This is a genomic window from Paenibacillus sp. Soil724D2, from assembly GCF_001427935.1.
Taxonomy (GTDB): Bacteria; Bacillota; Bacilli; order Paenibacillales; family NBRC-103111; genus Paenibacillus_E.
Window position 1 is genome coordinate 173,015 of the sequence record NZ_LMRY01000001.1, and the last position, 461,373, is coordinate 634,387.

The 461,373-nt window shown below is 45.0% G+C and carries 436 protein-coding genes, 3 tRNA genes, 1 other RNA gene, 1 pseudogene, 1 riboswitch and 3 other annotated features (2 of these 445 only partly in view); of the genes and pseudogenes, 71 read left to right on the forward strand and 370 right to left on the reverse strand.

The window, feature by feature from the left end; all coding sequences use genetic code 11:
- From ASG85_RS00815 to ASG85_RS01020, 42 genes are all read right to left on the reverse strand, one after another.
- Positions 1–613, reverse strand: partial view of a FliA/WhiG family RNA polymerase sigma factor gene (locus tag ASG85_RS00815; RefSeq protein WP_057301536.1) — the 5' portion only. It extends 176 nt beyond the left edge of the window; 613 of the gene's 789 nt are visible here — the first part of the coding sequence; it begins with the start codon at positions 611–613; its stop codon lies beyond the left edge, outside the window.
- A 19-nt stretch (positions 614–632) separates the two neighbouring features.
- The gene (locus ASG85_RS00820) at positions 633–1,070 is read right to left on the reverse strand and encodes a hypothetical protein (protein ID WP_156396363.1); all 438 of its coding nucleotides are present in this window, start codon (positions 1,068–1,070) and stop codon (positions 633–635) included.
- Complete coding sequence (locus ASG85_RS00825; RefSeq protein WP_057301538.1) at positions 1,067–1,561, reverse strand: chemotaxis protein CheD; 495 nt, start codon at positions 1,559–1,561, stop codon at positions 1,067–1,069. The genes ASG85_RS00820 and ASG85_RS00825 overlap by 4 nt, the downstream gene beginning before the upstream one ends.
- The gene (locus tag ASG85_RS00830; protein ID WP_414858669.1) at positions 1,558–2,145 is read right to left on the reverse strand and encodes a chemotaxis protein CheC; all 588 of its coding nucleotides are present in this window, start codon (positions 2,143–2,145) and stop codon (positions 1,558–1,560) included. The genes ASG85_RS00825 and ASG85_RS00830 overlap by 4 nt, the downstream gene beginning before the upstream one ends.
- 36 nt (positions 2,146–2,181) lie before the next feature.
- Complete coding sequence (locus ASG85_RS00835) at positions 2,182–2,643, reverse strand: chemotaxis protein CheW (RefSeq protein WP_057301540.1); 462 nt, start codon at positions 2,641–2,643, stop codon at positions 2,182–2,184.
- A gap of 27 nt (positions 2,644–2,670) precedes the next feature.
- Complete coding sequence (locus tag ASG85_RS00840; protein ID WP_060645128.1) at positions 2,671–4,737, reverse strand: chemotaxis protein CheA; 2,067 nt, start codon at positions 4,735–4,737, stop codon at positions 2,671–2,673.
- Positions 4,738–4,788: 51 nt separating this feature from the next.
- Complete coding sequence (locus tag ASG85_RS00845) at positions 4,789–5,892, reverse strand: protein-glutamate methylesterase/protein-glutamine glutaminase (RefSeq protein WP_060645129.1); 1,104 nt, start codon at positions 5,890–5,892, stop codon at positions 4,789–4,791.
- A 49-nt stretch (positions 5,893–5,941) separates the two neighbouring features.
- Positions 5,942–6,811 (reverse strand): MinD/ParA family protein, encoded by an 870-nt coding sequence (locus ASG85_RS00850; RefSeq protein WP_060645130.1) that lies wholly within the window; start codon positions 6,809–6,811, stop codon positions 5,942–5,944.
- Complete coding sequence (gene flhF / locus ASG85_RS00855) at positions 6,808–8,106, reverse strand: flagellar biosynthesis protein FlhF (protein ID WP_060645131.1); 1,299 nt, start codon at positions 8,104–8,106, stop codon at positions 6,808–6,810. Before flhF ends, ASG85_RS00850 begins: the two co-directional genes overlap by 4 nt.
- On the reverse strand, positions 8,103–10,136 hold the full coding sequence (flhA, locus tag ASG85_RS00860) for a flagellar biosynthesis protein FlhA (RefSeq protein ID WP_057301545.1): 2,034 nt from the start codon (positions 10,134–10,136) through the stop codon (positions 8,103–8,105). Before flhA ends, flhF begins: the two co-directional genes overlap by 4 nt.
- Before the next feature lie 21 nt (positions 10,137–10,157).
- Positions 10,158–11,252, reverse strand: coding sequence for a flagellar biosynthesis protein FlhB (gene flhB, locus ASG85_RS00865; RefSeq protein WP_057301546.1), 1,095 nt, complete (start codon positions 11,250–11,252; stop codon positions 10,158–10,160).
- A 10-nt stretch (positions 11,253–11,262) separates the two neighbouring features.
- Positions 11,263–12,063 (reverse strand): flagellar biosynthetic protein FliR, encoded by an 801-nt coding sequence (gene fliR, locus ASG85_RS00870; protein ID WP_057301547.1) that lies wholly within the window; start codon positions 12,061–12,063, stop codon positions 11,263–11,265.
- A 12-nt stretch (positions 12,064–12,075) separates the two neighbouring features.
- Positions 12,076–12,345, reverse strand: coding sequence for a flagellar biosynthesis protein FliQ (fliQ, locus tag ASG85_RS00875; protein WP_029195371.1), 270 nt, complete (start codon positions 12,343–12,345; stop codon positions 12,076–12,078).
- Between the two features lie 25 nt (positions 12,346–12,370).
- Positions 12,371–13,144, reverse strand: coding sequence for a flagellar type III secretion system pore protein FliP (gene fliP / locus ASG85_RS00880; protein ID WP_057301548.1), 774 nt, complete (start codon positions 13,142–13,144; stop codon positions 12,371–12,373).
- Entirely contained in the window at positions 13,141–13,716 is a 576-nt protein-coding gene (locus tag ASG85_RS00885) for a flagellar biosynthetic protein FliO (protein WP_162251186.1), read from the reverse strand. Before ASG85_RS00885 ends, fliP begins: the two co-directional genes overlap by 4 nt.
- Before the next feature lie 102 nt (positions 13,717–13,818).
- Positions 13,819–14,181 (reverse strand): response regulator, encoded by a 363-nt coding sequence (locus ASG85_RS00890; RefSeq protein ID WP_029195368.1) that lies wholly within the window; start codon positions 14,179–14,181, stop codon positions 13,819–13,821.
- Between the two features lie 24 nt (positions 14,182–14,205).
- On the reverse strand, positions 14,206–15,495 hold the full coding sequence (gene fliY, locus ASG85_RS00895; protein ID WP_060645132.1) for a flagellar motor switch phosphatase FliY: 1,290 nt from the start codon (positions 15,493–15,495) through the stop codon (positions 14,206–14,208).
- On the reverse strand, positions 15,485–16,483 hold the full coding sequence (fliM, locus tag ASG85_RS00900) for a flagellar motor switch protein FliM (protein ID WP_057301550.1): 999 nt from the start codon (positions 16,481–16,483) through the stop codon (positions 15,485–15,487). Before fliM ends, fliY begins: the two co-directional genes overlap by 11 nt.
- A gap of 35 nt (positions 16,484–16,518) precedes the next feature.
- Positions 16,519–17,004, reverse strand: a complete 486-nt coding sequence (locus ASG85_RS00905; protein ID WP_057301551.1) for a flagellar basal body-associated FliL family protein — start codon at positions 17,002–17,004, stop codon at positions 16,519–16,521.
- Positions 17,005–17,226 (reverse strand): flagellar FlbD family protein, encoded by a 222-nt coding sequence (locus ASG85_RS00910; RefSeq protein ID WP_057301552.1) that lies wholly within the window; start codon positions 17,224–17,226, stop codon positions 17,005–17,007.
- A gap of 61 nt (positions 17,227–17,287) precedes the next feature.
- Positions 17,288–18,109, reverse strand: coding sequence for a flagellar basal body rod protein FlgG (flgG, locus tag ASG85_RS00915; RefSeq protein WP_057301553.1), 822 nt, complete (start codon positions 18,107–18,109; stop codon positions 17,288–17,290).
- A gap of 90 nt (positions 18,110–18,199) precedes the next feature.
- Complete coding sequence (locus tag ASG85_RS00920; protein ID WP_057301554.1) at positions 18,200–18,586, reverse strand: TIGR02530 family flagellar biosynthesis protein; 387 nt, start codon at positions 18,584–18,586, stop codon at positions 18,200–18,202.
- On the reverse strand, positions 18,583–19,026 hold the full coding sequence (locus tag ASG85_RS00925; RefSeq protein ID WP_057301555.1) for a flagellar hook capping FlgD N-terminal domain-containing protein: 444 nt from the start codon (positions 19,024–19,026) through the stop codon (positions 18,583–18,585). Before ASG85_RS00925 ends, ASG85_RS00920 begins: the two co-directional genes overlap by 4 nt.
- 36 nt (positions 19,027–19,062) lie before the next feature.
- Positions 19,063–20,505 (reverse strand): flagellar hook-length control protein FliK, encoded by a 1,443-nt coding sequence (locus ASG85_RS00930; RefSeq protein WP_060645133.1) that lies wholly within the window; start codon positions 20,503–20,505, stop codon positions 19,063–19,065.
- 32 nt (positions 20,506–20,537) lie between these two features.
- Entirely contained in the window at positions 20,538–21,446 is a 909-nt protein-coding gene (locus ASG85_RS00935) for a hypothetical protein (protein WP_063860111.1), read from the reverse strand.
- Between the two features lie 24 nt (positions 21,447–21,470).
- Entirely contained in the window at positions 21,471–21,914 is a 444-nt protein-coding gene (gene fliJ, locus ASG85_RS00940; protein WP_057301557.1) for a flagellar export protein FliJ, read from the reverse strand.
- Positions 21,915–21,923: 9 nt separating this feature from the next.
- Complete coding sequence (fliI, locus tag ASG85_RS00945; protein WP_057301558.1) at positions 21,924–23,249, reverse strand: flagellar protein export ATPase FliI; 1,326 nt, start codon at positions 23,247–23,249, stop codon at positions 21,924–21,926.
- On the reverse strand, positions 23,246–24,079 hold the full coding sequence (locus ASG85_RS00950; protein WP_057301559.1) for a FliH/SctL family protein: 834 nt from the start codon (positions 24,077–24,079) through the stop codon (positions 23,246–23,248). Before ASG85_RS00950 ends, fliI begins: the two co-directional genes overlap by 4 nt.
- Positions 24,072–25,088 (reverse strand): flagellar motor switch protein FliG, encoded by a 1,017-nt coding sequence (gene fliG, locus ASG85_RS00955; RefSeq protein ID WP_057301560.1) that lies wholly within the window; start codon positions 25,086–25,088, stop codon positions 24,072–24,074. Before fliG ends, ASG85_RS00950 begins: the two co-directional genes overlap by 8 nt.
- Before the next feature lie 12 nt (positions 25,089–25,100).
- Positions 25,101–26,684 carry a flagellar basal-body MS-ring/collar protein FliF gene (fliF, locus tag ASG85_RS00960; RefSeq protein ID WP_057301561.1) on the reverse strand — a complete coding sequence of 528 codons (1,584 nt, stop codon included), beginning with the start codon at positions 26,682–26,684 and terminating at the stop codon, positions 25,101–25,103.
- Between the two features lie 43 nt (positions 26,685–26,727).
- Complete coding sequence (fliE, locus tag ASG85_RS00965) at positions 26,728–27,036, reverse strand: flagellar hook-basal body complex protein FliE (RefSeq protein WP_057301562.1); 309 nt, start codon at positions 27,034–27,036, stop codon at positions 26,728–26,730.
- A gap of 20 nt (positions 27,037–27,056) precedes the next feature.
- Positions 27,057–27,506 carry a flagellar basal body rod protein FlgC gene (gene flgC, locus ASG85_RS00970; RefSeq protein WP_057301563.1) on the reverse strand — a complete coding sequence of 150 codons (450 nt, stop codon included), beginning with the start codon at positions 27,504–27,506 and terminating at the stop codon, positions 27,057–27,059.
- A 6-nt stretch (positions 27,507–27,512) separates the two neighbouring features.
- Entirely contained in the window at positions 27,513–27,920 is a 408-nt protein-coding gene (flgB, locus tag ASG85_RS00975; protein ID WP_057301564.1) for a flagellar basal body rod protein FlgB, read from the reverse strand.
- Positions 27,921–28,143: 223 nt separating this feature from the next.
- Positions 28,144–28,929 (reverse strand): GTP-sensing pleiotropic transcriptional regulator CodY, encoded by a 786-nt coding sequence (gene codY, locus ASG85_RS00980; RefSeq protein WP_057301565.1) that lies wholly within the window; start codon positions 28,927–28,929, stop codon positions 28,144–28,146.
- Between the two features lie 41 nt (positions 28,930–28,970).
- On the reverse strand, positions 28,971–30,368 hold the full coding sequence (hslU, locus tag ASG85_RS00985; protein WP_057301566.1) for an ATP-dependent protease ATPase subunit HslU: 1,398 nt from the start codon (positions 30,366–30,368) through the stop codon (positions 28,971–28,973).
- Between the two features lie 68 nt (positions 30,369–30,436).
- Positions 30,437–30,991: an ATP-dependent protease subunit HslV gene (gene hslV / locus ASG85_RS00990; RefSeq protein WP_047672807.1), complete on the reverse strand. Its 555-nt coding sequence runs from the start codon at positions 30,989–30,991 to the stop codon at positions 30,437–30,439.
- A 195-nt stretch (positions 30,992–31,186) separates the two neighbouring features.
- Entirely contained in the window at positions 31,187–32,503 is a 1,317-nt protein-coding gene (trmFO, locus tag ASG85_RS00995; RefSeq protein ID WP_057301567.1) for an FADH(2)-oxidizing methylenetetrahydrofolate--tRNA-(uracil(54)-C(5))-methyltransferase TrmFO, read from the reverse strand.
- A 12-nt stretch (positions 32,504–32,515) separates the two neighbouring features.
- Entirely contained in the window at positions 32,516–34,618 is a 2,103-nt protein-coding gene (topA, locus tag ASG85_RS01000; protein WP_057301568.1) for a type I DNA topoisomerase, read from the reverse strand.
- 69 nt (positions 34,619–34,687) lie between these two features.
- Positions 34,688–35,779 (reverse strand): DNA-processing protein DprA, encoded by a 1,092-nt coding sequence (gene dprA / locus ASG85_RS01005; RefSeq protein WP_057301569.1) that lies wholly within the window; start codon positions 35,777–35,779, stop codon positions 34,688–34,690.
- Between the two features lie 116 nt (positions 35,780–35,895).
- On the reverse strand, positions 35,896–36,828 hold the full coding sequence (sucD, locus tag ASG85_RS01010) for a succinate--CoA ligase subunit alpha (protein WP_029195344.1): 933 nt from the start codon (positions 36,826–36,828) through the stop codon (positions 35,896–35,898).
- Between the two features lie 48 nt (positions 36,829–36,876).
- On the reverse strand, positions 36,877–38,037 hold the full coding sequence (gene sucC / locus ASG85_RS01015) for an ADP-forming succinate--CoA ligase subunit beta (protein WP_060645134.1): 1,161 nt from the start codon (positions 38,035–38,037) through the stop codon (positions 36,877–36,879).
- A gap of 284 nt (positions 38,038–38,321) precedes the next feature.
- A complete protein-coding gene (locus tag ASG85_RS01020) occupies positions 38,322–38,579 on the reverse strand; it encodes a hypothetical protein (protein ID WP_056832931.1) in 258 nt (85 codons plus the stop codon).
- A 200-nt stretch (positions 38,580–38,779) separates the two neighbouring features.
- Between ASG85_RS01020 and ASG85_RS01025 the strand changes: the two genes are divergently transcribed.
- Positions 38,780–40,351, forward strand: a complete 1,572-nt coding sequence (locus tag ASG85_RS01025; RefSeq protein WP_060645135.1) for a YifB family Mg chelatase-like AAA ATPase — start codon at positions 38,780–38,782, stop codon at positions 40,349–40,351.
- Positions 40,352–40,438: 87 nt separating this feature from the next.
- Here ASG85_RS01025 and ASG85_RS01030 read toward each other — a convergent pair whose 3' ends face one another.
- The 27 genes from ASG85_RS01030 to ASG85_RS01160 form a co-directional block, all read right to left on the reverse strand.
- Positions 40,439–40,816, reverse strand: coding sequence for a YraN family protein (locus ASG85_RS01030; protein WP_060645136.1), 378 nt, complete (start codon positions 40,814–40,816; stop codon positions 40,439–40,441).
- Positions 40,813–41,130 carry an EscU/YscU/HrcU family type III secretion system export apparatus switch protein gene (locus ASG85_RS01035; RefSeq protein ID WP_060645137.1) on the reverse strand — a complete coding sequence of 106 codons (318 nt, stop codon included), beginning with the start codon at positions 41,128–41,130 and terminating at the stop codon, positions 40,813–40,815. Before ASG85_RS01035 ends, ASG85_RS01030 begins: the two co-directional genes overlap by 4 nt.
- Positions 41,127–42,977, reverse strand: a complete 1,851-nt coding sequence (locus ASG85_RS01040; protein ID WP_060645138.1) for a hypothetical protein — start codon at positions 42,975–42,977, stop codon at positions 41,127–41,129. The genes ASG85_RS01035 and ASG85_RS01040 overlap by 4 nt, the downstream gene beginning before the upstream one ends.
- Before the next feature lie 66 nt (positions 42,978–43,043).
- Positions 43,044–43,691, reverse strand: coding sequence for a ribonuclease HII (locus tag ASG85_RS01045; RefSeq protein WP_063860112.1), 648 nt, complete (start codon positions 43,689–43,691; stop codon positions 43,044–43,046).
- Between the two features lie 163 nt (positions 43,692–43,854).
- Positions 43,855–44,727: a ribosome biogenesis GTPase YlqF gene (ylqF, locus tag ASG85_RS01050; protein WP_060645139.1), complete on the reverse strand. Its 873-nt coding sequence runs from the start codon at positions 44,725–44,727 to the stop codon at positions 43,855–43,857.
- Between the two features lie 11 nt (positions 44,728–44,738).
- The gene (gene lepB / locus ASG85_RS01055) at positions 44,739–45,350 is read right to left on the reverse strand and encodes a signal peptidase I (RefSeq protein ID WP_060645140.1); all 612 of its coding nucleotides are present in this window, start codon (positions 45,348–45,350) and stop codon (positions 44,739–44,741) included.
- 90 nt (positions 45,351–45,440) lie between these two features.
- Positions 45,441–45,782 carry a 50S ribosomal protein L19 gene (rplS, locus tag ASG85_RS01060; RefSeq protein ID WP_028558249.1) on the reverse strand — a complete coding sequence of 114 codons (342 nt, stop codon included), beginning with the start codon at positions 45,780–45,782 and terminating at the stop codon, positions 45,441–45,443.
- Positions 45,783–45,946: 164 nt separating this feature from the next.
- Positions 45,947–46,705, reverse strand: coding sequence for a tRNA (guanosine(37)-N1)-methyltransferase TrmD (gene trmD / locus ASG85_RS01065; RefSeq protein ID WP_060645141.1), 759 nt, complete (start codon positions 46,703–46,705; stop codon positions 45,947–45,949).
- Positions 46,702–47,217: a ribosome maturation factor RimM gene (gene rimM, locus ASG85_RS01070; protein WP_060645142.1), complete on the reverse strand. Its 516-nt coding sequence runs from the start codon at positions 47,215–47,217 to the stop codon at positions 46,702–46,704. The genes trmD and rimM overlap by 4 nt, the downstream gene beginning before the upstream one ends.
- An 82-nt stretch (positions 47,218–47,299) precedes the next feature.
- Positions 47,300–47,530, reverse strand: coding sequence for a KH domain-containing protein (locus ASG85_RS01075; protein WP_047672782.1), 231 nt, complete (start codon positions 47,528–47,530; stop codon positions 47,300–47,302).
- 30 nt (positions 47,531–47,560) lie between these two features.
- Entirely contained in the window at positions 47,561–47,833 is a 273-nt protein-coding gene (gene rpsP / locus ASG85_RS01080) for a 30S ribosomal protein S16 (protein WP_029195333.1), read from the reverse strand.
- Positions 47,834–47,868: 35 nt separating this feature from the next.
- On the reverse strand, positions 47,869–49,227 hold the full coding sequence (gene ffh / locus ASG85_RS01085) for a signal recognition particle protein (protein ID WP_057301635.1): 1,359 nt from the start codon (positions 49,225–49,227) through the stop codon (positions 47,869–47,871).
- A gap of 34 nt (positions 49,228–49,261) precedes the next feature.
- Positions 49,262–49,612 carry a putative DNA-binding protein gene (locus tag ASG85_RS01090; protein WP_057301636.1) on the reverse strand — a complete coding sequence of 117 codons (351 nt, stop codon included), beginning with the start codon at positions 49,610–49,612 and terminating at the stop codon, positions 49,262–49,264.
- A 168-nt stretch (positions 49,613–49,780) separates the two neighbouring features.
- Positions 49,781–50,773, reverse strand: a complete 993-nt coding sequence (gene ftsY, locus ASG85_RS01095) for a signal recognition particle-docking protein FtsY (protein WP_060645143.1) — start codon at positions 50,771–50,773, stop codon at positions 49,781–49,783.
- 32 nt (positions 50,774–50,805) lie between these two features.
- Positions 50,806–54,381, reverse strand: a complete 3,576-nt coding sequence (gene smc, locus ASG85_RS01100) for a chromosome segregation protein SMC (protein WP_060645144.1) — start codon at positions 54,379–54,381, stop codon at positions 50,806–50,808.
- A gap of 94 nt (positions 54,382–54,475) precedes the next feature.
- Complete coding sequence (gene rnc, locus ASG85_RS01105) at positions 54,476–55,177, reverse strand: ribonuclease III (RefSeq protein WP_057301639.1); 702 nt, start codon at positions 55,175–55,177, stop codon at positions 54,476–54,478.
- A 61-nt stretch (positions 55,178–55,238) separates the two neighbouring features.
- Positions 55,239–56,474: a beta-ketoacyl-ACP synthase II gene (fabF, locus tag ASG85_RS01110; protein ID WP_057301640.1), complete on the reverse strand. Its 1,236-nt coding sequence runs from the start codon at positions 56,472–56,474 to the stop codon at positions 55,239–55,241.
- Positions 56,475–56,568: 94 nt separating this feature from the next.
- Positions 56,569–56,802: an acyl carrier protein gene (gene acpP / locus ASG85_RS01115; RefSeq protein WP_028558238.1), complete on the reverse strand. Its 234-nt coding sequence runs from the start codon at positions 56,800–56,802 to the stop codon at positions 56,569–56,571.
- An 84-nt stretch (positions 56,803–56,886) separates the two neighbouring features.
- Positions 56,887–57,627, reverse strand: a complete 741-nt coding sequence (fabG, locus tag ASG85_RS01120) for a 3-oxoacyl-[acyl-carrier-protein] reductase (protein ID WP_057301641.1) — start codon at positions 57,625–57,627, stop codon at positions 56,887–56,889.
- Entirely contained in the window at positions 57,614–58,564 is a 951-nt protein-coding gene (gene fabD, locus ASG85_RS01125; RefSeq protein ID WP_060645145.1) for an ACP S-malonyltransferase, read from the reverse strand. The genes fabG and fabD overlap by 14 nt, the downstream gene beginning before the upstream one ends.
- Positions 58,565–58,909: 345 nt before the next feature.
- Positions 58,910–59,182, reverse strand: coding sequence for a hypothetical protein (locus ASG85_RS38575; RefSeq protein WP_057301643.1), 273 nt, complete (start codon positions 59,180–59,182; stop codon positions 58,910–58,912).
- 377 nt (positions 59,183–59,559) lie between these two features.
- Positions 59,560–60,546, reverse strand: coding sequence for a beta-ketoacyl-ACP synthase III (locus ASG85_RS01135; protein WP_057301644.1), 987 nt, complete (start codon positions 60,544–60,546; stop codon positions 59,560–59,562).
- Positions 60,543–61,547: a phosphate acyltransferase PlsX gene (gene plsX / locus ASG85_RS01140; protein WP_057301645.1), complete on the reverse strand. Its 1,005-nt coding sequence runs from the start codon at positions 61,545–61,547 to the stop codon at positions 60,543–60,545. Before plsX ends, ASG85_RS01135 begins: the two co-directional genes overlap by 4 nt.
- The gene (gene fapR / locus ASG85_RS01145) at positions 61,531–62,145 is read right to left on the reverse strand and encodes a transcription factor FapR (protein WP_047672754.1); all 615 of its coding nucleotides are present in this window, start codon (positions 62,143–62,145) and stop codon (positions 61,531–61,533) included. Before fapR ends, plsX begins: the two co-directional genes overlap by 17 nt.
- Positions 62,146–62,264: 119 nt before the next feature.
- Complete coding sequence (gene rpmF, locus ASG85_RS01150) at positions 62,265–62,438, reverse strand: 50S ribosomal protein L32 (RefSeq protein ID WP_029195321.1); 174 nt, start codon at positions 62,436–62,438, stop codon at positions 62,265–62,267.
- A gap of 37 nt (positions 62,439–62,475) precedes the next feature.
- Positions 62,476–62,982 (reverse strand): YceD family protein, encoded by a 507-nt coding sequence (locus ASG85_RS01155; RefSeq protein WP_057301646.1) that lies wholly within the window; start codon positions 62,980–62,982, stop codon positions 62,476–62,478.
- 90 nt (positions 62,983–63,072) lie between these two features.
- On the reverse strand, positions 63,073–64,197 hold the full coding sequence (locus ASG85_RS01160; RefSeq protein WP_060645147.1) for a SepM family pheromone-processing serine protease: 1,125 nt from the start codon (positions 64,195–64,197) through the stop codon (positions 63,073–63,075).
- Positions 64,198–64,320: 123 nt separating this feature from the next.
- Between ASG85_RS01160 and ASG85_RS01165 the strand changes: the two genes are divergently transcribed.
- The gene (locus tag ASG85_RS01165; RefSeq protein ID WP_156396365.1) at positions 64,321–65,622 is read left to right on the forward strand and encodes a nucleoside recognition domain-containing protein; all 1,302 of its coding nucleotides are present in this window, start codon (positions 64,321–64,323) and stop codon (positions 65,620–65,622) included.
- A gap of 5 nt (positions 65,623–65,627) precedes the next feature.
- Here ASG85_RS01165 and coaD read toward each other — a convergent pair whose 3' ends face one another.
- From coaD to ASG85_RS01185, 4 genes are all read right to left on the reverse strand, one after another.
- Entirely contained in the window at positions 65,628–66,131 is a 504-nt protein-coding gene (gene coaD, locus ASG85_RS01170) for a pantetheine-phosphate adenylyltransferase (RefSeq protein ID WP_029195317.1), read from the reverse strand.
- Positions 66,132–66,163: 32 nt separating this feature from the next.
- Positions 66,164–66,721: a 16S rRNA (guanine(966)-N(2))-methyltransferase RsmD gene (rsmD, locus tag ASG85_RS01175; RefSeq protein ID WP_060645149.1), complete on the reverse strand. Its 558-nt coding sequence runs from the start codon at positions 66,719–66,721 to the stop codon at positions 66,164–66,166.
- A gap of 348 nt (positions 66,722–67,069) precedes the next feature.
- Positions 67,070–68,806 (reverse strand): AAA family ATPase, encoded by a 1,737-nt coding sequence (locus tag ASG85_RS01180; protein ID WP_082562020.1) that lies wholly within the window; start codon positions 68,804–68,806, stop codon positions 67,070–67,072.
- Positions 68,807–68,883: 77 nt separating this feature from the next.
- Entirely contained in the window at positions 68,884–69,174 is a 291-nt protein-coding gene (locus ASG85_RS01185; RefSeq protein WP_057301664.1) for a hypothetical protein, read from the reverse strand.
- A 650-nt stretch (positions 69,175–69,824) separates the two neighbouring features.
- Here ASG85_RS01185 and ASG85_RS37530 point away from each other — a divergent pair.
- Positions 69,825–69,995, forward strand: coding sequence for a hypothetical protein (locus ASG85_RS37530; protein WP_156396368.1), 171 nt, complete (start codon positions 69,825–69,827; stop codon positions 69,993–69,995).
- 88 nt (positions 69,996–70,083) lie between these two features.
- Here ASG85_RS37530 and ASG85_RS01190 read toward each other — a convergent pair whose 3' ends face one another.
- The gene (locus tag ASG85_RS01190; RefSeq protein ID WP_047672726.1) at positions 70,084–70,368 is read right to left on the reverse strand and encodes a hypothetical protein; all 285 of its coding nucleotides are present in this window, start codon (positions 70,366–70,368) and stop codon (positions 70,084–70,086) included.
- A gap of 184 nt (positions 70,369–70,552) precedes the next feature.
- Between ASG85_RS01190 and ASG85_RS01195 the strand changes: the two genes are divergently transcribed.
- Positions 70,553–71,047, forward strand: coding sequence for a GNAT family N-acetyltransferase (locus ASG85_RS01195; RefSeq protein ID WP_057303574.1), 495 nt, complete (start codon positions 70,553–70,555; stop codon positions 71,045–71,047).
- 5 nt (positions 71,048–71,052) lie between these two features.
- On the opposite strand, the gene ASG85_RS01200 is transcribed toward ASG85_RS01195, so the two are convergent.
- On the reverse strand, positions 71,053–72,087 hold the full coding sequence (locus ASG85_RS01200; protein WP_060645150.1) for a WD40/YVTN/BNR-like repeat-containing protein: 1,035 nt from the start codon (positions 72,085–72,087) through the stop codon (positions 71,053–71,055).
- 191 nt (positions 72,088–72,278) lie between these two features.
- Between ASG85_RS01200 and ASG85_RS36585 the strand changes: the two genes are divergently transcribed.
- Positions 72,279–73,313, forward strand: coding sequence for a polysaccharide deacetylase family protein (locus ASG85_RS36585; RefSeq protein ID WP_063860113.1), 1,035 nt, complete (start codon positions 72,279–72,281; stop codon positions 73,311–73,313).
- Between the two features lie 51 nt (positions 73,314–73,364).
- Here the strand turns inward: ASG85_RS36585 and abc-f are convergent, their stop codons facing one another.
- Positions 73,365–75,212, reverse strand: coding sequence for a ribosomal protection-like ABC-F family protein (abc-f, locus tag ASG85_RS01210; RefSeq protein ID WP_060645151.1), 1,848 nt, complete (start codon positions 75,210–75,212; stop codon positions 73,365–73,367).
- A 388-nt stretch (positions 75,213–75,600) separates the two neighbouring features.
- Between abc-f and ASG85_RS01215 the strand changes: the two genes are divergently transcribed.
- The gene (locus tag ASG85_RS01215; protein WP_060645152.1) at positions 75,601–76,617 is read left to right on the forward strand and encodes a CobW family GTP-binding protein; all 1,017 of its coding nucleotides are present in this window, start codon (positions 75,601–75,603) and stop codon (positions 76,615–76,617) included.
- A gap of 73 nt (positions 76,618–76,690) precedes the next feature.
- Here ASG85_RS01215 and ASG85_RS01220 read toward each other — a convergent pair whose 3' ends face one another.
- Positions 76,691–77,149, reverse strand: coding sequence for a Fur family transcriptional regulator (locus ASG85_RS01220; RefSeq protein WP_036634240.1), 459 nt, complete (start codon positions 77,147–77,149; stop codon positions 76,691–76,693).
- Positions 77,150–77,305: 156 nt separating this feature from the next.
- Between ASG85_RS01220 and ASG85_RS01225 the strand changes: the two genes are divergently transcribed.
- The 3 genes from ASG85_RS01225 to ASG85_RS01235 all read left to right on the forward strand — a co-directional run bounded on the left by ASG85_RS01225 (position 77,306) and on the right by ASG85_RS01235 (position 80,909).
- On the forward strand, positions 77,306–78,325 hold the full coding sequence (locus ASG85_RS01225) for a permease (protein WP_057303570.1): 1,020 nt from the start codon (positions 77,306–77,308) through the stop codon (positions 78,323–78,325).
- A 25-nt stretch (positions 78,326–78,350) separates the two neighbouring features.
- A complete protein-coding gene (locus tag ASG85_RS01230; RefSeq protein ID WP_057303569.1) occupies positions 78,351–79,379 on the forward strand; it encodes a TIGR03943 family putative permease subunit in 1,029 nt (342 codons plus the stop codon).
- A 612-nt stretch (positions 79,380–79,991) separates the two neighbouring features.
- Positions 79,992–80,909, forward strand: coding sequence for a transposase (locus ASG85_RS01235; protein WP_063860115.1), 918 nt, complete (start codon positions 79,992–79,994; stop codon positions 80,907–80,909).
- A 636-nt stretch (positions 80,910–81,545) separates the two neighbouring features.
- Here the strand turns inward: ASG85_RS01235 and ASG85_RS38825 are convergent.
- From ASG85_RS38825 to ASG85_RS01310, 15 genes are all read right to left on the reverse strand, one after another.
- Entirely contained in the window at positions 81,546–81,713 is a 168-nt protein-coding gene (locus tag ASG85_RS38825; RefSeq protein WP_235550055.1) for a hypothetical protein, read from the reverse strand.
- Positions 81,714–81,905: 192 nt separating this feature from the next.
- Positions 81,906–83,051 carry a CobW family GTP-binding protein gene (locus tag ASG85_RS01245; protein WP_060645155.1) on the reverse strand — a complete coding sequence of 382 codons (1,146 nt, stop codon included), beginning with the start codon at positions 83,049–83,051 and terminating at the stop codon, positions 81,906–81,908.
- 170 nt (positions 83,052–83,221) lie between these two features.
- Positions 83,222–83,758 carry a hypothetical protein gene (locus tag ASG85_RS01250; RefSeq protein ID WP_060645156.1) on the reverse strand — a complete coding sequence of 179 codons (537 nt, stop codon included), beginning with the start codon at positions 83,756–83,758 and terminating at the stop codon, positions 83,222–83,224.
- Positions 83,759–83,763: 5 nt separating this feature from the next.
- Positions 83,764–84,927 (reverse strand): metallophosphoesterase, encoded by a 1,164-nt coding sequence (locus ASG85_RS01255; RefSeq protein WP_057303565.1) that lies wholly within the window; start codon positions 84,925–84,927, stop codon positions 83,764–83,766.
- Positions 84,928–84,965: 38 nt separating this feature from the next.
- Positions 84,966–85,646 carry an SOS response-associated peptidase gene (locus ASG85_RS01260; RefSeq protein WP_057303576.1) on the reverse strand — a complete coding sequence of 227 codons (681 nt, stop codon included), beginning with the start codon at positions 85,644–85,646 and terminating at the stop codon, positions 84,966–84,968.
- Between the two features lie 153 nt (positions 85,647–85,799).
- Positions 85,800–86,270, reverse strand: coding sequence for a hypothetical protein (locus tag ASG85_RS01265; protein WP_060645157.1), 471 nt, complete (start codon positions 86,268–86,270; stop codon positions 85,800–85,802).
- Positions 86,267–87,523 (reverse strand): DNA polymerase IV, encoded by a 1,257-nt coding sequence (locus tag ASG85_RS01270; RefSeq protein WP_060645158.1) that lies wholly within the window; start codon positions 87,521–87,523, stop codon positions 86,267–86,269. Before ASG85_RS01270 ends, ASG85_RS01265 begins: the two co-directional genes overlap by 4 nt.
- A 30-nt stretch (positions 87,524–87,553) precedes the next feature.
- Positions 87,554–87,931: a hypothetical protein gene (locus ASG85_RS01275; RefSeq protein WP_060645159.1), complete on the reverse strand. Its 378-nt coding sequence runs from the start codon at positions 87,929–87,931 to the stop codon at positions 87,554–87,556.
- A gap of 209 nt (positions 87,932–88,140) precedes the next feature.
- Positions 88,141–88,428, reverse strand: coding sequence for a stage VI sporulation protein F (locus tag ASG85_RS01280; protein WP_057303561.1), 288 nt, complete (start codon positions 88,426–88,428; stop codon positions 88,141–88,143).
- A gap of 128 nt (positions 88,429–88,556) precedes the next feature.
- Entirely contained in the window at positions 88,557–88,847 is a 291-nt protein-coding gene (locus ASG85_RS01285) for a DUF1294 domain-containing protein (protein ID WP_321166548.1), read from the reverse strand.
- A 71-nt stretch (positions 88,848–88,918) separates the two neighbouring features.
- The gene (locus tag ASG85_RS01290) at positions 88,919–90,238 is read right to left on the reverse strand and encodes an alpha-L-fucosidase (RefSeq protein WP_156389983.1); all 1,320 of its coding nucleotides are present in this window, start codon (positions 90,236–90,238) and stop codon (positions 88,919–88,921) included.
- Positions 90,239–90,622: 384 nt separating this feature from the next.
- Positions 90,623–92,668 carry an ATP-dependent DNA helicase RecG gene (gene recG / locus ASG85_RS01295; protein ID WP_057303559.1) on the reverse strand — a complete coding sequence of 682 codons (2,046 nt, stop codon included), beginning with the start codon at positions 92,666–92,668 and terminating at the stop codon, positions 90,623–90,625.
- A 3-nt stretch (positions 92,669–92,671) separates the two neighbouring features.
- The gene (locus tag ASG85_RS01300; protein WP_060645160.1) at positions 92,672–93,529 is read right to left on the reverse strand and encodes a DegV family protein; all 858 of its coding nucleotides are present in this window, start codon (positions 93,527–93,529) and stop codon (positions 92,672–92,674) included.
- A gap of 35 nt (positions 93,530–93,564) precedes the next feature.
- A complete protein-coding gene (locus ASG85_RS01305; protein ID WP_060645161.1) occupies positions 93,565–95,298 on the reverse strand; it encodes a DAK2 domain-containing protein in 1,734 nt (577 codons plus the stop codon).
- Between the two features lie 29 nt (positions 95,299–95,327).
- On the reverse strand, positions 95,328–95,687 hold the full coding sequence (locus ASG85_RS01310) for an Asp23/Gls24 family envelope stress response protein (RefSeq protein WP_057303556.1): 360 nt from the start codon (positions 95,685–95,687) through the stop codon (positions 95,328–95,330).
- Positions 95,688–96,031: 344 nt separating this feature from the next.
- On the opposite strand from ASG85_RS01310, the gene rpmB reads away from it, so the two are divergent.
- Positions 96,032–96,220, forward strand: coding sequence for a 50S ribosomal protein L28 (gene rpmB, locus ASG85_RS01315; RefSeq protein WP_029197753.1), 189 nt, complete (start codon positions 96,032–96,034; stop codon positions 96,218–96,220).
- Positions 96,221–96,314: 94 nt separating this feature from the next.
- On the opposite strand, the gene spoVM is transcribed toward rpmB, so the two are convergent.
- The 22 genes from spoVM to ASG85_RS01430 all read right to left on the reverse strand — a co-directional run bounded on the left by spoVM (position 96,315) and on the right by ASG85_RS01430 (position 121,794).
- Positions 96,315–96,395 (reverse strand): stage V sporulation protein SpoVM, encoded by an 81-nt coding sequence (gene spoVM, locus ASG85_RS01320; RefSeq protein ID WP_036634233.1) that lies wholly within the window; start codon positions 96,393–96,395, stop codon positions 96,315–96,317.
- A 346-nt stretch (positions 96,396–96,741) separates the two neighbouring features.
- Complete coding sequence (locus ASG85_RS01325) at positions 96,742–96,987, reverse strand: hypothetical protein (protein ID WP_057303555.1); 246 nt, start codon at positions 96,985–96,987, stop codon at positions 96,742–96,744.
- Between the two features lie 17 nt (positions 96,988–97,004).
- Complete coding sequence (rpe, locus tag ASG85_RS01330) at positions 97,005–97,655, reverse strand: ribulose-phosphate 3-epimerase (protein ID WP_057303554.1); 651 nt, start codon at positions 97,653–97,655, stop codon at positions 97,005–97,007.
- A 5-nt stretch (positions 97,656–97,660) separates the two neighbouring features.
- Positions 97,661–98,590: a ribosome small subunit-dependent GTPase A gene (gene rsgA, locus ASG85_RS01335; protein ID WP_057303553.1), complete on the reverse strand. Its 930-nt coding sequence runs from the start codon at positions 98,588–98,590 to the stop codon at positions 97,661–97,663.
- Positions 98,590–100,698, reverse strand: a complete 2,109-nt coding sequence (pknB, locus tag ASG85_RS01340; protein WP_057303552.1) for a Stk1 family PASTA domain-containing Ser/Thr kinase — start codon at positions 100,696–100,698, stop codon at positions 98,590–98,592. The genes rsgA (ASG85_RS01335) and pknB overlap by 1 nt, the downstream gene beginning before the upstream one ends.
- Entirely contained in the window at positions 100,695–101,459 is a 765-nt protein-coding gene (locus tag ASG85_RS01345; protein WP_057303551.1) for a Stp1/IreP family PP2C-type Ser/Thr phosphatase, read from the reverse strand. The genes pknB and ASG85_RS01345 overlap by 4 nt, the downstream gene beginning before the upstream one ends.
- 15 nt (positions 101,460–101,474) lie before the next feature.
- Entirely contained in the window at positions 101,475–102,542 is a 1,068-nt protein-coding gene (gene rlmN / locus ASG85_RS01350) for a 23S rRNA (adenine(2503)-C(2))-methyltransferase RlmN (protein WP_029197747.1), read from the reverse strand.
- Positions 102,543–102,839: 297 nt separating this feature from the next.
- Positions 102,840–104,297: a 16S rRNA (cytosine(967)-C(5))-methyltransferase RsmB gene (gene rsmB / locus ASG85_RS01355; protein ID WP_082587936.1), complete on the reverse strand. Its 1,458-nt coding sequence runs from the start codon at positions 104,295–104,297 to the stop codon at positions 102,840–102,842.
- Between the two features lie 119 nt (positions 104,298–104,416).
- Positions 104,417–105,394: a methionyl-tRNA formyltransferase gene (fmt, locus tag ASG85_RS01360; RefSeq protein WP_060645162.1), complete on the reverse strand. Its 978-nt coding sequence runs from the start codon at positions 105,392–105,394 to the stop codon at positions 104,417–104,419.
- Entirely contained in the window at positions 105,391–105,873 is a 483-nt protein-coding gene (def, locus tag ASG85_RS01365; protein WP_057303549.1) for a peptide deformylase, read from the reverse strand. Before def ends, fmt begins: the two co-directional genes overlap by 4 nt.
- Positions 105,874–105,914: 41 nt before the next feature.
- Positions 105,915–108,428: a primosomal protein N' gene (priA, locus tag ASG85_RS01370; protein WP_060645163.1), complete on the reverse strand. Its 2,514-nt coding sequence runs from the start codon at positions 108,426–108,428 to the stop codon at positions 105,915–105,917.
- The gene (coaBC, locus tag ASG85_RS01375; protein ID WP_060645164.1) at positions 108,428–109,648 is read right to left on the reverse strand and encodes a bifunctional phosphopantothenoylcysteine decarboxylase/phosphopantothenate--cysteine ligase CoaBC; all 1,221 of its coding nucleotides are present in this window, start codon (positions 109,646–109,648) and stop codon (positions 108,428–108,430) included. Before coaBC ends, priA begins: the two co-directional genes overlap by 1 nt.
- 68 nt (positions 109,649–109,716) lie before the next feature.
- Positions 109,717–109,944 carry a DNA-directed RNA polymerase subunit omega gene (rpoZ, locus tag ASG85_RS01380; RefSeq protein ID WP_056833077.1) on the reverse strand — a complete coding sequence of 76 codons (228 nt, stop codon included), beginning with the start codon at positions 109,942–109,944 and terminating at the stop codon, positions 109,717–109,719.
- The gene (gene gmk / locus ASG85_RS01385) at positions 109,945–110,583 is read right to left on the reverse strand and encodes a guanylate kinase (protein ID WP_057303546.1); all 639 of its coding nucleotides are present in this window, start codon (positions 110,581–110,583) and stop codon (positions 109,945–109,947) included.
- On the reverse strand, positions 110,573–110,833 hold the full coding sequence (gene remA / locus ASG85_RS01390; protein ID WP_009672664.1) for an extracellular matrix/biofilm regulator RemA: 261 nt from the start codon (positions 110,831–110,833) through the stop codon (positions 110,573–110,575). The genes gmk and remA overlap by 11 nt, the downstream gene beginning before the upstream one ends.
- A 33-nt stretch (positions 110,834–110,866) precedes the next feature.
- On the reverse strand, positions 110,867–111,766 hold the full coding sequence (locus ASG85_RS01395) for a YicC/YloC family endoribonuclease (protein ID WP_321166549.1): 900 nt from the start codon (positions 111,764–111,766) through the stop codon (positions 110,867–110,869).
- Between the two features lie 14 nt (positions 111,767–111,780).
- Positions 111,781–113,655 carry a bifunctional homocysteine S-methyltransferase/methylenetetrahydrofolate reductase gene (locus ASG85_RS01400; RefSeq protein ID WP_060645165.1) on the reverse strand — a complete coding sequence of 625 codons (1,875 nt, stop codon included), beginning with the start codon at positions 113,653–113,655 and terminating at the stop codon, positions 111,781–111,783.
- A 34-nt stretch (positions 113,656–113,689) separates the two neighbouring features.
- Positions 113,690–114,520, reverse strand: coding sequence for a diaminopimelate epimerase (dapF, locus tag ASG85_RS01405; protein WP_060645166.1), 831 nt, complete (start codon positions 114,518–114,520; stop codon positions 113,690–113,692).
- 107 nt (positions 114,521–114,627) lie between these two features.
- A complete protein-coding gene (locus ASG85_RS01410; RefSeq protein ID WP_057303542.1) occupies positions 114,628–115,725 on the reverse strand; it encodes a GerAB/ArcD/ProY family transporter in 1,098 nt (365 codons plus the stop codon).
- A gap of 254 nt (positions 115,726–115,979) precedes the next feature.
- On the reverse strand, positions 115,980–117,209 hold the full coding sequence (locus tag ASG85_RS01420; protein WP_063860116.1) for a Ger(x)C family spore germination protein: 1,230 nt from the start codon (positions 117,207–117,209) through the stop codon (positions 115,980–115,982).
- Positions 117,187–118,791 (reverse strand): spore germination protein, encoded by a 1,605-nt coding sequence (locus tag ASG85_RS01425; protein WP_060645168.1) that lies wholly within the window; start codon positions 118,789–118,791, stop codon positions 117,187–117,189. The genes ASG85_RS01420 and ASG85_RS01425 overlap by 23 nt, the downstream gene beginning before the upstream one ends.
- A gap of 210 nt (positions 118,792–119,001) precedes the next feature.
- Positions 119,002–121,794, reverse strand: coding sequence for a calcium-translocating P-type ATPase, SERCA-type (locus ASG85_RS01430; RefSeq protein WP_060645169.1), 2,793 nt, complete (start codon positions 121,792–121,794; stop codon positions 119,002–119,004).
- A 224-nt stretch (positions 121,795–122,018) separates the two neighbouring features.
- On the opposite strand from ASG85_RS01430, the gene ASG85_RS01435 reads away from it, so the two are divergent.
- Positions 122,019–123,779: an NFACT family protein gene (locus ASG85_RS01435; protein WP_060645170.1), complete on the forward strand. Its 1,761-nt coding sequence runs from the start codon at positions 122,019–122,021 to the stop codon at positions 123,777–123,779.
- A 112-nt stretch (positions 123,780–123,891) separates the two neighbouring features.
- Here the strand turns inward: ASG85_RS01435 and galU are convergent, their stop codons facing one another.
- The 5 genes from galU to ASG85_RS01460 all read right to left on the reverse strand — a co-directional run bounded on the left by galU (position 123,892) and on the right by ASG85_RS01460 (position 127,638).
- Positions 123,892–124,773, reverse strand: a complete 882-nt coding sequence (galU, locus tag ASG85_RS01440) for a UTP--glucose-1-phosphate uridylyltransferase GalU (protein ID WP_060645171.1) — start codon at positions 124,771–124,773, stop codon at positions 123,892–123,894.
- Positions 124,770–125,627 carry a PHP domain-containing protein gene (locus ASG85_RS01445; RefSeq protein WP_057303535.1) on the reverse strand — a complete coding sequence of 286 codons (858 nt, stop codon included), beginning with the start codon at positions 125,625–125,627 and terminating at the stop codon, positions 124,770–124,772. Before ASG85_RS01445 ends, galU begins: the two co-directional genes overlap by 4 nt.
- Before the next feature lie 74 nt (positions 125,628–125,701).
- On the reverse strand, positions 125,702–126,613 hold the full coding sequence (locus ASG85_RS01450; protein WP_057303534.1) for a selenium metabolism-associated LysR family transcriptional regulator: 912 nt from the start codon (positions 126,611–126,613) through the stop codon (positions 125,702–125,704).
- Between the two features lie 112 nt (positions 126,614–126,725).
- Positions 126,726–127,163 (reverse strand): hypothetical protein, encoded by a 438-nt coding sequence (locus ASG85_RS01455; RefSeq protein ID WP_029195611.1) that lies wholly within the window; start codon positions 127,161–127,163, stop codon positions 126,726–126,728.
- Positions 127,164–127,374: 211 nt separating this feature from the next.
- A complete protein-coding gene (locus tag ASG85_RS01460; protein WP_057303533.1) occupies positions 127,375–127,638 on the reverse strand; it encodes a YlbG family protein in 264 nt (87 codons plus the stop codon).
- A gap of 47 nt (positions 127,639–127,685) precedes the next feature.
- On the opposite strand from ASG85_RS01460, the gene ASG85_RS01465 reads away from it, so the two are divergent.
- Positions 127,686–128,690 (forward strand): asparaginase, encoded by a 1,005-nt coding sequence (locus ASG85_RS01465; protein WP_060645172.1) that lies wholly within the window; start codon positions 127,686–127,688, stop codon positions 128,688–128,690.
- A 3-nt stretch (positions 128,691–128,693) separates the two neighbouring features.
- On the opposite strand, the gene ASG85_RS01470 is transcribed toward ASG85_RS01465, so the two are convergent.
- From ASG85_RS01470 to ASG85_RS01480, 3 genes are all read right to left on the reverse strand, one after another.
- Positions 128,694–129,143 carry a YlbF family regulator gene (locus ASG85_RS01470; RefSeq protein WP_060645173.1) on the reverse strand — a complete coding sequence of 150 codons (450 nt, stop codon included), beginning with the start codon at positions 129,141–129,143 and terminating at the stop codon, positions 128,694–128,696.
- 128 nt (positions 129,144–129,271) lie between these two features.
- Positions 129,272–131,308, reverse strand: coding sequence for a helicase-associated domain-containing protein (locus ASG85_RS01475; RefSeq protein WP_060645174.1), 2,037 nt, complete (start codon positions 131,306–131,308; stop codon positions 129,272–129,274).
- A 16-nt stretch (positions 131,309–131,324) separates the two neighbouring features.
- Positions 131,325–133,007 carry a DNA repair helicase XPB gene (locus ASG85_RS01480; protein WP_060645175.1) on the reverse strand — a complete coding sequence of 561 codons (1,683 nt, stop codon included), beginning with the start codon at positions 133,005–133,007 and terminating at the stop codon, positions 131,325–131,327.
- Positions 133,008–133,131: 124 nt separating this feature from the next.
- On the opposite strand from ASG85_RS01480, the gene ASG85_RS01485 reads away from it, so the two are divergent.
- Both ASG85_RS01485 and ASG85_RS01495 read left to right on the forward strand, forming a co-directional pair.
- A complete protein-coding gene (locus tag ASG85_RS01485) occupies positions 133,132–133,644 on the forward strand; it encodes a thermonuclease family protein (protein ID WP_060645176.1) in 513 nt (170 codons plus the stop codon).
- Between the two features lie 277 nt (positions 133,645–133,921).
- On the forward strand, positions 133,922–134,848 hold the full coding sequence (locus tag ASG85_RS01495) for a LysR family transcriptional regulator (RefSeq protein ID WP_060645178.1): 927 nt from the start codon (positions 133,922–133,924) through the stop codon (positions 134,846–134,848).
- On the opposite strand, the gene ASG85_RS01500 is transcribed toward ASG85_RS01495, so the two are convergent.
- The 5 genes from ASG85_RS01500 to ASG85_RS01520 all read right to left on the reverse strand — a co-directional run bounded on the left by ASG85_RS01500 (position 134,793) and on the right by ASG85_RS01520 (position 141,173).
- Positions 134,793–135,866: a Gfo/Idh/MocA family protein gene (locus ASG85_RS01500; protein ID WP_060645179.1), complete on the reverse strand. Its 1,074-nt coding sequence runs from the start codon at positions 135,864–135,866 to the stop codon at positions 134,793–134,795. The two genes, ASG85_RS01495 and ASG85_RS01500, sit on opposite strands and share 56 nt — an antisense overlap.
- Before the next feature lie 59 nt (positions 135,867–135,925).
- Positions 135,926–137,074 carry a Gfo/Idh/MocA family protein gene (locus ASG85_RS01505; protein WP_060645180.1) on the reverse strand — a complete coding sequence of 383 codons (1,149 nt, stop codon included), beginning with the start codon at positions 137,072–137,074 and terminating at the stop codon, positions 135,926–135,928.
- Positions 137,075–137,246: 172 nt separating this feature from the next.
- Entirely contained in the window at positions 137,247–139,352 is a 2,106-nt protein-coding gene (locus tag ASG85_RS01510) for a PAS domain-containing sensor histidine kinase (protein WP_060645181.1), read from the reverse strand.
- Between the two features lie 147 nt (positions 139,353–139,499).
- Positions 139,500–139,940: a CBS domain-containing protein gene (locus ASG85_RS01515; RefSeq protein ID WP_060645182.1), complete on the reverse strand. Its 441-nt coding sequence runs from the start codon at positions 139,938–139,940 to the stop codon at positions 139,500–139,502.
- Positions 139,941–140,003: 63 nt separating this feature from the next.
- Positions 140,004–141,173, reverse strand: a complete 1,170-nt coding sequence (locus tag ASG85_RS01520; RefSeq protein WP_060645183.1) for a M20 family metallopeptidase — start codon at positions 141,171–141,173, stop codon at positions 140,004–140,006.
- A gap of 204 nt (positions 141,174–141,377) precedes the next feature.
- Here ASG85_RS01520 and ASG85_RS01525 point away from each other — a divergent pair, with 204 nt between their 5' ends.
- Positions 141,378–141,725 carry a YugN family protein gene (locus ASG85_RS01525; RefSeq protein ID WP_057303521.1) on the forward strand — a complete coding sequence of 116 codons (348 nt, stop codon included), beginning with the start codon at positions 141,378–141,380 and terminating at the stop codon, positions 141,723–141,725.
- Positions 141,726–141,738: 13 nt separating this feature from the next.
- Positions 141,739–142,908 carry a putative lipid II flippase FtsW gene (gene ftsW, locus ASG85_RS01530; RefSeq protein ID WP_060645184.1) on the forward strand — a complete coding sequence of 390 codons (1,170 nt, stop codon included), beginning with the start codon at positions 141,739–141,741 and terminating at the stop codon, positions 142,906–142,908.
- Positions 142,909–142,927: 19 nt separating this feature from the next.
- Here ftsW and ASG85_RS01535 read toward each other — a convergent pair whose 3' ends face one another.
- Positions 142,928–143,308 carry an Asp23/Gls24 family envelope stress response protein gene (locus tag ASG85_RS01535; RefSeq protein WP_060645185.1) on the reverse strand — a complete coding sequence of 127 codons (381 nt, stop codon included), beginning with the start codon at positions 143,306–143,308 and terminating at the stop codon, positions 142,928–142,930.
- Positions 143,309–143,539: 231 nt separating this feature from the next.
- Here ASG85_RS01535 and cax point away from each other — a divergent pair, with 231 nt between their 5' ends.
- Entirely contained in the window at positions 143,540–144,586 is a 1,047-nt protein-coding gene (cax, locus tag ASG85_RS01540) for a calcium/proton exchanger (RefSeq protein WP_060645186.1), read from the forward strand.
- Positions 144,587–144,626: 40 nt separating this feature from the next.
- Here cax and ASG85_RS01545 read toward each other — a convergent pair whose 3' ends face one another.
- The 4 genes from ASG85_RS01545 to ASG85_RS01560 form a co-directional block, all read right to left on the reverse strand.
- Positions 144,627–144,914 (reverse strand): YlaN family protein, encoded by a 288-nt coding sequence (locus ASG85_RS01545; RefSeq protein ID WP_056833125.1) that lies wholly within the window; start codon positions 144,912–144,914, stop codon positions 144,627–144,629.
- A 124-nt stretch (positions 144,915–145,038) separates the two neighbouring features.
- Positions 145,039–145,287 (reverse strand): HPr family phosphocarrier protein, encoded by a 249-nt coding sequence (locus ASG85_RS01550; RefSeq protein WP_029195595.1) that lies wholly within the window; start codon positions 145,285–145,287, stop codon positions 145,039–145,041.
- Positions 145,288–145,401: 114 nt separating this feature from the next.
- A complete protein-coding gene (locus ASG85_RS01555; protein WP_162251216.1) occupies positions 145,402–145,911 on the reverse strand; it encodes a TVP38/TMEM64 family protein in 510 nt (169 codons plus the stop codon).
- Positions 145,912–146,352: 441 nt separating this feature from the next.
- Positions 146,353–148,341, reverse strand: a complete 1,989-nt coding sequence (locus ASG85_RS01560) for a sensor domain-containing diguanylate cyclase (RefSeq protein ID WP_060645187.1) — start codon at positions 148,339–148,341, stop codon at positions 146,353–146,355.
- 352 nt (positions 148,342–148,693) lie between these two features.
- On the opposite strand from ASG85_RS01560, the gene rpsD reads away from it, so the two are divergent.
- Positions 148,694–149,293, forward strand: coding sequence for a 30S ribosomal protein S4 (rpsD, locus tag ASG85_RS01565; protein ID WP_057302933.1), 600 nt, complete (start codon positions 148,694–148,696; stop codon positions 149,291–149,293).
- Positions 149,294–149,338: 45 nt separating this feature from the next.
- On the opposite strand, the gene tyrS is transcribed toward rpsD, so the two are convergent.
- Positions 149,339–150,598 (reverse strand): tyrosine--tRNA ligase, encoded by a 1,260-nt coding sequence (gene tyrS, locus ASG85_RS01570; protein ID WP_060645188.1) that lies wholly within the window; start codon positions 150,596–150,598, stop codon positions 149,339–149,341.
- 51 nt (positions 150,599–150,649) lie between these two features.
- Positions 150,650–150,927: a binding site (T-box leader), on the reverse strand.
- Positions 150,928–151,055: 128 nt separating this feature from the next.
- Here tyrS and ASG85_RS01575 point away from each other — a divergent pair.
- On the forward strand, positions 151,056–154,202 hold the full coding sequence (locus ASG85_RS01575; RefSeq protein ID WP_057302935.1) for a transglycosylase domain-containing protein: 3,147 nt from the start codon (positions 151,056–151,058) through the stop codon (positions 154,200–154,202).
- 118 nt (positions 154,203–154,320) lie between these two features.
- On the opposite strand, the gene acsA is transcribed toward ASG85_RS01575, so the two are convergent.
- Complete coding sequence (gene acsA, locus ASG85_RS01580; protein ID WP_060645189.1) at positions 154,321–156,045, reverse strand: acetate--CoA ligase; 1,725 nt, start codon at positions 156,043–156,045, stop codon at positions 154,321–154,323.
- 223 nt (positions 156,046–156,268) lie between these two features.
- On the opposite strand from acsA, the gene ASG85_RS01585 reads away from it, so the two are divergent.
- The gene (locus tag ASG85_RS01585) at positions 156,269–156,907 is read left to right on the forward strand and encodes a GNAT family N-acetyltransferase (protein ID WP_060645190.1); all 639 of its coding nucleotides are present in this window, start codon (positions 156,269–156,271) and stop codon (positions 156,905–156,907) included.
- A gap of 68 nt (positions 156,908–156,975) precedes the next feature.
- On the forward strand, positions 156,976–158,160 hold the full coding sequence (locus tag ASG85_RS01590; protein ID WP_060645191.1) for an acetoin utilization protein AcuC: 1,185 nt from the start codon (positions 156,976–156,978) through the stop codon (positions 158,158–158,160).
- Positions 158,161–158,216: 56 nt separating this feature from the next.
- On the opposite strand, the gene ASG85_RS01595 is transcribed toward ASG85_RS01590, so the two are convergent.
- The 7 genes from ASG85_RS01595 to ASG85_RS01625 form a co-directional block, all read right to left on the reverse strand.
- Positions 158,217–158,918: a 5'-methylthioadenosine/adenosylhomocysteine nucleosidase gene (locus ASG85_RS01595; RefSeq protein WP_057302939.1), complete on the reverse strand. Its 702-nt coding sequence runs from the start codon at positions 158,916–158,918 to the stop codon at positions 158,217–158,219.
- An 88-nt stretch (positions 158,919–159,006) separates the two neighbouring features.
- Positions 159,007–160,011 carry a catabolite control protein A gene (gene ccpA, locus ASG85_RS01600; protein WP_060645192.1) on the reverse strand — a complete coding sequence of 335 codons (1,005 nt, stop codon included), beginning with the start codon at positions 160,009–160,011 and terminating at the stop codon, positions 159,007–159,009.
- Between the two features lie 180 nt (positions 160,012–160,191).
- Positions 160,192–160,599 carry a hypothetical protein gene (locus ASG85_RS01605; protein ID WP_029195585.1) on the reverse strand — a complete coding sequence of 136 codons (408 nt, stop codon included), beginning with the start codon at positions 160,597–160,599 and terminating at the stop codon, positions 160,192–160,194.
- A gap of 124 nt (positions 160,600–160,723) precedes the next feature.
- Positions 160,724–161,266: a type 1 glutamine amidotransferase domain-containing protein gene (locus ASG85_RS01610; RefSeq protein ID WP_060645193.1), complete on the reverse strand. Its 543-nt coding sequence runs from the start codon at positions 161,264–161,266 to the stop codon at positions 160,724–160,726.
- A 1-nt stretch (position 161,267) separates the two neighbouring features.
- The gene (gene ptsP, locus ASG85_RS01615; RefSeq protein WP_060645194.1) at positions 161,268–163,007 is read right to left on the reverse strand and encodes a phosphoenolpyruvate--protein phosphotransferase; all 1,740 of its coding nucleotides are present in this window, start codon (positions 163,005–163,007) and stop codon (positions 161,268–161,270) included.
- Entirely contained in the window at positions 163,004–164,893 is a 1,890-nt protein-coding gene (locus ASG85_RS01620) for a glucose PTS transporter subunit IIA (protein WP_060645195.1), read from the reverse strand. The genes ptsP and ASG85_RS01620 overlap by 4 nt, the downstream gene beginning before the upstream one ends.
- A 197-nt stretch (positions 164,894–165,090) precedes the next feature.
- Entirely contained in the window at positions 165,091–165,822 is a 732-nt protein-coding gene (locus ASG85_RS01625) for a hypothetical protein (protein WP_060645196.1), read from the reverse strand.
- A gap of 238 nt (positions 165,823–166,060) precedes the next feature.
- On the opposite strand from ASG85_RS01625, the pseudogene ASG85_RS36740 reads away from it, so the two are divergent.
- Positions 166,061–166,424 (forward strand): annotated as a pseudogene (locus ASG85_RS36740) (pyridine nucleotide-disulfide oxidoreductase); the annotation flags it as partial.
- Between the two features lie 86 nt (positions 166,425–166,510).
- On the opposite strand, the gene ASG85_RS01635 reads toward ASG85_RS36740, so the two are convergent.
- The 5 genes from ASG85_RS01635 to crcB (ASG85_RS01655) are packed head-to-tail and all read right to left on the reverse strand — an operon-like array spanning position 166,511 to position 169,861.
- Positions 166,511–166,939, reverse strand: coding sequence for a CoA-binding protein (locus tag ASG85_RS01635; RefSeq protein WP_060645198.1), 429 nt, complete (start codon positions 166,937–166,939; stop codon positions 166,511–166,513).
- Between the two features lie 11 nt (positions 166,940–166,950).
- Positions 166,951–167,769 carry a C39 family peptidase gene (locus tag ASG85_RS01640; protein ID WP_060645199.1) on the reverse strand — a complete coding sequence of 273 codons (819 nt, stop codon included), beginning with the start codon at positions 167,767–167,769 and terminating at the stop codon, positions 166,951–166,953.
- A gap of 30 nt (positions 167,770–167,799) precedes the next feature.
- Positions 167,800–169,098 (reverse strand): 3-phosphoshikimate 1-carboxyvinyltransferase, encoded by a 1,299-nt coding sequence (aroA, locus tag ASG85_RS01645; RefSeq protein WP_060645200.1) that lies wholly within the window; start codon positions 169,096–169,098, stop codon positions 167,800–167,802.
- Positions 169,099–169,124: 26 nt separating this feature from the next.
- Entirely contained in the window at positions 169,125–169,484 is a 360-nt protein-coding gene (crcB, locus tag ASG85_RS01650; RefSeq protein ID WP_060645201.1) for a fluoride efflux transporter CrcB, read from the reverse strand.
- A gap of 2 nt (positions 169,485–169,486) precedes the next feature.
- Positions 169,487–169,861 carry a fluoride efflux transporter CrcB gene (gene crcB / locus ASG85_RS01655; RefSeq protein ID WP_060645202.1) on the reverse strand — a complete coding sequence of 125 codons (375 nt, stop codon included), beginning with the start codon at positions 169,859–169,861 and terminating at the stop codon, positions 169,487–169,489.
- 109 nt (positions 169,862–169,970) lie between these two features.
- On the opposite strand from crcB (ASG85_RS01655), the gene ASG85_RS01660 reads away from it, so the two are divergent.
- Positions 169,971–170,261, forward strand: coding sequence for a rhodanese-like domain-containing protein (locus tag ASG85_RS01660; protein WP_057302950.1), 291 nt, complete (start codon positions 169,971–169,973; stop codon positions 170,259–170,261).
- A gap of 49 nt (positions 170,262–170,310) precedes the next feature.
- On the opposite strand, the gene ASG85_RS01665 is transcribed toward ASG85_RS01660, so the two are convergent.
- Positions 170,311–170,826 carry a shikimate kinase gene (locus ASG85_RS01665; RefSeq protein WP_156396372.1) on the reverse strand — a complete coding sequence of 172 codons (516 nt, stop codon included), beginning with the start codon at positions 170,824–170,826 and terminating at the stop codon, positions 170,311–170,313.
- Positions 170,827–170,974: 148 nt separating this feature from the next.
- Between ASG85_RS01665 and ASG85_RS01670 the strand changes: the two genes are divergently transcribed.
- Entirely contained in the window at positions 170,975–171,298 is a 324-nt protein-coding gene (locus tag ASG85_RS01670) for a hypothetical protein (protein WP_057302951.1), read from the forward strand.
- Positions 171,299–171,312: 14 nt separating this feature from the next.
- Here the strand turns inward: ASG85_RS01670 and gndA are convergent, their stop codons facing one another.
- The 15 genes from gndA to ASG85_RS01740 form a co-directional block, all read right to left on the reverse strand.
- Positions 171,313–172,725: an NADP-dependent phosphogluconate dehydrogenase gene (gndA, locus tag ASG85_RS01675; protein WP_057302952.1), complete on the reverse strand. Its 1,413-nt coding sequence runs from the start codon at positions 172,723–172,725 to the stop codon at positions 171,313–171,315.
- A gap of 32 nt (positions 172,726–172,757) precedes the next feature.
- Positions 172,758–173,525 (reverse strand): SDR family oxidoreductase, encoded by a 768-nt coding sequence (locus ASG85_RS01680; protein WP_057302953.1) that lies wholly within the window; start codon positions 173,523–173,525, stop codon positions 172,758–172,760.
- 61 nt (positions 173,526–173,586) lie between these two features.
- Positions 173,587–175,155: a gluconokinase gene (gene gntK, locus ASG85_RS01685; RefSeq protein ID WP_060645203.1), complete on the reverse strand. Its 1,569-nt coding sequence runs from the start codon at positions 175,153–175,155 to the stop codon at positions 173,587–173,589.
- Entirely contained in the window at positions 175,152–176,423 is a 1,272-nt protein-coding gene (locus ASG85_RS01690; protein WP_057302955.1) for a lactate racemase domain-containing protein, read from the reverse strand. The genes gntK and ASG85_RS01690 overlap by 4 nt, the downstream gene beginning before the upstream one ends.
- 18 nt (positions 176,424–176,441) lie before the next feature.
- Complete coding sequence (locus ASG85_RS01695; protein ID WP_057302956.1) at positions 176,442–177,446, reverse strand: LacI family DNA-binding transcriptional regulator; 1,005 nt, start codon at positions 177,444–177,446, stop codon at positions 176,442–176,444.
- Positions 177,447–177,985: 539 nt separating this feature from the next.
- Complete coding sequence (locus tag ASG85_RS01700; protein WP_060645204.1) at positions 177,986–179,287, reverse strand: 6-phospho-beta-glucosidase; 1,302 nt, start codon at positions 179,285–179,287, stop codon at positions 177,986–177,988.
- Between the two features lie 12 nt (positions 179,288–179,299).
- Positions 179,300–180,292, reverse strand: coding sequence for an N-acetylglucosamine kinase (locus ASG85_RS01705; protein WP_060645205.1), 993 nt, complete (start codon positions 180,290–180,292; stop codon positions 179,300–179,302).
- 37 nt (positions 180,293–180,329) lie between these two features.
- Entirely contained in the window at positions 180,330–181,322 is a 993-nt protein-coding gene (locus ASG85_RS01710) for a LacI family DNA-binding transcriptional regulator (protein ID WP_060645206.1), read from the reverse strand.
- A gap of 119 nt (positions 181,323–181,441) precedes the next feature.
- The gene (locus tag ASG85_RS01715; RefSeq protein ID WP_060645207.1) at positions 181,442–181,753 is read right to left on the reverse strand and encodes an extracellular solute-binding protein; all 312 of its coding nucleotides are present in this window, start codon (positions 181,751–181,753) and stop codon (positions 181,442–181,444) included.
- Positions 181,690–181,974 carry a hypothetical protein gene (locus ASG85_RS38580; protein WP_162257232.1) on the reverse strand — a complete coding sequence of 95 codons (285 nt, stop codon included), beginning with the start codon at positions 181,972–181,974 and terminating at the stop codon, positions 181,690–181,692. Before ASG85_RS38580 ends, ASG85_RS01715 begins: the two co-directional genes overlap by 64 nt.
- A gap of 252 nt (positions 181,975–182,226) precedes the next feature.
- Entirely contained in the window at positions 182,227–182,823 is a 597-nt protein-coding gene (locus tag ASG85_RS01720) for a hypothetical protein (protein ID WP_057302961.1), read from the reverse strand.
- A 217-nt stretch (positions 182,824–183,040) separates the two neighbouring features.
- On the reverse strand, positions 183,041–183,277 hold the full coding sequence (locus ASG85_RS01725) for a DUF6953 family protein (protein WP_056833181.1): 237 nt from the start codon (positions 183,275–183,277) through the stop codon (positions 183,041–183,043).
- Positions 183,278–183,436: 159 nt separating this feature from the next.
- Positions 183,437–184,591: an ABC transporter permease gene (locus ASG85_RS01730; RefSeq protein ID WP_060645208.1), complete on the reverse strand. Its 1,155-nt coding sequence runs from the start codon at positions 184,589–184,591 to the stop codon at positions 183,437–183,439.
- On the reverse strand, positions 184,584–185,771 hold the full coding sequence (locus ASG85_RS01735; protein ID WP_060645209.1) for an ABC transporter permease: 1,188 nt from the start codon (positions 185,769–185,771) through the stop codon (positions 184,584–184,586). The genes ASG85_RS01730 and ASG85_RS01735 overlap by 8 nt, the downstream gene beginning before the upstream one ends.
- A gap of 12 nt (positions 185,772–185,783) precedes the next feature.
- Entirely contained in the window at positions 185,784–186,719 is a 936-nt protein-coding gene (locus ASG85_RS01740; RefSeq protein ID WP_060645210.1) for an ABC transporter ATP-binding protein, read from the reverse strand.
- Positions 186,720–186,927: 208 nt separating this feature from the next.
- Between ASG85_RS01740 and ASG85_RS01745 the strand changes: the two genes are divergently transcribed.
- Positions 186,928–188,064, forward strand: coding sequence for a sensor histidine kinase (locus ASG85_RS01745; protein WP_060645211.1), 1,137 nt, complete (start codon positions 186,928–186,930; stop codon positions 188,062–188,064).
- Positions 188,065–188,082: 18 nt separating this feature from the next.
- A complete protein-coding gene (locus ASG85_RS01750; protein WP_057302966.1) occupies positions 188,083–188,745 on the forward strand; it encodes a response regulator transcription factor in 663 nt (220 codons plus the stop codon).
- Here ASG85_RS01750 and ASG85_RS01755 read toward each other — a convergent pair whose 3' ends face one another.
- Positions 188,746–189,591, reverse strand: coding sequence for a stalk domain-containing protein (locus tag ASG85_RS01755; protein ID WP_060645415.1), 846 nt, complete (start codon positions 189,589–189,591; stop codon positions 188,746–188,748).
- A gap of 193 nt (positions 189,592–189,784) precedes the next feature.
- On the opposite strand from ASG85_RS01755, the gene ASG85_RS01760 reads away from it, so the two are divergent.
- The 5 genes from ASG85_RS01760 to ASG85_RS01780 all read left to right on the forward strand — a co-directional run bounded on the left by ASG85_RS01760 (position 189,785) and on the right by ASG85_RS01780 (position 194,175).
- Positions 189,785–190,417 carry a YktB family protein gene (locus ASG85_RS01760; protein ID WP_057302967.1) on the forward strand — a complete coding sequence of 211 codons (633 nt, stop codon included), beginning with the start codon at positions 189,785–189,787 and terminating at the stop codon, positions 190,415–190,417.
- 120 nt (positions 190,418–190,537) lie between these two features.
- Complete coding sequence (locus tag ASG85_RS01765) at positions 190,538–191,230, forward strand: hypothetical protein (protein ID WP_060645212.1); 693 nt, start codon at positions 190,538–190,540, stop codon at positions 191,228–191,230.
- Positions 191,231–191,685: 455 nt separating this feature from the next.
- Positions 191,686–192,414, forward strand: a complete 729-nt coding sequence (locus ASG85_RS01770; RefSeq protein WP_057302969.1) for an ABC transporter ATP-binding protein — start codon at positions 191,686–191,688, stop codon at positions 192,412–192,414.
- On the forward strand, positions 192,411–193,457 hold the full coding sequence (locus ASG85_RS01775; RefSeq protein ID WP_057302970.1) for an ABC transporter permease: 1,047 nt from the start codon (positions 192,411–192,413) through the stop codon (positions 193,455–193,457). Before ASG85_RS01770 ends, ASG85_RS01775 begins: the two co-directional genes overlap by 4 nt.
- A gap of 115 nt (positions 193,458–193,572) precedes the next feature.
- On the forward strand, positions 193,573–194,175 hold the full coding sequence (locus ASG85_RS01780; RefSeq protein ID WP_063860137.1) for a TetR/AcrR family transcriptional regulator: 603 nt from the start codon (positions 193,573–193,575) through the stop codon (positions 194,173–194,175).
- 76 nt (positions 194,176–194,251) lie between these two features.
- On the opposite strand, the gene ASG85_RS01785 is transcribed toward ASG85_RS01780, so the two are convergent.
- Both ASG85_RS01785 and ASG85_RS01790 read right to left on the reverse strand, forming a co-directional pair.
- Complete coding sequence (locus tag ASG85_RS01785; protein ID WP_057302972.1) at positions 194,252–195,424, reverse strand: MFS transporter; 1,173 nt, start codon at positions 195,422–195,424, stop codon at positions 194,252–194,254.
- Between the two features lie 34 nt (positions 195,425–195,458).
- A complete protein-coding gene (locus ASG85_RS01790) occupies positions 195,459–196,721 on the reverse strand; it encodes an MFS transporter (RefSeq protein WP_060645214.1) in 1,263 nt (420 codons plus the stop codon).
- A gap of 171 nt (positions 196,722–196,892) precedes the next feature.
- Here ASG85_RS01790 and ASG85_RS01795 point away from each other — a divergent pair, with 171 nt between their 5' ends.
- Positions 196,893–198,362 carry an aminotransferase class I/II-fold pyridoxal phosphate-dependent enzyme gene (locus ASG85_RS01795; RefSeq protein WP_060645215.1) on the forward strand — a complete coding sequence of 490 codons (1,470 nt, stop codon included), beginning with the start codon at positions 196,893–196,895 and terminating at the stop codon, positions 198,360–198,362.
- A gap of 87 nt (positions 198,363–198,449) precedes the next feature.
- A complete protein-coding gene (locus ASG85_RS01800) occupies positions 198,450–198,869 on the forward strand; it encodes a DUF1885 family protein (RefSeq protein ID WP_060645216.1) in 420 nt (139 codons plus the stop codon).
- Positions 198,870–198,930: 61 nt separating this feature from the next.
- Here the strand turns inward: ASG85_RS01800 and ASG85_RS01805 are convergent, their stop codons facing one another.
- The 3 genes from ASG85_RS01805 to ASG85_RS01815 form a co-directional block, all read right to left on the reverse strand.
- Positions 198,931–199,242, reverse strand: a complete 312-nt coding sequence (locus ASG85_RS01805; protein ID WP_047672482.1) for a DUF1292 domain-containing protein — start codon at positions 199,240–199,242, stop codon at positions 198,931–198,933.
- 91 nt (positions 199,243–199,333) lie between these two features.
- Positions 199,334–199,951 carry a stalk domain-containing protein gene (locus tag ASG85_RS01810; protein ID WP_057302976.1) on the reverse strand — a complete coding sequence of 206 codons (618 nt, stop codon included), beginning with the start codon at positions 199,949–199,951 and terminating at the stop codon, positions 199,334–199,336.
- A 58-nt stretch (positions 199,952–200,009) separates the two neighbouring features.
- Positions 200,010–200,924, reverse strand: a complete 915-nt coding sequence (locus tag ASG85_RS01815) for an alpha/beta hydrolase (RefSeq protein WP_060645217.1) — start codon at positions 200,922–200,924, stop codon at positions 200,010–200,012.
- A gap of 97 nt (positions 200,925–201,021) precedes the next feature.
- Between ASG85_RS01815 and ASG85_RS01820 the strand changes: the two genes are divergently transcribed.
- Both ASG85_RS01820 and ASG85_RS01825 read left to right on the forward strand, forming a co-directional pair.
- Positions 201,022–201,774 (forward strand): MBL fold metallo-hydrolase, encoded by a 753-nt coding sequence (locus tag ASG85_RS01820; protein ID WP_060645218.1) that lies wholly within the window; start codon positions 201,022–201,024, stop codon positions 201,772–201,774.
- 194 nt (positions 201,775–201,968) lie between these two features.
- Positions 201,969–203,588 carry an ATP-binding protein gene (locus ASG85_RS01825; RefSeq protein ID WP_060645219.1) on the forward strand — a complete coding sequence of 540 codons (1,620 nt, stop codon included), beginning with the start codon at positions 201,969–201,971 and terminating at the stop codon, positions 203,586–203,588.
- Here the strand turns inward: ASG85_RS01825 and ASG85_RS01830 are convergent.
- Positions 203,585–204,022: a GNAT family N-acetyltransferase gene (locus ASG85_RS01830; RefSeq protein WP_057302980.1), complete on the reverse strand. Its 438-nt coding sequence runs from the start codon at positions 204,020–204,022 to the stop codon at positions 203,585–203,587. The two genes, ASG85_RS01825 and ASG85_RS01830, sit on opposite strands and share 4 nt — an antisense overlap.
- A 77-nt stretch (positions 204,023–204,099) precedes the next feature.
- A complete protein-coding gene (locus ASG85_RS01835) occupies positions 204,100–204,561 on the reverse strand; it encodes a divergent PAP2 family protein (protein WP_057302981.1) in 462 nt (153 codons plus the stop codon).
- A gap of 153 nt (positions 204,562–204,714) precedes the next feature.
- Here ASG85_RS01835 and ASG85_RS01840 point away from each other — a divergent pair, with 153 nt between their 5' ends.
- The gene (locus ASG85_RS01840; RefSeq protein WP_057302982.1) at positions 204,715–205,146 is read left to right on the forward strand and encodes a CBS domain-containing protein; all 432 of its coding nucleotides are present in this window, start codon (positions 204,715–204,717) and stop codon (positions 205,144–205,146) included.
- Here ASG85_RS01840 and ASG85_RS01845 read toward each other — a convergent pair.
- The 4 genes from ASG85_RS01845 to ASG85_RS01860 are packed head-to-tail and all read right to left on the reverse strand — an operon-like array spanning position 205,115 to position 207,758.
- On the reverse strand, positions 205,115–206,326 hold the full coding sequence (locus ASG85_RS01845) for an ArnT family glycosyltransferase (protein ID WP_060645220.1): 1,212 nt from the start codon (positions 206,324–206,326) through the stop codon (positions 205,115–205,117). The two genes, ASG85_RS01840 and ASG85_RS01845, sit on opposite strands and share 32 nt — an antisense overlap.
- Positions 206,327–206,355: 29 nt before the next feature.
- Positions 206,356–206,712, reverse strand: coding sequence for an EamA family transporter (locus tag ASG85_RS01850; protein ID WP_057302984.1), 357 nt, complete (start codon positions 206,710–206,712; stop codon positions 206,356–206,358).
- Complete coding sequence (locus ASG85_RS01855; protein WP_060645221.1) at positions 206,709–207,053, reverse strand: DUF2304 domain-containing protein; 345 nt, start codon at positions 207,051–207,053, stop codon at positions 206,709–206,711. Before ASG85_RS01855 ends, ASG85_RS01850 begins: the two co-directional genes overlap by 4 nt.
- Positions 207,054–207,059: 6 nt before the next feature.
- Positions 207,060–207,758, reverse strand: a complete 699-nt coding sequence (locus ASG85_RS01860) for a glycosyltransferase family 2 protein (RefSeq protein ID WP_060645222.1) — start codon at positions 207,756–207,758, stop codon at positions 207,060–207,062.
- Between the two features lie 342 nt (positions 207,759–208,100).
- Between ASG85_RS01860 and ASG85_RS01865 the strand changes: the two genes are divergently transcribed.
- Positions 208,101–208,355 carry a Ger(x)C family spore germination C-terminal domain-containing protein gene (locus tag ASG85_RS01865; protein ID WP_060645223.1) on the forward strand — a complete coding sequence of 85 codons (255 nt, stop codon included), beginning with the start codon at positions 208,101–208,103 and terminating at the stop codon, positions 208,353–208,355.
- Position 208,356: 1 nt separating this feature from the next.
- Here the strand turns inward: ASG85_RS01865 and ASG85_RS01870 are convergent, their stop codons facing one another.
- The 4 genes from ASG85_RS01870 to ASG85_RS01885 all read right to left on the reverse strand — a co-directional run bounded on the left by ASG85_RS01870 (position 208,357) and on the right by ASG85_RS01885 (position 210,260).
- Positions 208,357–208,584 carry a hypothetical protein gene (locus tag ASG85_RS01870; RefSeq protein ID WP_057302988.1) on the reverse strand — a complete coding sequence of 76 codons (228 nt, stop codon included), beginning with the start codon at positions 208,582–208,584 and terminating at the stop codon, positions 208,357–208,359.
- Positions 208,585–208,713: 129 nt separating this feature from the next.
- Positions 208,714–209,193 carry a hypothetical protein gene (locus tag ASG85_RS01875; RefSeq protein ID WP_057302989.1) on the reverse strand — a complete coding sequence of 160 codons (480 nt, stop codon included), beginning with the start codon at positions 209,191–209,193 and terminating at the stop codon, positions 208,714–208,716.
- Positions 209,194–209,214: 21 nt separating this feature from the next.
- A complete protein-coding gene (locus ASG85_RS01880; protein ID WP_057302990.1) occupies positions 209,215–209,766 on the reverse strand; it encodes a superoxide dismutase family protein in 552 nt (183 codons plus the stop codon).
- 167 nt (positions 209,767–209,933) lie between these two features.
- The gene (locus ASG85_RS01885; RefSeq protein ID WP_047672455.1) at positions 209,934–210,260 is read right to left on the reverse strand and encodes a hypothetical protein; all 327 of its coding nucleotides are present in this window, start codon (positions 210,258–210,260) and stop codon (positions 209,934–209,936) included.
- Positions 210,261–210,571: 311 nt separating this feature from the next.
- Here ASG85_RS01885 and ASG85_RS37540 point away from each other — a divergent pair, with 311 nt between their 5' ends.
- The 3 genes from ASG85_RS37540 (at position 210,572) to ASG85_RS01895 (ending at position 211,578) form a co-directional block, all read left to right on the forward strand.
- Positions 210,572–210,724 carry a hypothetical protein gene (locus ASG85_RS37540; protein WP_156389946.1) on the forward strand — a complete coding sequence of 51 codons (153 nt, stop codon included), beginning with the start codon at positions 210,572–210,574 and terminating at the stop codon, positions 210,722–210,724.
- Positions 210,725–210,881: 157 nt separating this feature from the next.
- Positions 210,882–211,091 carry an alpha/beta-type small acid-soluble spore protein gene (locus tag ASG85_RS01890; RefSeq protein ID WP_057302991.1) on the forward strand — a complete coding sequence of 70 codons (210 nt, stop codon included), beginning with the start codon at positions 210,882–210,884 and terminating at the stop codon, positions 211,089–211,091.
- Positions 211,092–211,278: 187 nt separating this feature from the next.
- Entirely contained in the window at positions 211,279–211,578 is a 300-nt protein-coding gene (locus tag ASG85_RS01895; RefSeq protein ID WP_235549209.1) for a hypothetical protein, read from the forward strand.
- Between the two features lie 107 nt (positions 211,579–211,685).
- On the opposite strand, the gene ASG85_RS01900 is transcribed toward ASG85_RS01895, so the two are convergent.
- Positions 211,686–211,880, reverse strand: a complete 195-nt coding sequence (locus ASG85_RS01900; protein ID WP_057302992.1) for a hypothetical protein — start codon at positions 211,878–211,880, stop codon at positions 211,686–211,688.
- A 358-nt stretch (positions 211,881–212,238) separates the two neighbouring features.
- Here ASG85_RS01900 and ASG85_RS01905 point away from each other — a divergent pair.
- Positions 212,239–212,311, forward strand: a tRNA-Val gene (locus ASG85_RS01905).
- Between the two features lie 136 nt (positions 212,312–212,447).
- Positions 212,448–212,906 carry a DUF2243 domain-containing protein gene (locus ASG85_RS01910; protein ID WP_060645224.1) on the forward strand — a complete coding sequence of 153 codons (459 nt, stop codon included), beginning with the start codon at positions 212,448–212,450 and terminating at the stop codon, positions 212,904–212,906.
- A gap of 10 nt (positions 212,907–212,916) precedes the next feature.
- Here ASG85_RS01910 and ASG85_RS01915 read toward each other — a convergent pair whose 3' ends face one another.
- Genes ASG85_RS01915 through ASG85_RS01925 form a run of 3 tightly spaced genes read right to left on the reverse strand, consistent with a single transcriptional unit; the run spans position 212,917 to position 215,620 of the window.
- Positions 212,917–213,429, reverse strand: a complete 513-nt coding sequence (locus ASG85_RS01915; protein WP_060645225.1) for a metallophosphoesterase — start codon at positions 213,427–213,429, stop codon at positions 212,917–212,919.
- On the reverse strand, positions 213,422–214,783 hold the full coding sequence (locus tag ASG85_RS01920) for a Na+/H+ antiporter NhaC family protein (RefSeq protein ID WP_060645226.1): 1,362 nt from the start codon (positions 214,781–214,783) through the stop codon (positions 213,422–213,424). The genes ASG85_RS01915 and ASG85_RS01920 overlap by 8 nt, the downstream gene beginning before the upstream one ends.
- 3 nt (positions 214,784–214,786) lie before the next feature.
- The gene (locus ASG85_RS01925) at positions 214,787–215,620 is read right to left on the reverse strand and encodes an alpha/beta hydrolase family protein (RefSeq protein ID WP_060645227.1); all 834 of its coding nucleotides are present in this window, start codon (positions 215,618–215,620) and stop codon (positions 214,787–214,789) included.
- 167 nt (positions 215,621–215,787) lie between these two features.
- Here ASG85_RS01925 and ASG85_RS01930 point away from each other — a divergent pair, with 167 nt between their 5' ends.
- Positions 215,788–216,924, forward strand: coding sequence for a hypothetical protein (locus tag ASG85_RS01930; protein ID WP_060645228.1), 1,137 nt, complete (start codon positions 215,788–215,790; stop codon positions 216,922–216,924).
- Positions 216,925–216,974: 50 nt separating this feature from the next.
- Here ASG85_RS01930 and ASG85_RS01935 read toward each other — a convergent pair whose 3' ends face one another.
- From ASG85_RS01935 to ASG85_RS02015, 18 genes are all read right to left on the reverse strand, one after another.
- Positions 216,975–217,748: a stalk domain-containing protein gene (locus ASG85_RS01935; RefSeq protein WP_060645229.1), complete on the reverse strand. Its 774-nt coding sequence runs from the start codon at positions 217,746–217,748 to the stop codon at positions 216,975–216,977.
- An 81-nt stretch (positions 217,749–217,829) separates the two neighbouring features.
- Positions 217,830–218,576: a DUF1906 domain-containing protein gene (locus ASG85_RS01940; protein ID WP_060645230.1), complete on the reverse strand. Its 747-nt coding sequence runs from the start codon at positions 218,574–218,576 to the stop codon at positions 217,830–217,832.
- A 152-nt stretch (positions 218,577–218,728) separates the two neighbouring features.
- On the reverse strand, positions 218,729–219,007 hold the full coding sequence (locus ASG85_RS01945) for a DUF2277 domain-containing protein (RefSeq protein WP_057303000.1): 279 nt from the start codon (positions 219,005–219,007) through the stop codon (positions 218,729–218,731).
- Between the two features lie 185 nt (positions 219,008–219,192).
- Positions 219,193–219,549 (reverse strand): hypothetical protein, encoded by a 357-nt coding sequence (locus ASG85_RS01950; protein ID WP_060645231.1) that lies wholly within the window; start codon positions 219,547–219,549, stop codon positions 219,193–219,195.
- Positions 219,550–219,574: 25 nt separating this feature from the next.
- Positions 219,575–220,093: a DUF3231 family protein gene (locus ASG85_RS01955; protein WP_060645232.1), complete on the reverse strand. Its 519-nt coding sequence runs from the start codon at positions 220,091–220,093 to the stop codon at positions 219,575–219,577.
- A 118-nt stretch (positions 220,094–220,211) separates the two neighbouring features.
- Positions 220,212–221,732 carry a xylulokinase gene (xylB, locus tag ASG85_RS01960; protein WP_060645233.1) on the reverse strand — a complete coding sequence of 507 codons (1,521 nt, stop codon included), beginning with the start codon at positions 221,730–221,732 and terminating at the stop codon, positions 220,212–220,214.
- Between the two features lie 264 nt (positions 221,733–221,996).
- A tRNA-Ile gene (locus ASG85_RS01965) sits at positions 221,997–222,070 on the reverse strand.
- A 12-nt stretch (positions 222,071–222,082) separates the two neighbouring features.
- Positions 222,083–222,159: transfer RNA gene (locus tag ASG85_RS01970), tRNA-Met, on the reverse strand.
- Positions 222,160–222,250: 91 nt separating this feature from the next.
- Positions 222,251–222,415, reverse strand: a complete 165-nt coding sequence (locus tag ASG85_RS38700) for a hypothetical protein (protein WP_164484139.1) — start codon at positions 222,413–222,415, stop codon at positions 222,251–222,253.
- 165 nt (positions 222,416–222,580) lie between these two features.
- Positions 222,581–224,332, reverse strand: a complete 1,752-nt coding sequence (locus ASG85_RS01975) for a hypothetical protein (protein WP_060645234.1) — start codon at positions 224,330–224,332, stop codon at positions 222,581–222,583.
- A 66-nt stretch (positions 224,333–224,398) separates the two neighbouring features.
- Positions 224,399–225,655 (reverse strand): efflux RND transporter periplasmic adaptor subunit, encoded by a 1,257-nt coding sequence (locus ASG85_RS01980; protein ID WP_060645235.1) that lies wholly within the window; start codon positions 225,653–225,655, stop codon positions 224,399–224,401.
- 29 nt (positions 225,656–225,684) lie between these two features.
- On the reverse strand, positions 225,685–228,795 hold the full coding sequence (locus tag ASG85_RS01985; protein WP_057303006.1) for an efflux RND transporter permease subunit: 3,111 nt from the start codon (positions 228,793–228,795) through the stop codon (positions 225,685–225,687).
- Between the two features lie 273 nt (positions 228,796–229,068).
- On the reverse strand, positions 229,069–231,222 hold the full coding sequence (locus ASG85_RS01990) for a hypothetical protein (RefSeq protein WP_057303007.1): 2,154 nt from the start codon (positions 231,220–231,222) through the stop codon (positions 229,069–229,071).
- Positions 231,223–231,275: 53 nt separating this feature from the next.
- Entirely contained in the window at positions 231,276–232,754 is a 1,479-nt protein-coding gene (locus ASG85_RS01995) for an ABC transporter substrate-binding protein (protein ID WP_057303008.1), read from the reverse strand.
- On the reverse strand, positions 232,751–233,683 hold the full coding sequence (locus ASG85_RS02000) for an ABC transporter ATP-binding protein (protein ID WP_082562139.1): 933 nt from the start codon (positions 233,681–233,683) through the stop codon (positions 232,751–232,753). Before ASG85_RS02000 ends, ASG85_RS01995 begins: the two co-directional genes overlap by 4 nt.
- A 1-nt stretch (position 233,684) precedes the next feature.
- Complete coding sequence (locus ASG85_RS02005; RefSeq protein ID WP_414858659.1) at positions 233,685–236,612, reverse strand: FtsX-like permease family protein; 2,928 nt, start codon at positions 236,610–236,612, stop codon at positions 233,685–233,687.
- The gene (locus ASG85_RS02010; protein ID WP_063860117.1) at positions 236,612–237,715 is read right to left on the reverse strand and encodes an efflux RND transporter periplasmic adaptor subunit; all 1,104 of its coding nucleotides are present in this window, start codon (positions 237,713–237,715) and stop codon (positions 236,612–236,614) included. Before ASG85_RS02010 ends, ASG85_RS02005 begins: the two co-directional genes overlap by 1 nt.
- The gene (locus ASG85_RS02015) at positions 237,678–238,448 is read right to left on the reverse strand and encodes an ABC transporter ATP-binding protein (RefSeq protein ID WP_082562140.1); all 771 of its coding nucleotides are present in this window, start codon (positions 238,446–238,448) and stop codon (positions 237,678–237,680) included. The genes ASG85_RS02010 and ASG85_RS02015 overlap by 38 nt, the downstream gene beginning before the upstream one ends.
- Before the next feature lie 490 nt (positions 238,449–238,938).
- On the opposite strand from ASG85_RS02015, the gene ASG85_RS02020 reads away from it, so the two are divergent.
- Together ASG85_RS02020 and ASG85_RS02025 are read left to right on the forward strand one after the other, a co-directional pair.
- Positions 238,939–240,495 (forward strand): spore germination protein, encoded by a 1,557-nt coding sequence (locus ASG85_RS02020; RefSeq protein WP_057303009.1) that lies wholly within the window; start codon positions 238,939–238,941, stop codon positions 240,493–240,495.
- 1 nt (position 240,496) lies between these two features.
- Positions 240,497–241,717 (forward strand): Ger(x)C family spore germination protein, encoded by a 1,221-nt coding sequence (locus ASG85_RS02025; protein WP_057303010.1) that lies wholly within the window; start codon positions 240,497–240,499, stop codon positions 241,715–241,717.
- Between the two features lie 6 nt (positions 241,718–241,723).
- Here ASG85_RS02025 and ASG85_RS02030 read toward each other — a convergent pair whose 3' ends face one another.
- From ASG85_RS02030 to ASG85_RS02050, 4 genes are all read right to left on the reverse strand, one after another.
- Positions 241,724–242,818 (reverse strand): GerAB/ArcD/ProY family transporter, encoded by a 1,095-nt coding sequence (locus ASG85_RS02030; RefSeq protein WP_057303011.1) that lies wholly within the window; start codon positions 242,816–242,818, stop codon positions 241,724–241,726.
- A gap of 82 nt (positions 242,819–242,900) precedes the next feature.
- Positions 242,901–243,815, reverse strand: a complete 915-nt coding sequence (locus ASG85_RS02035) for an EamA family transporter (RefSeq protein ID WP_060645236.1) — start codon at positions 243,813–243,815, stop codon at positions 242,901–242,903.
- 49 nt (positions 243,816–243,864) lie between these two features.
- Complete coding sequence (locus ASG85_RS02040) at positions 243,865–245,154, reverse strand: DUF4309 domain-containing protein (protein ID WP_057303013.1); 1,290 nt, start codon at positions 245,152–245,154, stop codon at positions 243,865–243,867.
- A 324-nt stretch (positions 245,155–245,478) separates the two neighbouring features.
- Positions 245,479–246,462 (reverse strand): SLAC1 anion channel family protein, encoded by a 984-nt coding sequence (locus ASG85_RS02050; RefSeq protein ID WP_060645237.1) that lies wholly within the window; start codon positions 246,460–246,462, stop codon positions 245,479–245,481.
- Between the two features lie 203 nt (positions 246,463–246,665).
- On the opposite strand from ASG85_RS02050, the gene ASG85_RS02055 reads away from it, so the two are divergent.
- Positions 246,666–247,343, forward strand: coding sequence for a GntR family transcriptional regulator (locus ASG85_RS02055; RefSeq protein WP_057303016.1), 678 nt, complete (start codon positions 246,666–246,668; stop codon positions 247,341–247,343).
- 62 nt (positions 247,344–247,405) lie between these two features.
- Here the strand turns inward: ASG85_RS02055 and ASG85_RS02060 are convergent, their stop codons facing one another.
- Complete coding sequence (locus tag ASG85_RS02060) at positions 247,406–248,026, reverse strand: nitroreductase family protein (RefSeq protein ID WP_060645238.1); 621 nt, start codon at positions 248,024–248,026, stop codon at positions 247,406–247,408.
- A 242-nt stretch (positions 248,027–248,268) separates the two neighbouring features.
- On the opposite strand from ASG85_RS02060, the gene ASG85_RS02065 reads away from it, so the two are divergent.
- Positions 248,269–249,645 carry a dipeptidase gene (locus ASG85_RS02065; RefSeq protein ID WP_057303018.1) on the forward strand — a complete coding sequence of 459 codons (1,377 nt, stop codon included), beginning with the start codon at positions 248,269–248,271 and terminating at the stop codon, positions 249,643–249,645.
- Between the two features lie 24 nt (positions 249,646–249,669).
- Positions 249,670–250,176 carry a GNAT family N-acetyltransferase gene (locus ASG85_RS02070; protein ID WP_057303019.1) on the forward strand — a complete coding sequence of 169 codons (507 nt, stop codon included), beginning with the start codon at positions 249,670–249,672 and terminating at the stop codon, positions 250,174–250,176.
- A 183-nt stretch (positions 250,177–250,359) separates the two neighbouring features.
- Here the strand turns inward: ASG85_RS02070 and ASG85_RS02075 are convergent, their stop codons facing one another.
- Both ASG85_RS02075 and dapA read right to left on the reverse strand, forming a co-directional pair.
- Positions 250,360–250,761, reverse strand: a complete 402-nt coding sequence (locus ASG85_RS02075) for a RidA family protein (RefSeq protein ID WP_057303020.1) — start codon at positions 250,759–250,761, stop codon at positions 250,360–250,362.
- A gap of 13 nt (positions 250,762–250,774) precedes the next feature.
- Positions 250,775–251,656 carry a 4-hydroxy-tetrahydrodipicolinate synthase gene (gene dapA, locus ASG85_RS02080; RefSeq protein WP_057303229.1) on the reverse strand — a complete coding sequence of 294 codons (882 nt, stop codon included), beginning with the start codon at positions 251,654–251,656 and terminating at the stop codon, positions 250,775–250,777.
- A gap of 123 nt (positions 251,657–251,779) precedes the next feature.
- Between dapA and ASG85_RS02085 the strand changes: the two genes are divergently transcribed.
- Positions 251,780–252,652, forward strand: a complete 873-nt coding sequence (locus ASG85_RS02085) for a LysR family transcriptional regulator (protein WP_057303021.1) — start codon at positions 251,780–251,782, stop codon at positions 252,650–252,652.
- Between the two features lie 527 nt (positions 252,653–253,179).
- Here ASG85_RS02085 and ASG85_RS36745 read toward each other — a convergent pair.
- From ASG85_RS36745 to ASG85_RS37545, 9 genes are all read right to left on the reverse strand, one after another.
- Positions 253,180–253,380 (reverse strand): putative motility protein, encoded by a 201-nt coding sequence (locus tag ASG85_RS36745; protein WP_057303022.1) that lies wholly within the window; start codon positions 253,378–253,380, stop codon positions 253,180–253,182.
- A gap of 20 nt (positions 253,381–253,400) precedes the next feature.
- A riboswitch (cyclic di-GMP riboswitch) is annotated at positions 253,401–253,486 on the reverse strand.
- An 81-nt stretch (positions 253,487–253,567) separates the two neighbouring features.
- The gene (gene pyrE / locus ASG85_RS02090) at positions 253,568–254,209 is read right to left on the reverse strand and encodes an orotate phosphoribosyltransferase (protein WP_060645239.1); all 642 of its coding nucleotides are present in this window, start codon (positions 254,207–254,209) and stop codon (positions 253,568–253,570) included.
- A 39-nt stretch (positions 254,210–254,248) separates the two neighbouring features.
- A complete protein-coding gene (pyrF, locus tag ASG85_RS02095; RefSeq protein WP_060645417.1) occupies positions 254,249–254,938 on the reverse strand; it encodes an orotidine-5'-phosphate decarboxylase in 690 nt (229 codons plus the stop codon).
- A 95-nt stretch (positions 254,939–255,033) separates the two neighbouring features.
- Entirely contained in the window at positions 255,034–258,243 is a 3,210-nt protein-coding gene (gene carB, locus ASG85_RS02100; RefSeq protein ID WP_060645240.1) for a carbamoyl-phosphate synthase large subunit, read from the reverse strand.
- A complete protein-coding gene (gene carA, locus ASG85_RS02105) occupies positions 258,230–259,402 on the reverse strand; it encodes a glutamine-hydrolyzing carbamoyl-phosphate synthase small subunit (RefSeq protein WP_057303025.1) in 1,173 nt (390 codons plus the stop codon). Before carA ends, carB begins: the two co-directional genes overlap by 14 nt.
- A gap of 189 nt (positions 259,403–259,591) precedes the next feature.
- Positions 259,592–260,875 carry a dihydroorotase gene (locus tag ASG85_RS02110; RefSeq protein WP_057303026.1) on the reverse strand — a complete coding sequence of 428 codons (1,284 nt, stop codon included), beginning with the start codon at positions 260,873–260,875 and terminating at the stop codon, positions 259,592–259,594.
- Positions 260,876–260,895: 20 nt separating this feature from the next.
- Positions 260,896–261,801 (reverse strand): aspartate carbamoyltransferase catalytic subunit, encoded by a 906-nt coding sequence (locus ASG85_RS02115; protein ID WP_060645241.1) that lies wholly within the window; start codon positions 261,799–261,801, stop codon positions 260,896–260,898.
- Positions 261,798–262,352, reverse strand: coding sequence for a bifunctional pyr operon transcriptional regulator/uracil phosphoribosyltransferase PyrR (gene pyrR, locus ASG85_RS02120; RefSeq protein WP_060645242.1), 555 nt, complete (start codon positions 262,350–262,352; stop codon positions 261,798–261,800). The genes ASG85_RS02115 and pyrR overlap by 4 nt, the downstream gene beginning before the upstream one ends.
- Positions 262,345–262,500: a hypothetical protein gene (locus tag ASG85_RS37545; protein ID WP_156396376.1), complete on the reverse strand. Its 156-nt coding sequence runs from the start codon at positions 262,498–262,500 to the stop codon at positions 262,345–262,347. Before ASG85_RS37545 ends, pyrR begins: the two co-directional genes overlap by 8 nt.
- Positions 262,501–263,021: 521 nt before the next feature.
- Between ASG85_RS37545 and ASG85_RS02125 the strand changes: the two genes are divergently transcribed.
- From ASG85_RS02125 to ASG85_RS02140, 4 genes are all read left to right on the forward strand, one after another.
- On the forward strand, positions 263,022–264,746 hold the full coding sequence (locus ASG85_RS02125; protein ID WP_060645243.1) for an ABC transporter ATP-binding protein: 1,725 nt from the start codon (positions 263,022–263,024) through the stop codon (positions 264,744–264,746).
- Positions 264,743–266,623, forward strand: coding sequence for an ABC transporter ATP-binding protein (locus ASG85_RS02130; protein WP_057303030.1), 1,881 nt, complete (start codon positions 264,743–264,745; stop codon positions 266,621–266,623). The genes ASG85_RS02125 and ASG85_RS02130 overlap by 4 nt, the downstream gene beginning before the upstream one ends.
- Positions 266,624–266,695: 72 nt before the next feature.
- Positions 266,696–267,406 (forward strand): 2,3,4,5-tetrahydropyridine-2,6-dicarboxylate N-acetyltransferase, encoded by a 711-nt coding sequence (dapD, locus tag ASG85_RS02135; protein WP_057303031.1) that lies wholly within the window; start codon positions 266,696–266,698, stop codon positions 267,404–267,406.
- Between the two features lie 21 nt (positions 267,407–267,427).
- Positions 267,428–268,549, forward strand: coding sequence for an N-acetyldiaminopimelate deacetylase (locus tag ASG85_RS02140; RefSeq protein ID WP_057303032.1), 1,122 nt, complete (start codon positions 267,428–267,430; stop codon positions 268,547–268,549).
- A gap of 100 nt (positions 268,550–268,649) precedes the next feature.
- Here the strand turns inward: ASG85_RS02140 and ASG85_RS02145 are convergent, their stop codons facing one another.
- Genes ASG85_RS02145 through lspA form a run of 3 tightly spaced genes read right to left on the reverse strand, consistent with a single transcriptional unit; the run spans position 268,650 to position 271,282 of the window.
- Positions 268,650–269,807: an aminotransferase A gene (locus tag ASG85_RS02145; protein ID WP_057303033.1), complete on the reverse strand. Its 1,158-nt coding sequence runs from the start codon at positions 269,805–269,807 to the stop codon at positions 268,650–268,652.
- A gap of 31 nt (positions 269,808–269,838) precedes the next feature.
- Positions 269,839–270,789: an RluA family pseudouridine synthase gene (locus ASG85_RS02150; protein WP_057303034.1), complete on the reverse strand. Its 951-nt coding sequence runs from the start codon at positions 270,787–270,789 to the stop codon at positions 269,839–269,841.
- Positions 270,764–271,282 carry a signal peptidase II gene (lspA, locus tag ASG85_RS02155; protein ID WP_057303035.1) on the reverse strand — a complete coding sequence of 173 codons (519 nt, stop codon included), beginning with the start codon at positions 271,280–271,282 and terminating at the stop codon, positions 270,764–270,766. The genes ASG85_RS02150 and lspA overlap by 26 nt, the downstream gene beginning before the upstream one ends.
- 151 nt (positions 271,283–271,433) lie before the next feature.
- Between lspA and ASG85_RS02160 the strand changes: the two genes are divergently transcribed.
- Positions 271,434–272,177, forward strand: coding sequence for a molecular chaperone DnaK (locus ASG85_RS02160; RefSeq protein ID WP_056833312.1), 744 nt, complete (start codon positions 271,434–271,436; stop codon positions 272,175–272,177).
- A gap of 51 nt (positions 272,178–272,228) precedes the next feature.
- On the opposite strand, the gene ileS is transcribed toward ASG85_RS02160, so the two are convergent.
- The 38 genes from ileS to ASG85_RS02350 all read right to left on the reverse strand — a co-directional run bounded on the left by ileS (position 272,229) and on the right by ASG85_RS02350 (position 315,433).
- Positions 272,229–274,997, reverse strand: a complete 2,769-nt coding sequence (gene ileS / locus ASG85_RS02165; protein WP_060645244.1) for an isoleucine--tRNA ligase — start codon at positions 274,995–274,997, stop codon at positions 272,229–272,231.
- A 66-nt stretch (positions 274,998–275,063) separates the two neighbouring features.
- Positions 275,064–275,311: a binding site (T-box leader), on the reverse strand.
- A 71-nt stretch (positions 275,312–275,382) separates the two neighbouring features.
- Positions 275,383–275,859, reverse strand: coding sequence for a DivIVA domain-containing protein (locus ASG85_RS02170; RefSeq protein WP_057303038.1), 477 nt, complete (start codon positions 275,857–275,859; stop codon positions 275,383–275,385).
- Positions 275,860–276,015: 156 nt separating this feature from the next.
- Positions 276,016–276,798 carry an RNA-binding protein gene (locus ASG85_RS02175; protein WP_057303039.1) on the reverse strand — a complete coding sequence of 261 codons (783 nt, stop codon included), beginning with the start codon at positions 276,796–276,798 and terminating at the stop codon, positions 276,016–276,018.
- A 2-nt stretch (positions 276,799–276,800) separates the two neighbouring features.
- Positions 276,801–277,040: a YggT family protein gene (locus ASG85_RS02180; RefSeq protein WP_057303231.1), complete on the reverse strand. Its 240-nt coding sequence runs from the start codon at positions 277,038–277,040 to the stop codon at positions 276,801–276,803.
- Positions 277,041–277,105: 65 nt separating this feature from the next.
- The gene (locus ASG85_RS02185; protein WP_057303040.1) at positions 277,106–277,528 is read right to left on the reverse strand and encodes a cell division protein SepF; all 423 of its coding nucleotides are present in this window, start codon (positions 277,526–277,528) and stop codon (positions 277,106–277,108) included.
- A gap of 38 nt (positions 277,529–277,566) precedes the next feature.
- A complete protein-coding gene (locus ASG85_RS02190) occupies positions 277,567–278,253 on the reverse strand; it encodes a YggS family pyridoxal phosphate-dependent enzyme (RefSeq protein ID WP_057303041.1) in 687 nt (228 codons plus the stop codon).
- Positions 278,254–278,297: 44 nt separating this feature from the next.
- Entirely contained in the window at positions 278,298–279,143 is an 846-nt protein-coding gene (gene pgeF, locus ASG85_RS02195; RefSeq protein WP_057303042.1) for a peptidoglycan editing factor PgeF, read from the reverse strand.
- 120 nt (positions 279,144–279,263) lie between these two features.
- Positions 279,264–279,563 carry a YlmC/YmxH family sporulation protein gene (locus ASG85_RS02200; protein ID WP_047672367.1) on the reverse strand — a complete coding sequence of 100 codons (300 nt, stop codon included), beginning with the start codon at positions 279,561–279,563 and terminating at the stop codon, positions 279,264–279,266.
- Positions 279,564–279,698: 135 nt separating this feature from the next.
- Complete coding sequence (sigG, locus tag ASG85_RS02205) at positions 279,699–280,481, reverse strand: RNA polymerase sporulation sigma factor SigG (RefSeq protein WP_057303043.1); 783 nt, start codon at positions 280,479–280,481, stop codon at positions 279,699–279,701.
- 161 nt (positions 280,482–280,642) lie between these two features.
- Positions 280,643–281,365, reverse strand: a complete 723-nt coding sequence (gene sigE, locus ASG85_RS02210; protein ID WP_047672364.1) for an RNA polymerase sporulation sigma factor SigE — start codon at positions 281,363–281,365, stop codon at positions 280,643–280,645.
- Between the two features lie 141 nt (positions 281,366–281,506).
- Entirely contained in the window at positions 281,507–282,430 is a 924-nt protein-coding gene (gene spoIIGA / locus ASG85_RS02215; RefSeq protein ID WP_057303044.1) for a sigma-E processing peptidase SpoIIGA, read from the reverse strand.
- A gap of 234 nt (positions 282,431–282,664) precedes the next feature.
- A complete protein-coding gene (gene ftsZ, locus ASG85_RS02220; RefSeq protein WP_029196512.1) occupies positions 282,665–283,786 on the reverse strand; it encodes a cell division protein FtsZ in 1,122 nt (373 codons plus the stop codon).
- 30 nt (positions 283,787–283,816) lie between these two features.
- Positions 283,817–285,064 carry a cell division protein FtsA gene (ftsA, locus tag ASG85_RS02225; protein ID WP_060645245.1) on the reverse strand — a complete coding sequence of 416 codons (1,248 nt, stop codon included), beginning with the start codon at positions 285,062–285,064 and terminating at the stop codon, positions 283,817–283,819.
- A 277-nt stretch (positions 285,065–285,341) separates the two neighbouring features.
- Complete coding sequence (locus ASG85_RS02230; protein WP_082562156.1) at positions 285,342–286,259, reverse strand: FtsQ-type POTRA domain-containing protein; 918 nt, start codon at positions 286,257–286,259, stop codon at positions 285,342–285,344.
- 88 nt (positions 286,260–286,347) lie between these two features.
- Positions 286,348–287,616: a UDP-N-acetylglucosamine 1-carboxyvinyltransferase gene (gene murA / locus ASG85_RS02235; RefSeq protein ID WP_057303047.1), complete on the reverse strand. Its 1,269-nt coding sequence runs from the start codon at positions 287,614–287,616 to the stop codon at positions 286,348–286,350.
- Between the two features lie 15 nt (positions 287,617–287,631).
- Positions 287,632–288,537, reverse strand: a complete 906-nt coding sequence (gene murB / locus ASG85_RS02240; protein ID WP_057303048.1) for a UDP-N-acetylmuramate dehydrogenase — start codon at positions 288,535–288,537, stop codon at positions 287,632–287,634.
- A 204-nt stretch (positions 288,538–288,741) separates the two neighbouring features.
- Positions 288,742–289,812 carry an undecaprenyldiphospho-muramoylpentapeptide beta-N-acetylglucosaminyltransferase gene (locus tag ASG85_RS02245; RefSeq protein WP_060645246.1) on the reverse strand — a complete coding sequence of 357 codons (1,071 nt, stop codon included), beginning with the start codon at positions 289,810–289,812 and terminating at the stop codon, positions 288,742–288,744.
- A 7-nt stretch (positions 289,813–289,819) separates the two neighbouring features.
- Entirely contained in the window at positions 289,820–290,917 is a 1,098-nt protein-coding gene (gene spoVE, locus ASG85_RS02250; RefSeq protein WP_057303050.1) for a stage V sporulation protein E, read from the reverse strand.
- A 99-nt stretch (positions 290,918–291,016) separates the two neighbouring features.
- Entirely contained in the window at positions 291,017–292,411 is a 1,395-nt protein-coding gene (gene murD, locus ASG85_RS02255) for a UDP-N-acetylmuramoyl-L-alanine--D-glutamate ligase (RefSeq protein ID WP_060645247.1), read from the reverse strand.
- Positions 292,412–292,414: 3 nt separating this feature from the next.
- Positions 292,415–293,350, reverse strand: a complete 936-nt coding sequence (mraY, locus tag ASG85_RS02260) for a phospho-N-acetylmuramoyl-pentapeptide-transferase (RefSeq protein ID WP_056833508.1) — start codon at positions 293,348–293,350, stop codon at positions 292,415–292,417.
- A 99-nt stretch (positions 293,351–293,449) separates the two neighbouring features.
- Positions 293,450–294,847 (reverse strand): UDP-N-acetylmuramoyl-tripeptide--D-alanyl-D-alanine ligase, encoded by a 1,398-nt coding sequence (locus ASG85_RS02265; protein ID WP_060645248.1) that lies wholly within the window; start codon positions 294,845–294,847, stop codon positions 293,450–293,452.
- Complete coding sequence (locus ASG85_RS02270) at positions 294,844–296,331, reverse strand: UDP-N-acetylmuramoyl-L-alanyl-D-glutamate--2,6-diaminopimelate ligase (protein WP_060645249.1); 1,488 nt, start codon at positions 296,329–296,331, stop codon at positions 294,844–294,846. The genes ASG85_RS02265 and ASG85_RS02270 overlap by 4 nt, the downstream gene beginning before the upstream one ends.
- 110 nt (positions 296,332–296,441) lie before the next feature.
- Entirely contained in the window at positions 296,442–298,370 is a 1,929-nt protein-coding gene (locus tag ASG85_RS02275) for a stage V sporulation protein D (protein ID WP_060645250.1), read from the reverse strand.
- 85 nt (positions 298,371–298,455) lie between these two features.
- A complete protein-coding gene (locus ASG85_RS02280; protein WP_063860118.1) occupies positions 298,456–300,738 on the reverse strand; it encodes a penicillin-binding transpeptidase domain-containing protein in 2,283 nt (760 codons plus the stop codon).
- A gap of 16 nt (positions 300,739–300,754) precedes the next feature.
- A complete protein-coding gene (locus tag ASG85_RS02285) occupies positions 300,755–301,189 on the reverse strand; it encodes a septum formation initiator family protein (RefSeq protein ID WP_063860119.1) in 435 nt (144 codons plus the stop codon).
- Between the two features lie 20 nt (positions 301,190–301,209).
- Positions 301,210–302,160 carry a 16S rRNA (cytosine(1402)-N(4))-methyltransferase RsmH gene (gene rsmH / locus ASG85_RS02290; protein ID WP_060645251.1) on the reverse strand — a complete coding sequence of 317 codons (951 nt, stop codon included), beginning with the start codon at positions 302,158–302,160 and terminating at the stop codon, positions 301,210–301,212.
- 50 nt (positions 302,161–302,210) lie between these two features.
- Positions 302,211–302,648 (reverse strand): division/cell wall cluster transcriptional repressor MraZ, encoded by a 438-nt coding sequence (gene mraZ / locus ASG85_RS02295; protein WP_029196525.1) that lies wholly within the window; start codon positions 302,646–302,648, stop codon positions 302,211–302,213.
- Between the two features lie 124 nt (positions 302,649–302,772).
- Positions 302,773–303,948 (reverse strand): DUF4349 domain-containing protein, encoded by a 1,176-nt coding sequence (locus ASG85_RS02300; RefSeq protein WP_060645252.1) that lies wholly within the window; start codon positions 303,946–303,948, stop codon positions 302,773–302,775.
- Positions 303,949–304,175: 227 nt separating this feature from the next.
- Positions 304,176–305,438, reverse strand: a complete 1,263-nt coding sequence (locus tag ASG85_RS02305) for an adenosylhomocysteinase (protein WP_060645253.1) — start codon at positions 305,436–305,438, stop codon at positions 304,176–304,178.
- A 12-nt stretch (positions 305,439–305,450) separates the two neighbouring features.
- Entirely contained in the window at positions 305,451–307,085 is a 1,635-nt protein-coding gene (gene bshC / locus ASG85_RS02310) for a bacillithiol biosynthesis cysteine-adding enzyme BshC (RefSeq protein WP_060645254.1), read from the reverse strand.
- A 144-nt stretch (positions 307,086–307,229) separates the two neighbouring features.
- Positions 307,230–308,192 carry an ABC transporter ATP-binding protein gene (locus tag ASG85_RS02315; protein WP_057303059.1) on the reverse strand — a complete coding sequence of 321 codons (963 nt, stop codon included), beginning with the start codon at positions 308,190–308,192 and terminating at the stop codon, positions 307,230–307,232.
- Complete coding sequence (locus ASG85_RS02320) at positions 308,185–309,222, reverse strand: ABC transporter ATP-binding protein (RefSeq protein ID WP_057303060.1); 1,038 nt, start codon at positions 309,220–309,222, stop codon at positions 308,185–308,187. The genes ASG85_RS02315 and ASG85_RS02320 overlap by 8 nt, the downstream gene beginning before the upstream one ends.
- Before the next feature lie 13 nt (positions 309,223–309,235).
- Positions 309,236–310,168 carry an ABC transporter permease gene (locus ASG85_RS02325; protein WP_057303061.1) on the reverse strand — a complete coding sequence of 311 codons (933 nt, stop codon included), beginning with the start codon at positions 310,166–310,168 and terminating at the stop codon, positions 309,236–309,238.
- A gap of 3 nt (positions 310,169–310,171) precedes the next feature.
- The gene (locus ASG85_RS02330; RefSeq protein WP_057303062.1) at positions 310,172–311,104 is read right to left on the reverse strand and encodes an ABC transporter permease; all 933 of its coding nucleotides are present in this window, start codon (positions 311,102–311,104) and stop codon (positions 310,172–310,174) included.
- 108 nt (positions 311,105–311,212) lie between these two features.
- Positions 311,213–312,895 carry a peptide ABC transporter substrate-binding protein gene (locus tag ASG85_RS02335; protein ID WP_057303063.1) on the reverse strand — a complete coding sequence of 561 codons (1,683 nt, stop codon included), beginning with the start codon at positions 312,893–312,895 and terminating at the stop codon, positions 311,213–311,215.
- Positions 312,896–313,310: 415 nt separating this feature from the next.
- On the reverse strand, positions 313,311–313,712 hold the full coding sequence (locus ASG85_RS02340) for a DUF3397 domain-containing protein (protein ID WP_057303064.1): 402 nt from the start codon (positions 313,710–313,712) through the stop codon (positions 313,311–313,313).
- A 15-nt stretch (positions 313,713–313,727) separates the two neighbouring features.
- Positions 313,728–314,675, reverse strand: coding sequence for a ketopantoate reductase family protein (locus ASG85_RS02345; RefSeq protein WP_060645255.1), 948 nt, complete (start codon positions 314,673–314,675; stop codon positions 313,728–313,730).
- A 104-nt stretch (positions 314,676–314,779) separates the two neighbouring features.
- On the reverse strand, positions 314,780–315,433 hold the full coding sequence (locus ASG85_RS02350) for an RsfA family transcriptional regulator (RefSeq protein WP_047672335.1): 654 nt from the start codon (positions 315,431–315,433) through the stop codon (positions 314,780–314,782).
- A 535-nt stretch (positions 315,434–315,968) separates the two neighbouring features.
- Here ASG85_RS02350 and ASG85_RS02355 point away from each other — a divergent pair.
- On the forward strand, positions 315,969–316,199 hold the full coding sequence (locus ASG85_RS02355; protein WP_029196536.1) for a DUF2626 domain-containing protein: 231 nt from the start codon (positions 315,969–315,971) through the stop codon (positions 316,197–316,199).
- A 44-nt stretch (positions 316,200–316,243) separates the two neighbouring features.
- Here the strand turns inward: ASG85_RS02355 and ASG85_RS02360 are convergent, their stop codons facing one another.
- A complete protein-coding gene (locus tag ASG85_RS02360) occupies positions 316,244–317,395 on the reverse strand; it encodes a class I SAM-dependent methyltransferase (protein ID WP_060645256.1) in 1,152 nt (383 codons plus the stop codon).
- Positions 317,396–317,484: 89 nt separating this feature from the next.
- Here ASG85_RS02360 and ASG85_RS02365 point away from each other — a divergent pair, with 89 nt between their 5' ends.
- The 3 genes from ASG85_RS02365 to ASG85_RS02375 all read left to right on the forward strand — a co-directional run bounded on the left by ASG85_RS02365 (position 317,485) and on the right by ASG85_RS02375 (position 320,172).
- Positions 317,485–318,450 carry a hypothetical protein gene (locus ASG85_RS02365; protein WP_156396378.1) on the forward strand — a complete coding sequence of 322 codons (966 nt, stop codon included), beginning with the start codon at positions 317,485–317,487 and terminating at the stop codon, positions 318,448–318,450.
- 101 nt (positions 318,451–318,551) lie between these two features.
- The gene (locus tag ASG85_RS02370; RefSeq protein WP_060645258.1) at positions 318,552–319,646 is read left to right on the forward strand and encodes a coiled-coil domain-containing protein; all 1,095 of its coding nucleotides are present in this window, start codon (positions 318,552–318,554) and stop codon (positions 319,644–319,646) included.
- Between the two features lie 37 nt (positions 319,647–319,683).
- A complete protein-coding gene (locus tag ASG85_RS02375; RefSeq protein WP_060645259.1) occupies positions 319,684–320,172 on the forward strand; it encodes a hypothetical protein in 489 nt (162 codons plus the stop codon).
- 56 nt (positions 320,173–320,228) lie between these two features.
- Here the strand turns inward: ASG85_RS02375 and ASG85_RS02380 are convergent, their stop codons facing one another.
- Entirely contained in the window at positions 320,229–321,560 is a 1,332-nt protein-coding gene (locus tag ASG85_RS02380; protein ID WP_057303070.1) for a PhoH family protein, read from the reverse strand.
- A 113-nt stretch (positions 321,561–321,673) separates the two neighbouring features.
- On the opposite strand from ASG85_RS02380, the gene ASG85_RS02385 reads away from it, so the two are divergent.
- Positions 321,674–322,219, forward strand: a complete 546-nt coding sequence (locus ASG85_RS02385; protein WP_060645260.1) for a YhcN/YlaJ family sporulation lipoprotein — start codon at positions 321,674–321,676, stop codon at positions 322,217–322,219.
- A gap of 40 nt (positions 322,220–322,259) precedes the next feature.
- Here ASG85_RS02385 and ASG85_RS37550 read toward each other — a convergent pair whose 3' ends face one another.
- The 7 genes from ASG85_RS37550 to ASG85_RS02415 form a co-directional block, all read right to left on the reverse strand.
- On the reverse strand, positions 322,260–322,403 hold the full coding sequence (locus ASG85_RS37550) for a hypothetical protein (protein ID WP_156396380.1): 144 nt from the start codon (positions 322,401–322,403) through the stop codon (positions 322,260–322,262).
- A gap of 180 nt (positions 322,404–322,583) precedes the next feature.
- On the reverse strand, positions 322,584–322,865 hold the full coding sequence (locus tag ASG85_RS02390; protein ID WP_057303072.1) for a hypothetical protein: 282 nt from the start codon (positions 322,863–322,865) through the stop codon (positions 322,584–322,586).
- A gap of 1 nt (position 322,866) precedes the next feature.
- Positions 322,867–323,298 carry a hypothetical protein gene (locus ASG85_RS02395; protein WP_060645261.1) on the reverse strand — a complete coding sequence of 144 codons (432 nt, stop codon included), beginning with the start codon at positions 323,296–323,298 and terminating at the stop codon, positions 322,867–322,869.
- Between the two features lie 49 nt (positions 323,299–323,347).
- Complete coding sequence (locus ASG85_RS02400; protein ID WP_082587956.1) at positions 323,348–323,623, reverse strand: YlaH-like family protein; 276 nt, start codon at positions 323,621–323,623, stop codon at positions 323,348–323,350.
- Between the two features lie 246 nt (positions 323,624–323,869).
- On the reverse strand, positions 323,870–325,711 hold the full coding sequence (gene typA / locus ASG85_RS02405) for a translational GTPase TypA (protein ID WP_047672328.1): 1,842 nt from the start codon (positions 325,709–325,711) through the stop codon (positions 323,870–323,872).
- A gap of 164 nt (positions 325,712–325,875) precedes the next feature.
- Complete coding sequence (locus ASG85_RS02410; protein ID WP_060645262.1) at positions 325,876–326,358, reverse strand: hypothetical protein; 483 nt, start codon at positions 326,356–326,358, stop codon at positions 325,876–325,878.
- 119 nt (positions 326,359–326,477) lie between these two features.
- Complete coding sequence (locus tag ASG85_RS02415; protein WP_060645263.1) at positions 326,478–326,984, reverse strand: hypothetical protein; 507 nt, start codon at positions 326,982–326,984, stop codon at positions 326,478–326,480.
- A 135-nt stretch (positions 326,985–327,119) separates the two neighbouring features.
- Here ASG85_RS02415 and ASG85_RS02420 point away from each other — a divergent pair, with 135 nt between their 5' ends.
- Positions 327,120–328,325, forward strand: a complete 1,206-nt coding sequence (locus ASG85_RS02420; RefSeq protein WP_060645264.1) for an MFS transporter — start codon at positions 327,120–327,122, stop codon at positions 328,323–328,325.
- Between the two features lie 106 nt (positions 328,326–328,431).
- Here ASG85_RS02420 and ASG85_RS02425 read toward each other — a convergent pair whose 3' ends face one another.
- The 9 genes from ASG85_RS02425 to ASG85_RS02465 form a co-directional block, all read right to left on the reverse strand.
- On the reverse strand, positions 328,432–329,112 hold the full coding sequence (locus ASG85_RS02425; protein ID WP_060645265.1) for a TerC family protein: 681 nt from the start codon (positions 329,110–329,112) through the stop codon (positions 328,432–328,434).
- Between the two features lie 104 nt (positions 329,113–329,216).
- Positions 329,217–330,419: a tRNA uracil 4-sulfurtransferase ThiI gene (gene thiI, locus ASG85_RS02430; protein ID WP_060645266.1), complete on the reverse strand. Its 1,203-nt coding sequence runs from the start codon at positions 330,417–330,419 to the stop codon at positions 329,217–329,219.
- Positions 330,416–331,594: a cysteine desulfurase family protein gene (locus tag ASG85_RS02435; RefSeq protein WP_060645267.1), complete on the reverse strand. Its 1,179-nt coding sequence runs from the start codon at positions 331,592–331,594 to the stop codon at positions 330,416–330,418. The genes thiI and ASG85_RS02435 overlap by 4 nt, the downstream gene beginning before the upstream one ends.
- Positions 331,595–331,756: 162 nt before the next feature.
- A complete protein-coding gene (locus tag ASG85_RS02440) occupies positions 331,757–332,464 on the reverse strand; it encodes a lytic transglycosylase domain-containing protein (RefSeq protein WP_057303080.1) in 708 nt (235 codons plus the stop codon).
- 126 nt (positions 332,465–332,590) lie between these two features.
- Complete coding sequence (locus ASG85_RS02445) at positions 332,591–333,883, reverse strand: hemolysin family protein (protein ID WP_057303234.1); 1,293 nt, start codon at positions 333,881–333,883, stop codon at positions 332,591–332,593.
- A gap of 337 nt (positions 333,884–334,220) precedes the next feature.
- Positions 334,221–334,652: a hypothetical protein gene (locus ASG85_RS02450; protein ID WP_057303081.1), complete on the reverse strand. Its 432-nt coding sequence runs from the start codon at positions 334,650–334,652 to the stop codon at positions 334,221–334,223.
- 21 nt (positions 334,653–334,673) lie between these two features.
- A complete protein-coding gene (locus ASG85_RS02455) occupies positions 334,674–334,889 on the reverse strand; it encodes a DUF1540 domain-containing protein (protein ID WP_029195901.1) in 216 nt (71 codons plus the stop codon).
- Positions 334,890–334,936: 47 nt separating this feature from the next.
- Positions 334,937–336,031 carry a glycoside hydrolase family 15 protein gene (locus ASG85_RS02460; protein ID WP_060645268.1) on the reverse strand — a complete coding sequence of 365 codons (1,095 nt, stop codon included), beginning with the start codon at positions 336,029–336,031 and terminating at the stop codon, positions 334,937–334,939.
- A 76-nt stretch (positions 336,032–336,107) separates the two neighbouring features.
- Complete coding sequence (locus ASG85_RS02465) at positions 336,108–336,608, reverse strand: YpuI family protein (RefSeq protein ID WP_029195899.1); 501 nt, start codon at positions 336,606–336,608, stop codon at positions 336,108–336,110.
- Between the two features lie 173 nt (positions 336,609–336,781).
- Here ASG85_RS02465 and ASG85_RS02470 point away from each other — a divergent pair, with 173 nt between their 5' ends.
- Positions 336,782–338,698 carry a S8 family peptidase gene (locus ASG85_RS02470; protein WP_060645269.1) on the forward strand — a complete coding sequence of 639 codons (1,917 nt, stop codon included), beginning with the start codon at positions 336,782–336,784 and terminating at the stop codon, positions 338,696–338,698.
- Positions 338,699–339,274: 576 nt separating this feature from the next.
- Here ASG85_RS02470 and rnpB read toward each other — a convergent pair.
- The 26 genes from rnpB to rsgA (ASG85_RS02595) all read right to left on the reverse strand — a co-directional run bounded on the left by rnpB (position 339,275) and on the right by rsgA (ASG85_RS02595) (position 361,019).
- Positions 339,275–339,692, reverse strand: an RNA gene (gene rnpB, locus ASG85_RS02475) — RNase P RNA component class A.
- Between the two features lie 134 nt (positions 339,693–339,826).
- Complete coding sequence (locus tag ASG85_RS02480; protein ID WP_057303084.1) at positions 339,827–340,936, reverse strand: Nif3-like dinuclear metal center hexameric protein; 1,110 nt, start codon at positions 340,934–340,936, stop codon at positions 339,827–339,829.
- On the reverse strand, positions 340,912–341,676 hold the full coding sequence (locus ASG85_RS02485; RefSeq protein ID WP_057303085.1) for a tRNA (adenine(22)-N(1))-methyltransferase: 765 nt from the start codon (positions 341,674–341,676) through the stop codon (positions 340,912–340,914). The genes ASG85_RS02480 and ASG85_RS02485 overlap by 25 nt, the downstream gene beginning before the upstream one ends.
- A 3-nt stretch (positions 341,677–341,679) precedes the next feature.
- Positions 341,680–342,510, reverse strand: a complete 831-nt coding sequence (locus ASG85_RS02490; RefSeq protein WP_060645270.1) for a hypothetical protein — start codon at positions 342,508–342,510, stop codon at positions 341,680–341,682.
- A 114-nt stretch (positions 342,511–342,624) separates the two neighbouring features.
- Positions 342,625–343,740 (reverse strand): RNA polymerase sigma factor RpoD, encoded by a 1,116-nt coding sequence (gene rpoD, locus ASG85_RS02495; RefSeq protein WP_028558036.1) that lies wholly within the window; start codon positions 343,738–343,740, stop codon positions 342,625–342,627.
- Positions 343,741–343,777: 37 nt separating this feature from the next.
- On the reverse strand, positions 343,778–345,625 hold the full coding sequence (gene dnaG, locus ASG85_RS02500) for a DNA primase (RefSeq protein ID WP_060645271.1): 1,848 nt from the start codon (positions 345,623–345,625) through the stop codon (positions 343,778–343,780).
- A 49-nt stretch (positions 345,626–345,674) separates the two neighbouring features.
- Complete coding sequence (locus tag ASG85_RS02505; RefSeq protein WP_057303088.1) at positions 345,675–346,139, reverse strand: YaiI/YqxD family protein; 465 nt, start codon at positions 346,137–346,139, stop codon at positions 345,675–345,677.
- A gap of 91 nt (positions 346,140–346,230) precedes the next feature.
- Positions 346,231–347,046: a pyruvate, water dikinase regulatory protein gene (locus ASG85_RS02510; protein WP_057303089.1), complete on the reverse strand. Its 816-nt coding sequence runs from the start codon at positions 347,044–347,046 to the stop codon at positions 346,231–346,233.
- A gap of 177 nt (positions 347,047–347,223) precedes the next feature.
- Positions 347,224–347,973 carry a DNA repair protein RecO gene (recO, locus tag ASG85_RS02515; RefSeq protein WP_057303090.1) on the reverse strand — a complete coding sequence of 250 codons (750 nt, stop codon included), beginning with the start codon at positions 347,971–347,973 and terminating at the stop codon, positions 347,224–347,226.
- Positions 347,974–348,027: 54 nt separating this feature from the next.
- Positions 348,028–348,180: a YqzL family protein gene (locus ASG85_RS36750; protein WP_082562144.1), complete on the reverse strand. Its 153-nt coding sequence runs from the start codon at positions 348,178–348,180 to the stop codon at positions 348,028–348,030.
- Positions 348,181–348,276: 96 nt separating this feature from the next.
- A complete protein-coding gene (gene era, locus ASG85_RS02520; protein ID WP_057303091.1) occupies positions 348,277–349,176 on the reverse strand; it encodes a GTPase Era in 900 nt (299 codons plus the stop codon).
- 6 nt (positions 349,177–349,182) lie between these two features.
- Entirely contained in the window at positions 349,183–349,596 is a 414-nt protein-coding gene (gene cdd / locus ASG85_RS02525) for a cytidine deaminase (RefSeq protein ID WP_057303235.1), read from the reverse strand.
- 32 nt (positions 349,597–349,628) lie between these two features.
- The gene (locus ASG85_RS02530) at positions 349,629–350,333 is read right to left on the reverse strand and encodes a diacylglycerol kinase (protein WP_057303092.1); all 705 of its coding nucleotides are present in this window, start codon (positions 350,331–350,333) and stop codon (positions 349,629–349,631) included.
- Positions 350,333–350,860, reverse strand: coding sequence for an rRNA maturation RNase YbeY (gene ybeY, locus ASG85_RS02535; RefSeq protein WP_057303236.1), 528 nt, complete (start codon positions 350,858–350,860; stop codon positions 350,333–350,335). The genes ASG85_RS02530 and ybeY overlap by 1 nt, the downstream gene beginning before the upstream one ends.
- A gap of 43 nt (positions 350,861–350,903) precedes the next feature.
- Positions 350,904–353,135: an HD family phosphohydrolase gene (locus ASG85_RS02540; protein ID WP_414858660.1), complete on the reverse strand. Its 2,232-nt coding sequence runs from the start codon at positions 353,133–353,135 to the stop codon at positions 350,904–350,906.
- 37 nt (positions 353,136–353,172) lie between these two features.
- Complete coding sequence (locus ASG85_RS02545) at positions 353,173–354,138, reverse strand: PhoH family protein (protein WP_057303093.1); 966 nt, start codon at positions 354,136–354,138, stop codon at positions 353,173–353,175.
- A gap of 6 nt (positions 354,139–354,144) precedes the next feature.
- The gene (gene yqfD / locus ASG85_RS02550; RefSeq protein WP_060645272.1) at positions 354,145–355,338 is read right to left on the reverse strand and encodes a sporulation protein YqfD; all 1,194 of its coding nucleotides are present in this window, start codon (positions 355,336–355,338) and stop codon (positions 354,145–354,147) included.
- 34 nt (positions 355,339–355,372) lie between these two features.
- The gene (gene yqfC, locus ASG85_RS02555; RefSeq protein WP_047672305.1) at positions 355,373–355,651 is read right to left on the reverse strand and encodes a sporulation protein YqfC; all 279 of its coding nucleotides are present in this window, start codon (positions 355,649–355,651) and stop codon (positions 355,373–355,375) included.
- 154 nt (positions 355,652–355,805) lie between these two features.
- Positions 355,806–356,267 (reverse strand): hypothetical protein, encoded by a 462-nt coding sequence (locus tag ASG85_RS02560; protein ID WP_060645273.1) that lies wholly within the window; start codon positions 356,265–356,267, stop codon positions 355,806–355,808.
- Positions 356,268–356,288: 21 nt separating this feature from the next.
- Complete coding sequence (floA, locus tag ASG85_RS02565) at positions 356,289–357,278, reverse strand: flotillin-like protein FloA (RefSeq protein ID WP_321166551.1); 990 nt, start codon at positions 357,276–357,278, stop codon at positions 356,289–356,291.
- A gap of 71 nt (positions 357,279–357,349) precedes the next feature.
- Positions 357,350–358,009 (reverse strand): NfeD family protein, encoded by a 660-nt coding sequence (locus tag ASG85_RS02570; protein WP_082562145.1) that lies wholly within the window; start codon positions 358,007–358,009, stop codon positions 357,350–357,352.
- Between the two features lie 286 nt (positions 358,010–358,295).
- A complete protein-coding gene (locus tag ASG85_RS02575) occupies positions 358,296–358,739 on the reverse strand; it encodes a GatB/YqeY domain-containing protein (protein WP_060645274.1) in 444 nt (147 codons plus the stop codon).
- 8 nt (positions 358,740–358,747) lie between these two features.
- Complete coding sequence (gene rpsU / locus ASG85_RS02580) at positions 358,748–358,921, reverse strand: 30S ribosomal protein S21 (protein WP_029195880.1); 174 nt, start codon at positions 358,919–358,921, stop codon at positions 358,748–358,750.
- Between the two features lie 114 nt (positions 358,922–359,035).
- A complete protein-coding gene (locus tag ASG85_RS02585; RefSeq protein WP_057303098.1) occupies positions 359,036–359,386 on the reverse strand; it encodes a histidine triad nucleotide-binding protein in 351 nt (116 codons plus the stop codon).
- Positions 359,387–359,547: 161 nt separating this feature from the next.
- The gene (locus tag ASG85_RS02590; RefSeq protein WP_060645275.1) at positions 359,548–359,865 is read right to left on the reverse strand and encodes a hypothetical protein; all 318 of its coding nucleotides are present in this window, start codon (positions 359,863–359,865) and stop codon (positions 359,548–359,550) included.
- Positions 359,866–359,957: 92 nt separating this feature from the next.
- A complete protein-coding gene (gene rsgA, locus ASG85_RS02595; protein WP_060645276.1) occupies positions 359,958–361,019 on the reverse strand; it encodes a ribosome small subunit-dependent GTPase A in 1,062 nt (353 codons plus the stop codon).
- Positions 361,020–361,211: 192 nt separating this feature from the next.
- Between rsgA (ASG85_RS02595) and ASG85_RS02600 the strand changes: the two genes are divergently transcribed.
- Positions 361,212–363,134: an FAD-dependent oxidoreductase gene (locus ASG85_RS02600; RefSeq protein ID WP_060645421.1), complete on the forward strand. Its 1,923-nt coding sequence runs from the start codon at positions 361,212–361,214 to the stop codon at positions 363,132–363,134.
- Positions 363,135–363,212: 78 nt separating this feature from the next.
- Here the strand turns inward: ASG85_RS02600 and ASG85_RS02605 are convergent, their stop codons facing one another.
- From ASG85_RS02605 to ASG85_RS02640, 8 genes are all read right to left on the reverse strand, one after another.
- On the reverse strand, positions 363,213–367,067 hold the full coding sequence (locus tag ASG85_RS02605) for a TIM-barrel domain-containing protein (RefSeq protein WP_060645277.1): 3,855 nt from the start codon (positions 367,065–367,067) through the stop codon (positions 363,213–363,215).
- Positions 367,068–367,121: 54 nt separating this feature from the next.
- Complete coding sequence (locus tag ASG85_RS02610) at positions 367,122–370,403, reverse strand: TIM-barrel domain-containing protein (protein ID WP_060645278.1); 3,282 nt, start codon at positions 370,401–370,403, stop codon at positions 367,122–367,124.
- A 155-nt stretch (positions 370,404–370,558) separates the two neighbouring features.
- On the reverse strand, positions 370,559–371,185 hold the full coding sequence (locus ASG85_RS02615) for a thioesterase II family protein (RefSeq protein ID WP_060645279.1): 627 nt from the start codon (positions 371,183–371,185) through the stop codon (positions 370,559–370,561).
- Positions 371,182–374,895, reverse strand: coding sequence for a TIM-barrel domain-containing protein (locus ASG85_RS02620; protein ID WP_060645280.1), 3,714 nt, complete (start codon positions 374,893–374,895; stop codon positions 371,182–371,184). Before ASG85_RS02620 ends, ASG85_RS02615 begins: the two co-directional genes overlap by 4 nt.
- Positions 374,896–374,987: 92 nt before the next feature.
- Positions 374,988–376,331: an ABC transporter substrate-binding protein gene (locus tag ASG85_RS02625; protein ID WP_060645281.1), complete on the reverse strand. Its 1,344-nt coding sequence runs from the start codon at positions 376,329–376,331 to the stop codon at positions 374,988–374,990.
- A 98-nt stretch (positions 376,332–376,429) separates the two neighbouring features.
- Positions 376,430–377,260: a carbohydrate ABC transporter permease gene (locus tag ASG85_RS02630; protein WP_060645282.1), complete on the reverse strand. Its 831-nt coding sequence runs from the start codon at positions 377,258–377,260 to the stop codon at positions 376,430–376,432.
- The gene (locus ASG85_RS02635) at positions 377,250–378,134 is read right to left on the reverse strand and encodes a carbohydrate ABC transporter permease (RefSeq protein WP_057303108.1); all 885 of its coding nucleotides are present in this window, start codon (positions 378,132–378,134) and stop codon (positions 377,250–377,252) included. Before ASG85_RS02635 ends, ASG85_RS02630 begins: the two co-directional genes overlap by 11 nt.
- A gap of 41 nt (positions 378,135–378,175) precedes the next feature.
- Positions 378,176–379,201 carry a LacI family DNA-binding transcriptional regulator gene (locus ASG85_RS02640; protein ID WP_057303109.1) on the reverse strand — a complete coding sequence of 342 codons (1,026 nt, stop codon included), beginning with the start codon at positions 379,199–379,201 and terminating at the stop codon, positions 378,176–378,178.
- A gap of 228 nt (positions 379,202–379,429) precedes the next feature.
- Between ASG85_RS02640 and ASG85_RS02645 the strand changes: the two genes are divergently transcribed.
- Positions 379,430–380,563: a hypothetical protein gene (locus ASG85_RS02645; RefSeq protein ID WP_060645283.1), complete on the forward strand. Its 1,134-nt coding sequence runs from the start codon at positions 379,430–379,432 to the stop codon at positions 380,561–380,563.
- Positions 380,564–380,756: 193 nt separating this feature from the next.
- On the opposite strand, the gene ASG85_RS02650 is transcribed toward ASG85_RS02645, so the two are convergent.
- The 14 genes from ASG85_RS02650 to ASG85_RS02715 all read right to left on the reverse strand — a co-directional run bounded on the left by ASG85_RS02650 (position 380,757) and on the right by ASG85_RS02715 (position 404,317).
- Positions 380,757–382,703, reverse strand: coding sequence for a stalk domain-containing protein (locus ASG85_RS02650; RefSeq protein ID WP_060645284.1), 1,947 nt, complete (start codon positions 382,701–382,703; stop codon positions 380,757–380,759).
- A 153-nt stretch (positions 382,704–382,856) separates the two neighbouring features.
- Entirely contained in the window at positions 382,857–383,954 is a 1,098-nt protein-coding gene (locus ASG85_RS02655; protein WP_063860121.1) for a hypothetical protein, read from the reverse strand.
- Between the two features lie 173 nt (positions 383,955–384,127).
- Positions 384,128–384,607 carry an NUDIX hydrolase gene (locus tag ASG85_RS02660; protein WP_060645285.1) on the reverse strand — a complete coding sequence of 160 codons (480 nt, stop codon included), beginning with the start codon at positions 384,605–384,607 and terminating at the stop codon, positions 384,128–384,130.
- A 45-nt stretch (positions 384,608–384,652) separates the two neighbouring features.
- On the reverse strand, positions 384,653–388,141 hold the full coding sequence (locus ASG85_RS02665; protein ID WP_060645286.1) for an SbcC/MukB-like Walker B domain-containing protein: 3,489 nt from the start codon (positions 388,139–388,141) through the stop codon (positions 384,653–384,655).
- An 82-nt stretch (positions 388,142–388,223) separates the two neighbouring features.
- Positions 388,224–389,402 carry an exonuclease SbcCD subunit D gene (locus ASG85_RS02670; protein ID WP_060645287.1) on the reverse strand — a complete coding sequence of 393 codons (1,179 nt, stop codon included), beginning with the start codon at positions 389,400–389,402 and terminating at the stop codon, positions 388,224–388,226.
- A 64-nt stretch (positions 389,403–389,466) separates the two neighbouring features.
- Positions 389,467–393,420, reverse strand: coding sequence for a helicase-exonuclease AddAB subunit AddA (gene addA / locus ASG85_RS02675; protein ID WP_060645288.1), 3,954 nt, complete (start codon positions 393,418–393,420; stop codon positions 389,467–389,469).
- A 22-nt stretch (positions 393,421–393,442) separates the two neighbouring features.
- A complete protein-coding gene (gene addB, locus ASG85_RS02680; protein WP_060645289.1) occupies positions 393,443–396,973 on the reverse strand; it encodes a helicase-exonuclease AddAB subunit AddB in 3,531 nt (1,176 codons plus the stop codon).
- A gap of 194 nt (positions 396,974–397,167) precedes the next feature.
- Positions 397,168–397,650: an SRPBCC family protein gene (locus ASG85_RS02685; RefSeq protein ID WP_060645290.1), complete on the reverse strand. Its 483-nt coding sequence runs from the start codon at positions 397,648–397,650 to the stop codon at positions 397,168–397,170.
- Between the two features lie 5 nt (positions 397,651–397,655).
- The gene (locus ASG85_RS02690; protein WP_235550056.1) at positions 397,656–397,874 is read right to left on the reverse strand and encodes an ArsR/SmtB family transcription factor; all 219 of its coding nucleotides are present in this window, start codon (positions 397,872–397,874) and stop codon (positions 397,656–397,658) included.
- Between the two features lie 123 nt (positions 397,875–397,997).
- Positions 397,998–399,113, reverse strand: coding sequence for a citrate synthase/methylcitrate synthase (locus tag ASG85_RS02695; protein WP_060645291.1), 1,116 nt, complete (start codon positions 399,111–399,113; stop codon positions 397,998–398,000).
- A 166-nt stretch (positions 399,114–399,279) separates the two neighbouring features.
- Positions 399,280–400,047: a glucose 1-dehydrogenase gene (locus tag ASG85_RS02700; protein WP_060645292.1), complete on the reverse strand. Its 768-nt coding sequence runs from the start codon at positions 400,045–400,047 to the stop codon at positions 399,280–399,282.
- A gap of 89 nt (positions 400,048–400,136) precedes the next feature.
- Entirely contained in the window at positions 400,137–401,120 is a 984-nt protein-coding gene (locus tag ASG85_RS02705) for an aldo/keto reductase (RefSeq protein ID WP_060645293.1), read from the reverse strand.
- Between the two features lie 57 nt (positions 401,121–401,177).
- Positions 401,178–402,065 (reverse strand): TolB family protein, encoded by an 888-nt coding sequence (locus ASG85_RS02710; RefSeq protein WP_060645294.1) that lies wholly within the window; start codon positions 402,063–402,065, stop codon positions 401,178–401,180.
- An 881-nt stretch (positions 402,066–402,946) separates the two neighbouring features.
- The gene (locus ASG85_RS02715; RefSeq protein ID WP_057303122.1) at positions 402,947–404,317 is read right to left on the reverse strand and encodes a class I SAM-dependent rRNA methyltransferase; all 1,371 of its coding nucleotides are present in this window, start codon (positions 404,315–404,317) and stop codon (positions 402,947–402,949) included.
- 126 nt (positions 404,318–404,443) lie between these two features.
- Here ASG85_RS02715 and ASG85_RS02720 point away from each other — a divergent pair, with 126 nt between their 5' ends.
- Positions 404,444–405,478, forward strand: a complete 1,035-nt coding sequence (locus ASG85_RS02720; protein WP_060645295.1) for a Na/Pi cotransporter family protein — start codon at positions 404,444–404,446, stop codon at positions 405,476–405,478.
- On the opposite strand, the gene deoC is transcribed toward ASG85_RS02720, so the two are convergent.
- From deoC to prmA, 5 genes are all read right to left on the reverse strand, one after another.
- On the reverse strand, positions 405,441–406,124 hold the full coding sequence (gene deoC / locus ASG85_RS02725) for a deoxyribose-phosphate aldolase (RefSeq protein WP_057303124.1): 684 nt from the start codon (positions 406,122–406,124) through the stop codon (positions 405,441–405,443). The two genes, ASG85_RS02720 and deoC, sit on opposite strands and share 38 nt — an antisense overlap.
- A 134-nt stretch (positions 406,125–406,258) precedes the next feature.
- A complete protein-coding gene (gene mtaB / locus ASG85_RS02730; RefSeq protein ID WP_057303125.1) occupies positions 406,259–407,599 on the reverse strand; it encodes a tRNA (N(6)-L-threonylcarbamoyladenosine(37)-C(2))-methylthiotransferase MtaB in 1,341 nt (446 codons plus the stop codon).
- A gap of 5 nt (positions 407,600–407,604) precedes the next feature.
- Positions 407,605–408,372 (reverse strand): 16S rRNA (uracil(1498)-N(3))-methyltransferase, encoded by a 768-nt coding sequence (locus ASG85_RS02735; protein WP_060645296.1) that lies wholly within the window; start codon positions 408,370–408,372, stop codon positions 407,605–407,607.
- A 108-nt stretch (positions 408,373–408,480) separates the two neighbouring features.
- A complete protein-coding gene (locus ASG85_RS02740; RefSeq protein WP_057303127.1) occupies positions 408,481–409,152 on the reverse strand; it encodes a site-2 protease family protein in 672 nt (223 codons plus the stop codon).
- A gap of 10 nt (positions 409,153–409,162) precedes the next feature.
- Positions 409,163–410,137, reverse strand: coding sequence for a 50S ribosomal protein L11 methyltransferase (gene prmA / locus ASG85_RS02745; RefSeq protein WP_060645297.1), 975 nt, complete (start codon positions 410,135–410,137; stop codon positions 409,163–409,165).
- Positions 410,138–410,374: 237 nt separating this feature from the next.
- Between prmA and ASG85_RS02750 the strand changes: the two genes are divergently transcribed.
- On the forward strand, positions 410,375–411,181 hold the full coding sequence (locus tag ASG85_RS02750; protein ID WP_060645298.1) for a glycerophosphodiester phosphodiesterase: 807 nt from the start codon (positions 410,375–410,377) through the stop codon (positions 411,179–411,181).
- Between the two features lie 69 nt (positions 411,182–411,250).
- On the opposite strand, the gene ASG85_RS02755 is transcribed toward ASG85_RS02750, so the two are convergent.
- The 18 genes from ASG85_RS02755 to gpr form a co-directional block, all read right to left on the reverse strand.
- Positions 411,251–411,622, reverse strand: coding sequence for a hypothetical protein (locus ASG85_RS02755; protein WP_057303130.1), 372 nt, complete (start codon positions 411,620–411,622; stop codon positions 411,251–411,253).
- Complete coding sequence (locus ASG85_RS36755) at positions 411,622–411,777, reverse strand: YfhD family protein (protein ID WP_082562148.1); 156 nt, start codon at positions 411,775–411,777, stop codon at positions 411,622–411,624. Before ASG85_RS36755 ends, ASG85_RS02755 begins: the two co-directional genes overlap by 1 nt.
- Before the next feature lie 84 nt (positions 411,778–411,861).
- Complete coding sequence (locus ASG85_RS02760) at positions 411,862–413,277, reverse strand: multicopper oxidase domain-containing protein (RefSeq protein WP_060645299.1); 1,416 nt, start codon at positions 413,275–413,277, stop codon at positions 411,862–411,864.
- Positions 413,278–413,358: 81 nt separating this feature from the next.
- Complete coding sequence (locus ASG85_RS02765; RefSeq protein WP_235550057.1) at positions 413,359–415,509, reverse strand: alkaline phosphatase PhoX; 2,151 nt, start codon at positions 415,507–415,509, stop codon at positions 413,359–413,361.
- A 227-nt stretch (positions 415,510–415,736) separates the two neighbouring features.
- A complete protein-coding gene (gene dnaJ, locus ASG85_RS02770) occupies positions 415,737–416,852 on the reverse strand; it encodes a molecular chaperone DnaJ (protein ID WP_060645300.1) in 1,116 nt (371 codons plus the stop codon).
- A gap of 282 nt (positions 416,853–417,134) precedes the next feature.
- Positions 417,135–418,976 (reverse strand): molecular chaperone DnaK, encoded by a 1,842-nt coding sequence (gene dnaK / locus ASG85_RS02775; RefSeq protein ID WP_060645301.1) that lies wholly within the window; start codon positions 418,974–418,976, stop codon positions 417,135–417,137.
- Positions 418,977–419,044: 68 nt separating this feature from the next.
- A complete protein-coding gene (grpE, locus tag ASG85_RS02780) occupies positions 419,045–419,629 on the reverse strand; it encodes a nucleotide exchange factor GrpE (RefSeq protein ID WP_029193540.1) in 585 nt (194 codons plus the stop codon).
- A gap of 60 nt (positions 419,630–419,689) precedes the next feature.
- Complete coding sequence (locus ASG85_RS02785; protein WP_057303134.1) at positions 419,690–421,231, reverse strand: TCP-1/cpn60 chaperonin family protein; 1,542 nt, start codon at positions 421,229–421,231, stop codon at positions 419,690–419,692.
- The gene (gene hrcA / locus ASG85_RS02790) at positions 421,228–422,256 is read right to left on the reverse strand and encodes a heat-inducible transcriptional repressor HrcA (RefSeq protein WP_057303135.1); all 1,029 of its coding nucleotides are present in this window, start codon (positions 422,254–422,256) and stop codon (positions 421,228–421,230) included. Before hrcA ends, ASG85_RS02785 begins: the two co-directional genes overlap by 4 nt.
- Positions 422,257–422,367: 111 nt before the next feature.
- On the reverse strand, positions 422,368–422,841 hold the full coding sequence (locus tag ASG85_RS02795; protein ID WP_235550058.1) for an N-acetyltransferase: 474 nt from the start codon (positions 422,839–422,841) through the stop codon (positions 422,368–422,370).
- A 158-nt stretch (positions 422,842–422,999) separates the two neighbouring features.
- The gene (gene hemW, locus ASG85_RS02800; protein WP_057303136.1) at positions 423,000–424,151 is read right to left on the reverse strand and encodes a radical SAM family heme chaperone HemW; all 1,152 of its coding nucleotides are present in this window, start codon (positions 424,149–424,151) and stop codon (positions 423,000–423,002) included.
- 137 nt (positions 424,152–424,288) lie between these two features.
- On the reverse strand, positions 424,289–426,103 hold the full coding sequence (gene lepA / locus ASG85_RS02805) for a translation elongation factor 4 (RefSeq protein WP_047672263.1): 1,815 nt from the start codon (positions 426,101–426,103) through the stop codon (positions 424,289–424,291).
- A gap of 74 nt (positions 426,104–426,177) precedes the next feature.
- A complete protein-coding gene (locus tag ASG85_RS02810) occupies positions 426,178–426,573 on the reverse strand; it encodes a DUF3679 domain-containing protein (protein WP_057303138.1) in 396 nt (131 codons plus the stop codon).
- Positions 426,574–426,652: 79 nt separating this feature from the next.
- The gene (gene spoIIP, locus ASG85_RS02815; RefSeq protein ID WP_057303139.1) at positions 426,653–427,882 is read right to left on the reverse strand and encodes a stage II sporulation protein P; all 1,230 of its coding nucleotides are present in this window, start codon (positions 427,880–427,882) and stop codon (positions 426,653–426,655) included.
- A gap of 542 nt (positions 427,883–428,424) precedes the next feature.
- The gene (locus ASG85_RS37555) at positions 428,425–428,592 is read right to left on the reverse strand and encodes a hypothetical protein (protein ID WP_156389954.1); all 168 of its coding nucleotides are present in this window, start codon (positions 428,590–428,592) and stop codon (positions 428,425–428,427) included.
- Positions 428,564–429,541 (reverse strand): TIR domain-containing protein, encoded by a 978-nt coding sequence (locus tag ASG85_RS02820; RefSeq protein WP_057303140.1) that lies wholly within the window; start codon positions 429,539–429,541, stop codon positions 428,564–428,566. Before ASG85_RS02820 ends, ASG85_RS37555 begins: the two co-directional genes overlap by 29 nt.
- On the reverse strand, positions 429,538–430,011 hold the full coding sequence (locus ASG85_RS02825; protein WP_057303141.1) for a TIR domain-containing protein: 474 nt from the start codon (positions 430,009–430,011) through the stop codon (positions 429,538–429,540). Before ASG85_RS02825 ends, ASG85_RS02820 begins: the two co-directional genes overlap by 4 nt.
- A gap of 135 nt (positions 430,012–430,146) precedes the next feature.
- Entirely contained in the window at positions 430,147–431,145 is a 999-nt protein-coding gene (gpr, locus tag ASG85_RS02830) for a GPR endopeptidase (protein ID WP_057303142.1), read from the reverse strand.
- A 289-nt stretch (positions 431,146–431,434) separates the two neighbouring features.
- On the opposite strand from gpr, the gene rpsT reads away from it, so the two are divergent.
- A complete protein-coding gene (rpsT, locus tag ASG85_RS02835; RefSeq protein WP_028557986.1) occupies positions 431,435–431,686 on the forward strand; it encodes a 30S ribosomal protein S20 in 252 nt (83 codons plus the stop codon).
- Positions 431,687–431,760: 74 nt separating this feature from the next.
- On the opposite strand, the gene holA is transcribed toward rpsT, so the two are convergent.
- The 3 genes from holA to ASG85_RS02850 form a co-directional block, all read right to left on the reverse strand.
- The gene (gene holA, locus ASG85_RS02840) at positions 431,761–432,780 is read right to left on the reverse strand and encodes a DNA polymerase III subunit delta (RefSeq protein ID WP_057303143.1); all 1,020 of its coding nucleotides are present in this window, start codon (positions 432,778–432,780) and stop codon (positions 431,761–431,763) included.
- Positions 432,781–432,991: 211 nt separating this feature from the next.
- Positions 432,992–434,200 carry a zf-HC2 domain-containing protein gene (locus ASG85_RS02845; protein ID WP_057303144.1) on the reverse strand — a complete coding sequence of 403 codons (1,209 nt, stop codon included), beginning with the start codon at positions 434,198–434,200 and terminating at the stop codon, positions 432,992–432,994.
- Complete coding sequence (locus ASG85_RS02850; protein WP_056838612.1) at positions 434,197–434,745, reverse strand: RNA polymerase sigma factor; 549 nt, start codon at positions 434,743–434,745, stop codon at positions 434,197–434,199. Before ASG85_RS02850 ends, ASG85_RS02845 begins: the two co-directional genes overlap by 4 nt.
- A gap of 348 nt (positions 434,746–435,093) precedes the next feature.
- On the opposite strand from ASG85_RS02850, the gene ASG85_RS02855 reads away from it, so the two are divergent.
- Genes ASG85_RS02855 through ASG85_RS02870 form a run of 4 tightly spaced genes read left to right on the forward strand, consistent with a single transcriptional unit; the run spans position 435,094 to position 439,132 of the window.
- The gene (locus ASG85_RS02855; protein WP_057303145.1) at positions 435,094–436,662 is read left to right on the forward strand and encodes a spore germination protein; all 1,569 of its coding nucleotides are present in this window, start codon (positions 435,094–435,096) and stop codon (positions 436,660–436,662) included.
- A complete protein-coding gene (locus ASG85_RS02860) occupies positions 436,659–437,768 on the forward strand; it encodes a GerAB/ArcD/ProY family transporter (protein ID WP_057303146.1) in 1,110 nt (369 codons plus the stop codon). Before ASG85_RS02855 ends, ASG85_RS02860 begins: the two co-directional genes overlap by 4 nt.
- On the forward strand, positions 437,758–438,936 hold the full coding sequence (locus ASG85_RS02865; RefSeq protein ID WP_057303147.1) for a Ger(x)C family spore germination protein: 1,179 nt from the start codon (positions 437,758–437,760) through the stop codon (positions 438,934–438,936). The genes ASG85_RS02860 and ASG85_RS02865 overlap by 11 nt, the downstream gene beginning before the upstream one ends.
- A 7-nt stretch (positions 438,937–438,943) precedes the next feature.
- Complete coding sequence (locus ASG85_RS02870) at positions 438,944–439,132, forward strand: hypothetical protein (RefSeq protein ID WP_057303148.1); 189 nt, start codon at positions 438,944–438,946, stop codon at positions 439,130–439,132.
- A gap of 18 nt (positions 439,133–439,150) precedes the next feature.
- Here ASG85_RS02870 and ASG85_RS02875 read toward each other — a convergent pair whose 3' ends face one another.
- The 3 genes from ASG85_RS02875 to ASG85_RS36760 form a co-directional block, all read right to left on the reverse strand.
- Entirely contained in the window at positions 439,151–441,709 is a 2,559-nt protein-coding gene (locus tag ASG85_RS02875; RefSeq protein WP_060645302.1) for a DNA internalization-related competence protein ComEC/Rec2, read from the reverse strand.
- Between the two features lie 565 nt (positions 441,710–442,274).
- Positions 442,275–442,787 carry a deoxycytidylate deaminase gene (locus ASG85_RS02880; protein WP_057303150.1) on the reverse strand — a complete coding sequence of 171 codons (513 nt, stop codon included), beginning with the start codon at positions 442,785–442,787 and terminating at the stop codon, positions 442,275–442,277.
- A gap of 107 nt (positions 442,788–442,894) precedes the next feature.
- Positions 442,895–443,518: a helix-hairpin-helix domain-containing protein gene (locus ASG85_RS36760; protein ID WP_060645303.1), complete on the reverse strand. Its 624-nt coding sequence runs from the start codon at positions 443,516–443,518 to the stop codon at positions 442,895–442,897.
- 256 nt (positions 443,519–443,774) lie between these two features.
- Between ASG85_RS36760 and comER the strand changes: the two genes are divergently transcribed.
- Positions 443,775–444,593, forward strand: a complete 819-nt coding sequence (gene comER, locus ASG85_RS02890; RefSeq protein WP_057303152.1) for a late competence protein ComER — start codon at positions 443,775–443,777, stop codon at positions 444,591–444,593.
- 36 nt (positions 444,594–444,629) lie between these two features.
- Here comER and leuS read toward each other — a convergent pair whose 3' ends face one another.
- The 18 genes from leuS to ASG85_RS02980 all read right to left on the reverse strand — a co-directional run.
- Positions 444,630–447,098, reverse strand: coding sequence for a leucine--tRNA ligase (leuS, locus tag ASG85_RS02895; RefSeq protein WP_060645304.1), 2,469 nt, complete (start codon positions 447,096–447,098; stop codon positions 444,630–444,632).
- 87 nt (positions 447,099–447,185) lie between these two features.
- Positions 447,186–447,532, reverse strand: a binding site (T-box leader).
- 67 nt (positions 447,533–447,599) lie between these two features.
- Positions 447,600–448,358 (reverse strand): class I SAM-dependent DNA methyltransferase, encoded by a 759-nt coding sequence (locus ASG85_RS02900; protein WP_057303154.1) that lies wholly within the window; start codon positions 448,356–448,358, stop codon positions 447,600–447,602.
- A 1-nt stretch (position 448,359) separates the two neighbouring features.
- Positions 448,360–449,253, reverse strand: coding sequence for a S1 RNA-binding domain-containing protein (locus tag ASG85_RS02905; RefSeq protein WP_060645305.1), 894 nt, complete (start codon positions 449,251–449,253; stop codon positions 448,360–448,362).
- A complete protein-coding gene (rsfS, locus tag ASG85_RS02910; RefSeq protein WP_060645306.1) occupies positions 449,250–449,597 on the reverse strand; it encodes a ribosome silencing factor in 348 nt (115 codons plus the stop codon). Before rsfS ends, ASG85_RS02905 begins: the two co-directional genes overlap by 4 nt.
- Before the next feature lie 18 nt (positions 449,598–449,615).
- Complete coding sequence (gene yqeK, locus ASG85_RS02915; RefSeq protein WP_060645307.1) at positions 449,616–450,182, reverse strand: bis(5'-nucleosyl)-tetraphosphatase (symmetrical) YqeK; 567 nt, start codon at positions 450,180–450,182, stop codon at positions 449,616–449,618.
- Positions 450,172–450,759, reverse strand: a complete 588-nt coding sequence (locus ASG85_RS02920) for a nicotinate-nucleotide adenylyltransferase (protein WP_057303158.1) — start codon at positions 450,757–450,759, stop codon at positions 450,172–450,174. Before ASG85_RS02920 ends, yqeK begins: the two co-directional genes overlap by 11 nt.
- Positions 450,760–450,770: 11 nt before the next feature.
- Positions 450,771–451,064 (reverse strand): ribosome assembly RNA-binding protein YhbY, encoded by a 294-nt coding sequence (yhbY, locus tag ASG85_RS02925; RefSeq protein WP_029193567.1) that lies wholly within the window; start codon positions 451,062–451,064, stop codon positions 450,771–450,773.
- A 20-nt stretch (positions 451,065–451,084) separates the two neighbouring features.
- Positions 451,085–451,948 (reverse strand): shikimate dehydrogenase, encoded by an 864-nt coding sequence (gene aroE / locus ASG85_RS02930; protein WP_060645308.1) that lies wholly within the window; start codon positions 451,946–451,948, stop codon positions 451,085–451,087.
- A 17-nt stretch (positions 451,949–451,965) separates the two neighbouring features.
- Positions 451,966–453,081 carry a ribosome biogenesis GTPase YqeH gene (yqeH, locus tag ASG85_RS02935; protein WP_060645309.1) on the reverse strand — a complete coding sequence of 372 codons (1,116 nt, stop codon included), beginning with the start codon at positions 453,079–453,081 and terminating at the stop codon, positions 451,966–451,968.
- An 8-nt stretch (positions 453,082–453,089) separates the two neighbouring features.
- The gene (locus ASG85_RS02940) at positions 453,090–453,584 is read right to left on the reverse strand and encodes a YqeG family HAD IIIA-type phosphatase (RefSeq protein ID WP_200957390.1); all 495 of its coding nucleotides are present in this window, start codon (positions 453,582–453,584) and stop codon (positions 453,090–453,092) included.
- 168 nt (positions 453,585–453,752) lie between these two features.
- Positions 453,753–454,529, reverse strand: coding sequence for an alpha/beta hydrolase (locus ASG85_RS02945; RefSeq protein WP_060645310.1), 777 nt, complete (start codon positions 454,527–454,529; stop codon positions 453,753–453,755).
- A 60-nt stretch (positions 454,530–454,589) separates the two neighbouring features.
- Positions 454,590–456,824, reverse strand: a complete 2,235-nt coding sequence (locus ASG85_RS02950; protein WP_060645311.1) for a DUF3488 and DUF4129 domain-containing transglutaminase family protein — start codon at positions 456,822–456,824, stop codon at positions 454,590–454,592.
- Complete coding sequence (locus ASG85_RS02955; protein WP_060645312.1) at positions 456,817–458,103, reverse strand: DUF58 domain-containing protein; 1,287 nt, start codon at positions 458,101–458,103, stop codon at positions 456,817–456,819. The genes ASG85_RS02950 and ASG85_RS02955 overlap by 8 nt, the downstream gene beginning before the upstream one ends.
- 4 nt (positions 458,104–458,107) lie before the next feature.
- Positions 458,108–459,067, reverse strand: coding sequence for an AAA family ATPase (locus tag ASG85_RS02960; protein WP_060645313.1), 960 nt, complete (start codon positions 459,065–459,067; stop codon positions 458,108–458,110).
- A 419-nt stretch (positions 459,068–459,486) separates the two neighbouring features.
- Complete coding sequence (spoVAE, locus tag ASG85_RS02965; protein ID WP_029193575.1) at positions 459,487–459,837, reverse strand: stage V sporulation protein AE; 351 nt, start codon at positions 459,835–459,837, stop codon at positions 459,487–459,489.
- A complete protein-coding gene (gene spoVAD / locus ASG85_RS02970; RefSeq protein WP_060645314.1) occupies positions 459,834–460,853 on the reverse strand; it encodes a stage V sporulation protein AD in 1,020 nt (339 codons plus the stop codon). Before spoVAD ends, spoVAE begins: the two co-directional genes overlap by 4 nt.
- A gap of 4 nt (positions 460,854–460,857) precedes the next feature.
- A complete protein-coding gene (gene spoVAC / locus ASG85_RS02975; RefSeq protein ID WP_057303166.1) occupies positions 460,858–461,331 on the reverse strand; it encodes a stage V sporulation protein AC in 474 nt (157 codons plus the stop codon).
- A gap of 27 nt (positions 461,332–461,358) precedes the next feature.
- A protein-coding gene (locus tag ASG85_RS02980) for a DUF421 domain-containing protein (protein ID WP_060645315.1) crosses the window boundary here: on the reverse strand, positions 461,359–461,373 show its end. The gene runs 846 nt beyond the window's last position; the window shows 15 of its 861 coding nt (coding positions 847–861); its start codon lies beyond the right edge, outside the window — the gene reads right to left on this strand; the stop codon is at positions 461,359–461,361.

Below are 461,373 nucleotides of genomic sequence, written 5' to 3' on the forward strand. Positions count from 1 at the left end.
TTAGTCGTTCAATAGCCTTGGCCAATGACTCCTTCAAATAAAACTCATTAACTTGAAACTCCGGGTTCTTGGCTTTTTCGTCAACTAGTAATGAAAGACGCGTTTCCGAATCTTCCTCACGGATGGGATCATCAATCGAACAAACGGTTGTAATCGAAATATCCTGAAGCATCTGTTGAAAATCTTGCTCACTAATTTGTAAATAGTCGCTGATCTCAGCATCCGTAACGGAACGTAGATACTGCTGCTCTAGCTTCTGGTAAGCATCTTCGACCTTCTTGGCCTTTTCTCTCACAGATCGAGGAACCCAATCCCCTTGCCGAAGTCCATCAATAATAGAACCACGAATTCTCCAAGAAGCATAGGTCTCGAATTGTAGTCCCCGTGAATAGTCAAACTTTTCCACAGCATCGATAAGGCCCATCACACCAAAGCTCGATAGATCCTCTCTCGAAACACTTTTGGGAAGTCCTATTGCCATACGTCCGGAAACATAGTCGACTAAGGGCAAGTAACTCTCGATAAGCGACTGCTTAGCGGGAACCCAACCCTGCTCCTTCCATTGCTTCCATAACTCGATATTAACTAGTTGTGATTGCTTTTGCTCGATCATGATCTATGTTTCACCATCCTTAGTCTTCAGACATTCGCCTTAAGGCACCCGCCAGTTGTTCAGGGTCCAAATTATTCTTGGTGACTAGCTTAGGTGGATTCAGTGGTGAAAATTGCATTTCGTTAGATAGTAAAGAGTTATTACTGCCCAGGTTAGCCTTCATCATCTTACGTGTTTCCTCATCCTCATCCGGTGTAGTCAAATCCAATGATTGACCAACGGATGATTCTGTTGCGGAATTCGCATAAGATGCTCCGCCTGCAGCATGTTCAGCTCCTATCATTACACCCAACACCCATCTAAAACCAAATGTCAGAACGAATAAAATAAGAAAGCTGTATGCACTTTTTAGACAAGTAGAAAGAAATAAATTATTGCCGATCGATAAGGCAAATGTAAATAAGCCCGCCAATGATGCTACGATGACATTAATTCGAATGGTTCCAATCATCATCAAATTTCCTTTACTCCTAATTGGACACTTCGAATAACCAGGATGCCGGTTTCACTATGAAATTCTATCGTTCGACCGTAATTAGCCCCGGTATCCTCAGCACGAATCTGAATTTTGTATTTATTCAACATTTCTTTACAAGATTCTACATTTCTTGGACCAATTCTCATCGTATCATTATTTCCTGCAAATGCAAACATTTGAGCACCGCCAGCAAGCTTAGCTTCCAGCCTATTCACAGTAGCTCCTAGCTTTTCCATTCTGGAGATTAACTCAGGAATAGCCGTATCCGCGTATTTAGCAATATTCAGCGAACCTTCACGAGCTATCTCGGAGGAAGGCAGCATCACATGAGCCATACCTGCCACTTTTACGCGGCTATCATATAAGGTGACACCCACACACGAACCCAGCCCCGTTGTCTTCAATACACCTGTCTGGTGAGCAACATTCAGGTCAGCCATTCCTACTTTAATTAAATTATCTAACGTCATGGAGACTCTACCCCTAATGCCGAAAATATTTTGCCAAACGATTCCGGATCAGGAATTAAGAAGAAATGCCCTTGTACTTCATTTTCCCCTTCCATAAATTTGGTATCAATGAGAAGGGCTTGATCTCCCATTTGGCCAAATTGCAATAATCCATAGCTTAAGATGGCACCAGCCATGTCAATGGCTAATGCAGGGACAGTAGGTTGCATATTCAAATTCGTAAAATCAGCAAGAGAAGATAAATAAGAACCGGCTAGAATATTCCCTATTTCATTCAGAGCAGATAATTCCAGTTCTGAATACTCTTCCTGATTTTCGATACTTAGCCCAATTAAATCCCTTAGCATATTTTTGGCAGCATCTAAATCAAGGATAAAAAACATATTTCCAGGTGCGTCACCATCCACTCGCAAGAAGATAGCAAGAACCACCGTCTCTGCACCGCCAACACTTTCGCAGATTTCTTCGAAAGGAAGCATTCTAACCTTTGGAACAAGCATATCAATCGGCTTATCCAGCAAAGTAGATAGGGCAGTAGCTGCATGCCCTGCACCTATGTTACCTACTTCCTTGAGAACGTCCATTTGAAAATCCTCTAAACGACTAAACACATCCACAAGCTATTCCTCTACTCTTTCTAACTGTTGAAGTTCATCACGATCCAAGACTTGCTCTAAATTCAGCAAAACAAGTAATCTTTGTTCGCCGACACGCGCGATACCATCCAGATACTTGGCTTTGATACCACCCACAATTTCTGGTGGATTATCAATATTGTCTGTGTCCAGATCAATAACATCATTCGCAGAATCTACGATAAGACCAACTTCAAAGTCACCTGCAGATACGATGATAATACGAGTAGCATCTGAATTAGCTTGTTCTTCAAGTCCAAACCTTGAGCGAAGATCGATAATAGGAATAACAACACCGCGAAGATTAATAACGCCTTTAATAAATGCAGGTGCTTTAGGTACGCGAGTCATTGGCTGCATTCTTTCGATCGTTCTAACTTTCTCAACTTCCACGCCGTACTCTTCCGTTCCAAGTGCGAAGACGATTACCTTTTTCTCTTCTCCCATTGTGAAAACCTCCCTAAAAGTATGTAATTATTTAATCAATGCATTCGGATCAATGATCAATGCAACTTGTCCATCTCCTAGAATCGTTGCACCGGATATTGCAAATAGACCGGATAAATATTTACCTAACGTTTTGAGAACAATTTCTTGCTGACCAATAAATTCGTCTACCATCAAGGCAACTTGTTTGTCCCCTTTGCGTACAACAACAATCTCAGTCTCTTCCTCAAGATCCTCATCGAAATCAGGTACATTAAACAATGTACTGAGCGATACAAGAGGAATAACCGTATTACGATAATCCACCATTTTGTTCCCGTGAATGTTACGAATCTGTTGCTTCTGAATAGCTGAAGTTTCAACAATGGATGACAACGGTATCGCATATTTTTCGCTGCCAAGACGCACAAGCATGGCGGAAATAATAGACAGTGTCAGTGGTAATTGGACAGAGAACTTACTTCCAAAACCTGGTTTGGAATCAACTTGAACATGTCCACCCAACATTTGAATCTTCGTTTTCACAACGTCTAGACCTACGCCTCGTCCTGAAATATCAGAAATTTTCTCAGCCGTACTAAAACCAGATGCGAACAACAAGTTGTATACTTCCAAATCACTTAACTTCGCTGCTTGTTCAGCTGTTACAAGGCCATTCTTGAGTGCAGTCTTCAATACTTTTTCTCTATAAATCCCTCTACCATCTTCTTCAATTTCTATAAAGACATGATTGCCGCTATGGAAAGCACGCAACTGAATGGTACCTTGCTCACTTTTGCCAGCAGCCAGTCGATCGCTGATTGACTCAATACCATGATCCACAGCATTACGAAGTAAATGTACAAGCGGATCACCAATTTCATCAATGACGGTCCGATCTAATTCCGTTTCTGCACCAGTAATGACCAGATCTACTTTCTTATCTAGCGATTTAGCCAAATCCCTTATCATCCGTGGGAAACGATTAAATACCGAATCTACTGGTACCATGCGGAGCTTCAATACAATATTTTGCAAATCACTGCTAACCCTTGACATATGCTCAACTGTTTCAGTTAGATCATTACGTTTAACCTCGCTAGCAAGTTGTTCTAAACGTACTCGATCAATTAAAAGTTCGCTGAACAGATTCATGAGCGCATCTAAGCGTTCAATATCAACACGAATGGTACGACTTGCAACAGGAGCCCCACCTGCTGCTGGTTTAGCTGCAGCTGTAGCTGGCTCAACATTATGTATGGCTTCAACAGATACAGCTGGTGCAATCGCTTCTGCAACCGCTGCAGCTATTTCTTGTCTTGCCGCCTCAACTTCAGTTCTTGGACGGGATAATTCGGCTAGTGATTCTGAATCAACTGTGATAATGACGGCTGATTGGATTTCGGAAACGTTCAAAATTTCTTTCTCTAACGTTACTTGATCAACCTTAGAAATAAAATAAAGCGAGAAGGAACGATCAAATTTCTCTTGTTCGATTTCTTGTACGGATGGCGTCGCTTTTACGATTTCGCCCATTTGCTCCAGTGCATCGAACACCATGTATGCCCTTGCTGCCTTAAGTACACAATTCTCATTAACACTTACTTCGATATAGAATACAAGGAATCCCGAGTCAATCGATTGTTGAAGAATAGAAAATTGAAACTCATCAACTTCGATACCTTTTGCTGGTTCCTTCGCAGCTGTCACAGCTGGAGCTTGTGCGGTTTTATAGTCACCTGTCACGATGGAACGAAGAGCAACGACGATTGGTGAAACATCCGCTTTTCCTGTACCACCTTGAATAATATCTTCGACCATAGATTCCAATGAATCAAGACTTTTGAAAATGCAGTCAAAAATGAATGGGTTCATTTCAATTTTACTGTTACGTACCAAGTCCAACACATTTTCCATCTCGTGCGTTAGGGCAGCGATATCTTCAAAGCCCATTGTTGCGGACATCCCTTTCAACGTATGAGCAGAGCGGAAAATGTTATGAACAATACTAATATCCTGAGGATTGCTTTCTAAACTAAGTAAGTTCTCATTCAAAGATTGCAAATGCTCTTTCGATTCATCGATAAACATGGATAAATATTGACTAAGTTCCAAAACCACACACCTCCAATAGAATCATTATGTAACCTGTTTACTAAATTTCATTTAATTAAGTACGCATTGAGCTAACCGACTTGCAATATCCTGCTGTGGCAAAACATGCATCGCAGCTTGGATCTCTACAGCAGCTCTTGGCATCCCGTATACGACACAAGTTTCTTCGCACTCGGCAATGGTTGTTGATACACCGGATTGCTTTAATGAGAGCATACCTTTAGCTCCATCGCTCCCCATGCCGGTCATCAGGACGATGTGCCGCTTCAACTCATTCATTCCAAGCAAGGACTCAAACATGACATCCACCGAAGGGCGGTGGCCAGAACGAGGTTCTTCTTTGGTCAAGCGAATTTTGTACGTTTTGTCCGTATCTTTGTAGATGACCATATGCCATCCTCCCGGTGCTACATAAGCTGTTGCCGTTTGGAGCACATCCCCTTCCGCAGCCTCGACTACTTGTATCTGAGAAATGTCATTCAGACGTTGGGCTAATGATTTGGTGAAATTAGGCGGCATATGTTGAACAATTAAGATCGGCGCAGGAAAACCTGCAGGAATATGAGAGATCACCTGATGTAAAGCGCGAGGTCCTCCAGTTGAAGTACCTATGGCTACTAGATGATCGAAATGCGTTGAACCAGGCTTTGCAGCAAGTTTAGTATCGGGTGCTTTTATCGAACTGGCAATACTCTTGGCTATTAACGGTTGAATAACCCGCGGAGGCACAGGCTGTTGCTGTACCGGCCGTAACTTTGTTCGAACTGCCATTTGCAGCTTCTCGTGTAGAAGTTGTTTTACTTTATACAGGTCAAGGGATATGGAGCCTGACGGCTTTCGAATAAAGTCGACGGCTCCCCACTCGAGTGCTTTAATCGTTTCAGATGCACCCTCTTGGGTTAAGGAACTTAACATAATGACGGGTGTTGGTTGTTCGGTCATGATTCGCTGTAAAGCATCCAAACCGTTCATTATTGGCATTTCCACATCCATCGTAACGGCATCGGGGCGCAATAGCTTCACTTGTTCAATAGCTTCTTGACCATTTTTTGCTGTTCCTATGACTTTGTACTGAGGATTATCAGAGATCAAATCGCTTATAATTTTTCGCATAAAGACGGAGTCGTCTACGACAAGAATGTTATATGGTGCCAAGCTGCTTCCCTCCCTCTTATGTGCATATTCGACACGATTTGCGAAAATCCTATTTTAAAAGTTTCATCATTTTATTTAAAAAGCCCTTGACACCGGAAGTAGGTGTGTCGATTACTCGATAACCATTAAGATAATTATCGACTAATAATTGAAGACTTCGTGATGCGGCCGAATTCGGAAAAGCAACAGTAAAAGGTATTTGCTTTTTAACCGCCTTAGATACAGCTGCGTCATCGTCAACGAATCCTAATGTAGGGATCTGGATATCCAGAAATTGTTTAGCGACTAAAGAAATTTTATCAGCCGTGTGCTTGCCTTCCTTTGCATCGGTTACTCGGTTAATTACTAGTTTAAAAGAAACGTCATGTCCCATTGAATTAACCATTTTTATAATGGCATAAGCATCCGTTATGGAAGTAGGCTCAGGCGTTGTGACCACAAAAGCTTCTTCGGCAGCGAGAATAAACTTCAACGTTTCTTTGGACAATCCGGCCCCTGTGTCAAAAATAATAAAATCAACATATCCGTTGAGCTGCATGACTTGCTCGGCAAAGTAGTTCAATTCATCATCGGTTAAGCGAAGTAAATCGTTAAATCCAGATCCACCTGCTATAAAATCTAAATCATTGTAGCCTTTCCGGATAATTTCCCAGATCGTTTTTTCCTTTTTCAATAAGTGATACAAATTGTATTTGGAGGAAATCCCCATCAGCACATCAATGTTGGCAAGCCCAATGTCTGCATCAAAGACAAGTACCTTATAACCTTGGGACTGAAGCGTTAAAGCAAAGTTTAGCGTAAAATTTGATTTACCTACGCCTCCCTTTCCGCTAGTCACGGTAATAATCCTGGTTGCTTTTGTGCCTTTTTCATTCTGAATTTGTACCAGGTTCCGCAACCCTTCTGCTTGATCCTTCATGCTCTAGGTTCCTCCAATAACAAATCAATGATTTGCCACTCATTCATTTCCGTAATATCATCGGGTACGCTTTGACCGTTTGTAACATACGAAAGCTGCAGTGAGAACTCGTGAACAACATTTACAATCGCACCGTAGGAGTCTGTTTCATCCATTTTGGTGAATAATACTTTGTCTAGCTTAAACTTATTAAAATTGTTCGTAATCGCTCTCATGTCCCGATACTTCGTTGTTAAGCTCAGAACTAGAATAGTCTCACTATTTCCTTGTGTCTTTAGCAAAGAGTTAAGCTCCGAAACATACATTTCATTTCGAAAATTGCGTCCAGCCGTATCCATGAAAATGACATCACATTCTTCAAGATTATGAAATGCCTTCGCTAAATCCTGCGGTGAGAAAACAACTTCAAGCGGTACATTCAAGATTGTTCCATATGTTTTCAACTGTTCAATTGCCGCAATTCGATACGTGTCTGAAGTAATAAATCCAACCTTACGTTGATACTTCAACACTTGCTCTGCTGCTAGCTTGGCAATGGTTGTCGTTTTGCCAACTCCTGTTGGACCTACGAAATGTACAACGCGTGTTTGTGGTGAAATTTGTTTGCTTCGATTGGACTGAAGCACCTGCCCTAGCTTGGATCGCACCACTTGAAGAGCTGACTTATCTGTCACAGGCTCATCTGCAAGCTGAAAATCGGCCACAGCTTCATCCATAATTTGACGAACTAATGTAGGATCTACTTCTTGGTCAAATAATCGTTGTTCGATCTTCTGTAAAGGTTCTGGGAGATTTGACACCTCGGATGCATGAGTAAGCTTTCTCATCATTTCCTTCATTTGTTTGAGCTCCTCCATGAGGTGCTCATCTTTGAGATTGACTCTATTAGGTGCATTTACCGAAACGGGAGAGTAAGACTGTTGCGAAGCAAAACTCTGTTGCGTCTCAACACCTGCACTAACGGTAACTGGTTCTTTTGGGGTTGAAACAGGAGCAATCACATCTGGGACTTCAGGAAAATCAGATAGATGCGATTGAGCTCTCGAAGGTTGAGCTTGACTCATGACTTTCTGCTGTTGAGGCTGAGGTGTAAACCGCTGAGCGGCCCCTCCTGAATTCGTGTTTGCTCCATCAATTGCAGCGATAACTTCAATCTTTTTCTTACCGAATAGACCAAGAAAACCACCTGTGCGAATTTCCTTGGTATTGAGGATTACTGCATCCTTGCCTAAATCCGTGCGAATTTTTTGCAAGGCGTCCGGCATGGAATCGACAACGTATCTTTTTACTCTCATAAATTGACTACCCCCATACTCTGAATTTCAACGCTAGGCTCTAATTCGCTGTAGGATAATACAGGTATATCTTGCAAAGTTCTCTCAAGCAATTGTCTTAAATACATCCGAATCGTTGGTGAAGTTAAAATTACAGGTTGTTCTCCGGATTGAATCAATTTAGTAACTTGCTCACTGACGCGATGATAAATTATTTGTGAAGAGGATGGGTCAAGGGCTAAGTAACTTCCTTGATCTGATTGCTGAACAGAATCGGCAATTTTCTTTTCCACAGATGGACCAACTGTAATGACTTTTAGGGAATCACCTAAAGAAGTAAACTGCTGCGTGATTTGTCTCGATAATGATTGTCTAACATATTCAGTCAATATCTCAGGATCTTTTGTATAAGAACCATAATCAGCAAGAGTTTCCAAAATCGTTACCAAGTCACGTACAGAAATTTTCTCACGCAGTAACTTAGCCAATACCTTCTGAACGTCCCCAACTGATAACACAGAAGGAATAAGATCATCAACAAGTGCTGGATAAGACTCGCGAACATTATCGATAAGTGCTTTAGTTTCTTGACGACCCAGAAGTTCATGTGTATGTTTCTTAATAATTTCGGTTAAATGTGTAGCCACTACGGAAGGAGGATCAACGACTGTATAGCCAGATAACTCCGCTCTTTCTTTGGTCACTTCATCTATCCATATAGCAGGCAATCCAAAGGCAGGCTCAGTCGTTTCTATACCTGCTATTGAATCATCATCAATACCAGGACTCATGGCTAGGTAATGATTAAGAAGTAGTTCGCCGCGTGCAACCGTATTGCCTTTTATTTTGATGATATACTCATTCGGCCGTAGTTGAATATTGTCACGGATGCGAATAACGGGTACGACAACCCCAAGCTCAAGCGCACATTGTCGGCGAATCAAGATAATCCGATCTAGTAAATCTCCGCCTTGTTGAGTATCAGCAAGAGGAATTAAACCATAACCGAATTCAAACTCAATCGGATCGACTTGTAACAAGGAAATAACACTTTCAGGACTCCGCACTTCCTCAATTTGCTGCTCCTCCACCAATTGTTCTTCTTTGATCGCTTCGCGCTCCAAATTCTTTTGCATTTTAAAAGCTGCGAAAATTAGCAATCCGGCAATCGGAAACGTAGTGAACCAGTGAATTGGTGTGAATAAACCAAGCACCATGAGGGTACCAGCAACAATATAAAGAAGCTTCGGTTGTGCAGTTAATTGTTTCGTTATATCGTGACCTAAATTACCTTCAGATGATGCGCGTGTCACGATAATACCAGCTGCAGTTGAAATTAAAAGGGCTGGAATTTGACTGACGAGTCCATCACCAATAGTTAATATCGAGAAGGTTTCAAGTGCCTCAGAAAAAGACATCCCTTTCATCGTCATCCCAATAATAAAGCCACCAATCAAATTAATGACGAGGATGATAATGCCGGCAATGGCATCCCCTTTCACAAACTTACTTGCACCATCCATAGCTCCGTAGAAATCAGCTTCACGTTCAATCTTTTGTCTACGTTCACGAGCTTGGACCTCATTGATTAAGCCTGCATTCAAATCTGCGTCAATACTCATTTGTTTTCCCGGCATCGCATCGAGAGTAAATCTCGCTGCAACCTCGGCAACGCGCTCAGAACCTTTGGTAATTACGATGAATTGTACCAAGACAAGGATGAGAAACACGACGAATCCCACGACGATATTGCCTTGAGCAACGAAAGAACCAAAAGTTCTGACCACGTCGCCTGCTTCTGCATGCGACAAAATGTTCCGCGTAGTTGAGACGTTTAGCGCCAACCGAAACAATGTCGTAATTAGTAGTAAAGAAGGGAAGATGGAGAACTGAAGAGCTTCTTTTGTATTCATAGCAACCAAAATAATCATTAAGGCAATCGATATATTAATAATTAAAAGAAAGTCCAGCAAAGGGATTGGAACCGGTACAATCATCATTAATACAATACCGATAATGCCTATAAGAACCAATAAATCCTTGATCTTCATCTGATTGTACCCCCCTCCTCATTAGTTCGTTTTGCCCTTCACTTTATATACATAAGCCAATACTTCTGCGACAGCCTGGAACAGCTCAGCGGGAATAGAGTCACCAATTTCCACCTGTGCAAAGATCGCTCGAGCAAGCGGTTTATTTTCCATCGTCATAATACCGTTTTTCTTCGCAACTTCTTTAATCTTTAAAGCAACATAATCCGCGCCCTTAGCAATAACTGTAGGGGCTTGCATATTGTTCGAATCATATTTCAAAGCAACCGCAAAGTGGGTTGGATTGGTAATAATAACATCAGCTTTGGGGACTTCCTGCATCATGCGCTGCATGGCCATCTGGCGCTGCTTTGCGCGAATTTTTCCTTTGATAAGTGGGTCCCCTTCACTCTTCTTATACTCATCCTTAATATCCTGTTTGGACATTTTGAGACTTTTCTCATACTCATACTTTTGATATATGAAATCAAAAATGGCAAGGACAATTAAAATTGCTCCAATTTTGATCCCTAGTTTTAGGGTGACCGAGGCAATAAATGAAAATGTACTCTCCAATGGAGCATGGCCAAGTCCTAGCAGTTTAGCTTTTTCCCCTATTAATGTCGTGTACACGACATAACCGATAATTAACATTTTCATTGTTGACTTAAGAAAATCCATCACGGTCCGCAGCGAAAAAATTCGCTTGAAGCCCTCGATCGGATTGATCTTGCTAAACTTCATCATCAGGGGATCGCCAATAAACATAAAGCCAATTTGCGCATAATTTCCAATAAAAGCAACTAAAACAACAAGGATGAAAATTGGAGCTAAAATGATTAACCCTTGTTGGACTAAATCTACGAATAATACCTGAACGTTTGCGGCTGTGATATCCATCGTCAGTTGATTCTCATACACGTTGCGAAAGATGTTTACAATTTTCTCTTTCATATAACCACCGAACATGAGGAAAGATAGAAATGAAAAGAGTAAAATAAATGCCGCCGGTAGGTCCATACTCTTCGCAACTTGACCCTTTTTACGAGCGTCCTGCCTCTTCTTTGCTGTAGCAGATTCCGTCTTTTCCCCAGCAAACCATTGTAAATCGAGCTTCAAGCGTAATGTTTGGGACACGGCTTACCTCCTACTTAGGTGATGGTTGCTGTGTGCCGCTAATCAGTTGAAGCAACTTCTCCATGTAATCAAAAATGGTTGCAAATAAATTTTGAAATTGAGATATTAATTCCGGGAAAATAATGACCAGCAGAAAAAAGCCAAGGATCATTTTCAAAGGTGCGCCTATAACGAAAATATTGAATTGCGGAGCAACCCTTGTTAAGAGTCCTAACCCTAAATCTGTCAAAAAAAGGGCTGCTATGATAGGAGCAGCGAGTTGAAACGAGAGATAAAACATTTTTGAAAGCGATTGAAACAAGAAATTCGAAATTTGTCCATCATAGATGCGGGTGAACAGCTGATTGTCTAGCGGTATCCAACGGTAGCTGTCAATAATCGCTCTGATCAAATAATGGTGCCCATCAAAAGAAAGAAAAAGCAGCACGGCGATCATATATTTAAGGTTACCTAACATTGGACTTGAAGCCCCCGTTAGAGGATCAATCACACTCGCCATACTGAAGCCGATTTGCATATCCATAAAAGAGCCGGCTGTCTGGACAACTGTAAAAAAGATATAGGCCAGAAAACCAAGTAAAACGCCAACAAGCATTTCACGAATGATCAATAGAATGTATTCACCATCCATGGGAATGGGCTTATCCAACCCCATAGTCGCAAAAATGATTAACGAGATGAATACGGAAAGTCCGATTTTGAACATCATTGGAACATTTCTTGAAGAAAGAATTGGGACTACGACAAAGAACGATGTAATTCGACAAAAAATAAGCAGAAAGATAGGGATAACTTGGAAAAAGTATGTCATATCGCTCACAACCTATCCAACGAATTTGTAAAGGTTGTTGAGTAAATTAAAAGTAAAGTCAACCAATGTATTCATGATCCAAGGTCCAAATATTAAGATAGACAGCAGAACCGCCACAATTTTGGGAACAAACGCCAAGGTTTGTTCTTGAATCTGCGTCGTTGCTTGAAAAATACTAATGATCAGACCAACGACAAGCCCAATAATAAGCATGGGTGCACTTGCTTTAAGCACGGTATAAACAGCCTCACCAGCAATCCGTATTACAAATTCCGAGCCCATCTAGAAACCTCCGATATCTTGATCCTCAACCATAGCTTAGGAGTAAAGATCTCACCACAAGATACCAACCATCTACAAGTATGAAAAGTAGAATTTTAAAAGGGAGAGAAATCATAACAGGCGGTAACATCATCATTCCCATTGCCATTAAGGTACTGGATACAACCATATCTATGACCAGAAACGGGATGAAAATCATGAATCCCATCTGGAAAGCTGATTTCAGTTCACTTATTGCGTATGCCGGAACTAATGAAGTAATCGGTATATCTTCTACGCCTGTAGGTGCCTTAGCTTTGGTATAGTCTAAGAACAACTTTAGATCCTTCTGACGTGTATGTTTGAACATAAACTTCTTCATTGGTAAGGATGCTTTCTCAAAAGCCTGGGTCTGATTAATTTCACCCTTCAGATAAGGCTGCAAAGCTGTCTGGTTAACCTCTCCCAAAGTAGGAGACATAATAAAAAAGGTTAAAAACAGAGCTAGTCCGATTAAAACCTGATTAGGCGGCATCTGCTGGGTTCCAAGGGATGTTCGAACGAATCCAAGCACGATGACAATTCTTGTGAAACTAGTCATTAAAATAAGAAAAGATGGTGCAAGACTTAATACGGTTAATAAGAGCAATAAGGTAACTGTGTTAGAAGAACCACCGGCAGCGCCACTAGTCCCAATATTCACATTTAACCCAGGGATCGGATTGTTTGGATCTGTTTCAGCAGCAGAAGCTGTCAGTGATAAGAGGAACACTGAAATCATAACAATCAGAAGCGTAAGAACTAATTTATTTCTTTTCATTCATCATTCAACCGATCTGTTTGTTTTTGATCAGAAAGCCATTCGTGAGCATCTTTATTACGGTTAGATACTCGCTGCAGCCTATCGTGAAATACTTGTTGAAAGGATGAAGTAATTTCTACTTCTTCCTCAATCTCTTTCTTTCTAACAGGAAGTTTGCTTATCCACTTACTTATTGCACCAAAGCCCACGCGATCATCCTCAGAAGAAGTAAGCAATTCCGAGATATACGCAACTTCATCGGCGTCATTGATCTTATCCAACAACTGAATGTTCTCACCGACGCCAACCACGAAGAGCGAATGACCAATTTCAACTATTTGAATAGATTTATTTTGTCCGAGGGGAACTCCACCTAAAGAACGAATTGAGTTCCCGAACATAGTACCTTTATTTTTCTTAGCTATGTACTTCATAAGCACAAAGAATAAGAGAATAATTAATACGAGAAAGAAAATGACCTTAACAATCATGCCAAACGAATTAAATGGGTCAGTAGTCGGAAAATCTGATGTTGGAAGACCTTGTCCTGGCTCTGTTTCAGCAAAGCTAATGGATTTGGTATATAACATTGCGACTACACTTAATATGGCAGTAATCAGTCGTTTCGATTGGAGTCTTCTCATAGTCACAACCCTTTCGGTTTATGTAAGACTCAACCGAACGTTGACGGTTTAACCTAGAGTCTTTTTAATCGCTTCGATAACACGGTCTGCCTGAAATGGTTTAACAATAAAGTCTTTTGCCCCTGCTTGAATGGCATCAATAACCATAGCTTGCTGCCCCATCGCGGAACACATAATGACCTTTGCAGTAGGTTCAATTTTTTTGATTTCTTTCAATGCTTGAATGCCGTCCATCTCAGGCATCGTAATATCCATCGTAATTAAATCTGGTTTCAATTCTTTGTACTTTTCGATGGCTTGAGCACCATCATTCGCTTCGCCACAAACCTCGTAACCATTTTTAGATAAAATATCACGAATCATCATTCTCATAAATGCAGCATCATCAACAATTAGAATACGGTTAGCCATGAGTAAAATCCCCCTAAATTTAAATTATTGTAACTTTTGAATTCGTTCCCACTGGTTAACGATGTCTGTTACACGAACCCCAAAGTTTTCATCGATGACGACAACTTCGCCTTTGGCAATCAACTTGTTATTTACTAAGATATCAACAGGCTCACCTGCCAGCTTATCCAATTCAATAATCGATCCCTGGGAAAGTTCTAAGATGTCTTTAATCACCTTGTGCGTTCTGCCTAATTCTACTGTTACCTTAAGAGGTATATCTAGTAATAAATTAAGGTTTGTATCATCAGCCTGTCCCAACGAACCCGATTGTAAATTTCCAAATTGCACGGGTTGAACATTTACATTCCGATTCGGCATCCCACCATAAGCTGCCGGAGGCTGCTGATACATGGGTTGCTGTGGCGGGTACATGGGCTGTTGAGGTGGATACATCGGCTGCCCCATTCTTGGCTGTTGATACATCGGTTGTTCATACATTGGCTGCTGTTGTTGGTACATAGGCTGCTCGTAAATGGGACTTGGAGTTGCTGTAGGCGGCGTATGAGCTTCCTGTGTAGGTACTTGTGATGGTGCTGCAGGGGCAGGTGCTTGAGCCGCAGGCGCAGCCTCCATTGAAGAGTCAGAATCACCACCCATGAGAGTCGATACCATTTCTTTGGCGAATGGAACAGGTAATAATTGCATGATGTTAGAATCAATAAGATCGCCAATGGTAAGTCGGAACGATATCTTTATAAATACGTCCTCGTCCGGTAGTTTTCCTTCTCCTTTCGACAAATTTAATATGTCGATTCCTGGAGGAGAGATATTGACAAATCGATTAAAGATGGTAGACATGGACGTAGCAGAAGATCCCATCATCTGATTCATGGCTTCTTGTACAGCACTGATGTGAATCTCACTAAGATTTTCATCACCGCCAGTACCATCACCTCCCATCATTAAATCAGCAATGACTTGAGCATCACGTGTTTTAATAACAAGTAGATTAATACCGTCAAAACCATCAACATAATTCACATGAACGGCTACATGAGGTTTTGGAAACTGCTCTCCCAATTCTTCTTTACCAATAATAGAAACCTTTGGTGTTGTTATGTCTACTTTCTTTCCAAGCAATGTCGAAAGTGCTGTGGCTGCACTACCGAAAGTGATATTACCAATTTCACCAAGTGCATCCTGTTCTAGGGGAGATAAATAGTCTTCAACTATAGGAGGCCCGTTAAAAGAAGTGGCTGAACTATCGTCTGAAGACTGTCTCAACAAAGCATCGATCTCTTCCTGGGACAAATAATCTCTGTTATTCGTCATAATCTTCTTCTCCTTCGTTTACGATTTCTGTAATTTGTACAGCCATCTTCCCTTTTAAGGTACCGGGGCTTCCGAGATATTTCAGCTTCTCGCCCACTTTGACTTGAAGCGAATCTTCGACGGATTTATGCAGCGGGATTACATCGCCAGCCGTTAAGCCAAGGAAATCACGTATGGAAATTTCAGACGATCCCAATTCTGCAATGAGTGGCAGCTTGGTTTTTTCCAAGCGCGATTGAAGTGCTTCCACTTCTTCAGGTGCTCTCGTCTTCTTCTGGGAGACAAACCAATGATGCACAGAAAGTCGAGGCATAATGGGTTCGATGACAACATGAGGGATACACAAGTTGATCATCCCTGTTGTATCACCGATTTTGGTGCTAAGTGATATTAATGCAATGGTTTCATTGGGTGAAACAATCTGCATGAACTGCGGATTTGTTTCAAGGGCCTCTAAACGAGGTTGAATATCAATGACAGTCTTCCATGCCTCTTGTAAACTATCGAATGCTCTGCTAAAAATACGTTCCATCACAATCGTTTCAATCTCAGTTAAGGCATTAATTTTGGTTGGGGTCGTACCTGCACCGCCCAACAAACGGTCCAACATAGCAAATGCGACATTGGGATGAACCTCAAGCACCATTCGACCCTCTAAAGGCTCCGCTTCAAAGATGTTCAAAATGGTCATTTTCGGGATCGAACGAATAAATTCGTCATAGGGCAGTTGTTCAACCTGGACAACACTGATCTGTACGAACGTACGGAGCTGGGCAGAAAAATACGTTGTTAAAAATCGTGCATAGTTTTCGTGAATCCGGGTTAAGCTACGAATATGATCCTTTGAGAAACGTACGGCTCTCTTAAAATCATAGGCCCTTACCTTCTTCTGCGTTTCCTCTTTTTTAAGTTCATCCGCATCCATTTCGCCTGAGGACAGAGCAGCTAGCAAGGCATCGATCTCATTTTGCGATAGAACATCAACCATTCGAGTCACCTCCTTTAAGCAAAATCAACAGCGAGTTATTGAAGTACTTTATCGGTTATCCATATTTGCTTGATTTTACCCTCATGTAACAGCGGGTTTAATTTGTTCATTAACGTAGAGATTAAACTGTCGGAACCCTTACTTCCTTCAATTTGATCTTTTGTCAAATCTCCAAGCGCTTGTACGATTGTTCCTTTAACCGCTGAGTCCAGCAAACTATCAAACTCTGCCTTACCCTTTGAATTTTCTAATTCAAAAGCGAAGCTGATTTTAATGAAGTTTTGACTGCCAGACAAATTCGTCAAGATATCTTTAATAATTGCAGTGTTTGCCTTTTTAGCTTCCGCAGATGGCGCTTTCGTTGGCTTCACGCTTGCAACAGCATCCTGAGCTTGTACTGCAGGGTCTTTGGATTGATTATTTTTCTCCATAAAATTCCACAAAACAAAGGCAGCTGTCAAAATCAGAGTAATTGCGATTAGAATAGAGACAATGAGTATGAAAATTTTGTTCTTAAACACTTACGAACCCTCCGCATCCCTGGACTTTATTGTCGCTCGTACTGAGCCAATCTCCTGCATGTAGGTCCGCACTAAGCTTACCACAACCTCTGCCTTTTCGAGTACTGTGATTTTCTTTCCTGTCGTTAATGTAATCATTGTGTCTGGAGTCTCTTCAATAATTTCGATAAGCAAGGCATTCAGGATAATCGCTTTCCCGTTTAAACGAGTGAGAGAAATCATGCTTCTCCTCCTGTATCAGGATAAGGGGAGGCTAGCTCCCCTATTTCACATCAATTTAAGATTAATGTTTAAGATTTACGACTTCTTGAAGTACTTCATCCGAAGTCGTAATAATTCGAGAATTCGCTTGGAAACCACGTTGAGCAATAATCATTTCGGTGAATTCACCTGTTAAGTCAACATTCGACATTTCCAGTTGACCTGAAATCAGTGTCCCAGTACCCGTTTCTGGATTACCCGCTGCCCCAACTACAATTTCACCCTCTGGGTTTGCATTCGCTGTCATACGATACAAATTCCCGCCAATTTTCTCAAGCCCCGAAGGGTTAATGACTTTAACGACGCCAACTTTCTGACCTGTAGTAACCGTTGCTCCTGTATTGTTGACACCGATGATATCGCCGTTTTGTGCAATCGAGAATGAAACTATGTCATCAGGAAGCACTATCGGACCGGCATTATCAGCCCCCATAACATGTAGCCCTTCTGCATTTACAAGGTTTCTAGAAGCATCTAAAGTAAAGTTACCTGCTCTTGTCAAGTAAGGTGCATCCACCTGCTCGGTAGTACCTACTGCAAAGAATCCATCCCCGTTAACACGCAAATCAGTAGTGACATTCGTTGTCATTGCACTTCCAGCCGTATGTACTGTATCAATGGCAGCCAAACTAACGCCTAATCCTACTTGCTGAGCATTCACACCACCACGGTTCTCATCGGCAGCACTAACACCAGCAACGGTTTGACTGAGAATATCTTTAAACATAACACGACTGCCTTTGAAACCGATGGTATTTACGTTTGCGATATTATTACCAATGACATCCAATTTCGTTTGAAAACCACGCATACCTGAAACGCCTGAGTACAAGGATCTTAACATCTATAATAGGCCTCCTAATCGGATATAAATATAATGAACTGCTTCAATCGCTCCACAGCTCCAGGCTTCCTGCACGGTCGAGCCTGATGGTTAAGAAATAATAATGGCACTATCAATTTGCGTGAAAACATGTTCATTCATCGCATTTCCATCAAGCGCCGTCACAACAGTTCGGTTAGGAACATTAACAATTAAAGCATTTCCACCTAAAATCATAAGCGCATCCTTAGCGCCTTTAGCGGCTACCTTATCAATAGCTGTACTAAGCTTATCCAATTGCTCAGGCTTTAGTTGAATGCCTCTCTCTTTAAGTCTAACCTCTGCATGATGACTGAAACGAACAAGTTGCTCCTGAAGAAGTTTTTGAAAAGTAGGGCTACCGGATTGGGTTACCGGTTGCTGTACAGGTGTTCGTCTCGTAGACGCTGGAGAAACCGCATTAGGATAAAGCTGCCCTATGGATATTCTCTCTGTCATTTGGTTTCTCCAACATTCTCAATTTTCTTGAGCTTGTCAAGAGAAATTTCCTCTCCCTTCACATTGGCATATTGATTTCCGTCTTTGAATGTAATGGAATCAATAACACCAGACTTTTCAACAGATGCTCCAGATGAGTCGATATCCGTCCATGTGATCGATTTCCCAATCAAGCCTGAAACAAAACCAAGAGATTGACGCATTAGCTTCATTTCACCGGCCATATTGGTCAGTTGCTCTACGGATGTAAACTGCGCCATTTGTGCAATAAACTCTTTATCTTGTAAAGGTTGCGTCGGATCTTGATTTTGAAGTTGTGTAATCAAGATTTTAAGGAAATCATCTTTGCCTAACGTATTGTTGTCTTTCTCTTTCGATTTTGCTTTATTTCCAGTATTGATCAAATCCGTAACATTACCTGAAATAGGGGTTGTAGCCACACTTTCACCTCCAGCTGAATCACATAGATTGCTTTTTTAGGCAATAACATCGAAGGAGTTACCATTTACTGCAGTTCGTACTTGAGCTACATTCTCAATTTCTATATTAAAATCAATTGAATCTTCCTCATAGTTACCAGAAGCATTTTTACTTTGACGCTGAGATTGCCTAAATGTTTGCTGTTGACGTTGATCTTGAAACATACTAGATTGCATGTTTTGATTTTGAGTGACCTCAAGCTTCTCAACTTGCAAACCTTGTGTTTGAAGAGCTTGTCGTAACTGCGGAAGTTGACTTTCCAGCATCTGCTTACCTGCTAAGGAATCAGCTGCAAATTGAGCTATCAGTTGTCCATCCTGCATCGATATTCTTACATCAATATGACCGAGATTTTTAGGGAATAAAGATAGTTTAGCTTCAGAAAAACCGCCAGCCATCGTTATCTTCAAGTTCTTCAACACATGCTCTGTCATTTCTTCTGTAAAATTCGCCGCATTGATTGTTGCTGTTGGCGTTTTATCAACTGGAACAGCAGCCTGTTGCGCTTTCTGCAAATCACCGATCGTAACGATGTTATTCGTTGCTGGAGCTTCTTCAGTCGGCAAATCAACTAGGGCAGCAAAAGATTCTTCGGACGCTGTAGTAGACTCGACAACTGGTGCGTGAAGTACATTCTTGATTGCTAAAAGCTCAAGCTTTGACTTTGATGGTTGCACTAGGGTAAATGAATCTCCATCAATTTTCTGCTCAACACCTAACTTGTTTGCCTTTTTAACATGACTTGCTCTGTTAACAGATGTGATATCACTCTTAGTTTCTTCTACTAAACCTTCAGTAGCCTTGAGTGATTTCGTTGCTGCATCAGTTATTGATGTTGGTCCCTTCAATGTCGCCATTAAATCTGGAAGCAAAGGCTCAATCGTGCTAAGTAAGTCCTGGTTCAAAAACTTCAAAATAGGATTGTCAGGCTGCTGTTTAGTCAAAGTAGTCAGTGTAAGCAAAGTATTCTGGGCTTGTAAGTTTAATGTATCAGCTGGCTGAAGATTCAACCCATTCGGTAGTGTGAAAGCCGTGTTAGATTGTGTATCACCAAGTGTGCTTAACAATTGCTGAGCATCTTCGAACCACTTCTTCACGTTCTGATCTTGTAATAATTGTTCAGCTAGCTTAGGGTTACTGTTCATTGCCTCCAAAAGCATTTCTGGTAGAGGTTGATCTCCCTTTCCTTGTTCGACCTGCTGTACAGCAGCGCCTTGAAGAGGCATAACCAAGCTTTGAAGCATTTGAAGCAGCATGTTCAGAGAAAGAGCTGGATCAGAAGCATTTGCATCACCAGAAGCATTCTCTTGAACAATTTGACCATCTAATACTTGATTAAAAGAAGTATCCTTGGCAGCCGTTTCAGTCGTACTTGCTTTACCTGTTGCTGTTGAAGCAGCATTGTTTCCAGTAGGTACTGTTGGCATTTGTACGTCCATTTTTTTCACCTCCCTTCGTGAAATCAATGACATTACTGAACAAGTTTAGCTGAAATGGAAGCTGTGATTTCTTTATTTGCGTCTGATAATGAAGACATTACTTTTGAACGAGAAGCATTATCCATCCCACTGAGAATAGCTAACACTTTATCAGGGTTAGATTTATTCATTTCCAGAAGGACATTGGAAGCACTTTTCGGTGTCATGTTGGCAAAAGTTTGCCCTAAATCTGTTTTACTTACGGATGTTGTGGTCTTCGTCGCTCCATTCGTTGCCAATCTTTCTTGCAAGGCAGCAATTTGTTTATCGCGCACAGGAACAACATCCTTAACCCCAATGGAAGCCTCAGCCGCTTTAGTAGGGGTCATCTTTTCTAGAATCGCACCACGACTATCTGCTTTCATCATTGAAAACACAAGAACCATTTCTTTAGGTGTCAAAGCTTCAATGATTGGCGCAGCTTTACTTGGATTCATTTTTGCATACATATTCGCAAGTTGAGTAATTTGATTATTGTATTCTTCTTCGGTTTGCGTTTTATTCTTCAGCTTCTCTTCCAAGTCAGTTAACTTCGCCTGAGCATCTTTCAGTGAAAGATCCTTCTGCTCGGTTGTCGAATCGGCTTTTTGCAAAGCTGTTTGAAGTTCAGCAATTCTTGCATTTAGCTTTGTAATCTCTTCATCTTTAATCTTGTTGCTTTGCTCAGAAGTCGGTGCTTTACCATCACTCGTCACTACTGCTTTTTCTTTGGGAGCAGGGACGATTGTCCCAATGACTGGTGTATTGTGCAGCGCCTTCTGAATACTGCTCTTGATATCATAATCAAAAATTGACAACAGCACGAAGAGCAAAACTGCCGTAAACACAAAGGGGATGACAAACCATATCAGAAATCGTTCCAGTGCACTATAAGATGCACCCTCTATGCTTGTATCGGCCATCTCCTTTTCCCTCCTTTGCCTTCCTCAATACGTTAATCGTTTGAAACGGTTAGTAGCCATCTCATCTAGAGTTTCTTGCTCTTTTTTGGCGACAAAAGATTGAAATTGGTTGTATGCCTTCTCTCTTGCCTTCGACCAAACTTTCTCATCAATCATTCTTTCCGAAAGATGTTCCTGCTTTTTGAGCACGACATGCTGTGCTTGCTGCACATCCAAATGCTTGCGTGCGATCTGCTGATCAACATGATTCATGTAATTTTGCATCAACAGCATCTTGGAGATGGATACCGAACTGCTAGATACACTAGCCATTTCATTATGGAGGCTATCTTTCTGCTCAAACAATCCATGCAAGCTCGTCTCTTCATTCCTTAGTTGCCCCATTGCCTCAGAAAGTATCCATTCTGCCTGTGTTCGTTCATTGTTTTTCAAATCGACAATTTGCTGGAAAGAATAACGAAAATTCATTCAGGAGCCTCATCCCTTATAAAATTCATGAATCAAACGTTCTTGAGCTTCTTCAAATGTTAACTTTTCAGAGGTTTTTTGCTTCGTGAAATCCCATATTGCCTCGATATTATCCATAGCGATATCAATATTTGGGTTAGAACCTTTTTGGTATGCCCCTATATTGATAAGATCTTCCGAATCTTTATATATAGAAAGAAGTCGCTTCAATTGATCAGCTGCTTCCATGTGTTCAGTAGGAACAATTTCTTTCATGACTCGGCTTACACTGGATAAAACATCGATGGCTGGGTAATGACCCTTATTAGCAATGCTGCGATTAAGTACAATATGACCATCCAAAATACCTCGCACAGCATCAGCGATAGGCTCATTCATGTCGTCCCCATCTACAAGTACAGTATAAAAAGCGGTAATGGAGCCCTTTGGTCCCGTACCTGAACGCTCTAGAAGCCGCGGAAGCATTGCAAAAACCGAAGGAGTATAACCACGTGTGGCTGGAGGTTCTCCAACAGCAAGCCCGACTTCACGCTGCGCCATAGCAAAACGAGTGACTGAATCCATCATCATCATGACATTTAAGCCGCGATCCCGAAAATATTCGGCAATGCTAGTTGCAATCATCGCACCTTTGATTCTGATTAAAGCGGGTTGATCAGAAGTTGCTACAATCACAACGGATCTAGCAAGTCCTTCAGGACCTAAATCTCTTTCAATAAAGTCTAGAACCTCTCTACCACGCTCGCCAATAAGAGCAATTACGTTGACATCAGCGGATGTATTACGTGCAATCATGCCCATCAACGTACTTTTACCTACACCAGAACCTGCGAAAATACCGACACGCTGTCCCTTGCCAATTGTTAATAATCCATCTATACAGCGAACACCAACCGAAATTGGATTCAGAACACGTGGACGTGTAAGCGGGTTCCCAGGCACATTATTCGTTGAATATTGCGCCATTCTAGACGGGAGGAATGAACCATCTAAGGGTTGTCCCAAACCGTCTAAAACTTTACCAAGCAGCTCATGGCCAACATGAACAGTAAGCGGCTTTCCGGTACCTACGACATCGCATCCAGGACCTATTGCATCCAAATCACCGAGTGGCATCAGAACTACTTTGTTGCTGCGAAATCCAACGACTTCAGCTTTTAGCGGCTTGTTTGACTTGTGCGGATATATGTAGCAAAGATCGCCAATGCTCACATCAGGACCTTCTGACTCAACTGTCAGCCCAATTACCTGCGTCACTTTACCGTTCACTCGAATCGGATCAATCGTATGTAGATGCTCCTTGTATTTATCAGCATTTGGCAGCTTGCTGCTCATAACTCGGATACCTCACTTTGAGTTGCCAATTGTCTTAACGCCGACTTAATCTCTTTTAACTGAGTGTCAATTCTGGCATCAATGCTTCCAAATGAGGAACGTATCACACAACCACGGTCTTGTACCGTAGAGTCCGGGATAATTTGTAATTCAGCTTGTGAATCAATGGAAGTTAGTAACTCTTCGCGTGCTTCTTGGATATATGCAAACTGTGAAGGTGCTACACAAAGCGCGATAATCCCTTTTTCTCTTCTACGTGAAAGTACCATCTGAATTAAATCAATAACCCATTCTGGATTTAAAGTTAATTGACGTCCAATGACTTTCTCAGCGATGGAAGTACTAAGTTCAATTAAAAAAGGTTCTGATTCTTGAATGATTTGCTGCTTAAGCTTGTAAGATTGTTCCAAAATGGCTCGAGCCTCTGATAACATCTCACCGTATTCTTGGCGGAGGTTTTCTTCGGCTTGAACAATCCCTTGTTCGTAACCTTCTTCAAATCCTGATTGTCTGGAAATCGTGATGTGCTCTTCATCTTCTGCACGGCGGCTCTCCCACCAACTCGTTATTTCTGCGTGAGTTTGTTCTCGAAGCGCTGCGCACTCCTGCATAGCCTGGTCGATTTGTTCGTGGGCAAAAGCCTCAGCGTCTTGAAGGATCTGCTCCTTCATACTTGTAGCTTCTGTCAGTTCCTGCTGCTGTTCAGGAGTCAATTGATTTGTATCATCTGTTAACATACCAGCACGTAATAATTCAAGTGGTGAAATCGTTTCTACTATTTTCTTATCATCTAACGGAAAATAAGCAAATGATTTAATGACGTTAGACAATAATATCATCTCCTCCACCACGTGCGATGATGATTTCACCAGATTCTTCTAAGCGGCGAATCGTTGCAACAATCCGGGTTTGAGCTTCTTCAACATCACGTAAACGTACGGGTCCCATAAATTCCATTTCTTCCTTAAAGGTATCCGCCATACGTTTGGACATATTTTTGAACAAGGCATCTCGAACTTCTTCGCTTGCAACTTTAAGGGCAAGCTGTAAATCCGCATTCTCAATGTCGCGGATAATTCGTTGAATGGAGCGATTGTCGATATTGACGATATCTTCGAAGACAAACATCCGTTTCTTAATTTCTTCCGCAAGTTCCGGATCCTGAATTTCGAGAGAATCGAGAATAGTGCGCTCTGTACCCCGATCGACACCATTCAGAATTTGAACGATGGAAGCAATACCACCTGCATTTGTGTAATCCTGAGTCACAGTTGACGATAGTTTTTGTTCAAGAACGCGTTCAACCTGGCTTATGACTTCAGGAGAGGTACTATCCATGAGTGCAATACGCTTAGCAACATCAGCTTGCTTTTCCTGTGGTAGTGATGACAAGATGATCGAAGCTTGATCTGCTTGCAAATATGACAATACCAAAGCGATTGTCTGAGAATTCTCATTTTGAATGAAGTTAAGGATTTGAGCAGGATCTGCTTTTCTTGCAAAATCGAAAGGTCTCACCTGCAGAGTTGCTGTCAATCTATTGATGATATCAAGCGCTTTTTGTGATCCTAATGCCTTTTCCAAAATATCCTTGGCGTAAGCAATACCACCTTGAGAAATAAACTCTTGGGCTAAACAGATCTGATGAAATTCAGATAAAATAGTTTCTTTTTCATAAGAATCTACTTTTCTAACATTCGCAATTTCTAGCGTTAACTGCTCGATTTCTTCTTCTCGCAAATGCTTAAATATTTGAGCAGACACCTCAGGGCCTAAACTGATCAAAAGAATGGCTGCCTTTTGTCGTCCGGTTAACCCTTGCAGAGCAGCTTTGGCCATACAAGTGCACCTCTATTCGTCTACTAACCAAGTACGAAGCAAATTAACAAAGTCTTCTGGTCGCTTTTTGGCAAGAGTCTCTAGCTGCTTGCGTACTTGATTGTCATTAGTAACATTTTCGATATCAATCGTTGGAAGTTCTGCTTTACCTGCCGCTATATTCATTTCTTGTTCCAATTGTTGCTGCGCAGCTTTTCTTCGTTTTCTAATTGCGAACCCTGCAATTAATCCAATTGCAAGCGCCGCTAGAGCTAAACCTGCATACGTTAAGTACGTTGTTGTTTTCGATGCGAGTGTGTCCGCTGGTCTTGCAAAAGAATGTGCGAATACCGTAACTTTTTTCTGTAAATCTGCGTCAGTATATGTAACCTTATTATCCGCTAATGCAGTTCTTACGATGTTTACTAGCGCACTTTGCACTGCAGCCTTGGTCTCAGCTGTCAAAGAGTTGGGATCATCTATAACCGGAGGCTCAATCCCCACATTAATACTTAAGTCTTTTACAACATAAGGCGTAGAAATAATATCGTTCGTAATTCGGTTGACTTCATAATTGACAGTTTTATTATTTTTCTCTGAATTAGACTTGCCTGAGCTGGCAGCCCCAGGATAGCCTGGAACATCTGTAGTACCTGTACCAGGTACACCGCCTGTATCCGCACCATTGTTCTGATACGATTCACTTGCTTCCTGCAGGGAAATTTCCAATCCTTTTTGATCCACTTGATTTGGAGCGCTGACAAGCTGCTCTTTACTTTTCTTTTGATCAAAATTCATTGTTGAGAATACACTTACATTCACTTTGTCACGGCCAAACATCGTGCCCAGCATCGTATTGATATTCTTCTGTAAATCATTACGGAACTGGTTATTAATATCCACTTGACTAGTGACTAAACTCGTGGATGATGTTCCGCCCACCTTCGAAGATACAAGACTCTGTCCATACTGGTCTGAGATCGTAATATTCTCTAGAGGGAGATTTTTAACACTATGCGATACTAAATTATAAATCGTATCAACCTTTGCTTGATCTAAGGTATATCCCTGCTTCGTTTGCACAACAACAGATGCCGTTGCTTTTTCTTGCTGTTGCTGTAAGAAAGGTCCTTCTTCTGGAAGTGAGATGAGAACTTTGGAACTGGCGATTGCTTGATTAGCGTTAATCAACTGTTGAAGCTCGCCTTGTATCGCGTTCAAGTATTTCACTTTGAATTCGTTGTCTGTTATGCCAAATGAACTGCTGTTGCTAAACGCACCAAAGCCTAAAGAGCCGTTTTTATTTAAACCTTGGGACTCAACACCAAGCTTTACATTTGCTACTTCGCTTGTTGGTACTTCGATACTTTTTCCATCATCACTAAGATGATACGGTATTTTTGCGGTATCTAGATATGACTTGATGGCTGAAGCATCACTTGGCTGCAATTCCGTAAATGCGAGTGAATACTCCGTTTTTGATAAATTAATACTTATAATTGCAGCAGTAAGAATCAGTAGGACAACCGTTGCTATAAAAGTGATTTTGGTAGTTCTACTATAACGATTCCAATATTGCTTCACCTTTTCCCAGTACTGGAGCAGGTTCTCGTTCACTCTGTCACCTCATCGAACCAAAATTTAGCAGCATCTAACTCAATCACAGCTGCATTCTCATCATTTCTTGGTAAGCTTCAAGGACTTTGTTTCTGACTTGTACAGTCAACTCAAGTCCTAGCGATGCTTTCTCAGAGGCTATTGTCAGTTGATGAACATCGGAAAGCTCACCTTTGATGAAACTCTGATTCAAGTTGTCCACTTGCTGTTGTTGCGTGTTTAAGTTTGATATGGCGTCATTCAGGAACGAACCGAATCTTTTACCAAGATCAGCAGCCCCTTCACCGGAGTTATCCTTTGGTTGAATGGAACTCATGATGTTTAGTGGACTGTAACTTATTTTGTCAATCATGATGCAACCTCCTGTACTGGTTATCTACCAATCTCCAAAGCTTTGGTTATCATTGATTTACTTGCATTAAGGGCGGTTACGTTCGCTTCATAAGATCTAGTCGCAGAGATCATATCGACCATTTCTTTAAGCACATCGACATTGGGCATATAAACGAATCCATTCGCATCCGCATCTGGATGAGTTGGGTTATATACCTGCTTCAAAGGCGACTTATCATCAAAAATTTTATTCACCCGCACACCTTCACCAGTACCATCGGCCATTGCTGATTTAAGCGATTGCGCAAAGCTGGGCTGTGACTTCGTTTCAAAAGCAACTAACTTCCTTGTATAGGGAACCCATTTCCCATCTACGAACTTAGCACGTGTTGTATCCGCATTCGCTATATTAGAAGAGACAACATCCATTCTTAATCGTTGAGCAGTCAGTGCCGAAGAGCTGATGTCAAATCCATTGGTTAACCTCATTGGTTATTACTTCCCTCCTAAGACTGTGCGCATTTTTTTGAATTCGCTATTCATTTGTTGAATCATTGCATTGTATTTAAGTTGGTTTTTGGCCATTAACGACATTTCATAATCCATATCGACATTGTTCATATTGTTATTAATCGCTGTCGATTCATCTGTTTTTATTTCTGAATTTGGCAGATTTGTGGATTTTCCTATTAAGAAATGCCTTGGGTCTGTCCGATAACCTTCTATAGTGGGTGTTGATGAATTCATCTGACCTTGTAAAAGTTCTTCGAACACGACATCCGAACGCTTAAAGAAGGGTGTATCCGCATTGGCTACGTTGTTTGCTACAACCTTTTGTCTTAGAGTCGATGCATCCAGCGATCGCTCCATCAAGTTCCAACTTGGTTTGTCTATCAGAGACATTATGTTACCCCCCGTCTATAGAATATTCGACTTATACTTCAACATTGTATTTATCGATTCCTTCTTATTTCGACATTATTTTCATAAAATAATTCGAAATGGTCCTTATTGTAGAAATTTGTAAAAGATTCGGTAACCTTTCTTATCATCTAAGAAATTACGATAACTTACAATAAGAAAAAAGCCCTATCTTTTACAAGACAGGGCTTTTCTATGTGTTTATCTAGAGTTTCGTTTTTAATTGCTCGATACTTTGTATTAATTGCTCATTTAAAATACGGATATAAGTGCCCTTCATACCAAGCGAACGAGTTTCAATAACTCCGGCACTTTCCAGTTTGCGAAGTGCGTTAACAATAACAGAACGAGTAATGCCTACCCGATCGGCAATTTTGCTCGCTACCAATAGACCTTCCTTACCATCTAATTCTTCAAAAATGTGTTCCACAGCTTCCATTTCACTGAAAGATAAGGAACCTATCGCAACTTGGACGACAGCTTTACTTCTAGCTTCTTCCTCAATTTCTTCCGCACGTTCTCTTAATATTTCCATTGCAATAACGGTAGATCCATATTCAGCCAGCACTAAATCATCATCAATGAAAGTTCCTTCACTGCGACTTAATATGAGCGTTCCCAAACGAGAGCCCCCGCCAATAATTGGTACTAAAGTCGTATGCGTGTATGGAAACATATCTTTCATTTGCTCCGTGTAATAGAAATATGGACTGTCTGGTTCTGCTGTTGATGATGTTTCCTCAATCTTCAGAAGCAAATTGTTCGACTCCAACGGAAATCTGCGTTCAATTAATATGGTCTGATTCATTTCCGGTGAAACAGGATCATTCGTTACTGCATAACCTAAAATTTTGCCTTTGCGGCTAACGACGTAGATATTCGCAATAACAATATCACGCAGCACTTCGGCCATATCCATAAAGCTAACTGCGTTGCCAGCTTCTTTTTGCAGCAAGCGATTTAGCCTTCTTGTTTTATTTAATAAACTCATTTAACTGCCTCCTACTTACTTAACCATGCGATAGTTCTTTACTATAAGATATATTGACTTAAATCTCGATTTTGTACAATATCACTGAGTTTCTCACGAACATATTCCGGGTTAATAACAATGGACTCCAATGTAATCTCAGGCGCTTCGAAGGATAGATCCTCCAGCAATTTTTCTAAAATGGTGTGTAATCGCCGAGCACCAATATTCTCCGTATTCTGATTAACTTCAACCGCGATACGAGCAATTTCATAAATAGCTTCGTCCGCAAACTCAACCGTTATACCTTCCGTTTGCAACAATGCTGTATATTGTTTTGTTAATGCATTTTTGGGTTCTTTTAAAATAGAAACAAAGTCTTCCAAGGTCAAGTTACTTAATTCCACTCGAATTGGGAACCTTCCCTGAAGCTCTGGAATTAAATCAGAAGGCTTAGCAATATGGAAAGCACCTGCACCAATAAATAAGACATAGTCCGTCTTCACGGGCCCATATTTAGTTACAACCGTAGATCCCTCTACAATCGGTAAAATGTCTCGCTGAACACCTTCCCGAGAAATGTCCGGTCCGCTGCCGCCGCGGCTATTACTAGCGATCTTATCGATTTCATCAATAAAAATAATACCGGATTGTTCCGCGCGAGTAATAGATTCCTGGATCACTTCATCCATGTCAATCAATCTTTGCGCTTCTTCTTGAGCTAACACTTTCCTGGCTTCCTTAACAAGCAGCTTACGTTTCTTCATTTTCTTCGGGAGAAGATTGCCGAACATCTCCTGCATGTTCATGCCAGCTTGTTCATTGCCTTGACCAGCCAGCATATCCATCATTGATGGTGAAGAGTCTTCCACTTCGATTTCTACAACTTCATTCTCTAATTTACCATTAGTCAATTGCTCAGCGATTTGAACCCTTTTTGCGGCAAGTGAAGGGTCTGGAGCACTTTCTTCTTGATCCGGTTGGTTCTGCCCACCAAATAGCATCTCAAGAGGATTACGCTGTGTTTTGGAACGCGCAGGACTTGGCGCCAGCAAGTTAACTAGTCGCTCGTTAGCGAGCTTCTCAGCTCGGTCTTTCACCTTTTCCATCCGCTCAGCCTTTACCATACGAACGGAAGTTTCGATCAGATCACGTACCATTGACTCCACATCGCGACCAACATAGCCGACTTCTGTGAATTTGGTGGCCTCTATCTTAATGAATGGTGCGCCAACCAACTTAGCTAGTCTGCGCGCAATTTCAGTCTTTCCAACGCCGGTAGGCCCTATCATGAGTATATTCTTCGGAACAATTTCATCCCGCATAGCCTCATCTACGAGATTTCTCCGATAACGGTTTCGCAGAGCAATAGCAACTGATTTCTTTGCTTTTTTCTGACCTACTATGTATCGATCCAATTCTTGGACAATTTGTTTAGGTGTAAGGGAGCTGTTTGCCATTTTGTACCCTCCTAAAAGTTTTGCTTTAGCAAAACTAACATCGTAAGCATTAACTTTTCAATAGTTAACTATTCAATTTCTTCCACAATAATATTATGATTCGTAAACACACATATTTCAGCTGCAGTTGTTAGGGCAGCATGGGCTATTTCCTTAGCGCTTAGCGACGACGCATGGCGATGCAACGCTCTTCCAGCAGCTAATGCAAAGCTGCCACCAGACCCAATAGCCAAAATACCGTCATCAGGCTCAATAACCTCACCATTTCCCGAGAGCAACAGCAAACCTGTTGAATCCATAACGATCATCATGGCTTCAAGACGTCGCAGGACGCGATCCTGACGCCAGTCCTTCGTAAGTTCTACCGCAGCACGCTGCAAATTACCGTGGTGCTCTTCTAGCTTGCCTTCGAATTTCTCAAAAAGTGTAATCGCATCGGCAACAGAACCAGCAAAACCAGCGATGACTTTTCCTCTATGTAAACGCCGAACTTTTTTGGCCGTGCTTTTCATAATCATGCTGTTGCCAAATGTCACTTGCCCATCTCCAGCAATAGCTCCCTTACCTTGATGACGAATAGCAAAGATTGTTGTCGCATGAAACGTAGCTTGATTAGGATCCATCTCTTCTCACCTCTCAAATGGAATCATACACCATGAAAGTTACTCTATACGTTGGTTTCGGTCTCATAAATGAGATAAACCTCTAGCGAGGTCAATTCGAGAAATGACCGCATCTAGAGGTAAATGTATGAGGAAACGAATGAAAAATGCTACAAAACATAATTATAGTAACATAGCAAAGAGTCCAATTACAACCTACTCCGCAAATGTTTTCTTAAAATTCTGAATACTCTCCAAAGCTCGATTAGCCAGCTTCTCGTACTTCTCTTTTTTGTTACGAATTCGTTCGGGCAATTGTGGAAGCAAACCAAAATTAGCATTCATCGGCTGAAAATGTTTAAAGTCAGCTGTCGTGATATAATGTGCCATACTACCCAGAGTCGTTTCCTCCGGAACAACCAAACAAGGTTGCCCTTTAGCTAAACGCCCCGCATTCATTCCTGCTATCAGTCCGGAAGCCGCAGATTCCACATATCCTTCTACACCCGTCATTTGACCTGCAAAAAACAAATTTTCACGACGTTTAAATTGATAAGTAGGTTCAAGAAGCTTCGGAGAGTTAATAAACGTGTTACGATGCATAACACCATAGCGTACGAACTCCGCTTGCTCTAACCCTGGAATCAAGGATAATACCCGTTTCTGCTCTCCCCATTTCAAATGGGTTTGGAAGCCGACTAAGTTATATAAAGTTCCCGCTGCATTATCTTGACGGAGTTGAACGACAGCATGCGGCATCTTACCTGTATGCGGGTTTATTAAACCAACTGGTTTCATTGGCCCGAACAGTACCGTTTGTCTACCTCGTTTCGCCATGACTTCTAAGGGCATACAGCCTTCGAAATAAATTTCTTTCTCGAATTCCTTCAGCTCAGCAACCTCTGCAGTTATTAAAGCTTCATAGAAAACATTAAACTCTTCTTCTGTCATAGGACAGTTAAGGTAAGCTGCTTCTCCTTTGTCATAACGGGAAGCCAAGTACACCTTATTCATATCAATGGAGTCCTTCTCCACGATCGGAGCTGCTGCATCATAAAAGTACAAGTACTCCTCGCCCATAAGCTCTTTGAGGCCTGCAGAAAGGGCTGGTGATGTTAATGGACCTGAGGCAACTACCGTTATGCCTTCAGGCAAGGTTTGAACTTCCTCATTGCGAACTTCTATGAGCGGATGGTTACGTAGCGTCGTTGTAACTGCTTGAGAGAACCCGTCGCGGTCAACAGCTAACGCGCCTCCTGCCGGTACAGCATGCTCATCTGCACAAGATAGAATGAGCGAATCCATTCTTCTCATTTCTTCCTTCAGTACTCCGACAGCGTTGGTTAGACCATTCGAACGTAGTGAGTTACTACAGACTAGTTCAGCAAATTGATCTGTTATATGTGCTGGAGTTTTACGGACATTACGCATTTCGTATAAAGTAACAGGCACACCCTGACGGGCAATTTGCCAGGCGGCTTCACTTCCAGCCAATCCTGCACCGATGACTGTTACTCTTTGATATTCTGGCAAAATCAGACACCTCTAATCTTTCATATCATCTGAATTATCGTCATTAACTTCTTCTTTATGATCACACACGGTACATTGAATATTCACGCCATTCTTGCTTCTTTTCTCGATCATCATCGAGCTGCATACAGGACATGGCTTATTGACCGGTTTATCCCATGAGACAAAGTCACAGGTTGGATACTGATCGCAACCATAGAAAACTCGCCCCTTTTTGCTTCTGCGTTCGACAATTTTCCCAGTATGACAAGTTGGACAAGTAACACCAATATCTTTAATGATCGGTTTCGTATTGCGACAATCAGGGAATCCTGAACATGCCAGAAACTTACCGAAACGCCCCATTTTATAAACAAGATGTTTACCGCATTTCTCACAAATCTCATCCGAAATTTCATCCTGGATTTCGATTTCCTTCATTTCCTCTTCAGCGAAAATTAGCCGCTTTTCAAAGGATGTGTAGAATGTATCCAGAACTCGAACCCAGTCCTCTTTTCCCTCTTCGACAAAGTCTAGCTCCTCTTCCATATGAGCCGTGAACTCGATATCGAGAATTTCAGGAAAAAACTCCTGCATCAATTGAATAACTAATTCACCAAGCTCCGTAGGCACGAATTTCTTCTCTTCGATCGCAACATACCCACGCTTCTGAATCGTCTCCAGTGTCGGTGCATACGTACTCGGACGACCGATGCCCATTTCCTCTAAAGCCCTAACTAAACGCGCTTCTGTATACCTTGGAGGCGGTTGAGTAAAGTGCTGCTTCGGATCCACGCTTTGCTTTTGCAAAGAATCACCCTTAGTCAGAGGTGGCAGCAATTTGTCCTCTTCTGTCGTCCCGTCATCATTGCTCTCGACATAAACTTTCATAAATCCTGCAAACTTCATCTTAGAACCATTCGCTCTAAAAACAGTTTCTCCAGCAGTTAAATCAATGGTCATTGTATCCAAGACGGCTGAAGCCATTTGACTAGCTACGAAACGATCCCATACCAGCTTGTACAGACGATATTGATCTTTACTTAGAAATGCCTTCATTTGATCAGGTTCTCGAAGCACAGATGTAGGCCGAATACCTTCATGCGCGTCTTGGGCATTAGCATTTTTCTTCGTGTACTGGCGCGGTGTCTCTGGGTAGAAAGCTGGGCCATATTTATTAAAGATAAAATCTTTGGCTTCCTCTTGGGCAACCGGCGAAATACGGGTTGAATCGGTACGCATATAGGTAATCAAACCAACCGTACCTTCTTTGCCTAAATCTATTCCTTCATATAATTGCTGTGCGACAGACATTGTCTTCGATGCACGGAAATTAAGTTTCCTCGCCGCTTCCTGTTGCATTGAGCTTGTAATGAAAGGAGGAGAAGGATTACGCTGCCGTTCTTTCTCTTTCACTTCTTTCACTGTAAAAGCATCACTGCCCATCGCGGTTAAAATCAGATCGACATCTTCTTGCGAATGCAGTTCCTTTTTCTCACCGTTAATGCTGTGATACTTTGCTTCGAACACCGTTTTACCAGCGTCCAAGACAACGGTAATCGACCAATATTCTTCTGGTTCGAAGGCTTTGATCTCATTCTCTCTGTCTTGTATCAATTTAACTGCTACCGACTGTACACGACCTGCAGATAATCCCTTTTTTACTTTTTTCCAAAGTAAAGGACTGATTTTATAACCAACAAGTCGATCCAAAATGCGCCGAGCTTGCTGAGCGTTAACGAGATCTTGATTAATTCGACGCGGTGTTTTGAAGGCATCCTTGACCGCATCCTTCGTTATTTCATTAAATACAACACGGCAGAGCTCTTCGGGACCTACATCCAAATAATGAGCTAAGTGCCAGGCAATCGCTTCACCTTCACGATCCGGATCCGCCGCCAGATATATTTTTTTTACTTTTTTACTCGCATCTTTTAATTCTTTTAGTATAGAACCTTTACCGCGGATTGTTATGTATTTAGGCTCAAAGTTACGATCCACTTCTACGCCAATTTGGCTTTTCGGAAGGTCGCGAATATGACCCATCGAGGCTTTTACGATAAATTTACTTCCCAAATATTTGCCAATGGTTTTGGCTTTTGCTGGTGACTCAACTATGACTAAAGAATCCGCCATGGATCGTCCTTCCTCCCCTCTTGGTTTCAAGGTAAAGTCTATTGGCGAGAAGAAAAGCTTCGTATTAGCCTATGCTAGTATGTAAGTAGAACCCGGAAGCTGTTTAATCGCCTTTTTCATTACCAAAGATAACAGAACTGCATGCAAATGTCCAAACGTAAATTGACTGTCCTCCAACAAAGCATCAATGGATACAGGCTCATTCGACAACTTTCGAACGATTTCGCCCTCCTCATCTGTAAGCGAAAATGTCGGCAAAGGCTTCTTCATGGCCCCCTGGTCTTCCGCGCTTAACATATGTTTATAATCTTCTACAATCTCCTCAACACGGGTAACCAGTTTAGCACCATCCTTTAGAAGCTTGTGGACGCCACTACTTTGATTTGAGTCAATAGGACCAGGAACGGCGAATACATCTCTTGATTCATCCACCGCAAACTCAACTGTAATCAGTGATCCGCTATCTTCTGCTGCTTCCACAACCATAACTCCTAATGTCAACCCTGCTATGATACGATTCCTCTGCGGAAACATACCTGGCCTCATGCCCGTGCCAATGGGATATTCAGAAATGATGACACCCTCTTGTTCTATATTTCGATATAATAATGCATTCTCACGCGGATAAATTTGATTAATCGCACATCCAAGAACTGCTACCGTTTTGGATTTACCTTGCAATGCGCCAATATGAGCCTTGCTGTCAATCCCTCTAGCCAATCCGCTTACGATACCGAATCCTGCTCTTGAAAGGGCAGCTGCCCATTCCTCAGCAATCTTCTTTCCATAAAGAGTAGGGGTACGTGTTCCTACTATACCAAGGAGACGCCCATTCAATAATGAAACATTTCCTTTCACATATAAAACCCAGGGAGGCTGCGCAATTTCTTTTAGAACCGAAGGGTAGTCCTCATCCAAAAGCGTGAGAATTTGAATGGATTGCTTCTTATATAATTGTAGCTTTTGCTCAATAAAAGTCGGTGTAAAACGCGTGGCAATTTGTTCAGCAATGGAAGTCCGGATACCTTTAGAGGCAATTGCTGCAGCTGAAAGCTCAAACAACACATGCAGATCAGGAAAGCGACTTAGAAGCTGAAGAATGGTTTTCCAACCAACGCCCTCGAGCTCGTGAAGGCCAAACAAAATGAAACGATTATCCATAAGTATATACACTCCCTTCTCGAATAACAAATAATTGCAAAGCCAAGAAAAACAAAAAACCTCCCAAATCCCTGATTCAGGGAGATGGAAGGTTGCTTACCTTCGTTAGAAGAAAACTATTTTTTTGTAATAACTTTGTCCAGCATGCCTTTTTCTTCAAGCACACTAACAAGTGTAGAGCCCATCTCGGATGGTGTAGCCGCTACGCGGATACCACATCTTTCCATCGTTGCAACTTTCTCAGCAGCTGTACCTTTACCACCGGAAATGATTGCGCCAGCATGGCCCATACGTTTTCCTGGAGGGGCTGTTTTACCACCGATAAAGCCTACAACTGGCTTCGTCATATTCGCAGCAACCCACTCAGCCGCTTCTTCTTCTGCCGTACCGCCGATTTCACCAATCATGATGACAGCATACGTATCTGGATCATCGTTAAAACGTTTAAGGATGTCGATGAACTCGGAGCCTTTAACAGGGTCTCCACCGATACCTACAGCAGAGGATTGTCCAATGCCGCGAGTTGTCAATTGGTGAACTGCCTCATAAGTTAATGTCCCGGAACGGGAAACTACACCTACGTGACCTGGCGTATGAATGTAACCCGGCATAATACCGATTTTGCACTCGCCTGGTGTAATTACTCCCGGACAGTTAGGTCCGATTAGAACGGTTTTCTTGCCTTCTAGGTAACGTTTCACGTTAACCATATCAAGAACAGGAATACCTTCTGTGATACAGATAACCAGATCAAGTTCAGCTTCGATAGCTTCAATGATTGACTCTGCAGCAAAAGCTGGTGGTACATAGATAACGGATGCCGTAGCACCAGTTGCATTTTTAGCTTCGATAACGGTGTTGAAAACTGGAAGCTGAACTAACTCACCGTTTTCCAATGTGATATCTACTTTTGTTCCGCCTTTACCTGGGGTTACGCCACCAACCATTTGTGTGCCGTATTCCAGACCGCCTTTGGTATGAAACAAACCCGTAGCGCCGGTAATCCCTTGAGTAATGACTTTTGTATGTTTATTAACCAAAATACTCATGATCTTTTGTTCACATCCCCTATATTATTTGAAACCGCTCGGGTTTAATTATTTAACTAAAGCAACGATTTTTTGTGCGCCATCTGCCATGGAGTCAGCAGCAACAATGTTCAAGCCGGATTCGTTAAGAATCTTTTTACCAAGTTCAACGTTAGTTCCTTCAAGACGAACAACAAGCGGACGGGAAAGTCCAAGCTCTCTGGCAGCAGCTACAACACCCTCAGCAATAACATCACAACGCATGATGCCACCGAAGATATTAACGAAGATTCCTTTAACTTGCTCATCGGACAAGATGATTTTAAAAGCTTCTGTTACTTTCTCTTTCGTAGCACCGCCCCCTACGTCTAGGAAGTTAGCCGGGTCTCCGCCGTAGTGCTTGATAATGTCCATAGTGGCCATAGCAAGTCCTGCACCGTTAACCATACAACCGATGTTACCATCAAGAGCAATGTAGCTCAGGTCAAATTTAGAAGCTTGGATTTCTTTCGCATCTTCTTCTTCAAGGTCACGAAGTTCAACGATATCTTTGTGACGGAAAAGAGCGTTGGAATCAAAGTTCAATTTGGCATCAAGAGCCATAACGTCGCCAGAACCAGTAACAACTAGTGGGTTGATTTCGGCAATGGACGCGTCTTTCTCTACGAATGCTTTATAAAGAGCTAGCATGAATTTAACCGCTTTGTTAACAAGCTCGTTAGGAATATTGATGGAGTAAGCAAGTCTGCGGGCTTGGAAAGCTTGAAGACCAATCGCAGGATCCACAACTTCTTTAAAGATTTTCTCAGGAGAATGCTCAGCAACCTCTTCAATCTCCGTACCGCCCTCTTCAGATGCCATCAAAACGACGCTGCCTGTAGCACGGTCAACAACAACACCAACATAATATTCTTTCTTAATGTCACAGCCTTCTTCGATCAAAAGACGTTTAACTTCTTTGCCTTCAGGACCTGTTTGGTGAGTGACAAGAACTTTACCCAGAATTTCGCTAGCATATGTACGAACTTCATCGAGGCTTTTGGCTACCTTAACGCCGCCAGCTTTCCCGCGACCTCCGGCATGAATTTGCGCCTTAACTACAACGACGGATGTTCCGAGTTCTTTCGCTGCTTCAACAGCTTCGTCAACGGTAAAAGCAACTTTTCCGTTAGGAACGTTGACTCCGTACTGTCTCAGGACTTCTTTGCCTTGATACTCATGGATATTCATTTCCTAAAATCCTCCTATCAGTATGGACTTTCTAAACGTGCTATACATGGAAAAAGTGTAATTTCCTATTTGTGTAGTGCACGAAATAAATCTTGCTGCCGGAATTAGTATCACACTTCTTCACAAGCCCTAACCATTGTATCACTAATTTTCGACAGTTTCCTTATTTTTTTCGTTAATGCGTTCAAACTTTCCTTTCAGCCTGAAAAACTTTAGCTATCACTTTCAACATAAAAAAAGACGCATTTTCAATAAGCTGAAAAATACGTCTAGTTTCGACTTTTTTAATAATGCGGCGTTGTTGGTGTATTCATCCGCGGTTCACGCTCCGCCTGTTTAATGAAGCGAAGCTCATTACCCGTGAAACTGCACACCAAGCATTGAATCGTAGGTTCTGGCTCTGGTATTGCGTCAGGATCCTTGAATTCTGTAATATTTCCTGATAAAGCGTCCTTCAAAAAGGACTGAGAGTAACTAGTGATTACACTGAACTTGATTCGATTAGAACGACAATTGGGACAAAAATACGGTTTCTCCTGCATATCATCACCTCTAGTTCCAGTATGTGCAAGCCGTGCATTTTTAAAACGTACGCGGTGATCATTTCCGGATTGCGTAATTTTACCATTATCGTATACAATTAGGACAAAGTATAAAACGGATCAATAAGGAAGCACCTTTTATCCCACTTTATGACAGCTCGAAACGGCTGCGTAACTATGGAGAGGAAGGTGTTTTTTTCATGTATGGCAAAGTCATGAGCGCTTGCTTGCAGGGAATAGAAGGACAAACGATCGAAGTAGAGGTTGATATCTCAAGTGGCTTACCCCAAATTAACTTGGTTGGTCTCCCCGATTCGGCTATTCGGGAATCCGTTGAAAGAGTGCGCTCCTCCATCAAAAATTGTGGGTACACATTTCCCATGGATCGGATTACGGTCAATCTCGCACCAGCAGATTTACGCAAAGAGGGCTCATCCTTTGATTTAGCCATTGCGATAGGAATTTTGATTACAACCGGTCAAGTGCCAATGGACAGCTTTCTGCACACTTTGTTTCTAGGTGAACTTGCTTTGGATGGTTCTCTTCGCCCCATTCCGGGTGTTCTTTCTATGGCGCATGCCGCGAAAAAGCTAGGAATTAAACGCGTCTGCCTTCCCCTCGCGAATGCTCCTGAAGCTGCTTTAATAGAAGGTATTGAGGTGTGCGCGATAACTAACCTCTCTGATTTCAAGTCATGGAACAACCAATCCCAACATGAATATATATTTAATGGCATTAATTATGAACGTAGTGAACTTTCGACAATTTCTGCCGATGAACACAACTTTGTCGAAGATTATGCCGATGTCAACGGACAGCACCAAGTGAAGCGTGCCATGATGATCGCTGCGGCCGGGATGCATAATATTCTTTTAATCGGTCCTCCCGGAACGGGGAAAACGATGCTTGTAAAGCGCATGCCCTCGATTTTGCCGCCTATGTCTGACAAAGAAGCTTTAGAAGTCACGAAGATATACAGTGCCTCAGGAAAGCTTATTGATCGCTCGTCTCTCATGCGAACAAGATCTTTTAGAGCCCCGCATCATACGATTTCAGCTGCCGGACTTGTCGGTGGCGGAACAATTCCCAAACCTGGAGAAGTTAGCTTATCCCATCGCGGCATTCTTTTTCTAGATGAACTGCCTGAATTCACGCGAACTGCCCTCGAAGTACTTAGACAGCCCCTTGAGGACCGTCATGTTACAATTGCAAGAGCAAGAGCGGTTTACACATTCCCCTCTCACTTTATATTGGCTGCCGCTATGAATCCATGTCCTTGCGGGTATTATGGAGCCGAAACTGAAGCTAATGCTTGCATTTGCAGTCCAGCAAAAATTGTTCATTATCGCTCTAAAATATCAGGCCCTCTGCTTGATCGCATCGATCTTCATGTCGAAGTACCTAAACCAAGTTACACACAACTCAAGGAACGAACGAATCACTTGTCTTCAAAAGAAATGCTAATACAAGTTATGCGCGCACATCAAAGACAACAACAACGCTATGCAGGATCTGGCATCCAATACAATAATGAATTGAGCGGTAAGCGAATGAGACAAATTTGTCATCTAACACCAGAAGGTGATCAACTGCTTAGTGCCTCTTTTGAAGCTTTGGGACTTAGTGCAAGAGCCCATGATCGCATCCTGAGGTTAGCCCTGACCATCGCTGATCTTGAGGAATGTGACAGCATCCAGCCACAGCATCTGGCAGAGGCGATCCAATATCGTAATCTGGATAAAAAACAGCGGATTGAAGAGATTGAAATCTGAAGTATGGCGCTCCCACAATAATCAATCCAATTATGTTATTACTCAAAAAAGAGCGTTTTGACTCGTTGTCTTCTCGACAAACGATAGTCAAAACGCTCCTTGTATGTGTTCAATTTGAGGTGCTGCTCCAGTCATGGATAGTTCTACAGTGATCACATCAAATTGAATGGACTGTTCATATTTTTGAAATCGATGCAAGTAAAATTGTGCTGTCTCTTTGACTTTCAACTGCTTGCGATAATCGACGGATTCTTTGGCTGAGCCAAAACGCCCTGAAGGGCGCCTTGTTCTGACCTCAACAAAAATTAACTTATTGGCTTTCTCTGCAATAATATCAAGCTCGCCAGTACGACAGCGCCAATTACGTTCCACAATTCGGTAACCACGCTCACAAAGAAACGCTTCAGCCAACTCTTCGCCAAGCTTCCCCAACTGCTTCCGGTCATCTTTACGAAGTTCCGTCATCCATTATTCCTCGACGATCTCATTCGGTTATCTGAACGATAGATAAAACTTAATACCTCAGCGACCAATTGATAAAGTTCCGGGGGGATTTCTTGATCCAACTCCAGCTTAGACAGCACTTCAACCAATGAGGAATCCTCTTGAATGGGGATCCCATTCTCCTTGGCTTTCTGAAGAATGGCTTCGGCCATATGCCCTTTCCCTTTCGCAATGAGGGTTGGGGCTTTCTGCGCTTCAGGTGAGTAGCGTAGCGCTACGGCCTTCTTAAGAGGAGTCGGTTGCGACTCCTCGGATGCATTCCTATGCTTAGTCATGCTCGGAAATCCACCCCTTTGTAGGCTTTTGGCTGATAGAGCGCTCGAAGATCTACTCTACCATCAGATGGCCCTTGCTTGGAAGCTTCATTCTCCACAACAGGCGGCAGCGGATATGGCGAGCATTTTAATGAGAAAAATTGATAACCAGCTTTATTCATGGCTGCTGTTATTTCTTCTTTGGACTCCTCCATTAAAGGAGCTAATGCAGGATGATCATTGTGGATGTTCAAAGAAACGATTTTATTAACGACGTGCACATCGAGCAAAGTATTGCCCATTACTTTCATTTGCAGGTCGAACAGTAATCGGCAATTGCTCGCGTCTACTTCCCCGCGCTTTCCTTTGCGGGATTGGATGTGAATGGCGGCAGATTGCTGGCCAGTGCCATCCATGAAGGGGACAAACAATGTCATATGTGCAAACATAGAACTCTTGTCGCCAGTCAACATGAGCTGTTGCCCTGTAATTTGCCCAATGGCTTGCTGCGCCGCCTCTTTGAGCGGCGCTGGTGTGTCATCAGAGGCTGTAAGCTGCAGCAGCAGACTCTTCAATGAATCAGCAGCAGGCTTGACGGAGTCGTCCTGCTGAGATCCTGTGGCGATCAGATTAGGAAGCTGATCGTCTGTGTTGTTGCGTACCCGTAGGATAGCGTCTGCGCGCTCATCTAGCTTCGCCGCTAGATGAGACTCGTGCTCTACGCCTACGGCTTTGAGCATGCGGCTGATCCAGTTTGGCTCTGGATCAGCCTCGACCTCTTGAGGCGCGCTATTATGCGCCTCTGTCGTTGCCGCCGCCTTCTGCTTCGCAGGCGGCTCTGGTTGTACCTGCGAACCCGCCGCGGGCGGTTCGCCTTTTGCAGGCTCAGCGCTTCGCGCCTGAGCCTCTGGCGAGGCCGCCACCGCTGCGCGGGCCGCCTGAGGCCCCGCCGCCGGCTGCGCCGAGGCGGCGGAAGCGGTCTCCGCGCGCGGCGCAGCTGGCGCGGGAAGTTCCGCGCCCGCAGCAGCTGCAGCGGGCGGAGCCGTAACGGCAGCGGCCGCAGGCGCGCTGCCAGAAGCCACAGGCGGCGACCCTGCGGGAGCCGCCATAGCACTACCGCCAGCCTGCGGAGCAGCTGGCGCAGCACCAACAGTTGCGGCCGACGCCTCCGGCAGCCGCGCAGGCCACACAGCTGCGGCGGAAGCCCGCAGCTCCTTGAGCAGCGTTACCACCTGCTTCGCGGTATCAGCCGCCGGGTGAGCCGGATCTTGTTCAAGCAAAGCAGTGGCCTGCTGCTCTAGCTGCTCCAGCACCATACCGACAGATGGCCCTGTGGTAACCTGTCTCAAAGCCCCCACAGTCGCCTCTGTGAGCGGTAATCCCTTTTTATAGGCAAGTACAGCTGCCTGTGCCCATTCATCCTTACTAACTCCCTCAGGCACGCTGCGCTTTACAGCCTCAAAAGCTTTCACATTCTCCTTTGATACTGGCACACCTTCCTGCTGCATCTGCTGTACCATTTGACGATTTCCAGCCGTATCTTTAATCGTGAATGCCTTTAACAGCTCACTGAGCGAATCATCCGCAATTTGTACATCTGACGCCGTTAGTGGCTTGAGCAGGATTTGACCCCCACTAGATTCCGGCTGCACTTGCAGCATCGTAACATCCCCTTGCTTAAGGGGTGTTTCCAACTTGGCCCGCACCTGCACACCGCCAATATTAATCAATGCTTCTTGGTCACTGAGCAACTGAAGCACGACACCTTTAACAATTTGACCCACTTTTAATTCAAGCACCTTACTTTCAGATGCTGTTAAATCACCGACTAAACTGCGAATTAAACCACTAATATTCATGGCGCTCACCTCAAATCTTCCTAAACACTTATGTATATTATCGGCGGCTAGTTGCCTTTTCGTTACAATAAGAAGTTAAATGAGATCTAATTCCAACTGTTCAGACTCGAGCACAATCTCTTTCTCTTCCAATTGCGCCATCACTTTACGTATAAATAATTTCCGATGCAGCGGTGTAGGACCATAGCGCAACAGCATTTCTCTATGGTGCTTTGTTGCATATCCTTTATGTATAGCAAGTCCATATTCGGGAAACTTCTCATCCCAATCCAAACACATACGATCTCGAGTAACCTTCGCAATAATCGATGCGGCCGCAATAGATTGACTAAGTGCATCTCCATGAATGATTGCGGATTGTTGTATGTCCATATCAATGTTCTCCGCATCCACAAGAAGAAAATCAGGTGCTATGTTTAACTGTTCCACTGCTTGCTTCATAGCAAGCCTGGCCGCCTGTTTTATATTAATCGCTTCAATTCTATCCACGTCCACAATGCCTACACCAACAGCTATAGCCTCAGTCATGATCTGATCATAGAAGATATCTCGCTTCTTTTCAGAAAGCTTCTTGGAGTCGTCCACACCCTCCAGCACATATCCCATCGGAAGTATAACCGCGGCCGCGACTACATCCCCAAATAAACAGCCTCTGCCTACCTCATCAATACCCGCGATTAGAGTAAAACCTTGTTCCCAAAGTTGTTTTTCATGCTCTAGCAATGGCTTTCGCCCCTTTCCATCTCCTCATTATAAAGGATTCGTGTTTAATCAAGCCACACCCATTTTTTTCACATTCTATTAGCAAAAAAGAAAAAGCCACCCCCGACCCGCTTGATCAGCTGAGTCCAAAAGTGACCGTTTCCTTCATTAATAACTAACCTAACTACCTTTTATCTAAGGGCTTCTCCAAAGAAATGCGTCCCATCTTGCCTGCCCTAAGCTCACGAATAATGATTAAAGAGGCTTTGTCCAAATCCACTTTTCCCCCGCTCACAATCGCTCCACGCTTACGACCGATAGCTTCCATGACTTTGACCATTTCTTGTATGTCGTCCAAATCCTCAGGAAGATCTTGAACCCCAAATCGTTCTTGAATACCAGCCCCATAATTCTGAACCATGTATTTAACGACAAAGAGTGCAATCTCGTCTAAATGCAGCAGCTCTTCTTTAATGGCGCCCGTTGCTGCCAATCTCATCCCAACCATTTGGTCTTCGAATTTTGGCCACAAAATACCTGGCGTATCAAGCAAGTCCATTTCGGTTCCAACTTTAATCCATTGCTGCCCCTTCGTAACACCAGGCTTATCTCCGGTTGCTGCAATCTTCTTACCTGCCAGCTGATTAATCAGCGTCGATTTCCCAACGTTCGGGATACCTACAATGAGCGCCCTTACGGCACGGGGATTAATCCCTTTGCTAATCTGACGTTCAATTTTATGTGCCCAAAGCTGCTTAACTCGCGGCAAAATTTCTTTGACGTGCGTTCCGGTTGCTGCATCAATCGGCAATGATGGTAGGCCCTGATCAGCAAAATACTTAACCCAATCTGCTGTCACCTGAGGATCTGCCAGGTCATTCTTATTGAGTAGCACCAATCGCGGTTTATCTTTCAAAATCTCATCAACCATCGGGTTCCGACTGGAGAGCGGTATGCGGGCATCCAAGAGCTCGATCACAACATCAATCAGCTTAAGCTTTTCTTCAATCTGTCTTCGAGCCTTGGTCATGTGACCGGGAAACCATTGAATGGTCATTCTTCTTCACCTCAAAAATGTATGAAACTAATTTTGCTCACTGGCCAAAAAATGACTTCCGCACGGCCTACAATTTTGTTGTAAGGTATGAAGCCAATCGCTCGGCTGTCTTTGGAGTTACCGCGGTTATCTCCCATTGCGAATATTTCACCATCTGGCACTTTTTTCTCTTGAAAATCGGATAACGTATTATAGGCATGTCCTTCTTTTTTCGCCTGCTCAATCGCATCCTTGATGTAAGGCTGATCAATCTCTTGACCATTAATGAACACTTTGTCACCTGTAACCTTTACGGTCTCACCTGGAAGAGCAATTACCCGTTTAATGTAATCCTTACCTTCCGGTGCATGGAAAACAATAACTTCTCCGCGTTTGGGTGAGCGAATATCATAAACAATTTTATTGACGATGAGTCGTTCACCTGTGAAAAAATTCGGACGCATGGAATCTCCATCTACAATAAAAGGAGAGAATAGGAACCAACGAATGATAATCACGAGCACACCCGCGATCACTAACGCTTTAATCCATTCCCATGTTTCGCTTTTCGCTGTTTTAACGGGAGTCGTTTCTGTAGTTTTATCCGGCTCTATGTAAGGCTGTTCTTGATTATTGTGTTCCATCACTGATTGCCTCTTTTCCAGTTTTGGTTTATATCTATTATGTACCATGAAAATGAAAAGGAGACTTGCCTGAACAAGCCCCCCGTTTTCTTATCGAATTTCTTTAATTCTTGCTGCTTTACCACGAAGACCACGCAGATAATAAAGTTTCGCACGACGAACTTTACCACGGCGAGCCACTTCAATCTTGTCAATCTTCGGAGAATGGAATGGGAAAGTTCTTTCCACACCCACACCGTAAGAAATTTTACGAACTGTAAACGTTTCGCTGATTCCACCGCCGTGGCGTTTAATAACAACACCTTCGAACAGCTGAATACGCTCACGTGTACCCTCGATAACTTTTACGTGTACTTTAAGTGTGTCTCCTGGACGGAAATTAGGAATATCCGTACGGAGTTGCTCTTTCGTAATCTCTTGAATAAGATTCATAGTTGACTCCCTCCTTCCACACAGGTGTTCATTCCGCTTATTGGCATAGTCGTTCTTAGTTGTTATGCGTAGAGGACCACCAGACTCGAACTGTTGAAAAATTCACAACAGAATATATAATATCATAGACAGGAAAGAAATTCAATAGAGAAGTTTTTGGGGGCTTACTCCTCTTGCTTCCGCCCTTTCCATTCAACCACCCAAGCTTTTTCTTCTTTGGATAGTTCTCTTCCTTCAAGCAAATCAGGACGGCGTTCTAGTGTACGGAACAGAGACTCCTTGCGGCGCCAACGTTTCACATTTTCATGATGCCCTGATAACAGCATCTCCGGAACGTCCCAGTCTCTAAACTTAGCAGGCCTCGTATAGTGGGGATACTCTAGCAAGCCTGTGGAAAATGAATCTGTCACCGCTGACATCTCATTGCCGAGCACACCCGGCAGCAGCCTCACTACGCTGTCTATAACGACCATAGCGGGTAACTCGCCGCCAGTTAATACGTAATCACCGATGGACAGCTCATCCGTCACTAGATACTGCCTAATGCGCTCATCATAGCCTTCATAATGACCACAAATAAACACGAGATGCTGTTCATTAGACAGCTCCTCCGCTTTCTTTTGCGTGAACGTCTCCCCTTGTGGACACATGAGAATCACTCGCGGCTTCAACGAGTCTTGTCCATCTTCTTGATGTATGGGCAGATTCTCAACAGCAGCAAATATCGGCTCTGGCTTTAAAACCATCCCTCCACCGCCACCGTATGGATAATCATCTACTGTGTTATGCTTATTATTGGAATAATCTCGAAAATTAACCGTGTTGAGAGCAACAATTCCTTTGTCACGCGCTTTCCCTAAAATGCTGGACGAAAACACGCCATCGAACATTTCCGGAAATAGGGTCAAAACATCGATTCTCATTCCATTAATCCTTCCATCAGATGAATACGAATCGTTTTGTTGGCAATATCCACATCGAGTATCACATCATCGATAACTGGAAGCAGCAACTGTTTGCCTTTCGGCAAAGAAACAACCCATACGTCATTAGCTCCCGGTGTCAACACCTCAGAAACAAGCCCTAACTCCTTGCCTTCTTCCGTAACGACCTTACAGCCAATGATCTCGTGGTAATAATATTCTCCCTCTTCAAGAGGCTGTTGATCCTTAGCTTCAATCTTGAGAAGCGAGCCTTTGAATTTCTCAACTTCATTAATATTAGAAAATTGGTCAAACTGCAAGATAAACATATTTTTATGTAAGCGGGAGGTTTGCACCGTCACCGGCGTTTGCTTATTTTGAGAATCTACAATAATCAATGCGTTTCCTTTATCAAAACGTTCGGGAAAATCAGTTTCCGGAACCACTTTTAGTTCTCCACGAATACCATGGCTATTCACAATTCGACCAACTATCACAAGTTTTTCGCTCATATGCGCTTGCCCAACCTCCACATTAATTTACCTTCAAAACCATACAAGAAAAAGGTTAGGAACTAAATCCTAACCTAGTTTCTTATGAAACGATTTCAACGGCTACCCGTTTCGTCTCTTTCACTGCTGCCGACGTGACAACTGTGCGGAGCGACTTTGCAATCTTGCCTTGCTTACCAATCACTTTACCGACATCGTCGGGGTGGACAGAAAGCCTGTACTCGATCTTGTCATCTTTCTCCACCACAGCGACACGCACTTCTTCCGGATGATCGACAAGAGCCTTAGCAATAACGGTGATAAGATCCTTCATGAACCCACCCTCCGAAAGAAAGATAACAGATTACTTCTGTAATTTCAGCTCGTGAAACTTAGTCATCAGACCTGCTTTTGAGAACAGGCTGCGAACTGTATCGGACGGTTGAGCGCCAGTTTGAAGCCATTTCAGCGCTTTCTCCTCATCAAGAGTTACAGCTGCTGGTTCAGCAATTGGGTTATAAGTACCGATTTCTTCGATAAAACGACCATCACGCGGGGAACGGGAATCCGAAACCACTACACGGTAAAAAGGAGCTTTATGAGCGCCTACACGTTTAAGACGAATACGTACTGCCATGAAAAATCACCTCCTACTTAGAATAAAATGCTTATTTAAAAGGGGAATTTAAATCCCTTGCCTAGCTTCTTCATTCCTTTGGCACCTTTAGGTCCCATCATGCCGGAAAATTGCTTCATCATTTTGCGCATATCATCAAACTGCTTGATGAAACGGTTGACCTCTTGCACCGAGTTGCCGCTGCCTTGAGCAATCCGTTTGCGACGGTTCGCATTGAGAAGTTCAGGCTTGCGTTTCTCTTCGGTGGTCATCGACTTCACAATAGCTTCAACACGTGCCATTTGTTTGTCGTCAACCTTCATATCTTTCATGCCCTTAATCTTATTAGCTCCTGGCAGCATTTCAAGAATTTGATCCAGTGGTCCCATCTTCTTCACTTGCTCCATTTGATCAAGGAAATCCTCGAAGGTGAATTCGGCGTTGCGCATTTTGCGCTCCATCTCTTTCGCCTTGTCCATGTCGATACCGGCTTGCGCCTTCTCAATCAAGGAAAGCATATCGCCCATACCAAGAATTCTTGAGGCCATACGATCAGGGAAGAATGGTTCTAGAGCATCCATTTTCTCGCCGCTAGCCACGAACTTAATTGGGCAACCTGTAACAGCTTTAACCGATAAGGCCGCACCACCGCGGGTATCGCCATCCAGCTTGGTCAGTACAACACCCGTAAGTTCAAGCTGTTGATGGAAGCTTTCTGCAACATTGACTGCATCCTGCCCGGTCATCGCATCGACAACGAGCAAAATTTCATCCGGTTCAACAGCAGTTCGAACATTTTTCAGCTCGTCCATCAGATTTTCATCAATGTGCAAACGACCTGCGGTATCGATAATGACATAATCATTACCGTTATCTTTGGCATGCTGAAGTCCTGCTTTAGCAATATCAACAGGATTCACTTGATCCCCAAGTGAAAATACCGGAACATTGAGCTGTTCTCCAAGAACCTGCAGCTGTTTGATCGCAGCTGGACGATAAATGTCACAGGCTACAAGAAGCGGTCTATGGTTTTGTTTAAGGAGCATTTTCGCTAGCTTTCCAGAGGTTGTTGTCTTACCTGCCCCTTGCAAGCCTGCCATCATGATGATCGTTGGCGGTCGATTCGAACGAACTAACTTACTTTGTGTACCGCCCATAAGTGCGGTTAGCTCTTTGTTCACGATATCGATTACGACCATGCCTGGTGTGAAGGATTTCAATACTTCTTGTCCGATGGATTGTTCCTTCACTTTAGCAATAAAGTCTTTGACTACTTTAAAGTTAACGTCCGCTTCAAGCAGCGCCAATCGTACTTCGCGAAGCGCTTCGCCTACATCTTCTTCCGTCAGCTTACCTTTGCTTCTCAGCTTACCGAAAACGTTCTGTAACCGGCTTGCCAATCCTTCAAATGCCATGCGCTTCACCTCCTGCTTCTGGACTTTCTATGTTTTAATCGATCCCTACTATTGTATCAAAAAGCTCCGTCGTTTTCCTCTTTAGCTCTGGTTCGCAAACTTCAAGCACCTGAACCAATTCCGCACGCAGCTTCATGCGTTGTTCGTGCTTATGTACCAGTTGCAGTTTGCTTTCATAATCCTGAAGAGTTGACTCTGCACGTTTAATATGTTCATAAACCGCCTGGCGGCTTATTTCAAAATTCTCAGCGATTTCTCCGAGTGAGTAATCATCATGAAAATACAGTTGGAGGAACGTTCTCTGTTTATCGGTCAACAGCGGTTCATAGAAATCAAATAGCAAGTTAACGCGATTCGTTTTCTCAAGCATTTGATCGATAGACATGATCCACCTCCGTAAAGGTTGCACACTTGACAGCAGCACAACAGAACCTATCATACTGAATTCCGAGATGAATGTCAAGCATTTGACCTTGTCAGTTAAAGAACAAAAAAATCCTCCTCTAACCGACTAAAGGCTGGGGAGAATTTTTCACGCAACAAGAACCATTTATTAAGCATTATCTTCTTTTTGCTCGCTAATCCATTTGCCAAAGAGGGCATGTACGAATTGCTCGGAATCAAAAGGCTGAAGATCATCCATTTTCTCACCAAGGCCAACGAACTTCACAGGAAGTGATAACTCCTGGCGGATCGCAACAACGATACCGCCTTTGGCCGTACCGTCAAGCTTGGAAAGCACCAACCCCGTAAGACCTGTTTTATCACCGAAAAGCTTGGCTTGGCTGAGTGCATTTTGTCCCGTCGTAGCATCTAAAACGAGAATAACCTCATGAGGAGCATCTGGAACTTCACGCTGGATAACGCGATAGATCTTATTCAGTTCCTCCATCAGATTCACTTTATTTTGCAAACGACCTGCTGTATCGCACAATAAGATGTCTACACCACGCGTTTTCGCTGCCTGCACCGCATCAAACATGACGGCGGCAGGATCGGAGCCTGAATGCTGTTTAATCACATCCACACCCACACGCTCGCCCCAAGTTTCCAACTGCTCAATTGCACCGGCACGAAATGTATCTCCTGCAGCCATTAACACTTTTTTTCCTTGAGATTTAAACATGTGTGCCATTTTACCGATTGTCGTTGTCTTCCCAACGCCATTCACACCAACAAACAAAATGACGGATAATCCATTTGGATTTAACTTCAGTCCTGCATCAGCGTCACCTTTTAATAGCTCAATCAACTTTTCGGAAAGGATCGGTTGAAGCTCCGCGGGATCTTCAATTTTGCGTTTTTTTACTTCAGCACGAAGCTGATCGATTAGCTTAAGCACTGTATTCACACCTACATCAGCGCCAATTAGAATTTCTTCAAGCTCCTCATAAAAATCTTCATCTATCTTCTTGCGGCGGCTAAATAAATCATCCACACGATCGACGAAGGCGTCTCTTGTTTTCGTTAATCCTTCTTTGAACTTATTCGTGACCGCTTCGGCCTTGTTGGAAATACTTTCCTTTAATCGTTTGAAAAAGCTCATGGTTCCTCCTAATAAAATAACATTCAACCTAATTATGATGCGGACATTGCGGCTTCTTCATCCTCTAAACGAACGGAAACGAGCTTGGAAACACCGCCCTCTTGCATCGTTACCCCATACAGCACATCGGCTTCCTCCATCGTTCCCTTACGGTGCGTAACTACGATAAATTGCGTCATTTCAGAGAACTCACGCAAGTATTCGGCAAAACGAGATACGTTCGCTTCGTCCAAAGCAGCTTCTACCTCATCTAGTACGCAGAATGGAACCGGTTTAACGCGGATGATCGAGAACAGCAGCGCAATCGCTGTGAGAGCGCGCTCCCCACCGGAAAGAAGCTGAAGATTTTGGAGCTTTTTGCCAGGCGGTTGTGCAACGATCTCAATACCTGTATCCAGCATATTCTCCGGCTCAGATAGAATCAAATCCGCACGGCCACCGCCAAACAATTTAGCAAATACGACGCCAAAGTGCGAGCGAATCGCATCAAAGGTGGTCTTAAATCGTTTGGACATTTCTTGATCCATTTCACGGATGACCTGATAAAGCGTCGTTTTCGCTTCGATCAAGTCATTTTTCTGGGAGTCTAAGAATTCATAGCGCTCAGAAACCCGCGCATATTCGTCAATAGCACCGAGGTTCACATCACCAAGTGAAGCGATTTCGCGTTTAAGTTCACGCACTTTGCCCTGTGTACCTTGTATATCCTCAGGAATTGGATAGCGCTCTTTTGCTAACTCATAGCTAAGCTCATATTCTTCCCCTAGCTTCTTCAGCAGGTTTTCTAGCTCAACATCCAATCGAGTCACACGAACTTCAGTTTGATGCAAACTCTCTTCAACCTGTTTCAGCTGGATACGTTGCGTCCGGGTCTCATTCTCTTCTTGCTCGAGCTTATGTAACCAATCCGTTCGCTCAGCACGTTTGAAATCAATGTTTTCTGAGCATTGCTGCTTCTTGATTTTGAGATCATTAAGTAATTCAACTTGTAGTACAGTCTCTTGATCAAGCGCTGCCATATCTTGCTCCAACTGCTTAAGGAGACCGCGGTTCATTTCCATTTCCCGCTCAGCTTCGCCGAGATCCTGCTGCAGTCGTCGTTGTTGATCTTGGAGTGACTGTTTCTCTTGCGAAATGGAGGCAACCTTGACTTTCAAATCCGTCAACTGGCTTTGCAGTTCTTCCTTCTCCGACTCACTCGCTTTACGGGAGTGCTCGGCATCGCGAATCGCTTGCTGTAAGGAAGCTTCTTCTTCCTGCAGTTCAGCCAGAGCTGCTTCGGACTCGACTTTCATCCGTCCAAGATCGGCCTGCTCTTCAAGCAGCGAACCTCGATCTTGACTATCCAGCGCTAGTTGTTCTTCAACCGTGCGGCTTTCAGACTCAAGCGGATTCAATTCTGCTCGAATTTGCTGCTCGGTGATACGTTTTTGCTCACCCTGCTGACGGAGCTGTTCGATCGTCATCATATCATCTGTAATCTCGCGCTTCATCACGCTAGATTGGCTGCGTAAACCGCTGAGCTGCTGCTCAGAAGTTTTAATCTCCTGATCCAACTCCTCAATTTGACGTTGACGTCCAAGCAGATTCGTTGATTTCTTCTGCAAGCTTCCGCCTGTCATCGAACCACCAGGGTTCACGACGTCACCTTCCAGCGTCACAACCCGATAGCGATACTGCGCTTTAGCAGCAATATGATTCGCATCTTCTAGACTCTGTGCCACAACAACGTTCCCAAGCAGGCTTGAGAAGATGTTCTGGTAGGTGGACTCAAATGAGACAAGATCAACCGCAAGGCCGACAAAACCTTTAGAAGATTTCAAAGAACTAAGCTCATTGTCAGAAATTGAGCGTCCGCGTATAACATTCATAGGCAGGAACGTAGCTCGTCCCATTTGACGGCGCTTCAAGAAGGCAATAGCTTCACGCCCATCCGCTTCGGTCTCGACAACGATATTTTGCAAGGCGCCGCCGAGCGCTGTCTCAATCGCAATCTCAACGTCTGCAGGCACCTTAACAAGTTCGGCTACGGCCCCGCGAATACCACGCAAATCCTTACGGCTCTTCGCTTTAAGAACTTCTTTAACACCCTGCATGAAGCCATCATAATCGTTGGCCATCTCTTTCATCGTGTCGCGGCGGGAGGTCAACGCATCAAGCTTCTGCTCCCATTTGCGGACCATGCCTTGTGCTTCATCGAGCAACCCTTGCTTACTTTTCAAGCTTTGGGTTAACTGCACATACCTTTGTCGTTCATTCTCAATTTCACTAACCGTTTGTTCCAATTTAGCCGTCAACTCTTGCTTACGGATCGAAATCTTATCTCGTTGTTCCGCCCACTTCTGACGTTCTTCATCAAGCCTTTCCAAACGGCGACCGATACTTTCCGTTTGCTGCTCAGCGTAACGAATCTCGTTCCTCGCCTGAGCCATTCGGTTCAGTGTTTCCAGCAATTCGCCCTTCAACTGATCTTCAGGAGAGGAGCTGATACCGCCGTTAACCCCAAGTAACCGTTGTTCTTCCGCGGTCAGTTTCGCTTGAAACTCAAATAGCTGGGCGCCAATTTGAATGATTTTCTCACGCTGCTGGCTCAGCTCATGTTCTTTATCTATTTTACGCTGCTCTTGCAGAGCGATAGTAGTGCTTAGCTGCTGATGATTAGCCACGTAATTCTTATTACGCTCTTTGAGCACTTCGCCATGCCCTTCGCACTTCTCGAAATCTTCGCTCAGTTGGAGTAAACTTTCTTGAAGTTTTTCCAGCTCCTCCTCTAACCTGCGAGTTTCCCATCGATGCTTCTCCAAGTGCGCATCATGTTGATTTACGATTGTCGAAAGCTCTGTTTGTTCCTTGACTAGCTTCTCTAGCAGCTGCTTCGAATCATTCCATGAAATGTAAATCTGATCAATCTGATGTACATACATAGCAATCTCACTGCTTTTGAGCGTCTCCCGAAGCTCTTTGTAACGAATCGCCTTCTCAGACTGCTCGCGAAGCGGTTCGATTTGATCCTCAAGCTCAGAAACCAAGTCGTGAATCCGCAGCAAATTTTGCTCGGTGTCACTCAATTTCTTTTCAGCTTCACGTTTACGCGATTTATATTTAACAATCCCCGAAGCTTCTTCAAAGATCCCTCGACGATCTTCGGATTTCGTACTTAGAATTTCTTCAATACGACCTTGTCCAATAATGGAATAAGCTTCTTTCCCTATCCCTGTGTCCATGAACAATTCCGTTATATCTTTCAGGCGGCAGGGCTGCTTATTAATTAAATACTCACTTTCCCCACTGCGATGCACTCTGCGAGTAACCGTCACTTCATTGAAGTCAAGTGGAAGCGATTGCGATGTATTATCAAGCGTCAGCGAGACTTCCCCATAATTGACTGCACGGCGCGCATCACTGCCTGCAAAAATAACATCTTCCATTTTACCGCCACGCAAGGACTTAGCACTTTGCTCACCTAACACCCAGCGGATACCGTCCGAAATATTACTTTTTCCACTGCCATTAGGACCTACAACTGCGGTAATACCGCGTACAAATTCCAGTTCCGTACGGTCTGCGAAAGACTTAAACCCGGATAATTCAATCCGTTTCAAAAACATGGTCTCACCTCAGAAATTATTGTAACATATCCCTTATAAAAATAAGAGAAAAAAACAAAAAGGCGGCCGCAGCCGCCCCTTTAAGCCATATGCATTACCGCTGAACGGTCACATTCAATTTCGACAAGGCCCCAGCAGCAGCCTGCTGTTCCGCTTCTTTCTTGGAACGTCCCGCTCCGGTTCCCAGAAGGTCGGCATCCATGTGCACTTCAGCTACAAACTCACGTTCATGAGCTGGCCCTCTTTCATTCACAATGCGGTATTCCAATGAACCCATATTGTGATGTTGGGTATGCTCCTGCAATAGAGTCTTGTAATCAATAATTAACAGCTTACCTTCACTGGAGATTTTTGCGAAAACGTGCTTTTTGAGAAAAGCTTTTACGATATCCAAGCCTTGATCAAGGTATAAAGCTCCAACAAAGGACTCGAAAACGTCGGCAAGGAGCGCCGGGCGTGAACGCCCTCCGGTTAACTCCTCTCCTTTACCGAGTAATACAAAAGCACCGAAATCCAAATCTTCAGCGAACGTAACGAGTGACGGCTCACAAACGATAGACGCCCTGAGCTTCGTCAATTCACCTTCTGAACGCCCTGGATAAGAATCATATAAGAATTCCGAAACCGTTAGTTCAAGGACAGCATCCCCAAGAAACTCCAGACGCTCGTTATCTTTATGCCCAGCAATACGGTGCTCATTGACATAAGAAGAATGGGTAAAAGCTTGCTGAAGCAGCTCTTTTTTCCGAAATGTAATCCCTATTCGTTGCTGCAGTTCTTTAATATCACGGTTCATTGCCTTTATTCACCACCCAGAGAGAATGATATTCCGTTATCTTTCTTCGTAGGAAGGCAAATTATGCTTCAAACCTTTTCAAGATAATCGTTGCATTATGTCCACCGAAGCCAAATGAGTTCGACATCGCAATGTCTACCTTTGCTTCACGAGCTGTGTTTGGCACATAATCCAAATCACACTCAGGGTCTTGGTTGACCAAATTGATTGTTGGTGCAATCAAGCTATTAGAAATAGTTAAACCACAGATAACAGCTTCTACACCGCCTGCAGCGCCAAGCAAATGGCCCGTCATTGATTTCGTCGAGCTGACAGCTACTTTGTAGGCGTGTTCGCCTAAAGCTTTCTTAATAGCCGTAGTTTCTGACCTATCTCCTACTGACGTAGAAGTTCCATGAGCATTGATGTATGAAATTGACTCTGGGCTAATGCCTGCGTCTTTAATCGCTTTGACCATACAACGTGCTGCCCCGTCCGGATCTGGATCTGTCATGTGGTAAGCATCACCGCTCATCCCATAACCAATCACTTCGGCATAAATGCGTGCCCCACGCTTCTGCGCATGTTCGAGCGATTCCAAAATCATCACGCCAGCTCCTTCGCCCATGACAAAACCATCGCGGTCTGTATCAAACGGGCGGCTAGCCAAGTGAGGCTCTTCATTACGAGTTGACATGGCACGCAAAGCACAAAAGCCTGCTACACCAATCGGTGTAATCGTTGCCTCAGCACCGCCGCAAATCATTACGTCGGCATCACCACGTTGAATCATTTTGAACGAATCACCGATGGAGTGTGTACCTGTTGCACAGGCAGTTACAGCCGTGGAGTTCGGTCCTTTTGCCCCTGTAATCATTGAAACTTGTCCAGACGCCATATTCGCAATCATCATCGGAATAAAGAAGGGAGATACGCGTTTCGGCCCCTTCTCCAAAAGAATTCTATGCTGTTCTTCCCACGTATTCAAACCGCCAATTCCTGATCCGACCGATACGCCCACACGTTCAGGATCCGTATCTTCCTTCACATTCAAGTTCGCGTCTTTTAGCGCATTGATCGCACCAGCTACAGCGAATTGAACGAAACGGTCCATCCGACGTGAATCCTTACGATCGACATAATTCTCAATATTAAAATCTTTAACCTCAGCAGCAATACGAGTCGGATACTCGCTTACATCAAAATTCTCGATCAAACTGATTCCGGATTTACCAGAAGTCAGATTGCCCCAAAACGTTTCTAAATCTTGACCAAGGGCAGTAACTACGCCCATACCTGTAATTACAACTCTGTTCATTTGTACCACCTTCTATGTAGTAGAGCATCATTTTTTATTGTTTGAAAATGGAGAGAAAGTCCCGTCTTGATTAGAAACGGGACTCGGTAGACTATTACGTATGAGATTTTATGTAATTCGTAACTTCTCCTACAGTCGTAATCTTCTCAGCATCTTCATCGGAAATTTCTAAATCGAACTCATCTTCTAATTCCATTACTAATTCAACTACATCGAGAGAATCAGCACCTAGATCTTCTTTGAAAGATGCTTCGAGGGTGACTTCAGCTTCATCAACCCCTAGACGATCGACAACAATTCGTTTAACACGATCCAATACGTCGGACATCCGGTTCACCTCCTCTTTGGTATTATACGAGAATCTCTGACAGATTGCCAGTAGTCAATTTTGAGATTCTCTTTCTGGTAAAACTTACATGTACATGCCGCCATCCACATGAAGTGTTTGGCCTGTCATGTAGGACGCATCGTCCGATGCTAGGAAGCGAACAACCTTTGCAATTTCCTCAGGTTGGCCAAGGCGCTCCAGTGGAATTTGCTTCAACATTTGCTCTCGCATCTCGGATGACAACTTGTCCGTCATATCGGTTTCAATGAAACCTGGCGCTACAGCATTCACCGTAATGCCTCGAGAAGATAGTTCTCTCGCAGTCGCTTTGGTTAAGCCAATAACGCCTGCTTTTGCTGCTACATAGTTGGCCTGACCCGGGTTACCGAGCACACCCACTACAGAAGATATATTAATAATTCGACCGAAACGCTGTTTCATCATCGGGCGGGTAACGGCTTTTACACAGTTAAACACACCTTTGAGATTCGTAGCGATGACTTGATCGAACTCTTCTTCCTTCATCCGCATGATTAAATTGTCTCTTGTTATGCCAGCATTATTCACAAGAATATCAATTTTACCAAAAGTTTCTAGCGTTTGCTTCACTAAATCATCAGCCTCTTGAAAACTGCTTACGTCGGCACGCAGCTTAATCGCTTTACGTCCCATCGCTTCAATCTGCTCAACAACTTCTCCAGCAGCGGCTTCACTTCCTGCATAGTTCACAACAACATCAGCCCCATGTTCAGCCAAATGCAAAGCAATCGCTCGGCCAATACCTCGAGACGCCCCTGTTACCAGTGCTACCTTACCCGTTAACATGATTGTGTACCTCCTGCATATACTTCTCCAAAGCTTCTAGGCTGCCGATTGACACGGTCTTCACCGTTTTGTCTACCTTTTTGATCAGACCGGCGAGAACCGTTCCCGAGCCAAGCTCAATAAACGTATCGACGCCTTGGCCGATCAGATAAACAATGGTGTCCTCCCACAATACTGGAGAGTACACTTGCTCTACGAGCAGCCCGCGTATATCGCCAGGCTGCGTGACAGGACGAGCCGTTACGTTAGCCACAACGGGCACGGCTGCATCCCTCATCTCGATCGACGCGAGCACCTCTGCGAGGCGCTGCGAGGCTGGTTTCATGAGTGAAGAATGAAAAGGCCCGCTCACTTCGAGCGGTATGGCACGCTTCGCTCCGGCTTCTTTGCAGCGTTCTACAACCGCTGCAACACCTTCTTTACTGCCCGAGACGACGATCTGTCCCGGGCAGTTCACATTGGCGAGCTCCACGACTGAGCCGCCGCTTGTGATAGCCGCGCATAGCTCGGCAAGCGCTTCGCGCTCGGCTCCCAGCACGGCTGCCATCGCACCCAGGCCTCCAGGGACGGCCTGTTCCATGTACTCGCCGCGGGCCCGCACCGTGCGGACCGCGTCTTCGAACGCGAGCACGCCCGCTGCGACCAGCGCGCTGTATTCACCGAGACTATGTCCGGCAACATAGTCTGGCTTAATGCCCGCAGCCTTGAACGCTTCCAAACAAGCGATGCTTGTTGTCAGCAGTGCAGGCTGCGTGTGATAGGTGATCTTCAATTGGTCCTCTGGACCTTGGAAGATCAGATCAGATAAAGAAAAGCCTAGCGCTTCGTTAGCGCGCTCAAAATATGCTCTAGCAGCAGGATGATTCGTGTATAAATCTTGTCCCATACCCACGGACTGCGAGCCTTGACCAGGAAATACAAATGCTATTTTACCCATACGAGAAAAGGATCCCCTTCCACGATAATTTTCAGTAATTAAATATAAATTTTACTTAAAATTCCATTTTTTTGACGGGCGACTTTTTTTCTATCCCCCTTATTGACACTATCCCCTTAGCTCAGTTCCTCAGTTCCTCAGTTCCTCAGTTCCTCAGTTCCATAGTTCTTCAGTTCTTCAGTTCTTCAGTTCTTCAGTTCTTCAGTTCCTCAGTAACTCTAACAGTCCCCACTCAAATTGTTTACTGAGGCTGCCGCATCACCAGATGGCTTTTGCTTTACTGAGCCTCATGGTTAGTGTCAATAGCATCACTTGGAAAACTTATATCAATTGCAAAACTTACAGTCAATCTTCCTGCGTAACCAACGGTTTCAGTGGAAAAGAAGAAAAGAATAGTCCTTTTCTAGACACCTGAGCCTTAGGGATAGCGCCAATAGCTTTACACGGAAAACTCTTATCAGCTGAAAGTTTTGCAGTCAAACGACAATCTTCCTGCGTAACCATCGGGTTCAGTGCAAAAGAAGAAAAGAATAGTCCTTTTCTAGATACCTGAGCCTTAGGGATAGCGCCAATAGCTTTACACGGAAAACTCTTATCTGCTGAAAGTTTTGCAGTCAAACGGCAATCTTCCTGCGTAACCACCGGGTTCAGTGCAAAAGAAGAAAAGTATGGTCCTATTCTAGACACCTGAGCCTTAGGGATAGCGCCAATAGCTTTACACAAAAAACTTTTATCAGCTGAAAGTTTTTCGTCAATCGTACAATTTTCCTGCATAACCATCGGGTTCAGTGGAAAAGAAGAAAAGTATGGCCTTTTTCTAGACGCTTGAGCCTTAGGGATAGCACCAATAGTCTCACTCGGAAAACTCTTATCATCTGTAAGACTTACAATCGATCGCGTACTTTATCCAGTGTAACCCCGGGTCAGTGGAAAAGAAAAAAGAATGGTCTCTTTCTAAACACCTGAGCCTTGGGGATAGTGCAGGCAGTAACGAACTACCAAACCAAAGCAGCTGCGCCCCAAGTAAGACCGCCGCCGAAGCCGACTAGTACAAGACGGTCGCCTTCGTTCAATCTTCCCTGCTCAACTGCCTCTGCAAGAGCTACTGGGATAGAGGCCGCGGACATGTTACCGTATTTGTCTAGGTTGATCATACATTTGTCGTCAGTCAGTTCTAGACGATTTAGTGAAGCTTGAATGATTCTCATATTGGCTTGGTGCGGTACGAGCAGATCGATGTCTGTTTTTTCCCAGCCTGCTTTGCGCAGCACTTCATCAGCGGCATTGCCCATGATTCGGACGGCAAATTTGAAGACTTCAGCTCCGGCCATATAGATGTAGTGCAAACGTTGGTCAATGGAGGTTTGTGAGGAAGGATTACGCGACCCGCCACCTTCAATTTTCAGGAGCGGACCTCCTGTACCATCAGCACCCAACTCAAACGATTTGAAACCTCTATGTTCAGGCACTTCCCCAATAACAACGGCTCCAGCGCCATCGCCAAAAAGAATGCATGTGTTTCGGTCTGTATAGTCAGTAATTTTGGATAAGCAATCAGCGCCAATGATAAGTGCATGTTTATATGTACCTGTGGCAATGAAGTTAGAGGCATTAGCTAGTCCATATACAAAGCCTGAACAAGCTGCTGACAAGTCAAAAGCTGCTGCTTTTTTGGCTCCCAGCTTCTCTTGGAGAATACATGCCGTTGAAGGGAATGCCATATCAGGTGTAATCGTTGCTACTATAATCAAATCAAGTTGGTCTGCCGTAATCCCTGCATTAGTCAGAGCAATCAGTGCGGCTTCATAACAAAGATCAGACGTAGCTTGTACTTCGGAGGCTATTCTTCTTTCACGTATACCCGTTCTGGTCACGATCCACTCATCATTCGTTTCGACCATGGTTTCCAATTCTTGATTTGTTAAAATTCGTTCTGGTACATATTTACCCGTTCCGAGTACCCCAACTGGTATTAAATTCATGTTGTTATATCTCTCTTCCCGTGGCTAATTTCGGCAGATATCGTGCCAACCAAATCATTTTGCAAGGCAATTCTCGCTTGACGAACTGCATTCTTAATAGCATTCGCATCGGAGGAGCCATGGCTTTTTAGGACTAATCCATCAATACCCAAAAACGGGGCCGCCCCATGTTCGTTATAATCCAACTTTTTGCGGAATTGTGTAAGTCCTGGTTTCAAGACAGCCGCTGCAAGTTTAGTAAAAATGGTTTTGGTGAACTCTTGTTTCAGTGCTGAGAAAATCGTAGACGCAGCGCCTTCCAATGATTTCAGCATAATATTCCCAGCGAATCCATCGCACACGATGACATCGCATTTGGCACGAAGCACTTGAGAAGATTCGACATTCCCCACAAAATGAATAGGGGCTTGTTCCATTAAAGGATATGCCGTTTTCGTTAATTCATTCCCTTTGGTCGCTTCTGTACCGACATTCAGCAGGCCTACACGAGGCTTGGCAATACCGTGAACTTTGGAGCGATAAATACTGCCCATAATGGCGTATTGAATCAGCTGTTCGGCTGTTGCATCCATATTTGCTCCCAGATCGAGCGCAAGAACACCGTTTCCATCCATAGTTGGAATCATAGGCGCTAGTGCCGGACGCTCGATCCCTGGAATTCTTCCTACGACTAGCAATCCAGTCGTCATCAGAGCACCTGTATTTCCTGCAGAAATCATGGCTTCTGCTTCCTTCTCACGTACCAGCCTTCCTGCTACCACCATGGAAGCGTCTTTTTTGCGTCGAACAGCCTTAACGGGCTCATCCTCTGCTTCAATGACTTCTTCCGTGTGATGGATAGTTAAGTTCGCTGGCCTTTCTGTGAGATGCGCTTCAATCGCGGCGCTGTTACCGACCAGAATGATATGAACATCCTTCCATTCTTTGGCCGCTGCGAGTGCACCTTCGACTACGATTTTAGGAGCATTGTCGCCGCCCATTGCATCAATCGCGATTCGCATGCAGCTTGTCCTCCCTATCTAGATGTTGCTCTTTCTTCGAATGAAAGATCACAAAGTTGCCTCGAAAAACCGTTTCATCGCCAACATATGAAAACACCTCGACTCTTGCTTTCCCTTTGGAAACGGAACGCACATAGGCTTTGGCGATACATTTCTCTCCGAGCTTTACAGAACGAATAAAACGTATGTCTGCAGAAGCTGTTAAAGCTATGGGATCGTCGATGACGGCAACCGCCAGGGAGTTCGCTTGCGAGAAAATATGATGTCCTCTTGCAATTTTGGTTCTTGAGAAAACATGATCTTCTTTAATTTCAAAAATCGAGATACCGCTTTGATCCAGCTGTAAATCAATCACTTCTCCAATAATTTCATCAATTGGCAGTGAGCGTACATGATCGTACGTTTTGACCGCCATATGCTTCATTCGTTCCCGCAGCTCAGGAATGCCGAGTTCCAACCGATCCAAGCGGACGGTTTGGATACTGACCTGAAACGTTCGCATCAGTTCCTCGTCTGTCATAAAAGGATTAGCTTCAATGGCTTGAAGCAATTGCTGCTGCCTTTGTCGTTTAGGAAGGCGTTCGATGGCGAGCACCACCTTATCTCGTGAGATCTCATCTTATTACCAGATACTAAACTGTAGTATATTAAATTTATAGCCAAAAAGAAAGCAAAAAAAATAGCACCTCACACTAGGATGAAGTACTATGTCCAATCTTATGCTTTTACGATCTCTCTACCTTTGTAAGTTCCGCAAGACTTGCACACACGGTGTGCTAGCTTCAGCTCTCCACATTGTTCACATTTCACCATGCCTGGAACTTCCAATTTAAAGTGAGTACGGCGCTTGTCGCGACGAGTTTTGGACGTTCTTCTTTGAGGTACTGCCATATTCAAAACACCTCCTTATACGAATTTCAATGATGCCTTATTCTTTGTTAAAAAAGTCCGCGAGACCTGCAAGCCTAGGATCAATCTTCTCCTGCTTACAGCCGCAATCGCGTTGATTGCGATTCTCTCCGCACACGGGACAGAGACCTTTGCACGCTTCGTCACAAAGTGGTATGTACGGTAAACCGACCACTACATTTTCTACAACGTAAGGCTCCAAATCGACTTTATCTCCAACCACCAAATGAATATCCTCGTCTAGATCCGGATCCTCTTCTTCTGGTTTTTGCATGAAGACTTCCTCAAAAGGAAGTTCGATTGTTTGGTTAGTGTGCGATAAGCATCGTGAACAGCTTAACTCCAAGTCTAGCGTTAACGTACCGTTAACTTTTGCTGCTCCATCTTCGTACACAGCTTGAAGATCGACGTGTACAGGACCATGACCAAGGATATCTTGACGTCCTTCAAAAGGATCAGTCAAGGTCAATTCTTCGGTCATATGAGCCTGCCCTTTAAGAGATAGCTCTCTAAAACGAATTTGCATGTGTTTTTCACCCCAAACAAACAAAGATTATTATATCCAGTTTGAATGCCTTTTGTCAATTTAAATTATATTGTTTTTACTAAATCTAGCTTATTTCGGAGGCAATGCTGCTAGAAATTTGAGTGCATCTTCCATTGTGCCGATTTCAACAATTTTCATTTTGGTCTTAATTTGATTGGCCCTCTCGACAGCTGCTGTGTAATTCTCGATTTTGGTACCATCTTTATAAGTAACATCTTTAGGTGCAAAGAAATAATCGGCCTTTTCCCGATCCGCGGCAATGATTTTATGCTGAATACCGCCAATTGGACCTACAGTGCCGTCGCTTTCAATCGTTCCTGTCCCCGCAATGCGATAACCCTTGGTAATATCATCTGGCACTAGTTGATTGTAAATCTCTAAGGAGAACATTAATCCCGCCGAAGGACCGCCAATCTCACCAGCCTTAATGGATACTTGTTGATCCTCCTGGTCCGCTTTTACAGCCTGCATATCGGCCGGTACAACGCCAATACCTGCCCGCGGTTCGCCCTGCTCGCCTTCTTGCTTAGGAAGCGCACCAAGCGTCAGCGTAGCTTGCTGTTCGACTTTTTTCCTCGAATACGTGATAGAAATTGTATCCCCCGCTTTTTTCCCTTTAAGTGAGTCCAGTAAATCTTGCGCGACCTTCACTTCTTTATCTCCAGCTTTTAAAAGCACATCTCCTGATTTGAGAACCTTTTCTCCCGATAGGCCAGGCAGCGTCTGGAGTACCATAACTCCTTCATGATTGATATGAAAGGGGATTTTGGCTTGCTTATAGGCCGCTTGAATAGCACTTGCTTGGGATGTCAACATAACATACTCTTGGCGCTGTGAATACTCTTGTTCCGACTCACCTTTACGCAAAACACTCGTTTTGGGCTGAATCTCTTCATACGGATGTACGAGTCCGATTAAATAATTAACCATGTTGGCATCGGCAACTCGTACTGTGGTTAACATCAGCGTCCCTTTTTCGTCATCAGAGCCTTTGGGGATCGTCACCATCGGTTTAATTTCTTCCGCAGTCCCTGGCATGAATATAAAAAATGGAAGTCTTACAAAAAACAACAAATAAACAATGACAACTCCGACAATCGCGGATATTAAATAGCGCCTAGTCGCCGATCTTTTCGGATATCGATACGAATCATTCGACCATGTACGAATCGTACTCTCTTCTTCGTTCTCCATGCAGGTTCCCCTTCCTGATGCCTAATACAAGTAGATGTCTCTTGCCTTACCTCCAAGCGAAAGCTTGGTCTAAACCCGCATGCTCTAGCGTACAATTGAAGCATGTTTAAAGGACGAGGTGATATGATGCAGCCCAAGAATGTAAGATCCAACTCCAAACTCACAACGCTGGTACTGGGGTCTTTGGCTGCCCTTGTAGTCGTGTCTGTCATTTTATTCCCGGACAAAGCATTTCAGTCTTCGCTCGAGGGACTTACAATTTGGTGGAAGCTTGTATTTCCGGCACTCATGCCTTTTCTCATTATGACCGAGCTATTAATCGGTTTTGGTGTTATTCAAGGGATAGGCATTCTTTTAGAGCCGCTGATGAGAATTGTATTCCGCCTTCCCGGTGTAAGTGGGTGGGCGCTAGCTTCAGGTCTTATAGTAGGATTTCCTACCGGAGCCAAAATTACAGCTACCCTGAGGGAAAAAAACCTCATCTCCCAAACAGAAACAGAACGATTAACGGCACTGTCCCATTTATGCAGCCCCTTATTCCTGATTATGGTCGTAGGCGTCGGCTTTCTGCACAGCACAAAGCTGGGCTTCATACTTGCGGTCGTCCATTATACCTCCGCTATTTTAACAGGATTCCTGATGAGAAATTCCAGAAAAGCACAGCAGCCCTTAGCTGATTCCCAAGAACTCCAAATAGCCACCTTGCGGCCTAATAATCAAACATCCGCTTCCGTCTTGAAACTCTCCTTATCAACGATGCGCCAAGCTTATTTACACGATGGACGTCCGTTCGGTAAGCTGCTTGGGGATTCGGTAACCTCTTCTGTGCAAACTTTAATGCTAATTGGCGGATATATGATGATTTTTTCCGTACTGATTAATGTCGTCAACATAACTCATCTTACGGATGTATTCCAACCCGTCATACACTATTTACTTGCTTTTATGAATGTCCACACCGATATCACTCCTCAGTGGCTCAAGGGGATTCTGGAAATTCATCTGGGCGCTTATGCTTTTAGCCAAGCACAAGGCCTCTCCTTACTTCCGCAAATGGCGCTCCTAAGCGCTTTTCTTGGCTGGGGAGGCTTGTCTGCCCACGCGCAAGTAGCAGGCTTTCATCAAAAAACTGATGCTCGTTATCTGTTCTTCTTTCAGTCCCGTGCTCTTCATGCTGTACTTGCGTTGGTAGTAACTGTTCTGCTTTGGAAGCCACTGCAGCTGCTTTTGCTGGATTCTGAGCCTAGCTTTCTATGGTTAGACAAAGCCAAAAGCGAATATCCTACTGTTGCCTTTCCACTGAACGGCGAATCGGCATGGGGCCTATGGGGACCTATGCTGACGCAGTTCCTACTATTATTCACTTTGATGATGATGATTTCAACGGTCCTGAGAACTTTCAAAAAGAAAACTATTGATTCGTAATTCCATTAGATTCGAGGGAATTTCTTCTTCAACGCTTCTTCCACCTCAGCCGGAACTAGATCTTCCACTGGCCCGTGAAACTTAGCAATCTCCTTCACAATACTTGAGCTCAAGTACGAAAACTGAGGTTTCGAAGTCATAAAGAAAGTTTCTACATCTGGATTTAGCTTGTGATTCGTAGAAGCCATCTGCAATTCATACTCAAAGTCCGAGACCGCCCGAAGTCCACGAACAATTAGTCGCACATTGCGAGCTTTCATATAATTAACCATTAAATCTCTAAAACCATCCACCTCCACATTCGGCAGATCCTTGGTCACCTTCCTAATGAGCTCCATCCGTTCTTCCAATGTGAATAGAGGATTCTTGGAAGTGTTATTCAGTACAGCTACAATCAACTTATCAAACACTTTTGCCGCTCTATGTATAATGTCAAGATGGCCATGTGTAACAGGATCAAAACTGCCTGGATAAACGGCAACTGTAATACCGTGTTCTTGCCTCATCATGCTGTTCATCTCCTTAAAAAACTTGCTCATATTTATTCTGCTGATCCTTTGTAAATCGTGACAGCGGTATCTCCGTAATCGGATCTTCGCTGCTGCTTAAATCCTCCGATGGTATCTTCGAGAACATCCTTAGCATCATGCTCCACAACTATCGTGGCATTCATTGGAACGATCGACTGCTCTTCCATCGTACTTATCAGCTCCGCGATAAATTTCATTTTGTACGGAGGATCGAGGAAAACGAGTTCAAATTGCTGCTCCCGCTTCGCTAATGCTTTCAAAGCACGAGCAGCATCGGTTCGGTAGATCTCAGCTTGGTCCTTGAGACCTGCGGTTACTAAATTATGCCCAATCGTGTCAATACTTTTCTTCTCGATATCAATGAAGACAGCCTTAGTCATCCCGCGGCTGAGCGCTTCAATCCCGAGTCCGCCTGTACCTGCGAATAGATCAAGTACCTGTCCTCCATCAAAATAAGGACCAATCATACTGAAGATCGCTTCTTTCACTTTATCCGTTGTTGGCCGCGTGCTGGTACCGGGTACAGCTTTTAACGGCCTGCCTTTGGCGGTGCCTGAAATCACTCTCATCTTACGTATTCCCCTTCTAGCTGGCTCATTCTTTTGCTATCGTACCACAAGCTCTAATCGGACACAAAAAATTTATCCCTATGATGTATAAATTTCCCGTAAAACGGTCATCCTTGAACTATCGACATCAGAGAATGTCGTAGACAACCGCGGAGAAGACTTACGTTTCCCCATAAGTTCTTCGTCCGGTTTCTCCTCTCCCATGAGGCGATCGCGCAAGCGGTCGCCGTTATTATTTTATAATACAGATTGCTAAAAACCCTTATTTTTCTATAAGGGTTTATTTCTGTATGCTTCTTATTAGATAGTGTTATTCAGTTATACTAAAAAGAAAGATAAATCGAATGTTTATTCGGAATCCTTCGTTTCGTTGGCGTCCTCCTCCAGCCGGTGTTCCTGAGCAACTTGTGCCAGGGAATCAATAACCGCCTGGGTTTTTACCTCAATTGCCTCTGGCCGACTACGGCCATACAGCCGTACATAGATCTGCTCAATCTCCTCGCCGGTTAGATCGCCTTGCTTTAGCAGCTCCGATGCAATGGCGTGGACGAAGTCGACGTGTTCCCTTACTAAATTCTTTACTTGGAGCATCTGATCCTTCAGAAGCTCGTTAATCTTTGGCCGGAGTGCCTTGAGTGCATCGGCACGAGAGCCCGTCGCAAGCCAACTGAATAGCTCATCGCCCATACCTACCATACCGAGGTAGGCACCGGCCATCTCTGTAGCTTGCTGCAGGTCGGAGGTGACACCGTTTAATTTTTTCCCCAAATACACCTCTTCCACCGCCCGAGCTGCCAGACAGACTTGAATCTCCGCTAATATCTCACTATCGCTTCGGTTATACCGTTCATGCGTCGGCTTGGTGGCAGCGAGACCGAGCGCGCCGCCCCGGCGGATGATCGTCACTTTCCAGACCCGGTCGTGAGGCTTCAATAGGTACTGGGCCACCGCATGACCGGCCTCATGGTAGGCGACATTCCGCTTCTCGTCGTCTCTCATGGAGCGGAGCGGCTGTTTGAGTCCCCACTCATAGGTTTCCATGGCAGCACGGAAGTCCTCGTAACTGGCTTCCTGGGCCCCCCGTTGGTGGGCGATAACAAGCGATTCGTTGACAATATGTTTGATCTGCGCAGGGCTGTAACCGACCGTATCGAGCGCTGCTGCTTCCGGAGTTAGCGTAGAGTCCCTCTTCACCTTCCGGAGATAGTATTGGAAGACGTCCACCCGACCATCATAGTCAGGGGTATCGACCCAAAGCTGCCTGTCGAAGCGGCCAGGCCGGAGCAGTGCAGGGTCGAGTACATCGGGCAGGTTGGTCGCAGCGACTGTCAGCACCGCCGGCCGCTCTGCTTTCTTGCGACGCAGCCCCAGCGACCGAAGCATCTTGGAAATCTTGGAGTTGTCGATGTTCGGCGGGTCCATCTGTAAGAGCAGCTCATTAAGCAGGCCAGAGCCGCCGCCCATGCCGAACATTCCTCCTGCTGCTCCTGCTCCCGCCTGGCGACTCATCCCGATCGCGTCAATCTCGTCGATGAAGATGATGCAGGCGCCATACACAGTCGCCAGCTTCCGGGTCTTCTTGTAGAGGCCCATTACCTTCAGGTTGCCGACGCCGAAGAACATGTTCTGAAAGCTGGGAGCCGAGGCATAAGCAAAAGGCACCTGCGCTTCGTTAGCGATCACCTGAGCCAGGTAGGACTTACCGGTGCCAGGAGGACCGCAGAGCAGCAAGCCTCTGATCGCCTCACCACCCATTTCCTTGAACTCCTTTACGCCTTTGAGCAGGGTGACGATCCGTTTGGCATTCTCAACGATTTCGGGGTTTCCCCGGTAGTCATCCCAAGTGGCCCCAGTCTCTCCAGGCAGAATCCAATACGTGCGTCCACGAGCTAGGAACCAAAAAAGGGCTACGAACTGGACAATCATGAACATGATGGCAAAGAGCAGCTGCATCACAATACCGATAATAGTCAATGCGATATTCCAAGATGTCGGTCCTCCTGCCCATAACAGTATGCCGGTTAAGACGAGCGCTGCGACCCATAGGATGAATGTTCGCCACTTGATCCACTGATATCTCTTCATGGACTCACTTCCTTTAAGACGGTTTGTATTATTCTATGAAAACCATAGGCCTCCCATGAAGGAAGGCCACAGTCTTATTATTGAAATTTTCTTTTAATGTCCAATACATACTTGAGAATTACTGCGATACCTCCAACGAAATAAAAAATCACAAGAGTCCACCCCGTAGGATCAGCTGGAATCAAGGATAAAACAATCTCTAATGGCAGGACATAATATAGAACATCTTTCAAATAACCTAATACAAAAGTTGGGTCAAAAGAGCCTTTCCAAAAGGATTGGAAAAAGGCGATTAGAAAATCAATGATCATTAATCCAAATATGGCCCACATGGTGTACATCATCCAGTCTGCAAGTGTAAATGTCATTTATCATCACCACCTTCCTACATACTATGCTAGGAATGTTGACATGATACAGCTTTTCCTTAATCTGCAGATTTGTTTTAAATGGAGTTCGGCGCCACATTAATGTTATTCTTTAAATACAAAAAAATGGAGACTAACCCTTAGCAAAAGCACTTTCTCTCCTCTCCCTTGAGGTGATCGCGAAAGCTGGGCCTTGTTATCTTTTTAGTGTTTGTGGGACTCATTCATTTCATCTCAACTCAAAACGATTAAATGAAAAAAAGCCGCTAAGTGCGGCTTTTTTTATTTAGAACCAGTAAATTCTATACCATTCTTTCTAATTGATATATCTATAAATGTTTTATTCTTCTTTGTTGTCCCACTATTACTAAGCGTCATATTGATAGTGTAATCTTCTTTTTCCCAATCCGCCCTTATAAACATATCAGCACTTGTAATTCCATTGTAAATGATTTCATTACCTTCATCCTTACTCTTTTCAATAAAAATTTCAACAATCTATCCATACATATCTCCTTCATTATTTTATTCCTAAATGAATTTTCAAAACCTTGTATTCCCTCCTACACACTTCATGTGATATGATAGAAACAAGAACATACATTCTGTTTATTTCGCATTCATCTTACAGTCAGAAAAGAAGGTATCCTATGAAAGATCACACAATTTTTGAACGTTTGCGCAACAAATATGCGGATGAAGACAGGGCCAAGCTGGTCATGCTGCAATTAAGAACGTTAATGGAGAAGAAGAAAAAGAAGAAATGGTATCAAAAATGGAAGACGCCGACAAAAACGCAGCCATCGAGTTGGAACGAATAACAGGCATGAATTTAAATTGTAGAAAATCAGGAATATAAATAGAAGCTTTCCTTTAGTAGTAGAACTACTGAGGAGAGCTTCTTCGCCTTTAGTTGCTTCTTTTTCGTGAATAATACAATACGCCGAGATAATGCGCTCCTGTGAATAGGGTGAGAATTCCAAAGAATAGCAGGAACCCTCCTTCACGATCACGGAAGAAAAATTGCAGAACGAAAAGCGCAAGTGATATTTCGCTCCAGAGAAGTGTTCTTCTTTTGAGCTGGGTTAGATCCGCAGTAGATCTACTTATTTTGCGAAGATTCATGAATGTAAGACCAGCGAGTACGATTACGCCAATGACGATCACGAGAATGTAGCTTGAATTGCCCGACATGTGACTCCCCCTATTTCCGATGGTTCAACTTTATCTTTTATGAATAGTAAGACAATATATCTAAGATACATGGAATATGATTAGATGTCTATTTCGAATTGTCCTTTTTAAAAAGGATTTCAGCTTCTTCCGTGGAACATATTGGGAATATGTTGTCTAAATCTCACAGCGAGGAGCTTACACCATGTCTACCCTATCATTTAAAAAATTAGAAGAGTCCGATATTCCCCTTCTAATGGATATTTACAATCATTTTGTCGTGCATACGACTGTTTCTTTTCACACGGAGCCTGTAGAGATCTCAGAATTTACGGAGAGTGTTATTCATCCGAACCCGCGTTACCAAACTTATGTGATAACTTGGGACGGGAGCCTTCAAGGATATGTGCAAGTCATGCCGCATAAGAAAAAGCAAGCCTATGATACCACCGGGGAAGTGACGATCTATTTGCATCCAGAATGCACGGGCAAAGGATTGGGCTCCGCAGCCATTCAGTACATAGAAACGGTCGCCAAAGAGCGCGGCTTCCACGCTCTGATCTCTACAATTTGCGCGGATAATAAACCTAGTATTCATATGTTTACGAAAAATGGCTATACACAGTGCGCTCATTTCCGTGAGGTTGGCTTTAAATGGGGCCAATTTCTCGATATCGTTACCTTTCAGAAAATCATATAAGAGGTTTATGACGTTAGTAAACGCCAGTTCATCCCTCCGTCTGTCGTTCGCCACAAATCCCTAGCATCCAAAAGCCAGCCACTAGTCGCTGTAGGAAAACTTAATTGTAAACTCGCAGCTAGCGGCTGGAATGTGCTAGGAAATTCGTGTTGGCTCCACGTTTTGCCTCCATCAAATGTCCGAAGGAATTGCCATGCTTTCTCATTATTTTGAGGATTCGTATGCAAGAGGATGAACCCATTTTTTGAATCAGTAAAAGTAATGGCCCGCGGCGCAAGGAAACTCGGCAGCTTGCCTGTTTCTTGCCATGTCTCCCCGTCTGTCATATGATACAGCATCGATACTTCTTTATCCTTCTTACTGGGCCCAATAAACCAACCCTCAATGGCTGAACGGAACGTAAACACGCCCTTCTCTTCTATTGGCATTGAGATGCGGCTTGATGCGGACCAAGTCAAACCCCCATCTTGTGTTCGAAGGAGCATCATGACTTTACCACTCTGGAACGCAATCAACCCTCGATGTCGGTCAAAAAAGCGAAAAAACGGCACTTCTCCCCTAGTCTCTAATCCAGGTAAGTCCTGTGCGATTACCTCCCATGTTTGACCACCGTCTAAGGTTAATCGAAGTTCTGATTTTTCATCAGACGATTCACTGGCAAGCAGCCAACCCGTTAGAGAATCAAAAAAAGAAATCGCGCTCGGCATGATCGTTTGAGGCAATCCACTCAGAGCCCGCCAGGTTATTCCACCGTCGCTGGATTTCAAGAATTGAAGATCGCGGGCGCCCGAAGCGACACCATATCCATGAAGCTCATCCACGAATGAAATTGCTTTGGTTGGTGTTAAGTGTATAGGTTGAACTTGATCTTGAATGCCAATTTTTTCACCTGCAAAGACCGAAAAATCATTGTCACGTTTTTGAGTTGTAGAAGTCATTAGATTCGGAGAAGGAGTTGAGGCTTCCTCATGAAAGCAACCTGCACACAGCAGAAAAACCAGCAGTACAACTAATTTGTTGTTGCTTATCAAGGCTTTCATGAACTCAATCCTCTCCTTTCTTGCTGCAAGTACTGCTTGGGTATATGTAAAGACGGTCCATGATTCAAAATAGTTCATACGGGATATTTCTTGCAGGGTATTGTGTCTATTGATACCGTTATTTTCACTGGATAGGATGTCCCTTCTTAACAAAAGCTAGAGCATATTCATAATGCTCGGAGGGGATTGCCATGACCAAATGGCTTTGGTCCATCGCCATCGCAGGCTTGCTAGCGACAGGCTGCGGTGTGTCCAAAAATAAGCCTTATTACGATCAACGCTCTACACAAAATTCTCATGTAGAAGAACAAGATTTAACAACAGATTCTAGTCTCAGCAACGACGAAATTGATACTGAGCCACTTGCGAGTCCGAGGAGCATGAATAGTCCACTTTCTGCTGGAACACCCACGTCCTCAGCTCAACCAGAAGCAACACCTGCTGCTTTAACACCCAAACCTTCACCCAAACCTAGCCCAAAAAAAGCAGCAGTGCATCCAGAGTCTTCTAAGAAACCTTCTGTTCCTGTTCAAAAAAATCAAGGCCAAGCTAGAATTTCTCAGAAAAAGCTTACACTCTCTCAACTGGTCGTAAAATATCCAGATACCTTCAAGGTACGCGGCTCTGCACAGGAAAAGAAAATAGCGCTAACCTTTGATGACGGGCCTGACACCCGATTTACGCCAAAAGTGCTTGATGCGCTTAAAGCGAGCCAAGTTAAAGCAACCTTTTTCGTACTTGGTTCTCAAGCTAACGCCCACCCTGATATGATTAGGCGGATTGTCAAAGAAGGCCATATCATTGGGAATCATTCCTACAGTCATGCGAATCTGCCGAAGCTGACGGTGGACAAATTCCAGAGTCAGATTATGAGCACAGAGAGCGTGCTGCAAGGCTTAATCGGCTATGCACCTAAGCTAATCCGCCCGCCGTATGGCGCGATTAACGAAGAGCAGGTCAGATGGATCGCTGACCACCATTATTTGATCGTGAACTGGAATGTCGATTCCCTTGACTGGAAATCACTGAACTCCGATCAGGTGCTGAATAATATCATGCAGCAAACGAAGCCTGGTTCTATCATCCTTCAGCACTCCGGAGGTGCTGACAGTCAGGATTTGTCGGGTACGGTACAGGCTATCGGACCGTTGATTAGTAAGCTCAAAGCAGCTGGTTACACGTTTGTAACCGTACCTGAGCTGCTTCACGTCGCAAAAAGCAAATAAGCCGGAAAGCGCATCCTGAGGGTGCGCACCCGGCTTATTCTTTTTATCCACTTATTCTTGCAGCTCCGAGAGCCTCGTCTTGATGTCTCGGATGATCTGAAGCTGCGCAGGGGCGTTCTCGGGGCTCCACGCCCCCTCGCTCATGAGCTGCGCCAGCGTTAACTCCAGCTGGCGCCTTTCATTGGCTCGCGCCAGCAGCTCCGGCGAGCTCTCACTCGCCAAGCTCGCCTCCGCATACTCATCGTAAGTGCCTGAGAAAGCGATTGGGCTGCGCTCCGCGCTCAGCCACAATAGCTTTGTCGCCAGCTTACGAAGGAAAAAGCGGTCATGCGAGACGATGACCATGGCGCCGGGATAGCGGAGCAGCGCCTGCTCAATTCTCTCCCGAGAATCAATATCCAAATAATTCGTCGGCTCATCCAGCACCAGCAAGTTCGCGCCGCTGAAGTAAAGCTTGAGGAAGGCGAGCCTGCAGCGCTCGCCCATGCTTAAATCACCGATGCGCTTGCGCACCTCTTCGCCTGAGAAGAGGAAGCAGCCCAGAATCGTGCGGGCTTGGGTCTGCGTCATGGCAGGCAGCGCCAGCAGGCTGTCCAGCAGCGTCTCGCCATCGTCGAGATGTTCGAGCTTCTGCGAGAAGTAGCCGATCGACGTCTGCGGGTGCTGTCGCACCTTGCCGGCAGTGGGCTGCAGTTCACCGACGAGCAGCTTGAGCAGCGTCGTTTTGCCTGAGCCGTTGGGGCCGAGCACGGCCAAACGGTCGCCGCGGTCTACGCTGAGGCTCAGCTCAGCGAACAACTCGCGTTCGCCGTAGCGGAACGCGGCCCGCTCCATGCGCACAAGCGAGCGTGAAGCGAAGTCGCTCGCGCTCAGCTTCACCTTCAGGTGCGCCGCTTCCCGCGGCTTCTCCACTCGGTCCCCTTCCAGGCGCTCCAACTCCTTCATCTTCGCGTTCATCCGCGACACATGCGTGCCGGCTCGCGCCTGAAAGTACCCGCGCTGTATCGGCACCTCAGCCACCCGAGCGTTTTTCTCGCCCTGATGGAACCACTGCCGATACGTGCGAATGCTCTCCTCCAGCTGCTCCCGCAGAAGCTGCTGCTTGCGATAGAGCTGCTCCTGCGTACGCAGCTCTAGTTCTTTTTGGCGGGTGTACTCCGTATACCCGCCCCGGTATTTTCGACTACCTGTAGGCGTCAGCTCGACCAGGCAGGTCGCCACACGATCCATGAAATGGCGATCGTGGGAAACGAACACGACGGTGCCCGGATAGGCTCGAAGCCACGCTTCGAGCCATTCGAGCGACGCCGCGTCGAGGTGGTTGGTCGGCTCGTCGAGCAGCAGCAGCTGCGGCTCGCGCACCATCAGACGCGCTAACTGGGCGCGCGTCTTCTGCCCGCCGCTCAGCTGGCCGAGCGGCTGATCCCACAGCTCGCGGCCGAGTCCGAGCTGCAGCAGCTTCCGTTCCACTTGGGTTTCCCAGTGGTAGCCGTCCAACCCCATGTATCGCTCTGCCGCCTCCTGATAGTCGGCAAGCAAGCTCTCCATGCAAGGAGCAGCCGCATCCTGCATCCGCGCCTCCAGCTCTTTCAAGCGACGCTTCGCAGCACAGTGCTCTGGGCAGCCTTCCTCGACATAGGCGTGTGTGGACACCGCCTCATCAGCCTCTGTCTGCTGCCCCATCCATCCCCACTGATCGAGCCGCAGCCTGCGTTCCACACTGCCTTTATCCAGCTCCAGCGTCCCTGCCAACAGGCGAAGCAGCGTCGTCTTTCCTATGCCATTGCGGCCATAGATCGCGATCCGCTCCCCTGCATTCACTTCCAACTCCACTTGTTCAAAAAGTGGTTTCCCTGCAAATTCCTTCATCACATTCGTTGCTTTTATTAGTAAAGTCATAGACTCATTTCCTCCTTTAAATTCAAATACAAAAAAACCGCAAGCAATCGCCTACGGTCAGGAAGAACAAGTCATGATTTTGGTATGCAAAGAACAGCAACCCCTAATGGAGTCAGCCCCTTTAGACATACGTATCCCACTCGCTCTACCTGCACAATCGTAGAGTCTGCCTATCAACGAACATTTTCGTTTTAGCAGAAAAAGTTAGGCTACATACTTCATCGTCAAAGGGTACCTCCGAGTTCTTCAAGATGGCTTTATTATAACATAGCCTCCTAAGCACTCAAGGTAGAAAATTATTATAACCATCTTGCAGCCTGCCCTTTTTTATACTACAATTCAATTCGTAATAATTACTTTTTAATCCCAAGACGAAGGAGTCCTTTTTTTGAGCAAAGTTCCCGTTATCGTACTGAGTGGATTTCTAGGCAGCGGCAAAACAACACTGCTCATCCGCATGCTTGAAGAAGCTGCCTCCTTTAATCTCAACCCGGCTGTTCTTATGAATGAGCTTGGGAAACAAGATGTAGATGGCCATCTCCTCCAAGAAGCCTCACCTGATGTTAACATGGCCAAACTGCTCGATGGCTGCATCTGCTGCAGTAAGAAAAGTGATATTAATGATTCCATTAAACAACTGTTAGTGCGCAAGCCTGACGTCATTCTCATTGAATTAACCGGTGTTGCCAACCCAGAGGAAATCGTCGATGCATTGACCGAGCCTGCACTACTTTCTCATGTGAAACTACATAAAGTCGTCACCATACTTGACGCCGAAAACGTGCTTGAATATAACAGTATTTTCGCCTCGGACCGAGAGCTTGTCCATACACTTCGCAGACAGATGGAAGTTGCGGATCTTCTTATTCTGAACAAAATCGACTTAATTACTGATAAACAACAGAGATCTATCGAAAAAACAATTCGCAAATTCAATGAACGCTCCCTAATACTGCCAACCGCACATAGTCAATTTGATTTAGAGGTTATTTTCGGCACTCTCAGTCCACAAGAATCACAATCCACCGTCTCGTCCAATTTTAATAAAAAGTTTCAATTTCAAGCTATTAAACCTGCACAGCCGTCAAGCGAGAAATCAAAACATAACCCATCGTTCTCACGTATTCAAACAATTACAATCCCTATGGATGAAGACCTTGCCTTGTCACAGCGCTTTGTAGAACGTTTTTTAGCAAAATGGGGCTCCCTACTACTTCGCGCGAAAGGTTATTTGATGATTGGCGCTAAGCACGAATCCTTTGTTATGCAATTCGCAGGCAAACGCACGAACTGGCAGCAGACCACTTTCCAGGGAACGCCTTATCTCGTACTCATAGGTATGGATCTGGATGCAAAAACCCTCGAAGATGACTGGCAAAAGCGATTAACGGAATCCCAACTATAAAAGCAATACATACCAAAAAAAGCAGTTCCGCTGAGTTCACCTTCAGCAGACTGCTTTTACATTCCATGACTTTTTAATGCAACTCCGAAGAGGGAGAAATGCCCGACTTACAATCTGAACAGTATCCAAATATCTCAAAACGATGGCTTTGAATTTCAAAACTCTCCGGCAAATCCTTCACCAGCTTCATCGGACAGAACTCGAAGGTAACCGTCTTTTCACAACTGATACAGATCATATGGTGATGATGATGAGACAAACAACTCGCCTTGAATTTCAAGCCATCCGCCAAGTGAAACTGCTCCAGAACACCCATCTCACTCAACAATCGAAGATTACGGTAGACGGTGTCAAAGCTCACACCAGGATATTTAACTTTCATGTATTCATAAACGTCTTTTGGCGACAAATAACTTCCGGATTCAGCGAATAACGTTGCCAAGCTCCTGCGCTGCTCTGTAATTCTCCACCCTTGCTGAGCCATAGCCCTTAGCATCTCGTCAATCGTATGCGTATGAGTGCCCACTTGCATTACCCCTCTGTCATAAATTGTTCTATTAACATAGTGCAGCAAATGGACCTCATACGTCAAGTAGACGAACATCTCGTCCTTAACAAAGTTGTCCTATTCCCCTTTCATTCATCATAGGTTACAATAGTAATAATTATGATTAAGGAGTCTTCGTCAATGCCCACTACTGTCTTTCGAGCGAGCATGCATGTTATAGTCGCTATCTGTTTCCTTTTAATTGTGCTTATCCTTTTAAACAACGACATGCCTACACTGTCCCCGCTAACAACAGAACGCATTCAAGCTTTCAAAACCATGTTCATCAGCATCCTATTAGAAGCTATTCCCTTCATTTTACTAGGTGTATTGCTTTCTTCCTTGCTCCAAACGTTCGTATCCGAGCAAACCATACGCCGTTTCATTCCCAAGAACCCTCTTCTTGGCATCCTGTTCGCCTGCGTTCTAGGAATCCTATTCCCAATGTGCGAATGCGGCATGATTCCTGTTGTTCGAAGACTAATACTCAAAGGAATGCCCGTCTATATCGCAGTCGTTTTCATCGTAACCGGACCTATCATTAACCCTATTGTATTCGCTGCTACATTTATGGCTTTCCGAAATCATCCCGCAATCGCTTATTCCCGCATGGGATTGGCTTTTGCTGTTGCCATAATAATCGGACTCATCCTCTACCGTTTTATCAAAAGTAATCCGCTGCGCATAAGCCGCGCCAACTTTTCAAGTGAAGAAGCGTTGGAGGGTCATCAGCACCAGGGTAGCGGCATATCCAGTAAGTTAAATACATTTTTCGTTCATGCTTCTGATGAGTTTTTCGAAATGGGTAAATATCTCGTCTTCGGCTCCCTGCTCACCGCACTGATTCAAATTTTTATGCAGCGCGAAAGCCTGCTTGCCATTGGTCAGGGCCCTATCAGTTCCCATTTGTTTATGATGGGCTTCGCTTATATTCTTTCTCTATGTTCCACATCGGACGCTTTTGTCGCTTCATCTTTTCAAACGTCATTTACGTCTGGTTCACTTCTTACTTTCTTAGTTCTCGGCCCTATGCTTGATTTCAAAAGCACACTTATGATGCTTTCCGTTTTCAAATCCAAATTCGTACTCCTACTATCAGCATTAATTCTTATCACCGTGCTGGGTTGTTCACTGCTTTTGGAACGCTTTTCTAACTTTTAAAGTCATAAAATTAGGAGGAATTGACATGAGCGAAGTCCGATTAATAAGTTTTCATTATTTCTTTCGTACGTTAATTTTGCTTGGTTTTTCCAGCTATATCGTAATTCTCACCAAGACAGATTCCCTTCAATACTACATAGCTCCGCGTATGATGATTTATGTCAAAATCGCCTCCGTTATCCTTTACATCATCGCCTGCTTTCAAGGCTACATGGCACTGCGTGCTTACTGGGGCAAACCAGTTGCTTGCGAATGTGAACAACCAGTTTCCCGCTCAGCCTTGCGCAATACAGTTGCTTACGGACTGCTCATTCTTCCGCTGTTAATAGGTTTCCTGCTGCCTAATACAGCATTAAGTAGTGCTATGGTAGCTGCCAAAGGGATGAATCTCTCTGCTGCGAAAGCTAGTATAGCCAAACAAAATACAGACCTGATCACCGATACTGGCTCCTCAACAGGGGAGAAGGCATCCAACCAGGCAACTGCGGCTGCTCCAAGTCCCTCAACAATTCCTCCTGTTAACAATAGCACAGCTATCAGCCCTGTTCCTGCTTCTAGTACTGAGACTCCAACAATCGCTAAATCCGATGCCGAGCTCCAAAAGATGTTCCACGCTGATAACGAGTGGGATGAAGACTTTTCCAAAATCGGCATGATCCTATACAAAAAAGACACCATCGTCGTAAAACCAGAAATATACATGGAAATCCTTTCGTCCATTGACCTTTTCAAAAACAACTTCATAGGTAAAAAAATCGAACTCACCGGCTTCGTCTACCGCGAAGAGAACATGCCCAAAAGCCAATTCGTCGTCGGACGCTTTGCTGTAAGCTGCTGTTCCGCGGATGCTACCCCTTACGGAGTCATGATTGACTTCCCGACCGCTCAAAACTACCCCAAAGACATGTGGGTCAAAGTCACAGGTACCATCCAAAACGGCAGCTACAACGGAAACGAAATCTTCACCATAAAAGCAACCCAAATCGAAAAAACCGCAACCCCCGACTCACCGTATATATACCCAAACTTCGAACCGCTCAAAGAACTTAACTAGTCAGCACAACTAACGATAACCAAACCAAAAAACCATCAGGACCACTCTTCATGATCCTTGATGGTTTTTTTCTCCACCTTGCTACTTTTCAATTAAAATTCAATACTGCAGTTCCATCATGTTCTTAATTCTAATTGTTTTATGTTCTTTATTTAACCAACATACATTCGTCATACCTCTTATCTCTTACCTCTTATCTCTTATCTCTTATCTCTTATCTCTTATCTCTTATCTCTTACATCTTACATCTTACCTTACACCTCATATCCACACCTCTTACCTCTACTTCTAACTTCTTACCTAATACCCCAACACTACAATTTCCATAAAAAGGAAATAACTTCAGCTATACATCTACTTCAAACTCATATATAGTCACTATCCCCATCACTCATTATGTCTATATATATCCATTTCTGAATTCTTTGTCCTAAGATCCGATCGAATTTACGACTTTCTTACCTTTAAATATTATTTAAACCCCACCAGAACTTTTTCTGAGACTTTCATTTAAATCTCCTGACTCTATGAATTAGAGTTGATATAAGAACAAACATTCGGTATAATGAATTAAGAACAAATGTTCCATACCAACTTAATTGAGGTGTCATAATGGAGACGAACTATCATTTACCAAGCACCCTGGAGCAGTTCCAGCAGCAATTCCCCACTGAAGAAGCCTGTATAGATTATTTTTTTTCGGTTAAATGGCCCTCTGGTTTTTCATGTCCTCATTGTGGGCATTCGCGTTCCTATATAACTATTACACGCCGACTCCCCCTTTATGAATGTCTTCAATGCCATCACCAAACATCCCTTACAGCTGGAACTATAATGGCAGGCAGTCGCACATCTTTACATAAATGGCTTACAGCAATTTTTCTGATAGCGCGTACGGAACAGGGCACGAATGCTGTCGCGCTCTCCAAGATTATTAGTGTCACCTACAAAACAGCCTGGCTCATCCTCCACAAAATTCGTCACGCCATAAGTACAGCCGACCAAGGCACACTACTCTCGGGTGTCATCCAAGTAAACTCGGCTGTCTATGGAAAGCCATATAACCCTTACTTCCGCAACCATCCACAGGAACACTATCTTCTAGCAGGCTCCTCCCTTAACATTCAGGGCGAACCTTCCTATATCAAACTCAAACTTGTTCCCAAAATACATGTAAAAGAAAAGATTTTTCAACGATCCGCAACATCGGATTTCACCCAACAACATGTCCAATCACATACAAACAGCATCGAATTTATTACTGGACGCTTTAGTTCAAAAAAATTCCGCGCTCTCCTTGCATTCGCTGCACAGGCCGGTAAATCTATTAACAATACTTTCCATGGCATTGGCCAAAAGTATCTACAATATTACCTAGATGAGTTTTGCTATAAGATAAATCTCACTTTACACGAAGCCCCCATCTTTCAGCATTTGATACACTTATGCACAGTACCTCATGTCAGGTTAAACCTTTTCACTTCCCAAAACACGCACATGTGCCCTAATAGCAAGATTAAAACAATGTAGCCTTAAGCATCCTATCTTATAGGGTAATGTTCATCCTAATAGCAAGAGTATATTAATGTAACTTTAAGTGTCCTATCTTGTAGGATAATTGGTTTCTCACTCCCCCCCAAGTTGGGGTAACACTCACTTGGTTTTATTGGTGATATACGAATGCAGAATACAGGTGGGATTTTAGTTAATACACTACACCCTTGCTACTTTAGTTTAACCTGAGGCAAAGGGATAGTGGGGATAATGAGGATAGCAGGCATAGGCATACATACATAGGGGATAGGTACCAGGATAGTACTTAAGCGTTTCCTTAGACATTAATGAAAAATTATTTAACTACCGGTTCTAACCACTCTCTTCTCTTCTCTCACCCTCTCTTATTTACTCTTATTTACTCTTATTTACTCTTATTTACTCTTATTTACTCTTATTTATTCTCTCTTTTTACTCTCTTTTACTTTCTCTTCCTCTCCCTTTACTATCTTCACTATTTTTACTTTTTTTACTTTCTTTTACTTTTTTACTTTCTTTTACTTTCCTTTATTTTCCTTTGCTTTCTTCACTCTCTTTACTTTTTAACTCTCTTTACTTTCTTTCACTTTCTTTCACTTTCTTTCACTTTCTTTCACTTTCTTTCACCTTCCTTTATTTTCCTTTTCTTTCTTTTCTTTCTTTGCTTTCTTTGCTTTCTTTGCTTTCTTTGCTTTCTTTGCTTTCTTTGCTTTCTTTGCTTTCTTCGCTTTCTTCGCTTTCTTCGCTTTCTTTGATTTCTTTTACTTCCCTTACTCCCCTTTCCTTCAACACCTGAGCCAAGGGGATAGTCATCATATTCCCCACGTTAGAGGATAGGTAATGACCCACGTAACAAGTAACGCTAATCAATCTGAGCCAAAGGGATAGTGGATACAGTGCCTCCTTAGGTTAAGCCCAACCCGGATGTTACTAAGATCATAGCAAAAAAGAATCCTCAGCTTGGTCGCCGGGACTCTTTTGGCATTGAATTGCTTATTTGACAGCTATTTCGGAAAGTGATTCTAGTCTGAGCAATTCTGTTCGGACTTCGTCTTTTGAGAAGTTCTCTCCGATAAACACGGCAACGTCCGGCACATCGCCTTTGGGAGTGATTTTGACGAAATCCATTTCTCTGTAGGCGTACTGGAACAAGAACCGACTTGAGGTATCAGAAAAACTGAGAATTCCTTTAGCACGGTATACCTCTTGCGGTAGCTTACTAACAAATTCTTCGAATGCGTTGCTATCTACAGCCCGCTCAAAAAAGTGCGTATACGCCATCACATGATTGTGAGAATGATGATGGTGACTTTCATGCGCGTGTTCATGGTCATGATGCAGATTATCGTGAGATTCATGCGGCTCATGATCCTCAGACGAATGGGTGACGTTGTGGACGTCATGATCATGGTTGGTGTCATGTTGATCTTCACGATGGTCTTCATAATAATGGTTGGCATTGTGCTGCACGTTATTATTAGTGTCATTATGTTTTGAGTTAAGGTGCTGTTTCTGACCTTGCTCTTCTTCCAGCATTTCGATGAGTCTCATATCGATTTGGCTGAATACGGTATAGTGTACAGATGCATATGGATTCCATTCGCGTACAAGAGCATCTACTTCCTGAAGCGCTGCTTCCTGTAACAGGTCTGCCTTGTTCAGTAAAAGTAAGTTCGCACAACGGATTTGTTCCTGCATGAGCCGGTAGGTCTTGCCTCGACTTGTCCGACTTAGCTCCAGCAGTTGCGGTGCATCTACTACGGTGATGACGGCTTTGAGCTCTACCGGGAGTATAAGCGAAGCATCTGTTACTTCATCGATGATTTCCATTGGATTAGCGATACCTGTCGATTCTATGAAAATCAGGTCAGGCTGCTCCTCAGTTACAAGTTCCTTGAGCGCCGTCGCAAGATCACCTCGGCTCGAACAACAAATGCAGCCCCCCAGCAGCTCGGACATCGGGACTTCATTGGCAATTAACTGCCCATCCAGATTAACTTCACCAATCTCGTTCATGATAACCGCGGGCTTACGTCCCGCTTCGGTAAAATGATCAATCGCCTTCGTTAATAAGGTGGTTTTACCGCTTCCGAGGAAGCCGGATAGTACATACACGGTAACTCTTTTGTGTGCTGCCATACTCATTTCTACCTCCGCCAAGCAGTATGATAGCAAATGCTTCTAACCTGCTCATAATTAATTCCTCTTCTATTATTCGTAATTATTACCTTTAAGTCAAGAGGATATAACATTTCCGTTGACTTGGGCATGTTGATTCTTTAATTATGTTCTGTTATTTCAAAGGACTCTTACTTAACTTCGAATTTAGTAAATAGGATCGGCCATTTCCCAACTAGCTGGACAAGAAAGGGAAATAGCTTGACCCACAACAGGCTGTTTACCCGATCAGCTGGCTTGAGTGGAAGCTCGAGTCGATCGTAGAGGATTGTCGCAGCTTCTTCGACAAGTGCTAGCGCTAGGTCAGTGGGAGCAGTTGCGTTGACTGCTTCCAAATACGGAAGATAGTGCTGACTGATGGATTCCGATAAGTGATGCTCAGATAAGTTATCTGAACCCATCACTTCACCCATCCCTAAGCTGACGAGACGTGCAACGTCTGCATCGAAAGCATAGGGAATGCAGTAGATCTCCAACGCTAAAGCTGCTATATATATCTCCCTTAATAATTCGTCTTCTTTAGACTCGGATAATATGGGATCTTTTAGGTAGGCCGCAACGATCGGTTTCATTGTGTCCCAACTATTTTCTATGCTTTTCATTGTAAACTGCATCATTGCTGCAGCTAGTTCTATCGGTGTAATTTGTTTTCTGTCTGCCTCTTGCATGCTGCTTAACCCTCTTCTCTCTCGTTACTTTTAAAATGAATGGTGAGTTCAATTATTTCTGAGCGGCTGCCTAGACGAATGGGTGGTCCCCACGTACCAAAACCTGAGGAAACGATAGCATGAAGGTTACCTTTGCGCAAGTAGCCCCAATCTAGCTCAAAGAGCCTTCTTGTTATAAGGTGATTAGGCGCCATTTGGCCTCTATGTGTATGACCTGAGAGCATCACATCCACACCAGCATCGGCTGCTTTGTCTAGGTGGTAGGGTTGATGGTCCATCACGATTATAGGTTGTCTGAGATCTGCGCCCTCCAGCAATGTAGCTAGCGCCTTACGTCCATCGGGTGTTCGCTCGGCCGCTTTGTCTTTTCTCCCAACGATGTACAGCCGTTCTTTGATGTGAACGGTTTCGTCCATGAGTACACGAATGCCGATCTGCTCCATTTGTTCCACGAAGGCAGGAATATGTCCGCCAATGTATTCATGATTACCGAGCACAGCATAAATCCCTAGTGGAGCCTGCAGTTCTCGCATTGTTTTACCCATATTGTAACGGATAAATGGCTTAATATCATCGTCTATGACATCCCCCGGCAAAAGAATCAAGTCTGGTTTCAAGCCATTGACTTGCTCTACAAGCTTACGCAGATGGCGGTTCCCGACAATTGAGCCCAGATGGATGTCGGAGGCTACCGCGATGCGAAGCTGCTCCCAGTCTCCCGCTCTTTTGGGAACCGTAATGTCATATCTGCGTATAACAGGGCTCTGTGCATTATACGAACCACGAATCATAGCAATGAGTATGATCCCTACATTTATCCAACCGAGAATCGGAACGTATGTATTTGAAGGAACGGATGCCAGATGGAACACGCCTATCGCCAAATCAGTCAACGGCAGCAGTAGAATACCAAATTGCATGATGGCAAACCAGTAGGAGCCGATAATTTTCAGTAGTCGGGACACGCCGGCAGGCAGCACCCGCGAGCTTACCCATGCTAATAAATATGACAAAGCGATAATCCAGAAGACAACCCAGTATAGTGCTGGATGAAACCAAGAACCTAGTTGGTTGGATAGAAAGACTTGACCGTGCCAACCTATGTAGCCATTCACACCAAAGACAATAATGAATATAAGTGTGATGCTTATTGCCATACGTACTTTCATGCTATGACTCTCCCATTCTGTTCTCAAAGCCAGTTCTTCTATATGAGCAGGCTTAACGGTTCTATGCATATCTCATCGTCGTTGCGAACATTGCCTACTCGGCTCGACACTGGGTACGCAAACATTTGCTCGGCCGGATACGGCTGTAATAATGGTCGTAGCCTGTCGGTGTTTGTGATACTGCGATCCAACCAAACCGCCTCCATCTCCCTCGGCAAAATGACCGGCATACGCTCATGAATATCCGCCATCATTTCGTTCGCTTCTGTTGTAACGACGGTGCATGTAGAAATACGCGTGCCATCCGGAGATGTCCACGTGTCGTACAGCCCTGCCATACTAAAGATGTCTTTGCTGCGCAGCATAATACGCATCGGCTGCTTGTGCTTACCCGTCCCTTTCCAGTCGTAGAAGGAGTCTGCCGGAATCAGGCAGCGCTTACGCTCAAACGGCTTGCGGAAGGCTGGCTTGTCCGCGAGTGTCTCAGCTCGTGCATTGAGCATCTGGTAGCCTAGCTTCTCGTCCTTCGCCCACTCAGGAACGAGCCCCCAGCGCAGCTCGCCAAGTTTATTCTTCTCCCCGTCATGGACGATAGCCATGACTTGCTGTCCAGGTGCTACATTATATCTGGGGCTGTATCTTCCAGAATATTTGTAATAAATATCATAATGAAGCATAAGCTCCTCTAGCGTCACGGTGATCGTATAGCGTCCGCACATTAGTGCACATCTTCTCCTTTGCACGGTTCTCCCACATGAGAACTAATTCTTTTAGCTGCTGCAACACTCTTCCTCCATTATGAGAAAAAGAATTACTCACGTCAATTCGCGAAAGCCCGAGGAAGATTTCTCCACGGGCTTTCATTCTTCTCGTTATTTTTCATCTGCTACTCGGCCGATAATTTCTTTTATATATTTTTTCAACTGGACACTGATTTCCGAACGCATAACATCACGAGTCATCCCAAAACGATCCTCATAACCTCGACATAGAAAACGGTGATACACGACCAATTCCGCATGTTCGTCACTGATGATTTTTATATTACGCTTAGTCAATTCACGCCGTATATCATACACGTCTCTGCTTATTTTGTTCATGACCACTTGACCAGTTGCTAGATAAAGCTGTTTTAAAAGGTTAGAACTACTCTTAATGTCATCTACGCTCTTTTGTACTATTGTAAGCATGTGGGGTAGTAAGATGTAGTCACGAATCATAATGAGCTCCTCTGATGTGGGGCGAGACGTTTTTTTGGGATCATTTCGACTTTCATATTCCTCTTGATGTTCGGTGAGTAGCATCTTTGATTTCCAACGCTCATTACCGTCTAGTTTGCTCATTTGTAATGACCTCCAATCTGTTCCGCTCGTTCTCGTGCTACTCCGGCCGTTAATAAAGAGGATGCCCGCATAATAGCGGCGCTGCCAAATCGATCTTTGATTTCATCAGTCGCTTTTTCCAAGCCGTATGCTTTCTCACGGTCCTCGAATAGAGTAAGCTGGTAAACGCTATCGTCCACCAATTGTGTGAGTGATATATGCAAGTGACTTACGGGCATTCCACTCCAATATTTATGAAATATCCCGAGCACTGCTGCCGCTACTTCATGAGAGAGCGACGTAGCTTGCTGCAGTGTTACCTGCCGACTAAACCCTGTAGACCGTACCCCATCGGTCTCCGCTGCACCAACGCTCACCACATGGCCCATGTATCTATGTCTCCTACTACGGCGACAGACCTCCACGACCAACTCTAAAAGCACAACCTCAATATCTTCAAGCTTACGATAAAGGCTGCTTCGCAGCGCCTTACCATGGCTAATAGATTTCAGTTTGTTACGAATACTTGGTACAACCGGGCTAGGATCGATGCCCCGCGCCGTCTGCCAATAGTACTCCGCTTGAATATCGCTTTGCTTTCCCATCTCCCAACGCATACGTCGTTTGAATTCGGCCAATTCCAATCGCGCTATGTCACCAATCGTGTTTAATCCCATTCTTATAAAATGACGAGTCATTCGCGATGCAACCATAAACATTTGGTGTGCGGGCAGCGGCCACAAATCAGATTCAATATTGTCAAAGCCTAGTTTGAAGATACCTTCAGGTCTTTTTTTCGCGAAATTGTCCGTTGCCATCTTGGCTAATATTTTTGTTGGTCCGATCCCGCAGCGAGTCCAGACCCCAGTTGATAGCAGCACGCGAGATTGAATTTGCAGTGCGATTTCTTCCGGAGAACCAAAACATGAAGTAGAGCCGGTAACATCGAGAAATTGTTCATCTATGCTGTACGGCTCAACCTGATCAGTAAAAGACTCAAAGATCTCAGTAATGAATAGGGATATGGTAATGTAGGTTTGCATCCGCGGTCGAATGATGTTCAAATTCGGGCATTTAGCAAGCGCCTCACCTACCCTTTCAGCCGTTGTCACTCCATGAAACTTGGCGACTGGGCAAGCCGCGAGAATGATGCCTGATCGGCGTGAAGGATCGCCTACGGCTACCGGTTTATCTTTTAGCTCAGGATGAGCGGCCTTTTCGATTGATGCGTAGAATGATTGGCCGTCGATCAGAAAAATCGTCCTTTCATGCATAGCGCTTCACCCCGCCGTGGCGATCTTTGCTCACCGCAATCCCCCCCGCATATTCATGAGCGTGGTCATAAGCTCAGCCTTGACCAAGCTGCGAAGCATCGTGAAATGATGAATGTAGCCTCGGACTTTGTACTCTACGTTAATGCCTAAGGCATTCATTTCGGTATGGATAACTTTAATATCTCGTTTCTTCATCTGGCTCTTAATACTTTGTAATTCTGGATAAATAGCCATTTCAACCTCTCTGAGATAAAAAAGAATATGATTGTACACAATTTTATCCTTATAAACCTTGAGCTCCTCCATGTCCCTTGCTAGCATATCGAGCAAAATGGGCAGCAGCGTGTATTCCTTAATAATTTGAACATCCTCTTCTGTCTCAATTCTTGAACTTGAACTAACTTTCATATTCCCACCACCATATGCGAACATATATTCGTGTTACTTATTATATACCGAACACGTATTCGTTATGCAAGTGATTTTTTTTGGAAACAAAAAAGGGCCCCTTTCATCAAGGAACCCCGTTTGGGAAACGTTAGTCTGTTTAAGTAATCGATGCCAGCCATGCAAAAGGCTAACGGGCATCGACCTTGCTGGTGGCGCTTTCTGTTCGCTTATCGAAACATGGACCATAGTTTAATCAAGTGAAAGGCATTGTTAGGATCAATCTTTTGGGCTAGGATAAACTCGAGAATTTGGTTTGTTTGGCTCCCGCTCAGCTTCTCGCCGAGAATGCCGGCAGCAAGCCCTATTAGGCGCGTAACCTTTGTATAATCTTGCAAATCAGCCTTCGTAACTCCCTGCAGCAGCATCTTCATGCGTTCCTTGATTTCCGGATTTTTCATCTTGAACTTTACGCGCTCCACGAGCGCAGGATCGATGCCATAATGCTGGTAACTCAATGTTCGCACCTCCGATACCTGTCATGTTCCTATCTTATGAGTGAAAACGCGCAAACTTGACTCATGGCTTTGTATAAAAAAAGAAAACAGCCGCCGCTGCCGGTGACTGTTTGTCTATTTAAGCCATGCTACATATAAATCACTATCAGAATAACGCATATACAATTTAGCGCAACAAGCAGCGGTATGCCAATGACGAATGAGGTATGTTTTGTCTTATGGCGCCAAACCCGCATACCAAGCCACCCGCCAATCCCGCCACCGAGGGCAGCCAGTATAAAAAGACGTTTTTCAGGCACTCTACGCCCGCCTTTTTTGGCTTGTCCCTTGTCATGTCCCATTTCTATGAACGTAACGATATTCATCAGCAGTAAATAACAGAGGAAATAAGTCAAAGTTCCATACACCTTCGTTTCCAAAAAAATAGTAAGCCTCTACTATCATCTTAAAAGCGAATGCGGACACGGTCAAATGTTAATTTATTTCCTTCTTAAAGTAACTCTAACTCCACAACCGTAGCTCTTTGATCCGGCAGCGGATAGCTAGAGTGCTCAGGTCTAGCGAAACTAATGAACGCATCGTCCGGATACTGGGCGGCATTCCAAGGACGGCTTAGGAAGAGCTCGGAACCGTCAGATAGCAACCTTGCTTTCTTCACCTTACCAGCCAACCCGTTCAAGTTAATAGGGCCTACGCTTTCCTCAAACAAGTGGGCATACAGCAGATTACCCTTTTGGGTATACCTGCCCCACTCCGGTTTCGGTAAGTAGGCTTGCCCGCAGCCGTAAATGCTGTCCCCATTTTTCTGAACCCAATCGCCGATCTCTGCCAAAATGTCGAGCGACTCCTTCGGAATCTCGCCGAGCGCATTCGGACCCACATTCAAGAGCAGATTCCCATTTTTGCTAACGCACTCTACCAACTTCCGAATAAGGGTAGTGGAAGATTTATATTGGAAATCTTGAGCTGCGTACCCCCAGTTATTATTCAGCGTGATACAAGCTTCCCATGGAAGTGAATTGCCCTCGTCATCCGTCACGCCTTGCGGCGGAATGATCTGTTCCGGTGAAGCAAAGTCACCCGAATAGCTGAGCGGATTTTTAGTGAAAATAGTTCCGCCTTCTTCACCGCTTGCGTCCAATCGGTTGTCTACGATAATATGTGGCTGCAGAGATCGAATCATCGCCATCAGCTCGGTTGCTTTCCATGTCTCCCCCTTCATGCGATCGTAAGAGAAGTCAAACCACATAACATCCAACTTACCATAGTTCGTCAGCAGTTCTCTTACTTGTCCATGCATGTACTGAAGATACCGATCGAACGTCTCCGGATTTCTTGTATAGCTCTCATTATCCCGCATCGGATGAATGCGATCCCCATAAGCCGGATAATCCTCATGATGCCAATCGATTAACGAATAATAGAGCCCCACCTTTAAGCCTTCCGCCCGAAACGCTTCAATAAATTCGCGAACCAAATCTCGCCCGGCCCGTGTATTCGTTGACTTATACTCAGTGAGAGCGCTATCAAATAAACAAAACCCGTCATGATGCTTCGCCGTCAATACCGCATATTTCATACCCGCTTGTTTCGCCGCACGCGCCCACGCCTTAGGATCATAACGGACAGGATCGAATTCATCAAAATACGTTTGATAGTCCTCTATCGAGATACGCTCGACGCTGCGCACCCATTCTCCTCTAGCTGGAATGGCATACAGTCCCCAATGAATAAACATACCGAATCGATCCTGCAGAAACCACTGCGTACGCTCTGTTCGTTCTTGAATAATCGGATGATTGCTTGTCATCAGTTACACACCTTTCGAATTAAATGCCTGTTTAAAAAGTCCACTTTCAGAACCGAGAAGGCCCTCCCGAAGTCCGGAGAAGGAGGAACGGAGCGAGATGTGAGTACCGGACTTCCCGGTTTCGTTCAAGCTTCGATGCCGAGATGCTTCCAGGAATGACTTCGTTATCAAAGTGGGCTTTTTAAACAACCTCTTTAAACTTCACAACTTTAGTCTACCAAGCCTGTGCTGTAATAGACAGGTACAAAACTAACCTTAATCAGGATATAATTAACATTCTCAAGGCGGGGTAAAGGATAAAATAGTAAAAAAACGCTAGGATCAGCGACTGACAGTGTCATCAGTCCATCCTAGCGTTTTTGTTTATTTTAGTTATAAGGCTGATTAGTCCAACACTTCGCTGTCAAAAATATGAGAGCGCTGCAAGTAGGCCCTCAGCGGCATGAATGAGGCGCCCGTCCAGAAGGACGAGTCACCGACAAGCTCTGCCGCATCATCGCGTGCCTGCTCCATGACTTCAAAGTCCGCCATCATATCGGCGATCCGGAACTCCGGCAGCCCGCTCTGCTTCGTACCGAAGAAGTCCCCCGGCCCGCGCAGCTCTAGATCGCGTCGGGCAATCTCGAAGCCGTCGGTCGTTTCGGTCATCGCCTTCATGCGCTCCTTGCCGACCTCGGTCTTCGGGTCGGCGATGAGCACGCAGAAGGACTGGTGCTCGCCGCGGCCCACCCGCCCGCGCAGCTGATGCAGCTGCGACAGGCCGAAGCGGTCGGCGTCGTAGATCACCATCAGCGTGGCGTTCGGCACGTCCACGCCAACCTCGATCACCGTGGTCGACACGAGCGCCTCCACGGTGCCTTCCTTGAATGCGCGCATGATCGCTTCCTTCTCTTGCGCGCTCATTCGCCCGTGCAGCAGGCCGATCCGCATGTGCGGGAAATGCTGCTGCAGCTGAATGTGGACGTCGATGGCATTCTGCACGTCCAGCTTGTCCGACTCTTCGATGAGCGGACAAATGATATAGGCCTGCCGCCCTGCGGCGACCTCGCGTTGAATGAAGCCGAGCACACGCTCCAGCATCGCATGCTGAACCGCGTACGTCTTGATCGGCTTACGCCCTTTCGGCAGCTCACGCAGCGTCGAAACGTCCATGTCGCCGAAGGCCGTAATCGCCAGTGTGCGCGGAATCGGCGTCGCCGTCATCGTCAGCACGTCGGGGTTCATGCCCTTGCGCCGCAAGATGCTGCGCTGGTTCACCCCGAAGCGGTGCTGCTCGTCCGTCACGACAAGCCCCAGCTGGCGGAAGTAGACGTCCTCCTGAATAAGGGCATGCGTGCCGACCAGCACGTTGATCATGCCCATCTGCAAGGAGGCCAGCAGATCCCGCCGCTGCCGGTCGGTTGAGCTGCCTGTCAGCAGCGCAACCTGCAGCCCGTAGGGCTCGAACAAGCCGCTCAGCGAGCGCATATGCTGCTCAGCCAGAATCTCCGTCGGCACCATCAGCGCGCCTTGGTAGCCGGCCTTTACCGTCGCGTAGAGGCCTATGGCCGCGACGATCGTCTTCCCCGCACCGACATCGCCTTGCAGCAGTCGGTTCATGGCGTACGGCTCCTGCATATCGTGCAGGATCTCGCCTACGACCTTCTTCTGCGACTCCGTCAGCTGGAAGGGGAGCGCGCGCACGAAGGCGCGGACAGCAGGCAAGTCCACCTGCTGCTTCAGCCCGTCCGCACGGCTGCGCGTCACGGCGCGGTAAGCCTGCAGCTTGAGCTGGAATAGGAACAGCTCCTCATACACCATGCGCCTGCGCGCCTGCTTGCCTTCCTCCACGCCGCTCGGCGTGTGGATGACTGCTAGCGCCTTGCTGCGCGGCATAAACCCATACCTGCCGGTAATACCAGCCGGCAGCACTTCACTGATCATGGCGCTGTACTGCGTCAGCGCCTGCTGAATGACCTTACGCATCCACTTCTGCGTAACAGAGCCTACAACCGAATACACCGGCTGTATGGTGCCGGTATTGGAATCACCTTGTCCGGGAAACTCCGAATCGGACACGCTCATTTGCCTGCGCTTGCCGTCCCATTTGCCGGTGAGTATAATCTCCTGCTGCGGCCGCAAGCGGTCCTTCAAGAAGTGGCGGTTAAACCACACCGCCGTCAGCAGGAACTCATCGACCATCACCTTGCAGGATAGTCGGGATTTGCCGCTGTAGCGCTGCAGCACCGGCTCTCCGATGATATACCCCTTCACAGTGACGCGGTCGCCGTCCTTCACACTAGCTAAATCACGCACTGTGTAATCCTCATACCGGAATGGCACATATTCCAGTAAATCCATAACCGTAAAAATGCCCATGGAGTTGAGCTCAAGTGCCTTCTGAGCGCCCACTCCATGGACTTCGCGTACTTCAAATTGATTCAAATCCATATTTTACACCGTACTCGCGAACGCTGCGATGGTGCCTGGTCCAGCGTGTGCGCCAATAACAGGCCCCAGTGTAATGTAGTCCACATGCTCCACAACAAATTGCTGCATGATGGCTGCGCGCAGCTGCTCCGCACCTTCCAAATTGTTTGCATGAGCAATGTGTAAACTGCGGATTGTCTTACCGGGTACATCCGCCGCCAACAGCTCAAGTATTCGCGCAACCGCTTTTTTGTGACCGCGAACCTTATCAATCGCAGCTACTTCACCCGCTCGATCCAGAGAAAGAATGGGCTTTATGTTTAGCAAAGAACCGAAAAGAGCAGATGCTTTGCCGATTCTTCCGCCTTTTTGCAAAAATTCTAGCGTATCTACGAGGAAGTATATGTAAAAGTTCTCTCTCATCGTTCGTACAAGCTCTAAAATCTCATTGACACTTTGCCCCGCCTTAGCTGCTCTGGCAGCAGCTACAGCAAGAGCGCCAATCCCATAGGAAGCCGAGCAGGAATCGAACACATGAACCTTGCCTGACGAGTCCTCCAGCATCGTGGAAGCCAGCAGCGCTGACTGGTACGTTCCGCTCAGCACTGATGCCAAATGAATAGAGATAACCTCCGTATCCGGCTCTTCAAGCAGGCTCTGATACAGGTCCAGAAACTCCGCAGGAGACGGCTGTGACGTTCGGGGAAAGTGAGGTGACGAGGTCAGCTTCGGATAAAACTCCTCAGACTGCAGCGTCACCGTATCTAAATATTCTTCATCTCCAAAATGGATCTTGAGAGGCACCATCTCGATATTAAGTTCTTGTCTTAGTGCCAAAGGTATGTCGGCCGTGCTGTCCGTTACGATACGAATGTTTGTCAACAGGGCTCACTCCATTTCACGAATTTACTCCACTGCTATTCAACGGAAAACAGGTACGCATACAAAGGCTGTCCGCCAGGATGAAGCTCAATTTCTATTTCGGGGTAAGCCGCTTGAATGAACGCCTCTAGCTCCTCCGTCTCTGCATTGACGGCATCTTCTCCAGTGAGGATAGTGACAATTTCGCTGCTTTCTTCAATCATTTCCTCCAGCAGCTTCTTACAAGCATCCAGAAGACTCGGCTGTGAAGATACAATGCGCCCATCTTGAATGCCAATAAAATGGCCCTGTTTGATGTCAATACCGTCCATGTTCGTATCGCGCACAGCGTAAGTAACTTGGCCCGATTTTACACGTCGAAGCGATTCACTCATGGCTTCCGTATTTGTTTTGGCATCCGCCTTCTCTTGGAACGCCAGAATGGCTGCAAGACCCTGAGGAATCGATTTAGATGGAATTACAATCAGCGTTTTGTTGTCTACCAGTTGGGTAGCTTGCTGCGCAGCCAAAATAATATTGGAATTGTTGGGCAGCACATAAATGGTGTCTGCATCAATACTGTTAACCGCATTCACAATATCCTCGGTGCTTGGGTTCATCGTCTGTCCACCCGACAGTACGACATCGACGCCTACGCTAGATAAAATATCGGTAATGCCATCACCTAGAGCAACTGCAACGAAACCATACGGCTTGCTTGGCGTTACAGCTGTGGCCGTGGTAGAAACAGGAGCTTCGTACCCTTCGGTCATATCTTCCAATATATGTGAATGCTGATCGCGCATATTTTCAATTTTGATACGGCTCAGAGCACCGTAATTCATGGCTTGGTTCATCACTTCCCCCGGGTATTCGGCGTGAATATGAACCTTCACTAACTCGTCATCGGCTACAACCAGCAGCGAATCCCCCAACTTGCTCAGTTGATCACGGAACGCGCCTTCATCGAAAACTAGTCCTTTGACCTTGCCTGGAGCAATTGTCAGCATAAATTCTGTGCAGTATCCGAATTCGATGTCTTCCGTGGCCAAATGCGCCTGTGCGGGAAGATGTGCGTGCACTTCCTTCGCTAGGTTCATGCCGGGAACGAGTGAAACCGCACCAAGTGTTGTATCCATCGTAGCGTAGTCATCGTTCACTTGAACCAGACCGCCGCTTAACGCCGCTACAAAGCCTTCATAGACACATACAAGCCCTTGTCCGCCTGCATCTACCACACCGACCTGTTTGAGCACAGCAAGCTGCTCAGGCGTTCTAGCGAGGGCTTCCTTCGCTTTGCCCAGAACCTCCTGCATGAGATCAAGCAGGTCGCTTCCACGTCGATACTGTGTGGCGTGCTTAGCTGCTTCTTTCGATACCGTCAAAATTGTTCCTTCCACCGGCTTCACAACAGCTTTGTAAGCTGTCTCTACGCCTTGCTGCAGAGCGCCCGCGAATTGCTGTACATTTACATGCTCAAGATCATGCACATGCTTCGCGAAACCGCGAAACAGCTGTGACAAAATAACCCCTGAGTTGCCTCTTGCGCCCATCAGTAACCCTTTGGACAATGCATCAGCTGCTTTCCCAATATGGGAGGATGGCTTCTTTTTAAGTTCCTCACAACCCGCAGTGAGTGTCAAATTCATGTTGGTGCCGGTATCTCCGTCGGGTACAGGAAAAACGTTCAATCCATTAACCTTATCTACATTTCTGCGAAGGTTATCCGCACCCGCCAAGACCATGGCAGTGAAGTCATTTCCATTTATTGAAATAAAGCGCTTACTCAAAGTGATTCCCCTTCCTGGTTATCGGGCTTTTACTTGGCTACACGAACGCCTTGAACAAAAATGTTCACATCGTCCACATGAAGCCCTACGACGTCATTCAAAATATATTTGACTTTCGTTTGGACATTACCTGCGACTACGGATATTTTCGTTCCATAGCTGACAATAATATAAAGATCAATTTCGAGTCGCCCGTTTTCATGGCGGACTTCGACGCCGCGGCTTAAATTGTCCCGGCCTAGCAATTCAGCTATTCCGTCTTTCAGTTGCTTTCTCGTTGCCATGCCAACAAGTCCATAACAATCTAACGCAGCGGATCCCGCCAGTGTTGAAATCACTTCATTGGTAATATACACTTTTCCGTACTCGGTTGTGAGTTCAATTGGCATTATCTAACAACTCCTTCAAGTTTCGCTTTAGCAAGACTAACTTTGTAAGCATTCCCTTTCCTGTTTTGCTTTAGCAAATTCGACTTTATAAGTCAATTTCTATGTACTTGGAATGTGGGCTAATCTTCATTGTACTATAACATACTGAATAAATAAACGGCAAAAGTGCAGGTAATTCGTTGACTAGGCTCCTTTTGCTATGCTATTATATTTAAGTGTGTTTTTGCTGGTTATATTATGAATCGCAACAAACCTAACAATGTCTAAAATTATGGAAAGCTGTCATGTCAAGCTTAGGCTTGCCACCCAGGCTGCTTTGTATACTGCCCAAGGAGGTGTCAAACATGTCCCGCAAATGTTTCATTACAGGTAAAAGTCCTTCTTCAGGAAATCACGTGTCCCACGCTAACAATAAAAACAAGCGTACTTGGGGAGTTAACGTTCAAAAGGTTCGCATCCTCGTTGATGGCAAACCAAAACGGGTTTACGTAAGTACTCGTGCGTTGAAATCCGGAAAAGTGGCTCGCGTTTAATTTGTAGCTGCGCATATTCTTATGTGAAAGACAAAAAGCACCTTATCGGTGCTTTTTTTGCATTTCTGGGGAAATGGAGTAAGTATGTGTTAGCCTAGTTTTTACTAAACGTATTCAGTACGGCTTTCACGAATCCACCCAAAAATCTTGGTAGTTTGATTGTGTAGAACTTCATTCTCTACCCCTCCTTAGAGTTTTCGTCAGAAAACAGACTTCATGAGCATTCGCTTAGAGTTTTCGTGAGATAAACCTCTACCGAGGTCTTACGAAGATGAGCGACCGCGCTTAGAGGAAGGCAGAAAACTGACTTCATGAGCACAGACTTCAAGTTTTCAGAAGAAACTTACGTCGTAAGCATATGCTTCACAAGTTGCATGACTGCTCCTTAGCATCGTTACAACAGTATATGCCCGGACCGTGAAAAAGTGCCTTCTATTTTTACTTTCTCCCACAATTCGCTCGCTTCCAGAAAACAAAAAAAGCTACAAGAGCGCTTCACTCTTGTAACTATATGTATGCGGCTATGGTGCAGTTATGCCCAGTTGCGTGTAAAGCGCATAAATTAAACTGAAAATAAAATAGAAGAGAACAGCAATAACGATGAACCAAATGCGAAACCCAATCTGCTCAAACCGACGGAAAAATCGCATCCCTACATACAAGGCGCCAAGCGAGAATATATACTTCGAGACATCATGTATATTTGAGAAACACGCCAAGAGGATTGCACAAAGCAGACTGTACATCAATAACCAGAGAAATCTCATCGTCCTTCGTTCCCCCTCTACCCGCGTATTCGCCTGATAGCCTCGGCACGATCGGACTGCCCGAACACAGCATTACCGGCAACCAACACATTGGCTCCAGCTTCCACCACCTGGCGAGCCGTCACCTCGTTAATACCGCCGTCCACCTCAATATGAAGCCCGTTCAATCCCTTAGCATTCGCTTGCTCACGCAGTGCGCGAATTTTGCTCAACATGCCAGGAATGAAAGCCTGTCCGCCGAATCCAGGATTGACCGTCATTATAAGCACAAGATCCAACTGTTCATCGAGTACATGCTCAATTAGTGAAATCGGGGTTGCAGGATTCAGCACAACCCCCGCTTTGACCCCGCTTTGCTTAATAAGATGAAGTGTCCGATGCAGATGCGTACAAGCCTCTACATGGACGGATATCAAATCGGCACCCGCTTTTACAAAATCAGGTATATAGCGATCCGGCTGCTCAATCATCAAATGAACATCAAGCGGCAGCTTGGTCACTGGGCGTATCGCTTCAACAACAAGTGGACCAATTGTGATATTGGGCACGAAATGGCCGTCCATGACATCCACATGGATCCAGTCGGCTCCGCCAAGCTCCGCATCCTTAATCTCGTCCCCAAGTTTAGCGAAGTTGGCTGATAAAATAGAAGGTGCTACGTATACCATCCGTCCTAATACCTCCTCTTCCGATCCTTGATTTCAGTTAAAAACAATAAGTAATGATCATAACGAGAAGCTGCAATCGTCCCCTCGGCTACCGCATCACGAACCTTGCAATCCGGCTCATGCAGGTGCAAACAGCCTCTAAACCTACAGCCCTCCGCTATCGCGGCAAATTCCTTAAAGCAGCTGCTAAGACCCTCCGCTTCGACTTCCATAAAGTCTAACTGGCTGAATCCCGGCGTATCGGCTACAAGGCCGCCATTCGTGAGTGGCATCAGCTCAACATGACGTGTTGTATGCTTTCCTCTGCCTAACCTCTGAGAAATGGCATTCGTTTCCAGATTAAGACCACTAATCATCGCATTAAGCAAGGAAGACTTACCCACACCAGATTGTCCAGCAAAAACACTGACGGCTCCGTCCAAATGATGCAGAATCGCTTCCACGCCTTCCTGCAGCTTAGAACTCGTCTTCACTACCGTATAACCGATTCCCTCATAGAGCTTCGTAATCCGCTCCAACTCAGCAACGGTCATTTCTTTGGGAACGGAAGATTCATCATCTTCTGTTAATAAATCACTTTTTGTGAAACATAACAAAACATCAATGCCCGTATTTTCAATATGGACGAGAAATTTATCTAACAACTGCAAATTGAGAACAGGCTCTGTGACCGAAAAAACGAGCACAACCACGTTTACATTGGCGATTGGAGGTCGTATGAGCTCCGAAGTACGGGGAAGGATTTCCGTAACGGTCCCTTCCCCATTCTCCGTTTCCGCGTACATAACGCGATCTCCTACAAGGGGGGTTATGTTTCTGTTTTTGAAAACGCCTCTTCCGCGGCAAGTAACCGTCTTGGCTTCCCGGAGATCGGCCTCCTCAGGCAACACGTAATAATAGCCGCTCAGCGCTTTTACGATATATCCTTGCGGCATTACGGTGTGCCTCCAGCAGGTGGTTTAGCGACAGTGCCGCCTGTTTGCCCATTTCCAGTGCCGCCAACCGGAATAGCCGGTCCATTGCTTTGCTGTTTAGGCGTTGGCGATGGTGACGTGGAGGGACTAGGTGATACGGTCTTCCCATTTTTTTGATCCAAGTAGTCTTGATAGGTGCGAGTAATGGAGTTGACCAAGTTATCTCCTTCTTTAATCAAGATGACAGCTTTCTTATCTGGAGAAACAATGACTTTGACATCCATATTCTGAGGCTTCGATACTTTTTCTGTTTTGTACTCGAAGTTCTCGTACTGGGCATCGCTTACGACAATTTTGAACTCGGAATCTTTGCCCTCCGTCGTCGGCTTAACAGCAATACTTACCGTAAGCTGTCCAGCATCCTCCGGCAATCCGTCGCTAATGATCAAAGAAATCTCAGAGCCAACGGATACATCCTGGTTTTTTTCAAAAGGAAACTGTTTAACAACCTTCCCTTTCGCGACTTTGTAGCTTTTCTCACGGGTAACGCCATTCACAGGGAGCTTAAGATTCAGCTTTGTGAGTTGGGCTTTAGCTTCTGCTTCCGTCATTCCGACGAGATCCGGCATTTTGAACGTTTCCTTGGCTTTGCTTACGGTAAAAGCAATGACCGCTTTGTCAAGCTCAAACTCTTCGCCAGCCAAAGGGGATTGTTTCAAAATCAAATCTGGAGCACCATCATTCGTCTCTTGTGTAATCGTAATCTGCTCATCCTTGATGCCGAGGGCTTGCAGCTTCAGCTTAACATCCTTAAAGGGTTGCCCTGCATAATTATCCATCTTGATTTTGGGCGTACCCTTACTAACATACAGCGTCACTTTGGTGCCCACATTCATTCTCATCCCCGTAGGATCTTGACGAATGACAATGTCTTTAGCCAGCTTGCTGTCTATATCATATTCAACCGTGGAGCCTAATTTAACTGCCGTCAATTCAGCTTGAGCTTGAATCAACGGTTTACCTGCCACATTGGGAACCTCGACGGTTTCAATGGCAAACATCCCTTTCACGTACCCGACCATATACCACATAGCACCGAGCACCATTAACAAAACGACGATCCAAATGAGCGGCTTAATCCACCCTTTCCCTTTGGGAGGAGCAGGCTCTTCCCGCCAGGCAGGTTTCTCGGGCTCATCATCATCCTCGAACTGTCCGAGTTGGTCGGCGCGAATCGCAGGCATCACTAAGGTACGCTCTTCGTCCATCCCATCCGCATCCCAGAAAGCTACCTTCGCTTCATTCCGGCGATCCGGATTCAAACAGGTATCGAGATCTGCCATCATTAGCTTCGCTGATTGATAGCGTTCTTCAGGCTTTTTGCGCATGGCTCTCAAAATAATGTTTTCCACGCTTTGCGGAATGAGAGGATTCACCTTACGCGGTTCTTCCACATCTTCCTGCAAATGCTTCAAAGCTACAGAAATCGGGCTCTCACCGAGAAAAGGCAGGCGAGCTGTCAGCATTTGATACATCACGATACCCAAAGAATACAAATCGGATTTCTCCCCTGTATTCGTTCCTTTGGCATGTTCCGGTGAGAAATAGTGCACAGAACCGACGACCGATCCGGTTTGCGTTATGGTCGAAGACGTGGCAGCCCGTGCGATACCGAAATCCGTCACTTTAACACGGCCGTTTTTGCCGATCAAAATATTGTGCGGTTTGATATCCCGATGAATGATTTCATTGTGGTGGGCGTGATCGAGGGCATCTGCAATCTGACTCGCGTAGTGAACCGCATCTTCGACCTGCAGCGGCGCTCTCTCTTTGATGACATCATTCAAGGTCGTGCCTTCTATGTATTCCATCACAATATAATGCACGTCTTCTTCTTGTCCGACGTCATAAATACTGACGACATTAGGATGAGAAAGTGAAGCGGCTGCTTGAGCTTCTCTACGGAAACGACGAATGAATTCTTCATCGTGCACATACTGCTGGCGCAGTACTTTCACAGCCACTTTACGATTTAATAATAGATCATGCCCTTTGTAGACTAAAGCCATGCCGCCTCCGCCAATGCGATCTAAGATTTCATAGCGGCCTCCAAGCTTTCTACCGATCAATTCCCATCACCCCTTTTTTCGTCCGAATCATGATCGTGCGCAAGTAAAACGACCGTTACATTATCGTCTCCGCCTTCATCAAGCGCGCTTTGAATCAACTGTTCCGCTGCATCTTCGATACGTTCGTACGATTTGACAATTCGTAAAATGTCGCCGGAATCCACCAATCCGCTTAAACCATCCGTACAGATCAGAACAATATCCCCCGGGCGCCACGCGTACTCATAGAGATCTACCTCTACGCCCGGCTCTGTTCCGAGTGCGCGAGTGATCCAGTTACGTCTAGGGTGATGATCGGCCTCTTCGAGGGTAATCTGCCCGTTCTTCACAAGCTCATACACCAAAGAATGATCTTCCGTTAGTTGTGTGATCGATTCACCGGTGATCTTGTAAGCGCGACTGTCACCGATATGTCCAATAATAAGAAGCTCTTGCGAAGCAATAATGGCAACAACCGTCGTGCCCATACCATGATAACTTTCTTGCCCTGAGGCGAATTCATAAATTTTCTCATTCGCCTTTTCAATGGCTTCCTTCAGCACTTGCTTACAAGCTTCCACAGACATTCCCCAATGGATCGATTGCAGCTGATCTGCAATCATTTCGATGGCCATTTGGCTGGCGATATCACCAGCTTGATGTCCCCCCATGCCATCAGCCACAATAGCCAAAGATAGGCCATTGAGATCATGATGGATGGCGGCTCGGTCCTCATTTACTAAGCGGACTTTGCCAATATCGGTACGGCTTACCATCTTCATCCGGATTTCACCTCATTACTTGTTCTCCATATGCTTCGCGCGCAGTTGTCCGCAGGCAGCAGCAATGTCACTGCCTTGTTCACGACGTATGGTGGCATTAATTTTGCCCTTCTCAAGAATACGTTGGAAGGTGAAAATATCATCCCTAGGTGTACGCTTGAAATCCCGTTCGGCCACGAAATTCACTGGAATCAGGTTCACGTGGCTAAGCGGCATATCCTTCAGCACTTGCGCTAGTTCCTCAGCATGTTCAGGCTGGTCATTCACTTCCCCCATAAGGGCATATTCAAACGTAATTCGTCTGCCGGTTTTGGCAATGTAATACTTACACGCTTCAATTAAATCTACAAATGGGAATCTACGATTGACAGGCATCAGCTTGGATCTGAGCGTATCATTCGGCGCATGAATAGATATCGCCAGATTGACTTGCAAATTCTCATCAGCGAATTTGTAAATGTTCGGCACAATCCCACTCGTCGATACCGTGATATGACGTTGTCCAATGTTCAGGCCTTTCGGGTGAATCATGACACGAAGGAAATTCATTGTCGCTTCATAATTTTCAAAAGGCTCGCCAATACCCATAATGACGATGGAAGAGATTCGTTCCTCTGTCTCATCCAGCAATTTCTGGGCTTTAACAACTTGGGCCACAATCTCACCCGGTCTCAAATCCCGCTTCAAACCGCCCAACGTAGATGCACAAAATGTACACCCTACCCGGCACCCTACTTGCGTTGTTACGCAAATACTGTTGCCGTAGTTGTGCTTCATGACAACTGTTTCAATGGCATTCTTGTCTTCCAATTCAAATAAAAACTTGACCGTACCGTCCTGCGACTGATACTTGGCAATTTCGGAAAGCGTAACGAACTCAAACTGATCCTTCAGTTTGTCACGCAGCGACTTCGGCAAGTTCGACATCTCATCGAAGCTGAATACCCGCTTAATATAAAGCCAATCGAAAATTTGCCCGGCACGAAAAGAGGACTCGCCGTTCTCTTTCACCCAGCTTTGCCATTCATCCCAATTCAAATCATATACAAACGGTTTATCTTTCTCATAAGGCTTATTTCCCACATTTATCACAACCTGTTGTTATTTGTCCTGATTTTTTGCTAATCGTATGTTATTTTATCACAAAGCGGGAACGAACACACATCCCCGTGAGCAAGCAGCTGCGGACGATAGGCATTTACGTGGCTGAGTAACCGTCAAAACCAACCCAGACCACCCAGAGCATTACCTGCAAAAAGCGCAGCTAAATCGAATACTTAGCCCTTTTTGAGGCAATGAACTGTAAAAAGTACAGTTGATTTAATGAAATCAGACTTAAAGTTAAACGAAAAGAACCGTTGTCAGCCTACAGCCGACAAGCTATACACGTTTGCGCAGCCGTGCGATGAAAAACCCGTCGGAATGGAACTGCTGCGGCAGGATTTGCACCATACCGGCTGCGGCAGCCGCAGGGTCAATGCTTGCGAAAACATCCGCCGGCAGCGGCGCCAGCTCAAACTCGCTATGCTCAGCGAGGAAGCGCTCAACCATGCCCGCGTTCTCCGCCTGCTCAATCGTGCACGTGCTGTAAACCAGCACGCCGCCTGGCTTAAGCAGCCTATGCACTTTGCTCAGAATAGCATGCTGCAGCTCGCTAATCGCGTCAATCTCCGCCTCCTGCTTTGCCCACTTAAGGTCGGGCTTGCGGCGAATGACCCCTAGGCCCGAGCAGGGCGCATCGAGCAGGATGCGGTCAAATGACTCCGCCGCAAAATGTTCGTCCAGCATCGCAGCATCCATCACCAGCGTCTGGATCGACGTCAGTCCCAAACGCTCCGCTTGATCTGCGATCAGCTTCTGCTTGTGCTCGTGCAGATCACAAGCCCAAATCTTGCCCACATCGTCCATTTTCTCGGCGATGTGCGCGGTCTTGCCGCCAGGGGCGGCGCAGCAGTCCAGCACTGTCATGCCTGGACGCGGATCCAGAGCTTCGGCGACGAGCATCGAGCTCTCGTCTTGAATCGAGAAGTCCCCATGCTGGAAGCCGGGGACTAAGGCCATGTTCCCGGCCCCCTGCACAAGGATGCCGGCCGGGGCCAGCTCTGACGCTTCCGCGCTGAGGCCGCTACCTTGGAGCTGCTCCAGCAGCTCCAAGCGGCTGCGGCGCCTCGCGTTCGCGCGAATGCTGACGTGCGGCGGCTCATTGTTCGCCGCACAGATCTGTTCCGTCAGCTCGGCACCCAGCTGACGAATCCATCGGCGCACGAGCCATTCCGGATGGGAATGGCTCAGCGCGATGCGCTTCACGTCGCCGAGCGCAGCCGGCAGCGTGAGCTCGGCTTTGCTGCGGATGACTGCGCGCAGCACGCCGTTGACCATGCCCGAGATGCCTTGGTGGCCTCGGCGCTTCGCGATATTGACCGCTTCGCTCACGACCGCATGGTCGGGAATGCGGTCCAAATAATGCAGCTGATAGAAGCTCAGCCGCAGCAAGCATCTCACCCAGGGCTCGAGCTTCGCGAGCCCTTTGCTGACGAAACGCTCCAAGAAGAAATCGATCGTATTTTTCCGTCCGATGGTCCCATAAACAAGCTCCGTCGCCAGTCCCGCATCCGCCCGTTCAAGAGCATGCTTTTGCAATACCTGATTCAGCAGCAAATTGCTGTACGATTGATTTTCTTCAACCCGAATCAACACATCCAGCGCCGCATCACGGGCAGAATGCTTAACAGCGCTGCTCTTCGCAGCGCCTGAGGATGATTTTGGAGCAGAGGGCTTGCCGGCCCCCCGCGGCTTTATTAGTCCGTTTTGCGGACGATTTGGTTTTTGCGTTGACAAATCGAATACCTCATTTTTAAGTTGAATAGAAAGTATAAGTTGTATACTTTAGCTTCGAATCAACCTTGACAAACGCGTTCGCCCCAAAGGGACGAAGGGGTCGTTTATCCTTGGTTGCTTTAGTTACTGTGTCCGAATACCGTACCAGCTGGGATTTGCACACCTCGTACGAACTCTGACACGGGCATCGCCTTTTTGCCTGAAGGTTGGATCTCAGTTAGCCACAGCGTACCTTCACCCGTCATCACTTCAATGCCCTGCTCACTACTGCCAAGTACAGTTCCAGGAACAGGTACGTCTCCGCTGATTTCCGAGAAGCTTCGGCTTCTTGGCTCCGAAGAACTTTTCGGATTCGCGCTAGCCCATACTTTCATAACTTCCCCATTCCAGAGGGTGTAAGCGCCGGGGAACGGGTTTAAGCCGCGTACTTGATTCCAAAGCTGGGCGGCAGAACGCGACCAATCGATCAACTCATCCTCCCTGCGGATATTCGGAGAATAAATGGCATCTGCCTCGTTTTGAGCAATAGCCTGGATACGTCCTGCCAGTAAATCCGGCAATGTACGCTTAAGTAGATCAGCACCGGCAATACTTAGCTTTTCAAATAATGAACCCGTCGTATCCGTATCTTCGATCGGAAGCTCCACCTTTGAAATCATATCGCCGGTATCAAGACCTACGGCCATGTACATAATCGTAACGCCAGTTACGGATTCACCCCGAATTACAGCGTGATGAATCGGCGCTCCGCCTCGATATTTGGGGAGCAGCGAAGCATGGATGTTTATACACCCGTACTCCGGCAAGTCCAAAACCGCTTTGGGCAAGATCTGTCCGTAAGCGGCTGTCACAATCAAATCCGGTTTTAATTGTCTCAAAAGCTCAACCGAATCCGCTTGACGCAATTTCTCCGGCTGAAGCACCGGAATCCCATGCTTTTCTGCTTCCACCTTAACCGGAGGCGGTGTCAGAACACGCTTGCGTCCTTTCGGCCGATCCGGCTGTGTGACAACCGTCGTCACGTTATAGCCTTCCTCCAAGAGCAGACGCAAGGAGGGTACTGCGAAATCCGGCGTGCCCATGAAAATAATGTTCACTCGGAATCTTCCTCTTCTTCAGCCGTATACGTTTTGGTTGCAAGATCCGTAAAAAGAACACCGTTCAAGTGATCAATTTCATGGAAAATACAGCGAGCCAGCAAATCCGTACCCGTCACTTCAATCGGATTTCCATCACGATCTTGGCCTTTGGCTGTAACATGGAGTGGCCGAAGCACATCGCCGCGAAGTCCGGGAATACTTAAGCAGCCTTCCGGCCCCAATTGTTCGCCGCTGGAAGTGACAACCTCAGGATTGACCATTTCAATCAATCCGCCGTGTTCTTCTCCGCAATCCATGACGATAACGCGTTTAAGAATACCGATTTGCGGAGCAGCAAGACCCACGCCCTCCGCTTCATACATCGTGTCTGCCATATCATTCAGAAGTTTATGCAGATTGGAATTAAATTTTGTAACCGTGACGGCTTTCTCACGAAGCACTGGATCTGGATCTTTAACAATAATACGAATAGCCATAATGTGCACCTACCTTTGAAGTCTTCTCTATTTGGGGTTCATTACATCAAATATTGCGGGTCAACATCCACGCTAATCAGCAGCTTTTCTTTCGCTGAGCGCTCTTCAAACCAAGCCACTGCTTTAGCAACGATCTCTGCAGCCTGATCTTCCCCCCGATATTTTACCACGCATTGGAATCGATATCTATCTTTGATTCGTGAAATCGGCGACGCAACAGGTCCTAACACGTCCATTTGAAACGATTGATCTGCGGGCAACGTGTTCGTAAACAAATCAACCTGCTGGGCCCGATACGTATGGGCAATCTCTTTCAATCTCGTTACAAAAGCCTCCGCAGAACGTACCAAGAGCGGAACCTGCTCATACGAGAAAGTAACCAGAATCAATCGTTGATAAGGCGGATAGCCTAAATTTGCACGTATATCAAGCTCATGGTTCGCAAAAGCAATATAATCGTGCTTGCTTGCATATTGCACACTATAATGTTCGGGCGTGTATGTCTGGACGAACACTTCCCCTTGCTTTTCATGACGACCCGCCCGGCCTGCAACCTGCGTTAACAACTGGAAAGTCCGCTCCGCTGAACGGAAATCCGGCAGATTAAGCACCGTATCCGCTGCGATAACCCCCACTAAGGTCACGTCGGGAAAATCCAGCCCTTTTGCTACCATCTGCGTGCCAAGCAGTACATCCGCCTGCTTCTCGCGAAACATCGTCAGCCATTTTTCATGTGAACCTTTCTCCGTCGTGGTATCGACATCCATGCGAATGACCCGAATCCCGGGGAAAATCTTACTAAGCTCCTCTTCAACACGCTGTGTTCCTGTACCAAAATGACGAATATGCTCCGACTGGCAGCTAGGACACTGCGTAACCTCTCGCTCCGCATAGCCGCAATAATGACAGCGCAGCATGCGCGAGCTTTGATGATAGGTAAGTGAAATATCACAATGCGGACATTGCGAGACGAAGCCGCATGTACGGCACATAACGAACGTCGCATACCCGCGCCGATTCAGCAGTAAAACAATCTGTTCTTTCTTTTGTAACCGATCTTCGATCGCTTTATACAAGGAACGGCTGAACATAGAGCGATTTCCGTTTTTTAGCTCCTCACGCATATCGACAATAGCTACTGGGGGCATCGGTCGGCTGGCCACGCGCTCCCGCATCGTCAACAACCGAAAGGGAGGTTTATCCCTGTCACGGCGTCGCCTTGTCTTCTCGATACTTTCAAGAGAAGGAGTTGCGGAACCGAGCACAACGACGGCGTTTTGCTGCTTCGCTCTTTGAACCGCCACATCACGGGTGTGATATTTGGGGCTCTCCTCCTGCTTATAAGAAGATTCGTGCTCTTCATCAATGATAATAAGGCCAATTCTCGTAAAAGGAGCAAAAATCGCCGAACGAGCGCCGATTACAACCTTCACTTGCTTGCGCATAATTTTACGCCATTCGTCATACCGCTCGCCATTCGATAACCGACTGTGCAGGACGGCGACCAAATCGCCAAACCGCCCTTTAAATCGTTCTACCATTTGTGGCGTCAGAGATATTTCAGGAACAAGTACAATCGCTTCTTTATCCATGTCCAAGCACTGCTGAATGGATTGTAAATACACTTCGGTTTTACCGCTACCCGTAACCCCATGCAGCAGAAATACCTCATTCCGTTCTTCCGCTACAGCATCCCGTATTTCCGCGAAGACACTGCTCTGTTCTTCCGTTAAGGGAAGCGGCTTTGTCCGCGTGAAAGCCCGACCCGCATAGGGGTCGCGCATCACTTCGACCTCGCGCAGTTCAATCCACCCGCGATCCGCCAAGCTTTTGACCGTGCTAGCGCCGACCTCCACTGTTTCCATCAGCTCCGTAAGCCGAATCGCGTGTGGATGCTCCATCAAGTAACGCAGCACATCCTGCTGTTTGTTAGCTCTGGCGGGTAGCTCGGCCAAAGCCTCTTCCAATCCACTGCCTCCAACTGGAGGGAAAACGGTCAATGCCTTCTTGGTATTCATTCGGTCTTTGACCACTTGTACTTCTGTTAGGATACCTGCGCTCAGCAGTTGTTTAATGAGGGCACCGTCACTTGCAAAACGCTCCATCAAAGCATCCATCGAGACTGAGCCTTTGGACTTTACGAAACTAACTATCTCTTGGAGATCCGACATGTCCAGCAGCGATTGCTCGCCAGACTCCTCTCCGACCCCAATCGCACGTTCATATTTCGCTTTAAGCGCAGCAGGCAGCATCGCCTGGAGTGCCGTAACTTCATGGCATAAGTACATGCGGCTGACCCACCGCCCCAGACTCACAAGTTCCTCCGTGAGGGGAGGAACCAAGTCCAGGACGTTCTGAATCGGCTTAATGCGAGTCACATCCACCTGCGTTTCCTCGTGCAGTTCGACGACAAAGCCTTGCAGCACCCGAGGGCCGAAAGGCACGCCAACGCGACTGCCCACTTCAACCCATTTGCTCAGGGATGCGGGTACTTCATAGTCGAATGCCCGGTTCGTTTGTTTCGCTGGGACATCGACAATGACTTTGGCGTACATCAGGATTCCCCCGCTGCGGTATGCATACGATCCGCCGCAAGCTCTAGCAGTCTACGTGCCACATCTTTCTTACTCTGTATTGGCAGGGCCTCTACGAGCCCATTACGATCATAAAACCGCACCACATTCGTATCTCCGCTAAAGCCCGCACCTTCCTGTGACACATCATTGCCAACGATGAGATCACAGTTTTTACGGTTTAGCTTGTCCATCGCATGCTCGTCCAAACGCTCCGTCTCCGCAGCAAACCCGATGACGAACTGATGCTTTTTGAGCGTACCTATTTCCTGTAAAATATCCGGATTTTTAATCAATTCCAGCGTTAGTGAGTCCGATTTCTTTTTGATCTTTTGCTCGGAAACAACGGCTGGACGGTAATCAGCCACCGCAGCGGCCTTGATAATAAGGTTACTTTCATCCAAATGAGCTAGCACTGCCTCTCTCATATCCAAAGCAGACTGAACATTGATTAGCTGAACGCCATCAGGCGCGCATAAAGCGGATGGCCCTGATATCAACGTCACCTTGGCTCCCATACGCACCGCTTCTTCAGCGATAGCGTAGCCCATTTTGCCGGAAGAGTCATTCGTAATGTACCGTACCGGATCAATGCGTTCAACGGTGCCTCCGGCAGTCACAAGGACACGTTGTCCTTCTAAGCGCCTAGGCTCCCCCTTAAAATGCTGCTTAATCGCAGCAAGAATTTCCTCAGGTTCAGCAAGCCTTCCTTTTCCAACGTAACCGCAAGCCAATTGCCCTTCTCCCGGCTCGATAAAACGCACGCCACGGCTCAATAGTGTCTGCATATTATGCTGTACTGCTGGATTCGCATACATATGCACGTTCATCGCAGGCGCTACCCATATCGGTGCCATGGTTGCAAGCAGTGTCGTACTGAGCATATCATCGCCAAGTCCGAGCGCTATCTTGCCAATCATATTCGCCGTTGCAGGCGCAACAAGCACGAGATCAGCACTATCCGCTAAGTTGATATGCGATACAACCGAAGGGTCTTTCTCATCAAAGGTATCCACAAAAACATGATGACGAGACAACGTTTGAAACGTTAACGGCGCTACAAATTGAACAGCTGACTTGGTCATGATAACACGCACAATTGCACCAGCTTGTGTCAGTTTACTCGTTAACGCAGCAGCCTTATAAGCGGCAATGCCTCCGCATACGCCGAGCACAATCGTTTTGCCATGAAGTACACTCATAGGTATCCCCTTTCTACGCACAATTTGAGAAAAAAATAACAACCACTAGGGTTGTTGGGTAAACCAATTTATTTCTTCTGATATTTCTCTGTCTCTGTCGTCTCAAGTTTCTCATAACCGATATAGTTACCGTAAAGTTCTTCTAGCGCAACTCCAACATGTTTGTGGGCCTTTTGGCCTTTCAAATTTGATTTAGCGCCATCACGCAAAGATCTTGCTCTTTTGGAAGCAGCTACAACTAGTGAATACTTGCTATCCACGATATCAAGCAGTTTATCAATTGAAGGGTATAGCATTCAATTCACCTCATCCATCCATTGTACGATTTTTGGATACATCCGATCTTTTTTGCAATGTTCTGCTAAGAGAATCGCTTGTATTTTGGAACAAGCCGTTTCTACATGGTCATTCACAATCGCATAGTCATAGTGCTCCATCAAGCGAATTTCGTCCATAGCCACTGACATGCGGCTGCGAATAACTTCATCCGTTTCCGTACCACGCGTTACAATGCGATTCTCAAGCTCATCTAGGGAAGGCGGCAGCAAGAAAATGAAAACACCTTCGGAAAACTTTTGTTTAACTTGCAGAGCACCCTGCACTTCGATTTCCAAGATGACATCTTGACCGGAGCGCAGCGTTTCCTCAACAAAACGTCTCGGGGTGCCGTAGAAATTACCTACGTATTCGGCCCATTCCAACACTTCATCCGTTTCGATCATCTGTTGAAATTGCTCCCGAGTTTTGAAGAAATAGTTCACACCATCCACTTCCCCTTGTCTAGGAGAACGGGTTGTGGCCGATACCGAGTACACGATATCCGGTGAACACTTGCGCAGCGCGGCGCAAACGGTTCCCTTGCCGACACCGGAAGGACCGGATAAAACAATCAGAATGCCTCTCTCACGCTCAAGGGTATTCGTATTACTCGTCATGATCATCGTCCTTGTTGGAAAGTCTATGCGCTACCGTCTCTGGTTGTACTGCCGATAAAATCACATGGTCGCTGTCAGTGATAATAACGGCACGGGTTCTTCTACCATATGTAGCGTCAATCAGCATGTGACGATCACGCGCTTCTTGAATGATCCTCTTGATCGGAGCCGATTCCGGACTTACGATCGAGATAATGCGGTTCGCCGATACGATGTTGCCGAACCCGATATTAATTAATTTGATAGCCATTACGACTTCCTCCTCGCGAAGCTCCATGCCGCTTCACTCGATATTCTGTATTTGTTCGCGCATCTTCTCAAGCTCTGCTTTCATCGTGATCACTCTAGCCGTAGGCTCCGAGTGATTGGACTTGGATCCGATCGTGTTCACTTCTCGATTCATTTCTTGAATCAAGAAATCCAACTTTCGTCCAACAGGCTCTTTCTCTGTAAGCAATTGATCACATTGCTCAAAATGACTTTTCAGTCGAGTTAATTCCTCATCCACATTCGAACGGTCTGCGAATATCGCAATTTCTGTCGCTAGGCGCTGCTCATCCACAGGCGTTTGTTCCTGAAGAAGTGACTGAATTCTATTCGTCATCTTAGCCGCATAGTCTTGAACCACCTGAGGTGCTAAAGCTACCAATTCGACATGGATTCGCTTCAGTTCCGCCAAGCGCTCGCGAATATCTTGCTCCAGAAACGCTCCTTCCCGCAGCCGCATGTCGGATAATCTGGCAACGGCCTCCTGCAAGCAGGCGCATAGTTCCTGTTCAATCTCTTCATCAGGTTCCTTACGCGACTCCTTCATCTGAATGAGATCCGGAAGTTTCAATAAATCTTTGAGCTCGACCTGCTCGGTATACCCATAGCGCTCCTTCAACAGCTCAGCAGCCTGCAAATAAGCATCTGCCAAAGCAAAGTTAACCGTTACGCTCTTCGGGGAAGCCGTTTCACGTTCCGCCGTGATGAAGACGTCTACCCGTCCTCTCTTCACCGCTTGCAGCACCGTTTTCTTCAAAGCGTCTTCAAAAGCCGCCCATTCCTTCGGCAATCGAATCGACACTTCACTATACCTATGATTGACCGATTTCACATCGATAAACACGTTGTATCCCGCAAAAGAACGATTCGCTTGTCCGAATCCGGTCATACTGCAAATCATTCTAATCACATCCATTACCCTATTTTAATTCATTTTGAAAGTGGGTACAAGTGGAAATCATGCCGATTCGACTTTTCCCATACATACTTCGTAAGGTCTACGCACATCTCATAGGCTAGAAAAGGGGTCATCAGATAGATGCCATTAAAGAAAGGCATTGCTGCATCCAGCAGCTCTTTGGCAATCTCAACGCCCATTGCGCGCCCTTCTGGACCCTTGAGTCCACTCATGCGTTCCCTCACTTCATCAGACAACCGAATACCTGGAACTTCATTGTGCAGATATTCAGCGTTCCCTCCGCTAGCAAGCGGAGCAATACCTATAAAAATCGGTATATTTAAATGCTTAGTCGCTTCATAAATTTGTTCAATCAGCTTGGCGTCGTAGACGGGTTGCGTCATGATGTAGTCGGCGCCTGCCTCAATTTTGCGTTCCAAGCGCTGAACCGCTTTATCCAGATGCTTCACATTCGGGTTAAAAGCAGCGCCTACAACGAAGTTGGCCTTCTGCTTTAGCGGTTTCCCTGAGAAGGCAATACCTTCGTTAAGCTGCTTAATCATCCGAATGATCTCGAATGAGGTCAGATCGTAAACGGAGCTGGACCCAGGGAGGTCGCCGAATTTGGCGGGATCGCCGGTCACGGCCAGCACGTGGTCGATGCCCAGCGCGTGAAGACCCATCAGATGGGACTGCGTCCCAATCATGTTGCGGTCGCGGCACGCGATGTGGATCAGCGGACGCGCGCTTAAGCGTTCCTGCACGAGGTAACCGAGGGCCAGATTGCTCATGCGCGTCACGGCCAGTGAATTGTCGGCCATCGTAATGGCGTCGACATGCGCATCCTGCAGGGCTTTGGACCCCTGCATAAATTTCTCGATGTCGAGATCCCGAGGGGGATCCAACTCGACGATGACGGTTTTGCGCTGCTTCACGATTTCGAGCAGCGATGGTTTGCCTGCCGGCGGCGCAGGCTTCGCCGGGGCGGGCTCGCTCACGCGCACAGCTCGCGCGGAGGGCATCGTACCAGGCGCTGCCGGGACGTAGCCATGCAGCGCCTTAGCGACGGCGGCGATATGCTCCGGCGTGGTGCCGCAGCAGCCGCCAATGATGCGAGCGCCGAGGTCAGCGAAGCGCAGCGCGCTCTCGGCGAAGTACTGAGGCGTCGCCGCATAGGTGTAGTGACCGTCGACGTAGTCTGGCAGCCCCGCATTCGGGAACGCGGAGAACGGGATGCCGGCGATGGGAGTTAGCTTCTCCATCGAACGGAGAATCCCATTCGGGCCGACGCGGCAGTTGAAGCCGATGACGTCAGCCCCGTCGTTACGCAACCGCTGGAACGCTTCTTGCAGCGGAATGCCGTCCTGCGTGCTGCCAGTGCCTTCGTTAGCGAACTGACAAATGACAGGCAGCTCACTCATGCTGCGAATGATACGCAGCGCGAGCTGCAGCTCTTCCAAGTCATAGAAGGTCTCAAGCAATAGCCCGTCCACTGGCGAATCCAGTAAAATGCCAATCTGCTCGCGGAGTGATTCCTCAACATCTGTCGTACGAACGTTTTTGCGCTTGCCTGCACGAATAGATCCAATAGCTCCAACGACATACGCTTCGTCACCAACTGCTTTTCTGGCTAACTCAACACCTGCGCGGTTAATGGCTTCAACATCGCCTTCTAGTCCGTACTTGGATAATTTTTCGCGATTAGCCGAGAATGTATTCGTTTCAATAAGACGCGCACCTGCCTCAAAATAACGGCGGTGCACGTCAGCAACCGTTTCCGGCCTAAGCAAATTCAATTCTTCATAAGAAATGCCGACAGGAAATCCCATCTGATATAAATAAGTCCCCATAGCGCCGTCACCGACCAAAATGTCTCGCTGCAGCGCCGTACGAAGATCCAATTTCATGATAAATTCCCCACCTACTAAAAATGTAATTAACTTAAACCGTGCCCGTAAACACTTCTTCCGCAGGTCCGGTCATATAAACGTGGTTGTCCGCTTCATTCCATTCGATAAACAACTCTCCGCCTTTGAGAGAAACAGTCGCTTCGCGGTCCGTTAAACCGTTTAACACGGAGGATACAAGCGTTGCACAAGCGCCAGTTCCGCAAGCAAGTGTAGGACCTGCTCCTCGTTCCCAAACGCGCATATCCGTGTAAGCACGATTTATCACTGTAGCGAATTCGACATTGATTTTACGAGGGAACATCGGATGCACTTCTAGCTTCGGCCCCCATGTGGCAAGATCGAAATTCACAGCATCCTCCACATAAATGACACAGTGCGGGTTCCCCATTGAAACAGCTGTAAAACGAAACTCTTTCCCGTCAACTTCAATCGGGTAATTGATAACTTTAGCTTCATCGACCGTTGTTGGGACTTGAAGGCCGTTCAGGATTGGTTGACCCATATCTACGCGAACAGTCCGAACTTTGCCATCTTGTACATTTAATTGCACCTTTTGTACGCCTGCGCCAAGTGTTTCAACGGTAATCTCCGTTTTATCAATTAGCTTATGATCGTAAACATATTTAGAAACGCAGCGGATGGCATTCCCGCATTGCTCGGCTTCAGATCCGTCGGAGTTCATAATGCGCATTTTGAAATCAGCATTGTCAGAAGGAAGAATATAGACGATGCCATCGGCTCCAATACTAAAGAAACGATTGCACAGCTGGATCGCACGCTGATCTGCATCAGCAGGAAGTTCTTTCTCACCAGCTATTATAATAAAGTCGTTGCCTAGACCATGCATTTTTGTGAAATTCATTGTTTATAGCACTCCCAGTATGCGGTTTAGCCATTATCATAGCGTAAAAGCTCAAAGATGCATAGTCTTTTTGACACAAAAGCTCAATAGAATCGGGTTTGCAGCACTCAGGATACCTGCATTCTCCTTTTGATTACTGCAATACTTAGAAGTAATAACGGTAAGACAAGTCCAAATGTAAAGGCAAACAACGGCCAGAACTTTGAATCGAATGAGATAAGGTAACTAATATTGGGTGAAATGATGATGGATACGGAATAAAGTATCATTCCCATAGGCAGTGCCAGCGATCGATACTCCGAGAGTTTCAAAGTCTGTGAAAGACTGGAAACTAAGACATAAAAACAAATAATTAGCTTTAGAAAGATAGTTATAAACCAAATTGCGGCAATGATAACCTCAACTCTTTGAATGATTTCAGTTATTTTTATTTTTTTAGCTAATTCAAAGCTTGCATAAAGATTGCTGGCTGTGTTCTCCGCTCCCAAAACTAACATACAGAGCAAAGTAATCACAAACAAAATGATACCCCCGATGATCGTTCCCTTTAAAAATGCTCTTCCTGCTTCCTTGGGTTGCTTCACAAGCGGAAAAAGCATCAGAAATAGAACAAGTTCCAAAAAAGGAAAAGCGATGTATGGATAAGCAGCCTTAAAGACAGGCTGTATGCCTTTTCCCAAAACGGGTTGTAGATGTTTGAATTCAAAATCTGGGATGAGCAAAATGACGAAGATAACAAAAAGAATAAGAATCCATGGATAAAAGAGGTCCGCGGTACGGGCGATGTTGGAAACGCCATAACGAACACCGGTAACTACAATACACAGGTACACGATATGTATCGCTTGAATCGGTGTTTCAGGCATCATGGAAGAGGTTAGAAAATCACCGAGATTTCGCAAGGCGAGAGACGTTAAAATGAAAGCGAAAAAAAACATCAACAAAGAAACACTTGTACCTAGCCAAGACCCAAGAATTTCTCGACTCATTTCCACCAAGCTCCTGCCGGGATAAAGTCGGCCTAACGCGTTGTAGATCCATACCAGTAAAAGTCCGGCTATCATTCCGACAAGAGCGGAAATCCATGCATCTTGTTTAGCTTCTGAAGCAAGAATCGTCGGAAGTAATATGATAGAGGTACCGATTATGAAAATGGACACCATTTTTTTAAATTGATTCGCTTGAATGGTTTCGTTTTCCAACATTGGGTTCACAATCTCGCTTTCATCGTATCCTATTCGCCTTTGCTGATGGGTCCGTAAATGATCTTAATCAACTCTAAAGGCGACCGGACTTCTACGCCCAAACTCACTGTTATACCTAGTACAATCCCAACAAAAAGCAAGATAGAAAAAGTCCATAGCTCCTTCCGTTTTTTTCTTTTTATAAGTGAAGGCACTTCAATGACTATCATCATGATACTAATCGCCAAAAACGCAGCTACACGCCACAATGGATATTACTCCCCCATTCTTTCGTAAAACGATTTCGATGTTTTAAACATTTGCTTGATTTTCATTTCGATTTGAACATCTACTTTCATCGTAGACATGATATCTTCCCAATTATTCTTCGCCCCTTCCCAATATTTGGGATAGCTGCGTTCAACTTCTTCTCCAAAGCCGAAGATATCAGACTTATATTGGGTTTGTACCGTTTTTATCACGGATAAAATAGAAGCCTTAATTTTATTTTGGGTTAACTGTTCAATTTGTAAAATGGATGACGGCTTCGTTAAGTCTATAGGACATTGAACATCGGTTACAACGCCTTCCGCTTTTATTTTCAACTTTATGGAGGGCTTACCGTTTTTCATGATAACTTTCGTATCATTCTTGGTACGTAGTAACTCCACCGACATGTGGCTCTCTTCATTAGGACAAGTCAAAAGTACCGCAGTACTTTTCACCTTCCCCTGGGTATAATTATATCCCATGCTTTCCTCCTCGTTTAACCAACCTAAGAGTTTATCTTTTTTGAAAACAGCTATCCCCATGTATTTGAGTCGGGCAGGCGAAAAAATTTTTTCTACATTTCCTCTATCATTGCCTGTTTGAGGATCACCCATTAACGTAATTCCGCTCAACACGGCTTCCTTTCCTTTACTGATGATATTGGAAGTAAATTCATCAATTTTTACATCTGCCGTAGCTCCCCATGCTTTCGATGAGACTTCAAGAGAAGCATTCATTTTCGTAGCCGGCGTTTTTTCCAACGGGGTCAACACTTTAAGAATATCTTGCGCCTCAACTCCCCGAGCAATGACGACATAAAAGTCTTTGCGATATTCATGATCTCTTGAGATGTGATCCAGCGCTCTACCCACGCCCTCCTTTGCAAATTTTTCTCCGAAAATAAGGATCTGCAACTGTCCAACATATATTTTCCTTGTGCTTCGTGTTGTCATTCTTCTTGCCGCCTCCTGAAATCCGTCACCCTTTTCTCGAAACAAAGTGACCGGAGCGAGGGAAGAAGATCCTCCTTCTTTACCCGAAATGGCTCCCGTGTTCAGAATCTGGTTGGAAAGCATAATTTGCTTCCCACTCTTATCCACGCCAATTGCAACGGAAACTGCGAGATCATTCAGCTCGCGACGATTCCAACACCCGGATATAAGTACCAAGCAAATGAGAGTAACAAACGTTCCATAAAACCTTCTTTTCGTATTAACCTCTCCCTTCGGGGTCAGGGTCCGTTGTAGATGAGTGACTCTGACGAATTTGGTTTAATTTACTCGCAGTCGAAGGGCGAGAGTTCATTTTCCACCAAGGAACACGCAATCCCCCATCTTTTAAATCTTCAGTAACAACAGGAGCGTATGGAGACATGTAGGGAACTCCAAAGGAATTTAAATGACAGAGATGTTGGACGATCGCAATGATCCCTGCAATGATTCCGAACAAACCGAAGGAAGCCGCCAGACCCATGATCCCGAATCGTAAAATTCGAATGGCAATAGCCATGTTGTAGGCAGGAATTGTAAAACTCGCAATCGCCGTGATGGAGACAACGATCACCATGGCCGCCGATACGATTCCGGCTTGTACGGCTGCTTGACCAATGACCAGCGCGCCAACAATGGAGATCGACTGTCCAACTGCTCTAGGTAACCGGACTCCAGCCTCACGCAAAAGTTCGAAGGTTAATTCCATAATTAAAGCTTCAAAAAAAGCAGGAAATGGAATTCCTTCCCGCTGAGCTGAAAGACTAATCAATAATCGAGGAGGCAGCATGTCATGATGAAACGTTGTAATCGCAATGTATAAGGGTGGTCCCAGCAAGGCAATCAGTAATGCTGAATACCGCAAAAGACGTAATAGAGTAGAAATATCGGAACGCTGATAATAATCTTCCGCCGACTGAAAAAATTGTGGAAATATAGCTGGAACCAAGAGAACAAACGGTGTGCCGTCCACAAGAATGGCAATACGCCCCTCCAAAAGTCCGGCCGCAATCACATCCGGTCTTTCAGTGTTATAGATCGTGGGGAAAAGTGTAAATCTCCTATCCTGAATCAGCTCTTCGATATAGCCGCTTTCCAAGATACCATCAATTTGAATACGTCCAATTCTGTCACGAACCTCCTGCACGACGTGGTCCTTTGCAATGCCATTCACATAGACGATAGAAACGCTTGTTTTGGTGATACGACCGACATTAAATCCCTGTATCCAAAGGTTAGGATCCTTAATCTTTCGCCGAACTAAAGCGATATTGGTTATTATATTTTCAGTGAATCCATCCTTGGGACCTCGTATCACCGTTTGGGAGGTCGGCTCTTGGATAGGGCGGTCTTCCCAGCCTTTTGAAGCAATTAGTAAACCCTGATCAAAGCCCTGGCATAGGAGAACGGTTTCACCACTCAAAATGCCTGACAGCAGCATATCTAGGTTTAACCCTTCTTGAATACTGCCGACGGGCAGCAGCAGCTGTTTAAATTCATCTAAATAATTACCTGCTGGTGATTGTAAACCCGAGAAATGTGGGTACCGATCTAAGGACATCAGGGGTTCAATAATAAATTGATTAATTAATTTAACATCGGCTAGTCCATCGGCATAGATGACGGCTACTTCGATAGCATTAGAACCTTCGGTACGCCATTCTCTAACCACGATATCCTCGCTGTTTCCGAAAGTTTGTTTGATCCTTTGAATGTTTTCCTTAAGATTCTTTTTTAAACGCAGTGAATCATCATCACTTTGTTTTTGTTTGTGATGGGTTGGCACACTTAATCTGAACTTTGTAGATAAAAATTTAATAATTCCCATGATGTGATACACTCCCTCCATGCTTGTACATAATTTCACCAATAGGTAATTATTTCATGCACTTACAGAGCACTTCACATCCCGCCCTGCAAACGTCCTACAAGTACGATAGGGTTTGTCAAGGTTTATGCGAAGCAATCGCATAAACCTTATACTTTCTTATCAACGAAAAAAACCGCCCAAGGGCGGTTTATAATTATATACATCTATTCATCTGAAGCTCGGCTTGGAAGAATTATACGAAACAGAACGTGAATTCTTGTTGCGTTTTGGCGACAGCACACTGCCCAGCCCCATTAAGAAGGTCGGAATGCCAGCGGCGATCAGAACCAGAATCCAATCCTTCCAGCCAAGTGGAACAGTTTTGAAGATAGGTTGAAGAGCTTCTACATACATAACGGCCAGCATCAAGATAAGCGAGGAGAGCACAGCAAGAACAAGGTAACGATTTTGAAAAGGATTACGATGGAAAATAGAGCGTGAACTGCGGCAATCGAACACATGGATGAGTTGAGCCATTACCAAAGTGGCAAATGCGACGCTTTGCGCTTTCAGTAAGGTTCCGGGATCGGATGGATTGACTCGTAATACGAGCCAGAAAGCACCCAAGGTGCAAACGCCGATAAGAATTCCTCTGGAAATAATTTTCCAACCCAATCGTCTAGCGAAAATATTTTCTTTCGACGAGCGCGGCTTGTGCTGCATCAAATCCTTCTCCGCTTGATCCACTCCCAGCGCCATAGCAGGAAGGCCATCGGTGACAAGATTCACCCATAAAATTTGAATCGGTACAAGCGGCAAAGGTAGACCGGCCATCATCGCAATGAACATCGTCATAATTTCGCCCACGTTTGAGGCAAGCAGATACCGGATGAATTTACGAATATTTTCATAAATACCGCGTCCTTCTTCAATCGCCGCAACGATTGTGGAGAAGTTATCATCGCTAAGAATTAAAGAAGAAGCTTCCTTGGATACATCCGTCCCTGTAATCCCCATCGCGATGCCGATATCCGCAGCTTTGATCGCTGGCGCATCGTTTACGCCATCCCCCGTCATGGCGACGACATGTCCTTTGCGCTGCAAAGCTTTGACGATACGCAGTTTATGCTCAGGGGAAACCCTCGCATACACGTAGGTATCATTCACTTTTGCATCCAGTTCATCGTCCGAGAGACCCGCAATCTGCTGGCCACTCATACTGACCCCATTCGTAGGAAGCATACCAAGCTGCTTAGCTATTGCCTCAGCGGTTGTCTGATGGTCACCTGTGATCATGACCGTTTTGATGCCTGCTTTACGGCACTTCGAGATCGATTCACGCACTTCTTTGCGCGGTGGATCGATCATGCCGGTTAATCCGACAAAAATCAAGTTGTTTTCCACATCTTCGTAATCCTCATAGCGGTCACTGCTCTTAAGTTCTTTGTAAGCAATCCCCAATACCCGAAGAGCGGATTTGGCCATGCCTTCATTGGCAGAAATCACTTTCTGTTTAAGCGTGGATGTGAACGGAATTACCTTCCCATCCCAAAGAATGTAGCTGCAATGTTGAATTAGAACATCAGGAGCTCCCTTCGTGCAAGCCATCCGGCCATGCTCAGAAGTCACAAGCACTGACATCCGTTTACGCTCCGAGTCAAAAGGAAATTCGGCGATACGCTTATATTTCTCGCTTAGCGACTCCTGGGTAATGCCGCTCTTCGCACTAAGGACCACTAATGCACCTTCGGTTGGATCCCCTTTAATGTTCCAAACAGAGACAACGCCGTCTTTACCATCCTTGCCCTTCTTCCGTTTCAACTCCTGCTTTTCCTCAAACAAAGATGCATTATTACAAAGCACGGAAACATGAAGCAGCTTGCTGAGAGATGGGTTCCTAAGCGCATCGGTGTTTTGTCCACTTATTTGGATATCCCCAACCGGCGTATAACCGTCACCCGTCACTTCCAGCACGTCTCCGCCAACCCATAAGTGGGTAACCGTCATTTTATTCTGAGTCAGTGTTCCCGTTTTATCGGAACAGATGACCGAGGCACAACCTAGCGTCTCTACAGAAGGCAACTTCCTGACAATGGCTTTACGCTTAATCATTCGCTGTACGCCGAGTGCAAGCGCAATGGTAACTATAGCAGGGAGTCCTTCGGGAATAGCGGCGACAGCTAAGCTGACACCGGCTAAGAACATCGCATAAGGTGGTTGTCCATGCATAATACCTGCGATAACAACGAGAACAGTTAATGCAAGCGCGACGATGATCAGAATCTTCCCAAGCTGTTCCAAGCGATGCTGAAGCGGCGTCTCCATAGATTCTGTATTTTGAATCAGATCAGCGATTTTCCCCATCTCCGTGCTCATCCCGACACGAACCACAATGGCTTTGGCTGTTCCACGCGCTACCATCGTCCCCATGAACCCCAGATTACGCTGATCCCCAAGAGGCACCTCATCATTAGATATAGCCGATGTTATTTTACTGACGGCTACCGACTCCCCTGTTAGGGCTGACTCCTCGATATATAGGCCATTCGTTTCCAGAAAACGCACATCTGCCGGCACCCGATCGCCGCTTTCGAGCAAAATAATATCGCCTGGAACCAAATCACGAGCTGGTATTTGATGAACTGCGCCCTCTCTCCAAACATTAGCGTTAGGGGCTGACAATTCTTTAAGAGCACGTAATGAACGTTCTGCCCGAAATTCCTGCGTAAAACCAAGAATGCCATTCATCACAATAATAACGATAATGGTAATGGCATCTAAATATTCACCCAACAAGCCGGAAATCAAGGTCGCCCCCAATAAGACCAGCACCATGAAATCTTTGAATTGATTCAAAAGCAGTGTAATCGGAGAAACACGCTTCCCTTCGGAAAGCTCGTTTCGACCAACTTCCGCCTGTCGCTTCCAAGCTTCCTCCCAGGGCAATCCTTGCTGCATGCTCACCTGCTGTGACTGCAGGACTTCCTCCGACGTCAACTGGTACCACTTATTCTGACTCATCCGCCCTTCTCCCTCCCACTTCCCATGTACTTGCCTCTCACTCATACGTAAATGTATTCAGACAAGCAGGAAAATATCCCTGAAATCATCTTTCTTACTGACTAACGCTTAAGTTTTTGTGAAAAGTATGGCATCATAGAGGTTAGCAAAGTTTTTAACCGAAGAGCTAATTGTGATTTCAACGCACATTGCAATTAGCTCCCTAGAATGGAGTTGTATGCATCATGGCTTTAGACGGACTAGTCCTTCATGCAATTATTCACGAACTGCAAATGTGTGTAGGAGGCCGAATCAATAAAATTCATCAGCCCACCGAAAATGACATTATTATGCACATCCGAGCACAAGGGCAAAATGTGAAACTTCTTCTTTCAGCAAACCCTACTTATCCAAGGGTTCAAATCACCGAGCAATCCTCGTTAAACCCAATGGATGCTCCAATGTTCTGTATGCTGCTTCGCAAGCACTGTGAGAGCGGCGTAATTGAAGCCGTGGAACAAATAGGTATGGAGCGTGTCATCCGTTTGCAAATTCGTCATCGCGATGAATTAGGAGATATGAGTACCAAACAGATTATTGTGGAAATCATGGGCCGACACAGCAATATTATTCTTCTAGACCCGGCAACAGAAACGATTCTAGACGGCATCCATCATGTAACGCCTGCCATCAGTTCTTATCGGATTGTCATGCCGGGAAGCAAGTATGTCACACCGCCTGAGCAGGATAAGCAAAATCCACTAGAGGCCGATGCCTCTTCGTTCTTGCATGCTATTCAGCAAGATTCCGGTGAAGAAGAGTCCAAGGATAAACCAGAACAAAAATTAGTCGCTGCATTCAGCGGGCTAAGTCCTTTGATCGCCAAAGAAATCGTATTCCGCAGCCGTCAAGGCGGGAACAACGAACAAGAAGATGACCCAGCGGCCTTGTGGACAGCTTTCGACGGTGTCATGACGGCTGTACGTCAGCATCGCTACGAACCCATCATTGTAGAGCAAGAAGGTACCGGTAAATTGTTCTTCGCTATGATACCTTTAACACACATTACCGGCATTTCCACGTCCTATGCGACACCGAGTGATTGTTTGGAGCACTTTTACGGCGACAAAGCGGAAAGAGATACAGTCAAACAACGAGTGGCTGATTTGCTCCGTTTTTTGCATAATGAAGCGAATAAAAATGTTAAAAAGTTGGAAAAACTTCAAGAAACCGTTGATGACTCCAAAGATGCCGACAAATATCGGATTCTCGGCGAGCTGTTGACAGCCTCACTTCACCTTATAAAAAGAGGGGATCGCGAGGTCGAGACCATCAACTACTATGATGAGGATCAGGCTTTGATAAAGATAAAGCTGGATCCTCTATTGAACCCCTCTGAAAATGCACAGCGGTATTTTAAAAAGTACACAAAAATGAAAAACAGCACGGCGATTGTCGAAGAACAAATTGCACAAACTCATCAAGAGATTACGTACTTAAACTCCTTACTCCAGCAGCTTAGTGTCGCTTCTTTAACCGATATCGAAGAGATCCGTGATGAGCTTATGGAGCAAGGTTATGTACGTGACCGCAATAAAAAACAGCGTAAAAAGAAAAAGAAAGATAAGCCGGCTTTGGCCTGCTACCTTTCCAGTGAAGGTGTCCCTATCTATGTTGGTAAAAATAATACGCAGAACGAATATTTAACGAACCGACTTGCCTCTTCGATGGATACATGGCTGCATACGAAGGATATACCTGGCTCCCATGTTGTGATTCGCAGCGATAGCTTTTCAGAGACTACCCTGCTGGAGGCAGCTCAATTGGCTGCTTATTTCAGCCAAGCCAAACATTCCAGCCAAGTCCCTGTTGACTATACAGCCATTAAACATGTCCACAAGCCAAATGGATCAAAGCCCGGATTTGTCATCTATGTGAATCAGAAAACGCTATTCGTGACACCGGATGAGAACATGATTAAGCAGATGAACGTCACGATAAAATAAAATTTCATTTGGCGAATAAAAAAACCTAGCGAGAAACCCGCTAGGTTCTTTTGTGTTATTTTTTTATGAAATAACCATGTCCATCCAACTTCCCAAGTTTCATCGCATTTCTCTATTTCAATTCCAACTGACGAATCAGAGATAATAGATAGGCTTTTACTTGGTCCTGTAAATCCGGACGCTGCAAGGCAAGCTCGATGGTCGCTTCAATATATCCCATCTTATCCCCAACGTCATAGCGCTTAGCCTGCATCAGATAGGCAGCCATCTGCTGCTGCCTGTTGAGTACACGCAAAGCGTCGGTCAATTGAATTTCACCGCCGCGGCCAGGCTCTTGTCTCTCCAAGATGCCGAAAATTTCCGGCATGATGATATACCGCCCAATAACGGCTAAATTCGAAGGTGCCTGATCACGGTCCGGCTTCTCTACCAGATCCTCGATCAACTGGTACTTGTCCAGGCTGCTTGAGGGGGAGACGATACCATACTTGCTTACATCTTCCCAAGGCACTTCTTGCACAGCAATGACGGACGTTTCGGCTTGTTCATATATGTCCATCATTTGCTTAAGTCCTGGAGGCGAGGATTGGAGAATATCATCCCCAAGCAGAACCGCGAATGGCTCATCCCCAATAAATTTGCGGGCGCACAGAATCGCGTGACCAAGTCCAAGAGGCTGTTTTTGGCGAATGTAGTGCACATCGGCCAAATTCGAAACGGATTGCACGATTTCGAGAAGCTGCGTACTGCCTTTTTCCTCCAGCATCATCTCAAGTTCAACCGATTTGTCGAAATGATCTTCAATTGCGCGTTTATTGCGTCCAGTGACAATAATAATATCTTCAATGCCAGATTCAATCGCTTCTTCGACGATATATTGAATGGCAGGTTTATCAACGATAGGCAGCATCTCTTTGGGCTGCGCCTTTGTAGCTGGCAGGAACCGAGTTCCCAGACCTGCTGCAGGGATAATAGCTTTGCGAATTTTCTTCATGTATGCTGCTCCTTCTCTGGCTTAAGGCTTTGCAAAACATCGATTCCTATTCGCCTCGAACCAATAGGTGCGTGGAATACGACACCGCCTCGTTCACCATGGAAATCAGAACCAGCGGTTATAAGAAGCCCGGAGCGCTGAGCAAGGGTGAGATATTTCGCCTCTTCTTCCGGGGTATGATCTGAGTGATAAACTTCAATACCATCCAAGCCTTGATGAATAATAGCTTCTACAAGGGCATCATCATGGTAAATACCTGGGTGTGCGAGGACGGCCTTTCCCCCCGCTTCTTGGATCCACCTAATCGCCGTTGCCGGCTCGATCCTTGGCGGATTGGCATAGGCGGCAGCACCAGTCCCTAAATACCGGTCAAAAGCCTCGCTAATTGAGCTCACATAGCCTTTATTCAGCAGTACCGCAGCGATATGAGGTCTTCCAACGGTGTCGCCTTTACTCTTAATATTCTCAACTTCACGCAGCACTTCCGCCATTGTAATGTCTAGTCCGAGCTGCTGTAGTCGTTCAATAATCATGTTATTGCGAGTATCTCTCGTTTCTCGCAAAGACGCCAGTCTCTGAAGAAATTGCTCATTATGAATGTCAATATAATAACCTAGCACGTGGATATCCTGCCCACCCGCAACCGTGGAGATTTCTACTCCTGGCACGACCTCTATGCCGAGCTCACGCCCCGCTAAGAGCGCCTCCGCGACACCTGAGACCGTATCATGGTCAGTGATAGCTATGGCGCCTAATCCTGCATCGAAAGCCATTTGAACGTTAGCCGCAGGGCGCTGGGTTCCATCTGAAGCTGTCGTATGTGTATGTAAATCCGCTTCTATTCTTGCAGACATTTTCTATTCCCTTCCTTCATCGTAAATGACATTTATGAGCTCATCATTAATCGAACTGTAGATTATGTAAAATTTTAAAGAAAGCGGCTTAAATCCTCTTGCCGCAAGAAGGTCATGAAGCTTACTGCTGATATAGGCAGCAATGTAGAGTTCAAATAAATGGCATAGAAGCTGCGTTCGAAGGCAATGTTCTCGATCTGCTTCACTTTAAAGAGGCCTAGCGTCACTTCATGCTTGACGGACGACTGGGAAAGAATAGAGATACCCAAGCCCGCTTCAACAGCAGATTTAATAGCGCCTGTGCTGCCTAACTCCATCACAATCCTCATGGAAGAGCAATCCATGTTGCAGCGCGCGAACTCCTCTTCCATCACTCTTCTCGTCCCGGAACCTTGCTCTCGAAGAACAAACGGATATTTCAGCAGCTCCTCCAGGGTTACAACCTCCATATCGGCTAGCGGATGGTCTGCAGGTACGATGAGCTTAAGCTCATCACTTAGAATCGCTTCAGTATGGACATCCGGATGATGAATGGGCGCTTCGACAAGTCCGAAATTGAGCTGATGGCCAAGAACCTCGTCCAAAATCTGAGTCGTATTCATCACCTTCATCGATACGGAGATGTTAGGATAGTCTTTGCTGAAGGGTCCAAGCAGGCGAGGTAAAATGTATTCCCCCATCGTTAAGCTGGCGCCCAACTGCAGCCGCCCTTCAATCATTTTCGTAAATTTGGACATAGCAACATCAGTCTCACGGATAAGTTCAATGCTGTTTTTAGCAAAAGGCAGCAGAGCTCGTCCCGCTTCCGACAGCTCGATCTTTTTGGTGCTGCGGTGAAATAGCTTGACACCGAAATAATCTTCCAATGATTGAACCTGCATGGTCACCGCAGGCTGTGTCATATGTAGGGCTCCCGCCGCATGAGAGAAGCTGCCTTTCTCCGCCACGGTAAAGAAAATATGCAGTTGATGAAAATTAAGTGCCATGTAAACCCGCCTCTCTTTGTTTCCATTATATGAAATCGCACGCACACAGTCCATTAAGACACAAAAAAGAGCATGCCGTCATCGACACACTCCAGTTAAGGAACCTATTCGGTTATCGACGCTTACGACTGTTCTTGATCAATGTCATACGACGTGAGTGTCTAAGCCAAGAATAATAAGACTTCAAATCACGAAGCTCCATCGTTTCCGACATTTTCCCAAGGAACGTAACAATAATCATTTTGTGAAGCGGATTACCCACAAGATCGGTTTCATGCTCCAGATGGGAAAATTCGGCAACAACAACAAGGTCATCATCAATGAGATAAACGTCTTCTTCATTGCGATAATAAGGGACGATGCTATCATTTTTAAGCTTTTCCCACAGAAAAGCGCAAATTTCCTCGAGTGAATTGTTTTCGCTAGAAACACGATCACTCCATCTCAGCTTCGCATGATTCGTGATCACGACGTCCGCCACTTTCTTGTCACCCAGCTGTACGAAGAATGGTTCATAAGTACTCCATCTCCCCATCACCTTGTCTTTCATGATCACAACCCCTTTCCTACTAAAATGAGACCGTGTACCTATTCCCTATCTGCCTGTAAGTTATATTTTACTTGATTATAACTTTTTTTCCCATGAAAGAATATATAAAATTATTAATAAATATTTGTGAAATCATGAAAAAATGCTTATTTTCTAAAAATTCAAAAAATAAAAAAAGCTTCTTGCGAAGCTTTCGTTTTGCACTGCAGCCTCAAAGGGTGTAAAATCTAGTTTTGTCCGGCACATCACTACTGTATTCGGTTTTAATTTCGTTACGGTAAGACTTCTCTACCTTCTTGACGTACGGGAGCTTCAAAAGGTTCCGTGTTGTCTCTTCTACTTTGCTGGCATGTATATAAAGAACGGCATAATTCATTTTCTTGGATATGTAATGAAGGGAACCGAACCGTTCCAAGTTTCTCGCGGCTTTGATATCGTTTACCCAAATGATTAATCCGCTACGCTCGATCATCATGATTGCAACCTCTTTTCAATAATCCTAGTATGGAGTGAACCCACTACATGAAGCCTTCTGACACCATTGTCCGCATATTCCGTGGAAGCATAACAGAAAGTATTCACCGCGTCCACCTCGCGGTCGTTAACGCTGGGGGGACGCTGCTGTATCAAGCAGGCGACCCGCAGCTGCTCACCTTCGCCCGTTCGACGGCGAAGCTCATTCAAGCCTTGCCGGTGATTGAATCCGGCGCGGCTGATCATTTCGGCCTCACCGATGCCGAAATCTCCCTATGCTGCGCTTCCCACAACGGGGAAGCTGAGCACGTGAGCACTGCCCAGGGTATCCTGGGCAAGCTCGATTACCATCAAGAGCACCTGCAATGCGGTGTTCATGAACCTTACCACGCGCCGACCGCACAGGCGATGCGCGAGCGAGGAGAATCCCCGAGCACCTTGCACAACAATTGCTCGGGTAAACATTCGGGGATGCTAGCGCTTAGCGCACACCTTGGTGCATCGCCGGATACCTACATGAGCATCCAGCATCCTGTTCAACAGCTTATGCTCGAGGCAGTATGCGCCATGACCGGCGTGCCAAAGCCGTTAATGCAGCTCGGAATTGACGGTTGTGGTGTGCCCGTATTCGGCATGAGAATCGACCAACTGGCACTTGCCTTCGCCAGATTAGGCCGACCTGACGAATTGCCGCAAGCACGTGCAAACGCTTGCCAAAGAATTGTCGCCGCGGTGCGAAAATATCCTCAATTCCTCGCGGGAAGCGACCGCTTCGATACGCGATTAATCGAGGTAACCAAGGGCCGTATCATCGGCAAGATGGGAGCCGAAGGCATCTTCGCCATCACGATTCCAGAACAGGGACTAGGCTTCGTCTTAAAGATCGAAGACGGTAATGTTCGGGCCTTGTATCCAGCTGTCGTCGAAGCTTTGAAGCAGCTAAGTTTGCTTTCGCAATCCGAAATAAGCGAACTTGCATCCTATCATACCCCTACCATTCATAACTGGCAGGGAACCGAGGTCGGAATCATCCGCCCCGATTTCCAGCTTTAGTAATTACCCGCAATTCCCGCTGCAGCTTCCACCGGAACTGCAGCCTTTGCCAGTTGGAAGTGGATTATTGCTTGGAACTTTAATCGTATCGGAGACCGCATGCGCGATCGTTGTGGAAACTGTAAACAGCAAATCGTCCAAACGGTCCTCAGCTTCTTTGAACCTACGCACCGCTTCAACAGCATGCAGTTTCTCCTGAATCTCATTCACCGCGGCTAATGCTTCATGATAGCTTGGGTGGTAATGCCCGAAGCGTTCACATTCCTCGAAAGCATCTTTTTTTCTGGCGAAAACCGCTTTAAGATCCCGCACTTCCGCGCTGTTCTCTACAGCGATCTTCCAATATAAATAATCTGCCACTTCAGCAGAGGAATTAATCATATCACCCATGTCATAGGCCTGCATAAGAACGGCCGACATATCTATTGTTTCTGCTTCCAATGTTTGTAACATAACTAAGATCAACATCCTTCCTCTCAAAAAATATATAACATCTCTACTATACCACAGTTCCCCAAGAGTTTCTTCCTTTTCTCTTTGCAACAAAATCCTCGTCCATTTGCTCAATGACTAATGCTAACCTACGTATAAACACCTTCATCATTAATACCAGGCAAAATAAGCTTCATCTCCTCCCAATCCTCGCTAACCAAAGAAATCTCCTGATATTCCTCCAGTCCTTCCAATATCCAGCCCGATCGTTCTTCGCGCAGAATTCGGGGGATGATAAAGCGATTTCGTCCTTCTTTTCGAAGCTGTAAAACGCTTTTCCATTCGATAGCTTTGCGGATCATCTCTTTGCGAGTAGAGCCGTGATACTCACGAAATTCCTTAATCCAGCTTACAGGAATATCCTGCATATCCGGATACAATTCGTCCTGCTCCGGCAAGTGGGTATCCATTTCATAGAGCTGTATGGTATCCCGTGAATAACAAAGGCCGCCTGTCTGATTTTCGGACGAAATCAAGTCATTGGAACTCGCTGGCATCTCGTCTTTTCGGCTGCTTCTTGGATGGAACCCCATATTCTCAAGACACTTCGTGAGCTTTGTAAGATGTTCACGCAATATAATAAAGTCTGAGCTGCCAACGCGCTCCCCAAGAAGTGGCAAGCATTTCTCGTTTCTAAGCAAGGCCTCGGCTATATCCTCGGAACGGCAGCGAAGCAGCGTTACTTCTTCGATATACAGCTTACCGGCCTGCTCTCCCCATTGCTGTAAAGTAATCGTTATATGTGCAGGTACTTCGTAAAGAGCATTCTCGTGCAGGATGCGAATCATTTCTTCACTGCTCATCCCCTTTTCCCAAGCACGGTAGAAGCTTTCTTTGGTAACCCGATAGGTACGAACAAGATCTGTCGTTTGGAGATCAGCGAAAGCCGCGATATCCCATTCTGTGCGAAGAAATACATCAGGGGGGAGCAATATTTCGAAATCCGGCTGCACATAAAGCGAAGGACTCACATCCACATACGTTTCTAACGATCTGAAGTCCTTATCCTTATAGTGTAAGACCTCTTGTATCGGCGTTATTAACCACCGAAACCATATATGATTTTCCTTGTCGGTACCCAACTCTATGAAACGGAAAACAGACAAAGGAGCTATCCAAGTGGTCATGATAGCCTTTCGAAGTGATGATTCATCCGTTACCTGCCCCCCAAGGGAACAGCAAGAACGGATTCCTTTTACGATAACGTCCACATCATACCATTGCCCGAACTCTCCTCTCTCCATCAATGATATGCCATGTTCAAGCCAGACAGGCGCAGGAACCAACAATTGACGCCATATCTGGTATAATTGCCCTTGCTGGCTGTCGTAAGAGTCCTGAAGCCATCCTAGAAAGGCCGTCTGATTGAAGAGGTAACGGTCACCTTGGCTATGAATAGAAAGGAAACCCATGCGAATAGCCATTTCAATCATTAGCGCGGCAGGTTCGTCATAAACGTCTCTAAATGCGTAATTAAGCCCAGCAGAGCGTAAAATATCATTAGGCAATGCTAGATATTCTGTTAGCTTTTGCAGCTGTTTTTTATGTAAAGTCCCTTTGTTCGTGAGAGGCAGAGATGATTGTTGAATACAAGCCACCTGAAAATGAAACAGCTGCTGGGCCAAGCCTCTAGGGTTAAACGGTACTGCTGTAACTGATGCGTTTAATTGCTCTAAGTCCCCGGCTTCCAACTGCTCAATTACCATATCCTCTTTAGTTGTTTGAAGCTGATCTGACGGAAATAATAACATCTGCCACGCTGCAAAAGCATCCTCAGGCAGGATAAAAAGCTGCTCCCCCCATGCTTTGCGAAAGGCACCAATAATGCCCGCTCTTCTAAGCCCTACAAGGCCTAGCGCGACTTGCGCACCCGCCATACGAAGAGCTCCTTGCTTTTCCAACGCGTCTCTTGTAAACGGTTCACAGCCGAATGCGGATACGATGAGACGCAGAGTATGCTTTTCATCCAATGACAAATGCCGGTTCAACTCCGCAAGGTACTTCTGATCAGTCATTAAATCAGGTAATGCCACGCCTTGTTCCAGGAAAGATGAGCACCATTTTTGTTCCATAATGAGCTGTCTCAGTTCTCGGGGCATTTTGCTATCCAAATGTTGAAATTTCATTCTGTGCTCCTTCTCGTCATTTCGCCTCTTGATTCCAACTCGTTATGCTATATTGATAGCCTTGTTCAACTAGAAACAACTGCCTTTTCATAGCAAAATCCTGCTCCTTCGTATCCTCGCTAATCAGAGAATAGAAGACAGCAGCGTTAGTGCCGCTGCTCTTAGGGCGAAGGATGCGACCTAGCCGCTGCGCCTCTTCTTGCCGCGAACCATAGCTACCCGACACCTGAATGGCTACGACGGCGTCGGGCAGATCCACAGCAAAATTGGCAACCTTGGATACAATAAGGAGAGGCAGCCGACCCTTCTTGAATTGTTCGTATAGGTCTTCTCGGATATCATGCGCTACTCCGCCGCTGATCATGGGCGCGCCGGTATGGGCAGCGATGAGCTCTAATTGACTAATATATTGGCCGATGATTAACGTCTGTTCATTAGCATGAAGCCCCAATAAGTGGTCAATAACGTCTAGCTTAGCGGCGTTTTCTCCAGCGATCCTGAACTGCTGCCTAGCTCCCGAGGCTCCATAACGATCCCGATCATGAGCCGATAGAGGCACTCGTACTTCCTTGCAGGCTACCTTGGCTATCCAGCCTTTTGACTCAAGCTCTTTCCATGCCATATCATATTTCTTCGGTCCCACAAGCGAGAAAACGTCTTCTTCTCGACCGTCTTCCCTAATTAACGTAGCCGTTAATCCGAGTCTGCGAGTCGCTTGTATCTCGGCTGTAGCCCGAAAAACGGGGGCTGGCAAAAGATGAACCTCATCATAAATAATCAACCCCCAGTCTCTCTGACTGAACAGCCGCATATGCGAGAATTCGTCTTCTTTCTTCCCACGATGCGTCAAAATCTGATATGTCGCAATCGTAATAGGCCTTACTTCCTTCGTAGCGCCGTTATATTCCCCTACCTGGTCTTCCGCCAAGCCTGTTTTGCTCAAAATCTCACGTTTCCACTGCTTTACCGAAGTAACATTGGTTGTCAGAATCAATGTCGCACAGTTGCACTTGGCCATCGCGGCAATGCCGACCACCGTCTTCCCTGCTCCACAGGGAAGTACCAACACACCGCTGCCGCCTTCTCCGACACGGTTAAAAGCATCTACAGCATGTTTTTGGTAATCCCGCAGCTGGAAAGGCGCTTCCATCGTATCTTCATTCCGAAGCTGAATCGGAAGAAATTCACCGCTGCGATAAGCGGCCAAATCTTCTACAGGATAACCCAGCTTGATAAGTTCTTGCTTCAAGATACCTCGTGAAATCGGAGAAATAGCAATAGCGCGCTCTCCGCGGGTATCCTCTAAATACCTCTTCAACGAATCGTACGCGCAAATTTCTTTCAACACAACCGTATCATCGCTAACTAAATAGAGCTCATTTCCGACATTCTTCATACGCAATATGCCATACCGTTTCACATATTTCCGAATGCTGCTCAGTACCGCGGTAGGGACACCAAATTTGGCATTCCGCTGCAAAAAGTCCGACATTTCTTCTATTGGCATCCCAGCAGCTGACGCATTCCATAGCGATAATGGCGTAATCCGATACGTATGGAGATGCTCTGGGCTTTTGATCAAATCCGCAAAACGGGATATCGTCCCCCTTACAGCTTCAAATTCTGGGTGATTCGTTTCAACTAATATCGATAAATCGCTCTGTACAATCAGAGGACGGGTAGGATCCATGGCAATCATGTGCTGCCTCCTTTTTTTCTAGTATGAAAGGAAAGCACTTGATTTAAACATCCCCACCATGCTAACGTCTAAAACATACTCAAAGAAATGCTTACGATGTTACGAATTACTTAGGAGGTCCTTCATGCGCAAATGGAAAATCTCTCTTGCTTTGCTGCTTAATTTAGTTATCTTGATGACTGCTTGTGGGAGTAAACCCGCAGCTGTAGCTGGCAGAGAGCGTGTAAAAGTGGAACGTATCGTGGACGGTGACACGCTTGAGGTCACAATGAAAGGGAAGAAAGAGAAGGTTCGATTAATTGGTGTGGACACACCGGAAACGAAGAAACCTAATACACCGGTTATGTTTTATGGAAAAGAAGCAAGTGCTTATACGAAGAAACGATTGGAGAAGGAAACCGTCGAGCTTGAATTTGATGTAGATAAAAAGGATCAATATGATCGCTGGCTCGTTTACGTATGGATCGGGGAAGAACTGTTTAACCGTACCCTTGTTCAAGAGGGGTATGCGCGGATGGCTACATATCCTCCGAACGTCAAGTACGTGGATGCCTTTAAGAAAGATCAAGAAACAGCCCGTAATCAGAAGAAAGGCTTATGGAAGGATTATGATAAAGCATTTGATACCAAGAAATAACCGATAACTACCAAAGCAAGTACAGATAGCACGCCAGCAATCGGTAGGGAACGAACCCCCCTTCTCTCCTTCTTTTCGTACCAATGGGCCCTTCTTGAACGCTTTTCTATTTCTCTTATATGCTGCTCAAATCTTTTCTCTATTTCGTATAGATTCCACATGGTAACTCCCCCTATCCTTTGGTTGAGAACGATTTTACCATGGCAAGAACTCCCAGAGTTATCTATAATAAATGATCGTAACCATCGGAAAAAGTGATGATTGGAGGGCGACTAGAATGGATCTTACCTTGTATAAAACACTGCTTGAAGTCGCCAAATGGCAAAACTATACGAAGGCGGGTGAAAGTCTCGGCTATGCTCAGTCTAGTGTGACATCCCAAATTCAAAAGCTGGAAATGGAATATGGGATCGAAATATTTGAACGTATCGGCAAAAAGATGCGACCGACACCAGCCGGCGACATTTTACTCCGATATGCCTCCAAGCTTGTCAAATTAGTAGAGGAATCGAAGATTACGGTTGCGGGTCAAACAACGGGGAGCTTTATCATTGGCACACATGAGACAACCATGTGCTCATATATGCTGCCACCGTATTTAGGAGCTTTCAAGAGGCGCTACCCGCAAATTACGATCACCATCAACGAAGTAGTCGAGAATGATATTTATCGGGCTCTTAAAGCAGGCGAATGCGATATGGGGTTCATTGTTGAACGTGACATAACTGACCCTGATTTGATATTTGAAAATATTCAAGAAGAGGAATTCGTCATTATTGCCTCGCCGGATCACCCGTTAGCAGCCAAATCATCCATTGTTCCACAAGATTTAAACGGCAGCGAAATTCTGATGTCGACAATAGGAAGCCGCTGTCGCAATCTATTCGAAAAGATGCTGCGCAAACACCAAATCCAATATACGCTAGCTTATGAAATCAATAATTATGAAACAGTCAAAAAATGCGCGATGCATGGACTAGGTCTTTCCTTGCTTCCCAAAACGACCGTTACCGCTGAAACGCAAAACGGGCAGCTAGCGATATTACCGCTAGACTACCCGAATTTCAAGCTAAACGTACAGCTGTGTTATCATGCCAAAAGGCAATTATCGATGCCCATGAAGGCTTTTGTCCAGTTAATGTGTAGGCCTACTCCACACGGATTGCATTCGCCTGAGCAATCAAGCACAGCTCTGCTGCTTTGAACGTATGCGCCTGTGTCATGGCATGCTCTGTACGATTCAGACAGTCCAAGATCAACTGGCCGAAGAAAGGAAAGCCTACTTGTCCATGGAGGCTGTAGTGCTTTTCTCCTTGCTGGTTAACCAGGTATAACTGATCTCCCTGCGGATCGCGAGCGATGTCAATATATTTACGCAGTTCAATATATCCTTCTGTTCCTAGAATAACCGTCCGTCCATCTCCCCAAGTACCCAAACCACTCGGTGTAAGCCAATCTACACGGAAATAATTTGTCGCCCCGTTGTCCCCGATCAGTGTTGCGTCACCGAAATCCTCCAGCTCTGGATAATCCTTCGCATGGTAATTCGCCACTTTACTGCTTACAACAGTAGCATCCTTGCACCCTGCATAGTACAGAAACTGTTCAATTTGATGACTGCCGATATCACAGAGAATGCCGCCATAATTTTCTTTCTTGAAAAACCAATCAGGGCGATTCGAATGACCCAATCTGTGCGGCCCTAAACCAATGACCTGCACGACTCGGCCAATTGCACCTTCTTCAATGAGCTGACCCGCGAAAACGGCACTTTCCACATGGAGACGCTCACTGTAATATACAGCAAATTTGCGACCCGTTGCTTCAACAGTTGCCTTGGCTGCAGCCAATTGATCTAACGTTGTGAAAGGAGCTTTATCTGTGAAATAATCTTTGCCATTCTCCATCGCACGGACACCTAACGCTCCGCGTTCCGAAGGTACAGCAGCTGAAGCGATTAGCTTGACTTCGGCATCGTCAAATATTTCTTGCTCAGACGCAGCTACCTTCACATGAGGATACTTCTCCACGAAAGCCTTTACCTTAGCAGCGTCCTGATCATAAACCCATTTGAGCTCTGCTCCTGCTTCTTGCAAGCCATTGCACATTCCATAGATATGACCGTGATCCAAGGCAATCGCTGCGAAAACGAACTCCCCTTTTTGAACGACAATGTTCGGCTTCCCTTTTGGTGCGTAATTCATTCCATCGCTTTTCTGCATGTCCGAATTCCTCCACTATCCTACCCATGTTACGCATTAGCGCGGGGGTGTTCATATTTTTATACTACAAGTGTTTTAAAACCGGCCTCTTTATTGACAGTGGAATTTTTTATTTTATCTTGCAAATGCTGCTCGAATAATTCTTCGTCAATCGGCAGGTCTACCCAATTGTCTGTCCACGTCGACAATAACATGGCGTTGGATAGCATCAGACCTTTGATTCCTTCTTCTCCTGGAGCGACCAATGGCGTGCCATGTAGAATGGCATCCACCCAGTTTTGCGTGATGCCTTTGTGGCCTGTTTCTTGCCCTTCAATTGGAATCTCGCACTTCCAGCACTCCGGTTGGCCGAATCCACCCTTGTAGGTTTCATTAAATTCTCTCTCGGAGACGCGTAAACGCCAGAAAGTTAGCTTGCCATCTTCGATCACAATTTTACCTCGGTCACCGGACAACTCGAAACGGTTCGTACCCGGTGCTTCGCCCGTTGTTGTAACGAATAAGCCCGTAGCGCCATTCTCATACTCTACGAATGCGGTTACATCGTCCTCAACTTCGATATTGCGATGCTTTCCGAAATAACAAAATGCACGAACTCGTTTAGGCATCATATCGATCGTCCACTGCCACAAGTCAAGCTGATGCGGGTCCTGGTTAATGAGTACACCGCCGCCTTCGCCTGCCCACGTTGCACGCCAGCCGCCTGAATCGTAATAGCTTTGGGATCTGTACCAATTCGTAATAATCCAGTTCGTTCTGCGAATTTCGCCAAGCTCTCCGGAAGAAACCAGATCCTTCAACTTTTTATATAATGGATTTGTACGTTGATTGTACATCATACTGAACACTTTGCCTGAAGCTTGCGCAGCTTCGTTCATTTGTCTAACTTGTTTGGTATAAACACCTGCTGGTTTCTCACACAACACATGGAGTCCGGCTTTAAATGCACGGGCAGCCACATCTGGGTGATCATAGTGCGGAGTCGCAATCAATACACCGTCAATTGTCCCCGAAGTAAGGAATGTATCGAGATTGTCGAATAATTGGACGCCTTCACCTAGGTTTTCTTTCGCCCATTCCAAGCGGTCCGCTCTGAACTCACAAATAGCGGTTAGCTGAGCACCCTTCACTTCATTATTCACCAAGTATTTGGCATGTCCGGTTCCCATATTGCCCAGACCAATAATACCAATCCTTACTTTCTCCATATGGTTATCACCTTTTCTTGTTAGTTTCACAATTATTGAACACGTTATCAATGTAGCATATTTAGAAGACCGCATCTTGTCGCAGATTGACCACCTTATTGCGAACTTTGACAGTTACAAGATATAGACAAAATGAGAAAAGACCAGTTTCCTGGTCCGGTCCCTCCCTTTTTCACGAAAAAGCTGGCAGTTGGATAAGGACAGTGGTGCCAACGCCAAGCTTACTTTGATATTCAATATGTCCTTGGTGTTCATCAATAATCGCGAAGCTAACCATTACGCCGAGCCCAGTTCCCTTCTCTTTGGTCGTATAAAAGGGTTCCCCTATGCGCGGCAGCCGCTCCTCCGATATACCCATTCCCTGATCTGCGAAATAAAGAACTACACCGCCCGCAACCTTTTTCACAGATATATGCAGGCCGCCTCCGATTGGCATTGCCTCAATTGCATTTTTAATCATATTCACGAAAACCTGCTTTAATTGATTTCGCTCACATTTAACCAGAGGAAGATTCGGTTCACAATCTAGTTCGATGATCACATTGCTCATGATTGCTTCTGTATTCAACAGTTCAATGACTTCGCTAAGAATAGCTGTGGTATCATGAGGATGAAAGGCAACAGCCTGTGGCTTAGCAAGAATCAGAAGCTCTCCTAAGATCAATTCGATACGATTAAATTCTTCCTGCATGATCTGAAAATACCTAAGCTTGCTTTCTTCGTTTGCTTGACACATCAGTTTAGCAAATCCTTTGAGCGCCGTAAGCGGATTACGGATCTCATGTGCGATACCTGCTGCCAATTGTCCAGCGACATTCAATTTTTCCGTTTTGCGAAGAAGCTCTTCTGTCTGTTTCTGTATGGTGATATCCTGCACCGTACCAAATAGACGCAGCGGCCTTCCCCATTCGTCATAGGTCGTTTTGGCCATGGTATGAATCACGCGGACCTCATTCTCATTCACAATAATTCGATACACCAAATCTAGAAGACCGCCATGCAGAGCATCACGAATTGCCTCTTTCACTTTAACTGTATCATCCGGATGAACCGCATTAAAAAAGGCTTCTATTGTATTCCCAAAACCTTCACGGCGCAAATGAAACAGCACAAACAGCTCGTCTGACCAATACAAATCATTCCTGATCACATCCCAGTCATAGTGACCCAATCCCGCGATTTCTTGTGCAATTTCCAAATTGGCTTTGCTTCTTTTAAGCTCTGCTTCAATTTGTTTATGTGTTGTAATATCGTGAATGAGCCCCCGTACAGCCGTACGACCGTTATCGCGGAGGACGCGCTCGATTTGTGATTTGAGATGTCGCACCTCTCCATCTTTGCGAACAACCCTGTACTCGACTTCAGATATTCCAACCTGAATCGCTGTCTCAAAAGCAAGGGCTACTTTATAGCGATCATCCGACACAATTAGCATAATAGCTTCGCTTAAATCCATAGAATCTACGGGATCAAGACCATGTATTCGGTACATCTCCTCGGACCACATGCAATACTCATCCGTCAGATATCGCTCAAAGCTGCCAAACTGTCCCAGTTTTTGCGCTTGCACAAAACGCTCCTCGACCAGCTTACGCTCTGTAATATCGCGCCAAATACCCAATAGCTGACTTCTCTTACCATCTTCATCTAACATCCATTTGAAATTTTTCTCAAACCACACGTACCAACCTTTTTTATGCAAGAAACGACAGGTGATCATCCCTTGGTCCGCAACAGTCGAGTAGTTTTCGTCCGTAAAAATGTTCTTCAAAATCTCTATGTCTTCTGAATGACAATACGTCAATATACGAGTACCGACCATTTCATCAACTTCATAACCGAGCAATGGATGAGTAGCAGGGGATAGATATCGAAATTTACCATCTACGGAAGTCAATGTGATTAAATCTTGAAAATTCTCTGTATATTTTAGATAATACTCACTTTCTAGCAATGAACTAATTTCAGCAAAATCCGGTTTGCGGAATGCAATATGCAAATTCCCGCCAAATGGATATGCACTTACCTTTATCCACTGATTGGACGATTTTATGTACTCTTCAAAATGAACTTCTTCCTTATTTTTAAGGGCTTTATGGAATTGATCGTAACAAGCGTACCGTATCGCAGCAGGAAATTCGGCCCAAGCGACTTTACCCAATAATTCATTAGGCGTACGATTTAAAATTTTTGCTGCATATTCGTTGATATATGTATAATGCCAACCTGCGTCTAGAATAATTACACCAATAAATGCGCTGTCTTTGACCTTATTCATTCTAAGATGGTGACCTCCCCTACCCTTTTCGCTATCATTATCTCTCATCACTTATCGGTAGTAAAGATAACATTTTTTCCTGACAAAAAAAGCAACCCTTCTCCATAGAATGGAAAACAGGTTGCTTCTGTTATACGTGGATCCTAATTATTTACTGCCGACGAGTGTTTTGTCTGATGAAATCTTGCTAAGCGCTTCTCCAGCTTCATCCTCAAAGCTTCCGCGCACCGCTAGGTCACCGATAGCTACGATTCCGACAAGCTCACCGTTCTCCACTACTGGTAACCGTCGAATTTGATCTTTAGCCATCATTTTGGCGGCCTCTTCAACAGTAGTATCTGGGCTTATTGTCTCTATATCCTTCGTAATTACATTCTCGACAGCTGTAGAACCAGAATGCTTTTCCGCGTACCCGCGAACAACAAGGTCACGGTCTGTTACAACACCAATCAGCTTCTTGCCCTCTACAACGGCAACGAATCCGATATCGTGATTCTTCATTTTTAAAGCGATCTCGTAAATATTATCCTGCAGAGTAACCGTCACGCAATCTTTACTCATGATGTCCCTCACTGTTTTACCTGCCATGTCCCATAATCCCTCCTCAGAGTTAACTTACCTCTATAGCATTCTCCAAAGGAAGGACGGCATTCATGCCATATAATCCAAAGCCATTCCTAATAACAAATTTGCTGCATTTAGCATGGATTTCTCGTCAATATCGAACTTCGGATGATGGTGCGGATGTACGATGCCAGCCTCAACATTACCTGCACCAACGAACATAAAACAACCTGGTCGGTGATTCAAATAATAGGAAAAGTCCTCTCCGGCCATAATAAGCGGGGACTCGTGTACGGCTTCTGACCCAAACAATTCGGTGCCAACTTTGAAGAAACGCTCTGCTTCTTTCCCGTCATTAACAACTGTTGGATAACCTAATTTATAGTTTATCTTATAGGAAGCCTGATTCATCTCACAAGTGGTATGTACGATCCGTTCAAGGCGCTGCTTTACATCTTGTCTAAGTTCCGCATTGAAAGTGCGCACAGTGCCATTCAGCACACTCGTTTCAGCTATGACATTGAAGCTTGAGCCTCCGTGGAAGGATCCAACGCTAACCACACATGGTTCAATCGGATCTATTTGTCGACTCACGATCGATTGGAGATTAACAACTAATTGAGAAGCTACATAAATACTGTCAATGGTTTGATGAGGCAACCCCCCATGTCCACCTTTTCCTTGAATATGGATAGTAAATTCGTCGGGTGCCGCCATTAAGGGACCCGCTTTGGAATAAAAATGGCCTATAGGAAATGGTGTCCAGAGATGAACGCCGAACACGGCATCAACACCTTCAAGAGCTCCGTCTTGGATCATGGAATCAGCGCCACCAGGCGTAATTTCTTCAGCATGCTGGAACAGGAAAACCAGATTCCCTTTCAGTTGAGCGCGATGCTGACTAGCCACCTTGGCAATGCCAAGCAGTGTTGAAGTGTGTGCGTCGTGTCCACAAGCGTGCATAACGCCTTTCGTGAGCGAAGAATACGTACAGTTCTTCTCATCTTGTATAGGCAGTGCATCCATGTCTGCTCGAAGCGCAACCGTAGGACCTTCGCTGCTGCCGCGGAGCAGTCCGACAATACCATTGCCTCCTACATTTTTGCGAACTTCAATATCCCAACTTTGTAGATGGCTCGCCACAAATTCAGCTGTGCGATATTCATGAAAAGAGAGTTCTGGGTTTTGATGTAAGTAGCGTCTCCAGGCAACCATTTCTTCATAATTGGCTTGTAAGCTTGCTTGAAAATCGTTCATATGGAAAATCCCCCGCCCATCCTTGTTTCTTAACTTTTCACGCTTGCCGTGTCATTGAACCTATTCTACCAAATAAATGAACATGTTTCATCTGTAAAGTGCCATCAAATATTAGAAAATTGACGTTGCTATCGACTTGCAGAACCTTTGGAAACATACTATCATGAATAAAGAATGCATACGTACAATATGGAGGCGTTAAAATTGATTATTGAAGCAACTGGCCTAAAAGGCTTAAAAAGTGATTTGGCTCACCTGGATGAAGTAACGACAAAACTTGGTTTTGTGCGTTGGCAGTGGGAATACACGCGTGCTACTTATGATTTTAAAATGGAAGATAAAGCAAGCAAATCCGTGTATTTCTTACGTGTAAATGCTCGTGTAGAATCCGGCAAACTAGAATCTCCTTATGCAATCCTATTCTTAGAAGATGCGTACATAGGTAAAGAAACGTTCCCGCATGGCTTGGATTACAACTCTCCTATCCCTGAGTCGGTTCTCAAAATTTCCAACCAAAAATTAGCACAACTGCAGCAATTATTAGCAGACTAGGCGGGGAAACAGCATGAATCCCCCTCGAAGAGGAACGCCGGATTTTCTGCTGCTATTTTTAACCTTTGTACTCGTTTGCTTCGGACTTGCTATGGTTTTCAGTGCAAGCTCAATGACGAGTGCTTATCGATGGGGCGACCCTTGGTATTTTACGAAGAAGCAATTGATAGCTGTCGGCTTAGGAAGCGTTGGCATGCTTTTCTGCATGAACCTCCACTACACCAAGCTAAAGAAGTTAGTTATTCCTGCTTTCTTTGTTGTTGTTATGCTGCTCGTTCTTGTTATTTTCACTTCAAAAGCAAATGGTGCAGCCAGCTGGTTTAATGTAGGTAAATTTGGCATTCAGCCAACGGAATTTGCCAAACTAATTGTTATTCTTTACTTGGCGTCTCTCATAAGTAATAAAGAAGAGAAGTTCCGTAATTTCAAGAAAGGCCTGCTCCCTGCCTTGGTGATCGTTGGATTTGTCAGCATGCTCATCATGCTGCAGCCTGATTTGGGCTCCTGTATGATCCTGCTAGTCTGCTCTGCCATTGTCATCATTGTGGGCGGCTCCAACCTTAAGCATATTTTCCTTTTAGGGACAGGCCTTGCTGCAATCGGCACTATGGTTGTTACCATTTACTTACTAAAAAATAACACAGCAGATACGTCAAGCAGTTACCGTGTGAACCGCCTAACCTCGTTTCTTGATCCATGGGCCGATACTTCGGATACTGGGTATCAGGTCGTCCAATCCTTATTCGCATTCGGACACGGCGGACTGACGGGTGCAGGATTCGGTCAAGGCATTCAAAAGCTGCATTATTTACCTGAAGCTCATAATGACTTCATTTTTGCAATCATTGGAGAAGAGTTTGGTTTTATTGGGAGTTCGATATTCATCCTTATTTTCCTGCTCTTTATATGGCGTGGCATCCTCGTCGCTGTTCGCAGTCCCGATTTATTCGGTATGGTAGCCGGAGTTGGCATTATGAGCATTTTTGCCTTCCAGGCCGTCATCAATATCGGTGGCGTTACAGGATCCATTCCACTGACCGGTGTAACCTTGCCCTTTATTTCAGCAGGAGGTTCCTCCATGATGGTCTCTCTCATCAGTATGGGGATCCTGCTCAGTATATCTCGGGAACAAACACACAAAGAAGATGCAAAACCCAAAAAAAGACCCAATCGATTTCAATGAAATCGATTGAGTCTTTTTTCTATTTTACACGATGCGGATCGTCTACTGTCTCTTCTTCCTTGAACGCGACGCCTTCCACTTTGACATTGACCTCAACCACGGTTAGTCCTGTCATATTTTCAACAGCTTCTCTCACGTTTTCTTGGAGATCCCTGCATACATCCTGAATACGAGAACCGTAATTGACGATAACACGTAGATCGATGGCTGCTTCTACTTGTCCAACCTCCACAGAAACACCACGCTGAACATTCTTACCACTGAGTCGCTTAGCTAAGCCTTCCGAGATACCACCTGACATGCCCGCTATGCCTGCTGTCTCCAGAGCTGCAAGTCCTGCAATTGTTGATACTACATCATCAGAAATACGAATTAATCCGGTTTGATTGTCTTCGGACATACAGATCATCTCCTCATATATAATATATGACCTTTAAGCTTGCTTAAAGTCTCTCATTGTTGAGTGAAGCTCAAAGTCCCCCCCACACAGGTATAAATCTATTGTAATAAGTTCGCTAGATGAAAGCAAGAACCAGCAACAACGGACAAATCGAATTTACATTGGGTTCCAAAGTAGGTATATTAAAAGAAGTCAAAAAGTACCAATAAAGAATGAGTCGGAGGGTTTACTTTGAAGGGAAAATTGTTCTACATCGGGTTAATCATTTCTTTCGTTACAACAGGCATCGCTCATTACATGCATCTGAATTCAACGCTTCAATTCGTTATTGCTTGTATAGCGATCATTTTTGTAGCTGGATTTCTAGGTAAAGCGACAGAGAGTGTTGCCCACTATGCAGGTGAGCGCGTAGGCGGATTCCTCAATGCAACGTTCGGTAATGCAGCTGAGTTAATTATTGCGTTCTTCTTAGTTAGAGATGGATTGTTCGATGTCGTCAAAGCCAGTCTCACCGGAGCCATCATCGGCAATTTGCTGCTTGTACTGGGACTGAGTATATTTTCAGGTGGATTAAAGTTTAAGGAACAGTCATTTAACGTAAAACTTGCTTCACACAATTCTTCCTTAATGATTCTTGGGGTTGTTGCGTTATTCATTCCAGCCATCTTCGCAGGTGGATTGACAACCAAAGAAACGTCAACAATGAGCATGATCGTAGCCATATTACTGATCGTTGCCTACTTGCTCTGGCTACTATTCTCCATGGTTACACACAAAAGTGTACTTTCTGATGAGGCCATTGAACATGGTGAGGCAGCGTGGTCCAAAGGAACTTCCATTTTATTTCTACTCCTAGCTACAATCATGGTAGCTTTCACGAGTGAATGGTTAGTTGGTACATTAGAAGAAGTTACCCATAGATTTGGATTATCAGAGCTGTTTGTAGGGGCATTCCTCATTGCCATCATTGGAAATGCCGCGGAGCATAGCGCAGCCGTGATGATGGCCATGAAGAATAAAATGGGCGCAGCCGTTGAAATAGCAATCGGCAGCTCGTTGCAGATCGCCTTATTCGTAGCTCCTGTGCTTATACTTGTCAGTTTCTTCGTAAGTGGAACACCTATGAACATTGTCTTTTCCACATATGAAATTGCTGCAATCGGAGTCGCCGTCTTTATTACGAAGTCGATAACCCAAGATGGCTCGACCAACTGGTATGAAGGTCTCCTGCTGCTCGTGGTCTACATCATTCTAGGCGTCGTATTCTTCCTCGTCTAAATACTTTATAAAGACAAAAAAAGTAACCCATTGTGAAGGGTTACTTTTTGTTATTCAACGCTTCATATAGCTGCGCAAGGTTACGTTCAAGCTTGCTGAGAATTTGTTTACCAGGCATTTCGGAAATAAGTCCCGCTCGAATGGCAAAATCAATTTCTCTAGAAAGTCCGTACATTTGCGTATCTAAAACTTCTTCATACAGCGGACATTGACGCGTTGTCAAATTCTCCATTTGTACTTCGATTAGTTTTTCGATTTTATCTGCATCTTCTTGGAGAAGATTAAGCGCTTTTTGATTCATGTCCAGCAATAGATCAGATGAAGACATTCCCAACTTCCCCCTATACGCATAGTCATCCGTCCTTATATGATCTATATTAAGCGAAATTGGATCAATATACAAGAGAAGGTACCCTCAGAGATTCTGAGAGTACCTTCTTTAAGTCTGAACTCTATTCTTGAACAACGTTTACGCCCAAATTGTGCTTAGCGAATACTTCAGCCATAGCGACTTTCGCTTCTTCGGCATCCGGCCCATGAACATGGAGATCATAGTTGCTGGAGCTAAGCAATGTAGTAAACAAACCTAAAATACTTTTTACATCGATGTACTTATTATCATATTGGAGAACGATTGACGATCTGAATTTATTAGCTGTTTGTGAAATTTCAACAATTGCGGCATTATTAGCACTTGGCATATTTCATTCCTCCATTTATTCGCATCTGAATTGGTCGCCTTGCTCCCTATATGATAACTTGGAAAGGTTACTTAACGCAACTAAAAATTTCCTTCATTCTCCAAGTGAAGCGCTTTACTTCGTCTTTGCTGCAATGGCTTTCTTCACACCGTTCCCCAGTAGAATTAAAACAACAAAAATACCGAGCAACAAAAGCAGTCTTCCCTTATACTTCTGGAAATGAAATAAATCATGCGCAATCATCGATTCCAGAAATACGATTGGCAGTTTGCCCATCAAGGTACCCCATAGAAAATAAGTAAACCGCATTCGAGTTAGCCCCGCACCAAAATTAATCGCCGACGAAGGTAAAATTGGAATCAATCTGCCTAGAAGGACATATAGGAATCCACGCTTCTCCATCCGCTTGCTAAACTGCGTCACTAACGGGAATCGCTCGAGCTTTTTCTCTACCCATGCATGTCCATAATAACGAGCAAAATAAAAAGAAGCAACGGCTCCCAAACAAGACATTATGTAATTAACAAGAAACCCTATTTTAATACCGAAAATAGCAACATTCGTACCTGCTACTACAACAAACGGAATAAACGGAAAGAACGTTTGAAAAAAAATTAAAGCCATTCCGATGATTTTACCGGGCCAACCTAAGTCCCTTAAATGTTCAGATAGCTGTCGCATATTACTGTGAGTAAGTTTAATGCCTGTAGGGTTATAAAATAAAAAGGCAATTAGGGCAACGAGCAAAATACAAATAAAAAAAACTAGCAAAATGTGTTTTCTATTTCTGTTTAACACCGACAAATTTCGACCATCCTTCCCTTAGACCAAACCATTGTAACATTTTACAGAAGGTTCAGGAAGAGAAAATTAAGGAGTTATCTAGTTATACAACAGTGAAGAACCCTATCCTATTTCTATCCGTCACATAGTTTACCCTACCTACGGAAATTTATTAGATTTGATAACCTTTTTTCGACATGATTTGCAGGTTGGACAGCCATGTTCTTGATGTAAACGTGTTAGAATGAAGCAAAAGCACCTGTCCTTAGACAAGTGCTTTTACTATCCGATTCGAATTTGGTTGCGACCATTATTTTTAGCTTGATAGAGAGCCATATCAGCACGATAGAACAGTGATTCTACACTAATCTTATCTTCTTCCCAATTCCAATCCGAAACACCACAGGAAACGGTTACTTGCGGATTAGTTTCCTCTAGAACACGAACACGAATACGTTCTGCGATTCGAATCGTTTGAGACTTGGCCACTTGGGGTAAATAGACCGCAAGCTCTTCCCCGCCCCACCTTGCTGCAATATCACTATCCCTAATACTAGTTTTAATAATTTGACTTACCTGGATCAAGATTTTATCGCCAACCTGATGACCGTAGGTATCATTAACCCGTTTGAAATTGTCTATATCAACAACAATGAGTGAGCCGCAGAAGTCCTTCTTTTGCATCGAGTTAGCCTGTTCATCCAAATAATGACGTACATATAGTCCTGTCAAATTGTCTGTAATAACCATTCGTTTTACTTCAGCATGCAGAGAAGCATTCGTCATGGCAAGACCAATATGCCCCGAAAGAACCTGTAGCAATTTGTAGTTATCATAGGAGAAGAAATTGGGCTTGCTATGCACGACTAGAATAACTCCCTCAACTTGTCCATTAACGAGAATCGGAGAACCAATAAGTGATCTGGAGTTGGTTAACTGCATCAGCTTAGACTGGACCTTGTCATTGCTCCAATAATCCGAAATAATAATCGGTTCTTTGGAAGTATAGACGACACCAGAAAAGCCTTGATCTACGGTAAAGGTCTCATGAAACATCGCAGGCAAATTAGTCGCTTGTACGATTAAATTCTCACTATTTTTATCCGCTTGCAGAATACAACTGTAGTCCGCTCCGAAAATACTTAAAATCTCGCTAGATGCTGAGTTAAAGATTTCGTTTAAACGCAAGCTCTGATTTAACTGCTTCGTGATTTCATTAATAAGTCGAAGCTCGTTAATCATTAAATTGGATTGTTCATACAATTTAGCGTTTTCAAAAGCAGACCCAGCTGTATCAGCAAGCAAGGATATGAATTGCAAATCCGAAGCGTGAATCAAATCGCTCTTAGACGTCATGTATAAAACACCATAAACACCTTGTTTGCCTGATAATGGAGCTGCTATATGACCTGTACTTGGACCACTGCTCTCGGATGAAGGTTCAAATATCACATGCCCTTCCATAAAAGCGCGTGTTCGAATGTCATCCTCCGTACTTTGGAAATTCAAGGGCTTCACTGATAGATTCTTAGAGTCATTATCTTGTGAAAGCAATAAATCTACTTGCATATTTGGGTAAACGCTATGCATGCACTCAATGACTTCGGTCAACACCGAATCGACATCGATTTTGGCATGCAGCTTCTTAGAAGCCTCAAATAAAATATCATGCTTTTTAAACTCAAGTTCCCTATTTAGATGCTGCATAAATAAATGGTCGTACTTACGACGATCCTCTACGCTCTGCACACTGCCTTGGAAGGAAAGGGAAAGTATATAAAGTAATTGTGTAAGTTCGTCTGCTTCTTCAAGTGTATGGGAAAATAGTCCCAAGTATAAAATTGGAATCCCTTGTGGATCTAGAACTGGAATCGAAGCAGCCAAAACGGACTTCAGTTCTTTTGCGCTCATAACTTCGCTAGTCATTATATGCATTTTGGGATTCTCAGCACATCGTGCCAACGGATTGTCATTGCGTTCAGCATAGCTCCATGATGCTCCTACCTGCAGCAATTTATCAGTCAGAAGTGTACCATGGGAGCAAGCCTTAACCACTTTCAGATCCGTATCCACGCATAGCAGTGCGGTTTGAGGCGGTAGCATCGCTTGCCCGAATTGGTGATTCCACTCATCAAAAGCATCTAGCACTACATGATGACAATTGGATTCCCAATAGGAAAAGTTGCTAGAAAGAACAAGTCCTTGCCGAAGAAACTCTTCGAAGTGTTCTGCACGACTATGTTGTTTCATACTACGAAGTGATTCACTCATAGGCTCTCCTTCACCAACAAACTGTAGTACTATTGAACCAGGCTAAATCTTACCTCATATATCATACTATTTTTCCATGCTTATTGCACGATATTTTAGAATCACTTTAAAGGATTGAGACTTGACACATGCCCCTGTTTTTAATAAAATTAGAAGTCGAGTAACAACATGATTTCGGTGAATGCCATTTGTGATCACCCTCACTGCTTTTGCTCCTGCCAAGACAGCGGCTGAACTACTCTTGTCAGGGAATCACAATATGATTCGTAAGCAAAACCAGGCACTTGTCTTCACCCTGACATCTAGATGCTATCTACTAAACTAATTGTTGAAAAGAAGGAGTTTTTCCTAAATGTCACGTTATACAGGACCTAAATTTAAATTAAGCCGTCGTGTTGGTATTTCTTTGAGTGGTAACGGTAAAGACTTGAAACGCCCATTCCCTCCAGGTCAGCATGGCCCAGGACAACGTAAAAAAATGAGCGGCTATGGCGTTCAATTAAATGAAAAACAAAAGCTTCGTCACATGTACGGTTTGAACGAGAAACAATTCCGCAACTTGTTCGATAAAGCTTCCAAACTTAAAGGTATTTCCGGTGAGAACTTCATGATCTTGCTTGAAAGCCGTTTGGACAATCTGGTTTACCGTCTTGGTCTTTCCAACTCCCGCGCAGGCGCGCGTCAACTAGTTGCTCACGGTCACGTAACTGTGAACGGCAAAAAAGTAGATATCGCTTCTTACATCGTATCTACGGGTGACGTTATTGCTCTTCGTGAAAGAAGCAAAGGTCTTTCCGCAGTGAAAGAAGCTCTAGCTAACCGTAACTACCTGCCAACTTACCTTGAGTTCAACGACGCAAGCGTAGAAGGCAAGTACATTCGTTTGCCAGAACGTTCTGAGCTTCCACAAGAAATTGACGAGAAACAAATCGTCGAGTTCTACAGCCGTTAATAAAAGCAAGCCCCTCAGGGATTTCCCTGAGGGGCTTATTTTTTGTTAAGCAAACTGTACAAGGTAGTAATTCTTTTTACCGCGGCGAATAATGATGTAAGACTCTCCGAGCCTACCCAGATCTCTGGTAACTGCATCGAATTGCGTTACTTTAACGCCATTGACCGTGACAGCTCCGCTCTCAATATCTTGACGCGCTTGACGTTTGGATGGTGCCGCTCCTACAGAAATCAGCAAATCAACCAACGCAATGTCGTCTTGATCTATGGTTGCAGATGGGACATCCTTAAACGCTTCTTCAATCTCCGTACGAGAAAGCTCCTGAATATTGCCACTGAATAAAGCTGTTGTAATGTTAAGAGCACTTTCTAACGCTTCTACACCGTGTACAAGCTTCGTAACTTCGCGAGCAAGTAATTTCTGAGCCTCTCTCTTCTCTGGCTGAGCCTGTACTTCTTCCTCAAGACGTTGGATTTCCTCATGAGTAACGAAAGTAAAATACTTAAGGAAACGGATGACATCATTGTCGGCTGTGCCCAACCAGAATTGGTAGAACTGGTAAGGAGACGTTTTGCTAGCATCCAACCAAATAGCTCCGCCCTCTGTCTTTCCGAACTTTTGACCATCACTCTTTGTCACAAGCGGCAAGGTTACCCCGTAAGCACGTTTATCTGAGGATTTACCGATAAGCTCAAGACCAGCCGTAATATTACCCCATTGGTCACTTCCGCCAATTTGCACAGAGCAATTTTTCGTTTCATTGAGCTTCAGGAAATCGTAAGATTGCAGAATCATATAGCTGAACTCTGTGAAAGAAATCCCTTTGGAGATACGAGAATCAACAGAATCCTTTGCCAACATGTAATTGACGGTAAAGTTTTTGCCTACATCACGAAGAAATTCGATGACGTTCAGCGATCCAAGCCAATCGTAATTGTTGACAAGCTCTGCACTATTTTCAATTTCAGTGGAGAAGTCGAGAAAGCGTGATAACTGATTTTTGATGCTTTGTGACCAAGCCTCGACAACCTCAGGTCCGTTAAGTGTACGCTCATTGGCTTTTCCGCTAGGATCACCAATTAGACCTGTTCCCCCGCCAACTAGTGCCAATGGAACGTGACCTGCGAGCTGAAAGCGTCTCAGCGTAAGAATGGGCAGCAAGCTGCCGATATGCAAGCTGTCCGCAGTCGGGTCAAAGCCGCAATAAAGCGTAACACGCTCCTCGTTAAGCTTTTTGTCCAAGCCCTCTCGATCCGTGATTTGATGAAGCAGACCGCGAAACTCCAAATCCTTCAAAATATCCATGTTCATCCATCTCCTTTTTTCTTAAACATACAAAAAAAGCCTTCTTATCCACAAAGGGACGAGAAGACTTGACTCGCGGTACCACCCTAATTAAAACAGTAGTTACGTACATCTATAACAAGTGTTATGTGCACGGCTAGCTATTTTCACTCAAGAACCTTTAACGGGGTTTAATCGGCAAATACTACTTGTGCAGCCGAAGTTGCTGCAGGTTCCCATTCACTGCTCAAGACCGTAATTCACTAACCTGCAGGTACCGGTTCGCACCATCCACCGGCTCTCTGAAAGCATCCACAAGCTACCTACTGCTGATCTTTCAACGCATTTGATAAAAATTTATCACATGTTTCTAGGTGTTGTCAAACCATGTCGGCATCGTTTCTTCGCTTCATCATTACCGCAAAAGGTGCAGTTATGGTATACTATTAGGGTTCATGTAAGGAGGATATTGGAACTTATGCGCAATTTTTTCGCTAAATGGAATCGCCCTTGGGTGAGGACTACATTCAAAGTAACTTGGATTACCTTAAAATGGACCATCATTAGTGCTTTTTTGGCGGGAATAGTCGGTGGATCCGCGGCATTTGGGTATGTAAGTGCCTTAGTCAAAAAAGATCCTGTACGCACCGAAGAATCCATACGCCAGCAGATGCAGGAAAATGCAGTCACAGGCTTTGCTTACTTCAATGACGATACCGTCATAGGGCAATTGCGAACTGAAGAAGACCGTCGTCTCGCTCAGCTAGATGACATTCCGCAACTTCTGTTAGACGCTGTCCTTGCCATCGAAGACAAAGACTTCTACAACCATCGCGGGATCGATATCCGCGGACTTTATCGCGCAGTAACACAGAAGCTGCTGAACGAAGAAGTTCAAACAGGCGGCAGTACGATTACGCAACAGCTTGCCAGACGTGTATTTCTTACACTAGACCGTGATGATGGCCGTAAAGCAAGAGAGCTGCTGCTCGCGCTGCGGATGGAACGCCTAATGTCCAAAGATGAAATTTTGCTCGCTTATTTGAACAAAATTCCTTATGGCAATGGCGCGACAGGCTATAATCTGTATGGAATTAAAGCAGCTGCCAAAGGCCTCTTCAACATCGACGACCTGGATAAGTTAAACGTTGCTCAAGCTGCTTACTTAGCAGGTCTGCCGCAGTCCCCATCGCAGTACTCCGCCTTCACGAGTAAGCCCGAATTTGATGAAGATGGTTTCAAAAAAGCGGTTACGCGTGAACAACTAGTACTCAAACGGATGCTGGAAGAAAAGAAAATTACGAATGAACAGTACCAAGAAGCCCTTAAATTTGATCTCAAAGCTTCCATGCCCCCTACGGCTCAGAAGGCTTATACGACTTATCCATACCTAATGATTGAAACAGAAAAGGAAGCAGCCGAAATTTTGTTGAAGATCCAGAAGCCTGATCTTGATCCTAAGAAAAATCAGGCCGCTTATAATGAAGCGTTAAAAGGCATACATACTCAGCTCTTACGTGGTGGTTATCAAATCTATACAACCATAGATAAGACAATTTATGATTCCATGCATGAAATATCGAGCAACGATAAAAACTTCGCCCCTACGGATGACAAAAAAGGCATGGAACAAGTTGGTGCCATCATGATCGATTCCAAATCCGGAGCTATTAAAGGGATGATTGAGGGCCGCAATTTCTTCGAAGAGCAGCTCAATCACGCCACACAAGCATTCAGACAGCCTGGATCAACCATGAAGCCAATTGCCGCCTATATACCAGCTTTAGAGAAAGGGGCCATTCAACCAGCTAGTATCGTAGATGATATCCCTATTATTCTTAAAGACGGTGTCAAAGGCTTTCATCTTCCAGAAAACTGGGATCACAAGTTTCATGGATTAATGACAGCAAGAAAAGCTTTAAACCAGTCATACAACATCCCTGCCATCGATATATTTTTGAATAAAGTAGGCATTAATGACTCCTGGGATTTTGCAAAGAAACTCGGTATCACGTCCATTCAAAAAGAAGATTATTATGCGCAGACCGGTGTAATCGGCGGTTTAAGCAAAGGAACTTCGGTGAGGGAACTGACCGGTGCCTATGCTTCAATTCCGAATAAAGGCGTATTTAATGAAACCTTTATGATTCGCGAAATCAAGGATTCGAATGGCAAAACGATTTATACGCATGATCTCAAGCCTACGCCTGTCTACTCTCCGCAAAGTGCATATCTAATTACGGATATGATGAAAACGGTGATTAGCCAAGGTACAGCGACAGATTTAATGCAAAAATATAAATCATACGGCAAAATCGAGATTTCCGGTAAGACAGGATCTACGCAAGACGATGCCGATGCTTGGTTTATGGGATTCAGCCCGGACATCACGGTTGGCGTATGGATCGGCTATGATCAACCGATTAATAAATTATCATCGTCGACGAAATCATCGCAAATGCATCAAACATATCACGCCAAAGATATATGGGCACTTATAATGAACCGAACGATCGAACAAAAACCGGACCTATTCCCTACCAAAACATTCGCCAAACCGGATGGTATTGTCTCGGCAACCGTATCCAGTTTATCCGGCAAGCTGCCAAGCGAATTAACGTCTAAGTCTGATTTTCTAGTTACTGATCTTTTCAACAAGAAATATGTACCTACGGAAGTCGACAATGTGATGGTACGGATGAAAATCAGTTCATTTAACGGACTGAATTACATGGCGCAAGACAATACGCCAGCAGATTTCGTGCAAGAGAAAACCGTCATTAAAAGGCAAAAATCGATCAGTCAATTGCTCAAAGAAATCGAAGTAGCGATGAGTAAACTTCCTGAAAAAAGCCGTAAGCCTATCGATAATTATAAGCCTACAGATTATGACGATGATGCGCCATCCGAAGTTGACCCTCGAGTTGATGACGGTAAAGAGCCTGCAGCACCAACGAACGTTGTAACAACTAAGTCCGGTGACACGGCAACGATTGCCTTCCAGGCAAGTCCGAATCCGGATATCGTCGGCTATCGCATATATCGTTCCGATAACCGCGGCAAATTCCAGCTCATGGGCGGCAAAGTTGTCTTAGCAGGAGCTGAGACCAAATTTATTGATCAAATCCCTGGATCTAGCTTAATCGGTTATTATGTGACAGCAGTCGATGTGGCTGGGAAAGAATCGGTACCTAGCCGTTCCTCCTATACAGATGGTAGCTCGCTAGATTCATTGTTCGTACCTTCTGTCGATGGCAATCAAATTCCAGGAGCTACTAACCCTCCATCAGGTTCCAATGGTGGAATCGGTGAACCTATTGGAACCGACAAACCTAACAATGGAAGCACAAAGGACCTGCCTGCAGCACCAACCGGTATAAAAGCCAAAGCTGATGGCGCAGGTGTGATGTTAACCTGGAAAGCCAATGGGTCCAAGGATAAAGTAAAGCAGTATAATGTTTATTTTAGTGACAAAGAAAAAGGAACGTTTAAGAAGCTTGGTTCTGTTGATGAAGCAACCGAATTTCATTATTACGCAGCAGCTTACAACGGTTATTACAAAGTAACTGCTGTCAACGATGCGGGCGAATCTAAACCATCAGCTGCTATCGCCTATAACAACTAAATCACTATTTAGAAAGACCCGGGTACCCGGGTCTTTTTTAATTTCAAAAAGCTTCTATGTACGCAATAAAAAACCTTCCTCACACCATAGATCTGGTGCAAAGAAGGCTTGAATCCCTTTAGTCTTCAATCGTCGATAAGTCACCTGTCGGCAAATTGAGCTCCCAAGCTTTAAGAACACGGCGCATAATTTTGCCACTGCGTGTCTTAGGCAGCTTGTCTTTAAATTCAATTTCACGAGGAGCTGCATGGGCAGAAAGCCCTTCTTTAACAAATTTGGAGATGTCCGCTTTGAGCTCATCAGATGGTGTAAAGCCTTCACGCAGGGCGATAAACGCTTTAATGATCTCTCCACGCATCGGGTCAGGCTTACCAATAACCCCTGCCTCTGCAACCGCAGGATGCTCAACGAGCTTGCTCTCCACCTCGAAAGGACCTACCCTCTCGCCTGCTGTGTTAATCACATCATCCACACGGCCTTGGAACCAGAAGTACCCCTCTTCATCCTGATAGGCCGAGTCACCGGAAACGTACCATCCAGTCAAACGGAAATATTCTTCGTATTTAGATGGATTATTCCATATTTTACGCATCATCGAAGGCCACGGCGTTTTGATAGCTAGGTTCCCCATCCGATTAGGAGGCAGAATGTTCCCTGCATCATCAATAATAGCCGCTTCAACACCCGGAATTGGCCGGCCCATTGAACCAGGCTTAATTGTCATGGATGGATAGTTACAGATGAGTTGTCCACCTGTTTCTGTCATCCACCAAGTATCATGTATACGTTGGTTATAAACTTTTAGCCCCCAACGTACAACTTCGGGATTTAACGGTTCGCCTACGCTAAGTACGTGACGAAGCGAGGACAGATCAAACCCAGTAACAACATCATCACCGGCACCCATCAACATACGGAAAGCAGTTGGCGCACTGTACCAAACGGTTACTTTATATTTCTGAAGCGTATTATACCAATCTTGGGGACTGAAGCGTCCGCCGCGAATGACATTCGTTGCCCCATTTAACCATGGAGCAAAGATCCCATAGGAGGTTCCTGTTACCCAACCTGGATCAGCTGTACACCAATAAATATCGTCCTCTTTAAGATCTAATACAATTTTACCCGTATAATAATGTTGAACCATTGCGTTTTGAACGTGATAGACACCTTTTGGTTTACCCGTTGAACCAGACGTATAATGGATAATTAATCCATCCTCGCGATCCAGCCATTCAATGTCAAGCTCTGTTGAAGCGCTTTCCATCTCTTTGTAGAAATCAACTTGTCCTTCAGCTAGCTCCACATTTTCACCAACGAGAATGACATGCTTCAAATGCGGAAGTTCATTATAAGGAACACGCGATAATAAACTTGGTGTCGTAATAATGGCTACGGCTTCACTATCTTCCAAACGGTCTCTGACTGCTGTTTCCATGAAAGCCTCAAATAATGGCCCAACAACAGCACCAACTTTAAGGGTTCCGAGTAAGGAATAGTAAAGTTCCGGTGTACGTGGCATGAAAATAAAGACGCGCTCGCCTTTACCAACACCAAGTCCTCGAAGTACATTACCGAACTGATTAGATTTCGTTTTCATTTGTCCATAAGTGATTGCTTCTTCTCGCTGACTATCGCTGTAATAAAGTGCGATTTTATCCTTTTTGGATGAGTCAGCATGACGGTCAATCGCTTCATATGCCATGTTAACTTTACCTGTTTCATACCAGGAAAAGCTTTTCTCGATGTCTTTCCAGTCAAATGCCGCATGTGTTTCTTCATAATTGTTCATGTTAGGATTAGTGGATACAGCTTCAATGAGTTCAACTTTCATTTGATCCATGTACGTAAAACCCTCCTCACGTGGTAAACCGCTTTCATTTTACTGACGATTTCAAGCAAAATGTGATCGATTTTTGACATATTCTATTATATCATACTAGGAAATATTCGCCTACGTTAAAAATTCGTCTTTTAATTCAAACCAAAGTTTGGTATAAGAATACTATGACCTAACGGAAAAGGAAACGTTCATCATGCTTTTTTTCAAAAGGAGAGCTAAGGTTATGCAGCATATCAAAATATACCACTCACACAGCTTGCGCGCAGCTCCCAATCAACCTGAAATTATCTTAGAAGGCCCTGTTTCAGCAGAAACCTTGCAGGAGCTTATTATGCATACCAAATTAGATGCGTTCCGCAGGCCCAAGGAGCAGTTAGAAGCACTAATTGAAATCGCACAATTACCTGAAGGACGTATCATCATTGCAAGAGACGGCTCCACCATTGTAGGCTATGTCACCTTTCACTATCCAGATGAGATTGAGCGTTGGTCACAGGGGCATATGCAGGACTTAATTGAACTGGGCGCCATAGAAGTTGCAGACGATTACCGATCCATTGGATTAGGGAAAAAGTTGATTCAACTCGCTTTCGAAGATGAGCAGATGGAGAATATCATCTGTTTCACGACGGAGTATTATTGGCATTGGGACTTGGAAACAAGCAAATTAACAGTCTGGGAATACCGTCAAATGATGGAGAAGCTAATGAAAAGCGTCGACATGATCTGGTTCGCTACGGACGACCCAGAAATCTGCTCACATCCAGCCAACTGTCTTATGGTAAGAATCGGCAAAAAGGTGCCGATCTCTTCCGTTGAACAGTTTGATCGCATTCGTTTTCAGCAGCGTTTCATGTATTAATTTCTAAGTAATCGCGGGATTTCTAGGGCTTCAAGCGAAATTGTTAGTCCATTCGGGGGAATAGGGATATGAACAAGAAGGCAAGTCCTGTCTTTATCTATGATGATCAAGAAATTCAATATAAATTTAATGAAAATCACCCGTTCAATCAAGATCGTCTTACGATGACGGTGGATCTGCTGCGAAAAGCCGGCGCGCTCCCTGATAGCGCGCTGTGGGCTCCTCGTTCCGCAACAGATAGCGAACTGCTGCGGGTTCATTCACCCGCTTACATCGAAGCAGTGAAAGCGCTTAGCTGTTCCGTGCCAGATGCCGCCTGGGTCCGAGAAGCAACGCGTTTCGGACTGGACACTGATGACACGCCTTACTTCGCCGGGATGCACGATACTACGGCGAAGGTCGTTGGCGGCTCCATCACCGCAGTCGAGCTGGTGATGTCGGGTAAGGCTCCGCACGCCCTTCACCTTGGCGGCGGATTGCACCACGCCCTGCAAAGCAAGGGCGCAGGCTTCTGCGTCTACAACGACGCGTCAGCGGCGATTGCGCACGCCAAAGAGATGTACGGCGCCAAGGTGCTGTACATCGACACAGATGTGCATCATGGAGATGGCGTGCAGTGGGGCTTCTACGCCGATCCTCAGGTATGCACACTTTCGATCCACGAGACGGGGAAATATTTATTCCCCGGCACGGGCGCCGTGAACGAACGCGGCGAAGGCGACGCGTTCGGCACGAACATTAACATGCCAGTGGAGCCCTACACCGAGGATGAGTCGTGGCTGGAGTGCTTCAGCGAGGTGCTCACCGAGACGATTCGAAGCTTCCAGCCAGACGTCATTATCTCGCAGCATGGGTGCGATGCCCATGCTTTCGACCCGCTCGCGCATGTCCATTGCTCCATGCGCGTGTACAAGGCTATGCCCGAGCTAATCCACTCCCTTGCGCACAAGTGGTGCGAAGGGCGCTGGATAGCGCTCGGGGGCGGCGGGTACGACATCTGGCGTGTCGTACCGCGGGCTTGGAGCCTGCTCTGGCTCGTCATGAGCGAGCAGGCAATCTTAGATCAGCTGGAGGCGCAGCCCCAGCTGAAGCTGCCTCAGGCGTGGCTAGACGCCTGGCAGAGCAAGAGCCCCGTCCAGCTGGTAGATACGTGGCTGGACCCTGTGGAGGCTTGGGCGCCAATTCCAAGGCGCCAAGCGATTGCCGAGAAGAACCGGCAAACGAAAGAACTCGCCATGATGTATTTGAAGTAAAAATAAAAGCTCAGAACCGCCATTTCGGCGAAATTCTGAGCTTTTTTTATTCTTGCTTATAGATGTTTCACGATATCCTCAACCATTTTATACGAATTCTCAGATGCCTGGACTGTAAACTCAGCAAAGTTAACATGAGCTGACCCATCTGCTTTATCAGACATCGATCGCAGCACGACATATGGAGTGGCATTCATCGAGCAAACTTGAGCAACCGAAGCCCCTTCCATTTCAACACACACGCCGCCAAGCTCATCATACAGGCTAGCAACAGCTTCCCTGCTTGCAATAAACTGGTCCCCAGAGAGTACTCTCCCCTTTTTAACCTTGCCTGCAAACAGTTTTTCACCCGAAGCTACAGCCAACTCAACAAGCTTGCTATCCGCTTCGAAGATGGATTTCGCTTCATAAGGGATGACGCCGCGAGGAAATCCAAGTGGTGTAACATCCATATCATGCTGCATGCATTCACTCGATATCACGAGATCCCCGATATTCAGCGCTGGATCTAATGCTCCCGCTACTCCTGTAAAAATAACGGCTTCGACACCGAAGTTATCAATTAAAATTTGGGTTGTCACCGCCGCATTCACTTTCCCTACACCTGTCCGGCACACGACAACTTGCTTGTCAAAATACGTACCTTCACGAAACGTAATGCCAGCTTTGATCGTTTCACGAACATCCGTCATATGCGAAACTAGAAGCTCTATTTCTTCATTCATCGCTCCGATTAGAGCAATTTTATTCCATGTCATTTCATTATCCTCTTTCCCTTATCAACATGAGAAAACCTCTACGGAGATCACTCCCAAAGGAATGACCTCGCTTAGAGGTTTGTTTTGATTAAGATTGTGTAACGGAATTGCGGTAAATAACTTCGTGCGGCAGGATAACCTGCATATGATCCGTTGACTCTTTATTCATCAACTTCGTTAGAAGACGCATCGACACGGCGCCGATATCATACATCGGTTGGGCTACTGTCGTTAAAGTCGGTCTAACCATGGAAGCCATGCGGATATTGTCCACACTAATGACGGCGATATCTTGCGGTACTCTGAGTCCATTGTCTTGAATCGTATGAATGGCACCAATCGCCATCTCGTCTGTAGCGGAGAAGATCGCTGTTGGTCGTGGTGAAAGCTCCAAGAAATAGTTCACAGCGTCTACACTTGACTCATAACGATAGTTCCCAATGCGAACATATTCATCACGCAGTGGAATACCTGCTTCATCCAATGCTTTTTTGTAACCTTGATAACGCGCAAATCCATTCGCTGGATCATGCAGCGTTCCGGATATCATCGCAATGTCACGATGACCGGCTTTAATAAGTACATTTACAGCATCGAAAGCAGCTTTCTCGTGATCGATATCAACGGATGCCATCGCTTGGTTCTCATCCTTCGTGCCGCATAAAACGACAGGTACGGAAGACGTACGGAATGCCTGTGTATGTTCCTCTGTTACTACGCCGCCCATGAAGAGCAATCCATCAACCTGCTTCTCAAGCAAGGTGTTAATAACACGAATTTCTTTTTCTTTCTTCTTGTCCGCATTACACAAAATGATATTGTAATGGTACATATTGGCAATATCCTCAATCCCACGTGCTACTTCAGCAAAAATGGAATTGGAAATATCGGGAATGACAACACCAACTGTCGTTGTCTTCTTACTTGCTAAACCCCTCGCTACCGCATTAGGGCGGTAACCGAGCCGCTCAATGGCTTCAAAAACCTTCTTACGTGTTTGTGGCTTAACGTTAGGATTGTTGTTTACAACCCTAGAAACGGTTGCCATCGAAACTCCTGCTTCTCTTGCTACATCATAAATGGTTACGGTCACGGTTACTCTCTCCATTTTCAAAAGTATTCTGCGATCCTAGTATATTATCGTTATGATACGACAAATTAATCCATCTTGCAATGTATATTGAAAATGCTTTGAAAATAATTTCAATGTTTTTCAAAAGATGTACACATTATGTATAAAAGCCAACCCCCATTGGGATTGGCCACATACTGCTTATGTCGATATTGCACTCTGTGTGATTTGTGATAACCGCTTGCGAATTTCTTCGGTCCATGGTTCATCACCCAGCGATTGAGCCAGCAATAAGATGTCCAAAAGTTCATTGATTCGTTCTTCAACGATCTTTTCCATGGAATCATTCATATGCTCTTTTTCAGTCACCTTCAGCAGCAGAAAAGCAACTTCCGAAAGTTCATGAAAAAAGAGCTGCTGCTTCTCAGGCTTACTCCCCAGCCTACCGATTAAACCGGTAAGTTCGGGTTTGACATGAGGAACAACTTCACTGCGACCACATGCTTCACATGAGTAAATAGGCACATTTTCAATGTCGACTTTGTTCTGATAAATAACCGTACGAAGACGAAGGTTCATCGTGCGTCCGCACTTACAATACTTTTGCATTCTAACACTCCTTCACTGGCGGGCGGCATGTACATGAGTTGCTTGTACTATGATATTCTACGATTTTAATCGATTTCCTGCCGAATGAAGAGTAGTAGTTTTTGCCACCTATGGTAGTTGAATGTTACTTTTCCTGTTGTTTATTAAATTGAATAAGCTCATCCACAAAACGCTTGGAAAATGCTGGAAGATCTGGCGGGCGACGCCCCGAAATGATGTTGCGATCGACAACTACTTCTTCGTCCAACCAAGTTGCTCCCGCATTTTCAAGATCATCTCGAATGCCTGGCGTAGACGTCATCGTGTACCCATTTACGATTTTCGCCGAAATCAGCACCCAACCTGCATGACAGATTTGAGCAATCGGTTTAACTGCCGCGTGAAACTCCTGCGTTAGACGAATCACGTCCGGATAACGACGAAGCTTATCAGGCGCCCATCCTCCGGGAACATAAAGGCCGATGTAATCGGATGACTTTACTTCATCGAAGGCATAGTCTGTCGTAATGGGTACGCCATATTTACCGTGATACACTGTTTTTGCCTTTGGACCGACAATATCCACAACGACCCCGGATTCACGCAACCGTAGAACGGGATACCACATTTCCAAGTCTTCAAATTCTTCATCAACAAATGCTAATACTTTCGTTCCTGTCAATTCCATGCTAATTTCCTCCTACTATGGATTCAGTTTGTTCGGTTTGAGCAAGCAGTTCTATGATCTCGTCACTTGTTTTGCAAACTAAAATTTCATTGACTAGCTGTTTACATTTCTTAGCGTCACTGCTTAGTAAACGGTGTTTCACTTGTAATAGTGTCTGCACCGAAATACTTAGTTCTTCTATTCCCAATCCCAGCCATATCGGAAGCGCTCGGATGTCACCCGCCATTTCACCACAAACGCCTACGGGAATTCCTACACTTTTGGCCGAGTCGATCACATGTTTGAGAAGCCTAATAACTGCCGGATGATAGGGATTATATAAATGCGCGATGTTTTCATTCATCCTGTCCACAGCTAAAACATATTGAACAAGATCGTTCGTTCCAATGCTCATAAAATTCACTTCACTTGCAAGGACATCCGCGATGAGAGCTGCGGCGGGTACTTCAATCGTTAATCCAATTTCGATATTTGCATTATATGGCAAGCCTTGTGCTTGTAATTCGGCCTTGGCCTTCTCGAGCAGAGCTTTAGCCTGACGCACCTCATCCAAGGAAGTAACCATAGGATACATAATTTTCACGTTACCGTAGTGGCTGGCCCTTAGAATCGCTCTAAGCTGTGTCATAAATAGGTCTTTACGGTCCAGCGAGATACGAATCGCCCGATACCCCAGAAATGGATTATCTTCTTTTGCAAGCGGCAAATAATCGAGCTTTTTATCTCCGCCAATATCGAGCGTTCGGATTACAATGGGACGGCCTTTCAGCTGCCTGGCTGCGTGACGATAAACTTCATACTGTTCGTCTTCGCTGGGCAGCGAATCGCGGTCCATGTAAAGATATTCCGTCCGGAACAAACCTACCCCAGAAGCCCCGTTACGTAAAACCTGATCGATCTCCAACACGGAATTGATATTGGCATGTAAATTCACATAGCTCCTGTCCAACGTTACCGGGGCAACGTCAGCTATCTCTTGCAAGCTTTCTTTGAACTCGAGCCAATTCTTTTTGCGTGCTTGATACCGCTCAATTGTTATTTTATCAGGATTGATGTATAAGGTACCCTCTTGTCCATCGATAATTAGAAAATCGCCATTTTGAATGGGTCGCAGAAGCTTCCCTTCCAAACCAAGCACATACGGTACGGACATTGCTCTTGCCATAATGGATACGTGCGAATGCGTGCCACCGAGAATCGTTAACAGACCAAGCACATTAGCCGGCTCCAAATGAGCCAATTGAGATGGCGTTAGCTCTTTGGCGACCAATATGTAAGGATGATCGATCGGTGGTACCGTTGAGCTTGTATCGCCAAGCAAGTGCTTCAGAAGCCGGTTTCCGACATCTTTAATATCAAGCGCTCGTTCCTTCATATATTCGTCGTCAATGAGATTAAACATATCGACAAATTTATCGATAACTTCTTTTACAGCAACTTCTGCCGCCTTGTACTGCAGCTCAATAATCCCTTGAATTTCGTTCATAAAAATGGGATCTTCCAAAATCGCCAAATGTGCATCAAAAATATAGGCTTGATCTTGTCCAACAACATCCTTAATCTCTTGCTTAATGATCTCAAGCTCGTCTTTGGAAGATCGAATACCATCATACAAACGTTCAAATTCATATGACAAATCGGTGACATCAATCATTTTCTCAGGAAAATCCCACTCCCAGGTAGGTATGACAAAAGCCTGACCCATCGCAATCCCTGAAGACGCTCCTATTCCTCTGATCATCCATTCGTCCCCCCCGTTTGTTTAGTAGGCTTTAGGACAACCGACATCACAGAACCTTGGCCTTTTTTGACAGCTTTAAATGGAGCAAAGCTCCAAGATTTAACAAGATCGGGATTCGTAATAATCATCGGTGTCGCCATCGATGAGGCGAATTTTTTGACTTTATTATAGTTAAACTTAACAAGCAGTTGCCCCGGTTCCACGTGATCTCCTTCTTTTACAACCGCATTAAAACATTTGCCCGGCAAACTAGACGTATCAATGCCAATGTGCAGCAGGACCTCCAAACCTTCCTCGGTCAAGATGCCAAGGGCATGCATGGTCGGATAAATGTGCATAATGGTCCCCGCAACAGGAGAAACCAGTTCTCCCTTCTCGGGAATAAAAGCAACGCCGTTTCCTACCAAACGCGAAGCAAAGATACGATCTGGCACTTCTTCAATCGGGATCATGCGTCCTTGCATTGGTGAAGTAAATAACACGACATGAATATCCTTGCGCAATACTTTCATAATCTCTTCACGAATTAGCTCTGAGAATGTTCCGAACACGACCTGAACATTGCCTCCTCCAAGACGGATGACGCCTGCTGCTCCTAAGTGTCGTAATGCCGTGATGTCCATCAAACGATCATTGACAAGTGTAAGACGCAATCTGGTAATGCAGGCTTCAATCTTCTTAATATTGTCTTTCCCACCGAGTGCTTGCAAAATAAGTGGAGATCGATATGGAATATCGCCAGCCCACTCTTCGAGTGAGGATCCTTCTTCTCTACCAGGCGTAGGAATCTGGAACCGCCGTATAGCCCAGCGGAACAAGAAATAATAGAGAAGTCCATAAACGATACCGATCGGTATGAGCAATAAACCGTTATGCGATAGGTGCAAATTAATGACATAGTCGATGGCCCCGGCTGAATAAGAAAAACCGTGTTGAATATTTAATTCATAAGCCAACCACATGGCCGCTCCAGACAAAATCGCATGAATAACAAATAAATACGGAGCTACAAAGAGAAAGGCAAATTCAATAGGCTCAGTAACGCCGGTTAAAAAAGAAGCTAGCGCTGCGGTCAAGAATGTCGCTTTAATCTTCGGCTTCAAATCTTCCCGCGCTTCCCCAATTATCGCAAAAGCGATTGCTGGGAGGGCAAACATCATAATGGGATATAAGCCGGCCATATACATACCTGCTGTCGGATCTCCGGCAAAATACCTAGGTAAATCCCCATAAGCCATATGTCCCGTTGACGTCTGATAAGCACCTACTTGAAACCAGAAAAAGTTATTCAAAATATGATGCAAACCCGACGGTACGAGAAGACGATGCGCGATACCATAGATAAAGGCACCTACACCGCCCAATCCAAGCAGCCAATTGGAGAGCTTGCCCATCCCCATTTCTAAGTAGGGGCCAATAGTGATCATAATATAAGACACTACAAGCGTGGACAGTCCCATAATAAGCGGAACTATGCGGGGGCCACCGAAAAATTGTATGTATTCCGGGAGCTTAATCTCTTTACAGCGATGGTAAATAATAGCAGCCAGTAATCCGATTAATATCCCACCTGGTACACCCAGTTGAAATTGAGTACCCAGCTCATGTTCAATTAGTCTCGTGAACATAAAATAGCCCAGCATGGCTGATAAACCAGCAATCCCAGCGCTTTCTGTAAGACCAAGCGCCACACCAACAGCGAATATGATTGGAATATAATCGAAGACCGTATTCCCAGCCAACAGCAGCATATCCCCTAAGCTAGATGCGTGAATGACATCCCAAGGTAGATCCCCTAGACGAAGCAACACAGCAGCGATAGGAAGCGCAATGGTAGGCAGCATTAATGAGCGGCCAAGCTGTTGTAAGTTCCCCATCCAGTTCAAACGTATGCTACCTCCTAAAAGTTTTGCTTTAGCAAAACAGACATCGTAAGCATAAGCTTAGCGTTTTCGCAGAAAACTTGCATCGTAAGATAAGCTCTCTTTTATTAAATCGTAAAGCTTGTTAGTCTGTTTGTCAAAATAAAATAAGCAGGTCGGCGTTCGACCTGCTCGTAAACTCATTCGAAACGGTTCCCCTATTAAAACGAGGGATTGGATCCGAATTGTTGCCCCATACCTGAAGTATTAAATCCGGTATTAAAAGATTGAAGCGATTGTTGCGGCATGTTTTGCTGCATGCTTTGCTGTGATCCATAGCCACTTTGGAAGGATTGCTGAGAAGGTGTCGAGGAATCACCACGCTTATACGCATCATGCCCAGGTTGATTTCCACGATAGTTCGCCATGTGAAAAGCGTTTGGAGAAACATTAGCTTGTGCAAAAGGTTGTTGATTCATCTGTACCGAGCTGCTGAACTGACTAGGAATAAACGGTTGTTGTTGGGGAACGGCATAACCAAATTGCTGAGATTCGTTAGAAGCAAATTGGTTGTTCATTGGGATATAGGAGGAATATCCGCTTTGGAAGCTTGATTGTTGCTGTTGAGCAGGCATTGAAGAATCGCTGCGTTTGTAAGCATCATGGCCTGGTTGATTTCCGCGATAATTCGCAGTGTGAAAAGACTCTGGAGAAGTTGCTTGAGATACTTGAGAATTCATTTGGTTGAATCCTTGGTTGAATCCTTGGTTGAATCCTTGATTGTATCCCTGGTTAGTTTGACCAGCGTTAGATTGATTATAGAAAGATTGTACAGCCCCAATCGGTTGGTACTGTTTTTGATAACCTTGGTATTGCGCATTATTCCCCTGAAAACCTTGTGAAGATTGATAACCTTGGGAAGCATTCCCAAAGCTGTTGTTATTGTTGTACATGTGTAAATCCTCCTCAGACTCTCATTATTTTTGGACACCTTTTTTGGGGCCTTTTTTATTCTCTCCGCTTGTTGATTTTTTATTTATGGAAGCCATTGGGATGTTCCTTAGAAAATTGACTATCAATTATCGGCTATGCCATAATTCTTTTGTATCCCATTCTCTTAGTAGGAGGAGTTACCGTAATGACATACGACGTTATCATTATTGGAGCAGGCCCAGCAGGATCTAGTGCAGCGGGACTGAATTCGTACAAGGCAAAGCGGAACAATTGGCAAAAACCGAAGATGGTTTCCAAGTAACGACGGATAACGGAGTTTTATGAAGGAAAGCATGTTATTCTTGCAACAGGGCTGTCCGTTGAGCTTGCTGAAGCTTCGGGCATTCAGACGAGGCCAGGAACAGAACCACGCATCAAAACTGTCGTTGATGCTGATGCACAAGGCAACTCTAGCCTTAAAGGTGTATGGGCAGCAGGTACCACAGCTGGCGTCAGTATGCATACAATTGTTACGGCCGGTGATGGTGCTAAAGTCGCAATTAATGTGATTAGCGAATTAAATGGTGAACGGTACGTCGACCATGATATATTAAAAGCTTAGTTCCTAACATACAGAAAAACCGCTTCTCCCTTACCTATTTGGTAAGAGAAAAGCGGTTTTTTAGCTTTGTCCATAATGCGTTAATTTTAGTTATTTCTAGGATTTAGAATCGCATCTTCTACTTTAATACAGCGGTCCATAATGACTTCTAATCCGGCTTCGTTAGCAATACGTCCGGCTTCTTCATTTACAATATCGAGCTGGAGCCAGAAAACCTTCGCTTTAATTTTAACGGCTTCTTCAGCGACAGGAACCACTTGATCTGCACGGCGAAACACATTGACGATATCTACAGGTTCAGGAATATCAGATAAAGAAGCGTAGCACTTCTCACCCAGTATTTCAGTAGCGTTCGGATTGACAGGAATGATCCGGTATCCTCTGCTTTGCATAGCCGCGGAAACCATATACGATGTACGGTCTGGTTTATCAGATAAACCCACTACGGCAATATTACCTGCACTCGCTAGGATCTCCTTAATGTGCTCTCTTGACGGATTTTCAAAAGTCGTCATCAGTTTCCCTCCTATTTTTTCAAATACGTGAGACCTTGTTTCCCCATTGCGGTCCAACTGTCGATAAACTGACTTTTGTTTACCTGCACTTGCTTTTTCCCGCTTAATGGATCATTCAAGTATACATTATTCTCATCATATCCTACCAATAATACAGCATGTTCAGCATATGTCGTCTTGATAGGTCCCTTAGGTGAATCCCAAGTTACCCATTTGTAAGGTAGGTTGAAATCAATTGTGGTCCAAATAATAACCGGAATATCATTCGCAATCTGCTGCTCATACAGCTCGAAAGACTCGCCTGTAATGTCAATGGCTTGAGGTATATACGATTTCAACAGTGGAAATAGTCCAGCATGATAGATGCCAAAACCTCTTTGCTTCCGAGTGACATCGCCTACGAAACCTGTATTAGGATTTCCCCAATAAGCAATTGTACCGTCCGCATTTAAAGTGGCCGGTGTGTCATCCTTAGGCATTTCTGCAGCAAGTTCCATTTTGCTTTTTGTAATACCATGATACTGCAGCAGCATCGTTAAACTTGTAATTTCACAACCTGCTGGCAGTTCTGGCAGTTGAGCAAAGACAGGTGCATCAATCATTGCTGATTTTTTTATCTGGATAGCTGGCGGCGGAGAAGCAACCTCGTTTACTTTCACGGAAGCTGTAGGCTTGGCAGCAAGTATCGCGGGACTGGATGCAAATAACGCTGGTTCTTTACCAGTCGCTTTAGCATACAGCAATACAGCAAATACACTGCTTGCAAACACAAGCCCAGCAACGAGGAAGAAACCGAACGTCACCTTTAAACCCTGCCAAATAATCGTCATGCTGACTCACCCATTCGTTGTTTTGGGAATCTATGTCTCACTCACAAGTTCAACCTGAGCACCAATGGAACGTAAATGGTCAAAGTACTGCGGGTAGGACTTGGCCACATGATGGGCATCATGAATGATCAAACCCTTCTCAGAACGAAGACCTACAACAGTTAAAGCCATAATCACTCTGTGATCGAAATGAGCATTAATTTCGACTCCGCCTGTAACACCTTGTGGTTTACCATGCACGATGATTTCACTTTGGCGTTCTTCTACATCAGCTCCGGCTTTACGCAGTTCGTTCAAATAATCAGTGATACGGTCGCACTCTTTATAGCGTAAATTTTCGACATTGTAGAAACGGGACGTACCTTCTGCAAATACAGCTGCTGCAACCATAGCTAGTACGGCATCTGTAAAGTGATCCCCATCAAACTCACCAGCAACCAGCTTCTGGTTGCCTTTCACATGCACAACACCATTGTCATGAGTTAAATTGACACCCATTGCTCGCAGGACATCCACACAAGCCTTCTCACCCTGCTTGCTATTCTCTTCGAGACGAAGAACGCGTACATCAGAATTCGTTACAGCCGCAGCTGCTAGAATCGCAGCAGAGCCCGGGTAATCGCCTTGAATGACATATTCTTTGGCTTGATAGGATTGTCTACCTGGAATGCGGTAGTGCATAAGGTCTTCGCTGGCGTGCACAATAATTCCAGCCTGTTCTAATACTTCTAGTGTTTGACCTACAATAATTTTGGATTTCAAATCATGCAGCACTTCAATCTCACTATCCTCTTCTAGCAGAGGTGTCATAAATAAGAGAGAGCTTAAGAACTGGGAACTGACATTACCTGAAACAGTGAGCTTGCCACCGCGTGGTTGTCCCCCTTTAATAGTTATCGGCAGACGTCCGTTAGAATGTTGTACTTCCACACCCATTTGTTGCAAAGTATCAATGAGATCATCATGCGGACGCTTGCCCAAAGATTCGGGATATATGTTTACAAATGTCACATCAGGACAAAATGCGGCTGTGGACATCAAAAAGCGAAGTACAGCTCCGGCATTTCCTACATTAAGTTCAGAAACATTCTTGGGATGCTTACCAAAACCCGTAATAACGATTTTCTCATCATCTTCTTCAATAATTGCGCCCAAATCACGAACACAACGTCTCATGGCATCACTATCTTCACTATGAGCCGGATAATAGATGGTGCTCGTCCCGTCTGCAAGTGCTCCAATTAGCAAATAGCGGGTTGTGTAGTTTTTGGAAGAGAGAGCGTTTATTTCCCCTTGTAGATGGGCGGTTGGTTTCACGATGGCTTTCATGTCGTTGATATCTCCTTCGTAAGAGTTTATATGTAATATCCGAGGAAAGTCAGTAGAATTCCACCGGTATAACTGAGCAGTGTATATAGGATCCAAGCTTGCCATAGTCCAGCACGGAGCTGATTCATGCTTTCGAGATTCAAAGTGGAAAAAGTGGTAAAAGCACCCATAAAACCCGTGCCGATCAACAGTTTCCAATCGTCAAATGCATGATATCTCATCAACAAGCCAAGCAAAAAACAACCCAAAAGATTTATTGTCAGTGTACCATACGGAATAGAACTTGGGAACCTGTTGGCAATGTAAGACCCTAGCTGAAATCGGCAAATTGCGCCAAAGAATCCTCCAAAACCTACCAGGCAAATGGGCCATAACCATGTCATCATGATCAACTTACGCCCCCTCGAACTGACTCACCTATATGCACACCCAGCCATGCAGCACCGAGTCCTCCCCATAAACTTCCCAAAACATAAAGAGCGGCAAGGATCATATGCCCATGTTTTAGCATGCTCATGGTTTCATAGCTGAAGGTAGAGAACGTAGTAAAAGATCCAATAAAACCTGTTGTTATCGGTAGTCGAAGTTTAGTAGATATGGGAAACTTTTCGGCGAATGTTATAAAACCAAGTATCAGACAGCCGGTTAAATTACAAAAAAAAGTTCCCCAAGGAAAAACGGACGCCGTTGTAGGATTCCATAGAGAGGAGAGCCCAAATCGGGCAATGGCGCCTAATATCCCGGCTAAACCAATGTACAGCATGGTCACACAACTCCTGTTATTAACCGTAGGTTTGACATCTTGACTTTTTGTTTCTATCATTACTTGTAATGGGGTTTCTTCCCAACATATCAAGCATGGAGGTCCGAAAATGGATACGATTTTACCTTCCGAAATCAAAGAAAGACTGGACCGCGGCGAACAACTAGCGATTGTCGATGTTCGCGAAGATGAAGAAGTAGCTGCCGGTATCATCCGAGGAGCTAAACATATTCCGCTAGCTCAATTGCCAGATCGCCTCAGCGAAATTCCCCAAGTCGAAGAGCTTATTCTCGTTTGCCGCAGCGGAAACCGCAGTGGGCGCGCAATTAGCTTCTTGGAGGCTCAAGGCTATAAAGGTCTTAAAAACATGACAGGCGGCATGCTGGAGTGGGAGGACTAAGCTTCTAAGCTTGTCCCCTCCTCCTAATATAGGGATCTTTGAGTGGAGCTCAAAGTCTCTCCGCTTCAACTTGCTGGATGATAAGTGCTGTAATTTCGTCCGTTGTTAATTGCGTAGTATCAATAACCGCATGCGCGAAGTCATAGGCAGACTTACGTTGTTCAAGGAGCAGGTGAACGCGTTCCTCTAAATTCCCCTGCAGCAAAGGACGACTGGTATCGCTGCTCACTCTTTGAATGATGATCTCAGGTGCTGCTTTCAGTGCTACCACAAAGCCATTCTGCAGCATACAAGCTCGGTTACACTCGGCCAGCACTGCGCCACCGCCTGTAGCCACAATTTGTCCTTTACGAGCTAATATATGTTCCAACGCCTTACTTTCCAAAGCGCGAAAATGCGATTCACCATGATTACGAAACAAGTCAGAAATGCTTGTCTGATGCTCTTCTTCCAGAGCTGCGTCTGAATCTTGAAAGATCCATCCCAGCTGGTCAGCCAGCTTCTTTCCAACTGTTGACTTGCCAGTCCCCATAAATCCTACAAGTACAATATTGCTTGCTGTCACATTAAATCCCCTTTTCCCATATGCTGTTCATACAAACTTTCCCAACATCATAACATAGCCAAATCGACATGAATACAATCCACCAAAAAATCATATAGTAGTGTGAATAAATTCCAGCACAAACAGTTAAGATTTTAAGAGAGACCATATGCCGACAAGGAGAGATGGAGCTTTGAACCCAACTGTTGCCTATCAAAACCGCACAAAAGGCAAACTGGAGCAAATTTTACACCCAAGCTATACGCTTTGCAAAGAGGATGTTGTGTGGATACTGGAGTTTATTAAGAAAAAAGTGGCTGAAGAAGACCCGCTTATGCAAGGTCTTACTCAACCACGATTATTAAGAAATTTTCGCTATTTTGCCGAAGTCTCCCTGATGCTCATTCACAGACGGAACGGCTTTGATCAAGAGGCCGATCGTTTGAAAATGTGGCTGCGTGAAGCGGCATACGGTTTGCAGGAAGAGGCTTAAAAGGCCTTATCCTCTTAGTTTTCCATCCAATTGAAGTGGAAGGAACCTTCTTTGTCCACACGTTGGAACGTGTGTGCTCCAAAATAATCGCGCTGCGCTTGCAGCAAGCTAGCTGGCAATCTTTCTGTACGGTAGCTATCGTAGTAAGCAAGTGCCGATGCGAAAGACGGAACAGCAATACCGCGGGTAACCGCTTCTGCAATGACTTGTCTCCATGATTGTTGATAGTTATCAACGACACCGTTGAAGTAAGAATCAAGCAGCAGGTTTTTGAGTCCAGGCTCGTGGTCATAGGCTTCCATAATATTTTGCAGGAATCTAGCACGAATGATACAGCCGCCACGGAAGATCTTTGCGATGTTGCCATATTTCAGATCCCAATTATATTCCTCGGAAGCAGCTCTCATTTGAGCAAAGCCTTGGGCATAAGAACAAATTTTACTTGCGTAAAGCGCTTGGCGAACAGCCTCGATAAACGCTTTGCGATCGCCTGTAAAGGCTGGAGCATCAGGTCCTTTGAGCACTTTGCTTGCCGCTACGCGTTCTTCCTTCATCGCGGAGATGAAACGGGAGAATACGGATTCTGTAATAATGGAAAGCGGTACGCCAAGATCCAGAGCACTTTGACTGGTCCATTTTCCTGTTCCTTTTTGGCCAGCGGAATCCAGAATAACGTCAACCATAGGCTTGCCGGTTTCAGCATCATATTTGGTGAAAATATCACGTGTAATTTCGATCAAGTAGCTGTCCAGCTCGCCATTGTTCCATTCTGTGAAGATCTCGTGAAGCTCTTCTACGCTTACATTCAGAACATCTTTCAACAATTGGTAGGCTTCGCAAATAAGCTGCATATCGCCATACTCAATGCCGTTATGCACCATTTTCACATAATGACCAGCGCCATCAGGTCCGATATAAGTACAGCAAGCATCGTCGCCCACTTTGGCAGAAATCGCAGTAAGAATAGGCTCAACGAGTTTATATGCGTCTTCTTGTCCGCCTGGCATAATAGATGGGCCTTTAAGCGCGCCTTCTTCACCGCCGGAAACACCTGTACCAACGAAGCGAATACCTTTCTCAGCAAGCTCTTTATTTCGGCGCTGTGTATCTGGGAAGAACGCATTACCTCCATCGATCAGGATATCGCCTTTATCCAAAAAAGGAACAAGTTGGTTAATGGTATCATCAGTAGGACCGCCTGCTTTAACCATAATCAAAATTTTACGCGGAACTTCAAGTGATTGCACGAATTCTTCAATGCTGTATGTACCTACTAATTGTTTGCCTGGGGCTTCTTGCAGAAGCTCTTTTGTTTTTTCAGCAGAACGGTTAAAAACGGAAACAGTGAATCCTCTGCTCTCAATGTTTAAAGCCAAGTTTTTACCCATAACCGCTAGACCGACTACACCAATTTGTTGTTTAGACATCTCTCTCATACACCCTTCCGATATATAAATATTTAAATCGTCATCGCGCCAAAACCGCCATCCACTCTTAAAACAGAACCTGTAACAAAGCTAGAAGCTTGTTCAGAAGCAAGGAACACAGCAGCACCCTGAAGCTCAGACGCTTCACCGAATCGATTCATAGGCGTATGACGCATAATGGACTCGACACGTTCCGGCGACAGAATCTTACGATTCTGCTCCGCTGGGAAGAATCCAGGAATAATCGCGTTAACACGAACGCGGCTCGGAGCGAATTCACGGGCTAGATTCTGCGTGATGTTATTGACAGCTGCTTTGGAAGCGGAGTAAGTGAATACACGGGAAAGCGGAGGATCTGACGAAACGGATGAAATATTAATAATACTTCCTCCTTCTCCTCGATCAACCATGTATTTCCCAAACACTTGGCAGGCTAACACGACACTTTTCAAATTAACCTCCATAATAGAATCCCATTCTTCCATGGAAATGTCAAAGAAAGGCGTGGCACTATTTTTGCCAGGGCAGTTCATTAGAATATCCGCACCGCCGGACCAGGCGATAACTTCTTTGAGAACAAGCTCCAAATCTTCCCTTCTCGTTGCATCCGCTTGAAAGGTATTTGCTTCCCCGCCAATAGCTTCAATGCTCTCACGAACCTGATCACTTTTCTCTTGATTACGACCGACGATGGCTACTTTCGCTCCGTGTCCAGCCAAGGCAAGAGCCATAGAGCCTCCAAGTGTGCTGTTGCCGCCAATAATAACTGCTGTTTTCCCTGTAAGATTGAATAAATTCATTGTCTTCGTCCCCTCCGGCATTTTGCTTGGCAAACCTTCTTAACAAGCCTAAGCTAATTTATCATTGAGGGCTCCGTAGGTGCTGTTGTTGAAAGGCGGTAATCGCATCGAATTGATCTTTTAACTGATGATATACGCTTGTATAAATAGATGTCAATTGTTGATAGATGCGATAATCGTTTTCATTCACCTCGTGAGCCTTTCCTACCTGAATCCATTGATGAGCGTGAGTTAGATCTTCGATTTCCCCCATTGCGAGCAGTCCTAGCAAAGCTGCTCCGATCCCTGAGCTTTCAATCGAATCCGGAACCGTGACGGATGTGCCGAGCATATTCGTCATCATCTGGCGCCAAAAATCAGATCGGGCAAATCCGCCGGACGCGCGAATCACAGTGGCAGGTCCCATAAGCCTTTCCAAGGAAGCGCTAACTGCTTGGATCGAGAACATGACGCCCTCGAGCGCTGCACGAATCATATGCTTCTTCTGATGGCTAAGTGAGAGCCCGAAGTAAACACCGCGTGCATTCGCATTCCAATAAGGCGCACGTTCACCGGAAAGCAGCGGCAGGAACAGCAGGCCATCAGAGCCCGCAGTCACTTGTGACGCAAGCTCCGTCAAATAATCATAGGGATCGATTCCCTGGCGGCAGGCTTCTTCGGCTTCCGCCGTAGCGATCTGGTCTCTCACCCAACGGAAAACGATACCGCCGTTGTTGATCGGTCCGCCCACGACCCAGAAGTTTTCTGTTAGCGCATAGCAGAACAGCTTGCCTTCGGGGTCGGTTTGCGGTTTGGTGACGACGCTGCGCACGGCACCGCTGGTGCCGATGGTGACAGCAACGACACCCGGCTCGAAAGCGCCAACGCCGAGATTCGCGAGGACACCGTCGGACGCGCCGATAATGAACGGCGTGTTCACGGACAAGCCCATTGCAGAGGCTAACTCGGCGCTGAGCCCTTCTACGCGGTACGTTGTCGGCACCAGCTCAGAAAGCTGCTCCGGCGTCACACCGGCCTGACCAAGCGCTTCTGCATCCCAATCGAGCTTCTCCAGATTGAATAGCCCTGTTGCACTGGCAAGTGAGTGGTCAATGAGATAACGACCAAACAGCTTCGCGAAGACATACTCCTTGATGCCGATGAACTTGTAAGTTTCCTTGACGAGCCCTGGCTCGTTATCACGGAACCACATCAATTTAAGAAGAGGTGACATCGGGTGAATCGGCGTTCCTGTCCGCGAGTAAATCTGCTGACCTAGTCCGGTGCGCTTAAGCTCCTCTGCATATTGCGCACTGCGATTATCCGCCCATGTGATGCATGCAGTCAGTGGCTTCGTCTGCTTGTCAACAGCAATGAGACTGTGCATGGCCGAACTGAAGGAGACGCAGAGTACTTGGTCAGATGTGATATTAAGCTTGCGAACAACAGCGCCAATACCTTGCACAACGGCATTGAAGATTTGTTCTGGATCTTGCTCGGCCCGATCAGCGGCCGGTGTGAAAAGGGGATATTCAATCGAGTGCGAAGCTAGAACTCGACCATCCCGATCGATCACGAGTGTCTTCGTGCTCGTTGTCCCAATATCTGCCGCGATAATGTAAGGCTTATCTCTGACTGCGTCAACTGTCATTTGCTAATATTCCCCTCTGCATCAAATGAAAGTTCATATGGTTCTGATAGAATTTCAATATCCGGATGCTGACGAGCTGCGTCTAACAAATTTACGGAAATTTCAATTTCGCCCAGATGAAGTGTATCTTGAATCCGAACTAGTTTGCACGTCGTGTAATCTAGGATGTTACATGTTTTAACGGCTGCCTTGATCGCGTAGAAATCGTTCTCCAGCGTTGTTGCGATCTTGGTAGGCGCACAGACGGTTGATGTTAATCCGTTCGCGTAAGTGAACTCCAAATTCGTTTTATCCACTAGTCTTTGTGTGGTGAAATCAGCCGTCCCTACACCGTTGGCGTTACCCTTCGTTTCTGGCGTTAAGTCCAGTACAACCATTTTGGCAACATCTGGACCGCCATGCGCGTAAGGAGTTGGGTAGCGGCCGGTAACATTGGGATCCATACCATCGCCGCTAATATTTTTGCCAATATAATCAATCACAAGGACATCGATTTCGTCGAATAAAATTTTCGGCAGACGCGATTTCGCTTCAATTAGCAATTGTTCCTCACGCACTTCAATTTCAGCAGCAGGCAGCACTTCCACTTGGCAAGTCTCGTCATAGGCATTTTCTACTAGCGCGACACCGAACACGATGGGCAGCTTCTCGATCATCAAATTAGCCATGGCCGGCACATTCTCTGCCATGTATTTGAAGCCAAGCTGATGGCAGGCTTCAGCGCCTTTCTGCTTGCCTAACCCGATGGCGATCATCTTCATGATCCCGCTCTCAATACGTCCGCGAAACGCCGTATGCGGCTTCACACGGTTAATAACGACGATAGCATCTGCCTCTGAAGCAATGCGATCTACATAAACAGGCAAGCCGTTAGGCAGCTGATCGATCTGTACAACTTCCATGGAAGAACGAATAGGCGCGCCCATCGAGGCTTCCGTAATGCCAAAATGCAGTAATACTTCCGTCTGTCCCTCAGCTGTAGCACCACCGTGACTTCCCATACAAGGAACGATGAACGGGAACGCACCTCTATCTTTAATAGCGTCAATGGTCGTTTTGGTGAAGCCTGCAATATTAGCGATCCCTCTGCTTCCCACAGCAACAGCAACCTGTTGTCCGGGATGTATGCTTTCCATAACACCACTGCTGGCAAGCTTATTCACTAATTCCAACTCTGGATTTTCCAAAATGGTACGATCAAACTTCTGCCGAATCTTAACCATTGGTGGAATCGGAATATCATTTAATAACTCTCTCAGAATGCTCATCAACTAATCCCTCTTTCCTTATGGTGTCAATAATCGTACAGATTCCCGCACGATCAACTCTGTTTTTAATAGCAATTGCTCCGTTTCGTGCTGCTTGTTCTCTATATTTCCAAGAAGTCGCAAAGCGCCTTCTCTGCTAATTTGCTCAATCGGTCTGCGAACGGTTGTCAGTGCTGGGGTTACGTAGGCTGCGAATACCGTGTCGTCAAAGCCTACCACTGAGATGTCGTTAGGCACGTTCATCCCGGCTTCCGACACCGCTTTCATCGCCCCAAGCGCCATTTCATCATTACAGCAAAATACGGCCGTCGGTCTTTCATCCAGCGTCAGAAATTGCTGCATGGCTTTATGTCCACTCTCCAGATCGTATAAGCCCGGCATGCGATAGGCGGGTGGAACGGTAATCTGGTAATGCCTCATGGCTCGTTCGAAGCCGTCTTTCCGATTCTGCGCAGATTTAAATCCTTTGCGACCCTCAATGAGAGCAATACGCTTATGTCCCTGCTCAATCAAATAAGAGGCTGCCAGAAATGCGCCTTGCTCCTCATCGGAGAGAACATTCAGCACGCCTGAAGTTTCAACAGGGCGATTCAGCACAACTTGCGGGATACCTTTACTGGCAATATGGTCAATGATGGCTTGATCGTCATCACTCTGACTGACAACAACAATGCCGTCGAAGCTTTTCCGCGTAATCGAGTGAAAGCTGGTGTAATCGTCAATCCCTTTCACGATCAATTGGTAACGATCCTGTATGACACTGTTGACACCACGGATAGCTTCATAGAAGAAGCCGGCGGAAGTTCCTTGACTTAGTGTGGTAAAGAACAGTCCTAAGTTATACGAACGATCCAGTACCAAACTCTTCGCGCTGTAATTAGGCGTGTAATCCATCTGTTCAGCGATGATTCGGATGCGCTCCTTCGTCTCCTCTTGAATGAGCGGACTGTTGTTCAGTGCTCTGGAAACCGTTGTATGAGACACACCTGCAAGCTTGGCAATATCCTTAATGGTAACGCTCATACCCTCACCTCTATCTGAAGCATATCACATCTATGCACACGTTAACAATAGTCTTTTTTGCAGTGAAAAAAAGGCTTTCGCTCTCTTTAGAGGAGATTGTTTGTAAAGGTTGACGCAAGCTTGTTACGCTGCCAACACACCTTACTCACCCGTAGCATTGTTGTACGTTGTACAACATTTTGCAAGCAAATCCATGTTCTTCACGCGATTGTTGCAGAAAATACAACAAATCATCCAAAAACAGCCCAATTGCCTATAAAAGGGCTGAATTGTTGTACAGCATACAACATCTTCAGCTTTGCTTGCTCAAAACAAGGAAATTGTTGTACGTTGTACAACTTCCCTTCCGATTCCCCCACTTCTCCCATAAATCAGGACACAAAAATAACCATGCTAAATACGGGGGAATAATCGGGGGAATCTTCACTACCCCAAACCATAACCAAAGATAAATAAGGGATAAGCGAAGCTTACCCCAAAACATATAAATTCTTATCTGTCAAAAAAACTCCCTTCTCAGGGAGCTTCCTCTTCTTGTATTATTTGAAAAAAGCCGGTAAATACGCTTTATTCTTCTCCAGCATTTCTTCCATAAGCGTCTTAGCTACTGCCACTGACGGCACCAAGGGATGATGAACCAATGCTTGTAGAACGAGATCTCTACTGCCTGTAACGGCTGCTTCAATGGTGAGGCGTTCATATGTTTTGACTGCATGAATAAGGCTTTTGATATGTTCGGGAACTTTGGTCAAGCCCATTGGAATAGGGCCATTAGCTGTAATGACACAATTCACTTCAATACAAGCATCTTTCGGCAAAAAGTCGATGATGTTGTCGTTCATAACGTTCAGCGTTTGGATATCCCGCTTGTCATTGTAAATGGAATCCATGAGATTGACAGCTGCTTCGGAATAATAAGCGCCCCCGCGTTTCTCCAGCTGTTTTGGCTTCTCCTGCAAGTCAGGATCTTGATAAAGCTCGAACAATTCATCCTCAACGCGTTTCACAACTTCCGCCCGAGTACCGTTTTCTTTGAGCGATGCCAGCTGTTCTTCGAGCATGATATCCGTCATGTAAAAATATTTCAAATAATAGGAAGGCAGGGCTTGGAGCGAACGCAAGAAATCCGCATCCCATTCGCTTGCCGGAACGTTTTTGCCGCTATATTCTTCTTTGCGATCCAGCAATTCAGCTAATTTATCCTCGCCTCTGATTTCAGCGCGTGTTACCCAGTGAAGATGGTTTAACCCAACGAACTCGGTGTATATCTGTTCAGGAGCAGCATCATACTTGTTCATTAACCACTTCTGCAAGCCGATCGGCGCATTGCAAAGGCCTATGCTTTTCACGTTGGAGTATTTATGAATAGCCTCAGTCACCATACCTGCAGGATTCGTGAAGTTCAGCAGCCACGCATTAGAGCTCAGTTCTTCGATGTCCTTACAAATATCAAGCAGTACAGGAATCGTGCGAAGTGCTTTCATCATCCCGCCCGGACCGGTCGTTTCCTGACCAATAACGCCGTATTTATTAGGAATATGCTCATCCCATTTACGGGCTTCCAAAAGACCTACGCGCATTTGCGTACTTACGAAATCGGCATTTTCGATCGCTTTTCTGCGATCCAAGGTTAAGTGCACCTCGATCGGCAAACCGGACTTCTCGATCATTCTTTTCGCCAAATTACCGACGATTTCCAGCTTGTGCTTACCTTCTTCCACATCCACAAACCAAAGCTCTCTTACAGGCAGCTGGGCATATCTTAAAATAAAACCTTCTACGATTTCCGGCGTATAAGATGAACCTCCGCCAATGATGGCAATTTTCAATGCATCTCTCATTGCACTCACTTCCTAGTCTTGTCTAATAATTTGTATGGTTTGATAATCGGACACGGCCCGGAGTTTCTCGTAAACTTCTGTTGTAACGGGGCTGCCTGCGGCTTCCATCGCCATCCAAACAGCGCCAACCACAGGTTCGACGTTCAATTTCACAAGTGTGGCTTTGGGGGCGACTTCGCTTACTGCCTTTTCAATATATGAGTGAATAAAGGGCCCATCACCTCTTGCAATGACACTGCCCGCAAGCACAACTTGAAAAGTCTCTTGCTCCATGTTTAAACGTTTAATTACAGCTGTGGCTGACTTGCCAAGCTCTTCACCTTGCACCCTGAGAATGCGGCAGGCGACCTCATCTCCCTGCTCTGCAGCTTCAAACACCAGTTTGGTCGTATGAAGCGGTACGGATTTGTTGTTATCCAGAAAGTCATCAAACATATCCTCCACCGAATTGTAGCCAAGAAACTTGATCAGCAGCTCAGTCAGCTTCGTGGGCTGCTCCCTGCCATCCCATGACCGAATGACAGAACGAAACGCCTCCACGGCGAGAGTGCCTCCTCCGCCAAAATCACCAAACTGATAGGTAAAGCCTCCACATTGAAAAAACTCACCCTGCCTGTTCCTGCCGGCACTGTTCGTTCCACTTCCGCAGATTAGAACAACGCCAAAAGGCTGGGATGTACCGGCACGCAAGGCAATCATGGTATCACAATCAATCCCATAATTCGTGAATCCCAGTCCACTAATTAGCGGGCGAAGGATCGTATAATCAATCGGTCGATCTGCGCCAGCAAGGCCGAAAAAGGCATTTTCAATGTCGCTGTGCGTAAGCCCCGCCTGCTGTAGAGCCATAGCTACGGAGCTTGTAATATTTCCGAGTGCTTGTTCTGCACCAAGCTGATGATTGCCATTGCCGCTGTGCCCTTTACCGAGGATATGTCCCTGTTCATCTGTTACGAGTGTGTAGGTTTTACTCCCGCCTGCGTCTACACCCAAATAATATTTCATGCTTTCAACTCCTGTTATATATCCATCATCTCTAGTTTCATTTTCTTCTTGTGGTGGATTCTCGAATGATTAATTCCGGCTCCAATTCCACCGTTATATTACGTTTAGCTGTACCATCAATCCACTTGAGCAAAATATCGACGCCGTGTTGCCCCATTTTGTCCGCCGGTTGACGAACGGTTGTTAACCTGGGGCGGAATTCCTCCGAGAAAATCTGATCATCAAAACCAACAATGGACATATCACGCGGTATTTTGTAGCCCTCATTTTTGAGTGCGTCCATCACACCAAAAGCCGTCAGATCATCTGCGGCAAATACCGCACTCGGAAGTTTCCCCGACTGAATCCAGCGACTTGCTGCTTGATAACCAGAGGTGATGCTGAAATTACCTTTTTCAATCCAAGAAGGATCCAGACCTGCCTCCTGCATCGCACTGACGAAACCGCGCCGCCGCTCGCTGCTGCTTAAATAGGGTTCAAGCCCGGAAATATGGGCAATCTCCGTGTGGCCTAGGTCAATTAAATGTTTCGTGGCTTCGTAGCCGCCTTTATAATTATCAATGATTACAGAGGAAATCGATGGATGAATATGCTGATTATCCAGCATGACGAAAGGAATCTTCTTCTTTTTCAATTCCATGACATAATCATCCTCATGAACCGGCGAGAGCATAATAACACCGTCCACACGGTCCTCTTGGAACATGGAATTATCGAAAGATGCGAACACGTCTGTTGATATCGAAAGCGCTAAGAAGTAACCTTTTTCAGCAAGCCGATCGTTAATCTCTTTGACTACTGCATCCAAGAAAGAATCATTTAATGTGGTAATGCCGAGTCCAATGATACCCGTCTTGCCACGAGCCAAGCTTCGTGCAGCTGCATTCGGATGATAATCTAACTCTTTCATCGCTTGCAGCACTTTTTGGCGATTTTTTTCACGTACGGTGCCTGCTTGATTAATGACTCGCGAAACGGTGACAACAGACAAACCGCTTCTCTTGGCAACGTCAAAGATGCTTACTTTCATATCAAACAACTCCTGTAGCTCTATAATTGCAGTAATCAAGTCGATTTACAGCATGTTTCCAAAGTACCACAATTAGCATTTCAAATGCCATGATTTACCGTCAACTTTATAAATGTTCATCACATCATCCGGAACGTTATATTCGGAAGCTTTGAATCCATCCGCCTGCATGATCGAGCTAGGTCAGCGAGCATCCCTTTGTTGTAATACTCCATAAATCCGCCATAACCCCAATGAGAGGTGACGTCAGGTGAATTATTTGCAGCAATAGAGGATTGAAGCTTGGAATCAAATTGCTCGTAAGGGGTTTTCGTCACTTTGACCTTAATGTTCGGATACTTCTTCTCAAAGTCTGGAATCAATTTCTCTACAAAAGTACGATCCAGCGAATCGATTGTGTAATGCGTGATGGTGACTGGCTCAACGCCCACATCGCAAACTTCTGATCGAGAAGCCAGTGAATCGGCTCAATACCGAAGAAGGAAACCCCATAGTTGAATAGTCCAGCCTGTGAGTTAAACACCCAGAAAAATAACAATGACAATGAAGCCGATGATCCAAGGTGAAACGAACAGATAGAAATATTTGCTTTCTCGACGACTTCCTCTGCTTGTGCCCAGCGAAACCGCTCCTTCCACTGTTTTCTTTGCAATGAGTTCTAAGTCCCTAAAGTTAAACCGCTTAAACTTTTAGAGTTTACTTCCCCCCTTGTTTTAGAAATTGAATACAAACTAGGTTGGTTTCAAAAATGATTCCCTCAAAAGTTAAATCGCTTTAACTTTCATGAATTGATTATATACAATGATGTTCGGGTTAACAAGCGTAATTTTACAATATATTTAAAGAGAGACCATATCTATAGCTAGATACAGACTCTCCCTTTATTTGTTTCCACTATTCATTTTCACATCTCCAATAAGAGCATTTCTTGTCTCATTTCGATCAGCTTGGTTTTACTCTCCATGACCGCTTTGACATCGCCTGAAACCATCGCATCATGCAGGGTAGCTAGTTCGTAATCCAGCTCCATACGCAAAATAGGAATCCGCTCATCTGTACGTTTGGATCGCAGCGCTTGCATGACTTCTTCTACTGTCACGGCAGGCTCCTTCTGATACAGCACTTTATGTTCGATACCGCTAATCTCGACCATTCGAATAATTTCACCGAACATAATATTCTCAATGAGAATTTGCCGATCCTTGAATCTTTTTACTACAGCGTGACCACGTGTATCACCAATCAGCTTCTCCATCATTTCGGCTAGCTTCTCATCTTTGAAGGAATAATTGCCTACGATTTTATACTTTTCACCGATTCGTTCGAATTTCAGCTTAATCAGCTTACGTCCTGTGCGAATGGAAATGATGAACTGCAGCTCGCTTTCGTTCCAATACAGAGAATAACCTTCCTGAATGAGTGCTTTAATGAAGTTCCGGATTAGCCGGCGATCAAATCGTAACTCTAGGTTGCAATACTCCACTTCATGACTCTTACTCACGGCAATCCCCTCCATAATTGGCGCATATTATTTTGTTTAAATATTCAGACAACTTATCTGCTTACTCTTATCTTATTATGAATTCTATGTTTTAGCAACTTGGATTATTGACATTTTTTTAAGGAAAAACGTACAAAAAAAGCTGAATGCCTGTATCCTAACGGCTTCAGCCCTAAACTGAAAAAAAACGGTCTCAGCCTATGCAATTCCTATGTGTTTAATGCCATCCCCAGAAAAATCCATCGCGCTCCCAAGCTGCTTTACCGCCATGAAGTTTTTTGAATATTTTCTTCACATCTTTGGAAATCGCTTGATTCCCATTCTCGTTCACATAGATGAAGGATTCCCCAAAATGTTGAATAATATAGTCCACTGCTTCTTTCTGATGTAAAATACCCGCGGATTTCAACTGCTCCATCATCCATTCCGCAACCTCATTTGCCGTAACGGCCATTTGCATTCTCTCCCTTTATTCGTATGTTTCTGGGGCCTGTGTACAGGCGAGTGACGCTATTGTACCATTGTAACACAATCTTTTCGAAATCATCGTCCGAACAGGTAGAGATAAACAAAAGGGCTATTCTGCAGAAGCAGATAGCCCTTTTCACTTTAGTTAACTAACCTCAGCATCTCCCGGTCTAAGAATAACCGAACCGACGCCCAAAAGAATGAGTCCAAACAAAGTGAGTACGCCTATGTGCATCCACATCTGCGACAGCGTCTGACCAGAAGCCATTCGCTGAATGGCCTCAATCACCCACTTTTGCGGAACGAAATTTGCAATCTTCTGCATCCAGTCCGGCATCAGGCTAATCGGCCAGAAGCATCCGCCTAGCATACACGTTGGGGTAACAACGAGAGAATTAATCACGCCCATATTCGATGCATTCTTAACCATACTAGCTACCGCGCTGGCAATTCCCATGCTGGCTAATAAGAAAAACTCCAATAAAATAAACTGCGATACAAACGGAAGTCCATATTCATAATTCGTTACGTATCGAGTAAACAAAAGGATAACAAGCACCTGCAGCGTCCCGACCAGGAAACTGCCTATGAAATTTCCAAGTACAATTTCGAAAGAATGAACCGGTGCTGAATACGTTCTAGCCATTGTGCGTTGTCTACGATCATCCATAATCACGGAAACCGTATTATTCATTAACCCCATCATGAACATCAGCATGAAACCTATTACCGTATGCATATTCGGATTCACGTACAAATTAAGATCAGTGACTTGCGACTTCATCTGATGCTTCTCCATCTGAGAAATGGTCTTCTCGACGGCTTCACGAAGCGCTGCTTCTTGGAGCCCTTGCTGGCTATACAGTTCGATCGTTCCTTGATATCTAGATAGAATACTATCCAGATTGATTTTGAGCGTGATCGAAGCCTCATTGATGTTTAGTTGGTACATATCTATTTGCGCAGAAGCTCCTTTCATCAATGTCTCGCTGAAACCTTCAGGAATCAGAAAGGCGCTGCTCACTTTTTGCTTCGTGATAACTTCTTTAAGCGCTGTTTCAGAAGCTTCTTCTTTGAGCCGATAATCTGGCAGCATCGAAAGTTCTTGTAAGAGATGGGAACCCATCGCTCCCCGATCCAAATTGATATAAGCAATATCAACCCCGTGATCGCTCTGTTGACCAAGTACACCAATGATTAGCGAAACCACTGCTGCTGGAATGACTAAATACATCAGAAATCCTTTTTTCTGAAAAAGTGTACGACGCAGCATATTGAGCGCTATAAATAAGCTATTCATGATATCCCGCCTTCCGATAGACCATCAGGGAAAGGAGCAACAATCCCCCGCTAATACCCGCCAAGATCAATAGATGATGCCCTATGATTGCAGCGTCACTTCCGAGCATAATACGAAACATACTCTGCATGGCCCAGTGATTGAGCGTAAACTCACCCATTCGCTGCAGAAGACCTTCTGGAAGAGGTGTGAAGCCTCCACTTAGAAAAGTCATGGCAAGAATGATCATTTGGAACGTCGTGCTGATTGCTTTTGACGATTTTGCTGCCAGCATAATCAATATCGCTAGACTCATCGAAGCTACGATAATCATTAAGCAAACCAGGAAGAGGTGGAAGAAGTCATTTCCCCAATCGACACCATAGAACAGAATGGTTGCACCAATGACGAGAGCTGCCTGGACGATCGAGCTGAACATATTCCCTAGAATTTTACCCAATAAAATTTGATATTCATGAATGGGCATCGCATTTAATCGAGATAACGTGTGCCTTTCTTTCTCTCCTTGTAATCCCAATGCCGCCCCCATGCCCGAGTATAACAAAAACATGACTAGCATTGATGCTGTGTAATACTGCATTGCTGTATAGTTGGAATTAGAAGAAGTAAGCTTGCCTAGCCGTACATGCGAAGAAGCCTCCGCTGTCGGATTAAATGAACTGTCACTGCCTTGTTTCTGCAATAGCTCCGCAGCCCCAAGGCCTGCTGAAATTATCGCGGATTGCATGTAATTGACTTGATCCAAGAAGGAGCGAAGTGTCATCTTAGCGGTCAAATTCTGCCCATAGTCTTGGCCAAGTATCATCTCCCAATCCGCTTCTTTTCCTTCAAGCACGCGGCTGCTAAAATCACTTGGAATGATGAGTGCAAACTCCGAATCCCCTGACTTGAGCCGTTTTACTGCTTCATCACGTGATTGAATGTTCATAGGCTGTATGATCTTCATTAACTCCGGTGTGCTTAGAAAGCTTTTAAACCCTGCGCTTAAGACGCCTGAGTCAGACTGTACCACATCTACCTTAACGGGCTTCAGCGTACGATCTTCCATTCTGAACGCGCCTGAGAGCGCCGACCCCAAAATGAATATAAGTAAAAGCGGCATCAAAAACTGAATAATAAGTACATAACGCATACGCATAAAACGCAATATTTCATACTTTGCAATGATCCAAATCGGCATGGTGACCTCCTCCTAATCCCGTAAGGTTCTTCCGGTCAACGACAGGAATAATGCCTCAAGATCAGGCTCCACCTGCGTGAGCGATTGGATTTTCACTTCATGTTTGGAAAGGATGAACAGGATATCCTGCAAATAGGCTTGGGAGGAACCCACCAGTAGTTCAAGTGTCTGTTCATGAATGGTAACTTGCTTAATCCGCGGATGATCCCTTAGCTCCTTTACGGCTTCTTCCTTCAGGCTAACTGCTTGAATGATAACTTTATTGTCCTGATCAACTTTACCGCGCAATTCTTCTTGCGTTCCACAAGCGATGAGATGCCCATGGTCCATGATGCCGACCCGAGTGGATATGGCGGACACTTCCTCCATGTAATGCGAGGTATAAATGATCGTTGAACCCATACGGTTCAGCGTCCTAACTGATTCCAGAATGTGGTTTCGGGACTGAGGATCGATGCCCACAGTAGGTTCATCCATAATAATCAGCTTTGGACGATGCATAATTGCACACGCGATATTCAATCTCCGTTTCATCCCGCCCGAAAAGGAACTTGGTCTATCACGAGCGCGATCCAATAATCCTACAAATTCCAGCGCTTCCTCCACTCTGTCTTTCAGCAGCTTGCCTCTTAATCCATATAATTTCGCGAAAAAAGTGACATTTTCTCTTGCTGTTAGGTTTTCGAAGATCGCGAGATCTTGTGGAACAAGACCAATTCTCCGTTTCACTTCAATTGTATCTTTCGCGACCGAGAGCCCATCAACAAACATTTCACCTTGATCGATTTTGAGCAGGCCGCTCAGCATTTTGATCGTTGTGCTTTTCCCAGCACCATTAGGGCCTAACAATCCGAAAATTTCACCTTCTTGAATCGATAAATTCAAATGATCGACAGAAATTTGATTGCTATACTTTTTTACAACATTTTTTATTTGAACAAAGCTCACAAGATCCACTCCCTTATCCCTTTTTCCTTTTCCCTTTATTCAACTGGTCTCATTACAATCATTGTATCTCTAAGGGATCCCGTTAACAGGTAGAATAAGTCATTATTCAAAGGTGACAAAAGTCATTATCTGTCTATTAGACGTGTTAACCCACTTGGTTTATATGGTATACTTTGCTAATACTTGCCCTGCAAAGGAAGGAACTCGATTGACACAATTACGCTTGTTATCCCGTTATCTACTTATTCTCATTCCAGCGATTGCCTCGATGTATCTCGAAAGCTATTCATCCAATGCTATGTATGTTTTCCTCATTCTCTTATTCATTTGGATCGCTGAACTACGCAGAACGATATTCTCGAAATCAGCTTGGATGCTTTTACTTGAAATCGGATTCAGTGGATGGATCAGCTACCACTATGACGGTATTTTGTTCATCACCTTTTACTCCACGCTCTTGTCTTATATAACCACTGTAAATAGTCATATACGTTACTATTTTGTGTGTATTCAGTTGATTCTGTTGAACATATCCTTACATAGTCAGCCGATCAGCTACTATCTTATTGCCAATTTGATCTTCCTGTCTCTCACGCTGCTCCTGCTGCAGATGCTCCAGACGGAACAAAACAAAGAGGAGGTTGAGCTGCTCTATGATAGGCTTCGGAGGCAGCATTACGAACTGGACGAAGCTCGCATTCAGTTAATGGATTACGCCCGAAAAGTCGAAAACATCGCACAAACGGACGAACGCAATCGAATTTCCCGAGATATTCATGATGAATTGGGACATAAGCTGATCCGGCTTAAAATGATGATGGAAGCATCCTTGCAGATCCTTCCAACTCAACAGAAGAAAGGCGTAGACATGTTAATGTCGGTCCGTGACCAGTTAACAGAAAGCATGGAACTGCTGCGCTCAACCGTACGTAGACTGAAACCAGATGAAGAAACGCTGCAAACCTACTCGTTAGGGAAGCTCATTGAAGGACTAACAGCAGATAAAGGAATATCTATTGAGGTTGAGATGCAGGGTATGCCCTACGTGCTGTATCCGAGTCTAGAGTTCATTCTATACCGTAATGCACAAGAAGCCATCACGAATGCCATTCGTCACGGGTCCGCAACCCAGGTTCTAATTCAGTTAACGTATGAATCCAAACAGATTACAATGTCTATTTCGAATAACGGTAAACTGCCCATTGAGCGCAGTGTGAACGGACTCGGAATGTCAGGCATGGAAGAACGAAGCAAGCTCATTGGCGGTCAGCTTCATGTGTCGATCGAAGATCGATTTACAGTGACGACTGTCCTGCCCACTTTTCGCCAAATAGAATCTAACTAAGAAAGGGTTGAACCCAGCATGATTCATGTGCTCATTACAGACGATGATCCATTCATCCGCGAAAGCTTACAATTAATCATTGGACTTGACGAAAATATTAAGGTCGTTGGCACGTGTACACATGGAGATGAAGCTCTTGCTTTTATCAGGAACGGCGTCCAGGTTGACGTTGTCTTGATGGATATTCGGATGCCAATCTGTGACGGTGTACAAGGCACTTTGAAGATTAAGCAAGCTTATCCGGATATTGCAGTGCTTATTCTGACCACATTCGACGATGATGAATTTATCGTTCAAGCCTTGCGAAACGGAGCCAGCGGTTATCTGCTCAAAAATATATCGCCGGATCGAATTATTCAAGGAATCAAGACAGTAGAACAAGGCAATCTACTTATTCATGCGGATATTGCCAAGAAATTAACGACTTTTATCAGCGCTAGTTCTCCTTCAGACGTACCTGCATCCAAACCACTTAGTGGATATGGATTAACAGCAAGTGAACAAGCAGTCGTAGCGAAAATCGCCGAAGGCCTATCCAATAAAGAAATCGCCCAGGAGCTATTCCTGAGCGAAGGTACCGTTAAGAATTATATTACGGAAATTCTCAGCAAGCTGAACCTCCGAGATCGTACGCAAATTGCTATTTTTTATTTAAAAAAGCATTCCGTCACCGGCAGTTAATTATTTCACTCTAGTCACCTGGATGTCCTCTTTAGAGGAGCTTCCAACCACATAATCAGGCTTATTATTATTGCCATTTATTTGCGTCAGTTTGAGAGTTGTGCGATAGAAATGCCCATTTTCCGTAAGTAAGTAGCTGTATGTATTCTCTTCAGGCAGCGCATCAATGATAATTGGATTCGTCATGTAAGGTACTTTATTGATCTCATAGTATCGGAAACCTTCCACATACGCTCTAATTGTCTTGAGCTTGACTGGATCCTGCTCCCCTGTAATGACGATGGGTTCATTTATGAGATAGGAAATTTGCGGCGTTTCTTTCCAGCTCTTTTTCAATTCTTCTTCGCTGACATAGATATCCTCTGAATACTTCTCCTTCGCTTTCCGCAATCCGCCCGTAGAGACACCCATTCGGTCCAAATCTTTCAATCGGTAATACGTCTGATCCGTCATATTAACAAGAACCGGGTAAGTCCCTCCTAAATAATCCAAGTACTGTGGATACGGGTACTGCAGCACAATTTCTGTATAATTCGTTTCGTTGCCTTCCGCAGGCTGCTGTGGATTAACACGGGAATTCAGATAGATTGTTTTCGTACTATCCTTCCAATTTACCACCGCTCCTAGGTAATTTCCTAGCTCCTTCACAGGCAAATAACTGGAATTATTATAAATTAAAGGTGGATTCGCCAGCTTCACTTCTTGCCCGTTCACGACGACTTTAAAATCATTTCTTAAGTAAGCATCAACGCGTTGCAGCACATCCTGTGCGTATACTCCTGCTGTGAAACAAGTTCCCATTAAAGTGCCAAGTACCGCAATTTTGGACCATTTTGACATCCTCATAAGTATAAATTCTCCTGTCTTTCCTAAATGATAGTTATCACATATTTCGGCACGGTTCCACTTTTTTCCTGCTTTTCTGCCATAAAATCGATCCAATGGCCTACTTCCTTTCTACGAAACTCGTAATCATTGCGGGAATACACAAATTGCTTTAGAATAATTGAAAACGTAATTGAAAAGAGGAATTAAACAGATGAGTTTTACTGGATTTGCACAGCATGATTTCGATACCTTTGCTATAGAAGGTCTTGATGGACGTATGGAAGCTATTCGAGAGCGCATTCAGCCTAAATTTAAAGCATTAGGTGATTCTTTGGCCCAGGATTTGTCCGTTCTTTCCGGTACAGAAATGTTCCTACATATCGCTAAACACTTAAGACGTAAAGTGAATCCCCCCGTTGATACTTGGCTGGCGATTTGTCCAAACAAACGAGGGTATAAACAAGTGCCTCACTTTCAGGTCGGTTTATTTGATGATCGTGTGTTTATTTGGTTGGCACTCATCTATGAGCTCCCGAATAAAAGCAACATCGCAACTACCTATATGAAAGAAATCGACCGTTTACAGAAGGAGATTCCATCCGACTTCGTACTTTCCTTCGACCATATGAAAAAAGACGTTACCCCCCTGTCTGATTTAGACCGCAGCGGCTGGAACGATGCATTAATTCGTTTCCGCGATGTCAAAAAAGCGGAGCTGCTGATCGGCCGCAATCTCAGTTTCAAGGATCCAGTCCTAGAGAAACCAGCTGAACTTGAGCAGCTTATTAAACAAACCTTCGAAAAGCTGATCCCCCTTTACCAGATGGCTGTGAACGCAAAGTAAAAATCAGATGTATGGAAATTTTTATGTGGGACTAAGGTTCCTTTAAAGTAAAATTAACCCCTCCTGCACAGACTAAGCGCTGTAGTCCTACTCCAACAGGAAAGGAGGGATTAAAAAAGTATGAACCCTACGTATATGAAAAAGCTTATGGTGAGCTCAATTGCTCTCACGATCGCTCTTGGCTGCAGTACACTTCCCTCCAGAACGGCTGCCGCTCAATCTCCTTACGAGGATCAGGAGCCAACGATTCGTTTGCAACAGTCCGATAAGAAGGAACAAGGTGGTCATCGCCGAAAATGGCCGATTGTCGATGAGTCTGCTACAGTCATCGGTGTTGACAAAGAAGTGCTCGTCAAAGCGCTGAAAAATGGCAAAAGCATCGTAGAAGCAGCCGCGGACAAAGGCATTAGTGAAGCTGACTTGACGGCCAAGCTGCAGCAGCTTCGAACAGGCAAAATTGAAGCCGCCGTTAAAGATGGCAAGCTGACAGCCGATCAAGGCGAGCACATGAAGATGAAACTCAGTGAGCATTTGAAGTTCATCCTCAACGAGAAAAACTTGCTAGATGGCCATGATGGACATGGAAAGTGGCATAAGTTCGGACTGAAGCCGGATACGGAGAAGCTTGCTAAGACTCTCGGTCTGAGCAAGGACGAACTTCACGCCCAGCTCCGTTCCGGCAAATCGCTGGCTGAGATTGCCCAGTCAAAGGGCATTTCGAAGGACAAGCTTGTAGCGTCCATAAAGGACCAATTAACCCCATCTATTGAACAATGGGTTGACCGAAAGAAAGACGCGAAAGTCAAAGACTGATGCATGCAGGTGATAGCAAAAAGGCATTCCTCTGGGTTTCCTCTGGGATGCCTTTTTGTTGTTTGGGGAAAGGTGGGAAGCACAACAGTTACTTCAGATATCTCGCCTTCCTCCCTTCTTTGTTGAATCAATCGTCAACTATGCTGGGTTATAGCTTTCGGGTGATGAATCCCTATTCGCGGTTGAAAGATGTTGTTCAAAATGCAACAATTGCTGCCTAAATCTCGTCTCTCTCCCTTCGTTGTTGCATTATGTACAAGGGCGGCGCAAGGTGTTTATTTTATTGTTTGTTGATTTGTAGTGCAACGTCAGGGTTTGTGATCCCCTTTTTTAATCCATTTTATAAAAATTTTAAAACATGAGTGATTACTCACTTCACAACGATCATAAGATAGCGTATGATGAGTGCATTAACATAAATGAGTGATTACTCACTCCGAAAGAGGTGCAAGACGATGACTACGGACATATCTATTCAATTGCATGGAGTCAGTAAGCAATTTGACGAAAAAGTTGTTCTGGATGGCATTACTCTAGCTGTACCGAAAGCCCATATTTTCGGATTGCTCGGCCCTTCCGGATCTGGGAAAACAACGCTTGTACGTATGATTGCTGGCATTGATGTCCCCACTTCCGGGACCGTTCATGTGCTCGGGCAGCAGATGCCTCAGTTAGCGATGCTATCGAAAATCGGTTACATGGCGCAATCGGATGCCCTTTATGCTGAATTAACCGCTCAGGAGAATTTAGAGTTTTTCGCATCTTTGTATGGGTTAGCGGGAACAAAGCGCAAGCAGCGCATCCATGACGTCATGGAGCTTGTTGATCTAGGATCACATTTGAAGAAGCAGATTTCCAATTATTCTGGAGGAATGAAGCGCCGCTTATCGCTCGCTATCTCTTTGCTGCATGAGCCAGGCATCCTTATTCTCGATGAGCCTACGGTGGGGATTGACCCCGTCTTACGGAAATCAATTTGGCAAGAGTTGACGAATCTCAGTAGGCAGGGTACAACGATTCTCGTGACCACTCACGTGATGGATGAAGCTGACAAATGTCATCAGCTTGGGATGATCCGGGACGGCAGACTCACGGCAGTAGGAACACCGGATGAATTGAAACAGGCTACTTCCTCCGCAACGATTGAAGAAGCATTCTTATATTATGGAGGTGTCAATCAATGAGAATTCGTGCGATTGTGATTCGTATTTTACGCCAGTTTTTTCACGATAAACGAACTTTAATGATGATGCTTGTAGCTCCAATGTTAATTCTTTTTATGATGTCATTAGTGTTTAACGGCAACACCTATGTCCCTAAAATAGGCGCTGTTAATGTCCCCGCTCCGCTCATTCAAAAACTGCAGGATCAAAATGCTGAAGTAATAGTCTACACGGCAGATGAAGCCAAAGCTGAGCTAGAAGCCGTGCATTTAGATGCCATCATCGCGATAAATGGGGCAGCGCCGCAAGTGACCTTAGAAGGAAGCGACCCCAGTAAAAATAGAGCTGTGCTATTCTTGCTGCAAAAAGCACTGCAAAGCGCAGTTCCGGCGATCTCTAACGCTAACTCCAGCTCCAATTTACAAGCGCCAACCATCACCTATTTGCATGGCTCTGCCGATATGGCGGCCTTTGACAATTTCGGTCCTGTTCTCATAGGCTTTTTCGTCTTTTTCTTCGTCTTTCTGCTCTCCGGTGTTTCCTTCTTGAGGGAACGAACCGGCGGAACCTTAGAACGATTGCTGGCTACACCGCTTCGCCGGTGGGAAATCGTAGTCGGCTATATTCTGGGCTTCGGTATATTTACAACACTTCAAGCAACGCTCATTGCATGGTTCGCCACTAGCGTGCTGGGTCTAATGATGGTCGGCTCTTTCTGGTATGTTTTGCTGATCACGGTCCTGCTCGCGTTGGCTGCCCTATCACTAGGAACGCTGATATCAGCTTTTGCTAACAATGAATTCCAGATGATTCAGTTCATTCCGCTTATTATCGTGCCCCAAGTGTTCTTCTCAGGCTTATTCAGCCTCGATACGATGTCCGTATACCTTCGCTGGATTGGTGTCATCATGCCGCTTAAATACGGAGCAGATGCCCTGCGGAATATTATGATCCGCGGTGCAGGTTGGGATCGCATTGGGTTGGATGTTCTCGTATTAGCAGCATTCACGATCTGCTTCATGATCTTAAACATAGTGGCACTCAGGAAGCACCGTAAGATATAATGTTAGGATGTCCTAATTTGCAACGACAGTTTTGCTAAATGAAGAGGTGAACACATTGTCTCAAGTCGAGCCATGGTTAACAGAGCTTCTCCGTCTAAATGACGAAGAAGAGAAAATGACCGATAAACAGCTGAAAATTGTTCAAGCGGCCGTAGAAATTTTTTCTGAGAAAGGGTTTGCAGGCTCCTCTACCAGTGAAATTGCCCAAAAAGCTGGCGTAGCGGAAGGTACCATATTCCGTCACTATAAAACAAAAAAAGAATTGCTGCTCTCAATCGTTGCTCCCATCATGACGAAGCTCATTGCACCGTTTGCAGTGAAGGATTTCACCAAGGTGTTGGAAGCTGATTATCCTGATGTCGAACAATTCTTGCGCGCCATCATTGTGAACCGATTAGAATTCGCCCGCAAAAATTTTCCTGTGATCAAAATTTTCATGCACGAAATCCCTTTCCATACCGAGCTCCGTGAACAGTTTAAGGAAACTGTTGCCGTATTAGTACTGGAAAAAGCTTATAGAGCTATTCGTCATTTTCAGGCTCAGGGTCAATTAATTGAACTCCCCGAAGCTGCGAGTATGCGGCTGATAGCCTCTACGATTGTTGGCTTCTTGATTACTCGATTTTTGTTAGTGCCGGATGCGGAATGGGATGAGTCCCAAGAAATCGAGCATACGATTAACTTCATCATGCACGGCTTATCGCCTCGCAAGCCATAGCTAGCCGCTGCACATAAAAAAGCTGCACACCGGTCTTCCCAATTCGGGAAGCTAGTGTACAGCTTTTTTTCATCTGTCAGGCAGTTTGCTGCTGCGCACGTGTCTGACGATCTACGAGAACGAAGCGCTGCAGCAGTAAGATAGCTGCTAAGCAAAGCACGCCGCCGATAATGAACGGCAGTGAATGCGCGATGGCGAATACAGCACCTCCAAGGAGCGGGCCCGCAATGCGGCCCAGACTGTCCATAGAGGAGCTGAGGCCCGTCGCAACGCCCTGACCTACTTTCGTCCGCTGTGTAATCAGCGACGTCACACACGGGCGTATGAGGGCGTTACCTGCGCCGAAGACCGATAGGTAAATCGCAGCGGTCGCCACGCTGCTCGAGTACAGCAGCAGGAAGAACCCTGCTGCGGATAGCAATAACCCAATGCCGATCACTCGCTGCTCGGCTCCTTGTTTGACCAACCGGCGAACAACGCCGCCTTGGATTAAGGCGCCAACAATACCGCTTGCCAAGAACATCATGCCGATATCGAATGGCGTTGCGCCAATCTTGTCCATTTGGTAATACTGAAGCGTCGCTTCTAGCCCTGCCAATGTGAAAGATACGAAGAATGATAACACATAAAGATACTTTGATGCCCCAGCGAAAGCTGTCCATCTAGATGGGGCTTTCTCCTTCACAGACGTGCGTTTGTCTACGGACAGTGATTCTTTCAGTATAGCAAATGCAAAAACAAAGGAAGCTAGTGCGAGTCCAGATGCTACAAAGAAAGGAAGGTACGTCCCCCAGCGGCTTAAAATCCCGCCGATTGCTGGACCGAAGATAAAGCCTAACCCAATTGACATCCCAACCATGCCCATGCCTTTTGTCCGATTCTCAGCGGTTGTAATATCAGCTACATAAGCCACGGCGCAAGCCGTTGCTGCTCCTGAGAATAAACCGCCAAGAATACGGGATACATACATGATCCACAGATTACCGTCAGCGAATCCAAATATCAAAAAGCTAACACTAAATCCAAGGAGACCTATTAGTATAATCGGTCTGCGTCCGATGCGATCCGATAGTCCTCCCCAAATAGGAGACATGAGAAAAGAGGCTGCGGAATAGACCGATAATAGCAGCGCGTTATGATATTCAGCGCCTGCACCTTTAACAACTTCCGGCAGTACAGGAATGATGATCCCGAAACCTACGAATATAGTCATCAACAACAGCATGATGATTCCAATCTGTTTATTCATGATGCTTATAATCCTCCAAACGAAACATTTTCCCTTATCGTACCACACCTTTTTTGGGGATGGAAATGAACATTTGAAGAACAAGCAGCAGTACCAGCACTAGGCCGCTCATTAAGAATGGTGCATGATAGCCATACACATCCCAAAGCTTGCCGGAAACGATCGGTCCAACGATCATCCCCAGTCCTTCAATCGTTAGGAAGAATCCCCAGACTGCGCCACGTTTCTCAGGTGGAATGGCTGAAGCAATGAGCGCATTCCAAGAAGGAATAATGAACGCATAACCTGCCCCAAGCACTGCAACCAATGCATAAAGCAGCATCATTGACTTCGCGAAGGTAAACAGCAAAAGTGCAGAAGCGCTTAGCATACAACCTGCAATAAAAAATGGACGAATGCCTAGACGATCAACCAACTTCCCCATCGGAACTAAGAAAATGACAGTAACAGCTCCACCCGCAATTAGAAACATGCTGTACTGAAAAGAGGTAAGCTTCAATACCTCTTTGGCATAGAGTGTGAGAATGGGTGTCAATATGCCAAGAGCGAACGTTTGCAGGAACATCGCAGGGAACAACAGCGGGCTAACAGACATAGAGCGCCGCACTTCACTTAGATATGTTTTTACCCGCTCCCAGAGTGGTTTTGTAGAAGCTCGATTAGAAACCAGGGCTTTCTCCGCCCTGCTCTCTCCATCCGTTCTTACCACGCCATTCTTTCTTGGAAGCATTAGTGCAACAAGGACGACCACCGTCATACAGCCGATCAACAATCGAAAACCGGAGCTGTAGTTATTTTCTCCAACGAAAAAGTTAATCGCTACCGGTCCCAGTCCAACGCCCGAGAGCCAAGCCATATAGACAACGCTCATGATCGTGGCTTTACCATCGTCGCCGGCAACTTCCGTCGTTCCAGTGATTACACAGGGCCATAATGGCGCCGTACCAAAGCCAAGCAGCGCACATCCTACGATCATCCAAATATTCTGGGATGAGGTTGCAATTAGAATGACCGAAACGAATGTCAGGAGTACACCGGTAAGCATGGTTGTTCGGTAACCCAACTTGTCAATAATCCAGCCAACGGGTGTACGGAGCACATTATCACCAATATATTGAGCAGCAAGCGTCCAGCCAATAATAAATGTGGAAGCGCCTAATGTCGTTTTCATATAAACCGGTAAAATCGTTAAAAGTAAGGCTCCCTTCACAAATTCGACGACAAACATAATAATTAACAATTCGATCACAAATGGGGAAAACAAGCGATTATTCCGCCATTTTTGCATCCAAACCATAAGATTTCTCCTTATTTTGGCGTATTTTAACAGGTTGCTGTTAGTTTTACCTGAACTAGCACAAACTATTTCCAAAAAATTAGCTTGCATGAAATCTCTATTTTGATATACTCATTTTGTTTGTTGCATTGTTCGACAAGCAATCCACTACAGAAGGGAAGCGATAATCAGGTGGATCATACCCGTACCCCCCTGTTCACTGCACTGCTCACACATGCTGAGAAAAATCCAATTCAATTCCATATTCCAGGCCATAAAAAAGGAGTCGGCATGGACCCGGAGTTTCGTTCCTTTATTGGGGACAACGCGCTGTCTATCGACCTCATCAATATAGCACCGCTGGATGACCTTCATCAACCAATGGGCGTAATCGAAGAAGCTCAGAGGCTTGCTGCAGACGCTTATGGAGCGGATCACACGTTCTTCTCCGTCCAAGGGACAAGCGGCGCCATTATGACGATGATTATGACCGTTTGCTCGGAAGGCGATAAAATTATCGTTCCGCGGAATGTACATAAATCTGTCTTGGCCGCGATTATTTTCGTGGGCGCTAAGCCCGTGTTCATCCAACCTGCCCGCGATAAAAACTTAGGTATTGATCACGGAATTCCGACGCGTTCTGTTCGCCGTGCACTCGAAAAGCATCCGGATGCCAAAGCTGTTCTAGTCATCAATCCGACCTACTATGGCGTATGTACCAATCTTAAAGAGATTGTTGACCTTGTTCATAGCTATAACATGCCTGTCCTTGTGGATGAAGCACATGGCGTGCTCATTCATTTCCATGATAAATTGCCCATGTCCGCGATGGAAGCCGGAGCCGATATGGCCGCGACTAGCGTGCATAAGCTAGGTGGTTCCATGACACAAAGCTCAGTCCTCAACGTGAAAGGGAATCGTGTTAATCCAAAGCGAATCCAAACCATTATTTCGATGCTTACAACAACTTCAACTTCCTATATATTGTTAGCCTCACTAGATACTGCACGCAGACATCTGGCGTTAAATGGCTATGCCATGGCCGAGCGCACAATAGAGCTTGCTCAGTACACAAGAAAACAGATCAACGAAATCAGTAACCTCTACTGCTTCGGAGAAGAGATTTTGGGTGAAGAGGCTACTTACACCTATGATCCGACGAAAATATGCGTTCACGTGCGCAAGCTTGGCATCACCGGCTTTGAAGTCGAGAACTGGCTGCGCGATCATTACAATATTGAAGTCGAAATGAGCGACATGTACAACATTCTCTGTCTCATAACGCCGGGGGATACCCAAGAAAACGTCGATACCCTATTGGAAGCTTTACGCGAGCTCTCACATATGAATGATGACGTTGTTGAAGTAAAAGAAGTTGTCATCAAAGTTCCTGCGATTCCACAATTAACTTTAACACCTCGGGATGCCTTCTATGGAGAAACCGAAATACTCCCGTTCAAAGACGCTGCAGACCGCATTATTGCCGAATTTATTTATGTGTACCCGCCTGGTATTCCCATTTTGCTTCCAGGTGAAGTGATAACCCAAGAACTTATTGATTACATTGTTGAGCATGTGGAAGTAGGGTTGCCTGTAAAAGGACCTGAGGACCGCAGCGTTCAAAATGTGAAGGTTATCGTGGAGACACAAGCGATTTTCTAGTATCCGTCTCGAGCGGTGTATATATTGTAAAACCGTTTACATGATGCTATGATGTTGGTGATGTTTAGCGAATGAGGTGAACAAGGAATGGCTCAAAGCGCTTATATTAAATTCGTAACAGGATCCACAGTTGCCGCACTCACCTTAGATGAACTAAAGGAAAGGCTGCTGCATTACCGTGAACAGCTCAGTCAGACATCCAAGCAGCTTGGCTGGGAGTATGACGAGGCCGGATTCCCTTATACCATTGAGACGAAGCCGGAAGGTGAAGGCAAATGGTTCTATCTGAAAGGTATCAATCCTCTATACAAATATATTGTGATTGGTGTTGGGAATGAGCAGAACCAAGAGAAAGAGCAGCATTATGTGCAAGTCGTGTTGCCCGACGACGCCACACATGGCGACAAAAGCAAGGGCAATGAATTTTGCAAATACCTTAGTAAGCTGCTGAAAGCTGAACTTCATCTATTCAACGGCAGAATCATGTATTTCAATCCTAGAAAATGAATGTACGCAAACAGAAACCCCCTAACAGATTATTCTGCTAGGGGGTTCTTATGTATAGCTCTTATTCTTCGCCTTCTTGAGCTACGATCTCATTATAAATAGTCACTACACGTTCCCACTCTTCTTCATCTTCAATGTTGACAAGGAAGGCATCGTCGTCCTCTTCTTCAACACGGAAAATAACACCGTCAGCTTCAGGATCGTTACGATCGAGCAAAACAGCATAAGCCTGCTCTTGAGATTGGAAGGTGTATACCATCACCATCTCATGCTCTTCACCGTTCTCGTCCGTTACGATAAAAACATCTTCCCCTTGCTCGTGATCGTGGTCACAGTCCGGGCCGTGTACATGATCATGCTTATCATCGCTCACAGGCAGAACCTCATTTCGTCGAATAATTAGTTACTTAATTATCCTAACATTTTCATAATAAGAGGTCAAACCACTTTCGAGTTTGCTTTTCCTACTCGGATTGAATCTGCTTCTCGGATACGACTGAGTAGTCGTTAGAACCATCTTGTTTCATAGCAAATTTAACGACGTACGTACCAGCCTCATTAAAGGAAACGCCATACAAAGGCACTTTCAGCCAAAACGATTCTTTGGATTCTGAGATTGATTTCACAACTGGTGTAATAACACTCTTCCCACTTGGTGAAACAACAGAAACCCGTACAGAATTAATGCTTGTCTTCAAATTATCGACTTGAGCAAAAACGATAAAATCTGCTTCTTTGCCGCGCTCTACAACACCAAAAGGAACGATGGCGGAGTCTTTACGCACCTCAGTCGTAAAGAACATGTGCACATTCGGCTTGTATAAGTAGGCAGTCTTATTCGAGTTATCCCATTTCACCAATGCTTGAAGCGCATCGCTTACTGCGCGTAGCGGCAGAACGGTTTTACCATCAACAATAAGAGGCGGAACATCTGAATCCCCGAATTCCACTGTCTCTTCATTAACGATTAATCGGGCAATATTATTACCTTTAAAATCCCCCCATATCGATGAAGCCACCACTGCAGCCGTACTTAGAACAAAAAACATCAGCATCAACGCTAATATCCGTTGAACTTTCATTCGCGTAACCTCCAGCTCTTGTTAGTAATCTTGTGTCTGCATCTTTATACTCCAATGATTAAGAAGAGTTGCGATGATTATTAAATTTTGATAAAAAATCCAAAACACGCTTTGTATAGGCTTCCGGCTGCATATAATAGGAGCCAACATGCCCCGCTTTTTGTGTAACCCAAAGTTCAAATGCATCCGGATGTCGGTTCCACATTCCTTCACTATTGGACCAAGGAATAGCCTCATCATCTCGACTATGAATAAAAAGAATCGGTCTAGGATAAATGAGATCTACCGCGGCAAGCGCGTCAACGCGATGAGGGTTGATGCCGATTAATCTAGGTAAAATAAGTAGAATTAAAGGTGTAAAAGGAAAACGCGGGAGATTTGACCATACAGGCAAATTATCTTTCAAGTAAGGACTGAGTTGACTAAAAGCGCTATCTGTTATGACCCCTAACACAGCTCTTTCTTCGGCTGCTGCTAAGATGGATGTACTGCCGCCCATTGAAAAGCCAATCAAGCTGATTTTACTTGGCTGACGCTCCTGAACCCAGTCGATAGCACCGAGTACATCTTGCTTTTCCAAAAAGCCGACCGTCGTTATTTCCCCCTCCGATTTCCCCGAGTTCCGAAAATCAAACATAAGCACATGATATCCTGCTTCGACAATGGATTTAGCCAAAGCCAACGCCGGAAGTCCTTTTTCCAGACGGGTTCCTGCATAACCATGAGACATAATAACAGTCATTGGAATAGCATCGGTTGGAGCAAAAGGAGACTTCAAAAACCATCCATCTAATTGAACATCTCTAGATCGGCTTGGGAATGTAATATTCTCCATATGCAAACCATACTCGTCAGGCGAGGCATCAACCGGCTTACGCTTCGGATGAGTGAGCTGCCAACCCACATAGACCGATATACCTATTAGAGCAAGACAGACAAGAACGAACAAAATGCTACTAAGGATCCAAATCATAAAGTAATCAACACCTTTTAATTAATGGTTGAAATTCCGCAACCTCCCATGCTACATTAGAAAAAGATGGTTTTTGTCGAACAATGGAGGCTGCTGAATGAGTTTGCAAATTCAAATGTTGGGAACCGGCAGTGCGTTTGCCAAAACATTTTACAATACTAGCGCATTAATCCGTTCTAATGAAATGAACATCCTAATCGACTGCGGGGCAACAACGCCTAGATCGCTGCATGACCTCGGTGTAGAGCCTGACCAAATTGATGGTATCATCATTTCGCACATTCATGCTGATCATGTAGGCGGATTAGAAGAAATTGCCTTTCGATTGTTGTACCAATATAATCAGAAGAAAACCAAACTTTTCTTAACAGAATCGTTAGCTAGAGTCCTTTGGGAAAACACGCTAAAAGGCGGCATGTATAATCCCACAGACGGTTTCAGCAATCTTGAGGATTATTTTGAAGTCATCCTTATCGAAGAAAATGTCACTGTTAACATCCTTCCCGGGCTAACCATTGAAATTATATCCACACTTCACATACCTCATAAGCTTAACTACTCACTGTTTATCAATGGCCGAACGTTCTATAGTGCTGATACTCAATTTAATGAGGAACTTCTCGTTCAAGAAATTGTCAACAAAAGAAACTGTCACACTATACTACACGATTGTCAACTAAGCGGGAACGGTTTTATTCACGCTACATTGGAAGAACTGCTTACCTTGCCTGATTATGTACAACAGCGAATCTATCTGATGCATTATGGCGATGATATGATGAATTTTGTTGGGAAAACAGGCAGCATGACTTTCATCCATCAACATGAAGTGATTGAAATTCCAGAATAGTACGATCAAAACCTAGGGATGAATTGTCCTTAAGGTTTTTTTTTTGAGAAGCAACGTGATACTTTTCAATTTTGTTTACTATTGTTAGAAGGGATTTAGTTCATAGACAGAGAACTTGTCACAATAATGTGAGAAACCTCTACGGAGGCTATTCAAAGATGAGTGACCGTGTTTAGTTACATTCAGGAGATGATATGGTGGTTATCAATTGGATTTTTTATGTCTATGCTCTTGTTTTTTGTCTATACACAACTATATCGCATACTGCAATAAGCATACCCTTGCTTGTTATAGGATTGGTCCTTTACATCATCAGTTTAAAGGTTCAAATGCAGCATGCGGCTATCCCTTGGCTTCGCTTACTTTTCATTGGATTTTTACATTACATCGGACATTCGAATTTTTGTCTTCTCTTGTACATACTAACACTTTCCTTTGATATTTATAAAGAAGAAAGCCGCAAAAAATCATGGTTGTTAGCTGCGTCCTATGCATTCATTTATATTTGCAATGTTTATCTCATTATTGGTTTTTCCAGTAAAAACTTGCTATGGATGTATGCTCTTACTAGCGTCCTTGGTTTTACCGCGGTAGCCTTATTCACACGAGCAGCTTACTCTACAATTAGACAAGCAGATTCTTTAAGAAATGAACGATCTTTATACGCGCAAAAGGATGCGCTAACAGGATTATATAATTACGAAGAGTCACATCGCAGATTGGAACAATACATACAGCAAAAGCAAAATCTAGTCCTTATTCTTATTGATTGTACGGATCTGAAGGCAATGAATACTACGCGCGGGTTTCAAGCGGGGAATTTCATTTTGAAGCAAATGGCTGACCTCTTGCAAATCTTATTTAAAGATTCCCTCTTTATAGCAAGATACGGCGGTGATGAGTTCGCTGTCGTTATGCCGCTAAATCCAGATCATGATTCAACCACATCTTTTAAGCTAAAGCTTGATTCTGAACTCCCTAAATTGACTGGCATTCAAATTACGTATGGCATTGCTAGTTATCCTTTGGAGGGTTTGACGAAGGATGATCTCATTTTATTAGCCGAGCATAACCTATTTATCAAGAAGCGGGAATCATGGTTAAAGCGCGAAGAGCATATGCTCCGATCGGAAAAACTAAGAGTCGTCGGTGAGCTTGCTTCCGGGATGGCTCATGAAATTCGAAATCCGTTGACAACGGTAAAAGGATTTTTGCAAATCTCTAAGGCAAATGGTTACAATATTGAAAATTGGTATGCGATGATCATGGATGAAATTGATCGGATGAGTGATTTAACAGCTGAATTCCTCCAATTCTCAAAACCCCATCGCATTGATTTCCAGGTCGATTCTCTCCATGAGTGTGTACTCAAGGTCATTGCCTTGATGGAATCAGAAGCTACTCGTTTCGGCCACGAAATCCATTATCAAGAATGGATGGATCCTATTCTCGTTTGGATGGACCAAGATAAAATGATACAATTATTACTTAACATTATTAAAAATGCTTGCGAAGCCATGGAAGAGAACGGCATTATCCGCATGCAATTAAGCCGCGATCCGAAGAACGCGACTTTAATTATTGCAGATAACGGCCCAGGCATTCCAAGTGAACAGTTGGAGAAAATCTTCCATCCCTTCTTCACGACAAAAGCTGCCGGTACCGGACTTGGTTTATCTATTTGCTACAAAATCGTTCAAGATCACCAAGGGACCTTGGAAGTTGAGAGCGAACTAGGAAAGGGCACTCGTTTTATCATAACCTTCCCATTAGTTGAAGAAAATTCACAGAATGAAAAAACCGCTTTTCTCTAAAGCGGTTTTTTCATTCTTACATGCAGGATGCCAGCATCATAAAAAGGCTCATCCGAGATGACTTTATAACCAAGTTGGCTATAAAAGCCTTCTGCTTGACATTGTGCATCGAGGATCGCAGATGTACAATGCTCTTCGCGAGCTTGCTGCTCCATGGCAAGAATCATTTGTTTACCCAGGGATCGGCCCCTGTATTCTTTCAATACCGCTACCCGCTGCAGTTTAGCCGTATGAGGCTGATATTCATACCAACGAGCTGCTGCAACTGGCTGATCACCATCTACCATTAGAAAATGATGGCACGCTTCAGGTGATTCATCCTTTTCATCAATTTCCTCGTGCTCAGGTACTTGCTGTTCTTCAACGAACACCTTGAACCTTACTCCAAAACAGGCTTTTAATTGATCTTTCGTTGTGACTCGAATGATTTCCATGTGAACTTCTTCCTTTCTAAGAACATTTCTTGATCTTATCCCATTCAAGAAAAGTTGTCCACATGTACCGATTCATACTATTTCTTGTTTTCCAGCATATAACTAAAAGCACCTATGGCAATACCCAGAAGCGCTCCTCCCACGACTTCTCTTGGCAAATGACCTAATCGTTCCTTAAGTGCTTTACGTCTTCGTGCATGGTACAAACCCGGATGCTGTTTAGCCAATCTCTCAACTTGCTCATCAAGGTCATTCACTTCAACCGCAATCTCTCCAGCAGCCCGCCGGATTCCCATTGCATCATACATGACGACCGCTCCGAAAACCGAGCTCACGGCAAAATCAATTGCAGAAAGGCCTCTTTTCATCGCTATATAGGTTGCAAGCGCTGATACTCCCGAGGAGTGCGAGCTTGGCATCCCTCCTGTTTGGGTCAGTTGCGACCAATCCCACTTTCCAGTTTTCAAATAGAAAAGCGGTAATTTCATTACTTGAGCAGTACCAATTCCTAGGACTGCAGTTGTCAATGCTCGATTCATAACTTTCACCTCACTTCTAGCATCCATCACAGGTTTAGATTCTATTCGAAAAGTTTGATACAATAGACATGTTGAACAAGTTTTCCTACTGAAAACTAAGCCTATGCTTACGAAGAAAGTTTTCCTACTGAAAACTCTAAGGAGTGTTAATGAATGAATATTGCTTTTTTCCTTTTGCCTAAATCCGAAGTTATAACAACGACATTGCAAGCAACGCTTCGTCAAACATTAGAACGTATGGAATATCACCGCTATACGGCTGTGCCTATTCTTTCCGATGATGGTCATTATGTAGGTACGGTTACCGAGGGAGATTTATTGTGGTTTCTTAAAAATTCAGATGGCGTTGGCTTCGAAAATGCTCACCGCCATGTGCTGGCCGAGGTTCCTCTGCGTGTGCAAAATAAACCGGTACATATTCATGCCGAAATGGTCGATCTTATCGATTTGGCCAAAGTGCAAAACTTCGTTCCTATCGTAGATGATTCCGATAAATTCATCGGGATCGTTCGTAGAAGCGAGATTATCGAATACTGCGCGAAGCAGCTCGTGTTTAAATCCCCCTCCGCTGCAGGAGAGAGGTAGTCCAAGCGTTATGAAGTAAGCAGATGACTTGTGAGATCAAATAGGCGCTGCCCAGCATTAGAAATGGAAGCATACCGTACACATAACGATCTACCGGAATAAACACCATATGGACACCTAAGAACAAGAGAAATGCCACTGTTATATATTGAATTAAAGGCTTGCGAAAGCTGAAAATGATCATCGATATACTGCCTGCACCAATTAAGAAAGTGTGCAACTGTGTAAGTGCATTCGCATACCACGCTGGTACGGAAAAGGGATACGGTCCCACCCACATCGTTTTAAAAAATACAAGCAATTTTCCTATTGTCATCCATTTCATCCATAATAACGGTTCCTGGGCCAAACCTTCTTTAATCCGTCTCACACCTTCAGCGAATTGATGATCTGTATCGATATGGTCCCAATCAATTGTTCCTCGGAAATAGGGGTCCGTTCCTCCAAGGAACGGATTGCCTGCTTCCCCATTGGCGATAAAAATAAAAGAATGAAAAGTTATCCAATTCCGAATCCACCAAGGCATCATGATACAGGCAAAAGACGCAGCTGCTAGTAATCCATAGGCTGCGTCTATTTTCTTCGTTCTTACCCAAAGAAACATATAAGGAACAACAGCAAGGGGAAGTACATTCGGACGAATGAGGACGCAAAGCCCAAGCAGAGCCCCCATCCATAGATGATCCCGCCATTTGTTATCTTGTATGATACGCATCTGCATGTAGAGTAGCCCCGTAAAAATAGTCAAAAACGGAACCTCCGTCAAGATCAGTGAAGTTGACCAGACGTAGGAAGGATATACCGCGGCAAAAATGCCAGCGATTAGCCCTGTTATGGGGTTAAACATCCTTTTTCCAATCAGGAATAGGAATAGTATCGCTCCCAGTGAAATAAAGCAATTCATGATACGAACGACCATTAATGCCGGCTCCAGTTGTTCATGACCTGTAAGGCTAAATACAGCCGCTAAGAGCAGCGGAAATCCGGGTGTCACGAGTGAGTTAGGCACGGTATCGCGATAGGCGAATATGCCTTTTTCGAGCAATTGAATTGCTGCCTTCGTGTACTCTAATTGATCCCACTCAAGTGGTGGGTATTCAGCTTCAAGCACATAGTGCAGGCGTATATACAAAGCTGCAGCCATGAGCAGCAGCAAGCCAAGCCAAACTCCGCGTTTCATAAGATCCTACTCTCCTTATTAGAACGAACCTATCTAGCTAACAAGAAGGCGCCTCCAACTAAGAAGAGCAGCCCTACCCATTGCGATGATGTAAGCGTTTCTTTTAAAACCAACCAACCGAACAACGCACCTAGTACATACGCGATCGATTGGAGCGGATAAACACGACTTAGATCAAATCGGCTAAGAGCATAGAACCATATCAACGTAGCGATGCCATAAAGTAAGCACCCCACAAGAATATAAGGCTGCATCAGTACGGTTCCTAAATTTTGAATTCCTGTTAATGGCGTTCGATTGAGCGCTATTTTCCATACAATTTGACCACACACCAGTAAACATACATTTAGGAATACAATGAGAAGCGGAGCCGTCATCCGTATCATTCAGATCCCTTCCCTCGTAATTGTTCCTGCAGCAGTGCGACTTCCTGAATAAGTCGGGTTAGTTTGCGGTGGAGCTTAGATATGACAAGCGTTAAATGCATGATAAATACGAGTGAGAATAACAATCCCACCAGAAATAGCAACGAAGGTGCGTAGTAGATATGCATTCTGTGCGAAACCAAATCCAATAAGCTCGGAAACACACTAAACAATGCCATGATTAATCCTAGTACTAGCCAAAGAATGGCGTACTGCTCCTGTAGTTTTTGCCTACGAATAAGCTCTACGGAAATGAAAATAAACACCAAACAAAAAGAGATTGCCCAAACATACAGATTCACGAATTATCAACTCACATTACGAATTCTTGTCATACATACAGCTAGAGATACTTTAACCATATAGTAAAGCGATTTCACTGGGGTAATGGACGAATGTCCCGCTTTCCTCGCATGCATCAAAACTGATACTTCTTTCACTCTGAATTGCTGCCGTTCCAGTAAAACTACAGCCTCTACCTCCGGATAATCCTCCGGGTAATAGCGGGCGAAAAGCTCAATGATGGGACGGTTCACCGCTCTAAAACCCGATGTAGGATCAGTGAAGGTTTTGCCAATCATCCAACTAATCATCCAAGTGAAAAAGAGAATGCCTAATCTTCGATTCCATGCGGAACGATACGCGGTCTTCACCAGAAATCGAGAGCCGATGCAGCAATCAACATGCCCAGTCAAGATTGGTTCCATGATTTGAGCCAACGCTTCGGGATCGTGTTGACCATCTGCGTCAATCTGAATAGCGATATCGTAGCCATTCCTTGCTGCGTACATGAAACCCGTTTGCATGGCGCCTCCAATGCCTAAATTGACAGGTAAATCGATTACAGCCGCATGTTGTAAGGCACGTGCAACCGCTGAGGTACGATCCGTGGAACCATCATTAACAATGACAATATCCATTTCAGGCTGCTCTCGTTTTATGGAGGCCACCACGCCTGCTATTGTCATTTCTTCGTTATAAGCCGGAATGATGGCAAGTGTCTTCATGAGGTCATTCCTTCCCTCCCTAAGTTCATCCATTCTTAACCATTTCTATTCCCAAGCATACCCCCTTCTCCATCTGATTAAACCAAATGGCAAGAACACTAATGGATAGGGCCCGTTGTAAAGAGACAAACTAAGAGGAAAACTTTGCTTGGAAAGGAAGGATATCCTTTTATTCGATTTTTACCGCAAAAAAAGAATGGGGTTTGGGTCCCATCCTTCCCATTATTAAAGCATCAATTAACCATTATACATTCAACACTTCCGTTATTTTCGATAAGGAAAAAACCAAACTCCATTTAAACGCTGACGAAACACGAATATTTAATGTGATGAGAGCAAACGTTGAAGCCACTTGACCCCAATAAATTAAAAACCTATGAAGAAGCCATTGTGAAAACATGTGAAACCCTGATCATAAATTTGCTGAAGAAGTTCCAAAAAGCAAATGTGGATCCGTTAGGCTTTGGGTTAGATTATAGAGCTCATCACTTTGGCACAGTAAAAGAAGAATGGAAAGCGTGGCAAGCCCTCTATCATGAGTTAGAGTTTTACGTGAATATCCAGGTGAAACTTGATGGCGTGGGAGTTATTAAGTAATTTAGGAAGTTTCCATCGATGTGTCTATAACGCATGTACGTTCAACTTCCTCTTGTTGATCTTCTTGATCTCGCAGCTCTTGCCATTGTGATGGCTGAATTCCAAGCTGACTCATGACGTGATTAATATCGATTTCTCTCACGATTGCAACACCCCATCCAGGTTTGTCTCTTTCTTTTTGTCTACACTTTACTTTATCGGTCATTCTGCCATCTGTAAATATGGACATATTGTCGAATCGCCTAAAAAATCAACAAACCTTTCATTAAGTTCACTTAATGAATTAAGTTAGAATTCGACAAAAAAGACAAAAGAGCTGCTTTCTGCGGCCCTTTTGCCTTTTCATAGACGTTTTAAACTATTGTACTTGCCCATTCGACGATGCTCTGGATGAAACAAATTCGCTTGCCCAATCTACCATACCATTCATTAAAGTCAAAATAAGATTGACCGCATCTTTCTCATTTAATGTACCATTGGACTGACTGCTAACATATTGGGACGTTTTTTGTTCTAACTTTTCTACGAGATCCTTGATTTTCAATAAATCATTGGCTAAGTCCGTTACTTGCTGACCGTTCGCGTCACCTTGACCGGCCCTTTTACTTTGATTCTGATTCTGATCTTGGTCTTGGTCTTGACCCTGCGCCTGTTGATTAGAGTTAGAGGTTTGCTGATCACTACTGCTATTATTAAATTGTTGCTGCCCCTGGCTTCCTTGTGAGCTTTGAGAGCTGTTAATCAACATCTTCTTTACTTGCTCTAGCTCGATGAGTACCATATCATTTTGTTTGGTTAGTTCATCCATTTGCAGCTTGAGATCCTGTGTTTTAATCATGTTGTCAGACAGCTCCTTCCATTATTTCACAACACCGCATGCAATTCGATTACCCGAATTACCGGATGGATCCGTCTTCAGATCATCTTCTTTCTCATGGATGACCAGACTAGCTCCCCCTTGCTTCAACAATGAATTAGGCTTGTCTAGAAGCAGCACTGCCGACTTTGTAATGGCATTGAACTTTCCATTTCCCTGTGCATCCACGACCAAATTGGGGAGATCCCCTGCATGGAAACCTTTAGGATTGTGAAACCCGTGTTCCTTCTTAAATGGATTGAAGTGAGCGCCTGCCGATTCAAAGTTGGGGGCTTCACAGACTGCTTTTTCGTGAAAGTGTAAGCCATGTTTTCCTGGTGTCAGCCCGCTAACTTGGAGATCAATTTGAACTCCATCCTGAACAGATGTTAAATGGGCAGTACCTATAGGTTGGCCGCTCGAACCAATAAGTGAAACTTGCAGCTCTGAAGGTGGTGCTGCGGCTTCTGTCGTTACTGTGCTCTTCACACTTTGACATGCGGTAAGTACAAGCAACCCCAAACTGGCAGTCATGATGATCTTAATTGTTTTCATACTGGCGATATCCTCCCGAATACTTGGCTTTTACATAATCTACCCTTAGGATGCACAACTGCATTACACTGTAACCGCATTAAAAGAACAATTTTTTCATAATAAGCGTTCTATAGCAAAAAGCCCGTAATCTCTCGATTACAGGCTTGATTCATTTCATTATCTCATTATAAGATCGTCATAAGCTTCGCAATGATTTGCAGATTCTCTAGCTTCCTCTTGTAGAAATGGAACTCAACCTTCGTATGCTCGACGGCGTCTTCCATTCGCAAAACTTGCTGCTGTAAATCTTTGGTGTATGGCCACATCTCCGCTTGTCGGTGAAGCTCATTTTTCCCTGTAACCATTCCGTCCCCAATAACTTCACATTCTTTGGCTAGAAGCTGATGCTTTGCCCAGGCCAGTTCCGATACCGCATCCACATAGATGGCTTCTGCTTGTTTAAGCAATTCCGGTACAAGTTGTAACTCCAAAATAACATCCGAGCGATTCATTCGGATTCCTCCTAAGAGTTTTCGTAAGAAAACTAACTTCGTAAGCATAAGCTCAATTTAGTAAATCGTGAACTTTTACTGCTTCGCCTCATGTATATTCATAGAAAAAATAAAACATGCTTAATCGTACTATCAGGCGAAAACAAAGCATTTTCTCGTAGGATACGACTTATATTGCTATACGAATTTCACATGGAATGACAAACCGATTAAGGTTACATTAAATCTATCAAATCCCCCACTCCCCTACTTGTTTAGCCTGCTAGAAGCCGCTATGATGATACTATACGTATCAAAGGAGGTGACAATATATGAGCCAAGAGGAAGAAGTTGTACAAAATGAAGAAGAAACCGCCCCAGAGTCCACCGAAGAAGTGGTGAACGAAGAGGTGTCTGAAGAAGTTGCAGAAGCTACCCAAGAAGCTGCTGCTGCGGAAGAAAGCACGGAATCCGAAGAGGAATAATCATCCTAATTATATATTCTCCCCCAACCTATTGGTTGGGGGTTTATTGATGTTCGGAAGACAGTAAAAAAACTTGTAAATTTATTTAAATTTCATGAATAAATAATCTGAACATTCAAATAATACTGGTGTACCAAAAAAAAGGAGATGATTATGAATGGCTAGAAACAACACTTTAGTCGTACAACAAGCAAAGGCAGCATTGGATCAACTGAAGTATGAAGTCGCTCAGGAAATTGGTGTCCCTCTCTCCCCTAATGGTTACAACGGTAATTTGGCAACACGTGATGCCGGTGCCATTGGTGGCAACATCACGAAGCGATTAGTGCAAATAGCTGAGCAACAACTTTCCAGCTTCAAACGCTAATCCTTTGATGTAGGAGCAAGCAAAAAAGACTGATTCACTCGATCCTCCTTAGAGTGAAAATCAGTCTTTTCTTTTTTTCCTTCGAAATGATCATGTATTCCTTCAAATTCCTCACCAGTTTCCACGGAAGTATTCTATTCTGGAAATAGTTCTAGTATGATTACGTTGTCCGTCATCTGATAAAGGAGTGTTTACCTTGACTGAACAATATGAAATATTCCGTGATCCCTATCGCATGCTCATTCTTTTGGCTACATTAGTTAGCGAACAAAAAGGCGAAAAAGCTCTGCAATTTGACAATGTACCTTATTTCGAGAATGATACGTTCCTCATCCAGAACGAAAAGTTTGTATACAAAAAGATTCCCACCGAAATCACTTGGTATCAATTCCTAGGAAGAGACATTGCCTGCAATAAAGACTATACCCGCGAAGAATATAACAAAATGTTCGTTGATTGCCTTGCTTCTCTATACAACATCACATAATACATACACGGAGGCTGTAACAGCAGCCTCTTTTCATTGCATATGAAACCAAAAAAAACGCTATCCATCGGAATCATCCGACTAGAATAGCGCTTCATTTTGAATCCTTATTTCTTTTTCACTTCTTCAACAAATACGTCACTTGCGTCACGGTTACTCCCAAGCTCAAGGATCGTATATTTCTTCTCGCCAATCATGATGACATCTTCGATTTCTGGAAGCGGATCCCCTAAATATACAGTGCCTAAATATACATTACTGCTCTTCAAACGCAAATTCCAACGATGCTGTTGTTTCGTCATTTCCTTGTTCCTCCCAAGATCTACTGTCATCAAGTTACCATAAATCAAGCCAAGATGAAAGCCCCACTATCAAACAAGCCCCTAAATATGGTACAGTAGTGTCAGATTGTCCGGAAGGGTTGACAGCTACTATGACAGCACAAGGAGTCTCAAAGGAAGAACTTTCCGCCCTGCTCCCCATAAAAGACGTAGGCCATGATTCATTGGCGAACATATCTTACATTCCCAGGTCCAAAAAGAAACGAGGAACGCTTCCGTTTTTCCAAAAGCTGTTCCGTAATTGGCGTAAATAAGAATGATAACCATCTGTTGACAATCACTTAAATCCTTGGTATATTACTAATTGTCTTCAAAAAACGACTTGTTAGCTCAGCTGGGAGAGCACTATCTTGACAGGGTAGGGGTCAGTGGTTCGAGCCCACTACAGGTCATACTAAGAAAGTCCTTACATTGTAAGGACTTTCTTTCGTTTTTCACCCCCAGCAAACAAAGGTTTATCATTTATTTACTGAGGTAATACTATCATATGCACTACCATTAGGATGCATGGGAGAGATATGATCGTATATGGATATAAAAACAAAGAATCTATTAATCAATGCACTAATCCTAGGATTAGGTTTTATGGGTGCCGTAGATGGCATCCTTTTTCACCAGTTTTTGCAGTGGCACCATGTCATTGACCACCATAATCATCGGATTGAGCTGTTCTCAGATGGTGTATTTAATTTGTTTGTAACGCTACTGCTAGTGCTTGCCTGCGTTAAAATATTTAAAGATGCTTCAAATGATCATCTGAGTTTCAACTGGCGAAACTTTATCGGTTCAATGATTATTGGTGCCGGCGCTTTTAATTTACTAGAAGGTTTAATAGATCATCAACTCTTAGGCTTACATCATGTTAAACCTGCTAGTCCGAATTGGTTGCTTTATGATATTGGTTACTTAATCTCAGGGGTGATTTTAATAATCATCGGACGCAGTTATTTGAAGTTAAAGATTGACACTAGAAAAAAGGTACGATGAAACCGTACCTTCACGACTGCTCCTCACTCACCACAACGGAATCTCGAATCTGTTCAAAAGAAACAGGCGTATAATCCCAATGCTCCACACTCACATTAAAATAATGACGCCCCTCGTATTTCTGGCTGTGAATGTGGCCGTGTACATTGACGTAGGGCATTTGTTTATTCATATACATCGGCTCGTGGGATAGGAAAAAGAAATTCTTATAAATGATCGGGTACTCGCTCACTTCGTCAAAACCGACTTCAAGCCACCAAGTTCTCGACCTTCCCCGATCGTGATTGCCTAGGATGAGGATTTTGTAACCATTTAGCTCCGAAACAACGGTTTTGGTTCGCTCTTTATTCAAGAAGGAAAAATCCCCTAGATGAAATACTTTGTCTTCTTGGCTGACGACAGCATTCCATTTGGCAATCATGGTCGCGGTCATTTCGTCTGCATCGGCGAAAGGCCGAGCTTCGAAATCAATAATGGATGAATGACCAAAGTGATGGTCCGATATAAAATAGGTATTAGCCATTGAATCCCACTCCTCTTCTACTACTTAAACTTCCACTTTTTCTCCACCATAAAGACCACAGCAAAGTACACACAGGCAAAGCCCAAAGAAAAGGGGCATAGCCAATATACGCCAGCACGGGTACGCCTACTATTGTTCCACAGACGATGGCAAGCATGTTCCACGGAATCATAGCAGCTAGAATGAGGCTTGAATCAGCCACAACACGGGCAAGTTGACTGCGAGGAAATCGCTCTTCCCAAAAAGGAAGTAAACTCCGCCCCGTCATCATAATAGGCAATGTTTGTGTGCACGAAACAAGTCCAAGCCCAAGGCCAAATAGGGATGTTCGTACAGTCGCTGAAAGGAGTGAAGCGGACATCGTCCCTAGCAGCTTTTGCATATAAGTCTCTAGGATACGATACTTTTCTAAAATGCCACTATAAGCACCCGCGAGGGCGATAAGTGCAATTAGCTCGGTCATGTTAGAAAGCCCTTTGGTTTGCAGCGAGTTAAATAAGCTGGAATGGTAACCAAACCACATATCATGCAGCCATTCATTCCAAGTCATTTGTTGCAAGCTCAAGCCAATTACGATCGCACAAGCAATCGACAAGAGGAAGCCATTTCTTGTTTTCAACCTTAAAAGGATTGAAATCAATAGAACAAATACTGGCAACAAGAGCCACAAGCTGTACCTAAAACCCGAAGCAAACTGCTGATTGTGTAACGTGATGTCACTCTGATGCCATTCTCCACGAAAATCGCAAACTAAGAAAAAACCCAGCGCTACACCTAGCGCACCTATTGTTGTGGGTAGTAAGGCTTTAAAAAGGACTTGCATGGATACGCCTGTTGAAGAAGCTACAAGTCTATTTGCACTGGAAAATGGTGAAGTCCGATCACCAACGAAAGCACCTGATACAAGTGCGCCAGCAACCATAGGAAGCGGGATATGCAGCAGCAGCCCCAGACCAATTAATGGGATACCCACAGAACTGAGTGTACCCGTAGATGTGCCCAACACCATAGAGATGCAAACGGAAAGTACAAATGAAAAAGTTAGAAAAAAACTAGGATCAACGATACTAAGGCCCAAATCGATCATAAATGGGATCGTACCGCTCAATGTCCATGTAGGGATAACCACACCAACTAGGGCAAGAATCCAAATGACCTCTTTGGTATGCTTGACACCTTCCCACATGCTTTTCAAGATGTTCCAAAATGTTGTTTCCGCTCGCCAAATAAGGAAAGCCAAGGTCAAAAGCCCCACTGAAAATCCAATCACCAAAGGAATATGTAAAAAATAAGCGACAGCAAGCCCTATAATCGTTATCGTGATAACTGCACTAAGTTGTCTAATCGTTAACATCGTCTAGGCTAACATCCCTTGTATCGTTCGTTTGGTTTCATGAATTGCTTCCTTCAGAGGCTTCGTCTCCCCTTGAAATGGATGAACAGAACCAAAGGTGTGGTTACCCTCAGGAATTCTAATCCATGCAATGGCGGCATTTTGCTCAACAAGCCTCTTAGAACCTCGGATTCCTCTCTCTCCATCTTCCGTCCCCTGAATAAGGGCGATTGGGAAATTAGCACCGCTAATCCTTCCCACGATATCGAAACGCTCACGATTATGCTCCATATCTTCTAAAATTTCGAGGTCTAGCGGCATGTTTTGCTTCGTGCGACCGTTCATCGTGTACGTTCGTCCTGTTGCCCGCATCTCCCCTTTATTTTCCTCCGTAAACAAATCGACATTCGCAATCCCGTTCCAGCTAATCACACCGGCTATGTGTTCAAGATGATCAAGTGCATAGATCAAGCACACAGCTGCTCCCCTGCTATGACCTAAAAGAATAACGGGTTTCTGAGTGGCTGAGCCTTCACGGTTACGAATATCATTCACAACAGCATCCAAATCTTCTAAATCTTTGGAATAAGTTTCTCGAGCAAATTTCTCAAGCTCCGTAAACTCAAGTAAGTCAGCTCCCACGCCGTTGTGCGAAAAATTGATCGAAATCACATCGACCTCTTCGGCTAACGCCTCAGCTGCATGCGGAAACATTCCCCAATCTTTGAAACCTTTGTACCCGTGACAAATAATTAAAGTCCCTCTGGCCGGTTGTGACAATGCTTCATAAAAGTCACCTCTTACAACACGATCAGTCTCTATCCATAGTTCAAACGGTTTACCCGTGCTTGGTTTCATTCGTATTTCCTTCCTCTCCAAATCGTGTTCTAAATCCTGCATACTTCTGTTATTTTATCACAAATCTAAATAGATCAGCATTAGCAGGACTACTGTTCATAAATTTAAGACATTTAGTAAAAACTTGATTATGTGCTTATAAAACTGAATGAGGAGGAAGCTAACCTATGCATCCACTCCGAGCAAACAGCTTGCTCCTAAAGCTGTTTTACTCACTGTTGCTTACAAACCTTCTTACAGCTGCAATAGGTATAAACACATGGGCTCACGGCTATATGCCACTGCTTGAAGAAACCGCGAGTTCCGGAGAGTTCCATCTGATCGTTAAAGTTTCACCTCATGCGGCTTATCAAACTGAAGCTATATTTGCAGATAAAAAATTGCAACGAGAGCTTGAAGATGGAGGAACTGGTACACCATTCATCGCACCGCTTCCCCCGGACACCACGCTTTCCTTTGACAAAAAAGGTGTGCCACAACGTTATGGTGTCACCCCGAATGGAGAAGTGGTAGATCTCGCGGCGAGACTCACGTTAAACATCTCAAGCACCGCTCAAGAAACACTGCGTTCGCAAGTTCAAGTTGTTAGAGCCAAGCATTATGGCGAAATACTTCCCTGGGAGGAGGCTAGTGAAGTCCTCCCCAAATACAGTAAATTCACCATCGTAGACGTGGAGAGCGGTCTCAGCTTTGAGGGGCAGCGCCGCGCAGGCTCGCATCATGCGGATGTACAACCGCTGACCAAATCCGACTCTGCGACACTCAAAACCATTTACGGCGGCGCCTGGAGCTGGGACCGCAAAGCAGTCCTCGTGAAGCTGAACGGCCGCACGCTGGCCGGGTCCATGCACGGCATGCCGCATGGTGGGGATGGTATACCGGGAAATGACTTTAACGGTCATTTCTGTATTCACTTCCTCGGGAGCGTGACGCACGGCTCCCGCTCCGTCGACCCGGCGCACCAGGTCATGGTGCACCGAGCGGCAGGCTTGCTGACGGAATACATCAGCAAGCTCTCGCCTTGGGCGCTGATCGACGTATGGATCAGCGCAGCGAACCAAGGTGACCTGCAGCTGCTGCAGGTCACCACAGGGCAAGAACAGGCGCTGCATGTGCGAAGCATGCGCCGCCTGTCCAAGTTCCCGGAGCGGGACGTGTCCCAGCTCCTGCAGCTTGACACCGCGGTTGACGTTTCGGCTACGCCGGTACGTCCTTCCGCGGTTGCGAACAGGCGCGTGCTCTTTCATCTCGAAAGAGCTTCGCTGGATGAGCGCTGGTATATCCGCAGCGCTGTCATGCAATAATAAAGCCCGGCATCTCAGGAGCTAGTCGAGAGATGCCGGGCTTATCATTTTTATTTTACAGTAATTTTACCCTTCATGAAATTCTTATGAGGCTCACAGAAGTACGTATACTCACCTGGCTTAGCAAACGTAACACTTTCCGATTCACCCGTCGCCAAAAGCGCTGTTTGGAAACTGCCATCATCCGCGACAGCGTTGTGTTTCACTTTATCCTTATTCGTAAAGATAACAGTCGAGCCTGCTTCAACGGTAATATCCCCTTCTTTGAAAGCAAAGCCCTCAATATTCACGTAATACGTTTTAGCTACCTCTTGCTCGGATCCAGAAGTCCCTCCGCTAACGAGATTAACCGTCCTCGTTGCTTCATCATACATGACCTTAATCCCGAACACTTCAGCCAAAAAACGGGAGTGAACGAAGGTTGAACTGTTAATCAACTGAGCAGGACCGACCATCGATACTTTGGCGCCATCCACATTGGCTTCTGAGGATCCGATCATGAGTTTAACCGTTTTTGCGTCCTTCTTTACGGTTACCGTTTGGGTAGCGGCATCATAACCTACCTCTGATCCAATGCCTTCTGCAAAGGCACGGTACGGCACAAACAAAGAGTTATCAATAAGGTAGGACTCATCGAGCTGCAAGGGCTTGCCATTCAAAGTGAGCTTCATATCGGATTTTACCTGCTGTTGTACCGCTGCTTTCATACTCATGTCAGCCGCCATGCTATCATGTCCAGGCTCATGTTCCTGAGCCGAAACTGATAAGATGCTTGTAGTGAGCAAACCGAAACCGAGTACAACCGCGAATAAACTTTTTTTCATATTAAAAATCCTCCTTTGAATTTGTACATCTACTCTATAGAGTAAACGTATCAATGGAGGATTCGGTTTACTTTCGAGCGATTATTGTTCCGGTTGACCCGAAACTCTGCGCAGCTCATTAGCCAGTCGATGAAATTCTTCCCTGGCAGCAGTGGACGACGTCGCCTCATATCCGGCCGAAAGGAAGGGTATAATTACATTGGCATCTTTAGGAGACAGCGGATACGACTCGGGAGGCTCGGGTACTGTTATCGTACTCCACCAACCTTCTTTTCCATACGATTCATCGTAATCCACGCCAATCCCATGCTCAACCACATCGTTCAAGTATTGATAAATGTTTATGAAATTAGACTTTTTACCTCCGCTCCAAGCATACGTTTGCCAAAAATGAGAGCAAGCTCCCACATTACGGACGGCTTCCATCACGGCATAAGAACCATATACACCGGTCGTATACTCGGGTGTCGCCTCACTTGCTGCCCGGAGATAGGCAATAATGGTTGGCATTTGGGCACTTGAGGCGTCAAAGTCGACAGCAAAGTAAATACAGCTGCCAGGTGGTTGGCCCAGATCATGAGCAACCTGCACAGCCGTTGCCCCATCAGCCAAACCAGCACTTCTTCCTCCGAGAGCGCGATTCGCCGTTGTTTCGAAAACGGATACGATTTGGAGTCCTGCCTCGCTGATCGTGTCTGCTTCACTTTTGGTTAACGCCTTGTAACCACTCGGAACGAGATATCTGGCTACAAACAAGTAGCCATCATTGACGAAAGCAGCGGCGGTTTGTGCCGTTAAAGGCGTTGAACAATCAAAACCTTTGGTCACTTTCTATCACCTATTTTCTACTAGTTTTCATACAGAATATGCATAGCGAGGCTTGAGCGCTACAAGGACAAGTTGAAAGCCTATCCATGTAAACACAAATAAGGCTCTTTCCCTTAAAGAAAGAACCCGTAATTACTTCATCTTGGATGTCATTAACCTTCTTTTGTTCCGAACCTTTTTGCATTCCTAGCACGCGCACGTTCGACCTCGACCTCACGATTACGAGGCTCAGCATTGGTTACAAGCGAGTCCAACAGATTCCGGGCAACTAAACTAACCTCTTTGACAGCTTGATTGAAGGCCACCTCATTCGCCTTTGAAGGCTCAGTAAAGCCCGAGATTTTCCTTACAAATTGCAGCGAGGCCGCCTGAATTTCATCATCAGTAGCCAAAGGATCGAAATTGAATAGTGTTTTAATATTTCGGCACATAGCTTTCTCCTTTTGATATCGTAATAAAATTAATTTTACAATAACATCCTAAATTAAGCACACTATCCATTCATCGCGGCAAATAACCGATGCAGCTGGCGCATTTTCTCGATTATTGAAATAAACGAATAAAGGCCGACGAATATCGTCAGCCTCTATCTTTTTTCAACTATTCATTCTTGGTATTACTGATAACCTCGGTCCGATGAACCGTATGAATTGCCATAATTCGTTTGTTGTTGAGGTTGCTGCATATTTAAAGACTGAAAGCTGCTTTGAGCCGTTTGTTCAAGCTGTCTGCACAGCTGGGAAACTTGTTGTAATTGTTGAATAGCCATTTGGTGGCCTTGCAGCGCGGATTGAATGATTTGGACGGCTTTTTGTTCCCGTTGTGCTAGCTCTTCAAGTCTCAATGCGTTTTGCTGCTCTTGTTGAAGCATATGTTGGTACATCTGTGAAGATTGTTGCGTTTGGTTTATGAGTTGTGCAATGATACCTTGCGTTTGTTGAAATTGGCTATTGATATTTTGGTCTTGATACATTGTAAATCCTCCTCATATTTGGATCTTAAGCTTCTACTAACTCAGGTCTTTTGATTTGTAGAGGCGGGGGGACAAGCCACCCCTTTTCTTTGCTTAGTCGAAGAGCCTTTAATCCGATAGCAGCCTTGGTGACATGGTACTTTGCAAAAAGAGCACCTACGTCTTCACGAATAGACTTGCCCATTACCTGACTGCAAGTGATCAGACCCGCCGCCAAATCTGCCGATACCATAGCTGCGATCTCGGGATCAGTGAATCTTGCCCCGATAGGTATCTCCTCTAATTTCGCTTTCGGGCGGTCAGGATGTACCGGATGAGGAACGATACCATTATTATTAAGAATTTCGTCGCACTCTTTGACTTCTAACTCGGCTTGGTTGATGACATCGCCGATGATTTCTTTTAAGTCTTTATCTCCAGCATGATAGCTTAAGGCTCTATAACCCGATATACATCCCTTCGCTGCCATGGAGAGCTGCCAAACATCATAAACCTCCCCGTAATGCAAGGGCTCGTCTTTGGGTTTCCCGCTTAAAATTCCCATTCAAACCTCTCCTTCCTTATCTCGCTTTTAGCAACCTTGTATAAGATTTCTAACCGGGGTGACTTTTATTCCCACAAAAACAAAAAAACCTGATTTCTCAGGCTTTCGTCGATTTGCGTTATTGCCTTGATTGACTAGGATTGGTTAAACCATTCATTCTTTTGAACAATTCCTTATTGCATTGATATAACTCTCTAAAGAAAGCGTACTGCTCTTCGTAGACGGATCTGTTCTTCAAAATAGGCGTAATCGGTCTCTCAGCTTGCTTCACCACGATCTCACACGCTTCCTCTATAGATCTGTATACTCCTACCCCTACTCCTGCCATCATAGCCGCGCCAATACAGGCCTGCTCTTCCATAGTGGATGGAAATAACTCACAGCTTAGCACATCTGCAAGTATCTGCAGCCATACGGCACTTTTAGCTCCACCACCGGCCATCACGATTCGGTCAACTCTCACACCCAATGCCACCAATACCTCCAACCCATCGCGCAGCCCAAAAGCTACTCCCTCCATGACTGCCCGAACCAAATGGGCTTCATTGTGCTTTAGCGTTAAACCGAACATAGCTCCTTTGGCGAAAGGGTCCATATGTGGGGTTCGCTCCCCAGTCAAGTAAGGTAAGAAAATAAGCCCTTCTGATCCTGCGGGAACCTGAGCGGCACTTTCATCGAGTGATCTGCTATCCTTATTGTGGAGGATATTTTCTGTTAGCCATCTATGAGATAAGCCAGCATTCAGCATCGCCGCCATCATATACCATTTGCCTGGGACTGCGTGGGTGAAGGTGTGAGTTCGCAGCAAGGGATCATAGATAGGTGTTTCTACAGGGACAAACCATTGTCCACCTGTGCCCAACGTACATGAAGCCTGTCGCGTGTGTAAAATCCCATTGCCAATAGCCTGCATGGGTTGGTCTGCGCCACCAAAGACAACAACAGTACCTGCTGGAATGGCACAATCAATTGCTGCCTCAGTTGTCAGCGTTCCTGCAACCTCCCAAGGCTCATGAACTGTTGGCAGCAGTTCCGGATCGATGCCGAGCTGTCCCAACAGTTCACTAGACCAACACTTATTGACTACATCATAAGCTAATGTGCCTGATGCATCTGTTGACTCGGTTCCTACTTCGCCTGTTAGCCTATACCTGATATAATCCTTTGGCAGCATGACTTTCCAAATCTTCTCATATGTATCCGATTCATTCTGCTTTAACCACAACAGCGATAAAAGCAGAAACCCGGTCGCAGCCCGGTTCTGTACTAGCTTGCCAATCTGCTCGAGAGAATACTTCGCCTCAAGCTGTTCCTTTTGTTTGATTGAACGCTGATCGCACCAAATAATCGCCGGCCGAAGCACCTGTCCGTCCATACCTATCGCAACAAGTCCATGCATTTGTCCAGATAAGCCAATAGCGTAACGGTCGCTGCTACGTATTCCTGCTTGCCTGACAGATTCAGATAAGGTTTGTTGTACTGCCTCCCACCATAGCTGAGGCTCTTGCTCCGCATAGCCGACCAAGGGCGAATGAATGTCATAACTTTGTTGAGATAAGCCTATCATCCGTCCCGCGGGGTCCATGGCAGCCGTCTTCACGCTGGAAGTCCCTAAATCTATTCCGAGAAGTGTTGTCATTATATATCCCCATCCATTTCTGCAAAAGTTCAGCCTGTTTTTACTGTCCAGTATGCTCATATCCCATCAGTGCCAGCATCGTGCATGAACAATTCTTCGACACTCAAGGTCGTTGTCCCTTTAGGAATATTTGATAAGCGTGCGACATTTCGGTCTAAAACGTAAAAAAAGCCTCTCCATATCATCGAAAAGTGATGAGATCGAGAGGCTTTTTTGATGTTATAAAATAATAAAAACCCTTATATACCAAGGGTTTCCGTGCTATGGGCCCAGAGGGACTCGAACCCCCGACCAATCGGTTATGAGCCGACCGCTCTAACCAACTGAGCTATAGGCCCACCATAAATTATTGGTTGCGGGGGCAGGATTTGAACCTGCGGCCTTCGGGTTATGAGCCCGACGAGCTACCGGGCTGCTCCACCCCGCGTCATTAGCTGCCGCTCAACAGCGACAAAAATAAATATACACTAAATGCGCGGTCTAAGTCAAGCGTTAATTTCTAGGGTATTTCGTGTAAATTACGTGTTATAACGAACGCCAAATCGCCCTTTTTTGGACTTAAATACTTCTACTTCTTGTGGACATTCATAGCCGTAAATCCACCAATCCTCTTCCATTCTTTTCGCCAAGCAGCCCGCTTGAAACTTGGAATCGTATAATTTAGCCCAATATATCCAGTTCATTGCATTCACTCCGTTATGTTCATATCGTTAATCCTATCTTATCCAAAATAAGGCCAGCTTATGAGCACTCCACCCTAAGCAATGAGTTACCGCTCAATATAAAGCAAAAAAACTACTTGAAAGTGATCTAGAGATCAGCTCCAAGTAGCTTTTTCGTTGAATTATCTATTGTTTGAAAGTAGTCAACAACCGTTTAACAGATTCACCATATTCGTTCGTGAAAGTCTCAAATACTTTGACCTGAATCGGAAAGTCCAGCTGGTTGGATCTTGCATTTAGGTTAATTGTGTTTGTTCCATTGTACAAACGTCCTTCGCCTGACAAGGCTTCAACTGATTTTCCAACCGGATTTCCAACATTATCGAATAATTCGAATGAGAGCTTACTATTAAACTTATCTACCGTTACTTCCTTATCTGGTTTAATGTCCAGATCCAGCTTCAGCTTATAATCATACGTCATATTACCTTGGAAAATAGCTGAAATTGTCCAATCTTTAATAGTAATACCATACGGATACACGTTCAAAGTTTTGCTCGTTGGATCATTCTTCTGAACAGGTACTTTCGCCGTCGCAAGCAGTGATTTATAAGTCGTTTCTCCACTCACTTGTTGGCTGTAAAGGTTCATTTTGAGGCCTTCACCTTTTTCAGATGCTGGAAGTGCATACGAATAACTAACGACATACGAGGCATTAGGAACAACACTTAGTGCAGTAGCTTCCTGTCTTCTGCCTCCGTATGCATAACCATCTTTACTAACAAGCTCCGTTTGGATCGCCGGAATTGGGATCGGACGGTCACTGTTGTTCGTCAGTTTAAACTTCGCCACTGCCGTATTAAAGCCATCGTCTTCATTACTTGTTACATGTAATTCAACCAGCGAAACATCGACATTGGAAGGAACGAATTTATTCGTAGAATCCAGTTTAACTGGTGTACCTAAGGTATATTCAGGGGCTGGAATGACTCCCTGCGTCACAGCTCCTGTAGGGAGAAGAATATTAACACGTCCTACCCGATAGGTGTCTTCGTGGAACTTTCCATCACCCGTTGCAGTGGCAAAACTCTCTGGTGTCACTACATTCAAGCTAGTAAATTCCGTATCTAGATCTGTTGGAATAACAATATGGATATATTTCTTCTCACCTGGATCTAGTACGACGGAAGCTTCGGCGCGACTGCCGGAATAAACGTTATTTTCTGTTTTCCCATCAATCCCAAAGTTAGGTACGGTTTGACGTTCTTTGGTCGGATTCACGACTTGAATTTGAACAACTGTGGAAACGCCTTTGGCTGTGATTTCCTTATGAATGTCCACAGGTATGAATCCTAGAGTCGAGCGCAAAGAAGGTAAGGTAAACGCTTCTCCCCATTTCAGGATCGCGGTTGGTTTCGTTATGGTGCTGTCACTGCCATTCCATACGATACCAGAGTCAACGGCCACAGTAAGCAGTGTTGTTTCTTCTTTTGGATATACCTCAAGATTCACATCTACAAAGCTGAGATCGGTAAGAGCAACATCGTCAGTCCTTTCAACCGTCGTTAGGTAGCTGAGTTCCTGCTGGCTCTTGGGTTGAATAGATTTAGGGTTTTTGGCACTTGGCTGCAGCGTATATTCGATGCCATCAGCCATCCGAACCCGCAGTTCAAAGTCAGGTACACGAGAGATTTTACCACTCGTATTTTTAATTCGAATTACGGCACCCAATTTCGTTGAATCCGACTCGTGCTCATTGAGCATGCTTTTAATTTCGACCTCAATCTTATCCTTTAGCGCATAGCTTATATTTGTATTTGCTGCAGCTGCTGCTGCCAAGTTCAGATCATCCGCAGCCCATGCAGGAAAAGATGCTGTAGTTAAAAGTGCTGCTGTTAGAACAATGGTAGCTAGTGATCTCTTCATCGTCTTATTCACTTATTTCTCCTCCAATTATAGGGATCTTTGAGCAGGAGCTCAAAGTCTCTCCTTTTTAGGCTTCTGTTAGTTACCGATTTTTACTTTATCTTGATCTTTTAGTTGATGTTGACCGGAGATAACAAGAATTTCGCCTTCTTTGACGCCGGAAATAACTTCCTGATTGGTCTCATTCAAACGGCCAAGTTCAACTTTACGCTTCTGTACCGTTTCACCATTCACAACAAAGACAAAATTATTACCGCCTTCGCGGACGATGCTAAGACTTGGAACGACAGGTACGTTTTGTTCATCATCTTTGGTGAGTTCTACTTGTGCCTTGGAGCCTGGTTTCAGCTTGCCATCCGGATTTGGAACCTCCAATTCCAGATCATAAGCTTTGGATTGTCCGTTAATCACATCCGATAAGTAAATCACTTTGGCTCCGGCTTTCGTCGTTACCCCTGGTATGTAGAAAGTCAATTCGCTTTTGCCTCTAACAAGGTTAGCCGATGCTTCGGTAAGCTGAGATTTGATTTTGACCGGATTCGTCTGTTGAACTTCCCCTACGCGGCCACCTGGCGCTAACGTTTGACCGACAGTAATATTGAGATCCGTTAACACGCCGGAAGCAGGTGCTTTTACCTCAAGATTGCTAAGAGTCCTCTCAATATTCCGCGCATTTACTTGCGCTGTTTCTAAACTAGTCTCTACTTGTGCGAGTGAATTCGTCTCTTGCAGTGTTTTCAGTGATCTACGTGCGCTTGCTAAATCTTTCTTTTTATTAATAAGCGCCGTTTCCGCCTGCTCTAGTTGAGATTTCGTTGCTGTGCCCAGATCATATTCATTGCGAACCGTGTTGTAGGCTTTCTCTAGATCACTAACGGAGGTCTCCAACTTAGAAACGCCATCCTTGGCATCTTCAATCCCGTTCGAATTCCTCTGTTTAGCCTCTGTAAGTCCTGCTTGCGCACCTTTTATATTAACAGAATTCAAATCCTTCTGAATCAAAACATCCGTTGGATCCAAACGGAAAAGCACATCGCCCTTCTCTACGATATCTCCGCGTTTCTTCACGATTTCAATGACTTCGCCACCAGACTTCGCGACAATATCTAATTGAACGGATGATACTACGTCTCCGACTTGTTCGACAGGCTCACCAATCTTTTGCTTGGCAATTTTGGCCGTTTTTACTACCTTAACCCCTTGCTCTGCTGCAGCAGTTGTTGCTGCTGGGCTTGCTGCTGGTGATGCGGAACATCCTACGGCTATCGCCGCGCTGAGCGCGACGACACCGAATAATTTAGTACTCTGTTTTATCATAAACAACTGACGTTTCATATTCGTTTTCTCCTTTTCCCCTGTTTAGCTTATTGGAGGGCAGATGTTGCTTGCTCCGATTGAATAGAATTCGACTTTCCTTTTTTCTTGAAGAGGCGGCCTTCTCTTTTCTTAAATAAGATCTCATACATAATAGGCACAATTACGAGTGTTAGTAGCGTTGAAGTTGTAAGACCACCAATAACAACGACAGCCAAACCTTTGGAAATAATCGTTCCTTTGGATAATCCAAGTCCAAGGGGCAATAATGCAATGATTGTTGCACCTGCCGTCATGATAATAGGTCTTAACCGCGTAATTCCCGCTTCAATAAGGGAGTCACGAATCGAATAATTTTGTTCTCTAAGCTGTTGTACACGGTCTACGAGTACAATCGCGTTCGTAACAACGATACCGATCAGCATGAGGAAACCGATGAGTGAAGTTACATTGATCGATTCGCCCGTTACTAGGAGTCCCAAAAGGCCACCAATTGCAGCAAGCGGCAGTGAAAACAGAATGGCAAGCGGTGCTCTAGCGTTTCCAAAGGCAATAACCATAACCATGTAAACAATGAAGATGGAAGCGATGATGGCCATAAACATTTGCATAAAGCTTTTATTAATATCATCGGATACGCCTTTCACTTCCCTAGTAACGCCTGAAGGAAGTTCTAACTTGGCTAACTCTTCCGTAATTTTCTTGCTGACGCCGCCTTTATCCGTGGCATCAATTTTCGCTTTTACACTGACGATTTGCTCTTGGTCTTCACGACTAATGTTATTTGGCGCTTCAATCTGCTTGACTCGAGCGACTTCATTTAACTGAATCGTTTGACCGGTAGGAGTCTTAACTAAGAAAGTACCCAGTTTATCCACAGAATTCTTGTAAGCAGGATTCAACATAACTTTGGTGGCATAGGTGACGTTATTAAATTTAAGATCGCCAAGCTTCTCTTCCGCAATCCAGGCGTTGACCGATTGTAAGATTTGAGCACTCGAGAGTCCATACAACCGTGCTTTGTTTTGATCTACTGTAATCTCTACTTCGGTTTTGGAATCACTCAAGCTATCTTTAATATCGTTAAGCTCAGGGAACTCCTTCAACTTGTCTTTAACCAGCTGCGATGCTTGCTTGAGATAAAGCTGGTCATCCCCTTTAAGGGAATAAGAGAAATCGGATCCAGTTGAGGTAGGAGGTCCACCGGTAAACAATTGTATATTCGCATCGGATCCTGGAGGCATCAGTTTCAACATATCTTCCTTGTACTTTTTGACACCTTCCGTCGCATCGGTTTCTGCTGTTAGCTCGAAAAACATCATCGCTCGATAAGCATATCGGTCACTGCTCTGGTTATAACCTACAAGGGATTCAATATACTTGAATGCGGGTTTGCCAGCTTTGTCCGTATGTAATTTCAAGTCTTTTTCAAGTTCTTTGGCCTTCTCATTCATCATTTCGATCGATGTTTCTCGTGGCATTTTAATCTCGATAACCCCTTGTTTAACGGCTTCACTATTGGGCATGAAAGCCACAGCTAAATTAGGAACTGTAATGATGATCGAGAGTATAAGGGCAACACCAGCCATCAATAATGTTTTGATGCGGTTATTTAATGACCATATAATTGCTTTTTTGTATTTCTCGGCCATAGGTCCCACGTGATTATCATCGTGATTGGTAAGCTTCTTGCTTCGAAGTACCATTAGCTTCGCAAGCATCGGGATCACCGTTAATGCAACGATCAATGAAGACATCAAGGCAACGACAAGTGTAATTGCAAAAGGACGGAATACTTCACCAACTACCCCGCTAACAAATCCAATGGGACCAAATACACCCACTGTTGTAATTGTAGAGGAAGTAATCGCACTAGAAACCTGTTTTGTCGCTAATTTAATAACAGATTCGTTACGCTCTTGAGCTCTTTGCAGTTGACTGTAGATATTCTCAATAACGACAATACTGTCGTCCACGACCCGCCCGACTGCAATGGCCATTCCTCCTAACGTCATGATATTAAGGGAAATGCCTAGAGGTCCCATGACTAGTAAGGTAACAAGAATGGAAAGAGGAATCGAAACAAGTACGATGATCGTCATACGTATATTACGCAGGAAGAGCAAGATCATTAATGAGGCAAGCACTGCGCCTAATCCGCCTTCTTGCACCATACCGTGGATGGAGTCTTTAATATCGTTGGCTGAATTATAAATTTTGTGGAATTTCACGCCAGGCAGCGTTTGTCCCCAATCTGTCATCAGCTTATCTGCACTATCTGCAAACTCTACAGCATTCGCTGCTTTCGTTTTGTAAAGCAACACGCCAATGGCTGGTTGATCATCTAATCTTGCAATGAACTTGGACTCGCTGATAGCTTCAACTTTAGCAATTTGTTTGAGAAGAAGCGTATCGCCTGTTTTCGTTGTGATTTTCAAATTGTCCAAGTTGTAAATCGTATCCATTTCACCTTTGACTCGAACCATCTGCGTGTTTCCATTGAAATCTACCGTACCCGCAGGGCTAGATACCAATGAGGCTTTGATCAAACCCGATACATCTGCTGGCGTTAGACCATAATTATTTATCGCAGGCGCATCCAGCTTAATGGTAAGTACTGCATCCTGATTGCCTACAGAATCGATATGGTCGATCCCTTTAAGCGCATTAAAGCCAGGAAGAATCGTGTCTTTGTAGGCTTTATCCAGCTCGGTTTGGTTCATTCCCGCCTCACCATAAACCGCTAAGTAATAGACCGGTTCGGAAGAAAAGCCTGCTGTTAACACTTTAGGCTTCTCAGAGCCTTGAGGCAGCTTAACATTGGAGATCAGGCTCTCCACATCTTTCTTAACATCTTCAGGCTTCTTGTCTTGGTCTAACTCCAGGATAATCTGTGAATAATTGTCCTGTGATCCGGAGCTCAGGGTTTTGAGTCCATCCAACCCTGCGACAGCCTTCTCTAGCGGCTTTGTAATTTCATCCAGCACATCCTTCGGAGGTGCTACATATGTAGTGCTAATAATGACGACCGGAAATGTAATATCTGGCATACTTTCTACCTTTAATGTGGTTGTAGAAAACGTTCCTCCTACGACCAACAGCAGCATGACGATGAAAACCGCTGCCACATTTTTCATTGAAAACTCGGTTAACTTAGACATTCTCACTTCTCCCCTATCACCAGCTTTAATACCTACATCCTTCGTTCTCACTCAATTATCATACTTGGAATTTCTTAACAAAACATAAACTAGAATTGAAAATTTTATTTTTTTCTCGGTCAGGATTTATTATAGCTCTTCATTTTGATAAAAACAGGTGAGTGAAGTCATATTCCAGTCATATATTGGTCATATGAGCAGCTAAACACTTATGACTTCTTGTGACCAAAATGAAAAAAGCGAAGGCTGAATGCCCTCGCTTCCAATAATGAATTAGTCCGTAGTGATAAACCAATCAGCTTTCTGTGTGGCCAGCAGCTTTCTCTGGCCTTGAAACTCGTCATAAATACTGAGTGTATACTTCTCTAAGAATTTGGTGTTATAAATGAGACCCGGATCTGGATTTGTAATCTTGAAATTCTCTCGCTTACCAAGACGCATCTTCGTATCTTCATCAGCGGTTGAGTCCCCGTTGATAACGTCGAAATCTTTGAAATCAAACTTTTTCTCAAATCGTTTAATCCCACCGCCATCTTCAAAAACAAGCAGCAAGTTATGGCCTTCGGTATTAATCTCTGTCAGTTTTTCTTTCGTTAGCTCGTAGTTGAATTTTATAGTAAATACTTTATCCTCAATCGATGTCCCAATTTTATCAATCGTAATGGTATAGGGGAATAATTCTACATTTTTAAGCGTTGTCGCAACATTCGTCTTCTCATCAGGCAGCCAGTAGGAAACTGGGTTCACATAGGAATCTGCAACGGCTTTCTCCCCTTCTGACAACTTCCCTTCTGTCACTGCTTCTCCAAGAAGTAAGCTCAAATTTGCTGTGGTGTAACCTTTTGGCACAGAAGCCCATACATTTAATAACGCTTTTCCAGTTGGACTAATCTTGTTCTTTACTTCAGCGACAGTTGCCGGGAAAACCGTTCCATCCGATGATCGGAAATTGGCGACGAACTTAGATACATTCGTGAAACGCTTCTCCAAATTGGTTGCTTCCACCATAGCGGAGTACATGATATTCGTTTTATCCTCATAAGTGGATACACTTCGAACTACATACTTCGCTTTACGTCCAATATCATTGGATGTGTAGGACTGCCCCATACCAATGAAAGGAATGGCCTGAAGCTCCGCCTGTGTGGAAAACTCCAGCACATCCGTTGCTGCAGTACTGCTTGTACCAGTATCCGTTCCTGTCGGAGGTGTATCTCCTTCATTCTCTTGAAGAACTAATTTAATTTGAGAAAATTCATATGTATATGGCACTTTACCAGCAATTTGCAAATTAACGCTCGCTCCTGCTCCCAATCCGATTACTTTAGCCGTCTGAATGAGCTTGGCATCGATTTTCACAGCGCCATCAAGAAGGAAATACCCTGATAATTTCGGGATAGGAAGTGACTCCTCACCTTTATTACTTAGTGTCAAATCGGCCGTTAACAGATCTTGATCTTCCCAAGGCAGTCGGTGCAAGCCATTAAGCTGCGTTGTATAAATACCTGATTTACTTGTGAAGGAATACTCCTTACCTACAGAGCCGCCTTCTTGCTGTGTAACGGCAGGTAGCCCAAAATTCGCAACGGAAACATTCAATTTCAAGTCAGGAATTGTTTCTGCAACTGCCAATTGCCAAGCTTCCGCGGTAACGGCTACCGGAATAGAACCGGATAGCTGAATTTCTTTGGTTTCCTTCGGATTGATCTTCAAATCTTTCAATCCTTTGGCTTCCAGCGGATAAAGCAGACCTTCTTTCGTGCGAATCGAGAAGAGGTAAGAAGGAATGGTAACGGTATGATTGCCAGCGTTCTCTAAAGTCAAATATACGGTGGGAACGTGATATTTTTCATTCTTGTTACTGACAAACTTTTTAATTGAAGCTTTCACGTTGGTTCCATTTACAGAAATTACTGCAGCACCATCTGAAGGCGTAACATCTGTATAGGTATCCGGTACCGCGACTTCACCCAGGACACGTTCAAAATTGGACTGGCTAAAATCCCATTTGATAAATTGGACAGCAAGATCTTGCAAGTTCGTGCTTGTATTAACGGTCGCATAGAACGTTAAATCTGTCGTTGAACCGGGAGCAACCCGGTTCTTATCCTTATCTGCAGGCAGCAAGCGTGCTGAAAATTGATTGCCGGATTTGCTTTTCAAACGAACCCAATAATCAATAAATTGCAGCTCACTGCTCCCTTCGTTGTGAATCGTAATGGTAAATGTCGCGAGCTTCCCGTTTTGATCAGGCAAAACATGGATCTGTTTCAATTCAAAGTAACTGCTGCCTGTGATGGAAACCTTACCGATAGTCGTAGTTATAGCAGATGGACTGCTATCTGCCAAAACAGGCGTTACAGCTCCGAGCGCCAATGCGGCAGACAAGGCAATGGTTGCCAAGCGATAGCGTTTCTTGATGTACATGATAATGAGATTCCTCCTTCATAATATGATCTTATTTGAAATTCCCTCCTGCCTTAGCCAGCAGGTACAGCCTGTTGTATCATCGGGTTCATAGGCGTATTCGGGTTTTCCTTCATTTGTTTAAGCATCGCATCGCCCTGGGTTTGCCATTGCTTGAGCGCTTCGCGAGCTGTCGTTTTCCCTTGAAGGACATTCATAAACTGAGTATGACCAATTTCTTGTACCTGATAAATGTTAGGATTAGTGCGATAAATTTTCGTGTTATTATCCATTGGAGCTGGTGTCACATTGTAGAAAGCTTCCATATGGAAGTCCAATCCATCTTTGGGCTTCAAATATTTGGAGCGGGCAACCAAGTTATAGGAGCTATGAGATTTCAATTTTGCCCAATCCTCGCCATTAATGAATTTTATGAATTTCCAAGCATCATCAGGGTTTTGCGCTTTGGCATTTATACCCATAATACCATTCATATAGATGGATCCGCCAACACCTTTTGCTTCCGGATGGGATGGGATCGTTACGACATCCCATTCGATTGGTGTATAGCCTTTAAAATTGGCTGCATTTTTGTTAGCATTCGCAAGCTGTTGAATTTGACCATAATTGATAATCGCCATAGCCAATCGGCCTGACATGAAATCATCATACGCAAAAGGGTTATTTTGATCATACTGACGGTTCATTTGCTTTTGCGGATCCATCATCTCTGGGAACACTTTTTCTTTTTGCATCTGAGCCATTTTTGTCCAAACTTTTTCCCATTGGTCCGTATCCACCGTCATTTTCTCACCGGCATCATCAAACATTTTCAATTGCAGTGGAGCTGTGTACATTTGCATGCCATAGAACAAATCTCCGCCTTGAGATTGCGTTGTAAAGGAGAAACCATTGATTCGACTCTCTCCTTCCCCTTTAACAAGGCGTTTGGAAAGATCGAAAGTTTCATCCCATGTCATCCCATCCTTCGGAAAATCGACTCCCGCATCTGTGAACATTTTCTTGTTATAAATGAGTGCCGAAGAGCTGAATGTCGGAGCAAGTGCGTAAAGCTTCCCGCCGCCTGCATTTTTCATGCCATCGATAACCGCCGGAACGATTCCTGCGGTGTCGAATTTATCTTTCGTTATTCGTTGATCCAGCTGTGTGAGCATGTTGCTTTCAATCATTTCCGGCAGCTGTTCATATCCAAGCATAACCACATCCGGCGGATTATCACCCTGCATCACTTCCTTCAGCTTCTCCATTGGATCGGGCATTTTCTCTCCAGGTTGAATGTTGCCATAGCGGTACTTCTCATCCATCGTTGGAATCATTTCAATCTTAATATTGGGATTGGCGAATTCAAATATTTCGGTGAATTGTTGTCTGAAATACTCATCATCACCTCCGTACATCATAGAAGTCGCGATCTTAAGCACGCGCTCCTGTTTATCATCGGTTTTTTCCCCTTTGGTACAAGCAACAGCTAGTGGAGCTACCATAACCAGTGTTAGGGTTGTAGCAAGCATTTTACGCGATAACTTTTTCATTTTGATTTTCCTCCAACGGTTTGTGAATTTGATTCCATTCGTTCGTTATCTTCACTCGTAGATAAATCTTTCGGTGCTTTAATCATAATTTTCTCGCCGTCAAACTCCATCGTAGCTTTACCGTCAATCTGCAGTGCGTTCAAGTAGGCCTTCGGAACCTGCAACCGTCCCGCACGGTCTAGAACCACATATTCCTCATGGTCTTCACTTGTGAGCCCAGCCGATGTTCCATCAAGCGTCGAAAACGAAGGATTGCGGGCAATAAACTCCGAACTTGTCATACCGTCTCGAATGGCAACGACTCGCCCTACTTTGCCTGCCATGGACATATCATGGGTAACAATGACAATCGTCACTCCCAATTCTTTATTCAGCCGTTGGAAAATAGAAAGAATCATATCCGCCGTCTTCGTATCCACCGACCCCGTTGGTTCATCCGCTAGCAGCAAACGCGGACGGTTTGCAAGCGAAATCGCAATAGCCACGCGCTGTTGTTCCCCACCTGACAGTTCTTGCAGCTTGTTATTCAAGCGGTGGCTGAGGCCCACCCATTCAAGCAACTGTTTCGCGTAGACAGGGTCATAGTTCCCGCTGAGCATCATTGGCATTTCCACATTCTCGAGCGCGGTGAGGTAAGAGACAAGATTGCGCGCATTATTTTGCCAGATGAAGCCGACCGTATGTCGTTTGTAATCAACCAGCTGCCTATCAGTAATCTTCAGTAAATCCCAATCGCCGACTTTCACTTGACCTGCAGAGGGGCGATCAAGCCCTCCTAATATGTTCAGCAATGTGGACTTGCCGCTTCCGCTATTCCCGATAATGGCCATAAGCTCACCGGCATCGATCTGAATGTTTAGCCCTTGCAAAGCGACAACTTCAATCTCGTCTGTTTTATAAATTTTGACTAAGCCTTCGCAAGTAATCACGCTATTTCTCCTCTCCCAGCTTCACAGCCTGATGAACGCGCAGCCTTCTAATGTGTAAGAACAGCAGCAGTGCCCCTGTTATCATCATGAAAGCAACCACGAAATATAGCTGATAGGTGTCTTTGGAATCGAAAACAACTCGGAACGGCGGCACCTGCGTCTTCACATTCTGGGAAGTTTGAAGGAAGGGCAGGAAGAAATAACTCGTTAATTTACCAATTCCGATGCCTAACGCGATGGACAACCCAGCTGTAAAGCCTTGCTCAAGGAGCAGCATGCCAGTCAATTGTTTGCGGGAAAGCCCCATGGCGCGAAGCACCCCAAACTGTACAACTCTGCTGGATAAATTGAAGAACCAATACAGCATATAGCCGATTAAGGACACGATCACAGAGACAAGAAAGCCCAGGCTAAGAATGCCAAAGACGCCGCCTCTTGCTGGAAGCTTCTTCTGAACAATAAGCTCGTTACGTACATCCTTTACGGAGGCTAGCTCAATCCCTTTGGCTTGCAGAGTTGCAACAATCGGTGCAACTTTAGCGTCAGGTTTCATTTTGAGCCATACTTCATAGGGAGTAGTAGGTGCCTGATCGTATATGTAATCCAAATTTGCTATGAAAAATGGAGCCTGATCCGGATATTGACTCGGCCAATATGGCAGGATACCAACAATCACGAATTCCACAGGTTGCTGACCGATGGTTATCGAAAGCAGATCACCCGCTTTAAGCGCATATTTACTTGCATAATTCGAAGGTATAATGACAGCTTGCTCATAGCTCCCGAGCAAATTCAAGTATTGATTCGGATGAGCTGGAAATAAATCGGGTCGGAACCAAGCAACTTTAGCAAAATCGGCATTATCGATTCCCATGATCATTCCCTGACCGGTTGATTTACCAGAAACAACAACGTTTCCTTTCATTTGCAAAACTCTGGCCGCAGCCTGGACGCCCTCAAGATCACGGAACATTTGAAAAGGCGGCTCGACGTAACGAATCTTGGAGGGTGCCTCCTCTCCAGGTTTCGGACCACCTTGACCTTGGCCTCCACCCGCTCCAGAGCCACCGCTGCCACCGTTATTACCTCCGGCACCAGATGTCCCGCCCCCCTGAGCTCCACCGCCGCTTTTCCCTGCGTTCGGATCCTTCGGCAGTTCGTCTGAGAATCCTTCCCATACGGTTTGCAGCACAACATCGGTACCATATTGATACATGATCCTCTCCGTCGAGTTCAGATCGATCGTACGTGCAGCCGAAGAATTGTACACGCCTAGACCGAGCGTAAGAATGAGCAGAAGCATGAGCGGGTAGTAGGATTTGGCTGAGCGTGAAAGCTGAACAAGCGTCAAGTATAGCGGCACGGGAAGGAATTTCCGTCCAAGCCAGCCGAACAATCGCAGCAACCACGGAAAAATGCGCAGAAAGAAAAGTCCTAGCGCAAAGATCGAGAGTGCTGGAACGAAAAACAGCAGCGGATGAACCTGTAATTGATCGGTCGTTAGCCCTGTTTGTACGGACAATACTTGGCGTTGATCAAATAAGTAGAAGCCGTAGCCAACAAGTCCTAACAGTACGATATCGATGAACCACCGCTGCCATAGTGGCGAGCGATCTGACCTTGCGAGCTGCTGCTTATAGTTGACGATCGAAGATCTTGCGAAAAGGACAGCTGGAATCACACTGGCAAGAATCGCAATCAGAACTGCGAGCCCGCCGTAAAGCATCGCCTCATTCGTAAAACTAACAGGAATCGATTTACGATCAACGAACGTTAGAAATCCGCTGGAAGAGCCGATACTTTTGGCCATGAACCAGCCCATGAAGGGTCCAATCAGCAGTGCAATCGCCCCAAGTAATAAACCTTCCAGAAAGTATATTCCCACAATCTGCTTCGTACTGCCCCCACGGCTTCGCAGGATGGCAATCACACCACGCTGTCGATCAAGCGATTGTCTGGCATTCATCACAATGTAGTAGAAAACCATCGCAATCATTGGTGCCGCTAATGTGAATAATAAAATCTGCATCTGTAGACTTTGAGCTTTAAATTCAGTAAGAATCGGTTTAAACGAAACATCTACCTTTGTATTCTTGAGTTTTTGGAACAAATCGATATCCAGACGCTCCAAACGGTTCTCAAGTGGCGATAATTGACTGGTTTGGATATTCCGCAGATCGAATGCATAATACCAATTGGCGAGTTGAAGCGGAATCTTCTTCTCCGTCAACAACGTTTTCATGAAAACATCATCATGAATAATAAGTGCGTTTACTAACCCTTCTAAGCCTTGAAACCAATAAGCACTCGTTTCACTTTTGGGTTTGAAGGAACCAACGATCTTCACTTTTAACAATTGACTCCCGCCTGCACCCGAGACCGAATAACTGAATATATCCCCTACATGCAGATCGTTTCGAAACAAAGCTTCTTCTAGGACCACAGCTTCCAATATCCCATTTTGCACTTGCCCAGAAGCCATCTGGCCGATTGACCATTCAACCTGATCGGTTAATCCGCTTAATGTCGTTAATGTCATTTGTCGACGTTTACTAGGGTCTGCTTTTGTCCCATCTGCGGGAGTTAGCTGCGCTCCTTTGATGGTATAGCTTCTTGCATAGGTCTGTAATGGAAAGCCAACATCTTTCGGAATTTCATCTTGTATATACACATTGACGTCATTGAGCTCTGTAAGCCCTGCACGTTCTGTCCCAACAGCTTGATAGCGCATGAGCAATGAGCCTGCTGGAAGTCCCTCGCTCTTTTCTTCTAAAGATTTGGCGACGACTCGCTTCAGTGACCCATCGGCATACATCGGAATGCTCGTGGTAAAAGCAACAGCCATCACTAGTCCAAGCAAGGTGCTGAGCGTTAGCCAGCGGGTATTCCACATTTTCCGAAATAAAAACCGCAGCATCGGCATGGACATTAGCGACCCACTACTTTCTGTCCAGCTGTGAGACCTTTTACAATCTCCACATCCGTTGACGTCTGCTGACCAATTTCCACGTCCACTTCCTTCTTATTTCCTTGATTATCAATGACTTGGACATAATTCCGACCCGAATACGAGCGAAGTGCAGCCAGAGGGATCGTCGTGGCGTTTTCTTTTCTTTGTGTAATAATCGTGACACTTAGCGGTGTTCCTCGATTCAGCCCTTTCGGAAACTCACTAAGCTGAACGACCAAATAATTATCGATCGTGTCCTGCTCACCTTGCCCACCTTGACCAGGAAACCCGCCGTTATTATTGTTGTTGTTTCCAGCTTGCGGATTCGGAAGCTGCTTCACTTTCCCTTTGTGCTGGCCGGCAGAATTAATATCTACCTGCACATCCATGCCAATAGCTACTTTCTTCGCATCATCTGCACTAATACTTGCGGCCACAGTTAGTTCATTCAAATCAGCGAGAGTCGCAACGGATTCTCCGGACTTCACGGTATCGCCTTTCTTGGCTGTTACAGTGACAATGGTTCCGCTGAACGGAGCGAGCAGCTGCGCTTTACCAACTTGTGTTTCAAGCTTGGTCAGTTCTTCACGCTTCAACTCAAAATCAATCTTGGCCTGCTCGATTTGCTCAGGCGACATTTCATCCGCTTTACGTAGTGTTTCGATCATCGTAAGCTCATCCTTACGAGTTTGAAGCTTCTTTCGCTTCAGATCGCTCGCCATATCCGATACATCAAGCTCCGCGATCGGCTGCCCTTTTTCCACGGAATCCCCATTCTTCACAAGAATGGCACTGATCCGTTTGGCGGACATATCTTCGGAGAAAAACAGCTTCTCCTCTTGCAAAGCCATTAAACGCCCACTCCCTCTCACTTTCGTTTCAAGGGTTTCCGTTTTCACCGTGTATTCGGGCTTTTTGGAAAGCTTAGGTGGATTAATCGTCGGAAGCGATTCTTCTTCCTGCTCCATAGGCAAAAGTGAACACCCAGACGCAAATAGTATTGTTGAACATACAAGAAGTGCAGCTAATGGCTTCATCGTCCAATTACGTGACGAATCTTCCGTCCACCATTTCGTAAACATGATCGGCAACCTCCAAAATTGTAGGGTCATGTGTTGTCATACATATCGTGACTTGCTCTGCTTTCATAATGCTGCGGAAAACGGACATAATCTGCGCCCCCATTTGCGAATCCAGCTCAGCTGTAGGCTCATCCGCCAAAATAAGGGAAGGCCGATGCGCAATCGCCTTTGCAATCGCCACACGCTGCTGCTCACCACCGGAGAGCTCATACGGACGATGGTGCATCCGCTTGCCAAGCCCAACGAGTTCCAAGCAATGCTTCACTCGCTCTTTCCACTGGGAACGCGGAATACCTGCCATTCGCAGCGCTAGCTCGACATTTTCCCAAGCAGACAGCAAAGGCATTAAAGCATAAGATTGAAAGATAAAACCAATTTCCTTGCGACGTATCAACGTCCGTTCATCGTCACTGCTGAGATGAAAGGCATGCTCTTGAAACAAAATCTCCCCCTCATTCGGCTGATCAAGCCCCCCAATTAAATTAAGCAGCGTTGTTTTCCCGGAGCCGGATCGGCCTTTGAGCATGACAAGCTGCAGCGGTTTGAGCTCCATCTCAATCCCTTTCAGTACCTCTAACTTCTGGCCTCCAACTTGAAAGGAGCGGTGTACACCACTGACCGTTAATAACGGAGAATGAAGTTGGCTGTGACGAAAAGAGCGTTCATCAGAATGCGGCTCCTCATCGATAGCCAAAGCGTCAATTGCGCTTCTTTTGCGAAACCAGCTTGCCATTTGGTATAACTTCCTTTCATTTCCAAACTGTATGTATGATAAAATAGACGGCAGATCTTTCCAAAAGGTTTCATGAAACTGAAAATTTCCTGAAAGCTTTTTGACGATGTATCCGTTTGTATGAATCTATTAAAATATACTATGAAATGGAAAATATATCCATACAACGAATTGCCTATTTATAATAGCTCCGCTTCTCATCGCTATTTCCTCCTTCATCCTTATATTTGTAGGATAAAGCAGTTTTTTTAAGAAAAAAGCAGGGCAAATATAAAGTTTTTCTTAAATTATTGCAGTAGACGAACTTCAAACAGTGTTCGTTATTGCCTGTATGACGACCATCCCGGATACTTGATAACCGTTAATATCTACGAATAGACCTTCATTTTCATAGCATATCCATACTGGAATAATCATGCATCTAATCCAATTCAGAGGGAATAATAATATCGATCGAATTTCCGTTATGAATTGGGGAGGGCAATCTACATTGGCACTGTTTTTTACAAAGAAAAAGAAACGAAAACTACAATCTTCACATCCTACGCCAACCCCTTCTACCCAACAGAAGCTCGACTGCTCACTTTCAATGAATGCTTATGAATTACATGATATATTCGAAAATTGCAGTGAAATCGTCTTCAGAGAAATTACTTTCGGGACGTCTCAGAAGATACAAGCACAGATGATCTGGGTTGATGGCTTAGTCGAGCGTGAGCAACTTGAAAATGAAATTTTAGAGTCCTTATTACATAAATCTTCAAGTACGAAACTTCATCCTGATTCGGATAAGGAATCAATACTTGAATCAATAAAAAATAGTGTTTTAAGTGTTGCTCAGGTTAGCGAGCTAACAACCATCGGTGACGTTGTAGATAAAATTTTAACAGGTGAAACCATCGTACTTTTTGACCGCATCTCCATCGCCCTATCCATAAGCACCAAGGGCGGTGCGGTTCGCACGGTTTCTGAACCCCAAACAGAGGTCGTTGTTCGTGGACCTCGACAAGGATTTACTGAAAGCTTAAGAACCAATACAACGCTTGTTCGCCGAATATTAAAAACACCTAAACTAAAAACAGAAGTTTTCAAAATAGGTGTTTTAACAAAAACAGAAGTAGTGATTGCCTACATTCATGGGTTAGCAAGTCTTGAAGTGTTAGATGAGGTAAGAGAGCGACTCTCACAAATAGATGTGGACACTATTCTCGATAGTGCCTATATTGAAGAGCTTATTGAGGACCATTCTTATACGTTGTTCCCTCAAATTGCCCACACGGAGAGACCGGATAAGGCTGCAGCAGAATTGGCGGAGGGGAAAGTAGTTCTCTTTGTCGATGGCTCACCTTTTGTATTAATCATTCCCACAATTTTCTTTCAATTTTTTCAATCCAGTGAAGATTACTATGAACGATTTCCAATGGCATTTGCGGTTAGATTAATTCGCTATCTTTTCTTTGCTATTGCTCTCGTTTTACCATCTTTCTATATTGCAGTCATAACCTATCATCATGAAATGCTGCCTGCCCAATTACTCATTAGTATAGCAGGATCCCATGAGGGAGTACCATTCCCCACATTTATTGAAGCACTGTTAATGGAAATTACCTTTGAAGCGCTACGAGAAGCCGGGGTTAGACTTCCCAAACAAGTGGGACAAGCGGTAAGCATTGTCGGTGCTTTAGTCATTGGTGAGTCCGCCGTCCAAGCAGGTATTGTATCTACTGCGATGGTGATCGTAGTTGCCATTACAGCTATAGCTTCCTTCACCATCCCAGCCTTTAGCGTAGGTATTAGTATCCGATTAATGAGGTTCCCCTTGATGTTATTGGGTGCGGTCCTTGGTTTATATGGTATTATGCTTGGTTTGTTAGCCTTGTTGGTGCATCTCTGCTCACTAAGTTCGTTCGGGGTACCCTACTTCTCTCCCATTGCTCCATTTAAATGGAGAAGTATGAAGGATCTAATTGTTCGAGCCCCAATATGGGCAATGAACAGAGTCCGTTTGAGAAAACCAAACAGACTACCGAAGAAAGGAACGGAATGAAATGACTAGAATAGCTTTACGATTAAGCTATATGTTCATAATTCTTTTAATGATTGCCGGTTGCTGGGATCGGCAAGAAGTCGATAAGCTAGCCATTGTCATTGGTCTGGGAATTGATGTCATCTCTGGGCCGGAGCCGTTTCTAATTACTGCACAGGTCGTAAGCCCCTCTACTCAGAAAAGCGGCCAAGATGGAGGACAGGATAATCCATTTGTCATTCTTGCTCAAGGAAAAACAATCTCGGAAGCCATCCGTAATTTTTCCAAAGATACACCAAGAAAAATGTTTTTTGCTCACAATAACATCATTGTTATCGGTGAGAAGCTTGCCAAAACAGGCATTCAGGATTTCATGGACTTTTTAGATCGGAGCCCTCAATTTCGGAGAAATGCATGGCTCATGGTAACGCCTAAAACGGCTAAAGAAGTCTTACAGTCCAAATGTGATCTTCAAAAATACTCAGCAATCGGCATGAAAGAAATGATTTATGAAAGATATCATCCCTTCTCTAACAAAATGCAAAGAAAAGATACGATGAGCAGGCTAGAAGGCCCATCCGCTGCAGCCCTCGCATTAAAGGTTGATATCCTAGATGAGAATCAGCTTGAATCAAAAAAATTGAAGGAAGCAGGGAACACGGTTCAAAATCTGGATAAAAATTCAATTACAATTATGAAACAACTTCGGATTAGCGGTTTATCTGTATTCAATAAAGATAAATTTGCTGGGTACCTGAATGATGCTGAAAGTCAGGGACTGCTTTGGTTCCTTGGTGAGCATAAAGAATATCCGATAAGACTCTCTTGTCCAAATTCTGAACAAAAGTATATAGTTTTTCTTTTGAATCAAACGAATAAAAAACTGAAGCCAGTTTTGGATCATCAGCAATTGGGGATGAAAGTTGAGATTGGTAATAATGCTATTGTTTCGGAAAATAATTGCCCGGATCTAAGTCTTTTTAATCAACAAGATAAAACGAAGTTAGAGCAGCAATTGAATTTAGCCGTAAAGAAGCAAATGATGCAATCCCTAGATAGAGTAAAAGAATTGGGAACGGATGTCGTTCATTTTGCTGATGCCTTTTATCAAGAAAATCCCGCTGAGTGGCAGATGCTCGCCCATTCTTATGAGAAACGATTTTCGGAAATACAAGTTACGGTAGATGTAAAATCAAGGATTCGGTTAACCGGCATGACATCTGAGGCTCATACTCGCAACTAAAAGATGTCAGCTCTTTTTAGTACGAAGTGTCCCAATTATCCAGAGCAAGGACGGAATACCCAAGATCAGAATCGGCAGCGTAAACATTTCGGTAAAATATTTAGGATAATAGTAATCCGACTCCATAATGTTTCTTGGCAAGAGTGCAATAATGAAGACAATAGGAGCATTAAACCAGAGTATGTTCTTCCAGTTTTTCAGCTTCAGAAATTGCCCCATCCCATAGCAGGCTGCAAAGAAAATAACCGATAATCGAATGAATACACTAGCTAGCCAGACAACAACGAAAATGACGTCCACATTTTGAATAAAATCAACAACCGAGATCACTCGAATGATTTCAAAATAGGGATACCACATCTTTGCAGGCATATGGGGTCCGAAGGTTGTAATCACAAATAAAGTCGTCAAAGCAACCAGAAGACTTGCTACGAATGTTCCTATAACTGCAGCTGAAATCCCAGGTTTAGGGTTGGGCATAAACTTAATAAGCATAATGAGGATCACATTCTGTCCTATGATTGCTGCAGGCGGAAGTGCTCCTTTTAGAAGGGGCATGAGAGGAATGTCCTTAAACACGGGTAAAATGTATTCGGTGCGCCAGTTATTCAAACTTAGCAGTAACGTCAAAAAGACAATAAAGATGATTAGTGGCCCAATAAATTCAGCGCACCTCCCAATCACTTCAATACCTTGACTAACTGCGTACACAACAACAGCTAAAATGCCTGCGATAATGACCCAGGAAGGAGTGTGAGGCATAATTAAATTCATACGGTTCGTCAATTCACGCATAATCACACCTGTCACGGAGTACCATTGAGCAAAATAAATCAGTACCACAAAGCTTCCTAACCATTTTCCTAAAATCAACTGTGAATATTCAACAAAAGATTGATTGGGATAAAGTTGACTAAGCTTCGCGGCTGCATATACAGCCCATGCGCAGATCCCCCCGCAAATTAACATGGAGATCCAGGCATTTTTATGAGAAATGGCTATCGTTTGACCAATCGTTAACAATAAGGCTACACCAACAGCCATCGTGGTCATGAGCCAAAATATTTGATTGGCGGATAGCTGTGTTTTTGCTGGCCTCACTTAGCAGACTCCTCTACACATTATCTGACCAGTATTGACGTTAATCATTTCAAATATAACCAAAAAAAAAGCTTGAGGTTCATCAAGCTTTTCGATTCCGGACCGTATTCTTATTAGACGATGATTTCGATATTTCACTAAAACAGATGCCCAGTAGGATTAAAATAACACCAACCCATCGAAGCCAGGATATCGTTTCGCCAAGTAAGAAATAAGCGCTAATAACTGTAATTGGAAGCTCCACAGCGCTAAGTATACCAGCCATTCTGCCGCCAATTCTCGGAATTGACACGAGCATAAATAATAAAGGCAATGCTTGTCCGACTAAACCTGTGATAATCCCCCATCCGAATAGTCCATTCCATAAAACCCCAGATGTTAAGTATGTGGGAGGATACATCGGAAATAGCGAAAACGCTCCTATGGTAAGGGTCAGTGCTGCGCGAACAATCGGTGAAGACTCATTACTCATATACTCGGGTAAATATAAACTTATTGCGAAACAAAGTGCGGCTAGTAAACCATATCCGATCGCTAACAATGAAAGATTCGGAAGCTTCGTTTGGAATAAGCCAACCGCTAATACCGTTCCCCCAAGAATGAAGGCTATTCCTATCCATTTCTGCGGCGATGGCAGTACACGTTTAACAATAACATCCAATAATGTAACCATCCAAGTGACTTGGAAGAGCAAGACAATACTTAAGGAAACAGGTAGAAGCGTTATCGATTTAAAATAGAAAAATATGGCCCAAGCTGATGTTATACCTGTTCCTATGATGAAGAGCCAATCCTTCCCTCGTGGGAACTTAACACGCTTAATAACTGGCAAAATCATCAGCCATAAAATAATCACGGCGAACCCATACTGTGCATTAGTCAAGTCCATGATAGTGAAGCCTTTATTATATAAGAAATCTACTAAAGGGGCTGTAAAGCCTAAGAAAGATGCTGCCAATAGCATAAGAAGTGTATAAATCCATGTTGAACGGAACATCGTTACCCTCCATTTATAAAACCTTGCTGCTAAACAAAATGCTCAAGTGCTATTTATTTCCCATAGGAGTATCTGCTTTAGGAGAATATACACCGAAATGGTCAAGACTTGATTCACCATTTACTTGACCGGAAGCAGTGAAGTTAAATTTCAATTGATAATCTCCAGCATTATAAATAAGAACTTGTTGATTGTTGATTTGATCAATCTTATCAGGATTCCCTAATATTTTCTCAATTATGGATCTGGTTAATTGGGAAACATCTCGTGATGGGTCTGCTAGAGAACCATATGATCTAATTTCGTCAATGACCTCTCCCTTCCCAACAACAAAAGTAAAGCTTCCATGTCCCATCCCTAATGAGTAACTTTCCGAGTATTCACCTGTGGTATTCTTTGCATCAGGTTGACCTAGCTTCTGATGGATGTCATTGATCAATGTTTTGCCTACAATAAAATCTGTTCCTGAGACTTGCCCTTTTTGGGCTAACTCTTTCATTTGTTCCAAAATGACTGAATGATCAACAGAACCGGTGTCGGCGACTAGTCCATTATTTACCAATCGATCAAGTAATGTCGCTGCTTCAGCACGGGTTATAATCTTCTGAGGTAGGAAGAGGTTCATATCTTCACCCTCAATCACTTTATTTTTTATAGCAGTGGCTACATAAGGACGAAGCGAAATCGAAATATCTTTTAAATCGGAGAACCGTGTGCTCAGCAAGTCATCAGCCGATGTCGCATCAAGTAACTGAATTTTGGAATTTTGTTTGATAAGGGCTTTTAAGATAACTGCAGCGGCATCTTCTCTTTTTACATGTTGTAGAGGACTAAAGTCTATACCGCCATTCGTGTTTGGATTGGAAGTAAAGAAGTCTTTCGTTTCTTCCACAAAATGATATGACCAGCGGTTCAGCGGAACATCATTAAAATCTTGATTGGTTGACTCGTTTTTCAAGTTGAACATTTTTGCAACCATAGTTGCCAATTCTTCACGATTAACGGGGTTATCGGGGTTAAATTGATTATCATTATCCCCGTCTACAATTCCTTTTCCAATAAGGTCTTTAATGTTTGCTTCAGCCCAATGGCCTACGATATCGCTAAGAATTGGCCTTACGCCTCCGGCAGTGTTTACTGGCAGTCCCGAATCGTTGAATTTGAATTTTTCTCCGACAAGTCCACTAGAGATATTTACACGTTGTCCGATATCATTGATTTGTTCTTTGACTCCTTTTATCGGATCTGAAACTTCCGAATTTGTTGCATATACAAATGAAGCTCCGCCAACTAATAAAGAAGTAATAGCAATTGAACTAATTAATTTAAAGTATTTCATTAAAAGAATCCTCCTAATACGTACATTATTATTTCCAATGGAGTGGATAATTAGTAACCGTAGGCACTTCAATCATGATAGCTTGCATACCTTCTATTTTGGATTGAAATATTACTTCCGACTCAGATTCCGACTCTATAATGACAAAATCCTTAAGGTTAAGAGAAAGATTTAATCTGAATCTTATTAAACAACCAAAGGACATTTCGACTTTACAAACATACAAACCATTGATCAATATTACTATTTCTATGATAATGATAAATTTTAGCAATGATAATGAAAGACACACAAAACGTACGCACTCCTGGTATCCAAGAATAATTACCCATTTAATAAATTTCCATTGAAGAGAATGATAAGAGTTCGAATAAACAGAACTAAGAGAACAACACTTAGTAACGTAAGAATCACAGCCGCGATGTCCATTAACAACCATGAATTTACAAACATCGCATACTTCAAAGCTGCATTACTAAGTGCCGCCATTGGAAAGCTTACAGCCCACCAAGAAGCCCCGAACGGTACCGACTTTTTGAACACTTTGACAAATAAGACAACGAATAAGAATAAACCAAAATAGAATAAGATTGATGCAAACTGATCAATACGCTGCATGAAATTCGTATAACCAAGAAAACCAACCTCAAACGGTGCAATCAGTATGATCAGTGATGGCGTTAACCCTGCTGGCATAGGGGCTTGATGAATGAGTCTTGAAACAATCATGGTGAAGAAAACTAAGGCAACAATACCTCCAATAGCCAAACACAAGAGATTCACCTCATGTGCCCATGTGAATGGCATTGTTCCTCCTGCAACAGCCACATCGATTGTAGCTACCCCGGGAATAAGCCATGCAGGAACCGCATTACCCTGTTCTTGGTTCCCGTTCAACAATCGAGAAACGATAACATAGCTTAGTATTAACGTTGTCACAGTCCCGATGATCCAAATAACCTGTCCCAAACTTTGGCTGTATGAACTAAGCACAGAAGAAAGCAGAAGAAGTGCAATTGTAATCGTACCGAAAAAATTTCCTGCTATGGGATGTGTAAATTCCCCCACAACTTTACGTGGATATAATACACATTTAGAAATGTAAGCAATGCTTAGCGCGATAAACATGATGACAGCAATGAGACCAATCACTTCTGCAATGATTGGGGATGTACCGAACAGTTTGCTAGATTGTCTCCATGCTAAAGACAAACCCGAGATCCCCATAACCGACCCGAATAAATTAACGGGCAGGAATTGTATAGAGCCCATTCCCTTGTGTTGCTGCACCACAGATGTTGTTTCCATAACAATCAACCTTCCTTTGTTTCCATTAATATGTTACCTAATTGATTGGTTAACCTGTTATCTATTTTAATATTCAACCTACCTTCCTGTCAACATAATCATTTGAAATCATTAATTTAAACCCCTACTTGCAACAAATAGACAAATTGTTTAAGCTTAACATATCCAGATAACTAGTCATTTATGAAAGTTGGTGATCATCCTTGACCTTAAAAATAGATTCGCTTATAACGATTGATTCACAATCACCATTACCAATTAACATTCAAATAAAAGAACAAATAAAATTGCTAATTGGCAGCCAAGTACTTTCTCCTGGAGATGATCTTCCTTCGACTAACCAATTAGCCGATCATCTTTCTATTAATCGAAATACTATCCAATGGGTTTACTCTCAATTAAAAGATGAAGGACTGCTAGTCATTCAAAAGGGTCGCGGAACTCGCATAGCAGATGAAAATAAAATCGAAGAATTTAAGCGAAGTAACCCTTACTATCCATTCGTTAAAGAAATGATGTCCCAGTCAAGTGAGGCGGGTTATCACTCAGAGCACTTACTTTTGGCAGGGTTTGCCTATTTGCAGCTTTATGGCAAACCTGTCAAAACCCATTCCACCTATTTGTTTGTCGAATGCAAGGTGCAATCATGCTACTTTTATTTAGATGAGATTGTAAAAAATACATCTGCTGAGATCCAGACGATTGATATCGATGCCCCAGAACACGAATTATTAGACTCGATTCGACGTGCTGATGTTATTGTAACGACATCGGAGAGAGGTGATCGTGTTAGAAACCTTAGCGGCGCTGCTGGTAAAACAATCATCACAGTAGGCGACCCGAATGATGTATCTTTGCTTCTCAATCTTATACGTCCATAAGTCTCCAAAATAGTAAAAGACCATTAATCGCCACCTTCATAGCGATTAACGGTCTTTATTTTTTAAATATATTTCACAAACTCGCCAATCGGTTTACGATAACCGCGCGGCCGCTGGCTTGACGTATCTTCTTTCCCTATCGTAATTAACATAGCTGGAACATAGCGTTCATCTATTTGAAGAGCCTCAATGAGCTTGTCTGCTTCAAAACCGATCATTGGACAAGTATCCCAGCCTTGATCTTTCGCAGTAAGCATAAATAACATGGCCGATAGACTTGCATTCCGGATCGCCTCATCTCGCTTGAACGGCTCTCCCCGTTCTTCATAGAAATTTGTCACTTGCTGCACTTCGGCATCTAACTCTTGTTTACTAAAGAATCCTAAATGGAAAAGTCCTTCATTTATTCTTGCAGAATCCTTATAGGCTTCCAAATCGCCAAGAACTACAATAACTGCAGACGAGCTTAGAATTTTGTACTGTTTATAAGAGGCATCATACACCTTCTGTTTCACCAAAGGGTCTGTGACAACAACATAATTAGCATGCTGTAAGTTATAAGCGGATGGTGCAAATTTAACCAGGGCAAAAATTTGCTCTAATTCTTTTTGTGAAATATCGATCCCTTGCGTGAATTTGCTTGCAGATCTTCTAGATTTTACAACCGATTCAAAATCATTCAACGTAAAGTCCCCCTAGCAATTTATGTAATAGATGCTCAATACTTTATTCTAGTAGAGTAATGACTCGATAGCAATATGAAATTACATTTTTCGACATTTTTCTATGATTCACCTAACACTGTTCAAGAAAGGTTCGATTACGAATCACATAATCCAGAACTTATTTGCAGGAATTTACTTGCATTTGGGGAACTTAAAAGAAGCAACAATCTAAATGGCTTATAAAGAAGGAGAAAACAAACATGATTGAAACGATCAAAACTTATTTGAATGAGCAAAGGGATCAACACATAGAGGAATTAATGCAGTTTTTGCGGATTCCGAGTATAAGTGCTGTCGCCGAGCATCAACCAGACATGATTCGTTGTGCAGAATGGACGGCTAAATCTTTGAAAAAAGCCGGTCTTGAGAACATTGAAATTATGTCTACTGGGGGACATCCCGTTGTCTATGCAGACTGGTTGCATGCTCCGGGTAAGCCAACTGCGCTTGTCTATGGACATTATGATGTTCAACCGGCTGAGCCGCTAGAGCTGTGGAACACACCTCCATTTGAGCCTGTGATACAAGATGGCAAGCTATTTGGCCGCGGCAGCACCGATGATAAAGGGCAATTGCTGCTTTATGCCAAAGTGATTGAAGCTTTTTTACGAACGCACGGCAGTCTGCCTGTTAATGTGAAGTTTTGTATTGAGGGTGAAGAAGAGATTGCGAGTAAGCATCTTCCTGCCTTCGTTGAAAAGTATAAAGATAAATTACAAGCCGATACCATTGTTCTTTCCGATACACAAATGCAAGGACCAGGAAAACCTGCACTTATGTATGGTCTTCGCGGGCTAGCAGGGTTTGAAATTACGGTCGATGGCGCAAATAGTGACCTTCATTCGGGCCTGTTCGGCGGCGCTGTTCAAAATCCGATTCACGCTTTATCGAAGGTGCTGAGTTCCTTCCATGATGAAAATGGTCGAGTAGCCGTAGAAGGCTTCTATGATCGCGTCATTGAGCTCTCAGACAAAGAACGCGAAGCCTTTAAACAAGTAGAACCCGACGCGAACAAGGTTCGATCGGACTTACATGTTGAAACACTATATGGGGAAAAAGGGTTTTCGTTCTACGAACAAACGACTTCTAGACCAACCTTGGAAATCACGTCCGTGAGCGGCGGCTTTCAGGGTGAAGGCATTAAACCAATCATTCCTAATCGTGCTAGCGCGAAAATAGCTTGCCGTCTCGTTGCCGCACAAGTACCCGAGGAAATCATGGATGCGGTTGAAAATCATATCCGCGCCATCTCGATGCCTGGTGTAAAAGTAACCCTAGACCGCCAGCTGCGCGGAAATCCTTTTATCACGCCAATTGACGAGCCAGTTATGGTAGCAGCTGCGGAAGCTTATGAGGATACCTATGGCGTTTGGCCTGTATATACTCGAAGCGGAGGTTCAATCCCTATTGTTGAAGTGTTGGGACGTGTATTAGACGCCCCCGTAGTGCTGCTTGGCTTTGGTTTGCCAGGTGAAAACCTGCACGCACCGAATGAGCATTTCCATTTGGTCAATTGGGATAAAGGTACAGAGACCATCAGCCGTTTCTGGCTGAAACTAGCCGCAATGAGTAAATAAACACTGAAAGGAAAGATCCTTAACATGAGTACGAATCACCTAACGATCCGCAATGCCAGCTTGGAAGACTTAGCAGAAATTGTACGAATTTATAATTCTACCATTGAAGGACGCATGGTTACGGCTGATACAGAACCCGTGACCACTGCGAGTCGCGAAGGCTGGTTTCATGAGCACTCAGCGGATTTCCGCCCTTTATGGGTATTGGAAAACGGCAGCGGTATTTGTGGATGGCTCAGCTTTCAGTCCTTTTATGGCCGCCCCGCCTATAACGCAACAGCAGAAGTCAGCATTTATGTCGATGAAGCTTTTCGCGGCCAAGGCATTGGTCGTTACCTGATGGAGCACGCAATAGAGGCTAGTCCAAAGCTGGGACTGAAGACACTGCTCGGCTTCATTTTCGGTCATAATGATCCCAGCCTCCACCTTTTCCGTAAATTCGGCTTCGCCAATTGGGCCCATCTGCCCGGCGTTGCTGAACTTGACGGAATCGAACGCGACCTCATCATTCTTGGTAAACGTGTAGGATAAAAAATAAACAAAGAGCGCTTTCCCCTTATGCCCGCGATTTCAAATCGCCTTCTAAGGGGACAAGCGCTTTTTTTAATAGAATTTATATGTTTTGGGTAAGGGGTAAGCAAAGCTTACCCCTTATTTGTTCGAGCGCTCCAGGTAAAGCGCGTTTTCCGCGCTTATTTGTACTAATAAGCCTTACTACAAGCCACTCAATTCGTCTACCATCTGAGCTTCAACCTCAATCTCTATCAACAACAAAGGATCAATTAAAGCCTTCACTTCAACCATCGTTGCCACGGGCTGCACGTCACGGAAAAACTCCCCATGTGCCCTGCCGAACTCCTGCCATAGCGAAATATCCGTCACATACATACGTGTTCGAATCACATCTGACATTTGCCCACCGAGTTCTTGCAGCGCCTGCTCAATCGTCTGGAGGACGAACCGCGTTTGTTCATACGGATTACCGATGCCAACTACCTCTCCATCCCTCATTGCTGTTGTGCCAGCAACTTCGATCCGGTCCCCCACCCGAATCGCCCGACAATAGCCTACAACCGGTTCCCAAGGTGAACCTGTAAATACCCTATTACGATTCATAACTCTCTTCCTCTCATTTTTGTAAATAAGCAGCTAACTTCTTCTGCAAGCCTTCTGTCACAGAAAGCAGCGGCAACCGAAGTGTTCCGGATTCAATGATACCTTGCTGCTCAAGCAGCCATTTGAGAGGTGCTGGATTTGGCTCTTCGAAAAGTAATCGAATGAGTGGCAGCAACTCATCGAATAGCTTTTTGCTCATCTCGTGTTGTCCCGCTTCAAAATGCTGATAAAACGATACAAACCGCTCAGTCATTACGTTCGCTGACGCGCTCATAACCCCTTTAGCACCGGAGCTAAGTGCCTCAAAAAGCAGTGAATCCTCCCCACACAAGACGGGCTTGGAGCCTAAACGAGTAAGCTCAGACACCAATCGGGTGTTAGGCGTACAGTCTTTCATACCTATGACACCATCGAGTTCAAGTATCGTACGCACGGTATCAAGTTCCAACGTCACTCCTGTGCGATGCGGTATTTCATATAAAATGACAGGCACACCAACGCTGGCTGCCCGGCGAAAATGTTCAATGATCCCTTGCTGACTCGGCCTATTGTAGTAAGGCACGACGACTAAAACGGCGTCAGCCCCTAATTTCCCAGCAGCCTCCGTCTTTTTCACCGTGGACAACGTATCATTCGTTCCTGTACCAAGTATGAGTGAAGCGTCTACTTGCGCAGCCTCGCGAGCTGCTTGTGCCGTATCGAATAAGATCGACATCTCCTCATTCGTAATCGTCGGCGATTCCCCTGTTGTCCCATTGACGACCAGTCCGTCTACCTCATCTTGAAATAAATTATAAGCAAGATTATAAAAAGAGGATGCATCCACCTCGTGTTCCTCATCAAACGGCGTAATAATGGGAACATAGATCCCATGTAAGTCTTTCTCTCTTAACATTCCAATCATCTCCCAGTCCTCATTCATTTGTATATTCACTTTAGCATGGATCATTGGATCACAGTTAGCTATAATAAATGATAAGACTCATCAAAAATTTTAATAATAAAGCGAGGGGTTCCCATGGATTTAACCTATTTCCGAACCTTTCGGGAGGTTGCACGGAGAAAGAGTTTTACACGAGCTGCTGAAGAATTGGGCTATGCGCAATCGAGTATTACGATGCAAATACAAAAGTTGGAACGAGAATATGGGGTCCCTCTTTTCGAAAGATACGGGCGTCAGCTTCGGTTAACTGCACCCGGTGAAAGCTTGCTAAAGCTAGTCTTGCAAATGCTTGACCTCTATGATCAATCCAAAGAAATGATAACAAGCGAAGTCAGTGGAACACTGACGATAGGTACGATTAACTCACTCGCTGCTTACTATTTACCACCCTATTTACATGTGCTGAAACAACAATTTCCTGGACTGAATATCCAGCTCTTCCCTGATAGTGAAGCTTCCCTTATTACCAAAGTAAGAGATGGGGACTATGACATTGGACTCCTACTAGATCGTTATCCTGCAGATACCACACTTGCTTGTACAAAGGTCAGGGAAGAACCTTTAGTTTTGGTGGCACCGCTTGAGCATCCGCTAACGAAACGAACACAAATACAGCTAACTGATTTTCAGCAAGCCGAATTTATCGTTACAGAAGAGGGCTGCATCTATCGAGGTATGTTTGAAAAGTTACTAAAAGATCATGCTGTCCCGCTTCAAATTGGATTTGAACTCGGTAATTTAGAAACCATAAAACACTGCGTCATGAATGGGCTCGGTATTGCCCTGCTGCCCCAAATTGCTGTACAGAACGAACTGGAACAAGGAAAACTTGCCCATCTTCCTTTTTCACATTCAGACTTGAAATTGGACCTTCAACTGCTGCTGCACCCCAAAAAGTGGATGTCCCAGCCTTTGCAAACATTCATTCGACAACTGACAGAAGGTTAACCTCCTCCAGAAAGAAAAACGGATACTTCGTCCTTTAGAGTCGATCAGCAGCTTTGTGAAGTTAGATGGGCTATACTGGTTACACGCCTAAAGGCTATTTGGCAAAATTATAGTTGTACCTCATTTCGAACCCATTTGTTACGAAACTGCCTTAATAGGACCAAATTGTTGTACGTTATGCAACATCTAAGGGAGATTAGATGGATTTAGGCAGCAATTGTTGCACTCTCTGCAACATCTTTCAACAACGAATAAGCCTTCATTCATCCAGCAACCTCAATCCAGGATATATGACAATTTATCCGGACCTCAATGTAGAGTAAGATTGGTCGAATAAATTGACGATCTCTTTTCTATAACATAGCCATCAGAGTTCTCACATGCTAAGTTACTTTAATTTAGGCCCGTCGCTCTACACTGTAAGTTCTCCCACAGAAGAGAAAAAAACATCACCCAAAACATATTAATTAAATAATGAAAAAAGAAGCTCTCCTTTTCGTAAAGGTAGAGCTTCTTCTGTTATGAACTTATATGCGGATATCGAGATTGCCACCCAAATGCGGTGTCGCTGAAGCGGTAACCAGCTGTTGGGATTTAGCAAAATCCTGTACTAAAGTACTAGATGAAGCTGCTTGCATATCACTTACTTTGCTTAAAAGCTGAAGGCCAACGGCTTGCTTCAAAGCATCTCCACCACTAATCGCAGTTAGAACACTATTGATATTCACGAGCACTCCTCCTCTCATCGTTCGGTAGCTGGCAAGCATACGGTGTAACCGAGTAGCCCCTATAGCTTTGCGTCTGTCGCTTTCGCGTCATTTGCCATTTCGCAGATGTTAGGCAGTACCTATCACTTATCCAGTATAGGATATACTTACATAATTCGTCAATCCTCGCAATTGAGCAAATACAGACCTACACACCAAACGCAGCAGGATTCAATCTCCAAGAACGAAGCAATTCCATGTCCTCTTGTTTGATTTTCCCCTTCTCCAGAGCCACTTCAAGCAGTGTAGAGTAGTTGGAAAGTGTGTACAGTGGCATATCAGCAGCTTGGAATGCATCGGTAGCTTTATCTAGCTGATAGGAGAAAATCGCGAGCACACCCAACGCTACAGCGCCAGCTTCTTTGACAGCAATAGCTGCTTTCAAAGAACTGCCACCCGTAGAGATCAGATCCTCAATCACGATCACCTTTTGACCTGGTTTCACAGTACCTTCAATCAAGTTTTCCTTGCCATGTCCTTTGGCTTTATCACGAATGTAGATCATCGGGAGACCTAGCTTCTGAGCAACCCAAGCGGCATGAGGAATGCCGGCTGTTGCCGTACCAGCAACAACCTCAGCATCCGGGAATTTCTCTTGAATCAAAGCTGCGAAGCCGTCGGCGATCGCTTCGCGTATAGCTGGGTGTGACATCGTCAGACGATTGTCACAATAGATTGGCGACTTCAGGCCAGAAGTCCATGTAAAAGGCTGCTGCGGTCGAAGTGCCACCGCTTCTATATCTAATAATGATGCTGCAATATGCTGCGCGATTGTTTCGAGTTGACTCATATTCCTACCACCGTTCCTTCCGTTGTTAGACCAAGCATGCTAAACGATTGAATCGATAATCGCTTCAATTGCTGCTCTTGGATCCGCTGCGCCTGTGATCGGTCGGCCGATCACGACATAATCCGTCCCCTGCGCGAACGCCTCAGCTGGTGTCATGATGCGCGATTGGTCGCCCACGTCGGCTCCCGCAGGGCGAATGCCTGGCGTCACGGTGACGAACCCGTCACCGCATGCTGCCTTAATCGCGGTCACCTCAAGCGGTGACGCGACGACCCCCTGAAGCCCCGCAGCATGCGCCAAGCGGGCATAACGAATGACGGCCTGCTCAACCGTACCGGTCAGGCCGATCTCGTCGTTCAGCACCTGCCTACTTGTGCTGGTTAATTGCGTCACGCCAATAACGATCGGGCGCGAACCACCTACAGCTAGCCCCTTGTCAACACCCTCCAAGGCGGCTTCCATCATTTGCTTGCCTCCGGCAGCATGGACATTGAACACGTCCACCCCAAGGCGCGTCACGCTTTCCGCGCCGCCTTTGACCGTGTTCGGAATGTCGTGCATCTTCACATCGAGGAACACCTTGTAGCCGCGATCCTTCAGACTCGCGACGAAGCCAGGACCCGCAGCATAGAACAGCTGCATGCCTACCTTCACGTAGCAAGGGATGCCTTCGAGCTGCTTTAGCAGCCCTTCAGCACCTTCTGCGTTCGCATAATCCAAAGCGACCATAATGCGTCCAGTAACATCTGTACGAGTTAGTGTACTCAAGTTCGTCACTCTCCTTAGAGTTTTGCTTTAGCAAAACTGACTTCGTAAGCATAGTCTTAGACATGAATTGGCATTGCACGTGAGGAGAAGTTGATCGCTTCAAGCATATTAACAAGCGCTCTTACTGTATCAAGTGATGTCATACAAACCACACCGTTCTCTACTGCTTCACGACGAATGCGGAAGCCGTCACGCTCTGGCTCTTTACCTTTGGTCAGTGTGTTCACGACGAATTGTGCTTCACCGCTGCGGATAAGATCCAGAATGTTAGGTGAACCCTCGCTCAGCTTATTCACAGTCGTTACCGGAAGACCAGCTTGTTCGATCGCTGCTGCCGTTCCGCCTGTTGCAATGATTTTATATCCAAGTCGATAGAAGCCCTTTAAGATTTCAATCGCTTCTTCTTTATCTTTGTCAGCAACCGTTACTACGACAGATCCTGCTGCAGGAATTTTCATCCCCGCTCCAATTAAGCCTTTATAGAGAGCTTTGGCAAAATTGATATCGCGCCCCATTACCTCGCCCGTCGATTTCATCTCAGGTCCGAGCGTCGTATCTACACGGCGCAGCTTCGCGAAGGAGAACACTGGCACTTTAACTGACACGTACTTGTCTTCCGGCCATAAGCCGCCTTGGTAGCCCATATCAGCCAGTTTTTGTCCCATAATGACGCGTGTAGCCACGTTGGCCATCGGGATGTTCGTTACTTTGCTCAAGAAAGGCACGGTTCTGGAAGAACGCGGGTTGACCTCGATCACATATACTTGATCGTTATGAATAACGAACTGGATGTTGACCAGACCAACTACGTTCAGCTCAAGGCCGATTTTCGTCGTAATGTCGATAATTTGTTGTTTAATCTCATCTGAGATGGATTGCGGCGGATAAACCGCGATAGAGTCACCAGAGTGAACCCCTGCGCGTTCAACATGTTCCATAATTCCTGGGATTAGAACCGTTTCTCTGTCGCAGATGGCATCAACCTCTACCTCTTTACCAAGCATGTAGCGGTCGATCAGGACCGGATGCTCAGGGTTGATTTTCACGGCATATTCCATGTAGCTCAGCAATTCTTCATCGGAGTAGACGATTTCCATTGCGCGTCCACCTAGGACGTAGGACGGGCGAACGATAACCGGATACCCGAATTTCGCTGCTGTACCCACAGCTTGGTCAACCGATGTAACGGTGCCGCCTGGTGGTTGAGCAATCGAGAGCTTGCTAAGTAAAGCTTCGAATTTCTTGCGATCTTCCGCTGTATCGATACTTTCCAGATCGGAACCGAGAATGCGTACGCCCGCTTTGTGTAAAGGTGCAGCCAAGTTAATCGCTGTTTGACCACCGAATTGAACGATAACCCCGATTGGGTTTTCGCGTTCGATCACGTTCATCACATCTTCGAAGAACAGAGGCTCGAAGTACAAGCGATCGGACGTATTGAAGTCTGTTGATACGGTCTCTGGGTTGTTGTTGATGATAACCGCTTCGTAACCTGCCGCCTGGATCGCCCAAACCGCATGAACCGTGGAGTAATCGAACTCAATCCCTTGACCGATACGAATCGGACCGGAGCCCAATACGACCACTTTTTCTTTTGTTGTTTCCGTAACTTCATCTTCTTGCTCATAAGTTGAATAGTAGTATGGCGTTGAAGCTTCGAATTCTGCTGCGCAAGTATCTACCATTTTGTAAACCGGCTTGATATTTTGCTTCAAACGGTGCGTTCTGATTTCAGCTTCTTTGGTGAATGTCGAACAACCAGCCAGAGTACGAATCTCAGCAATCGCACGGTCTGTAAAGCCTTTGCGCTTCGTTTCGAATAGCAGCTCGTTTGTAAGTTCGCTAGCTGCAATCTCTTTCTCGTATTTAATCAGACCGTCCAGTTTGTTCAAGAACCACCAGTCAATCTTCGTCAAATTCTGCAATTGTTCCACGGTGTAACCTCTGCGATACGCTTCTGCGAGTAAGAACAGGCGCTCATCGTCAGGTTTTTGCAGGCGGTACTCGAGTGTTTCTTGATCGATAAGATCCGTCTCTTTTAGGAACAAACGGTGTACGCCAATCTCTAGGGAACGAACTGCTTTATGAATGGACTCTTCGAATGTACGGCCAATCGCCATAACTTCGCCAGTCGCTTTCATTTGCGTACCCAGCTTACGGTTTGCCGCTGTAAATTTATCGAACGGCCAACGTGGAATTTTGGAAACGATGTAATCCAAAGCTGGCTCGAAGCAAGCATAAGTTTGGCCTGTTACTGGATTGACTAGCTCATCGAGCGTGTAGCCAATCGCAATTTTAGCAGCCATCTTCGCAATCGGATAGCCTGTTGCTTTGGATGCAAGCGCTGAGGAACGGCTTACACGCGGGTTAACTTCGATTACGTAGTATTGGAAGCTGTGCGGATCAAGCGCGTACTGTACGTTACAACCACCTTCGATGTTCAAGGCGCGAATGATTTTCAGCGAAGCCGAACGCAGCATTTGATACTCGCGGTCCGACAAAGTTTGGCTTGGTGCTACAACGATACTATCACCGGTATGTACACCTACTGGATCAAAATTCTCCATGTTACATACCACGATGCAGTTATCATTCGCGTCACGCATGACTTCATACTCGACTTCTTTCATTCCCGCAATACTGCGCTCTACTAGACATTGACCGATTGGGCTGTAACGAATTCCGGAAGCAACGATTTCCGTCAACTCTTCCATCGTGTTACAGATACCGCCGCCCGTTCCGCCTAATGTGTAGGCAGGTCGAATGATGATTGGAAAGCCGATTTCGTTAGCAAAATCTACCGCTTGAGCAACCGTCGTTACGATAACGCTATCTGGTACAGGCTGCTCTAATTCTCTCATCAAGTCTCTGAAAAGGTCACGATCCTCTGCTTTCTCAATCGCCGTAAGCTGTGTTCCCAGAAGCTTCACGTTCTCGCTTTCTAGAACACCCGCACGAGCTAGTTCAACAGCCATGTTCAGACCAGTTTGACCACCTAGTGTTGGAAGCAATCCATCCGGACGTTCTTGACGAATGATTTGCGTTACAAACTCAAGAGTAATCGGTTCGATATATACTTTATCTGCCATGTTCGTGTCCGTCATGATCGTTGCAGGGTTGCTGTTGATCAGGATAACTTCCATGCCTTCTTCTTTAAGTGCTTGGCAAGCTTGCGTACCTGCATAGTCAAATTCCGCTGCCTGACCGATGACGATAGGACCGGAACCGATAACGAGAATCTTTTTGAGTGTATTATTTTTTGGCATATTGCAGTTCCTCCTTCACAGATGTCGATGCCGTGGAAGCTTTCCACTGTGCAAGCATTTGCGCTTGGCGCGGCTGCTGTGGGTTATCGATTTTGTGCTGACGAATCAGCGAGACGAAATCATCGAACAAGTAGCTGGAATCAAATGGCCCCGGTGCTGCCTCAGGGTGATATTGAACCGAGAAGGCAGGGTATTTCTTATGTTTCAAACCTTCAATAGTACGATCATTATTGTTGATGTGCGTCACTTCAAGGTCGGTTCCTTGTACGGACTCTTCCTTAACTGTGTAACCATGGTTTTGCGATGTAATGTAACAGCGTCCAGATACGAGATCTTTAACCGGATGGTTACCGCCGCGGTGACCGAACTTCAGTTTATCAGTGTCAGCGCCGCAAGCCAGTGCGAACAGCTGATGACCCAAGCAAATGCCGAAGAGCGGGATATCGCCGAGTAAACCTTTAATCATTTCGACAGCGTGAGGTACGTCTTTCGGATCCCCAGGGCCGTTAGACAGCAGTACACCGTCTGGCGCAAGGCGACGAATTTGTTCAGCTGTAGCATCTTGAGGTACAACAACAACGTCACAGTCACGTTTGCTTAGATCGCGGATGATTCCGCTTTTAGCTCCGAAGTCTACGAGAACGATACGTTCTTTGTGTCCAGGTGCGCCGTATACACTTTTTGTGGATACACGAGCGACTTGATCCGTCATAAGTTGCGTTCCTCTTAGGATCTCAGTCAGCTCAGCAATGGATTTATTGGATGTTGTCAAAAGGCTTTTCATAACGCCGTGATGACGGATTTTACGTGTTAACATGCGCGTATCGATGCCGCTGATCCCAACGATGCCGTATTCTTTCAGCAGGCTACCCAGCGTATATTGCGCTCTCCAGTTACTAGGAATCTCTTCATGCTCACGAACGACAAAGCCATGAATGAAAGGACGTACGGATTCAAAATCATCCCGAATCACACCGTAGTTCCCCACCAAAGGATACGTCATGGTCACGATTTGACCGCAGTAGGAAGGATCGGAAAGCACCTCCTGATAACCTGTAATTCCTGTATTAAATACAACCTCGCCGACGGATTCACCTTCACTACCGAACGATTTTCCTGTAAAAAGAGTGCCGTCTTCCAGCAACAATCTTGCCTGCATGTTCTTTCAACTCCTTCGCTATTGTCAAACGATTCTCACGAACCGCAGATGTCATGCCTACAACTTCCATTTTATTGCATAAGACTTGCATAAAAAGCAATCATTCTGTATAAATATACACGATTTATCGATCTACGTACAGATCTTATTGCGGATTTTAGCTTGATTTAAACACGATTTAAGAACAATTTATGACCAAACGACTTTACCGGAAGCGATTGTAACAACTGGCCAGCCTTGCAGCTTCCAGCCGATGAACGGTGTGTTTTTGCTGCGTGAAACGATTTCTTCTTTGAGAACTTCGCGCTCTGTTTCCAAATCCACGATTGTGATATCAGCTGCGCTGCCTACTTCCAATGTTCCGTATGGAAGACCGAATACGTCGGCAGGTTTTTTCGTCATCCGATCTACGAGGAACCCTAATGACCATTTACCTGTAAGCACAAATTTCGTGTACAGCAGAGAGAACGCAGTTTCGAAGCCGAGTATGCCGAATGGAGCGAGCATCATGCCCTTCTCTTTCTCTTCTTCGGTGTGCGGCGCGTGATCTGTTACGATAATGTCTATCGTTCCGTCTTCCAAACCTTCAATGACAGCCTGCACATCGCGCGGTGTGCGCAGCGGCGGGTTCATCTTCCAGTTGGCATCGAGCCCTGGAATGTCTTCATCCGAGAGCACGAGGTGATGCGGACATACCTCGGCAGTTACTTTAATGCCGAACTGCTTCGCATGTCGGATCAGACGAACCGACTGCTCGGTGCTTACGTGGCACACGTGGTAGTGAACACCCGTCGCTTCAGCTAGCAGCACGTCGCGACCCACATGAATCGCCTCGGACTCGTTCGGGATTCCCTTCAGTCCGTGCTTCTTCGCGAACGCGCCTTCGCTCACCGGCGCGCCAACCACAAGCGTGTCATCCTCGCAATGCGCGATGATTGGCATACCGATGGATGCAGCCAAGGCCATTGCATCTTTCATCATTTGCGCGCTTTGCACGCCGACGCCATCATCGGTGTAGCCGATGACGCCCGCTTCTTTCAGCGCAGCGAAATCGGTCAACTCGCGGCCGAGCTCGTTCTTCGTAATCGTGCCATATGGGAGAACACGGACGACACCTTCCGTCGCTGCTTTATCCAATATGTAGTTCACCGTCTCAACAGTATCGATCACAGGTCTTGTGTTGGGCATGCAAGCGATGGTTGTGAAGCCGCCTCTTGCAGCGGAACGTGTTCCGGTCGCGATATTTTCTTTATGTTCAAAGCCAGGCTCTCTCAGGTGGACATGCATATCGATGAATCCTGGAGTCACCAGTTTACCTGAGGCATCAATGACTTCATGGCCTTCGGTTTGTGGAGCCGAACCTTCTACTGCATCTATAACCTTTGCAATTTTATCGTTCTCTACCAAAATGTGTTTCTTCGCTTGTACATTATTTACATCGACGGTAAGTCCGTTTAAGATCCAGATACCCATTGTGATATTGTCCCCCTGTTTTATGATAAAGCTCGTTCGATGACCGCCATACGAATCGGAACACCATGAGCAATTTGTGTGAAAATTTTGGATTTCTCGTGTTCTACCAGCTCATCATCAAGCTCTACATTTCGATTGACCGGAGCAGGATGCATGATGATTGCGTGAGGAGCCATGCGGCTTGCACGCTCTGCTGTTAACCCGTATTGCTCGCGATATTCCTCTGCTGAACGGATGATTCCTTTGTCGTGTCGTTCAAGCTGCACACGCAGCATCATAACTACGTCTGCTTTCAGTGCTTCCTCGAAGGACACATACGGTGCGAACTCAGCCAATTCCGGTGCTTGCATGCTTTCCGGTGCGCAGAACTGAACTTTTGCTCCCAAGGCGATGAGTCCCCATAGGTTGGAGCGAGCGACGCGGCTGTGCAAGATGTCTCCGATAATGGAGACCGTCAAGCCTTTGATGGCGCCGAACTGTTTGCGCATTGTGTAGAAATCGAGCAGGGCCTGCGTTGGATGCTCGTTATTGCCGTCCCCCGCGTTAATGAGCGGAATTTTGATTTTCTCAGCCAGCTCTTGCAGGACACCATTCGGCTTTAATCGGATGACACCGGCATCAATGCCCATGGACTCGAGTGTACGGACTGTATCGTAGATGGACTCCCCTTTTTGTACACTGGATTCAGCAGCGGAGAAATTCAGTACGTCAGCTCCGAGCCGCTTTTGCGCCAGTTCAAAGGAGAACCGAGTTCTTGTACTATTTTCAAAAAACAAGTTGGAAACGAATTTGCCTTGAAATTGATTCGTCACTTTCGAAGAAGATTGTTCCCAGTAGGCAGCACGATCGAGTATGCTCGTTATCTCCCCTACGCTTACGCCTTTCAATCCTAGAAAATGCTTGGTTTGTGTACTCACTATGCTCACTCCTGTTTCCCCCTCTGTTGAAGTATCATGACGCCGTCTTTATCATCGATTTCCGTAAGCAGCACTTCAATACTTTCACTTTTGGAGGTAGGTACGTTCTTTCCTACATAATCAGGGCGAATGGGCAATTCACGATGCCCCCTGTCCACTAGTACGGCAAGTTGAATCATTTGTGGTCTGCCCAGATCGATCAATGCATCCATGGCTGCCCTCACTGTTCTTCCCGTGTAAAGCACATCATCGAACAGGATGATTTTGCGGTCTTGAATTTGGATCTTGCCGCCTTCCTGAACATTTTCTACTGATTTCACCTTAACGCGATCATCACGATAAGAAGTGATATCAATCTCACCGACAGGAATCGGCACACCTTCAATTTCAAGAATTCGCTCTGCTACTCGACTGGCCAAGTAAATACCGCGGGTCCGAATCCCAATCAAGGTACAATTCTCTACCCCTTTATTCTTTTCCAGTATCTCATGCGCAATCCGTGTTAGCGCCCTACGAATTCCCATTTCATCAATAATCGTGTGTTCGGCCGTTTCATTCATCTTTTTCGCCTCCTGAGAGTTTTGCTTTAGCAAAACTGACATCGTAAGCATTAACTGAGTTTTCCGTAGGAAAACTTACATCGTAAGCATTGGCTAAGTTCCCTTGGAATACTGGCATCGTATGCATTCGCAGGTTTTCCTTTTGCAAAACCAAAAAACTCCTTGCCATTTGTTGGCAAGGAGTTACGAGTGCATAAAGATACAGAGCGGGGCATAAGGATGCGCACATCCCCAAGCTTAGTCATATACTGAATCCGCGACTCAGTATATCCCGTCTTTTCTCATCGACTACCTTGCCAGTCTCTCTGGACTGTTTTTAAAGGTACATATTTAATTAAAAGAATTATCCCACTTTCGACACGATAAGTCAATATCTATTTCAAGAACTTGCTTTGAGCTAGCGCTCAGCCATGTGTTATAATTTACATATGAGAAAACCTCTATCTAGGCCATTCATAGATGAGCGATCGTGTTTAACGCGGAGAGACTTTGGTCTACGACCAAAGATCCCTATATGAGGCTTTATCATCAATAAGAAAGCGGTTTTCGGAAACCAAAAACTTATACTTTCTTATGTGGTAAAAACACGAGCTTCGCCTGTTTTCTAACGAAAACTCAGTAAGGCTTAAGATGCCCGTTTTACTAGGGAAAAACGCTAAGGAGGAACCTATGTTCAAATTGTTTCGGCTTCTGAAACCGTACAAAGCTTCTGTGGTTGCGATTATTACTTTGATGCTCTTGCAATCACTGGCGCAGTTGTACCTGCCCACACTGCTCGCTGACATTGTCGATGTCGGGGTTGTGAAAGGAGATATTCCTTATATTCTCCGGTTTGGCGCTTACATGCTTTTAGTAGCGATGGGCGCGATGGTTTGTGTTATCATCGCAAGCTACTTGTTGGCACGAACGGCGACAGGATTCGGCAGGGATTTACGACGAACACTTTTTACCCATGTAGAAAGCTTTTCCTTGCACGAATTTGATAAACTCGGTACTTCCTCCCTCATTACCAGAACCACGAATGACATCGCACAAGTTCAGCAAGTGATTGTCATGATGCGGATGTTCATCGGCGCACCTACAATGCTAGTCGGCGGAGTCATCATGGCCACTTATAAGGACGCCCATCTCGCTATTGTATTAATCTCCATCATCCCGATTCTTGCACTAGCTATTGTGGGAATCATGCGTAAAGGACTTCCCTTATTCAAAGCATTACAGCTCAAAATCGATGGCATCAATCTCGTGCTGCGTGAAAATTTAACCGGCATCCGCGTCATTCGCGCCTTTAACCGTTCCGATCATGAAAAACGTAAATTCGAAAAAGCGAACCTGGATTATACGAAAACAGCCGTAAAAGTAAATGTGATCATGGCTACGATGATGCCCATCATGATGCTTGTATTTAATCTTGGAGTTGTCGTCATTCTTTGGTACGGCGGAGTTCGTATTGATGCCAATCAAATGCAGATTGGTGACTTAATGGCCTTCATTCAATATGCCATGCAGATTATGTTTTCTATGTTCATGATGACGATGATTTTCATGATGATTCCACGTGCATCAGCTTCTTCTGTCCGTATTAATGAAGTTTTAGCCCATCAATCTAGCATACATAGCGCTGAAACGGCGAAATCTCTTGATACCAATCAAGCTGCAGTTGAATTTAAGCATGTATCCTTTAGTTATCCCGGGGCTGAACAACCAGCAATCCGTGATCTATCCTTCCGTGCTGAGCCTGGTGAGGTAACAGCAATTATAGGAGGAACAGGATCGGGAAAGACGACCCTCATTCATTTACTGCTGCGCTTCTACGATGTAGAGTCCGGCTCTATCCTCTTAGATGGTCATCCTCTGCCCGCTTTGAAGTTAGAAAGTCTAAGACAGCAAATCGGTTATGTCCCACAAAAAGCGGCACTTTTCTCAGGAACAGTTGCGGATAACATTCGTTTTGGACGTGAGATGGCAACGGATGAGGAGATTCAGCATGCTGCAACCACTGCGCAAGCAGCCGATTTCATTGCTGAAATGAATGAAGGCTATCAAGCTGTTCTCGCCCAAGGCGGAACGAATTTATCCGGTGGCCAGAAGCAGCGGCTTGCCATTGCTCGTGCACTTGTTCGTAAACCGAATATCTATGTATTTGATGATAGCTTCTCAGCCCTTGATTTCAAGACAGATGCTAAGCTTCGGGCAGCTCTCAAAGCTGAAACTGAGCATGCAACGATGATCATTGTCGCCCAACGTGTCAGTACCATTATGGACGCTAACCGGATTATCGTACTGGAAGAAGGACAAATTGCAGGGATCGGCACCCATTCAGATCTGATGAAAACATGTGCTGTGTATCAAGAAATTGTTGCTTCTCAGCTGTCAGAGGAGGAAATTGCATGAGCGTGAAACCAAAAGAGAAAGCTCCTTCTCAAGCGGGGGTAAATCCCGGTCACTTTGGCCGAGGCGGCATGGGTGGCATGGGAATGCCGGTCCAAAAGGCTAAGGATTTCAAGGGAACTATACGACGGTTGTCCAGGTATATGAGTCCTTTCCGTGTATCTATCCTATTTGTTTTTATCGCGGCTGTTCTCAGCACACTCTTCAGTATTATTAGTCCCAAACTCATGGGTAACGCAACAACCATATTGTATGAAGGCTCTGTCGCGAAGTTCAAAGGTGTTGCCGGCGCCAAAATTGACTTCGATGCCATTTTCCAAATCATCATTATTCTTGCAGCCCTCTACATCCTTAGCGCCATACTAACCTTCATCCAGCAGTGGATTATGGTCGGTGTCACACAAAAAATAGTATTTAATCTTCGTAGAGATATTAGTGAAAAGCTAACCCGAGTACCTCTCTCCTTATTCGACTCTCGCAGTCATGGGGACACGATGAGCCGAGCTACTAACGACGTAGATACGATTAGTTCTACCATGCAGCAAAGCTTGACGCAGTTGATTACTTCAGTTGTGACCCTAGTCGGGATCATTATTATGATGCTAACCATTAGTCCTTTGTTGACTTTAGCCACGATCGTAACCTTACCGCTAAGCATTTTGGGAACGAAGATGATTGCATCACGGTCTCAGAAGTATTTTAAAGGACAACAGAAGACACTCGGTGAACTGAATGGTCACGTGGAAGAAATGTATACGGGGCATACCATAGTCAAAGCTTTTGGCCGTGAGCAGAAATCTGTTGAGCAATTCAATGTAATTAATGAACGCTTGTATCATTCAGGCTGGCGTGCACAGTTTATCTCGGGGATGATATTCCCCCTTATGTCCTTTATTGGGAATATCGGCTATGTATTGGTCAGTGTGATTGGTGGCATCATGGTAACAAATGGGGCTATTAAAATCGGAGATATTCTTGCGTTTATTCAGTATTCAGGACAATTTGGGATGCCCATCGCACAAGTGGCTAATATAGCCAACGTGATTCAATCCACAATCGCCGCCGCGGAACGTATCTTCGAGTTATTAGATGAGACTGAGGAAGTACAAGAAATCACCCATGTAAAAACAGCCAAGAATGTCCAAGGTCATGTTCAATTTAAACAGGTTACCTTTGCTTACAAAGAGGATACCTCATTAATTCAAGATATGAATATCCATGTAGAGCCAGGACAAACGGTTGCCATTGTTGGCCCTACAGGGGCGGGTAAAACTACGATTGTCAATCTACTGATGCGTTTCTACGAATTAAAGGGTGGAACGATTTCCATTGATGAGGTAGACACACGCGAAATGTCACGCAGTCATCTTCGCGGACTGTTCGGTATGGTTCTGCAAGATACATGGCTGTTCAACGGAACAATTCGCGAAAATATCGCTTACGGACGTGATGGTGCCACAGAAGACGAGATTGTTAGTGCGGCTCGCGCGGCCTATGCCGATCATTTCATTCGAACCTTGCCGGAAGGTTACGATACCAGACTGAATGAAGAAGCATCCAATCTTTCACATGGGCAAAAGCAGCTTCTGACCATTGCTCGCGCCATACTTGCGGATCCAACCATTTTGATTCTTGATGAAGCAACGAGCAGCGTAGATACACGCACGGAAGTTTCCATCCAAAAGGCAATGAATAACCTGATGGAGGGTCGCACAAGCTTCGTCATTGCCCATCGTCTTTCCACCATTCGTGATGCTGATCTCATTCTTGTTATGAATCATGGCTCTGTTATCGAACAAGGAACACATGAACAGCTGTTGGAACAGCACGGCTTTTATGCAGATCTGTACTATAGTCAGTTCGCTCAAAAAGCTCTATGAATACACATTGGCTCAAATGCCGCCTTTCTGATAATATAGGAGAGTCAATCTAAATTTTAAGGAGATGTCACCATGAGCGAGATGAATACGTTAGAAATTATTCAGTTTATTAAAGAAAGCAAGAAAAAAACGCCTGTTAAAGTATACGTAAAAGGAAACCTTGAAGGTATTAACTTTGGCGAAGGCAGCCAATCCTTTATATCCGGCGGAAGCGGCGTTGTTTTTGGCGAATGGAGCGAAATTCAGCCTGTTCTTGAAGCAAACAAAGCGCAAATTGCGGATTTCGTCGTTGAAGCAGATCGTCGTAATTCTGCGATTCCAATGCTTGATCTGAAGCCAATCAATGCGCGAATTGAACCAGGAGCAATTATTCGTGATAAAGTACATATCGGAGATAACGCCGTTATCATGATGGGCGCTCTCATTAATATTGGTGCTTCTGTTGGCGATGGTACTATGATCGACATGAATGCTGTTCTTGGCGGTAGAGCACAAGTCGGCAAAATGTGTCATATCGGTGCTGGTGCAGTCGTTGCAGGCGTTATTGAGCCCCCTTCCGCACAGCCTTGTGTGATTGAGGATGATGTACTTGTTGGAGCGAATGCAGTGATCTTAGAAGGTGTTCGCATCGGAAAAGGATCTGTTGTTGCTGCCGGCGCTATCGTTACACAAGACGTTGAAGAATACACGGTTGTAGCAGGAGCACCTGCACGAGTGATCAAGAAAGTGGACGATAAAACGAAGTCCAAAACAGAAATTTTACAAGATCTGCGCACCCTGTAAGGTGTTCTGGAGGAATTCACCATGCTTAGCCCTTTTATAGAGCTGCGCCGTCAGCTTCATCAAATTCCGGAGCCGGGCTTTCAAGAGTTCAAGACGCAACAGCTACTCCTTGACCACCTAGCTAAGCTTCCTCAGGATAGACTGACGATTCGCACATGGCGCACTGGTATTTTGGTTTATATCAAAGGTACTAATCCGACCAAACGCTTCGGATATCGAGCGGATATGGACGGACTGCCCATTACGGAAGAGACTTCTCTTCCGTTTCCTTCCCAGCATCCAGGTTACATGCATGCGTGCGGGCATGATTTTCACATGTCGATTGGGATGGGTGTTGTTACCCATTTCGCTCAGCAGCCGATGAAAGATGACCTGGTTGTATTGTTTCAGCCAGCTGAAGAAGGTCCAGGCGGCGCTTTACCTATGCTTGCTGCTGAAGAATTGCAGGATTGGAAGCCCGACCAAATGGTGGCTCTCCATATAGCTCCTGAGTATCCAGTAGGCACGATTGCCACTAGGCCGGAGATCTTATTTGCCAATACGTCTGAGCTGTTCATTGACCTGCTGGGCAAAGGCGGACATGCTGCTTATCCGCACCAAGCGAACGATATGATCATAGCGGCGACACAAATGGTTGGTCAACTGCAAACCATTGTTTCTCGTAATGTGAATCCGCTTGATTCGGCCGTTATTACCATTGGTAAAATGGAAGCTGGCACTAAGCAGAACATCATCGCGGAAAAAGCCCGTTTGGAAGGCACAATTCGTACCCTTTCCGCTGATTCTATGAACAAGATTAAGAAACGCATCGAAGCCGTAGCTGCAGGAATCGAAAGCTCCTTCGAGTGTCAAGTCTCTATTGATTATGGCTCGAATTACCGCCAAGTGTTCAATGATCCTGCTTTGACAGTGGAATTCATGAACTGGCTGCGCGGTAAAGATAACGTACAGCTTGTGGAGTGTACAGAAGCGATGACAGGCGAAGACTTTGGCTACTTTTTGGAGCAAATACCTGGCTTCATGTTCTGGTTAGGGGTAGACACCCCGCATGGGTTGCATAACGCCAAGCTTGATCCTAACGAGAGTGCTATTGATGTAGCCATAGATACAATAACAGCCTATTTGCGGTTTAAATCTAGTTAAGTAAAGAAAAACCTCCAATCTACTTCAGAGTAGATTTGGAGGTTTTTCGTATTTTCATTTACATACCGTCGACTTATCAAATGCTTTACAATTAACTAGCTCACGCTAGCTTGTTTACAAATCGCTCAAGACGATCTAATGACTCTTCCAATACTTCTTGTGAATAGGCATAAGAAATGCGGATATAGCCTTCTCCATAAGAGGTAAAAGCATCTCCAGGAACAACAGCAACATGTTCCTCATGAAGCAGCTTCATGGTAAAGTCCTGAGAACTCAATCCGAATTTAGCAATGGATGGGAACAAATAAAATGCCCCATTCGGCTTCTCCAACTCGAAGCCCATTGCAAGCAGACGATCGTAGACATAATCCCTACGAACTTCATAGGCATTGCGCATAGGCAGCGCATCATCTACACCAACTGTTAAAGCCTCTAATGCCGCATACTGGCTTACAGAGCTTGCACAAGTTACATTATACTGATGCACCTTGACCATATGCTCCGTAATGTAAGCCGGCGCTAATGTAAATCCAACACGCCAGCCTGTCATAGCGTGGGATTTGGAGAGGCCATTAATGACAATCGTTTTCTCGCGGAGCTTGCCCATCGTTGCAATAGACTGATGACGAACACCGTACACAAGCTCGCTGTAAATTTCATCGGATAAAATAAACAATTCCCGATCTTCTAATAATTGAGCCAAATCGGTCAATTCCTGCTCCGTGAGTACTTGGCCTGTTGGATTAGATGGGTAGCATAAGATAACGCAGCGCGTGTTAGCTGTTAAATAAGGCTCGAGTAACTCAGCCGTTAGTTTCAAGCCATTCGGCCTGGTATCGACATAGACAGGGACTCCCCCTGCCAATCTGATTAATGGCTCGTACCCAGGGTAGATAGGTGCGGGAATAATAACCTCCGCCCCAGGTGTAAGAATGGTACGTAACGTAATGTCTACCGCTTGACTCGCTCCAGCGGTCACGATAATTTCATCAGCTGCGCGGTATTGTTGGCCGTATTTCGTGAGCACGAAATCGGATACCGCTTCACGCAATTCCAATAGTCCTGGATTTTGCGTATAAACCGTCTTATTTTGATCCAGAGCCCTTTGTCCCGCCTCAATTATATGCCGAGGCGTCGGGAAATCAGGCTGTCCAATCGTTAACGTCAAGGCACCCGGAATCGTGCTGACGAGGTTAGATATTTTGCGTATGCCTGAAATTTGAATGTCTTTCACTTGCGGATTAATCAGATGCTCCATGTGATTCACTCCTCTCCCACTCTGAAGAACCCTAGGATGTTCGAATTGTTTGCAGAAGATTGTCCATATCAGTTGGAATTGGCGCTTCAAATTGCAGCCATTCCTCTGTACGCGGATGCTTAAAGCCTAGAATGGCAGCATGCAGCGCCTGACCATCCATCAGCATCCCTTTGCTCTTACCATACATTGGATCACCAACAAGCGGGTGACCAATGAATTTCATATGCACACGAATTTGATGGGTTCTTCCTGTTTCCAGCTTCAGCTCCACCAAGGTAAAATCACCAAACCGTTCGATTACTACGAAATGAGTTACAGCATGCTTACTATTTTTCTCCGTTACTGTATACATCTTACGGTCATTTGAATCGCGACCGATCGGAGCGTCAATCGTACCTTGATCATGCTGTAGATTCCCATGTACCAAGGCAATATATTTGCGATTGACCGTATGAGCCTTTAACTGCTCAGCTAAGCTAGCATGTGCTTTGTCGTTCTTTGCTGACATGATAAGACCGGATGTGTCCTTATCAATCCGATGTACAATTCCAGGACGCAGCTCTCCATTGATGCCAGATAGATCCTTACAATGATACATCAATGCGTTAACCAATGTACCTGAGTAATGACCAGGCGCTGGATGAACGACAAGTCCCCTCTGTTTATTGATCACGATGACATCAGTGTCTTCGTATACCACATTAAGCGGAATGTTTTCCGCAGCAAGCTCAACACCCTGGGGTTCAGGAATGCGCAAAGAAATAACATCTTGTTCAGACAGCTTATAGTTTGGTTTTATGGCTTTCCCATTCACTTTAACATGCCCGTCTTTGACCCATTGCTGGACGAGTGTTCTTGATACATCTTCTTCCAATGCTTCGGTAATGAATTTATCAATACGTTCACTGGCATACTGCCCTTCAACCGTCCATTCGATAACATCATTTGCCGCGGCCTCAGATGAGGTCTGATTTGTGTTCATTCGTTGCTCCTTTTTTCTCTTTTCTCCAAGTAAGTAACGATTCTAAGAAAATCAGGATTACCCCGATCACAATGGCCGAATCAGCTAAATTGAAAATCGGATAAATATAATAAATGGCTTTGCCGAACAAGCTAAAATCAAAGGTAAACTGCAGGAAATCCACAACTTCACCGAATAAAGCTCGATCAATGAAATTACCGATTGCACCTCCTAGTAGAAGACTAAGCGCAAAAGATAGCAAAACTTTTCTTTCACGGATCGTTCGACGCATGTACCAGAGAATACCAATCACTACAATAAGGGTAATCACGATGAAAAACCATCTTTGGTTTTGCAAAATGCCAAATGCCGCGCCTCTATTACGATGCGACGTCAGGATAAAGAAATCACCCAGTACTGGACGCTCCTCGCCAAGCGGAATCCGTTTTACAATAAACCATTTGGATACTTGATCCAAAATAAATACGATGAGCGCATAAAAATAATATTTCATTATCTTTTCCTCCTAAGAGTGCTTTAGCAAAACTTATTTCGTAACAAGTTCCTTATTTCCTTAGTTTCAAGGAATTACCTCACTAAAAAAAGCTGTCACTCGGCATTATAACGGTATGCATCAGCTGTAAGAAAGGAGCTGTACACGACCTATGAGCCATTTATCCGAGGAGCAATTAAAAGAATTATATTTGCAATTATTGGAGGAAAAGGTTTATCTCGAGAAACATTTTGCCATGAATGATAATTATGGCCTGTCCAATTCTTTTAAAGATAGTACGGGAGAGCTCTCCATGTACGATAATCATCCAGGAGATATCGCCACAGAAATTTACGAACGGGAAAAAGATATTTCACTCAACGAACATGCTGAATTTCATTTAAATCAAGTCAATGAAGCCTTAGCTCGCATGGAGAGTGGAGAATACGGTATATGTGTGTTCAGTAAACAACCGATTCCCTTTGAGCGTCTTCAAGCTATCCCTACAACCATTTACAGCTTAGAACACGTTCCAGATCCTGACCGGTCATTCAGAAGACCTGTTGAAGAACAAATACTCTACCCACCTTTTGGCCGAACCAGCTTTGACGAACGTGACGATGAGACCGAATTCGATGGGGAAGATGCCTGGCAAATCGTTGAAAGTTGGGGCACCTCCAATTCGCCTGCCTTTGCTGAAGATCCCAATGTGGATCACTATAATGAAATGTATGTGGAAGCCGATGAGCACGTTGGTTATGTTGAGTCCTTTGAGAGCTTTGTTGCGACAGACCTGTATGGTGAACATGTCACTATTGTTAGAGGCAAGGCCTACAATGATTATATGCATAAAGGCGAGGGCGATCCTCTACTCGAACCAGAAAACCTTTCCTACTCGGAGGATGAGCAGCTCTAGAAAAAATAGGACTAACGAGCTTCGCATAAGCGAAAGCTCGTTTGCTTCCTTTTACTCGTGGTAATGAGCCGAAACAACGTCATTACATCTGGCACAAAGTGTCGGATGTTCTTTACTTTGCCCCACCTCAGGAGTCACTATCCAGCAGCGCTCGCACTTCTCGCCTTCAGCTACAGTGATAGCAATGGCAGCGTCCTTCGATTGATACACCTCAGCAGGAGTCTTTGTTCCGGGTTTATGCAGGCTCACAGCAGACACGATGAACAACTGATCCAATTGCTCCAATTGCATTAGTAAGTCGTAAGTAGCTTCATTCGGATATAGATGAACAGCAGCTCCTAATGAGTTACCGATGACCTTCTCTTTACGTGCTTCTTCGAGAGCTTTGAGAACTTCATCTCTAACATCAAGGAAGCTATTCCATTTATTTTCCAATTCTTCGTTGTATAAGCTTGAATCCACTTCCGGCAATTCTGCTAACTGCACGCTGCTAAGCTCAACTCCAGGAATGTACTTCCATACTTCATCAGCAGAATGCGGAAGAATAGGTGAGATCAGTTTCGTGATCGCAATTAAAGAAGCATATAACACGGTTTGCGAAGCTTTCCGAGCTGGATCATGAGGAGCGTTTGCATACAAACGGTCCTTGATAATATCTAGGTAGAATGAGCTCATTTCAACCGCGCAGAAATGATGAATCGTTTGGTAAACGACATGGAATTCATACGCTTCATAAGCCTTTACTACCTTCTCAATCATGCGATTCAAACGAATCAAGGCATAACGGTCGAGCTCCGACAAACTCTCCGTCGCTACGCGATCTGTTTCTGGATTAAAATGACTCATGTTCCCCAGCAGGAAACGCATTGTGTTGCGAATTTTACGGTAGACTTCCGTCGTTTGGTTCAAGATATTATCCGAGATCCGGTGATCCGATTGATAATCGACTGAGGATACCCACAGACGCAGAATATCAGCGCCTAGCTTACCACACACAACATTCGGATCAATCGTGTTTCCGATCGACTTGGACATTTTCCGTCCTTCTCCATCCAGTGTAAATCCATGGCTGAGAACGCCTTTATAAGGCGATTTCTCTCTTGTGGCAACACCTGTAATGAGTGAAGAGTTGAACCAACCACGGTACTGGTCAGAACCTTCTAGGTACAGATCCGCAGGCCACTGCAGCTCAGGACGCGATTCAAGGACAGCTACATGGCTAGAACCAGAATCAAACCATACATCCATGATATCCGTTTCCTTACGGAACTCACCATGACCACATTTGGAGCAGCTAGTTCCCTGAGGAAGAAGATCCTTCTCCTCCTTGATAAACCAAGCATTTGAGCCTTCTTGTTCAAATAACTGAGCTACATGTTCAATGGTTTGCTCATTGACAAGCGGTTCGTTACAGCTTCGGCAGTAGAAAATTGGAATAGGAACACCCCATGCACGCTGCCTCGAGATACACCAGTCTCCACGATCTGCAATCATGTTATGCAGGCGGATTTCGCCCCACTCTGGCGTCCACTTCACTTGCTTGATCTCATCCAGCATCTCTTGTCTGAATTTATCGATGGACGCAAACCATTGCTCTGTTGCTCGATAAATAACAGGCTTCTTCGTGCGCCAATCATGAGCGTATTGATGCTGAATTTCGCCAGCTTTAAGCAATAGACCTGATTCTTGCAGCTTTTCGATAATCAGCTTGCCGCCTTTTTCGTAGAACATGCCTTCAAAACCCGGTGCTTCAGCTGTGAAATGCCCTTGATCGTCAACAGGACACAGCACTCCGATGTTATAACGTTGTCCAATTGCGAAATCGTCTTCCCCGTGTCCAGGAGCTGTGTGTACGCAACCTGTACCCGCTTCCAGTGTGACATGCTCGCCAACCATCACAAGCGATTCACGGTCATAGAACGGATGCTGGCACGTAACGAACTCAAGCTCACTGCCTTTAACCGTCGACAATACTTCGTAATCGGTCCAGCCAATTTCCTTAGCTGCTGCTGCAAGCAAGCCTTGTGCAAGTACATATTTCTTCCCACCGGCTTGAACAACAGCATAATCGAACTCAGGATGAAGTGAAATGCCCAGGTTTGCAGGCAGTGTCCATGCCGTTGTCGTCCAGATCACAATCGCAGCATCCTGCGGCAGCTTGCCTTTGCCGTCTTTAACAGGGAACGCTACATAAATGGAAGTGGAGGTTTTTTCTTTGTACTCAATCTCAGCTTCTGCAAGGGCACTTTCGGAAGATGGGGACCAATACACAGGCTTCAAGCCTTTGTAAACAAAGCCTTTTTGCACCATTTTACCGAACACTCGAATTTGCTGAGCTTCATAGTTCGGCTGCAGTGTGATATACGGATTCTTCCAGTCTCCGCGGATACCCAGACGCTGGAATTGGCTCTTCTGTTTCTCAACAGACTGTAAAGCATACTCTTTGCAATATTCACGAAACTCAGGGACGGTCATTTTTTTACGATCAACTTTTCCGCTATTTGTAATAACTTGCTCAATAGGCAAGCCATGCGTATCCCAGCCTGGAACGTAAGGTGCATCAAAACCTTGCAGCGTTTTAAATCGCACGATGATATCTTTTAACACCTTGTTCAGCGCATGTCCGATATGAATATCGCCGTTCGCGTACGGCGGTCCGTCATGGAGAATAAACTTGGTTCTGCCCTTACGACTCTCCTGTACTTTGGCATAGATGTCATCAGCTTCCCAATGCTCTTGCATTTTCGGTTCCGCCTGCGGCAAATTGCCTCTCATCGGAAACTCCGTTTGCAATAAATTTAATGTTTTGCCATAATCCATGCCAACCACTCCATTCCTGCCTCAATCTTTATGTTGTCAGATAAACAAAAAAAGCCTCTCATCCCCAAAAGGGACGAGAAACTTTAGCTCGCGGTACCACCCTCGTTAAAAAGCTAAATGAACTTACACCTCTGGTGTAACGAACACAAGCTTAATCACTCGATCATGTGTAACGGCATGACCCGTTTCTCTCTACTCGCTTCAAGAGACGCTCCTGGGGGATATTCGGTACGCTGCAGAGATTAGGCTCACACCAATACCCTAATTCGCTGACACTGCTAATACGACCTACTCGTTCCAGTCATAGCTTTGCTGAGATACATTTAACAGGAGTATAACTAATTCGTTAGGCATAGTCAATATGATGGCCACCTAATATCGATTCCTACTCTTCTTTATTTTCAAACTGCATACTTTGCCAGCCTTCTGTGCCCAGCAGCTCTAATTGTGCTTCAAGCAGTGTACGGAAGCGTGTGCGATATATGGAGGCTTGTTTCTTCAACTCTTCAATCTCCAAAGCAACCTTGCGTGAACGCGTCAAGGATTCGTTAATAATCCGGTCTGCATTCTTCTCAGCTTCCTTCAAGATCAGCTGTGCTTCTTTCTTGGCATTACTTCGCACTTCATCCGCAGCTTCTTGCGCAACGATAATCGTTTTGCTAAGTGATTCCTCAATATTCGTGAAATGGTCCAAACGTTCCTGTAGTGTCACCGTTTGATTCTGCAAGTCTTTATTCTCACGAATCAATGCCTCGTAATCCTTAATGACTTGATCCAGGAATTCATTCACTTGATCTTCATCATAACCGCGGAACGAGCGGGAAAACTCCTTATTATGTATGTCTAGCGGTGTTAATGGCATCAGTGCCCCTCCTTAGCGTTTTGCGCAGCAAAACTGACTTCGTAAGTATAAGCTGAGCTTTCTTCCAAGAAAGCTAGTTTGAACCCACATCTATACTGAATCAGTTCGACAGAAAATAAGCAATTCCTGCAAAGTTCGTGGATAAATGTTCCACATTCATGCAAATTTGCCGATCTTCACACGAATTCGTCCTTTTTTCGTTACGCCTTCCACTTCAAGCACCTTAAATCTGCCAAATCCTTGCAAAGACACCATGTCCCCCTCTTTAAGAGGCTTACTAGGATCTTCCTCCAGCTTCCAATTGACGCGACAGCGTCCAGCTTGAATGGGAACCAGTATTTTAGCTCGGCTTAGCCTGAATACATCGCTTACAATCCCGTCCATGCGCATCGATGCAACAGACAGACTCAGCTCGTCCAATTGTACTTGAGCAAGTTCCAGCTTATCTAACGCCAGCAATTCTGTCTGTACATGAACCCTATGTACTTGGGACAAGTTCAAATGCAGGTAATCCGCAGCATCCTGGGTAACCAAACAATGGCAGCCGCCCTCTATAACATGAATATCGCCAACCTTGTCTCGCTTCATGCCGAGTCCAAGAATGGCGCCCATGTAATCTCCATGTTCTAATGTTAGAAATTTGCCGTCTCCGGAAGAAACGGACAAGACCGCCATTGCCATATCTTCCCCATCCAAAGATCGGTAATCTGGGGCAATCAGAGCCCTTCTTCGTTCCGCGGCCGAGTATCCGCCATCTAGACGGCAGTGCACATCAGGGTGCCGATTCACGAGTGATGTCAGTATAAAAGCCTGTCTGGGATCTAGAAAATCCGTTAACTTTACAGCATGCTGTTCAGCTGCCCGTTCTACCCAATCCCAGGCTTTATCGACAAAATGGTGTTCATCCGAATGAAAATGACCATAGAGTTCTTTTGGCAATGTTAGAACAACCCCACAATGAAATCGAGCACAGCTATAATCCCCATAACCACAAATCGCAGTGCGATTAAGGCCACAATCGGCGAAAGATCAATGAACCCTATGCTTGGAATGATTTTCCGGAAAGGGCTTAAATACGGTTCAACCAATTTTCCAAGGAGTCCTCCAACGAAGCTATCACGTGCATTAGGAAACCATGAGAGGATCAAATAGCCGATAATCATGAAATAATAAATTTCCATCAAAATACTAAGATAATAGTGAACGTAATTCACGTATGCATCCACCTCTGTGTTAGGATATGCGCCTATTCTTCACCCATCATCTCGGAGATGTGACCATGAATATCAACTGAATCTGGAGTACAGAGGAAGATATTTGGTCCTAGTTTGGATATAGACCCACTCAAAGCATATACCGTCCCGCTTAAGAAATCTACGATACGTATGGCTTGATCACCACGAACTCGCTGCAAATTGACGATCACAGCTCTTCTGGAGCGAAGATGATCTGCAATATCCTGTGTCTCTTCATAAGTTCGAGGTTCACTTAGCACGACACGTGCATTTTTCTGTGAATGAATGCTGACGACATTCGCCTTATTTTTATTACGTAATTCATAAGGATTGGTTTCAGGTTCTTCTGTGGCCTCCACAATACGCTCCCGCTCCACAACCTCTTCCTCTTCTTGCAGCCCAAGAAAATTCATAAATCGGTTATAAACACCCACTATAGTTCCCTCCTTATCTTGTTCTTAAATCAGGTTAACTAAAGTTCTTTCCCTACTAAAACAGTACCCAAACGAACCCAAGTTGCACCTTCTTCAATTGCTACTTCAAAGTCTCCAGACATGCCCATGGATAACTCCGTTATCTCATACGGGAAAATTCTCCGTTGATTTAGATGGTCTCGCAATTCTCTCAATCCACGGAAGACAGGTCTTGTTGCATCGGCTTCCATCTCGTAAGGTGCCATGGTCATCAAACCTGTGATATGTATATGTTTTAGCCCACTAACTTCTGCAGCAAAATCAAAGAAATGCTCAGGTGCAATACCATACTTTGACTCTTCGCCGGAAACATTCACTTGCAATAAACAATTCACTTCAATTCCCAAAGCTGCAGCCTGCTTGTCCAGTTCTTTGGCTAGAGAAATCCGATCCAACGAGTGAATATAGGCGAATTTGCCAATGACGTCCTTTACTTTATTCGTTTGCAAATGTCCAATGAAATGCCAGGTTCCCCGTTCGTGGAGCGCTTCCCACTTCGGCTTTACATCCTGCCAGCGATTCTCACCGATGTGCAGAAGTCCTGCATCCAAAACGCTTTTGGTCGTCTCTAAGGAAACGTATTTCGTTACAGCAATAATCTTAGCTTCGTTCTCTTTCCGTCCTGACCGCTTACATGCTGCGGCGACACGGGCTTCAACCTCATCTTTACGGGATAGTAAACTCACTTATGCAGACACCTCAATTCAACGCTGTGCTTGCATCAATCTCCTCAAAGAAGACCAATCCAAGCAATCATTCTACCTGTAGAACCGCCTTCTTTTCGATGTGAAAAAAAGAGATCCGTGCTACAACTCGTACATAACTGAGATACTTCGATATGGGACGACAAAATTCCTGCTTGCAGTAACAATTTTCGGTTCAATTCTTGCAAATTCAGCATATACTTGCCATTTCCTTTGTCGACCATAACAGTTTGACGCTCTTCAGATGATGCTTTGACATCCGAAAGTACATGGTTCACACGATTAGCTACAGTCTCATCAACCTCATAGCAGCAAGCTCTTATGGATGGACCAATTGCCGCGCGAATGTCTGAGGCCTGACTACCAAAAGTATGTGTCATTAAGGATATAGTAGCCATGGAAATGTTTAACACTGTGCCTTTCCAACCTGCATGAGCAAGCCCGGCAACACGCATAACAGGATCATAGAAAAATAACGGCACACAATCTGCAAATTGCGCACAAAGAACGATCCCCTTCTCACTCGTTATGAAGCCGTCCTTCGCCTGAATGGCCGTTTCCCTGGATGTTCTGCCCATGCCCTTTTCCTGTAGACTTACTACAGTGACTTCGTTACCATGCACCTGCTCTGCATACGTAAATGCTTCAAACGGCAGTCCAACGGTTTCAGCGATCAACTCACGATTCCTCACCACATGCTCTGGTACATCGTTCACATGCAGCCCGCAATTAAGTGTCGAATACGGCGCCTGACTCACTCCGCCATGGCGGGATGTAAAACCAACTGTTAATTCCCTGTACTGCTCCATCCAGCTTGCGATCGTAAATAGGACTGGCCCCTCTTCTTTCGCTTGTTTCACAAATGGTTCCACGGTTGTCTCTCTCCCCACACTTGGATCTTTACTTCCTTTTACTTTAGCACAAAATAAAAAGACACACGATGTTTACTTCGCCTGCCCATAAAGCAGCAGCCTTCGCTCGTGTGCCTTCCGTCAATTACGGAATTGCTGATTGAACTCATAAACACCTTCGTTATCATCCGTTTGACGATAAGGCCGGACATCTTCTAATTTCACAAGAACGACATCCGCACCGATTTTCACAATATGCTTCCAAGGTATAATGACATCTGTCCCTGAACCAAACAACCCGAAAAATCGGCTTTGATTAGGTACAACAATCGATTCGATACGACCCTGACGCAGATCAAGCTCCAAATCACTGATTTGCCCGAGCTTTTTACCATCGACAATATTGATTACATCTTTCGTCTGGAAATCAGATATTTTCATGAGGCTATTCACCACGAATCTCATTAGGATTTTTAACTGATTTTGTACTAGTATATGTGCGGTGTGGGCAAAATGTCCTGAAAACCAAAAAAAGACCTTCACGGCTTGTCACAGCCGATCCAGTCTTTATGTTAATTACGATTTCACATGTTTCTGCATCTGACAGATGGCCGATTTCTCAAGCCTGGAAACCTGAGCTTGGGAAATGCCGATCTCATCGGCAACCTCCATCTGCGTTTTCCCTTCAAAAAATCGCATAGAGAGAATCATCTTCTCCCTAGCATTTAATTTACGCATAGCTTCACGAAGAGCAATCCCTTCAATCCACGACATGTCCTTATTGCGCTCATCACTGATCTGGTCCATAACATAGATGGGATCTCCGCCATCATGATAAATCGGTTCGAATAACGATACCGGGTCTTGAATGGCATCAAGCGCGAATACTACATCCTCCTTGGGCACATTAAGGGCCTCGGAGATTTCGTAGATCGTAGGCTCGCGTGAATTCTGATTCGTCAAGCTGTCTCTGACTTGCAGAGCCTTGTAAGCAATATCTCTTAAGGAACGAGAAACGCGAATCGGGTTATTATCTCGTAAGTAGCGGCGAATCTCACCTATAATCATCGGTACAGCATAGGTCGAGAACTTGACGTTTTGACTTAAATCAAAGTTATCAATGGCTTTCATCAAACCAATACAGCCAACTTGGAAGAGATCGTCCACATACTCTCCGCGATTGTTGAACCGCTGGATCACACTTAGAACTAACCTTAGGTTCCCATTGACCAATTTCTCTCTTGCAGCTCGCTCCTGTTTCGTCTGCAAATCAGAGAACAGTTCACGCATTTCAGCATTGGTCAGAACAGGCAGTTTGGCGGTATCAACACCACATATCTCAACTTTATTTCGGGTCACCGTGATTACCTCCCAAGGAGAAACATTACTGTTAATTATCCCCGTGAGCGGTTGATTTATTCCTGCCCAATCCCTAATGGAGCTACTTGACAAAAGGGTTTCGACTCGCTCCCTCCCGTGACTGCTGAACAATTTCGACATGACCCGTCAAAAAATATTTTTCAGACCATCTTATTAAATTCTTTACGAAGCCTTTTAATAATGCGCTTTTCCAATCTAGAGATATACGATTGTGAAATGCCCAGCAAGTCAGCGACGTCCTTTTGCGTTTTTTCCTCCCCGTCTTGCAGGCCAAAACGAAGCTCCATGATGATGCGTTCCCGCTCTGTTAACTTATCAAGTGCTTTATGAAGCAGCTTTCGATCTACCTGTTCTTCAATATTTCTGTAAATGGTGTCATTCTCGGTCCCTAAAACATCAGATAAAAGAAGTTCATTTCCGTCCCAATCAATATTAAGCGGTTCATCGAAAGAAACTTCCGTACGTATTTTACTGTTTCGTCTCAAGTACATGAGTATTTCATTTTCAATACAGCGGGAAGCATATGTAGCTAGCTTGATCTTTTTCTCAGGATCAAAAGTGTTCACCGCTTTAATTAGGCCGATGGCACCGATAGAAACCAAATCCTCGATATTGATGCCAGTATTTTCGAACTTTCTAGCTATATAGACAACCAATCTCAGGTTGCGCTCAATCAGCATAGCTCGCACTGCAGCATCCCCGGACGGTAACTTTTCCAATAAGTACTCTTCTTCTTCTCGCGTAAGTGGTGGCGGTAACGCCTCACTACCACCAATGTAGTAGATTTCTTCGCCTTTGAGACCTAATAGCATTAAAATACGATAGTACGCTAGTTGAAAAAGCATTTTCCACTTCAAGAACATGTTAGTTTCCTCCTAAGAGTTTTGCGTATGCAAAACTTTCATCGTAAGCATATGTAGAGTTTTGCTGCTAGCAAAACAAATTTCCTAAACCGAAGAAGTGGTGGTTTACGTTACTTATTACTCACCTTCATTTTGAAAGCGCTATCCTGCTGAAATCAAAGCTGGATGGATAATCGCTTGATAAGTGCCGTCACTGCATAGCTTTCCTCCATCAAGTCCGATAAGCACCTTAGACGCTTCAATTTGCAAATGATTATGGGTGATCACCACCTTATCCGGTTTAATGGCCAGCATGAATTGGGTATTCCGATTAACGCCACGGTATGGCACGAGACGCAATCGATCCTGCCAAACAAATTCCTCTACACCCAAACCACTTATGATCTGATCAACATCTGCCGATCGAATCCTTTGGAGCCATTCTACAGGCAATACATCCCCCCACTCAGACACTTCCATGACCATTACAGGGGTTCGTGTCAACGGGTCATACAATTGATTCCCCGTGTCTATTAAACCTTTACAAGAGGCTGTATAATCACCCACATGAATCGTTACTTCCGCCAAATAAGATGTCAACACCTCACGCTGTTTCGAACTCTGAAACACCGTTCGAAACCACCATAGCAAAGGTAAGAGCAGCACAAGCACAAACAGGAGGCCTCCAACCTGCACCTGAAACATGGCCACACCTGTTTGCGTAAACACAATCCCCTTCATCACATCAGACGAGGATGCCAGTACATAATGAATGCCGAACATACCACCGGCCACAGCAAAATTCACTAAAAGGAACGTTCCGATGTTTCTTAATAAATTTTGTAAGGAGCCAAACCCAAAAGCAGTCATAATCATACCGACACAGAACATACATTTCACAGAAAATGTAAAAAGAAATAACGGCACTGGCAAGAACATAATGACCACATAGGAAGCTCCCAAAACCGACGAACCTACGATTCTCCACCACTTGAACGATATTTTCCGCGTTTTAGCCGTTACGATAAGCATGGCCGCATCCATCAGAAAGTTCAGCAGGAAAATGAGATCCGCATAGACGACCACAATTTCCTCACCTCCAAGACGGATGCTTTTATAGTAATTTTTCTGACGAAACTTTAAGGTTCTAAATCAGTATATGGGAATCCAAATTCAAAGTCTGTCTAAACTTGCTAGTAGGATGATACTTTTTTTGTCAGTTGACGCGGCCTATTCCAAGCTAGAAAAGCCCTAAGAACAACAAAAAACCGAAGCCTCTACATCATGTAGGGCTTCGGTCTCTTTACAAATATTGTGTAATTATTTGTCGGTATTCCTTCCGCGATTACGCAGAAACGTCGGAATATCTAATTGGTCGTTAGAAGGTTGTGAACCAAAAGGTTTCAAGTTGTTCAAACGATTATCTGGTGCAGGAGTTTCTGGTTGACCCGTGCCAGGACGTTTGATCGGTTGATGAACAGGCGCTGCCTTATGCTCGAAACCAGTTGCAATAACAGTAACGAGAATTTCATCTTTGAGTTTATCATCAATGACAGCTCCGAAAATCATGTTCACTTCGATATCAGATGCAGATGCAACGATATCAGCTGCTTCATTGACTTCGTACAAGCTGAGATTCACGCCACCCGTAATGTTCATCAGAACCCCGCGCGCTCCTTCAATGGAAGTTTCCAACAAGGGGCTGGAGATCGCTTTCTTAGCTGCTTCAGCTGCACGATTCTCACCTGTTGCCACACCGATACCCATGAGGGCCGAGCCGCGCTCTGTCATAATCGTTTTGACATCCGCAAAATCGAGATTGATTAATCCAGGTACAGCAATTAAGTCTGAGATCCCTTGTACACCTTGACGAAGAACGTTATCTGCTTCGCGGAAAGCTTCAAGCATAGGTGTCTTCTTATCTACAATCTCTAGTAGACGATCATTCGGGATAATAATAAGCGTGTCTACTTTCTCTTTCAATGCTGCAATTCCTTGCTCAGCTTGCAAAGAGCGTTTGCGTCCTTCAAACGTGAACGGACGTGTAACAACACCCACTGTTAAAGCCCCTACTTCTTTGGCGATTTCAGCAATCACCGGTGCTGCTCCAGTACCCGTACCGCCACCCATACCGGCTGTAACGAATACCATGTCTGCGCCGCGAAGCGTATTCAGAATTGTCTCCCTTGACTCTTCTGCCGCTTTCTTACCTACTTCAGGGTTCGCACCTGCACCTAGACCGCGTGTCAGTTTATCCCCGATTTGTAATTTATGCACAGACTTAGCTAAGTGTAAAGCTTGAGCATCTGTATTAACGGTGATAAACTCAACGCCTTTAACACCGTTCTCGATCATCCGGTTTACTGCATTGCTTCCGCCGCCACCAACACCGATGACTTTTATTTGAGCCAATTGGTCTAAATCCATATCAAATTCAAACATGTGAGTCATATCCCCCTAACTTTGCGTTCACTATATAAATTCACTGAAAAAATTTTTTACCCGTTCAAGAAAACCTGGTTTATTACTATCGGAGGATTTTTTTGCTGTTGTCTTCGTTACTACTTTCTTCGAGAAACCCGAATTCCGATTTTTCATATATTTGGATACGAATTGAATGATACCAACGCCACTCGTGTAGGAAGGATCACGTACTCCAATGAAATCCGGAACAGCGATACGTACAGATGTTGCAAGTTCAGCTTGTGCAACCGCAAGTATGCCTGGCATACAAACCGTTCCGCCTGTAAGCACATAACCACCAGCTAAATCACCATATCCTAAACGATGAACTTCCGCACGGATCATTTGGAAAATTTCTTCAACACGGGGTTCAATAATATTCGCGAGGTCTACTTGCGAAAACTCTTTTTCCACATTGCTTCCCATTCTCGTAACCTTAAAGACCTGATCGGGCGCTGAATCATCTACAGAAGCACAACCGTATTTCAGCTTTATTTTCTCTGCGATTTCGAGCTGAGTCCGGAGTCCAATTGCGATATCATTACTGATGTACTCGCCACCGATTTGAATCGTCGACGTTGCCACAAGATTACCTTGTTCAAATACAGCAATCGTTGCTGCCCCTGCACCTACATCAACAAGAACCGTTCCAACAGCTTTCTCATCCTTTGATAAGGCTAACTGTCCAGATGCTAGCGACATCAAGATGAGGCCTGCAACCTTCAGTTCGGATTTTTCCACAACACGGATTAAATTATGTATCCCTGTCTTCGCTCCAGTGATAATTGTTGCTTCCACTTCTAAGCGAACACCAATCATGCCACGAGGATCATTAATGCCTTCTTGTCCATCTACTAAGTATTGCTTAGGTACAACTCCAATAATTTCACGTTCGGGAGGTAATGCGATGACTCTAGCCGCCTGAATAACACGATCAATATCCTCTTCTCCGATTTCTCGGTCTTCATTAGAAACAGCGACAACACCATGACTAGATTGAAGAGCAATATGATTACCTGAAATTCCTACGTAAACCTCGGAAATTTGTACGCCGACCATTCGTTCAGCATGATCGACAGCGCTGCGAATTGAATTCACAGTTTGATCAATATCAACGATTGCGCCTTTACGAATACCCTCTGACTCGGCAGATCCCACACCTATTATATTAATGGTTCCGTTTACGACTTCCCCAATAATAGCTCGAACCTTGGATGTACCGATGTCTAAACTAACAATGATGTCATTGTTGCTCAAGCCCCTGGCACCTCCTGTAACTTGGGTAATAAAGTGAATTCCTCACAAATACTTCTATACGTATTCCACACAACCGCCATATTCCCTCTTTTTTCTACATTTTTTTTGCTAGTAAAAAAAGTCATTTACATATCTAGTCTTAATGATGAGAAAATGATATAGATCCTGTCTAGTAAATACTTAAATCAATGTAATGAACTGATAGATACCTAATTAACCATAAATCTAATTTTAACATTATTTTAAGTGATTGAGTAGCCCATTAAACGTTTTTTTGTCAGGAAGGACGCGCTGTTTCCTTTGGTGATGGTTTGGGCGTCGCTTTTGGAGTCGCCTTCGGGCTTGTCTTACCCCCATCTTTGTTCGAATCAGGTGTAGGACTTGGGGAATTGCCCCCAGCTTTCTGACCGGATGAATTGTTCGCTTCATTTTTGGAATCTTCATTGGGTTCGAAAGGAGCGTGATATTCTACTTCTAGCATTTTGATAACACCACTTGTAATATGATCTTCTTGTAAGCTTGCTATATAAGCAGGTAAATTGTCAATTTTCTCAGGTAAATAGGCAATGGTTGTATACACTTCAAATTGGGATCTTGTGTACAGTTTGATCTTGTCAGGGTATGGTTCCGATGGGTCCGGTTTAATTTCGGATATGTCAGAAAGCGCACTCTCCGGAATTTCACCCAGCACTTTGCAAAGTGCGGCCTTATTCGGATCGCCGTCTGTCCACCCCGTCAAAATTGGCATATCTAAGGGAATGCTTCCTGCAGAAAGCTGCACGACAGCACCATCAGCAAGCACGGCCTGCTTCTTACCATCTGCTCCAATTTGGAACGCCACTTTCGGGAATTCTTCTACATTAATACGGATAATACCTGGAAAATGCTTCTTCACGACAGCTGTTTTGATCATAGGCATCTTGGCAATGCGCTGCTGGATAGCTTGTGAGCTAACTGCAAAGAAACGATCTCCGATAGCAATTTGACTAGCTTGTCCAATTGCTTCTGAGGCCATGAGTTCATTTCCTTCAACCTCAATGGCACTTATTCGGCTAAGGGAAGATTGAAAAAACAAAATAATAAGAACAGTGATAAAAAAAACGAACAAGAAAATGAGCAGCTTCCGATTCGTACGCGCACGCGGCTTAGGAACAGGCAGAGTGGGTACTTTGCGGTCTTCTGACAAGATGGGCACCACCTATTATTTTCGTATGATAAACAAATGAAAACCGTGTATCCCCACCTGCAAGCAGGAAGGGATCCGCGGAAGTCATTCAAACATTCTACTCGCTTGGGACGGGTGATTGGCGATGCACGGAGGCTCCCAGCATGGAAAGCATATGTTCAATTCTATCATAGCCTCTATCAATATGATGAATTTGCTCAACGATCGTTGTGCCATGCGCAGCCAGACCGGCAATAACAAGCGCTGCACCGGCTCGCAAATCAGTCGCTTCAACTGTAGCTCCATATAGCCTTGGAACCCCTCGGATAAAGGCTGAACTCATATCTACACGGATATCCGCTCCCATACGGGAAAGTTCATCAACGTGTTTAAATCTACCTTCGAATATCGTTTCTTTCATTACGCTCAGTCCATCTGCTAGAGATAACAGCACCATGACTTGCGATTGAAGATCCGTTGGAAAGGACGGATGCGGTGAAGTAACAATTCGTTCGACCGGCTTCGGTCTAGTCGGACAGCTTACATGTATTATATCACCGTCCGTGATGATTTGAACACCTGCGCGCTTGAGGACATGGATAACCGAGGTTAAATGAGCAGGGTTCACCTTTTCCAAGGTTATATTTCCCTTCGTCGCAGCTGCTGCAACAAGGAATGTTCCGGCTACAATACGATCGGGTATGATGCGGTATGCGCAAGGAGACAATGACTCCACTCCGCGAATCGTTATAGTGTCCGTACCTGCGCCAATGATATCGGCGCCCATCGCATTCAGGAAGTTTTGCAAATCCTGAATCTCAGGCTCACGGGCAGCATTGTAAATCGTTGTGATGCCCTCTGCCTTAACAGCAGCCATCATAATATTTTCTGTTGCACCAACGCTTGGGAAGTCTAGAACAATCTCGCTGCCGTGCAATGAATCTGCCTTACAAACAATTTTGTTGGCGAATTCTTCAATGTTGGCTCCTAGAGCCTGCAGACCTTTAAGGTGCAAATCGATTTTACGTTCACCAATCGCGCAGCCACCCGGTTGATAGACCGTAACACTGCCGAATCTAGCGAGTAGCGGACCCATTAGAAAGATGGAAGAACGCATCTGCCCCATCAATTCTTCTGGGATATGAGAGGAATGAGCTGTGGATGTTGTAATGGATACTGTATCCCCTTGCTGCTCAGCACGACAGCCCAGCGCGCGAAGAATGCGCAGCATGGTGTCAATATCGAGCAAATTAGGAACATTATGCAAGGTATGAGTGCCGCTAGCCAGGATGCAGGCTGCTAAAATTGGTAATGCGGCGTTTTTCGCGCCGTGTATCTGGATGGCTCCCGTAAGAGGTCTTCCACCTTCGATAACGAGCTTCTCCAAAGTTCCACCTCCGATTTACCTCTCACCCATCACCAGAACTTCCGGTACTAGCGATATGCCGTACTGTTTCTGTACGATTAGCTGTACCTCGCCTATGAGAGTGAGAACGTCCTCGGCTGTAGCATCTCCAGTATTAACAATGAAATTGGCGTGAAGCTTAGAGATTTCAGCTCCACCGACACGTTTGCCTTTCAGGCCAGCTTCTTCGATGAGCTTAGCTGCGAATCCCCCTTCGGGGTTGCGAAATACACTCCCAGCGCAAGCTAATTGAAGCGGTTGCGTGCGGAGGCGCCGATCCCGGTAAGCCGCCATGGCTCCCGCTATTTCTTTGCGCTCTCCAACCTGTAATTCAAAGACAGCTTCCGTTACAATGCCAGGCAATGTTTGCAGAATGGAATGTCGATAGGCATACTGCAAATCCTCCGCCTGCATCGTGACCAATTCCCCTGTGTCCAGGATGACTTCAGCCTGCTTGAGTATGCGTGACACATCGGACCCATGAGCCCCTGCATTCATGTAGACGGCGCCTCCCACAGAACCGGGAATGCCAGAAGCAAACTCCAGTCCGGTTAAACCCTCTTTGGCCGCTAGTACGGACAATTTAATGAACGAATAGGAACCACCTGCGTAGACCATCGCACCATCAAAGCGAAGCGTTTCTAACGCATTGCCAAGTTTAATAACGACCCCTCTAATGCCTTTATCACTTACAAGCAGGTTAGAACCTCTACCGATGACCGTCCATGGAACACCGCGTTCATATAGAAATCGGATGACAGCAGCTACCTGCTCTTTCGTTTGGGGGATAACGAGGCAATCAGCCGGACCGCCGATTTTCCATGTCGTATAAGGGGCTAGTCGTTCATTCGTTCGAATCTCGCCAATATTTGCTGCCTGTAAGTCGGATATTAACTGTTGCATGGGAAAACCTCCTTCACAGAACGTAGGGCGAAATTATCTTGAAAAGCAGCTTCAAGCTTCATAATTTCATAATACGGACCGAGTCGAAGATGGCCGGTCTTCGTTGTTTGGCGCCATATTAAGCCTTAGGTGTCTGTCACGGTTATAGTGTAGTTTATGTAAAATCGGATAGAGTGTGACAATCGCCTATTCGGTTTAGCAAAATCAAGGCGATAAGCTATAAGTTTCAATCAGTTTTACGATTGATGCAACCGCATCGCTTTCTTTTCGCGATTGCATCGCTGCCTTGTAGGTCTCTCGATTCGTATGAAGAGCTTCCACACGCTCTACGAGCGTATCGGCTGTTAAGGCTTCTTCTTGTATAACGTCCGCGTAGCCAGCTTTCTGAAAGGACTCCGCATTTAGAATCTGGTCTCCTCGACTTGCCTGCAGCGATAAAGGAATAAGCAGCATTGGCTTTTCCATGACTAAAAATTCATAGATAGATGTGGCACCGGCTCTTGAAATAACAAGCTCTGTCATTGCCAAAATATCGGGGAGCTCTTCATTCAAATACTCGAATTGTTTATACCCCCGGGTATTAGCAAGCTCTGACGCAATATTGCCTTTCCCGCATAGATGTACGATCTGAAATTGAGCAAGTAATTGCTCCAGGTTGCCTCTGACAGCTTGGTTAATCACTTGTGAGCCTAGGCTGCCGCCCATCACCAAAATGACCGGTTTTTGCGAATGAAAATCACAAAGCTGGTAAGCGCGTGACGCTTTACCACTGAGAATGTGTTCACGTATCGGTAAACCTGTCAGCTCAGCCTTGTCTCTTTGAACATGCTGCAAGGACTCCGGAAAGGTAACGCAGACCTTGGTTGCAAAAGGAATTGAAATTTTGTTCGCAAGCCCTGGGGTTATATCCGACTCATGAATAATCACCGGAATTTTATTCAACCGACTGGCAAGAACGACCGGGACGGAAACGAACCCGCCCTTCGAAAAGACGATGGCGGGCTTCAAACGACGGAGCAATCTATAAGACTCATAGACACCTTTCATCACTTTGAAAGGGTCTTTGAAATTTTTCAGATCAAAATATCGACGTAATTTTCCAGACGAAATCGAATAAAAAGGTACCCCTTCGCGTTCAATGATGTCTTTCTCGATGCCCGTAGCCGAACCTATGTATTTAATTTCCCAACCTAACTGCGCAAGCTTATGCATCAGCGCTATGTTAGGTGTAACATGTCCTGCGGAGCCTCCTCCGGTAAAGACAATCGTTTTCATTCCCCTGTCACCTCGAATAGCGGGATATATTGAGCAGGATGCCGACCGATGTCAGCATAAGCGTCAATGAAGACCCTCCTGCACTTATGAATGGCAAAGTAATGCCGGTTACCGGGAACATCCCAATAACAACACCAATATTAATAATGACTTGAACGGCAATCATGCCGATAATGCCTACAGCGATCAAACTGGCAAACGTATCTGGTGCAGTAATAGCTGCCCGCATTCCGCGCCATACAAGAATCGTGAAGAGCAGCAGCACAAGCGTACCGCCGATAAATCCAAGTTCCTCAGCAATAATGGAGAAAATGAAGTCCGTTTGCGGCTCTGGCAAATAGCTGTACTTCTGACGGCTCATACCAAGACCAAGCCCTACAAGACCTCCCGGTCCAATCGCATAGAGCGATTGAATCGACTGATAACCTGCACCTAACGGATCCTGCCACGGATCCAAGAATGCTGTAATTCGCTTCAAACGGTATGGGGCGGCAATGACGAGTCCGATAAAACCCGCAACCCCTATCATACCTAGATACGAGAGATGAAGCAATCTCGCCCCCGATGTATAGATGATGAGCAGCGAAGCTCCGACGAGAACAGCACCTGTTCCAAGGTCAGGCTGCAGCATAATGAGACCGAACGCTAAGCCCATAATGCCAAGCGGTGGCAATAATCCTTTTCTGAATAAGGTTATTTTCGCTTGGTTTTCGGATAACAAGTTGGAGAGAAAGAGAATCATCCCAATTTTCATAAATTCGGACGGCTGAATACCGAAGGCACCAATACCTAACCAGCTTCTTGCCCCACCGCGAACAACCCCGATGCCGGGAATCAGAACGATAATCAACATGGCAAAGCAAACAAAAAGCGCTACTCGGGCAAACCTTTTCCAAACTAAATAATCAACATTCATCGTAAAAAACATGGCGATAACACCTAAAACAGCAAATATAAATTGACGTTTCAAGTAGTAAAGGGAGTCGCCAAATTCGCGAAATGCAAGAACACTGCTAGCACTGTAAACCATAATAACGCCAATTGTCAAAAGCAACAAGGTTGGAACAATAATCCAAATGTCAGGAGCGGACCGTGCTTTACCCATAACAGACACCTCTTCGTGTGTTGTGGGCGTCATCCATGATACATATCAGCAAGCAGCGACAATATCGCCAACCAAACAGCATATGTGGATAAGCCCTATTTAAAGGTTATGCACGGACTCCTTAAACATGCGTCCCCTGTCCTCATAGGAGGGGAACATATCCCAGCTTGCACAAGCAGGTGAAAGTAGAACAATATCTCCAGGTTCACTCATTTGCCAGGCTAGCTGAACGGCTTGTGCCACCGCGTCCGCTGCATCCTTAGCAGTATCGACGGTTTGAATGCGGCTAATCCCTGCCATCTCGGCAATATGCGTAATTTTCTCTTTCGTTTGACCTAAAGTAACGATACCTTTAATCCGCTCACGAAAAGTAGGCAGAAGTTCCAAATAATCTGACCCGCGATCCAAACCTCCTGCAATCAGAACAACACGCTGGTTGAACGCCTCAATCGACTTTATCGAGGCCGCTGCATTCGTCGCTTTGGAATTGTTATAGAAGGTCACATCCTTCAACTCTCTAACGAGCTCCAGACGGTGTTCTACGCCTTGGAAGCTTCTGAGCACATCTGCTATGGCATCCAGCTGAACACCAGCGGTAATGGCTGCTGCCGCCGCTGCTAACGCGTTCTCGACGTTAAAGCTGCCTGGGATCCCCATTTCACTTGCCGGCATTATCGGCTTCACTTGGCCTAGTTCATTTGCATAAACAATGACCTCAGTCTCTACATTGAAGTAGACGCCAAAAGCGAGCTTTTCTTTCATAGAAAAAGGGAACAGCTTAGCCTTCAGACTAGGAATTAATGACTGGCAGACCTCATCGTCCCAATTCAGGATTGCCGTATCTTCTTCGGTTTGATTCGCAAATATTTTAGCTTTCGAAGCGATATAGTCATCCATTGAACCATGATAATCCAAATGTGTTTCGTACACATTTAACAAAAGGGCAATCGTTGGTCGGAACGAAGTCGTTCCTTTCAGTTGAAAGCTGCTAAGCTCAACAACCATCCAGTTATCAGCTGTAACTTCAGGCGCAGCCTCGGTTAATGCGCGCCCGATATTACCCGCTACAACGGGAGATAAACCAGCTGCGTCCAGCATTAAACCAATCAATGTTGTCGTCGTGGTCTTGCCATTCGAGCCCGTTATACCAATAATTGGAGCTTCACAGAATTGATAAGCAACCTCAACCTCTGTCACGACTTCAATTCCGAGCTCTTGTGCTTTGCGAATCGGCTCTATCGTATAGGGAATTCCTGGGTTCTTCACAACGAGAGAAACACCCGCATGCACCAAGGACTCCGGATGAAAGCCGCATACAACAGAAATACCCAGAGCCGTAAGTTCGTCGGCTTCAGGGCATGCGCTTCGCTCTTTTTTGTCGTTGACCGTGACCAAGGCTCCTTTTTGATGAAAAAGCTTAGCCGCAGCGACTCCGCTGCGAGCCAAGCCCAAAATAATCACTTCAAGTCCACGATAATCCCGCGGATGCATCATGCTCTACAACACCTCATTCATATATAATCCGAGTACAGCAAGCACGAGACCTACGACCCAGAATGTGATAACAACACGCCATTCCGACCAGCCAACCAATTCGAAGTGATGATGGATCGGACTCATTTTGAAAACACGCTTGCCTCTCGTCTTGAAAGAAACAACTTGGATCACAACAGAAAGAATTTCAACCAAGAACACACCGCCAACAATCGCAAGCAGCAGCTCAGCCTTGGTCAAAATGGCAACAGCCACAAGGCCGCCTCCAATCCCGAGCGATCCTGTGTCACCCATAAATACTTTGGCTGGATGCGCATTAAAAACGAGAAAACCGAGTACGGCCCCAACCATGGCTGCCGAAAAAATAGCCGCTTCCGGCTGCGTATTATTCATAGCAATAACCGTGTAAGCACCAAATGCAATGGCACTTGTCCCTGCAAGCAGTCCATCAAGACCATCTGTAAAATTCACCGCATTCGATGCACCCAACATCAGAATGGCCATTAACGGAAAGTACAACCAGCCTGGATTGAAGTGGAAAGCCACAAATGGAATATATAAGTCCGTGCTGTGTCCTTGCATCACAAGCAGGTAACAAACAATGGCGGAGATCAAGAGCTGACCGAACAGTTTTTGTTTCGCTGTAAGACCAAGTGATCGCTTGAAAATAATTTTGATATAATCGTCGAGAAAGCCAACTAATCCATAGCCTAATGAGGCTATTAACAGGATTAGAAGATCCGTATTTTTATCGGCAAAACGAAGCGTAGCAAGGGCCAGCGCGAGTAAAATAATGACCCCGCCCATCGTCGGTGTCCCTTGTTTTTTCAGATGCCCTTGCGGGCCATCCTCACGAATTTGTTGTCCGAATTTCATACGCCGCAAAATGGGTATAAAAAGCGGTCCCATAATAAGCGCAAGCACAAAGGCTACGCCCATCGTTAATAAAATTGCGTTTTCCACGTTGGTTCCCCCTGCTCGTTTTCGTCTTTCGAAAACGATCTACTGTTTCATCTTATAATTAAATACAACCGCTATCTAGGCTAGTAAGGCATTAACCACATGCTCGAGACGCATGCCGCGCGAGCCTTTTACGAGCACAAGGTCATCGGCTCGAACCTCAGCCCCGAGCTCTGCCGCGAGCTGCTCTTTGTCATCGAAGGCGCGTACACACGCCTTCGGGAATTGCTGAGCCGCTTCATCCGCGATCAAACGGCCAAGACGGCCGAACGTGAAGACATAGTCTACACGTTCCGGAGAGAGCATCCGGCCTATGCCGCGATGGAACTCCTCTTCGTGCTCGCCAAGCTCCAGCATGTCGCCGAGCACGAGGAACTTGCGACCGAAGCCGCTCAGCTGCTCGGTCAAATCGATCGCTGCCCGCATGGATGCCGGGCTGGCGTTATACGCATCGTTAAGCACAGTCAGCCCTGAGGCTGCTGTCAGCTTCTCGATGCGCATGCTAGTCATCTGCAGCGAGCGAAGTCCCGCTGCAATTCCCTCAGGCGAGACGCCGAAGGCCTCGCCGATGGCAATGGCTGCTAACGCATTAATTACATTATGCGTGCCAAGCAAGGGAATGAACAATTCCGGGTACACCGGTGAATTGATCTGGAAGTGCGCCCCGTCCGCATCCATCCGGATGTCGGTCGGGAACAGATCATTGCCCGCGCCGCTGCCGAAGCGGATACGGCGCAGCCCCTCTGGCAGGCCTCGCTCCGCGAGGGCCTGTTCAATCAGCGGTTCGTCGCCGTTGTAGACGAACAGCCCACCGCTGGGCATTCCGCTAACAATCTCGGCCTTAGCCCGAGCTATTTCTTCCCGCGAGCCCAGCTGAAGCATGTGCGATTCGCCGATCATCGTAATGATCGATGCTTCCGGCTCAGCCAGATGGGATAGCAGTTCGATCTCACCACGTCCACTCATCCCCATCTCGACCACGGCGAATTGCGTGGTCTCCTCAAGCTCGAGCAGCGTGAGAGGTAAACCAATATGATTATTCAGGTTTCCCCTTGTTTTATGCACTTGAAACGTACTGCCCAAAACGGCGGCAACTAAATCTTTAGTCGTCGTTTTGCCATTACTCCCCGTAATGCCAATAATGCGAACCGGCAGCTGCTTGCGATAAGATTTAGCCAACTGCTGCAGAGCTGTTAGCGTATCCTTGACGCGAATGATAGGCATGCCTTCTGGGGGGTGAGGATGGTCATCTTGCCATAAGGCAGCCGCAGCACCCTTGCTGTAAGCATCTGAGGCATAAGCGTGACCATCGAAATGATCCCCGATCAGCGGCACAAACAAACTTCCTGGTCGTATTGTACGTGTGTCGGTAGATATACCCATTATTGAAATATCCCTATCCGCTGACGTTGAGGTCACCAGCACACTTTCAACGCCTAGCATGTCTGTCATTTGTTCCAACGTGCGCTCTATCATCGTCCTCTCCCCCTTATCGCAGCCTTAGCCACCAATCGATCATCGAAATCATGCTTGACCCCCATGACATCCTGATACGTTTCGTGGCCTTTTCCCGCTATCAATATTACATCTTTAGGGCCTGCCCCTTCAATAGCCTTTTGTATCGCTTTTTTGCGATCCACGATTAATTCATACTGTTCCTTTGGGAAATTAACCTCTTTTAGACCAGGAACGATATCATCCAGAATGGCATCTGGATTCTCCGTACGCGGATTATCTGAAGTCACATATAAATAATCACTATACTTGGCCGTAACCTTACCCATAAGAGGGCGTTTCGTTCGATCACGGTCACCACCGCAGCCAAACACAGTAATTACCTTACCTTCTGCAAAGTCACGTACAGTTGACAGGGCATTCTCTAGTCCATCTGGGGTATGAGCATAATCAACCAAGACTAAGTAATCCTGTCCCTCATTCACAACCTCCATGCGCCCATCTACGACCGAAATATCTTCTAAACTATTCCGGATCGCTTCAAGGGGAATCCCTTCAGCCAGTGCCGCTGCAATGGACCCGAGCGCATTGTACACGTTAAATTTACCAACTAATTTCATTCTGAAAAAAGCCTCTCCCGCAAAGGAAATAAGCTGAAATTCCGTGCCTTGAGCCGTAATTCGAATCTTTGTCGCCCTTACATCACATTCGTTCTCTATCCCATATGTAATAATTTGCGCCGCTGTCAGCTTACTGAACGTATGGGAAGCAGCGTCATCCGCATTTAAAATAGCATACTGACGCTCTTTGAGATCAGCTGAGAAACCATTCCCCAATCTAGAGAAGAGCAAACCTTTTGCACCTGCGTAAGCATCCATCGTTTTGTGATAATCCAAATGATCTTGCGTTAAATTCGTAAAAATACCCGAACGGAAATGAATGCCCTTCACTCGACCTAATTCCAAAGCATGGCTGGACACTTCCATAATGCAGTAATCCGTCTTTTGTTCACACATTTGGCGGAAACTGCGCTGTAAATCAACAGCTTCTTGCGTTGTGCGCTCCATTTCTGTATAGGTATCGCCGATTTTCATTTGAATCGTTCCCATAAGTCCCGTCGTGAAGCCTTGATCCCGCAATATTTTCTCGATTAAATAGGTCGATGTCGTTTTGCCATTCGTACCCGTAATCCCAATTAATTTCAGTTCTTTGCTGGGGTAGCCATAGAAATGGGCTGATAAAGCTGCCATTGCATATCTCGCATCTTTCACAACAAGCTGGGGAATTGATAAGTCAAGTACTCTTTCCGTTACAAGCGCAGAAGCCCCAAGCGCAATCGCTTTTGGGGCATAATCGTGACCATCTGCTGTCAGTCCTGGGATGCATAGAAACAAATCCCCTGCTTTTATTTTACGAGAGTCTGCTTCAATCCCAGTAATCTCTGTTTCAGCATCTCCATGTATGTGGGTAATGAGCAGTGCGGAAGCAAGCTCCTGAAGTTTCATGAGCAACCCTCTCCTTAACGTTTTTGCTACCTATTATTGACAATTTTATGCCTATGGAAAAGCTAAACATGTCTTACTTGCAAATCTTTTTTCGGGCCGTCCAAACCAGATTACTGCGGCGGCGCATTATTCGAGAGAAAAATGCGTATTGTAGAGCCTTGATCTACACGTGAACCCGGTTTCGGCGCTTGACTGATTACATATTTACCACTGCCCGACTTAGCCAGCCTAAAATTCATGTTCAGATCTTCTAATATATCATCAACGGAGGCTCCAACCAAGTCCGGCACCTCAACAACCGGTATTTCACCATAGCGATACTCTTTATCAAGCTGGTTCTTATCCGGTTCGACTTTCATATACCGCAAAGCATCAGCCATCATATTCTTCACAAGCGGTGCTGCAATCAGACCTCCGAATTGAATCCCTTGAGGATCATCTACAGCTGCATAGATGACAATCTTCGGATTATCGGCTGGCGCGAAGCCAATGAAGGAAACAATATGCTCATCCGGCGAATAACGTCCGTTAATGACCTTCTGCGCTGTCCCCGTCTTCCCACCTACGCGATACCCGTCGATAAACGCATTGCGCCCTGTGCCTTTGGCAACTACGCTTTCAAGCGCTTCGCGTACTTGCTTCGATGTCTCCTCCGAGACGACATTGCGCACAAGCTCGGGCTCTACAACATCAACAACTTCACCCGTATCCGGATTCGTAAACGATTTTGCCACATACGGCTTAAAAAGTCTTCCTCCGTTAATAGCCGCAGAGACAGCAGTAATTTGCTGGATCGGAGTGACCGACACCCCTTGACCGAATGCCGTCGTCGCCAGCTCAACAGGACCCACCTGAGACGGCTTAAACATAATCCCATTTTCTTCGCCGCCGAGGTCAATTCCCGTCTTTTTCCCAAAGCCAAACTTTGAAATGTAATCAAACAACTTTTCCTTGCCTAGACGCTGTCCCATAACGACGAATCCGGGGTTACAGGAGTTTTGGACGACTTGCAGCATCGTTTCACTGCCATGACCTCCGCGTTTCCAACAGCGGAGTCTAGCTCCTCCGACCTCAATAAATCCGGGATCGTAAAATTGTTCATTTTTTAAATCAACCTTTTTTTCCTCTAACGCTGCAGCTAGCGTAATAATTTTGAAAGTAGATCCCGGCTCATACGTTTTCCAAATCGGTAAGTTCCTGTTATAGGTTTCAGCCGGAAAATCCTTATAATTGCCTGGTTCATACGTAGGCCTGCTCCCCATAGCAAGGATTTCTCCATTATTAGGATCCATCATGATGGCAATAACATTTTGCGCCTTATACTGTACCATAGCCTGATCCAATTCTCTTTCAAGCACCGATTGCAAGTGACTGTCAATTGTCAGCTTCATATTGAGGCCGTCTTTTGGCTTCGTATAAGTATCCGTTGTCCCTTCCAACGTTCTTCCTGCTGCATCAGTCATATAAGATATGCTTCCGGCTATTCCCGTTAATTGGCTGTTATATTTTGCCTCAATGCCTGTCAACCCTTTATCTAATCCAGCAAAACCAAGAATATGGGCAGCTAACGAGCCAAAAGGATAATATCGTTTGTTATCTTCTGCTACTACAATACCAGGAAGATTTAGATTTCGTACTTCCTGCGCTTTTTCAATCGTTATTTTGCGTCCAGAAGGCTTGATATCGTTTTGGGATGTTTTCTTTGTAATCTGTTTATAAATGTCATCTTCGTTCCCTTGCAGCACTTCGGCAAGTTTGGCCGCAGTACTTCGAGCGTCTTGAATTTGAACAGGAATAGCCACTATCGTAGGAGTACTCATACTGTATGTCATTGTAATCCCATTGCGATCTTGAATTTCGCCTCTCTTGGGCGCAAAGTCTATTTTTCTCCGCCAACTATCCTCTGCTTTATTCGCCAAGTCTTGTCCAATCCATAGCTGGACATAAGCAAGACGGAGAATAAGTGCTGTAAAGATGACAGTGCCAATGATAAGCGCAGTAAACAATCTGCGACGAACGGTAACGTTAGAAACACGCATGAACGTTCAGTCTCCCTTCCCAATAAGTCAAGATCATTCCTAACATGACTATTCGGGACAAACAGGAGTTAGAACAAGCTCTCCATTAAGGCGTCTTTTTGGCCGTAGACCGCTGTGCTTCTGTTTTCGTATTCGACGTTGGCGTTGGCGTTGGTGTAGGTGTTGATGAACTTGCAGTTGAAGATTTATCACTTAGTGGTTTAAGCTGCAACGTCACACTTCTTCCCTCGCCTTCCCCCGTAGTGGCCTGATCCGAGACATATCCTTCACCGGAAGTTTGGCAATCTACTTTAAAGAAGGAGCAGGCTTCAACGGCATCTCGAAGTGATCTACCAACCAAGTTAGGCAGCGGCATTTCGTCAACAGTTTGCATCGCCACATATATTCGTTGTGTAGATAAGATTTCTGTACCTGCTTTCGGAAATTGATCAACAACCTTGGCTCCCTTACCGAAAACCTCAAGTGACAAACCGCTCTCTTTTGCAGTAGCCTTGGCGCTTTCTGCTGTCACATCTGTAAAATTAGGCACAGTTAGCTTATTCGCTTCTTTCGGCACCATTTTAGTTTGCTTATTCGAAGCTACGCCCATATATTGCAGCGATTCACCAACAATTTCTTTAAAAGCAGGAGCTAATACCTGCCCTCCTAAGTGATAGTTACCGCCAAGATCAGGTTGATCAGCGATTAGCGTAACTAAGATACGAGGATTTTCAACAGGAGCGTACCCAATAAAGGAAATAACCCACGAATCCGTGGAATAGGTCTTTTCACCGGGAAGGACTAAGTTAGCTGTTCCTGTCTTTCCTGCAACACGGTAGTCTTCCATAAAGGCAAGCTTACCTGTACCAATCTCTTGATCTGATACAACTTGTTCTAAATATCCAGTCACCTGACTGGCTGTCTTTTCACTTACGACTTGCCTAACGACTTGCGGCGCAAAAGATTGAATGGTTTTCCCTGTTTTCGGATCGACAATATCCTTAACAATGTGAGGCCACATCAATTTGCCACCGTTGGCCATCGCAGCATAAGCGGCTGTTTGTTGAATGGCTGTAACAACGACCTTTCCTTGACCATACGTTGCCGTTGCAAACTCAGATGGATATTTCATATCGATTAAACCGGAAACTTCATTCGGCATATCAATATTCGTTTTTTGATCGAACCCAAATTTCTTAATGTAATCTGTCAGCTTAGGCGGAGTCAGTTTCTCGTAACCCAATTTAACGAAGGCTACATTACTAGAGCGCTTAAGACCATCTAAGAAAGATATTTTCCCCCACCCAACACGATTATGGTCATGAAGCTCTCTATCTTCAACCTTAATACTACCGGACTGGTACATTTCATTCGGATTAAAAAGACCTTCTTCTACTGCAGCAGCTAACGTCACTATCTTAAACGTAGAGCCAGGCTCGTAGCGAGAGGCTACCGCATTGTTTTTGAAGTCACTTTGATCTTTAATCGTCCAATATGTATTGGGGTTAAAGGTAGGCGTATTGGCCATACCCAGAATTTCCATCGTTTGTGGGTCAACTGCAATCGCCGTCAGGCTCTTCGGGTGCCACTTGTCATTTACTTTGGCGAGCGCGTTTTCCAAATAAAACTGAATGTTTTTATCAATGGTGAGTCGCACATTGTTCCCGTCTTGTGCTGGCTTGAAATTGATCTTGGAATCAGGAAGTTCAACACCCTTTCCATCCTTCTCATAGCTTAACATCCCAGGAACACCCTTAAGGGTTTGGTCTAATTTAAGTTCTAATCCTAGCGCAGCTTCGCCTTCTTTATTCGTATACCCTAGAATGTGAGAGGCTAGCGTTTCACCTGGATAATAGCGTTTCTTGTCTTCTAAAATATTAATTCCTACGTTAGCTTTTGCGTTTAACTTGAGTTTTGTTTGAAGCTCTGAAATTAACGCACGAACTTGATCTGCTTTCTCTTTCTCAATCTTCCAACCTTCATTTCTAATCTCTGTATAGACAGCAAAATCCGACCCATCCGGCTTCATTTTCGTTGCCCGCTCACGGATTTTATTGACAAGCGTAGGCTTCGTTACATCCGACTCTTTCAAAATTTCCGCTAATCCCTGCGTAACATTCTCAGCGATATGATAGCCATCAATCATTTTGGGATTAAGTGCAATGGTATACGACGTTGCTTCAACGGCTAGTACTTTGTTATTTCTGTCCAGGATACTTCCTCTAACAGGGGCTATCACCTTATCTGTTTCCCATTTCTTCTCGGCCTCCCCTAGCAACCATGAAGCTTCTACCACTTGAATCCAATAGACTTTAGAAATGAGGACAACAAAAAGAAGGGTGAAGAACCCTCCAATTAGCAAAGATCGCAGCTTAATTTTTTTTGTCATATGGAATACCTGCCCATTACGGTTTAGAAACTACTTTATTATTTTTACTACTGCTTGTATTTGATTTTGTTTTCTCTGGAGTGACCAAACTTACTTTCTTTTCATCTCCTAAATTAAACCCAAGCCGTACAGCCTCACCCTTCATGCGTTCAGGACTTTGCAGTTTCTCTACTTCTTGCTTCAAAGCACTGTTCTGAGCTTGCATTTCACGAATATCACTTTGCATTTTCAAAATATTAGCATTCATCTGATAAATAGCCGCGTAACGCCAGATAATAACACCCGCCACAATGACACAAAGGATTACTGTGAATAAATATAGCATTTTCTCTTGTGTCGGTAACGTTTTATTGCGATAAACAACCTTTGTTGTTTCTTTAATCTTCACTTTAGGTGCTGGAGCCGAACGTTTTGGATCGAGAGCCAAATTGCCTTGGATGTAAGATGGCATATTTTATTTCCTCCTTTGTGTCAAAGCTTTTCAGCGATTCGCAGCTTCGCGGATCTTGCTCTTTGATTGACTTCAAGCTCATGTTCACTTGGTACAATTGGTTTTCGTGTTACTAATTTTACAACTCCGGTCTTCTCGCAAACGCAATATGGAAGATCCGAAGGACAGGTGCATTTTTCAACGTTTTTCACAAAAAACTGTTTGCATATGCGATCTTCCAGTGAATGGAAGGTAATGACAGCAACTCTGCCTTGAGGGGCAAGACAACGGAGTGATTGCTCCAGTGCTTCTTCAAAAGCTCCTAACTCATCGTTCACCGCGATACGCAGCGCTTGGAAGCTTCGCTTCGCTGGATGACCGCCGGTCCTTCTCGCTGCAGCGGGAATACCTTCTTTGATCAGCTCGACCAGCTCACCTGTGGTTTCAATGTGCTGTTTGGTCCGTGCTTCTACAATGACGCCTGCGATCCGCCTGGAAAACTTCTCTTCGCCATATTCGAACAAAATTCGTGCGATTTGGTCAGCAGGCCACTCATTAACGATCGTTTTGGCAGTTAATGCCTTCGAACGATCCATCCTCATGTCGAGCTCTGCATCATGGTTGTAGCTGAAACCGCGATCCCCCTCATCAAGCTGAGGAGATGACACGCCAAGATCGAAGAGAATCCCATCCACCTGTGGCTTGCCATCACGAAGTGCTCTAGGCTCATTCAGGAGCACCTGCTCCAGCTCTCTGAAATTGCTTTTTACGATTTTTACGCGATCCAGGTAAGGCGCTAGCACAGTTTGAGCATTCGTTAGAGCGACTTCATCCTGATCTAAAGCAATCAGCAAGCCATTAGGACCTAACTTAGAAGCAATCAGGGAACTATGCCCTGCTCCGCCCATCGTACAATCCACGTAAACGCCATCCGGCTTTATATGTAAACCCTCAACAGATTCTTCCTTAAGTACCGTCACATGATGAAACACTTGGTGTCCTCCTAAGAGCTTTGCTTTAGCAAAGCTTTCTACGTAAACCTCTATAAATCAAAATTAAAATCGACGAGTTTCTCAGCTATTTCATTGAATGACTGTTCGGATTCATTGGCATAGCTTTCCCAAATTTGTTTACTCCAAATCTCAACTCGGTTGGAAACACCGATAACCACACAATCCTTTTCAAGTTTGGCATGGTCCACAAGGTTACCTGGAATGTTCGCTCTGCCTTGTTTATCAAGGTCACACTCCGTAGCACCGGAGAAGAAGAACCGGGTGAAGGCACGCGCATCTGATTTCATTAACGGCAGTGCTTTGAGCTTTTGCTCGAGTATCGCCCATTCCGATTGCGGATAAACGAATAAGCACTGATCGAGACCGCGGGTGATGACAAATGAGTCGCCGAGGGCTTCGCGAAACTTAGCCGGGATGATCATTCGGCCTTTCTCGTCGATGCTATGTTGATATTCACCCATGAACATAGCATGGCGCCCCCTTTTCCTCCACTTTGTACCACTTTCCACCACATTTGAATCAATATTCGCTAAAAATAAAAGAAATCCTGCTTTGAGAGCAGGATTTTCAAAATTATTTTCAATTTTAGGTCTATTCTGCGTCTTTTGTTCCTTGTTTCTCATCTTCAAGTGCGTTTAAAGAAGCATTTTGATCTTTGAGCTGTAATCGCATTTCTTGCAGTTGTTTATTTCTTTTGCGCCTGAATACCCAGATCGGTACACCAATCAACAGGCCAATAACGAGAATCGGGAATGCAGCTGCCAGGAAAACGAGAATACCTTGCATGACAGCAACTAGTACATTTAGGCTAGAATTCCATGCTTTTTGAATGCGTTCCTCTAATGTTAGCTTATTAGGATCAGATAGCAGCGGCTTATTTCCCGTTTGCTGGTACATACGAAGCTCAATCGTCGAGAATGAGACATTTTGATCTAAATACCTTATTCGACCCTTTATCTGTTCAATCGCTTCTTGTACCTTGGAGAGCTCGTTTGAGAAAGCAAGCAGCTCATCCGTTTTTGAAGCCTTCTCCATAAAGCCCAATAATCTTGTTTCAACCATTTGTTTTGCTTTGAGGCGTGAATTAAGATCCACATACTCCTCTGTGACGTCCTGCCCCTGTACATTCCTTTGCAGCGATGGACTCATCTTCTCAAGGCCATCTAGCAAGGAGACAAACCCATTTGCTGCGACTTTGATCGTATATGTCCCGCCTCGTTCCCCCGTATTCGCATTTTCCGAAAACTGCAGAATGTAAGCCCCGCTAAGCGCTATCAGGTCGCGGAGGGCCGTCTGAGCCTTGCTGTAGTCATCTACAGGCATGACCAAGTTAGCTCGGTAGATTAACTTACGATTAAATCCCGCTGCTTCATCGCTTCCCGTTGCTGGCATGACCGTGATCGGTGCATTTTTTACGTCAGAAGGCGCTTGCTCAGCGGCTCCGTCTTTTGACTTGGTCAAGGCATCTGCGTTGCTTGTTTTTCCTCCAGCAGCTGCAGCAGCGGGAGCTGCTGGTTTAGCGTCAACTGACAGTGCCGAATCTGACTTTACTGCTTCGTTCGTCGCAGCCATTTTCATTTCTTTTGATGATGCTGCCGAGGAGTCACTTTTTGAAGAACTGCAGCCTGATAGTAGACTAATCACTAGTATACATGTTGCTAGCAGGAAAGAAATTTTCTCCCGATCAAATCTATACCTCTTTGTTTTGTTAGCCGAAATGCTGCTCTGCACGAGCCTACAATTCCCTTCGCTTTTTAAGACCCCCATCTTGTCATCCCCTCGCTACCAAATATAGGTTATACACCCTATAAACGGGGGTTATGTTGGAAAGGTTGCAAGTCTCCGAGTCACTTCAGCAAATAATTGCTGATAAAATAACCTTAGCCAATCCTTTGTTGCCCTTACACAAAAAAAAGAAAACCTCTCAGCCCACTCCAAAGTGGTCTGAAAGGTTCTCCAGAGCTTTTGAAAGCTCTCCAAAGCTCCAAAAAATCTTAATGCTCCGCCCAGCTGTCCAGGTACATCTTCTGCTCTTCTGTCAACGAGTCAATGCTAGTTCCAAGGGATTCCAACTTGAAGCGAGCTACTTGCTCATCCAGCACATAAGGTACATTAACAACCGTTTTGCCTAATTTCTTGTACTCATCATTTACATATTTAAGTGACATAGCTTGCAGCGCAAATGTCATATCCATAATTTCAGCCGGATGACCGTCGCCTGCAGCTAAGTTAACCAAACGTCCCTCAGCAAGAATGTATACTTTACGACCGTCCGTCAGTTGGTATTCTTCAATATTACGTCTTACTGTACGCTTGGAAGAAGACATTGCTTCAAGTTCCGGTTTGTTTACTTCAACGTCAAAGTGGCCTGCATTCGATAGAATCGCGCCATCTTTCATTACTTTGTAGTGCTCTCCACGAATTACATCACGATTACCCGTAACCGTTACGAAGAAATCTCCCAGTTTCGCCGCTTCCAGCATTGGCATTACAGCAAAGCCATCCATGTAGGCCTCGACACCTTTAATTGCATCAATTTCGGTTACAATGACATTCGCACCCAAACCTTTTGCACGCATGGCCACACCTTTACCACACCAGCCATAACCGACAACAACAACAGTTTTACCAGCTACAACCAAGTTAGTTGTACGGTTGATGCCATCCCAAACGGATTGACCTGTTCCATAACGATTATCGAACAAGTATTTACAGAAGGCATCGTTAACCGCGACCATCGGGAATTCAAGCTTTCCTTCTTTCTCCATCGCTTTCAGACGAAGAATACCAGTTGTTGTTTCTTCAGCTCCGCCGCGAACTTGTACAGCCAAATCTTTACGTTCGGAATGAAGAATAGAAACCAAATCGCCCCCATCATCAATGATCAGGTCAGGCTTCGTTTCGAGCGCTTTAATTAGCAGCTCTTTGTATTCTTCCGGACTCGGATTGTACTTCGCAAAAACGGTAATACCGTCCTCAACAAGCGCTGCACAAACGTCATCTTGTGTAGATAGCGGATTGCTTCCCGTAATCGTTACTTCAGCTCCACCAGCTTTTACTACTTTTGCTAAATAGGCTGTTTTCGCTTCTAAATGTAAGGAAATAGCGACTTTCAATCCTTTAAAAGGCTGTTCCTTCTCAAATTGCTCACGAATACGATTCAAAACAGGCATATGCGCCTGGACCCAATCAATTTTCAAATGACCTTCAGGTGCTAATGTTATATCTGCCACAATACTTTTTTCTACAGTCGACATGTTAGTTTCCTCCTATAAATAATAAATTCGATGCAAACCATCCACAGGAATTGGTGTCTCAAGTAAATCTCGGAGCCATTCATTCCCATACCGATTCATATAAGCACACCCATTATACACTCTTTCTTGCGGCTTGGCGAACGGTACTATCGTTAGTCTTATGCGTTCTAATTGTCGCAACGCTGCATCGAATTGCGCCTTATATGCTTCTCCTGCTTTATTACGCAAATATTCGATTTGCTCCAAGATTTTCTCCAGATTCGTTTCTCCCAGCTTTTTAACCCCGGGATTGATCGCGGCTAGAGAATTCACAAGCGGCGCGTAGTTCACACTGAAATCCGATTTTACGGCATCGAAGCGCTCATTCAATTGCAATGTATCTTGCGCATCCAGCCATTCTTGCCTCTTGTGCTCAAAGCGCTCAAGCACGTCTTCAAATGTAAAACCATATTTGTTCATTTGCTTCTGAACCGTACCCTCGATCAAAGTAAACTCCATTCGCGGTGCTATGATCGGCATTTTCATGCCAAACTGTTCAAAAGCATGCTTCGTCAGCGACCAGTAAGCAATCTCACCCGGTCCTAACACAGTTGCCAGAACAGGGAATAAAAATTCCTGCATCAGAGGCCGCGACATCACGTTGTTGCTCAAATTCTCAGGCATTGTTAATGCTAAATCTTGAAGCTGCTGTCTAGTATAGCAATTGTCCTGCTTCTTATCTGTAAATCGTTCACCTTCACGATGCAACAGCAACCGCTGTCCATCTGCAAATACAAACAAATTAGCTCCGTCTTTGCTTATTTCAGCTTGACTCTCATATCCTGCTTGCCAGGCAGCATCCTGACTCTTCTGTAACGATCCAGAGAATGCTTCATTCTCAAGGATCAACTTCTCAAACATGGGCGCTTCCAAAGCTCGTAGGGAAGGTTCATCGGAATCAATGAGGACAAGCCCGTATTCGCCAAAGAGGATAGCCATCCAGCGAGCAAAAGCTTCAGATAATGTCGCTCCATCCTCTGTTGTTCCCTCCAGCTTAGCAATTAGAGAAGCTTTAAACTCTGTATCCATTAGAGATTGATCTAACGCCGTCAAGGCCTCTTTCCATGCTTCAGGTTCAATAGGCAGCCTACTAACGGATGTGCGGCGCCCTGTCGGATGATCAACCTTGATTTTCTCAATATGCTGAGCATTCGATAGCGTATACGTATGGTTCACTTCATCGAAATCATGATCCTCACCAGCAATCCAAAAGATCGGCACAACTGGGCGTTGTAATTTCCCGCTCCACTCACGCGCCAATTGAACAATGGTTATGGCTTTGTACAAAACAAGCAGCGATCCGCCGAACAATCCGGCTTGCTGGCCACCCACAATGGCAAGTGCATTCTTATCAGCCAATGCTGAGATTTGGTCAAATGCAGCCCGTGCATTTCCTATTCTCTTATTATATTGCTGCAAAACTTGAACTAAGCGCCCTCGATCAACTTGGAGTGAGGTCTTTGGTTCATCTAACCATTGCACTCGGGACTGCCAGTCTTCCAAGTTTCCAAAGTGGTAAGGATACAAAGCTTTAGCTTTATCCGTTTGAGCTATGTAATCTTCCGCTAACTTCTGATTTTTCTTCCAATGAAAAGTTTCCATTTGCATACGCGACTAGTGTCTCCTCTTCATACCAAATAAAACGACTATTCTTTGATTGTACACGTAAGGTCAGCAATCGTCAAAACTGTATTTTTAATAATTACAATTGGACATTAAAAAGCCGCCCCCTGCGGGGGCGGCTGGACAATTTTAATACAAATGACAAGCTACGAAGTGATTTGGTTCCACTTCTTTGGATGGCGGCATCGATTCCGCACACTGCGGCATTGCTTGCGGACAGCGTGTACGGAACGGACATCCGCTAGGCGGATTAAGCGGACTTGGTACATCACCTTGTAGAATAATGCGCTCACGTGTACGCTCAATTTCCGGATCTGGGATCGGAATTGCAGAAAGCAGCGATTGTGTGTAAGGATGAAGCGGCTTCGCGTAAAGTGCGTCTGACGTCGTCACCTCAACGAGGTTACCAAGGTACATAACGCCGATACGATCGGAAATATGCTTAACCATCGCCAAATCATGCGCGATAAACAAGTAAGTCAAGCCCATTTCCTTCTGCAATCTCTTAAACAGGTTGACAACTTGAGCCTGTACGGAAACGTCCAATGCAGAGATCGGTTCATCCGCAATAATAAATTTCGGCTCAATCGCAAGTGCACGGGCAATCCCGATACGTTGACGCTGACCGCCGGAAAACTCATGCGGGAAACGATTGGCATGCTCATCGTTCAAACCAACGGCACGAAGCAATTCCATCACGCGCTCTTTACGTTTAGCGCCTTTGTACAAACCATGAATATCAATACCTTCAGCAATGATATTTCCAACCGTCATACGAGGGTTCAAGGAAGCGTAAGGATCTTGGAATACCATTTGCATATTCCGATTAAAATCTTTCAGCTTCTTGCCCTTCAACTTATGAACATCTTCACCGTCGAAAATAACTTCGCCTTCTGTTGCATCATAAAGCTTGATAATCGTTCTACCCGCAGTCGATTTCCCGCATCCGGATTCCCCTACGAGACCAAATGTTTCACCGCGGTTAATTTCTATGGAGAAATTGTCAACAGCTTTCAATATTTTACCGTTGCCAAGATTAAAATGCTTCTTCATGTTACGAATTTGTAAGATAGGTTGATTAGATTTAGACATGTTGATGACCTCCCACTCCTACAGGACGTTCAACCTTCGGTGCATCTGGGTGCAACAGCCAGCAAGCGGCACTGTGTGTCTCAGAAATCGAAGTATGCTCTGGATCTTCTTCCAAACAATGATTCATAGCATATGGACATCTAGCTGCAAATGCACACCCTTTTGGAGGTGCGAATAGATCTGGAGGCGTACCCGGAATCGGCACAAGCTCTTCATTGCTATTCGTATCCAAACGCGGCACTGAACGAAGCAAGCCCCATGTATATGGATGCTGCGGCTCGTAGAAAATTTCATCTACTGTGCCTTGTTCAATAATTTTCCCAGCGTACATAACGACAACACGTTGAGCCATATCAGCTACAACACCAAGGTCATGTGTAATTAAGATAATAGATGAGTCCGTTTTAACAGAGATCGTCTTCATCAAATCAATGATTTGCGCTTGGATCGTCACATCAAGAGCCGTTGTTGGCTCATCCGCGATAAGCAGTTTAGGCGAACAAGCAAGTGCGATAGCAATCATAACACGCTGACGCATACCACCGGAGAGCTCATGCGGATATTGATGAATACGGCCCTCTGGAGAGTTAATGCCTACAAGCTTAAGAATTTCAATCGCTTTCTCTGTTGCAGCCTTTTTGCTCAAACCTTCATGTTTGATCAAACCTTCAGTAATTTGATCGCCGACTTTCATCGTCGGATTCAATGAAGTCATCGGATCCTGGAAAATCATACCCATTTCGGATCCACGAATTTTCTCCATTTGTCTGTTGGAAAGCTTGGTAATATCCAATTTCCCGTCAAACATGATAGAACCGCTTTTTATATAACTAGGCGGAGTAGGAATTAAACGCATGAGCGTTTGTGCCGTAACGGATTTACCGCAACCGGATTCACCTACAATCGCCAACACTTCACCTTTTTTCAAAGAAAAAGATACGCCGCGAACAGCTTGAACTTCTCCTGCATACGTCCGGAAAGAAACTCTCAAATCTTTTACTTCAAGTAAATTGTTATTGGTGCTCATCATTATTCACCCCTTCTTACTTGCGCATTTTTGGATCAAGCGCATCACGAAGCCCATCGCCGAGTAAATTGAAGCTTAAAAGAATCAAGCTGAAAATAATAGTCGGGAAAATAAGGCGATGCGGATATAACCGGATATAGTTGGCGCCGTCAGATAGCAAGTTACCCAGCGATGCGAGCGGCGGCTTAACACCAAGACCAATGAAGCTAAGGAACGCTTCCGTAAAGATAGCAGCTGGAACAACAAACGTAATTTGCACGATGATGATACCTAACGCATTAGGAATCAAGCTGCGCATAATAATTCTCATTGGTGATGCACCAAGTGTACGAGAGGCAAGCACGAACTCTTGCTCTTTCAACGTCAGCATTTGACCACGCACCAAACGTGCCATTGGAACCCAACCTGTTATGGCCATAGCCAAAATAATAGATGGAATACCAGAACCGATAACCATAATGAGTAGAATGGCGATTAGCAAGAAAGGAATCGCATATACGATTTCAATCGTACGCTGCATCACTTCATCAACTTTCCCGCCATAGTAGGCAGAAATACCGCCATAAATAACACCAATAACCAAATCAATGATAGCTGCGATAATCCCAATGAATAATGAGATACGTGTCCCCCACCATACGCGAGTCCATAAATCGCGGCCGAAGTCGTCAGTACCAAACCAATGTTCTCCGCTTGGAGGCACATTTTTTACTTTTAAGTTTTGAGTCTGATAATCGTAGCTTGAAACAAAAGGAACAATAATCGCAAACACGATTAAAGCAACTAATATAATTAAGCCAGCCATAGCCAGTCTATTTTTCTTAAGTCGTCTCCAAGCGTCCTGCCAATAATTGAGCGATGGTCTAACAATTTTATCGCCAGTTAGAGATTTATTTGAAACGGGAGCAAACTTGTAGTTATTCTCTGTTGATTGATTTGGAGTTTGCATTGTTTATTTCCCGCCTTTCCCAAGACGAATTCTAGGGTCTACAAAGCCATACACTACGTCTGTAATAAAGATTACTAAGATAAGAATGCTTGAGTAGAAAATGGTTAATCCAGATATCATCGTGTAATCATTGGAATAAACCGATGTTACAAAGTGTTTACCCAAACCTGGCACAGAGAAAATTTGTTCAACAACTAGCGTTCCTGTGATGACGTTTACAAATATTGGACCTATAATTGTGATAACTGGTAAAATGGCGTTTCTTATCGTGTGCTTAACAACTACTGTGAAATTGGTTAAACCTTTGGATTTAGCTGTCTTAATGTAATCCTGGTTTAGAACGTCCAACATGGATGTACGCATCAAACGTGCCAAGATGGCAATGGTTCCGAATGAAAGCGCAAGTGATGGTAAAATACGATAGCTTGGACCTTTCCATAATCCTGCAGGGAGAATACCCCATTTAACACCGATATAATAAGAAAGCAATGGACCAAGAACAAATGATGGGATAGACACACCCAGAATCGCAATAAACATGGCCGTGTAATCGCCTGCTTTATTATGCTTCAAGGAAGCAATAATCCCTAAAGCAAGACCTGCAATAATAGCAATAGCGATAGAGATTAACCCAAGTTCTAGTGAAGAAGGAAATGCTTGTTTGATAATATCAGTAACTTTGTGAGCAGGGAATTGATAGGAAGCTCCTAGATCGCCATGGATGATATTGTTCATGAATGTCAAGTACTGTTCCCATAATGGCTTATCTAAACCGTATTGCTTCATCAGCATCTCTTTCGTCGCTTTAGGAATCCGTTCAGAGCCTTCTCCAAGTGGATTACCTGGTAAGTTTTTCATCAATACGAATGTAAATGATGCAATTAGCCATAACGTAATAAGCGCATATAAGAAACGGCGAAGAATGAACTTAACCATATTGCTCCTCCTTTATTAAAATTAACTACTGCTTAGAAATTTAGAAGAGGCCGCTCCACGAGGTGCGAACGGCCCCTTCTTGTAACAACTTAACTATGAAGCTTTTGATTACTTAATACTAGTCCATTTCAGTTCCCATTCTTGACCAAATGATGGAAGAATCAAACCGTTAACTGAAGGTTTTTTCAAGTAAGCACGTGTACGGAAGTAAAGTGGTGCTACACCTTGATCATCCATCAGGATTTTCTCAGCATCAATCATTGCTTTCGCACGTTTGGAAGGATCGACTTCTGCTTGAGCTTGCTTAATTAGTGCGTCATATTGCGGGTTGCTGTAGTCGCCTTCATCAAACTCTCCGCCAGTTACCCACATATCCAAGAATGTCATTGGATCGTTGTAATCCGCGCCCCATAGGGAAAGAACGATTTCGAAGTCATGCTTCGAGGACAACTCGATACGCAATGCATGCGGAACTGGGTTCGCTTCTGCTTCGTATCCAAGGTTTTGTTTCCATTGTGCAAGGATGAACTCAAGTGATTTTTTCGCAGTTTCTGTATCATCCGCGTTCACTTTCATTTTAGGAAGAGCTGTTAAACCAGCTTCTTTCAAACCTTCAGCAAGCAATTGTTTTGCTTTAGCTGCATCGAACTTAGGTTGAGTTTCGCCAGCAGATTTACGGAAGTCGCCGCCTGCACCGTCAGAAGTACCGCCAGGCACTAGACCTGTGGATGCTACAGAACCGTTAGCAAGAACTGTATCAACATAAGCTTGACGATCGATCGCCATACCTAAAGCTTGACGAATTTTCTTGTTAGCCAAGGCAGGAACTTTTTTCGTTTGGTACATCAAGTAAGAGTTAGTCAACTCAGGTTTAGGCAAGTTATCTGGTTTACCTGCATAAAGTTTAAGTTGATCTCGGTTGATTTCAGCCAAATCAGCTGCATCTGTTTCATATAGGTTAAGTCCTGTATTTGTATCTTTTACGATATTGACAGTTGCTTTCGTAAGTTTAACGTTAGCAGCGTCCCAATATTTCTCGTTTTTAACAAGTTCAAGTGTTTGGCCATGATCCCATTTGCTCAAAATAAATGGACCTGCACCAATTACTTTATCAGCTTCTGCTCCATATTTATCGCCAGCTTTTGTAACGAAATCTTCTCTTTGTGGCAAGAAAGTTCCGAACGCAAGCATTTGTGTAAAGAAGGTAACTGGTTTCTCAAGTTTAATTTCAAGCTGTTTGTCGCTAATTGCTTTTACGCCAAGAGCATCTTGAGCTTTTTTAACATCTTCAGGTGTTTTCGCTTTTGTTACAGCTTCTCCACCTTTAATCCAAGCTACTACGAAGCTATATTGACCTTTTGTCGCTGGATCTAATGTACGTTTGAAAGAATAAACGAAATCTTGTGCTTTTACTGGTTGACCATCAGACCAGTTCGCATTGTCGCGAATGTCGATTGTGTAAGTTAGACCATCAGCAGAAATTTTAGGGAAATCTTTTGCAAGTCCAGGAGTTGCTTTGCCGTCTTTGTCAGTACGATAAAGACCTTCGTTAAATGCGCTAATGAATGTGAAAGCAGCATTAGCTGTTGCTTTGGAGCTATCCATAACAGGTGGCTCTGCAGTAAAGTTGATTTTAATTTCTTGCGGTTTGTTAGATGCCGCAGGAGCTGTTGTACCTTTAGTATCCCCAGTCGGAGAAGCAGATGGTTCCTCTTTTTTGGCACAACCAATTGCCACACTACCCATAAGCGTTAATGCTACTGCTGTAGAAACCCATTTCGTCGCTTTCATAAAACTCCTCCTTTAAAATATGTATCTAAACATCTATGGTTAGGTGTTTTGATAGTTTTATTCACATAAACCTTACACCTTAAACCCAAAAACAAATGAAACCGCTTCATACGTGTCAGTATATCTGACTCGAACCTCTGGTAAAAAAATTTACTAGACTCTACGCAAGGAATTATAACATATAACTATGCTTTGTCCAGAACTAATTTCATCTTCATCAACCTAAGATAAAATTTCAATTCACCTTTGTTAAAATAATATGAAGAAAAAGGTCCTATACGGTTTCTAATTATACAACCATCGGTCAATAAAATCTAGACGGATTTCATTGTTATTTTCTACAATTCTTAAATAAATATTACAAACATACACTAAAAATTGATTTATTCACATTATTTCCACAAAATCGTCTTGCTTAGGTCGAAAATATATAATTTTTCCCGATATGCAGGAAAAATAGCAGGATGTAAAGTGCTGATAGACCCAGAAAACTAAGCCTCCAAACTACCCTGCTGACCTTTAATAATTCGGTTTTTCCTTTCAAATGCGTCTGATAACCACCAATGATCCCAAAAGCGATGAGCAGCACGAGCGCAATTAGCCAGAAACCAAAATTCGTATGAAACAATTGATTCCACATCAATGAAACAGAGCCTAACAGAAATAACGTCGTCACGTCCATGGTAAGTCTCGTTGTCATCTTCTTATCTCTAAGAAAAACAAAGACTAGAAACCACAAAAGGATAAACGTAATAAACGGTGCCACTGCTAAGACTGCATATAACGTAGAAATCCAACTGGCTAACACATTCATCATCAAGAATTCACCTACTTATTCTAGGGCTTTCACTAATTGGAACACGGTTTGGTGAGTCGGAATCTCAAGATTTAATTCTTTTGCCATTTTTACTAGGCTTCCGTTAATATAATCGATCTCAGTTCGTCTGGACTGTTCAATATCCTGAAGCATAGATGAATGATTTAAGCTAGTGGCTTTACAGACACTTAGCAGCGTGTCCCATAGATCATCAGGCAGTAAAATCCCCTTGGCAGTCGCCACCATACGAGTTTCTTGGTAAAGGTTATTCATGAGGGAGAGCGTCCAGGGTGAAAGCAGCAGATCTCCGTTTTTCACACGTAAAATGGCCGTAAGCGGATTAATTACAGCATTTATCGTCAGCTTGCTCCAAATCCTTACATCCATGTTCTTCGACATCATTGTATGAAATCCTGCCTTCTCAAGCATCTCAACTAACAAAATATGTGTTGAATTTACAAAATGATCTGAATCTTCCGATGTTCCTATATAACTGATACCATGTCCGGTGTGAGTAACTGCTGTTAAGCCCTCTCGTCTAGCCCCTTCCGTCGTCACAGCGAGCAGCAAGCGATCCCGCCCAAGCTCTTCTCCTAACCTCTCTTCATGCCCTATTCCGTTCTGAAAACTAATTAGGCAGGTGTCTTTAGACATTTGGGACTTTAAATTGTTGATTAATTCTTGTGTAATCGCAGGCTGTTTGACCATGAGAAATATGTAGTCAAAATGATGTAAAGACAGTTTAACCGTTTCTGCCTCTTCTATATAATAACGAAAATCTATGTCCCCATTACGAGTAGTCTTAATTGCTTCTGCAGTTCCATCCAACTCGATCCCCATCTGATCTAGCTTATCTGCTTGTTCTATCGTTCTTGCAATGACTGTCATATGTTCACAAAAAGCAGACAACTTGGCAGCGAATAGCAGTCCTAAGGAGCCTGCACCAATAATCATAATGCGCATCTCATGTCCCCCTTTACATACAATTCCCATTATACAACAAAAAAGCCCCAGTCCAAGGGCTCTCCTTGTTCTGAAGCTTCTATATGTAAGGACGGGCGGCAAACTCAATCTACTCTTTCTAGGTTACCATTCGCATCCATCTTGAACCGCGGCTTCTCTTCTTCCTCTTCTTCAACGAGGAAGGCCATTTTCCTAGCACGATCCATAATTTGAATCAATGCTTTATAATCATCATTCACAACACGATAATCGGTCTCAACTTCATTAACTTGCTTATTCAACTTGTTGTTTTCTCTGCCCAATCTATCTAGTTCGTCCTCTTTGTCTTGCAGCTCTTTTTCCAAATTTTTAATATGACGATTCATATCTTGGTACGTGTTTCTCCATTGTCTTAGAAACCGGATCACAGCGTCAATCGATAATGTTTCTTCCGTGAATGTCTCTACTTTGCCTGTAGACAACTCAGGTCCATCCAGCAGTCCAATGGAAGAAGAACCGGAAATCGAGACGGCAGCATGCTTTTTAAGCTGCGTTCTTTTCTGACGTTGTGCTTTGGCAATCTGAATAGCCGCTTCATATTTTTTCCTTACAAAACTGTTCCAACGGAATCCACAGGCTGCCGCTGTACGCCCAATGCGCTCTCCAACCTCTTCGAATGCAGATAATTGTGTGCTACCCTCTCGTATGTGACGCAGTGTCACTTCCGCCAAGATTAAGTCGTCTTCATCGCTCCAAGCATCTTGTCTAATTGCTGACATATGGTCGAACCTCCTAACATAATATAGGGATCTTTGGTCGGAGATCAAAGTCTCTCCTCTGTGGGATCTTTGGTCCATAGATCAAAGTCTCTCCTCTGTGGGATCTTTGGTCCATAGATCAAAGTCTCTCCTCTGCGGGATCTTTGGTCCATAGATCAAAGTCTCTACTCTGTGGGATCTTTGGTCCGTAGATCAAAGTCTCCTCTGCGGGAACTTTGGTCAAAGATCAAAAACTCGCCTATTGGGGATGCATCATAATAAAGAATCAATTCGTAGAGAGCAGGGATAAATTGATTCGTGCCATTATTATTATTTCTATGCCCGTACTAGAGTTCATAGAATCTATTTGATACTAAATGGTATTGCCAAATTTTTTGTCACTCATACATGGGATCCCGATAAAAAGACATACTACTACTATCTGATGAAATGTTTTCAATTTCGTCACCGTTTGACGGTTTACACCGCTGATTTCAAACGGTATAATGTGTTGTAGTTAAAGTGCAACGTGGTATGAGAGGGGGATGTTACGAGAATGGATCGCATGTTTCGGGTTCTAGGTTTTTGGACACTTGTTATCGCACTAATGAGCTTAGCTGGCGATATGATACCTATGTCTCTGATTTTCTTTTTTCAAACTGCCGTATTCGTCATTCTAGGCTATATGCGCTTGTCAGAACGAACTTACATATTGTTGTTCTGGGGATATATGATTATTTCCTTCAGCGGATTTACGTATTGGTCATTTTTCAAAATGTCTGTCTAAACCCACAACAATAAAAACAAGCAAAAAGGTGAACCGACTGTTACTCAGCGGCTCACCTTTTTTTCATTGATAACTGAATGTTTGCTTGCGATGAACACTTTGAATAACTCACTCATTTGATCACTTAGCAGCAACTGCCTAATTGACCGATTCCGCTTAGACACTTCACTAAAAGGGTTCGGATCAAAGTGGTCTTGAAGTCTTTGCAATATCCCTTGCTCCACCAGAAACTCCCGTTGCGTCTGAAGTTTGCAGTAAGTAAAGCCACTCTGTTTTGCAACTAATTGACAAGAACTGAAATTAACATGTGATGTCATATCCTGCTCACCCTGGTGGATGAATGGATTATCTTGAGCTTGATGTTTGCGATAGCACATTAAAGTTCCATTATAACGGTGAGGAGCGAATAGTTCTTCTGCTGTATCGCCATAATCAATGATGATGCAGCTGCCGCTTTGGATCCGTTCAGCCACACGTGAGACCCAACTTTCAGCTTCAAGGTTTATCTCCCCTATTTGACCATCCAACCATTGAACTTTGGTACGTTCTAGGAAGTCTAATATATGTCGGGAGCTGATAGTAAGCCAAATTTCTTGAAAAATCTGCTCCTCCTCTTGCCATTTCACATAGGACTCTTGGAAAAGCATATCTTTATAGCGTATTCGGTGGATCGGGAAAGCATCCAATAGCTCATTCGCAAGAACATAAACCTGATCTTTCGGCGTCTGAGCCAACCATTCTGTTTCACTTGAGAATTGAATAACTTGTGCGTGTTCTTCAAGCGCTGTTCGCTGCTGCTGACGGTGATATGTACTAGATTCAATGATTGTATAGGTTAATCGAGCATAAACGGCGGGATCAGTTCGCTTTATTTCGCCCATGATGTGAAGGGCCATTCGCCCGTTGCCTCCCCCCCATTCAACAATATGAACGGGTTCTATAAGAGGACTTTCACTATTCAGCTGCTTACAAATAAATGATGCCACTATTTCCCCCATTATTGAACCAATAGAGGAACTTGTATAGAAATCTCCCTGTTTACCAATTTTCAGCCTCTCATTTCGATAATACCCATATGGTTCACTGTATAGACAAATATCCATATAGTCTCTGAATGTGATGGCTTGCAATTCCGCTGACTGAATGGCCTCTTTTAAGGCTGTCACAACACTTGGGTGTCCGAGCTGATGATTCAATGAAGAACCCTCCAATTCTTTACTTAAAGACAAAACATAAGGAAACCATTATAATGAAGAAGGATTTATGGAAGGAGAGACAGAAAAGCATGTCAAAGAAGTGGATTACCTTAACAGCGGTATCGGCAATCAGCCTAATATCGTTAACAGCTTGTACAGACAACACGAAGATCAAAGAAGCACTCGAACAATCACTAACTAAACAAAAAGAAATGAAATCTTACACCTTCGATGGGAGTACTACATTAGCCATAAGCGATGGATTGATGAAATCGTCCAACCCTTTAACTAACGGGCTGTTATCTTTGGTCAGAGAAAGCACAATCGATTGGAAGGGCATCAGCAATGTGGAGCCACTCCAGTTCCAAACGGACTTAAAAATAACGCCTAAGGGCTCTACATCCCCTTTTGAGATTCCAATTCTCATTAAAGATAGCAAATTGTATTTTAATATGCCAGCATTAAATAAAACACCTGACGAGTACTACGCAATTGATCTACAAAAAATGAGTCAGAACAGTACTAGTCCATTAACTGTAGACACTTTGAAAAATACTTCTCAATTATCAACCACTCTTGGTAATCTTATATTTAGCGGGATTGATGCAAAATGGTATAAAGAAGCCAAGGAACCAGTTAAGCTGAAAGACGGATCTTCAGCCAAATCCATCAGTGTTGAACTTACCACTAAAAATGAAAAAGAATTGAATACGCTGCTGCAAACAAAGCTTCCAGAGTTTATTGGGTCATTACAGAACAATGGATTACTTACAGCCGATAAAGCCGAGCAACTCAAAAAAAATCAAGCAAATGCTTTACAACTCAAGGCTCCGGGTAAAATGGTTGTTGCTATTGATGACACCGGCTTTATTCGTGACCAAACAATTGATGTAGGCTTCACCCTAACTGTTGATGGCAAAACGCAGGATAATCATATTCTTCTTCATCAAACCTACGACGCTATCAATCAAGCTGCTCCATTAACGAAAGAAATACCGAAAAACGCTAAAAGCTTCGATGAGATCCTTAAATTAATTACACCGGCAAAAAAATAGATGTAGAGCAAAATACTTACCTCTTCCCCAGAGGTAAGTATTTTTTTGTGCTTCATTTAATAGAAATATGATAATCTGTTCTTAGGGGGAGAATTCGTTCAATGATATATAAATTCATAGCTATGATGTTGTCTATTCTATTACTTACTCAAATAACACTACCGCTTCATACAATCTCAGCCGAAGAAAAGACACCTACACAAGACGAAACCAAAGATCTCGTCCAAAAAGGGCTTACCATTTTCGAAATTGACAAAGAAGTGGCCCGATTAAACGAACAAGATGCAAACATCGTTGCTCAAATCAAACAAAATGAACAAGATATCATCAAGCAGAACAGCAGCGTTGATAACACCCGAAAACATGCCGGAAAAGTGCTGAGAGCTTATTATACAGGGGATCGAGATTCGATCTGGATGCTGCTGTTTACCGTTAGTTCCTTTACGGATGCATTGCGAATGTTCGAGTATTTACAAATGATTATTAGTAATGATCATCGCGCTTTATCAGCTTTCACAGAATCGTTTAAGAAATTGAAAAGCCTGCGAACCGAACTTGATTCTTCACGCGTCGAACTTCAGAAAACGAAAGAGAAATTCCTCACACAGCGTGAGAGACTCGTAAAGCTTCAAGAAGAGCTGGATAAACAACTAGCCGTCAGTGCACAAGCACAAGTCATAGAAGCCCAAATAAAAAGCTTAAATGACCAATGGAAGCAAGAAGGCATCCCTTTATTTCGCGAGTACTTGAATAGTTTATCATCAGCTTTCCGAGAACTGCCACAGTATGTAACGAAAGAAAATAAATTCATGGACTTATCTTCCATCAAAAATCCGGTCATAACGATTAGTGATACGGATTTCAACGCTTACCTTCATTCAAAAAATGAGCTTTTACAGAATTTGAATTTTGAATTTGCTGATGGGTCGATCATTGCAAAAGGTAAAAAGGATCATGTACAAATCGCGTTGGAAGGAATGTTTTTGTTGAAGGAACATCCCGACATGAATGAAGTCCGCTTTGTTGTGGATAAACTTGAATTCAATGGCTTCGAACTGCCTGATACCACTATTGAAGACTTTATGAAAGAATTCCAGCTTGGTTTCATCCCGAAAAAAATTGTCAATTATCTCGATGTCGTTAGTGTAGAGACGAAGAATGGCATCGCAGTTGTAAAACTCAAATTATCCCTGTAAAGTAACAGAGGATAACGAAGTAAAGTGAGGACTACAAATGGAACCGAAAATTGGTCTGATGATGGATCTGCCCGAAGGAAAAATACCTGGATTTTACGCGCAAATCGTTAAAGCTCTCGCTGGTAAAGTTGAATTATTTGATCGCGACAAAGAAATGCTTATTGTCAGCAATGAAGAACAACAGCTCGCAGCGCTCGATGTTATGGCTCATTTCAATATCGAGACGAACCTAATGCAGCTTCGGCTGCTGCCGGATGATGCTGAATTGACTGATCTATTCAGTGATTATGGCTTTACTAGCCGCGCAGAGCACAATTATTTATACGATAAGCTTGTTGTACAATTCCGCTTTACAGCAGATAGCCCCCAAGCTGAAATCGGCCAAGCGGCCCTTCAGATCGAAGAACATCTACTTGCTCAGTACCAGGCTAAGGATCACACTGTGTACGTCGTCGATCGGCAGCTCGAAGAGCTCATGCAGGGTATTGCCAAAGCTTATCGATGCCGCATCGAGATGCTGCCTTAGAACACACCAAAAAGGCCCACATCCCCTTATATCGGGGTGTGGGCTTTTTGAATTTATCAGAGCAGATCGGCTGCCAATTGCGCAAGATGCGAGCGTTCACCACGTTCAAGAGTAATATGCCCACTAATACCTTCTTGTTTGAATCTTTCAACCACATAAGTTAATCCATTACTCGAGGCATCGAGATATGGATGATCGATTTGGTCCGGGTCACCCAGAAGAACAATTTTACTGCCCTCTCCTACGCGGGAAACGATCGTTTTCACCTCGTGCTTGGATAAGTTTTGCGCCTCATCAATAATGATGAATTGGCCGGGAATCGAGCGTCCGCGAATGTACGTCAGAGCTTCCACTTGAATACTACCGAGACCTGCTAATATTTTTTCAATGTCTCCCGGCTTTTTGGTATCGAATAAATACTCCAAATTATCATAGATCGGCTGCATCCAGGGACGCAGCTTTTCATCTTTTTCACCAGGCAGATAACCAATATCCTTGCCCATTGGAACAACGGGTCGAGCAATTAGCAATTTTTTATATTTACGATCATCCTCAATCTTCATAAGGCCCGCAGCTAACGTGAGCAGCGTTTTACCTGTACCCGCTTTCCCAGTCAGGGTGACGAGCGGGATTTCGTCATTGAGCAGGAGCTCAAGAGCCATTCGTTGCTGCGCGTTACGCGCGGCAATCCCCCAAATGGGATCGTTACTCATGAAGAGTGGCTCCAGCTTTTTGGCATCGGGCGTCACTTTCAATAAAGCTGATTTGGAGGAACCCAGCTCATCCCGCAAAATGACAAATTCGTGAGGATGCAGCATATAGCCCAAATTAAGCGATGTCACAGTCAAGAAACGATAAGAATAAAACTCATCAATGATAGAAGGATGCACGTATAACGTTATATATCCTGTATACATATCCGTTTGTGCAACAATGCGATCAGTTAAATAATCCTGTGCAGGTATACCGAGGACATCCGCTTTAATACGAACTAATGTATCTTTACTCACGATAACAACTGGTCTCGGGTATTCATTCCCCTGCTCTTCAAGATGATAGTTGAGCGCGACCGCAAGAATTCGGTTATCATTCGTTAATTCAGCAAATGTTTCCTGCAGCTTCGCGAAGCTGCGATGGTTGAGCTCCACTTTAATGCTGCCGCCATGTTCGAGCGTGATGCCATCGGACAAGTTGCCTTTCGTTCTTAATCCATCCAGCAATCTCGAAACATGTCTCGCATTACGGCCTATTTCGTCCGCATTTCGTTTCTTAGAATCGATTTCCTCCAACACCACGGCGGGTATGACTACTTCATTATCTTCGAACGCGAATAAAGCATTAGGGTCCTGAAGCAGAACATTGGTATCCAACACGTAAATTTTTTTCATTGGTGTGTCCCCTCCCAGATTTGGCGTTAGATCATTGGTTATACGAAATACATACAACCTAGCTGTGCCGGACAAACTAAACGCGAGATTCAGGAAAGAAAGGAACGATTCAAGTGAGACTATTGTGCGTAGTTATAGTAATACTGACCCTCGCGGTTGGCTGTAGTCAAGCGCCGAAAAGTGGTGCCCCCTCTCAAAATCCGAATCAAAATCAAGTAAAAGTTCAACAAATCGCCCCACAAAAGCTCGAGATAAAAGATTCTAAGGCTGTTGCAGAACGTTTGGAAAACCTAGCCACCAGCGTCCCTCAGGTTGAAAGTGCGCACTGCGTCGTCTTCGGTAATACCGCCGTTGTCGGCATTAACATTAAGAAAGATTTGGATCGAGCCAGAGTCGGCACCGTCAAGTACTCGGTAGCTGAAGCGCTCAAGAAAGATCCATACGGAGTTAATGCTATTGTTACTGCAGATTTGGACTTAGATCAACGCTTGCGCAACATCCGGGATAACGTTCGAGCAGGAAGACCAATTACTGGATTCGCAGAGCAAATGGCAGATATCATGGGCCGTGCAATGCCTCAGCTGCCGCGTGATATTCGCAATATGCCAAACAATGCGGGACCTAACGGTACGAATCAGGCGGAAATGCCGAACCCGTAATCCACCGAAGATAACAAAAAGCCTGACTGCATACGCAGATCTAGGCTTTTTTTATCGCATCAAAAACTCGGCCGGCTGGATTCACAGTGACTCGGCTTACACAAGTTTTCTCATATTCATGCTCGGTCATCATTTGGGCGCGATCCATCCATTGCTTCGGTAAAGCTGTGTTGTGTTCAGCCATATCGTTTGCGCCTCCTACTAGGTGGTTGAAAACGCTCCTTACACTTACAGTATAGCATAGCCGGTGGCAAGCGTTCCACCCTTATGTATCTATTTTCAAATCATGAGAACACTCCTTTTTCAGCCACATATATCCTAGTGTACGTCGGTTTAAAAAAGTTATGTCGACAAGCATAAACGTCTATTGATTATTGTAAATCGGATTCGAATTAATATCATCAAGCAGCTTTTCCGCCGATTCACGATCAAAACTCTGTTTACTCTTAATACTTTCTTGTTCATAGGCGATGTGAATTTTCATCCGATCCAATTCGTCCACAATTTCCATATGACTGACCCCATGATCTTCACGCAAAATAAGCGCAAAAAAATCAAGTGTCTCTTTGGCCGCTTCGTCATCCGGTCTTGCTTGACTTACAATATGCATTTGCAACCAGTTAAAAAAGGCGTCTTGCAGTTTCATTTTAACGCCCGTCCTCTCTAAGTAAAATAACATCGCAGCCTAATTCCAGCCAACGAAGCCATTGATTTTTCCAAATGATTTGATCGGCATCTAAAGCGCTATCATCTAATGATGACACGAAGCCCCAAGCTTCCTCTTGCTTCAGTAGACGATCTAGAAAGGCTTCTGCACAATGCGATAAATGAAAAGGATCACCATCAAACACAACAGCCTCAGAATTCGATAAATCAAGTTCTACGAGCTCTGAACCACATATCTCTTCATCGTCACTTAACAGCAGACTAGCTTTAAACATTGATAGCAATCTGGGGTGCCTCACATTCGCCAATTCACGGAAAGCTTCCAGCTTTGTGAGCGGAGAGCAGAGCAAACGATCAGACCCCAACACCAAAGGAGAATAGCCTGCAATCGGAGTTAACCAGTATCGAGTCATTCGCCCCTCCTTAGAGCTTTGCTTTAGCAAAAGTAATCATAAATCCTTATTAAGTGGGTCTATTACCGCTTCTTTTCTCGATAAAATAACGAATGCGAACCAGAAACATTAACGATATGGCAACAGCTAGGCAGAGCACGATAGGTAGTCCTACAATTTGAAAAACAAGCAGCATAACCGATCCAATGGCCAACAGCACATAGATGATAGCTGTCTTGAGAACCGGCAATTTACGCGTCCGGAAAACTTTGTTATACACATAAGACATAAATATAAAGATTAACAGATAAGTGATGTACAGGTGATTTCCAAACCACACGTTCAAGGCAGTCAAAACATACACTCCATTTCATTCAAAAAGTAAAGTCAATTATCATGATCCCTCAAAGTAACAAATAAATGAGAAAACCTCTATCGGAGTCATTCATAGATGAGCGACAGCGTTTAGAGGTAGGTTTTATCGCCAAGTAGAAAGCATATTTCGGTATTACCGAAACGAACACTTTCTACTGTCGAAAAGGGAAATGCGGCACAGAAGCCCACATTTCCCATATTTAGAACACTTTGTGAACTACACGTTAGCTTCAGCTGTTTTGCGGTGTTTCTCCGCACGCTCGCGCTCGCTTTTGTTCAAAATCTTTTTACGAATACGAACGGATTTCGGTGTGATTTCACAATATTCATCATCGTTCAAATACTCAAGTGCTTGCTCCAAAGAGTACATGCGAGGAGTTTTCATTTTTACAGTTTCTTCTTTGTTCGCGGAACGGATGTTGTTTACCGCTTTTTCCTTACAGATGTTAACGATGATATCATTGTCGCGTGTATGCTCACCAACGACCATGCCTTCGTAAACTTCTGTTTGTGGATGAACGAACAGGATACCGCGATCTTCAACAGAAAGGATTCCGTATAAAGTAGATACGCCAGATTCACTGGAAACAAGTACGCCCTCATGACGTCCGCCAACACCAGCTCCTTGGTAAGGACCATAGCTGTCAAAAGCATGGTTCATAATACCGTAGCCGCGAGTTAACGTCAAGAAGTTCGTTCTGTAACCGATCAAACCACGTGCAGGGATTAAGAACTCAAGACGAACGTTACCGCTGCCGTTGTTGATCATGTTGACCATCTCGGCTTTACGGGAACCTAAGCTCTCCATAACGGAACCCATGCTGTCTTCTGGAACGTCGATGATTAAACGCTCAATCGGCTCCATTTTTTGACCGTCGATTTGACGAATGATAACTTCTGGTTTGGATACTTGTAATTCAAAGCCTTCACGGCGCATGTTTTCAATCAAAATACCTAAGTGAAGCTCACCGCGGCCAGATACAACGAAAGCATCCGGGCTGTCTGTATCTTCAACGCGCAAACTTACGTCTGTTTCAAGCTCTTTGTAAAGACGCTCGCGAATTTTACGGGAAGTTACCCATTTCCCTTCACGTCCTGCGAATGGTGAGTTATTGACGATAAATGTCATTTGCAGCGTTGGCTCATCAATTTTCAAAACTGGCAATGCTTCCGGATTCGCAGGATCTGCTACCGTTTCACCAATGTTGATATCTTTGATCCCTGCAATGGCAATGATGTCCCCTGCAGCTGCTTCTTCGATCTCAATACGTTTCAAGCCTGTGAAACCAAAAAGTTTCTCGATTCTTGCTTGCTTCTGACCGCCTTCACGCGTCATAACAGCAACAGTCTGACCTTGACGGATTTTACCACGGTTCACACGGCCTACGCCGATACGACCCAAGTACTCATTGTAATCCATCAATGTAACAAGGAACTGAAGCGGTTGATCAACATCTTCTGTTGGAGCTGGGATGTGACTAACAATCGTTTCATAAATAGCTTCCATGTTGTCATCTTGTTTCTCAGCATCAAGACTTGATGTACCTTGTAATGCGGAAGCATATACAACGTGGAAATCAAGCTGCTCATCCGTAGCACCTAGCTCAATGAAAAGATCAAGAACTTCGTCAACAACTTCTTGAGGACGAGCGTTCGGACGGTCAATTTTGTTAACAACTACAACCGGAGAAAGATTGCTTTCTAATGCTTTACGTAGAACGAACTTCGTTTGCGGCATGGTGCCTTCGAAAGCATCAACAACCAGCAAAACACCGTCTACCATTTTCATGATACGCTCTACTTCACCACCGAAATCGGCATGTCCAGGTGTATCCACAATGTTAATCAGGTAGTCTTTATAATTAATTGCTGTATTTTTTGCAAGAATGGTAATACCGCGTTCTCTCTCGAGATCGTTGGAGTCCATCGCTCTCTCTTGAACAGCCTCGTTCTCGCGGAAAGTACCGGATTGTTGAAGTAATTTATCTACTAGTGTCGTTTTACCGTGGTCAACGTGAGCGATAATTGCAATATTGCGAATTTTGTCTCTTGCGTGCATGAATGTCAAACCCTCTCTACCCTATAATTTTCGTCTCTGTTCATAAAACAAGCGTCGGACGAAAGCGCCGACGCTTGACATTTACACTTATTATACGCAGTTTCTCGACATTATGCAAGGTAAATGCCGCTCAACATAAAACTTTTACAAGTATATGCCTGAAATTACCACACATTTCGCTTGCGGAAAATCATGACAAGTCCAGCTACCACAAGGATCAAAGCGATTACATAGATCCCTAAATGAATTAGTAGAGTTAACCCGAAACATACAGTTGAAATGATTCCCAGCACCATTGCACCTATCAAAACACCGCGATCACTTCCACGATCGAACAGATGCATCTCATATAATCCGATGGCTACACCAAGAATGAATCCCGGCCATAGATAGCTCATTGAACCCCAACCAAATATATTACAGTAAAAGAACATTAGTGCATAAGTCGTTAATATACCTCCAGGTACAAGAACGCCTGCGGGCAGTGACCGATTAAAAAAGAATACGTGGAACAGCATCCCAGGAATAAGTAAAACTAGCGGCCAGAAAAACGAAAGAAGAACATGGAAAAAACCTAATTTACCGAGAAGCAATAAGGCGGCCAGGCCAATTAACAGGATACCAATGGAGTAGCTATTTCTAGCCATTCAAATCCCCTCCTAATTCACTTATCAATAAGGGATCAACTTCGACACCCTTCAACAAATAGTTTATCGTACCTGGCTAGAAATTGCTAGGTGTTTGGCGCTACTATCGGCCTCGCCGTTTAGCCTCGAGCAATGCGTCCGGCGACGCATGTTCGCCGCTGGTGGTGAGGGCGGAGCGCTGCAGCAGGCGAACGCCCTGGCCCAACAGACCGGGCGGCAGAGCTAAGCGTCGCGCTGCGATGTCCATCGGCATCAGCGCGAGCGCCGCCATCAGCAGGTACTTGCTGATGGGAGTCAATCGCTTCTGCGCAGCAGAAGCGGAGATGAAGGCTTCCCGAATGCTCTAGCAAGAGCATCCGGCCGCCTGTAAGCTCAGCAAGCTGCTGAAGCTTGCTGAGGCCCTGTCCATCCGTGATCCGATACTCCGGTGAATAAGGGATCATGAAGCTGGAAGTCGAGCTGCAGATGACCCGCTTCTCGGCCCCCTCTTCGCTGCCGGCTGCGAGCACTTCAGTCTTGGCTATATAAACGCCAGACTTATCCACAGATAGCTTTGCTGAATATTCGCTAAGGATAAAGTGAATTGAAAGCGAGAACCACAGCCCGCTTAACGATGCGAATCGCATAAGCACTCATCTTACCAAGAGCAATGGACAACGCTTTACTTGCGTTCAAATTCTTCAGCATGGGCATACTACTACGCGTGCAGCCCGTTTTCCCCCTGTCAAACAGGTTTGCTTATGGACAACTTGGGAGGTAACATGAAACCGTTATTTGTAGATAATAAAAAGAAAAAACCGCTTTGGACCAAAGCTTTCCTGATTACATCTTTATCCAATTTACTGCTTTTCTTTAGTTTTCAAATGCTCATTCCAACGATCCCTACACATGTGTCGCAATTAGGCGGAAATGATATTCAAGTCGGTCTCGTCATTGGCATTTTCACAATTTCTTCACTGCTAACCCGCCCTTTTGCTGGGCGAGCGCTAGATTTGTTTGGAAGAAAACATGTGCTTTTGGTTGGACTCGCGATTTGTGCGCTAACTATTGCCGGATACTCCTATATGGCTGCTGTTACGCTTATTCTTACTGCACGCTTTGTTCATGGGATCGGATGGGGGATGTCCACAACCTCCTTAGGCACTGTTATAGCCGACATTATTCCAGCGGAGCGCCGCGGAGAAGGTATGGGCTATTACGGGTTGTCCAATACATTCGCTATGGCTCTTGCGCCGCTTACAGGTTTATGGTTGATGCAAACCTATGGCTTCCCCCGCGTACTTTTAATCTCAACATTGTTAGCACTGCTTTCCTTGTTAAGTTCTCTTTTTATTACCTATACCAAACCGTTGGCTCTCGAAAAGTCGGCCCAAAGGCCGAAGCTTATGGATCGTTTATGGGAACGAAGCGCGATGCTTCCCTCCGGTTTATTGCTATGTACAGCAATTTGTTATGGAGGAATTGTGACCTTTATTACGCTGTTCGGCCACGAAGCCGGCATTTCGAATGTCGGTTGGTTCTTCCTTTGTAATGCCTCCATGGTGCTAATTGTTAGACCTATAACCGGCATGTTGTTTGATCGAAAAGGACCCGAATGGGTGCTCCTGCCCGGCGCTCTATTTACCCTTGCAGGACTCTTGCTTCTTTCTTATGCTCACTCAGAAGCTAGCTTAGCCGCAGCAGCGATATGCTATGGCATAGGGTTCGGATCCTTGCAGCCGGCGCTGCAGGCTTGGACCATTGCACGTGCTGCTCCAAATCGCCGCGGTGCAGCCAACGGAACCTTCTTCTCCGCCAATGATCTCGGTATTGGGTTAGGAGCGATGGTTTTGGGAGCTCTCGCTAACATAAGCGGGAGTTATGCACTGATGTACCGTTATTCAACAGTGCTTATTCTTGTTTTCATCCTTATTTATGGATGGTGCTTTTGGCAAGCTCGACGAGGCGTTCAGATGGCACAGCATTAACTTGAATATCGTACTTTATCGGACATTTGGAAAAAAGTTTCAATTTCTAACATGAAAAAACAAACCGCTTCGCTGATAACTTCAGCTTGGCGGTTTTCCAAATCCTCTATTCATTTCTTGCATTGAATTGCAGCAATCGTACCCATTTCACGGTTAAGCCGATCATAATAACGAGAGAAGCCGCCACAATAGGGATCCATACATGCAGCGATTCATAATCATGCAGCAGCCAATCAATCATTTTCTCATCTTTAACGAACATTTCCCCCGCTGTATATCCGAGAATGCCTGCCCCCATAAATACAAGAATTGGAAATTTATGCAGCAGATCCATCACTAGTGAACTTCCCCAAATAATGATGGGGATACTGAGCCCTATACCAAGAATGATGACTGTATTGTTCCCATTCCCTTTAGCCGCAATCGCAAGAACATTATCCAAACTCATAACGAAATCCGCTACAACAATCGTCCATATCGCTTTACCAAGCGTAGAGGCTTCCTTCACATTTGCATGGCTGTCATCATCCGTAAGCAGTTTTATGGCAATCCAGAATAGCAGAATAGATCCCCCTGCTTGTATATATGGGATATCGAGCAGGCTTACAGCAACTAAAGTCAGGACCAATCGCAATGCAATAGCGCCGAAAGCTCCCCACCATATCGCAAGCTTACGCTGGGCAATCGGCAAATTTTTGCTCGCCAACGCAATGACGACGGCATTGTCACCGCTAAGCACAATATTGATCAACATAATTTGTAAAAACAAAATGAGCGCATCAATCATGCTTTACAACCTCCCAAGATGCATGGCAAGCAGGTGGCGATGTCTGCGATCTTTGCGGCGAATAGGCTAGAAGTGGAGAGACTTTGAGCTACGCTCAAAGATCCCTATATTAAGTCCGACACCTTCTTCATTTGTCCATGAACAATTTCAATGGTTTCTGTTTGTAAGACAGCTTTCTCAATTAATTCAGATAAGAAGTCCATGCTCATTTCGATTTTCTCAACCATACGCAGGTTAGGATTGGTACTTGGGGATGGAGGAAGAAATAAGGAACAGCAATCCTCATAAGGCAAAATTGAGATCGGGAAAGTACCTATGGATTCGGCTATTCGAATAATCTCTTGCTTGTCCATCATCATGAGCGGCTGTAGAAGCGGCAGCGTTACAACGCGCCCTATGACGTTTAGGCTTGGCAGCGTTTGACTAGCCACCTGACCTAAGCTTTCACCGGTAACTAACGCACTTAGACCTTCTCGTTCTGCAATTTGTTCGGCAATACGATACATCGCCCTTCGTATAAGCGTTACTAATAAATTATCTTGATATTCGCGGTGGATAGATGTCTGCACTTCCGTGAATGGAACCAGATGAAGCTTCAAGGAATCCGTATAAGCAGATAGCTGATGCGCCAGTTCAATCACTTTATCCTTCGCACGCTCGCTTGTGTAAGGATAACTATGAAAGTGAATAGCCTCAATGGAAAGTCCCTTACGCATCGCTAACCAACCGGCAACCGGGCTATCAATTCCCCCAGATAGCATCAACAGCGCTTTACCACTCGTTCCAGACGGGAATCCTCCTGCCCCCTCAATAACCTCTACATACATGAGTACTTGCTCATCGCGAATCTCCACCCGCAGCTCAACCTCTGGATTATGTACATCCACTTGAAGACCCGGTGAAGCTTGGAGCACATAGCCTCCAACCAAATAATTCATTCGCTGTGAATCAATTGGAAATGATTTGTTCACTCTGCGAACGGTAACTTTAAAGGTTGCAGGTTGTTTAGGCAAAGCCTGCATCATACGCAGCGCCATCTCTTGAATGGCTTCGACCTCCATAGGAGCATGATAGGCAGGACTAAACGACGCAAGTCCAAAAACGCGCTGCAAAGCTGCTGAAGCTTCTTCATAAGCTGCTCCCCCTAGCTCCACATATACGCGTCCAAACTCGGGAATATACCTTAAATCAGGAAATGAACCTAAAACTTTACGAATTTGAGTCATGACGCTTCTCTCAAAACGCTTACGATTTTTCCCTTTGAGCATCATCTCGCCAAAGCGCAAAATTAAACAATCCGGTTTCATCTTCGGTTCCCCCTTCTGACTGATGATTTGCTGAGCATGGGAGTAAGATCCTTTACGACCTCCCGCAATGCGGTGACAAATAACGCTATCTCTTCTTCTTGATGTTCGTCAGAGAAGCTGATTCTAAGTCCGCTAACAGCTCTCTCTCGACTACAGCCTAAAGCTAGCATCACCGTACTTGGATCTGATTCCTCTGAAGCACAGGCTGATTTCGTAGAAATGTATACTTGCCGCTGCTCGAGAGCGTGAACGACAACCTCAGCCTTCATTCCAACGAAGGCAAAGTGAACAATATGGGGAGCCATCTCCTCTTCCTGTTCGGATCCTGTAAGGGTAAGCTCAGGGATTGATGAGATACCATCCACAATCAAGCGTCTTAACCGATACTTATGCTCTGTTTTGGCTGTAAGGTTGTCTACGGAAAGACGCAGTGCTTTGGCCATTCCTACAATGAGTGGGATGTTCTCCGTACCGGAGCGAATACCATATTCTTGACCGCCCCCTAGAAGCAGCGGCTTAAGCTGCACACCCTCTCTGCGGTATAGAAATCCAACTCCTTTAGGTCCTCTGAATTTATGAGCAGATGCACTACATAAGTCAACGCCCCACTCTTTAGGTTGAAAAGGAAGCTTTGCAATGCCTTGAACGGCATCAACATGAAATAACACCTTTGGAAATTGAGCTAACCATCGGCCGATTTCTTGGATTGGCTGAATCGTTCCTACTTCATTATTGACATACATCACGCTAACAAGGATGGTGTCTTCTGTTATTGCTGCTTGAAGGCTCTCTAGCTCAACGCACCCCTTGCTATTCACAGGTAAATAAGTAACTCGAAAACCCTCACGTTCCAGTTCGAGAAAAACTTCTTTCACCGAAGAGTGTTCGATTTGCGTAGTAATGAGATGCTTTCCGCGGTTTTGATAGCTGTAAACGGCACCTTTAATCGCCAAATTATTACTTTCCGTCCCGCCAGACGTACATATAATTTCAGCAGGCAGCACACCTAATGCTCCTGCAATCACCTCTTTGGAGCTGTTTAGCAGCTTCTCCGCTTGTATGCCTAATCGATGAATTGAAGATGGATTTCCATAATGTTCCTTCATCACTTCGGCTATCGTATCAATGACTTCCTCATAAAGCGGCGTTGTCGCCGCGTAGTCCAAATAAAGCATTTTTTGTTGATTCCCCTTCTTCACGCTCTAGCTGCCGCGCACAATCAATTTCAATTCCTTTCATCATTAAAGCCTAAAATAGGGCATAACTCAAGCATTCTCGGATAACACAAAAAGCCGACCTCCGCATAAACATGCGAAAATCAGCTTATTAGCTAATGATTATAACGAAAAATTCTGCCTGTGACCCATCACTTTAGTGATGTAGTCTTGCGTTTCTCTTGGTAGTAAATGGAGCTTGTTTGCAAGATCCTGATCGGTCTTGATGCCTAATCGGTCAACACGTCCAGGTCCTGCATTATAAGCTGCAAGAGCAACCCCTTCATTTCCGTTGTACTTCTTAATTAAGTTGCTAAGGAAATGAGTACCCGCATCTACATTTTGCTTAGGATCAAATGGGTTCGTTACTCCGAAGCCTCCGCCTGTCCCGTCCATAAGCTGCATTAAACCTTTGGCACCTGCCGGCGATACGGCCTGGTGATTGAATTCTGATTCTTGCTGAATAACCGCCTTGACTAGCGATGTATCCACACCGTATTTATGACTTGCCTCTTGGATTAAACCGTCAAACTGTGAGACCGAGGATGCTTTGCTCACGGATTGTAGCGGTGTATAAGCTCTATTCAAAGCCCCTAAAGAACTTGGCATACTGTTTGTTGTGTTACCTACCATGGATGATAAAGTGTCTTGGCTTGTAACGCCAGTTCCGTTGGATTGCCCCATGATCGTGTCGAGCAATGCACTAAAATCACCTGAATCATCCGTACTTGATGCCGCGGTTTCACCGGAAAGCAAACTCATTTTACTCATCAACTGAAGCTGGAGCAGTTCTTTCATTACTCTAGGATCAATGCTGTTCGTGCTATTCATCCGTCAGACCTCGTTTCTATCCATTCATGTTGTCTTCATTGTACACGTTTTGTGCCCTGACGACCATCCCCAATTTATAAAGAATCATAAGAAAAGAGACCGTCAATTGACAGTCTCTCTTCTATCTCAAGAAATGTTTTGCTGTAGTAACTCACTCTCATCCGACAATTTTCTTACCATGACACGAGAAATCCGCAGATGATCTGTCTCTTCAACAATAAATATAAACTCATCGTTGTAACTTACTTGCTGGTTCTTGCTTGGCGGTATCTCTGTTTTCGAGTAAATCCATCCACCAATTGTATCATAATCATCCGACTCAATTTCAAGTCCGAAATACTCATTCACTTCATCAATTAGCAGCAATCCGTCAATGGAAAAGGTGTTTTCATCCTTGATTTCGATTGTAGGACGCTCTTCATCGAACTCATCTTGAATTTCTCCAACAATTTCTTCCATAATGTCTTCCAGTGTCACAAGACCTGATGTTCCACCGTACTCATCTATGAGCAGTGCCATCTGACTTTTTCGTTTCTGCATCATTTTTAACAAATCACTAATAAGAATCGAATCTGGCACCGTCGTTATCGGTCGGATAATTTTCTTGATCCCTCTCAGGTTCGCATCCGGCTTGAGTAAATCCTTGATGTGGACGAAGCCAATAATATTGTCTTTGTCCGGATCACATACCGGGTAGCGCGTACGCATTTCTTTGATGGCGATCGCAAGATTCTCAGAATAGGAAAGTCCGGCATACAAACATTCCATTTCTGTTCTTGGGATCATAATTTCCCTGGCAGTCGTCTCTGCAAATCCAAATATATTATCAACAAGCGTGAGCTCTGTATTATCTATAAGTCCGTTTTTGTGACTTTCTTTCATAAGGACACGAATTTCATCCTCCGTATGCGCCGATTCATGTTCAGTTGCAGGCTCGATTCCCGCACGTCGTAACATCCAGTTCGAAATACCATTCAATAACCAAATAAACGGATACATCACTTTGTAGAAAAATACCATGGGCCCTGCAGATAGCAGAGTTATTTGTTCAGCTTTACGAATCGCATACGTCTTAGGGAACTGTTCGCCTAATGTAATATGCAATGTGGTCATTAAGGAGAAAGCTATAATGAAGGTAATCGTATGGAACACCGATTCTGGCAAATTCAGAGGAGCGAATAATGGTTCCAGAATTTTGGCGAACGTCGGTTCCCCGACATAACCAAGTCCCAACGAAGTGAGTGTAATCCCGAGCTGACAAGCACCTAAGTAGGCGTCAAGATTATTCATGATTCCTTGTGCAAATTTCGCATTGCGGCGACCTTCTCCAACAAGCGAATCAATGCGACTACCTCTTACCTTGACCATCGCGAATTCAGCTGCGACAAAAAAACCATTTAATATGACCAGTCCAAACATTAACAGAAAACTGATTAACGTTCCGGGCAAAGGATCTTCCAATACCTTACCTATCCCCTATCAAGCACGTTTACCGCACCAAGGAGAATAGGTACACCTCCCTTAATTTCGATTTGAATTTGAATTATCACTTTTCATTATATAATAATACTGTAATCATTCAAAGGTGCGAATATGACTCCTGAAGCCAAATAGTACGAGCAAATGGGAGTATACGCATTAAAACGATGCCATAATGAGTCTCTACCCGCTATTTATCACTTTGAAACGCGAATTTACGCGATTTTTTTCAGAAAAAAACAAAAACAAGCCGATCTCTCGGCTTGCTTGAAATCGGTCATGCATAAAAGGGTACTAACAAAAAATAGGCGGCGACGGCAATAAAACCAAGCGCGATTGACCAAGACCCTAGTCTTTTATTCCCCATAAAGAACGCAATAACGCCAAGCAATATACCCGAAATACCTAGCAACACAGGCCACACAAAAAGGGAAGCCAAGGCAACGAACAAAGCGACATAGCCTACTGCTTTATTACGCGTGACAGCCTCTACCAATTCTGCAACCTCTTCATCAGACACTTCAGAGTGGGTTTCAAGCCTCTCTGGCTTATTGGCCTTATATTGCTCGGCATAGTTAATTCTTCGCGTAGGTGCTGTAATTTCGGCTGCGTATTCTTCCTTATGGTTCAATCCGCTTTCAACGCGGAGCTGATCTTTTTGGAACCGCTCCTTGGTGGCATGATCTAGAGGGACATCGTCTTTATTCATGCTGCCTCCATGTTACGCACCTTAATGTTTATTCTTAGCTTTGAAAGTGTGGCAGCAAGTATTAGCTACTTTGTTTGCTGCATCTTGATGATCCGTATCAAATGATTCCCCTGCAAACTCTTCATTATAATTGGCGGCAGCATGCTGATCGACTTCAATCATAATCGTTCCTGCACTACAGTTGTTGCCTTGCGCCCAATATTCGCAATTGGCAACTGCACATTTTACATCCGGCATAATCATCACCCCTTTAACAATTTGCCCGCTATCAGGGCGAACTATGCTTATTTTAAGCTGTCAGAAAGCACCAAGAACATCGCTTGAGACCAAAGAAGCGGCAGCGCTGGCTCTCCCCATTTGGCAATCCATTCCGGGTGAGATGAGGGATCTCTAAGGCTTTCCGCGACTTGCTCCGGCAATCGGCCAAGCTTATCTGCTTTACTCATTACCCAATCTAAGCATCGCTGAGCCTCTTCACGATTACCCAGCTTCGCCTGGTACCATCCATACCATGCAGTAAGCAGCAGCCACTCTCCGCCCCCATAATAGCGATCCTCGACATATCTTTGGATACCTTCATGCTTGAGGTCAGCTTCAATAGCTTGTACCGTCTTCAACATAATAGGATCATTAACTTCACAGACACCGAAAGGAACGGTCAGCCACAACAGACTTGCATCCACGCCATTTAAAGCAGGCTGCCATACTTCTTCCAAGCAATGAATAGATTTAACGAAACGCCCCTCATAGACGGCATGATCCATGATAAACTTTTTTATCAACGCCGCTTTCTCTAGCAGTGGAGGACGATTCTCTAGTTCACCAAGTGCCTTTAAACCGCCATAAACACATGCTAATGTAGCCGGATGAACGTAATCAGGAAACTCTTCCCAACAATCAAAATTCGGAAAATGCCAGAACGTCATCAAATAATCAACAGTTATCTCAATACTCTCTCGCAACTCATTTAAGAGCTCGGAATGACCTGTTATACGAATATGTTCCGTAAGACCCCATAGCCACGCTCCATAACCATCCAGTTGAAAATGTCCCCACTCTGATACATCATCACGGCCATCTAAATGATAACGTGTTCCAAAAAATTCGGAGCGGTCTATCCATTCTTTGGCTTCCTGTTTACGAATTAACGCATCCACACGCGGACGCTTGTCCTTCAAAACATGATGTACCCAGCGATAGAATAGCTCAGCACTTTCGGTTTCCATAGAGCGATCCATCGCATTCGCGATAAAAGTCCCATCTCTGAGCCAACTGTAAGAGTACGGCGGAAATAACGGTGAAGCTACATAACCACCGCTAGGATGCTGGTTCAGCTTAATAATCGAGATACTGCTGTTGATTAATTGTTCACGCTCCATGCATCATGTCTCCTTTAAAAGAAAAAGGATGCGCTTATAGTCGCATCCCTTCTTGTATTTGCCAATTCAATTAAAATTATACTTTTTCGCCTTGCATACGACGTTGAGTGATGTAATCTGTTTCATAGTAAGACAAATCTTCACGAAGTTCCTCGAATACTTTGGACAGCTCAATCGTTAAATCGCGCACTTCACGTGATGGCTTTTTGCGGAAACGAATAGCATCTTGTCCTGTATAAGCATAACGACCATCTTCAGAGTAGCATTCATTTTTAGGGTAGAAAAATGTATTGACACATGTATGATAAACCTCATACAGTACTTTTTCCGAAAAATCCACATTAAAAGTAGGACGTCTCAAGCTAACGCCCAATTTCTCGTACGCCACTTCACAAAATACTAATAGATGGCGAGTATCCTGCAAATAACCGCGGTAAAACTCATCCATAGCAGGATCATTCTCCACATTTAACTGTGCGAGCGAATTTTGATTCAGAAACAGCTCCATTTTGGCAGTCGTTTCTTTTAACTTCGTACGCGTTGAATCACAAATATTTTTCACATTAAAAACAGCCATTTATGAAGACCTCCTATAATTGCGCTATTCCTATCCTACCATAAATTAACCCGAAGTGGTATATGTAAAACTCCAGTTTCCATGTATAAAACAATCCTCCGCTCCTCACCCTAGTCAAAGGTAATTCGTTTCGTCAGCGGAATACTAAGCACGTTTAGAAGGAGGAGCTGTTTATGTGGCGTTATCTGTCATCTATGACTTTAGTTCTTGGTTTAGGCATTATCCTTTTCCCACACCATTCAAATAACGAGAACCAACCTGGACCCGAAGTGTACAGTACAAAGTACGAAACAACTGCAAAGTTATCTCTTCTGGAACAAGACGTTAAGCTGACTGATGATCTATGTAGAAGCCAATGTTCCATCGATTATTCGCGAATGCTTAGCAAAATTGAAAGCGGAGAGCCAGCTTTAACAGTGCTAAGTGAAATGAAAAAAGAACATGAAAAAATGGATGTGCTTATTTGGTCGAAGCAAAGCCAACCTTTGGAAAAAGGGATTACAGTAGGTGAAGTGCCAAGTTCTTATAAAGAACAGGCCCTTTCCTATTTAAAGGAAGCTAAACTAGCCGTCGATGAAGGAAAACATTACCAATCACCTAAATTCGGCGCGGCGCAGCAAATTTATTTCGTTCAGGGCACTCCTTCAACTAATAGAGACAGCTCCTTAGTAGGTGTTATTCATCAGGATATTCTTCATCAAGTAACTGATCACCAGTTGAAAAACTTACGCCTAGAGCCTTATCCTAGTGAAAATCGTTGGAAAGTCGAGTCAGTGGATACGGACACTTTACAAGATAAAGTCGTCGATCATCCTGAGGATAATCAAGGAACAAGCCACTATCATCAAAATGAAGTAGTGGTCCGCTTCAAGCAGGATCCAACGGAAACTCAGCTGACACAAATCAAAAACGAAATAAAAGCCATTTCCGCCCAAAAACTCGGTTATACGTATGTATTCCGCACGCAAAGCATGGAAGCCAAAGCATTAATGGCTTATTTCAAAAAATGGGATGTCGTCTATGTAGAGCCTCATTTCCTCTACTTAACAAATGATTATTATGACGATCAAGAAGAAGCTGCGAATAAAGATGACTCCAGTCAGACAGATTCGGGAGCCTCGAGTTCGACCTCAACTGATATAACGGCTAATTTTATGCCTAATGATAATCTATACAGTAGGTATCAATGGAACTTGCCTCTTATCGAGACTGTTCAGGGATGGCAATTATCGCGTGGTTCGAAAGATGTGATCGTCGCTGTTGTCGACACAGGAGTTGACTTGAAGCACCCTGATCTGACTTCTAAACTTTTGCCTGGCTATAATGTCATTAGTGATAATGACAACCCGCAGGATGATGTTGGACATGGTACTCATGTCACAGGTGTTATTTCTGCATTAGTTAACAACAATCTAGGTGTAGCGGGTATGACTTGGTATAACAAAGTATTACCAGTCAAAGTTTTAGATCAAACTGGAGCAGGCAGTACCTATTCAGTCGCTCAAGGTATCATTTGGGCTGCTGATCACGGCGCTAAAGTCATGAATCTCAGCCTTGGCAATTATGCGGATTCAAGCTTTCTCCACGACGCCATCCGATATGCCTACAATAAAGATGTGGCACTCATCGCGGCGAGCGGCAACGACAATACAGAAAGACCTGGTTTTCCAGCCGCTTATCCGGAAGTGTTAGCTGTGGCCGCGAGTGATTCTCAAAATAACAAGGCGCCCTTTTCAAATTATGGCGACTATATTGCTGTGACGGCACCCGGTGTCAGTATCGCAAGTACGTATCCAAATAATCAATACGCCGCGTTATCGGGTACATCCATGGCTAGCCCACATGTCACTGCTTTGGCAGCCTTGGTTCGTTCTACGAATCCTGGTTTGAAAAACACGGAGGTTTACGAAATCATTAAACAATCCGCACAAGACCTCGGTACAAAAGGCAGAGACAAATACTTCGGCTTCGGATTAATAGATGTTGTGAAAGCTGTAAAAATGGCGGAACAAAGCTCACAGCAGATTTCTTACTTTCCGCAAAACCTATCTCGTCAAATGCATCTCATTACGAAAAAGTATGCCTATTAAAGTAAAGGGGCTGTCCCAAAAGTCAATTTATGATTTTTGAGCCCCCACTTAGAATCAGATTCATATGTAAAAAGAACCTCCATCTCCCACTTTAGTAGTGGAATTGGAGGTTCTTTTGTTTATATTTGGGACATGCTCAATCATGTGCGAGCACTTTTGGGACAGCCCCTTTTTGATCAAATGTACGTGCTAATTCTTGCACGATTATTACAGCATTTTGTAGGGAATCGCTCATCAGTGGATGCCTTTGAGCTAATTTCGCTTCGTTTCAAGATCTTCCTTTTATCCTTGCCGCTTTGTAAAACTTGAACTCTTCTCTAAAGTAAAACAAGAGCCTCTAAAGGACTCTTATTTCTCTTCATTAGCCACTTTTTGCGAAAATAGAAGCTTCTGGAGGCTCTTATTCGGATAAACTTAACTTAAACACTGGTCTAAGTATCAAATAGAAGCCTTTGGGGACTCTTATTCCGCTTCTTTACTCACTTTTTGTGAAAATAGAAGCTTCTGGAGGCTCCTATTTTTTTTCTAGAAAAATTAAATACCCGCAGGGCCTAAGCCTTGCGGGTAACCGACAGTATGGAAAGTTTGCCGTAAGCCGGGTTCTGTACTTCCAGTGGTCATAGCGGGCGTCTGTCCCCTGCCACCATTGAAGTGACAATCATCTATCTAGGCCATACATTGCTGCACAGCTCAAGCGACCAACCCGAACGCGTCTCAGGCTAAGACTGCCACCTCGAAAGCGGCTTGCGTTCCTCTAGGTCTTGCTCCAAGTGGGGTTTACCAGGATCTATGTCACCATAGAACCTCGTGGTCTCTTACACCACGGTTCCACCCTTGCCTGTGAATCCCTTGCGGGAAACCATCGGCGGTCCATTTCTGTGGCCCTATCCTTCAACTCGCGTTGACTGGACGTTATCCAGCACCCTGCCTTATGGAGCCCGGACTTTCCTCTCGCTGTGGCTTACCCACAGCCAGCGATTGTCTGTCAAACTTTCCGGTGCATTTGCTAGTATACTAAGAATGCCTTCGAAATACAACTGCTGATCGTTTCCTCAAATACCATTTGAAACTCAGAAGGTAAATAAGGCATGCCAAGAAATAGGCTTTTGAGCAATCTAGCCCTAATCCCTACAGGAACTGGAATGGCTCTGTTTCGACCTCGGATGCCAGCACCTGCGTGTCCGTCTTGGCCAACTGCGCGGCGAGATAATCCGCTACGCCGCGCTTCATGATCTTCTCGACGTTATGTCCAACGTCGATCAAAGCCAAACCCGCCGCAAGCGCATCGTGCGCGGTGTGGTAGTCGATGTCGCCGGTGACCAGCACATCGGCGCCGGCGAACAAGGCGTGCCGCATGTAGCGGCCGCCAGAGCCCCCCAGAACGGCCACCTTACGGATGGGCCGTTCCAAATCGCCTACGACGCGCACCGCCGGCACGTCGAACACCTGCTTCGCGAGCTCCGTCAGCTCGCGAAGAGTCTTAGCCGCGGGCAGCTTGCCCACGCGGCCTAGACCGAACACTCTACCCTTGAGGTCCATCGGGTAGAGGTCATAGGCCACCTCCTCATAGGGGTGGGCCTTCAATAGAGCCTGAACCGCCTTGCGCTGGACGCTGGCGGTTACGATGGTCTCTACGCGTACTTCCTCTACGCGTTCAAGCTTGCCTGCTTCCCCGATAAACGGGTGCGTCCCTTCTTGCGGCAGGAACGTCCCCGTTCCGGGGATGTTAAAGCTGCAGTGGCTGTACTGCCCGATTCCACCCGCTCCCGCGGTGAAAAGGGCATCCAGCACAGCCTGGTGATGCGTCTCAGGCACGAAAACAACCAGCTTCTGCAGCTTCTCCGTATGCACATCCTCCAGATGAGTAAGCTCCGTCAAACCGAGCTTATCAGCCATCATATCGTTAATGCCGCCTTCAGCCACATCCAAATTCGTATGAGCGATATAGACAGCGATGTCATGCTTAATTAATTTTTCATATAAACGACCGGCAGGCGTATCCGTTTGCAGATGAGCGAGCGGTCTGAAAATAATCGCATGATGAGCAATAATAAGATTAGCGCCTTGCTGAATGGCTTCTTCAACCACTTCATCGGTGACATCCAAGGCTACGAGGACCTTTTGGATTTCCTTCTGCAAAGACCCTAGCTGTAAGCCTATTTTATCATCAGGCATCGCATAATGCTTCGGCGCCAGCTGTTCAAACAGCTGGATTACGGTTTGACCTTTTGCAAACAAGCGAGTACCTCCTTTATTTCCTTCATTTCTTGACCGACCTGCTCTGCCTTAGCAACAGACGCTTCTGCGGAGGATAGTTGGAGCTGCCCTTTAATCATGGCCAACTTTTTCAGTTCGCTTTCCCACTTGATAAACCATACTTCTGGAGCCTCGCTGATGAAGTATGGCCCCATTTGAAGCAAGCGTTCCTTCGATACCCTAACCCCACCTGGCAGTTGACGTTCAGCGTAAAGAACATTCAATGTATCCTTTTCCGCATCCGGCACAGCTATGGCTGTCAATATCTCATAAATCTTACCGTCTTCCTCTAGAATCGTTTCGGATTCCAGATTCCAACCCTGCTGCAGCAACCAACGCCGCACATGATCTTCACCGACATTGGGCTGCAAAATGAGATGAGTGACGCCTTGCAGCTTATGCTTTCCAGCTTCCAAAATACTCGCCATCAAACTTCCGCCCATTCCGGCGATCGTAATGACATTGACTTCTCCAGCCTCAATAACGGCGAGTCCATCACCGGATCTTACACTGATTTTCTTGGACAATCCGCTTTCTAGAACTTGTCTTGTTGCCGCTTCAAAAGGCCCTGGATTCACCTCGCCAGCCACAGCAAACAAAATAATACCCTGTTGTGCCAAATACGTTGGCAATAGGGCATGATCGGAACCAATGTCCGCTACCTTTGAGCCTAATGGAACTCGGTCTGCAATCATTTGCAGTCTTTTCGATAATTTCACCATATGTTACATTACCCACTCTACCCATTTTTTACGCAGCAAAAATAATGCCACGCCTGCAGAAACTAACTTGCCTGTAAACGATAATTGAATGAGACGAGAACTCATATTGACATCTGTTAGAAACGTCATCGCTTCAGGAGCAAACCATACAATACTCCCAACTAACAGAAGCACGCTAGCTGCTTGCTTATTCGTATGATGCGCAAGCCAAGCCATCCATATAAGTACAATACTAACCGGAATCCAACTAATTTCAAGTGAGAACCACCCAGGACTGTCAAGCTTGTGCAGCAATAGCCACCCATATGTACCGACTAGCCCCAGCCAGCCGCATATCTGGAAAATGGCCATACGGCCTACTAACCCATTAAACAGCCAGACACTACTACAAAAAGCTAAATAACCAACATAGGCATAAGATGAACTCACTTCATACAAATCTAATAAATACAAACCGAGAAAAAGCAAAGCAATCGAAGAAACACCACAGAGCAAATAAGAAATAACTGGTGCTTTCTGATAATGCCGATATGCAAATGCATAACAAATGATGACAAAAATCGTGGAAATTCCAATTTGCATTGGCAATCCAAAAGAGTTAAAATTAAGAGCAGATAAGGCAAGAGCGGCAATCACCGCCATAATGGCCAACCATATTTTCCAATTACTGTTCGCTACCGAGGATGCGGATACCCCCATTAATGAAGCAGGTTTAGGCGTTGATTCATCCACATACAAATTTATTAGGAAATCGCAGTAATGCTCAGGAAGCAATTTGCTTCTGCGCCAATGATGGATTTCACTGACAATCACTTTTCGTTTCTCTGCATCCATTTATTCGCTCACCTTCCTAGCTACTTTATCGGTGAATTCTTCCTCTGGCTTTAGTAGTAGTTTTTATAATAAAAAAAGACCCCGCCGAATTGGCAGGGCCCTCTCACAGCGTCTTTATTCCAAGAAATCCTTTAACCGTTTGCTACGGCTTGGGTGTCTCAACTTCCGCAAAGCTTTAGCTTCGATCTGACGAATCCGTTCACGTGTAACACCGAAAACTTTACCTACTTCTTCAAGCGTACGTGTACGTCCATCATCTAGTCCAAAACGTAAGCGAAGTACATTCTCTTCTCTTTCCGTCAACGTATCCAGAACGTCCTCAAGCTGTTCCTTCAGAAGCTCATACGCGGCAGCATCAGCTGGTGCCAACGCTTCTTGATCCTCAATGAAATCTCCCAAGTGAGAATCGTCTTCCTCACCAATCGGTGTTTCTAACGACACAGGCTCTTGTGCAATCTTCATGATTTCACGTACTTTATCTGTGCTCAAATCCATCTCTTTGGCAATCTCTTCCGGTGTAGGTTCACGCCCTAATTCTTGCAGCAATTGACGGGAAACACGGATAAGTTTATTAATCGTTTCGACCATATGTACCGGAATACGTATCGTTCTCGCTTGGTCCGCAATGGCACGGGTAATCGCTTGACGAATCCACCATGTCGCATACGTACTAAACTTATATCCTTTGGTATGGTCAAACTTTTCCACAGCTTTAATAAGCCCCATATTACCTTCTTGAATCAAATCTAGGAACAGCATGCCTCGACCTACATATCTTTTGGCGATACTGACAACGAGTCTAAGGTTAGCTTCTGCTAAACGTCTCTTCGCTTCTTCATCCCCATTTTCAATCCGTTTGGCTAACCCTACTTCATCTTCCGCGGAAAGAAGCGGTACTCGACCAATTTCCTTCAAATACATCCGAACTGGATCATTAATCTTAATCCCTGGCGGTAAGGCCAGATCATCATCGAAGTTAAACTCATCGCGCTCATTTTCTTCTGGATTCATGGAATCCTCATCGGATTCGTTCCCTACATCGATCCCTTGCTCCGAAAGCTGTTCGAAAAACTCATCGATTTGTTCAGGATCCTGATCAAAGGGAGCTAATTTCTCCATAATATCCTTGTAAGTTAGTGAGGACCGCTTTTTCCCCTGCTCAATTAGCTGGTCTTTCACCTGGTCCAGGGTCAATTCTGTCTCTAGTTCTGTACGCTGATCATTCGCCATGGTACGGACTCCCTCCTCCCTAGTCATTGCAGTAATACTAAGTTGACTTCAATCGTTTTTCTAGGGCAATAATTTCAATAGCAATTTGTGCAGCTTTAAGATGGTCGCCCGCGCGTTCTGCACGAACTCGTTCTTCTTTCTTGCGTTCAACTTCTTCTTGCATTGGAACTTTGCGAATTTGGCGAATATAGTCGTCAATCACTTGTTCGTTAATTCCATGACCAGCACCCATCATTACAATGGAACTAGCCAAGCTCTCCAGCTGTTCGTCTTGCAGCATGGCAATGTATCGGCTTGCATCCGGCTCAGCATTCTGAGCGTAGTAAGCATATAAATAAGCAGCTAAGACTGCGTGAGCTTCAACATTGAATTGATCACCTAATTGTGCTTCCACTTGTGAGCAGACGTCACGGTCATGCATCATTACCGCCAATATCAACCGTTCTGCATTATGATAAGCGGGCAAAAGTGATGGTGATTTTTTGAGTGTTCGTTCCACTGTTCTCCCATTATTCATAACATTATTCCACAGAATTGGTTTATTATCCCCCTCTGGTCGGTTTTTTTCCGATTGCAGCAAGATTTCGTGAAGGTCTAACTTCATCGCCTCATACGAAGATTCCGGGAATTCAGAAGCCAATTGTTTCAAATAATGTTCACGTTCCATCGGAGATTGAAGATGACTGATTAATTTCACAGCAGATTGCAGATAACGAAGTCTGTCACCGTCCTCATGCAACTTAAAATTTTTGCGGATGTATAATAGCTTATATTTCATCGATGGTACGGCTGGTTCAATAATCTCCCGTACGAATCGGTCAAAACCATAGTTTCTTACATAATCATCTGGATCCTTGCCGTCTGGCAGCATGGCTACCGTGACTCGGCTGCCTGTCTCTTCTAGAATAGGAATACTTTTGAATGCTGCTGATTGTCCTGCGTTATCCCCGTCATAACAAATGACGATTTGGTCAGCGTTACGGTTCAGCAGAGCGGCATGTTCCTTCGTTAATGCTGTCCCCATCGTGGCGACACCATTACTAATTCCCGCTTCCCATGCTTTAATGACATCCACATAGCCTTCAAAGAGAACTGCTTGTTGAAGCTTACGCATATTAGGTCTAGCCAGATGGAGGTTATACATTGTCCGGCTTTTATTAAAAAGAATGGTTTCCGGACTATTTAAATATTTGGGCTGCGCATCGCCCATCGATCTGCCTCCGAATGCGATAACTTTGCCAGTAGAGTCGCAAATAGGGAACATGATGCGTTCCCGGAATTTATCCACATAGCCGTTACCTTCATGTTTGGCAGAGATTAAACCGCCCTTCTCCATCAGGGCTAAGTCGAACTCTCGTTTATCTAGCTGTTGAACGAGTGTGTCCCACATGGCCGGTGCATAACCAATTTGGAAGGTTTCGATCAGCTTATCCGAAATTCCTCTTGAGGCCAAATAACCTTTTGCCACTTTGCCTTGTTCCGTGTTCCCAAGTATATAATTGTACAATTTCGCTGTAAAATCATAAGCTTTTAACAAGGTTGCTTTCTCTTGCTGCTGTTCATTTTGCTCCTCTGTTGCTTCCTCCCAAGTGATTGGGATATCCGCTTCTTCTGCCAGCTTACTTATGGCCTCGGCGAAGCTAAGTCCTTCGATTTCCATTACGAATCGAATCAGATTCCCACCCACATTACAACCAAAACAACGATAAATTTGTTTTTCTGGTGTGACAGTGAATGAAGGACTTTTCTCAGAGTGGAACGGGCATAGCCCCTTCATATAATGCCCTTGCTTGCTCAAATGTACGTGCCTACCAATGACATCAACAATGTCATGGCGCTTAAGTACAGCCTCAATGACCTCTTCAGGTATGCGTCCGTACCTCATTTTCGTTCCACCTACAATTCAGGTCGCTTTTCCGACTAATTACTATTCGCTACTTGTTTTCGATTTCCTGCAAATATTTTAAAAGTTTTGTCAAACCATGTAGAAAATTTTGACGATCTGCCTCCGTAAAAGGTTTTGGCCCCTTCGAATGCTTTCCGCTTCTGCGCATTTTGGCCGATGCGTGACGACGATCCAATAGGAAATCAATCGAACTATCGGTATATTCCTGCCCTCGATTCGTTAAGCAAATAGATCCCTTAGCCAATCCTAAGGCGGCGAGTCCAAAATCTTGTGTCACCAAAATATCACCTTGCTGAATCTGATTGGCAATATATAAATCGACAGATTGATCAGAACGGTCCACTTGAACGACCTTCACGCCTGGGTTCTCCTTCATCCGATGATCGAAAGAAGCAACTAGCACAACTTGTACACCAAACTGCCTACCTGCTTGCTCAATTTCAGATTTTACTGGACAAGCATCGGCATCAACGATAATACTTCTCGCTCGCATACAGTTCAGCCCCTGCTCTCTAGAAGAAATCTCACCGTACTATTATATACGATGGACTTACAAAAAATCCTGCAAGGGAAAACATAAAACCTTACTGGACTCGTTCGATATGGTCCATGATTAAACTTGCTGTCTCTTCAACGGCACGGTTGGAAACATCAAAGATGACGCAACCGATTTTGCTCATAATTTTGTCAGCAAAAGCCAGTTCTATTTTAATACGTTCTACATTGGCGTAGGTTGCATTTTCTGCTAGCCCTAATGTTCGCAGCCGTTCTTGACGTATGACATTCAATTTATCCGGGTCAATCCGCAGCCCAATGATCTTATCCTTTGGAACCGTATAAATCGCAGCAGGCGGCTGCATTTCCGGTACCAATGGAACATTGGCGACTTTAAATCTTTTGTGCGCCAAGTACATCGATAAGGGTGTTTTGGACGTCCGAGAAACACCTAATAAGATGATGTCTGCTTTTTGTATGCCGCTAAAATCCCGACCGTCATCATATTTGACTGCGAATTCAACCGCTTCAACTTTTTTGAAATAATCCTCATCGAGCGGATGAATCATACCCGGTTGTCTGCGAGGCTCTTGGTGTAATGCTTGCCCTAAGGTAGCAACAACTGGCCCAAGTAAGTCAATATGTGGGATATCGTACTCCTTCGCCTTGGCTATCAGATCGTCTCGCAATTCAGGTATAACCAATGTAAACACGACAATTCCGCCATGTATCCTAATCGCATTGATGACTTTATCTATTCCTTCAAAATCATGGATAAATGGAGCTCTCATAATTTCAACGGGTACAGGATGAAACTGCATCGCAGCGGCACGCACGACTGATTCTCCTGTTTCCCCAACTGAATCAGAAACTACATATACGCGAGTAGGTAGTGGGTGATCCATTTCCCTAAGCCCCTTTCAGCAGGGACGAGGCCCTACATTAGTCATTTGTATGTAAAGTTGATGTAAACAGAACGAAAGCATGAGAAAAACCTCACCGATATGCGGACAGCACAAGGGCGAGGTGATTTCCACCACATCATATCAAAGCCGAAATCACATGTCAAATTAGAATCAACACTATATGTTGTATTTTTCCATTTGTTCAATAAAGCCTCTTGATTTCCACTGAACACCAATATGGATATCCATGTAAGCTCGCATACAAGTCTTCAGCTGCGCTTTCGTTTCATCCTTTACCTGAACGGCACCAAGTCTCCGCATATCCATGCGAGGAAATATTTTCAAAAGCTTAAGCGCTCCTTCACCGATAGGAATAGCCGCGGTATCTTTGTATCGACAGCGAGCACATAAAGTCCCACCCATTGCAGGACTAAAGGTCGTAATCCCCGAAGTTTCTCCACAGGAGACACAAGCATTGGTCACAGGAAGATAGCCGGCTAGATCAAACATCTTCATTTCATAGAGATGAACGACGATCTGCATGTCCTTGCCCTCTTCAATAGCCATTAGTCCAGCTTTCAGTTGCTCAAATATATAAGTGCTGCCCTCTTCGTCACCAAGCATCCGGTCTGTCATCTCCACCAAATAAGAAGCATGCGCAGACATATGTAAATCTTCTCGTAAAGCATGATGGGCTTCGATAATCTCAGCACTATTCAGAGACCCCATCTGACCCCTTTGTTTGAAAAAAACAAAATCGCCGTACGTAAAAAGCTGCGTAACGGCGGCATGTCGACTTTTCACTTTCTTCGCACCCCGAGCCATGACACCAACCTTACCCAGCTCGGGGGTGAATAAACTAATAATCTTATTTCCCTCTCCATAGTCCATACTACGGAGTACAATCCCCTGTACGCTGCGCAGCAAATGACTTCCCCCATGAATGCCGCTCTGAAATTTACGAGCCTAATGAATATGAATTTACATATTCAGACCTTCGAGCGGTTCTTCGTTACTTTGATCCTCTTCCTGTACATCGGTGTCCATACCTGGTTCTCCGGAGACTTGTTTGTACAGCAGATAGGCATCTACATCACCGGTCTTTGAAAAATACGTCCACGAAAAATCTTTCATGTTCAGCATCCTCCCCATTGAACGTGATGTTCTTAGGATGCGCAGAGGAAGCTTCTCTATGCGAAATAAAAACTGGAACTGTTAGGGAAAAATCTATTAGTCGTGACGGAAGCCAAGATCACGCAGGACTCTGTCTTGATTTCTCCAGTCTTTTTTCACTTTAACCCATAGTTCCAAGAAAGTTTTGGAACCAAGCAACGTTTCGATATCACGGCGAGCCTGCCTTCCAATTTCTTTGAGTAAACTTCCTTGTTTGCCGATGACGATACCTTTTTGCGAATCTCGCTCAACAAATATGACTGCCGAAATATGGACTACACCATTGGGCTCAACACGCATGTCTTCAATCTGGACGGCAATGGAATGCGGAATTTCTTCCCGCGTCAAATGTAAGATTTTCTCACGTACGAGTTCAGCGCATACGAATTGTTCCGGGTGATCCGTAATTTGGTCGGCTGGATAGTACTGCGGACCTTCCGGTAAATAGCGAACAATTTGTTCCAACAATGTTGTTACATTGTTACCCTTGAGAGCAGAAACCGGCACGATTTCAGCAAAGTTATACAAATCTTTGTAATTTGTAATAATCGCCAGCAGCGCTTCAGGCTGAACAAGGTCAATTTTGTTTAACACCAAAATGACAGGCGTTTCAACATGCTTTAGCTGCTCGATAATATATCGGTCGCCACCGCCAATCCCTTCGGCAACATCAACCAAGAACAGGACCGCATCCACTTCCCCAAGTGTTCCATGCGCCACTTTGCTCATGTAATCGCCTAACTTGGAAGTCGGTTTATGAATACCTGGCGTATCCAGGAAAACAATTTGGCCGTTATTGGATGTATAAACCCCATGGATTTTGTTTCTTGTTGTCTGAGGCTTATCTGACATGATAGCAATTTTTTGCCCGATGATTTGGTTCATCAGCGTTGATTTCCCAACGTTCGGACGTCCGATGATAGCGACAAAGCCTGATTTAAATTCTTTTTTAGCCACTTCTAGTTATCCTCCATTTATATGCAAATCTTTCGTTGTGAAAGCACCTGGCAATAAGGCAGACACGGTAGTTTCTGCAAAATCACCTTTTAAATTACCAAGGTAAACTGGCATATCCGGCTCACATAGTTCCACCAATACCTGGCGGCACACACCGCATGGGGAAATAGGACCTTCTGTGTCCCCCATCACCGCTATAGCTTGAAAGGAACCTGCCTTATGACCATCAGCAATTGCGCGAAATAACGCAGTTCGCTCAGCACAGTTGGTCGGTCCATAGGCAGCATTTTCTACATTACAGCCATAGTGTACATGACCGTTTGCGTCCAAAAGCGCCGCACCAACTTGAAAATTCGAATAAGGTGTATAGGCTCTTTTCATCGCTTCTTTCGCGTGTTGAATGAGTTCTTGTTGATTCATTGCCATCAACCTACTTTCATTTTATATTAACGTTATAGCATGTTAAGGCATGAAAAAGCGAGGATTGTGACCATGATGCCAATGAGTGCTCCAAGAATTAGTGCTGGAAATGGTCGCTTCCTCTTGTCATACAGCATAATAAAAATAAGTACAGAGAGCGTGTAGGCAAGCAGAGCAACTATCGTTTGCGAGACGAAAATCGTAATGACAGTAGCAATTGCGAAAGCAACAGCCGTTAACAAGCTAGGTCGTACCAGTTTCCCTTTATCTGAGAAACGTGTCTCAATCACGATAACCGTCAAAACAACAAGGGCTATAAGGACCCAAATTGTTCCCGCTGATACTGGAGCATCTTGCATTCTGGAATTTCGCAGCAAGTGATCGATAGGCTCATAAAATACAATCATGCCTACAATCACCGCAAAACCTGCGGACACCAATACGGACGCCGCGGCGACGTCCTTCGCAATTTTGGCTAACGGATGGCGATCTGGCATAGCCAGATCCACCGTTTTCTCCACAGCCGTATTGATGAGCTCAGTAACAATCATTAAAGTTACCGCCAGCAGAATAAACAGAATGTCCGTTTTGGGCAGATGGATAAATAGCGCTGCCAATAAAACAAGAAAAGCAACGCAAAAATGGAACTTCATATTGCGCTGCGTATCTAAAGCATATTTGATTCCCTCATAGGCATACCGGAAGCTCCTGCGCCATTTACGGAAGCCGTCCGACATTAGCGGGTCAAACCTGCCTTCTGCAAAATGTCCTCCTGCTTAGCAAACATAATCTTCTCTTCCTCTTCACTTTGGTGATCATAGCCGATCAAGTGCAGGAACCCATGAACGAATAGAAATCCGAGCTCACGCTCAACGGAATGTCCATAATCTTCGGCCTGAGCGATGGCACGGGGAACCGAAATGATAATATCACCTAAAGGCTCAATAAACCCTTCAGATACCGTCTCACCGTCCTGAAGTTCATCTGCGTCGCCTTCACCATCATCTTCGTAGTTGATACGAATTTCATCCTCTCCGAACTCGCTCATTGCAAACGAAAGAACATCGGTCGGTTTATCTAAGTCACGGTACTGTTTATTAAGCTCTTGAATCGCTTCATCGTCTACAAATGTAAGGGCAACTTCACCCGCCGCAACGCCTTCAAGTTCGCCTGCTAAACGCAGCAGCTCTTCAAGCTTTTCAATAAAAGCAGGCGTGATTTCTTTCACTTCTTGCTCACTGTTCCACTCTAATGTTAAATCCATACTTGCCATTATGTGTCCCTCCTTTAATTTGTCGTCGATATCATTAAGCCCCTGACTTCTTTGGAGCTAGCTCACTTGGATATTCAATCCTCGAGTGAAAGATCCCTAACAAGGTTTCGTTTAATGTTTTGGCAATCTTATCGAGTTCTTTGAGCGTGAGATCACACTCATTAAATTGACCGTCATCCAAACGAGACTTAATAATTTTGTGCACCATCGAATCAATTTGCTCTAGCGTCGGATTACGCAGTGATCGAACTGCAGCCTCCACGCTATCCGCAATACCCACAATTGCTGCTTCTTTGGATTGCGCTTTGGGACCAGGGTAACGAAAATCCTCTTCGCGGATTTCTTTCTCACTGCCCTCTTCTTCGGCTTGTTTCACCGCTTTATGATAGAAATAGTGCAGAAGCGTCGTCCCATGATGCTGTTCCGCAATGTCTCGTAACGGCTTGGGCATTTTGAAATCCTTAAGCATTTCAACGCCATCACGTGGGTGCGCTATGATGATCGACTTACTTAAATTCGGATCAATTCGATCATGCGGATTCTCAATATTCGTTTGATTTTCAATAAAGTAGCTAGGGCGCTTTGTTTTGCCGATATCATGATAATAAGAACCAACTCGGCATAGCAGCCCGTCAGCTCCGATGGATTCAGCTGCGGCCTCCGACAAATTACCCACCATGACACTGTGATGATAGGTCCCCGGTGTCTCCGTAAGCAGCTTGCGCAGTAAAGGATGATTCGGATTAGAGAGCTCCACCAATTTGAGCGGAGATAGAATACCGAATGCAACTTCGAAAAAGGGCAGCAGCCCAATAACGAACACAACCGTTAATAATCCGCCTGCAGCCGCGAAAGAAAGCGATAGAAGGGCTTCTCTCTTCTGAAAATGATCTTCCATTAACAGCATCGATGTAATCGTTAACATGGAGAAGAAGGCAATCATGAGACCAGCTTTCAGAATGGTAGCCCGTTGGCTTGCCCTTTGAATCGTGAACACGGCACTGAAACAAATAGCTAAGCTAACTAATCCGAAACGGTAGTCAAAAAGCAACACATGCTCCGTGTTAAAGATAATACTTGCCATTAAGGAGAATAAGACCGATGCAATGAACGCTAGCGGAGCATCCAGTAAAATGGCAATCAGGATACTTCCTAACGCAGTCGGAGCCAGATAACCAATATAAGGATAATCTAGATTTTGCACGAGAGAAATCAGTTTCATTCCCATGACATTGATAAGAAAAATAAGAATGAGCATGACGAGTTGAGAGTTATTGTACTTGATCGGCAATGTGCTTTGTCGGACAAACATATAGACGGCGAATGACAAGAGAGCCGAAAGAATACTGAGCCCTAATTGCGGCAAGTAATTCGCTTTGTCCTTCAAGAGCTCTAGTTTATCCAGCCTAGCGTATATCTCTTCCGTAATGACATCCCCCACTTTAACGAGAACATCATTCTTATTGATGTATACCGGCTTCACACTCTCTCTAGCTTGTCCTTTGGCATCCTCAGTGCCCTTTTGATCAAAAAATTTATTCGGCGTTATGAGGGCTCTGGCTATTTCGGTAACCATTTCACGAGATGTATTCTTCGTCAGGTTCGATGTATTGACAAGCTCAGCAACTTTAGCTCGGGCTGTCTGCGCATCCAAGATTTGATCATTCATCAATTTGTAAATGATGTCTTTCGTCACTGGACGCATGGCCGCTAAATCATCTTTGGTCAACCTTGGAAGCTTAAAATAAGTTTCTTCCGGCAGCGGGTACTGCTGTTCGGCAAGCCCCTGCTGGATTTGTTCAAGCAATAAATCGTTATATTGACCGCTGATACGAAGTGATTTAATAGATTGATTTTGCGTATCGCTGATTAGCTGTGGAATAACCCGGCGATAAATGCTGACTTTGTCGTCGAATTTCACTTCTTCATCCGCATTGATTTGCAATAATTTATCATAAATAACATCAATAAGCGTATCATTTTTGAGATTCACAATGCGATAAACGGGTTGGACGCGCTTGGCAGCGTCTTCTTTCGCTTGTTCAGTAGCAATTGCGTTTTCAATTTGTCTAGGAGCATATATGGTTTTTTCACTCGTCGTTCCTAACACAATATCATAAACTTGGGGCACAAGCTTAACGTAAAGGGACATATAAAAAATTAACGCCAGCAAGAGAAACAACAGTACGCGAATACCTGTACTGTATTTCCATCCGTTCAGCTGGTAATGAAATTTGCCTTTCATTTGCACTTCATTTTTCTTCACGGAAGGTCATTCCTCTCTACCTAACAACCCTGCTCAGTTACTTATCATTTTCAGCATTGTATGCAACAATGATTTTCTGAACAAGTGAATGTCGAACCACATCCTGCTCATCAAAATAAATAAAGCCGAGTTCTTCGATATTACCGAGAATGCGGTTTGCTTCTACGAGACCGGACGATTTGCCACGCGGCAAATCAATTTGCGTAACGTCCCCGGTAATCACCATTTTGGAACCGAATCCAAGTCTTGTTAGAAACATTTTCATTTGCTCAGGCGTAGTATTTTGCGCCTCATCCAGAATGATGAAAGAATCATCTAACGTTCTCCCGCGCATATAAGCCAGTGGTGCAATCTCAATAAGTCCTCGTTCTAATGACTTGGCTACTTGCTCAGGTCCCAGGACATCATTAAGAGCATCATACAATGGGCGTAAATAGGGGTCAACTTTTTCCTGCAAGTCCCCCGGCAGAAAGCCCAGACTTTCCCCAGCCTCAACAGCAGGGCGCGTTAATACAATCCTTTTGACGGCCCCTTCTTTAAGCCTCGTCACGGCAAGTACAACAGCTAAATAGGTTTTACCTGTTCCTGCGGGTCCAATTCCGAAAACGATATCCTTCTTCTTAATCGTCTCGACATACTTCCGTTGTCCTATCGTTTTGACACGTATAGGTTTACCTTTGTGCGTTGTTGTAATTTCACCTTTGAACAAATCAAGCAATTGGTCGGTTTTCATCTGCTTCGCAAGTTCAACTGCGTATAAAACATCCCGCTCTGTCAGCGTATAATTATTACGGATGAGCTGTAGAAGAACCTCAAAAAGCTGCTGAAGTGAGTTCACTTCCGCAGCATTCCCCTGAATCGTTATTTCAGCTTCACGCGTATAGATTTGTGCAGGAATCTCCCGCTCGATGACATGCAGAAATTTATCCTGCGGTCCGAACAAGGCTAGTCCTTCAACCGGATTTTTCAATGTTATTTTCACAGATTGCGCGTATTCTACCAACAGGCCTCATTCTCCTCGTATCACAATTGGTTGTTCTTCGGCGATATTTTCTTCGACTTCAAAATGCACGTCTATATAAATTTTACCATTCTCTGTTTTTTCATGCAAAATTTTTTCGCCGACAATTCTAGCATCTGCTCCTTCGGCTCCAAGTAATTTGGCTTTAGCCTGCTCTAAGCCCGCCTTTTTAGCATTCGCTGGGTCAATAGGTTCCTCGACAATTTGAACCTCCATCACCTTTTCATGAAGCCAACCGATAGGAAGCGAAAAACTCCGCCAAGCCAGTGTTTTACGCTCTGGAATCGTTTCGAAATGCTCGAATTTCTGCTTGCCATATCCGCTTACTTGCAGTGCTCTTGTCCCAAATACAAGATAATTGCGAGTCGTAGCTTCACCTGAATATACGCTATATGTTTTTGTTAGCGGAGTTTCGATTCGGGAGGTATACCAAACGATCCCCTTTACTTTACCACTTGCAACCACCACTTGACTATTTTGTTCATCGCCGATAGTTCCCGAGATAAGCACGTCCCCTTTTCGCACATACGTATTCGGCTTCACCATCGGCTTGCCTTTAACTGATAAAATCTCGGTAACGAGCGCGTTTTTGGCAGCAACTAAATTCCGAGGATTCATAAGCGGTCCCTTATCAGGAATAGTTGCCTCGACAACCTTGATCGTGATATGGGTACCTCGAATTTCGACACCAACCCAAGCCGCATTCGGCAGCATTCCTTGAATCGCGCGCGATAGCTCCTCTGCTTTCTTCAACTTAAACTTCCATTGAAACGTATGTATGCCCTGTTTGGAAGCAGCTTGCAAAATTTCCGACTCAGAGATACGATCATTCCCTTCCACACTAACTTGCCATACAAGCGAAGTCAATAAGTAGAGACCTATGATGAAAGCAGCCATTCCTGCAAAAAAAACCTTTCTACGGCCCAGTCTGTCCATAAAAAAAGGCAGCCCGTGCCTTTCCGTAACATGCACCCGGCAGCCTGTCCGTTTCAGGAGCGGTTTTAGTCTGAAAAAGTCTTTGATGAGAATTAAAAGCTCAAGCTTCCCCCCATCTGCAGCTTGAATATCCCATATGGAGAAGCCCTTCTCCATCATGGGATTGATTAATCTTTCACAACCTTCACCTCGTATTTGAATGCGCACATAACCTCGCAAACGAGCAATGAAAAGGGATTGTTTCATGACTCAGCCTCCTGTTCTCAGTCCATACTTTCATCTATGGTTCATATTTCACATTATCGATCAAGCCCTCAATAAACACTTCTTCTGAAAGAATAGCTCGAATGACTAATTGCTTTCCGAACACTTCTAGCGTCCCTTTCGTTAATTCGAGCTTCAAGTTTTCACTTGAAAAATGAAGTACACCCCGATGATTCTCTACATAAAGCTGTACGTTGCCGATCATCGTAATTCGCGGCAAGTCCTGTACCACATCCTGAGGAAGATCAAGGATTTTGGCCGTGAACTGGTTCCATTTGCGGGTCAAGCGACGCATAGCTGGGAGTACCCCCTCTAACTAGATGATCATGAATACAGAAAAAGCGCAGAGACTTTCTACCAAATTATGCGGAGAGAGCCAGTTTTATGTGAAAAACCTGTATAGCAAAGAACGCCCACTCGATCGATCGAGTGGGCGTTCTTACATCCTATTATTTGCGATAAGGCTTCTTCGACCTAGGCGGGCCGAGAATTTCTGCCCACACAACTCCTTGTAGGAGTTGTCCTTGGCTCGGTTGTTCAGGAAAGGGACTCGGCGTAGAGATCGCATCTGCGTAAACAGATGAGCTTTCATTAACAATCTGCGTAGGCGAGCCGAATGGAGAAGCCTTTTGATTGGGCTTTGTCGAGACCGTCTTAGCTTTGTTAGAACGACCATACTCGTCTTGTACGTGTCCCGATTGCAAAGTCGATCCTAACCCCTTCTGGTCTGATTTCTTCGCTTCTACTGGTCGCGTAGAGCCATGAGGGGCATCACCAAAGGATGGCATTCCTGGTCTCGCATTAGTCCCCTGATTCGCTCGTCGGCTCTTACTTCGAATTTGATAAAAAAAGGCGAATGCAATAATAACCAGATACCAGTTCTTCAACACAATTCCAATGAGCTGTTCCATCTGATCACCTCTTCAAAACTACTATTCTTTCTCACTCTTACCATCATTTATTTTGCCGAGTGAAGAACGCATTTGTGTATCTGCATCGATATTTTTAAGATTCATATAGTCCATGACACCTAATTTACCATTTTTAAGTGCTTCAGCCATCGCAAGCGGTACCTGTGACTCTGATTCGACCACCTTCGCACGCATTTCTACAACTCTGGCTTTCATTTCTTGCTCGGCAGCAACGGCCATTGCACGTCTTTCCTCAGCTTTAGCCTGAGCGATTCGCTTATCGGCTTCTGCCTGCTCCGTTTGTAAATGGGCGCCAATGTTTTTTCCTACATCCACATCCGCGATATCAATCGATAATATTTCAAAAGCCGTTCCGGCGTCTAACCCTTTACCCAGAACCGTTCGAGAAATCAAATCGGGATTCTCAAGGACATCTTTGTGAGAGTCGCTGGAACCAACTGTAGTTACAATCCCCTCACCTACACGAGCGATAATCGTTTCCTCACCCGCGCCCCCTACAAGGCGGTCAATGTTCGCTCGAACCGTAACCCTCGCTATAACCTTTACTTCAATTCCGTTCTTCGCCACTGCTGATACATTAGGCGTTTCAATGACACGTGGATTTACACTCATTTGAACAGCTAACAAGACATCCCGACCTGCGAGATCGATAGCCGCTGCGCGTTCAAACTCCAAGTGAATCTTCGCTCGGTGAGCAGCAATTAACGCATTGACAACCCGATCAACGTTACCGCCTGCAAGAAAGTGACTTTCTAGCTGATTGACACTTAAATCAATACCCGCTTTCGTAGCCTTAATCATCGGATTGACGATCCTACTCGGGGTCACGCGGCGAAGCCTCATAGCAATTAAAGTAATGATGCTAATCCTTACTCCAGAAGCAAGTGCTGAAATCCAAAGCATGACAGGTACAATGCTCAGCAATACCGAAAGTGCAATAATAACAATGGCCGCAACCAACACCAAATATAATCCTGGTTCTATGTTCATTTTTTCCTCCTAATATAGGGATCTTTGAGTGGAGCTCAAAGTCTCTCCGCTTTGGGATCTTTGAGCGTCGCTCAAAGTCTTTCCTCTTCTCGTACTACAACACGAACTCCTTCTACTTCCACAACAACAATGTTCCTTCCCGTGGGAATAAAACTGCCATTCGTCACCACATCTACGCGCTCACCATGAATAATTGCAGTCCCGGCAGGGCGGAGCGGAGTAATCGCTTCTCCCGTCATTCCAATCAAATAGGATCGATCCGGGTTGGATGTAAATCCTTTGTTCGTCGTTAGCTGCTCCTTTAGAATAAACCGGTTCCAAATACCGCGGTGCTTAAAAGTTTTAATCGCGAAGGAGATCGCTACGATTGCCAACAACAAGGCGATACCCAGCATTATCGCTGCTTGTGTGGGATCTGAAGATGCCATCAGAACCCCGCCAAAGAGGCATATTGCACCTAATACACCTAGAATCCCAAAACTCGGAACGACCAATTCCAGGATAAGAAGAAGTAACCCGATTCCGAAGATAGCCAAGTCACCGAAACCAGCAAAACCAGCTAAATAAAAACCAAGAAAATAGAGTGCAAAACCAGCTACCCCCGCTAAGGCGAGCAATCCACTGCTGAAAAAAAGCAGCTCCAATGCAATTCCAATGATCCCAACCACTAATAATACCGTCGCTGTAACGGGATGAGTCAGAAAGGCAGATAAGTTTTCTACAAACATCATCTTTCACTCCTTCCCCTGAATCTTCCTTATCATTAATATGTACGTTCCAACACACAAACTGTTTCGTTTTTATTAAAGAGAATGAGAAAACCTCTATCGAGGTCATTCAGGGATGCGCGACCGCGTTTAAAGAGGAGAGACTTTGGTCTACGACCAAAGATCCCTATATTAAGTTTTATCGCCAATAAGAAAGCGTTTTCGGAATCCGAAAACTTATACTTTCTTATGTGGAAAACAAAAGACCGAGAGGACTTGGTCCACTCGGTCTTTTCAAACATATTTTGTATTAACCTAATAATTGTTGAACTAACTGATTGATAAGTTTACCATCAGTGCGTCCTTTAACCTGAGGCATCAATGCCGTCATCACTTTGCCCATATCCGCTTTGGAAGAAGCACCAATTTGCTGGATGGTCTGCTGTACAATGGCTTTCACTTCTTCCTCAGAAAGCTGTTGCGGCATGTACTCAGCTAGAATAACAAGTTCTGCCTTCAGGCTCTCGGCCAAATCATCTCTGCCGGCCTTCGTAAATTCATGGAGGGAATCCTTACGCTGTTTGATTTCACGAGTTAGAACGTCAAGCACTTCATTGTCATCTAAGGCTCTTTTCAGTTCAATCTCTGAATTCTTAATGGTAGATCTTACCATCCGAATTACGGAAAGTTTAAACTTGTCCTGACTCTTCATCGCTTGCTTCATATCTTCGTTCAATCGATCGCTTAAGCTCATATTGCCTCCTAGAACTTTCTCTTACGAGCAGCCTCAGATTTAAGCTTACGCTTAACGCTAGGCTTGTCATAATGTTTACGTTTTTTAACTTCTGCAAGAATGCCATCCTTAGCGATGGAACGCTTAAAGCGACGAAGTGCAGCATCTATAGTTTCGTTCTTACGAACTCGAGTTTCTGACAACAGTTTTCCCTCCCTCCGAACAGACCATCTAAGACAAAACGGTTCATCAAATCTCATTATAGGTCATAGTAATTAGGGTGTCAATCGCAAACCTTTCGATTCGTGAAAGGAAGCTTAATTGTGAACGCCTAGAGGCGATAAACGTGCCCCAGCCATAAGATGATAATGAAGATGGTGAACAATTTGCCCCGCGTTAGCTCCAATATTCGTTATAACTCGATAACCCGATTCTTCTACTTCTAGTTCTCTAGCAATTTGTGCAGCCGCACGCTGAATTTGCCCGATCATGTTCCAATCCTCTTCTCCCGCATCCGCTAGTGAAGCAATATGCTTCTTAGGAATGATAAGGACATGAATAGGCGAAGCTGGCTGAATATCATGGAAAGCAACAATCTGTTCATCCTCATACACTTTCTTAGAGGGAAGTTCCCCCGCAATAATTTTACAGAAAATACAATCACTCATTGTTCGGCTTGTCCCCCACTTTCGTGAAAATACTACTTTTAATTTTATCGGAAAAGAGCTAAAAAATCCAATCCAATCTATAATTTTAAATGGAATAATTGCAAAAAAAGAAACACCTTATTAATTGTAAGATGTTTCTAGATTGAACTGGTTTCATTCCATTAATAATAGGGAAGTAAGGATAAGGCTAGTAATCCAGCTAGCGGTAGGATTTGTCTTACAAAGCGGCGCCTTGGAAATCCGTAACCGTAACCTGGAAATCCATAACCTGGATATCCGTATGGGTATCCAAAACCGGGATAGGGAAAGAAAGCTCTCATCTGTTCCTGATCCATTTCACCAATCGGAACGGCTAAGTATAAATTTTCATCATCTACATCTTCCACAATACCGTCATAAACCGCACCACTAGTTAACGTTACACTCACGTAACGATACATATGCTTCTTACAAATGGCATGAACTTCTTGATGATTCATAGGCTTATGCCTCCTTTTTACCAACAGCATATTCAGCTATAGGCAAAAGGCTACTGAGTGAATATATTTGGGCTTATCTCATCACAAAAAATTTAACGATTATGCTGGTTTTTATGAGCCTGATGAATCTTTTTCCACTTTGCTTTCTCGGCTGCTTGAAGTCCTTTATCTTCTTTGCGCGCCAAATAAGCGAGCTCCTTTTGTAATTTTAAGTAGTTATTAAATCGTTCAACTTTCAAAGTCCCTTCATCTAGTGCTCTTTTAACAGCGCATTTCGGTTCATTCTCATGCTTACAATCCTGAAAGAAGCACATTCCTGCAAACTCTTCGATATCTTGAAAAGATGTGCTTAATCCATCCGAAACGTCCCAAAGCTGGAGTTCACGCATTCCTGGTGTATCAATCAATATGCCTCCTCCAGGCAGCGTGATAAGCTCTCGGTGAGTCGTCGTATGCTTCCCTTTGTCATCCCCCGAACGAATATCTCCCGTATCCAGAATATCCATCCCATAGATACGATTCACCAAGGTTGATTTACCCACACCGGACGAGCCAAGAAGCGCGACTGTTTGTCCTGGAGAAATATAACCGGCAAGCTCATCTAGTCCACGATTTTCTGCTGAGCTAATAATATGAATCGGTACACCTACTGCAACAGCCGCGACCTCTGCAGCCAGTGCCTCCGGATCCTCGCATAAATCCGCTTTACTTAGAACAATAACCGGATTTGCCCCGCTCTCCCAAGCTAACACCATATATCGCTCAATACGGCGTACATTAAAATCTAGATTAAGCGCTGTGAACAGAAACACGGTATCAACATTCGTGGCAACAATTTGTTCTTCGGTGACTTGACCAGCTACTTTACGGGAAAACTTACTTTTACGCGGCAATACAGCATGGATCGTTGCTCGCTGTTCTTCTCCCCTTATGGAAAGTACGACCCAATCGCCTACAGCGGGGTAGTCTTCACGACGTAGAGCTAGATGCCGCATTTTACCAGACACCTCGGCTAGCGCTTCCCCGACTTCCGTCTGTACGCGATACATATGTTTATGTTCCAAGGATACCCGTCCAACCTGGTATCCCTCATTTAGGTAAGGTTCGAAAGCTTTTTCAAAAAAGGAATTCCATCCTAAATCTTCATTTTTCAAGTGTGTATTTCATCCTCTCATGTGGTTCTATTCTGAAGTATAGACCGCAGGTATTGACATCACACGGGAAATAATGATTTAGATTATTTTTTCCTTCTTCAAATTTTATACGGATGGTCAATTAAATTGTAGACTGGAAGTCTATTTTTGCATATAATAGGAGTAAATCGATGGTTGGAATGGAGTGAGCGGATGAGCCAATTCATGAGAGCCTCCACCCGCAAAAAGCGTGATGTGATGATGGAAGCCGCCTTAAGCATGTTTATGGAAAAAGGCTATGAGAATGTGTCCGTAGACGATATCATCGCGGCGACGGGATCATCAAAGGGAACGTTTTATCATTATTTTAAAAGCAAAGATGCCATCATTTCAGCGCTTTACAGTAAACAAATTCAATTCATTCAAGAATGGGTGAAGCAACCTCCCTCCAAGGTCCAATCCCTTGAAGGACACATTAATCGCTTATTTTTAGACTTAGCGTCCAACATTCATTCCTCACCACGACTTGTTCGAAGCTTACAAGCTTTATCCTTGCAAAATGAAACCGTAAAAACGGAAGAACAGCAGCAATTAAACGTATTATCTGAAAGTTTATTACATTGGCTGCCTGAACCTAGAAAAATTGAGCTGCTCGTTTGTATCTATACGGGAACGGTCCGTACTTGGTGCAATCAAGATGATGCCGATTTGCTCTCCATGATGAAAAACAACTTAGCCTGGCTGTGGGTAGGTTTGCGCTCCAGCGAACCCTATGCACCTTTGCAGGTAGAACCAGTCCCCAAGGAGGAAAACAAAATGAAAGTAGCTATTATTGGCGGAGGCTTGGCAGGCTTAACAGCGGCCGCTTATTTATCTGAGAATCCGCATGTCGAAGGTATCCTTTTCGAGCGCAGCCCGCAGCTTGGAGGACGTGCTTTTACTTACGAAAAAGCAGGATTTACACTTAACTATGGCGCACATGCCATCTATGGGATTGATCGACATACATTAACAAACATGGAACGTGAACTTGGACTATCTTTCTCTTCCAAACAAGTAGATAAACGCAAAGTTTTTTACGCGAAACATAATCAACTTACAGCAGCACCACTCGATGCCATTAACCTCCTAAGAACTGATCTGCTCAGCACGATGCAAAAAGTAAGATTCGTCGGTGAAATTACAGCCATTATCGCGAATATTCACAACTTAAAAAACTACGCAACTCTTGCTGATTATTTGGCAGAGTCCAATGCGGACGAGGATGTTAAAGAGTTATGGGAGCATTTGGTTTGCTCCAACTTCTTCATTACACCTGAGGATGCCCGCAATGTATCCGGCGCGGTAATCAGCGAGTACTATCATAACTTGTTCCTTTCCTCGAAGCCCGTCAATTATGTATTGGGAAGCTGGGCTGTAATTACGAATCAGCTTAAGCAAAAACTGACGACGTCCGGCAGATGGGAAATCGCCCTTCAAGAAGGCGTGGAAAGCCTCCGTTACGCAGATCGTAAATTTGTACTGCATACCAAAACCCGTGAAGTTGCCTTTGACAAAGTGATCTTCGCTATGCCAGTTCAGCAAGTCGTCAAGCTTCTAAAGGGTACAGCATGGGAGCCATTCCTATCTCCGTATGAATCCAATACCGCAACCGAAGTTATGGTATATGACGTTGGGTTAAGCCGTGTTGTCGCGAGACCATTCAGCTATATCAGTGACATGGATAACAAGCTGTTCATCAGCGATGTTTCCGCGACAGATCACACATTGGTACCAGAAGGCGGTCAGCTGCTGCAAGGTATCGCATATTTAAGTGACCGCTTTGATAACGAGGAACAGCGCAAAGCGTATCTTGAAGAAAAGAACCTCCAAATGGAAGCCCTATTTGATAAACATTATCCAGGCTGGCGCGATGCTACAGCCGTGAAACGGGTTTCGAAAAAAGCGATGGTATCCAGCGTGAAAAACATTGCTTCCAATAATCTATTGCCGATACGTGTAGAAAACGTGCCTTTCTACTTCTGCGGAGACGGCTGTACAGGTAAGGGTGAGCTTGCAGAACGCGCATTCTCTAGTGCCCGTACCGCGGCGTTATCCATTGTGCACGAAGTGGAGCAAGCACTTCAAAATGTATAATTCGTCCAACATGGATGGATGATCCTAACAAACAAAAACCAGCCCTCCCATTCGCAGGAGAGCTGGTTTTTGTTTGTTTTATTGTTTGGTCACACGCACATCATCAAAGTGAAGCGTAGTTCCGCCAGGTGAATCCACATAGAATCCAACATCGATCTGACCATTGGTCACCATAATATCACTTACACTGATGTATTTCCAACCACCGCTGTTACTGATGTTCGTATAAATGGCTGACCCGCCATAGTTTTGAATTTCAGCTCTGGCAGTCGTCGGTGTCGTGTTCTTCATGCGGACCCAGGCTTCAAATTTGTATTTTACATTATTAACAGGAACACTAATAGTTTGATGAATGCTTTGTTGATAGGCACCTGCTGCAAAGAAGTATGCCCGCTTATCACCCGTCCATGGGGATTCCGGCGGATTGGTTGTTGAGCCACTATCAATGCCATAAGCAACAGCTTGCATGCTTGGATGCCATTCAACCCAGTTATTACTTTGACTCGTATCACGTTCGAAACCAGGATTGTCTAGCAGATTCTGTTCAGAAACCGGCGTACCCGCTGCGGAAGTCGAAAGAAGCAGCCGATCTAAATTGATGTTCCCACTGTCAGCGGCGTCGTATTTAAATGCAATCGTGTTTGCCCCTGCGTTTAACGCCACCGTTTGCACATTATCCTGCCAGACGTTCCAATTCGCACCAGGACTCGTGAAACTAGTTTGTCCTAGCTTGGATCCATTGATATAAGTACTCAACGTTTTCGTTGCTGCACTGCCATTAGCATATCGCAGTGCTACCTGATAGCTCCCAGCGCTAGGGACATTCACGTTGTATTTCACCTGCGCGCCTGCTGCGCTCAATCCGTCTACAAAAGCCGTACCACTATAGTACCAATGGTTTGTGTTCATTGCACTGCCACCAGAAAGTTCAGCACTCTCTGCTTCATATTTACCGACGATTGGCGCAAAGGGTACTGTAATGTTGTCGATGTTGGCATTGCCCGTATCGCCCGACTCTGAGTAATACTTATAGGTCACAACATTCACACCGGCTGTCAACGGCAGTGTCTCTGATTGCGTAGACCAAGTGTCCCAATTCGCGAGATTAGCGAGCGAGGTGGACTTTACTCTTTTTCCATTAACAAAAATACTGACTGACTTCGCTGAGCCTGAGGCATTCGCATAACGTAAGGAAACATTATAGTCACCGCCTGTTTTCACCTTTGGATAGAAGGTGACACCAGCGCCGTCATTGCCCAAACCATCCACAAATCCAGTTCCCGTATATCCCGTATGATTGGTGTTAGTTGAGGCCTTTGCAGCAACTGTATTGCCAGAAAGCGATGCATCCTCAGCTTCCAATTGCGTAGCAGTTGCGCTCACTGCAGCAACACCTGCAACAGCAATAGATTTAGAAGAAGCTGTACCTGCCGCCACTTTCACATAGGTCACATCCCCATAGATGTCCTTCCCAGTTGCCCAGCCTTCCCCAGCCGCAGCTTTTAATGCTTGAAGGCTTGCATAAGACGTCATAGCTGTGCTGTTATTCGTTACGGAAGTTCCTGCAGAACCATGCAGCTTAACAATATAGGATTGTAGTGCTGGCGTGTAGCTGCCGCTCTTTGCCCCTAATGTAAAACTTAGCGAGCCTGCACCATTATCCTGCACAGTCATATTTTGCTTAAAATAAGTACCGCTTTCATAGTTATAACTGGAGCCATCATCATCATAGTACGTGAAACTCGACTGCGTCGTATCCGGAAACACATCTACATCAACGGAAGTGACTGAAGCCTGCCCAACGTAATCCTGCACTTTCTGCGTCGGGATAATGGCACCTTTTTTAATAAAGAGAGGGATATCTGTCAACGTGTCCGGATTAACCGTATATCGGATGGTTTGACCGCCAGTTATTGTATTACCTCTTGCATAGTCAATCCATGAACCAGACGGCAAATAGATATCCTTACTCGTCTGCTGTTTATCTACCACAGGCGCGGCTAGCAGCCAATCACCGAACATCCAAGCATCCGTGTAGTTTTTGACAGCCGCATCTGTTGGATATGCTTGCATCAATGGGCGAACGAGTCCATTCCCATTCTCGTAAGCACTTCTCTCATAGGCATACATATAAGGGATCAAGGAGTACCGCAGCTGAATAGCCTCTTTGGAGGCCTCTTCCGCCGTCGATCCGAAATACCAAGGCTGGCGCTGTTGATGATTGTTCCCATGTACGCGGAAAACAGGTGTTAAAGCGCTGAACTGCATCCACCGTGCGTATAAATCGGGATTCGGATTGTTCGTCGTGCCATCCTGCTGATTGAATCCCCCGGTATCCATGCCCCATTTCACCTGGCCATTGTTCACGGAGGATAGCATAACTGCCCTTTGCTCCTGCATCCCAGCAGCCCAGTTGATCCGTTCACCTTTATTGTATTGAATGCCAATATCACCAGACCAAAGCGTAGTCGCATACCGCTGGGCACCTGGGTAGAAAGTTCTAGCTGTTTGCCAAACACGCTGTGCTCCACTCGTATAAGCCCGTTGACCCTCGTACATGGTCTGAGACATATGGCCTGTTGTGAAATTGCCAAACCAATACGACGCTCCACCTGAAGATACTTTATCCGTCTCATCATTCCACCAACCCATGATCCCTTTATTGAGCGCATCTATGGAATGATTCCAGAACCAGGCACGTTCACCAGCATTATAAGGGTCAATACTGCGTACAGTTACGGGTATGAAATAATCCTGATACTCGTTATGACCCGGGTAAAAATAACCCCCGTTTGTCGCATCTGTCCCTTGGGTCGTCACACTCGTAGAAGCATCCTTCGTAACGATGCGGGGCTTCGTAATTCCGATCATTTTGATGCCTTTAGCATCCATTGTTGTCTTTAGAGAAGTCGTGGAAGCAGAAGGGAAATTCGTCGTATTCCACGCGAATTCACCGTAGTTGGTTTCCCCGTACTTTTTCCAGTCATAGTCAAAGGCGTAAGCATCTATAGGGATATTTTTGGCACGATACGTATCCACGTTATTCGTAACTTCCGTTTGATTCGTATCCCACTCAAAGTTCATGAATCCAAGCGACCACTTAGGAAGCATCGGTGGTTTGCCCGTAATTTCCCCTACACTGGTCATGATTTCCTTCGGGGTACCGAGCATAATATAATACTCAACATTTTGTTTCACATAACGTCGTCCCTCAGGAGGGGTCCCGCCATAATAAAACTCCATCTGACCGGTTGTGCCATCTGTATAGGGGTAACCGCCATCGCTATCGACTAATAATCCATAACCCGCTGTACTCCAAATAAGGGGACCACCCGAATCTCCCTGTTCACCCGCATGGGCGGCATGACTGGACGAATTCCGCAGCAGGTCACCACCGCTATCAAAGGCGTTAAAGCTCCGGATGCCATACATATTATCACCGGTGCCATGAACGAAGCGAACACCGTCTGAGAATACACCACCGCCGGATGGTTCCCAGAATAGCGTAGTACCATCCGCCTTTTTGACTGTCATACGAACCGGGTTCTTGGTAATCTCAATCTTCATACTGGCGGTTGTGATGGTCATTGGATTGGCTGCTGTGTTAATCGTAGCTCCTACAGCTGACCACGTTTTGTTCGGATCTAGCATCGGCGTTTTCGCGCTTGCCGCTATGCCATTCGGTCGATAATCCACCTTCAAGATACCGTTTTGCACCGCTTGTACAACCAAGAGGTCATCATTCGGCTCCGTACCATTATCAACGGTTAGCGTCAAGGTATCTCCGGTTACACTTGAAGTAATGAGATTGCCTAGGCTGCTGACATAAGCATGTGCAGAAGAAGCAGGAAGCAAGGTAAGCATTGAACCAAACAACGTAAACGCTGTTAAAAAAGCAACGATACGTGGAACCTCTTTGCTCGGTAAACTCATCAATGATACTCCCTTTCGACTAGGAAATGAGGGAGGGACATGCCCTCCCTTCTTTTATTGCTCTACGATCGCGATGTTATCGAGATTAACACCGAGTGAACTAGTACCATCGTAGCTGACTTTCACCGTGTTGAGACCTGCACTTAGCGAGACGCTAACCGCAGCCGTTCCCCACGTATCCCAGTTCGTTGTTTGCGGTAAGGCAAGATCCGTCACTTTGGTGTTATTCACATAAATAGCTCTTGAGCCATTGCCTGCACCGGATGAATACCGAACCTTCATCGTATAGGTACCCGCTGCTTTGACAGAAACATCGAAGGTAACATTGTCTCCCAGAGTCTCAAAGCCATCTACAAACCCTGTACCTGTATAACCCGTATGGTTTGTGTTCGTAGTTACGCCGCTTTGTGTGCCGAATTCTGCTTCATATTCCACCTTGTTAACGCCACCCAGCACGACAGATTGAGCAGATGCACTTGAGCCGAGCTTGACGTAAGTGAATTTCTGTACCGTGTCGTAGTACCAGCCTGTTGATGCTCCGGTTAGGGCGGTTAATGTACTGTACTCTGTCATCGCAGAACCACCCACCGTTACAGAGGAAGGCTTAGTCGTAAACACTTGTAATGTCTTCGTAGAATTAATGGCTGGTACAGCGATTGTTTCTTTATTCAACCCATATTGCTCTGTAGACGTTATGGTTTTCACCGAACCGCCGATATCATCATTCCAGTCATACGTTGTTGTGCCAAGCGGATAAATGCGGAATGCGAGATTGGTGTAGCTCGTCAAGCTATTGCCAATAGTTCCACCCACTTGATATTGCGCGTTCAAATTCAACGGAAGAATGCTGCCTGACTTCACAAACACCGGAAGATCATCTATGCCGGCATTGTAGCTAATTGTACGGCCGCCAGGACGCTGAGCACCGAACCAGAAATCGATCCAATCCCCCTGTGGCAGATAAATACTCTTGTTTGTTTCTCCCTGATTCATGACAGGAGCAACAAGCAAATTACTCCCGAACATATACTGCTGCGTCAAACCGTACGTGTTTGTGTCCGCCCCATATTCAAGCGCCATAGCCCGCATCATCGGGATGCCGGAATCACTTGATTTCTTCGCTTCGCTATAAATATAAGGAAGCAAATTCATGCGTGTATTCGTATATTTGGCAAAATGGCTGATAATCGTATTGTCGCCTGTACGCGCTTGTGCGTTCCATGGCGAACGTTCCTCATTAATACCGGAGCTGCCGTTAGACTCGGAATGAAACTGCATAATAGGTGCAAAAGCAGCCATTTCGGTAGCACGTTTGTACAACTCAGCCGTTGGATAATTGCCTGTGAATCCTGCCATATCCCAACTCCAATAAGGAACACCGGACATACTTGCCGTAAGCCCTGCATTTACAGCCTGTTGAAAAGCACCAAACGTCGACTCTTGGTCGCCGGACCAGAAAATCTGATTCGCCTGTGCGCCTTGCGTGCCAGAACGACTAAAGGAGACCGCATCGGCTTTCTTCGAGCGTGCGTACTCGTTATATGCCTTCACATATTCATTTGGGTATTGATTACGCATTTCATCGCCCTTTTTACCATTTGCGAATGTATTTGAACGACCCCATACCATTTCACCGCCATCTGTTTTGAAGCCATCGATACCCACACCATCAAACAGATAAGCGCGTTTAGACATCCACCAGTTTTTGGCAGTCGTATTTGTAAAATCAAGCAACAAGCTGTTCTCGAACCATTGTCCTGCTGGTATCCGGTACTGACCTCCACTGCCGTTGCCCACGGCATAATTCTGAGCAATCATATAGGCTTCGTCATTATCTTTCTGGGTATAAGGCGTCGAAATCCATTTCTGAATAGGAACCTGCCAGAGCACCAGCTTCATCCCATTGTTATGCACATTGTCCGCCATAGCCTTTGGATTCGTCCATTTCCCTGATGTTGGGAAAGTGAAATCGGTATAGGCATGCGCAGCGCTGCCCGTTTTTGGGGTATAGGTGGCGTCATTGAATATGTAAAACGTGTTCTCATCACTCCACTGTTCAAGCACAACGGCCGTTGCCGGAATATTGTTGGTGTTCGCGTTATTAATGGCTGTAGTCACCTTGGTTTGACGATCCCACTCGTTAGCTGACATCCATAACCCGAAAGCCCATTTCGGCAGTGCGGTTGGCTTACCCGTAATGTTAGCGTAATTACCCACAACATTCTTCAAATCATTACCGTAAATGAAATAATAATCCAGTGTCGAGGCAGCACTACCCCCTGTATCAGCCGTAAAGCTGAACATATCGGTGCGTTCGGTTGCCAACCGGAATTTGGAATAATACGTTGAATTTACGAAGATGCCATATCCGCTGCTGTTAAGCATAAAAGGAATTGCCATGTAGGTGCGGTCATTTTGATTCTTATACTGATTGAAAACGTAGGTGTCCACATCATTTCCGCGTTTACGGAAGTTGTTATAATGCTCACCAAAGCCAAAAAACTCCTCCGAAGCCGGCGAATAAAAATGATCTTCTACCTTGTTGATGATGGTACTGCCGTTGGTTAACCAGGCTATGTTACGATTCGTTGTACTGTCATATTGACGGGCAATCAGCGTCGTCCCATCAGGCTTATACACACTAAGTTTGAAAGGATTCTTATCCACCTTCACCTTCAACTTGGAGGTCGTAAGCCAAGTGGTTGATGGGGTATCCGAAACCGTGTAATTACTAAGTCCACTGCTTAACGTTCCTGTCCCCGTTGGAGAAACCTGTACACGGAGTACATCATCCGCTGAAAAAGACAGGTTGATCTTCGGTGTCAAAGTGCCTGTATTCGGCACCGCGTTCAGCACAACACGGTTCGTGTTATTCGTGATGGAGCTGACACTGCTAACGGATTCCCATCCAGTTACCGTAAAAGTAAAAGGTTCGCTTGTCTTCTCATTCGCGCCATCCTTGTTGCCATGAACGGTATAACTGATCACATCCCCTTTAGCAAAAGTGCCAAGGTTAGCTTCCCAGTAAGTGTTGTTGCCGCTGTTGTATTTGTAAGCTGCTCCGACAGCTGCTTGATTGACACCATTTTTCGTCCAGGTCACCCAAGCCGTTTGTCCTGATTCAATAGGCCACGTTATTATTTTGATATACACGGTATCGCCTGCAACAGGATCTCTTGGACTCCGTTCCGTCGCCTGAATCTCGTACAGATCATCGATGCCGTATGGCGCATGATGGACTCCATCAATGGCATAAATAGGGGGGACGAAGAAACAGAAACAGAGCAAAAAAGAGAGAGAAAATCGGAATGGTACTGATAAATTCCTTACATACATAAACGTTTCCCCTTTCGCACCAAAATTTGTTTGCTAAACACGAATGACTTAGAGGCTCCACTACTGTTATTCCTCGCCATGTATGCGCCGCTCCAAGCATCCCCCCTTTCAATATTTGGCGGCCACGAATCCTATAAATCGTGACCACCGTTTGCTTACATCAGATATTCCCTTTCTACAATCGTCTGTGCGAGCTGCAGCCATTTGTTTGAATCCGATTGCCAGTAGTGATGATCGCCCTCGCAAACGTGCACATCGCAGATTTTCGCCGTATAACGGCTCCACTCCGACAAATGGTCAACAAGCGCATATTCATCCTTCTTACCTGTAAAAACACTGAATCTAGCACGAAGTGGCTCACGATTGAACTGAGCACGATATTCCTCCACTGGCTGGCAGCCAATCTCAGATGCATCCCCCTGCATGCCATTCGAAGCACCGCGAGGTCGAAGAAGGTGCGGGGCGCTGCAGCCAGATAGAAATAAGTGCCGTGGTTCAGCAATGCCTTCTGCTTTCAAGCGATGACTGGCCTCAAAGGCAAGCAAGCTGCCCCAGCAGTGGCCGATAAACACATATTCTTCACCAGGCATCAGCTGCTGCTTGACGTATTGACAGGTCTCGTGCAGAGCTTGCTTCCACAGTTCAGAGGAAACCTCGCGCATGGATAATCGAGCTTGACTCAGTTCAATATGTTGGAACCTAACACGAGCGGGTAATCCTCTGCTCCAAGTAAGGTACGACTTTGAGTGATCTCCACAGTGAGGGAACCCGAACAAAATCACTGCGCTATCACCAGACTTCCTGCCGATTCCGGGACTGTAATAAGCAGATTCTTTTGGCTAATTAAATAATGACCAGGAAGCAGGTGTTCCATATGATCGACTGGTGACAGTTCCGTTTCTGAACTTGAAACGGTGGATACACCATCCGGTTGATGTAAAATAAAGGTTATTGCTTGATTATGACTAAGACTGCTTGACCAGTGCAAACGAATCTGACCACTGACTCTTTTTGCTGAAATGTTCACACGATTGCCTAAGTCATCCTCAAACTCTGCCTGCAGTTCACCCACAACATAAACTCGGAAACATAAATGCTCATAGCGGTTTACGCTATTGCCCACATGATCGCCAAGTGAATAATTCTCAGCCAGATTTAGCGCGATGACACTATCCTGTTTCTGATAAACAGGGATCGTTTCCAAAGGTGCAGCAACTTTCATTAGGCAAGGGCCTTGGATCTCCTCCTGATCGAACAAAGATAACCAGGACCCTTCCGGGAAATAAATCTCTTTAGCACCATGACCCTCCTCCGTAACGGGAGCGACCAGCAAGCTTTCTCCGAACATGTACTCACTAATCATTTCGGTGCAATGCGGATCAGCCGGGAATTGAAGGGACATTGCACGCATCATAGGCAGCCCTGTTCGGCTGGTGCGAATCGCTTGATCATAGATGTAAGGTAATAAGTTCATCCGAATGTCCGCGTACCTTTTGTATAAATCGATAACAAGCGGCTGATTTGTTCGTTCAGCGATGTTCCACGGCGTTCGGTCTTGATTGAACTCGCCTTTTGTTTCGGCATGATACTGCATCACCGGGCAAAAAGCAGCCATTTGAGTGGATCTTATAAACAATTCTGCTGTCGGAATGTCACCATGAAAGCCACCCAGATCCCAACCCCAGAACGGGATGCCCGACATACTACTGGATAATCCGGCAATCATCGAGGAGCGGAAGGCCTGGAAGGTCGAACGCTCGTCGCCAGCCCAGTGCATAGGGTACCGCTGCGCTCCCGTGTAGCCCGCCCGACTAAAGGTAATGCCTCCATCTTTGGCATACTGCCCTATGAAATCGTAGTAACTGCCCACATATAAATTGGGATACAAATTGCGCATTTCGCGGCCTGTAGATCCGTCATAAAACTGCAGATCATGACCGAAAACGAATTCGCCGCCATCCGTTTTAAAGCCATCCACACCGATTTCATCTGCGAGGTATTGGCGCTTATTAAACCACCATTTCGCTGCTTCAGGGTTCGTAAAGTCAAGAATATGACTATCCTTAAACCAGTTATAAGGCAATGTGTACGACTCCCCATCCGCCGTTTTCACACAGTAACCTTGCTCCAGCAATGTAATTTCATCCTGATCGCGCTGACCGTGAGCAACGCCATACATATGTTTATGAATGGGTATTTGCCATAACAGCACCTTCAAACCCTGCTCATGCAGCTCTTCGACCATCCCCTTCGGATTCGGCCAACGGCCCCACTCCGGGAACTGGAATTCATCATAGCGAAACGGTTGGTTACCGTCTTTGACATTGTACTGCGCATCATTAAAAATATAGAACGTCGCTTCGTCACTCCATTGCTCGATAACTAGCACAGTGGATGGGATCTGATACTTCGCCGTTAGCTCAGCCTGTTTCAAAACCTCTGCCTGGGAATCCCAGTTATTGCTGGACATCCATGGTCCAAACGACCACTTCGGCGGCAATACAGGTTTGCCCGAAAGATGGGTAAACTGTCCGACCATCGCGAGCGGCTCCTCTGCAAATAAATATGCAACCAGTTGTTGATCTGCCTGCGACACGTCCGCTTCCACTTCTACAAGATCAGATAATCGTGTATGAAAACGGAAGGTCGAATAAAGCGCCGTATCCACGAAGATCGCATATCCACCGGAGGATATGGCAAAAGGAACCGGCATATAAGTCTTCAATCCTTGATCCCGGTACTGATTGTACACATATTGATCAACTTCATGACCCGAATATTCATAATGGGAAAAGCGTTCCCCCATGCCGAACCAGCGATGCTCCGGCCTCGTTTTCAAGTTCAAGCGAAGCTTATGCATCGTTTGCGATCCGTCGGTCAGCGCCTCGATGAGCGGTTTTCCTTCGGCGGCGAAGCCTTCCATCAGCACGCCTTCCGTGCTGCGCAGCGCGAGCGCGAGCTTGCCCCCGCGCACCTCGGCTTCCAGCCATGCGGGTCCAACAGCCAGCGCCGCCTGCTGTGCCGGCGCGCCTTGCGAGCGTTCGCCCTCAGCGGCGAACGTCAGCTTGATCGCGCCGCTCTCGTCGGCGCGGAAAGACAGCTGTGCGGTGCGAGTGGCCTCCGCACCGTAACCCAATTCGACGACGAAGCCATCCGTCGTCTCATACAAGGCATGGACGCGCTCCAGCGCCGTCCATGTCCGCACTTTAAAGCTGTAAGTCGCTGAACTGAGCGACTTGCTCCCGCTCTGAAGCGTAAAAGCATAGCTGACCTCGTCACCTGCGAGGTAAGGGCCAAGCTGCGCTTCCCAGACCTTTTCCCCGCCGTCCGTCACTTTCATGACGGCGGTCACGGCTTCGGCCGCCGGAATGCCACCAACGGCAGCCTGCACGGTCACAACCTGACTCGCCTGAAAAGGCTGAGTCAAGAGGCGTACAAGTACCGAATCAACCGCTTCGGGATGGCGGGGAAACCGTTCGTAAGGCAGGATGACGTAAGGGTCATCGTAACCCGTCGGTTGATGCACCAGAGTGACGGTGTCTAAGCTGCCACTACGGACATCGCCTGAAACAAGTGCAGCCTGTGCAAGCTCCAACAGTACGCCCCCCCATGTACTGACGGGTGGTTCCCCCGCTTGTTCACGCCAATAAGTAAGCAGTAATGGCTCCTTGGCTGTAGAAGCGTCTACCTCATACAGCTGCGAATCTTCCTCCTGAAGCGACTCCACATGAGCGAGCAGTTCTTTCGCCCGTACTGTGTCCCCTTTATTAGCGTAGTACCACGCCAACAGGCAGGTAAGATCCGCTCGCTCACAACCTCCATAAAAGGTGTCGCCAGCTTTAAATCTTACACCTTTATTAACAAGTGTTTCTTCCAGTTTATACAGCGCCTCGATCAGAATACGGTCTTCAATACCCAGCATACCGAATGGAATCGCTGCTGTGATGATATCCCCATGAATCGCTGTATCACCCAATTCGCTAACAACTCGGCCCTCTTTAATGAAGCTGGCAAAGACAAGCTCACGGATAGCCTTCAGTAAACGCACACCCCGCTCACCAACCCCGTTCTGGATATTGGCTTGAACCGCAGCGAAGTATATCGCCAAATGACTCAAATAAATGCCTACGTTCCCACTCTGCAGCCAATGAGGCTGCGGTTTCTGCCAATTAGCATCTAGAAGCAAGGTGGTTTGCTCGATAATCCCTTCTATTTCCAACCTAAAATCCTGATCTTCCGTAACCTTCAGATATTCGCCGAAAGCCCATAGCCGAAGCGCCGCATCCGTCAGCGCCAACTGCCCCTTAAATTGATCGCTGCTCATCAAACGCAGCACAGGTAATGCACGCTCCGATTCACCTCGCTGGATAAGTGCGTAACTCAAAAAAGCAATATCTCTAAAAGTGGCAAGCTGCCCTGAGATCGTAATCTGACCTGTATGTTCATCTAAAAAATAAGTAACATTCTGATTTGAATCTACTGTTTGCACCATAAATCCTCCTACTCCATCCCATGTGTATGAATGAGAAAGGGGCCGTTGCCGCAACAATGCCCCTTCCCTGCCGACTCTATGTCCGCATTACGCTATTTAGTTACTAATTTTTCAATCTTCGCTTGCGCTTCATTGAGTGCTTTTTCCGCTGTATAATCGGATTTCAATTTCGCTTTATCCAGCTCGTCACCGATCGCTTTCGTCAAGTCGTTCCATTTGTCCGGAATTGGACCTACTGGCGTCAGTACAAGCGAATTCAAAGCTTCAAGTACGATTTTCTTCGAAGCTGGCGGCGTTTGTTTGAAATAAGCCTCCATGACTTTTTCATCCGAAACTGCCGGTACACTCCAGCCTTTCTCAATTCGTTTGCTGACAACAGAAGGATCGGAAGACATGAATTTGATAAACTTCCAGGCCGCTTCGGCATTTTTCGTTTTTTCTGAAACAACAAGGCCATCTGCAAAGAAATGATGTGCTTTCTTCGTATTACCAGGCTCCAAAGCAATATCCCATTTGAACGGGGCATCCGCAAAGCGGCCAAAGTTCCAAATTCCGCCACGCAGCATAGCAAGCTTACCCGCTTTAAATGCGTTTAAGTCAGCATCTGGTTGGTTAAAGGTATCGTCGTTGAGCGCTGGAGACACTTTATACTTTTTCGCTTTATCCAACATCCAGTTCAAGGCTTCAATATTTTCTTTACTGTTCACAGTAGGCTTGCCATCTGCACTCCAGATACCTCCGCCGTTCTGAGCAATTGTTTTGTAAAACTCATAGAATTGAATTGGCGAGTAGGTCCCCCATACGCCGCTTTTGGCGTCAGTGAGCTTTTGAGCCGCTTCTAGCTCTTGTTTCCAAGTCCAATCAGCCTTTGGATACTCAACTTGCTTTTTGTCAAACAAGTCCTTATTATAGAAAAGAACTACGTCTGAAAATGACTCTACGACTCCATATTGTTTTCCGCTATATTTGAAAGAGTCATAGGCGAGACCTTTGTAGATTTCCGGCTTGAACGTCGTGTCCTTCGCAATGATCGGCGTCAAGTCTTTTAGTGTATTTTTGGCTGCATAAGAGACGAAGTTTTCGTAACCGACCTCAAATACATCAGGCGCATCCCCCGATGCGAGCTGTGTATTGAGCTTCGTGTAGTAGTTATTGTAATCGACGATATCCACTTTGACCTTCACGTCAGGATTGGCCGACTCGAACGCTTTCACCATATCGCCGAGCGTCTGTTCTTGAGAACCGCTTGCGGTGTACTGCATGAACTTGAGGGTAACAGGTTCTTTCTTTGTCTCTGGTGTTGCCGTTGCAGCTGCCGTTGGCTCTTGTTTTGGCGTTGACGCAGGTTCTTTTTTCGTATCCGCTCCACACCCCGTTGCTGCAAGAGAAACAACCACACTTAACGCTACGACCCAACCTGTTTTTTTAGTAACCATCTTTAAACCCTCTCTTCTTATGAATTTTCTTCAGTTAACTCACCATTGTCTTTTAATTTCAGCACTTACGTCTCAAACGACTTCCATCACCCCTCTCATTATCCTTTAACGCCACTCATGGTCATTCCCTTAATGAAGTATTTCGATGCGAACAAAAACACAATGAAAATCGGTACAAAGCTGATCACATTCCCCGCCATCAATATGTTCCACTCCGTCGCCCATCTACCCTGCAGCTTACTTAGTCCAATCGGAAGTGTCATCAACTCCTTATCGCTCGTAATAATAAGCGGCCATAAAAAATTGTTCCACGAAGCCATGAAAGCAAAAATGGCTAGCGTTGCAAGAGCTGGTTTGCTAAGCGGAAGAATGATACTCACAAACACCCTCAAATAAGAAGCTCCGTCCATTCTCGCCGCCTCAATCAACGGATCAGGAATGGTCATGATGTGTTGTCGAAGCAGGAAAGTCCCGTAAGCACTGAAGATTCCTGGCAAAATGAGACCGAGATACGTATTCGTCAGGTGCAATTTTTGAAATACGATAAAGAGTGGCGTCATCGTCACTTGCATGGGAATCATCATCGTGATCAAATAAAGAACAAATAGAGTTTCCCTGCCTCGGAACGGTATTTTAGCAAAAACAAATGCAGCCATCGCACACACTACCATTTGTGCTGCTGTCGTCACTAAGGACACGCCGACACTGTTGCCCAAAAAGCGATAGATCGGGAAGTATTTCGTAATCTCGACGTAGTTACTGAATTTAAATGTATCGGGTATTAAATTCGGCGGCATTCTGACGACTTCCAAGTTATCCTTAAAGGAACCCGACAGCATCCAGACGAAAGGAAACATGAGAACAACAGCCGCCACAATCAAAATAAGGTGTGAAAGCAAGTTCCGATACGGCATATATTTATCTGTCATAGGTAACCCACCTTTTCTGAAGCTGCTGCTGAACGATGGTGACGGCGAAAATAATGACGAATAAGATCCATGACTGCGCAGAGGCAAAGCCCATTTTATAGCTTTGAAAAGCATTCCCATAAATTTGCTGCACAAGCGTGCTCGTTTGCCCTGCCGGACCGCCGCCTGTCATAACTAGCACCTGATCAAAGAGCTGAAAGCCATTGATGAGTGATATGACAAGTACGAAAAAAATACTAGGCGTGAGCAGCGGTAGCGTTACACGAAAAAACTGCTGAAATCCACCTGCGCCATCAATCGTCGCTGCTTCATAATAATCCTCCGAAATATCCTGCAGCCCCGCAAGAAGAATGACGGTCACATAGCCGATATCCTTCCATACACTTACCGCGATAATTGAGGGCATTGCCCATACAAAGTCCTGCAGCCATACAGGTCCTTGTATTCCGATTAATGATAACAGGTAGTTAATGAGTCCGCTCTGTCCATTCAGCAGCCAGCGCCATACGATGGAAACAGCTACCCACGATGTGATGACGGGTACAAAGATGAAAATTCGATAAAGCTTAATACCCCTTAGCTTCCTATTTAATAAAACGGCGAACAATAAACCAAAAGCAAGAACAGATGGCAAATAACCAAGGATGTACTGAAGAATGTTCATTAATGATGTAAGCGTTTTCTCATCCCGCAAAGCTTCGGTGTAATTATCCACCCCAACGAACTTCGCCGGGGTTAACAAATCCCAATTCGTAAAAGAGATGACCGCGGAGGAGAGCATCGGAATGAGTTGGAATAGAAACAAACCCGCTAAACTTGGTAATAAAAATCCGATAATGACAACTGCTTTGGAAAATCTCTTTTGTCCGACCATGACGTTCTCCTTTTCCGGTTCCAGATAATAATTAATACTAATTATTCCTTGGCTCTAACTGTTGCTCTCTCCACAATCGTTAGCGGCAGCATAATTTCATTCGCTTCTTGCTCCACGCCGCCTTGAATCATGTTGATGAGATGCTCGGCCGCTATAGCGCCTTTTTCAGTTATATTTTGCCGGATTGTTGTTAATGGCGGGATAAACATCTTCGACATCGTGATATCATCAAAGCCAATAACAGAGATGTCTTCCGGAACTTTTTTACCCATGTCCATCAAGCTCCGAATCGCTCCGAATGCAACCATATCCCCTGTAGCAAATACTGCTGTGATTTCAGGAAACTTGTTAGCGATGAGCTGACCTGCAGCCACACCATGCTCATAACTCATGGATTCTTCAAACACATAGTCCGGGTTATAAAAGAAATTCGCTTCACGAATCGCACGTTTGTACCCGAGGAAACGTTTCTCAACAACACCGTCTTTACGAATCGCTCCAGTCACAAGTCCAATGTTGGAGTGACCCTTATCAATCAGATATTTGGTAGCCAAATATCCACCGTATTCGTCATCAATACCGATTCGCTTGAAGTAACTGTCGTTAATGTAACTATCGATCAGAACAATCGGGATATTAATCTTCTTAAAACCGTCATAAAACTGTTCCGGATAAATACCCATCATTATGGCGCCATCCAGATTACGCTGAACGGATAAATCCAGATAACTTTCCCCTTGGTTAACGCCAGATAACAAGAGGTGGTACCCATACTCGCGAAGCTTGCCCTCAATACCGCTTATCATTTCGCTGTAGAAAGGGTTTTCAAGTATAAGCTGTTTATGGGATTCTGTCTGTGGAATCACGATGCCAATCAACTTGGATTGGTTTTTGACTAAACTTCTCGCCGAGAAATCCGGTATGTAGTTTAAGGTTTCAATTATTTTCTTAATACGCTCGATCGTCTCATTGGAAACTTTATCGGTTCTGCCGTTTAAGGCATAGGACACTGCGGCTGCTGAAACGCCTGCGACTTTGGCTACATCTTTAATTGTTGGTTTCTTCATTACTCAACCCTCTTTAGTTTAGTTACACGTTTAACTAGATTATAAGACACATTACCCAATATTACAATATGATAGCGCTATCTTTTTACCATTAAATTGATTTATCAGTTATGCGTTTAACTAAATTATTTTTAATGTCTATTTGAAATGGGCGAATTCCGTGCAACTTCATGCAGCGTCAGCCGTCTAATCAATAGTCAATGAACATCTGTTGGGGGTGCTTTTCGTGTGAAAGTTAAGCGAAGATTGAAGTTATACGCGGGGATCATCATTGCAATTGCAATTCTCCTGCTTGTTTTGAACATAACGCTGCAGCCTCCCCATAAACCATCGAATCCTGCAGCTATCCTGCCAAGTACAACGATGCCAACAAACTCAGATCCTGTTCCTTCAAGCTCGCCAACCCCAGTTGTTCCAATTGACTTAAAACCAACGATGCGTTGGTATGATCCTGCATCTATTCGTATCGGAGATCAAGTAGCCGCGTGGAAAATCACGGATAAGCAGCAAGAAACTTACGGTAAAGGATCTGTTGCCTACACCATGGAAAGTGAGGCAATAATATCCGGTTCGTTTATGGTTAACTACGAAGATGCAGATTACAATAGCAATCAAATAGTGTTTATTGCAGATGAGAAATCCTCCTTTGGATTACCTCAACCTCTAGTTTTTAAAGGACATTCCAACAGAATGATTCTGCATATACCTAAGTCCGAAGATCAGAGTAGATTCGGGATTCCTGGTTCTACGGGCCGTGCAACAATCGTCATCCATAAATACTTTTCGGTTTACGCTGATATCCTCGAAGGAGTTTCCGATGTGGCGGAAGTTAGCCAAATTAAAAAGGTGGAAACTACGCCTCCCCCTGCCACGGAAATCGTACAAACTGAATTTAATAACACACTTCAAACTTTCCCTTTGTCTCCACTCGCTTTGGATGCTGGCAAAGAGACGGATGCTGTATCACTTAAACTCATGCAAGATTGGTTCAAGCAAGTTAATAATCAATTCACCAAAAGCTTAGGTTCCTTTCATTTCAAACGGATTAGCCCTGCACAAAAAGATCAACTTCAAGAGTGGCTTATGCAGTCTTTCACCGAAGCCAAAGCCAAAGAAATACTTGCTATACACGCACCCCAATCAGGAATTCACCATCTTCTTTCCAGCAGTTCACTTGATCTTAAACCATTTGGTGAAGTCAAAGAAATTAAAAATCAGGAGCTCAAACTTGAAGATTCAGAGACATTAAGTTATACGGCTTTATACATCCTATCAGGCACCCATGATGCTCAGTTCACTTATGTTCTAAAACGTGTAAATGGGGCTTGGAAAATCCATCAATATGCGATGAAACTTATATGAAGAAAATGGCTTATTCCTTCCTTGACAAGCGTGTTTGTCAAGGCTGATGCCAAGCGACTTACATCCAAGACGTATGTTGTATAAAGTACATCAATGACTGATACTATCGTCTACTTTATAGGAAAAAAGCTGCTCCAACGCTCTGACTATCTTATCAGGCGATAGAACAGCTTCTTTTCATGAAGTCATTCTTCTATTTAGTTGTTATGGTAACCGTTCTGCTTGTGCCATCCCAAGCGACTTTGCCGCCAAATGTTTCCCCAACAAATCGAGCAGGCGCAAGTGTATAACCGTTCACCAGCTGAGCTGGCTCATCTAACTGAACAGCTTGGCCGTTCACATACACCGTTTTCTGATCAAGAGTTAGGCGTAACGTTGTACTTCCCTTTTTGGCAGTAACTGTTCTAGTAGCGGCCTCATAATCCACCGTTGCACCCATCGCTTCGAAAATCGCACGCAGCGGCGTGAATGTTGATCCTTTTACAATGACAGGTGCCTGCTCAAATTTCTGCTCTTTCCCATCAATTTCAACAGATACTTGTGAAGATAAACCGAAGGTACGCAAGGCTGTTTGTTTACCAGCTTTATTATAAACCCTGATCTGAATGACGGAACCCTCCGGAACATCCCCGGCTCGCAGCTCCAGACCGTAAGGCAGATCTGTTTGAGAAGCAATCACTTGTCCGTTTAAGATATACTCTACTTTACCAATGTAAACGTCAGGTATTTTGACAAAGGGAATTAACTTGGTTTGTTTCGTAAAAGCTTGATGATTCGCATCTACGGGTACATAGCCCACACGATCAGTAGGTTTAGCTGCGTCTGTTACCTTGGAAAGCAAATATGGATTAGCAATTAACTTGCTGTAGTAATTTTGGATCTCAGACGAAGTGGAAAGTGAATAGTCGTTTTTCGCGTTCTCCATCTTTTGATCGACATTAAAGTAAGTGATAGCCTTCAATCTTGGATATTTATAAGGCATAATCTCATATAAACGCTGCAGATTAAGCTTCGCCCATTCCGTGAAATCCTCGCCTGCCGAGTGCGCGTAATGCGGGACTCCTGTTTCACTTAACATTAACGGTTTACGGTCCGCATAGGTGTTGTAAAGCCTCGTTAACCTCTCTACACTGCTCGTAGAAATCATAGAAGGAAGAGACGGATCCCCATTTTCATAAGGCTCAATATATAAGCTAACTCCAACCCAATCTACATAAGCATCCCCCGGATAATAAGGGTCAATATCATTCGCTGGTACATCGCCAGGACTCCAAACCATCGCGACATTCGGTGCTTCAGCAGCGAATACATCGTGCAGCATACGTAATTTAGCAATATATTGGGCAGGGTTTCCGTGCCATTTGACCCAAGCTCCATTCATTTCCCCAGCAAAACGCAAGAAGATCGGGATCCCTGCCGCTTTGGCATCTTGTGCCCATTTACGCAAATAGGTGCCGTCTGTAACCGGATCTAGGCCATCGTCAGGTTCCCATGCAATTTGCAAAGCGCCACCTGCATCTTTAGCTCTCTTCGCATACATAGCGGGGAATTCTTGACCCCAGTGTGCATAGGCCAAATAAATCGCGTGCTTTTTACCATAAACCGTTTCCATTTTCGTAAAAATATTACCTACCTTGGGATCCTGTTCGGAGTACACCCCCAGATAAGTGCCATATGTAGGTTCAAACTTGGCCAATTGACTGTTCTTAGGCAGGGCTAATTGTTGTACCGTCGTCTCATTACGATCCTGTCTATACAATTCAATCGTTGTTCGAATTTGATCGGCACGCTGCAGCTTTACAGCCCCCCAATCTTTCCCGGCTTTTACCCAATATTCATTTTCGGATTCGTAAAAGCTAATCGCTTGATCGTAATCACCGATTGTATCGTAATAGGCGGCCAAGTTTCCATTGAATAAAGCTGCATTCTCCCATTCTCCCGTGCTCGCGTAGTGATTAGCCAGGAATTTCCAATGCGGCACAGCCTCATCTTTATTCCCACTTGCACGAAGTGATTCTGCTTTCTGCCAGTGATCCCATACGATGTCTGCACGAGCAGGCGCCGGCGCACTTGCTAGACTAGCTACGATAATTCCTACAGCCAACGTCATAATTCCGATTCTTTTTTTAGTGATTTTCAAGATAAGATGACTCCCTTCGACCCTGTTATAAGTTTTTATGTCCATAACTAATACGTTTTGAATGGAATAAAGTAGCATTTTGTCGAAAAATAAATAAAAAAGCAAAAAACCAATGTTTCTGGGCCCATTGGTTTTTCGATGAAATGATAGTATTTACTTAGAGGATTTAACTAGTACAGCGCGAGTGCGTTTACGTTGTTCATCTGTTAATTGCTGAACGTAGGAATAGTTACCTCGCGGAGCAATCCCTTTAATCGCGCCTGCTTTAAAAGTTCCGCCTGCTGCCGGAATGGCAATGCGTAACCCGTACGTGGACATTACTGTACCAATTGGATTACTAATCGAACGGAGGCCATCCGCTGTACCTGCGAAATTGAGCGCCGCTGCGAAGCGATCCGATGCGCGAAGCCATACAGAACCGGAATCACCAGGGAGCGAAACAGCACCCGTATTCCCACGAATAACCGATTGATTTCGGAACAATAATGTCCCTAAAGTTCCTCCATAAGAAACACGTACATCCACATTATTGGCTTCTACTGTTCCTCTGACAAACCCAGTTGTACGACCCGATTTAAACACTTGAAGACCGACAGGGTAGCTTAACAAGTGACCAGGAACTGTAACGAGCTGCCCCGATGCACTGACTAAGTATCTTGGATTCAATAAACTATTAGAAAACGGCAGAGCTATCGCTGAATCTTGGAAATTGACTTCACCCGGACGCAATCTCACGAATTGAAAGGCTCTCCCTATGGTATTACCGGCAATCGCTGCATCCGCTGGCCCTGGTTGCACGGTTGCTGAGAAGGCTGTGGAGTTGTTTTTAATGAGAACATGGTTGTTGCTCAGAATATAAAGCTGATTGTTTTTAATCACTATGACGCCTGCTGTTCCTGTGGAGAATGGATCCGGTTTACCAATACTTACTCCCCCGGGGACAGGACGAATTCTATTGCGAAACAATGTTGGCCGGATGGCTTTTGGTTTAGAAGATGAGACACTCGTTTTAAACATCCCTGAAGGGACAAACCGAACTGGAACTGCCTTGCCTGCTTTAGCAACCATTCCTTTAAGGCTGCTCAAACTGGAGGGGACGGTTTTTTGATGCGTGTAAACAATAACGCTTGCTCCGAGTGCCGGTTTACTGGGATCAGCATAGCCAACACCCACTGCCATGACCTCGGATCTTTTTAGTAAAACGGGGGAAAGTCTGTTCTTGTGTTTTAGCGCCTCATTAAATGTAGCCATTCACATTCTCCTCTTCCTTAAAGATGTTGCAGTGTATGCCAACTTGTACGAGTCGGTTTGATGACTTCACCTAAAGATGATTTGGAGGATGTAAAAAAGGCTAACGAAGTGGAGCGTCGTTAGCCTTGGATAGGGATATTGATTTGTGAATAAAATACTAGATTCTCTATGGCTTATGATTCATTTGTCACTTCATGCTTTATAATCTCGGAAGTTAATAGGACATGTATATCTCTTTTGATAAATTCGGGGTACACCTCAATTTGATTTAATTCATCAAATGAAAACCACCTAAAAATCAACCTGCCACCGTCTTCAATCCCATAAAATTCAGATTCCTTATTCATGATCTCATTATTCTCTGGTAATGAAATCAAATAATAAAATCCGAGCTCATGAAAATTATTACCATTTTCTGTAAATATTAATTCATGTACATAACAAAGACGCTCCACATGTGATAAGACGCCCAGTTCCTCTTGTATTTCTCTCACGATTCCGTCACTAGTTGATTCATTAAATTCCACACGCCCTCCAGGTAAAACCCAGTAATCATGTTCTGGGGTTGTATGTAGGAGGATCTTGTTGTTATGGACAGCAATCCCTGCAACTCTAAAATTAAACTTATTATTTTGTCTTTCGAAAGTTAACAAATGTTCACCTTCCTAAGTAAATTCTGAGCAGTATACAAGAAGAAGCTACAGTTCCTCAACGACAATGCGACTCCCGCGCCCAGATGGCTCTGCTGGGAGGACGATTAATTTACGAGCTAGACGAGCACGGAGCTCTGGAACGTGGGAAATGACGCCCACGGCTAGACTATCCATATGAAGCTTCTCTAGCGCTCCAATGACCATGTCCAGCAGCTCTTGGTCGAGCGTACCGAAGCCCTCATCGAGGAAGAAGAATTCCAGCGGGTATTCCCCCTTCAGCTGGATCTGTGCCGAAAGCGCGAGCGCTAACGCCAGCGAGGTAAGGAACGTTTCACCGCCCGACAGCGTGCTTACCGGGCGCTTCACCCCGCCGTTGGCATCATCACGGATGACAAAGCCTCCTCCGGAGTCGACCTCAATCGCGTAGCGTCGACGCGTCAATTCACCTAGCCGCTCTGAAGCAGCGCGGCTAACTTGCATGAGCTGCTCTTCGGCGAGGTATTCGACGAAGGCATTGGCCTTAAGGACGGCTTGCAGCTTGCCAAGCCGTTCCAGCTGCTCTGCCTGTTCGGCACGACGAGCCTCAAGCTCGCACCACCGCGCATGCCGCGTAGCGAGCTCGCTCGCGCCCTGCGCCGCCTTGGCCCGCGTCTCGAGCGTGGCCTCGGCGGCCGCTTTCGCGGCGCTCAGCTGCGCCTGCGACTGCGCCCACTCGTCCGCGCTCAGTACGCGGCCTTGCAGCTTCGCTGCCAGCTGCGCCAGCTGGGCGCGCAGCGCCTGCTCGCGCTCGCGGTGCTCCGCCGCGAGCTGCGCCCACTGGCGGCGCTGCTCGGGCGCCAGCGCCGCGGCTTCTGCGGCTTCGCGCGTCGCGAAGCCGTTATCCGTGAGCGCGCCGTGCAGCGCGCGCTCGGTCTGCGCCAGCTGCCGCGCGGCGGCGGCGGCGGCTTCGGCGGCGGCGCTGTAGCGCTGCGCCGCCAGGAGCTGCTCGCGCTGCGCAGCAGCGTGCGCGAGCTTGGTCATCTGCGCGAGCTGCCGCAGCTGCTCTAGCGCGGAGGTCGCCTCCGCGATGAGCTGCGGCACAGCCGCGCCGGGCGCGCGCAAAGCGAGCTGCCGCGACTTGTCGGCGGCGAGCTGTGCCAAGCCCTGCAGCCGTTCATGCAGCTGCAGGGCAGTACGATCCTGCTCCAGTGCGGCGCGCTGGAGTTCATCGATCTTCCCGTTTAGCTCGTCAAGAAACGGGATGCTCTTCTCAATTCGGCCGCGGAGCTCCTCGGCTAATTGCTCATTGGCAAGAAGCAGTTCAAGCTGCTGTTCTACGTCTATCCAAGAAAGTTCCGCATAACGCTCCTGCCAACCTTTTAACTGCTCACCTAGCGTTGTTGTTATTGAAGCTAGCCTGCTATCCGATTCTGATAACAAGCTCCCAGCCGCTTGCATCTGAGCATCTGCTTGCACGAATTGTTGTGCGAGAAGCGCATGCTCTTTCTGCATACTTTGGAAAGAATGCTCAAGTTCTTCAGACTGGGAAATACAGGTAGACAGGCTTGCCTCCATAACTTTCCATTCCTCATGCAAAGCCTCAAAACTTATATCTTCATGAAGCTCCCCAAGATTGGCATTAGCTTCTTCTTCTTTCCCAGCAGCTGCCTCACCCCAAGCCATAGAGGATTGTTTACTGGTCAATTCAGCTTGTTCCTGACCGGATGCAGCTAAAACCGCCCCCAAATCAACAGCCTGCCGATGGACTGCAGCCAATCTGCGCAGCAGCTGCTGCCCCGTGAATTGTTGCTCTTTTGCATGCTGAATCAGCTCTTCTACTTGTCGAATCAGCTCTTCATTTGCCCCCAGATCATAGGCAGTTTCAACGGGCACTTCCCTATGCAGCTTTAATGGATGTTCTGTCGCACCACATACAGGGCAGTGTTCCCCATCCACAAGCTCACTGGCAAGAATCGCTGCCAAAGCATGACGCTCTTGTTTTTTCCAACTCAACTTCTGTCTCTCTTTGTAAGCTTGCAAAGCAGGAACGAACTTGGTGAATGCTGCACTTTGCAAGTTAACCTCATTACCAGTTTCCTGCAGTTTATTCAGCCATCCTGACAATTTAACCTGATAGGCTTGCTGCTTGGCTGCCAATTGCAATTGACTTTGTTCCACTACCGAGTAAGCCCCAGCTTTTTCTTCTCTGGCCTTCTTAGCTTCAAGCTCTTGGGCTTGGAGTTGTTCAATTGCCTTCTTTTCTTGAGAAGCAGATTGTAATAGCTGTCTGGATACAGATGTGGTTTCCACCATTTTCAGCTGCTCTTTAAGCTCAGTTTGTTTAATGATTGCTTTTTGTTTTGTTTCTACGTTTTTACTCACTTCAGCCTGCAAATGCGTTAAAGTTGCCTTGATTTCAGCTTCTTGATTCTGAGTGGTTTGAATTTGACTTTGAACTTGTTCAAGCTCTTGCTGAATGACTAGAGCCTGCTGCAGCTGGTCCAACCGCAATAAAAGCGGCCCTTCCTGTAAAGCCAGCTCTTGCTGCGCATGTTCAAATTTGTGAACAGCTTGCTGATACGATGTTTCAGCTGTCTGCTTTGAAGCTTCTGCAATCTCAAGCTGCGTCTTCCCTGTCAACACATCTTTGGAAGCCAAAACATGCTGTTCCAGATAGGGCCTCACCTTTTCAGCCTGCTCTGCTTTTTGAAGAAGGAGCTCCTTCTCGAGGATTAACGGCTCTTGTTCCTGCTGCTTTTGCTTTTCTTGTTCCAGCGTTTTTTTCTCCATCTGCCACTGAAACACCTGCTTATGCTCGTCATAAGACTTCTCCTGCTGCTCCAAATGATGACGACTTCGAACCGCCTCTTGTTCTGCTTCCAGAAGTTTGGCATTGGCCTCTTCTAGCGCTCTCTCTGAAGCATCACCAAGCCCCTGCTGCTCTGCAGCGAGCTGCTTTACTGTGCTGTCCGTTTCTTTCACTTTGGAACTAACCTTCGCGCTCAAATGATCCCCATACTGTTCAAGGTGAAATAGCCTCTGCAGCATTTGCCTGCGATCCTTGCCGGTCAACGTCAGAAATTCTGCGAATTTCCCTTGCGGGAGCACGACAGCTCTCGTAAAGTCCTGCATAGACAAACCCAGAATATGCTGTACCTGCTGATTCACCTCACCCGCTTTATCTGCAAGTACAATGGTCTCAGTCCCTTTGATATGTAAAAGCCGAGAAATGGTCCCGTTTATGGACATCTCCGCTCCGCGCTTGAATTGCCGCTCAACACGATAACGCTCAGTGCCAGCCGCATTCGTCAGCTCAAACGTAAAAGAAACGAACAGCGTCTGCTCCGCATGATTCATAATCGCTTGCGTGCCACCGCTTGCTCTTTCCACTTTGCCATATAACGATAGCGTGATCGCATCAAGAATGGATGATTTCCCACTGCCCGTTGGCCCAAATATGCCAAACACGCCCGCATCCACTAATTGGCTAAAATCGATCGTCTGCATTTCTCGATAACTCTGAAGTCCGGACATTTGCAACTGAATTGGACGCATACGCTTGTCCTCCTTTCATAAAAGCACTAGAGCTTGTTATATGTTCCATCTGTTTTTTTCTTTGTTAACATCAAAATCAGTCTTATTCCCCAGCAGCATCCGCCAAATCCTTCTCTTGCAGCAGCTCCAAAAACAACCGAACCAATTCTGGTTCAGGCTGAGCGCCGCCTGTTTGACGAGAGTAGAAACGCGTGAAGTGCTCCTCCATCGACAGATCAGATCTGGATACCACGGCTCGGACTGCCTCCATCTCCGGGTAAATTGGCCGAATATGTATAAAGCCTTCGTATGCTTTGCGCAGCGATTGAATCTGTTCGATAGACATGGCTTCTGTCATTGTGACTTCCAAATCGATCCAGGCAGAAGCATCGCGTTGTTCATCCAGCCATTGATGTACTTGCCCAATTCCTTCTTTGGCTTTCCAACTCACTAGAGGGCGGCCCGAAGTAAGAAATATTTCCTTAGGCTCGGCAGCTTTTCCCGGAGCTAGATCGAGCACTGTGACCGACTTCGCTTGGCCTGCTTCCGAGAAGCTGTAGGCGATAGGGGAACCACAGTAACGGATAGGAGACGCTGCTTTCACATTTTGCGGTCTATGCAAATGGCCAAGCGCAACATATTGCGCTCCTGCCGTCAGAGCATTCGTATCTACCGTGTAGGCTCCCCCTACTTGGATGGGACGTTCCGATTCCGTTTCATGACCGCCAAGAACATACAAATGGCTCATGATCAGATTCACTGTGCCGACTTCAAAAGAAGCCGCTTGTTTACGAATAAGTGCACCCACGCGTTCGGAATATTTGCTGCGCAGTACTTCCTCCTCGGCAACATCCGAAAGCAGCTCCTTGAGTCGTGATTCCGACGGGTACGGCAGCGCAATCAGACGTGCCAGCTCGCCTGTTCTTGCAATACCAATCGACTGAATGTCAGGGACCGGTAAGCCAATAATCGTGATCCCTTGTTTAGCCGCAAGCGGACCTGATGCTGCAAGCCGATCCGGATGATCATGGTTGCCGGAGATTATGGCCACTTGGCGCTTACCGCCATCAGCCAATCTGGCAATGCCTTCATAGAAAAGCTGTTCAGCAGCAGCGGGAGGATTTACGCTGTCATAGATATCTCCTGCGATCAGAACTAAATCGATGGCTTGATCTTGAACAATCTGCACAAGCTCATCCATGAAAGCCGTCTGTTCCTCTAACCGGCTGCGCCCTTCAAGTGTACGTCCAAAGTGCCAATCGGCTGTGTGTAGAATTCGCATAACTCAACTCCTTTCTAAACATTTCATATGCTCCGTATCTATCTATTTATCTATCTATCACCTTTTACATCTCCAACAATTTCGCCCCGTCAAAGAAATACAAGAACTTCCCTTTCACAGGACGCTTCCAAATATGTTCCACGGCTCGGGTATACAGTGTTATTTGCTTCTCATAACGCACCATCAGTTCTGCGTCATTGTTTCCCTTTACTGCATCCGTTTTATAATCAACCAACACGAGTCCTAGCTCGTCTTCGAATAAACAATCGATAACCCCTTGAATTAACACGGTCTCACCTATCGTGGAGCGGTCAGTTCCCAGGTAAACTTCATCCGCAGGCAATCCGTAGCTAAATGGCACCTCACGCTGCACGTTCGCAGCTTGTACCATTCTCTTACCAACTTCTGTTTCGAAAAACTTCAATACAACCGGAATATCTACAACATTACATTGCTCCTGAGTAAGCGTTTGTTTGTTCAGCATCTCCTCAAGAGTTGCCTGTATGCTTGATTCCGTCGGTGTTCCCTCCAGAGAAAGATTCTGCATGACAGCATGAACAACCGTACCCTTTTCAGCTGCAGTTAGCTTTTTCTCTTCCATGAATCTAGGCCTGCGCCATACCGCAGTCTTTGGCTTCACCTGCGATTCATCCAAAGCAGCAGCTTCTGCTCCAGACGGGAATTCCATTTCTCCCGCTATGCGATTCCGTTCAGACAAACGCTTCATTTCCGATACTGTGGTCTTAGCAAAATGCTTTGGCGCATCCGGATATTCGTATGTCCATGAGAGCCGATCCTCCAACCAATCCTTCCATCTACCCGCCGTAGGTACAGAATGACTTTGATGAACGGCTGACATTCGTTCTGCGTCGGGTAACACACTTTCAGCTTCCAACTGTTCTTCCATTTGCAAGCTCTCGGGCTGGATAACCGTTAACTTCCATTTTGAAGGATCTTGCAACAGACGCACGCTAGAAGATGACTCACTAATGCCCAGGCGTTCTCTCCACAGAGCCGCATCTGGATGACGAAGCAGGGCAGGTCCGACCCAATCGAGATAGCTCTTTGCCTTCGCCAATTCAAAGTCCGGCAAATACCAATCTGTCCTAGACAGATGACGGCCCCACCCACGCAGCAGCTTATCGAGTGATTTCACAGTGCCAAGTAAATACAGCTTTTCTCTCGCCCTTGTGAGAGCAACATACAAGACGCGCATTTCCTCTGCAAGCAGCTCTAGCTTCATTCTTCTTTTGATAGCTAAGGAAGGCAGTGTCGGATAGCTTACACGCAAATTCGTATCCACAAAACGAGGTCCAAAGCCGAGCTCTTTATGCAGTAAAAACGCGTCATTCAAATCACGTTGATTGAACATTTTGGCCATTCCTGCCACGAATACAACAGGGAACTCAAGCCCCTTACTTTTATGAATGGACATGATGCGAACCACATCTTCTTGTTCACCGAGCGCACGCGCTGTGCCTAGGTCTCCGCCACTTTCTTTCATTCGTTCGATAAAACGCAGGAAGCGGAATAATCCCCGTAGAGATGTGCTTTCATATTGTCTTGCACGATCGTATAACGCTCTTAAATTTGCTTGTCTTTGCAAACCACCAGGTAGTCCCCCGGCGAAATCGTAATAACCCGTTTGTCTGTAGATGCTCCAAATTAAATCGGCAAGTGAGCCTTGTCTAGCGTCATTCCGCCACTTTTCTAGAAGCCCAAGAAAATGGTTCAGCTTTTGTAAAAGAACTTCGTTATCATCCGACTCTGCACTTTTAACTACCTGTAAGACAGACTCGTAAAAAGGCACTGATTTATCCGCGACCCTGATTTGCGCTAAATCCTCAGCGGTTAGCTGCACAACCGGTGAACGCAGTACGGCCGCTAATGGCACATCCTGATACGGATTGTCGATGACTTTCAACAAGGAAAGCATCACTTCTACTTCTGTTGCAGAAAAATATCCGGTGCTCAGTTCCGCATAGGCCGGTATGCCCTGCTTTTTGAGTTCTTCAATGATGACAGGAGACCACGCCTGCGTCGCCCGCAGCAAAATGACGATATCGCGATAGGTCGCAGGACGATCCCCGCCCGTTCTTTTATCAAAAACCCGAAAAGCTTCCTGTCCTCCTACACCCAGCAATCCTCGAATTTGGCGGGCAATCGTGCGCGCTTCCAGCTGCGCTGTTTCTAGTTCTTGCGCTTCTATTACGGGATCAGAGGCTCCTTCGGCCCCCTCTCCAAAAGCTTCTGATTCTTGATCATCGGTATCATCAGTGAACGATTCACTTTTGTCTGGCACTTCCGTCCCACGATCGACAATCAGCATTTCTACCGAACAGTCGGAAGCAGATGGCGGATAGCCCGCTCCGTATACAAGTTCTGCGCGCTCATCATAAGCGATTTCACCAACAGTTTCGTTCATCATTTGTTTAAAAAGAAAATTGACCGCATCGACAACCTGAATGCGACTGCGGAAATTACGCGCCAAATCGATTCTTCCGCCTTCTGCAGACGTTTCTGGCGATTCATCCTTATTGGAACGGTACGCCTTATACTTCTCCAGGAAGAGACCTGGCTCAGCAAGACGGAACCGATATATACTCTGTTTCACGTCGCCTACCATAAATCGATTGCCAGGCTTCGTATTCGAGATTAGTTCAACAATAGCTTCCTGTACGCGGTTCGTATCCTGGTATTCATCCAGAAGTACTTCCACGAATTGTCTGCGATAAGCCTGAGCAGCCTCGGATGGAATCAGTTCCCCGGGAATAGAGCCCTCTGCGCTAAGAATTTGTAAACAATAGTGCTCCAAATCAGCAAAATCGATCAAACCCTTAGCTTGCTTAGCTTCTTGATACCGCTGTCCAAAGTCAACAACCAGATCCACTAACGTGTGAAGCAAAGGAGCCATTTCGGCAATTTCTTGATGGAATTGTTCAGGTGTACGCCCGAACAGTTCTTCCTTCATTTTGTTAATTTGCTCTTTGGCTTTATTGCGCAGTTCTTTGACTTCCTCTTGCAGCTCTTTGTCATAATCATCGCCTTTGCATGCTTTGAGCTTGCCAAACTCGACAGTCTGGAAACCAAGATACAAGACGGACCACGGATAGGTGGTCGTTTCACGCAAATTGTTTACGAGCAGCAGATCTTCTCGCAGATTGTCCAAATACGGCGCTGGACCTCCAGGGGATTCAGCGATCTGCTGCGCTTGCCGCAGCAGATCAGCGGCTCCTTCCAGCTCTAAAGACAGGTCGCGGATCAGACTCTGCTCCCAGATCGAATAGTCCGCTGGCGCAGTCGCAGCAGCAACGTAAGGCAGCGCCTCCTGCATGACGGAGGCTGCCTCATCCGGCACGTCCTGCGGTACCTGCGGCGCCGCCGGTCCAAACATCGAAGCCGTTGCCCTGAGCCAGTACTCCGGCCACGGATGACTGCGTGACACATCATACAGCTTCTGAATAAGCTGCATGATCGCGTCGTCGTTGCGCTCGCCGCTGAATGAATCGACCAGCCGCCAGAAGGAGCTGTTCTCTCCGCTCACGGCGTAGTACTGCTCAAGCATTTCGCCTAACAGGTCTTGGCGAAGCAGGTCAGCCTCCGTCTCGTTTGCGATACGGAAGCCCGGGTCTAACCGAATGAGGCTGAAGTAACGTTGAACAACTTCCAGACAGAAGGAATGCAGCGTTGTAATCGATGCGCGTCCCATCAGTGCGAGCTGCTTGCGCAAATGCTGCGAATGCGGCTGCTTCATCAACTCTTTTTCCAGTGCTTCACGAATACGATGCTTCATCTCAGATGCCGCTGCCTTGGTAAACGTCGCGACCAGCAAACGGTCAACATCAATCGGCTCCCACTCATTGGATATCCGGCGTATAATCCGCTCGACGAGTACGGCGGTTTTGCCTGAACCAGCAGCAGCGGCAACAAGCATGTTTTGACCCTTGAGTGTAATTGCATCCCATTGATCATCCGTCCATGTGCTGCCGGGTGGCTTAGACTGTTGTTGTTTATTCACGTATGTACGCTCCTTTCTGCTTTTATGATTGGCTCACATTTTGCTCCAGATCGGACCAAAGCTGATCTTTGCCCCGTTGTTTGAGCTGATGAACCTCATTGCCTTCAAATAACGGATCAAATTGACAAATCGATTTATACGAACAATGCAGACAGGCTGTTTTTTTACCCAAACGGTACGGAGCAATATCTACATGTCCATCCGTGATACCCGTTCCGATCTGTTTGACCTGTTTCCGCACATATTTACGAAGTGTATCCCACTGTTCATCCGTTGCTACTGAAGAGGTTGAATAGAAGGTTCCATCCTTCTTCAAGGCAACTGGGATAAGCTGTGAGTGACCTGAACTCTTCACCAGCTCATCGTCCATCATACCGGCTACTTCCGCATCAGCTGTGATTAGGCCTTTCATTTTATACCGTTTGCGCAGCTCCTTCTCCACTTCAGAGGGGTCGAGGGCATTTTTTTGCTGGAGCATCGGATTGTGCACATGGAAATAAAGCACGCCTGCCGGCCTCGCTGCAATTCCCAACCACTGCTCCGCATGCGTAATAATGACATCCAAATACGTCAGCATCTGCAGGGAAAGACCATAATACACCTCAGATAACTGTAAGGAAGTTTGACTCGATTTATAGTCAATAACGCGCAAAAGAACACCTTGCTCGCCATCCGCTCGATCCACACGGTCAATTCGACCGATAATTTCCATAGTGCAGCCATTATCCAACTCGAAGGTCAGTGACGGCAATTCTTTGCCTGGTCCAAAATCAATCTCCAGCCCCAGTGGCTGGAACTGTCCATGCTTGGCATGCTCACCGAGCACAACTGCTGCTCTGCCTACAACCTGCTTCAGTTTTCTTGCTATGTAAGCATAACGGCTTGAACTTAACAGAATTTCTCCCTGGAGCCTTGGCGCGAGCTCGTCCACGACCTGAGCGGAACGCTTCATGCATTGCTCAGCTGTAAGCGAGCCCCAGTCGAGCTGATCCTGCTGGAGCTTTTGGACAAACTGATTTAGCGCTGCGTGAAACAATTGCCCAATGTCCGGAGCATCTAGTCGATAAACCCGTCTTTCCTGCAGTCTTAAGCCATGGGACACGAAATGCGAGAAAGGACAAGCCACATACTTCTCCATTCTCGATACACTTGCACGTAAATTTTGCCCATATAGAAGCTTACTTGTCTTCGAACTGAGGCCATTCTCTTTATTCGTATATTGCAGCGCCTGAACTAATGATTGCAGCTTCAGCTGCCATGAAGGCTGTTCGGCATACCAATTGTATGTTTCCCACCAAAGGTCAGCCATTCGTCCACCTAGCATCCAATGCTTCATGCGGACAGCCAAATAGGAGATAGCTTGAATAGGGTGTGAAATATAAGCCGCCTGTTCGCCTTCTGGTGATTCAGCTGCTGGTTCAGCAAGTAAAAGCGGGGCTTCTGTTCCCGGAAAAAGCTGACGCATTTGCTTGATTAGCTCCGAAGGCAGAAGGGATTTCCCTTCCTCATCGGCAAGCGGATAGCTCATCCAAAGCCTATTACCAGGAACGGTTAACGACGTATACACAATAAACTGCTCGTCCAGCAGCTTGCGTCGACTGCCATCGGCCATTGGCAAGCCTGACTCTGTCAGTACACTTCTTTCCGCTTCCGTAAGGACGCCCTTTTCATCCATTTGAGCAGGGATAACACCATCGTTGACGCCCAAAATGTAAGCATATCGAATCCCGCTGGAACGTGTCCGATCCATGCTTCCAATCAATAGCTGATCCATCGAGGGTGGTACTAAGCCAAGCTTCATGCTCTCCATACCCGTCTCAATTAGTCCGTTAAAAAGCTCCAGACTCAAGTCGTCTTCCCCCATCGTCTCCACCAATTGATCGAGCATATCCATGACGCTATCCCACATTTGGCCATGCTCTCGCGCTTTTTCTGGCTTCCCATCTTGGATAGCTTGCTCACTCCATGCCTCTAATTTCTCAGGAGCCTGAACAGTGACCAGAAGCTCATATAGCGCTTCAACCTGATCTTTAACGGAGCTTGCTTGCTGTAAACGTTTCGAAAAGGCAAGGAGCGGTCTTACTACCCACGCTTTGCTCGTATTTAAGGACTGCAGCTCTGCCGTTTGCTCCTGTACACCATCGTCCGCTTGCTCCAAATTAGCTCGGAATTTAAAGGTCCATGGCTTGCCGTCCGTCCATCTGTACCCTTGAATGCCGAAAGCAAGCACATAATTCTCTAATTTATCCAGCTCCGTCCGCTGGGAAGCTTCTTCGATCGGCAGCAGCAGATCCGTCTTGACACATCGAAATACGGCATCGTAATGCCAATTGTGTTGCACAACCTCCAAGGCCGAGCGAATGAATTCAATGAGTGGATGATGAAGGACTGAACGCTTTTGGTCGAAAAAGTGAGGAATGTCATAATCGGTCAAAACTGCTTTTAACAAATCCTGATAGCCATCCATGTTCCGTACCATGACCGCAATTTCCCGCCATCGAACTCCTTGTTCACGAACCAGCTGCAGCATATCCCTTACGGCACCCTCAACCTCAGCACGGCGATGGACAGCCTCTCTAATAACAAGCTGGTCGCTTAATTTCTCGTTTGGCGCAGGCTTATATTGCCCAGCACCGCCGCCTATACGTCGATCGAACTTCCGCTCTAAATAGCCTAAAGCGGGACTATCTTCATAACGCGGCGAAGTTTCAGGAGCCAAGAGATGAACTTCAGCTGATGGTAAACCAAGCTTCCATATGAGTTCTTGCATCCGCACCATCGTGGTTGCTGTCGGGTGAAACAAATCCAGCTCATCGGGCGTATCCCCGGCCTGCAGCTCTCGATCAAGACAAAGTGTCACCGTCACCTGTTTGCAAGCAGCGAATAGTGCGCCAAGCACCGCAAACTCCTGCGGCGTAAAGCCGTGAAAACCATCGATCCATACCGATGCCGACCGCAAATAAGCGGAATTCGGTATTTGCTCCGCCAGCAGCGTTAAATAATCCTCGCCGTCCAAATACTGACGGGAAAGCTCAGATTCAAATTGCCGATAAACCAGCCCTATGTCATGCATTTTATCGCGCAGCAAACCGCTCTCTCCGAGCGTAACCACACGTCTACTCTCGTGTTCTTCCAGCTGCTTAGCGGTTACACAATACCGTTTCATTTCTGTGAAAAGCTGATTCAGCCGGTCTACGAAACCCATTTGCTCCGCCGAATGACCGAATAGGTGAAGCTTGTCTTTATATTTATGTAAAATGCTGGTTAGCAGCAATTTCTTGCCTGTATCATCAATGGGCAGCCTCGCTGTGCCGCCTTCTTCTTGCATGACACGCCATGCCAAACGGTGAAAGCTTAACACCTGAGCGCGGATCATTCCACGAATGCTTGGATCAGAGACAAGCGCATGCTCCGCCTGAAACGTTGCTTGCTCAGGAACGAGTAAAATAAGCGGATGACCTTCCGGCTCTGCCGCCAAATGCTGCTTCATCTCTGTGAGACAGCGTTCGCTTTTGCCACTTCCAGCTCTGCCGATTAGGAATCGAATGGACATATACAGGGCCTCCTTAGTGCTTTCCTTGGAAAACTTGCTTCGTAAGCATATTCTTTGTTCTCATATCTCTCCTATTCTATCATACTTTTGGTAGAAAAGAGGTGTGGGAGATGATGGGCTTTCGCTAAAACAAATAAGCTGTTCCCCCGCCATTAGGGCAGAGAGATCAGCTTATATGTGACATATGTTTTTTTCTAAACAATACGGCTGACTGCTATTTTGTATTTTTCATACCACTGTTCCCATTCGCCTTTTGGAAAGTCCATGAAGTGTCCATCCAATAAAGCGTACATCATATCTAGGCAAATGTGCCATCCCGATAAATCTTTGGGCGTATGATCGGTTATTGCGCTAATAAACTCATTTAATACGAGTAAACAGCCTTCCGGCTTTGGATATAATTCAAAGCGAACTCGATCCTTACCCCACTCGAATTCCAGGATGGAGTATGGCTTGAAATCTGTAATTTTCATATCGATAAATGTCCCAGATTCGTCCTTCATATCAAATTTGATATTTCCCCCAATGCGAAGATCCTCAACTTGGAGATTAGACATCCATCTGGCGAGCTTATCATTCTCCGTTAAAGCAGCCCAAACTTTTTCAACGGAATGTTTGAGTGGACGATCGAAGCGAGCGATATAGCCACCTTCAACTTTTTGTATGGAAGCTAACATATTCTTTATTCCTCCTCATCTAAAAACTGTTCAAGCGCATCCAGCCTGTTCGACCAAACTTGACGATAAAGCTCTAGCCAATTATCAATTTCTACTAACGGATCTGCACGTAAATGGTAAATATGCTTCTGCGAATCTTTGCTAATCGTCAGTAAGCCTGCTTCCCGCAATATGCGAAGATGTTTGGATACGCCTGGGTTAATGGCTTTATTCTGATTTCGCATGATAATAACCGTCCTGTTTTTATTATATAACCACACGGTTATATTACCATAGATAGAGTTATATAGTTTCAAGTTTGAGCAACACAAAAAAAGCAAGGCTTAGTTGCCTCACTTAATTAGATATTATGGCTGTTGCAAAGCAGCAGGCATCTCGCCGATATAAACCGATTGCGGACGAAAAATGCGATTACAGCTTGCCTGTTCTAATAAATGAGCCGTCCATCCGACCACACGGCTAGCTGTAAAGCTAGGAGTAAATAAAGATTTCGGCAAAGCGATGGCCCGCATAACAGCCGCTGCATAAAACTCTACATTCACATACAATTTCCGTCCAGGCTTATAGACAGCCAACAAATCGACGGCCAACTTTTCAACGTGAATTGCAAGTTCGAACCATGGATCCTTTGAAGCTAATTCCGTCATGATTTGCCTTAACGCTTCCGCTCGAGGATCGCTCGTTTTATAAATGCGATGTCCAAAACCCATCAGTCGATTACCTGTTTCCAGCTGTTCAGTCAACCATGATTCCGCACGATCTTTGGCTCCTATTTCATCCAACATATGAAGGACTTCAGATGGCGCTCCGCCATGAAGCGGCCCTTTCATCGCGCCAATCGATGCGCAGAGAGCTGAAGCAATATCAGATTGTGTAGACAGCACTACACGTCCTGCAAACGTAGAAGCATTCATTCCATGTTCCATAGCTAATATGAAATAAGCCGTTAACACTTTCACATGTACAGGCTGCGGTTCTGTGCCAGTTAGCATGTACAAATAATTGGCTACATGATCCAGCTCTGGATTAGGTTCAATGGGCTGAAGTCCCAATGACTGTCGATACTTATAAGCAATAATGGTTGGCAGCAAAGCTGTGTAAGCCAAGACTGATTCATATTGGGGAGGCCAAGCAGCTTCCTTCACGGACTCTGTTCCTAGAAACGAGATCGCTGTACGAAGCACACTCATCATATCACTTTCCAGTGACAGTAAGTTTAAAGCCGCTTTCAATGTTTCGGGCAAACGCCGATGCGCCGACCATTGGGCTCTGAAATGGACAAGTATCTCCTCTGTTGGCAGCTCACCATGCCAGAGTAAATAAGCCACTTCTTCGAAGCTCTTATCCAAGGCTAACTTCTTAGCCTCATAGCCGCGATATACAAGATATCCTTTCTCCCCATCCACCAAGGACAATTCTGTTTCTGCTGCAATAATGCCTTCTAAACCAGTTACGGATACCATACTGTCATCTTCCTTTCGATGAGAAGTGAAATTGTTCTTCTCTCATCTTAGTCGGTAATGACAATTTCATCCAATCGGATTTTCCTTTCATCTCGATAAATAAAATTCAATAAAATAAATGTATCGATCATATAAATTTATCGATATGACTTCATTTATGATACCGCTATTCTTCTTCGTAAATCATTTTAACGGTCATCCCACCGTCAATAGTTAGATTCTGGCCGGTGATGAATCCAGCCTTTTCATTGGATAAATACAGACAAGCAGCCGCGATATCCTCCGGTTTCCCCACCCGGCCTACTGGGTGCTGATTTCGATCTGTTTCTGAATGGACAACGATTTCCTTCCGAGAAGAGAGCTGCCATTCTCTTACTTCGATCCAGCCTGGAGATATCGAATTCACACGTATTCCATAGCCGCCTAAACTAACGGCCATAGCGTGCGTTAATGCAGCAATTCCACCTTTGGAAGCGGAATATGCCTCCGTATTCGGTTCTGACATGAACGCCCTCGTGGATGCTATGTTAATGATTGAACCACCCTTACCGTTCTGCTTCATGATTCTGGCGGCGGCTTGCGAACAGAGAAATGCCCCTCCCAAATTAACGGAAATCACTCGTTGAAACTGCTGTATCGTGAGCTCTAAGACATCAGCATTGTGCATAATCGCTGCATTATTAACTAGAACATCGAGACCACCCAAATCAATAGCCGTAAGTTCAATCCAGTGCTGTACTTCTTCTTCCTTCGATACGTCCAATTTCATGAACATCGCATCATCCGTGTATGGACGCAGAAGCTCAATCGTTTCCAAGCCAGCATCTTTATCGACATCCGCAATTGAGATACCATATCCTTCCTGAGCAAAAGCCATGGCAATGGCGCGTCCTATACCTTGACCTCCTCCAGTAATTGCTGCAATTTTCCTCATAGAGTACCTCCTCCCTAGTAGGTTATTAAGCCTTTTTCCATGACTTTACCATGCCCAAAAAATCGGATAGCATTTAACTTTTGAGGAAATTAATAGGGCCCCCGAATATGATCATTCACCTTATCCTGATAAAAGTTTTGAATACGTACCAGCTCCTCTGGTGTGAACGAAGGAACATGTACTGTACCGAGGTTATCCTCTACCTGACGTTCGTTTTTAAACCCTGGAATTACGCAAGTAATGTCCGGATTGTCCAGAATCCAGCGCATTGAAGCTCGGGCCATATTTCCACGGCCTTCCGCAATCCAAGCCAGCTCCCTAGCCAGCTCAACACCTTTATTGAAGGGCAGTCCTGCGAACGTTTCACCCACGTTGAACTGGGCACCGTCTGCATTGAAACTCCGATGGTCATCCGCAGCAAATGTGCTCGTTTCTGTAAATTTCCCGGTCAGTAGCCCGCTTGCCAAGGGTAATCTTACAAGAATTCCTACGCCCGCTGTTTTCGCCTTTGGAAATAACTCTTCGGCAGGTTTTTGGCGGAACAAGTTGTAAATGACTTGAAGCGCCTTAACGCCAGGAATCCCGATAGAGAATAAGCCTTCCTCAACCGTCTCTACACTCACCCCGTAATGGCGGATTTTGCCTTCTGTTTTTAGCTTGTCGAGTACTTCGAACACATGTCCATCCTTCAAAATAGAAAGTGGCGGACAGTGAATTTGATACAGATCGATTCTTTCACGTTTCAATCTTTTCAAGCTGCTCTCACAATAGTGACGCACCGATTCCTCGGAATACGTACTAAGATCGTGAATATCGCCGGCGCGGCAAAACTTCGTAGCAACATAAATGTCATCTTCTTTTCCTTTGGTGGCTTTAGCTAAAAGCTCTTCTGCATGGCCAGAGCCATAAACATCGGCCGTATCAAAAAAGTTTACCCCCGCATCCATTGCGTGATGTAGACCTTTTAGCGCCTCATCATCATTTGAATATCCCCATCCGCCCCCAATTCCCCATGTACCGAAGCTAACTTCACTAACTTGAAGCTCTGTGTCTCCCAGTTGACGATATCTCATACGCCTCTCCTCCTTCGTGTTATTGCTCACAATTTGTGTGAAGATTATTCAACATATCTAATCTGTTTCCTTTGGCTGATAGCTAACAAAAGCCAGATGCCTGCTGTCGGGCGACCAAGAATTGACGTTGATTGTACCCTGCCCCCCAAACAGCTTAACCAGCGTACGAAATTCTCCACCAGCACTAGACATCAGTCGAAGTTCTACATGCTTATTCGCTGGATGGTCTCCAGGGGCGACATCATCCTTGTAGTAGGAAATATAGGCTACGGATTCTCCATTGGGAGAGATATGCGGGAACCAGCTGTTGCTTTCATCAAATGTTATTTGTGTCTGTTCACTGCCGTCAGCATTCATTCGCCATACCTGCATAAGGCCAGTACGGACTGAGTTGAACCAAATGTGCATGCCATCCGGCGAGTATTCGGGGCCGTCGTCAAGACCGGGAGAATCAGTCAGTTGCGTTTCAACACCGCCGGTTACAGGAATGGTATAAATATCATACTGCCCGTTCCGTTCGGCGCAATAAGCTAATGTGCTGCCGTCTGGCGACCAGCCATGCAAATAGCTGGGTGCCATTGGTGTGATGAGGACCGGACTACCGCCATTTAAAGGCAAAACATAAATGCGCGAATGACCGTCCTCCTGAGTATGGTGACTTACCGCAATGTGAGTATTGTCAGGTGACAGCACATGGTCGTTGTTACATTGCGTGGCATATCCCGTATCAATAATCGTACTTTCTAGTGTGGCAAAGTCGAAGGAATAGAGGTGACCTAGGCTATTATAAATGAGCCGCTTACCATCAGCCGTCCAGTTAGGCGCTTCGATTAGCCCGTTGAATTGGGCCAATACCTTTCGTTCGCCAGTCTGAATATCCACAGTTTCGAGGGTACTAATCACATTTCGACCTAAGATTTTGTTAGGTTGCTTTAAAGTATTCATTTGTTGTTTGCTCCTTTGCCATTTCATTGTTTGAAGTGGGATCGCAACTTTAAGAAAAATTACAATAGGTATGTATGTATTCAAGTGTTTCTTCTCTATTACCTTCTTTCCATCCTTTACAAATTTGGTTATAGACAAAAAGGCCTTAACCTGAAAAGGTTAGGCACTTTTGCTGCAACGATGTTTTTCATCGTTAGATTCAAGTTCAGGTAGCATTATGATTGCTGCAACGATGTTTTACATCGTTAGATTCAAGTTCAGGTAGCATTGTGATTGCTGCAACGATGTTTTACATCGTTAGATTCAAGTTCAGGCAACATTGTGATTGCTGCAACGATGTTTTTCATCGTTAGGAGGGGGATTGGGAGTATAACGGCTCATAAAAGGTTGATGGAACGATGTTTTTCATTGTTGCAAGGGAGCTCAATCTTCGTTCCAACGCTGCAACGATACTTTTCATCGTTGTGTTACAGGTCGGTAAACACGGCGTGCACTGTTTATCGTGTTCAGCCTAACTCACAGACATCTTCGACTACTTTTTGGACAACCACCACTTAATAAAGGGGCTGTCCAAAAAGTCATATTCGGGAAAATCAGCTCTCACTTTGTGAATTACGCATTTTGCCTACTACTACCATTGGATTAATCCAGTGGTAGTAGAGATTTGGCGACCTAAAAGTCAATTCCATTGGATTATTCCAATAGAATCATGAATTTCATAGCCTGAGAGTAGATTCATTGGAAAAATCCAATGGAAGAATGAATTTCGTTCTGCATACCGATTGGAATGTCCCAGAAGGTAATACGGCTTAAGGGGCTGTCCCCAAGTAGATTTCTACTTTTGGGACAGCCCCTTACAAAGTCCAATCTATTCGTTATTCCTACTTACTCCGTACCTCAAAGATGGCAAACTTCAAGTAATGTCCCTCGTCTACACCGAGGATGCGAGGATGGTCCATGCCCGCCTCACGGAACTCGATTAAACGTAGAATTTTACCTGCGTCAGTCGCCGCCGCGTGAATAGTCTCTAGGAATAACTCAGGGTGCATGTGATACGAACAACTCGCTGTTACCAAGTATCCGCCTTCGTTCACTAGCTTCATACCGTGCAAGTTAATATCTTTGTAGCCGCGGCAGGCGCCTTCCACGGCGCTCTTCGTTTTTGCGAAAGCAGGAGGATCAAGAATGACTACATCCCAAGTCCGTCCACCTTCTGCAACCGGCTTCGACGTATCCACTTTAGCTTTACCGCTGCCCGCATTGGCACGAACTTTACGCTCGTCCAATCCCTTGACTTGAGTACGCAAGTATTCGAAAGCATCTGCGACCACAAACTCTACGCGTTCTTCAAAACCGTTCAACGCAACGTTCGTCCGCGCACTTTCAATCGCATGCTCCGAAATATCGAGGCAGGTTACTTTTTTCGCACCAAATTTACAGGCATTTAACGTGAAGCTCCCCGTATGCGAGAAACATTCCAGCACCGAAGCGCCGTCCCAATATGGAAAGGAAACGATTTTGCCATTCGCATTCACAGGGAGTGTCTGGCTCACGCCATCCTCCTCAACCTCTTTCAATTCAATTCCGCTGCGATGGCCCCATCCTGTCATTAGGGGAGCGATGGCTGCGCGATTCTCTCTTTGGTCAAAGAAATAACCGGTTTTCTGACCTTCTTCAATGTCAACGCGAATGCGCAGGCCATTTTCTAAGATGTCAACATGCTTGGGACACTCGCCATACCGTAAGCCCTTGGTCTGTTTCAACCCTTCCAGCTCACGAATCGAAACATCACTGCGTTCAAATATGCCTGTGGGCTTCACAACCTGAACTAATGCGGCAACAATTTGTTCTCTGCAGCGATCCATTCCCATGGTGAGAATCTGAACAACCAGCGTATCCTCAAATTTATCTACAATGAGACCCGGCAAAAAGTCGGCTTCCCCATAAACCAAGCGATAAGATTGCGCATCTTTCACAAAGCGCTTGCGATGCTGCAAGCATCGCGTAAACCGTTCAACAAAAAATTCTGTTGTCATCGCTTCAAGCGGTTTATAGGATACGATCCGGACCGTAATTTGGGAAGCCTCGTTATAATAACCCGTTGCTAGGTATTGGCCGAGATGCGTTTGAACAGGAATTAGCTGTCCTGGTTCGATCTCACCATCTACACGATCGATTTCACTTTTGTATACCCATGGGTGTCCTTGCTCTAAACGAGGTTTGCGTTTCTTATGTAAAAATACTGCTGCCATTATGCTTTTAGCCGTCCTTTTTTGTGAAACCGTTCACTCTCATCAGCTTGCTTGTCATGCTTGTCTGTACGGTCACATATATTGGTTGAAAAATGATTAGCACGCTCGCGAAGGAGATCTGCTGCAATGATAACTACTACCATCGTACTGCCTGTATTAACAGGCTTAGCTCTATTTCTGTTCGGTATGAAGCTGATGGAAACCGCGCTTCAGCGGTGGGCAGGCCCCCGCCTCCAGCTGTGGCTGGAGCGGTTTACCCGCACGCCGGTACGCGGCCTCGCCACCGGCACTGTACTCACGGCGGCGCTCCAAAGCAGCACCGCCATTACCGTAATCGCCATCGGCCTCGTCGGCGCTGGCGTACTAACCTTCCCGAGAACGCTCGGCGTCATTCTCGGGACGAACATCGGCACGTGCCTCACCACCGAGCTGATCGGGCTCAGCCTCGGAGGCATCGACGTGCCGATGCTGCTCGCGAGCGCCGCCGTCTGGCTGGCGAGCTGGTTCGCCGGGCCGCTGCCGCAGGGCAGGGCCCCTGCTGCTACCGCCGCGCATTCGCAGGCGGCGACAACCGGCTCGCCCGCCACCATCGGCGGACGCAGCTGGCTGCGCAGCGTCCGCTACGGCTCGCTTGCGGTCAGCGGCTTCTCTCTCGTGCTGCTCGGCATCGAGATCATGCAAACCATCGGGCCTGCCCTGCAGTCCCGAGGTCTGTTCGCCTGGTTCGTGCTCCAGGCGCAGCATAGTCTGCTGTGGGGCGTCATCGCCGGCGCCGCGGTCACCGCGCTTGTCCACAGCAGCGCAGCCGTCATTGCGATGGCGATGGGCCTCGCAGCCGTTCAAGGCATTCCCGTCGAGCTTGGCGTAGCGATTACAATCGGTGCCAATGTCGGCACCTGTGTGACCGCACTGATCGCCGGGATGAGCAGTTCCCGCGCCGGGCGATACGTCGCCTGGTCGCATATCCTCCTCAATGTCGGAGGCGCAGTCCTATTCTATCCCTTCATCCATCAGCTCGTGAGCCTTTCAGCTCTTCTTGCGAACGATGCTTCCGAGCAAATCGCCCGTTCCCAAACGATATTCAATATCGTATGTTCCTTGCTCGCCTTGCCGCTATGCTATCTTAATATGTGGAAGCGTCTTGAGTTCCGCTCACAATAGCAACACCTGAGCTTGTCCCTAATCTTGTAGCCCCTGCTTCAATCATAGCAATCGCAGTTTGCAAGTCTCTAACGCCACCTGATGCTTTCACACCAATCGTGTCGGATACGTTTTGGCGCATTAAACGAACGTCTTCCACCGTAGCCCCGCCCGGACCAAAGCCAGTAGATGTTTTAACAAAATGAGCGCCAGCTTCTTCAGAAAGTCGGCAAGCTGCTGCTTTTTGCTCATCATTTAGGAAACCCGTTTCCATAATTACTTTAACAATCGCTTTGCCTTTTACAGCGTCCACAACTTGTTTAATGTCCGAACGAACAGCGTCATATTGCCCTTCAAGCAATAAACCGATCGGCAATACAGTGTCAATTTCAGCAGCCCCATTTTCTACAGCCTTAGCCGCTTCAAATGCTTTCACTTCACTCAAGCTTGCGCCAAGCGGGAAGCCAACAACAGCAGCAACCTTTACACCCGTTCCTTCTAGTGCTTTACTTGCTGTTCCAACAAACTGGGAGTTTACACAAACACTAAAAAATTGATGCTTCGCAGCTTCCTCACACAATTTGTGGATCGCGGCTGTGCTCGCATCTTGCTTTAATAACGTATGGTCAATGTATTTTGCAATTTCCTTAGCGCTCAAAGTACTCATTTGATGCACCTCATCGTTTTTATTTTTGATACCATTCCCTATTTAAACCCTTTAATGAGAAAACCTCTAGCGTAGTCATTCAAGATGAGCAACTACGTTTAGAGGTAGGTTTTAATAGCCTTAAGAGAAACGAATTACAAATTCACAACATTAGCCGCTTCTAAAACACGAACCAACTGTCCCTTACTTTCATTAACTCCGGCTTCCGTTACCTTAACGCGGCAAACTTGGCCAATCATGTCTTCGGAGCCTTGGAACACAAGCTGCACATAATTATCGGAATAACCCATGTACAATCCGCTGTCAGGAGCGCCTTTGTAAGCACGTTCCGGAATGACTTCAAGCACTTCACCAACAAATTTCTGCGCATAAGCAAGCTGCATTTTCTCGGAAAGATCGATGAGCTCGTGTACGCGGGCATTTTTGATTTCCTCATCCACTTGATCTTCCATTCTCGCAGCAGGAGTACCTGTCCGTTTGGAGTAAGGGAATACGTGCATCTCAGAGAACTTCATTTGCTCCATAAATTTGTAGCCGTCACGGAACATTTCTTCGGTTTCACCTGGGAAACCAACAATGACATCCGTCGTAATCGCGACATCTGGCATGATTTCATGAAGACGTTCGATTTTACGAGCGAATTCCGCTGTTGTATATTTTCTGCGCATCCGTGCGAGAACTTGATCATCGCCAGCTTGCAGCGGGATATGCAGATGACGGCACATTTTGTCCGAAGACTTCAGAACTTCAATGACTTCATCTGTAATTTGGCTAGCTTCGATTGAGGAGATACGAATTCGTTTCAATCCTTCAACCTTGTCCAAATCCCAAAGCAGCTTCGCTAAGCTGTAGTCCTCAATATCTTCACCATATCCACCAGTGTGAATACCCGTCAATACGATTTCTTGATAACCTGCAGCCACAAGCTGCTCAGCTTGTGCAATAACGCTTTGCGGTTCACGGCTGCGCATCAAACCGCGTGACCACGGAATAATGCAGAAGGTGCAGAAGTTATTGCAGCCTTCTTGGATTTTAAGAAAAGCTCTTGTCCGATCGGCAAAATCAGGCACATCAAGTTCCTCGAACTGACGTGTTTTCATAATGTTGCGCACGGCATTGATCGGCTGACGATCTTGCTCAAATTGTTTCACAAGCGGAATAATTTTCTCCCGATCCTGTGTTCCGATCACCATATCCACACCTGGAATAGCCATAATTTCTGCGGGTGAAGTCTGCGCGTAACAACCAGTTACGGCAACAATCGCCTCGGGATTACGACGAATCGCACGACGAATCATTTGGCGGCTCTTCTTATCCCCTGTATTCGTAACGGTACATGTATTAATGACATACACATCTGCCGTATTCTCGAAATCAACCTGTTCGTAACCCTCATTTTTGAATAGCTGCCAAATGGCCTCTGTATCATAGAAATTTACTTTACAACCTAATGTATGAAACGCTACCGTTGCCATAACGCTTATCCTCCCATCTCTCCGGTTTCATAGAAAAGGCACGTAAGACCTACCATTGCGGCAGTCTCCGTGCGTAAAATGCGCGCACCCAGTGATACGGAAGCGAAACCAGCCTCTTCGGCCTGCTTAATTTCCTGTTCCGTAAAACCACCTTCAGGGCCAACCGCAATCAGCACTTGTTTCCCTGGTCCCAATTTACCGGCAGCTTGCGCTTCCTGAATAGCAGGCTTTAATTGCTGACCATCTTCCTTCTCATAACAAATCCAAGCGACATCCGCTTCCTTCGCACGTTGCAGCAGCTGCTTCCAGGAATAAACAGATTCTACTTGCGGCACACGATTCCGATGAGCCTGCTCCGCCGCTTCTTTGGCGATCTTCTGCCAACGTTCGGTGCGCTTTGCTTCTTTTTTTGCATCGTACTGTACAATCGTGCGCTCTGATAAAAAAGGAAGAAACCGGGCTGCCCCGATCTCGGTCCCTTTTTGAATAATGAGTTCCATCTTATCGCCTTTAGGCAAGCTCTGTGCAATCCACACCCGAACAGCCGCTTCAGCATCCATAGGCAGCTCTTCCACGATTTCCGCGGTCGCATGCCCTTTATCCAGCTCCGAAATGCGAGCGAGCACTTCACGGTCTACGCCATTACTGCATATAATCTTATCTCCAATATCTGCTCGCATGACTCGAATCAGATGATGTGCGTCGTCTCCCTCAATGGTGACTGTATGTGTAGCTTCGTGAAACTGTCCAGGCGGGAGAAAATAACGCTGCATAGTCTAAGCCTCTCTATCTTCGTTCATTTCGTTATTGAAGTGAAACTTCCACTCACCATCATACCTTTTTTGGTCGTGGAAATCTACAATGGGTTGAATTTGGAATGCTTACATCCCCAAGATCCAAGCAATCGGCGTTGAGAAAATACGGATGATGTCATTCCCCAAACTTAAGTAAGGATCTAAAGTCACTTGTCTTAAAGGTCTTACAAATACAACTAGCAAGAAAATGACCGATGCCCATTGTTCAAACTTCTGCAGCGACTCCGTGTATCTCAGATCCACTAAATCTTGAATAATTCGATAACCATCTAATGGCGGAATTGGTATTAAATTGAATAGGAACAAGGTTAGATTCGTATTGATCATTAATTTCAAGAAGATAAGGATCGCGCTTGCGCTCCCCTTAGACATACCTTCTAACCAACCGTATTTCTGGAATAAAGCAAATACAAATAAACTGATAAAGGCAAGAATCAAGTTGCTTAGAGGCCCTGCTGCGGTCACAATGATCCCCATCAAGCGTGGGCTTTTAAAATTCCCGCGGTTCACAGGAACAGGCTTCGCCCAACCAAAGCCAGCAATCAACAGCATAATCGTACCGAACAGATCAAGATGAACCATTGGATTTAAAGAAACTCTGCCGAATTGATAAGCCGTAGAGTCTCCTAATTTATAGGCGCTATACGCATGAGCAAATTCATGAATGGTAAAAGAAAGAACGAGGACTAGAATAACAAACGGCAATGTACTCCAGTCATAAAACAATAATCCTCCCATGTATGGACACCTACAGCTTTCTAGCTACAATCACAACCCAATTCGAATCATAGTTTTTCTCTACGATCGTAAATTTGGCTGCAATTAGTGCTTTTTCGACATCAGCTTCTTTGTTTGTAATAATCCCTGAGGTGATATAGTAACCACCCTGCTGCAAGACTTCATACACATCATCTACGAAAAGAACAATGACTTCAGCCAAAATATTTGCAACAACCAACTGTACAGGAATCGAAACACCCAGATTCGCAGCGCCTTCGGTCTCGCTTTCTTTCAGTACTCCAAGTAAATCACTAAGTTTGACAGTAATCTTATCTTCGAGCTGATTCTGTTTTGTATTATCAAGCGCACTCGTCACAGCTACCGGATCCAAGTCAACTGCTAGCACATGTTTCGCGCCAAGCTTTGCAGCAGCGATGGATAGAATACCGGAACCCGTTCCAACATCAATGACATCGTCCCCAGGCTGGAGCACCTTCTCCAGAGTTTTCAAACAAAGAGACGTTGTCGCATGCGTACCTGTACCGAAAGCCATCCCCGGATCAAGCTCCAAGATCAATTCATCAGGCGAAGCCGTATACTCTTCCCATGTTGGTTTAATCGTCAAACGGTCAGACACACGAATAGGTTTAAAATATTGCTTCCAAGCATGCGCCCAATCCTCATCGTCTACTTCTACTAATTCAAATGTTGGATTTCCAGTGTCAATATCGAACTCTTTAAGCTGCTCGACAGATTCCTTCAGGTTAGCCATGATCGGCTCCATATCAGTGCCATGATAGAAGTAGCCTTTAATAACGGCTCTTCCTTCTGGGATATCGTTAAAAGGTGTTTCGTACAATTGACCAAACGAGGTATCTCTCTCTTTGTTTAAGGTCCCTGATTCTTCAATGGAAACGCCCCCGGCGCCCAGTTCATGAACAAAGTTCGTAATCATTTCTATTGCTTCTTCTGTCGTATGTACAGTTAATTCCTGCCAAAGCATCGGTATTGCTCCTCCTGTCGGTTATCACTTACAAATAAACCAAGCCGTAATCGGCTGTTTGGGCTATTTTCACATTGATTATTGTACTACACTTCGCTTCTTGGGTAAAATGGCGCCCAACATGTAAGCGCTCTAAAATATTTTATTTCCTAACAACTTCCTAATACCTTCATGATAAATTGAGAATGTAGACAGCATCAAGTCAGCCATAATTCATACGTAGAACGGAGTTTTCCTATGCTCAAAACACTTTTTTTGTTTATTGTTATCCTCGCGCTTGCGCTGACAGCTCCATTCACTACAACTACATTACTTGCTGACAACTATAGCCAGATCACCGCTCACCGAGGCAGTTCCGCTGCTGCGCCCGAGAATACTCTAAGTGCGTTCCGCCAAGCGATCTCAGACAAAGCGGGTTATGCTGAACTTGACGTCCAAGAAACTTCCGACGGAGTCGTCATGGTTATGCACGATGACAATGCCCTCCGTACAACCGGAATTAATAAAAACATGTGGGAAGTCACCTCGTCGATGCTAATAGAGGCAAGCGCGGGAAGTTGGTTAAGCTCGGAATTCCAGAATGAGCGCGTGCCAACACTGGATGAAGTCATAGGATTAGCCAAAGGCCATTTAAAGCTAAATATAGAAATGAAAAATAACGGCCACGGTAAGCTGCTCGCAGAAAAAACAGTCGATCTTATTCAATCACACGGTTTCGAGAAGGAATGCACGGTGACTTCATTTGATGACAAGCTGCTTCATACCGTGAAAAAGCTTAATCCCCAGATCAAGACTGGCCTTATCGTGGGGCAAAAAACGGAAACCATTGAAACCATCATGGAGAATTCTGATTTCGATGTTATTTCTGCAGCCTATCCCCTCGTAACTGAATCATTCATGAAGCTTGCCGTGACACATCAGAAGGAAGTCTATGTATGGACGGTCAATCAACCGGCGATCATGAAGCAGATGCTTGCACTCGGTGTCTCCAGCATTATAACGGATCATCCAGACCAACTTGTTGAAATCATGAGTGGGCCATAAGCACTTTCCTATATAAAAAAAGCATCTGTTCATAAAGGCATTAGCCTTTTGATCAGATGCTTTTTATGCTTACATAGTTCCGCCAGCGCTTTGAATGACACGTACAGCCTGCTCATAGATAGAATCGTCGATGACGACAGCTAACACAGTGTCAATTCCCGTTACACCGCCGCCTCCGCCGTCACTCAAACCGCTTGCCGCTGGGTCGGCTGCAATCAAGATACCTTCATCCGGCGTAGACACATCCGCGGCCTGGGTTAACCTCCCCAAGCTGCCGAAATCGCCTGCATAAGGATTCATCACGGATTGGTACCCGCTGCCTGCATATTTGCCAAATCGATCTACCTGAACGTCAATCGCACGCAGTGCTTTCAGCTTGGAAGCTGCTCCCTCTGCTTGCTCCGGTGAATGAAAATAGGCGAGAATATTTTTCTCAGCCATTACTGTTCTTCCTGTCTGTAATCCGCCGATTGCGCTCTCTCAGCCGCCTCGAAATCATCGGCATCAGCTACTTCTGCCGCAAACTCAACATCCTCGTTTTTGACGATAGGAAGCTGGTTGGCACTTTGCTGCTTCTGCTTTTTGTTCTCACTCATGTTTGAACCTCCCTGAATCGGTATAAGTAAACCAATTTTATTGTCCCAAAGAGATTCATTTTTATGCAATGAAAGACTTATCTATTATTCCGTCACTTTGAGAATTGTAATTAAACCACCCATTTCGCCATTCGCCATTTCACCGGCATTCATCGTGTGGTCCAAAATATGACAATGGAACATCCAACTACCTATGGTATCGGCGGTCAATGCAATATCATAGGTCTCACCCGGGCCTATAAGCACAGTATTCATCGTTTGTGGTTCCTTAACAGGATGACCATCCTTCGCAATCACTTTAAAATCCATGCCGTGAAGATGCATCGTATGAACCTCCATCGTATCAATATTGGCCATACGGATACGGACTGTTTCTCCTTTTTTCACTATAATTGACGGTGTATCGGGATAGCTTCGACCATTAATCGTGTAATAGTCCTGATCTTCCTCATCCGAAGTGTTAACGTGGAAACCGCTAAGCATCATCGTATAATCATGGTCGTATTTGGTTTCCGATGAGCTGCTCTTAGGGTCAATAATAAATGCGCCATAAAGACCGTTACCTATCTGCTTCATATCATCATAGTGGGAATGGTACATGAAAGTCCCTGGATGACTTGCAACAAATTCATATGTATAGTTATCTCCTACTTGTACGGTTTCCTGTGTTAAGCCTGGAACACCGTCCATCCCATTTGGAAGATGCAGACCATGCCAGTGTATAGCCGTCGGCTCAGGTAGTTTGTTGTCCAGCTTAATCCGAACACGATCACCTTCTGTAACTCGTATGACTGGACCAGGTGCTTGGCCATTAAACATCCATGCGTTTGTGACAACCCCTTTGACTGGCGACCATGGGCCGATTTCAGCCGTCAAATGAAATTCCTTCGCACCGTCTGCCGCAATCACGGGCACCATTCCAATCCCATGAAATGCGTTATCAACTTGCTCTTGTTCTTTTTCAAACTGTGCCGTCGCAGATGAAATGATCTGTACCTTACTCAGCGCCTTATTCCACTTGACTTGAACATGGAAGGCTTTCTCAATGGTATCAGACGAAACGAGCAAAGAGCCATTCATTCGGATAGGATCCATATCTGCCTGATACAGTACACCATCCAGGACGATTGGCGTTGGATGCATCATCATATTACCCATATCACCCATAGATTGATGTTCTTGATGGGCCGAGTGGTCCATGGAATTCGAATTATTTTCAGGATAAAATGCGCTATTGATTAGTACGGCTTGATGCTCGGCATCCCATCGAACCTCTGACCCCAGAATTTCTCCAATGCTGCGCAGCGGAAGCATCAGTTCGGACATATCACTGCTGATCATCGCGCTTCCTTCCACCATCCTGCCATCAACCATTACTTTTACAGAACCTTCTCCATCTTCCTCATGCATTTCACCGCCATGTGCAGAAGAAAGTATAGGGGAGACCTGCACCATCAATGCAAATAATGCTGCTAAGAGACCCATTTTTTTCATTGACATGATAGAATTTACCTCCTAATAAAATGAAGAGACCATGGGTGCAATGCACACCACAATGATCTCCTCCAAGATTTGTTAAAATTAATGAGTCAAGAAACTGTTCAAAACAGAAGTAGACATCATCGTTTTTTCGTTCTCAATGCGCGCTGCGTACGGCAATTGAACCGATTGACCATCAACAATAGCCGAAGTATCGTTAATTTTCACTACCAGGGAATGACTGCCTTTGATCACTGTAACGCTACGATCCGCTTCATTCCATTTTACCGTTGCGCCGTTAGCCTCCGCCATATCACGAAGAGCAGATAGCGATTTATCCGTCGACATCCACTCCAGCATTTGACCTGAAGTCGGGATTCCACTAACATAGCCAACTACCCCAGCACGCTTATTGTCATAAGTTTTATTAATAACTGCATCAACTTGGCCTTTCAACGGTTCCGGCAAAATCATTTCATCTCCGGGATGCTGCATATTGCTCATGACATAGCTGAAGCCATTCAAGTTATCTACCACTTGCAGCCCAGTAGCTTCTCCACCAGCTGGAATGGAAAGAATACGAGAAAGCTTTTTCGTATCTACGTTATAAGCCCAAGTGAAGTTATTCGCATGCATGCCGCTGTCTTCGCCAATAAACAAAGTTCTTAGCTCATCTGAGTAAGACAGATTATCAGGGTTCGCAACTAGATCCTCAACGGCCGTATTGCCTTTGTTATCAGCTTTTGCCAAGTCTTGACCAACAATTAGCCCCTTCATCATAGAAGGAACGTAGTCACTGTTGATTGGCTGCTTGCTGCGATCTATTTGTCCCCCTTTCATATCAAGCTCATAAGTTACGCCAGCTCTGATTTTTTTGACTTGGATATCGTCTGTAGGATCAGCAGCCTTCGTATCTTTTTCCATGGATTTCTCAACATAAGACATCGCTACATAAACTTTATTATCCTTGGCGTTAACTGCAACGCCTTCCATTTTGTTGAACTCAGCTGTCGCTCCGACAACTGCTCCATATCGACGAGACTCAAGGAAAGCAGCTGCCTTCTCCATACCCGGCTTCACTTTCAGCCATTCCACTTTACCGCTTGGATACGATTTGATTTTTGTAAATCCTGCTGTATCTTTGTCTGCTGTTTCGAAAATATCGCTAAATTTCAAACCTTTGTCTACATAACTTTTTACTTCAGCATCCGTCGCATGACCAAGCGGAATCCATTGAAGATTTGCGGATCCACCATTCTCGTCACTTGTTTGGATCCATTTAGCAGTATACAGCGTTCCAGCAGACAGGTCTTTCGCTTTGTCCGCAACATAGAGGAACAACATCGTATTTCCACCATCATCACCGAAGAAGACGGTTTTCATGTCAGGTGCAACACGGCCAAGTTCGTGTGAGAAACGACCCATACTATAATGCTTTACTACAGTAGATGTGTTATCTGCAAGGACAGTAACTTCAGGAATATAACCGTTAGCATAAGGATTTCCTACTTTTTTATCATCTTGATAGAACGATCTAACAAATGAATTTACATATGTTTGTGTAGGATCCGCTTCAAAAGCACGTGCATCGGCTTCATACTCTTCACTGCTTAAATGCGTATTCCAAGGTGTTAAAGAACCGTTACATGGAATCCACAAACCGTCTACCCCACTAAAATCCACTTTTTTCAAATCAATAGCCGCGAGTTCACCCGTTGTTTTATTTTGATCTAACGTAGTTAGTGACATCGACGCAGGAACCATTCCATAAGCTGACTTTCCAGCATTATTTAAAGTTATATATTCATAGTGAGTAATCAAAGAGAGTGGGTTGCCGCCTTTTGCCGTCGCCTTTGCGCCATCCACTTTAAATAAGGAGTTGGAATCCGGTGCATCGGAGACAAATGGAGTTGGGCTGTTAGGGACACTTGTGTCCATGATCGGCTTTCCATTCTTATCTTGAGATACACCAGCAACGGTGCCATTAATGGATTCATCCGTTTTAAACAGTGTTTTATACGTTAAAGGGAACGATTTAACCGTACCATCTGTATATGTAACTTGAACAGAAGAGCCAGAATACATTTTCGCCATATCTTGCGGGGTAGTTGGTGCAGCCATTCCAATGAACTCAACTGATTTCACTTTGACCTCGTTAGCCGCGTAAGCCATATTCGGAAGAACACTAGGAGCTAAAAGAGCAAGTCCTAAAACTGGCATTAACATTTTGCGGGATTTAAATTGATTTTTCAAAGTAATCTACCTCTTCCTATTAAAATAATTCTATTCATTAAAAGTTTACAAGTCTTTTGTAAAGGGACTATAGGATAAATTGGCGTTTTGTGTAAAATTGATGTGTTTTTTTTGTAAAGCCCCCATTTAACAAAACAAAAAAAACACTCCGTTTCATAGAGCTAGACTAAAACCAACTTTAGTCTATATCTAAAAACGAAGTGTTTTTATCCCATTTATGACTCTCTTTAATCGCCTAAGAAGGCTCTTTTCATACGCTCGAAAATGGACTGATTCTGCTCAGACGTATTTTCGCCGCTTTGTTTACCGAATTGACGGAGCAAATCCTTTTGTTCTTCGCTCAGATTCGTCGGCGTCATCACGATCACTTTCACGTGCTGATCTCCTTGACCGAAGCCGCGAAGGTGAGGAACCCCTTTACCTTTTAAGCGGAAGTACGTATCAGTTTGGGTACCAGCAGGAATTTTGAGCTTAACCTTCTCAGTAAGCGTTGGAATCTCGATCTCATCACCTAATGCTGCCTGCATGAACGTTAATGGAACTTCACAATAGACGTCATTGCCTTCACGTTCGAAGAATTCATGTGTTTTCACACGAATAACGACATAAAGGTCGCCCGCAGGGCCCCCGCGAGTTCCGCCTTCACCTTCGCCGGAGACACGCAATTGCGCGCCATCATCAACACCAGCAGGAATCTTGATGTGGATGGTACGCTGTTTTTTCACTTTACCAGCGCCATGACACGTTCCGCATTTTTCTTTGATGATCTTCCCTTGGCCATTACAAACCGTACATACGCGACGGTTAACAATACGGCCAAACGCTGTATTCTGTACCACTTCCTGCTGCCCGCTGCCTTGACAACCGCCGCAAGTTTCTGGCTTCGTACCTGGCTTTGCACCGGATCCGTTACACGTATCACAATTCTCAGTTCGAGGAATATGGATATCGGTTTCTTTCCCGAAAATCGCTTCTTTGAACTCAATCGTCATTGTGTATTGCAAATCGTTCCCGCGCTGCGGAGCATTCGGGTTACGACGATTTCCACCGCCGCCACCGCCAAAGAACATATCAAAAATATCCCCAAAGCCGCCGCTGAAGTCTTGGCCGCCCATACCTTGGTTAGGATCTACATGACCAAAGCGATCATATTGGGCTTTTTTCTGATCATCGCTCAAAACATCATAAGCGTCTTTCGCTTCTTTGAATTTATCTTCCGCATCTGCAGCTTTGTTCACGTCAGGGTGATACTGACGTGCCATTTTACGGTAAGCCTTCTTAATATCATCTTGCGATGCATCTTTGCCTAGCCCTAGCACCTCATAATAATCACGTTTACTCATTGTTCCACTCCCATGTTCAAGACTACAAACGGAAAGTCAAAGCCACGGAGTACCTCCGGGTGGCTTTGACTATTCGTTGATTAATAAAATACAGGTTTAAAAATTGGCTTTCAGAACCGAGAAGATTGGACGAAAATCGGTGAAGGAGGAACGGAGCGTAGGCAAACCTACGTGAGTACCGGACTTCCCGATTTTCGTTCAATATTCGATGCCGTGATACTTCATGTAAAAACATCGTTATCAAAGTCAACTTTTTAAACTTCATATTTAATTAGGATATGATTATTTTTTTGGTTCGTCAACAACCTCGTAGTCCGCGTCGACAACATTTTCTCTGCCTTTAGGGGCTTCGCCAGCACCAGCATCGCCGTCTCCAGTACCTTGTGCTTGAGCAGCTTGCTCATACAGCTTGACGGAAAGCTGTTGAATAACTTCTGTCAACTCTTCTGTTGCTTTTTTGATCGCTTCGAGTTCGTTACCAGCTAGAGCAGCTGTCACCTTCTCTTTAGCAGCGTTCGCTTTGTCGATCTCGCCTTGGTCTACTTTATCGCCAAGATCTTTGATCGTTTTGTCAACGGAATATACGAGTTGATCCGCTTCGTTGCGAGCTTCTACAAGCTCTTTACGGATACGGTCTTCCTCAGCATGAGCTTCCGCATCTTTCACCATTTGTTCAACTTCTGCATCGCTTAGGCCGCTAGAAGAAGTGATCGTGATTTTTTGGCTTTTGCCAGTTCCTTTGTCAAGTGCAGACACGTTAACGATACCGTTCGCATCGATATCGAAGCTTACTTCGATTTGTGGAACGCCACGCGGAGCTGGAGGAATATCACCAAGCATGAAACGGCCTAGTGTTTTGTTCCCGCTAGCCATCGAACGCTCACCTTGAAGAACGTGAATCTCAACGCTAGTTTGGTTATCTGCATAAGTGGAGTACACTTGTGATTTTGTTGTAGGAATCGTTGTATTGCGGTCAATCATTTTCGTAAACACGCCGCCCGCTGTTTCGATACCAAGGGATAGTGGTGTTACGTCAAGAAGAACAACGTCTTTCACTTCACCAGTCAATACGCCCGCTTGAACAGCTGCGCCAAGGGCAACAACTTCATCCGGGTTAACGCCTTTATGAGGCTCTTTACCAGTCAATTTTTTGATCGCTTCAACAACCGCTGGGATACGTGTGGATCCACCAACAAGAACAACTTTATCGATTTGGCTTGTGGACAAACCGGAATCCTGCAGTGCTTGACGAGTTGGTCCAAGTGTTCTTTCAACAAGGCTAGCGGAAAGTTCTTCGAACTTCGCACGAGTTAGGTTCAATTCCAAATGCTGAGGAACGCCGTCAGCTACTGTAATGAACGGCAGGGAAACAGTCGTTGTCAGAACGCCGGAAAGCTCTTTTTTCGCTTTTTCAGCTGCATCTTTCAAACGTTGTACCGCTGCTTTATCTTTAGAAAGGTCGATGCCTTGCTCTTTTTTGAATTCAGCTACGAGGTAATCGATGATGACTTGGTCGAAGTCGTCGCCGCCAAGCTTGTTGTCTCCGCTTGTTGCTTTAACTTCAAAGAAACCATCGCCTAATTCAAGGATGGATACGTCAAATGTACCGCCACCAAGGTCATAAACGAGAATTGTTTGATCTTCTGTTTTTTCCAAACCGTAAGCAAGTGCTGCTGCAGTTGGTTCATTGACGATACGAAGAACTTCAAGACCAGCAATTTTACCAGCATCTTTAGTTGCTTGACGTTGGCTGTCATTGAAATAAGCAGGGACCGTAATTACGGCTTGAGTTACTGTTTGACCAAGGTAAGCTTCAGCATCAGCTTTTAGCTTTTGCAGAATGATTGCTGAGATTTCTTGTGGCGTGTAATCTTTGCCATCGATGTGTTCTTTGTGGTTAGTACCAATGTGACGCTTGATAGAGCTAATTGTTTTGTCTGGGTTTGTGATTGCTTGACGTTTTGCTGTTTCACCAACAACGCGCTCGCCATCTTTCTTGAAACCAACTACTGAAGGGGTTGTACGGTTACCCTCCGGGTTAGGGATTACGACGGCTTCGCCGCCTTCCATTACGGCAACGCAAGAATTTGTTGTACCTAAGTCAATACCAATTACTTTACTCATGTAAAGCTGCCTCCTTTTGCTCCTATGGAACATTTCGTTTATTTGAATGTTGAGAAAAATAAGATCTCTTACACGCTAACTTTGACCATGGCAGGTCGGATGACTTTATCTTTTAGGATATAGCCTTTTTGCAGTTCTTCTACCACGATACCTTCTTCGTGTTCTTCGGATTCAACCTGCATAACCGCTTGGTGGAATTCCGGATTGAACGGTTGACCTACGGAATCGATCGGTTTAAGCCCTTCTGCTGTTAGCAGTTGATCGATGCCGCGGTACGTCATATCCAAGCCTTTCACCAAAGCGTCGAAATCCTTCGTCTCTTTGCTTGAAGACAGCGCGCGATCGAAGTTATCTACAATCGGTAAAAGCTGCTCAATCAATTTTAGCGAAGCGTATTTCGCGAAGTCTTCCTTCTCCGCTCTAGCGCGGCGGCGGAAGTTGTCGAAGTCCGCTTGAACGCGTAATAAACGCTGATAGTTTTCTTCTGCTTGCATACGCGCCGTTTCCAACTCGCTAACTTCTTTGGTTTCCTCAGAAACCTCCGCTTGCGAATCTTGGCTTACCGCTTCTTGTTGTTCAGCGGCTTGCTCGCCTTCGGCTGCGTATGTAGTGTTCACGTCTTGCTCGGCTGTTTTGTTATCTCCAGTACTCAATTGTCCTTCACCTCCTAAACATAATACATCATAATCTCTCTGACATCAGTTTGCCCATCTTTAGGCCTCTTCAAAAGGCTGCTTCATCTTAATAACCGTATGAATACGCAGCACAGCGGCAGCAACTTCTCCAGCCGCTTGCAGAGCGTGAATTTTCACATCCGCTGGATCCACAATGCCTGCTTCTAAGAAGTCAGTTACTTGTCCGGTATCACAATCGATACCGAGACTGTCGGTTTCAAGCGCTATCTGCGCGGCCTTCAGCTCTTCAACCTTCTCGAGCGGATTATATCCCGCATTGACAACAATCTGGGCCACCGGCTTACGAAGTGCCCCTGCGACAGCGGCAACTCCGAAGCCTTCCATGCCCTTCATCGTCTCGCGAACGCGCTCGAGATCATGGGCGACCGCCATCTCCGCGGCGCCGCCTCCAGGCAAGTACCCGCCGCGCACGGCGGCTTGAACGGCTGACGCAGCATCCTTCGCGATGCGCGAGCGCTCATGCGCCGCTTCGCGTGTCGCGGCGCCGACGATCACGGTCACGTGCTGCTCGCCGTGACCGCGCGCTACGCGCACGCGCTCCAGCCGCTCGTCGTACGCGGCATAGCCCGCGTGCCCAAGGGCGGCGCCGAGCTCGGGTGCGCTCTTGCGCAGCGCCGTGCGCCGCACCGGCCTAGCGCCGGTGTGCTCGCTCAGCAGCTGCATGTCCCTGCGGGACAGTCGCTGCAGCACGATAATGCCATGGTCGGAGCAGAACTGCTCCGCCTCGGGGTCAACCCCGCGGTCTGATGCGATCAGACCGACGCCAAGCTCCAGCAGCGAGCCTAGGCTGCTGCGGAACTGCTCCCGCAGCTGCATGTAGCGCTGGAAGCCTGCCTCGGTGACCAGCGCTTCTTCGCTGACCGCCTCAGGCTCCAGAGCATCATGCAGCACGAGAATTCGAGCATCACGCAGCTCATGCTCGAGATGCAGGTTCATCGGCTTCTGGTTCAGCAGAATGCCGGTCCATACCTCGCTGCTCGCCTCTTCATGGGCGAGCACGCTGTCTGCGAAGCGGTAGCCGTCTTCGCGAAGCTTCGCCTCACCGACCGCTTCGGCGGCTTGAACGATGAGCTTTGCGATGTCCGCCTGCTCCCTACCGGCCGTGATAGCAATGCGTTTCAGCGCGCTATCACCTAGACCGACAATTGCGCGGCTTCGGCTTTGTAAGCTTTTTACCGCAAGCTCGATGCCTTGCAGCATTCCGCTGACGACCTTAGCGACCGGTACGCCACGTGTTACCTGAGCGACACCTTCCTGTACCAACGCTCCAGCAAGAACCGTTGCCGTCGTTGTACCGTCGCCGATTTGGCGCTGCTGGCTGCGTGCGACCTGAATCATTAACCTAGCCGCGGGATGGGTGACGTCCATTTTTTCCAAAATAGTTACACCATCATTGGTAATAATGACTTCACCCTGCCCGCCAACTAGCATGGTATCGAGACCTTTGGGTCCAAGTGTCCCCTCGACCGCAGAACAAATCGCTCTTACGGCAGCAGCATTGTTGACCAGCGTAGAGTAACGTTCCTCACCCTCGCTATGAACTGTTTTCATTCCGCTCATTTACCGTACCAACGCCCAAGAACGACTTCTAGATGCTTCGACAAATGTTCCATTAAGCTAATGACCCTGCCATATTCCATTCGGGTAGGACCCAATATCCCTATTGTTCCAAGAGGTTTATCACCGATCGAATACGAGGCCGTTATTAAGCTGCAATTATTGATAGCTTCAATACTATTTTCAGCACCAATTTTAATCTCAATGCCTTCATTTGACGATGTAAACAATTTGATGAGGGTGGGTGCTTCTTCCAATAGATCAAAGATGCTCTTGACCTTGTCAACATCCTTGAACTCGGGTTGGGTCAGCATATTCGTCATACCGCTTAGGAAGACGCGATCTTTCTCGTTACTTTGAAGCACGCTTTCCACAACCGAAAGAAGCTCTTGATACCCGTTCACATATTTGCTTAACTCGCTCGAAATTTCATTGTAAAGCCTGGATTTAAACTCTATCAACGGTACATTTTTAAGCTTTGCATTCAGAATATTAACGACTTTCTCGATCTCAGACATCCGTATGCCTTCAGGGATGGAAACTGTTTTATTCTCCACATGACCCGTATTCATAACAATAATGGCAACGGCCGTCGTCTCTGTAAGCGGGATAATCTGTAGGTGTTTCAGCGTTGTACTGAATACCTCAGGGCCAAGCACGATCGATGTATAATTCGTAAGACTGGAGAGCATTCCCGCAACGTGCTGGATCACACCTTCCATCTCTTGAATACGTTCGGCAAAAGCACCCTTCATGGAGTCCAAATCGTTATTATGCAAGGTACCATGTTGAAGCAAATGATCGACATAATAGCGATAACCTTTGTGCGAGGGTATACGACCTGCGGACGTATGGGGCTGCTCCAAATAACCCATTTCTTCGAGATCAGACATCTCGTTACGGATCGTCGCCGGACTGAATCCGACATTGCCCCGCTTCGAAATACTTCGCGAACCAATTGGCTCTGCTGAACGAACATAATCATCAATGATAGCACTTAAAATCATGCGCTGACGCTCCGTCAACATAAGGTACCCCTCCTCTTCACAAATCACTATTTGCCACTTTCGTTAGCACTCGTATTTAGTGAGTGCTAAATCCTAATACAAAAATAACAGACCCTTAGGTCTGTTGTCAAGTCAATCCAAACGTTTAAGTACGGCGATTTCGTCGCAGCAATACTGTTTTTTGCAATGCATACAATCTTTCCAAACCTTCTCCGGGAAAATCTCTTTTGGCACGAGGGTAAAGCCGTTTTTTTGAAAAAAAGCAACTTCATACGTGAGCGCCATCACTTTAATAATGCCTTGGCTCCTTGCCTCTTCAACTAAGAAGTTCACAAGTTTTCCGCCGATTCCTTGTCCTTTGTAGCCTTGGGTCATCCCAAGTGAGCGAATCTCAACAAGATCAGGCCCAAGTCGTGTAAGGGAGCCGCAGCCAATCAGCAAACCATCCGATTCGGCGACAACGAAAGTGTCGATCTGCTCCTGCAGCATCTCTTTGCTCCGCGGCAGCATAATCCCCTGCTTGGCATAGCCTTGTATAATATCATGCAGCTTCTCGATATCACTTATCGAAGCTTTTCTAACGGACACTGTAGTTGATAGATTCACTGTCATCCCACCAATCGCAACAAAATGCATAAAACCCACGCTAGCGCCACGACGGCTTTGCCGCTGATTCGCTTGTGGATTCATGTATAAATATACAATAAACCGTATATTTGCACAAGAGTTTTTTGCATCAAAACAGGTCTCTCTATGTTTCTCGCCTAGGCAAGGAACGAAGCAAAGACTTCGTTGCCAAGCAGGATGCCATGTTTGGACAATCGATACCCATCCGGTGTTTGTTCAAGCAGCTGTTTTCGCAGCCAGCCATTCAAGGTTTCCCCGAATTGTGATTCGATGGTAGTTCCGAATTGTTCGATAAAATCCGCATTCCGCACACCTTCGAGCAATCGCAAACCAACCATCATGAAGTCTTCCATAGCTTCCTGCCGCGTTACCTCAAATTGTTCCATGATCGGTAAGCCTACCTTTGCAGCATCAATATAAGGTTGAATTCCCTTCACGTTCACATGACGCTGGCCATTCATATATCCATGAGCCCCTGCTCCGAGTCCATAGTAAGAACGATTGCGCCAATACATCGAGTTATGTCTGCTCTCTCGACCCGGTTTAGCGAAGTTGCTGATTTCATATTGCTTATAACCCGCTGCCTCTAACCTCTTCATGATGAGTTCGTACATATCGACTTCCTCATCCTCACTTGGAAGAGGCAGTTGATTCTTATTGAACAATGTGTGAAACAACGTATTCTCTTCTACTTTTAGGCTATAGATGGAGTAATGCTGCAGATCTAGAGATAAAGCCTCATCCAATGTAGCCTGCATGATGTCCACGGTTTGTTTGGGAAGCCCGAACATCAAATCAATGGAAAGGTTATTGAATCCTAACTTTTTGGCATTCGCGATGCTTCGATGCACGTCATCTGTATTATGAATGCGCCCAATTGCGGCAAGCAAATCATTATTAAAAGATTGCACACCGAAACTGATCCGATTGACGCCGCCTTCTTTCATAACAGCCAGCTTATCTTCGTCCGTCGTTCCTGGGTTTGCTTCCATCGAAAACTCGATTTCAGCGCTATCTGCTGGAAAATACGTACGAACCATGCGGAGAAACCGCTCCATTTGATCAGGAAGCAAAACAGTTGGTGTTCCCCCGCCCACGAAAATCGTTTCCACCTTGATCGGCGGATTATTCCTAACCGTAAGCTCCATCTCGCGCTCAAGCGCATCCAGATACTCCATAACGGGTTGGCCTTTGAGGACATAAGAGTTGAAATCACAATAATGGCATTTGTTTGTGCAAAATGGGATATGAATATACACAGCTGTTGGGGCCGTATAGGTAACTAACATAGGGGTATTTCCTTTCTATTAAGAAAAAGCCAAGGGGCAGAGTTACTCTGCCACCCCAGCTTCTCATTCATTTCGATCTATTCTTCGATTTCATTTCAATCTATTCGTCTCGATCTATTCTTCGATTTCATTTCAATCTATTCGTCGATTTTTAGAACAGCCATGAACGCTTCTTGCGGCACTTCTACGCTGCCGACTTGCTTCATGCGTTTCTTACCTTCTTTTTGCTTATCGAGGAGCTTACGTTTCCTTGAAATGTCACCGCCATAACATTTCGCGAGTACGTTTTTACGCATCGCTTTAACCGTCTCACGCGCAACGATCTTCTGTCCAATCGCCGCTTGAATCGGCACTTCAAACATTTGCCGCGGAATCAGTTCCTTCAGCTTATCGCAAATGATTTTACCGCGATGATACGCGGTATCACGGTGAACGATAAAGGACAGTGCATCCACTTGCTCGGCATTCAAAAGAATGTCCATTTTCACGAGATTCGATTTCTTGTAGCCGGATACTTCATAGTCAAATGAAGCATAGCCCTTTGTTCTTGACTTCAACATATCGAAGAAATCATATACGATCTCGGATAACGGAATTTCGTACGTTAATGTCACACGGTTGGTATCCAGGTATTCCATGTTCATATATTCACCGCGTTTGCCTTGGCAAAGCTCCATAATCGTTCCTACGTAATCATTCGGGACAATAACCGATGCTTTGACATAAGGCTCTTCAACGAAGTCAATTCGCTGTGGATCTGGATAGTTCGATGGATTATCGATTTCCATCACATCGCCATTCGTTAATGTGATGCGATATATAACACTTGGCGCCGTCGTAATTAACGGAATATTGAACTCACGCTCAATCCGCTCCTGAATAATTTCCATGTGCAGCAGACCCAAGAAACCGCAGCGGAAGCCAAAGCCTAGCGCTGTAGATGTTTCCGGTTCAAAACGCAGAGAAGCATCATTCAACTCCAGCTTCTGCAAAGCCTCACGCAGATCGTTGTAATCTGTTGTTTCGATCGGATACAGTCCGCAGAACACCATCGGGTTGATCCGGCGATAGCCTGGCAATGCTTCAGGCGCCGGGCGATCCGCTTCGGTAACCGTGTCCCCGACTCGTGTATCCCCAACATTTTTGATACCGGCAACAACGAATCCAACATCTCCGACCTCAAGGGAAGGAACGGATGACATTCTCGGTTTGAAAGCCCCGACTTCAATGACTTCAAACACCTTGTTCGTCGCCATCATTTTGATTTTGGAGCCCGCTTTGATCGAACCATCTACGACACGCACATAAACGATTACGCCTTTGTAGCTATCGTAATGGGAATCGAAGATCAATGCTTTCAGCGGATTGTCCGGATTCCCTTGCGGAGCCGGCACTTTCTCACAAATTTGCTCGATGATCTCTTTAATCCCAATACCGGCTTTCGCGGAAGCATGAACAGCCTCGCTAGCATCGAGTCCGATAACGTCCTCGATTTCCTGCTTCACTTTGTCAGGATCAGCACTAGGTAGATCGATTTTATTGATTACAGGTAAAATTTCTAAATTATTTTCCAATGCCAGGTATACGTTGGCAAGCGTTTGCGCTTCGATACCTTGTGCAGCGTCTACAACAAGCAGAGCGCCTTCACAAGCTGCAAGGCTTCGGGATACTTCGTATGTAAAGTCTACATGTCCCGGTGTATCAATTAAATTAAGAATATAATCGATGCCATTGTCAGCACGATAAGCTAATCTAACCGCCTGAAGTTTAATCGTAATTCCGCGTTCCCGCTCCAAATCCATCTGGTCCAGCACTTGCTCCTGCATCTCACGCGATGATAACGCGCCCGTATATTCCAATATGCGGTCGGCAAGTGTTGACTTGCCATGATCGATATGAGCGATAATTGAAAAGTTGCGAATTCTTTGTTGTCTTTCTCGAATGTCCGTCATGCTAAAGACTAACCCCCACTACATGCAAATAATTTTCATTATAGCAGTTGTGGGAAGTTGCAGCAATGTACCCCTTAACCTTTCCCTAAGATGGCATCAAATATAGACACGAATAACTTAATTCCATGATGTGAAGCAATCTGCAGAAAGTCCCCTAATTTATTCCCAACGTGATTCAATGAATTATCGTGATCAGCAACCGGTTCGGTCTTCTTTTCAGCCTCTGGCTTCGCGGCAGTCTTAGCTTTCGCAGCTGCATCTCCTTTGGCCGCCCCAGTTGGTGACGCCTTAACTGTGGACACTTTCACAGGTGGCGTCTTGACATCTGACTCCTGTGCAGTTTTGGAGGATGGCTGAGGTCCTTGTATGCGTTCCATCCCGCTCGACGCCAAGCTGACTCCGAATAAAATACAGAACAACAGCAAGAGTCCAAACAAGCCTACTTTCATATAAAAATGCCTCAGCCTCATTTTGATATCCTCCTTAGAGTTTTCGTAAGAAAACTGGCATCGTAAGCTTTAACTGAGTTTTGCAATAGCAAAACGAATTCTATGACTGCTTAGGGGTAATAACCGGCGCATCCACTTTCTTCGCGTTCAAAATCACCTCTGAAATAGCTTCTGCCAACCAATCTGTGGTTCGATAGCACTCTTCGAGTGAATTGTACGGACCGCCGACCTCAATTAATATATTATTAGGCGAAAAGTTCTGATTATATAATCCGTTGCCTTCACTGGCTTCTTTTGCATGAATTCCTTTGGATATACCGGGATGCTTGGCTTCTAACGCTTGATGAATTTTGCTTGCGAATTCCTCGTTCTTTTTCCAATTCGGATTCTTACCGCCGATGATGAAATACACCTGGGCATAATCTTTGCCGTCGAAGGTTGCGGTCGTTTTATTGCGAGCAGCGGAATCCCGATGAATATCGAAGTAATATTGCAAATCCGGATGTGAAACAGCAGCTTCCTGTAACGTTTTCAAGGAATATTTGTAGGAATACGGATATTCGAAATTTTTGACTGTACTTGGATAGACCGTCTTGGAATGTACGGCACCGATGCCGTCCTTTTCCAAATTTTGAGCTAATCTTTGACCTACGGAAATGATATTCACCTTATCGCTATAAGCCTTGTCAGGATCCGTAACACCTCTTAGCTCCGGCAAAAATGACTCATTGCTGTGTGTTTGATAAATGAAAGCTATATTATCCCCCGCGGTTCTTGGCGGTTGTCCCGTTGGGTTTGTGATCGCAGCGGCACCACCCGCAGGTGAGGGTTCTGGTGATGGAGGAAGCTGAGGATTCCTCGCCTCTGCCTCTAGATCCTGAGAGTTTGGACTGTAATCAATAGGATCACTGGGATTCGTTTCTGTCCCTTTTACCAAGACCGTCGTTTTATTCGCATCCATACCAGGAACTTCACTAGCCACAAGGCTTTTGGGATCGCTCGGATTAATGTCCGTCATGAACTGAAAAGCGAAATGAAACACATTATGCTGAGAAAATGTAAATTTCTTCTGATCTTTATGTAGATGAGGCACTTCCATGCCCAGCATATCGATAAAAAATTGATTCGTGACGGATGCAGCTAAGCTCTTCATAGAAGATACTGGCGAAGTAGTCATAACTCTATTCTGCAAGAAGCCGCCTAGGCCAATAAGAACAAAAAGAGCTAATGTGCCGAAGCTGAGTATAAAAAAAGTTTTCCCGACGGAACTTGCGCTCTGAAACGTTTTCCGAACATGGCTGAGATTCAATGTAGCTGATGTCCATTTCATAGTTTGATTCCTCCTAATCTATCTTACTTCAATCTATGAAACGAGCTCCGTCGATAGAACCCGAAACACTAGAATTTTTCTGATAGAGAGAAAAAGAAACGCAAATAGACCTGAGACGCTGCTCAGGCTCTTTCTTCAGTCGATCCACTTCAAATTCACCTGTAGCCTCATGAATGGGAACGTAGATACCTTATTTGGGGCTAAATTGGTCTTTTTCATGTCTAGGCGGAACGACAATCTCTTATTCCTCCTTCGAGCGCAGTAAATCAGCCAAAAATGGCAAAATAACGCTTCTACGTTCCTCTACTTACCTAAAAGTGCAGTTATTTGATAAATAGCGTATCGTAGTTCCCCTTGGATCGACTTCTTGCGCCTGAACCCTTGAGTAATTATAATCCCCCCCATGTCTCGGGTCCGAAAAAGCTGTTACTTGTATCATTACTTAGTAGTCAGTAGTAATCGCGGGTTAAGCTAAATAGTAATATTACGCATATACGCAAAAAAGAACCCCATATGGGGTTCTTAAGTTTATCCTATTCATGCTACGCGAGGGATTCGAAATCAAATGACCCTTTGGCCACAATCGTTACCCCACTCGTTTTGTTCAGAACAGTAGGTCCGTTATATAATTTGAGCAGCGACTTGTCACTCGGTTTATGTTTATGGTCTGTGGTTGGTCGGTTACGAACTTTCTTCATGTGCTTCAGCATAAATAATCCTTCCTTTCACAATGGATTTGAGTGAAGACACGAGCTTCGCATTTCTTTCCGATAACTCCATCATGACTTGATGATGATTGCGCGCGGGAATATCCGTCCTTGTTTTGAAATGTATGGATGAAACAATGGTTGGATGCAGCTTAATGCAATAAATGTATTCAAACTCGCCATCTTCTTTATCCTTGGCTTGCCCCAGGTAGATGTTCGTATCTTTGCCCCGGTAACATTCGGCTAAATAGCTAGTTGGGTCATTGACGTTGAAACTGTGGTTGTTGCTAACCTGACCGGCACGGCCAAACTGCTGCAAGGTGACACCATCTTCGAGAAGCTCAAAGAGCGTTGCCGCTGTCACTTCTTGAAGCTCAATTATACCACAATTGGTATCAAATGTCTTATGGAATTTATCCAAAACGCGGTCATAATCCACACTGGACACACTAAGCGAATCCAAAGCATCGAACAAAAAACTGCGTATAGCATCGTTCTTCTTCATATCGGATTGCTTAAAGCGATTCTTATGAACACCGATACTATGTTTAATCGGGTAGAGATGAGGACCTGCTAGCTCCGCGATTCCCGAAACGGCCTGCTGATCATCGATTCGCAGAGGGTTATAACCCTCCAGATATTCAGGAAGTTCACAATTTTTAGACATCACAATGAACGTGCGGCTGTGACCCAATTCTCCGATACAAAGCCCTATCAATACGAGTATATTCCCGTAAACCAAGGGATCATGATAATCCGCATGTGTGATAATAAGAAGGGCAAAATCCGTCTCTTCGATATGCTTTTTTAGCATTTTCAATTTATGATTGGACGCTGTAAGCACACCCTGATTAATAACCGTAACCTCGGATGAAGACGACAACTGCGCTTGATAGAATTCTGCCCACAGCGAACTTGAAGGGGAGCAGCCTATAAATATCTTTGGTTTCATTTCTCTCTCAGCCCTAACTCTTTGAGCATTTGCTTCACGACGAAAGTTGCCGGTCCTAGGCCAGCCATTAGCCCAGAGGAATGATTCGCATCATAAGTAAGTGGTGTTAGGCCGATTAAATCGGAGGCTATATGTAATTTTTCTTTTTCCGGAATTAGAAAATATGTTCGCTCTAGACCTATTTGTCCAATAAATAGCCCCAATTCCAGAATAACATTGTCACGTACCGTGCTAACCAATGAATCTCTCAAAAGTGTCAAATCATTCGGTTGGAAGACAAAGATAGCAAAATCACTAGACTTCGCCTGCTTAATAAGTGGAGCCAAGGTTGTATGTGAAGGTGGGAAAAGCAATTGACTCCAAACTGTTACATCAAATGAAAAATGGAGATTAGACTGCAAGGCCTCTGCAACTTCAACACTTTCAGCAGATGACCCTATGAATAGCTTCGCTTTATTTGCGCTGCTCAACAGAACCACGTCCTCATTTAAGGTGATCGTCCCTTATTTCGACGCCCCCCTCCTTATTCCTTCCAAATTACGTAAAAATGGACAAAAAGAAAGAACTGTATCCGCCAATCTAGCGGACCCAGTTCTTAAAATCATTTAGTGCGTATAGGCCGCCACATTATCGACACTTACGGCATCGTGTAAGGCAGCATTTAAGCCGCTAGCAATAATATTGGCGATGTCTTCAATAAACTGGTCGATCTCCTTCGGCGTGACAAGCAGATCGTGTCCTACGGGGTTTAGCACCTCTTTCACAAGCATTAGACGCTCTTCCTCCTGCATACCGTCCAGAAGGCCTAGGATCTGCCCTGTATTTCGCGTCTGCTCGCTAAAATGTTTCTGCATCAGGTCGAAGGCATTATTGACGATGGTAGACGCATATACAACGGTCGGGACTCCAATGGCAACAACGGGAATGCCAAGGTTTTCTTTGGTCAACCCTTTGCGTTTATTTCCGATGCCTGAACCGGGATGAATGCCCGTATCCGCGATTTGAATGGTCGTATTGACCCGATCAAGGGATCTGGAAGCCAGCGCATCAATAGCAATAATGAAATCAGGTTTGGACATATCGACAATCCCCTGAACGATGTCACTGCTTTCAATTCCCGTGGTTCCGAGCACCCCTGGCGCTACCGCGCTAACTGCCCGATACCCTGGACTAACGTCCTCTGGAACTAGTTCAAAGTAATGACGTGTGACCATCACGTTATCCACAACCAAGGGGCCAAGAGCATCGGGTGTCACATTCGAGTTGCCCAGACCGATAACAAGAGCCTTCGCATTCTTAGGAATGCCGATTTCACGCAAAAACTGTTCAAACTCTTGAGCCAGTTTCGTGGCGACGCGGTCCTGTAATTGGCTGTCTTTCTCCCGCAGAGCTGGCACTTCTATCGTTATATAATGTCCGAGAAGCTTACCAAGCGCTTTGGAGCCCTCTTCGTTCAGAACGTTGATCTTGGTAACTCGTATCCCGTTTTCTCGTGTCGACTCCTGTTCAATGCCAGGTATCGGTTGCCCCTGATTAGCTGCATGAGCCATATCCCTTGCATCTAACGCAAGATCCGTATGTGTTGTAAAAGAGCCTAAGTCCATTGAAGTTCCCCTTTCTCAAAATATAAGAATTTATATGTTTCACATTATAAGCTTTGCATATTTCTGGGGAAACGCGCCTGTCCTTGGAGGACAGCTTAGCCGTTATCCTTGGGTGCATTGCATCCCTTATTGTGCTACGATTTACAACCACTTATACAAAAACTAAGACCACTGAAAACCTATTGACAGGTCTTGCATTTTCAATAGTTGCATGGTAGAATACTTAAAGTTGTCAGCAAACAAACAAATGTAACGTTGAACCGTGTTTTGTAAGTAGGAGGTGAATTTCATGCCAAACATTAAATCCGCTATTAAACGAGTAAAAGTTAGCGAAAAGCGCCGTCTTCGTAACGCTTCCCAAAAGTCCGCTCTGCGTACTGCTGTGAAAGCTTTCGAAACAGCTGTAAGCCCAGAAGCTCTAATTAACGCTTCTAAGAAATTAGATAAAGCAGCTTCTAAAGGCTTAATCCATAAAAATGCCGCTAACCGCAAGAAGTCCCGTCTGGCTAAAAAGCTGAACGCTCTTACGGCCCAAGCGTAATACACGGACATAAAGCAAAAGTCCAGTTCTCTTCACAGAGAGCTGGACTTTTTACTTTTCCAAAGGTTGTCCTCCTAGGCAGCAAGCCTAAGAAGAAACAACTCAAGACCTAACACTTTATCGATTTTCCCCGTTTTCATTTGGAAATCGAGATCCGCAAGCTGCGACATGATCCTGCTCAGCTTCTCAATATCATATTTGCGCGCCTGCCCTTCAGCCACCTTTACGGCAAAGGGATGCAAACCGATCTGTGAAGCCATTTGCTGCTGGGAATAGCCTTGTTTACTTAGCTCTTTCACCTGCAGCATGATGCGGAACTGTCTGGCGATGAGCGCCGCGATCTTGATCGGCTCCTCACGCTGCTTCAACAGCTCTTCAAGAATAACGAAGGCGCGTTCCAGCCTTACATTTACAATATCTTCTATAAGAATGAAGACGTTCTGTTCTGTACTGCGGGCCACCAATTGATCGATAACATCAACTGATGCTTCCGCACCTACTCCTACATATAAAGAAATCTTCTCAATTTCTGCAGATAAAGATTGCAAATTCCCGCCGGTGTATAAGATCAGTTGGTCGGCGGCTTCCCCCGTAAACGTAAAACCCAGCTGCCCAGCTTGTTTGGCCACCCATTGCTGCAATTCTTCCGGGCTCAGTGATAGGAAGGGAACCGCGGCTTCAAGGTCCTTGAGCGCTTTCACAATCTTCTTACGCTCGTCCAATTTATCTGCATCTACCGTAAACACCACGACGGTATGTTCCGCTGGAGATTTCAAATAATCGGTCAAACGATCCAAGTGATGTTCAATCTTCGAACTTTCCTTCGCCCCAGTGAAAAAAAGCGCATTCTTCGCGATAACCAGCTTCTTCGGAACCATAAAGGGAAGGGTCTCTGCATCCTCCAGCACCGCAGAGAGACTAATCTCACTTAAATCAAATTTACTCACTGCAAACTCTTTGTGCTCGGGCTCTATGAGCAAATCCGTTAATAGCTGAATAAATTCCCTCATCTTATATTTCTCAGGACCGTAGCACAAATAAACCGGTGCAGGGCGCCCTGCTTGTATATCTTTCAATGCTCTCTTTGCGTCCATAGCTAATGTTCACTCCTTGCAACCATTTTACCAACAACAAAGGGATTACGTCAAAGCCCGAAGACCTTGAGGTAACCCCTTTGTTTGTCTATTTAAACACCGGTTAAAGGCTCTAGAAACCTTATACCGTGTGGACAAACCACCAAAACATTGCCGCTTCCTTATACAACATACGCTAGAACCGTCACATTGGTGCATTCGTATCACAAATTTACTTAGCTGCTTCCTCTTTCGCATTTACATCAATGAGAATAGTGTGAAGCGTGCCTTCGCTTTGAACTTGATAAAATAATTTGTCGTCCTTAGACCATTCCACTAGCGTAATAAGATCACCAGACTTCCAAACTTGCTTGGACGCAAAAACAACTTCTTGGGTAGAGCTGTTTCGGATCACAACATGCTGCTCTTCAACAACAGCCTCGAGAACGCCTGTTGTTGATTTCAACGATTTCGCACTAGGTGCTGTCAAAGAATATATGCCTCCAACATCATTCGTTTCTCCACCATTCTTAGCAGCAGGCGTAGGTGTTGGTTCCGTAGTTTTCAATACCTTCTGGTCCGGCACTTTATTTGAAGTTTCACTGCCTGCTGGCGGATTCGTCGATACAGGGTCCGATCCCTTCTTCTCATTAGTTCCAGCGGAAGCTTGATCTTTCAGCCGTTCAGGCTCTGAGGTAGAAGGTGCCTGGCGCAAACCATTCGTATCTTTCGCGGCCCCAGATGAACTCAGCGTTTGCGGGTCCTCCAGTTTCGCGTCTGTTGTAGCTTGCGGCCCCACTATCTCATTCCCCGTTGTTACATCTGGCTTAGCTTTCTCTTGCCCAAATGACTCAGCGGCCGGGGCATTAGGTGCCTCCTGCTTTGCGTCTGCACTGTCTGCTGCCTTCTTCTTGCCAGCATCTTCTGCGGCCTTTGAATCGGACCCCGCCGTGCTTGGCATTTGTCCGGCAATCTGCTTTCCAGATGCAGCCTTGGGCTGCATTAAATCATCTGCTTGATCCAGCATAGGATGCTTTAGGTTGAATGCAAAAAAACCAAGGATGAGACCTGCGGCAACGACACCACCTGCGAATTTCCAGGAGAACTGTGATCCTAAACGGCGTGTCCAAGGGAGTTTGGGAGGCTGCACAGAAGCTGTCTGGCTAGCATGGGTGCCGAAAGCAGCCACCTTGTCGGTAATGGACGCCGCGGCATGTTTATCAATATCAGCTAGCTGCGGCATGATAGCATCGACCAAACTGTATGGAGGAATGACCTTTGGTAACTGGGTCAGTTCATCGGACAATCTTTGTAAACGTTCAAACATCTGTGCACAGTCCAAGCAATGCATCAGGTGAGCATGAAGCTCATCTTCCTCTTTTGCATCTAAATCCCCATCCAGCTGTCTTTGCATAAATTCCATCACCTCTTGACAATTCATCCCCGAACACCTCCTTTCTGATATTCTTGGAGCAGCGACTGTAATTGCTGTCTAGCTCGAAATAAGTAAGACTTCACCGTGTTTAACGGTAAGTTGAGAGATTCTGCAATTTCATGATACGAAAAGTCCTGCAAATAACGGAGAACAACAACAGATCGATGGTGTTCGGGAAGCTTTTCGATTGCTTCTCTAATATCTTTGGCTAAATAGCCAATTAACATTTCCTGTTCAACATTATGTTCTGCTGTAAAGGTCATATCATGCTCATCAATCGAAACCGTTGGTTTCGCCTTGCGAAATTTATCGATGCAGATGTTCGTTACAATCCGCTGTACCCACGTCTTGAAGAGCGCTTTTTCTTCATAGGAATTAATTTTTGTATAAATCCGAAGGAGTGCCTCCTGTGAAGCATCGAGGGCATCCTGTTCATTATTCAAAATATAATAAGCGGTTCGATAAACGTGAGACTCAATTTCTCGCAATAGGGTAATGAGAGCATCACGATCACCGGCTTGTGCAGATCTTACCAGTTCGGGTGCTACCACTGGGATCCCTCCCTCTTGCAATCTTACAGACGCAGTAGCGTCTCATAAGGTTGCAACTCTTTTAGAATAAAAAAACAATGGCCGTCTTGCAACTACCAGAATATCAAACTTCCTGAAATAAATACACTTGTTATTAGACGTATGCTAGACCGATTAGTTTCACCTTCGTCTCACAAACCGTTCTCCCCTCTCTCTCATTCATCAAATTACTCTCCATTGTAAGCTTTTTTAAAAGAAGGAATAGTACTATGTTTGGGTAGTACCGCCTAAGAAATTGCCATAACCGTTTAATTCTAACCGAAGTGGTAAATATTACAGATGAGCTATTCGAAAGTGGAGGGCTGCATCATGTTCAAACAATTATTTGGCAGAAAGCATCTGCTTCGAACCCCTAAGGATCCCAACAAGCCAATCACTTCAAGTCCAGATTCCAATAAACGGTTATCAGCATCATTGCAAGAAAATTTGACTACCATTCAGACAATCCTGCACCATCCAAGCGATCTGCTCATTAGACAGTTTACAATCGGTACAGAGCAATATCCGTGTGCTTTAGTCAGCATTGATGGTCTGGTCGACATAGCTATGATTAATGAACAATTACTAAGCCCGATGCTCCATTCCTTTGATCATCCTGTTACCTCATCTTCGGATTTAATAAACGTATTGAAGCAGCAAATTCTGACAGCTTATGAGTTGGAAACAGTTGAACTTCTGGACGAAGCTTTAATGGCCATTCTATCAGGCGATACGCTTCTTCTATTCAACAATCTCGCACAATCCATCATCATTTCCAGCTGCGGTTGGAAAACCCGTTCGATTGAAGAACCGCAAACTGAATCGATTATTCGGGGACCCAGAGCAGGCTTTACAGAAGACATACGCACGAACACCGCTTTGCTTAGAAGAAGAATTAAAGAAACCAACCTTGTTTTTGACACGTATCAAATCGGTCAAAGAAGTAGACGTGAGGTAATTGTCACTTATATTGCAGACATTGTGCATCCCGACCTTGTGAAAGAAGTTACTCGCAGAATAAAGACCATCGACATAGATGATATCGAAGGGTCCGGTTACTTGGAGCAATGGATAGCAGATAGTTTCCTTAGTCCATTTCCTCTTATTATGAATACGGAACGGCCTGATCGCGTATCTGGAGCACTTCTCCAAGGCAGAGTTGCCATTCTGGTTGATGGAGACCCCTTCGTCCTCATATTGCCGATTACATTCGCTTCAAGTTTACAATCACCCGAAGATTACTACCAACATTGGCTCATCTCTACGTTGACTCGGGTACTCCGATTAATATCGGCTTTCATCGCTACCTTTTTGCCAGCTCTTTATATCGCTTTGCTCGAATTTCATCATGGGATGATCCCTTCAAAATTGGCATTCTCCATCGCTGGAGCTCGGGAAGGTGTGCCATTCCCTGCAGTCGTTGAAGCTTTCGCTATGGAATTCACGCTCGAACTTCTCAGGGAAGCAGGACTCCGACTGCCCAAACCAATCGGCCAAACTATTGGGATCGTAGGCGGTTTAGTTATTGGAGAATCAGCTGTGGCTGCCGGCATGGTAAGTCCCGTTATGGTTATCGTCGTTGCCGTCACTGCTATCTCTTCTTTCTCGCTGCCTTCTTATTCGTTTGCCATTTCACTGCGCGTCATGCGATTCAGCATTATGTTGGCCGCTGCTTTTTTAGGCTTATACGGAATCATCTTAGCCTACATCATGATCAATATTCACCTGGTAAATCTGAAGAGCTTTGGCGTTCCATATTCCACCCCTTTTGCGCCAATCTTATTACGGGACTGGAAAGATCTCATTTTAAGATCACCGCTGTTGTTCGTAACAAAGCGGCCAAAAATGATGCAAACGAAAAATGATCAAAGAATGAGAGGAAGGAGAAATAGAGGATGAAATCTTTTGAATATGGCGATAGTGAGATCGGTTTCGTGGATATAGTCATCACGATTTCATCCATGATTATTGGCGTAGGTATACTATTTCTGCCGAGGGAGCTAGCGAAAACGGTTCAATCTTCTGACGGGTGGGTGTCCATGCTGCTGGCAGGCCTTCTTACGATCGTCTCAGCCTGGATGCTAGCCAAAATTGCGACTCATTTTAGCAAACAAGGTTATTTCGCTTATGCCTCAGCAGCCGTTACGAAGCCTATTGCCCTCATTGCAGTCCTTTCTCTCATCGGTTACTTTATCCTATATAGTGCTTATGAAGTTAGGGCTATTGCTAATATTTCCAAACAATACTTATTTGAGCGGACTCCTGTTGAAGCGATATCCTTAACCTTCTTACTGGTTGTCGTATATGCGGTTTCTGGCAGCCGAGTCGGTATTATTCGTCTTAATATTTTATTTTTACCCATTGTTATCGTCATCTCACTCGTTGTACTCACCTTTAGCATGAACATATTTCATTTAGACGACTTAAAACCTTTCTTAATCTCAGATTGGAAAGGTTTAGCGAAGGGAGTGCAAACAAGCGCGTTCTCGCTCTTTGGTTTTGAAGTCATCTTAATTTACATCACCCTAATGAATCACCCAGAGAAAGCCCCGAAAGCTGTTATGATCGGAGTAGCTATTCCTATTGTTCTATATACGGCAATCTACATTACTTGCGTTGGTGTATTTTCACATTTCGCCCTTCAACAAATTACGTATCCTGCCATTGAGCTTGCCAAGGAAATGCAAATTCCAGGCGCATTCTTTGAGCGTTTTGAATCTATATTTTTTACAATTTGGATTATGGCTGTTTTCACAACGACGATTATGGCCTATGACTGTTCCATCTATCTGCTTATGTCCGTTTTCCCTAAAACAAAGAAAAAAACGTGGGTATTCCTACTAAGTCCGTTCATTTATATCCTTTGCATGTTTCCACGAAACTTAGCTGATTTCGATGAAATAAGCGGTATCATTAGTTATATTGGATTAATTGTCGCCATTCTCTTTCCTATCCTCATCCATGTTGGTGCTAAACTTCGAGGAGTGAATAGTGATGCTTCTTAAAAAAAGGAGCTGCTGGACCAGTCTAATCTGCATCCTCTTCCTTTTAACAGGCTGCTGGGATCGTATAGAAATAGACCAACGGGGGTTTGTAGTCGGCGTTGCTATCGATTACAGCAATACTCCGAAATACAAATTCAAAGGAACCTATCAGATTGTCGTACCCAGTGGGCTGAAACAAAGCAGTCAAGGACAAAGCGGATCAGGCAGTTCCAATAAAGCCTACTTTAATTTATCAACAACCGAAAACTCCATGCCTGCCCTTAGCTCGAGATTGGCAATTAGGACGAGTCGTTCCCCTTATTTCGAACATCTAAAAATCATTATCATTTCCAGCGAAGTAGCCAAAGACGATAAAATTTTCGCTGACTTGTTGGACTTTTTCTTACGGAATAGTGAAATGCGAAGAGGCGTTCAAATATTAATTGCCAATGGAAAAGCCTCAGATATATTAGATATCCCTACTTTTAATGAACCAACACCTATCGATTATATTACATCTATTGCCAGAAATGACCGAAAATCCAATTACATGTTACCCGAATCACGAATAGGTGATGTCCACGAATTTTTGGTCAAACATGAAAGCTTCGCTATTCAAACTGTAAAATTGGAAGAGAAAGGCGTTTCAATGACCGGATCCGCTATCTTCGATGGTCATACGAAGGAACTGGTCGGATTCTTGCAAGGCGATGAAACGCAAGGGTTGAACTTCGTCACTGACCAAATTAAAGGCGGGATCATCGAAGCTAAGATTAAAGATCACACTTTTGCCTTCCGAGCGGAAAGAGCGAAAAGTAAAATAACAATGCAGCAGCTCAATCCAACAAAGTTCAAGTTTAATATTAAACTTGCAACTGAGGGCGTTCTTGATAAATCGATTTCAGATTATGATCCCTCTAGTTCAGAAGCAATTAAAGATTTGGAGAAAAGCTTGGAAGATATGGTCAAAGCCAATACCCTTAAAGCAATTAAAAAGCTCCAACAAACTTATAAAAAGGATGCACTGGGACTAGGGGCCTATCTCTATCAAAATCATTATAAAATATGGAAACCAATTGCAGATGATTGGGATCAGGGATTAAATATATTCACACAATCAGAAATTAACGTACAGGCTGAGGTCATTATAAGGCGTATCGGAAATATCATCAAAACGACAGAGGAGTAATGCATGTATGTGGTTTTCTCTCATTGGAAGGTTTCCATCAGGGATGATACTGATCTGTACCATTCTCTCATTCGTCATTCCCTTCGGTGTTCATTGGATATACAAAGAGCTGCACGCACATGGGGATCCACCATGGAAACAGGAGCCTACAGCAGCAGAAGAACACGAAGATCTACAATCGAACAACTCTGGATAGAGGCCATTCAGATGTTAATTAATCTATTATTTTAACACGGGAGTAAATCCCTTCTTTGCGGACTTCAAGTTGCACTTCCCCCATTTGATCTGTTCGTAAAACCTGCACTTCATTTTCATCCAAACGCCTTAATACATCGGGTGATGGGTGACCATAACTATTCATAGCTCCTACGGATATGACGGCCCAGGTAGGCTTCCAAAAGTCGATCCACCCTGGTGTCGTCGATGTTTTGCTGCCATGATGAGCAATTTTCAGTACATCGACCTTGTGATTTATATGTTGTTCTTGATCAATTAACGAAGAATGTTCTTTAAAATAATCGACCACAACAGCTTCAGATTCTTTCTCCATATCCCCCGTAAATAACCAACGCGTCCCCTGCATCTCGAGCAAAAAAACAACGGACTGCGCATTCTGTTCTTTGACAATTTCGATGAGCCGATTATCTTTTTCCAAAGGATACAGGACCTGCAATCTGGTAAGCGGATCGATCTGAATCCAATTGCTTACGTTCGCAGGCAAAAGCGGCACTTTTCGCGTTAGCAGGGTATCAAATAATTTCTCGATACTTGCCCCTGGCTTAAGCGTTCCATTAAAAAGAAATTGCTTGACGGGCATTTGCGCAATAACTGCTTGCAGACCGCCGCTATGGTCAGCATCTTCATGTGTGAGAACGACGAGATCAAGTTGATGAACACCGCGTTTCTTGAGCAGCGGAACAAGCAGCTTTTGGCCAACTTCATAAGGATCCTTGCGAATTTTCCAAGCTTCACCAGGTTTCCTAAATGTAAGAGTCCCTCCACCATCAACCAGAATATGTCGATCATATGGCGTCCGAATCAGTATAGCATCACCTTGACCCACGTCGATAAATTGAACGAGACCGGAACGGTTGAAGCGCTCAGGCGAGTATCCTATCCAAAGCAATAGCAGGAAACCTCCTGCCGCACATACTAACCATTTCGATAAGTTCACTTTCCTTTTACCTTTGACACTTACCAAAATGATTGGAAGCTCTCCTCCAGCTTGTTGAGACAAGCGCTGACATAATCCATAAATCATAATGAGAAAAGTATAATAAAAAACAATCCAGGGTAAGCTTGGCGACGGCCACAGCAGCTTAAACTGCTGTAAATGCTGAAGCTTGTCTGTCATCCAGAAAATCACTTCGTTTAACCAAGAAATAAGCCAACCGATGCTTTTCCCAGCAGGAACGTAAACCATTCCCAGAACTAAAGCAAGCAGGCCAGCTGGGAATACAATCATGCTAATAACAGGAACCAGGAAGGCATTAGCCAGCCAAGACAATAAAAAAAACTGATTAAAATAATAAATGGATACCGGAAAGGATACCATTTGGGAAACAAGCGTGATAGAGGTCGTATTTCTTATAATTGGGGAGGAAATCCAAGGAACGAATAAATCATTGACTCTTTGTACGCCAACGATGAGACCAAGTGTAACCAGAAACGAAAGCTGAAAGCTGACATCCAGCAGGAAGTATGGATCCCACAAAAGCATGACCCATGCGACAATCGACATAATATGCAAAACATCCTTAAAGAGCCCTCGCCGTGCTGCATAGAGGGCAATTATAGACATGAGTCCGGCCCGAACAATGGAGGGGGAAGCACCTGTCAGTAGGATATAGAATGGCAATAACCATATACAGATAAGCAAATAGGTCTCCTTTGCCAGCTTTAATCGGCGCATGATCCAAATGCAAACACCAAGAAATACGGCAATATTCAAGCCGGAAATGGCCAAAATATGCGTCAATCCCAGCTCCGAAAATTGCTGGAAGCGCTCGGGATCGAGATCGTCCGTCTGACCGATCAGCATGCTCTTCATGAACCCCGCCTGCGGCGCGGGGAAGATAAGGTCCATTCGCCTGCTGAGGGCGCCGCGCAGCTCATCGTTCCAGCGCAGCAGCTGGACGACGCTTAAGCGCGCAGCCGCAGGCTCGACCTGCGCCTGATCCACCCCTTTGGCGGAGAGCAGCCAATGGGTGTGGTGAAGGCGCAGGTATCGGCGGTAGTCGAAGCCGCCGAAGTTGCGGGCCGGGGACGGGCTGCGCAGCGTCCCGTGCAGCGTCAAGGCGTCGCCTCGGCGCCAGCCCGACGCCACCGCCTGCTGCTCCTGCTGGAGCAGGCGCAGCGAGACCTGCACGCTTTCCCCGCCGAGCGGGAAAGCTTCCGCACTTGGGAAGCGGATTGACTCCGCTTCCATCGTGAAGCTGGCCCTGTCGCCGTCAACGGTGACAGGGCTGGAGAATCGGCCGAGCAGCGTGACCTCGCTGCCGTCCAGGTTCTGCTGCTGCGCTAGCGGCAGCAGCGCAGAGACGTTGCGCTGGTCGGTCCACTGGAAGTAGCCATAGGCTACTCCGACCAGCAGCAAGGCGCACAGCGGCTGTCTGCCAGGCAGCCGCAGCGCATAGATGACGATAAGCGCGGCTAACAGCAGCGCGCTCGTCATCAAAGATAACCACCGCAGCTCGGTATAGAGTGCGAGCGCGTAACCAGTTATCCACAGACAACAGCCTATAACAACTGGTCGTTTCATTAGCATTTGCATATGTATTCGCTCCCCCTCCTCTTGAATGTTATAAAATCGAATTGCAATCATTTACATGAGTTACGAAAATAGACGAAGCGATCTATACATTGAAAACTCATCATTCATCATTCATCTTTCATGTTTCTTCTTTCTTCTTTCTTCTTTCTTCTTTCTTCTTTCATCTGTCATCTTTCGCCTTCTTCCTTTATCTGGATCTTCAACATTCGCCTTCATCATTTATCTCATCATCCATCTTCGTCATTGGATTTTTTACAATGCTTTCTCTCTCAGACCTCGAAAAACAGCTTCTATTGGACCAATTCCAATAGAAGTCTCTTAAAAAGACAATTTTCAAGGAAAACATTAATTCCATTGGATTTTCTCCAACAGAAGTACGATAACCCCAGTCAGAATATCGATTACACTGTATTTACTCCAATGAAATTGTAGATTCCACGCCATTACCGCACCTTTGATATCCATACTTTTCCCCATCTAAAAAACAAACAAAAAACCTCTCCCCAGATCAGCCCCATAGGCTGCGTCTAGAAAAAGGTTCTTCCTCTCGCTTCAGTAAACATATTTAATTCACGACATCAGATACAGTACCAGGTGGAGGTTCATATCCTTCCATTCTACGGAAAACGATGCCTCTGTTCTCCATCAAATGGCTTACTTTCTCATGATCCTTTGGGTACCCGCGATGGAAAACGATCTCCATCACACCGCTGTTGGCCAGCATATTCGCACACGTCCAGCAAGGCTGATCTGTCACATAGACAGTCGATCCTTCGCGATCTTCCCGATCCGTGAACAGCAACAGATTTTGCTCAGCATGAATCGTACGAATACATCGCTGTTTACGAATAACTTCTTCCGTATCGTCCACAACTTTCAGCTCAATTTCTTCTACAAGCATGCAGCCTGCTTCTGTACAATCTGGAACACCCATCGGAGCGCCATTGTAAGCAGTTCCAAGCAGCTTCTTACCCTGCACCAACACTGCCCCCACATGCCGACGGTTACATCTTGATCTCGTTGAGGCCATGTAAGCAATATCGAGGAAATAAGTATCCCAATCTTTACGGTTGCTCATAACGGATTGCAATTCCTCCTTCCGAAGATCCTTGTATGTTCTTGGATCCCTTTTTTCATTTCTAGTATTCTCTCATATTTCCATGCAAAATAAAAGAAAGGTAAGGATTATGATGCAGTTACATAAAGAAATGCCTTCAACTTCTCCAGCATTTTCTCCCCGATGCCCTTCACCTCCATCAGCTCTTCAATCTGGCTAAATCGTCCCTTTTTCAACCGATAGTCCAGTATGGCCTTTGCTTTGCTCTCTCCAATACCCGGTAATTCAACTAATTGCTTGAGCGTAGCTGTGTTTAGATCCAATTGATCGGTAGACCTTGCTGATGGCAAGCTAGCTTCTGGTTTTTCATTAGATACAACAGTAGGCGTAGGTATTGCTGTAAGTGCAGGTATTGTCGTATTTGGTTCAGTGTCACTCGTTGTTTTCGATTCTGTGTCTCTCGTTTCCTTCGGTTTTGTATCTTTCGTTCCCTTCGATTCTGTATCTACTTTTGCTTTCGGTTCTGTGCCTATGTTTGATTTCAAATCTGTTTTTCTTACAACCTCCGCTTCAGCTACCGGCTCATCTCCAGTATGAGAAATCATAGCCTGCATCTGAGAGTTCAAAGGCATAAAATCTGTTTGTATCATAGATCTGCCTCCACGAATGAATGGCCAAACGACAAAAGCAAATAAACAGATCGCTGCCATCATGAGCAGCATCCTTCCTCTTTTGGAACCAAAAAAATCCACGAATTCCCTCCTAAGAGTTTTGCTTTAGCAAAACTGGCATCGTAAGCATAACCTTTAAAGTTTTGCTTTAGCAAAACTAACTTCGTAAGCATAATCATTAGAATTTTGCTTTAGCAAACTTGCAACTTAAGTCTTTCCAAACATAATTGCTGACATATGAACATATACATGAAAAAGCATCTGAATGGCATTTATAACTGACCCCGTTCAATAAACTATGAAAGAAAGTGACTGATTTTTCGGGAGGGATTACTGGATGAAAGCAGGATTCATCGGTACTGGGAGTATGGGAAGTATTCTGATTGAAGCGTTCATTCATTCTGGAGCTTTCAATCCGGAGCAAATTATTGCGGGAAATCGAACAATTCATAAAGTTGAGCTTCTAGCGGAGACATATCCTGGACTTCATGTTGCCGGGTCGAATAGAGAAGTCGTACTGGGGAGCGATCTCATCTTTCTATGTGTGAAGCCGTCTGAATTTAAGAAGGTTATTGATGAAATCAAAGAGGACGTGCTTCCCTCTCAACTCATCGTATCTATTACAAGCCCTGTCCTGCTCAAACATTTGGAAGGTCTTCTGCCGGCGAAAATCAGTAAAATTATCCCGAGTATAACGAACTACGTGCTAAGCGGTGCTACACTATGTATTCATGGGAATCGAATGCAGCCTGAGGACAAAGAATGGCTAGAGAACCTATTTGCGCATATTTCCTCACCTATTCGTGTATCCGAAAATTATACGCGGATCTCTTCTGACATATCCAGCTGCGGTCCCGCTTTTTTAGCCAAATTCCTGCAATCTTTTATTGATGCAGCCGTTGAGGCAACTGGCATTTCTATTGAGGAAGCTACCTTACTTGCCAGTGAAATGACGCTAGGCACTGGAAAGCTGCTTACAACCGGAGGATTCAACCCTGCTACCCTACAAAAACGCGTATCTGTTCCCGGCGGAATTACAGCGGAAGGATTACGTATTTTGGACGATGAGCTTGCGGGGATATTCTCACGAGTCATTAGTGCTACACATGCCAAATATGAAGAAGACATTGAGAAGGCTGAGCTGCTGTTTACTTAGAAGCAGTAGCCTTCCCAAATTGCCAACTTTGTATTGTTATCCTACGACAATATTTACTAATTTGCCTTTTACAACAATCAATTTGCGAACGGCCTTTCCGGCGGTCGCTTCTTTGACTTTATCGAGGTCAAATGCGATTTTCTCCATCGCTGCTTCATCTGTATCCTTGGAAATCAGAACACGATCAACAATTTTACCATTGACCTGTACAACAATCTCAATTTCATTGTCGACTGTCCACGCTTCATCATAGGTTGGCCACGGCTGATACGTAATTGATTCTGTGCCGCCGAGCTTCTCCCAAAGTTCTTCGGCCAAATGCGGCGCAATTGGAGATAACATCTGAACGAAATTTTTCATCGCTTCAAGCGGTAAACGCTCTGTTTTATAGGCTTCGTTAACGAAAATCATCATTTGACTGATCGCTGTATTAAACCTAAGGGCTTCGAAATCCTCGGTTATTTTTTTGATCGTCCGGTGCCAAGTACGTTTGAATGAATCACTGCATAATGTTTCGTCGGCGCTGATTTTAGCATTTATCTGACCATTCTCGTCAACAAACAGTCTCCACACACGATTCAAGTAACGATAGATGCCATCCACGCCTGTTGTATTCCATGGTTTTGTAGCTTCAAGTGGTCCCATAAACATTTCGTAAATACGCAGTGTGTCGGCCCCTTGATCGCTGACGATATCATCCGGATTTACAACGTTACCGCGAGACTTACTCATTTTCTCCATGTTCTCACCAAGAATCATCCCTTGGTTTACAAGCTTATGGAAAGGCTCCTTGGTATGAACAAAACCAAGATCATAAAGCACCTTATGCCAGAAACGCGCATACAGCAAGTGGAGAACAGCATGTTCCGCTCCGCCGATGTAAAGATCTACAGGCAGCCATTGCTGCTGAAGCTCATGCGAACAAAACTCTTTATCATTACGCGGATCGATAAAACGTAAGTAGTACCAGCAGCTGCCGGCCCATTGCGGCATGGTATTCGTTTCACGGCGAGCTTTCATGCCGGTTTCCGGATCAATTGTGTTTACCCATTCGGATACGTTCGCAAGCGGTGATTCTCCTGTACCTGATGGTTTAATTTCATCGACTTGCGGAAGTAAGAGTGGCAGTTGATCCACGGGAACAGGCTTCATTGTGCCATCTTCAAGATGAAGAATTGGAATCGGCTCTCCCCAATATCTTTGACGGCTGAAGAGCCAATCTCTCAAACGGTAGGTTACTTTGCCGCGGCCTTTGCTGTTTTGCTCCAGCCACGCGATCATATGGCTGATCCCTTGTTCGATATTCATGCCATTAATCGGACCGGAATTGACGTGTTCGCCATCCCCTGCGTAAGCTTCCTTCTCAACATCTCCACCTTGCACGACTTCGACAATCGGCAAATCAAATTGTTTTGCAAACTCCCAGTCACGTTGATCGTGTCCTGGAACAGCCATGATTGCTCCAGTACCGTAACCGCCAAGCACGTAGTCAGCAATCCAAATCGGCACTTTCACGTCATTAACCGGATTGACAGCATAGGCCCCTGTGAAAACACCTGTCTTGTCTTTTGCCAGATCCGTACGCTCGAGATCGCTTTTGCGGGAAGCCTTTTCTTGATACTCCTTAATGGCAGCAGCTTGATCTCCCGTAGTAATTTGCGCAACAAGCTCATGCTCAGGTGCCAGAACGCAGTACGTGGCGCCAAACAATGTATCTGGACGTGTAGTGAAAACCGTCAAACTCTTCTCATCGTATCCGTCAATCGCAAATTGGACTTCTGCGCCTGTTGATTTACCAATCCAGTTGCGCTGCATATCTTTAATGCTTTCGGACCAATCCAGCTCCTCAAGATCTTCAAGCAGACGTTCAGCGTACTCGGTAATTTTCAGTATCCATTGACGCATCGGCTTACGAATAACGGGATGGTTACCGCGCTCGCTCAGACCGTCAATTACTTCTTCATTAGCAAGAACAGTTCCCAGCGCTGGACACCAATTTACAGGCACTTCATCCACATAAGCGAGTCCTTTATTGTACAACTGGATGAAGATCCATTGTGTCCATTTGTAATACTCAGGATCTGTCGTACTGATTTCACGATCCCAATCGTACGAGAAGCCTAGTGATTTAATTTGACGACGGAATGTATCAATGTTCTTCTTGGTGAATTCTCGCGGATCATTTCCCGTATCCAGTGCGTACTGTTCAGCAGGAAGTCCGAAAGCGTCCCATCCCATTGGATGAAGTACGTTAAAGCCTCTCATCCGTTTGAACCGTGAAACGATATCAGTTGCTGTGTAGCCTTCCGGATGTCCTACATGCAGACCAGCTCCAGATGGGTAAGGGAACATATCCAGCGCATAAAACTTCGGCTTATCCGAATTCTCAAGCACCTTAAACGTTTTCTTCGCATCCCAGTAAGCTTGCCATTTCGGCTCAATTGCTTGTGGATTATAACCTTGCTGCTCTTTTGTTTCTTTGGTTTCTTTCGTTTCCTGTGTCATGTGTAAAATCCTCCCTGTGTACAGCCATCTTCTTCATGATTCAAAGCGCTGCAAGCGCCAAAAAACCCCTCATCGCTAGCGGATATCGCTAGGGACGAGAGGTTAGATTCCCGTGGTACCACCCTAGTTAACACAGACATTCTTTGCCAGTGTTCACTCTGCCCCTTAACGCGGGTGAGACGATCCGGCTAGCACCATATATAGGGACCTTTGAGTGTAGCTCAAAGTCTCTCCGCTTTGGGATCTTTGAACGTAGTTCAAAGTCTCTCCGCTGTAGGGATCTTTGAGCATACTCAAAGTCTCTCCGCTTTAAATGGTGATTCACCTTCTAGCTCCAAGGCGAGTTCACAAGACTGACATCTACCGGCTTCCACCCTACATCCGGCTCTCTGAAAGATGCTGTACAAGTTACTAATCCTCTTCTAAGCTCTAATCATCTAATTAGCTTTGATTATATGTAAAATAATGCCGCACTGTCAAGCCGCAATGAACCTCATTGTGTTATTTCTTAGCAATAAAGAAAGCTCTCTCTGTCATAGAGGTAGGCTGCTCCCAAGTGAAGTCAGCAGCCATATGCACCTCAGTGAAACCGACTGCAAGCAGCATTTCCTTAAGCCATTGTAAAGAATAAGCCCTTTGTAGATGAGTTTCATCGATGCGTCGGAAAGTATCCTTTCCGCTATCTTTGACAAATATGGTCAACTCGTGCTCAATTTGTACTCTTTCATCATCTAACTCGCTTGTCCAAATGTAGGCAACATCGTCTTCATTCAGGAAAAAGGGCTGAGAATCTGCATAAGCGAATAACTGCTCAGGAGTATGTACATCGAAAAGGAAAAGCCCCCCAGGCTTGAGCCCCTTAAAGGTTTGACGGAAAGCATCAATGATATCTTCTTCCTCTAACAAATAGTTGAGACTATCACAGATGGAAAGCGCAACATCCACTTGTTCACCGAGGTCCCATTCACGCAGATCCTGTTGTACCCAATGAATGGTGCCGCCGCGCAATTGACTTTTGTGCTCTCCCGTTTTTTGCTCAGCGACTGCCAGCATGTCTTCTGATAAATCAATACCCGTCAGCTGGTACCCCTCCAAGGCAAGAGGAATCGTCAAATTCCCAGTACCACAGCCCAGATCAACAATCGTAGATGGTTTCATACCAAATCGTTCGAAGCTTTCTTTCACGAAACGAAGCCAATCTTCATATGGCATGCTATTCATCAAGCGATCATAGGTGTACGCGAATTTTTCGTAACTCATGTTAACCTTGCGTCTCCTCTTGCTTCAGATAGGTCCAATCATCTTCCTGATAAATGAGCCCGTCCTTCATTAGCTTGCCTAATGCGCGTTTGAAAGCTGCTTTACTTAGGCCAAACCGATCCTTGATGACATCTGCCGGCGTTTTATCCGAAAATGGCATCGCATTCCCTGGTCGTTCTTGGAGGACACTCAAAATGGTCTCTGCATCTTCATCGCGCCCTTTTTCCTTCGGAAGCCGCATCGACAGATTGACCCGACCATCCTCTTCACGTACGAATGCGACACGCACTTCAACCATCTCACCTACACGAAGCAAGCGTGTCCGTTCCGGAGCAGCTATAAGTCCAATAACACCATAACCAAGGACTCCGGCTTCGCAAATGACGAAGGTGCCAATTTGCAAAGGTCTGTACACACGTGCTTTGACCCACTGATTACTCCAACTCGAGGGTGCACGAACGCAAAGAGGAGCCAGGTCCTCTTCCAGAGCCAGCTTAGCGATCAAACGTCCTTGCCGATCGTGAGCTAATGTGGCAAATACCTTATCTCCTACTTGTGGACGCAGCTCCTCAAGCTCTGGCACATGTCTGTAGGGAAGCAACAGGTTGCGGCCCAGTCCCATTTCCAGAAAATATCCAAATCTAGGATGAATATCTACAACTTCCAGAAGTCCTACTTCGCCCATGAGAAGAAGAGGACGCTTCATCGTAGCCATCAATCGATCCTGTGTATCGTGGAACATGAAGGCTTCAACATGCTCTCCGGGTTGTATCTTACCTACGATTTCTGCATAAGGCAGAAGAACATCCTGCTGGCCGTCAGTAAGGAAATAACCGTTAGGAGGAACCTCCCTCGCTACCTCTAGGGTAACAAGGGATCCTGCTTCCATTCTCATACGCGCTCCACAACTTTGGCGTCGGACCAAAGTCTTTCGATATTATAATATTCACGATCATCGCGGTGGAAGACATGAAGAACAACATCCCCTAGATCAAGCAAAACCCATCTTGCTGTATCAATACCCTCGTAGCCTCTGATATTAACGCCGTGCTCATGCGCTTTCTTTCTAGCTTCTCCGGCAATTGCTTGCACTTGTGTTTCTGAATTTCCGTGACAAATAACGAAATAGTCGGCGATTAGGGATACGCCTTTCAAGTTCAGGGTTACAACATCTGCCGCTTTTTTATCTTCAGCAGCCTCAACGACAAAAGCCAAAACTTCTTCTGGGTTTTTACTCATTCAATCATCCTCCAAGGTTTATGTGTTTATTTGTGTGATCAAATCGTTCCGAGTCAAAATCGTAAGCGGATAAATCCGTTTGCCTTTGGCAATTAAAAAGCTAATTGTAGAATCAAAACCGGCTACCAGCGCCTTCTCTAGGCTTTGCCCAGCGATATCGCGAATGATATCTACACCTGGAAAATCACGTCCGGGCTCCATATAATCCGCTAAGCATACGATTTTGTCCATTAATGTCATCTGAACACGACCGGAGGTGTGATACCGAATTGCATCTAGTATCTCCTCATCATGGATGTCAAATTGCTCCTTCGCGATATAAGCTCCAGCATGGGAGTGCCAAAGCTCCTTATCATAGTCCAGCAAGTCTTGGGGCAATCCGTTCTCGCGGATAATCTTAGCTTGCTCCTGAACAGGCCAATACTTGCAATAATCGTGTAAAATGGCCGCCAGATCGGCTTTGACCGGGTCTCCACCAAAGCGTTTTGCTAAGATAACGCTAGTTTCCATGACACCGAGTGTATGCAGCCAGCGTCGCTCAGGCATTTGTTCCTTAACCGCCGCTATCAGTTCCTCACGATTCATACAAACGGTTCACCTCCATATAACCATTCACCGCATCTGGGACAAGGTAACGGACTGAACCGTTCCTTTGCCTTTCATTACGAATAGCTGTTGACGAAATTTCAACAAGCGGCATGGGTACAATCGTGACTCGATTACGAATGTTAATAGGCATATGCGATAAGTCAAGTTCATAACCAGGTCTAGCTAATCCAATAAAGCGAATATGCCGCACGATGTCATCAATGCGATGCCACTGCGGCAAATATTGAACCATATCCGCACCTATAATATAAGCAAATTCCGTACCTGGATATTCCTTGCTTAGCAGCTCAATCGTATCGATACTATAAGATACGCCGCCTTTGTTGATTTCGATATCAACTGGACGAAAAAAAGGATTGCCTTCCGCTGCAAGGCAAACCATCTCCCAGCGCTGCTTCGTCGTCGCTTTCGGCGCATTTGGCTTATGCGGCGGCACATTTGCCGGCATCAACCACACCTCGGCGAGATCTGCTTCGACCCTCGCTCTCTCCGCCGCGATCAGATGACCGGTGTGGATAGGATCGAAGGTGCCACCCATTATTCCGACAAGCATACTTCACCTCTTTAGCGCGGCAGTTCAATCTTCTTCTTGTCACGCGATTCTTTGTAAAGCACGACGATTTTACCGATAACCTGAACGAGCTCTGCGCCAGATTTTTCGGATAATTCAGTGCCGACCTCGTCGCGGTCTTCTCCACTGTTGTTGAGTACAGTAATTTTAATCAATTCACGAACTTCCAATGCTTCTTGAATGTGACGGATTAAATGATCGTTCACGCCGCCTTTACCTACTTGAAAAATTGGATCTAAATGGTGCGCCATTGAGCGCAAATAACGTTTCTGTTTGCCTGTTAACATTGATGTCCCTCTATTCATTCTTATTCAGCTAACGACTGTTCTACCACCTGTCTCATCGCCGCAACGGGCGCAGGGGTGCCAGTCCAATATTCAAAGGCAAAAGCACCTTGATAAATAAACATACCGAGTCCGCCATGTATGCGGGCTCCTCTTGCTTCCGCTTCACGAAGGAATCTTGTAATTCGCGGATTATAAATGAGATCGCTGACCAGATGATGCGAACGCAGGAGTTCAAGCGGCAACGGAACTTCCTCGACATGAGGATGCATACCGGCCGAAGTTGTATTCAGAACGAATTGGACCTCATCTACAACAGGTCCTAGCTCGTCCATGCCAAGTCCAATCGCTTCGGTGTACGTACTGATCGTGTCTGCAAGCTCCAAGGCGCGTTCTTTGGTACGATTCGCGATGTAGATACTGCGAATCCCTTCTTTTGCAAGCGCATAAGCAACGCCTCTGGCCGCTCCACCAGCCCCAAGGAGAAGAACACTTTTCTCTTTCAGATCAATACCCGTCTCTTCCTTGAGCGATCGCACATAGCCAATACCGTCCGTATTGTAACCGATGAGCTTGCCTGATTCATTAACGATGGTATTCACCGCCCCAACGATCCTAGCCCCTTCATCGATTTCATCCAAGTACTGCATAACTTCCACTTTATGCGGAATCGTTACGTTGACACCTCGATATCCTAATGCCCGTATCCCGCGAACAGCATCCCCAAGTTCTTCTGGACGAACGTGGAAAGCAGCGTAAACTGCGTTAATACCTGCTTCCTCAAAAGCCCGATTCAACATAATCGGGGAACGGGAATGCCGTATCGGATCTCCGAAAACCCCATATAGAATGGTATGACTGTCAATCGGCGTCACCAGTTTCTCCATGTTCTCCTCTTGTCCCCCTAAATCAACGACTCACGTGTGATAACCTTAATCCCCTTCGGCGCATGAACGGCAAGCTGAGCTCCAGCTAAGCTGTTCACTTTAATCCAGCCTAAACCAGAGATCAGCACATCCATCTGTTTCCCCTTCGGAATGTGCAGCGGATGCTTCACAATCTTAGGCAGCTCGTCCAAGTCCGCTAGGTTAGGAGGCGCAAGCATGACACCTTTATGTTCTTCATACAAATCATCAGCCTTTTCCAGCTTTGTACGATGAATTTGAATGGCATTAGACGTGTAGCAAGTAAATGATTGATGTTCACCGCTAATAAAATCAAATCGAGCTAAGGCGCCAAAAAATAACGTTTGCGCTTCATTTAACTGAAACACCATCGGCTTAAGCGGTTTGTCAGGCATGATTCTAGCTAAATCACGCTTTTTCACGACTTCGGTTAAACGATGAGTATGCACAATACCAGGTGTATCAACAATAAACCGACCATCATCCAGTGGGATTTTAACCAGATCCAGCGTTGTTCCAGGATATTGTGACGTTGTAAGCTCTGACTCCAGATCACTATAATCACTGATTAAGCGGTTAATGAGCGTCGATTTACCGACATTCGTTGCACCGACCACATAGACATCCATGTTGCCGCGATATTCCTGCACAGCTGTAATAACACGATCGAAACCAATGTTTTTCTTTGCACTGCAAAGGATGATATCAACAACCTTGAGGTTCTCCTCTTTGGCTCTGCGCTGTACCCAATTAATGATCTTGTTTGCGTTCGTCACTTTTGGCAGCAAATCGATCTTGTTTACGACTAACAGAACAGGATTCGTACCCACAAAGCGTGCAAGACCGCTAATCATACTGCCTTCAAAGTCAAAAATATCTACGATTTTCACAACCAGAGCTTTCGTTTGGCCGATATGTCCTAATAATTTAAGGAAGTCGTCCTGCTGCAATGTGATACTCGAAGATTCATTATAATGCTTGATGCGATAGCAGCGTTGACAAATAACTGGTTCCTTCTGCATCGCTTCAGCCGGGATAAAGCCCAGCTTCCCCTTTTCTTCCGTTTGCAGCAATACGCCGCACCCCGCACAATGATTAATCGTTTCTGTACTCATGAATCCTCCTATTTCTTCATCCTAGCTAAAGCCCATTTCTCAATACGGCGATTGATTTTCGTGAAAAAACCCTCATCCTTAATAGAAATGGGTTGAACTAGGATCGTGTATAGCCCCATTCGATTGCCTCCAAGAACGTCAGTTAACATTTGATCACCAATGACAGCTGTTTGTCTGGCATTCGTACCAAGCAGCTTCATAGCTCTGTGGAATGAAACGTTCGTTGGTTTCTTAGCTCGATGAATGAACGGAATGCCAAGCGGCTCCGCAAAGGCTGAAACCCGTCCATGATTGTTATTGGACACGATGACGACCTTGAAGCCCATTTTTTGCAAACGGTTCAACCACTCTATTAACTCCGGAGTCGCATGCGGATCTCGTGCGCCTACGAGTGTATTATCGAGATCTGTTATAATACCACGGACACCAAATCCCCATAGGTGATTGGCATCAATATCATAGATCGTATGTACAGACTGTCTGGGCACTAGCTTATTCAGCAAACAAATTACCTCCAACTGCTTCCTCGTAAATCAGAGAGACTTTGAACTACATTCAAACATCCCTAAGCGGAGAGACTTTGAACTACGTTCAAAGATCCCTATATTATATACGTGAAACTATACCATAGTGATCCACTCGTTGCAAAAAGAAAAGAACATATTTTCCCACTAGGAACGGGCCGGAAGCGTTAACCAGTTCAGTACGTTTTGAATTTTACGGTCCCAATAGCCCCACTCATGTTGGCCTGGCTCCTCCTCATAGGTCAGATCCATACCTAATTCGCGGCAATAATCTCGGAATCGAATATTATCTTCATAAAGGAAGTCTTCCGTACCGCAGCATTGATAGAGCTTAGGGGATTGTCTAGTCGCGCCAGACAGCTGTTCAGCCAAATAAAACAAATCATTCTCGCTGCCTTTAATCTTGGACACATCTCCATAAATCAGTTTGAAATCGTCAGGAAAATTCAATGCTCTGTCTGATATATCTAATGCCCCCGATAAGCTTGCCGCTGCGGCAAACCTTTCCGGATGTGAAAGTGCCAGTTTCATCGCGCCATAGCCACCCATGGACAACCCAGCCACATAATTCAATTCTCTTTCCTCAGCTAAGGGGAAAAATGATCGCGCTAATGCTGGCAATTCTTCACTAATAAAGGTCCAGTATTTCGGCCCCGAAGCCATATCGGTGTAAAAGCTGCGGTTGACGGCTGGCATGACTACCGCTATCCCCAATTGCGAAGCATACCGTTCAATCGAGGTTCTCCGCATCCAGATCGTATGATCATCAGATAAGCCGTGCAGCAAATATAGCGTAGGATGCTTTACCCCATAAACTGCAGAAGCCAATCCGATTTGATTTTGAGCGGCTTGAGGCAAAATGACGTACATGGATGCTGAAACCCCAAGGGAATCTGAATAAAAATGACAGTCGATAAAAGCCATAAATAATAATCTCCTCTCATAGGAAAACCACCACCTCGAAAGGTGAGTGGCTTCTTTGTTCTATTTCATTTGTTCTTTTAAACGAATAATAGATTGACTAACGGTCTGGTAGTCGACTTCAGTGGAATTCTCCTGACTGTACTTCGCGCGCTCAAACAGTTCGAGCACCGTTTCCAGCTCTTTTTTCATCCACTTACTTTGGTTAGACCACCTTGTCGTCGCTTCTCGCATGGTTTCGTACTCATGTCTCGTGTAGCCCTTGCGACGGCTTAGCCGCAGCAGTTTTTCGAATTCAACAATAATTTTCTGATTGAAATTAACGACTTGCCTTTTCTTCCTTCGGGTTCGCCATGCTTTCCAATTGTCGCTTTTCAAGACAAAGAATAAAACAGCTGCAACAACTACGGCAGCTCCTAAGCCACTTAATGTCAACCATAACCATGTCAGGCTCGGAGCCTCTTTTGTTGCGTCAGGCAAAGTAACTGGGTCACTTTCCGTTGATAGGTCAACGGGTGGCGGGGTTTGCTCTGGAAATACATTCGGCAGTTTGAAGCCTGAGGTCGGTTCAAAAGGTATCCAGCCAAAGCCTTCAAAATACACTTCAACCCACGAGTGAGCGTCTGAATTTCTAACGGTATAGGTACCTGCTCCATCCGCATCGATTTCAGAACCCAGTTGACTCAAAATACCTAAATCCCTAATTTCCGCGGGAATCGGTGAAGTGCCCGATGAATAACCTTTCACCCAGCGAGTTGGAAGCCCAATAGAACGAGCGAGTACAGCCATAGCTGATGAGTAATAATCACAATACCCTTGCTTCACTTCAAATAAAAAGCGGTCTACGAAATCCTTGCTCTTGCCCTTACTTTCATCTGGCGTATTCGTATACGGATAATGATCTGATAAATACTTCTCAATTGACTTCGCTTTGTCATAAGGATTCGTCGCTGCCTTGGTAATCTCAACAGCCAGCTGCTTCACTCGTTCAGGAAGGTCGGCAGGCACTTGTAGATACTCCGCCCATTCTAGTTGATTGGCATAGTCAGATTTGACTTCTCGCAATAACGCTTCTTCCAGTATAGGCTCCTGGGTAACAATTGTATAATCTTTAGGATAATTATTTCTTCCTATATAGCGAAGCTCGGACTGACGAGGAGACCATATTAGACGTTGAAACGGGTTCTCACCTTTATTCACTTCCACAATTTTCTGGATGGCGAATCCCCCGAATAAAACGGGAAATACTTCCTCTCTATCCATGACAACCGTTTGAGTCACTTCTTTGGTTTTCAAAAGTGACAGATCAAATCGCGGATCAAGCGGCAGCGGATTACCATTCACACGATTGACTGGCAATTTACGCTCCACGGGGCTAAGCTCCCAGCCTTTTCCGTTATATAACGATCTCGTTTCGCCTCGGAAATAGGTTCTCTTACTCGTTTCAACAGTCATAACCGGCGTGTAATCATAACGAAAACCGCCGCCAAGCCGACTGTCATCTCGACTATAGCCGGAAGAAGCATCGGCACTCGTAGATGACGTGATGCTGACACCTTTTCCAAGTAAAGGAACAGCTTCACCACGGCTTACTTTCCAAGCTGTATAAGGATCCGTTAATATCGGATTCACAGTTGGCGCTAGCAGGCCAACTAGAAAAGTGATACCGACTATCAATAGAACGGGAACAATGAGTGTTGACGGGTAATCCGTAATCGTTTCCCAAATGACTGGGGCCCGTCTCTTTAGTTGACTAAAATGCTGCACCATCAACAGTGAGAATCCGCAAAATATGACCATAGCAACTTGCGGCCACAAAAAGATCATACTGAAGGAATCACGAATAGCAAAAAATAAAATACTGACAAAAATAAGGACAAACACACGCATTCTCGATTGGACAGACCACATGGCAAACAAATAAGTAATCCATGCAATTAAACTAAACCAAATGTATGGTTCCAGCTGCCCTGCATTCAGAGCAATCCATTTCACCGCATCATTCCATGTTGCCAAATTAACCGCCACAAAATGATAGCCCATACCAATTCCGTGCAGCCAAATAATCAAACCGAATTGAATCAAGGATCGCCAGCCGCGATGTAAATGCGGTATAAGGTAAGTAGCCGCTACAATGGAGAGAGTTCCCGTCACAAAGGCGACCGTTTCAGGCAGCCACAGTCCATCTTCTTTCATGATCCAGATAACAAATTGATAAAGGAAAATACCAGTAAGAATTGCTGTTACTCGCTGTGACCAATCTGTCAGTAAAATCCTTTTCCATAATGTGTTAGGCATAACGTTTCGCCCCTCCCAACAGGTTAGGCAAGTCCGTCAACTGACTAACCTCATAACCCATATAACCTTGTGAGCGAATCGCCTTGATCCAATCCTCTTGATTGCCTTCCTTGTCCAACCCTTGCGGTTTGAATGCATGGTTGGATTTAGCATGAACCCAAATATGGCATGGATTCATCTGGAGATGTTCCAGGTGATGAATCACCTGAATCATCGCTGAGCCCTTTTGCGGTGAAATGAGTACAAAGAAGCAGCCTGCTGGCCATTCCCGTGAACGTTCCTTGATAATTTGGTGAAGTGAGTGATAACCATCAGCCTCTACACCAACCAAATGCTGTATGATTTGTTTGTGATGATTCTGACTTTGCTTCGGTTCAAAATAAGAGGATTCCTTCCCGATCGAGAGTAATCCTAGTGCTAAGTCACGACTCGCTCCATAACGAAATAAAGAAGCTGCAACAGATACCGCCAGTTCAAATTCGGCAGAATCCCGATAGGCACGGGCATTCCGATCCAATAGAATAATCGTCTTAGGAAGGGATTCTCGCTCGAATTCTTTGGATTTCCATGTCCCTGTCTTCGCAGTGGCATTCCAATGTATACGTGATAATCGGTCTCCATAAATATATTCACGGACACCATTAATTTGCGTCGTTTCACGATGTGCTCGCGTCGTAGTGGAGTGATGCTGCATGCCTTTAAGCATTTGGTGAAATTGCGCCCATTCCCGAATAGCAACCGTTTGTGGATACACCGTGATCGGCTGCTGAAGCTCTAAACGGCCCTTATGCTGAAAAAAGCCAAAAATATCCTCGGTTAAGCACTCCGTTTCACCAAACCGATAATACCCTCTTCTTAATGGCGGAGTACTGTAAAGTAATTCACCTCTACGTTTCCAATCTGGAACAATGGAGCCTTCGAAAATCGTCTCTTCCCCATTCTGTCGAATAAGCTGGTCTTTAATCATCATATAAGGAATAGGCCAGTACCCCGGAATTTGTACGCCAATACCAATCTGCAGCGATTGCCCAGCCTCTATTTGAGTTTCTTGCCCTATGTTCGCAATCTTGCGTGTACCTTGCGTACGTTTAATTCCACTCCAGTTGCCAGAGAGCAAATAAGCAGACAACAACGTGATAATAATAAAAAGCATGGAGGCCAGCTTCCCACCTTGAAACAACAGGAACAATAAACTAGCTGTGAAACAAGCAACAAGAAGCCATAAAGCTGCCGGAAACCGGGGAAGTTCCCCGAATCGTTTGAATACCGGTCGATTCATAGGCTCACTTCTCCAATCGAACCGGCACGCGTACTTGCTCGAAAATCGCGCCGAGAACTGAGGAAACCGTAGCTCCGTCCATACGGGCTTCGGAATGAAGAATCATTCGATGACCAAGAACATAAGGAGCAAGGTATTTAATATCATCAGGAATCACATAGTCTCTTCCATGGAGAAACGCAAAAGATTTGGAGGCTAAAACCAATGAAAGCGTTGCCCTTGGACTGGCTCCAAGGAATATGGCCTGATGTTCACGTGTTTTTCTTGTAATGGTCACTAAATAATCGGCTACCGCTTCATCCAAGTGGACATGACGTACCTGTTCTTGGATGGCCAGCAATTGAGACGTATCCATGATTGCCTGCAGTGCTTCCATCGGATGCACTTTGCTTTGGGATGTAATCATCTGCTTCTCGGCGGCTTCACTCGGATAGCCTAGACTAAGCTTCATCATGAATCGGTCAAGCTGCGCTTCAGGCAAAATATATGTACCTTCGAAGTCGATTGGGTTTTGGGTCGCAAGCATCATAAATGGTGAAGGAAGCTCATGTATATCACCATCGACGGTGATATGTTGTTCTTCCATTGCTTCCAGCAAAGCAGACTGTGTTTTGGTAGTTGCCCGATTAATTTCATCGACAAGCAAAATGTTCGTCATAATCGGTCCTGAACGGAACAGGAACTTCTCTTCTTTGGGATGATATATAGAAACACCTGTTATATCGGAAGGTAATAAATCCGGATTACATTGAATGCGGCGAAATTGACCATCTATGGATCGAGCAAGCGCTTTAATCAGCACTGTCTTGCCTGTACCCGGCACATCTTCAAGCAAAACATGCCCACCGGCCAGCATCGCAGTTAGCAACAATTCAATCTCAGAGCTCTTGCCAAGAATGCATGATTCCAAATTCGCTTTCAACCTAGCTAGAGCTTCTACATGATGATGTGTGGCAGTTTCCATGTGTGATCCTCCTTAGAGTTTTCGTAAGAAAACTTACGTCGTAAGCAGTTGATGAGTTTCAGAAAGTTTACGACTTAAGTATTAGCTGAATTTTTCTTAGCAAATTGCGTTTATACTGCCATTTAGGGTGAAAATACTATCATAAGTCCGTATTCCTTAAAATTGATAGGAAAATGAGCGTAAATCTAGTTTACAGTAAAGTTTTTCGTCCGTATACTTGTAAATCCTCTAAATTTATTTGTTAAATTTAACCATCCGTGCTATTTGATAGTCCATGTCCCAGTAGGGTTTGAAGTTGACCACTAACGAAAGAAAGGGGCTGTCCCAAAAGTAGATAAATCTACTTGAGGACAACCCCTTAAGGCTTATTGAATTTTCCAAATATGACTTTCAGACTGCCCCTTACTCAAGCATTCATCTTATCCTTTGGGTTTGACAAATACGGCAGCTATGAAGGAGAAGATGATCGCCGCGGATATCCCCGCGCTGGTCACTTTAAAAATACCGGTGATGATCCCTATATAGCCATCTTTATGGAGCTCCTCTAACGCCCCGTGCACCAGGGCATTACCGAAGCTGGTAATCGGAACGGTTGCACCCGCACCGGCAAATTCAATGAACGGATCATACAAATTACAACCGTCGGCTATAGCGCCCAGCACGACAAGCGTGCTCATAGTATGAGCGGGCGTAAGCTTACCCACATCCATCAAAAGTTGTCCTAAAACACAGATGGCTCCGCCTATTAAAAAAGCCCAAAAAAAGTTCATGCATACAACCCTCCAGACTCAATTGAAACAGCATGTGCAATGCAAGGGATGCTTTCCCCTTGTTGGAAAGTAAGCGGCGAGAGTAATGCTCCGGTCGCTACGACTAGAATTCGCTTCAATTCGCCACTCTTTATGCGCTTTAGAAGATGACCATAAGTGACGGTTGCAGAGCAGCCACAACCGCTCCCTCCCGATTGGACCGTCTGCTTCTCGCGATCATAAATGATCAACCCACAGTCGTCATATGTCGTTTGATCAATTGGAAACTTGTGCTTATCGAATAGTTCGCGCGCAATGTTCACACCCACGGTTGCCAAATCACCGGTGACGATTAGATCGTAATAACTAGGCTCAATATTCAGTTCTCGGAAGTGAGTTTGAATGGTATCTACTGCTGCCGGTGCCATTGCAGCACCCATATTAAACGGATCCGTGATGCCCATATCAACGATTCGTCCGATTGTGGCCGAGGTGATGACGGGGCCATCACCGGTCTTACCCAGCACGGCGACCCCTGCGCCGGTGACTGTGTATTGAGCTGTCGGCGGCTTCTGCGATCCGTATTCCGTCGGATAACGGAACTGCTTCTCCGCCGTACAGTTATGGCTACAGGTACCGGCCATCACGTAGTTGGCGGCTCCCGAATCCACCAGCTGCGCGGCTAGCGCGAGCCCTTCCATCGATGTGGAGCAAGCGCCGAATATGCCAAGAAACGGCATATTCAGCGTACGAACAGCGAAGGTATTGGAGATGATCTGATTCATCAGATCGCCTCCAATATAGAACTGTATGCTGCCGCTCACCAGCCCGGCCTTATCAAGTGCTCGCTGCGCAGCTTCTTCTAGCAGCGCCTTTTCGGCTTTTTCCCACGTTTTTTGACCAAGGGTTAAATCACCATGGACGATATCGAAATCCTCACTAATTGGCCCTTGGCCTTCATCAGGTCCTACAACCGTCCCCGTTGATAGTATCACGGGTCGATTCTCAAAGACCCAGCTCTGATGTCCCTTCAGCATAAGGTCAACCCCCACCCGTAATGATAAGATGTACGATACCAACAACAAAGGCTGCGACGGTTCCGTATACGATGACGCTACCAGCTAACTTGAACATATTACCGCCTACCCCAAGAACAAGTCCTTCCGCCCGATGCTCAATTGCTGCTGAGCATAACGAATTGGCAAAACCTGTTACAGGAACGGAGCTTCCCGCCCCGGCCCATTGGGCTATTTTATCGTACACACCGAAGCTCGTCAGTATGACGGATATGATAATTAAGACGGCAACCGTTGGATTTCCTGCCGTTTTTTCGGTAAAGCCAAACCAATTAACGAACATCTCCATGAAACATTCACCGATTAAACAGATTATCCCTCCAACAAGGAAGGCTCGCAGGCAATTTATTAGAACGGGTCTTTTGGGCTCTTGCTTCTTCGCTAGCTTCTGATACTCCTGTTGCGTCATTGTCAAATTCTTCTTCTTGTTGTTGGCCATGTTTTCCCTCCTGCTTCCTCTAACGCCCTAAGTTCTTAGAAT

What these genes read in the sequence shown, in the direction of transcription:
- ASG85_RS00825 (WP_057301538.1), bottom strand. Translation starts at nt 1,561, where the DNA reads ATGACGTTAGATAATTTAATTAAAGTAGGAATGGCTGACCTGAATGTT.
- ASG85_RS00830 (WP_414858669.1), bottom strand. Translation starts at nt 2,145, where the DNA reads ATGGACGTTCTCAAGGAAGTAGGTAACATAGGTGCAGGGCATGCAGCT.
- ASG85_RS00835 (WP_057301540.1), bottom strand. Translation starts at nt 2,643, where the DNA reads ATGGGAGAAGAGAAAAAGGTAATCGTCTTCGCACTTGGAACGGAAGAG.
- ASG85_RS00850 (WP_060645130.1), bottom strand. Translation starts at nt 6,811, where the DNA reads ATGAAGGATCAAGCAGAAGGGTTGCGGAACCTGGTACAAATTCAGAAT.
- flhF (WP_060645131.1), bottom strand. Translation starts at nt 8,106, where the DNA reads ATGAGAGTAAAAAGATACGTTGTCGATTCCATGCCGGACGCCTTGCAA.
- flhA (WP_057301545.1), bottom strand. Translation starts at nt 10,136, where the DNA reads ATGAAGATCAAGGATTTATTGGTTCTTATAGGCATTATCGGTATTGTA.
- fliR (WP_057301547.1), bottom strand. Translation starts at nt 12,063, where the DNA reads ATGACATACTTTTTCCAAGTTATCCCTATCTTTCTGCTTATTTTTTGT.
- fliQ (WP_029195371.1), bottom strand. Translation starts at nt 12,345, where the DNA reads ATGGGCTCGGAATTTGTAATACGGATTGCTGGTGAGGCTGTTTATACC.
- fliP (WP_057301548.1), bottom strand. Translation starts at nt 13,144, where the DNA reads ATGAAAAGAAATAAATTAGTTCTTACGCTTCTGATTGTTATGATTTCA.
- ASG85_RS00885 (WP_162251186.1), bottom strand. Translation starts at nt 13,716, where the DNA reads ATGTTATATACCAAATCCATTAGCTTTGCTGAAACAGAGCCAGGACAA.
- ASG85_RS00890 (WP_029195368.1), bottom strand. Translation starts at nt 14,181, where the DNA reads ATGGCTAACCGTATTCTAATTGTTGATGATGCTGCATTTATGAGAATG.
- fliY (WP_060645132.1), bottom strand. Translation starts at nt 15,495, where the DNA reads ATGACGAATAACAGAGATTATTTGTCCCAGGAAGAGATCGATGCTTTG.
- fliM (WP_057301550.1), bottom strand. Translation starts at nt 16,483, where the DNA reads ATGGTTGATGTTCTATCGCAAAATGAGATCGATGCCTTGCTAGCTGCT.
- ASG85_RS00910 (WP_057301552.1), bottom strand. Translation starts at nt 17,226, where the DNA reads ATGATTTCTCTCACTCGTTTAAACGGGAAAGCGATTATCCTGAATGCC.
- flgG (WP_057301553.1), bottom strand. Translation starts at nt 18,109, where the DNA reads ATGTTAAGATCCTTGTACTCAGGCGTTTCAGGTATGCGTGGTTTTCAA.
- ASG85_RS00920 (WP_057301554.1), bottom strand. Translation starts at nt 18,586, where the DNA reads ATGACAGAGAGAATATCCATAGGGCAGCTTTATCCTAATGCGGTTTCT.
- ASG85_RS00930 (WP_060645133.1), bottom strand. Translation starts at nt 20,505, where the DNA reads ATGGACGTACAAATGCCAACAGTACCTACTGGAAACAATGCTGCTTCA.
- ASG85_RS00935 (WP_063860111.1), bottom strand. Translation starts at nt 21,446, where the DNA reads ATGGCCGATACAAGCATAGAGGGTGCATCTTATAGTGCACTGGAACGA.
- fliJ (WP_057301557.1), bottom strand. Translation starts at nt 21,914, where the DNA reads ATGAATTTTCGTTATTCTTTCCAGCAAATTGTCGATTTGAAAAACAAT.
- fliI (WP_057301558.1), bottom strand. Translation starts at nt 23,249, where the DNA reads ATGAGCAGCAAGCTGCCAAATGCTGATAAATACAAGGAGCATCTACAT.
- fliG (WP_057301560.1), bottom strand. Translation starts at nt 25,088, where the DNA reads ATGGCCAAAGCTGCTCTGCAAGGGTTAACCGGACGACAAAAGGCAGCC.
- fliE (WP_057301562.1), bottom strand. Translation starts at nt 27,036, where the DNA reads ATGATTGACAAAATAAGTTACAGTCCACTAAACATCATGAGTTCCATT.
- flgC (WP_057301563.1), bottom strand. Translation starts at nt 27,506, where the DNA reads ATGAGGTTAACCAATGGATTTGACATCAGCTCTTCGGCACTGACTGCT.
- flgB (WP_057301564.1), bottom strand. Translation starts at nt 27,920, where the DNA reads ATGTCTCTGATAGACAAACCAAGTTGGAACTTGATGGAGCGATCGCTG.
- codY (WP_057301565.1), bottom strand. Translation starts at nt 28,929, where the DNA reads ATGAGTTTATTAAATAAAACAAGAAGGCTAAATCGCTTGCTGCAAAAA.
- hslU (WP_057301566.1), bottom strand. Translation starts at nt 30,368, where the DNA reads ATGGCAAACAGCTCCCTTACACCTAAACAAATTGTCCAAGAATTGGAT.
- hslV (WP_047672807.1), bottom strand. Translation starts at nt 30,991, where the DNA reads ATGGATCCTAATCAAGCTACGTTTCATGCGACAACAATCTTTGCTATT.
- topA (WP_057301568.1), bottom strand. Translation starts at nt 34,618, where the DNA reads ATGGCGGATTCTTTAGTCATAGTTGAGTCACCAGCAAAAGCCAAAACC.
- dprA (WP_057301569.1), bottom strand. Translation starts at nt 35,779, where the DNA reads ATGGATAATCGTTTCATTTTGTTTGGCCTTCACGAGCTCGAGGGCGTT.
- sucD (WP_029195344.1), bottom strand. Translation starts at nt 36,828, where the DNA reads ATGAGTATTTTGGTTAATAAACATACAAAAGTCATTACTCAAGGGATT.
- sucC (WP_060645134.1), bottom strand. Translation starts at nt 38,037, where the DNA reads ATGAATATCCATGAGTATCAAGGCAAAGAAGTCCTGAGACAGTACGGA.
- ASG85_RS01020 (WP_056832931.1), bottom strand. Translation starts at nt 38,579, where the DNA reads ATGCAGGAGAAACCGTATTTTTGTCCCAATTGTCGTTCTAATCGAATC.
- ASG85_RS01025 (WP_060645135.1), top strand. Translation starts at nt 38,780, where the DNA reads ATGTATGGCAAAGTCATGAGCGCTTGCTTGCAGGGAATAGAAGGACAA.
- ASG85_RS01030 (WP_060645136.1), bottom strand. Translation starts at nt 40,816, where the DNA reads ATGACGGAACTTCGTAAAGATGACCGGAAGCAGTTGGGGAAGCTTGGC.
- ASG85_RS01035 (WP_060645137.1), bottom strand. Translation starts at nt 41,130, where the DNA reads ATGACTAAGCATAGGAATGCATCCGAGGAGTCGCAACCGACTCCTCTT.
- ylqF (WP_060645139.1), bottom strand. Translation starts at nt 44,727, where the DNA reads ATGACCATTCAATGGTTTCCCGGTCACATGACCAAGGCTCGAAGACAG.
- lepB (WP_060645140.1), bottom strand. Translation starts at nt 45,350, where the DNA reads ATGGAACACAATAATCAAGAACAGCCTTACATAGAGCCGGATAAAACT.
- rplS (WP_028558249.1), bottom strand. Translation starts at nt 45,782, where the DNA reads ATGAATCTTATTCAAGAGATTACGAAAGAGCAACTCCGTACGGATATT.
- trmD (WP_060645141.1), bottom strand. Translation starts at nt 46,705, where the DNA reads ATGAGAATCGATGTTTTGACCCTATTTCCGGAAATGTTCGATGGCGTG.
- rimM (WP_060645142.1), bottom strand. Translation starts at nt 47,217, where the DNA reads ATGAGCGAAAAACTTGTGATAGTTGGTCGAATTGTGAATAGCCATGGT.
- ASG85_RS01075 (WP_047672782.1), bottom strand. Translation starts at nt 47,530, where the DNA reads ATGAAGGATCTTATCACCGTTATTGCTAAGGCTCTTGTCGATCATCCG.
- rpsP (WP_029195333.1), bottom strand. Translation starts at nt 47,833, where the DNA reads ATGGCAGTACGTATTCGTCTTAAACGTGTAGGCGCTCATAAAGCTCCT.
- ffh (WP_057301635.1), bottom strand. Translation starts at nt 49,227, where the DNA reads ATGGCATTTGAAGGATTGGCAAGCCGGTTACAGAACGTTTTCGGTAAG.
- ASG85_RS01090 (WP_057301636.1), bottom strand. Translation starts at nt 49,612, where the DNA reads ATGTCTATCGATCAAATGCTTGAGAAAACGAATCGCGTTAACTTGCTA.
- ftsY (WP_060645143.1), bottom strand. Translation starts at nt 50,773, where the DNA reads ATGAGCTTTTTCAAACGATTAAAGGAAAGTATTTCCAACAAGGCCGAA.
- smc (WP_060645144.1), bottom strand. Translation starts at nt 54,381, where the DNA reads ATGTTTTTGAAACGGATTGAATTATCCGGGTTTAAGTCTTTCGCAGAC.
- rnc (WP_057301639.1), bottom strand. Translation starts at nt 55,177, where the DNA reads ATGAACCGTGATATTAAAGAACTGCAGCAACGAATAGGGATTACATTT.
- fabF (WP_057301640.1), bottom strand. Translation starts at nt 56,474, where the DNA reads ATGAACAGAGTTGTAATTACAGGTATGGGCGTAGTTACTGCCCTTGGT.
- acpP (WP_028558238.1), bottom strand. Translation starts at nt 56,802, where the DNA reads ATGTCCGACGTATTGGATCGTGTTAAACGAATTGTTGTCGATCGTCTA.
- fabG (WP_057301641.1), bottom strand. Translation starts at nt 57,627, where the DNA reads ATGTTAACGGGTAAGGTAGCACTGGTAACAGGGGCGTCTCGAGGTATT.
- fabD (WP_060645145.1), bottom strand. Translation starts at nt 58,564, where the DNA reads ATGGGTAAAATAGCATTTGTATTTCCTGGTCAAGGCTCGCAGTCCGTG.
- ASG85_RS01135 (WP_057301644.1), bottom strand. Translation starts at nt 60,546, where the DNA reads ATGAATTTAATACCAGTTGGGGTACTCGGAACGGGTAAATATGTACCA.
- plsX (WP_057301645.1), bottom strand. Translation starts at nt 61,547, where the DNA reads ATGCGAATCGCGATTGATGCAATGGGCGGCGACAATGCTCCTAAAATC.
- rpmF (WP_029195321.1), bottom strand. Translation starts at nt 62,438, where the DNA reads ATGGCAGTACCTCAAAGAAGAACGTCCAAAACTCGTCGCGACAAGCGC.
- ASG85_RS01155 (WP_057301646.1), bottom strand. Translation starts at nt 62,982, where the DNA reads ATGCAAATTCGTTTTAGAGAGCTATCTCTTAAAGGGCAGGCTCATATG.
- ASG85_RS01160 (WP_060645147.1), bottom strand. Translation starts at nt 64,197, where the DNA reads ATGGAGAACGAAGAAGAGAGTACGATTCGTACATGGTCGAATGATTCG.
- ASG85_RS01165 (WP_156396365.1), top strand. Translation starts at nt 64,321, where the DNA reads ATGATGCAGCCCAAGAATGTAAGATCCAACTCCAAACTCACAACGCTG.
- coaD (WP_029195317.1), bottom strand. Translation starts at nt 66,131, where the DNA reads ATGATGAGGCAAGAACACGGTATTACAGTTGCCGTTTATCCAGGCAGT.
- rsmD (WP_060645149.1), bottom strand. Translation starts at nt 66,721, where the DNA reads ATGAGAGTGATTTCAGGCACCGCCAAAGGCAGGCCGTTAAAAGCTGTA.
- ASG85_RS01180 (WP_082562020.1), bottom strand. Translation starts at nt 68,806, where the DNA reads ATGAAGAGATATCAGTGGATCAAGTGGCGAACATTCATCCTATGGGTC.
- ASG85_RS01185 (WP_057301664.1), bottom strand. Translation starts at nt 69,174, where the DNA reads ATGACATTTACACTTGCAGACTGGATGATGTACACCATGTGGGCCATA.
- ASG85_RS37530 (WP_156396368.1), top strand. Translation starts at nt 69,825, where the DNA reads ATGAAAGATCACACAATTTTTGAACGTTTGCGCAACAAATATGCGGAT.
- ASG85_RS01190 (WP_047672726.1), bottom strand. Translation starts at nt 70,368, where the DNA reads ATGTCGGGCAATTCAAGCTACATTCTCGTGATCGTCATTGGCGTAATC.
- ASG85_RS01195 (WP_057303574.1), top strand. Translation starts at nt 70,553, where the DNA reads ATGTCTACCCTATCATTTAAAAAATTAGAAGAGTCCGATATTCCCCTT.
- ASG85_RS01200 (WP_060645150.1), bottom strand. Translation starts at nt 72,087, where the DNA reads ATGAAAGCCTTGATAAGCAACAACAAATTAGTTGTACTGCTGGTTTTT.
- ASG85_RS36585 (WP_063860113.1), top strand. Translation starts at nt 72,279, where the DNA reads ATGACCAAATGGCTTTGGTCCATCGCCATCGCAGGCTTGCTAGCGACA.
- abc-f (WP_060645151.1), bottom strand. Translation starts at nt 75,212, where the DNA reads ATGACTTTACTAATAAAAGCAACGAATGTGATGAAGGAATTTGCAGGG.
- ASG85_RS01220 (WP_036634240.1), bottom strand. Translation starts at nt 77,149, where the DNA reads ATGCAAGTGGGCACTCATACGCATACGATTGACGAGATGCTAAGGGCT.
- ASG85_RS01225 (WP_057303570.1), top strand. Translation starts at nt 77,306, where the DNA reads ATGCCCACTACTGTCTTTCGAGCGAGCATGCATGTTATAGTCGCTATC.
- ASG85_RS01230 (WP_057303569.1), top strand. Translation starts at nt 78,351, where the DNA reads ATGAGCGAAGTCCGATTAATAAGTTTTCATTATTTCTTTCGTACGTTA.
- ASG85_RS01235 (WP_063860115.1), top strand. Translation starts at nt 79,992, where the DNA reads ATGGAGACGAACTATCATTTACCAAGCACCCTGGAGCAGTTCCAGCAG.
- ASG85_RS01245 (WP_060645155.1), bottom strand. Translation starts at nt 83,051, where the DNA reads ATGGCAGCACACAAAAGAGTTACCGTGTATGTACTATCCGGCTTCCTC.
- ASG85_RS01250 (WP_060645156.1), bottom strand. Translation starts at nt 83,758, where the DNA reads ATGCAAGAGGCAGACAGAAAACAAATTACACCGATAGAACTAGCTGCA.
- ASG85_RS01255 (WP_057303565.1), bottom strand. Translation starts at nt 84,927, where the DNA reads ATGAAAGTACGTATGGCAATAAGCATCACACTTATATTCATTATTGTC.
- ASG85_RS01260 (WP_057303576.1), bottom strand. Translation starts at nt 85,646, where the DNA reads ATGTGCGGACGCTATACGATCACCGTGACGCTAGAGGAGCTTATGCTT.
- ASG85_RS01265 (WP_060645157.1), bottom strand. Translation starts at nt 86,270, where the DNA reads ATGAGCAAACTAGACGGTAATGAGCGTTGGAAATCAAAGATGCTACTC.
- ASG85_RS01270 (WP_060645158.1), bottom strand. Translation starts at nt 87,523, where the DNA reads ATGCATGAAAGGACGATTTTTCTGATCGACGGCCAATCATTCTACGCA.
- ASG85_RS01275 (WP_060645159.1), bottom strand. Translation starts at nt 87,931, where the DNA reads ATGAAAGTTAGTTCAAGTTCAAGAATTGAGACAGAAGAGGATGTTCAA.
- ASG85_RS01290 (WP_156389983.1), bottom strand. Translation starts at nt 90,238, where the DNA reads ATGACAAGCAATCATCCGATTATTCAAGAACGAACAGAGCGTACGCAG.
- recG (WP_057303559.1), bottom strand. Translation starts at nt 92,668, where the DNA reads ATGGATTTGAATCAATTTGAAGTACGCGAAGTCCATGGAGTGGGCGCT.
- ASG85_RS01310 (WP_057303556.1), bottom strand. Translation starts at nt 95,687, where the DNA reads ATGCCAATTGAACTCACAACCGAGTACGGAAAAGTGTATATTACCAAT.
- rpmB (WP_029197753.1), top strand. Translation starts at nt 96,032, where the DNA reads ATGTCCCGCAAATGTTTCATTACAGGTAAAAGTCCTTCTTCAGGAAAT.
- spoVM (WP_036634233.1), bottom strand. Translation starts at nt 96,395, where the DNA reads ATGAAGTTCTACACAATCAAACTACCAAGATTTTTGGGTGGATTCGTG.
- ASG85_RS01325 (WP_057303555.1), bottom strand. Translation starts at nt 96,987, where the DNA reads ATGAGATTTCTCTGGTTATTGATGTACAGTCTGCTTTGTGCAATCCTC.
- rpe (WP_057303554.1), bottom strand. Translation starts at nt 97,655, where the DNA reads ATGGTATACGTAGCACCTTCTATTTTATCAGCCAACTTCGCTAAACTT.
- rsgA (WP_057303553.1), bottom strand. Translation starts at nt 98,590, where the DNA reads ATGCCGCAAGGATATATCGTAAAAGCGCTGAGCGGCTATTATTACGTG.
- ASG85_RS01345 (WP_057303551.1), bottom strand. Translation starts at nt 101,459, where the DNA reads ATGAAGATGGTAAGCCGTACCGATATTGGCAAAGTCCGCTTAGTAAAT.
- def (WP_057303549.1), bottom strand. Translation starts at nt 105,873, where the DNA reads ATGGCTATTCGTATTATTGTTAAAGATCCAGATCCAGTGCTTCGTGAG.
- priA (WP_060645163.1), bottom strand. Translation starts at nt 108,428, where the DNA reads ATGTACGCCAAAGTCATTGTCGATGTCCCAGCGAAACAAACGAACCGG.
- coaBC (WP_060645164.1), bottom strand. Translation starts at nt 109,648, where the DNA reads ATGAGTGTACTTCATGGCAAAACGATTGTGCTCGGCGTATGCGGAGGC.
- rpoZ (WP_056833077.1), bottom strand. Translation starts at nt 109,944, where the DNA reads ATGCTATACCCTTCAATTGATAAACTGCTTGATATCGTGGATAGCAAG.
- gmk (WP_057303546.1), bottom strand. Translation starts at nt 110,583, where the DNA reads ATGACGAGTAATACGAATACCCTTGAGCGTGAGAGAGGCATTCTGATT.
- remA (WP_009672664.1), bottom strand. Translation starts at nt 110,833, where the DNA reads ATGGCTATCAAATTAATTAATATCGGGTTCGGCAACATCGTATCGGCG.
- ASG85_RS01395 (WP_321166549.1), bottom strand. Translation starts at nt 111,766, where the DNA reads ATGGATGTGATTAGAATGATTTGCAGTATGACCGGATTCGGACAAGCG.
- ASG85_RS01400 (WP_060645165.1), bottom strand. Translation starts at nt 113,655, where the DNA reads ATGAAATTGGATCTTCGTACGGCGCTGCAGCGAGACATTTTGGTCGGT.
- dapF (WP_060645166.1), bottom strand. Translation starts at nt 114,520, where the DNA reads ATGAATTTCACAAAAATGCATGGTCTAGGCAACGACTTTATTATAATA.
- ASG85_RS01410 (WP_057303542.1), bottom strand. Translation starts at nt 115,725, where the DNA reads ATGTTGGAAAACGAAACCATTCAAGCGAATCAATTTAAAAAAATGGTG.
- ASG85_RS01425 (WP_060645168.1), bottom strand. Translation starts at nt 118,791, where the DNA reads ATGGGAATTATTAAATTTTTATCTACAAAGTTCAGATTAAGTGTGCCA.
- ASG85_RS01430 (WP_060645169.1), bottom strand. Translation starts at nt 121,794, where the DNA reads ATGAGTCAGAATAAGTGGTACCAGTTGACGTCGGAGGAAGTCCTGCAG.
- ASG85_RS01435 (WP_060645170.1), top strand. Translation starts at nt 122,019, where the DNA reads ATGGCTTTAGACGGACTAGTCCTTCATGCAATTATTCACGAACTGCAA.
- galU (WP_060645171.1), bottom strand. Translation starts at nt 124,773, where the DNA reads ATGAAGAAAATTCGCAAAGCTATTATCCCTGCAGCAGGTCTGGGAACT.
- ASG85_RS01445 (WP_057303535.1), bottom strand. Translation starts at nt 125,627, where the DNA reads ATGTCTGCAAGAATAGAAGCGGATTTACATACACATACGACAGCTTCA.
- ASG85_RS01450 (WP_057303534.1), bottom strand. Translation starts at nt 126,613, where the DNA reads ATGGCACTTAATTTTCATCAACTGCATATTTTCTTTACCGTGGCGGAG.
- ASG85_RS01455 (WP_029195611.1), bottom strand. Translation starts at nt 127,163, where the DNA reads ATGAAAGACAAGGTGATGGGGAGATGGAGTACTTATGAACCATTCTTC.
- ASG85_RS01460 (WP_057303533.1), bottom strand. Translation starts at nt 127,638, where the DNA reads ATGATGATCGAGCGTAGCGGATTAATCATTTGGGTAAACGATATCAAA.
- ASG85_RS01465 (WP_060645172.1), top strand. Translation starts at nt 127,686, where the DNA reads ATGAAGCCTTCTGACACCATTGTCCGCATATTCCGTGGAAGCATAACA.
- ASG85_RS01470 (WP_060645173.1), bottom strand. Translation starts at nt 129,143, where the DNA reads ATGTTACAAACATTGGAAGCAGAAACAATAGATATGTCGGCCGTTCTT.
- ASG85_RS01475 (WP_060645174.1), bottom strand. Translation starts at nt 131,308, where the DNA reads ATGAAATTTCAACATTTGGATAGCAAAATGCCCCGAGAACTGAGACAG.
- ASG85_RS01480 (WP_060645175.1), bottom strand. Translation starts at nt 133,007, where the DNA reads ATGATTGCCATGGATCCTACCCGTCCTCTGATTGTACAGAGCGATTTA.
- ASG85_RS01485 (WP_060645176.1), top strand. Translation starts at nt 133,132, where the DNA reads ATGCGCAAATGGAAAATCTCTCTTGCTTTGCTGCTTAATTTAGTTATC.
- ASG85_RS01495 (WP_060645178.1), top strand. Translation starts at nt 133,922, where the DNA reads ATGGATCTTACCTTGTATAAAACACTGCTTGAAGTCGCCAAATGGCAA.
- ASG85_RS01500 (WP_060645179.1), bottom strand. Translation starts at nt 135,866, where the DNA reads ATGCAGAAAAGCGATGGAATGAATTACGCACCAAAAGGGAAGCCGAAC.
- ASG85_RS01505 (WP_060645180.1), bottom strand. Translation starts at nt 137,074, where the DNA reads ATGGAGAAAGTAAGGATTGGTATTATTGGTCTGGGCAATATGGGAACC.
- ASG85_RS01510 (WP_060645181.1), bottom strand. Translation starts at nt 139,352, where the DNA reads ATGAATAAGGTCAAAGACAGCGCATTTATTGGTGTAATTATTCTAGAC.
- ASG85_RS01515 (WP_060645182.1), bottom strand. Translation starts at nt 139,940, where the DNA reads ATGGCAGGTAAAACAGTGAGGGACATCATGAGTAAAGATTGCGTGACG.
- ASG85_RS01520 (WP_060645183.1), bottom strand. Translation starts at nt 141,173, where the DNA reads ATGAACGATTTTCAAGCAAGCTTACAAGCCAATTATGAAGAAATGGTT.
- ftsW (WP_060645184.1), top strand. Translation starts at nt 141,739, where the DNA reads ATGAATCCCCCTCGAAGAGGAACGCCGGATTTTCTGCTGCTATTTTTA.
- ASG85_RS01535 (WP_060645185.1), bottom strand. Translation starts at nt 143,308, where the DNA reads ATGTCCGAAGACAATCAAACCGGATTAATTCGTATTTCTGATGATGTA.
- ASG85_RS01545 (WP_056833125.1), bottom strand. Translation starts at nt 144,914, where the DNA reads ATGTCTTCATCTGATCTATTGCTGGACATGAATCAAAAAGCGCTTAAT.
- ASG85_RS01550 (WP_029195595.1), bottom strand. Translation starts at nt 145,287, where the DNA reads ATGCCAAGTGCTAATAATGCCGCAATTGTTGAAATTTCACAAACAGCT.
- ASG85_RS01555 (WP_162251216.1), bottom strand. Translation starts at nt 145,911, where the DNA reads ATGGCTTTAATTTTTTTTCAAACGTTCTTTCCGTTTATTCCGTTTGTT.
- ASG85_RS01560 (WP_060645187.1), bottom strand. Translation starts at nt 148,341, where the DNA reads ATGAGTGAATCACTTCGTAGTATGAAACAACATAGTCGTGCAGAACAC.
- rpsD (WP_057302933.1), top strand. Translation starts at nt 148,694, where the DNA reads ATGTCACGTTATACAGGACCTAAATTTAAATTAAGCCGTCGTGTTGGT.
- tyrS (WP_060645188.1), bottom strand. Translation starts at nt 150,598, where the DNA reads ATGGATATTTTGAAGGATTTGGAGTTTCGCGGTCTGCTTCATCAAATC.
- ASG85_RS01575 (WP_057302935.1), top strand. Translation starts at nt 151,056, where the DNA reads ATGCGCAATTTTTTCGCTAAATGGAATCGCCCTTGGGTGAGGACTACA.
- acsA (WP_060645189.1), bottom strand. Translation starts at nt 156,045, where the DNA reads ATGGATCAAATGAAAGTTGAACTCATTGAAGCTGTATCCACTAATCCT.
- ASG85_RS01585 (WP_060645190.1), top strand. Translation starts at nt 156,269, where the DNA reads ATGCAGCATATCAAAATATACCACTCACACAGCTTGCGCGCAGCTCCC.
- ASG85_RS01590 (WP_060645191.1), top strand. Translation starts at nt 156,976, where the DNA reads ATGAACAAGAAGGCAAGTCCTGTCTTTATCTATGATGATCAAGAAATT.
- ASG85_RS01595 (WP_057302939.1), bottom strand. Translation starts at nt 158,918, where the DNA reads ATGACATGGAATAAAATTGCTCTAATCGGAGCGATGAATGAAGAAATA.
- ASG85_RS01605 (WP_029195585.1), bottom strand. Translation starts at nt 160,599, where the DNA reads ATGCAAAAGTATTGTAAGTGCGGACGCACGATGAACCTTCGTCTTCGT.
- ASG85_RS01610 (WP_060645193.1), bottom strand. Translation starts at nt 161,266, where the DNA reads ATGGAATTGACAGGAACGAAAGTATTAGCATTTGTTGATGAAGAATTT.
- ptsP (WP_060645194.1), bottom strand. Translation starts at nt 163,007, where the DNA reads ATGATCAGAGGAATAGGAGCGTCTTCAGGGATTGCGATGGGTCAGGCT.
- ASG85_RS01625 (WP_060645196.1), bottom strand. Translation starts at nt 165,822, where the DNA reads ATGTACAACAATAACAACAGCTTTGGGAATGCTTCCCAAGGTTATCAA.
- ASG85_RS01635 (WP_060645198.1), bottom strand. Translation starts at nt 166,939, where the DNA reads ATGACGACTTTTGAAAATCCGTCAAGAGAGCACATTAAGGAGATCCTA.
- ASG85_RS01640 (WP_060645199.1), bottom strand. Translation starts at nt 167,769, where the DNA reads ATGACGATTATTTGGCAGGGTTTAAAGGTGACGTTCGGTTTCTTCCTC.
- aroA (WP_060645200.1), bottom strand. Translation starts at nt 169,098, where the DNA reads ATGAAAGCCATCGTGAAACCAACCGCCCATCTACAAGGGGAAATAAAC.
- crcB (WP_060645201.1), bottom strand. Translation starts at nt 169,484, where the DNA reads ATGATGACATGGTTATGGCCCATTTGCCTGGTAGGTTTTGGAGGATTC.
- crcB (WP_060645202.1), bottom strand. Translation starts at nt 169,861, where the DNA reads ATGCTGTACATTGGTTTAGCCGGGATATTAGGCGCCATTGCCCGATTT.
- ASG85_RS01660 (WP_057302950.1), top strand. Translation starts at nt 169,971, where the DNA reads ATGGATACGATTTTACCTTCCGAAATCAAAGAAAGACTGGACCGCGGC.
- ASG85_RS01670 (WP_057302951.1), top strand. Translation starts at nt 170,975, where the DNA reads ATGCCGACAAGGAGAGATGGAGCTTTGAACCCAACTGTTGCCTATCAA.
- gndA (WP_057302952.1), bottom strand. Translation starts at nt 172,725, where the DNA reads ATGTCTAAACAACAAATTGGTGTAGTCGGTCTAGCGGTTATGGGTAAA.
- ASG85_RS01680 (WP_057302953.1), bottom strand. Translation starts at nt 173,525, where the DNA reads ATGAATTTATTCAATCTTACAGGGAAAACAGCAGTTATTATTGGCGGC.
- gntK (WP_060645203.1), bottom strand. Translation starts at nt 175,155, where the DNA reads ATGACAGTTGACGCAGTCAGAGATAAGCCTTACATTATCGCGGCAGAT.
- ASG85_RS01690 (WP_057302955.1), bottom strand. Translation starts at nt 176,423, where the DNA reads ATGAGCATTCTGAGAGAGTTATTAAATGATATTCCGATTCCACCAATG.
- ASG85_RS01695 (WP_057302956.1), bottom strand. Translation starts at nt 177,446, where the DNA reads ATGAGCGTTACCATTAAGGATATTGCCAAGCTTGCAGGTGTGTCTCAT.
- ASG85_RS01700 (WP_060645204.1), bottom strand. Translation starts at nt 179,287, where the DNA reads ATGAGAGATGCATTGAAAATTGCCATCATTGGCGGAGGTTCATCTTAT.
- ASG85_RS01705 (WP_060645205.1), bottom strand. Translation starts at nt 180,292, where the DNA reads ATGAAATATTATTTGGGTGTAGACGCAGGCGGGAGTAAAACCTACACA.
- ASG85_RS01710 (WP_060645206.1), bottom strand. Translation starts at nt 181,322, where the DNA reads ATGAAAGTAAGCATCTTTGACGTTGCCAAGAGAAGCGGTTTGTCTGTT.
- ASG85_RS01725 (WP_056833181.1), bottom strand. Translation starts at nt 183,277, where the DNA reads ATGGCCGTTACGGCAAATGAGGTTGCGGAATGGATGATGGAGCAGTTG.
- ASG85_RS01730 (WP_060645208.1), bottom strand. Translation starts at nt 184,591, where the DNA reads ATGAATAGCTTATTTATAGCGCTCAATATGCTGCGTCGTACACTTTTT.
- ASG85_RS01735 (WP_060645209.1), bottom strand. Translation starts at nt 185,771, where the DNA reads ATGCCGATTTGGATCATTGCAAAGTATGAAATATTGCGTTTTATGCGT.
- ASG85_RS01750 (WP_057302966.1), top strand. Translation starts at nt 188,083, where the DNA reads ATGATTCATGTGCTCATTACAGACGATGATCCATTCATCCGCGAAAGC.
- ASG85_RS01755 (WP_060645415.1), bottom strand. Translation starts at nt 189,591, where the DNA reads ATGAGGATGTCAAAATGGTCCAAAATTGCGGTACTTGGCACTTTAATG.
- ASG85_RS01760 (WP_057302967.1), top strand. Translation starts at nt 189,785, where the DNA reads ATGAGTTTTACTGGATTTGCACAGCATGATTTCGATACCTTTGCTATA.
- ASG85_RS01765 (WP_060645212.1), top strand. Translation starts at nt 190,538, where the DNA reads ATGAACCCTACGTATATGAAAAAGCTTATGGTGAGCTCAATTGCTCTC.
- ASG85_RS01770 (WP_057302969.1), top strand. Translation starts at nt 191,686, where the DNA reads ATGACTACGGACATATCTATTCAATTGCATGGAGTCAGTAAGCAATTT.
- ASG85_RS01775 (WP_057302970.1), top strand. Translation starts at nt 192,411, where the DNA reads ATGAGAATTCGTGCGATTGTGATTCGTATTTTACGCCAGTTTTTTCAC.
- ASG85_RS01780 (WP_063860137.1), top strand. Translation starts at nt 193,573, where the DNA reads ATGACCGATAAACAGCTGAAAATTGTTCAAGCGGCCGTAGAAATTTTT.
- ASG85_RS01785 (WP_057302972.1), bottom strand. Translation starts at nt 195,424, where the DNA reads ATGAATAAACAGATTGGAATCATCATGCTGTTGTTGATGACTATATTC.
- ASG85_RS01790 (WP_060645214.1), bottom strand. Translation starts at nt 196,721, where the DNA reads ATGGTTTGGATGCAAAAATGGCGGAATAATCGCTTGTTTTCCCCATTT.
- ASG85_RS01800 (WP_060645216.1), top strand. Translation starts at nt 198,450, where the DNA reads ATGGCTCAAAGCGCTTATATTAAATTCGTAACAGGATCCACAGTTGCC.
- ASG85_RS01810 (WP_057302976.1), bottom strand. Translation starts at nt 199,951, where the DNA reads ATGAAAGTTCAACGGATATTAGCGTTGATGCTGATGTTTTTTGTTCTA.
- ASG85_RS01815 (WP_060645217.1), bottom strand. Translation starts at nt 200,924, where the DNA reads ATGATTTGGATCCTTAGTAGCATTTTGTTCGTTCTTGTCTGTCTTGCT.
- ASG85_RS01820 (WP_060645218.1), top strand. Translation starts at nt 201,022, where the DNA reads ATGAGTTTGCAAATTCAAATGTTGGGAACCGGCAGTGCGTTTGCCAAA.
- ASG85_RS01825 (WP_060645219.1), top strand. Translation starts at nt 201,969, where the DNA reads ATGGTGGTTATCAATTGGATTTTTTATGTCTATGCTCTTGTTTTTTGT.
- ASG85_RS01830 (WP_057302980.1), bottom strand. Translation starts at nt 204,022, where the DNA reads ATGGAAATCATTCGAGTCACAACGAAAGATCAATTAAAAGCCTGTTTT.
- ASG85_RS01835 (WP_057302981.1), bottom strand. Translation starts at nt 204,561, where the DNA reads ATGAATCGAGCATTGACAACTGCAGTCCTAGGAATTGGTACTGCTCAA.
- ASG85_RS01840 (WP_057302982.1), top strand. Translation starts at nt 204,715, where the DNA reads ATGAATATTGCTTTTTTCCTTTTGCCTAAATCCGAAGTTATAACAACG.
- ASG85_RS01845 (WP_060645220.1), bottom strand. Translation starts at nt 206,326, where the DNA reads ATGAAACGCGGAGTTTGGCTTGGCTTGCTGCTGCTCATGGCTGCAGCT.
- ASG85_RS01850 (WP_057302984.1), bottom strand. Translation starts at nt 206,712, where the DNA reads ATGATACGGATGACGGCTCCGCTTCTCATTGTATTCCTAAATGTATGT.
- ASG85_RS01860 (WP_060645222.1), bottom strand. Translation starts at nt 207,758, where the DNA reads ATGAAGACACTTGCCATCATTCCGGCTTATAACGAAGAAATGACAATA.
- ASG85_RS01870 (WP_057302988.1), bottom strand. Translation starts at nt 208,584, where the DNA reads ATGTCCATATTTACAGATGGCAGAATGACCGATAAAGTAAAGTGTAGA.
- ASG85_RS01875 (WP_057302989.1), bottom strand. Translation starts at nt 209,193, where the DNA reads ATGATTAAAACACAGGATCTCAAGCTGCAAATGGATGAACTAACCAAA.
- ASG85_RS01880 (WP_057302990.1), bottom strand. Translation starts at nt 209,766, where the DNA reads ATGAAAACAATTAAGATCATCATGACTGCCAGTTTGGGGTTGCTTGTA.
- ASG85_RS01885 (WP_047672455.1), bottom strand. Translation starts at nt 210,260, where the DNA reads ATGAATCGCTCGGATGTTATTTTGGAGTTACAACTTGTACCGGAATTG.
- ASG85_RS37540 (WP_156389946.1), top strand. Translation starts at nt 210,572, where the DNA reads ATGAGCCAAGAGGAAGAAGTTGTACAAAATGAAGAAGAAACCGCCCCA.
- ASG85_RS01890 (WP_057302991.1), top strand. Translation starts at nt 210,882, where the DNA reads ATGGCTAGAAACAACACTTTAGTCGTACAACAAGCAAAGGCAGCATTG.
- ASG85_RS01900 (WP_057302992.1), bottom strand. Translation starts at nt 211,880, where the DNA reads ATGACGAAACAACAGCATCGTTGGAATTTGCGTTTGAAGAGCAGTAAT.
- ASG85_RS01910 (WP_060645224.1), top strand. Translation starts at nt 212,448, where the DNA reads ATGGATATAAAAACAAAGAATCTATTAATCAATGCACTAATCCTAGGA.
- ASG85_RS01915 (WP_060645225.1), bottom strand. Translation starts at nt 213,429, where the DNA reads ATGGCTAATACCTATTTTATATCGGACCATCACTTTGGTCATTCATCC.
- ASG85_RS01920 (WP_060645226.1), bottom strand. Translation starts at nt 214,783, where the DNA reads ATGTTAACGATTAGACAACTTAGTGCAGTTATCACGATAACGATTATA.
- ASG85_RS01925 (WP_060645227.1), bottom strand. Translation starts at nt 215,620, where the DNA reads ATGAAACCAAGCACGGGTAAACCGTTTGAACTATGGATAGAGACTGAT.
- ASG85_RS01930 (WP_060645228.1), top strand. Translation starts at nt 215,788, where the DNA reads ATGCATCCACTCCGAGCAAACAGCTTGCTCCTAAAGCTGTTTTACTCA.
- ASG85_RS01935 (WP_060645229.1), bottom strand. Translation starts at nt 217,748, where the DNA reads ATGAAAAAAAGTTTATTCGCGGTTGTACTCGGTTTCGGTTTGCTCACT.
- ASG85_RS01945 (WP_057303000.1), bottom strand. Translation starts at nt 219,007, where the DNA reads ATGTGCCGAAATATTAAAACACTATTCAATTTCGATCCTTTGGCTACT.
- ASG85_RS01950 (WP_060645231.1), bottom strand. Translation starts at nt 219,549, where the DNA reads ATGTATCAAGACCAAAATATCAATAGCCAATTTCAACAAACGCAAGGT.
- ASG85_RS01955 (WP_060645232.1), bottom strand. Translation starts at nt 220,093, where the DNA reads ATGGGAATTTTAAGCGGGAAACCCAAAGACGAGCCCTTGCATTACGGG.
- xylB (WP_060645233.1), bottom strand. Translation starts at nt 221,732, where the DNA reads ATGACAACACTTCTCGGAATAGATTTAGGGACTTCCAGCGTGAAGACG.
- ASG85_RS38700 (WP_164484139.1), bottom strand. Translation starts at nt 222,415, where the DNA reads ATGAACTGGATATATTGGGCTAAATTATACGATTCCAAGTTTCAAGCG.
- ASG85_RS01980 (WP_060645235.1), bottom strand. Translation starts at nt 225,655, where the DNA reads ATGAAACGTCAGTTGTTTATGATAAAACAGAGTACTAAATTATTCGGT.
- ASG85_RS01985 (WP_057303006.1), bottom strand. Translation starts at nt 228,795, where the DNA reads ATGTCTAAGTTAACCGAGTTTTCAATGAAAAATGTGGCAGCGGTTTTC.
- ASG85_RS01990 (WP_057303007.1), bottom strand. Translation starts at nt 231,222, where the DNA reads ATGTACATCAAGAAACGCTATCGCTTGGCAACCATTGCCTTGTCTGCC.
- ASG85_RS01995 (WP_057303008.1), bottom strand. Translation starts at nt 232,754, where the DNA reads ATGAAAAAGTTATCGCGTAAAATGCTTGCTACAACCCTAACACTGGTT.
- ASG85_RS02005 (WP_414858659.1), bottom strand. Translation starts at nt 236,612, where the DNA reads ATGTCCATGCCGATGCTGCGGTTTTTATTTCGGAAAATGTGGAATACC.
- ASG85_RS02010 (WP_063860117.1), bottom strand. Translation starts at nt 237,715, where the DNA reads ATGTTTACGAAATGGTGGACGGAAGATTCGTCACGTAATTGGACGATG.
- ASG85_RS02015 (WP_082562140.1), bottom strand. Translation starts at nt 238,448, where the DNA reads ATGGCAAGCTGGTTTCGCAAAAGAAGCGCAATTGACGCTTTGGCTATC.
- ASG85_RS02025 (WP_057303010.1), top strand. Translation starts at nt 240,497, where the DNA reads ATGACTAGAATAGCTTTACGATTAAGCTATATGTTCATAATTCTTTTA.
- ASG85_RS02035 (WP_060645236.1), bottom strand. Translation starts at nt 243,815, where the DNA reads ATGTTCCGTTCAACATGGATTTATACACTTCTTATGCTATTGGCAGCA.
- ASG85_RS02040 (WP_057303013.1), bottom strand. Translation starts at nt 245,154, where the DNA reads ATGAAATACTTTAAATTAATTAGTTCAATTGCTATTACTTCTTTATTA.
- ASG85_RS02050 (WP_060645237.1), bottom strand. Translation starts at nt 246,462, where the DNA reads ATGGAAACAACATCTGTGGTGCAGCAACACAAGGGAATGGGCTCTATA.
- ASG85_RS02065 (WP_057303018.1), top strand. Translation starts at nt 248,269, where the DNA reads ATGATTGAAACGATCAAAACTTATTTGAATGAGCAAAGGGATCAACAC.
- ASG85_RS02070 (WP_057303019.1), top strand. Translation starts at nt 249,670, where the DNA reads ATGAGTACGAATCACCTAACGATCCGCAATGCCAGCTTGGAAGACTTA.
- ASG85_RS02075 (WP_057303020.1), bottom strand. Translation starts at nt 250,761, where the DNA reads ATGAATCGTAATAGGGTATTTACAGGTTCACCTTGGGAACCGGTTGTA.
- dapA (WP_057303229.1), bottom strand. Translation starts at nt 251,656, where the DNA reads ATGTTAAGAGAGAAAGACTTACATGGGATCTATGTTCCCATTATTACG.
- ASG85_RS02085 (WP_057303021.1), top strand. Translation starts at nt 251,780, where the DNA reads ATGGATTTAACCTATTTCCGAACCTTTCGGGAGGTTGCACGGAGAAAG.
- pyrE (WP_060645239.1), bottom strand. Translation starts at nt 254,209, where the DNA reads ATGAGTCAACTCGAAACAATCGCGCAGCATATTGCAGCATCATTATTA.
- pyrF (WP_060645417.1), bottom strand. Translation starts at nt 254,938, where the DNA reads ATGGTCGCTTTGGATTATGCGAACGCAGAAGGTGCTGAAGGGCTGCTA.
- carB (WP_060645240.1), bottom strand. Translation starts at nt 258,243, where the DNA reads ATGCCAAAAAATAATACACTCAAAAAGATTCTCGTTATCGGTTCCGGT.
- carA (WP_057303025.1), bottom strand. Translation starts at nt 259,402, where the DNA reads ATGCAGGCAAGATTGTTGCTGGAAGACGGCACTCTTTTTACAGGAAAA.
- ASG85_RS02110 (WP_057303026.1), bottom strand. Translation starts at nt 260,875, where the DNA reads ATGGGTATCTGGATCTTAAACGGACTTACCGTCGATGTAAATAATGTA.
- pyrR (WP_060645242.1), bottom strand. Translation starts at nt 262,352, where the DNA reads ATGAATGAAACGGCCGAACACACGATTATTGATGAAATGGGAATTCGT.
- ASG85_RS02125 (WP_060645243.1), top strand. Translation starts at nt 263,022, where the DNA reads ATGTTCAAATTGTTTCGGCTTCTGAAACCGTACAAAGCTTCTGTGGTT.
- ASG85_RS02130 (WP_057303030.1), top strand. Translation starts at nt 264,743, where the DNA reads ATGAGCGTGAAACCAAAAGAGAAAGCTCCTTCTCAAGCGGGGGTAAAT.
- dapD (WP_057303031.1), top strand. Translation starts at nt 266,696, where the DNA reads ATGAGCGAGATGAATACGTTAGAAATTATTCAGTTTATTAAAGAAAGC.
- ASG85_RS02140 (WP_057303032.1), top strand. Translation starts at nt 267,428, where the DNA reads ATGCTTAGCCCTTTTATAGAGCTGCGCCGTCAGCTTCATCAAATTCCG.
- ASG85_RS02145 (WP_057303033.1), bottom strand. Translation starts at nt 269,807, where the DNA reads ATGGAGCATCTGATTAATCCGCAAGTGAAAGACATTCAAATTTCAGGC.
- ASG85_RS02150 (WP_057303034.1), bottom strand. Translation starts at nt 270,789, where the DNA reads ATGAACACAAATCAGACCTCATCTGAGGCCGCGGCAAATGATGTTATC.
- lspA (WP_057303035.1), bottom strand. Translation starts at nt 271,282, where the DNA reads ATGAAATATTATTTTTATGCGCTCATCGTATTTATTTTGGATCAAGTA.
- ASG85_RS02160 (WP_056833312.1), top strand. Translation starts at nt 271,434, where the DNA reads ATGAGCCATTTATCCGAGGAGCAATTAAAAGAATTATATTTGCAATTA.
- ileS (WP_060645244.1), bottom strand. Translation starts at nt 274,997, where the DNA reads ATGGATTATGGCAAAACATTAAATTTATTGCAAACGGAGTTTCCGATG.
- ASG85_RS02170 (WP_057303038.1), bottom strand. Translation starts at nt 275,859, where the DNA reads ATGCCATTAACACCGCTAGACATACATAATAAGGAGTTTTCCCGCTCG.
- ASG85_RS02180 (WP_057303231.1), bottom strand. Translation starts at nt 277,040, where the DNA reads ATGGAAATTTATTATTTCATGATTATCGGCTATTTGATCCTCTCATGG.
- ASG85_RS02200 (WP_047672367.1), bottom strand. Translation starts at nt 279,563, where the DNA reads ATGAAAATATCTGATTTCCAGACGAAAGATGTAATCAATATTGTCGAT.
- sigE (WP_047672364.1), bottom strand. Translation starts at nt 281,365, where the DNA reads ATGTTCTTGAAGTGGAAAATGCTTTTTCAACTAGCGTACTATCGTATT.
- ftsZ (WP_029196512.1), bottom strand. Translation starts at nt 283,786, where the DNA reads ATGTTTGAATTTGATATGGATTTAGACCAATTGGCTCAAATAAAAGTC.
- murB (WP_057303048.1), bottom strand. Translation starts at nt 288,537, where the DNA reads ATGCAACAGTTAATATCCGACTTACAGGCAGCAAATATTGGCGAGATT.
- ASG85_RS02245 (WP_060645246.1), bottom strand. Translation starts at nt 289,812, where the DNA reads ATGAAAACGATTGTCTTTACCGGAGGAGGCTCCGCAGGACATGTTACA.
- spoVE (WP_057303050.1), bottom strand. Translation starts at nt 290,917, where the DNA reads ATGGGTAAAGCACGGTCCGCTCCTGACATTTGGATTATTGTTCCAACC.
- murD (WP_060645247.1), bottom strand. Translation starts at nt 292,411, where the DNA reads ATGATGCATCCGCGGGATTATCGTGGACTTGAAGTGATTATTTTGGGC.
- mraY (WP_056833508.1), bottom strand. Translation starts at nt 293,350, where the DNA reads ATGGGCGTAGCCTTTGTGCTTGCGCTTATTATGGGACCGCTTTTTATA.
- ASG85_RS02265 (WP_060645248.1), bottom strand. Translation starts at nt 294,847, where the DNA reads ATGATAGAGCGCACGTTGGAACAAATGACAGACATGCTAGGCGTTGAA.
- ASG85_RS02270 (WP_060645249.1), bottom strand. Translation starts at nt 296,331, where the DNA reads ATGAAACTTCAGGAGCTTGCTTCCGCACTGCTCATTACCCACATACAT.
- ASG85_RS02275 (WP_060645250.1), bottom strand. Translation starts at nt 298,370, where the DNA reads ATGCGTGTTTCTAACGTTACCGTTCGTCGCAGATTGTTTACTGCGCTT.
- ASG85_RS02280 (WP_063860118.1), bottom strand. Translation starts at nt 300,738, where the DNA reads ATGACAAAAAAAATTAAGCTGCGATCTTTGCTAATTGGAGGGTTCTTC.
- ASG85_RS02285 (WP_063860119.1), bottom strand. Translation starts at nt 301,189, where the DNA reads ATGCCATCTTACATCCAAGGCAATTTGGCTCTCGATCCAAAACGTTCG.
- mraZ (WP_029196525.1), bottom strand. Translation starts at nt 302,648, where the DNA reads ATGTTCATGGGTGAATATCAACATAGCATCGACGAGAAAGGCCGAATG.
- ASG85_RS02300 (WP_060645252.1), bottom strand. Translation starts at nt 303,948, where the DNA reads ATGGGGGTCTTAAAAAGCGAAGGGAATTGTAGGCTCGTGCAGAGCAGC.
- ASG85_RS02305 (WP_060645253.1), bottom strand. Translation starts at nt 305,438, where the DNA reads ATGTCGACTGTAGAAAAAAGTATTGTGGCAGATATAACATTAGCACCT.
- bshC (WP_060645254.1), bottom strand. Translation starts at nt 307,085, where the DNA reads ATGCAAATGGAAACTTTTCATTGGAAGAAAAATCAGAAGTTAGCGGAA.
- ASG85_RS02315 (WP_057303059.1), bottom strand. Translation starts at nt 308,192, where the DNA reads ATGTCTAAATCTAATCAACCTATCTTACAAATTCGTAACATGAAGAAG.
- ASG85_RS02320 (WP_057303060.1), bottom strand. Translation starts at nt 309,222, where the DNA reads ATGATGAGCACCAATAACAATTTACTTGAAGTAAAAGATTTGAGAGTT.
- ASG85_RS02325 (WP_057303061.1), bottom strand. Translation starts at nt 310,168, where the DNA reads ATGCAAACTCCAAATCAATCAACAGAGAATAACTACAAGTTTGCTCCC.
- ASG85_RS02330 (WP_057303062.1), bottom strand. Translation starts at nt 311,104, where the DNA reads ATGGTTAAGTTCATTCTTCGCCGTTTCTTATATGCGCTTATTACGTTA.
- ASG85_RS02335 (WP_057303063.1), bottom strand. Translation starts at nt 312,895, where the DNA reads ATGAAAGCGACGAAATGGGTTTCTACAGCAGTAGCATTAACGCTTATG.
- ASG85_RS02340 (WP_057303064.1), bottom strand. Translation starts at nt 313,712, where the DNA reads ATGATGAATGTGTTAGCCAGTTGGATTTCTACGTTATATGCAGTCTTA.
- ASG85_RS02345 (WP_060645255.1), bottom strand. Translation starts at nt 314,675, where the DNA reads ATGCGCATTATGATTATTGGTGCAGGCTCCTTAGGACTGCTATTCGCT.
- ASG85_RS02350 (WP_047672335.1), bottom strand. Translation starts at nt 315,433, where the DNA reads ATGTCAGCAATTAGACAAGATGCTTGGAGCGATGAAGACGACTTAATC.
- ASG85_RS02355 (WP_029196536.1), top strand. Translation starts at nt 315,969, where the DNA reads ATGGATCGCATGTTTCGGGTTCTAGGTTTTTGGACACTTGTTATCGCA.
- ASG85_RS02365 (WP_156396378.1), top strand. Translation starts at nt 317,485, where the DNA reads ATGTCAAAGAAGTGGATTACCTTAACAGCGGTATCGGCAATCAGCCTA.
- ASG85_RS02370 (WP_060645258.1), top strand. Translation starts at nt 318,552, where the DNA reads ATGATATATAAATTCATAGCTATGATGTTGTCTATTCTATTACTTACT.
- ASG85_RS02375 (WP_060645259.1), top strand. Translation starts at nt 319,684, where the DNA reads ATGGAACCGAAAATTGGTCTGATGATGGATCTGCCCGAAGGAAAAATA.
- ASG85_RS02380 (WP_057303070.1), bottom strand. Translation starts at nt 321,560, where the DNA reads ATGAAAAAAATTTACGTGTTGGATACCAATGTTCTGCTTCAGGACCCT.
- ASG85_RS37550 (WP_156396380.1), bottom strand. Translation starts at nt 322,403, where the DNA reads ATGGCTGAACACAACACAGCTTTACCGAAGCAATGGATGGATCGCGCC.
- ASG85_RS02390 (WP_057303072.1), bottom strand. Translation starts at nt 322,865, where the DNA reads ATGAAACTGCAAGACGCCTTTTTTAACTGGTTGCAAATGCATATTGTA.
- ASG85_RS02395 (WP_060645261.1), bottom strand. Translation starts at nt 323,298, where the DNA reads ATGACTCGATACTGGTTAACTCCGATTGCAGGCTATTCTCCTTTGGTG.
- typA (WP_047672328.1), bottom strand. Translation starts at nt 325,711, where the DNA reads ATGCACGCAAGAGACAAAATTCGCAATATTGCAATTATCGCTCACGTT.
- ASG85_RS02410 (WP_060645262.1), bottom strand. Translation starts at nt 326,358, where the DNA reads ATGGCTAGAAATAGCTACTCCATTGGTATCCTGTTAATTGGCCTGGCC.
- ASG85_RS02415 (WP_060645263.1), bottom strand. Translation starts at nt 326,984, where the DNA reads ATGCGATTCGCATCGTTAAGCGGGCTGTGGTTCTCGCTTTCAATTCAC.
- ASG85_RS02420 (WP_060645264.1), top strand. Translation starts at nt 327,120, where the DNA reads ATGAAACCGTTATTTGTAGATAATAAAAAGAAAAAACCGCTTTGGACC.
- ASG85_RS02425 (WP_060645265.1), bottom strand. Translation starts at nt 329,112, where the DNA reads ATGATTGATGCGCTCATTTTGTTTTTACAAATTATGTTGATCAATATT.
- thiI (WP_060645266.1), bottom strand. Translation starts at nt 330,419, where the DNA reads ATGAAACCGGATTGTTTAATTTTGCGCTTTGGCGAGATGATGCTCAAA.
- ASG85_RS02435 (WP_060645267.1), bottom strand. Translation starts at nt 331,594, where the DNA reads ATGCTTTATTTGGACTACGCGGCGACAACGCCGCTTTATGAGGAAGTC.
- ASG85_RS02440 (WP_057303080.1), bottom strand. Translation starts at nt 332,464, where the DNA reads ATGAATAGCACGAACAGCATTGATCCTAGAGTAATGAAAGAACTGCTC.
- ASG85_RS02445 (WP_057303234.1), bottom strand. Translation starts at nt 333,883, where the DNA reads ATGTTTGGACTGGTCATATTAAATGGTTTTTTTGTCGCAGCTGAATTC.
- ASG85_RS02450 (WP_057303081.1), bottom strand. Translation starts at nt 334,652, where the DNA reads ATGAATAAAGACGATGTCCCTCTAGATCATGCCACCAAGGAGCGGTTC.
- ASG85_RS02455 (WP_029195901.1), bottom strand. Translation starts at nt 334,889, where the DNA reads ATGCCGGATGTAAAATGTGCAGTTGCCAATTGCGAATATTGGGCGCAA.
- ASG85_RS02460 (WP_060645268.1), bottom strand. Translation starts at nt 336,031, where the DNA reads ATGGAGCGTGAACAATTAATCAACAGCAGTATCTCGATTATTAAGCTG.
- ASG85_RS02465 (WP_029195899.1), bottom strand. Translation starts at nt 336,608, where the DNA reads ATGGCTGTTTTTAATGTGAAAAATATTTGTGATTCAACGCGTACGAAG.
- ASG85_RS02470 (WP_060645269.1), top strand. Translation starts at nt 336,782, where the DNA reads ATGTGGCGTTATCTGTCATCTATGACTTTAGTTCTTGGTTTAGGCATT.
- ASG85_RS02485 (WP_057303085.1), bottom strand. Translation starts at nt 341,676, where the DNA reads ATGGTGAAATTATCGAAAAGACTGCAAATGATTGCAGACCGAGTTCCA.
- ASG85_RS02490 (WP_060645270.1), bottom strand. Translation starts at nt 342,510, where the DNA reads ATGGATGCAGAGAAACGAAAAGTGATTGTCAGTGAAATCCATCATTGG.
- rpoD (WP_028558036.1), bottom strand. Translation starts at nt 343,740, where the DNA reads ATGGCGAATGATCAGCGTACAGAACTAGAGACAGAATTGACCCTGGAC.
- dnaG (WP_060645271.1), bottom strand. Translation starts at nt 345,625, where the DNA reads ATGAGGTACGGACGCATACCTGAAGAGGTCATTGAGGCTGTACTTAAG.
- ASG85_RS02505 (WP_057303088.1), bottom strand. Translation starts at nt 346,139, where the DNA reads ATGCGAGCGAGAAGTATTATCGTTGATGCCGATGCTTGTCCAGTAAAA.
- ASG85_RS02510 (WP_057303089.1), bottom strand. Translation starts at nt 347,046, where the DNA reads ATGGATCACCCACTACCTACTCGCGTATATGTAGTTTCTGATTCAGTT.
- ASG85_RS36750 (WP_082562144.1), bottom strand. Translation starts at nt 348,180, where the DNA reads ATGAAAGATTTTTCGTGGACGTATTTTTCAAAGACCGGTGATGTAGAT.
- cdd (WP_057303235.1), bottom strand. Translation starts at nt 349,596, where the DNA reads ATGAATCAACAAGAACTCATTCAACACGCGAAAGAAGCGATGAAAAGA.
- ASG85_RS02530 (WP_057303092.1), bottom strand. Translation starts at nt 350,333, where the DNA reads ATGTCGGACGGCTTCCGTAAATGGCGCAGGAGCTTCCGGTATGCCTAT.
- ybeY (WP_057303236.1), bottom strand. Translation starts at nt 350,860, where the DNA reads ATGGATTTAACATTAGAGTGGAACAGTGAGCAAGAAGTGAAAGAAATC.
- yqfD (WP_060645272.1), bottom strand. Translation starts at nt 355,338, where the DNA reads ATGAAACAATCCCTTTTCATTGCTCGTTTGCGAGGTTATGTGCGCATT.
- yqfC (WP_047672305.1), bottom strand. Translation starts at nt 355,651, where the DNA reads ATGCGTCGCTTGACCCGCAAATGGAACCAGTTCACGGCCAAAATCCTT.
- ASG85_RS02560 (WP_060645273.1), bottom strand. Translation starts at nt 356,267, where the DNA reads ATGGAACAGCTCATTGGAATTGTGTTGAAGAACTGGTATCTGGTTATT.
- floA (WP_321166551.1), bottom strand. Translation starts at nt 357,278, where the DNA reads ATGAACATAGAACCAGGATTATATTTGGTGTTGGTTGCGGCCATTGTT.
- ASG85_RS02570 (WP_082562145.1), bottom strand. Translation starts at nt 358,009, where the DNA reads ATGATGTTTGTAGAAAACTTATCTGCCTTTCTGACTCATCCCGTTACA.
- ASG85_RS02575 (WP_060645274.1), bottom strand. Translation starts at nt 358,739, where the DNA reads ATGAGCTTAAGCGATCGATTGAACGAAGATATGAAGCAAGCGATGAAG.
- ASG85_RS02585 (WP_057303098.1), bottom strand. Translation starts at nt 359,386, where the DNA reads ATGAGTGATTGTATTTTCTGTAAAATTATTGCGGGGGAACTTCCCTCT.
- ASG85_RS02590 (WP_060645275.1), bottom strand. Translation starts at nt 359,865, where the DNA reads ATGAATCATCAAGAAGTTCATGCCATTTGTAAGAAGCATATGTATCGT.
- ASG85_RS02600 (WP_060645421.1), top strand. Translation starts at nt 361,212, where the DNA reads ATGAGCCAATTCATGAGAGCCTCCACCCGCAAAAAGCGTGATGTGATG.
- ASG85_RS02605 (WP_060645277.1), bottom strand. Translation starts at nt 367,067, where the DNA reads ATGAGTTTACCGAGCAAAGAGGTTCCACGTATCGTTGCTTTTTTAACA.
- ASG85_RS02610 (WP_060645278.1), bottom strand. Translation starts at nt 370,403, where the DNA reads ATGTATGTAAGGAATTTATCAGTACCATTCCGATTTTCTCTCTCTTTT.
- ASG85_RS02620 (WP_060645280.1), bottom strand. Translation starts at nt 374,895, where the DNA reads ATGGTGCAAACAGTAGATTCAAATCAGAATGTTACTTATTTTTTAGAT.
- ASG85_RS02625 (WP_060645281.1), bottom strand. Translation starts at nt 376,331, where the DNA reads ATGGTTACTAAAAAAACAGGTTGGGTCGTAGCGTTAAGTGTGGTTGTT.
- ASG85_RS02630 (WP_060645282.1), bottom strand. Translation starts at nt 377,260, where the DNA reads ATGACAGATAAATATATGCCGTATCGGAACTTGCTTTCACACCTTATT.
- ASG85_RS02635 (WP_057303108.1), bottom strand. Translation starts at nt 378,134, where the DNA reads ATGGTCGGACAAAAGAGATTTTCCAAAGCAGTTGTCATTATCGGATTT.
- ASG85_RS02640 (WP_057303109.1), bottom strand. Translation starts at nt 379,201, where the DNA reads ATGAAGAAACCAACAATTAAAGATGTAGCCAAAGTCGCAGGCGTTTCA.
- ASG85_RS02655 (WP_063860121.1), bottom strand. Translation starts at nt 383,954, where the DNA reads ATGGCTACATTTAATGAGGCGCTAAAACACAAGAACAGACTTTCCCCC.
- ASG85_RS02665 (WP_060645286.1), bottom strand. Translation starts at nt 388,141, where the DNA reads ATGCGTCCAATTCAGTTGCAAATGTCCGGACTTCAGAGTTATCGAGAA.
- ASG85_RS02670 (WP_060645287.1), bottom strand. Translation starts at nt 389,402, where the DNA reads ATGCGAATTCTACACACAGCCGATTGGCACTTTGGACGTACACTTGAA.
- addB (WP_060645289.1), bottom strand. Translation starts at nt 396,973, where the DNA reads ATGTCCATTCGATTCCTAATCGGCAGAGCTGGAAGTGGCAAAAGCGAA.
- ASG85_RS02685 (WP_060645290.1), bottom strand. Translation starts at nt 397,650, where the DNA reads ATGTTAGCTTCCATACAAAAAGTTGAAGGTGGCTATATCGCTCGCTTC.
- ASG85_RS02690 (WP_235550056.1), bottom strand. Translation starts at nt 397,874, where the DNA reads ATGCGAAATCAGAATAAAGCCATTAACCCAGGCGTATCCAAACATCTT.
- ASG85_RS02695 (WP_060645291.1), bottom strand. Translation starts at nt 399,113, where the DNA reads ATGGTATCCGTAACTGGTTTAGAAGGCATTATTGCAGCAGAAACAGAA.
- ASG85_RS02700 (WP_060645292.1), bottom strand. Translation starts at nt 400,047, where the DNA reads ATGAGGAAAATTGCAGCAATTACTGGAGGAGGTCAAGGTATAGGACGC.
- ASG85_RS02705 (WP_060645293.1), bottom strand. Translation starts at nt 401,120, where the DNA reads ATGAGATATCGTCAACTGGGAGACACAGAGCTTCAAGTTAGTGAAGTT.
- ASG85_RS02710 (WP_060645294.1), bottom strand. Translation starts at nt 402,065, where the DNA reads ATGAATACTTTAAAGCAACCTAACAAAATCTTAGGTCGAAATGTGATT.
- ASG85_RS02715 (WP_057303122.1), bottom strand. Translation starts at nt 404,317, where the DNA reads ATGGCAGCAGTATTTTTACATAAGAAACGCAAACCTCGTTTAGAGCAA.
- ASG85_RS02720 (WP_060645295.1), top strand. Translation starts at nt 404,444, where the DNA reads ATGATAACTACTACCATCGTACTGCCTGTATTAACAGGCTTAGCTCTA.
- deoC (WP_057303124.1), bottom strand. Translation starts at nt 406,124, where the DNA reads ATGAGTACTTTGAGCGCTAAGGAAATTGCAAAATACATTGACCATACG.
- mtaB (WP_057303125.1), bottom strand. Translation starts at nt 407,599, where the DNA reads ATGGCAACGGTAGCGTTTCATACATTAGGTTGTAAAGTAAATTTCTAT.
- ASG85_RS02735 (WP_060645296.1), bottom strand. Translation starts at nt 408,372, where the DNA reads ATGCAGCGTTATTTTCTCCCGCCTGGACAGTTTCACGAAGCTACACAT.
- ASG85_RS02740 (WP_057303127.1), bottom strand. Translation starts at nt 409,152, where the DNA reads ATGGGAGGATTATTGTTTTATGACTGGAGTACATTGCCGTTTGTTATT.
- prmA (WP_060645297.1), bottom strand. Translation starts at nt 410,137, where the DNA reads ATGCTTTGGCAGGAATTAACTGTACATACGACAGAAGAAGCAATAGAA.
- ASG85_RS02750 (WP_060645298.1), top strand. Translation starts at nt 410,375, where the DNA reads ATGCTCAAAACACTTTTTTTGTTTATTGTTATCCTCGCGCTTGCGCTG.
- ASG85_RS02755 (WP_057303130.1), bottom strand. Translation starts at nt 411,622, where the DNA reads ATGGCTGAGAAAAATATTCTCGCCTATTTTCATTCACCGGAGCAAGCA.
- ASG85_RS36755 (WP_082562148.1), bottom strand. Translation starts at nt 411,777, where the DNA reads ATGAGTGAGAACAAAAAGCAGAAGCAGCAAAGTGCCAACCAGCTTCCT.
- ASG85_RS02760 (WP_060645299.1), bottom strand. Translation starts at nt 413,277, where the DNA reads ATGTCAATGAAAAAAATGGGTCTCTTAGCAGCATTATTTGCATTGATG.
- dnaJ (WP_060645300.1), bottom strand. Translation starts at nt 416,852, where the DNA reads ATGAGTAAACGTGATTATTATGAGGTGCTAGGGCTAGGCAAAGATGCA.
- dnaK (WP_060645301.1), bottom strand. Translation starts at nt 418,976, where the DNA reads ATGAGTAAAGTAATTGGTATTGACTTAGGTACAACAAATTCTTGCGTT.
- ASG85_RS02785 (WP_057303134.1), bottom strand. Translation starts at nt 421,231, where the DNA reads ATGAGCGGAATGAAAACAGTTCATAGCGAGGGTGAGGAACGTTACTCT.
- hrcA (WP_057303135.1), bottom strand. Translation starts at nt 422,256, where the DNA reads ATGTTGACGGAGCGTCAGCGCATGATTTTAAGTGCTATCATTGATGAT.
- hemW (WP_057303136.1), bottom strand. Translation starts at nt 424,151, where the DNA reads ATGTTAGTTACCTATACGGCCCCAACAGCTGTGTATATTCATATCCCA.
- lepA (WP_047672263.1), bottom strand. Translation starts at nt 426,103, where the DNA reads ATGACGGACATTCGAGAAAGACAACAAAGAATTCGCAACTTTTCAATT.
- ASG85_RS02810 (WP_057303138.1), bottom strand. Translation starts at nt 426,573, where the DNA reads ATGAGGCTGAGGCATTTTTATATGAAAGTAGGCTTGTTTGGACTCTTG.
- spoIIP (WP_057303139.1), bottom strand. Translation starts at nt 427,882, where the DNA reads ATGAAATGGACATCAGCTACATTGAATCTCAGCCATGTTCGGAAAACG.
- ASG85_RS37555 (WP_156389954.1), bottom strand. Translation starts at nt 428,592, where the DNA reads ATGCTGAAGCACATGAAGAAAGTTCGTAACCGACCAACCACAGACCAT.
- ASG85_RS02820 (WP_057303140.1), bottom strand. Translation starts at nt 429,541, where the DNA reads ATGAAACCAAAGATATTTATAGGCTGCTCCCCTTCAAGTTCGCTGTGG.
- gpr (WP_057303142.1), bottom strand. Translation starts at nt 431,145, where the DNA reads ATGGACTTAGGCTCTTTTACAACACATACGGATCTTGCGTTAGATGCA.
- rpsT (WP_028557986.1), top strand. Translation starts at nt 431,435, where the DNA reads ATGCCAAACATTAAATCCGCTATTAAACGAGTAAAAGTTAGCGAAAAG.
- holA (WP_057303143.1), bottom strand. Translation starts at nt 432,780, where the DNA reads ATGGACGCAAAGAGAGCATTGAAAGATATACAAGCAGGGCGCCCTGCA.
- ASG85_RS02845 (WP_057303144.1), bottom strand. Translation starts at nt 434,200, where the DNA reads ATGAATTGTCAAGAGGTGATGGAATTTATGCAAAGACAGCTGGATGGG.
- ASG85_RS02855 (WP_057303145.1), top strand. Translation starts at nt 435,094, where the DNA reads ATGTTCAAACAATTATTTGGCAGAAAGCATCTGCTTCGAACCCCTAAG.
- ASG85_RS02860 (WP_057303146.1), top strand. Translation starts at nt 436,659, where the DNA reads ATGAAATCTTTTGAATATGGCGATAGTGAGATCGGTTTCGTGGATATA.
- ASG85_RS02865 (WP_057303147.1), top strand. Translation starts at nt 437,758, where the DNA reads ATGCTTCTTAAAAAAAGGAGCTGCTGGACCAGTCTAATCTGCATCCTC.
- ASG85_RS02870 (WP_057303148.1), top strand. Translation starts at nt 438,944, where the DNA reads ATGTGGTTTTCTCTCATTGGAAGGTTTCCATCAGGGATGATACTGATC.
- ASG85_RS02875 (WP_060645302.1), bottom strand. Translation starts at nt 441,709, where the DNA reads ATGCAAATGCTAATGAAACGACCAGTTGTTATAGGCTGTTGTCTGTGG.
- ASG85_RS02880 (WP_057303150.1), bottom strand. Translation starts at nt 442,787, where the DNA reads ATGAGCAACCGTAAAGATTGGGATACTTATTTCCTCGATATTGCTTAC.
- comER (WP_057303152.1), top strand. Translation starts at nt 443,775, where the DNA reads ATGAAAGCAGGATTCATCGGTACTGGGAGTATGGGAAGTATTCTGATT.
- leuS (WP_060645304.1), bottom strand. Translation starts at nt 447,098, where the DNA reads ATGACACAGGAAACGAAAGAAACCAAAGAAACAAAAGAGCAGCAAGGT.
- ASG85_RS02900 (WP_057303154.1), bottom strand. Translation starts at nt 448,358, where the DNA reads ATGAGTTACGAAAAATTCGCGTACACCTATGATCGCTTGATGAATAGC.
- ASG85_RS02905 (WP_060645305.1), bottom strand. Translation starts at nt 449,253, where the DNA reads ATGAGAATGGAAGCAGGATCCCTTGTTACCCTAGAGGTAGCGAGGGAG.
- rsfS (WP_060645306.1), bottom strand. Translation starts at nt 449,597, where the DNA reads ATGAGTAAAAACCCAGAAGAAGTTTTGGCTTTTGTCGTTGAGGCTGCT.
- yqeK (WP_060645307.1), bottom strand. Translation starts at nt 450,182, where the DNA reads ATGAATCGTGAGGAACTGATAGCGGCGGTTAAGGAACAAATGCCTGAG.
- ASG85_RS02920 (WP_057303158.1), bottom strand. Translation starts at nt 450,759, where the DNA reads ATGCTTGTCGGAATAATGGGTGGCACCTTCGATCCTATCCACACCGGT.
- yhbY (WP_029193567.1), bottom strand. Translation starts at nt 451,064, where the DNA reads ATGTTAACAGGCAAACAGAAACGTTATTTGCGCTCAATGGCGCACCAT.
- aroE (WP_060645308.1), bottom strand. Translation starts at nt 451,948, where the DNA reads ATGGAGAAACTGGTGACGCCGATTGACAGTCATACCATTCTATATGGG.
- yqeH (WP_060645309.1), bottom strand. Translation starts at nt 453,081, where the DNA reads ATGAGTACAGAAACGATTAATCATTGTGCGGGGTGCGGCGTATTGCTG.
- ASG85_RS02945 (WP_060645310.1), bottom strand. Translation starts at nt 454,529, where the DNA reads ATGGCTTTTATCGACTGTCATTTTTATTCAGATTCCCTTGGGGTTTCA.
- ASG85_RS02950 (WP_060645311.1), bottom strand. Translation starts at nt 456,824, where the DNA reads ATGCCTAACACATTATGGAAAAGGATTTTACTGACAGATTGGTCACAG.
- ASG85_RS02955 (WP_060645312.1), bottom strand. Translation starts at nt 458,103, where the DNA reads ATGAATCGACCGGTATTCAAACGATTCGGGGAACTTCCCCGGTTTCCG.
- ASG85_RS02960 (WP_060645313.1), bottom strand. Translation starts at nt 459,067, where the DNA reads ATGGAAACTGCCACACATCATCATGTAGAAGCTCTAGCTAGGTTGAAA.
- spoVAE (WP_029193575.1), bottom strand. Translation starts at nt 459,837, where the DNA reads ATGAACTTTTTTTGGGCTTTTTTAATAGGCGGAGCCATCTGTGTTTTA.
- spoVAD (WP_060645314.1), bottom strand. Translation starts at nt 460,853, where the DNA reads ATGCTGAAGGGACATCAGAGCTGGGTCTTTGAGAATCGACCCGTGATA.
- spoVAC (WP_057303166.1), bottom strand. Translation starts at nt 461,331, where the DNA reads ATGGCCAACAACAAGAAGAAGAATTTGACAATGACGCAACAGGAGTAT.